Source organism: Pontibacter roseus DSM 17521 (assembly GCF_000373265.1).
In the GTDB taxonomy this organism is placed as follows: Bacteria; Bacteroidota; Bacteroidia; order Cytophagales; family Hymenobacteraceae; genus Pontibacter; species Pontibacter roseus.
In genome coordinates this window covers 631,028-970,169 of sequence record NZ_KB890761.1, presented here as the reverse complement: position 1 = coordinate 970,169, position 339,142 = coordinate 631,028, and the positions used below count along the sequence as shown (strand labels likewise).

General features: G+C 51.6%; 328 protein-coding genes, 7 tRNA genes and 2 riboswitches (1 of these 337 only partly in view). Of the genes, 154 read left to right on the top strand and 181 right to left on the bottom strand.

The genetic code is table 11. The features are described 5' to 3' along the window. Positions 1 to 461 (bottom strand): delta-60 repeat domain-containing protein (locus B051_RS20865; RefSeq protein WP_033316645.1); only part of this gene is annotated, 461 nt, incomplete at its 3' end. 673 nt (positions 462 to 1,134) lie between these two features. Here B051_RS20865 and B051_RS0104580 point away from each other — a divergent pair. Beyond that, positions 1,135 to 1,821: a hypothetical protein gene (locus B051_RS0104580; protein WP_018477002.1), complete on the top strand. Its 687-nt coding sequence runs from the start codon at positions 1,135 to 1,137 to the stop codon at positions 1,819 to 1,821. A gap of 59 nt (positions 1,822 to 1,880) precedes the next feature. On the opposite strand, the gene B051_RS0104575 is transcribed toward B051_RS0104580, so the two are convergent. The 4 genes from B051_RS0104575 to B051_RS22790 all read right to left on the bottom strand — a co-directional run bounded on the left by B051_RS0104575 (position 1,881) and on the right by B051_RS22790 (position 4,586). Continuing rightward, positions 1,881 to 2,480 carry a hypothetical protein gene (locus B051_RS0104575; RefSeq protein WP_018477001.1) on the bottom strand — a complete coding sequence of 200 codons (600 nt, stop codon included), beginning with the start codon at positions 2,478 to 2,480 and terminating at the stop codon, positions 1,881 to 1,883. Between the two features lies 1 nt (position 2,481). Further along, complete coding sequence (locus B051_RS0104570) at positions 2,482 to 3,771, bottom strand: phage integrase SAM-like domain-containing protein (RefSeq protein ID WP_018477000.1); 1,290 nt, start codon at positions 3,769 to 3,771, stop codon at positions 2,482 to 2,484. Between the two features lie 362 nt (positions 3,772 to 4,133). After that, positions 4,134 to 4,409: a very short patch repair endonuclease gene (locus B051_RS22795; protein ID WP_281163452.1), complete on the bottom strand. Its 276-nt coding sequence runs from the start codon at positions 4,407 to 4,409 to the stop codon at positions 4,134 to 4,136. Between the two features lie 9 nt (positions 4,410 to 4,418). Then, the gene (locus B051_RS22790; RefSeq protein ID WP_245539577.1) at positions 4,419 to 4,586 is read right to left on the bottom strand and encodes a very short patch repair endonuclease; all 168 of its coding nucleotides are present in this window, start codon (positions 4,584 to 4,586) and stop codon (positions 4,419 to 4,421) included. Positions 4,587 to 4,660: 74 nt separating this feature from the next. Here B051_RS22790 and B051_RS0104560 point away from each other — a divergent pair, with 74 nt between their 5' ends. The 10 genes from B051_RS0104560 (at position 4,661) to B051_RS20845 (ending at position 16,975) form a co-directional block, all read left to right on the top strand. Then, the gene (locus B051_RS0104560) at positions 4,661 to 4,993 is read left to right on the top strand and encodes a helix-turn-helix domain-containing protein (RefSeq protein ID WP_026236189.1); all 333 of its coding nucleotides are present in this window, start codon (positions 4,661 to 4,663) and stop codon (positions 4,991 to 4,993) included. 3 nt (positions 4,994 to 4,996) lie between these two features. After that, positions 4,997 to 6,241 carry a DNA cytosine methyltransferase gene (locus B051_RS0104555; RefSeq protein WP_018476998.1) on the top strand — a complete coding sequence of 415 codons (1,245 nt, stop codon included), beginning with the start codon at positions 4,997 to 4,999 and terminating at the stop codon, positions 6,239 to 6,241. After that, positions 6,241 to 7,338, top strand: coding sequence for a DNA cytosine methyltransferase (locus B051_RS0104550; RefSeq protein ID WP_018476997.1), 1,098 nt, complete (start codon positions 6,241 to 6,243; stop codon positions 7,336 to 7,338). The genes B051_RS0104555 and B051_RS0104550 overlap by 1 nt, the downstream gene beginning before the upstream one ends. Further along, positions 7,316 to 8,308 (top strand): hypothetical protein, encoded by a 993-nt coding sequence (locus B051_RS0104545; protein ID WP_018476996.1) that lies wholly within the window; start codon positions 7,316 to 7,318, stop codon positions 8,306 to 8,308. The genes B051_RS0104550 and B051_RS0104545 overlap by 23 nt, the downstream gene beginning before the upstream one ends. Then, a complete protein-coding gene (locus B051_RS0104540) occupies positions 8,298 to 9,857 on the top strand; it encodes an ATP-binding protein (protein ID WP_018476995.1) in 1,560 nt (519 codons plus the stop codon). The genes B051_RS0104545 and B051_RS0104540 overlap by 11 nt, the downstream gene beginning before the upstream one ends. A gap of 3 nt (positions 9,858 to 9,860) precedes the next feature. After that, the gene (locus tag B051_RS20855; RefSeq protein ID WP_018476994.1) at positions 9,861 to 12,062 is read left to right on the top strand and encodes a Z1 domain-containing protein; all 2,202 of its coding nucleotides are present in this window, start codon (positions 9,861 to 9,863) and stop codon (positions 12,060 to 12,062) included. A 7-nt stretch (positions 12,063 to 12,069) separates the two neighbouring features. After that, positions 12,070 to 13,023, top strand: a complete 954-nt coding sequence (locus B051_RS0104530; protein ID WP_169336193.1) for a PD-(D/E)XK motif protein — start codon at positions 12,070 to 12,072, stop codon at positions 13,021 to 13,023. Between the two features lie 29 nt (positions 13,024 to 13,052). Next, positions 13,053 to 14,687 (top strand): AAA family ATPase, encoded by a 1,635-nt coding sequence (locus B051_RS21915; protein ID WP_018476992.1) that lies wholly within the window; start codon positions 13,053 to 13,055, stop codon positions 14,685 to 14,687. A gap of 41 nt (positions 14,688 to 14,728) precedes the next feature. Beyond that, the gene (locus tag B051_RS0104520; protein WP_018476991.1) at positions 14,729 to 16,072 is read left to right on the top strand and encodes an LlaJI family restriction endonuclease; all 1,344 of its coding nucleotides are present in this window, start codon (positions 14,729 to 14,731) and stop codon (positions 16,070 to 16,072) included. A 105-nt stretch (positions 16,073 to 16,177) separates the two neighbouring features. Continuing rightward, entirely contained in the window at positions 16,178 to 16,975 is a 798-nt protein-coding gene (locus B051_RS20845; RefSeq protein ID WP_083919418.1) for an MFS transporter, read from the top strand. 451 nt (positions 16,976 to 17,426) lie between these two features. Here the strand turns inward: B051_RS20845 and B051_RS0104510 are convergent. Continuing rightward, positions 17,427 to 17,500 (bottom strand) — tRNA-Val (locus B051_RS0104510). A gap of 360 nt (positions 17,501 to 17,860) precedes the next feature. Beyond that, positions 17,861 to 18,229, bottom strand: a complete 369-nt coding sequence (locus B051_RS0104505) for a hypothetical protein (RefSeq protein WP_157578489.1) — start codon at positions 18,227 to 18,229, stop codon at positions 17,861 to 17,863. Positions 18,230 to 18,654: 425 nt separating this feature from the next. On the opposite strand from B051_RS0104505, the gene B051_RS0104495 reads away from it, so the two are divergent. Continuing rightward, complete coding sequence (locus B051_RS0104495; protein WP_018476987.1) at positions 18,655 to 19,071, top strand: BrxA/BrxB family bacilliredoxin; 417 nt, start codon at positions 18,655 to 18,657, stop codon at positions 19,069 to 19,071. A gap of 79 nt (positions 19,072 to 19,150) precedes the next feature. On the opposite strand, the gene purD is transcribed toward B051_RS0104495, so the two are convergent. Together purD and recQ are read right to left on the bottom strand one after the other, a co-directional pair. Continuing rightward, complete coding sequence (purD, locus tag B051_RS0104490) at positions 19,151 to 20,443, bottom strand: phosphoribosylamine--glycine ligase (protein WP_018476986.1); 1,293 nt, start codon at positions 20,441 to 20,443, stop codon at positions 19,151 to 19,153. A gap of 208 nt (positions 20,444 to 20,651) precedes the next feature. Next, positions 20,652 to 22,832 carry a DNA helicase RecQ gene (gene recQ, locus B051_RS0104485; protein WP_026236188.1) on the bottom strand — a complete coding sequence of 727 codons (2,181 nt, stop codon included), beginning with the start codon at positions 22,830 to 22,832 and terminating at the stop codon, positions 20,652 to 20,654. Positions 22,833 to 22,900: 68 nt separating this feature from the next. On the opposite strand from recQ, the gene B051_RS0104480 reads away from it, so the two are divergent. Together B051_RS0104480 and B051_RS0104475 are read left to right on the top strand one after the other, a co-directional pair. Continuing rightward, complete coding sequence (locus tag B051_RS0104480; RefSeq protein WP_018476984.1) at positions 22,901 to 23,872, top strand: KpsF/GutQ family sugar-phosphate isomerase; 972 nt, start codon at positions 22,901 to 22,903, stop codon at positions 23,870 to 23,872. A gap of 6 nt (positions 23,873 to 23,878) precedes the next feature. Then, complete coding sequence (locus tag B051_RS0104475) at positions 23,879 to 24,955, top strand: mannose-1-phosphate guanylyltransferase (RefSeq protein WP_018476983.1); 1,077 nt, start codon at positions 23,879 to 23,881, stop codon at positions 24,953 to 24,955. 141 nt (positions 24,956 to 25,096) lie between these two features. Here B051_RS0104475 and rlmB read toward each other — a convergent pair whose 3' ends face one another. The 4 genes from rlmB to B051_RS0104455 all read right to left on the bottom strand — a co-directional run bounded on the left by rlmB (position 25,097) and on the right by B051_RS0104455 (position 30,912). After that, a complete protein-coding gene (rlmB, locus tag B051_RS0104470; protein WP_018476982.1) occupies positions 25,097 to 25,939 on the bottom strand; it encodes a 23S rRNA (guanosine(2251)-2'-O)-methyltransferase RlmB in 843 nt (280 codons plus the stop codon). Further along, entirely contained in the window at positions 25,912 to 27,024 is a 1,113-nt protein-coding gene (locus tag B051_RS20840; RefSeq protein WP_018476981.1) for a GWxTD domain-containing protein, read from the bottom strand. The genes rlmB and B051_RS20840 overlap by 28 nt, the downstream gene beginning before the upstream one ends. 227 nt (positions 27,025 to 27,251) lie before the next feature. Continuing rightward, positions 27,252 to 30,206: a glycosyltransferase family 117 protein gene (locus B051_RS0104460; protein WP_018476980.1), complete on the bottom strand. Its 2,955-nt coding sequence runs from the start codon at positions 30,204 to 30,206 to the stop codon at positions 27,252 to 27,254. Positions 30,207 to 30,333: 127 nt separating this feature from the next. Further along, complete coding sequence (locus B051_RS0104455; RefSeq protein ID WP_071594845.1) at positions 30,334 to 30,912, bottom strand: T9SS type A sorting domain-containing protein; 579 nt, start codon at positions 30,910 to 30,912, stop codon at positions 30,334 to 30,336. A gap of 760 nt (positions 30,913 to 31,672) precedes the next feature. Here B051_RS0104455 and B051_RS21910 point away from each other — a divergent pair. Continuing rightward, complete coding sequence (locus tag B051_RS21910) at positions 31,673 to 32,269, top strand: YceI family protein (protein ID WP_018476978.1); 597 nt, start codon at positions 31,673 to 31,675, stop codon at positions 32,267 to 32,269. Here B051_RS21910 and B051_RS0104445 read toward each other — a convergent pair. Next, positions 32,262 to 33,011: a biotin--[acetyl-CoA-carboxylase] ligase gene (locus B051_RS0104445; RefSeq protein WP_018476977.1), complete on the bottom strand. Its 750-nt coding sequence runs from the start codon at positions 33,009 to 33,011 to the stop codon at positions 32,262 to 32,264. The genes B051_RS21910 and B051_RS0104445 overlap by 8 nt on opposite strands. Positions 33,012 to 33,059: 48 nt before the next feature. On the opposite strand from B051_RS0104445, the gene rsfS reads away from it, so the two are divergent. The 5 genes from rsfS (at position 33,060) to B051_RS0104420 (ending at position 37,877) form a co-directional block, all read left to right on the top strand. Then, a complete protein-coding gene (gene rsfS, locus B051_RS0104440; protein ID WP_018476976.1) occupies positions 33,060 to 33,434 on the top strand; it encodes a ribosome silencing factor in 375 nt (124 codons plus the stop codon). Positions 33,435 to 33,500: 66 nt separating this feature from the next. Continuing rightward, positions 33,501 to 35,633: an ATP-dependent zinc metalloprotease FtsH gene (gene ftsH / locus B051_RS0104435; protein ID WP_018476975.1), complete on the top strand. Its 2,133-nt coding sequence runs from the start codon at positions 33,501 to 33,503 to the stop codon at positions 35,631 to 35,633. A gap of 40 nt (positions 35,634 to 35,673) precedes the next feature. Continuing rightward, positions 35,674 to 36,294: a LutC/YkgG family protein gene (locus B051_RS0104430; RefSeq protein WP_245539575.1), complete on the top strand. Its 621-nt coding sequence runs from the start codon at positions 35,674 to 35,676 to the stop codon at positions 36,292 to 36,294. Beyond that, entirely contained in the window at positions 36,278 to 37,048 is a 771-nt protein-coding gene (locus B051_RS0104425) for a UDP-2,3-diacylglucosamine diphosphatase (protein WP_018476973.1), read from the top strand. Before B051_RS0104430 ends, B051_RS0104425 begins: the two co-directional genes overlap by 17 nt. After that, positions 37,038 to 37,877, top strand: a complete 840-nt coding sequence (locus B051_RS0104420; RefSeq protein WP_026236187.1) for a hypothetical protein — start codon at positions 37,038 to 37,040, stop codon at positions 37,875 to 37,877. The genes B051_RS0104425 and B051_RS0104420 overlap by 11 nt, the downstream gene beginning before the upstream one ends. Positions 37,878 to 37,948: 71 nt before the next feature. Here the strand turns inward: B051_RS0104420 and B051_RS21800 are convergent, their stop codons facing one another. Both B051_RS21800 and B051_RS0104410 read right to left on the bottom strand, forming a co-directional pair. Continuing rightward, positions 37,949 to 38,215: a DMT family transporter gene (locus B051_RS21800; protein ID WP_281163448.1), complete on the bottom strand. Its 267-nt coding sequence runs from the start codon at positions 38,213 to 38,215 to the stop codon at positions 37,949 to 37,951. Positions 38,216 to 38,331: 116 nt separating this feature from the next. Then, positions 38,332 to 39,219, bottom strand: a complete 888-nt coding sequence (locus tag B051_RS0104410) for a GNAT family N-acetyltransferase (RefSeq protein WP_245539574.1) — start codon at positions 39,217 to 39,219, stop codon at positions 38,332 to 38,334. Between the two features lie 145 nt (positions 39,220 to 39,364). Between B051_RS0104410 and B051_RS0104405 the strand changes: the two genes are divergently transcribed. Beyond that, on the top strand, positions 39,365 to 40,528 hold the full coding sequence (locus B051_RS0104405; RefSeq protein WP_018476969.1) for a zinc-dependent alcohol dehydrogenase: 1,164 nt from the start codon (positions 39,365 to 39,367) through the stop codon (positions 40,526 to 40,528). 61 nt (positions 40,529 to 40,589) lie between these two features. Here B051_RS0104405 and B051_RS0104400 read toward each other — a convergent pair whose 3' ends face one another. Further along, complete coding sequence (locus tag B051_RS0104400) at positions 40,590 to 42,020, bottom strand: lipopolysaccharide biosynthesis protein (protein WP_018476968.1); 1,431 nt, start codon at positions 42,018 to 42,020, stop codon at positions 40,590 to 40,592. 362 nt (positions 42,021 to 42,382) lie between these two features. On the opposite strand from B051_RS0104400, the gene B051_RS0104395 reads away from it, so the two are divergent. The 3 genes from B051_RS0104395 (at position 42,383) to B051_RS0104385 (ending at position 45,509) form a co-directional block, all read left to right on the top strand. Then, complete coding sequence (locus B051_RS0104395) at positions 42,383 to 43,759, top strand: PSP1 domain-containing protein (protein WP_033316716.1); 1,377 nt, start codon at positions 42,383 to 42,385, stop codon at positions 43,757 to 43,759. Next, the gene (locus B051_RS0104390; protein WP_018476966.1) at positions 43,752 to 44,228 is read left to right on the top strand and encodes a gliding motility lipoprotein GldH; all 477 of its coding nucleotides are present in this window, start codon (positions 43,752 to 43,754) and stop codon (positions 44,226 to 44,228) included. Before B051_RS0104395 ends, B051_RS0104390 begins: the two co-directional genes overlap by 8 nt. A 195-nt stretch (positions 44,229 to 44,423) precedes the next feature. Beyond that, positions 44,424 to 45,509 carry an endonuclease/exonuclease/phosphatase family protein gene (locus B051_RS0104385; protein ID WP_033316644.1) on the top strand — a complete coding sequence of 362 codons (1,086 nt, stop codon included), beginning with the start codon at positions 44,424 to 44,426 and terminating at the stop codon, positions 45,507 to 45,509. A 73-nt stretch (positions 45,510 to 45,582) separates the two neighbouring features. On the opposite strand, the gene B051_RS0104380 is transcribed toward B051_RS0104385, so the two are convergent. Together B051_RS0104380 and B051_RS22925 are read right to left on the bottom strand one after the other, a co-directional pair. After that, the gene (locus tag B051_RS0104380) at positions 45,583 to 45,774 is read right to left on the bottom strand and encodes a cold-shock protein (RefSeq protein WP_026236186.1); all 192 of its coding nucleotides are present in this window, start codon (positions 45,772 to 45,774) and stop codon (positions 45,583 to 45,585) included. A gap of 505 nt (positions 45,775 to 46,279) precedes the next feature. After that, positions 46,280 to 46,405, bottom strand: a complete 126-nt coding sequence (locus B051_RS22925; RefSeq protein ID WP_281163447.1) for a hypothetical protein — start codon at positions 46,403 to 46,405, stop codon at positions 46,280 to 46,282. A 31-nt stretch (positions 46,406 to 46,436) separates the two neighbouring features. Here B051_RS22925 and B051_RS0104370 point away from each other — a divergent pair, with 31 nt between their 5' ends. Then, positions 46,437 to 48,266, top strand: coding sequence for a hypothetical protein (locus B051_RS0104370; protein ID WP_211214315.1), 1,830 nt, complete (start codon positions 46,437 to 46,439; stop codon positions 48,264 to 48,266). A 72-nt stretch (positions 48,267 to 48,338) separates the two neighbouring features. Here the strand turns inward: B051_RS0104370 and B051_RS0104365 are convergent, their stop codons facing one another. The 3 genes from B051_RS0104365 to B051_RS20825 form a co-directional block, all read right to left on the bottom strand. Next, positions 48,339 to 49,205 carry an SDR family oxidoreductase gene (locus B051_RS0104365; protein ID WP_018476961.1) on the bottom strand — a complete coding sequence of 289 codons (867 nt, stop codon included), beginning with the start codon at positions 49,203 to 49,205 and terminating at the stop codon, positions 48,339 to 48,341. Between the two features lie 119 nt (positions 49,206 to 49,324). Further along, positions 49,325 to 50,182, bottom strand: a complete 858-nt coding sequence (locus B051_RS0104360) for an NHL repeat-containing protein (protein ID WP_018476960.1) — start codon at positions 50,180 to 50,182, stop codon at positions 49,325 to 49,327. A 92-nt stretch (positions 50,183 to 50,274) separates the two neighbouring features. Then, complete coding sequence (locus tag B051_RS20825; RefSeq protein ID WP_018476959.1) at positions 50,275 to 54,228, bottom strand: AAA domain-containing protein; 3,954 nt, start codon at positions 54,226 to 54,228, stop codon at positions 50,275 to 50,277. A 251-nt stretch (positions 54,229 to 54,479) separates the two neighbouring features. Here B051_RS20825 and B051_RS21905 point away from each other — a divergent pair, with 251 nt between their 5' ends. The 3 genes from B051_RS21905 to B051_RS0104340 all read left to right on the top strand — a co-directional run bounded on the left by B051_RS21905 (position 54,480) and on the right by B051_RS0104340 (position 56,995). Then, positions 54,480 to 55,193 (top strand): hypothetical protein, encoded by a 714-nt coding sequence (locus B051_RS21905; RefSeq protein ID WP_018476958.1) that lies wholly within the window; start codon positions 54,480 to 54,482, stop codon positions 55,191 to 55,193. Between the two features lie 202 nt (positions 55,194 to 55,395). Then, positions 55,396 to 56,487, top strand: coding sequence for an alpha/beta hydrolase family protein (locus B051_RS20815; protein WP_018476957.1), 1,092 nt, complete (start codon positions 55,396 to 55,398; stop codon positions 56,485 to 56,487). A 25-nt stretch (positions 56,488 to 56,512) separates the two neighbouring features. Then, positions 56,513 to 56,995, top strand: coding sequence for an NUDIX hydrolase (locus B051_RS0104340; RefSeq protein ID WP_018476956.1), 483 nt, complete (start codon positions 56,513 to 56,515; stop codon positions 56,993 to 56,995). Between the two features lie 29 nt (positions 56,996 to 57,024). Here the strand turns inward: B051_RS0104340 and B051_RS0104335 are convergent, their stop codons facing one another. From B051_RS0104335 to B051_RS0104310, 5 genes are all read right to left on the bottom strand, one after another. Next, complete coding sequence (locus B051_RS0104335; protein WP_018476955.1) at positions 57,025 to 57,852, bottom strand: hypothetical protein; 828 nt, start codon at positions 57,850 to 57,852, stop codon at positions 57,025 to 57,027. A 169-nt stretch (positions 57,853 to 58,021) separates the two neighbouring features. After that, positions 58,022 to 58,975, bottom strand: a complete 954-nt coding sequence (locus B051_RS0104330) for a ComEA family DNA-binding protein (protein WP_018476954.1) — start codon at positions 58,973 to 58,975, stop codon at positions 58,022 to 58,024. A gap of 176 nt (positions 58,976 to 59,151) precedes the next feature. Next, on the bottom strand, positions 59,152 to 60,807 hold the full coding sequence (locus B051_RS0104320; protein WP_018476952.1) for a sodium-dependent transporter: 1,656 nt from the start codon (positions 60,805 to 60,807) through the stop codon (positions 59,152 to 59,154). A 176-nt stretch (positions 60,808 to 60,983) separates the two neighbouring features. Beyond that, positions 60,984 to 61,889 (bottom strand): SDR family oxidoreductase, encoded by a 906-nt coding sequence (locus B051_RS0104315; protein ID WP_018476951.1) that lies wholly within the window; start codon positions 61,887 to 61,889, stop codon positions 60,984 to 60,986. A gap of 154 nt (positions 61,890 to 62,043) precedes the next feature. After that, positions 62,044 to 62,670, bottom strand: coding sequence for a peptidylprolyl isomerase (locus tag B051_RS0104310; protein WP_018476950.1), 627 nt, complete (start codon positions 62,668 to 62,670; stop codon positions 62,044 to 62,046). Positions 62,671 to 62,964: 294 nt separating this feature from the next. Between B051_RS0104310 and B051_RS0104305 the strand changes: the two genes are divergently transcribed. Then, complete coding sequence (locus B051_RS0104305; RefSeq protein WP_018476949.1) at positions 62,965 to 64,515, top strand: alanine/glycine:cation symporter family protein; 1,551 nt, start codon at positions 62,965 to 62,967, stop codon at positions 64,513 to 64,515. A gap of 72 nt (positions 64,516 to 64,587) precedes the next feature. On the opposite strand, the gene hemC is transcribed toward B051_RS0104305, so the two are convergent. The 5 genes from hemC to B051_RS0104280 form a co-directional block, all read right to left on the bottom strand. After that, the gene (gene hemC, locus B051_RS0104300) at positions 64,588 to 65,541 is read right to left on the bottom strand and encodes a hydroxymethylbilane synthase (protein WP_018476948.1); all 954 of its coding nucleotides are present in this window, start codon (positions 65,539 to 65,541) and stop codon (positions 64,588 to 64,590) included. 9 nt (positions 65,542 to 65,550) lie between these two features. Continuing rightward, positions 65,551 to 66,678 carry a DNA polymerase III subunit gene (locus B051_RS0104295; RefSeq protein ID WP_018476947.1) on the bottom strand — a complete coding sequence of 376 codons (1,128 nt, stop codon included), beginning with the start codon at positions 66,676 to 66,678 and terminating at the stop codon, positions 65,551 to 65,553. 85 nt (positions 66,679 to 66,763) lie between these two features. Beyond that, on the bottom strand, positions 66,764 to 67,969 hold the full coding sequence (locus B051_RS0104290) for a GlmU family protein (RefSeq protein ID WP_018476946.1): 1,206 nt from the start codon (positions 67,967 to 67,969) through the stop codon (positions 66,764 to 66,766). A 71-nt stretch (positions 67,970 to 68,040) separates the two neighbouring features. Next, a complete protein-coding gene (locus tag B051_RS0104285) occupies positions 68,041 to 68,475 on the bottom strand; it encodes a hypothetical protein (RefSeq protein ID WP_018476945.1) in 435 nt (144 codons plus the stop codon). Between the two features lie 150 nt (positions 68,476 to 68,625). After that, positions 68,626 to 68,871, bottom strand: coding sequence for a type B 50S ribosomal protein L31 (locus tag B051_RS0104280; protein ID WP_018476944.1), 246 nt, complete (start codon positions 68,869 to 68,871; stop codon positions 68,626 to 68,628). A gap of 164 nt (positions 68,872 to 69,035) precedes the next feature. Between B051_RS0104280 and B051_RS0104275 the strand changes: the two genes are divergently transcribed. The 7 genes from B051_RS0104275 to secDF all read left to right on the top strand — a co-directional run bounded on the left by B051_RS0104275 (position 69,036) and on the right by secDF (position 75,673). After that, positions 69,036 to 69,545 (top strand): phosphoribosyltransferase family protein, encoded by a 510-nt coding sequence (locus B051_RS0104275; RefSeq protein WP_018476943.1) that lies wholly within the window; start codon positions 69,036 to 69,038, stop codon positions 69,543 to 69,545. 51 nt (positions 69,546 to 69,596) lie between these two features. Further along, positions 69,597 to 69,929 (top strand): hypothetical protein, encoded by a 333-nt coding sequence (locus tag B051_RS0104270; RefSeq protein ID WP_018476942.1) that lies wholly within the window; start codon positions 69,597 to 69,599, stop codon positions 69,927 to 69,929. A 162-nt stretch (positions 69,930 to 70,091) separates the two neighbouring features. Then, a complete protein-coding gene (locus B051_RS0104265) occupies positions 70,092 to 70,670 on the top strand; it encodes a non-canonical purine NTP diphosphatase (RefSeq protein ID WP_018476941.1) in 579 nt (192 codons plus the stop codon). Between the two features lie 85 nt (positions 70,671 to 70,755). Then, positions 70,756 to 71,376, top strand: coding sequence for a uridine kinase (gene udk, locus B051_RS0104260; protein ID WP_018476940.1), 621 nt, complete (start codon positions 70,756 to 70,758; stop codon positions 71,374 to 71,376). Then, positions 71,373 to 72,065: a potassium channel family protein gene (locus B051_RS0104255; RefSeq protein ID WP_018476939.1), complete on the top strand. Its 693-nt coding sequence runs from the start codon at positions 71,373 to 71,375 to the stop codon at positions 72,063 to 72,065. Before udk ends, B051_RS0104255 begins: the two co-directional genes overlap by 4 nt. Positions 72,066 to 72,108: 43 nt before the next feature. Then, complete coding sequence (locus tag B051_RS0104250; RefSeq protein ID WP_245539572.1) at positions 72,109 to 72,480, top strand: RNA methyltransferase; 372 nt, start codon at positions 72,109 to 72,111, stop codon at positions 72,478 to 72,480. Between the two features lie 172 nt (positions 72,481 to 72,652). Then, the gene (gene secDF, locus B051_RS0104245; protein ID WP_018476937.1) at positions 72,653 to 75,673 is read left to right on the top strand and encodes a protein translocase subunit SecDF; all 3,021 of its coding nucleotides are present in this window, start codon (positions 72,653 to 72,655) and stop codon (positions 75,671 to 75,673) included. A 113-nt stretch (positions 75,674 to 75,786) separates the two neighbouring features. Here secDF and B051_RS0104240 read toward each other — a convergent pair whose 3' ends face one another. Next, positions 75,787 to 76,401, bottom strand: coding sequence for a NifU family protein (locus B051_RS0104240; protein WP_018476936.1), 615 nt, complete (start codon positions 76,399 to 76,401; stop codon positions 75,787 to 75,789). A gap of 223 nt (positions 76,402 to 76,624) precedes the next feature. Between B051_RS0104240 and B051_RS0104235 the strand changes: the two genes are divergently transcribed. After that, on the top strand, positions 76,625 to 78,010 hold the full coding sequence (locus B051_RS0104235) for a sodium:proton antiporter (protein ID WP_018476935.1): 1,386 nt from the start codon (positions 76,625 to 76,627) through the stop codon (positions 78,008 to 78,010). A gap of 104 nt (positions 78,011 to 78,114) precedes the next feature. On the opposite strand, the gene aroC is transcribed toward B051_RS0104235, so the two are convergent. Next, entirely contained in the window at positions 78,115 to 79,194 is a 1,080-nt protein-coding gene (aroC, locus tag B051_RS0104230; RefSeq protein ID WP_018476934.1) for a chorismate synthase, read from the bottom strand. Further along, a complete protein-coding gene (locus B051_RS0104225) occupies positions 79,194 to 80,639 on the bottom strand; it encodes a BatD family protein (RefSeq protein WP_033316711.1) in 1,446 nt (481 codons plus the stop codon). Before B051_RS0104225 ends, aroC begins: the two co-directional genes overlap by 1 nt. Positions 80,640 to 80,969: 330 nt before the next feature. On the opposite strand from B051_RS0104225, the gene B051_RS0104220 reads away from it, so the two are divergent. After that, positions 80,970 to 81,161 (top strand): hypothetical protein, encoded by a 192-nt coding sequence (locus tag B051_RS0104220; protein ID WP_018476932.1) that lies wholly within the window; start codon positions 80,970 to 80,972, stop codon positions 81,159 to 81,161. Here the strand turns inward: B051_RS0104220 and queG are convergent. The 4 genes from queG to B051_RS0104190 form a co-directional block, all read right to left on the bottom strand. Next, positions 81,152 to 82,099: a tRNA epoxyqueuosine(34) reductase QueG gene (gene queG / locus B051_RS0104215; protein ID WP_018476931.1), complete on the bottom strand. Its 948-nt coding sequence runs from the start codon at positions 82,097 to 82,099 to the stop codon at positions 81,152 to 81,154. The genes B051_RS0104220 and queG overlap by 10 nt on opposite strands. 317 nt (positions 82,100 to 82,416) lie before the next feature. After that, positions 82,417 to 83,460 carry a Holliday junction branch migration DNA helicase RuvB gene (ruvB, locus tag B051_RS0104210; RefSeq protein WP_018476930.1) on the bottom strand — a complete coding sequence of 348 codons (1,044 nt, stop codon included), beginning with the start codon at positions 83,458 to 83,460 and terminating at the stop codon, positions 82,417 to 82,419. 217 nt (positions 83,461 to 83,677) lie between these two features. Next, positions 83,678 to 84,856, bottom strand: a complete 1,179-nt coding sequence (locus B051_RS0104200) for an acyl-CoA dehydrogenase family protein (RefSeq protein WP_018476929.1) — start codon at positions 84,854 to 84,856, stop codon at positions 83,678 to 83,680. A gap of 237 nt (positions 84,857 to 85,093) precedes the next feature. Continuing rightward, positions 85,094 to 87,529, bottom strand: a complete 2,436-nt coding sequence (locus tag B051_RS0104190; RefSeq protein WP_018476927.1) for a TonB-dependent receptor — start codon at positions 87,527 to 87,529, stop codon at positions 85,094 to 85,096. 64 nt (positions 87,530 to 87,593) lie between these two features. Next, positions 87,594 to 87,691, bottom strand: a riboswitch (TPP riboswitch). A 232-nt stretch (positions 87,692 to 87,923) separates the two neighbouring features. Between B051_RS0104190 and B051_RS0104185 the strand changes: the two genes are divergently transcribed. Then, positions 87,924 to 88,172, top strand: coding sequence for a hypothetical protein (locus tag B051_RS0104185; RefSeq protein WP_018476926.1), 249 nt, complete (start codon positions 87,924 to 87,926; stop codon positions 88,170 to 88,172). Between the two features lie 66 nt (positions 88,173 to 88,238). Here B051_RS0104185 and B051_RS0104180 read toward each other — a convergent pair whose 3' ends face one another. The 4 genes from B051_RS0104180 to pnuC all read right to left on the bottom strand — a co-directional run bounded on the left by B051_RS0104180 (position 88,239) and on the right by pnuC (position 91,079). Beyond that, on the bottom strand, positions 88,239 to 89,114 hold the full coding sequence (locus B051_RS0104180) for an aldose 1-epimerase family protein (protein ID WP_018476925.1): 876 nt from the start codon (positions 89,112 to 89,114) through the stop codon (positions 88,239 to 88,241). 5 nt (positions 89,115 to 89,119) lie between these two features. Further along, positions 89,120 to 89,653: an AAA family ATPase gene (locus tag B051_RS0104175; RefSeq protein ID WP_018476924.1), complete on the bottom strand. Its 534-nt coding sequence runs from the start codon at positions 89,651 to 89,653 to the stop codon at positions 89,120 to 89,122. Between the two features lie 478 nt (positions 89,654 to 90,131). Next, complete coding sequence (locus B051_RS22380) at positions 90,132 to 90,308, bottom strand: hypothetical protein (protein WP_018476923.1); 177 nt, start codon at positions 90,306 to 90,308, stop codon at positions 90,132 to 90,134. Between the two features lie 147 nt (positions 90,309 to 90,455). Beyond that, entirely contained in the window at positions 90,456 to 91,079 is a 624-nt protein-coding gene (gene pnuC, locus B051_RS0104165; protein WP_018476922.1) for a nicotinamide riboside transporter PnuC, read from the bottom strand. Between the two features lie 108 nt (positions 91,080 to 91,187). Between pnuC and B051_RS0104160 the strand changes: the two genes are divergently transcribed. From B051_RS0104160 to B051_RS0104120, 9 genes are all read left to right on the top strand, one after another. Next, positions 91,188 to 91,505 (top strand): rhodanese-like domain-containing protein, encoded by a 318-nt coding sequence (locus B051_RS0104160; protein WP_018476921.1) that lies wholly within the window; start codon positions 91,188 to 91,190, stop codon positions 91,503 to 91,505. A 113-nt stretch (positions 91,506 to 91,618) separates the two neighbouring features. After that, positions 91,619 to 93,088 (top strand): IMP dehydrogenase, encoded by a 1,470-nt coding sequence (gene guaB, locus B051_RS0104155; RefSeq protein ID WP_018476920.1) that lies wholly within the window; start codon positions 91,619 to 91,621, stop codon positions 93,086 to 93,088. 203 nt (positions 93,089 to 93,291) lie between these two features. Then, positions 93,292 to 95,361, top strand: a complete 2,070-nt coding sequence (locus B051_RS0104150) for a GAF domain-containing SpoIIE family protein phosphatase (RefSeq protein WP_245539571.1) — start codon at positions 93,292 to 93,294, stop codon at positions 95,359 to 95,361. An 18-nt stretch (positions 95,362 to 95,379) separates the two neighbouring features. Continuing rightward, on the top strand, positions 95,380 to 95,718 hold the full coding sequence (locus tag B051_RS0104145; RefSeq protein ID WP_018476918.1) for an STAS domain-containing protein: 339 nt from the start codon (positions 95,380 to 95,382) through the stop codon (positions 95,716 to 95,718). Next, the gene (locus B051_RS0104140) at positions 95,711 to 96,121 is read left to right on the top strand and encodes an ATP-binding protein (RefSeq protein WP_018476917.1); all 411 of its coding nucleotides are present in this window, start codon (positions 95,711 to 95,713) and stop codon (positions 96,119 to 96,121) included. Before B051_RS0104145 ends, B051_RS0104140 begins: the two co-directional genes overlap by 8 nt. A gap of 164 nt (positions 96,122 to 96,285) precedes the next feature. Then, positions 96,286 to 98,595, top strand: coding sequence for a peptidylprolyl isomerase (locus B051_RS0104135; protein ID WP_018476916.1), 2,310 nt, complete (start codon positions 96,286 to 96,288; stop codon positions 98,593 to 98,595). 215 nt (positions 98,596 to 98,810) lie between these two features. Beyond that, complete coding sequence (locus B051_RS0104130) at positions 98,811 to 100,166, top strand: peptidylprolyl isomerase (RefSeq protein ID WP_245539570.1); 1,356 nt, start codon at positions 98,811 to 98,813, stop codon at positions 100,164 to 100,166. 10 nt (positions 100,167 to 100,176) lie between these two features. Next, positions 100,177 to 101,142 (top strand): AAA family ATPase, encoded by a 966-nt coding sequence (locus B051_RS0104125; RefSeq protein ID WP_026236182.1) that lies wholly within the window; start codon positions 100,177 to 100,179, stop codon positions 101,140 to 101,142. Between the two features lie 150 nt (positions 101,143 to 101,292). Beyond that, entirely contained in the window at positions 101,293 to 101,724 is a 432-nt protein-coding gene (locus B051_RS0104120) for a hypothetical protein (RefSeq protein ID WP_018476913.1), read from the top strand. 81 nt (positions 101,725 to 101,805) lie between these two features. Here the strand turns inward: B051_RS0104120 and B051_RS0104115 are convergent, their stop codons facing one another. Continuing rightward, a complete protein-coding gene (locus tag B051_RS0104115; RefSeq protein WP_018476912.1) occupies positions 101,806 to 102,672 on the bottom strand; it encodes an SDR family NAD(P)-dependent oxidoreductase in 867 nt (288 codons plus the stop codon). A gap of 173 nt (positions 102,673 to 102,845) precedes the next feature. Between B051_RS0104115 and B051_RS0104110 the strand changes: the two genes are divergently transcribed. Further along, complete coding sequence (locus B051_RS0104110) at positions 102,846 to 103,478, top strand: GNAT family N-acetyltransferase (RefSeq protein ID WP_018476911.1); 633 nt, start codon at positions 102,846 to 102,848, stop codon at positions 103,476 to 103,478. Positions 103,479 to 103,484: 6 nt separating this feature from the next. On the opposite strand, the gene B051_RS0104105 is transcribed toward B051_RS0104110, so the two are convergent. After that, complete coding sequence (locus B051_RS0104105; RefSeq protein ID WP_033316643.1) at positions 103,485 to 104,597, bottom strand: hypothetical protein; 1,113 nt, start codon at positions 104,595 to 104,597, stop codon at positions 103,485 to 103,487. Between the two features lie 197 nt (positions 104,598 to 104,794). On the opposite strand from B051_RS0104105, the gene recA reads away from it, so the two are divergent. The 5 genes from recA to B051_RS0104080 all read left to right on the top strand — a co-directional run bounded on the left by recA (position 104,795) and on the right by B051_RS0104080 (position 109,689). Next, a complete protein-coding gene (gene recA, locus B051_RS0104100) occupies positions 104,795 to 105,838 on the top strand; it encodes a recombinase RecA (protein WP_018476909.1) in 1,044 nt (347 codons plus the stop codon). 174 nt (positions 105,839 to 106,012) lie between these two features. After that, the gene (locus B051_RS0104095; RefSeq protein ID WP_018476908.1) at positions 106,013 to 106,825 is read left to right on the top strand and encodes a DUF3108 domain-containing protein; all 813 of its coding nucleotides are present in this window, start codon (positions 106,013 to 106,015) and stop codon (positions 106,823 to 106,825) included. A gap of 204 nt (positions 106,826 to 107,029) precedes the next feature. Further along, positions 107,030 to 107,719 carry a response regulator transcription factor gene (locus B051_RS0104090; RefSeq protein ID WP_018476907.1) on the top strand — a complete coding sequence of 230 codons (690 nt, stop codon included), beginning with the start codon at positions 107,030 to 107,032 and terminating at the stop codon, positions 107,717 to 107,719. A gap of 3 nt (positions 107,720 to 107,722) precedes the next feature. Further along, the gene (locus B051_RS0104085; RefSeq protein ID WP_018476906.1) at positions 107,723 to 108,763 is read left to right on the top strand and encodes a sensor histidine kinase; all 1,041 of its coding nucleotides are present in this window, start codon (positions 107,723 to 107,725) and stop codon (positions 108,761 to 108,763) included. Between the two features lie 212 nt (positions 108,764 to 108,975). Next, positions 108,976 to 109,689 (top strand): RluA family pseudouridine synthase, encoded by a 714-nt coding sequence (locus B051_RS0104080; RefSeq protein WP_018476905.1) that lies wholly within the window; start codon positions 108,976 to 108,978, stop codon positions 109,687 to 109,689. A 65-nt stretch (positions 109,690 to 109,754) separates the two neighbouring features. Here B051_RS0104080 and B051_RS0104075 read toward each other — a convergent pair whose 3' ends face one another. Continuing rightward, positions 109,755 to 110,735: an NAD(P)H-quinone oxidoreductase gene (locus B051_RS0104075; protein ID WP_018476904.1), complete on the bottom strand. Its 981-nt coding sequence runs from the start codon at positions 110,733 to 110,735 to the stop codon at positions 109,755 to 109,757. 199 nt (positions 110,736 to 110,934) lie between these two features. On the opposite strand from B051_RS0104075, the gene B051_RS0104070 reads away from it, so the two are divergent. The 6 genes from B051_RS0104070 (at position 110,935) to tsf (ending at position 116,227) form a co-directional block, all read left to right on the top strand. Further along, entirely contained in the window at positions 110,935 to 111,300 is a 366-nt protein-coding gene (locus B051_RS0104070; protein WP_018476903.1) for a BlaI/MecI/CopY family transcriptional regulator, read from the top strand. 1 nt (position 111,301) lies between these two features. Further along, positions 111,302 to 113,347, top strand: a complete 2,046-nt coding sequence (locus B051_RS22680; protein ID WP_018476902.1) for a M56 family metallopeptidase — start codon at positions 111,302 to 111,304, stop codon at positions 113,345 to 113,347. A gap of 241 nt (positions 113,348 to 113,588) precedes the next feature. Further along, positions 113,589 to 114,038, top strand: a complete 450-nt coding sequence (gene rplM, locus B051_RS0104060) for a 50S ribosomal protein L13 (RefSeq protein WP_018476901.1) — start codon at positions 113,589 to 113,591, stop codon at positions 114,036 to 114,038. Between the two features lie 6 nt (positions 114,039 to 114,044). Continuing rightward, on the top strand, positions 114,045 to 114,431 hold the full coding sequence (gene rpsI / locus B051_RS0104055; protein ID WP_018476900.1) for a 30S ribosomal protein S9: 387 nt from the start codon (positions 114,045 to 114,047) through the stop codon (positions 114,429 to 114,431). A gap of 21 nt (positions 114,432 to 114,452) precedes the next feature. Further along, on the top strand, positions 114,453 to 115,220 hold the full coding sequence (gene rpsB / locus B051_RS0104050) for a 30S ribosomal protein S2 (protein WP_026236181.1): 768 nt from the start codon (positions 114,453 to 114,455) through the stop codon (positions 115,218 to 115,220). A gap of 173 nt (positions 115,221 to 115,393) precedes the next feature. Further along, entirely contained in the window at positions 115,394 to 116,227 is an 834-nt protein-coding gene (tsf, locus tag B051_RS0104045; RefSeq protein WP_026236180.1) for a translation elongation factor Ts, read from the top strand. Positions 116,228 to 116,320: 93 nt separating this feature from the next. On the opposite strand, the gene B051_RS0104040 is transcribed toward tsf, so the two are convergent. The 19 genes from B051_RS0104040 to dapF all read right to left on the bottom strand — a co-directional run bounded on the left by B051_RS0104040 (position 116,321) and on the right by dapF (position 135,792). Continuing rightward, positions 116,321 to 116,638: a hypothetical protein gene (locus B051_RS0104040; protein WP_018476897.1), complete on the bottom strand. Its 318-nt coding sequence runs from the start codon at positions 116,636 to 116,638 to the stop codon at positions 116,321 to 116,323. A gap of 104 nt (positions 116,639 to 116,742) precedes the next feature. Further along, on the bottom strand, positions 116,743 to 116,985 hold the full coding sequence (locus tag B051_RS0104035) for a hypothetical protein (RefSeq protein WP_018476896.1): 243 nt from the start codon (positions 116,983 to 116,985) through the stop codon (positions 116,743 to 116,745). 22 nt (positions 116,986 to 117,007) lie between these two features. Then, complete coding sequence (locus B051_RS0104030) at positions 117,008 to 118,822, bottom strand: MutS-related protein (RefSeq protein ID WP_157578616.1); 1,815 nt, start codon at positions 118,820 to 118,822, stop codon at positions 117,008 to 117,010. Between the two features lie 30 nt (positions 118,823 to 118,852). Next, positions 118,853 to 119,278, bottom strand: coding sequence for a RidA family protein (locus B051_RS0104025; RefSeq protein WP_018476894.1), 426 nt, complete (start codon positions 119,276 to 119,278; stop codon positions 118,853 to 118,855). Positions 119,279 to 119,436: 158 nt separating this feature from the next. Further along, entirely contained in the window at positions 119,437 to 120,567 is a 1,131-nt protein-coding gene (locus B051_RS0104020; protein WP_245539569.1) for a hypothetical protein, read from the bottom strand. Beyond that, positions 120,548 to 121,207, bottom strand: coding sequence for a hypothetical protein (locus B051_RS0104015; protein WP_018476892.1), 660 nt, complete (start codon positions 121,205 to 121,207; stop codon positions 120,548 to 120,550). The genes B051_RS0104020 and B051_RS0104015 overlap by 20 nt, the downstream gene beginning before the upstream one ends. 12 nt (positions 121,208 to 121,219) lie before the next feature. Continuing rightward, the gene (locus B051_RS20810) at positions 121,220 to 121,792 is read right to left on the bottom strand and encodes an RNA polymerase sigma factor (RefSeq protein WP_018476891.1); all 573 of its coding nucleotides are present in this window, start codon (positions 121,790 to 121,792) and stop codon (positions 121,220 to 121,222) included. Positions 121,793 to 122,101: 309 nt separating this feature from the next. Beyond that, a complete protein-coding gene (gene amaB, locus B051_RS0104005) occupies positions 122,102 to 123,679 on the bottom strand; it encodes an L-piperidine-6-carboxylate dehydrogenase (protein ID WP_018476890.1) in 1,578 nt (525 codons plus the stop codon). Positions 123,680 to 123,823: 144 nt separating this feature from the next. Next, entirely contained in the window at positions 123,824 to 125,317 is a 1,494-nt protein-coding gene (locus B051_RS0104000) for a Do family serine endopeptidase (RefSeq protein ID WP_026236178.1), read from the bottom strand. A gap of 178 nt (positions 125,318 to 125,495) precedes the next feature. Beyond that, the gene (locus B051_RS0103995) at positions 125,496 to 126,002 is read right to left on the bottom strand and encodes an Hsp20/alpha crystallin family protein (RefSeq protein WP_018476888.1); all 507 of its coding nucleotides are present in this window, start codon (positions 126,000 to 126,002) and stop codon (positions 125,496 to 125,498) included. A gap of 147 nt (positions 126,003 to 126,149) precedes the next feature. Next, a complete protein-coding gene (locus tag B051_RS0103990; protein WP_169336192.1) occupies positions 126,150 to 126,944 on the bottom strand; it encodes a DUF2490 domain-containing protein in 795 nt (264 codons plus the stop codon). 11 nt (positions 126,945 to 126,955) lie between these two features. Continuing rightward, complete coding sequence (locus B051_RS0103985; RefSeq protein ID WP_018476886.1) at positions 126,956 to 128,152, bottom strand: M20 metallopeptidase family protein; 1,197 nt, start codon at positions 128,150 to 128,152, stop codon at positions 126,956 to 126,958. A gap of 100 nt (positions 128,153 to 128,252) precedes the next feature. After that, a complete protein-coding gene (locus tag B051_RS0103980) occupies positions 128,253 to 128,762 on the bottom strand; it encodes a hypothetical protein (RefSeq protein ID WP_018476885.1) in 510 nt (169 codons plus the stop codon). Next, positions 128,746 to 129,414, bottom strand: coding sequence for a deoxyribose-phosphate aldolase (deoC, locus tag B051_RS0103975; protein WP_018476884.1), 669 nt, complete (start codon positions 129,412 to 129,414; stop codon positions 128,746 to 128,748). The genes B051_RS0103980 and deoC overlap by 17 nt, the downstream gene beginning before the upstream one ends. Before the next feature lie 147 nt (positions 129,415 to 129,561). Then, positions 129,562 to 132,933 carry a preprotein translocase subunit SecA gene (gene secA, locus B051_RS0103970; protein WP_018476883.1) on the bottom strand — a complete coding sequence of 1,124 codons (3,372 nt, stop codon included), beginning with the start codon at positions 132,931 to 132,933 and terminating at the stop codon, positions 129,562 to 129,564. Positions 132,934 to 133,163: 230 nt separating this feature from the next. Continuing rightward, entirely contained in the window at positions 133,164 to 133,748 is a 585-nt protein-coding gene (locus tag B051_RS0103965; protein WP_018476882.1) for a hypothetical protein, read from the bottom strand. Continuing rightward, complete coding sequence (locus B051_RS0103960) at positions 133,742 to 134,251, bottom strand: RNA polymerase sigma factor (protein WP_018476881.1); 510 nt, start codon at positions 134,249 to 134,251, stop codon at positions 133,742 to 133,744. The genes B051_RS0103965 and B051_RS0103960 overlap by 7 nt, the downstream gene beginning before the upstream one ends. 227 nt (positions 134,252 to 134,478) lie before the next feature. After that, a complete protein-coding gene (locus B051_RS0103955) occupies positions 134,479 to 134,997 on the bottom strand; it encodes a GNAT family N-acetyltransferase (RefSeq protein ID WP_018476880.1) in 519 nt (172 codons plus the stop codon). Positions 134,998 to 135,006: 9 nt separating this feature from the next. Then, positions 135,007 to 135,792 (bottom strand): diaminopimelate epimerase, encoded by a 786-nt coding sequence (gene dapF, locus B051_RS0103950; RefSeq protein ID WP_018476879.1) that lies wholly within the window; start codon positions 135,790 to 135,792, stop codon positions 135,007 to 135,009. A gap of 100 nt (positions 135,793 to 135,892) precedes the next feature. Here dapF and B051_RS0103945 point away from each other — a divergent pair, with 100 nt between their 5' ends. The 4 genes from B051_RS0103945 to B051_RS20805 all read left to right on the top strand — a co-directional run bounded on the left by B051_RS0103945 (position 135,893) and on the right by B051_RS20805 (position 139,558). After that, on the top strand, positions 135,893 to 136,786 hold the full coding sequence (locus B051_RS0103945) for a class I SAM-dependent methyltransferase (protein ID WP_018476878.1): 894 nt from the start codon (positions 135,893 to 135,895) through the stop codon (positions 136,784 to 136,786). 124 nt (positions 136,787 to 136,910) lie between these two features. Beyond that, a complete protein-coding gene (locus B051_RS0103940) occupies positions 136,911 to 137,705 on the top strand; it encodes a toxin-antitoxin system YwqK family antitoxin (RefSeq protein ID WP_018476877.1) in 795 nt (264 codons plus the stop codon). A gap of 86 nt (positions 137,706 to 137,791) precedes the next feature. Further along, positions 137,792 to 138,733: a Ppx/GppA phosphatase family protein gene (locus tag B051_RS0103935; RefSeq protein WP_018476876.1), complete on the top strand. Its 942-nt coding sequence runs from the start codon at positions 137,792 to 137,794 to the stop codon at positions 138,731 to 138,733. Positions 138,734 to 138,769: 36 nt separating this feature from the next. After that, positions 138,770 to 139,558 (top strand): DUF5602 domain-containing protein, encoded by a 789-nt coding sequence (locus B051_RS20805; RefSeq protein ID WP_018476875.1) that lies wholly within the window; start codon positions 138,770 to 138,772, stop codon positions 139,556 to 139,558. A gap of 76 nt (positions 139,559 to 139,634) precedes the next feature. Here B051_RS20805 and B051_RS0103925 read toward each other — a convergent pair whose 3' ends face one another. Further along, positions 139,635 to 142,022 (bottom strand): tetratricopeptide repeat protein, encoded by a 2,388-nt coding sequence (locus B051_RS0103925; protein WP_071594857.1) that lies wholly within the window; start codon positions 142,020 to 142,022, stop codon positions 139,635 to 139,637. Positions 142,023 to 142,210: 188 nt separating this feature from the next. On the opposite strand from B051_RS0103925, the gene B051_RS0103920 reads away from it, so the two are divergent. Beyond that, on the top strand, positions 142,211 to 143,278 hold the full coding sequence (locus B051_RS0103920) for an Ldh family oxidoreductase (protein ID WP_018476873.1): 1,068 nt from the start codon (positions 142,211 to 142,213) through the stop codon (positions 143,276 to 143,278). Between the two features lie 4 nt (positions 143,279 to 143,282). After that, on the top strand, positions 143,283 to 143,621 hold the full coding sequence (locus B051_RS0103915; protein ID WP_018476872.1) for a hypothetical protein: 339 nt from the start codon (positions 143,283 to 143,285) through the stop codon (positions 143,619 to 143,621). A gap of 65 nt (positions 143,622 to 143,686) precedes the next feature. Here the strand turns inward: B051_RS0103915 and hscA are convergent, their stop codons facing one another. From hscA to B051_RS0103655, 53 genes are all read right to left on the bottom strand, one after another. Then, entirely contained in the window at positions 143,687 to 145,549 is a 1,863-nt protein-coding gene (gene hscA, locus B051_RS0103910) for a Fe-S protein assembly chaperone HscA (RefSeq protein WP_026236176.1), read from the bottom strand. A 114-nt stretch (positions 145,550 to 145,663) separates the two neighbouring features. Next, on the bottom strand, positions 145,664 to 146,230 hold the full coding sequence (locus tag B051_RS0103905) for a helix-turn-helix domain-containing protein (protein ID WP_033316707.1): 567 nt from the start codon (positions 146,228 to 146,230) through the stop codon (positions 145,664 to 145,666). Positions 146,231 to 146,398: 168 nt separating this feature from the next. Continuing rightward, positions 146,399 to 146,698 carry an FtsB family cell division protein gene (locus tag B051_RS0103900; RefSeq protein WP_018476869.1) on the bottom strand — a complete coding sequence of 100 codons (300 nt, stop codon included), beginning with the start codon at positions 146,696 to 146,698 and terminating at the stop codon, positions 146,399 to 146,401. Between the two features lie 88 nt (positions 146,699 to 146,786). Further along, positions 146,787 to 148,064: a phosphopyruvate hydratase gene (gene eno, locus B051_RS0103895; RefSeq protein ID WP_018476868.1), complete on the bottom strand. Its 1,278-nt coding sequence runs from the start codon at positions 148,062 to 148,064 to the stop codon at positions 146,787 to 146,789. A gap of 21 nt (positions 148,065 to 148,085) precedes the next feature. Further along, on the bottom strand, positions 148,086 to 149,192 hold the full coding sequence (gene carA, locus B051_RS0103890) for a glutamine-hydrolyzing carbamoyl-phosphate synthase small subunit (RefSeq protein WP_026236174.1): 1,107 nt from the start codon (positions 149,190 to 149,192) through the stop codon (positions 148,086 to 148,088). A gap of 76 nt (positions 149,193 to 149,268) precedes the next feature. Beyond that, positions 149,269 to 149,781, bottom strand: a complete 513-nt coding sequence (gene rplQ, locus B051_RS0103885; protein ID WP_026236173.1) for a 50S ribosomal protein L17 — start codon at positions 149,779 to 149,781, stop codon at positions 149,269 to 149,271. Positions 149,782 to 149,850: 69 nt separating this feature from the next. Then, a complete protein-coding gene (locus B051_RS0103880; RefSeq protein WP_018476865.1) occupies positions 149,851 to 150,840 on the bottom strand; it encodes a DNA-directed RNA polymerase subunit alpha in 990 nt (329 codons plus the stop codon). A 38-nt stretch (positions 150,841 to 150,878) separates the two neighbouring features. Continuing rightward, the gene (gene rpsD / locus B051_RS0103875) at positions 150,879 to 151,484 is read right to left on the bottom strand and encodes a 30S ribosomal protein S4 (RefSeq protein WP_018476864.1); all 606 of its coding nucleotides are present in this window, start codon (positions 151,482 to 151,484) and stop codon (positions 150,879 to 150,881) included. A gap of 22 nt (positions 151,485 to 151,506) precedes the next feature. Further along, the gene (rpsK, locus tag B051_RS0103870; RefSeq protein ID WP_018476863.1) at positions 151,507 to 151,899 is read right to left on the bottom strand and encodes a 30S ribosomal protein S11; all 393 of its coding nucleotides are present in this window, start codon (positions 151,897 to 151,899) and stop codon (positions 151,507 to 151,509) included. Positions 151,900 to 151,908: 9 nt separating this feature from the next. Further along, entirely contained in the window at positions 151,909 to 152,286 is a 378-nt protein-coding gene (gene rpsM / locus B051_RS0103865) for a 30S ribosomal protein S13 (RefSeq protein ID WP_018476862.1), read from the bottom strand. A 9-nt stretch (positions 152,287 to 152,295) separates the two neighbouring features. Further along, positions 152,296 to 152,412, bottom strand: a complete 117-nt coding sequence (rpmJ, locus tag B051_RS22150; protein WP_007654264.1) for a 50S ribosomal protein L36 — start codon at positions 152,410 to 152,412, stop codon at positions 152,296 to 152,298. A gap of 6 nt (positions 152,413 to 152,418) precedes the next feature. Next, positions 152,419 to 152,637 carry a translation initiation factor IF-1 gene (gene infA, locus B051_RS0103860; protein WP_018476861.1) on the bottom strand — a complete coding sequence of 73 codons (219 nt, stop codon included), beginning with the start codon at positions 152,635 to 152,637 and terminating at the stop codon, positions 152,419 to 152,421. Then, complete coding sequence (gene map, locus B051_RS0103855; protein ID WP_018476860.1) at positions 152,638 to 153,411, bottom strand: type I methionyl aminopeptidase; 774 nt, start codon at positions 153,409 to 153,411, stop codon at positions 152,638 to 152,640. Position 153,412: 1 nt separating this feature from the next. Next, complete coding sequence (secY, locus tag B051_RS0103850; RefSeq protein WP_018476859.1) at positions 153,413 to 154,729, bottom strand: preprotein translocase subunit SecY; 1,317 nt, start codon at positions 154,727 to 154,729, stop codon at positions 153,413 to 153,415. Positions 154,730 to 154,734: 5 nt separating this feature from the next. Beyond that, complete coding sequence (gene rplO / locus B051_RS0103845) at positions 154,735 to 155,181, bottom strand: 50S ribosomal protein L15 (RefSeq protein ID WP_018476858.1); 447 nt, start codon at positions 155,179 to 155,181, stop codon at positions 154,735 to 154,737. A gap of 1 nt (position 155,182) precedes the next feature. Beyond that, positions 155,183 to 155,362: a 50S ribosomal protein L30 gene (rpmD, locus tag B051_RS0103840; protein ID WP_018476857.1), complete on the bottom strand. Its 180-nt coding sequence runs from the start codon at positions 155,360 to 155,362 to the stop codon at positions 155,183 to 155,185. 5 nt (positions 155,363 to 155,367) lie between these two features. Next, positions 155,368 to 155,886 carry a 30S ribosomal protein S5 gene (gene rpsE, locus B051_RS0103835; RefSeq protein WP_018476856.1) on the bottom strand — a complete coding sequence of 173 codons (519 nt, stop codon included), beginning with the start codon at positions 155,884 to 155,886 and terminating at the stop codon, positions 155,368 to 155,370. Between the two features lie 6 nt (positions 155,887 to 155,892). Beyond that, a complete protein-coding gene (gene rplR, locus B051_RS0103830) occupies positions 155,893 to 156,243 on the bottom strand; it encodes a 50S ribosomal protein L18 (RefSeq protein ID WP_018476855.1) in 351 nt (116 codons plus the stop codon). Positions 156,244 to 156,251: 8 nt separating this feature from the next. Continuing rightward, positions 156,252 to 156,806, bottom strand: coding sequence for a 50S ribosomal protein L6 (gene rplF / locus B051_RS0103825; RefSeq protein ID WP_018476854.1), 555 nt, complete (start codon positions 156,804 to 156,806; stop codon positions 156,252 to 156,254). Positions 156,807 to 156,820: 14 nt separating this feature from the next. Then, positions 156,821 to 157,219: a 30S ribosomal protein S8 gene (rpsH, locus tag B051_RS0103820; RefSeq protein ID WP_018476853.1), complete on the bottom strand. Its 399-nt coding sequence runs from the start codon at positions 157,217 to 157,219 to the stop codon at positions 156,821 to 156,823. Positions 157,220 to 157,309: 90 nt separating this feature from the next. Further along, positions 157,310 to 157,579: a 30S ribosomal protein S14 gene (gene rpsN, locus B051_RS0103815; RefSeq protein WP_018476852.1), complete on the bottom strand. Its 270-nt coding sequence runs from the start codon at positions 157,577 to 157,579 to the stop codon at positions 157,310 to 157,312. A 5-nt stretch (positions 157,580 to 157,584) separates the two neighbouring features. After that, positions 157,585 to 158,139, bottom strand: a complete 555-nt coding sequence (gene rplE, locus B051_RS0103810; protein ID WP_018476851.1) for a 50S ribosomal protein L5 — start codon at positions 158,137 to 158,139, stop codon at positions 157,585 to 157,587. 1 nt (position 158,140) lies between these two features. After that, positions 158,141 to 158,464: a 50S ribosomal protein L24 gene (rplX, locus tag B051_RS0103805; protein ID WP_018476850.1), complete on the bottom strand. Its 324-nt coding sequence runs from the start codon at positions 158,462 to 158,464 to the stop codon at positions 158,141 to 158,143. A gap of 20 nt (positions 158,465 to 158,484) precedes the next feature. Further along, positions 158,485 to 158,853 (bottom strand): 50S ribosomal protein L14, encoded by a 369-nt coding sequence (gene rplN / locus B051_RS0103800; RefSeq protein WP_018476849.1) that lies wholly within the window; start codon positions 158,851 to 158,853, stop codon positions 158,485 to 158,487. 1 nt (position 158,854) lies between these two features. Next, a complete protein-coding gene (gene rpsQ, locus B051_RS0103795) occupies positions 158,855 to 159,112 on the bottom strand; it encodes a 30S ribosomal protein S17 (protein ID WP_018476848.1) in 258 nt (85 codons plus the stop codon). A gap of 15 nt (positions 159,113 to 159,127) precedes the next feature. Then, on the bottom strand, positions 159,128 to 159,328 hold the full coding sequence (gene rpmC / locus B051_RS0103790) for a 50S ribosomal protein L29 (RefSeq protein ID WP_026236172.1): 201 nt from the start codon (positions 159,326 to 159,328) through the stop codon (positions 159,128 to 159,130). Between the two features lie 3 nt (positions 159,329 to 159,331). Continuing rightward, complete coding sequence (rplP, locus tag B051_RS0103785) at positions 159,332 to 159,754, bottom strand: 50S ribosomal protein L16 (RefSeq protein ID WP_026236171.1); 423 nt, start codon at positions 159,752 to 159,754, stop codon at positions 159,332 to 159,334. 30 nt (positions 159,755 to 159,784) lie between these two features. Next, positions 159,785 to 160,576 carry a 30S ribosomal protein S3 gene (gene rpsC / locus B051_RS0103780; protein WP_018476845.1) on the bottom strand — a complete coding sequence of 264 codons (792 nt, stop codon included), beginning with the start codon at positions 160,574 to 160,576 and terminating at the stop codon, positions 159,785 to 159,787. 4 nt (positions 160,577 to 160,580) lie between these two features. Beyond that, positions 160,581 to 160,973, bottom strand: coding sequence for a 50S ribosomal protein L22 (gene rplV, locus B051_RS0103775; protein ID WP_026236170.1), 393 nt, complete (start codon positions 160,971 to 160,973; stop codon positions 160,581 to 160,583). Between the two features lies 1 nt (position 160,974). Beyond that, entirely contained in the window at positions 160,975 to 161,253 is a 279-nt protein-coding gene (rpsS, locus tag B051_RS0103770) for a 30S ribosomal protein S19 (protein WP_018476843.1), read from the bottom strand. Positions 161,254 to 161,256: 3 nt separating this feature from the next. Then, the gene (rplB, locus tag B051_RS0103765; protein WP_026236169.1) at positions 161,257 to 162,081 is read right to left on the bottom strand and encodes a 50S ribosomal protein L2; all 825 of its coding nucleotides are present in this window, start codon (positions 162,079 to 162,081) and stop codon (positions 161,257 to 161,259) included. Positions 162,082 to 162,091: 10 nt separating this feature from the next. Continuing rightward, positions 162,092 to 162,379, bottom strand: a complete 288-nt coding sequence (gene rplW, locus B051_RS0103760; RefSeq protein WP_018476841.1) for a 50S ribosomal protein L23 — start codon at positions 162,377 to 162,379, stop codon at positions 162,092 to 162,094. 2 nt (positions 162,380 to 162,381) lie between these two features. After that, entirely contained in the window at positions 162,382 to 163,008 is a 627-nt protein-coding gene (rplD, locus tag B051_RS0103755; RefSeq protein ID WP_026236168.1) for a 50S ribosomal protein L4, read from the bottom strand. Position 163,009: 1 nt separating this feature from the next. Beyond that, positions 163,010 to 163,627: a 50S ribosomal protein L3 gene (rplC, locus tag B051_RS0103750; RefSeq protein WP_018476839.1), complete on the bottom strand. Its 618-nt coding sequence runs from the start codon at positions 163,625 to 163,627 to the stop codon at positions 163,010 to 163,012. A 174-nt stretch (positions 163,628 to 163,801) separates the two neighbouring features. Then, a complete protein-coding gene (rpsJ, locus tag B051_RS0103745) occupies positions 163,802 to 164,107 on the bottom strand; it encodes a 30S ribosomal protein S10 (protein WP_007654312.1) in 306 nt (101 codons plus the stop codon). 12 nt (positions 164,108 to 164,119) lie between these two features. Next, complete coding sequence (gene fusA, locus B051_RS0103740) at positions 164,120 to 166,222, bottom strand: elongation factor G (protein WP_018476838.1); 2,103 nt, start codon at positions 166,220 to 166,222, stop codon at positions 164,120 to 164,122. 3 nt (positions 166,223 to 166,225) lie between these two features. Beyond that, entirely contained in the window at positions 166,226 to 166,693 is a 468-nt protein-coding gene (gene rpsG, locus B051_RS0103735; RefSeq protein ID WP_007654316.1) for a 30S ribosomal protein S7, read from the bottom strand. 19 nt (positions 166,694 to 166,712) lie between these two features. Continuing rightward, the gene (gene rpsL / locus B051_RS0103730) at positions 166,713 to 167,129 is read right to left on the bottom strand and encodes a 30S ribosomal protein S12 (RefSeq protein WP_026236167.1); all 417 of its coding nucleotides are present in this window, start codon (positions 167,127 to 167,129) and stop codon (positions 166,713 to 166,715) included. A 104-nt stretch (positions 167,130 to 167,233) separates the two neighbouring features. After that, positions 167,234 to 167,551, bottom strand: a complete 318-nt coding sequence (locus B051_RS0103725; protein ID WP_018476837.1) for a DUF3467 domain-containing protein — start codon at positions 167,549 to 167,551, stop codon at positions 167,234 to 167,236. Positions 167,552 to 167,556: 5 nt separating this feature from the next. Beyond that, positions 167,557 to 171,882, bottom strand: a complete 4,326-nt coding sequence (gene rpoC / locus B051_RS0103720; protein ID WP_026236166.1) for a DNA-directed RNA polymerase subunit beta' — start codon at positions 171,880 to 171,882, stop codon at positions 167,557 to 167,559. A gap of 101 nt (positions 171,883 to 171,983) precedes the next feature. Beyond that, positions 171,984 to 175,856 (bottom strand): DNA-directed RNA polymerase subunit beta, encoded by a 3,873-nt coding sequence (gene rpoB / locus B051_RS0103715; RefSeq protein ID WP_018476835.1) that lies wholly within the window; start codon positions 175,854 to 175,856, stop codon positions 171,984 to 171,986. Between the two features lie 158 nt (positions 175,857 to 176,014). Beyond that, the gene (gene rplL, locus B051_RS0103710; protein ID WP_018476834.1) at positions 176,015 to 176,395 is read right to left on the bottom strand and encodes a 50S ribosomal protein L7/L12; all 381 of its coding nucleotides are present in this window, start codon (positions 176,393 to 176,395) and stop codon (positions 176,015 to 176,017) included. Positions 176,396 to 176,437: 42 nt separating this feature from the next. Then, positions 176,438 to 176,962 carry a 50S ribosomal protein L10 gene (gene rplJ / locus B051_RS0103705; RefSeq protein ID WP_018476833.1) on the bottom strand — a complete coding sequence of 175 codons (525 nt, stop codon included), beginning with the start codon at positions 176,960 to 176,962 and terminating at the stop codon, positions 176,438 to 176,440. A 4-nt stretch (positions 176,963 to 176,966) separates the two neighbouring features. Continuing rightward, on the bottom strand, positions 176,967 to 177,659 hold the full coding sequence (rplA, locus tag B051_RS0103700; protein WP_018476832.1) for a 50S ribosomal protein L1: 693 nt from the start codon (positions 177,657 to 177,659) through the stop codon (positions 176,967 to 176,969). A gap of 16 nt (positions 177,660 to 177,675) precedes the next feature. Continuing rightward, complete coding sequence (gene rplK, locus B051_RS0103695; protein ID WP_018476831.1) at positions 177,676 to 178,119, bottom strand: 50S ribosomal protein L11; 444 nt, start codon at positions 178,117 to 178,119, stop codon at positions 177,676 to 177,678. A gap of 12 nt (positions 178,120 to 178,131) precedes the next feature. Beyond that, positions 178,132 to 178,689, bottom strand: a complete 558-nt coding sequence (gene nusG / locus B051_RS0103690) for a transcription termination/antitermination protein NusG (RefSeq protein ID WP_018476830.1) — start codon at positions 178,687 to 178,689, stop codon at positions 178,132 to 178,134. 9 nt (positions 178,690 to 178,698) lie between these two features. Further along, positions 178,699 to 178,890: a preprotein translocase subunit SecE gene (gene secE / locus B051_RS0103685; protein ID WP_018476829.1), complete on the bottom strand. Its 192-nt coding sequence runs from the start codon at positions 178,888 to 178,890 to the stop codon at positions 178,699 to 178,701. A 23-nt stretch (positions 178,891 to 178,913) separates the two neighbouring features. Continuing rightward, positions 178,914 to 178,986 (bottom strand) — tRNA-Trp (locus tag B051_RS0103680). A gap of 110 nt (positions 178,987 to 179,096) precedes the next feature. Beyond that, complete coding sequence (gene tuf / locus B051_RS0103675) at positions 179,097 to 180,284, bottom strand: elongation factor Tu (RefSeq protein ID WP_018476828.1); 1,188 nt, start codon at positions 180,282 to 180,284, stop codon at positions 179,097 to 179,099. A 70-nt stretch (positions 180,285 to 180,354) separates the two neighbouring features. Further along, a tRNA-Thr gene (locus B051_RS0103670) sits at positions 180,355 to 180,426 on the bottom strand. Positions 180,427 to 180,535: 109 nt separating this feature from the next. Next, positions 180,536 to 180,608: transfer RNA gene (locus B051_RS0103665), tRNA-Gly, on the bottom strand. A 38-nt stretch (positions 180,609 to 180,646) separates the two neighbouring features. Then, positions 180,647 to 180,729: transfer RNA gene (locus tag B051_RS0103660), tRNA-Tyr, on the bottom strand. 151 nt (positions 180,730 to 180,880) lie between these two features. After that, complete coding sequence (locus tag B051_RS0103655) at positions 180,881 to 183,433, bottom strand: M1 family metallopeptidase (protein WP_026236165.1); 2,553 nt, start codon at positions 183,431 to 183,433, stop codon at positions 180,881 to 180,883. 85 nt (positions 183,434 to 183,518) lie between these two features. Between B051_RS0103655 and B051_RS0103650 the strand changes: the two genes are divergently transcribed. From B051_RS0103650 to frr, 3 genes are all read left to right on the top strand, one after another. Next, positions 183,519 to 184,016: a biotin/lipoyl-containing protein gene (locus B051_RS0103650; protein ID WP_018476826.1), complete on the top strand. Its 498-nt coding sequence runs from the start codon at positions 183,519 to 183,521 to the stop codon at positions 184,014 to 184,016. A gap of 84 nt (positions 184,017 to 184,100) precedes the next feature. Beyond that, complete coding sequence (pyrH, locus tag B051_RS0103645; protein WP_026236164.1) at positions 184,101 to 184,886, top strand: UMP kinase; 786 nt, start codon at positions 184,101 to 184,103, stop codon at positions 184,884 to 184,886. A gap of 59 nt (positions 184,887 to 184,945) precedes the next feature. Continuing rightward, positions 184,946 to 185,509 (top strand): ribosome recycling factor, encoded by a 564-nt coding sequence (frr, locus tag B051_RS0103640; RefSeq protein WP_018476824.1) that lies wholly within the window; start codon positions 184,946 to 184,948, stop codon positions 185,507 to 185,509. 133 nt (positions 185,510 to 185,642) lie between these two features. Here the strand turns inward: frr and nadD are convergent, their stop codons facing one another. From nadD to B051_RS22675, 5 genes are all read right to left on the bottom strand, one after another. After that, complete coding sequence (gene nadD, locus B051_RS0103635; protein ID WP_018476823.1) at positions 185,643 to 186,215, bottom strand: nicotinate (nicotinamide) nucleotide adenylyltransferase; 573 nt, start codon at positions 186,213 to 186,215, stop codon at positions 185,643 to 185,645. Further along, positions 186,212 to 186,796, bottom strand: a complete 585-nt coding sequence (gene gmk / locus B051_RS0103630; protein WP_018476822.1) for a guanylate kinase — start codon at positions 186,794 to 186,796, stop codon at positions 186,212 to 186,214. Before gmk ends, nadD begins: the two co-directional genes overlap by 4 nt. 6 nt (positions 186,797 to 186,802) lie before the next feature. Next, the gene (locus B051_RS0103625) at positions 186,803 to 187,084 is read right to left on the bottom strand and encodes an anti-sigma factor family protein (RefSeq protein WP_018476821.1); all 282 of its coding nucleotides are present in this window, start codon (positions 187,082 to 187,084) and stop codon (positions 186,803 to 186,805) included. Between the two features lie 25 nt (positions 187,085 to 187,109). Continuing rightward, positions 187,110 to 187,703 carry a sigma-70 family RNA polymerase sigma factor gene (locus tag B051_RS0103620; protein WP_018476820.1) on the bottom strand — a complete coding sequence of 198 codons (594 nt, stop codon included), beginning with the start codon at positions 187,701 to 187,703 and terminating at the stop codon, positions 187,110 to 187,112. A gap of 106 nt (positions 187,704 to 187,809) precedes the next feature. Further along, a complete protein-coding gene (locus tag B051_RS22675; RefSeq protein WP_211214314.1) occupies positions 187,810 to 187,950 on the bottom strand; it encodes a hypothetical protein in 141 nt (46 codons plus the stop codon). Between the two features lie 23 nt (positions 187,951 to 187,973). On the opposite strand from B051_RS22675, the gene B051_RS0103615 reads away from it, so the two are divergent. The 3 genes from B051_RS0103615 (at position 187,974) to B051_RS0103605 (ending at position 193,472) form a co-directional block, all read left to right on the top strand. Further along, on the top strand, positions 187,974 to 189,509 hold the full coding sequence (locus B051_RS0103615) for a glycosyltransferase family 2 protein (protein ID WP_018476819.1): 1,536 nt from the start codon (positions 187,974 to 187,976) through the stop codon (positions 189,507 to 189,509). 210 nt (positions 189,510 to 189,719) lie between these two features. After that, positions 189,720 to 192,692, top strand: a complete 2,973-nt coding sequence (locus B051_RS0103610; RefSeq protein ID WP_018476818.1) for a two-component regulator propeller domain-containing protein — start codon at positions 189,720 to 189,722, stop codon at positions 192,690 to 192,692. Positions 192,693 to 192,722: 30 nt separating this feature from the next. Further along, on the top strand, positions 192,723 to 193,472 hold the full coding sequence (locus tag B051_RS0103605; protein ID WP_026236163.1) for a LytTR family transcriptional regulator DNA-binding domain-containing protein: 750 nt from the start codon (positions 192,723 to 192,725) through the stop codon (positions 193,470 to 193,472). 127 nt (positions 193,473 to 193,599) lie between these two features. On the opposite strand, the gene ahcY is transcribed toward B051_RS0103605, so the two are convergent. Next, positions 193,600 to 194,907, bottom strand: a complete 1,308-nt coding sequence (ahcY, locus tag B051_RS0103600) for an adenosylhomocysteinase (RefSeq protein WP_018476816.1) — start codon at positions 194,905 to 194,907, stop codon at positions 193,600 to 193,602. Positions 194,908 to 195,069: 162 nt separating this feature from the next. Continuing rightward, a complete protein-coding gene (locus B051_RS0103595; RefSeq protein WP_018476815.1) occupies positions 195,070 to 195,759 on the bottom strand; it encodes a DUF4397 domain-containing protein in 690 nt (229 codons plus the stop codon). Between the two features lie 139 nt (positions 195,760 to 195,898). Between B051_RS0103595 and B051_RS0103590 the strand changes: the two genes are divergently transcribed. The 6 genes from B051_RS0103590 (at position 195,899) to B051_RS0103565 (ending at position 200,199) form a co-directional block, all read left to right on the top strand. Next, positions 195,899 to 197,092, top strand: coding sequence for a THUMP-like domain-containing protein (locus tag B051_RS0103590; RefSeq protein ID WP_018476814.1), 1,194 nt, complete (start codon positions 195,899 to 195,901; stop codon positions 197,090 to 197,092). Positions 197,093 to 197,380: 288 nt separating this feature from the next. Further along, positions 197,381 to 197,749, top strand: coding sequence for a hypothetical protein (locus B051_RS0103585; protein WP_018476813.1), 369 nt, complete (start codon positions 197,381 to 197,383; stop codon positions 197,747 to 197,749). Positions 197,750 to 197,902: 153 nt separating this feature from the next. Next, positions 197,903 to 198,109: a hypothetical protein gene (locus tag B051_RS0103580; protein WP_018476812.1), complete on the top strand. Its 207-nt coding sequence runs from the start codon at positions 197,903 to 197,905 to the stop codon at positions 198,107 to 198,109. Between the two features lie 74 nt (positions 198,110 to 198,183). Beyond that, positions 198,184 to 198,375, top strand: a complete 192-nt coding sequence (locus tag B051_RS0103575; RefSeq protein WP_018476811.1) for a hypothetical protein — start codon at positions 198,184 to 198,186, stop codon at positions 198,373 to 198,375. A 118-nt stretch (positions 198,376 to 198,493) separates the two neighbouring features. Continuing rightward, positions 198,494 to 199,234, top strand: a complete 741-nt coding sequence (locus B051_RS0103570) for an EcsC family protein (RefSeq protein WP_018476810.1) — start codon at positions 198,494 to 198,496, stop codon at positions 199,232 to 199,234. A gap of 56 nt (positions 199,235 to 199,290) precedes the next feature. Continuing rightward, complete coding sequence (locus B051_RS0103565) at positions 199,291 to 200,199, top strand: arginase family protein (RefSeq protein ID WP_018476809.1); 909 nt, start codon at positions 199,291 to 199,293, stop codon at positions 200,197 to 200,199. Between the two features lie 23 nt (positions 200,200 to 200,222). Here B051_RS0103565 and B051_RS0103560 read toward each other — a convergent pair whose 3' ends face one another. Next, on the bottom strand, positions 200,223 to 200,822 hold the full coding sequence (locus B051_RS0103560) for a DNA-3-methyladenine glycosylase (protein ID WP_018476808.1): 600 nt from the start codon (positions 200,820 to 200,822) through the stop codon (positions 200,223 to 200,225). A 128-nt stretch (positions 200,823 to 200,950) separates the two neighbouring features. Then, positions 200,951 to 201,154: riboswitch (cobalamin riboswitch) on the top strand. A gap of 103 nt (positions 201,155 to 201,257) precedes the next feature. Here B051_RS0103560 and B051_RS0103555 point away from each other — a divergent pair. Beyond that, a complete protein-coding gene (locus B051_RS0103555) occupies positions 201,258 to 203,171 on the top strand; it encodes a TonB-dependent receptor plug domain-containing protein (RefSeq protein WP_018476807.1) in 1,914 nt (637 codons plus the stop codon). 24 nt (positions 203,172 to 203,195) lie between these two features. Continuing rightward, a complete protein-coding gene (locus B051_RS0103550; RefSeq protein WP_018476806.1) occupies positions 203,196 to 204,320 on the top strand; it encodes a YncE family protein in 1,125 nt (374 codons plus the stop codon). A gap of 82 nt (positions 204,321 to 204,402) precedes the next feature. Here the strand turns inward: B051_RS0103550 and B051_RS0103545 are convergent, their stop codons facing one another. After that, a complete protein-coding gene (locus B051_RS0103545; RefSeq protein ID WP_018476805.1) occupies positions 204,403 to 204,672 on the bottom strand; it encodes a hypothetical protein in 270 nt (89 codons plus the stop codon). A gap of 143 nt (positions 204,673 to 204,815) precedes the next feature. Between B051_RS0103545 and B051_RS22375 the strand changes: the two genes are divergently transcribed. The 3 genes from B051_RS22375 to B051_RS0103530 all read left to right on the top strand — a co-directional run bounded on the left by B051_RS22375 (position 204,816) and on the right by B051_RS0103530 (position 207,706). Beyond that, the gene (locus B051_RS22375) at positions 204,816 to 204,992 is read left to right on the top strand and encodes a hypothetical protein (protein ID WP_018476804.1); all 177 of its coding nucleotides are present in this window, start codon (positions 204,816 to 204,818) and stop codon (positions 204,990 to 204,992) included. Positions 204,993 to 205,043: 51 nt separating this feature from the next. Next, positions 205,044 to 205,277, top strand: coding sequence for a DUF2798 domain-containing protein (locus B051_RS0103535; RefSeq protein WP_018476803.1), 234 nt, complete (start codon positions 205,044 to 205,046; stop codon positions 205,275 to 205,277). Between the two features lie 224 nt (positions 205,278 to 205,501). Then, entirely contained in the window at positions 205,502 to 207,706 is a 2,205-nt protein-coding gene (locus B051_RS0103530; protein WP_018476802.1) for a B12-binding domain-containing radical SAM protein, read from the top strand. A 69-nt stretch (positions 207,707 to 207,775) separates the two neighbouring features. On the opposite strand, the gene B051_RS0103525 is transcribed toward B051_RS0103530, so the two are convergent. From B051_RS0103525 to B051_RS0103455, 15 genes are all read right to left on the bottom strand, one after another. Beyond that, positions 207,776 to 208,708, bottom strand: coding sequence for a DUF6624 domain-containing protein (locus tag B051_RS0103525; RefSeq protein WP_018476801.1), 933 nt, complete (start codon positions 208,706 to 208,708; stop codon positions 207,776 to 207,778). A 164-nt stretch (positions 208,709 to 208,872) separates the two neighbouring features. Continuing rightward, positions 208,873 to 210,546: a M28 family metallopeptidase gene (locus B051_RS0103520; RefSeq protein WP_018476800.1), complete on the bottom strand. Its 1,674-nt coding sequence runs from the start codon at positions 210,544 to 210,546 to the stop codon at positions 208,873 to 208,875. Between the two features lie 129 nt (positions 210,547 to 210,675). Continuing rightward, positions 210,676 to 212,703, bottom strand: a complete 2,028-nt coding sequence (gene uvrB, locus B051_RS0103515) for an excinuclease ABC subunit UvrB (RefSeq protein WP_018476799.1) — start codon at positions 212,701 to 212,703, stop codon at positions 210,676 to 210,678. Between the two features lie 178 nt (positions 212,704 to 212,881). Further along, on the bottom strand, positions 212,882 to 213,259 hold the full coding sequence (locus B051_RS0103510; RefSeq protein WP_018476798.1) for a hypothetical protein: 378 nt from the start codon (positions 213,257 to 213,259) through the stop codon (positions 212,882 to 212,884). A 140-nt stretch (positions 213,260 to 213,399) separates the two neighbouring features. Further along, positions 213,400 to 213,858, bottom strand: coding sequence for a hypothetical protein (locus B051_RS0103505; RefSeq protein ID WP_071594844.1), 459 nt, complete (start codon positions 213,856 to 213,858; stop codon positions 213,400 to 213,402). Between the two features lie 8 nt (positions 213,859 to 213,866). Next, positions 213,867 to 214,043 carry a hypothetical protein gene (locus B051_RS0103500; protein WP_157578485.1) on the bottom strand — a complete coding sequence of 59 codons (177 nt, stop codon included), beginning with the start codon at positions 214,041 to 214,043 and terminating at the stop codon, positions 213,867 to 213,869. Positions 214,044 to 214,142: 99 nt separating this feature from the next. Beyond that, positions 214,143 to 215,822 (bottom strand): outer membrane beta-barrel protein, encoded by a 1,680-nt coding sequence (locus B051_RS0103495; protein ID WP_018476795.1) that lies wholly within the window; start codon positions 215,820 to 215,822, stop codon positions 214,143 to 214,145. After that, positions 215,806 to 216,384, bottom strand: a complete 579-nt coding sequence (locus tag B051_RS0103490) for an RNA polymerase sigma factor (protein WP_018476794.1) — start codon at positions 216,382 to 216,384, stop codon at positions 215,806 to 215,808. Before B051_RS0103490 ends, B051_RS0103495 begins: the two co-directional genes overlap by 17 nt. A 274-nt stretch (positions 216,385 to 216,658) precedes the next feature. Next, entirely contained in the window at positions 216,659 to 217,060 is a 402-nt protein-coding gene (locus B051_RS0103485; protein ID WP_018476793.1) for a YkvA family protein, read from the bottom strand. An 86-nt stretch (positions 217,061 to 217,146) separates the two neighbouring features. After that, positions 217,147 to 217,893, bottom strand: a complete 747-nt coding sequence (locus B051_RS0103480) for a shikimate dehydrogenase family protein (RefSeq protein WP_018476792.1) — start codon at positions 217,891 to 217,893, stop codon at positions 217,147 to 217,149. 25 nt (positions 217,894 to 217,918) lie between these two features. Next, positions 217,919 to 218,863, bottom strand: coding sequence for a DUF368 domain-containing protein (locus tag B051_RS0103475; protein WP_033316641.1), 945 nt, complete (start codon positions 218,861 to 218,863; stop codon positions 217,919 to 217,921). Between the two features lie 95 nt (positions 218,864 to 218,958). Continuing rightward, positions 218,959 to 219,747 (bottom strand): phosphosulfolactate synthase, encoded by a 789-nt coding sequence (locus B051_RS0103470; RefSeq protein ID WP_018476790.1) that lies wholly within the window; start codon positions 219,745 to 219,747, stop codon positions 218,959 to 218,961. Continuing rightward, the gene (locus B051_RS0103465; RefSeq protein WP_018476789.1) at positions 219,747 to 221,144 is read right to left on the bottom strand and encodes a tetratricopeptide repeat protein; all 1,398 of its coding nucleotides are present in this window, start codon (positions 221,142 to 221,144) and stop codon (positions 219,747 to 219,749) included. The genes B051_RS0103470 and B051_RS0103465 overlap by 1 nt, the downstream gene beginning before the upstream one ends. 65 nt (positions 221,145 to 221,209) lie before the next feature. Next, positions 221,210 to 222,220: an NAD-dependent epimerase/dehydratase family protein gene (locus tag B051_RS20800; protein ID WP_018476788.1), complete on the bottom strand. Its 1,011-nt coding sequence runs from the start codon at positions 222,218 to 222,220 to the stop codon at positions 221,210 to 221,212. Positions 222,221 to 222,238: 18 nt separating this feature from the next. Next, positions 222,239 to 222,985: a tyrosine-protein phosphatase gene (locus tag B051_RS0103455; protein WP_018476787.1), complete on the bottom strand. Its 747-nt coding sequence runs from the start codon at positions 222,983 to 222,985 to the stop codon at positions 222,239 to 222,241. A gap of 411 nt (positions 222,986 to 223,396) precedes the next feature. On the opposite strand from B051_RS0103455, the gene B051_RS0103450 reads away from it, so the two are divergent. The 4 genes from B051_RS0103450 to hpf all read left to right on the top strand — a co-directional run bounded on the left by B051_RS0103450 (position 223,397) and on the right by hpf (position 226,170). Further along, positions 223,397 to 224,536 carry an acyl-CoA dehydrogenase gene (locus B051_RS0103450; protein WP_018476786.1) on the top strand — a complete coding sequence of 380 codons (1,140 nt, stop codon included), beginning with the start codon at positions 223,397 to 223,399 and terminating at the stop codon, positions 224,534 to 224,536. A 166-nt stretch (positions 224,537 to 224,702) separates the two neighbouring features. Continuing rightward, a complete protein-coding gene (rpsU, locus tag B051_RS0103445; RefSeq protein WP_018476785.1) occupies positions 224,703 to 224,897 on the top strand; it encodes a 30S ribosomal protein S21 in 195 nt (64 codons plus the stop codon). A gap of 70 nt (positions 224,898 to 224,967) precedes the next feature. Then, a complete protein-coding gene (locus B051_RS0103440; RefSeq protein WP_018476784.1) occupies positions 224,968 to 225,846 on the top strand; it encodes a tyrosine-type recombinase/integrase in 879 nt (292 codons plus the stop codon). A gap of 24 nt (positions 225,847 to 225,870) precedes the next feature. Further along, positions 225,871 to 226,170, top strand: a complete 300-nt coding sequence (gene hpf, locus B051_RS0103435) for a ribosome hibernation-promoting factor, HPF/YfiA family (RefSeq protein WP_018476783.1) — start codon at positions 225,871 to 225,873, stop codon at positions 226,168 to 226,170. 99 nt (positions 226,171 to 226,269) lie between these two features. Here hpf and metK read toward each other — a convergent pair whose 3' ends face one another. Then, positions 226,270 to 227,574, bottom strand: a complete 1,305-nt coding sequence (gene metK / locus B051_RS0103430) for a methionine adenosyltransferase (RefSeq protein ID WP_018476782.1) — start codon at positions 227,572 to 227,574, stop codon at positions 226,270 to 226,272. Between the two features lie 312 nt (positions 227,575 to 227,886). Between metK and B051_RS0103425 the strand changes: the two genes are divergently transcribed. After that, a complete protein-coding gene (locus B051_RS0103425) occupies positions 227,887 to 228,705 on the top strand; it encodes a phosphatase PAP2 family protein (protein WP_018476781.1) in 819 nt (272 codons plus the stop codon). Positions 228,706 to 228,802: 97 nt separating this feature from the next. On the opposite strand, the gene B051_RS0103420 is transcribed toward B051_RS0103425, so the two are convergent. The 4 genes from B051_RS0103420 to B051_RS0103405 form a co-directional block, all read right to left on the bottom strand. Next, positions 228,803 to 231,205, bottom strand: a complete 2,403-nt coding sequence (locus B051_RS0103420) for a prolyl oligopeptidase family serine peptidase (RefSeq protein WP_018476780.1) — start codon at positions 231,203 to 231,205, stop codon at positions 228,803 to 228,805. Positions 231,206 to 231,314: 109 nt separating this feature from the next. Continuing rightward, positions 231,315 to 232,985 (bottom strand): amidase, encoded by a 1,671-nt coding sequence (locus tag B051_RS0103415; RefSeq protein WP_033316705.1) that lies wholly within the window; start codon positions 232,983 to 232,985, stop codon positions 231,315 to 231,317. Positions 232,986 to 233,182: 197 nt separating this feature from the next. Next, positions 233,183 to 234,646, bottom strand: coding sequence for a RagB/SusD family nutrient uptake outer membrane protein (locus B051_RS0103410; RefSeq protein ID WP_026236161.1), 1,464 nt, complete (start codon positions 234,644 to 234,646; stop codon positions 233,183 to 233,185). Between the two features lie 14 nt (positions 234,647 to 234,660). Then, positions 234,661 to 237,801, bottom strand: a complete 3,141-nt coding sequence (locus B051_RS0103405; protein WP_026236160.1) for a SusC/RagA family TonB-linked outer membrane protein — start codon at positions 237,799 to 237,801, stop codon at positions 234,661 to 234,663. 792 nt (positions 237,802 to 238,593) lie between these two features. Here B051_RS0103405 and B051_RS0103400 point away from each other — a divergent pair. Then, entirely contained in the window at positions 238,594 to 240,555 is a 1,962-nt protein-coding gene (locus B051_RS0103400; protein ID WP_083919416.1) for a M1 family aminopeptidase, read from the top strand. A 3-nt stretch (positions 240,556 to 240,558) separates the two neighbouring features. Here B051_RS0103400 and B051_RS0103395 read toward each other — a convergent pair whose 3' ends face one another. Further along, a complete protein-coding gene (locus tag B051_RS0103395; protein WP_018476775.1) occupies positions 240,559 to 240,936 on the bottom strand; it encodes a TM2 domain-containing protein in 378 nt (125 codons plus the stop codon). After that, positions 240,929 to 241,285, bottom strand: coding sequence for a DUF2752 domain-containing protein (locus tag B051_RS0103390; protein WP_245539568.1), 357 nt, complete (start codon positions 241,283 to 241,285; stop codon positions 240,929 to 240,931). Before B051_RS0103390 ends, B051_RS0103395 begins: the two co-directional genes overlap by 8 nt. 238 nt (positions 241,286 to 241,523) lie before the next feature. Here B051_RS0103390 and B051_RS0103385 point away from each other — a divergent pair, with 238 nt between their 5' ends. The 7 genes from B051_RS0103385 to B051_RS0103355 all read left to right on the top strand — a co-directional run bounded on the left by B051_RS0103385 (position 241,524) and on the right by B051_RS0103355 (position 246,543). Beyond that, the gene (locus tag B051_RS0103385; RefSeq protein WP_018476773.1) at positions 241,524 to 241,733 is read left to right on the top strand and encodes a YgaP family membrane protein; all 210 of its coding nucleotides are present in this window, start codon (positions 241,524 to 241,526) and stop codon (positions 241,731 to 241,733) included. Between the two features lie 5 nt (positions 241,734 to 241,738). Next, positions 241,739 to 242,119 (top strand): thiol-disulfide oxidoreductase DCC family protein, encoded by a 381-nt coding sequence (locus B051_RS21900; RefSeq protein ID WP_018476772.1) that lies wholly within the window; start codon positions 241,739 to 241,741, stop codon positions 242,117 to 242,119. A gap of 130 nt (positions 242,120 to 242,249) precedes the next feature. After that, complete coding sequence (locus B051_RS0103375) at positions 242,250 to 242,924, top strand: energy transducer TonB (RefSeq protein WP_018476771.1); 675 nt, start codon at positions 242,250 to 242,252, stop codon at positions 242,922 to 242,924. Positions 242,925 to 242,952: 28 nt separating this feature from the next. Continuing rightward, the gene (locus tag B051_RS0103370) at positions 242,953 to 243,486 is read left to right on the top strand and encodes a dihydrofolate reductase family protein (RefSeq protein WP_018476770.1); all 534 of its coding nucleotides are present in this window, start codon (positions 242,953 to 242,955) and stop codon (positions 243,484 to 243,486) included. A 140-nt stretch (positions 243,487 to 243,626) separates the two neighbouring features. Further along, complete coding sequence (locus B051_RS0103365; RefSeq protein WP_018476769.1) at positions 243,627 to 245,078, top strand: PQQ-dependent sugar dehydrogenase; 1,452 nt, start codon at positions 243,627 to 243,629, stop codon at positions 245,076 to 245,078. Between the two features lie 11 nt (positions 245,079 to 245,089). After that, positions 245,090 to 245,449, top strand: coding sequence for a c-type cytochrome (locus tag B051_RS0103360; protein ID WP_018476768.1), 360 nt, complete (start codon positions 245,090 to 245,092; stop codon positions 245,447 to 245,449). Beyond that, the gene (locus B051_RS0103355; protein ID WP_211214313.1) at positions 245,446 to 246,543 is read left to right on the top strand and encodes a BamA/TamA family outer membrane protein; all 1,098 of its coding nucleotides are present in this window, start codon (positions 245,446 to 245,448) and stop codon (positions 246,541 to 246,543) included. The genes B051_RS0103360 and B051_RS0103355 overlap by 4 nt, the downstream gene beginning before the upstream one ends. A gap of 43 nt (positions 246,544 to 246,586) precedes the next feature. On the opposite strand, the gene B051_RS0103350 is transcribed toward B051_RS0103355, so the two are convergent. Further along, the gene (locus B051_RS0103350; RefSeq protein ID WP_018476766.1) at positions 246,587 to 247,852 is read right to left on the bottom strand and encodes a DEAD/DEAH box helicase; all 1,266 of its coding nucleotides are present in this window, start codon (positions 247,850 to 247,852) and stop codon (positions 246,587 to 246,589) included. A gap of 387 nt (positions 247,853 to 248,239) precedes the next feature. On the opposite strand from B051_RS0103350, the gene B051_RS0103340 reads away from it, so the two are divergent. The 4 genes from B051_RS0103340 to B051_RS0103325 are packed head-to-tail and all read left to right on the top strand — an operon-like array spanning position 248,240 to position 253,501. Further along, the gene (locus B051_RS0103340) at positions 248,240 to 248,920 is read left to right on the top strand and encodes a TetR/AcrR family transcriptional regulator (protein WP_018476764.1); all 681 of its coding nucleotides are present in this window, start codon (positions 248,240 to 248,242) and stop codon (positions 248,918 to 248,920) included. Between the two features lie 34 nt (positions 248,921 to 248,954). Then, entirely contained in the window at positions 248,955 to 250,694 is a 1,740-nt protein-coding gene (locus tag B051_RS0103335) for a peptidase domain-containing ABC transporter (protein WP_018476763.1), read from the top strand. A 2-nt stretch (positions 250,695 to 250,696) separates the two neighbouring features. Then, on the top strand, positions 250,697 to 252,049 hold the full coding sequence (locus B051_RS0103330) for an HlyD family secretion protein (protein ID WP_018476762.1): 1,353 nt from the start codon (positions 250,697 to 250,699) through the stop codon (positions 252,047 to 252,049). A gap of 6 nt (positions 252,050 to 252,055) precedes the next feature. Continuing rightward, entirely contained in the window at positions 252,056 to 253,501 is a 1,446-nt protein-coding gene (locus B051_RS0103325) for a TolC family protein (protein ID WP_018476761.1), read from the top strand. A gap of 131 nt (positions 253,502 to 253,632) precedes the next feature. Here the strand turns inward: B051_RS0103325 and B051_RS0103320 are convergent, their stop codons facing one another. Beyond that, the gene (locus B051_RS0103320; protein ID WP_018476760.1) at positions 253,633 to 254,454 is read right to left on the bottom strand and encodes a sulfite exporter TauE/SafE family protein; all 822 of its coding nucleotides are present in this window, start codon (positions 254,452 to 254,454) and stop codon (positions 253,633 to 253,635) included. Positions 254,455 to 254,686: 232 nt separating this feature from the next. After that, positions 254,687 to 257,329: a lamin tail domain-containing protein gene (locus B051_RS0103315; protein ID WP_018476759.1), complete on the bottom strand. Its 2,643-nt coding sequence runs from the start codon at positions 257,327 to 257,329 to the stop codon at positions 254,687 to 254,689. 401 nt (positions 257,330 to 257,730) lie between these two features. On the opposite strand from B051_RS0103315, the gene B051_RS0103310 reads away from it, so the two are divergent. The 3 genes from B051_RS0103310 (at position 257,731) to B051_RS0103300 (ending at position 260,425) form a co-directional block, all read left to right on the top strand. Further along, a complete protein-coding gene (locus tag B051_RS0103310; RefSeq protein WP_018476758.1) occupies positions 257,731 to 258,720 on the top strand; it encodes an aspartate-semialdehyde dehydrogenase in 990 nt (329 codons plus the stop codon). Positions 258,721 to 258,871: 151 nt separating this feature from the next. Beyond that, a complete protein-coding gene (locus B051_RS0103305) occupies positions 258,872 to 259,777 on the top strand; it encodes a restriction endonuclease (protein ID WP_018476757.1) in 906 nt (301 codons plus the stop codon). Positions 259,778 to 259,900: 123 nt separating this feature from the next. Then, positions 259,901 to 260,425, top strand: coding sequence for a GNAT family N-acetyltransferase (locus B051_RS0103300; protein ID WP_018476756.1), 525 nt, complete (start codon positions 259,901 to 259,903; stop codon positions 260,423 to 260,425). Between the two features lie 13 nt (positions 260,426 to 260,438). Here the strand turns inward: B051_RS0103300 and B051_RS0103295 are convergent, their stop codons facing one another. The 3 genes from B051_RS0103295 to B051_RS0103285 all read right to left on the bottom strand — a co-directional run bounded on the left by B051_RS0103295 (position 260,439) and on the right by B051_RS0103285 (position 263,708). Further along, on the bottom strand, positions 260,439 to 261,581 hold the full coding sequence (locus B051_RS0103295; RefSeq protein WP_018476755.1) for an FAD-dependent monooxygenase: 1,143 nt from the start codon (positions 261,579 to 261,581) through the stop codon (positions 260,439 to 260,441). 172 nt (positions 261,582 to 261,753) lie between these two features. After that, positions 261,754 to 262,815 (bottom strand): lysylphosphatidylglycerol synthase transmembrane domain-containing protein, encoded by a 1,062-nt coding sequence (locus B051_RS0103290; RefSeq protein WP_018476754.1) that lies wholly within the window; start codon positions 262,813 to 262,815, stop codon positions 261,754 to 261,756. A 122-nt stretch (positions 262,816 to 262,937) separates the two neighbouring features. Next, entirely contained in the window at positions 262,938 to 263,708 is a 771-nt protein-coding gene (locus B051_RS0103285) for a segregation and condensation protein A (protein WP_026236158.1), read from the bottom strand. 383 nt (positions 263,709 to 264,091) lie between these two features. Between B051_RS0103285 and dxs the strand changes: the two genes are divergently transcribed. From dxs to B051_RS0103270, 3 genes are all read left to right on the top strand, one after another. Then, positions 264,092 to 266,008 (top strand): 1-deoxy-D-xylulose-5-phosphate synthase, encoded by a 1,917-nt coding sequence (gene dxs, locus B051_RS0103280; RefSeq protein WP_018476752.1) that lies wholly within the window; start codon positions 264,092 to 264,094, stop codon positions 266,006 to 266,008. Between the two features lie 742 nt (positions 266,009 to 266,750). After that, positions 266,751 to 267,530 carry an alpha/beta fold hydrolase gene (locus B051_RS0103275; RefSeq protein ID WP_018476751.1) on the top strand — a complete coding sequence of 260 codons (780 nt, stop codon included), beginning with the start codon at positions 266,751 to 266,753 and terminating at the stop codon, positions 267,528 to 267,530. A gap of 30 nt (positions 267,531 to 267,560) precedes the next feature. Beyond that, positions 267,561 to 268,745: an MFS transporter gene (locus B051_RS0103270; protein WP_018476750.1), complete on the top strand. Its 1,185-nt coding sequence runs from the start codon at positions 267,561 to 267,563 to the stop codon at positions 268,743 to 268,745. A 79-nt stretch (positions 268,746 to 268,824) separates the two neighbouring features. On the opposite strand, the gene B051_RS0103265 is transcribed toward B051_RS0103270, so the two are convergent. After that, on the bottom strand, positions 268,825 to 269,244 hold the full coding sequence (locus B051_RS0103265) for a hypothetical protein (protein ID WP_245539567.1): 420 nt from the start codon (positions 269,242 to 269,244) through the stop codon (positions 268,825 to 268,827). A gap of 225 nt (positions 269,245 to 269,469) precedes the next feature. Between B051_RS0103265 and B051_RS0103260 the strand changes: the two genes are divergently transcribed. Continuing rightward, positions 269,470 to 269,784, top strand: coding sequence for a LysM peptidoglycan-binding domain-containing protein (locus B051_RS0103260; RefSeq protein ID WP_018476748.1), 315 nt, complete (start codon positions 269,470 to 269,472; stop codon positions 269,782 to 269,784). A 187-nt stretch (positions 269,785 to 269,971) separates the two neighbouring features. Here the strand turns inward: B051_RS0103260 and B051_RS0103255 are convergent, their stop codons facing one another. Beyond that, complete coding sequence (locus B051_RS0103255) at positions 269,972 to 270,391, bottom strand: nucleoside-diphosphate kinase (RefSeq protein ID WP_018476747.1); 420 nt, start codon at positions 270,389 to 270,391, stop codon at positions 269,972 to 269,974. Between the two features lie 257 nt (positions 270,392 to 270,648). Here B051_RS0103255 and B051_RS0103250 point away from each other — a divergent pair, with 257 nt between their 5' ends. The 4 genes from B051_RS0103250 (at position 270,649) to B051_RS0103235 (ending at position 274,305) form a co-directional block, all read left to right on the top strand. Beyond that, positions 270,649 to 271,671 carry a DHH family phosphoesterase gene (locus tag B051_RS0103250; protein WP_018476746.1) on the top strand — a complete coding sequence of 341 codons (1,023 nt, stop codon included), beginning with the start codon at positions 270,649 to 270,651 and terminating at the stop codon, positions 271,669 to 271,671. Between the two features lie 23 nt (positions 271,672 to 271,694). Beyond that, positions 271,695 to 272,657: an FKBP-type peptidyl-prolyl cis-trans isomerase gene (locus tag B051_RS21895; RefSeq protein ID WP_018476745.1), complete on the top strand. Its 963-nt coding sequence runs from the start codon at positions 271,695 to 271,697 to the stop codon at positions 272,655 to 272,657. Positions 272,658 to 272,682: 25 nt separating this feature from the next. Further along, on the top strand, positions 272,683 to 273,234 hold the full coding sequence (locus B051_RS0103240; RefSeq protein ID WP_018476744.1) for an FKBP-type peptidyl-prolyl cis-trans isomerase: 552 nt from the start codon (positions 272,683 to 272,685) through the stop codon (positions 273,232 to 273,234). A gap of 252 nt (positions 273,235 to 273,486) precedes the next feature. After that, positions 273,487 to 274,305 (top strand): hypothetical protein, encoded by an 819-nt coding sequence (locus B051_RS0103235; protein ID WP_157578483.1) that lies wholly within the window; start codon positions 273,487 to 273,489, stop codon positions 274,303 to 274,305. A 50-nt stretch (positions 274,306 to 274,355) separates the two neighbouring features. On the opposite strand, the gene recO is transcribed toward B051_RS0103235, so the two are convergent. The 3 genes from recO to B051_RS0103220 all read right to left on the bottom strand — a co-directional run bounded on the left by recO (position 274,356) and on the right by B051_RS0103220 (position 276,315). Further along, the gene (gene recO / locus B051_RS0103230; protein WP_018476742.1) at positions 274,356 to 275,066 is read right to left on the bottom strand and encodes a DNA repair protein RecO; all 711 of its coding nucleotides are present in this window, start codon (positions 275,064 to 275,066) and stop codon (positions 274,356 to 274,358) included. A 174-nt stretch (positions 275,067 to 275,240) separates the two neighbouring features. Then, the gene (locus B051_RS0103225) at positions 275,241 to 275,834 is read right to left on the bottom strand and encodes a thymidine kinase (RefSeq protein WP_026236157.1); all 594 of its coding nucleotides are present in this window, start codon (positions 275,832 to 275,834) and stop codon (positions 275,241 to 275,243) included. 160 nt (positions 275,835 to 275,994) lie between these two features. Beyond that, positions 275,995 to 276,315, bottom strand: coding sequence for a 2Fe-2S iron-sulfur cluster-binding protein (locus B051_RS0103220; protein ID WP_018476740.1), 321 nt, complete (start codon positions 276,313 to 276,315; stop codon positions 275,995 to 275,997). A 34-nt stretch (positions 276,316 to 276,349) separates the two neighbouring features. On the opposite strand from B051_RS0103220, the gene B051_RS0103215 reads away from it, so the two are divergent. The 5 genes from B051_RS0103215 (at position 276,350) to B051_RS22370 (ending at position 280,473) form a co-directional block, all read left to right on the top strand. Next, the gene (locus tag B051_RS0103215) at positions 276,350 to 277,462 is read left to right on the top strand and encodes a hypothetical protein (protein WP_018476739.1); all 1,113 of its coding nucleotides are present in this window, start codon (positions 276,350 to 276,352) and stop codon (positions 277,460 to 277,462) included. Positions 277,463 to 277,782: 320 nt separating this feature from the next. After that, positions 277,783 to 278,169, top strand: a complete 387-nt coding sequence (locus B051_RS0103210) for a hypothetical protein (protein ID WP_018476738.1) — start codon at positions 277,783 to 277,785, stop codon at positions 278,167 to 278,169. 355 nt (positions 278,170 to 278,524) lie between these two features. After that, the gene (locus B051_RS0103205; protein ID WP_018476737.1) at positions 278,525 to 278,998 is read left to right on the top strand and encodes a hypothetical protein; all 474 of its coding nucleotides are present in this window, start codon (positions 278,525 to 278,527) and stop codon (positions 278,996 to 278,998) included. A 121-nt stretch (positions 278,999 to 279,119) separates the two neighbouring features. Then, positions 279,120 to 280,112 carry an AAA family ATPase gene (locus B051_RS0103200; protein ID WP_018476736.1) on the top strand — a complete coding sequence of 331 codons (993 nt, stop codon included), beginning with the start codon at positions 279,120 to 279,122 and terminating at the stop codon, positions 280,110 to 280,112. A gap of 175 nt (positions 280,113 to 280,287) precedes the next feature. Beyond that, complete coding sequence (locus B051_RS22370) at positions 280,288 to 280,473, top strand: hypothetical protein (protein WP_157578481.1); 186 nt, start codon at positions 280,288 to 280,290, stop codon at positions 280,471 to 280,473. Positions 280,474 to 280,641: 168 nt separating this feature from the next. On the opposite strand, the gene B051_RS0103190 is transcribed toward B051_RS22370, so the two are convergent. After that, positions 280,642 to 281,997 (bottom strand): hypothetical protein, encoded by a 1,356-nt coding sequence (locus tag B051_RS0103190; RefSeq protein ID WP_018476734.1) that lies wholly within the window; start codon positions 281,995 to 281,997, stop codon positions 280,642 to 280,644. 39 nt (positions 281,998 to 282,036) lie between these two features. Continuing rightward, positions 282,037 to 284,835 (bottom strand): TonB-dependent receptor, encoded by a 2,799-nt coding sequence (locus B051_RS0103185; protein ID WP_018476733.1) that lies wholly within the window; start codon positions 284,833 to 284,835, stop codon positions 282,037 to 282,039. Between the two features lie 425 nt (positions 284,836 to 285,260). Between B051_RS0103185 and B051_RS0103180 the strand changes: the two genes are divergently transcribed. From B051_RS0103180 to ccsA (B051_RS0103130), 11 genes are all read left to right on the top strand, one after another. Then, the gene (locus tag B051_RS0103180) at positions 285,261 to 286,448 is read left to right on the top strand and encodes a porin (protein WP_211214312.1); all 1,188 of its coding nucleotides are present in this window, start codon (positions 285,261 to 285,263) and stop codon (positions 286,446 to 286,448) included. Positions 286,449 to 286,554: 106 nt separating this feature from the next. Beyond that, positions 286,555 to 287,550: a PstS family phosphate ABC transporter substrate-binding protein gene (locus B051_RS0103175; RefSeq protein WP_018476731.1), complete on the top strand. Its 996-nt coding sequence runs from the start codon at positions 286,555 to 286,557 to the stop codon at positions 287,548 to 287,550. 73 nt (positions 287,551 to 287,623) lie between these two features. Then, a complete protein-coding gene (gene pstC / locus B051_RS0103170; RefSeq protein WP_018476730.1) occupies positions 287,624 to 288,499 on the top strand; it encodes a phosphate ABC transporter permease subunit PstC in 876 nt (291 codons plus the stop codon). Next, complete coding sequence (gene pstA / locus B051_RS0103165) at positions 288,492 to 289,349, top strand: phosphate ABC transporter permease PstA (RefSeq protein ID WP_018476729.1); 858 nt, start codon at positions 288,492 to 288,494, stop codon at positions 289,347 to 289,349. Before pstC ends, pstA begins: the two co-directional genes overlap by 8 nt. A gap of 7 nt (positions 289,350 to 289,356) precedes the next feature. Then, the gene (gene pstB / locus B051_RS0103160; RefSeq protein ID WP_018476728.1) at positions 289,357 to 290,121 is read left to right on the top strand and encodes a phosphate ABC transporter ATP-binding protein PstB; all 765 of its coding nucleotides are present in this window, start codon (positions 289,357 to 289,359) and stop codon (positions 290,119 to 290,121) included. Between the two features lie 60 nt (positions 290,122 to 290,181). Further along, positions 290,182 to 290,889: a phosphate signaling complex protein PhoU gene (phoU, locus tag B051_RS0103155; RefSeq protein WP_018476727.1), complete on the top strand. Its 708-nt coding sequence runs from the start codon at positions 290,182 to 290,184 to the stop codon at positions 290,887 to 290,889. A gap of 241 nt (positions 290,890 to 291,130) precedes the next feature. Then, complete coding sequence (locus tag B051_RS0103150; RefSeq protein ID WP_018476726.1) at positions 291,131 to 291,772, top strand: heme exporter protein CcmB; 642 nt, start codon at positions 291,131 to 291,133, stop codon at positions 291,770 to 291,772. A 172-nt stretch (positions 291,773 to 291,944) separates the two neighbouring features. Then, positions 291,945 to 292,610, top strand: a complete 666-nt coding sequence (ccsA, locus tag B051_RS0103145) for a cytochrome c biogenesis protein CcsA (RefSeq protein WP_018476725.1) — start codon at positions 291,945 to 291,947, stop codon at positions 292,608 to 292,610. Next, a complete protein-coding gene (locus B051_RS0103140) occupies positions 292,597 to 292,881 on the top strand; it encodes a CcmD family protein (RefSeq protein WP_245539566.1) in 285 nt (94 codons plus the stop codon). The genes ccsA (B051_RS0103145) and B051_RS0103140 overlap by 14 nt, the downstream gene beginning before the upstream one ends. A gap of 128 nt (positions 292,882 to 293,009) precedes the next feature. Next, a complete protein-coding gene (locus B051_RS0103135) occupies positions 293,010 to 293,435 on the top strand; it encodes a cytochrome c maturation protein CcmE domain-containing protein (protein ID WP_018476723.1) in 426 nt (141 codons plus the stop codon). Between the two features lie 91 nt (positions 293,436 to 293,526). Further along, positions 293,527 to 296,124 carry a cytochrome c biogenesis protein CcsA gene (ccsA, locus tag B051_RS0103130; RefSeq protein WP_018476722.1) on the top strand — a complete coding sequence of 866 codons (2,598 nt, stop codon included), beginning with the start codon at positions 293,527 to 293,529 and terminating at the stop codon, positions 296,122 to 296,124. 3 nt (positions 296,125 to 296,127) lie between these two features. Here ccsA (B051_RS0103130) and B051_RS23030 read toward each other — a convergent pair whose 3' ends face one another. Then, positions 296,128 to 296,229 (bottom strand): hypothetical protein, encoded by a 102-nt coding sequence (locus B051_RS23030; protein WP_169336191.1) that lies wholly within the window; start codon positions 296,227 to 296,229, stop codon positions 296,128 to 296,130. Between B051_RS23030 and B051_RS0103125 the strand changes: the two genes are divergently transcribed. From B051_RS0103125 to B051_RS0103095, 7 genes are all read left to right on the top strand, one after another. Further along, positions 296,222 to 297,421: a glycosyltransferase gene (locus B051_RS0103125; RefSeq protein WP_018476721.1), complete on the top strand. Its 1,200-nt coding sequence runs from the start codon at positions 296,222 to 296,224 to the stop codon at positions 297,419 to 297,421. The genes B051_RS23030 and B051_RS0103125 overlap by 8 nt on opposite strands. Before the next feature lie 3 nt (positions 297,422 to 297,424). Then, the gene (locus tag B051_RS0103120) at positions 297,425 to 298,228 is read left to right on the top strand and encodes a Rossmann-like and DUF2520 domain-containing protein (protein ID WP_407636254.1); all 804 of its coding nucleotides are present in this window, start codon (positions 297,425 to 297,427) and stop codon (positions 298,226 to 298,228) included. A 105-nt stretch (positions 298,229 to 298,333) separates the two neighbouring features. Then, a complete protein-coding gene (locus B051_RS0103115) occupies positions 298,334 to 298,663 on the top strand; it encodes a 2Fe-2S iron-sulfur cluster-binding protein (RefSeq protein ID WP_018476719.1) in 330 nt (109 codons plus the stop codon). A 69-nt stretch (positions 298,664 to 298,732) separates the two neighbouring features. Further along, positions 298,733 to 298,975 carry a Fe-S cluster assembly protein IscX gene (iscX, locus tag B051_RS0103110; protein ID WP_018476718.1) on the top strand — a complete coding sequence of 81 codons (243 nt, stop codon included), beginning with the start codon at positions 298,733 to 298,735 and terminating at the stop codon, positions 298,973 to 298,975. 90 nt (positions 298,976 to 299,065) lie between these two features. Then, entirely contained in the window at positions 299,066 to 299,563 is a 498-nt protein-coding gene (locus B051_RS0103105; RefSeq protein ID WP_018476717.1) for a KdsC family phosphatase, read from the top strand. Between the two features lie 140 nt (positions 299,564 to 299,703). After that, on the top strand, positions 299,704 to 299,898 hold the full coding sequence (locus B051_RS0103100) for a cold-shock protein (protein WP_018476716.1): 195 nt from the start codon (positions 299,704 to 299,706) through the stop codon (positions 299,896 to 299,898). Between the two features lie 119 nt (positions 299,899 to 300,017). After that, on the top strand, positions 300,018 to 300,863 hold the full coding sequence (locus tag B051_RS0103095; protein WP_018476715.1) for a geranylgeranylglycerol-phosphate geranylgeranyltransferase: 846 nt from the start codon (positions 300,018 to 300,020) through the stop codon (positions 300,861 to 300,863). Between the two features lie 71 nt (positions 300,864 to 300,934). Here B051_RS0103095 and B051_RS0103090 read toward each other — a convergent pair whose 3' ends face one another. Next, the gene (locus B051_RS0103090; protein WP_018476714.1) at positions 300,935 to 302,047 is read right to left on the bottom strand and encodes a T9SS type A sorting domain-containing protein; all 1,113 of its coding nucleotides are present in this window, start codon (positions 302,045 to 302,047) and stop codon (positions 300,935 to 300,937) included. A 227-nt stretch (positions 302,048 to 302,274) separates the two neighbouring features. Here B051_RS0103090 and B051_RS0103085 point away from each other — a divergent pair, with 227 nt between their 5' ends. The 14 genes from B051_RS0103085 (at position 302,275) to B051_RS0103015 (ending at position 315,011) form a co-directional block, all read left to right on the top strand. Continuing rightward, positions 302,275 to 302,700, top strand: a complete 426-nt coding sequence (locus B051_RS0103085) for a Fur family transcriptional regulator (RefSeq protein ID WP_018476713.1) — start codon at positions 302,275 to 302,277, stop codon at positions 302,698 to 302,700. Positions 302,701 to 302,769: 69 nt separating this feature from the next. After that, positions 302,770 to 303,279 (top strand): PaaI family thioesterase, encoded by a 510-nt coding sequence (locus B051_RS0103080; protein ID WP_018476712.1) that lies wholly within the window; start codon positions 302,770 to 302,772, stop codon positions 303,277 to 303,279. Positions 303,280 to 303,417: 138 nt separating this feature from the next. Then, positions 303,418 to 304,194 carry a Type 1 glutamine amidotransferase-like domain-containing protein gene (locus B051_RS0103075; protein WP_018476711.1) on the top strand — a complete coding sequence of 259 codons (777 nt, stop codon included), beginning with the start codon at positions 303,418 to 303,420 and terminating at the stop codon, positions 304,192 to 304,194. A 147-nt stretch (positions 304,195 to 304,341) separates the two neighbouring features. Next, entirely contained in the window at positions 304,342 to 305,148 is an 807-nt protein-coding gene (locus B051_RS20785; protein WP_083919414.1) for an alpha/beta hydrolase family protein, read from the top strand. A gap of 62 nt (positions 305,149 to 305,210) precedes the next feature. Next, positions 305,211 to 305,717 carry a hypothetical protein gene (locus B051_RS0103065; RefSeq protein WP_018476709.1) on the top strand — a complete coding sequence of 169 codons (507 nt, stop codon included), beginning with the start codon at positions 305,211 to 305,213 and terminating at the stop codon, positions 305,715 to 305,717. Between the two features lie 86 nt (positions 305,718 to 305,803). Then, positions 305,804 to 306,259 carry a DUF1801 domain-containing protein gene (locus B051_RS0103060; RefSeq protein ID WP_018476708.1) on the top strand — a complete coding sequence of 152 codons (456 nt, stop codon included), beginning with the start codon at positions 305,804 to 305,806 and terminating at the stop codon, positions 306,257 to 306,259. An 82-nt stretch (positions 306,260 to 306,341) separates the two neighbouring features. Continuing rightward, a complete protein-coding gene (gene purN / locus B051_RS0103055; RefSeq protein WP_018476707.1) occupies positions 306,342 to 306,947 on the top strand; it encodes a phosphoribosylglycinamide formyltransferase in 606 nt (201 codons plus the stop codon). A gap of 14 nt (positions 306,948 to 306,961) precedes the next feature. Then, the gene (gene purH / locus B051_RS0103050; protein WP_018476706.1) at positions 306,962 to 308,485 is read left to right on the top strand and encodes a bifunctional phosphoribosylaminoimidazolecarboxamide formyltransferase/IMP cyclohydrolase; all 1,524 of its coding nucleotides are present in this window, start codon (positions 306,962 to 306,964) and stop codon (positions 308,483 to 308,485) included. Positions 308,486 to 308,820: 335 nt separating this feature from the next. After that, the gene (locus B051_RS0103040) at positions 308,821 to 309,846 is read left to right on the top strand and encodes a rod shape-determining protein (RefSeq protein WP_007652384.1); all 1,026 of its coding nucleotides are present in this window, start codon (positions 308,821 to 308,823) and stop codon (positions 309,844 to 309,846) included. A gap of 9 nt (positions 309,847 to 309,855) precedes the next feature. Next, positions 309,856 to 310,719: a rod shape-determining protein MreC gene (mreC, locus tag B051_RS0103035; protein ID WP_026236154.1), complete on the top strand. Its 864-nt coding sequence runs from the start codon at positions 309,856 to 309,858 to the stop codon at positions 310,717 to 310,719. Then, a complete protein-coding gene (locus tag B051_RS0103030) occupies positions 310,712 to 311,236 on the top strand; it encodes a hypothetical protein (RefSeq protein ID WP_018476703.1) in 525 nt (174 codons plus the stop codon). Before mreC ends, B051_RS0103030 begins: the two co-directional genes overlap by 8 nt. Further along, a complete protein-coding gene (mrdA, locus tag B051_RS0103025) occupies positions 311,233 to 313,062 on the top strand; it encodes a penicillin-binding protein 2 (RefSeq protein WP_018476702.1) in 1,830 nt (609 codons plus the stop codon). The genes B051_RS0103030 and mrdA overlap by 4 nt, the downstream gene beginning before the upstream one ends. A gap of 3 nt (positions 313,063 to 313,065) precedes the next feature. Then, positions 313,066 to 314,388 (top strand): rod shape-determining protein RodA, encoded by a 1,323-nt coding sequence (rodA, locus tag B051_RS0103020; protein WP_018476701.1) that lies wholly within the window; start codon positions 313,066 to 313,068, stop codon positions 314,386 to 314,388. 350 nt (positions 314,389 to 314,738) lie between these two features. Then, on the top strand, positions 314,739 to 315,011 hold the full coding sequence (locus B051_RS0103015) for a DUF4242 domain-containing protein (RefSeq protein ID WP_018476700.1): 273 nt from the start codon (positions 314,739 to 314,741) through the stop codon (positions 315,009 to 315,011). 46 nt (positions 315,012 to 315,057) lie between these two features. Here the strand turns inward: B051_RS0103015 and B051_RS0103010 are convergent, their stop codons facing one another. The 3 genes from B051_RS0103010 to B051_RS0103000 all read right to left on the bottom strand — a co-directional run bounded on the left by B051_RS0103010 (position 315,058) and on the right by B051_RS0103000 (position 318,245). Next, on the bottom strand, positions 315,058 to 316,194 hold the full coding sequence (locus tag B051_RS0103010) for a hypothetical protein (RefSeq protein WP_071594842.1): 1,137 nt from the start codon (positions 316,192 to 316,194) through the stop codon (positions 315,058 to 315,060). Between the two features lie 274 nt (positions 316,195 to 316,468). Beyond that, positions 316,469 to 317,545 carry an acyltransferase gene (locus B051_RS0103005; RefSeq protein ID WP_083919413.1) on the bottom strand — a complete coding sequence of 359 codons (1,077 nt, stop codon included), beginning with the start codon at positions 317,543 to 317,545 and terminating at the stop codon, positions 316,469 to 316,471. A 397-nt stretch (positions 317,546 to 317,942) separates the two neighbouring features. Beyond that, positions 317,943 to 318,245 (bottom strand): hypothetical protein, encoded by a 303-nt coding sequence (locus B051_RS0103000; RefSeq protein WP_018476697.1) that lies wholly within the window; start codon positions 318,243 to 318,245, stop codon positions 317,943 to 317,945. A gap of 513 nt (positions 318,246 to 318,758) precedes the next feature. Between B051_RS0103000 and B051_RS0102995 the strand changes: the two genes are divergently transcribed. Next, a complete protein-coding gene (locus B051_RS0102995) occupies positions 318,759 to 319,847 on the top strand; it encodes an acyltransferase family protein (protein ID WP_018476696.1) in 1,089 nt (362 codons plus the stop codon). Between the two features lie 123 nt (positions 319,848 to 319,970). Here the strand turns inward: B051_RS0102995 and B051_RS0102990 are convergent, their stop codons facing one another. The 9 genes from B051_RS0102990 to mutS all read right to left on the bottom strand — a co-directional run bounded on the left by B051_RS0102990 (position 319,971) and on the right by mutS (position 328,285). Further along, positions 319,971 to 320,555: a hypothetical protein gene (locus tag B051_RS0102990; protein ID WP_018476695.1), complete on the bottom strand. Its 585-nt coding sequence runs from the start codon at positions 320,553 to 320,555 to the stop codon at positions 319,971 to 319,973. A gap of 353 nt (positions 320,556 to 320,908) precedes the next feature. After that, complete coding sequence (locus B051_RS0102985) at positions 320,909 to 321,889, bottom strand: phage/plasmid replication domain-containing protein (protein WP_018476694.1); 981 nt, start codon at positions 321,887 to 321,889, stop codon at positions 320,909 to 320,911. Next, positions 321,873 to 322,406 carry a hypothetical protein gene (locus B051_RS0102980; RefSeq protein ID WP_018476693.1) on the bottom strand — a complete coding sequence of 178 codons (534 nt, stop codon included), beginning with the start codon at positions 322,404 to 322,406 and terminating at the stop codon, positions 321,873 to 321,875. Before B051_RS0102980 ends, B051_RS0102985 begins: the two co-directional genes overlap by 17 nt. Continuing rightward, positions 322,403 to 322,708, bottom strand: a complete 306-nt coding sequence (locus B051_RS0102975) for a helix-turn-helix domain-containing protein (protein ID WP_018476692.1) — start codon at positions 322,706 to 322,708, stop codon at positions 322,403 to 322,405. The genes B051_RS0102980 and B051_RS0102975 overlap by 4 nt, the downstream gene beginning before the upstream one ends. A 136-nt stretch (positions 322,709 to 322,844) precedes the next feature. Beyond that, on the bottom strand, positions 322,845 to 323,945 hold the full coding sequence (locus B051_RS0102970; protein ID WP_018476691.1) for a hypothetical protein: 1,101 nt from the start codon (positions 323,943 to 323,945) through the stop codon (positions 322,845 to 322,847). A gap of 5 nt (positions 323,946 to 323,950) precedes the next feature. Then, positions 323,951 to 325,045, bottom strand: a complete 1,095-nt coding sequence (locus B051_RS0102965) for a site-specific integrase (protein WP_018476690.1) — start codon at positions 325,043 to 325,045, stop codon at positions 323,951 to 323,953. Positions 325,046 to 325,247: 202 nt separating this feature from the next. Continuing rightward, a tRNA-Leu gene (locus B051_RS0102960) sits at positions 325,248 to 325,331 on the bottom strand. A gap of 84 nt (positions 325,332 to 325,415) precedes the next feature. Beyond that, positions 325,416 to 325,488: transfer RNA gene (locus B051_RS0102955), tRNA-Gly, on the bottom strand. A gap of 166 nt (positions 325,489 to 325,654) precedes the next feature. Continuing rightward, complete coding sequence (gene mutS, locus B051_RS0102950; RefSeq protein WP_018476689.1) at positions 325,655 to 328,285, bottom strand: DNA mismatch repair protein MutS; 2,631 nt, start codon at positions 328,283 to 328,285, stop codon at positions 325,655 to 325,657. Between the two features lie 638 nt (positions 328,286 to 328,923). Between mutS and B051_RS0102945 the strand changes: the two genes are divergently transcribed. The 5 genes from B051_RS0102945 to B051_RS0102925 all read left to right on the top strand — a co-directional run bounded on the left by B051_RS0102945 (position 328,924) and on the right by B051_RS0102925 (position 334,713). Next, positions 328,924 to 329,454 carry an RNA methyltransferase gene (locus tag B051_RS0102945; RefSeq protein ID WP_033316639.1) on the top strand — a complete coding sequence of 177 codons (531 nt, stop codon included), beginning with the start codon at positions 328,924 to 328,926 and terminating at the stop codon, positions 329,452 to 329,454. Between the two features lie 247 nt (positions 329,455 to 329,701). Beyond that, complete coding sequence (locus tag B051_RS0102940; RefSeq protein ID WP_018476687.1) at positions 329,702 to 332,188, top strand: outer membrane beta-barrel family protein; 2,487 nt, start codon at positions 329,702 to 329,704, stop codon at positions 332,186 to 332,188. A gap of 365 nt (positions 332,189 to 332,553) precedes the next feature. Next, positions 332,554 to 333,561, top strand: coding sequence for a dipeptidase (locus B051_RS0102935; protein WP_026236152.1), 1,008 nt, complete (start codon positions 332,554 to 332,556; stop codon positions 333,559 to 333,561). Positions 333,562 to 333,728: 167 nt separating this feature from the next. Then, positions 333,729 to 333,914 carry a hypothetical protein gene (locus B051_RS0102930; protein ID WP_018476684.1) on the top strand — a complete coding sequence of 62 codons (186 nt, stop codon included), beginning with the start codon at positions 333,729 to 333,731 and terminating at the stop codon, positions 333,912 to 333,914. Positions 333,915 to 334,044: 130 nt separating this feature from the next. Beyond that, complete coding sequence (locus B051_RS0102925; protein ID WP_018476683.1) at positions 334,045 to 334,713, top strand: hypothetical protein; 669 nt, start codon at positions 334,045 to 334,047, stop codon at positions 334,711 to 334,713. 32 nt (positions 334,714 to 334,745) lie between these two features. Here the strand turns inward: B051_RS0102925 and B051_RS0102920 are convergent, their stop codons facing one another. From B051_RS0102920 to B051_RS0102905, 4 genes are all read right to left on the bottom strand, one after another. Beyond that, on the bottom strand, positions 334,746 to 335,303 hold the full coding sequence (locus B051_RS0102920) for a DUF4142 domain-containing protein (RefSeq protein WP_018476682.1): 558 nt from the start codon (positions 335,301 to 335,303) through the stop codon (positions 334,746 to 334,748). 111 nt (positions 335,304 to 335,414) lie between these two features. After that, positions 335,415 to 337,775, bottom strand: coding sequence for a M20/M25/M40 family metallo-hydrolase (locus B051_RS0102915; RefSeq protein ID WP_245539565.1), 2,361 nt, complete (start codon positions 337,773 to 337,775; stop codon positions 335,415 to 335,417). 98 nt (positions 337,776 to 337,873) lie between these two features. After that, positions 337,874 to 338,665, bottom strand: a complete 792-nt coding sequence (locus B051_RS0102910) for a TerC family protein (protein WP_026236151.1) — start codon at positions 338,663 to 338,665, stop codon at positions 337,874 to 337,876. 36 nt (positions 338,666 to 338,701) lie between these two features. After that, positions 338,702 to 339,142: the 3' portion of a YajQ family cyclic di-GMP-binding protein gene (locus B051_RS0102905; protein ID WP_018476679.1), read on the bottom strand. It continues 57 nt past the right edge of the window; 441 of the gene's 498 nt are visible here — the last part of the coding sequence; its start codon lies off the right edge, out of view; the stop codon is at positions 338,702 to 338,704.

Below are 339,142 nucleotides of genomic sequence, written 5' to 3'. Positions count from 1 at the left end.
TTGAGGCGCGCGATAAAGCTGCGGGGCGTGCCGTTGAATGAGGTGAAACTCCCCCCTACCAGCACCTTCCCGTCCGGCTGCAGTGAAAGTGACCTTACTTCACCGTTGAAGCCGGTGCCCGGGTTGAAGGAGGCGTCGAGCGTGCCGTCGGCATTGAGGCGCGCTATACGATTACGGGAAGAACCATTATAAGACGTAAAAGTCCCACCAACAAGCTTCTTTCCATCATTTAACTGGACAATTGTAATGACTGACCCACTGAAACCTTCACCCGCACCAACAACTACATCAGCCGTATTAAAACTTGCGTCGTTGGAGCCGGGAGTAGACTGAGCTTGTATAGCAAAAATGTTACCTAAGGCAATCCAAAAATTTATAAAACAAAAAATACAGATTTGCTTCTTAGTGAAATTTGCCAAAAGTATGAGAAAAACTTTTGCAACAGTAAATAATTGATTCATACCAACCGCTGTGATTAAGATTTAATTTGAGGATAATGCATCATAGCTGTGCTTAGAGATGCTTCTTTGTAATGCACAGTTAGGACCAAACTTATTGGTTGGACATAAGGGAGTAGAAAGGTTAACCAAGCAAACTGCTACAGCTCACCCTATACCCCAATATACTACATTATTGAATCATTTAAACATATACTTTACCTATACTAATAAAACCATAGGTAAAAGCAGCTATTCTCTGTGCCGAACCAGTGATAATTTTAGTATAGTACCTTTCGATTCTCTCTAACAACATCAGCAAGTACCGCATGGTGTTCAACTACTTCGACGCCCATGCTATCGGCCTTAGCCCAGCACACTAAGTCCATCTTTGGAGCGTCCGTCTCTACCTACTTCTACCATGAGGCAGTGATAGATAGCCTTCTATTGAACACAAACCTCTCTTCCTCATCAACATCAAGCTAAGCGAGGAGGCATTAGCTGGAAAAAAGGTGAGAAATCTAAAGCCCGAGTTTTAATTCCCCTACGGACTCCAACCACGTCCTAACAGCATATGTAGTGAATTGGAAAGGAGCATCAGCTAGTTTCTGTTAGCTTTAGATACTTTTATATATGAATATAATTATCTAATTAATTAAATTGCTTATAGTTATTCTCACATATAGAATAAGGCACTATGAGCAGCACCGGAGGTACTTTTCAGGACAAATTAGTCGTTGCTGGCGTATTCGCCATCATGGTGGCGATAACATTGATAACCCAGAAATGCGATGGAGCGGAAGCACAAGCTAAAGCATCGGAGGGGGCCGCTGTTATGTCTAAACCTCATACCCAGACCGCTCCTGTACTTATAAACCCTGCTGCGCCCGAACCTACATACGAAGAAAGGATAGCCGCTGAACTTGGGGAGATGTCTAAGGACATCACAAACACCAATATCAGCGTGTTCAGCACGTCTGATGATATCATGCTCTATATCAACAAACTCAATGCGGCAGGCAGGCAGGCATCACAGGCCAGCAGCTCGCCAAACGAGTCTTTAGCCAAGGCTGCCGCTGACCTACAGGAAGTTATCAAGGCAAGACAGCTTGAAGATTACCCGGTGTTGCGAGAGAAGTGGGTGGACATACTTCTCAGAGAAGCAGTGGGCGCTCAGAACATCTCAGTATCAGTTGGAGGTAAACGGAACACGGTACTGAATTTTACCGCTGGGCATAGTAGTGCATCCATGGATGGAGAGACTGTTCATTTTATCTATGAGGATGTGTATCGCAAGCTTAGGTTCAAGCAAGCGAACTATAAGTGGGACAGATATTATGCCTACAAGGTGAGAAGCCTCAATGATACTGATTTGATGAAGTAGGTAGAAGCTGGACGAATAAGAATACCATGTACTGGTGTTTACCACTCCGGGCGTCGTTCTCATGTTGGAGTCCCACCCTGCATAGCGAGCTTTAGCTTCTTTGGGTCAGGGGTGTACTGGTGTTTTTCCCGGAATTGGTCATCGATGACAAGAGTACGTCCGAGCACCTCCTCATATTTTCTACAAAGGTCTTCTTCCAGCACGAACTTGGCAACACCCGGAAGTTCAAATGCTCTCAGGTAGCCTCCACGCTTGTGTGTCCAGTTGTTGACAGTAGGCTTGGTTACCCCCAGTATGTCTGCGATAGTCTGGATTTTGTACATAGGCTGCTCGAAGTTGATGGCCCTTCCCCTGTTCTTCTTGATTGCCAGAAGCCGCTCGGTAATCACTCTGTCAGTGATTCTAAAGAGCTTATCCAGGCCCTTCTGGATGAGCTTCAACTCCTCTTCGTCTGAGTGTTTTCCACTTCGTAGTACCAAACGCTGGTCTACCCAATCGCTCATCAGCCACTCTACTTCCTTCAACTCAGCGTCTGTAGCCTCTGCGCATACGGTGAGCAGGTGCGAGTACGGACGCAGACTTCCTTCGAAGGCCCTGATGATTCTACCTATCTGGCGCTCCCTTACCTCCCGGTTGTTAATTTCATCGATATATCCCATATTAAGCTAACTTATTAGACCATACGTCTACGCTCTTCTGCTCCACGACCTGCTTGGCAAGTTTGACATACTTCGAGAAGTCCTTCGAATTGCTTGCATGGCCCGAGATTTCCTGTACTTCCAACGGGGTCATCCCTAACATCAAGAAGCTCGTAATCCCGCTCCTGCGCATGCAATGGGAGCTTATGAACTTCTCGGGCTTTACGAACTCGTAATGGTGCTGACCTTTCTTCGTGCGCACCCTCTTCACATCAGTATGCCAGTTGTTACCGATAATTTCCAATTGCCCCTCCTCCTTCAACTGGTCAAGGTACTTTTTAAACGCCTTGGCCATGTCCTTCAAGTTCTCGTTGAACTTTACGCTTGTGATGGTCGGCAAGAGTGTCCGATACTGGTGTCGATATTTCTCGATGATGGCCACAGCAACAGGGTTCAGCTTTATCCTGATTGGCTTCCTCGTCTTCTGGACTATGGTGTGGATATAGTACTCGCCATTCATCACCTGTAGGTCCCGCTCCGTGAGCCCCAACAGGTTCTCTACTCTTAGACAGGTAAACACGCCCATCAGGAAGGTGTCTCTCGTGCGCTCTATCTTTGGGTCCTCAGCAGGCATATTGCGCAGCAGACGAACCTCATCCGGGTACAGCACGAGTATCTCAATCTCTTCCTTCCAGACCTTCCACTTCTTGGTGTTGATGGGGGCTGGAATGAGACCAGTATCATAGGCCCAGTTCAGGCATGTGTTGATAATTTTCACTGCTTTACCGGTGTGGTTGTCGTAACAATCCAGCGTGTTCCAATAGTAGTCGCAGAGCCTGTGGTAGAAGGAGTCATCAATCCGGTCCCATTCCAATGAATGTAGCTTCTGGAACTTGTAAAGGTTGGACAGCACGGACTGGTAAGACTTTACCGTGTTGGTGGTTAACTTCACACCCTTGTCGTTCGTACGTGCGCCAGACTTGCTGTCAGCCACAAACTTCTCGAAGCACTCTATAAAGGTTAACTGCCGCTTCGCCTCCGGTGCTGCGGGCAGAGCGCCTGTCTTTACGAAGGTAGTTATCTCCTTGGCTGTTAGTTTTGGATAGTCGTCCAGTGCGGCTTGCACCTTCCTTGTCAGTTCCCGGATGTGTTTGTTCTTCTCATCGATATCGTCCAGACCACACGACTTGTGGAGTAGACCGCTGCTGTTCAGCCGGTCGGATTTGATTCCGACCGGTATACGGATGTGCTCTCTGTTACGGGAGGCGCAGATGTAGACATAGTTCTTGTAAATCTTGCTTTTCGCTATCAAGGCTTTCAGGTTTGAGGTTGGTTATTCACCACAGAAATTCACCACACAATCGTAAATTTCACCACAAAAATGCAAATCACCAAATTTTTGTAAAGTCAAAAATCATCTCTGGGTGTGCATATGCTGCGATTTATTACATTTTGTAAAACGAAATGCTAAGTTCGTGGTGGTCCCTTCGCGACCACAACAAGTAAATGAAAGCCCTTAAGATTCAGAATCTTAGGGGCTTTTTCTTTTTACAGGTAAAACATAGGTAAAACAAATTAGTTTTACCATCACCACTATACCTAACTTGGTTCATTTCATAGAGAACTAAGGCAGATTCTAGGCTTTATTAGATAAAAGTAGAGTATCAAAATCTCTTAACAATTATCTAGTTCTTTATTCACTTCATGTTCCCAGAATCTTATTACTTTCCATCCCTTATCCTCTAGTATTTTGTTGACTTCACCATCCCTTTGAATGTTGCGTTCTATTTTAGGTATCCAATATTCTAGATTTGTCCTAAGCGTTGCCTTTCTATTTTGCCAATTGTAGCCGTGCCAGAAGTCACCATCGATAAATACAGCTATTTTCTTCTTTAGGAATATCAAATCTGGCTTACCTGGAATTTGTTTTGTTCCCAATCTGTATCTTATACCTCGAGACTAGAGCGCTTTTCTTATCTTTAATTCTGGCTTGGTGTCCTTTGCTTTTACTTTTCTTAAAACAGATGAACTTTTTGGAGAAGTATAAAAACCTGCTGCTTCAGTAAAACGAGGAACATTTATAGTACCCTCTTCAAGAATTTTATGTCGTTTATTTTCCTTCTTCATATTTTTTGCTAAAATCCTTAGTTAATTATATGGTTTTACTATATTTGACAAAATATGTCCAGAAAATACTTTCCATGATAACTAAGGAAACATTTGGTATGCTTATTAGAAAACTCAGGGAAGAGCATAAACTCCCACTTCGAAAAGTCGCAGCTGTGCTTGATATAGACCCATCTACTTTATCAAAAATAGAACGGGATGAAAGAAGTGCAAATAAGGACATGATAAGTAAATTAGCTGAATTATTCACTGTAAATTCTAATAATCTTAGCATCGCTTTTCTGAGTGATAAAGTAGTAAACGAATTAATTAGCGAGAATTGCTCTAATGAGATTCTACGTGTGGCTGAAGAAAAAATAGAATATATAAGAGCACAGAGTGCACAACAGGGAAAGATTGAATTTTGAGATATGGCAATTAAAAAAAATTATTCAACTGAGGAGGAGATTTCAGTTCTAGAGGATGGAAAGCAATTACAAATAGATTACAGTGATTTAAAAGTCGAAGGGAGAACTTTAGAAACAACTGCTATACTAGAAGAACTTGATTTTACTTTTAAGCATAAAGGGTATACTATAGTAGACAAATTAAAAGATGGGTTTAAAACTGATATAAAAGCGATAAGTTTTTTCAGTGGAGCAGGAGGTTTAGACATCGGCAGCTGTTTAGCAGGTGTAGAAGTAATCTCAAGTATGGACTTTGACGCTGATTGTGTAAAAACATTATCTGCTAATCCATTGTTTGAGAATGCTCACATCTCTCATTCTGATATAAGCAACATAAAGGGCAATGATTACAAAAATCTGCTCAAGAAGGTTAAACCTAAAAAGTTAATCCTTATAGGCGGCCCTCCTTGTCAGCCTTTTTCAAAGGCTGGTTATTGGGTAGGCAACAACTCCAGATTAGGCATCAATGATCCTCGGAATATGATTGGGGAATATTTGCGCATTGTAGAAGAATTGCAACCTGATGGCTTCTTACTGGAAAACGTTGAAAGCTTACTACACCCAACCAACAGAGTCGCTGTCGACTTTATCATTGAGCGCATCAATCAACTTGGCTATCATTACACTTTAGTCCGGGCCAATGCAATTGATTATGGAGTACCTCAAAAGAGAAAAAGAGTCTTTTTTGTAGCATCCAAAAAAGCTTTCCGAACAACCGAGCCTGTCAAGACTCATGGAAGTGATGAGGAGAGATTATTAAACCCTAACCTACTTCCTTATGAAAGAGTGGTAGATTGGATTGGAAAGTTTGATACCCCAGATTTTTTTGAGAGACAGGAGACTACTGACAATGGGACTTACCATGAGGAATTGGGACAGGTACCCCCAGGAAAGAACTATATTGCCTTAACAGCTGCTGCAGGTTATCCGGATCCAAAGTTTATAGCTCAAAAGAGATTCTGGAGTTTCTTACTGAAGCTCCACCCAGAGCGCCCATCTTGGACAGTAGCTGCGCAGCCAGGTCCATGGGTAGGTCCTTTCCATTGGAAATCGAGAAGGTTGAGAGTGCCCGAAGTCGCGGCAATACAGACTTTTCCAGAAGATTACGTTTTTGTTGGATCTAGGAGATCGATACAGAAACAAATAGGTAATGCAGTACCGCCTCTATTGGGAAAAGCAATGGTAGAATTCTTAATTAGCAACATATAATGAAGCCAAAGATAGTAAGCATATTTTCCGGAACTGGGGGAATTGATTTAGGATTTGAGAGGGCTGGATTTGATACGGTTTTTGCTTCTGATATTTGGAGCAAGGCATGTGAGACATTAAAGTTTAATTTCCCTAATGCTGAAGTTGTTTGTGATGATATAGTGAACATAGATTTCCTTAGGCTAAAGCGGGAGCACGGGATTATCGATGGACTAGTAGGCGGCCCTCCTTGCCCTCCTTTCTCCAAGTCTAGATTCTATAGAGTTGAAAAAGAGAGGGGCATTGAAGATGAGGATGGATTTATAACTGTTTCTAACTATTTCCGTGCAGTAGAAGAATTAAATCCGAAATTCTTCTTTTTTGAAAATGTACATGGATTCGTTTACAAGCCCCATGCTGCTGCACTTGAGTATCTAAAGACACGTGCCCAAGAACTTGGTTATAAAGTAATTTATAATGTAGTTAATGCTGCAGATTATGGGGTGCCACAAACAAGGGAGAGATTTATTTGTGTAGGATTGAAAGAAGATTTGCCAAACTTTTCTTATCCTTTACCAACGCACTACAACCCAGAGAAAGCACAAGGAGAGATATTTAACTTGAAGCCATGGGTCACTTGTGGTGATATACTGTCTGATATAGATTTTAATCTACCTGAGGACGAAAAGATGCAGGCAGGCTCCAAGCATAAGGATTTGCTAAAGCTGGTCCCTCCTGGGGACAATTATCTTTTCTTTACAAAAGAGAGAGGCTATCCTGACCCAATATTTGAGTGGAGATCACGCTATTGGTCCTTTTTATTAAAGCTTTCGCCAAACAGACCCTCCTGGACCATCCAAGCTAGTCAGTCTAACAATATGGGTCCATTTCATTGGAAGAATAGATTCCTGAGGATACAAGAGATTAAAAGGATTCAGACCTTTGACGATGATTATGTAATGCTTGGCACTTATAAGGAGCAATGGAGGCAGGTAGGAAACGCTGTTCCACCAAAGTTAGCAGAAGTATTTGCTAAAGAGTTGATGCGTCAAATCTTTAACCAGGAATCTAAAGAGAATAATAAAATTGATAACTATGCCTTATCGGTTGATAGATAATCAAAGCAATAAATATGGTTTCTATACAGGAGAAGCATTTACGGATTACGATGCATCATCAGTACTTATCCCATATTTTATTGAGTTATTCGATAACAAAGTATATATTGATGAGACTTCGGTTAGAAAAGGACGTGGCAATAGAAGTGAGAAACTACTTAAGCTAACCTTTAGTACTTCTACAAATCAAGAGCAGTATATTTATTTATACTGTTTCCAAACTGAGAGCGGGGGTCGATGGAGACTTATAAATAATGGACAGAATGAGGCGAGAGTACAGTGGAGGGCAAGTTGTCAATGGGAGCCAAGCCTAAGTAATAAAGCTGTTGCAAAATCATTCGCTGATGGTTTATTGAAGGGGGAAAGCCTTGAGAACAAAAGATGCTTCATTTTATCTGTTTACCGGCGAGACGAACTAGACAAGGATATAGTCATCTCAGGGATATATCCTACTCAGGCTCAGGATGTAGAAACTAGAAGCACAACAAACAAGTCAATTCAGTACAATTACAGTGATATTCAAAAAGCTTATAAAGAAGGGATTTCAATAACTCATAAAACTAACGATCACCTCGTAATCCACTTTAAGCCAAGCTTTTTAAGTTGGTATCTATTGAATAGTGATAAGCTGCACGCATTGGATGAATACCAATTTAATGAAAACTTAAAAGCAAGTAAAGAAAACCATGCCCTCAACATTTCAGACCAATTCTTAGACAAGTTTACAGAGCAAGTGCTTGAAGGAAGAGATGTAAAAGATAATTATGCTGCTAAATGGATAGTAGGAGCAACTCAAAGTGAAGAAACTTCCAATGACACTCATTTCAACCTGCTCTTAACGGAGGGGAGAATGTTGGAAGCGCTTCAATTCTTAATTAAAGAAAGGGCATCTAGGGGACAAAAGGTAGATATTATCCAGGCAAAAAGAATCGTCCAAGCCAGATTTATAAGTTTAAAGGATGGAAAATAAGACAGCTGACCATCTAGACCAGGTTTCAATTAAGTTTAGACCAGGTGCATATGGCGTATATAGGAGCATGAAGAATAAAGCTTGGTTTGCCTTAGCTGAGTTCGTAGATAATGCCTTACAGAGTTACCTTGATAATAAAGAGCAACTTCTAGCTATCGAGGGCGAAGGCTTCTCCTTTCATATTTCCATAAGAGTCAGTTTAGAGGAAGATTCTATAACCATACGAGATAACGCAGGCGGTATAAGCTACCAAAACTTTATTAGGGCATTTGAGCCAGCAAACATACCTCTTGATAATACAGGCTTATCAGAGTTCGGTATGGGAATGAAGATTGCCTCTATTTGGTTCGCAGACAAATATATAGTAAGGTCTTCAGCCCTTTCAGAGGATGTTGAAAGGCTGGTAGAGTTTAATCTTGCTAAGGTGATGTCAGAAGAGAAGGAAGTACTGGATGTACAATTAAGGCCGGTATCTCTAGACAGTCACTATACGGAAGTAGTGCTTCACGGACTTAGCCACAATGCCCCTGCGCGAAAACAACAACTGACAAAGGTAAAAGACCATCTTGCGAGCATTTACAGAAAGTTTCTTAAAACGGGAGAATTAACCTTGTCATTCAATGGAGAGCCTTTAAAATATGAAGAGCCAGAGATTCTGTATGCCCCTTATGCTGATACTCCAGATGGGCCTGCTAGATTATGGAAAGAAGAAATCAATATAGTCACAGAGGATTTCTCAGTTGTTGGCTTTGTTGGGCTACTGAAAGAGATGAACGCAATCAATAGCGGCTTCTCACTTTTTAGAAGAGGCAGGATCATAGAAGGAAGCCACGATGAGAAATACCACCCACGAATATTAAGTGGACAAGCAGGCTCTCCAAGAGATAAAAGGCTTTTCGGGGATCTTGAAATTTCAGGTTTAAAAGTTTCTTTTGATAAGGGTAGCTTTCGACAAGTAGAGGAATTAGAAGCAATACTAGAACTAGTGAAGGAACAACTGGCCTTCTCAGATCACAATTTGCTTAGGCAGGGGGATAAGTATAGGAAAGTTACTCTCAATAAGGAAGCTAAAGAGAAAATTGTAGCAAAAGTTACTGAGAAATTAAAATCTAAATCAAAGCAAAGAGAGGCTAGAATAAAATTGCAGGAAAACGTTAATTCCTTAGAAGCTGAAACTGAAGAGAAGATTGCTACTGCGGAAGTCTCAAACGTGCTCCAATCTTTTGTAGGAACTGTAACGGAAGAGTTCGAAAAGGACGGAAGGGATTATGTTTTAAACTTGCATGTTGTTCAAAATCCAGCAATTATAAACCTGTATGAACTTACTTACAGTGAAGACTCAAATTCCAACTCAATTATAATACATGCTACTATAAACTTGGATCATACTTTCTTTGGAGAGCACAATATATTTCTAAACCCTGATTCTTTTGAACCTATCATTGCACTTCTAAAAGCGCTTATTATTTCTGAGGTGATTTCATTATCACAAGGTACAAAATTTGGAGGAAACATTCGTCTTAATATGAATAAACTATTGACCAACTAGTAAATGGAAGAAATAAAAATATTAGGTGCCGTTGAAAAAAAAGGTGCTGACCATATATGGGAAGTATCTATAGGACAACAGGCACGCGAGTTGGCAAAAAGGCAGCAAAACTTAGATGAGGATGAGAGGCAAACTGTACTAAGTGAGGCGGCTAAACTATTAGAAAAATGTGCTAATCCGAATGGTGGTAGCTGTGCATCCACAGGACTTGCGATAGGATATGTGCAAAGTGGTAAGACTCTATCATTTACAACACTGACCGCACTTGCTAAGGATAATGGCTATAGGATTGTAGCAGTGTTAGCGGGTAGCGGCAACAATTTGTTAGACCAAACTACAGATAGATTAAAGAAAGACCTTTTAGTAGAGGGAGAGAACAACCGTGCCTATAAAATTTTCTCAAATCCCGATATAGCTAAAGGGGACCATCGGACAATTGCAAGAGCTCTTACGCTGAAGGACAAGCCGCTTATTATCATAACACTTTTAAAGCATTATAAAAGGATTGATAACGTATGGACGGCATTAGAATCCTCTGAAGTGAAGGCAGCTTTAGAACATAACGCTGTATTAATCATAGATGATGAGGCAGACCAAGCAAGCCTCAACACAATGGCGTGGAAAAACAGCAAGTCAGATGATTGGGAAGAGGATGAATATAGTAAGACTTACTCAAGCATCAGCAGACTAAGAGCCGCTTTGATAAATCATTCCTATGTTCAGTATACGGCTACTCCTCAAGCTCCTTTGCTCATCAGCATGATGGACCTGATGTCCCCAGACTTTCATGTTATTCTTACGCCTGGAAAGCAGTATACTGGTGGAAAAGCGTTCTTTAAAGAGTCGCGAGACGCTGTTTGCATCATTCCGGAAGAAGAGGTCTTCCATTTTAAGCACAATAACCTAATAGACCCTCCTGAGAGCCTTTTAAAGGCTTTAAGGTGTTACTTTATCGGGGCAGCAATACAAGTTAGGCTTCTTTGCAAGAAGAACTTTGTTAGCATGATGGTTCACGCAGATAGGGAGAAGGATGCGAGTAGAAAGTTTAACTCTTGGATAGAAAGTATATTAGAAAGTTGGATCGCAGCATTTTCACAGCCAGGCAATGATCCGATGAAGGTTGAACTCCTATTCTCTTTCAGACAAGACTTTGCAGAATTTAGTCGGAATCCAGCATTTTCTCATATCGTTTTTGAAGAGTTGATGGAGGAAGTGATTGAAGTTTTGAAGGACACAAATATCGAGTTAGTAATAGAAAACAATAATAGTATACATTGGAGTAACAGTAGTTCACATATCCTTATAGGTGCTGATAAGCTAAACAGAGGCTTTACAGTGGAAAATTTGATGGTTACCTATATGCCAAGGTACAGTATTGGAAAATCAAATGCAGATACTATACAGCAGCGTTGTCGCTTCTTTGGCTACAAAAAAAAGTATCTTAACACATGCAAAGTTTTCCTACCAGAGAACTCTAAAATTGAATATGAGCAGTACATTGAACATGAAGAGGCACTTAGAAAGATTCTTTCAAAGCAATCTTTACAAGAATTCTCTCGTCAAATGATTTTAGATGGATCTATGAATCCTACTCGGAATAATGTTCTTTCCAAATCGTTGGTACGGAATAAGATGAAAGGCTGGAGACAGTTTAACGCTATTGGGCATGCAGGAGTTAATAAAGATTATGTGAATTCTTTCATTGAACAGCTAGAGTGTGAATTTTACAGTTTCAAAGAAGAGGTTGAGTATTCTTCAGATACAGAAGACCGAACACACCGAATAGCAAAGGTACCACTGGTAGAACTCATCCAATTCATCTCCGACTTTAAGCTTACTAATGTTGCAGACATCTTAAGGAAATCAGCTACCATTCAATATTTGACTTATTGGTTGGATAACGGTATAACACAGTGCTCAGTAGTTCAAATGGCCTATAATAACAAGACAGGCAGAGAAAGAAAATTACTTGATAATAGTGGTGTGCTAATGATTAATAATATCTGGTCAGGGAAAGACACTCGAGGAAGTGCTGTATACCCTGGAGATAAAGAAATCAAGGCTGGAGATGAGATAACTTTACAACTTCATTTAGTAAAACTTAAACACTTAGGCTCTAATCATCATAACAAAACTATCTACACATTGGGGCTTTTCTATCCAGAACACTTAGCACTTGAGTTTGTTGGACAAGATGAGGAATAGCGAGTTATTGAGAACCCTGGACAGGCTAAGGTCTACTTTACCTGCCCCTGGACAAGGAACTTTTGCTGAAGCTTTTCCTGGATTTACGCATCATAAAATAGCGATAAATGAGCATGGGGAAGTGCTTGTGTTAATTAGTTCTGCCAACAAAACTTCCATAAAACTACATTCTGTAAAGCTTGAACTAATAGAGGTTGCCTATAATCAACTATGCCTCATATCTACAAAAGAACATGCTGCATCTAAAACACATTTTACAGTACTTAGATTAAAATCCCTAAATCAGCATTTTCAGGAGTATTTCCTTGGAATTTGCAAGTTGATTATGCAAAATTTATCACCACTGCCTGTACTAGAGGATGTCCAAGTGGAGGTTGAGAAACTTTTGAAAATGTTTGATAAGGCAAATAGAACTGCTAGAAAAGCTATTCAGGGGCTCTTTGCAGAACTCGTACTTATAAGCGCTACTATCAATAAACAGCAGGCTATATATGCTTGGCATGCTAACCCTAATGATAGCTTTGACTTTAACTTTAATTCATTTCTCGTAGAAGTAAAATCAAGTGCAACGAATGAAAGAAAACACACCTTTTCAAATGCCCAATTGCACAATCATGCGGGCAGCATTTCAATTTATGTAGCGTCTTTGATACTGTTGCAAAGTGATGAAGGCCTTTCTATATTAGACCTGATACACAGCATAGAAGATGATGGCATCACTTTAGATGCAAGATTGAAGTTGAATGATATAGTATTTGATGTACTTGGGGAATCCATCACTGAGTTAGACAATATTCGGTACAATCTAGACTACGCACTTGGCTCATTAACCTTTTATAACTTGTTGGATGTACCGCGGATTGAACTAGAGCATATACCTCCTAATATTGCTCACTTAAAGTACGAAGTAGATTTTATAGCTATAAAAGAGGATAGTTCCTTAACAGGAGTACTCATTTAATTCTAATCATAAACTTTAAGAATAAAGCTTTGCCGAAAATCGCAAAACATACAGGTGAAATAGTCATAGGTAATGATTACAATTTTACAAATCCAGATACCTATTTTGAAAATTCATTAAAGAGCAACAATTGGACTTGCTTAAGGAAGCACACTGGGAACAGTGGTTATTTCTGTTACACCCTCAAACACCCAAAAGAAGGCAAAGAATATACATTGCATGTTTATTTAAAGCCTGTAAAATGGCGATCTGGTAGGTCTGAAATTGAAAAGCAGCATCAGATGGGAGCAAATGTTGATATGAGGGGGTTTGATGCACCTCAATCTGAAACAGAAAGGACATTGGCTTTAGGCATATATGTTGATCCTACTGATACAAGCAAATTTTTGATATGTGCATGGGGAGCATTTGAGTGGGGGCCTAATAAAGGAGTTAATGCATATAATTATAATATAGATGTAGAAACCCTTTCGCAGGGTTTTATATATGACTTCTCTAAAAGATTTAGAGACGGAAAAAAAGTCTTTGCATTCAAGCCCGAACTAATACATTATTATATTCAAAATGCAAAAAGCCTACATGAAGGAAATCTCGAACCGGCAACTATTCCCCCTACCATTGCTAGTATTAATCAAGAAGTTCCGAGAAACAAGATTATATACGGTGCACCTGGAACTGGTAAAAGCTTTGAGTTAAAATCTCAAGCATCTACCAATGGCTTCAAACCGGAAAACACTACAAGAGTAACGTTTTACCCTAATTACTCCTATCAACAATTTATTGGATCTTATAAGCCTGTTCCAATTTACAAGGTTGCCTCAAATGATGGAATTAAATTATTTGAAAGCGATAGAATCACTCCTCTTAGGACTCCACATGATAAAGAGCCGCTCATAGATTACTCATTCTCTCCTGGACCATTTATAGACTTGTTAATTAGAGCTATACTGAATCCAGCCAATGATTACTTACTTATTATTGAGGAAATCAATAGAGCAAATGTTGCTGCGGTCTTTGGTGATGTTTTTCAGTTACTGGACAGAAGTAATGAGGGTGAAAGTGAGTATGAGATATCATTTAATAGAGATGTAACCAACTATTTATATAGTAAAGGGATTGATGGCAATAATATAAAGCTACCAGCTAACTTCTTTATTTGGGCAACTATGAATAGCGCGGATCAAGGTGTGATGCCATTAGACTCCGCCTTTAAAAGGAGATGGTCATTTGAATTCTTACCTTTAAATGCCAAGCAAAACGATATACTTGAGAAAGAAGATGTCATATCTTTTCAAGGTAAAAGGTACGGTTGGAATGTCTTTAGAGAAAAGCTTAATAATAAGCTCAAAGGATTGGGAATTGCTGAAGATAAACTGGTTGGGCCATTTTTCTTGAATAGTCGGGAGCGCCAAGATTCAGATGTAATAAAAAATAAGCTACTGCTTTATTTGAGAGATGATGTGTTAAGGCATAACCCTGAATCTTTATTTAATAGTAAGTCGTTTTCCGACATTATTAATGATTATGCTAATGGTGATGTCTTTATAGGTGATTTTGATTTTCCTAAACATCTAACAGAGCCTACCGAAGAAGCTACAGCAGAGCCTACTGAGGAAGCTAGCAGTAGCATTAATCATGACGCTGAAGCACCAAAGCCCCAATAAGCTACTATTTATACTACAATAATTTAGGAACCTTATTCCTGATGCATCAATTTGATAACTACACCTTTTTTGTAGAACATGAATATCATCCGAAAGAGATTTTCTTAAAGTGTTTTGATGGCAATCAGTTGTGGTATGAACAGTTGCTGGAAGAACGCTATTTAAAGAGAAGCAAAAGTTCAGGTGATATATCTTTCCATTTCGTGGGCGTTATATCATATAAGAACAATGTTATCTGTGTCTTACCTAAGTATTTCTGCACCAGCATTTTAAAGGACAAACCAAACGAATTAAATCTTAATGAGATTGCCCTAATAATTAAAGTACTAAAAAGGGCAGGGAAAACTGATAAGGTGACTCCTGACTTTTATAACATAAATTCAAATCAAGATTCCTCTTCATCAGAGTTAGTCTTAGCAGATACCATAATTCGCGATTACCTAGAGCATGGTTTCTATCAAAAAGAAATAGAAACAGTAGGCATTAGTCAAGAGGGTGAAGTAAACTGGGACTTAACAGTTGACAGCTTGAATCCTATATTCTCAAGGGGTTTCCCAGTATACATAGACACATATTCCACAAGCCATGTCAACGAGCAATATTATTTGATAACAGAGATTCATAAATGGGCTATTTTTTCAAGTATTTCGAGATACGGTAAAATACTAGATTATCATTTCTCATTTGACGAAGATCACGTAAAGGACATACTTGACTTAGGACAGATTGAATACTTAATTAGTGTATTAAGAAAGGAGTTATCACAAGTTTATACAGACCGTAGAATTAGCTTATTAAAGAAACTCATAGCTCTTATTTCTGCTAGCTTTCTCTATCAAGAACAAGGCTTACAGCTTTATGGTACTGGTTATTTCCACATAATTTGGGAAAAAGCATGCAGTACTGTTTTCAATAATAAGCTATCCAATTATCTAGATAGCATTCCATTACCAATCTGGCATGACCTGTTAGGGAACAGCATTAAAAAATCTACGCTTATCCCAGATATAATTTCGATAAACGAATCTCACTTCTTCATATTTGATGCAAAATATTACATAATTAATTTTAATACAGAACTTAAAATTACTTTAGACGGAAATCCTGGAATTGGTGATATAAGTAAGCAGTTTTTATATGAAATAGCGTTCAGTAAGGAGAAATTTGATCAAATACACAACTGCTTTCTCTTCCCTAAACTACAGGAAGCTTTCTTTAGCATCTTTGGTTTTACAACTCTTGCCCTCTTTCCTGATAAGAGGATTTGGAACATAAGTATCTCACCAAATAAACTCTTCATGAATTATTTAAAGAATCAAACAGAAGGTGAAACTCAATTAAGCAAGATTGATACAAGGATAAAATCTATAATTGATAAAGCGTAAGTTTTGTTATTTAAATCTGCCTATTTTAAAACAGCATGCCACCCATGCTCCTTCTCCTATAACAAATAGTCATAAGGATAAAAGAAATCTGGATAACAAAGTGCTATAATCACTGGCGCCGTTGGTTTTGTGTGGCTCATCTTCTGGTTCCTTCTATATGAAGTACCCGCCCGCCACGCCAAGCTGACAAAAGCGGAGTTTGACTACATCCACAGTGACGTGGAGGACACGGCGGCAGTGGCAGAAGAGACCGAATCTAAAATATCCTGGATGAAACTACTGGGATTCAGGCAGACTTGGGCCTTCGTACTGGGCAAGTTTTTGACAGACCCTGTATGGTGGTTTTACCTGTTCTGGTTGCCTGACTTTCTCAACAAACAGTATGGCCTAGAAGGCACTGATATTGCTTTGCCGGTGGCCCTAGTATACACCATGTCTACCATTGGAAGTATAGGCGGCGGCTGGTTACCGCTCAATTTCATCAGAAACGGCATGAGCGTTTTCAAGGCGCGCAAAACGTCGATGCTCCTATATGCTTTGCTGGTGTTGCCAATCGTTTTTGCCCAGCAGCTGGGTCAGGTTGATATGTGGCTGGCGGTCTTCATTATCGGGGTTGCAGCTTCTGCGCACCAAGCCTGGAGTGCCAATATTTTCACTACCGTATCGGATATGTTCCCCAAGAGGGCGGTGGCCACCATTACAGGTATAGGCGGCATGGCTGGCGGCTTGGGAGGCATCATGCTCTCAGCCTTAGTGCAGAAACAGATGTTCGTCTATTATGAAAGCATCGGTCAGATAGAAATCGCCTACTACATCATGTTCTTCATCTGCGGAGGCGCCTATTTGCTTGCCTGGGCTATTATGCAGCTGCTGGTGCCAAAAATGAAGCCCATAGAACTCTGATTTATGGATTCGTGTAAAAGGGCTTCCCAACGGAAGCTCTTTTTGTTTCCTACAAAAGGTGATTGCGGCATCTGGCAGCCTGCCTGAACAAAAATCGACAACCGTTCACTCTGCCTTTCGATTCAGTTCCCGCGGCACCCGCCCCTTTGAAATCGTCCTGTTACGCATTGAGGCCACCACCGTGGAGACGCCTCCTGGTACGCTTTCGGATACGAGAACATCCCTTTACAGCAGGATAAACGGCCAGCTTCTGTAAAAAGAAAAACCTATCGCTAGGATAGGTTTTTGATTCTATGGGAAACTACAACTGCTTCGTTCTTTGGTTTTGCGCGGCTGCCACTATACAGTTCTTGCACAGAAGCCGGTTACTTCATTCTGACTCATCACTCAGCAGCGAATCCAGTTTGCAAACTTTGGCAATCGCTTGCCGGTTGCTCTTCTAATTTAGGTGTAAGACAGGCCGGATTCGAACCGGCGACCTTTACCATGTCAAGGTAACGCTCTAACCAACTGAGCTACTATCTTAGGTTTAATAATATCTGCTCTTTTAGAAGGACTGTATACTATGGCCTTGTGCCTAATTACCCTACTATCTGGAGGACAAATATACTAATTCTGTAAATAGTTGTTAGGCTACTGACTACAATTCACAGGCTAGCCTAATATTATTTGCTTTATGCCTTATAAAGAATTAGAATTCTAATTAGTGAGAAGTATAAATCTGCCTCATAGGCCGGCAAATGTAAGTTGGTTGTTGATGAACACATCAAACACCCGTTTTGCAAAATATCCCTGTTCCTGATGGGTGCTACCCAAGCATAGGCCAATGCTGCTTTTGAAAACAGACTTAGCCAAAGAAGAGGCTATAAAAAAGCATTTGAGTATTTATGCTGCCATTCCCTCGGGGAGTGAGAAACGGTTCTTGTAGCGAAACAGCTCTGACAATGTGGGATTGTCTACGTTAAATTTCACGTGGTCTTCGGCTAGCTCGCCCCATGAGTTGAAGATTTGCCATACCTGCTGGCCCGTGCCAAAGGTATAGATTTCAACCTCCGTCATGTTGCGCTGAAAAAAGGACTCCAATTCCACATCCTCTTCCCGCATCGGCACTTGTATGAACCTACTGTCAATATTCATAATCTCGATGATTTCAGCAGGCCTTCCTTCACTGGACGGCATATAGAAGTAGGCGACTTGCGGGTATATAGTTTGGTCTCTGACTTGGGAGGGGCGGTATTGGTGTATGTGGTTCATTAGCAAGTCCTGTGTTGAATTAGCTGGCATAAATGCTCGTCAAAGGTTACAGAATAAAGGTTTATTTATATTCCTCCCCACCGCAATCTCCTTGTTTTTTCCTTTGGGCCACTGCAATTCTGTGCAACAGCAAGCAGAGGCATAACCCACTGCAATAAGCCTTTCAGAGAGCTGTATCCGTTGGCAAAGAGCTGTTGGTCCTGCTTCATGAACTGCACGATAGTGGCTGTCACACGCATATACAACTTCTAGTTGCATTCGGTTTTATCTGATAGAAGATTCATCAAACATTCCAAAAAGTTATATATTAAGTTACGTTCAACGACAAACGGCCTTGTAAACCTTTTGTCTGTAGCCATTGTTCAGATTTATCGCTAATTTTGCAGTTGTAAACATTTTTAACTTAATAGCTGATAATCATGGGAATGTATCCTGAATATATGGTTGCCCCGATACGTGAGGACCTCACTTCTGCGGGATTTGAGCAACTGATGACTTCTGAAGAAGTAGAGCAGGCGTTGTCTACTAAAGAGGGCACCGTGCTGGTTGCTGTGAACTCGGTTTGCGGCTGCGCAGCCTCCAAGGCGCGTCCTGCCCTTAAAATGGCGGTGGCATCATCTGAGAAGCGCCCCGACAAGATGATTACCGTTTTTGCAGGTATGGAACAGGAAGCCGTGGCCAAGGCCAGAGAGTTCATGCTGCCATACCCGCCATCCTCCCCTTCTATCGCGCTCTTCAAAGACGGCGAACTGGTGCACATGATTGAGCGTTACCACATTGAGGGTAACGAGCTGAACCGCATCGTAGACAACCTGCAGGGCGCGTTTGAGGCTTATTGCTAGTTTGTAACTCTCCCTAAAAGCGAAGGCCGGTGTCATCAGACACCGGCCTTCGCTTTTTAAGGTATAGGTATAGCACTTGTTAGGCCGTAGGTAGGCGCTGCAAATCAAACCCGATGTCGCGGCGGTAGTAGCGGTCTGACCAGTTGATGGTTTCTGCGGCGGCATTGGCTTTCGCCAGAGCAGCCTCCAGGTTTTCCCCCAGAGCCGTAACGGCGATTACGCGGCCGCCATTGCTCAGGATTTTGTCGTCTACGCGCTTGGTTCCGGCATGGAATACCAACGTATCAGCATCCACACGGTCCAGCCCGCTTATTTCCTTGCCTTTATCAAAGCCTTCCGGATAGCCGCCCGACACCAAAAACACGGTAGCAGCCGTGCGTGGGTCTACTTCCAACTGGAAGCTGCCCAGTTTGTGGTCGTGCAGGGCCAGAAATAACTCAAACAGGTCAGACTTGATGCGGGGCAGTATGGCCTCCGTCTCCGGGTCCCCCAGTCGCACGTTGTACTCAATCACGTATGGCTCCCCGTTCACATTCATCAGGCCGATGAACAGGAAACCAGTATAGTCTATGTTCTCCGCCTGCAGGCCTTTGATGGTAGGCTCTATCACGCGCTCCTTCACCTTCTGCATGAACACATCATCCACGAACGGAACCGGTGATATGGCACCCATACCACCGGTGTTCAAGCCGGTATCGCCTTCGCCTATACGCTTGTAGTCCTTGGCCTCAGGCAGCAGGACATACTCCCGGCCATCCGTCAGGATGAACACCGATACTTCTATACCTACCAGAAACTCTTCTATTACCACCTTGCTGCCTGCCTTGCCAAACTTCTGGTTGCGCAGCATCGACTCCAAAGTATCTATCGCCTCATCAAAGTTTTGAGCGATGATAACGCCTTTGCCTGCCGCCAGGCCGTCTGCTTTCAGCACAACCGGGTAGCTGTGGTGACGTAGGTACTCCACCGCGTCCCGGTAGTTGTCCTCGGTGAAGGTCTGGTATCGGGCTGTAGGTATGTTATATCGCTGTAGGAAGGACTTGCAGAAGTCCTTGCTCCCTTCCAGTAGCGCCCCTGCTTTTTTAGGCCCCACCACCAGAATGTGCTTCAGGTATTCCGTCTCCTGGAAATAATCGTGTATACCCTCCACTAATGCATTTTCCGACCCTACCACTACCATCATAATATTGAAATCGGTGGCGAACTTTGCCAGCTCCTCAAAATCGTGGATGTCTATGCTCGCGTTGGTATGGAAAACGGACGTACCTGCGTTTCCGGGAGCCACAAATATCTTCTCGGCGTATTCGCTTTGGCTAAGCTTCCAGGCCAGGGCGTGTTCTCTGGCGCCAGATCCTATTATAAGTACGTTCATAGTCTAATTGCTTATGGCTGATTGTTGATTACTGCTCTCAGCGTCACTAAAAGCATTGATGCGAAGTTATAAATTTATACTTGCCGGTGCAGCACAATCCATAGCTTTTACTTTTGGAATTTACTTAAAATAAAAAGACCGCTGTAGTGAACAACGGTCTCTCTATACTTAGTATGCTTGCTGCGATTGACATTGAGCAATCAGCAGATTAGTTCGCGTATTCTGACAAAAACTTGATGCGCATCAGGCGCAGGTCCTCTTCGGTATAGTCGTCCGTGCCGAGCTCCTTCAGCGCCACCCCTATGTTGTCAGTGCTGGCGTTCATGAAATAGTCGTATATCTCGTCCTGGCGCTCCTCATCCAACACGTTGTTGATGTAGTAGTTGAGGTTAAGTTTGGTGCCGGAGTAGCAGATGTGCTCAATCTCCTCAATCAGCTCCTGCATGGTCAGGTCCTTGGATGAAGCTATCTCCTCCAGGTCCACTTTCTTGTCTATCTGCTGGATGATGTAAATCTTGATTTTGGACTTGTTCACCGTGGTTTTCACCACCACATCAGCCGCCGTCACAATGTCGTTCTCCTCCACATATTTGGTAATCAGGTCCAGGAACGGCTTTCCGAACTTCTGCACCTTGCCCATACCTACGCCGGCGATGTAGGCCAGGTCTTCTCGGGTGGTAGGGTATACCGTCGCCATCTCCTTGAGCGATGGGTCCTGGAACAGTACGTAAGGAGGCAGCCCTTTTTCCTTGGCCATCTTCTTGCGCAGGTTCTTGAGCAGGTCAAACAGCACCTCATCGTGTCCGGCCGAGGCCTGTGTCTCCTCTTTCTCCTCGTCGAGCTTCACCTCCTGTTCGTAGTCGTGGTCTTTGGAAAGCTGAATCGGGTGTGGGTTCTGGATAAAGCCTAGCCCCTTCTGCGTCAGTTTCACGATGCCGAAGTTCTCGATGTCTTTCTCCAGGTACTCAGACAGCAGCACCTGCCGCAGCACAGAGCTCCAGAACTGCACATCGTTGTCTTTGCCAGCTCCAAACACCTCCAGCTTGTCATGGTCGTAGCTGACCACGTACTGGTTGCGCAAGCCGGTGAGCACGGCCGTGTTATGGTCTATTGTGAAGCGCTCGCCTGTCTGCTGCACCGTTTTCAGTGCCAGCAGCACCTCGTCCTGCGCCTCAAAGCGCTCTTTGGGGTGCAGGCAGTTGTCGCAGAAGCCGCAGTCTTTCTCGTAGGCCTCTCCGAAGTAATGCAGCAGCTGCTTGCGGCGGCACACGGCGGAGTCAGCATACGAGGCCATCTCCTGCAGCAGCAGCTTGGAGTTATCGCGCTCCGTTACCGGCTTGTCTTTATTGAATTTCTCCAGCTTGATGATGTCATCGTAGCTGTAGAACATGATGCAGTTTCCTTCCAGTCCGTCACGGCCCGCACGGCCTGTCTCCTGGTAATAGCCTTCTATGGATTTCGGAGTGTCGTAGTGAATCACGAAGCGCACATCCGGCTTGTCTATGCCCATACCGAAGGCGATGGTCGCCACAATCACGTCCACCTCCTCGTTCAGGAAGGCGTCCTGGTTGGCCATGCGTATGTGGGAATCCAGGCCGGCATGGTATGGCAGCGCCTTGATGTCGTTCACGCGAAGCAGTTCTGCTATCTCCTCCACCTTCTTGCGGCTCAGGCAGTAAATCACACCGCTCTTGCCCTTGTGCTTCTTCACGTACTGAATGACCTGCTTCTTGGTGTTGTGCTTAGGGCGAACCTCGTAATACAGGTTGGTGCGGTTAAACGAAGACTTGAACACAGAAGCTTCGTCCATCTGTAGGTTGCGCTGGATGTCCAGCTGTACTTTGGGCGTGGCTGTGGCAGTAAGGGCAATGATAGGCAGGTTGCCAATCTGGTCGATGATGCCGCGTATGCGACGGTACTCCGGGCGGAAGTCGTGCCCCCACTCCGAGATACAATGCGCCTCATCGATGGCGACAAAGGAAATATTGGAGTTGCGCAGGAATTCCACGGTCTCCTCTTTGGTAAGCGACTCCGGTGCCACATACAGCAGCTTCACTTCCCCGGATAGCGTTTCTTTCTTCACCTTGTTAATTTCTGACTTCGAGAGCGTCGAGTTCAGAAACTGGGCATTCACGCCAAAGGCATTCAATTGGTCCACCTGGTTTTTCATCAGCGCGATGAGCGGCGAGATAACGATGGCAGTACCAGGCAGCGACAAGGCAGGAAGTTGGTAACACAACGACTTGCCAGCTCCTGTTGGCATAATCACGAAGGTGTTCTTGCCGTTGATAATGTTGTTTATTATCAACTCCTGATTCCCTCTAAATTGATTATACCCAAAAACTTCCTTTAATTTGTTCTTGAGATTTACCTCTTGTTTGATTGACATGTAATGCATCAGAAAAATTAATCTTACAGCAACGTATCCCGGAAGGGTACATTTAACACAAATTTAACTTGAATCCCGTTAATAATATAGCGCTTACAGCAAAAAAAGTATTATCCGCAGAAGCCGAAGCAATCGCCAGACTAGCTGATTTTATCGACGAAAGCTTTGAAAATTGCGTCAAAGCCATTCTCCAAATCAAGGGCCGCGTAGTGGTGACCGGCATTGGCAAGAGCGCCAACATCGCCGCCAAAATAGTGGCCACCCTCAATTCCACTGGTACGCCTGCTCTGTTCATGCACGCCGCCGATGCCATTCATGGTGACCTGGGCATGATTCAGCCGGAAGACTTCGTCATCTGCATTTCCAAGAGCGGCAATACACCCGAGATAAAAGTGCTCGTGCCGCTGCTCAAGCGCAAAGGCTCCCAACTGGCTGCCCTTGTGTCCAGCACTGACTCCTACTTGGGCCAAACGGCTGACTTCATCCTGAATGCCTATGTGGAGCGCGAAGCCTGCCCGCATAACCTGGCTCCTACCACCAGCACGACGGCGGCTCTGGCTTTGGGCGATGCCCTGGCGGTGAGTCTGTTGGAGGCCCGCGGATTCAGCAGCGCTGATTTCGCCACCCTGCATCCGGGGGGCTCGCTGGGCAAGCGCCTATACCTGAAAGTGGACGATATCTATGGGCAGAACATGGCGCCTTGTGTTACTGAGAACGCCCCTCTCAAGGAAATTATTATCGAAATATCATCTAAACGGCTGGGAGCTACAGCTGTAGTCAAAGAGGGCACTTCCGAGTTGACAGGAATTATAACTGATGGCGATTTACGCCGTATGCTGAACAAATATGAATCGATTGATGGCATACGCGCTTCAGATATCATGACTGTCTCACCTCTTTCCATTGAGCCGGATACCTATGCCGCAGAGGCGCTGGCCATCATGCAGGAAAAAAACATTACGCAGCTGATTGTCACAAAATCAGGAAAATTTGAAGGCTTCGTACACCTCCACGATTTGTTGAAAGAAGGACTTGTATAACAAACCATGAACGAGAATACCTATGTGGTGATAATGGCCGGCGGTATCGGAAGCCGCTTTTGGCCATTCAGCCGGACAGACTTTCCGAAACAGTTCCATGACGTGCTGGGAGTAGGCGAAAGCATGCTCCAGATGACGATGAACCGCTTCCAAAACATCTGCCCGCCCGAAAACGTGTATGTGGTCACCAACCGCGACTACGAAGGCCTGGTGAAGCAGCAACTGCCCCAACTGAGCGACAACCAGATTCTGCTGGAGCCCGTGGGGCGTAACACAGCACCGTGCATCGCCTACGCCTCCTACAAAATCGCCCAAATCAACCCTAAGGCCAACCTCATCGTGACGCCTTCGGACCACGTGGTGCTCAAACAGGAGGCGTTCAACCAGGTAATCAAGAAAGCAGTGGAGGCCGCCTCAGAAAGCGATGTGCTCATCACGCTGGGCATCACCCCGAGCCGCCCCGACACGGGTTATGGCTATATACAGTTCATAGACGAGGAGTCGCAGCCCATCAAGAAGGTAAAGACCTTCACCGAAAAACCGAACCTGGAGCTTGCCCAGATGTTCCTTAATAGCGGCGACTTCGTATGGAATTCCGGTATCTTCATCTGGAACGTGCAAAGCATCATGCGTGCATTCCGTCATTACCTGCCCGAGATTAGCGAAATCTTCGAAGAGGGAGCCTCTATGCTGCATACGCCACAGGAGCCGAACTTCATCGTGAAAGCCTACTCACAGTGCCGCAACATCTCCATCGACTACGGCATCATGGAGAAGGTGGACAATGTGTATGTGGTGCTGGCTGACATTGGCTGGTCTGACCTGGGCACATGGAACTCGCTTTATACCATCAACAATAAAGATGAGCACGGCAACGTGGTAGACGGCGACGTACTGCTGTACGACACCAAGAACTGCATCGTGAAAACACCAAAGCAGCGCCTGGTGGTGTTGCAGGGTTTGGAAGGATATATTGTGGCGGAACACGACAACGTGCTCATGGTATGCAAATTGGAGGAAGAGCAGAAGGTGAAGGAATTCATGTCAGATGCCAAATCCAGAAAAGGCGCAGAATACATTTAATCAAATGTAAATTCTGAATTAGGATTTACGAATTTGGGAGAGTGTACCTCAGACTGATGTTATAATCATTGGAAATAAGAAAGCCCCTGCAGCTGTTGGTTGCAGGGGCTTTCTTATGAAGAAGGTATAGGTATAGAATCTTTATCTCGGCTCAAAGGTGTTGAGGTTGGCGTAGCCGCTCTCGCGCAGGCGCTGGCTCATGGCCTCGTACAAAATAATGCCTGTAGCCACCGATACGTTCAAAGAGCCGATTTGGCCCAGCAAAGGTATACGCAGTTTGGCGTCTGCCCGCTTCAGATACTCCGGCGAAATGCCATCTTCTTCACTGCCCATAATAATGGCCGTAGGACCAACGAAATCGACGGTGTTGTCGGTCAGGTTATGCTCTGTCTTCTCGGTACAGGCCACCAACTGCACGCCGTAGTCCTTTAGGTAGTCGAGCGTATTTTTCAGGTTCGGCTCGCGGCATACCGGTACCAGGTGCAGCGCCCCGGCTGAGGTTTTGATAGCATCCGCATTGATTTGGGCTCCGCCTCTGCTCGGAATCACAATCGCGTCCACGCCCATGCACTCGGCGTTTCGGGCGATGGAGCCAAAGTTGCGCACATCGGTGATGCGGTCCAGAATGAGTAGCAAAGGGCTCTTGCCTTTCTCAAAAAGTGATGTCACGATTTCATCCAGCGGCGAGTAGCTGATGGCTGAAATGTAGGCCACCGCGCCTTGGTGGTTTTTGCGTGTGATGTTGTTGAGTTTCTCGATAGGCACGGAGACTACCGGCACGTCCTGCTTCCTGGCCAGACCGAGCAGTTCGTCTGCAGTCTCGTTGCGGGCTCCTTTCTGCACAAAGATTTTCTCCAGCACCTTTCCGGCCAGCAGCGCCTCAATGATGGGCCGCAAACCGAAAATCATTTCCATTTTATCCTCCTTGGGAGTTCTGGGCCCGCTGTAGCGGTTGCCTACATATTTGTTATTCCTGCTCTCCATTTTGCGACAGTGCTGTACCAGTTCTCCTCGTATTCTCGGTTCCGTACCAGCTCGTAGTGGTTTTCTGTAAAGGTATCGTCTTTTTTGTTAAAAACGAACTTGACGTAGGCTGTGGCCTCTGACTCCCGGTAAATCCAGGTCTCTGAGTCGCCGCTCAGGCTGATGTTATTGGGCTTGCCGTAGATGATGTAAATCATGCCCCTATCTGTGGCCCAGCCGGGCTTGTAGGAGGTGTAGAGTTTGTTGGCCGCCTCGACCCGCGTATAATAGGTGCGGATGAGGTCACGGGCCAGATTCTTGTCTTTGGCTATCCGGAGCCAGAAGGCGTCCACGGCCGCTTTGGGGTCTTTGGCATTGTAGAGCGCCTCTCTTTCAGCAGAGGTGGTCAGGTATATGAGGGGTGTAATCAGGTCTTGCACCCGGGTAACGAGCGGGAAGGAACCCTCCTGTACCAATAGACCAGTTTGCGCTGTGGTGTCGGCCCCAAACAGGTATAGCCCTTCCTGCGTGAGCTGCAAGGTGTCGCTGCTGCTCAGGCGCAGCGTATCCGTCACCTGCACTTGCTCTGCAGGCGTCTCCTGTTTGGTTGACATCGGAGGCAATGCGGGTTGCTGCGGAGCCTTCAACACCCGTACCGCCAGGGATTGGCTGGTGGAGTCACGCTGCAGTACAAGTTGGTCGGAGGTGGTGGCAAAACCCTGAAACACCGGGCTGCCGTTACGGGCCTGCAGCAGCAGGAAATCCTTTTGCAGCATCCTGGGAGAAAGGGCCATTTTGTGGGAGGTGCCCAGGCGCTCCTGCCCGGCCAGCCGCAACCAAAGCCGAACCTGCAGCACGTTTCCGGCTGCTATGTACTGCGCGGGAAGCGAAACCGGAACATGCAGGCTGCCATCGGTGGTTGCTTTGTGGGCGGCCGTCACCTGTACCGTGTCGCGCACCAGCAGTGCGTCGCGCTCCGTGGCTCCTGACCGAATGATATAATCGAGGCGGACGGCACTCTGCTGCAGGTCCAGTAGCTGCCTCAGGTCTTCGAAGCGGAAGAAAAAATGCACGCTGTCGGGGGTGGCACGGTATGCGTGATGCATCGCAACCTCAGGCTGCTCAGGCTTTATTGTGGCGGGCTCCCGGTACACAGGCGCATAAGAGGGACTGGAGGAGCCACAGGCTGACGCTAGCAGCACAACAAGGAGGCAGGACAAGAGACGAATCTGTTTCATTTACCAAGAAGTAATGCAACAACCACGAAAAAGCAAAAGCCGGACAACTATGGGTAGGTAGTCCGGCTTTTGTACTGTTTAACTCTCTATTTTGTTTAACGGCGAACGCGTTGCAGATATTGCATGAACACTTGCTGCAGTTCCGTGGCTCTTTCGTCTTCACCTATTTCCTGCGCCTCTCCAATCAGTTGCTGCATCATGAACAGGTTAGTCTGTATCTCCATATCAAACAGCGCCCCTTTCGCCATGTAATAGTCAAGCGACTCTCTTGAGCTCTTGGCCATGCCCTCCAGCAGGTCCTTAGCGCGCTGTTCCTCGCCCAGGTCAGCCATGATGGAGATAAACTGTGGCGTGTAGTAGTCATACGGCACCGTGCTTGGCGGCAGTTGCTCAAAGCAACGGTCTACCAACTGCTTGGCTCGTTCGTTGTCTCCGCTTTCCAGGTAGGCGGCTGCCAGCTTGCCGAACTTGTCGCGGGCATTGGCGGCGAAGCGGTAGTAGTTCTCATCGTAGAAGATGTCCGGGTCATTAAAGTTGCGGAAGCTGAATTTCTTCATCAGGTTCTCATACATCACCTCTTTGTTCAGGAAGCCTGGCATCTCTTCGTTGGAAACCTTCACCGGCACCACGCGGTAAGCCAAGCCCTCCAGTTGGAAGTACTCGGACAAGCCCATGAAGTCGGCTGAGTTCACGGTGGTAGAGAAGTACACCGGCCGCTCCCACTCATTCGTAGCCAGCAAGTCCAGTATAATCAGGTGCTTCTTCTCCAACAGGGATTTGTTGATGGTCCACTGCATGCGGTCCGTCACTTGGTTCTGGAAGTCATCGGCCACAAAACCAGCGTTGGACGCCTTGGCCTTGTCCACGTTCAGGAAGAAGTTCTTGGTCGGGAAGCTCATCAGGGTGTTGCCGCTGCCGTACTGCACCTGCAGGGCCGGGTGGTTCTGCTTCACCAACCCCACGAACTGCTTCAGGTCTATACCTGCTGCCACTTGTGAACGCTCCACATATGGCAGGTAGTCATTCGTTCCCTGTATGTAGTTTTCCTTTTCCAGTGTCAGCGGCCACGGGTCAGACTTGTAGGCTTGGCGCTTCATCTGGTCGATGTACCAGTCTGTGTTGAGGTAGCTGAGTACCGCCACGCGCACATCGGTGCGGTAGCCTTCTACTTCCTGGGCATACCAGAGCGGGAAGGTGTCGTTGTCGCCGTTCGTGAACAGGATACCATTTGGCGCCACTGAATCCAGTAGATTTTTGGCGGAGTCCACAGAGTGGTAGCGGTTTGAGCGGTCGTGGTCGTTCCAGCCCTCAGCCGCCAGTATAGCTGGCACGGCAAGGCATACCACAGTGGCGATGGCGGCACTGGTTCTCGTATTCTTCAATCCGCGGTTAATGAGTTCAGCTATACCCAGCACCCCCAGGCCAATCCAGATAGAGAAGGCGTAGAAGGACCCGGCGAAGGTATAGTCCCGCTCGCGCGGTTCGATAGGCGGTTGGTTGAGGTATAAGGCAATGGCTATACCTGTGAAGAAGAACAGCAGGCCCACGATGAAGGCATCCTTTTCATTCTTCCGAACCTGGTATATCAGCCCGATGATACCCACTAGCAGGGGCAACAGATAGAAGCAGTTACGGGCCATGCTTTCGGCTACTCTGTCCGGCACGCCCTCTGTTGGCTTTCCGAGCCATAGTACTCCTGCCTGCTGCACATCACTCTCACGTCCCACGAAGTTCCACAGGAAATAGCGCCAGTACATGTGCCCCAGTTGGTAGCGCAGCAGGAAGCTCAGGTTCTGCCCAAAGGTCGGGGCTTGCCCCTCACGCAGGTCTACCCATTTCTTGTATTCCTGCAGGTGCTGGGGGTTGTCGCTGTAGATACGCGGCAGCAGGGTTTTGTCCTTGCTGTCGTAGATGGGCTCCACCTTGCGGGTAGTCGCCACGTACTTGTCTTTCCCTTTCACGTAGCGGGTTGCTCCCTCCTCCTGCCCCACTGGCTGCGCGTTGTACTGCGGCCCGTACAGCAACGGACGGTCTCCGTACTGCTCGCGTTTCAGGTAGGACACAAAGCTCAGGATGTCGTCCGGGGCGTTCTCATCAATGGTCGGGTTGTAAGAAGACCGGATGGGTATAATCATGTAGGAAGAGTACCCAATCAGGATGAACACAAAGCAGAGGATGGCCGTGTTCAGCACACGGAGGTTCTTTTGTATGGAATAGCGAATGCCATAGAGGATGACCGCCACCAACAGCGCCACAAAGAAGAGGATGCCGGAGCCAAACGGAAGGCCCAGGGAGTTCACGAAGAAAACCTCCACATCACCTGCCAGCGAAGGCAGTCCCGGTATGATACCCCACAGAATAGCCACCACAATGACGGCGCTTATCAAAAAGGCAATGATGCCCCCCTTGAGGGTAGGCTGGTACAAACGGTAGTAATAGATGAAGGCTAGCGCAGGTATAGCCACCAGGTTCAGCAAGTGAGCGCCAATAGAAAGGCCTATCAGGTAGGCAATCAGGATTAACCACTTGTCAGACAACGACTCGCCCACCTTGGATTCCCAGCGCAGCATCGCCCAGAACACGATGGCCGTGAAGAAAGATGACATGGCGTATACCTCGGCTTCTACGGCAGAGAACCAGGCGGAATCGGTGAAGGTATAGGCGAGGGCACCTACGGCACCGGCGCCCATAATCAGCAGCAGGTTGCCATTGGTCGGTTCTTCTCCCTCCCGTACCAATAGGCGCCGCGAAAGGATGGTGATGGACCAGAACAGGAAAAGCACCGTGAAGGAGCTGCAGAGGGCGGACAGCAGATTGACCCACCAGGCCACCTGGGTAGGGTCGCTGGCCATCATGGAGAACATACGGCCAACTAGCAGGTAGAACGGGGCCCCCGGAGGGTGCGGCACCAGCAGCTTGTAAGAACACGCAATGAATTCGCCTGCATCCCAGAAGCTGGCTGTAGGCTCCAGCGTAAGCACATAAACTGTAGTCGCAATCAAAAACACGACCCAGCCCACCAAGTTGTTTATCTTCCGATAATCCGTCATAGCAATTTTAAATATTCGGCTTCGAAAATACTAAATATCTTTGGTGCACGTGCACATTTAATGCAAGGGCATAAAAAAAAGCCGGCTCTTGGACCGGCTTTCGTAGCGTATGGCTATACCTGCGCGCTTATTTCTGCAGAATCAAACGCTTGGTTTCCACTGTCTTGTTATTCACCAGCAGGCTGTAGAAATATACGCCGGCCGGGTAGCCGCTCATGTCCAGTATGAAATCGGACGAATGGGCCACCGGGAGCTCATGCGTCTCCATCACCTTGCCTATCGTGTTCGAAATCTTGAGTTTATAGCTTTCCGCCATACCTACCTGCGACAGCGAAACCCGGGTGATGCCACGCGATGGGTTCGGATAAGCGTTGATGGAAGGTGTGTTTCTGGCGTCCAGTGAAGCAGGCATCATGGCCAGGTAGGAGTTCACCACGAACTGCGATTGGCTGGCGTAGGCCACCTCTGTCAGGTACAGGCTTCTATTCACGGCAGCAGAGTATACCTTGGTTCTGGAGCGCGCGTTTTCGGCCCTGGCGTTTACCTCAGCACGTTTTTCAGGCATCGCCTTCCAGGCAGATGCGCCTCCAGTGCTCACCGGCACTGCGCCTGCGTCTTTGGCGCAGCCATCTGCCAGCACGGTATAGCCGGTGAGATGGGAAGCGACAAGGGCAACAGTTAAAAACAATCTAGTAAAATTTCTCATATATGGCTCTCGGCTTTATAAATCTCTGTAGAACATTTCAGGGAGTCAAAGATATAGCAAAAACTATTTAAATAAAAAACGTTGACTTAAAAATAGTTACACCAAAACAAGATGGCATAGAAAATTTTTTACACAGCCAACGCCATACGCTATACTTGCTCCGTAGCAACGGTATCAACAACTGTGCCCTTCGACAACAGCTTCAGCCTTTAACGCTCCCGTTTGTCCTGACACGGGTTATAAAGTTCACTTAAACGCTACACTTACTAAGGGTTAAAGTTGAACTTATTCTACACCTATCACTCCTGTGGTTTTATATGACCATCTAGACATGCTCCTAATCACCTAAGCTAGTGTCATCTCTACCTCAGGCTACCCCTGCACCTTAAAACCACCCTGATTACTCCTGCTATACGCGTGTCAACGCTTATGAAAAATCAAAGAATACGATTGCACTCATTTACATTGCATCAAAAATGTGCAACTACTACACCTTGACTGCGTTACAAAATCAAGAGACCAATAATTGCACTAAATCTAATAAAATAGTTTATCAACGAAACCACTATATTTTTTTCAATGCCGCTTCTGTAGCACGCACGTCAGTATGTCTGCAAGAGCAACGGTAAGTGTGGTTTTGGGAAGGAACCGATTTCACAATCCAATGCGCTGCAGATTTTGCCGCTTTACCTCAACAAAGTGCGGCGGAAACAGTTAAACAGGATATAGGGAAAGGCTTAAAAAGAACTGTGAGGCATGTATGAAAAAGCTACTCCTACTCATCATCAGCATTTGCTGGCTTAGCTCCGAGAGTATAGCCCAGGCAAACATCTACAAAGGTATCGGCACCATCGTGTTCGAGGCCGGCGCGCCATTGAGCCTCATCAAAGGCACTTCCGAGGCGGCCAATGGCGTCATAGACCTTGAGACGGGCAAATTCCGCTTCGATGTGCCTATCAACTCCTTTCAATTCCTCAACTCTCTCATGCATGAGCGCTTTAATGACAAGTACATGCAGAGCCATCGGTTCCAGCGGGCAATCTTCACAGGAGAGATAACGGACCGCAAACCAATTGCGAATGGCAAAGGCACCAAACTTACGGCGACCGGCACACTGACCATACACGGCGTATCCCAGAAGAGAACCATCATAGGAATACTGTCCCAGAAGGGCGACGTCTGGCAACTGGCATCGGATTTCATGGTAAATCTGGAGGACCACCACATACAGGCCCCCAAGCTCAGCTCTGGTTATGGCGCTCATACCATGCAGGTCGCTTTGCAGATGCCGCTGAAGCAACAAGGCAGCACGCCACAGCAACCCATCGCAGCTTCTCGGAAACTCAGCCTCAAATGACGTAGGCTATCTCCTTGAAAGCGAAGTAGCGCAGCTCGCCGTCTATCTCCACCGCCAGCCGGCCGTCTTCGTCCACTCCGGCTATCCGGCCCGCCACCTGCTTGCCATCCACCTCAAAAGCGTGTTGCTCCTGGTAGCGGTACAGCGCCTGCAGGTATTCGTACTTCAGTTTATCCACCTTCCCGCTCCGCAGCTCCAGGTAGCGTTTCTCCAGCAGCTCCAGCAACCTGGCCACCAATCTTTTAACGTCCAGCTGCGTACCTACCACGGCGGCCACCGAAGTGGCCGTACTGATTCCGAAGTGAAGCTGGTTGATGTTTAAACCAATCCCCACGATGCTGTGTTGTATAGATTGGCTATTGACTGTGTTTTCAATCAGAATCCCGCCGAGTTTCTTATCTTCAAAATACAAATCGTTTGGCCACTTTACCTGCGCCTGGGCCAGCCCCTGCTCACGCAGCAAGTCGAGCACGGCCAGCGACACAGCCATGTTGAGGTGAAACTGGTGCCTGACAGCGAGGAAAACAGGTGACAGAATTACAGAAAGCGTGATGTTTTTCCCTGGAGCGGCCTCCCACGAATTGCCCCGCTGCCCCCTGCCACGCGTTTGTTCGTCTGTGAGCACCACACAACCTTCTGTGGCTTTATTTTTGATGAGTAGCTGCTGGGCCTCTGAGTTGGTGGATTCACAAACCGGCAGAAAAAACAGCTGCTGGCCCATAAACAGCGTATTAGGCAGCATACATTAAAAGAATTTAGTACTTTTGTAAATCAAAATTAAGTAGTACAAATGAAAGAAACCAAGGCTGAGGCCAATTCAGACATATTGGCAGAGCTTGTTGTGAAGGGCATGCAGGAGAAGAAAGCTAGCGACATTGTCGTTCTTAACCTTAAATCCCTTAAAAACGCTGTATCAGACTACTTCGTAATAGCATCCGCATCATCTGACACCCAGCTTGAAGCCATCGCTAGCTCCGTCGAAGAAGAAATATACAAAGCCACCCGGCAGAACCCGTGGCAAAGTGAAGGCCGCACCAACAAAGAGTGGGTGCTGCTGGATTACGTAGATGTTGTGGTGCACGTGTTCCTGAAGGATAAGCGGGAATTTTACGCACTGGAAGAACTCTGGGGCGACGCCAACATCAAGCACATTGAATCTGTCTAACCCATTCCGGGAGCCTGAACAAAACAGCTGTCCCGTAGTTTTTCATGTACCTGAAACTAAGTATCCATGGCGGAAAAGAATAATAAAGGAAATACAAATAAGAAGAAAAAGCCGATGATTCCGGCTACGCCTCCACGGCCTACGATGCAGCTGTGGATGCTGGCTGTGCTGATTCTGCTCATCTTCGGGCTCACCTACCTGAACAAGAGCAACGCCTCTGTCGAAACGGACCAGCAGACCTTTGAAGAGATGCTGCTGAGCAATGATGTCAAGAAGCTGACCATCGTCAATGGCAAAATGGTGGAGATATACCTCAAGGACGAGGCACTGCAGAACGAAAAGTACAGCAGTGAGCTATCGAACCGAGGCTCCCTCACCATGGGCCAGGGGCCACACTACCATTTCACCATCATCACGGCCGAGTCTTTCAAAGAAGATTTAGAGAAGATACAGGCCGAGATTCCGCGTGAGCAACGCGTACCCTATACCGTTGAAACACGCACCGGCTTTGCCGACTTCTTCCTGCAGTGGGGCTTCCTCATCCTGCTCCTGTTCGGTTTCTGGTTCCTGATGCGCCGCGTGACAGCGGGTGGTGCAGGCGGCCAGATATTCAACATAGGCAAGTCGAAAGCAGCCCTGTTTGATGCAGAAAACAAAGTAAAAATCACGTTCAAAGACGTGGCTGGACTGGAAGAGGCGAAAGAGGAGATTCAGGAGATAGTTGAATTCCTGAAGAACCCAACCAAATTCACCATCCTGGGTGGCAAGATACCGAAAGGCGCTTTGCTGGTAGGCCCTCCGGGCACTGGTAAGACCTTGCTAGCCAAAGCGGTGGCCGGTGAAGCCGACGTTCCGTTCTTCTCTCTGTCAGGTTCTGACTTCGTGGAGATGTTTGTGGGTGTGGGTGCTGCACGTGTGCGCGACCTCTTCAAGCAGGCCAAAGCCAAGGCGCCTTGTATCATCTTCATTGACGAGATTGACGCGATTGGCCGCCACCGTAGCCGTGGTGCCACCCCAGGCGGAAACGATGAGCGCGAAAACACCCTGAACTCCCTATTGGTAGAGATGGACGGTTTCGCGACTGACTCAGGCGTTATCATCCTAGCTGCCACCAACCGTCCGGACACCCTGGACTCAGCCCTGCTGCGTCCAGGTCGTTTTGACCGTCAGATAAGCATTGACAAGCCAGACATCAACGGCCGTACCGAGATTTTTGATGTGCACCTGAAGCCACTCACATTGGCACCGGATGTGGACGCCCGTAAGCTGGCAGCCCAGACGCCTGGTTTTGCCGGCGCCGAGATTGCCAACGTGTGTAACGAAGCAGCCCTTATCGCGGCCCGCCGCAACAAAAAGGCAGTGGACCAACAGGACTTCAACGATGCCATTGACCGTGTGATTGGTGGTTTGGAGAAGAAGAACAAAATCATCTCTCCGGAAGAGAAGAAGATTGTAGCATACCACGAAGCCGGTCACGCTATAGCAGGCTGGTTTCTGGAGCATGCAGACCCCTTGGTGAAGGTAAGTATTGTTCCGCGTGGCGTGGCTGCGTTGGGCTATGCGCAGTACCTGCCTAAGGAGCAGTTCCTTTACACAACAGAGCAGCTGATTGATGAGATGTGCATGGCGCTGGGCGGACGTGCCGCTGAGGAGCTTGTGTTCGGTAAGATATCGACAGGTGCCCTTAGTGACTTAGAGCGTATTACTAAGATGGCCTACAGCATTGTGACGATGTATGGCATGAACGCGAAAATCGGCAATGTGTCTTTCTACGATTCCAAGCAGACGGACATGGCCTTCAACAAGCCTTACTCTGAGGCGACTGCGGAAACCATCGACAACGAGGTGCGCGGCATCATCGAGTCGGCCTATGTGCGAACCAAGCAGCTGTTGATGGACAAACGCCATGAGTTGGAAATTGTAGCGCAGGAGCTGCTGCAGAAGGAAATCCTGTTCCAGAGCGACTTGGAGCGATTAGTAGGCAAGCGTCCCTTCGATGCCCTTACAACCTACCAGGCACACACAGCCGGTACAGACCGTAGCAAAACCAAGAGCGAAGTAGAAAAGGAGAAGCACCCGATTGAGGTAGGACAGACGGAGCACCCGGAGCAGAACGGACAGGGCCAGGTGCCTGGAACACCGCTGCAGAACGATGTTCCTTCCGAAACAAACGATTCTATTAACTCCAGAACAGCTTGATAACACAGGCATGTACGAAGCAAAATCGAAAGAAATTGTATTGAGAAGAGTAAGAGAGGCGCTGGCTAAGTCGGCGCCTTTTCTGCCTCCTACCCCTGACTTCAGTTCGCGTCTGCACCAAGAGCCTTCCGAAGACCAGTCCATTGAGTTTGCGCAGGCCTTCATCAGGAACAGTGGTCTGTTTGTGTACTGCGAAAATGAGGAGGATTTCTTTGACCAGCTTTACGCCCTGAAGAGGGAGCAGAATATACAGCACCTTCATGTGTGGGAGCCCAACGTGCAACGCATCCTGCACCATGCAGGTATAGAATTTACGAGCACCGAGGAAGATTTTTTGCAAAAGGCACAGGCCAGCCTGACTACTTGCGAAGCGCTCATCACCCGCACCGGCAGCATACTGGTGAGTTCGGCTAACGCCGGCGGCAGAAGGCTGAGCATTTACCCGGAGACACACATGGTAGTTGCCAAGGCCAGCCAGTTGGTACCCGACATCAAAGATGGGTTGCAGCACATCCGCAACAAGTACCAGGACAACTTCCCGTCCATGGTATCGCTCGTAAGCGGCCCGAGCCGCACCGCCGATATCGAAAAAACATTGGTAATGGGCGCACATGGCCCGAAACAGCTTGTACTCTTCCTGATAGATGACCTTCCGCATTGACAGGCTGGAGCCTGGTAAGAAAGTATATTTTGCGTCTGATTTCCACCTGGGGGTGCCTGATGCTGCAAGCAGCCGGGCCCGGGAGAAGAAGATAGTGCGCTGGCTGGATACGGTGCAGCATGACGCGGCGGCCATTCTGCTGCTCGGCGATATATTTGACTTCTGGTTTGAGTACCGCCATGCCATACCCAAAGGCTTTATCCGGCTACAGGGCAAACTGGCAGAGCTGACGGACGCAGGTATACCTGTGCTTTTCTTCACCGGTAACCACGACATGTGGATGTTCGACTATTTCCCGGAGGAACTCAACATCCCGATTATCCGTGAGCCTATCTCGACGCAGTTCGGGGAAAAGGCGTTCTATATTGGGCATGGCGACGGCCTTGGCCCCGGCGACCATACCTACAAAGTGCTCAAGCAAGTGTTCAATAACAAGGCCTGTCAGTGGATGTTTGGCTGGCTGCACCCCAACGCAGGTATAGGCATTGCCAACATGTGGTCGCGCAGGAGCCGCATCAGCAACACGAAGGATGACGAGAAGTTCTTCGGGGAAGAGGAATGGCTGGTGCAGTACTGCAAGGAAGTGGAAACAAAGCAACACCACGATTACTATGTGTTCGGGCACCGCCACCTGCCGCTCGACATGAACATAGGCGACAGCAGCCGCTACATCAACCTGGGAGAATGGGTCAATTTTTGCTCTTACGCAGTCTATGATGGCACAGACCTTACGCTGCATTACTTTGAAAACTAGCCTATACCTGGGCATGCTCTGCCTGCTCATGGCGCTGCTGGCTATACATGCCTCGGCACAACAGCAGGACACGGCACAGGTCACGCTGGTTTTCAGCCATCGCCTGCCCATCTCCTCTCCCACCACCATCTCCCTGGACCGGAACGGAAACGCCTATCTGCTGGACCCAAAACAGAACCTCTTCAAGCTGGACCAGTACGGGCAGCCGGCTCTCTCTTACTCTCCTCCCAGCAGGGGGCGCATAACAACCGTCGAAGCCTGGAACCCGATGAAGCTGTTGCTGTTTTATGAGGACAGGCAGGAGTTGGTGTTGCTGGACCGTTTCCTAAGTTCCATCGCCGTTTCCCGTCTCTCCGATTTCAACTATACCGGCAATATACGCGCTGCCACCCTTACTCCGGATGAAAGCTTTTGGCTCTTCAATGAATCAGACTTCACGCTGAGCAAAATGGACTCGCGCTACCAGAAGCCTGTGGTGGAAACACCTCTGGACCTCATCCTGGATAAGGCACGGTTCGACGTGCGCTTTGTGCGGGAATACCAAAACATGGTATACCTGCTGGACTACAACGGCGGCGTGTACGTGTTCGACAACCTAGGCAACTACAAAAAGAAGCTTCCCTTCACCGGGATTTCATACATCGGTTTCAGCGGCAACGAGCTCTACTTTGTGAAAGACAACCAGCTGCACTTCTTTGACCTGTACCAACTGCAGGAGCGTATCGTGGAGCTTCCGTCAGGCAAGGTTTACGTCTCGGCGCTTGCCAGCTCAGATTTGCTCTACCTCTTCACAAAGGACGAGGCGGAGGTATACCGCTGGAGCAGATAGTTACTCGCTCTCAGTAAAGAACTTCAGCCCCACGACACCGGCCACAATCATCAGCAAGCAGACAGTGCGCATCAGGTCTTTGGCTCGTTGAGCAGGAACATGCCCATAATGGCTGTGCCGGCCGCTCCTATACCTGTCCAGATGGCGTAGGCCGTTTCCAGAGGCAGGGTCTTCATGCCCTGCGCCAGCAGCACGAAACTCAGTATCATAACGATGACCGTCACAATGCTCACTCCTACTTTGGTAAAGCCTTCGCTTACTTCAATCCGAACGCCCAGCCTATCTCGCAAATCCCGGCCAGTATCAGGTAAAACCACGCAGTGTTCATACTTTCTCAAAATTGATGGAATGTTTACAGGAACAGACTTCCCGGTAGTTGCCCTACAAAGTCTGTCTCAGGTATACGCGGCGCTAATCTGGATGATTTCGCTTCGGACGGCGCTCTAACTTCCATCTAGACCAACGGGAGGAGCATCTCATACTGTCCCAGCAGGTAAGAGAAGTTGCGCCGCCGCAGAAACTCCAGCAGGCGTGTGCAGGTAGCGTCTACATTGACCACCAGCAAGGCAGGCGCCTCTGTTCGCTTCACCACTTCCCGCAGCAGCGCGGTGGCTATACCTTGGCTGCGATACCCCGCCTGAACGGCGAGTTGCGCCACAGAACCGGTTTTGGGGAAGAATGCCACATATCCGATTAGTTGCTTGTCTGCATCGCATGCTTCCAGTACCAGCTTCTCGTTTGGGTTCAGCCGGAACGCCTGACTAGTGTTCTGCCAACTGGGCTGTACGTCGAAGAACTGAGCATAAGTCTGCCATTGCGGTTTAGGGGCTCCCGCTACGGTAACAGCGTCCACTTCTCCATCCGGGCATGTCAGGTCCTGCTTTGGCGCCCTAAAACACTCCAAAGAGCGCGTGGTACGGAAACCGATACGTTGGTACACCTTGAGGGCGGCCTCGTTCTGCCGGATTACTTCCAACAGGCACTGCTCTATGCCGCTCTCCCTGAGCTTGGGCAGCAGGGCTTCATACATCCGCTCCGTCAGGCGCTGCCCTCGGTGCTCCGGCAACACCCCGGTTCCTGCATTGTAGGCAGTTGGCTTCCCCAGCCACTCACCCAGGCCCGTCATAATGAACCCGACCAACCGGTTTCCCTGGTAGGCCCCTACACAGAACGACAACTGCACTCCCTCCCGCTTTATTTTTACATCGAACTCCTTTCTGCTGAGTTTGATAGGCACCACATAGTCGGCAAACGCTCCCATGAAAGCATCATACAAATCAGGTATGTCATGCTCCTTCAAAAAAGAGAAAGTATAGGTGGACTCCATGGCTCCAACTGGCAAAGTTTTTCAGGTCATACGGTTGGCGGCCGCATCAGGTGGTTTTGCCCTTTGCAATAACCAACAATTTCCTGTTACCGTTATACCTAGATACCGTTGCCGGCACTACAGCTAGCACGGAACTTGCGAACCTAAACAAAATGAGACTATGAAAGCAGCAGTATTCCACAAACCAAAGGACATTCAAGTAGAAACCATTGACGATTCCAAAATAGAGGATGCCCGAGATTGCATTCTGCGCGTCACCTCCACCGCCATCTGCGGCTCCGATCTGCACATCTACAACGGCATGGTGCCCCAGGCAAGGGACATGGTGATGGGACATGAGTTCATGGGCATTGTAGAGGAAGTGGGCCAGGGAGTTACGAACCTCAAGAAGGGAGACCGCGTGGTGGTGCCCTTCCCTATCTCCTGCGGCACCTGCCACTTCTGCAACATGCAGCTGCCCACACATTGTGAAAACTCGAACCCCGACCACTACGGCCCTGAAGGTGAGATTGTGATGGCGAAGGGAGCCGGAGCCGGCATCTTCGGCTATACCGACATCTACGGCGGCTACAACGGCGGGCAGGCGGAGTACGTGCGGGTGCCTTACGCAGACTATGGCCCGCGAAAAATTCCGGACAACCTGACCGATGAGCAGGCGCTCTTCCTCACCGACATCTTCCCGACAGGCTGGGCCGCAATAGATTGGGCCGAACTGAAAGGCGGCGAGACAGTAGCCGTGTGGGGCTGCGGTCCTGTGGGCATCATGGCCATGAAATCGGCTTGGCTGAACGGGGCCAAGCGCGTGATAGGTATAGACATACACCCCTACCGCCTGGAGATGGCACACAAATCCGCCAACGCGGAGGTCATCAACGCCTCGGTTGTGGATGCCGTGCAACTGATTCGGGACATGACCGGCGGCTATGGCGCTGATGTATGCGTAGATGCCGTAGGTATGGAGGCGGACCGCACTACCTTGGAAAAAGCGATGAACGTCATTCAGATGGAGAAAGGCTCCATGAAGGTGCTGGAGAAATGTCTGGATTCCGTGCGACGCGGCGGCACGGTGTCAGTGGTGGGGGTATACGGCTCGCCTTACAACAACTTCCCGCTCTACAAGTGGTTTGACAAGGGCATCAAGCTTCGCGGTGGACAGGCCTGGGTGCACAACTACCTCGACCACCTCATCTCGTTAGTGCGGGACGGCAAAGTGGTGTTGGACGACATCATCACCCATACCGTGCCGCTAAGCGAGGCATCCCGTATGTACGACATCTTCAACAAGAAAGAAGACAACTGTTTGAAAGTGGTGCTGAAGCCATAGGCTGACGCTTTGGTATCAGGAGCATCGGGAGCAAGGTATACATACCTTGCTCCCGATTTTTTTATGAAATGGCTATATCACTCTGGAACCTCTTCCTATACCTCCACAGGACCAATGCCGCTATGCCCGCGCCCGCCACAGTAATGACTGCCTTTGTGGCGACTTCCAGTTCGCGCAGGTTGTATACCAGCGCCAGCAAGGCGATAGTAGCCAGTAGCCACCACAGTGGGTAGAGCCGCACCAGTGCCAACCGCTTATACTCCTTGAGCAGGTAACCAGAGTAGCCCATGTACATCAAAGCGGCAAATGTGGTATAGGCGGCCATCTCAAACCCATAGAGTGGCACCAGTATAAGGTTGAGCACAATGTTGCCTATACCTGCCACCGCAGATATCTGCCACAGCTTGTTCGTGTGTTCGTGGTAAGTCAACAGGTTGACCACCGCTAGGTACATCGGCCGGAAGTTATACCCCATCAGGATGATAATCGCCAACGGATAGGCCTGTTGCAACTCTTCGTTTCGGATGAGCAAGGAGAATATTTCTTTCATCCAGAGGCATCCCACAAACGTAGCCGCAAAGAAGAGCAGTTGCAGCGAATAGGTGATGGAACGCACCTGCAACGCAGCCGCTTTGCTTTTTTCCTGGGCATACAGCTTCATGTAAAAGGGCTGGGCAGCACTCACCACTGCCCAACTGGCTGACATGAAGTATATCCCGAAGCTAGACGCGACATTATACAGACCAATGCGCTTAATGGGGACGCCCACCACGTCCAGCACCAGTCGGTCCGAGGTATCGAGTAGGAAGTAGGAAAAATGATGCGGCACCACTGGCAGCGACACCCGGAGCGAATGCCAGATGCGGTGCCACTTGAACCGGAAAATGGGCCAGAGCTTCTGTTGCACCACCACACAAAGGCTAAATGCAAACCCTACAGCCGAAGCCACAAAGGCCGCATAGAACCAGCCCATGTACCCCATGCGCAGGAAGGCGATGAAGTAGATATTGAGCCCCACGTGTACCCCGCCCACCATAAAGGAACGCAAGGCGATGGGCAATGGCCGCTGTGAAAGTTGGCAGTAATGCCCACTCATGAAGTCTGTCATGGTGAACAGCACGAACGGCAGCGCATTGAGCAAAGCGATGGGCAACCGGTTTTCATGCGCTTCGGTGGGCACCACCAGGTAGAACACCATTGTGGTCATCAAGCCAAAGACTACGGACCAGGCTGTAAGGAAACCGTACAGTTGCCGCCATACCCACTGGTAGCGGGATGGGTGCCGTACAAAGCTATTATTCAGCACTGTGGAGAACCCGAGCGCCTGCAGGAAGACGAATGCGGCATAATAGGCCGACACCACACCTGCCACCCCGTAGTCAACGGGCGTCAGGTACTGCGTGATGAGCGGAAGAGCAAGCACTCCTGCCAGGCGAGGCGCCTGGGCAGAAAGCCCGTAGATGGCAGCATGTGACAGGAGTTTCCGAAGCATCACCTAAAATTAGGCATAATCCCTTCACAGCCTTGCCTGTGCAGGGGCATTTTAAGAATTACCTGCTGTCTTAGAAGCAAAACCTCGCGTATAAGCACTATTTTTCAGGCTTCGCTGTTAGACCACTCGGGCACATTTGCCCGCATCTAGAGCGAAAGCTCAAAAAATTAGTATATTTGTTAATTCAGACAATAAGAAAACAAGAAGCTTCATAGCTATATAGGAGATATAACACCGTGGGATGTAGTTCATGTTCTAGTGGCGGATGCAGCACCGGCGAAAAACCGGGTGGCTGCAAAAGCAACGGCGGCTGTAGCACCGGAGGCTGCAACCGTTTAAACGTGTTCGACTGGCTCAGCGATATGGAAATACCAACCGCGTTTGAGGAGTTCGACATCGTAGAAGTAAGATTCAAGGGAGGGCGCAAAGACTTCTTCCGCAATATAAACAGAGTGGAGTTGACCACCGGCGACCCGGTGGTGGTGGATGTGCCCAATGGGCATCACATCGGTTTCGTGTCCCTGAAGGGGGAACTCGTGCGCCTGCAAATGCTCAAGAAAAAGGTGGACAACAACGAGGAGATTCGCACCATCTACCGCATTGCCAATGAGCGCGACATGGAGAAACTGCGCGACGTGCAGGAGCAGGAAGCCGCCACCATGTACCGTTCGCGTGAAATCATTCAGCAGACCGGGCTCAAGATGAAGCTCTCGGACGTGGAGTACCAGGCCGACCGCTCCAAGGCAACCTTCTACTACTCCGCCGATGACCGCGTCGACTTCCGTGACCTGATTAAGAAACTGGCCGAGGAGTTCAAGGTGCGCATTGAGATGCGCCAGATAAGCCTGCGCCACGAGGCTGGCCGTTTAGGAGGTATAGGCTCCTGCGGCCGTGAGTTGTGCTGCTCTACCTGGCTCACCGACTTCAAGAGCGTGTCCACCACGGCGGCGCGCTACCAGAACCTGTCGCTCAACCCGAGCAAGCTTTCCGGTCAGTGTGGCCGTTTGAAGTGCTGCCTCAACTATGAGTTGGAGACGTACATGGAGGCCCTCAAAGACATACCTACCGTGTCTCGCCCGCTGCAGACCAAGATGGGCGACGCCCTGTTGCAGAAGACCGACATCTTCAAGAAGATGATGTGGTTCGGGTATAAGGGTGACAACAACTGGTATCCCGTGCCGGTGGAGCGCGTGCAGGAGATTCTGAAAATGAACAGCCAAGGAGTTGTGCCGGAGACGCTGGTGGAAGAGCCTGTGAATGAGCCGAAGCAGAACGAGTTTGTGGCACAGGTAGAGGGCAGTCTGGAGCGACTTGACGACAAGTTCAAGAGCAAGAAAAAGAAGAAAAAGAAGAAGAAACCAGTAGAAGGTATAGCCCCTGAGGGCAGGCAGGCAACTGCTCCCCCACGTGAACGTGAACGTGAACGCGAGCGTGAGCCAAGGCCAAACACTCCGAAAGCCGCCGTACCCGCTGAAGGTATAGCAACCGAACACGGGCAAAAGGCCAAGAAGCCGCGCCCATTCAAAAACAAGCCGGGCAGAGAGGGCAACCGGGAAGGACGTGAAAACAGAGAGGGCAGGCCAAGACGGGAGGGCGATGCCAACCGACCGCCTCGTGCTGAAGCGCGGCCTGACGGGCAACCCGACAATGGAGCGCAGCAGCCCAACAAGCAGAGGTCGCGCAGGCCGTTCAGAGGTCCTAAACCTAACCAGCCTAAACCGCCGCGTACCGATGCATAGACTTTATGTTTACCTGGGTGCAGTCCTGCTTCTCGTGTTGAGTGCCTGTGACCCAAGCCGGGTATATGAACAGAATGTGGAGTTGCCGGAGAACAACTGGACGGTGGAGAACGCCCCTGTCTTTGAGTTCGCCATTGAGGATACTACCAAGCGGTACAATGTGTACTTCAATGTGCGCTATTCTCTGGCATACGACTACTACAACCTATACCTGCGCCACCAGTTGGTTGGCCCCGACAGCGCGGCCATTTCATCCAAGCTGCACGAGTTGCACCTGATGGATGCCAAGACCGGAAAGCCCTCGGGCAAAGGATCCAGTGACACCTACGACCTACAGGCGCTGGCACTGAAGGAGGTGCGTTTCGAGCGGCCCGGTAATTACCAGTTGCGTCTCACACAGTACATGCGCCGCGACCCGCTCCCCAACATCATGTCGGTGGGCGTGCGGGTAGAGGAAGTCACAGAGTAGCATACATATCCACAAAAAAGCGGGGCAGGCCACTGAGTCTGCCCCGCTTTTTTATGCGCCTACCTTTGGCCTTGTTTACTCTGCCGTTACTATTTAGCACCAAACGAAGAAACGTATCGGCTCAACAACAAAATCAGGGGTTAGAAAGTATGTGGAGTATCCTGCTGTTCCACATTAGTTTATACCACCGGCTATATGAAGCTCACCCTCGAGGTTGCAGGCCTTGTCCTGACTCTCTTTTCATTTCTACCCCTCATCAAATCGCCGCTCTGGTGGATTAGAGTTCTCGATTTCCCTAAGCTCCATGTAGCGCTCATGCTAGCCGCCACGCTTGTCGCTTACATCGTCCTGTATGGTGTATCGGGTGGGCGGGACATGCTGATGGTAGGGGTATGGGTATTAGCTATTCTGAATCAGATACGCTTTGTATACAACTTCACGCCACTGGCACCCAGAGAAGCGCTCCGCACAGAGGAAAAAGTGCCTGCCAATGCCTTCAGCCTGATGATTGCCAACGTGCGCATGACTAACAAGAAATATGACAAGTTTCTGAAGCTTGTACTACGGCAGGACCCCGATTTTCTGCTCATCAACGAACCCGACAAAGCTTGGGACGATGCGCTGAGCCCTGAGTTGGACGAACGCTTCCCTTATAGCATCAAGAAGCCTCTGGAAAACACCTATGGCATGATACTGTACAGCAAGTTCAAGCTACTCAACAGTGAGGTGCGCTTCATGGTCGAGGAGGATATCCCGTCTTTCTACACCGCGGTGGAGTTGCCCTCTGGCTTGCTGTTTGATTTATACACGGTGCACCCACAGCCCCCTCGTTTGCTCAAGAACACGGAGACGCGGGAGGCGGAGTTACTCATCGCAGCGAAGCACGCCAAAAAATCGCCGCATCCGGCTATTGTGGCTGGTGATTTGAACGACGTGGCCTGGTCTGACACGACAAAGCTTTTCAAGCAAATCAGTGGCCTGATAGACCCACGGGTTGGCCGTGGATTCTACAACACCTACAACGCCTTTATCCCGCTGTTTCGCTACCCCCTCGACCACGTTTTCTATGACACCGCTTTCCGGTTAGTCAGCATGAAGCGGCTGCCTAAGTTCGGGTCAGACCATTTCCCAATCGTCATCACCTTGAACTACGAGCCGAAGCATCAGGAAGAGCAACCGCAACTGGAAGCTGACCATGAAGACCACCAGGAGGCGAATGAGTTGATACAGGAAGGCTTGGAGAAAGGCGAGGAACGCAGCGAAGAGAAGAACGGCAAATAAAAAACCCGCTCAGCAAGCTGAGCGGGTCAAAATAGATGAATGCCCTGCCTAAAGGGCTATATCAATTTCTAACTTAGATTTTCTCTACGTTAATTGCATTCAATCCTTTTTTGCCTTCTTTCAATTCGAAAGAAACACGGTCATTTTCGCGAATCTCGTGGATAAGGCCAGTCTGATGAACGAAGATGTCTTGGTTTGTATCGTCAGCGACAATGAATCCGAAGCCTTTAGATACGTTGTAGAATTTTACTTTACCTGTTTTCATGATAATGAATTTATAATAATGAAACAAAGGTAAAAAATTAGTTCAGATTAATTGCCATAATCAAAAAAATATTAGAGGCGCAACTTAGCGTTCACACCCTCTGAAATCGCGGCATTTCTTAGACCGAATGCCAGGTATGCTCAGCCTGTTTCTGCTACTCCTATACGCTGCTACCTTCTGCACTCAGGCAAGCGGTTGAACACGGAGGTGCGGCAGCTATCCTGGGTGCTGATTCGGCTTTTTCCTGAGCGGACACTGCAGCGCTCCCAATAACCCTCTCTCACAAGGTTCGTATAGCTAAAACGTTCTGTTACACTATAAAACAGGTATAGTCACTAAATCCTGTTGAGGACAGAAACCTGAATCCGGATTACGTTTCATACTACTGTAGTATGATTGAAACCAAAATTCAGGACAGTGCAGTGAGTACTATTTTCCATTTACCATAACTATAAACTGAGGAGATCAGAACTATGAAAGACAACGAAAAAAATCAATCATCCAATCAGTCCAGCAACACGTCGGGTAGCTCATCATCCGGCTCATCAGGACTGAGCAGCTCAGGCATGGGCAGCACGTCAGGCCAGAGCGGTTCATCAGGATCAGGCAGCATGGGTTTATCAGGTAGCATGGGTTCATCCTCCTCTTCCGATTCCGATTCAATGACATCTTCTAAGAGCGGCAGCAAAACATCTGGCACCGACTCAAAGTCATCTTCAACCAGAGCAAAGTCCGGCACCAAGAGCACAGGCAAAACATCTGACTCTAAATCCGGCAAGTCATCCTCTTCCTCCTCTTCCAACAAGAGCGGCAGCAAGAGTGGTAGCCAGGATTCCGGAAACTATGGCTCTATGAGCAGCTCACAAGACAGCGACCAGGGCTCCAGCAGACAGAGTGGCTCACAGCAGGGCAACCAGAACTATGGCAGCCAGAGCGGAAGCCAAGACTATGGTAGCCAGGGCAGCGGCCAGAGTGGCTATGGCTCACAGGGCGGATACGGCTATGGCTCTCAGAACAGCAACTACGGTGGCCAGAGCGGCTACGGATATCAGGGCGACTACGGTTCATCATCACAAGGTGGTGGCATGCAGCGCGGCTACGGCGACAGCACTGGCTACAGCAACCAGAGTGGCCAGGGCGGCTACGGCAGTTCTTCGTCCCAAGGCGGTGGCTATGGTTCCTCCTCTCAGGGAGGTTACGGCTCGTCACAAGGAGGCTATAACTATGGCAACCAAGGCGGCATGGAAGGCAACCGCACCCGCTATCAGGACCAGGACTACGGTACTTCCAGAGGCGGCATGCAGGGCGGCTACCAGGATAGAGAAGGCGACAATATGGGTGGCCAAAGCTTCGGCGGCTCCCAAGGTTCGTTCGGTATGCAGGGAAGCTCTTCTAACCAAGGCGGCTACGGCAGCTATGACAGCGGCCGCGGTGGCTACGAGCAAGGTGGCGGCTACAGCAGCAGCGGCATGGGCTCCAGAGGCGGCTCCAGTTCATCACAGGGTAACTATGGTGGCCAGGGTGGCTACGGCAGTTCTTCATCCCAAGGCGGTTACGGTGGCTCCTCACAAGGCAACTACGGTGGCCAGGGCATGGGAGGCCAGGGAGGTTATCAGCAGAGCTACGGCCAGGGTGACTACGGCCAGCGCGGCGGACAGGGCGGCAGCTATGGTTCGCAGGGCGGCTATGGTTCAGGCAGAGGCAGCCAGGGTGGTAGCAGCTACGGCTCATCACAAGGCGGCTACGGTTCACAGAGTGGTTACAACCAAGGCGGCTACGGCGGAAGCCAGAGCGGCCAGCAAGGCTATGGCTCCAGCACGACAGGTTCCGGTTCTTCCAGAACAGGTATGCAGGGTGGCTACGGCGATAGCGACCGTTACGGCTCCATGGGTTATGGTTCATCCAGAGGCATGAGCGAGTACGACAACGACAACTACGGTTCATCCAGAGGCTACGACTCCCAGAGCTCCATGCAAGGTGGCTACGGCTCCCAAGGCGGCTACGGCTCAAGAGGCGGCTCTTACAACGATGAGTACAGAAGCGGCAACCAAGGCGGTTCGTCCCAAGGCGGCTACGGCCAGAGTGGCTACGGCGGAGGCTATGGTTCCGGCCAGAGCAGCTACGGTGGCGGCTCCTCCTCTCAAGGAAGTGGCTATGGTAGCTCTTCACAGGGCGGCGGCTACGGCTCAGGCCAAGGTGGCTATAGCTCTTCAGGTAGAGGCGGCATGAGCAGCGGAGGCTACGGCCAGAGCGGTTACAGAGAAGGTGGCTATGGCCAGGGCGGCCGTGGCGGTGACCAGAGCCGATACGGTTCCATGGACAGCAGCACCTCTTACTACAGCGACAACCAGGGTTCCTCCTCGCGCGAGAATTACCGAAGCGGGTCTGGCAACCAGGGTTCATCGCAGCGTGGTGGCAACCAGTCTGATTCTGACCGCGACAGCAGCCAGTATGAGAGCCGACGCAGTGACCGTTATCGTAACATTGACTAAGTAAATCATACCTAAAAAGAGAGAGCCTCCCTTGAAACAAGGGAGGCTCTCTCTTTTTAATTTATACCTGCATCAGAAGCACTCTTTGTGGTCCCGAACGAATTGCCGGAAAGAATGGGGAGCACGACCCGTAACCTCCTGCACCGTATTGGTGACGCCGGATGACTTGCCAGCTTTCTGGACAGCGTATAGCTCCAGCAGCGCATTCACGAGCTGCTCCGGCATGTGCTGCGACAGCATGCCTTGCTGTACGGCGTCCTCGGGGACATCCACAAACGAGATTTCTCTTCCGGTCTCTTCGCTCAGGATGGCGGCTAACTCCGCATGCGACAGCGCCGCCGGACCGGTCAGTTCGTATACCTGGCTGTCGTGTCCATCATTTGTCAAGGCCTCCACCGCAACGGCTGCAATGTCACGGGTGTCGATGAAGCTGACTTTGCCATCGCCCATCGGCATGTAGAACTTCCCTTCTTTCTGGATTGTCTCGGCGTTGTAGTTCACCAGGTTCTGCATGAAACTTGCCGGACGCAGGAAGGTATAGGGTATGCCGCTTTCCTCAATGTATTTCTCTATATCGCGGTGCCACCGGCCCAGCTGTATACCTGGCTCTGCTCCGGCTCCAAGCGCTGATAGTTTTACGATGTGCTTCACCTCCTTTTTCCTCGCTTCATCCACCAGGTTTCTGGCCATCTCCTGTTGGTCCTCAGTCATGGGCGTGATGAGCATGAGGCGGTCGACGTGCGTGAAAGCGGCGTGAAGCGATTCGGGTTTTCTGAAGTCTATCTCTACTATCTCCACCCCCGGCAGGCGCTTCAGGTTTTCGCCCGTGATGACGGAGTGTACGCCCGCCCGCACGTGCCTGTCCTGCAAGGAGAGTTGCTTTATAATTTCGCGGCCAACAGTGCCTGTGGCGCCTGTGACCAGTATGGTTTCTTTCATGGTTCTGTCTCTTATGCGGTTGATTGGTTTTACGGCACCAGCGCGTCTGCTGTCATGGTAGCCTTCAGTTAACTATAACTGCAAACCGCATTATTTGGTTGAAGCGATGGCTCTGGCGACTACTTTTTCGGCTCCAGGCTGACCAGGTATAGCTTGCCGTTCTCGTTGCTGATGAGGAGTTGAGTGGCCGACAGGTATAGGATGGCCTCCGCCTGACCCGTGCGCGCTAGCGGCAGGCAATAGCGTTTCCCGGTGAAGGAAACGTAGGGCGTGTTGGGTTGGAACAGGTATAACCGACCATAGCCCAGCAGCGCGTAGGCACTTCCGTCTGGTGCGCCGTCGGCAGCCGTGATAGGCGTTTTCACCCGGAGTTCTTCTTGCGGTGCCAAGGTATAATCTCCCATACGGGCGGGTAAGGTATAGCGCCGGGTGATACCCTTGCGCCCGCGGCTCTTGGTGAACAGGTGCAGACTATCAGAGCGGAAGAAGAAGCCCTCCAGGTCGAAGTGGCGTTCCTGCCCCGATGGCGGAAAAGCGGTCTGGTCACCGAAACGAAACGTGATGATTGCCTGTGGAGTCATGGCATCCTGTCTTACCTGGAACACCCGCAGGTCGCGGCGGCTGTTGGCGTTGTTGCCGAAGTCCCCGATGTACAGGTTACCCCCATCGTCCTGGGCGATATCTTCCCAGTCTCGGTTGGGCAGTGGCAGCGGTACCGTTTTCAGCAACTCCCCTCTCCGGTTAAACAGGTATAGCTCTGGGTCAGAGCCACTGTCAGGGTGTGTCCAAAAGGTGCTGTCGGAGGCGCGGGCCAGGCCGGAGCTTTCCTTTATGCGCGTGTCCAGCCGCCCGATGCGCTGCACCTGCACCGTATAGTCTTTGCGGAGCCGCTCAAAGTCACTGGTGCGCCTGTCAGCGCCACAGCCACACACGGCCGTCTGCAGGTATACATACAGGGTGAACAGCTTGATGAGCATCTATGGTTGTTGAATTGCTGAATGGTTACTTGTTATTCGCTGATTGTTGTGCATGCACAATTCTGATAGGCCGATACCTGACTTCCCATTCTTTAATTTCTAAACTCCCCAACCCTCAAACTCCTCAACTCCTCCACTACTTTTTCTTTGTCGGACCAGTACTGCCGGCTGTACACCCGCCGGAAAGGCCAGTGGCGCTGCTGTAACAGCTGTGGCACATCGGCGTGGGAGTGGCGAACAGAGAGGTGGCTGTAGTAGAGGTCATCGTCGGTGAGGATGACGCTCTTGTATTGGCCTTCTTCCAAAACAGTGAGGTCTGCGAAGGGCACTGCTGGCTGCAGGTGCGGCACTTCCTGCACCAGGCGTTCTTTCAGCAGGGGCACCTGCGTCGGCATGAGTACTTGTTTCGGCTTGTATTCAAAGTAACGGCGGCTCACCTGCTGGGCGTAGTGGAGGTATTCGCGGAGCAGCTTCGGTCCGGTGTGCAGCGTGTTCTCCACCAGCAGTTGCTCGGCCCGAATGCTGCTCACTACCACCACCTGCTGCTTGGCCCGCGTGATGGCCACGTTGAGTCGGTTCTCCCCTCCCGCCTGGTTCAGGCTTCCGAACTGCATGGCCATCTTTCCTTTCGTATCCGGCGCGTAGCCAATGGACAAGATGATGACTTCCTTCTCATCGCCCTGCATGTTCTCGATGTTCTTGACCAGCACACTGGCTGGCAGCGCTGTCCCCTGCTCCTGCGCACGCTCCTCGAGCAGGTCCTGCACGAGCATCTGCTGGTTGTAGTTGAAGGTGATGACGCCCACCTCCTCCTGCCCTGCCTGCAGTTTCTGAAGTACCAGTTCCACTACTTTCTCCGCCTCCAGCTGGTTGGTGTTATCCTGCCAGAGCCCTTGCACCTTCACAAACTGGATGGCCGGCTGGCGGGCGTTGGCGTCGTGCAATTCAGGTATAAGCTCTAAGCGCTGGCGGTAAAAGTAGCGGTTGGAGAAGTCTATCAACTCCGGGTAGCGGCTGCGGTAGTGCTGCGTGAGCATGGTCTGCGGCAGGTATAGCCCACAGAGCTGCAGCAGCGACTCCGCCGTCAGTTCCTCTACCTCCTCATCGCCGTTGCCGCTCCAGCGGGCGCGGTATAAATCCGATGGCCGAAGCTGCTGCTCATCGCCGGCCACCACCACCTGCTTGCCGCGTAGCATAGCGGGTATACCGGATTCGGCAAAACACTGTGAGGCCTCATCGAAAATCACCAAATCAAAGCAGCGCTCCAGCGGCAGCACCGCCGATACGGTTTCGGGAGAGGCCAGCCAGCAGGGCGCCAGGTTCAGCACCTCTTCCTGGAAAAGGGAGAACAGCTTCCGGATGGGGTACAGGCTGCGCTTTTTGCTCACCTGCGCATGCAGCCGGCGGTAGGTGACGGCGTTGCCCAAGCGGTTGTACTCCATGTGCTGATAAGTCTGCTCCCGCAAGCGCGAGAGGACTATCTCCTGGCTCAGCTGCTGCTTCTGCCGCAGCAGTTGCTGCAGTTCCGTCTCCACCCGCTCCAATTCGCCGCTGTCGGGCATGCGCAGTTCTGGGTGCAGGGCCTCCAGTTCGTGCAGCCAGGCCAGGTACAGGCTGTTCAGGAACAACGCCTCCCCTTCCGCTACGGAGGCAATGCCTTCGTGCAGGAGCAGTCGCGCCACCTCCTGCTCAGCAGTTGAGAAGGAGGCGCGCAAGGTGTCATGTGCCACCATCGGCTCGAAGTGTTGCCGAAGTCCCTCCAGCAGCTTGGGTCCATGTTCATGATTCTGTATGAGCTGCTCTGTCTGATACTGCGGTAGCCATTTCTCCCAAGCGCTATACCTTATAGCGAGTGTCTGCACGGCCTCTACCAGTGCGGTTAGGTGTTCAGTCAGTTTCGATTCTTGGTGGAGTTTCTCGTGAAACACCTGCTCGCGGTGCAGTTGCTTCAGCAGCTTGTGCGCTGCCAGCGCCTGCTCCACTACCTCCAGTTTCTGCAGCATGGGTGTCGGGTTGTCCTCTATGCGCAAGGTATAGCGGATGCTGCTGTTGATGGCCTTGATGAGCCCAACTGCTTGTTCCCGCAGTTGCAGGCGCCGCTGTAGCTCGCCTACGCCCGCTTCCGTCAGTTCTAATCTGTATTTGCCCAGCGCCTCCTTCAGCACTTTTTTGTCCTGTGAGAAATACCAGCTGATGCCCTTGAAGAAGTCGCCGCGTTGCTGCTCAAAGGCGGTGATAGCGGCCTTCACCAAGGTGAGTTGCTCCACAGGTATGGCGGCGTCTGGGGCCGGGCACACCAGGTATAGCTCCTTGAGCTGCCGCACCTGCTGCTTCAGTTCTGTCGCTTTGGCCTGCTTGCGCAGCAGGGGTTGCAGCAGCTCCTGCACGCTTTCCCCTTCCAGCAGTTGCTGCAGCTCGGTTATGGTCGACAGAGCGGTGGTGTGTTTGGCTGCGTCAGGGAGTGTGAAGGCATAGCCGCTGAGTTCGCTGATACGTTGCTGGAGCTCGTTGTATTGCTGGGGCAATTCGTTGATGACTTGCTCGAGTTCCTGCCGCTGCGGCCAGCCAAAGCCCTTCATGCTGTGCCGTTCTCTCCACACGAAATCCTGGTGCTCCAACACGATGGCCTGCTGCAGGTATGCGCGCAGTCGGGGCAAGAAGTCGGTTACGGTGCCGGCGGTAAAATTCTTGAAGCCGGAGGTAAGCGGAACGTGTGGCTGCTGCAGACTGCTGCGCAGGTATAGCTCCTTAGGAGACCAGCCGCAGCGGCTGCTGTCAAAGAGGGCGCTGCGGAAGTTCTCCAGCTTTTGCAGGCAGACGTTGATGCCGCGGCTCACTTCCAGAAACGTGCGGTCGGTGTAGATGCTGTTGAGGGCCAGGTTCTGTTTCTTGTACTCGTCTACCTGGTCTATCTGTAGCAGCAGTTGTTGGTAGATGCTCTTGCGGTCGGCGTTGATATCGTGCACGAGGGCTGCGAAAGCGCCCACCCCTTTGGAAGAAAGGCGCTGGTGCACCACGTCCAGCGCGGCGCGCTTCTGGCTCACCACCAGCACCCGCTTGCCCCGTGCGGTGAAGTCCGACACCAGGTTGCAGATGAGCTGCGATTTGCCCGTTCCCGGAGGACCTTGCACCACCAGCGACTTGCCCTGCTTCACCTGCTGCAGCGCTGCCTCCTGCGAGGCATCCATGTCGAAGGCGGTGAAGGTATGCTGCGCCTGCACGGCCTGGGTTATACCTGTGTCGGGTGCTGAAAACAGTTCTTCCATCTCCTGCAGTCCCCCCCGCTCCAGCAGTGCATCGTAGTCGGCGAGCAGATAGGAGGCCGCCTGCGGGTAGATGCCCAACACTGCCTCTTGTTCCAGGTATAGCTGGCCGGGTTTCAGCTCTGCTTCGTACTCGGCTTTCTTGTAATCGCGGAAGGGTTTGAGTTTGTCGGTGAAGAACTCGCGGCCGGCGTGCACGCCCAGTTGCTGCTCTTTCAGCAGCTCGTATACCTGCGTGCGGAACTCCACTGGGTGCGTGGGCAGCGTGCTCAAGTCGAGTTCCAATAGCGGCTCAGCCAAGGGTGTGCCCGTGTAGTGCGCGTAGGCCAGCACGAAACTTTGGTTGAACTGCGGCGGCTGCGACTCATCTGGCACCAGTTCCCACTCCTGCGCCGCGCTCACCTGCAGCCTGACCGGGAAGAACAGCAAAGGGCAACGCACCGCCGTGCCGTCCGAGAACTTGCCGTGCACGAAGGGCCATCCTAGGTATAGCTCGTGGCTTCCGCGCTCCTCAAATACCATCTCTGCCTTTCGCTTGATGTAGCGCAGCCGCCGGCTCACTGGCGCCACAGGGGCATAGCGGCTATCGGCATAGGGTGCCAGCATGGCCTTCTTGCCAGCTATGAGTTTCTCGACTACCAAGAAGGCAGGCTTGTTGTTCAGGAAATCCAGCTCCTCCACGTCCAGGTGCAGCTCCCGCGACAGGCGCAGCAGCAGCAAAGCCCTGTTGCTGGAACTCAGGTTGAGAAGCCTGTGCCGGTAGGTGGTGAGTATGGATTTCATGGATGATGTATGGTTCCTAAACGGTAATCGTGTCAGGAAAGTCTATAGCAGAAAGCAAGTTAGCAGGATTTAAACTCTTTTGGTAGAGGAGATGGAGCCGTTAGCCGGATTTACGGGCTAGCGGGCCATCTCCAGAGGCTATGCTGCGTACAGTATAGGTACTTCCTAAGTACAATTTGGTTTCTCCGCAAGCCGTGGTTTGGCCGAGTTGGAACCAAGTAAGGACTGTGATTTGAATTGATATCTACCCGGTGGGCACCATCAAGCAACATAGCGAGCACGCTTACTCAGACACTCCTCTAGAGGCGGCTGCTGACCGGTACGCCTTTCTGCGGAGGGTGCTGTACACCCTGGCGTTCGGGCACATTGTGCTTGCCATTTACCTGTCTTATACCGACGGCGACCTCTACCACGCCTATACCACAGAAGATGGCTACATCGAACACGCAACGGCTTTTCTCCTGCTCCTGACCTCTTTCCTTTGCCTGAACCGGGCGCTCTCCGCCACCCAACGGACTCCCATGGCTTTTTTCTACCTGGCCAGCGCGCTCTTCTTCTTTGGCTTTGGCGAGGAGATATCGTGGGGGCAGCGGCTGCTTGGCTTTGCCACGCCTGAAGGAATGCAGCAGGTGAACGAGCAGCAGGAGTTCACGCTCCACAACATCCAGGTATACGATGTGAGCCTGAACAGACTCGTCTTCAGCCTGGGTCTCTATACGGGCGTGTTCACCTACTTTCTGCTCTTCCCAATCCTGTACCGGCGCAAGGCCTGGTTCCGTAAACAGGTGCACAAAATCGACCTCCCTATACCTACGTATGTGCAGAGCCTCCTGTACTTTGTGTGTTTCTTCTGCGTGTTGCTGATTCAGCAGGGCCGGAAATGGGAGTTGCAGGAGTTCGTGCTGGCTAGCTTTATCTTCTTCGCCTTCCTGTTCCCTTCCAACAGACTTGGTGTGCAACGCTAGCCGGTTCAGGTATGGGCATGCTGCACGTTCACTGAACCTGTGCGTCTAATCCATTCCGCGTTTTGCCGCGTATGGTATAGCAGTTCGTGCAACGGCCTGAAATTTTCTGACATTCCTCAACACGATAACAAATAACTTTGTGCGTTGGTTGTAAGAGGAAACCACCAAAAGTCCTGCGCTGACATTGCCCTATAAGTACTCTATGAGAAACTACATCCTTCTGATATTCTTTCTGCTGAGCACCTGTGCTCTCTTCACCTCCTGCACCAAGGAGCGGCAGGAAAAGCCTGTGAGCCGCATGGACGAGTTCTCCACCTCCAAAAAGTACCCGTTTAAGTTCGCAGATGAGAGCCTGGAGAAATGGAAGCAGCAGGTTCCCGAGATACAACAGGTCAGCATCACATCAACCATAGATGGTAGCGAGCAGCCTGCGCTGTTCTATACCTCCGAGACCACCGGAAAGCGCCCCCTGCTGGTCATGCTGCACAGCTGGAGCAGCGAGTACCTGCAGGTAAAGAGCATCCCTTACGCGCTCTGGTCGAAGGAATATGACTGGGCCTTCATTCACCCCAACTACCGGGGCAAGTTCGACAAGCCGGAGGCCGTGGCCTCTGACCTGGCCATACAGGACCTGGTGGATGCGGTGAACTATGCCAAGGCACATGCTGAGATTGACGAGTCGCGCATTTACATCCTGGGGTCTTCGGGCGGGGCGATGACGGCGCTGGTGGCCGCGGGCAGACACCCTGAGATATGGGCGGGCGTGGTAGCCTGGGTGCCAGTCTTTGACCTGGTGGACTGGTATGCCTTCAGCCAGAACTACCCCCACCGCGATTACAACAGCCATATCGTAATTGCCTGCGGGGGTGAGCCTATACCTGGCACGCCAGCCGCCGAAGAGTGCAAGCGTCGCAGCCCCAGCACCTACATCCAAAATGCCAAGGAGGTACCCATCTTCCTGGCCCATGGAACCGAAGACGTGCTCGTTCCGCCAGACCATTCCATCCGGGCCTTCAACATACTGGCCAACCCGGCCGATACAATTTCGCAAGAGCAGGTTGACTATCTTCTGAAGGAGCAGAAACTGCCGGAAGGTATGGAAGGCGCCACCACCCGCGACAGGTACTTTGGCACCAAAGACCCGCAGGTGGTGTTTTCGCGCGAGTCAGCCAATGTACGGCTGGTGCTGTTTGTGGGCGTGCACGACATGGCCTACAACCCGGGGCTGCTGTGGCTGAACGAGCAGCAGAAGAAAACACCAGAGGTCGCCCCTCCTGTGGCCGGTCAGCGGTAGACCTGTTTCCTAACTATACACACGTATGCCCGAAGAAGCCCAGGATAGCACACCCGCCAAAGCCAGTATACCTACCCTGGAGCAGGTCTCTTCGGGTGGGGTCGCTTATCGGGAGACAGCCGCGGGCGTTGAGGTTGCGCTTATTTCGGTTGGCAAGCAGGCACGCTGGCAGTTGCCCAAAGGTATAGTAGACCCCGGTGAGTCGCCTGAGGCAACCGCGGTGCGGGAAGTGCGGGAGGAGACAGGTATAGCTGCGAGCCTGCTGGAGAAAATCGATGTGATTGAATACTGGTATGTGGGCAACAAGGGGCAGCAGCGCGTCCGGTTCCATAAGTTCGTCCACTTCTTCCTACTCTCCTACCAGTCCGGCGACATTGGCCAGCACGACTGGGAAGTGAACGAAGCGCGTTGGGTCGGGTTACAGGAGGCGAAAAAACTGTTGGCCTTCAAAAGCGAGCGACTTGTGCTGGAAAAGGCGGAGCAGTTGTTTCAGGCACGAAAGCAGTAGTCAGCCTTTAGCCCAATGTCCTCCCGTACTTATATCGCGAGCTTCACGTTGTAAGAAACACCTTTCTCTTCGTAGTAGATGTAGAAGAATTTTTCATCGAAAGAGGCTACCCTGAATTTGTTGTACCTGCTGGCCCCTTGCAAATCGCCGTCCAGTATAATCAGCCCGTTCTCATTCTTCACCTCCCGCAGTTTGAATTTCCATTTGGAAGGATAGGTAGTCACATCGTTTGAGCTGCTCTTGAAGCTCGCTTTTTCAATCACCTGGAACTCCGACTTGCCAGCTGTTCTTGATTTGAACTCCTCGAGGCTTGGCAACTGGTTCGTGTAGACGACGCCTGACAGATACGTTCCGGGTGTATTGCCATAACTGTTTCGCAGGTAAATATTGTTGGCCACGGTTTGCTGTTGCGTCAGGTATACGATGTTCGCCCCCATCATCGCGGCAACAATCTTAATTTTGCGGAAAGCACGGTCCCGGACGGCGCCCATGTCAGAGAGCAGCGTAGCGCTCTGAGCTGCTGAACTGATGTCCCCCACTTTGAACAAGCCCTTCACATCTCCTTCAAGCTGTGTTACAGTCACGTTATTGAAATCATGCAAGCCACTGATTTTCTTTAAAGCAGTTGCTTCTTCAAATGTCTGCACACGCCCGTTCTGGAACACGATTTTCTGCACCGCATTCCGGTAAACCGTGTTAATCAGCTCCTCTCCTACATGCGTATACCGTACCGTTTCAGGGGTTATCTCTTTTACGGTGCAAGGTATTTTACCTGTATGGGTGAAGAGGGTGTCCGCCTGGGCAAAGGCGTACTGTGCCACGAAAAGCAGCAGCAAGGAGGCAAGGAGTCGTTTCATGCGAGGTAGAGGTATAGCTATAGGCCGAAAGGTGGTGGATGTAGAGTAGAATAGCTGTGTTAGCAGCTATTCAAATATAGAAGATAGCTTATAAATAAAACAGGATGTGGCGAAGGATTCTTTGCTTTCCCAGCTGAGGAGCAGCTAAATGTAGTAGCAGGGCCCATACCTACAGCACCAGGTATGGACTGATTTTCTCGTATAGCTCGGGCGTCACCAGCTTTATCTGGCGTATATCCTCCACCTGCCGGTAGGCCCCATGCTGTTCCCGGTAAGCCACAATAGCCCGGGCCAGGTTGGAATTGATGTAAGGGTGCGCCCGCAGTTCGTCGGCGTTGGCTGAGTTGAGCGGAATCCGTTGCACCACATTGGCCTTCGGTACAAAAGCGTACTTCTGCAGGCTATCCACTATGGCAGGTGGCAACCCGTATACCTCCTTCACCTGCTCCATGCTGTGGAAACCGCCCAGGCTGCCCCTGTACTTCACAATCCGGGCAGACAGTTTGCTACCGATGCCCCTTATTTGCTTCAGCTCGGTGGTATCGGCTGCGTTGATGTTGAATGGCGCCAGAATGAAGCGCTCACGTGGGCGAGTATAGGTATAGTTTGTATTGGAGGCCGTACGCGTGTTGGCGGCTATACCTTGGCTGCGCTTATAGCGGTCTGGCCTGGTTTCGGGGAGCTCGATGTAGGGATAGAGTCGCTGGAAGGTCGAGTCCGGGAAGTCATAGATTCTGCCCAATTCGGCTTTGTACGTGAAATCGCCCACCTTTTTGCGGTAGTTGAGAATGCGTTTGGCCATGTACTTCGGCACCCCAAAACCCTGCCATTGCTCCTCCGACAGTTCATTGGGATTGAAGGGCCGCAGCGCGACAGCCGGCACTTCGAACTGCCGCTTCCCCCTAGCAGGTGGCTGCTTTGCCTCCAGCTGCGCCACCAGGCTGTCTAGTGTCTGTTTGTCGTTGGGGTTGCTGAAAGTGCTGTGCCTGGGACTCAGGAGCCAGTTAAAAAATAATGGTGCCGCCGTAAGCAGCACCATTATGCCTATCAGCACCAGAAACCCGTTTACTTCACGCTGCGAAAAGCCAAAGTTGCGTCGAATCCAGTACCTGAGTTTTCTCATATAAAATTCTAAGCCCGCGGGGCCTGCCGCTCTATCTCGTCGTCATTGTCAAGATAGGAGTCAGGCTCCGGTTTGTGAGGGGCATTGAGCACCCTTATAAAAAAGTAGATAGTTGCGCCAGTTACTAACAACATGGTACTGAGCATGACAACAAGTGCAGATGTATTCATAGTTTCCTAAATTCTTCCTTCTCTAACTCTTTTTTTATACGCCATGTATACTAGCCCCGCTATACTCAGGAACACCACTACCAGCAGTATGCGCGAAGCATTCACAAAGAACAGCGTATCCTGCAGTTGCTCAATCACGGCCGGGTCGGTGGCTTCGGCCAGCTGGCGCTTCAGGTTCGAGTTCTTTATCTTGTTGATGATGGAGCTATCGTCCAGTTCCCAGCCGTTGCTGAATGCGCCTGCCCAATCGCCGCCCTTCGGTGTGATAAGGGAGCCGATGAACACCCATAGCAACAGCAGTGGGGTTACGAATTTGATGATGAATTTGTAGATGTTCGGCACTTTGATGTCAGCACCAGAGGTAATTTCTCTCCAGCCTTTGTTCATACCAAACACCCACGCAAACAAAATGGATTCAAACAAGGCAAACACCACCAGCGATACCGTACCTGCCCAGTAGTCGTACTCGTCGAACACGCCGTACTTGAAGAACAGCACCGTCGGCATACCCAGCACCAGTACTATAAGGCCAAAAGACCAGGCGGCAGGTCTGCGATTCCAGTTAAACTCGTCCTGCAGGAAACCAATCCATGGTGTACCCATGGCCAAAGAAGACGTGATGCCCGCAAAGAACAGCAAGCCAAACCACATCACACCGGCAACGGCACCCAGCACATCGCCCCACTGGTAGAACAGGTATGGCAGCGTTCGGAAGCCTAATCCAAGGCCACCCTGGCTGTTTACGAGGTCAACTACACCATCTATACCCAGGTAACCAATCGAAATTGGAATCAGGATAGAAGCACCTAGCACCACTTCCACGAACTCGTTCATCCAACCTGCCGACATGGCATTGAGGGCGATATCGTCTTTGGAGCGCACATAAGAAGCGTAGCAATGTATGGTACCCATACCTACCGAAAGGGTGAAGAAGATTTGACCGGCCGCAGCCAACCATACCGTAGGAGACCAGAGCTCATCGAAGTTCGGCGTCCAGAGGAAATTAAGGCCAACTGAGCTATCGTTAATAGCACCATTTTCACCTGCCGTAATCGTAAAGCCTTTGTAGGCCAGGAACATACCAAAAATAATCAGGAGCGGCATACCGATTTTGGCAACGCGCTCCACTCCTTTGGCAAGGCCCTGGGAGAGAATCCAGGTGTTAAGCAGCAAGCAGAGGACAAAAAAGAAGATAGGCTCGTAAGGGATACCGAAGGTCGACTCACCCAGGCTCACATACTGATCGAAGAAGTTGGAAACGCCATTCTGGTCGAGTCCATTGAAAGAGCCAGCCAGCGAGTGGAACACGTAGGAAAGCGTCCAGGATTCCAAGTAGCAGTAGTAAGAAGCAACCGCAATGTTGGTCCAGATGCCGAATACGCCGATGTACTTCCAGAGGCGATTCTTGTGCATGGTGTCCACGATAAAAGGCGTGGAGTGGTGACCGAACTTGCCCCCGAAGCGGCCCATAGACCATTCAATCCAGAGCAGGGGAATACCCATCACCAGGAAGCAGACAAGGTAAGGTATAATGAAGGCTCCACCGCCGTTCTGCACAGCCTGTACCGGAAAACGCAAAAAGTTTCCGAGACCCACCGCGTTGCCGGCCATGGCCAGAATGAGACCCACTCGGGAGCCCCATGATTCTTTGTTAGCACTCATACAAAGGGGTAAAAGTTGATTGGTTTAGATTAGTTGGTTTAGTGTTGGTTCTAGTAAGCGGAATTAAAGCATCCAATTTAAACAATGCTTGTGATTGAACCATACTAAATTCCATATTTTTAATACAGCGCCTACAACTTAAAACAAGCGGTGAGTCCGGCAACGGCACCGACCGCCTATCCCTTCGCTTGGCGGGCCACTATGGCTATGCCTTCCAGAAAGGTATGCGGGGCATAGCCCAACTCGTTTTCGGCCTTGGTGATGATGAACCCGGTGCGCGGCGGACGCTGTGCCGGCTGCGAGAAGGTACTGGCATCGGCTTTGTCAATCAGGGACTTATTGAGCTCGAAGTAGTCGGCTACAATCATGGCCATCTGGTAAGGGGTGTACATTTCTTTGCCGGAGATATTGAAAACGCCTTCTGCGTCCTTCTTCACGGCCAGCCAGCAGCCCATGGCCAGGTCCTCGGCTAGCGTTGGTGTCCTGAACTGGTCATCCACCACCTTTATCACCTTGCCTGCCTGCAGGCTGTCGCGCACCCACAGCACAATGTTGGTACGGCCGTAGTCATGCACCACACCATACACCAGCACGGTGCGCAGGATGGCCCACTTACATTTCGCCTGTTGCACCAGCTTCTCAGCCATCAGCTTGGTCTCGCCATAGAAGCTGATGGGGTTGGCTGCCGCCTCTTCATCGTAGGGTCCGGCCTGGCCATCGAAAATGAAGTCTGTGGAAAGGTGGATGAGGTGCACATTGTGCTTCTCGCAGGCCTCCACCACATGGGCCACGGCATCCCGGTTGAGCCGCAGAGCGCCTTCCCGGTCGGTCTCGCATTGATCCACGTTGGTCATGGCAGCTGTATGGATGAGGTGCGTCGGCTGAAACTCGCGCACCACCCTGTCAACCTCCTTGCGATTCGTCACATCCAGAGAGGCGAAGGAGAGAGTTGGAAAGATGTCAGCCAGTTTATTATCGCCGCGGCTGGTAGCAAGTAGCTGCACGTCAGTGCGAGGGAGCAACAGAGAGGCCAGTTTCTGGCCCAGCAGGCCGTTAGAGCCTGTAATGAGTATTCTTTTCATGTTAATAAAATATGGATATGCGGCTCGATTGGCAAGAGCCCTTGAATAATCATCTCCCGTCCTCGCCAAAAGGAAGAGCTATACCTGTGACAAGGGAAATGCTATACCTTACGGGAGAGCAGGGAGATGGAAATGTGCATGGCTAGAGGACCGGCTAGTCGTTCTGGCTATAGTCGTAGTCGTACTTCTTGGCGATTTTCTTCTTCTTCACCTCCTCCACTTTCACCGTCATCTTGATGTCGGAAAGCGGACGGTCACGGCCGTCTTTGGGTTGTGAGGCTATCTTGTCTATCACCTCCAGGCCGTCTACCACCTGCCCGAACACGGTATAGGCCTCGTCGAGCTGGGGAGTTCCGTTATGGTTCTCCACGATGTAGAACTGGGAGCCGCTGGAGGCGCGCTGCGGGTTCACCCGGTCATCCAGGCGGGCGGCAGCCACGGCGCCACGTTGGTGCTTGTACTTTGGCAGAATCTCGGCGGGCACGTTGTAGTCAATGTTCATGGTGTTGCCCTGCTTCGACTTGGGGTCGCCGCCCTGAATCATGAAGCCGTCCACTACACGGTGAAAGGTGGTGCCGTCGTAAAAGCCGCTTTTGGCCAGTTTCAGGAAGTTTTCTTTATGCTTGGGGGTGTCGTCGAACAGTATGAGCCGCATCTCTCCCAGGGGAGTGGAGATGGTTACCAACTGGTCTTTGCCTTTAGGGGCTTTCTGGGCAAACGCGGCTAATGGCATACATGCCAACAGCAACATGGAAAGGGCTATTTTCTTCAGCGGATTCATCGTGCAAGTATAGGTTTGAGGTATAGGACAATGGTCACAATCTCAAAATTAAGCCTTTTTGGCACCTTTTTACATTCTGCTCTATATTTCTGTGCTGTTATCCTCATTCTTCAATTTTCACCGAAGGCCAACCCTTATCGTCATTCGCAGTGATTACTTACAATTCAGCACAACCAAGCTTGCACTTTGTCAACTTTTTGCTGAACCTGACAAAGTAATTCTGGGGCTGATTTCCTGTTCCCCTCGAAAAAAATTATATTAAACATTGCTGACCATCCTAACTAGCTTCCTTCTATGAAAAAAATCCTACTCTTTTTAGGTCCCTGTCTGACTTCCTTTGCCAGTGCGACGGCACGTGCACCCCAGGCTACCTCTATAGACGAAAAGATTGATGCTGCTGTAGGCCCTACTGCAGAGTTCATATCCAGCATCATCTTCTATGAAGTACAACTTGGAGGCGTGGGCATCCCGCTGATACTGGTTTGGCTACTGTTTGGTGCTGTATTCTTCACCATCTATCTGGGTTTTATCAACATCAGAGGCTTCAAACATGCCCTAGACATTGTGCGCGGCAAGTATAACCAGCCTGATGCCGCTGGCGAAGTATCCCACTTCCAAGCGCTGACGGCCGCTGTTTCGGGAACGGTAGGCCTGGGCAACATTGCCGGTGTGGCCATTGCCATTTCCTTGGGTGGTCCGGGTGCTACATTCTGGATGATTATGGCGGGTATATTTGGGATGTCCTCTAAGTTCGTTTCGTGCACACTGGGTGTGAAGTACCGGGACGTGCATGCCGATGGCACTGTTTCGGGAGGACCGATGCATTACCTGAACAAGGGCCTGAGCGAGCGTGGCATGAAGGGGTTGGGCCGATTCCTGGCTGCGTTCTTTGCCGTAATGTGCATCGGAGGGGCCATCGGGGCTGGCAACATGTTCCAGATAAACCAGGCGACGCAGCAGGTTATTTCGGTTACGGGTGGAGCAGAGGGCTCCTTCTTCGGGGGTGGCAATGCTTGGGTGTTCGGGCTGGTGATGGCTGTGCTAGTGGGCTTGGTCATTATAGGTGGCATGAAAAGCATTGCGCGCGTGACTGAAAAGATAGTGCCCCTGATGTGCGGCATCTATATCGTGGCAGCCATCGTGGTGCTTTCCGTCAACTTCTCCCAGATTCCGGCGGCGTTTGCAGCTATTTTTGAAGGAGCCTTCACCAGCACCGCTCTTGGCGGAGGTATAGTAGGTGTCATGATACAGGGCCTGCGACGTGGATTGTTTTCCAATGAGGCAGGTATAGGCTCCGCCTCCATCGCACACTCCGCCGTGAAAACGAATGTACCGGTCACAGAAGGCTTTGTGGCCTCTCTGGAGCCTTTCATCGACACGGTCATCGTGTGCACCATGACGGCCCTAGTGATTGTCGTGACCGGCGCCTATACCCAAGATACTGGTGACGGCATTGCACTGACATCCACCGCATTCGCTACGGTGATTGACTGGTTCCCGCTTGTCCTGGCTGCGGCCGTTATCCTGTTCGCTTTCTCTACCATGATTACCTGGTCCTACTACGGCCTCAAGTCCTGGACATACCTGTTTGGTCACACCAGAGCAGCCGACGTCTCTTTCAAGATGCTTTTCTGCGCCTTTGTCGTGTTGGGGGCTCCTATCCAACTTAACAGTGTAGTCGCCTTCTCTGACGCTATGCTCTTCGCGATGAGTATCCCGAACCTGATAGGTGTTTACATTTTGGCTCCCGTGGTGAAAAAGGAGATGCAGGAATTTCTGACCTACGCGCGGTCGGATAAAAAGCGGCCGCTCACCGAAGAAGCGGTGGAGGCTGCACAGGTATAGGTATAACCACCCCAAAAGAAACAGGCCATCTACTTACTGCAGATGGCCTGTTTCTTTTAGTATGGCTGTTACTTATTCCCCTCTTTCGGCTCTGATGTCTTTCAGTATTTTGTCGCCTCCGCGTCCCAGGATGGTTTCTGCCAGCTGTACCCCCAGTCTTTCTGCTTCTTCCTGAGTCCCTTCGAATGTATCCGCTAAGTGCGTCTGCCCGTCCAGGCTTACGATGCCGCCCTGTATGCTCACGTTGCCCTCTGGTGTGAGCGTAGCCAGTGCGAAGGAAGGTATGCTGCAGCCGCCCTCCATGGTGCGCAGGAAGGCGCGTTCCGCCACCAGGCATACGTGCGTCTCGTCGTGGTTGAGCGCTTGCCGGAGCTGCTGCTTGAGCTCCGGGTCTAGGTCTTTGGCGCATTCCACGGCTACGCTGCCCTGGCCAGCGGCCGGGGTGAACTCATCTTCCGGGAAGGTATGCACAATCAAATCGTCGTAGCCCATGCGGAACACGCCGGCATAAGCCAGCATAAGCGCATCGAACTGTCCGTCTTTCAACTTCTGGAGGCGCGTCTGCAGGTTGCCGCGCGACTCGGCGGTGGTCACGTTCGGGTAGTACTTCCGCAGCAGCGCTTTGCGGCGGGTAGACGAAGTGCCTATTTTGGCTGTGCTGTCGCGTTCCAGCTTAAAATCAGGGTTGAAGGAGAGAATGACATCGTTCACCTTTTCCCGCTCCATAAAGGCCACCAGTTCCAAATCGGCAGGTATAGTGGACTGCACGTCTTTGGCGCTGTGCACGGCAATGTCAATACTGCCTTCGCGCAGGCCTACTTCCAGCTCTTCGGTGAACACACCTTTAGAGCCTAGTTTGTCCAGTGACTTGTCCAGTATCTGGTCGCCTTTGGTGCTGATGATGACAATCTCGGTATCGAGGCCGGCCGCCTGCAGCTTGTCAGCCACGGCGTTTGCCTGCCACAAGGCCAGTTTGCTGCCACGCGTACCTATGTTTATGGTTTTGGTTATCGTGTTATTTTCCATGGTATCTTCTTAGTTAGCGTTTCGCAGGTAGCCCGCTATCTGGATGGAGCTATCTACGAAAACCATTTTCGGGTTGGCGTTGCGCTCAATGTGGTAGTGCGCCTGGTTCAACTCCTCGGCCAGTTGCCCGGCATTGGCCTGCGTAATGACTTTGGAGAACTTCTGTACGAAATCGAGCTCGTTGGAGGGCAGAAACGTAATCAACGACTCATCCACACCATAGAGCATCACCTTGCGGAACAGGTTGAGCGCGTAGAGCAGGAAGTTCTTCTGGTTCTCGCGGCCCAGCTTCTGGAACTCCTCGCTGCTGTCCACCACCTTATCAAACTTATAGGTATAGCAGTTGCGCATCCAATCGGTAAAGAAGCTGAAGTAGTCGCTGCTGATTTCGCTGGTGAGTTTGGTGGCGGCGTTCAGGCTTCCCTCCGCCAGTTGCGCTATCTGGTAGGCAGCGGTCTGGTCGAGGCTGTGATTTTCCTGCAGGTAGGCGATGACCTCCTCTTCCGTGAACGCACGCACCTGCACAATCTGGGTACGGGAGGTGATGGTGGCCAGCAGCTTCTCCGCCGACTGCGACACGAGCAGGAACAGCGTTTTGGCCGGCGGCTCCTCGAGCAGCTTGAGCAGGGCGTTGGCGGCAAAGGGGTGCATGAGCTCCGGCAGCCAGATGAGCACGATTTTGTAGTCGCCCTCAAAGGCTTTGAGCGACACCAGCTTCACCAGCTGACGGCTTTCTTCTTTGGAGATGGCACCCTGCTTGTTCTCTGCCCCAATGTACTGCATCCATTCATTCAGCCCCTGGTAGGGGTTGCCCAGCACGAACTCGCGCCACTCCGTCAGGAACTTCTGGCTCAGCACGTCTTTGGTGATGGACTTGGTGCTGGTCACTGGCATCACGAAGTTGAAGTCGGGGTGCACCAGCTTGTTCATTTTCACGCAGCTGCTGCACGTTCCACATGAATCATGAGGCTGCTTGTCTTCGCAGTTGATGTAGGTGGCATAGGCCAGCGCCAGCGCCAGGTTCGCACTCCCCTCCTGCCCCAGAAACAGCTGCGCGTGCGCCACGTGGTTCTGTCGCACTGAGTTTATCAGCAGTTGTCTGGTTTCCTGATGTCCTTTTATCTGCGAGAAATGCACTTTATTGAACTGTTAGATGGTTGGGTTGCTAAATGGTTGAACTCAATTACTGAATCAACAATTCAGCAATTGAACAATGCAGCCATCAAGCTTTCCTGTCCCAGACCCGGTATTGCTGGGTCTGTTCGAATATATCTGCTAAGATAGCCTTTTCTGCGTCATCAAGCCTCATGGAACGGCGCTCCAACACTTTTTCGGCCACTTCATAGGCTTTGCGCAGCTGGAACGTCTCGAAACCGGAGGCGCCGCCCCAGGCGAAGGAAGGGATGAAGTTGCGCGGGTAGCCTGCCCCGAAGATGTTGGCGCTCACGCCAACCACCGTACCGGTATTGAACATCGTGTTGATGCCGCACTTGCTGTGGTCGCCCATAATAAGGCCGCAGAACTGCTGCCCGGTGTTCTTGAAGCCGCCTTTGGCATAGTTCCAGATTTTCACCTCTGCGTAATTGTTCTTGAGGTTAGAGGTGTTGGTATCGGCTCCCAAGTTGCACCACTCGCCCAATACAGAGTTGCCCAAGTAGCCTTCGTGGCCCTTGTTGGTATACCCGAAAATGACGGAGGCCGCTACCTCACCCCCCACTTTGCAATAAGGGCCAATGGTTACGTCGCCGCGCATCTTACCGCCTACATTCACGTTGCTGTGCTCACATACCGCAAACGGCCCTTTGATGATGGCGCCCTCGTGTATCTGCGCATGCTTCCCGATGTAGATGGGTCCGTTCTCCGCGTTGAGTATGGCAGCCCGAATCTTAGCCCCTTCCTCTATGAATACATTCTCCTCGGCGTAAACGATGGTATGCTTGTCCCCGATGGGCTGGCTCTGCCTGCCGGCCGTGATAACCTCAAAGTCGTTGCGTATCTGCTGCCCGTTATTCACGAAGATTTCCCATACCTCCCGGATGACGGTGTCGGGCGCGCACTCCTGCTTCTCCGCAAAGGTATAGCCGAGTAAATCTTCCACGCTTTGCAGTTCATCGCTTCCGGCATGGAAGGCCACCAGTGTCTCCCCTTGCCACAGGCTCTGCCCTTGCTGCAGGGACTTCACCTGCTGCACCAGTTGCGGGTCGGGGCACACGGCGCCGTTCACGTAGCGGCTGTCTGGCTCAAACTGCGCCGGAAACTTCTGCTGCAGGTAGGGCTGGGTCAGGAAGGAAGTATGGGCTCCTGCATACTGCTGCCATTTTTCAGCAATGGTGAGGATGCCAACGCGCACCTGGGCCACCGGTCTTGTAAAGGTCAGCGGCAAAAGCGACTGCCGGATAGTGGGTTCGTCAAAGAGAATGATATTCATAGCTACAAAAATAGAAAGTCTTCCCGAAATAGTTCAGGAAGACCCACTTTATTCCCATGAAACTTTATGCTTTACAGGGAAAGGCGCACCTTGAACTCCCGCTGCTCCGCCGGCAGGAACTCGCTGCTGCCGAAGGCCTCATCCCCGACGCTATACCCGCTCCCGATGGCCACCCACTCCTCGCCATTCAGCACGGCGGGCACCGTCTTCTTTATCACCAGTTTGCCGTCTTGCAGGGGGATGTCCTTCAATGCCCTGACGAAGGTGGTGTCGAACACCGTGGTCTCCTGGACCATGCCCATATCGCCGCGCCTGATGCGCAGGGTGATGCTGGCTTCGCGGTTGGCGTACTGGCTCTTTGTGTAGTCTGTGGTGGTGTATACCTCAAACACCACGCGTTTGTCTACGGCCTCAGGCACAGGCGTTTCTTCCTTTTCGTCCTTTCCGCAGGAGGCCAGCGTGCAGCACATGGCCGCCGTGAACAGGAGTATGAATCTGGGTTTCATGACCGGGATATAACCTAGCTAGAAATCTATATATAATTTTCTCTATATCATAACCCTGAGTGGCCTTTTCGTGTGGGACAAACAGAAAAAGCCTTCCTGAGAACATCAGGAAGGCTTTGCCCTTGAAACGTTTTAACCAGGTATACCTGCTTACTTCTTCTTGTAGCGTGTGTTGAAACGCTCCACACGACCAGCAGTATCCACGAAGATGTTTTTACCAGTGTAGAAAGGGTGTGACGCAGAAGAAACCTCCACTTTGATTACTGGATATTCCTTACCGTCTTCCATTGTGATAGTTTCGTTAGAATTCATGGTAGAACGGGTGATAAATTTGAAATCACTCGTCATATCCTGAAATACCACCTCTCTGTATTCTGGGTGAATGCCTTTTTTCATTATTATAAACGTTTATTAACCTTAATTTCTGAATCGGACTGCAAATTTAACAGGTATTTTTGAAATTAAAACGCTATTAACCAAATTATTTTACTCATTCGCCTGATACTGCCGTTGCTAGAGATTATTCTATAAATTTGTTCCAGTCACCATACCCCCAATCCATGACACACGCACAGCACAGCCTGATACTGGACAGAGAGCAGATACAGCAGAAGGTCATCCGCATGGCCTACGAGGTATACGAGCAGAACTTTGAGGAGCAGACACTGGTGTTGGCAGGCATACACCGCAACGGCTATACCTTGGCGGGCATGCTGGCCACCGAGCTCGAAAAGATTGCGCCCATCCAGATAACGCTGCTGCAGGTCACTCTGGACAAAGCGGCGCCGCTGCAGAAACCGGTGGAGCTGAGCCCCGAGGGAACGGGCCTGGAGAACGCCGTTATCGTCATCGTAGACGATGTGCTGAACACAGGCAGGACACTCGCCTATACCCTGAACGCCTTCTTGCCGCACAACCCCAAGAAAATCGAGATTGCCACCCTGGTGAACCGCCACCATACCCTGTTCCCGGTCACCTCCACCTACACCGGCTACTCGCTGGCCACCACCCTGCGCGAGCGCGTGGACGTGGTACTGCAGGAGGATGAGGTGGCGGCATACCTGCATTAAAATAGCTTTCAGGTTTTTCGTAAAAGAGGCATAAACCATCAGCACCACGCCATGCAGCTGAACAAGGAAGAGACAAAGTTCATCCAGAAGTGGGAGAGCACCAGCTCCCGGGGCCGGTGGCACTATATCCTGGTGCGCGGATTGCTCTGGGGCATGCTGGTGAGCGGCCTGTCGCACTTGTTCAAGGTATGGGATGACCTCAAAGCTTGGGATGCCTCTACACTGACAGACTCCTATGCATCCTCCGCATTTCTGGTCAGGTTGATTATCTTCAGTGCCCTCGGGTTTGGTCTGTTCGCTTTCGAGTGGTATTCGAAGACCGAAAGGTATAACAAGCTGAAAAAAATAGAGCGGCGCTCACAAGCCGCAGACATGCCCGATTAGGCCTGACGATAGCACTTGGCAAATCCTGGCACACAGCAATCCGTACTAGTCAGCTTAGACTCCATCACCAATCCTCACACCCTCTTCCATCCTTAGGAATACTGTGAATCCTTACATCCTGGAAATCCTTGGGTAGGGCCCTACATAAAAGATTCAGAAACCATGAAAGAACTCTGCTTCGCCACCAACAACAAAAACAAAGTAGCCGAGGTCAGCCGCATGCTGGAGGGCCAATACAAGCTGCTCACCCTGGAAGAAATCGGCTGCCACGAGGAACTGGCCGAGGACCAGGACACACTGGAAGGCAACTCCCGCCAGAAGGCACAGTATGTGTGGGACAAGTACAAGGTGAACTGCTTCGCCGACGACACTGGTCTGGAGGTGGACATCCTGTGCGGGTCTCCGGGTGTGTACTCGGCCCGCTACGCCGGTCCGCAGCGCAGCGACGCCGACAACATACGCCATCTGCTTAAAAACATGGAGGGCGAGGAAAACCGCCGGGCCCGCTTCCGCACTTCCATCACGCTATACCTGGACGGCGAGGAGCATCAGTTCGAGGGCATCGTGAACGGCCACATCACCACCGCATGGCAAGGCGACAAGGGCTTTGGCTATGACCCGGTTTTCGTGCCGGAGGGCCACGACAGGACCTTCGCGCAGATGAGCCCGGAGGATAAAAACACCATCAGCCACCGGGGCGAGGCCATCCGCCGGCTCGTGGAATTTTTGAGGGCGCGCTGACGTTTCGGAGGTAAAATTATTCAGGCAGGATTTAGCCACATACGCCGTAAAAGACTAATTTTGTAGCCTGAAACCATAGCTTCCAATGCAAAAGCCATTTATCGTAGGGATTACAGGAGGTAGCGCTTCAGGAAAAACCACTTTTTTGAACAAACTACTCACGTCGTTCGCGCCGGAAAACATTTGCCTGGTCTCCCAGGACAACTATTACAAAGACCGGGAACACCAGTCCCGCGACCACAACGGAGTGGTCAACTTTGACCTTCCCTCCTGCATCGACGATGAGGCCTACGCACAGGACGTCCTGCGGCTGAGCCGCGGCGAGACCATCTACCGCAAAGAGTATACCTTCAACAACCCCAACGTAGAGCCGAAAATGCTGGAGTTCAAGCCAGCGCCTATCGTGGTGGTGGAAGGCATCTTCGTGTTCTACTTTGAGCAAATCGCCAAGCTGCTGGACCTCAAGGTATACATCGACGCCAAAGAGTACATCAAGCTGCAGCGCCGTATCGTGCGCGACAAAGTGGAGCGCGGCTACGACCTGGACGACGTGCTGTACCGCTATACCCACCACGTGGCACCTACTTACGAGAAATACATCAAGCCTTACAAAAACGACGCAGACATCATCATCCCGAACAACCAGAATTTTGAGCGCGGGCTGGAGGTACTGACCACTTTTCTAAACTCCAAGATAAAGCAATGAGGCACAAGTTCGCAGTGATTGGCCTGGGAAGATTCGGCAACTCCATCGCACGCACGCTCGCAGAACGCGGCGCAGAGGTGCTCGCCATCGACAACAATGAGGACCACGTAGAGGACATAAAGGACGAGGTGGCCTACGCCGTGGCCCTGGATGCGACCGATATCCGGGCACTGGAGGCGCAGAACGTGCAGGACATGGACGCGGCCATCGTGTCCATCGGTGAGGACTTCGAGGCCCTGCTCATCACGACGGCCAACCTGCAGGAGCTCAACATCAAGCGAATCATCACACGTGCCGCCAACAAGCAGCAGCGCCGCATTCTGGAGAAAATGGGCGTGCAGGAAATCCTGTCGCCAGAAGGGGAAGTAGGCAAAACTGTAGCCGAACGCCTGCTGCAGCCCAGCATACGCACCTTCCTGCCATTGCCCGACAACTACGAGATTGTGGAGATTAACACCCCGCGTGGCATCGCCAACAAGAGCCTGGCCAAGATATCGCTCCGCGAGAAGTACAACCTCAACATGATTACCATTAAGCGCTTTTTTGAGGAGATACAGGACGGCAAACCGACACAGGTGGAGCACATCATCGGCGTACCCAAGGCAGACACCATCATCTACCCTTCTGATATCCTGATCCTTATAGGCAAAAAGCACGACATCAAGCGTTTTATTGATATAAACCGCTAGAGGATTTTATTTTTCGGCGAAAGCCGTTACATTTGCTTTCTATATGCCAAACGCATCTACCATACAACACTACTTCCGGCATCTCCTGATGACCGTTACCCTGCTTTGGGCGCTTATGCTCAATGGCCAGGAAGTGGTGGCGTATGCCCATACTGCGCCAGGCTCGCCTGCACAAAGTGCCACCCAGCTGGCGACTACACCGGAGGAGAAAACTGTTATCAAGCAGAAGGTATCGCTGGAGGGCACTACTTCCTTTGTCGTGCTCAACCTGGAGCAGGACGCGCTGGAGCCAAGCCCTATACCTGCCTTTGCTATACCTTCTGACGAAGCGTTGCCTGCCTATGCGGCCCGCGCTCCTGGAGCCGGCTTCGTGGCCCGCTTCTTCCCTATCTCCATTCAACCCAACGCCCCTTAGGCTTTTCTTTTCCCACAGGACCCTCTCCGGGCCCTGGACCGTTGCGCCTGCCTCAATTTAAAGGTATAGCGGAACGGTAACGCAGCGTTTTGTGGTTTATCTATCAGACACCCCGCTGCCTTGTGCCTGTATTACAAATTCATTCAACTATATTTTTATTATCATCCAACCCATGCGGAACAAGAATTTCATAATCATTATGACCGTGATAGTATCGGCGCTCTGCCTCTACTATCTGTCGTTCTCGTTTGTCGCCAGCAGTGTGCAGAAAGACGCCGAAGCGTATGCCACTGATGCACAAGGCAACGTGGACCACGCCAAAAAGCAGTCTTACCTGGACTCTGTATGGAAAGAGCCAGTGTACAACTTCCTGGGTGCTGAGTATACCTATCAGGAGGTAAAAGAAAACGAACTGGGCCTTGGCCTTGACCTTCGTGGTGGTATGCACGTGGTACTGGAGGTTTCTCCGGTTGAAATCGTGAAGTCGCTTTCTGGCAACAGCAAAGACCCTAACTTCCTGAAAGCGATTGCCCGCGCGCAGGAAATGCAGAAGAACAGCCAGGAGAAGTTCACTACGCTGTTTGCCGAGGCTTACCGCGAGGTGGAGCCAGACGGACGCCTGAGCCGCATCTTCTCCAACAACGCCAACCGTGGCAAAATCAGCTACGAATCCAGCAACGCCGATGTCATCAAAGTGATTGACCAGGAAGTAGAGGACGCCATTGAACGCTCTTTCAACATCCTGCGTACGCGTGTTGACAAATTCGGCGTGAACCAGCCGAACATCCAGCGCCTGAAAGGCAGCGGCCGTATCCAGATTGAGTTGCCAGGTATAGACAACCCAGACCGCGTACGCAAGTTGCTGCAAGGTATGGCGAACCTGGAGTTCTGGGAGGTTTGGACTCCTCAGGAGTTCTCCCCATATTTCACTCAACTGGACGACCACCTGACCAAGCAGGAGAAAGCAGGTAACCTGAACCTGGGCACCGCTTCCACTCAAAAAAGCCTGACCGATTCTTCTGCTCAGACCACTGTGCAGGATGCCGCCGCTGACGACGTACTGGCACAGGCTGCCGCCACTCCTACTGACTCTGGCGCTATTGCATCCGCTGACCAACCAAAGACCGACTCTGCAGCCGGATTGGATTCCCTAGCCATGGCTCAGAATAGCGTACTATCCCGTCTGTTCACGCAGATGCCTGGTGGTATCGGTGCCAATGTGCGTGACACCGCCAGAATCAACGACATCTTCGCAAGACCTGACGTTCGCGCCATTTTCCCTCCAAACATGAAGTTCCTGTGGGGTGTGAAGCCACTGGTAGGCGACAACCGCCAGGAGTTTGTTGAGCTGTATGCCATCAAGAAAGGCCGTGACGGCAAAGCGCCTATGACCGGCGAAGCCGTGAATGACGCCCGCCAGGACTTCGACCAGAATGGTCGCCCTGAAATCAACATGACCATGACACCCGCCGGTGCGAAGCGCTGGGCTAAACTGACAGGCGACAACGTAGGCCGTCAGGTTGCCATCGTGCTGGACAACTATGTATACTCAGCCCCAGTGGTGCAGGGTGAAATCACAGGCGGTAACTCTTCTATCACAGGAAACTTTGAGATTGAAGAAGCAAAAGACTTGGCCAACATCCTGAAGGCCGGTAAAATGCCAGCTCCTACCCGTATCGTGGAAGAAGCCATCGTAGGTCCTTCACTTGGTCAGGAAGCTATTAACCAAGGCCTGTTGTCAACGCTGGCTGGTTTGCTGGTAGTGGTGTTGTTCATGATTGCCTACTACAGAAAAGGCGGCTTCATCGCCGACTTGGCCCTTGTTTTCAACGTGTTCTTCATCCTGGGCATTCTGGCTCAGTTCAACGCAGCCCTTACACTGCCTGGTATCGCCGGTATCGTGCTTACACTGGGTATGGCTGTGGATGCGAACGTACTGATATTTGAGCGTATGCGCGAAGAGGCTGCCAAAGGCCTGAACCTGCGCGATGTCATCAACAAAGGCTATGACAAGGCGTTCCTGACGATTCTGGATGCCAACGCTACGACTTTCCTGGCTGGTTTCATCCTCTACTTCTTCGGATCAGGTCCGGTGAAAGGGTTCGCCATCACTATGATGCTTGGTATCGTGACTTCATTCTTCACCTCAGTCTTCATTTCCAGGCTGTTGGTAGAGCGTAGTTTCAAGAAAGCTGGCAAACTGTCCTTCTCCAGTTCTTTCACTGATAGACTTTTCGCTGACGTGAAATTCGATGTAATGAAATGGAAGAAGCCTGCCTATGCCTTCTCGTTAAGCATCATCATCTTTGGTATTGTAGCCATGGCTATTAAAGGACCGAACCTGGGCATAGACTTCAGGGGCGGCCGTTCTTACGTGGTGCAGTTTGATGACGCCGTTCCTGCCTCTGACGTGCGTGGAGCTTTGCTTGATAACTTTGAGGAAGAAGGCACTGAAGTGAAAACCTTTGGCGCCTCTAACCGACTGAAAGTAATCACCAGCTACCTGGCGGATGACGAGAGCACGACAGCGGATGATCAGGTGAGGAGCGCCTTGCTGCAGGGCTTAGAAGAATACAAAGACCTCAACCCTGAGGTTCTGAGCTCATCTAAGGTAGGTGCCACAATGGCCGATGACATCCAGAAGACAGCCGTGATATCTTTGATATTGGCACTGGCGGGTATCTTCATCTACGTGATGTTCCGCTTCAGCAACTGGCAGTTCAGCTTGGGAGGTGTAGTGGCCTTGCTCCATGATGCCCTCATGATTATCGCCATCTTCGCCATACTGGACCTGTTTGGCATCTCTTATGAGATGGACCAGATATTCATAGCGGCGGTACTGACCATTGTTGGTTTCTCCATCAACGATACTGTGGTAATCTTTGACCGTGTGCGGGAGTACCTGAACGACAACCCACGCTCGCATGTGAGCGAAATCATCAACCCGGCGCTGATAAACACCTTCAGCCGTACCATTATCACTTCCTTCACCGTGTTTATGGTGGTGTTAGTGCTCTTCATCTTCGGCGGCGAGATTCTGAGAGGCTTCTCCCTTGCCATGATGATTGGTATCCTATTCGGTGTGTACTCTTCGTTGTTCATCGCTGCGCCAATCGTGGTAGACACTATGAAGAAGAAGCCAGAGCATACGCCTGCTCCGGCCAAGCCTGTAGCACAGACCCAGAAAGCCTAAAAAGAATCACCCGGGCCAGTTGACCGGTCCGGGTGCTCTCTTCTCAAGGTATAACAACAAAAAAGCCAGCCCTGTTTAGGGTTGGCTTTTTTGTTGTATCTGCTGCGTATACTTTAGATGGTCACGCCGTCTGCCACTACTTCAGTTACTTCTGGCACCATGCGCTTGAGCAGGTTCTCGATGCCGGCCTTCAGGGTAACGGTGGCTGAAGGGCAGCCGCTGCAGGAACCCTGCAGGTGTACCGTCACAACGCCATCCTTGTAAGACTTGAATGTGATGTTACCACCATCCTGCTCTACAGCCGGACGCACGTAGTTGTCAAGCAAGTCAATCACTTTCTTGGAGATGGTAGCGTCTTCTTCAGAACCTTCGCCTTGCGCGTGAGCGCCTGAGGCTGGCTTGTTGGCCACAAAGCCCTCGTTGAAAATGGGGCCACCGGCCTCTACGTAAGACTTCAGGAAAGTGCGCAACTCTGGGATTAGCTTCACCCAATCCTGGTTTGTGCCTTTGGTCACCGTCACGAAATTGCTGGCGATGAACACACGTGAAACATAATCGAAGTTGAAAAGCTCCTGCGCCAGTGGAGACTCCATGGCACTCTCCAGGGTCGGATAGTCAACGCTCTGGCCGTCAGGCAGCATAGACACGTTCATCACGAACTTCATGGACTCTGGGTTCGGGTTAGCCTCAGCGTATACGGAGACTGTTTTCTCTTTATTTTGTAACATGGAATAGCTGTTTAGAATTAAAACTCAAGCTCTCGCCTTAAAGTTTCCAAAATTAGTCAATATTCACGACATGTGCACGGGTACCTGCTGCTGCTGCTCCATGTACGTACATTAAATGCCTTGTCTAGGCCTGCTCACCCTAGCAATTTTGGTCAGAAATTGTATCTTTGTGCTGCAAGCAAAAAAAAACTAAACCTCACAGACACCGCACTAACCCCACACCATGCTGAACAATTTTATCCTGTTGGCCCAGGCCCAGCAAGCCTTACCCTCTTTTCTCATCATACCTTTTCTTGTCCTGATAGGTATGATAGCTGCCGGACCAATTTTCTTTGGTCACTTTTGGGAGCATAACTATAAAACAGTAGCCGTGGTACTTGGCCTGACCGTGCTAGCCTATTATCTTTTTATCTTGGGCGATACCCACATGCCGGTTCACACGCTGTCGGAATACATCACGTTTGCAGCCTTACTTAGCTCCCTGTATATAGCGGCAGGTGGCATTTACCTGAATGTGAACGCGAATGCCACGCCGGCCATGAACGTGGCCTTGGTTGCCGTAGGCGCGGTGCTGGCCAACTTCATCGGTACCACCGGCGCTTCGCTCCTGCTCATCCGCCCGTTCATCCGACTGAACGTACACCGCATAAAGCCATATCAAATTGTCTTCTTCATCTTTATTGTAAGTAACGCGGGTGGTCTGCTAACGCCACTTGGTGACCCACCGCTCTTCATCGGCTTTATCAAGGGTGTACCGTTCTTCTGGACACTGCAGCACCTCCTTTCTCCCTGGTTTATCTCCATTGCACTGCTTTGCCTGATGTTCTTCTTTGTAGACCGTCGGAACAAAATCACCGACTATACGCCTCGTCCGGAGGTGGTAGCCAAGAACGAAGAGAAGATTGAATTCCACTTCACCGGCAAGCGCAACCTGTTCTGGCTCGCTGTCATCATCGGCGCTGTGTTCCTGGACCCGAACGTGATAGAAGGCTTGCCCCACATCGCCTATGACGGTGCCAAAATCTCTTTCCTGCGTGAGGTGATTCAGCTGACTGCCGCTTTCCTGTGCTACCGCTACTCCAGCAAGTCTGCCCTGGCAGGCAATCAGTTCAACTTCCACCCCATTCTGGAGGTGGTGTTCCTGTTCTTCGGTATCTTCTTCACCATGATGCCCGCCCTGCAGCTCTCCGCCGAGATTGCCTCTTCGCCACAGTACTCGCAGTACATCACCCCGAACTTCCTGTACTGGGCTACTGGTTCTCTCTCAGGCTTCCTGGACAATGCCCCTACGTATGCCAACTTCCTTTCATTGGGTATGGCCAAGTATGACCTGGCCCAGAATATTCCGGCTGATGTAAAGAATTATGCTTTGGGCACACTCAATCCTGAAACATTGGTGCAATTAGAGGCTATCTCACTGGCGTCGGTACTGTTCGGTGCTTTCACTTACATAGGCAACGGCCCGAACTTCATGGTGAAGGCGATTGCAGAAAGCGCCGGCATCAAGATGCCGTCTTTCTTTGGGTATGTGGTACGTTATTCCATACCGTTCCTGCTGCCTATCCTGACGCTGGTATGGTTCCTGGTCGTACACTTGAAGCTGTTCTAAGTTATACCTTCGATAAACAGAAGAGCCGCTCCTTTCAACCGGGAGCGGCTCTTCTGTTTTTAACTCATAGAGGTATAGCTGGTGTACCGCAGGTATAGGTATAGCTACAGCATGTTCACCCGCTGGCGGAGCAGGAAGTCAGCCAGAACGAGGGCCGCCATGGCATCTACGATGGGCACGGCGCGTGGCAGTACGCAAGGGTCGTGGCGTCCCTTGCCCTGCAGGGTTATCTCCTCACCCGCATCGTTAATCGTCTGCTGCGGCTGGAGTATGGTGGCCACTGGTTTAAAAGCCACATTGAAGTAGATGTCCTGCCCGTTGCTGATGCCGCCCTGTATTCCTCCGGAATGGTTGGTGCGGGTGCGTACATTGCCTTCGTCATCGGTATAGAATTGGTCGTTGTGCTCCGAGCCGCGCAGCTTCACCCCTTCAAAGCCGCTGCCGTACTCGAAACCTTTCACCGCGTTGATGCTCAGCATCGCCTTTCCCAATTCGGCATGCAGCTTGTCGAAAACGGGCTCACCTAACCCTGCCGGGACCCCTTGTATCACACAGGTCACCACGCCGCCAATGGTATCCAGGCTGTTGCGGGCATCCTCTATCAGTCCTATCATGCGGGCGGCAACCTTGCCGTCGGGGCAGCGCACCTTGTTGGAGTCAATCTGTGACAGGTCCAGCTTGGAATAGTGCCTGCGCAGCTTGATGTTTCCTACTTGCGATACATAGGCTTGTATGGTGATGCCGTGGTGCTGCAGCAGTTTGGCAGCCAGTGCGCCAGCCGCTACGCGGGCCACCGTCTCTCGGGCCGAGCTGCGGCCGCCGCCGCGGTGGTCGCGGATGCCGTACTTGGCGGTATAGGTATAGTCAGCATGCGAAGGCCGGAAGGCCTGCGCGATGTGCGAATAGTCATGGCTTGCTTGGTCTTTGTTGCCCACCACCATCGCGATGGGCGTTCCTGTGGTTCTGCCTTCAAACACACCGGAAAGGATGGTCACGCGGTCTTCTTCCTTGCGGGGCGTGGTGATGTCAGACTGGCCAGGCCGGCGTCTATCCAGAGCTGTCTGGATTTCTTCTGGGCTTATCTCCAGTCCGGCCGGGCAACCGTCTACAATCACGCCGATGGCAGCGCCATGCGACTCGCCGAAGGTGGTAATCCGAAAAATCTTGCCGTATGAATTGCTCATTAGTTCTTTCTATACTTTAGGAACACAAACCCCGAAACCGCCAGCAGCACCAGCAGGATGATGTTGGTATAGCGCCTGATGTCCGCTTCCTGGTGCAGGCTGACCAAGGTATGGTCCTCGTTCGCGATGATTTTGTAAAACGGCCCCAAATCCCGTGACAGCACCAAGGCATCGGCGTCGGCCTCACCGGTGATGCTCACTGCCAATGTGGAACGCAGCGTATCGTAGGTGGCTGTAACCGGATTGAAGTAAACCCATTGGAAGACATCACCCAGCGGATAGTCGCCGGCCGTTCTGCCAAGCCCGGTATAGGTGAATGTTTTGGACCCCTCCACTCGCCCGGCCCGGCGGGTAAGGTCCTGCCGCAAATCGGGCGGGTAGAAATCAAGTATGCCGGTGGTGACAGGCGCAGGCGGCATGATGGCTGCCAAGTTGCCTTCGCCCTGCACTTGAAACTGGTAAGAAAAGCTTTTGTTCACAGCCACGCTCTTTGGGGACAGGCGCTCTTGCAGGGTATACTGCCCTACCGGCACCACATCCCGGAGCGGGTGGGGTGGCAACTCCTTGACAGGTATGACGCGCTCCCTGGCAAAGAACGTCTTGAAGCCTTCCTGCCGGTCCTCTGCCAGCGTAGGGTTGACGGCCACTTTGTATTTTATCATCCGGAGCGACATGGCCGGAAAACGCAGCGGCTCTGTGTTCAGCGGGTATAGCATGGCTTCGTACAGCCTGAAACGCACGTAGGGCTTTTCCTGAATCATGACGTGTTCCGGCGTCACCTCCGTAAATTCAAAGGCCTCTTCCCAGGCGTTAGGCTGCTTGAGTTGCCGCAGTATACCTGTAATCTGGTTACCATAGTCATGGAAGTCCAGCAGGCGCTGGTCCTCCTCTGCCAGGTAGAAGTAGAGCACGATGTTCAACCCCTCCCCCACGTATACCTCCTTCTTATCGGTGTACAGCGTCAGGAAAGCGTTATCTTCCTTGTCCACAAACTCCTGCGGTCTATCCTCTACCTGCTCCGCCTCATTTGGTATCACCAGGTTGGGTATGTTCGGGCTTTGGGGAGGAACGGCCGTCATGGGCGACACTCGTATTTTCGTGCCAGCCGATTGCAGTGTCTGCCCATTGACCTTCATGGTGAATGGCTTGAGCTCAAAACTGCCCTCGTTGAGCGCGGCGTAGTTCTGGGTGATGGTCAGGATGGTGGTGGTTTTACCTCCAGTGATAACGGTTTTGGTGGAGGAGAACTTAGAGCTTTTCTTGAAGCCCTCAATCTCCGGGAAAGGGGAATATTCCTTCAGCGCCTGGTCCTGCAACCTGATGGAGATGGTGTAGTACATGTTGATGGGCAGCGGGCTCTTGCCCAGTTCAATGCTGGCCTGCTGCGCCAGCGACTGAACCGCAAAGGCTAAAAAGAGCAGAAGGGTGAGAAGAATCCGGTGCATAAGCAGGCGCTGCAAACAACTAGGCGCTGAATCTGTTAGGTACAATAGGCAAATTTACAAATTCCTGCGTCTCAGTGTCAAATATCTTGTTGAGCGCAGAACGGCTGTCACCCATCCATAGTACACATTGCCTGTCATGGCTGCCGTGGTGGCCACCTGAGGAAAATAAAGGCCGCTACAGGCCGTTTTGAAGGTAAAGGCCCCTAGAAGCCGAGGCCTTTAACACTCGGAATCAAGACCTTAACTTAATATTTTACAAATTGTTCATATTTGAATCACTTTTTTCCTATACCTTCGTACATCAGAGCAAAATACATTACTCTTACCGAAATGTTGGAATACATTAAGACTATCTTGTTGAAAGTAAGCTTCGACAAGCGGCTGTTTGAAAAGGAACTTAGAAAAGCTTTCAATGTGCTGGTTCCTGAGGAGATAAAGCAGCTGAAAAACTGGTGCTATGAAAAATTCTCCGAAATGTACCTGCTAATCCTGAACCGTGTGTTCTCCAAAGCTCAGGTCTGATTCTCGTCAGACTGCTGAACGAACTGGATGTTGCGCAGCAGGCCTTTGTAGCCGGTACGCTTAACGGCTGACTTCTTGAACAGCTGCGAAAAGACTTCCTGTGTGATTTCCTGCCAGTCTGTGGATTTCATGTCTCTTAACTGCGGGTGCGCTGCGAAGGCGGGCTCCTGGTGCGGTTTGCTGAAACGGTTCCAAGGGCATACGTCCTGACAGATGTCGCAACCGAAAATCCAGTTTCCGAACTTCCCGTTCATCTCCTGCGGCAGCTGGTCCTTCAGCTCAATGGTGAAATAGGAGATGCACTTGCTCCCGTCCACCACATAAGGCGCCACAATGGCATCCGTAGGGCAGGCGTCGAGGCAGCGGGTGCAGGAGCCGCAGTAGTCTTTGATGGGTCCGTCGTAGTCGAGTTCCAGGTCAATGATGAGCTCCGCGATGAAGTAAAAGCTGCCGACCTGCGGCGTGATGAGGTTGGAGTTCTTGCCTACCCAGCCCAGCCCGCTCTTCTTGGCCCAAGCCTTATCCAGCACCGGAGCGGAGTCCACGAAGCAGCGGCCACCCACCTCCCCCACCTCCTCGTTTATGTAGCGGAGCAAATCCTTCAGCTTGTCTTTGATGACGAAGTGGTAATCGGTGCCGTAGGCGTATTTCGAGACTTTGTACGTGCCCTCGTCCGGCTGCTGTGTTTCCTTCTCGGGGTAGTAGTTCAGCAGCAGCGACACAACCGACTTGGCCCCCTCCACAAGCAGGCGCGGGTCCAGGCGCTTGTCGAAGTGGTTCTCCATGTAGTGCATCTGCCCGTGCATGTTCTGCTTCAGCCAGTTCTCCAGCCGGGGCGCCTCCTCTTCCAGAAAATCCGCCTTGGAAATGCCGCAGTACATGAAGCCCAGTTCCCTGGCCTTCTGCTTGATGAGGTATGTAGTTTGTGCTTTATTCAAAATAAGTGCTGCTCAGGTATGGCTATACCTTGAGGAGAACAAATTTACGCCAAAATAAATCCGATTGGTAATCAGGAATGTCCGCGACCGGTATAAGTCCAAATAATATTACCAACAGATACGCCTCAAGCATTAGGGCTCACACATTCCCGCCGCCACTTGGACGCAGTTTCGAAGCTGCTTGAGAATGATATTATTCTGGAGCCAGGCTGATTGTACAAATCAATAAGACCAATTGAAGGCAGGTATAGCCAAACCATCCGGAAACAAAAAAGCAGACCTAAGGCCTGCTTTTTTCCATATATCACAAACAGTTTTTATTCGGGTTGGTCGAACAGGCCACCTGCTACCACTTGCTGCGGCGGCACTTTGCCGAGGTGGCGGTATGCGGCCTCTGTGGCTTCGCGGCCACGGGCCGTACGCTTGATATAACCTTCCTGAATCAGGAAAGGTTCGTACACCTCCTCAATCGTTTCGGCTTCCTCGCCACAGGCCGTTGCGATAGTGGATATACCCACCGGGCCACCTTTATACTTGTCGATGATGCAGGACAGAATACGTTTGTCCATGTCATCCAGGCCGTTGTGGTCCACGTCCAGGGCATGCAGGGCAAAGCGGGCTATCTCCACATCAATGGTGCCGTTGCCTTTCACCTGCGCAAAGTCGCGGGTACGGCGCAGCAGGTTGTTAGCAATACGCGGCGTACCGCGGCTGCGGCGGGCTATTTCAAAGGCCGCGTCCTCGTGGATAGGCGCACCCAGCAAGGCAGAGGAACGCTTCACGATGGAAGTCAACAGCTCGGCATCATAGTACTCCAGGCGGCTGTTGATACTGAATCGGGCGCGTAGCGGCGCCGTAAGCAAACCGGAACGGGTGGTGGCTCCTATCAGCGTGAAAGGGTTCAGACTGATTTGCACGGAACGGGCGTTGGGGCCTGAATCCAGCATGATGTCAATCTTATAGTCTTCCATGGCCGAGTACAGGTACTCCTCCACAATCGGGTTGAGACGGTGTATTTCGTCGATGAAGAGCACATCGTTCGCGTCCAGGTTGGTGAGCAGACCCGCCAAATCGCTGGGTTTGTCGAGCACAGGTCCGGAGGTCATTTTTATACCTGCGTCCAGTTCTGACGCGATGATGTGTGACAGCGTGGTCTTGCCCAGACCAGGAGGTCCGTGCAGCAGGACGTGGTCCAGTGCCTCGCCACGGCGCTTGGCAGCCTGCACAAATATTTTCAGGTTCTCCACCACTTTGGCCTGTCCGGTAAAGTCGGCGAAGCTGAGTGGGCGGAGTGCCTTGTCGATGTCTTTTTCAGCCGGCGACATGTAGTCGTTACTGCCGGTGAGATAATCTTCTCTCATAGAATAATAAGTATTATCGCAGCTCAATGCTATACCTACAGGTAACAGTTTGGGTATAGCTTTCGCTCCATTTCTGCAGACGAATTTACTGAATTTTGCTAATTATTTTATAGTATTTCATCATAAATCTAACATGGTTAGCAAAATTCAATACCCAGAAACAGAAAAGCAGCCACTCCCGCAGCTGCCCTTCCATTTTCTGTACAGGAAAAGGTTCTTACTTAAACGCCGATATACCGGTGATATCAGCACCTGTGATGAGCAAGTGGATGTCGTGGGTGCCTTCGTAGGTGATTACAGACTCCAGGTTCATCATGTGGCGCATGATAGGGTATTCGCCTGTGATGCCCATGCCGCCGTGTATCTGCCGCGCCTCGCGGGCGATGTGCAGGGCCATGTCCACGTTGTTGCGCTTGGCCATGGAAATCTGCTGCGTGGTGGCTTTGCCTTCGTTCTTCAGCGTGCCAAGTCGCCAGGCCAACAGCTGCGCCTTGGTGATTTCAGTGAGCATTTCGGCCAGTTTCTTCTGCGTGAGCTGGAAAGCCCCAATCGGCTTGTCGAACTGGATGCGCTCCATAGCATACTTGCGGGCTGATTCGTAGCAGTCGATGGCCACGCCGATGGCGCCCCAGGCGATGCCGTAGCGGGCGGAGTCGAGGCAGCCGAGCGGACCGCGCAGGCCTTCCACGTTGGGCAGCAGGTTCTCTTTCGGCACCTTCACGTTATCGAACACCAGCTCGCCGGTGGTGCTGGCGCGCAGGCTCCATTTGTTGTGAATTTCGGGGGTGGTGAATCCTTCCATGCCGCGCTCTACAATCAGGCCCTTGATGCGGCCCTGTTCGTTCTTGGCCCACACCACGGCCACCTGGCTCTCCGGCGAGTTGGATATCCACATCTTGGCGCCGTTGAGCAGATAGTGGTCGCCCATGTCTTTGATGTTGGTGGTCATACCGCCCGGATTGGAGCCATGGTCCGGTTCTGTGAGGCCGAAGCAGCCGAGCCACTCGCCACTGGCCAGCTTGGGCAGGTACTTTCTGCGCTGTTCTTCCGAGCCATAGGCATAGATGGGGTACATCACCAGCGAGCCCTGCACCGAGGCGGTAGAGCGCATGCCGGAGTCGCCGCGCTCAATCTCCTGCATGATGATGCCGTAGCTGATGTAGTCGAGGCCGCCACCGCCGTACTCGGCAGGTATAGTCGGACCAAAAGCGCCCACATCACCGAACTTCCTCACGATTTCGGAAGGGAAATGCGCGTCCTGCGCCCATTGCTCGATGTTAGGGGAAATCTCGCGCTTCACAAAGTCGCGCAGGGTCTGGCGGATGAGTCTGTGCTCCTCGGTCAGCAGGTCGTCAATGTTATAGTAATCAGGGGCTCCTGTGGATTCGTAGGCCATAGCTTATGTTGTTGTTTTAAGGAAAGGGTAATGCGCAAATATAAAATTTTATGCATAAGCATCCACTACGATGTTGACAAGATAAAAAAACAGGTATGGAAACAAATCGCCAATCCCTGTTCCCAGTCCTGCAACCGCTACCCATTCTGGCTGTTTTATAAGGTGATTGCCCGTGCGCCTAGAAAGGAGAAGCCCCACCGGTTGGCGAGGCTTCTCCTTCAGGTATAGTATGCTTTCTCAGAACTTCATGCCCAGCGACAGGAAGAAGTTGCGCGTCGCCTGCGGGTAGTAGTAGTTGTAGTCGTAGCGGGTGGGGTCGCCGGTGTACTGCTCGCTGAAGGTATAGCCGTTGGCCTCGTACTTCTGGTTGAGCAGGTTGCTGACCAGCAGCGCCAGCTCCAGCTCACGCATAAACGCCGGTTTCAAGGTATAGCGCAGACGCAAATCCAGCACTTGATAGCCCTGGAGCATGCGATTGTCGCTTGCTGTATTGTCCAGGTACTGCTTGCTCACCGTCTTGTAGAGCAGCGCCGTCCGGAAGCCTTTGATGGGCTGGACCTCCAATTGGTGGGCCGACACCACGGCCGGCGAGAAAGAGATGTCCGTCTCGTTGTAGTTGTTGCGGATGACGTTCTCCACGCTGTAGCTCTCGTCGTACACATACACGGTCTCGGTGTAGTTCTGTATTTTGTTGCGGCTGAGGGTAACGTTGCTGCTCCATTCCATCAGGTCATTCAGTTTTACCATACCTGCCAGTTCTATACCTGTGCGGTAGCTGTCCTTGATGTTGGTGCGCAGCGGAGCGCCCACGTCATTGAGCTGCCCGGTCAGCACCAGTTGGTTGTCGTAGTCCATGTAAAAGTAGTTGGCGTCCAGGGTATAGCCGAGGCTCTGCCCGAGCAACGACAATCCGTTGCCCCGCAGGCGGTAGCCAGCCTCCAGGTTGTGCAGCGTCTCAGCTTTCGGGCGGGTCGCGCCGGAGGACTGGTTATTCAGATGGGTGTCAGTGAAGTCGCTTCGGGCCGGCTCCCGGTTACCCACAGCATAAGAGGCATAGACGGTCTGGTTATCCGTTACCGCATAGGTGGAGCCCACTTTTGGGTTCACGAACTGGAAATCCGCCTGCTGCGTCACGTCGATATTATTATCATCCACGCCGTCTATCTTGTAGTCGATGGCGCGGAACTGCACATCACCGAAAACACCCAGTCTGTCCGTGAGCTGGTAAGTAGCCTTTCCGAATATGTTGAAGTCGGTCTTGATGGCGTTGTTTTCATAATAGCGGTGGCGGATGTTACTGGTGCCTGCGTAGCGCGCCCAGATGACTTCACCGAAATGGTCGCCGTCATACCTGTTCCAGGCACCGCCCAAAGTCGCCTCCAGCCTGCCTGCCCCGTCGGTGTAATTCAGGGCGTAAGTGGCACCATAGAAGTGGTTGTCGAGCCATTTCTGGCGGATGATGTCGGAACGGCCGATGGTGGTATCTCCAAGCGCGACCGGCGCTATACCGTACTTCGACAGCTTCTGGTCGTCCTTGAATTGCTCATAGTAACCGCGGCCACGGGTATAGAAGAAGGCGCCTCCCAGGTTCAGCCGACTCGCTAAATCCTTGGAGTAATGCAGCTGGTAATGGTCCTGCTGGTAGTTGTCGGTTTCGTTGTCGTAGGTGAGCGAATTGTAGGTACGGTCGGTCTCCAGTTTGTCCTCCGGCACGCCGTTCCAGGCCTGGTAGGTCTGCTCCTTGCCCGAGAAGGTCACGAACTTGAGCATACCTGCCTTGCCGTGGTAGCCCGCCGCAAAGTAGTAGGATTTCAGGTCAGAGAAGGCTCGGTCCACATACCCATCCGATGAGATTTTGGAAAGCCGCCCGTCAAACGTGAATTTGTCGTGAATGAGCCCGGAGCCGAAGGAGACGCTGTGGCGCCAGGTGTTGAAGGAGCCGTAGCCGTTCATCGCCTCGGCATAGGCGTCGCGGTTCACGCCCAGTGTACGGATGTTGAGGCTCGCCCCAAAGGCACCCGCACCGTTGGTGGAAGTACCCACCCCGCGCTGCACCTGTATGTCCTGTACCGAAGAGCCCAGGTCCGGCATGTTCACGAAGAAGGTGCCGTGCGACTCAGCGTCATTAATAGGTATACCGTTCACGGTCACGTTGATGCGGGTGATGTCGGAGCCGCGGATGCGGATGCCGGTATAGCCCACGCCTGCGCCGGCGTCAGAGTTCACCACCACCGAGGGCGTCTGCTCCAGCAGGTAGGGCAGGTCCTGCCCAAAGTTGCGCTCCTGCAGTTCTTCCCGACTCACGTTGGTGAACGTAGTGCCGGTCTTCTCATTGGCCCGCGTGGCCGAAATCACCACCTCGCCGGTGCGTAGGGTGGCCTGCTGCAAGGCAATGCGCACGTTTGTGTCAGCGGTCAGCTCCACCCTTCTTTCAATTGGGGAATAGCCTAGGTAGGACACCTGCAAGGTATAGCTGCCCGCCGGGAGATTCTGGAATTCAAAAGAGCCATCGGCGCCGGAAACAGTTCCTGCCCCTTGACCGGCCAACACCACGGTGGCTCCCGCCAGCGCTTGGTTCTTGGCCGCGTCTGTGACCTGCCCGCTCAGCCTGAACTGAGCAAGCAACTGCAATGGCAATAGCACGACTGCCATCACAACCAGTAATTTTTTCATGGGTGTGTAAGAAAAGAAATTGATGAAACATACAAGTCTGCCTGGGGCCGGCAGCCTGCTTTACATTGTTTCCCCGCGTTTTTCCCTTCGCCGGCATTACCCGGATCAGGTTCAATGGGTATGATCTCAGCCCGTTATGATAAGGCACCCCTAAACTGCTGCAAATGTAGGCCCCTTTCTGATGAATACAAAGCCTGCTGGCACAAAGAATGGTAAAGCCCACTATTCCATAGGCTTAAGCAGTCTTAATTTTATCTAAACGCGATAACCACATTCCGCCAAACTACGTTCTAATCATACAGGCACACTCTCCTGCACGCGCTCTGCTGGGCGGGTGGTTTAAACCAGGAGATAGGCCGGCTGAACAATTAAAAAGAGATAAAGAAGAAATGTGATGATGATCAGCTTACTGTATACCTTAGCTTTGCTAACGATACTGGCATATTACGCTTTCGCTCCGCGCAAGAAGTTCAGGGGTTCGTCCTCTACTGACAATGACGATGATGGAGGCGAGCCACTAGGTGACGACCTGCCAGATCTTGACCTCCCGCCCGGTATATCATTGCCCATCAATGACTATGAACCGAAGTATGACTTGAGACGCATCAAGGTGCCGAAGTTTCCGGAACCTTCACTACAATGAAAAGCAAAGGCCCCTGCTCTGGAAACCAGCAGGGGCCTTTGCTTTTAGAACTGTTCTTGATAGGTGCTAAAGCACTTCAATGCTGATGGTACGCTCAAACACCTGCTCCGGGGCCAGTTTGTTGATGCCTTCTTTTTCCTCCAGCACACCGCTCTCGCCTTCACTGCCCGCTATACCGCACCAGGGCTCTATGCAGACGTAAGGCGACGGCCCCGGTTTCGCCCAGATGCCCAGGTATGGGAAGCCTTCAAACGTAATCTCCAGGCGGCGTGCGTTCGTGCGGCTGCCCAGTGCCACCATCTCTGAGTTCAGGTTTTTGAACACCAGCGCGTCCTTGTCAAAGTAGCTGTGCCTGAGGGGCAGAACACGTTCGTTTTCCAGCACCAGTTCCGTCTCGCCGCTCAGTAAGCCGCTGTCCGTCAACAGGTGGCGCCGGAGCGTCTCCTCTTCCTCAAATTCGATGAAGTAATCCGTATACTGCTCGCCCGGATAGAAAGGGACATTGAAGCCCGGATGACCGCCCAGGGAGAAGAACATGGCCTTCCTGTCTTGGTTGAGCACCTGGTAAGTCACAGACAGCTTGTTGTTTTCGAGCTTGTAGGCCACCAGCAGCCTGAACTTGAAGGGATACTGCAGCAGCGTCTCGTCGTCGTGGTCCAGTTCAAACACCAGCTTGTCATCCAGCTGCTCTATGAGCCGGAACTCTTTGTGCCGCGCGAAGCCGTGGCGCTTCATGGCGAAGATTTCGTCTCCGTAGATGTAGGTGCCTTCTGGCAGCTCCCCTACTATGGGAAACAGGTTGGGTGCGTGGCTTGCCCAGATGTTGGGGTCGGCCTGCCAGATGAGTTCCAGTTCTTCGTCGAGCTTGATGAAGTGCTGCAACTCAGCCCCTTTGCTCTCGACACCCACTTTGAAATTGTAGTTCTGTAAAAAGTATAGCATAGTGATTACGTCTTATTTTGTCTGTGTTGCAGGAGCAGGGCATCCACCTGCCGCTTCGCCTGCTCCAGTCGCGAGTCGTGCTGACCGGCTATCTCCACGAAGGGCACCTGCAGGGCCTCCAGCTCACGTTTGTACCAGTCGTAGAAATACTGCCGCAGGTGCGGGTGCTCCCGCTGCGGGTCCGGCTCCCAGGGCAAATCAACGCCCATGAGCAGGTAAAGGTTGTAGTCCTGCCGCTTTAGTTGCAGTAGTATCCAATCGGGGCATTGCCCAAAGGCGTGCTCACTCCAGATTTTGATGACCAGCAGGTCCGTATCAGCGAAAAGCACCCGGTTGGCCTGTTGTGCTATACGCTGCTCCAGGGCCAGCTGCCCTTTGGCGATGGCCTCCAGGTCCTGCAGGGTATAGGGCCTGCCAAGTTCCTCTATATATGTTCGGGCGTACTCCGGCACCCACACCGTGTCGTAGTGCGCAGCCAGCTGCTCTGACAAAGTAGATTTGCCCGTTGACTCAGGCCCGGTGATGGCGACTTTCAGCATGCCGCAAAGGTATAGCAAAAATCACAGCCTGCCGCTATACCTGCCTTGCTGCAAAAAAGGCTGCCGCCAACAGGTTTCCCCGACGGCGGCAGCCCGGTTTAACAGCCTCCTACTGTTATAGCCTTATCGTCAGTTGCTGAACTACAGGCGATTACCCTCCCTAGGCAGGAGTATCAATTCAGCCACAACATATTCAATATCATGTGTTTACATATACTAGACATCTTGCAAATCAATCATTATTTTGTCTGATTCTTAGAATATGTAGTCTAAAAGGAGGTGAACATGCGGATTTGCCAGGTATAGGAAAGGCGCTGACTCTAGGAAATCTATTGGCGTGTAAACGGAACAGCCAAGAAAAAACCATGCTCCCCGGATACCCTTCGGTGAAGGGATGAGAAGCATGGTTCAATTCTGTGCTGAAATGGAAAAGACTGTCAATCCAGCCGGCCTGTCGCTGGCGGCTGGCCAGGTATTCTTAGTTTTCGCCAAAGCTATAATCATAGAAGTTATAGACCTCCACTTCTTTGGGCCGCTTGTCGCCGTGCTGATGCAACAGCAGGCGCTTGGGACTCTCGTCCGGAGACTCGTATCCCCACTTCAGCCGGTTCTCATACTTCAGTTCGTCTGGCAATTCAATCTTACGGTTCTTCATAGTGGTGTCGTTGTAGCGTTGAACATTAGGTATTCGCTTACTTTGGCGCACTATACTCTCATTATTGCCTAAGCTACACACATGTACGTGTTTACGGCCTCCACAGATTTCATAAGATACTCACAGAAAATTGCACTTTACAAACAATCAGGTCGTAACACGGGCTGCAGCGTGCTTTTCAAGGTCACGTTTCCAGTCCAAATAGCCCATGGCAGCCAGCACCAAGAAAACGAGGTAGAGGAAGGTCGTCAGGTATAGCTCCTTGTACAGGTATACCCCGACATACACCACATCCACCACCAGCCACACAATCCAGTTCTCGAGCCGCTTTCGGGCCATCATCCAATAGGCCATCAGGCTGACGGCCGTGGTCGCCGAGTCGGTATAGGACAGGTCGGCATCGGTGTAGTTGTCCAGGAAGTAGCCCAGCCCTGCCGTGAATAGAACCACCAGCACCAGCAGCACCGTCAGTTCCTGCCGGCCCACCCGCGTCACCTGCCTTTCCCCGTGCCCTTTGCCACCGTACAGCCACTCGTACCAGCCATAAAAGCTGCTGATGACATAGAAAGCGTTGAGGCCCATGTCAGCGTATAGCCTCACCTCATAGAACACGTAGACATAGGCCGCCACCCCTATGATGCTGATGGGCCAGGTCCAGATGTTCTGTTTCGCGGCCAGCCACACCCCGGCTATACCTGCTATCACCCCAATCAGCTCTACCAGGCTCATGGCCTGCAGCGCTTCTGTCACGTTCGTGTAAAAATCCGTCATCTATACCTAGAAAGGGCCTGTGCTTTGCCCTAATTTGTTGCTAATTTTGCAAATCAAAACCAAACAGCCAAAGTCGCGCTACATTATACCATAACGAAGAGGAGAAGCATGGAGGAAATCACGGCACAGGAACTCAAGCAGCGGTTGGGCCGCAGCGACAAGCTGCAGTTGGTGGATGTGCGGGAGCCGCAGGAGTTTGAGATATGCAACCTGGGAGGCGAGCTTATACCTTTGGGAGAACTCCCCAGGCAGTCTGGCCGCATCCGGCGCGATGTGCCGGTGGTTGTCATTTGCCACCACGGCTTCCGCAGTGCGCAGGCCATCAACTACCTCAGCCAGCGCCTGGGCTACGACAACCTGCTCAACCTCAAAGGAGGCATCCATGCCTGGGCTACCCAGATAGACCCGACCATGGCCGTCTATTGATTTTGTACCCCTAAATCCTTGGGCGAAAAATATTTCTGCGTCTGGCAGCTATCTTTTCCGAATTAATTGTTGTAAATTTACGCGGCAAATAAGGACCCCTAAAATTATTTGCCATGATCTCTGATCAATCCAAGATTCTATTCGAGGCGCTCACTTACGATGACGTGCTTCTGCTCCCGGCTTACTCCGAGGTGCTTCCCCACAACACTGACACGACCACCCAGCTCACCCGCAATATCCGACTTAACATTCCGTTGCTTTCTGCAGCCATGGACACCGTGACCGAGGCCGAACTCGCCATTGCGATGGCCCAGGAAGGCGGCATCGGCATCATACATAAGAACATGTCCATCCGGGCACAAGCAGAGCAGGTGCGCAAGGTGAAGCGCTCTGAGAGCGGCATGATCATCGACCCGATTACGCTGGAGGAGGATGCCACCTTGGGCGACGCGGTGCGCATCATGTCGGAGCACAAAATCGGCGGCATCCCCATCATCAACGGACAGGGCAAACTAACTGGCATCCTCACCAACCGCGACCTGCGTTTTGAGAAGGATTTGACACAGCCAGTGAAGGCGGTGATGACTACCGAGAACCTGATTACGGCTGAGAAGGGCACCGACTTGGCCAAGGCCGAAGACATCCTGCAGCAGTACAAGATTGAGAAACTGCCCGTAGTGGATGAGGAAGGCACTCTGGTAGGCCTTATCACCTACAAGGACATCCTAAAAAAGAAAGACCGTCCTTTCGCCTGCAAAGACGAGTACGGCCGTCTGCGTGTAGGTGCCGCCGTGGGCGTAACACCTGACGTCATGAATCGCATCCTGGCGCTGGTGGAAGCCGGTGTGGACGTCATCAGCGTAGACACAGCCCACGGTCACTCCAAAGGGGTGCTGGACGTGGTGCGCAAAATAAAGGAAAACTTCCCTGACCTGGAGGTGATAGCTGGTAACGTGGCAACCGCTGAAGGCGCCAGAGCGCTGGCCGATGCCGGTGCAGACGCCGTGAAAGTGGGTGTGGGACCAGGCAGTATCTGCACCACCCGTGTGATTGCAGGTATAGGCGTGCCACAGCTAACGGCCGTGATGGAGGCCGCCAAAGGCCTGCAGGGTACCGGCGTACCCGTGATTGCCGACGGCGGCATCAAATTCTCAGGGGATGTGGTGAAGGCACTGGCCGGAGGCGCCAGCACCGTGATGATAGGTTCGCTGCTGGCAGGCACCGAGGAGGCCCCTGGCGAGATGCTCATCTACGAAGGGCGCAAGTTCAAGACCTACCGCGGCATGGGCTCCATCGAGGCCATGGAGGAAGGCTCCAAGGACCGGTACTTCCAGGGAAATGAAAGCGACAGTAAGAAACTGGTGCCAGAGGGCATCGTGGGACGCGTGGCATACAAAGGCATGGTGAACGAGGTGATTTACCAGCTGGTAGGCGGCCTGCGCGCCGGCATGGGCTACTGCGGCACCCCGGATATAGCCAGCCTACAGGAGGCCAAGATGGTGAAGATAACAGGGGCTGGCCTTCGTGAGAGCCATCCGCACGATGTGCAAATCATGCGCGAGGCGCCTAACTACAGCCGCTAGGTTTTTCCTTCATAATACAGAACAAAGAAGTAGGTTGGCCACAGTCAACCTACTTCTTTGTTTTTACGTTATGCTAGGTGTTCTTAAAAACTCACCTCGACAACTTGGCCAAAGAGCGATTTTTTTTCTTACCTTACAAACTGATTAAGCCTCAGGCAAGCCATATTCTGTCGCAGCCAAAATCAAGCACGGGTTTCCGTAATATGCTTTACAGAACAAACGCAAAATCCTTATTCGTAACTGCCGCTATCGTAAGTTGGTCACTCCTGCTGGCCAACGTGCTTCTGGCTGCAGAAAGCATGCGTCAGGAGGGTGCGGTCAAGCTGTCGATTCCCTACATCAACAACCTGCTGATTGTCGTTTTCATCCTGTCGGTCTTCGCCTACCAGCGCCAGAGCGCCGATAACCTCAAGGGCATTGACTTCATCAGCTACCTCTGGAACCTCTTTGCCAAGGCAGGTATAGCCGCCTACCTGAGTGTCGCCCTGTTTCTGGGTTACCGCATGGTGGTCAACTACACCGATGTGGACTCGCCTTTGCTGCTGCACATGGTATACCAGGTCAATTTCGGGTTGCTGGTGCTTTTCCTGGCGAAGGCCTTCTATATCTGGCGCCAACTGCTGCTCTACCACAAGAACAGGTTCCTGCAGATAGCCTGGGACTGGTACGAACTGCTGCTGTTCGCCACGCTGCTGCTCACGCTGCTCAACTTCAACTATACGAGCTACATCTTCCTGCCGCTGCTGGTGCTCATCGGCTGCTATACCTTGTTCCTGTGCACCAACCTGAAGTGGGTGGCCTACCTCACCTTCAACAAAAAGGGCCGGTCGCTGGTGCTGCTGAGCGCCATCCTGCTGGGCTGCTACATCTTCGCCAATTTCTTCTATGGTTTCGCCGACAGCCCGCAACTCGTCATTGACTATGCCGATGTGGCCTTCCTGCTGCTGGCCATGCTCTTCGTGTGCACCTATACCCTGGCCGCTTTCCTGGTGGCGCTCTTCAGCCTGCCCACCTCCAGCGTTTTTGAGCAGAAGAGCGAGGACCTCCTCAACTTCCAGCGGCTGAGCCAGTCCATACAGCAGGGGCAGAGCGAGAAGCAGGTATACGACATGCTCTTTGATAGCACCATCAAGGCATCGGACGCCAGCGCCGCCTGGTTCGAGAAAATGAAGAAGGAGGATGTGGAAATTACGCACATGCTTACCATTGAGCAGGAGCAGGTGGAGCGCATCCGGCACCTGCTGCTGGCCTACAACATCCAGAACATCGACTACATCAACAACAACCTGGACCGCAACCCCGGTTTTCGGGACCTGACGCTTCCCTGGAAATCGCTCATCATCCTGCCCATCAAGTCCAAAAAGCACCTGTTCGGGGTGCTATACCTGCTCAAGGACATCGAGCAGGGCTTTGACCGCGAAACCGTGAACGTACTGCGCACCTTCACCAATCAGACCATTCTCACGATTGAGAACCTGCGCCTGGTGAGCGAATCGCTGCAGAACGAGCGCTACAAGGAAGAGCTCAAGATTGCCTCGGTGGTACAGGACAGCCTGATTCCGAAAACATTCCCGAGCGACAGCTGGTTTGAAATAGCAACGCATTCGCGTGCGGCCAAGGAAGTGGGCGGCGACTTCTATGATTTCCTGCAGCTGAGCGAGTCGCGCATCGCCATCATCATCGGCGACGTGTCGGGCAAGGGTATTTCGGCGGCCTTCCACATGGCGCAGATGAAGGGCATCTTCCACGGGCTGATGCAGCAGGACATGCCGCCCAGCGAGTTCATGAAGCAGGCGAACAGCGCCCTGAGCCGCTGCCTCGAGAAAACCTCTTTCATCACTTCTGCGCTATACATCATTGATTACCGCATGAAGGGCTTCATGTTTGCGCGGGCCGGCCACTGCCATACCCTGTACTACAACTCCATGATGGACGACACCTTCTACTTCCAGACAGACGGTTTGGGGCTGGGCATCATCCGGGACAAGAGCTACAACAACCATGTGCGGGAAATGTACTATGACTACAACCCGACGGATGTCATGGTCATCTATACCGACGGCATTGTGGAGGCGCGTAGCCCCACAAACGAAGAATATAGCGAGGAGCGCCTCCGTTACATGCTCACACAGACCTATCACCTGGAGGCAGAGGATATAAAATGCGCCATCATAAACGATTTGGAGGAGTTCACAGGCTCAACCGATAACCTGTACGACGACCAGACATTGCTTGTGATTAAGTTCAAGGCCACTACTCAACCTAATGAATAACTAGACGTAAAGGATGCGATGAAAATTACACACGAAATCAAAGACACGACTATCATCATCACCCTGGATGGTGAACTAGATGCAAGCTCATCGGTTATACTGGATGAGGAGCTCTCAGACCCTGAAATAATGACCTACAGCAAGATTCTGGTTGACTGCAAAAACCTGAATTACATTTCGTCTGCTGGTCTGGGCGTATTTATTTCGCACCTGCAGCGCTTTGAGGATGCACAGATAAAGCTCATTTTTTACAACATGCAGGACAAAGTGCGAAACGTATTCGAAATCCTGGGCCTAGATTTGCTCATGACAATTGTTTCGGATTACGAAGAGGCCATGACCATCGCTGATGAATAACACCATTACAGTAAACTGTACCAAAAAAAATCTGAAGCAAATACGGGATTTCGTCACGGAGTATCTGGCTGGCTTCCAGCTGTCAGACATCCTGATGAACCAAATCGTGTTGGCTGTGGATGAGATATGTGCCAACCTCATCATTCACGCCAACCACGAGGACCCCTCCAAATACATTTCCCTGGCCGTCTCGGAGAAGAACAACACGGTCAAGTTCGAGATTACCGACAACGGCGAGGCCTTCCGCCGCTCCGAGTACAAGGAGCCCAACATTGACGAGCACGTGCGCATCGGGAAAAAAGGAGGGGTAGGTATAGCCCTGGTGAACCGCATCATGGACAAAGTGGAGTTCGAGACCGCCGGGACCAAGAACACCTGCCTGCTCTACAAGAAAATTAAATAGGGTTGCCACGCACACTTTTCGCGCGCATCGTCCGTTATCCGGAACGAATTCGCATGCAATAGGATTATAGTGATACTTTTTGACCTATCTGTCAGAAAAAATAACTAAAATTGCATGGTCTGATCGCAATCAGCCTAAACCAAGCGTTTGTTTATAATCTACTTATGCGCAGCAATCAACTACTTGTTGCGGCAGCGGCCCTTTTGCTGGCAGGCTGTACCGCAACCAAGAAGAATGACAAGCAGGACCCTATCATTGCTACCATTGGTTCACAGCCAATCTACACTTCGGAGTTCCAGTACGTTTACGAAAAGAACAACGGCGGCAACGAAGGCGCCTATACCCGCCAGAGCGTAACCGAGTACCTGGACCTGTACACCCGCTTCAAGCTGAAGGTGCTGGAGGGCGAGAGCCGCGGCCTAGACACCACTACCGCCTTCAGGCGTGAGCTGGAAGGGTATAAGGAGCAACTGGCTCAGCCCTACCTCACCGAGAAAAGCGTGACGGACAAGCTGGTGCAGGAGGCCTACGAGCGTCTGAAACAAGAGGTGAACGCGTCGCACATACTCATCGGCCTCCCCGCTGAGCCCGACCCGCAGGACACGTTGGCCGCATATAACCAAGTGCTGGACCTTCGCAAGCGCGTAACATCCGGTGAATTGTTTGAGAAACTCGCCAAAGAGTTCTCCCAAGACCCTTCGGCTGCCGAGAATGGCGGCAACCTGGGTTACTTCACGGCCATGCAGATGGTATACCCTTTCGAGGATGCCGCCTACAAGACAGAAGTCGGACAAATATCCATGCCTGTGCGCACGCGCTTCGGCTACCACCTCATCAAAGTGAACAATAAGCGCCAGGCAAAGGGCGAAGTGAAAGTGGCCCACATCATGGTACGCGCTACGCCAGGCATGCCCAAGGCTGATTCCCTGGCTGCCAAGCAGCGCATCGACGCTATCTATACCCGCGTGCAGCGCAACGAGAACTGGGAGAAACTGGCCGCCGAGTTCTCCGAAGACGCTAACTCCGCCTCCAACGGGGGCGAACTGCCTTGGTTTGGCACTGGCCGCATGATTCCTTCTTTTGAAGAAGCCGCCTTCTCCTTACAGAAAGAGGGCGAGGTGGCCAAGCCTGTCCTGACGCCGTATGGCTGGCACATCATCAAGCTGATTGACAAGCAGGGACTTCCTTCTTTCGAGGACATGCAGCAGAGCCTGCGCAACCGCATCGCCAAGGACTCCCGTTCTGAACTGAACAAGACGGCTTTCCTGAAGCGCATCAAAACGGAGAACAACTTCACGGAGAATACGGAAGCCAAAACAGCTGCCTTAGCCAAGGCATCTGAGGAACTGCTGCAGGCGAAATGGGATTTTGACGCCGCTGACAAGTCCCTCAAGACGACGCTTTTCTCCATCCAGGGCAAAAACTACACCGTAGGCGACTTCTATACCTACGCCAAGGCAGAGCAGCGCCCACGCGCTACCGGCACCGCTACGCACTATATGGGCATGCTGTACGACGGCTTCGTGAACAAGAGCCTGCTGGAATACGAAAGAGCCAACCTCGAGAACAAGCACACCGACTTCCGCATGCTCGTGCGCGAGTACCACGATGGCATCCTGCTGTTCCAACTGATGGACGAGAAGGTATGGTCCAAGGCGGTAGAAGACACGGTAGGGCTGAAAGCCTACTTTGAGCAGAACCGCGACAAGTACCAGTGGGGGCAGCGGGCGCATGCCACTGTCATCAGCGCCGCCAACAAGGAGCTGCTCGCCCAGGCGCAGCAGCAACTGGAAAAGCGCCGCTACGAAGTACGCAACGGCAAACCAGCCGACCTGCTCTTCGAAATCAACAAGACGACCTTCGACAAAGAGGCCGCTGCGAAACTGAATGAGCTGGCCGAGCGCCTGAAAAACAACACCAGCCTTTCCCTGGAAGTGAACGGACACGCCGATGCGCGCGAGGCAAGCACCAAGAACGATGTATCGGCTGCACGTGCCAAAGGCGTTGTGGCTTATCTGGCGGGGCGTGGGGTACCAGCGACTCAACTCACGGCAAAACCATTAGGCAAGACCAAGCAGGCCGCCTCTGACAACACCGATACAGGCCGCCGCCGCAACAGAAGAGTGTCCTTTACGCTATTCTCTTCTGAACTCAGCGCCTTGGCAGACAACCTGAATGCAGGCAACCCGCTGGGTGTGCAGATTTCGGAGAAGCGCTTCCAGAAAGGGGATAACAAAGCCGTAGACGCCATCCAATGGGCAAAGGGCACCTATACCACCGAGTTGAATGGCAGGCAGTACCTCATCATCGTGCACGATGTGCTGGCCCCCGCCCCCAAGCAGCTGAGCGAAGTGCGCGGACAGGTGACAGCCGATTACCAGAACTATCTGGATGAGCAGTGGGTGAAGCAACTGCAGGAGAAGCATCCAGTCACGATAAACCAGACAGAAGTAGACAAAATCATCAGAGAATAAACCCTTCTAAAAAGCTTCATTTCAACATGAAGCTTTTTTAGCTTGAAAAAACTTTGGAGATTGCACCTGGCTATACCTGCCACACGCATAGTTGAGCAGGCAAATAGCCAAATTGACGCCTACAACAAGACAAGAAAGATTTGAAGCGCCCGTTTATACCAGTATACCGGCACCCGAAAGCTACCATGTACAACACAACCCTAAAAACAAAGAGATTGGGAAAATCATTGGCAGCAGGCATCCTGTGTCTGCTTACCACCTTCACGGCCTTCGCCCAGATACCGGTGCAGAAGAAGCTGGATGGCATCATCGCCAAAGTGGACAACCATATCATTCTGCGCTCCGAACTGGAGTTCAGCTACCTGCAGTACCTCGCCCAGAGCAAGCAACAGCCAAAGCCAGGAGATGAGGCGCTGAAGTGCGACATCTTCAAATCCATGGTACAGGAGAAACTGCTGCTGGCCCGCGCCGAAGTGGACTCCGTGACAGTGGAGGAAGCAACAGTAGCCAGTGAGCTCAACCGCAGAATCGACTACCTGGCTTCTCAGGTGGGCGGCCCGGAGCGGCTGGAGCAGTACTACAACAAAAGCCTGAAGCAACTCAAGGACGAACTGCGCCGTACCGTGCGCAACCAGATGGTGTCCGAGAAGATGCAGCGCCAGATTACCGAGAAGGTGACGGTCACCCCGAAAGAGGTGAGACGCTACTTCAGCCAGATTCCGGCAGACAGCCTCCCTTATTTCTCCAGTGAGGTGGAGTTGGGCCACATCGTGAAGTATGCCCAGGTGAGCCGTACGCAGAAAGCCGCCGCCCGACAGAAACTGGAGGACCTGCGCAAGCGCATCTTGGCTGGTGAGGATTTCGCTGCTCTGGCAAAAGAATATTCCGAAGACCCAGGCTCTGCGGCAGATGGCGGGCAACTAGGCTTCTTCAAGAAAAAGGAACTGGTACCAGAGTATGAGGCAGCCGCCCTGCGACTGGAGCCGGGCCAGATGTCCAACGTGGTGGAGTCTTCATTCGGTTTTCACCTGATTCAGATGATTGAGCGCCGGGGGCAGGAGTTCAATACGCGCCACATCCTAATCAAGCCCGCCACGGCTAGTGTGGATGTGCAGGATGCAATCTCCGTACTGGACAGCGTGCGCACCCTCATCATGAACGACAGCCTCACCTTCGCTAAGGCGGCCAAGGACTTCTCGGATGACCGCAACACCAAAGACAATGGCGGTATGCTGCAAAGCCGTATGACGGGCAGCACCTATACCCCAATGGATGAAGTGGATCCAAGCATATTCTTCGTCATAGACACCATGCAGGTAGGTGAGATTTCCAAGCCAATTGCTTTCCGTACCGATGATGGCCGTGAGGCGGTTCGCATCCTATACCTGAAATCGAAGTCCTCGCCGCACATGGCTAACCTGCAGGACGATTACCAGAAGATTGCTGCCGCGGCCCTGGCACAAAAAAGAGACAAAGCGGTAGATGAGTGGTTCCGAAAAAACACAGATACCGTATACATCGAAATTGACCCGGAATACGACCGGTGCCAGGTCCTCCAGCTAACGCAATAGACGCCACATGATGCAGCAGTTTTCCTCTGACAAAGAAGCAGCCGACGCGCTCCACCGCTCCTACCGGGAGCTCACATCTGAAATCTCAAAAGTAATAGTAGGGCAGGAAGAGGTGGTAAGGCTGGTGTTGACAGCCGTTTTTTGTCAGGGGCACTGCCTGCTGGTGGGTGTTCCCGGCCTCGCCAAGACGCTCCTCATCCAAACCATCGCCGCTTCGCTGGACATGTCCTTCAGCCGGGTGCAGTTCACCCCTGACCTAATGCCGTCCGACATCGTGGGAGCCGAGACACTGGACAAGGACCGCAACTTCAATTTCGTGACCGGCCCTATCTTCGCCAACATCATCCTGGCCGACGAAATCAACCGCACGCCTCCCAAGACACAGGCGGCCCTGCTCGAGGCGATGCAAGAATATGCCGTGACCGTGGCGGGCAAGCGCTACGAACTGCCCAAGCCTTTCTTTGTGTTGGCCACGCAAAACCCAATTGAGCAGGAGGGCACCTATCCCCTACCTGAGGCACAGCTGGATCGTTTCATGTTCAACATCACGCTAGGCTACCCCAGCTATGAGTCAGAGCTGCAGATTGTCAAGAACACCACTGGCGCAGCCCGTGTCGCCTTGGACAAAATTCTGCATGCCGATGACATACTCGCTTTCCAGCAACTGGTGCGTCGCGTACCGGTAGTGGATAACGTCGTGGAGTATGCGGTGCGGCTGGTACACAGCACCCGACCGAACACCAGCATGGGAGCTCCGCAGGCAAGTCAGTACCTGGAGTGGGGCGCAGGCCCCAGAGCCTCGCAGCACCTTATCATCGGGGCCAAGTGCAACGCGCTCCTCAACGGCAAGTACTCTCCTGACATTGAAGACGTGCAGGCTGTTGCTCTTCCCATTCTGCGGCACCGCATCGTCCGTAACTTCAAAGCCGAGGCAGAGGGCATCACGGTAGAGCAACTGATTCAGGGGCTCCTGTAAAGTTGGGTTTCACCCCATCGCAGCATCGCCTTGCCTGCTATCAAAGGGATTGCCGCTCCCGACAATTTAACCCGCAAACTATTTAGCAATCTTACTCAATTGGTGTAATTTTGCACCGCAAGTTTACATTTCACATTACCCCAAAGATTTATGGAAGCGGCTGCGCTATACTTTCGCTTTAAAGATAACCTGGCAACCATACTAGGAGCCTTGAACAGCAAACTGGAGGTTCGCTCCATGCCTTACAACACATCTATACCGCTGGAGATAAACCTGTTGGCTGACATACTCCGCCTGCATGGGTTGGATTTCAGGTCAGAGACACCGGGAGCAGCGCGCCTGCAGGATTTCCAGCAGTGGTTTCTGCAGAACGAGGAGAAAGCATCTGAAGTGATGCACCGCGTGCTGGAAGACAAGAGAGCCTACATGAAGACTACCACAGGCACTGTGTTGCAGAAAGAGATGCTCATCAGACGACTGGAGTACTTCAACGAAACCGCCCATACCCTGGACGTGATGATGCGGCAGCAGCAACTGCAAAGCCCGAAGCATTTCCAGTATCCGTTCCTGCTGAACCAGTAAGTTGAGCTAAAGATAAAAACGAGCGGCGCCCGCAGGTTTATACCTGCGGGCGCCGCTCGTTTGTGTAGCCGGGTCTGCCGCTTATTTATCCCGAATAGAGGTATGGCCCTCCTTGGAATGCTCCAGGTCCAGGCTATCTTTCGGCTGGTCTTTCATGCTGGAATCAGCCATGTCGCCTACCGGGCCTTTGGCTACTGTGATGCCGCCGTCCACCATGTAAAGGGCGCCGGTAACATACGAGGCCTCATCCGACGCGAGGAAGCAGTATACGTTGGCCACTTCCTCAGGCGTTCCTCTGCGGCCCATGGGCGTAGCCACTTTCATGTTCTTCACCATTTTGCTGTCCATCGGGCCAGTGCTTTCATGCGTCCAGGCGGTGTCAATGGGGCCGGGGCCTACTATGTTCACCCGCACCCCGAACTGCGCCTGCTCCACAGCCAGCCCCTTCATGAAGGCATGGATGAAGCCCTTGGTGCCACCGTAAGGCGCGTTCTGGGCTATACCTATCACACCCGACTCAGAGCCCGCCGATACGATATTGCCCTTGGTCTTGTGCAACTCCGGCAGCGCCGCTTTGCTCATGGCAAAGGCCGATTTGAGGTTGTTCTTAAGCATGTAGTCGAAAGCCTCCTCGGAGTAATCCTGCAGCAGGTTCACCTCCGGGAATACCCCGGCGTTGTTCACCAGGATATCCAGCTTCCCGTACTGCTTCACGGCCAGCTCCACGCAGCCTTTAGCGTTGGCCTCCATGGAAATATTGGCAGTGAAGGCGATGGCCGTGCCTCCCTCCTTCTGAATCTCCTTCGCCACGTCCTCCACCGGGTCTTCCGGGAAGCCGGCTACCACAACTTTGGCTCCTTCCCTGGCGAACTTCTTGCAGATGGCTTCGCCTATACCTGTGCCCCCGCCTGTCACGATGGCCACTTTTCCTTCCAGTCTGTTTTTCATAGTCGTATCATGGATTATTGGTTACACTTCACTCCTATACCTAACGGCTATTGGTGCAGAGCGGTTAATCCTGATTGCGTTTTACGATTTAGCCGCACGTTTTTGACCCGTTAGCGTATGAGAGACTAGCTGCCCCACCCGCGAAGCCTGCCCAACTTTACAGACAAAAACAGATGAGCTTTCTATACGACACGCTGCCCGGCTCTTTTGAGGAGCGACTTGAAACGAAGCACTTACTCCTACGACCTTACGAGGAGGGAGACGAGCAGGAATTCATGCGGCTGATTCAGGAGAACACTACGGCACTCACGCCCGCATTCTTGGGCAGAGTGGCGCGTGTGCGTGTTCTGGACGATGCCCGCGTGCAGATGGCACAGCTGCGCACCGACTGGGACAACCGCAAGCAGTTTGACTTTGGGGTGTGGTTGAAGGAGAACAATGATTACATAGGCGACATCGCGTTGAAGAATATCGACCGGAATGTGCCGAAAGCGGAGGTGGCCTTGTATTTCACCAGTTGGCCCGACACCATGGACCTGGCCCGGGAGGCGCTGAAGGCGGTTACGCGGTTCGCTTTCGATAACCTGAAGCTGAACAAGGTATATATCCGCTGCGCGCAGGTCAACGCCTGCTATGCCGCCCTGGCTGAGAGTTGCAGTTTTGTGAAAGAAGGCGTGTTGCGAAACGACTTTAGGGGAGCGGACAGCGAGGAACTGCTGGATTTGAGCTACTACGGTATGACCCGCGACGATTATGAGCAGGCCACGCAACAGCTGAAGGAAAGCGACTCGGAGGCTGCGGTCTAAGCCGACTTACTTCTTAGGCTTCCCTACAAAGAAATCTGTATCGAAGGTCAGGTATAGCGCGTTGGAGAATTCTAGTTTCGGGTCGTCCAGGTCCACCACGGGCTCCAACCGCAGGGTCAGGTATAGGTTGTCCAGCAGTTCGATATCCTTCATGAGACGCAGGATGAGCAGGTGGCGGTCCTCCTGCACATAATCAGGGTTCTTGTAAGTGGTAGAGGCAGACTGGAACAGCTTCCCCCCAAACTCTGAGATGTACCCGTCGCCGCGCCAGTAACTCAGCATCACATCCTGGTATTTCGTATCCATCCCCACGTTCAGGTATAGGCCTCCCCCGCTCTCAAAGGGCAGCAGCACCCGGTTAGAGAAATCTTTAAAACCCAGCACGTAGTTCCGGGTGTAGACGCGGTGCAGCAGCCGGTGTGGTAGCTTCCGTTCCAGTTCCACGCCCACGGCTGTATTCACCACTGTCAGCAGGGGCAAATCCGAGTTATCAATCTGGCCGCCCTTGTGCTGCGCCGTGAACTGCAGCGGCAGCGACAGCAGCAACGTGTCTCCCTCTACCCTTCCCGGCCGGTTGAGGAGATGAATGCGGGAACTGACACCGCCAGCCACCTCTTCCCTGTCAGGGTCGGCCCTGTAAATCATCTTGTTCCAGTCCAGCCAGGCATCCAGATTGACCCGATGATTGTTGAGCAGGAACTGCAGTCCATTCTCCAGGCGGTCGTTTATGACGCGCTCGAAATCGTAAAGCGGCTCAATGTAGCCATGGTTCACGTTGCCTTCCAGCGTGCCGAAGAGAAAGGCCCAGTTCTCTCGCTGCACCTTCACCGTGAAAGTGGGCTGTATGTCTTGGAAGCCGGAGCTGCCGAAGTCCTTCCACAGCAAAGCGCCCGCGTCTATACGCACCGAGGCGGCGGGGTAATAGCTCACGCGAGGCAACAGATGGTAGCCAAACAAGGTATAGCCATCGGCGATTTTGTTGAAGTACTCGTTGTTTTTGGAGAAGCCGAAGGCATGCACCCCAATTCTAATCTGATTAGCATTCTCAGGCTTCACAGGCATCCGGAGCCGCAGTGCGTCGTTGTTTAGTTGCGCATAGGCTAAACCACTGCTAAACATACAGAACGCTATCAAGAGCAGCCTAAAATATCTCATAAAAAAGGGAAAGGTATGGCACAAAAAGCAACAGCCGGTTGTTGTATCTAGACAGCCCTAAACAGCTAAAAAAATTAGCAAATTACACGGGTTGTTTCTTGCAAATTGTATAGGAAAATCGTAATTTCACCTTCAATATAAAGCTAAATAATTAAACACACATGAGCGTAAGCAACGAAAAACTAAAAGCCCTGCAGCTGACGATAGACAAGCTTGACAAGACTTACGGTAAAGGCACCGTAATGAAGCTGAGCGACAACAAAGTGGAGGACATCCCGGCTATCTCTACCGGCTCGCTTGGGCTTGACATTGCTCTGGGCATTGGCGGTTTGCCGCGCGGCCGTGTCATTGAGATATACGGTCCTGAGTCGTCCGGTAAAACCACGCTTACCATGCATGCCATTGCAGAGGCGCAGCGAGCAGGTGGCCTGGCCGCTTTCATCGACGCTGAGCACGCCTTTGACAAGGCATACGCTGAAAAACTTGGAATTGACACAGAGAACCTCCTGATTTCGCAGCCTGACAACGGCGAGCAGGCCCTGGAGATTGCCGACCACCTGATTCGTTCCGGCGCGATTGATATTATAGTGATTGACTCCGTGGCTGCCCTGGTGCCGAAAGGTGAACTGGAAGGCGACATGGGTGACAGCAAGATGGGTCTGCAGGCACGTTTGATGTCCCAGGCGCTTCGTAAGCTGACAGGTACTATCAACAAGACCGGATGCTGCTGTATCTTCATCAACCAGCTGCGCGAGAAGATTGGTGTGATGTTCGGTAACCCAGAAACCACTACCGGTGGTAACGCCCTTAAATTCTATGCTTCTGTGCGTCTGGATATCCGTCGTATTGGTCAAATCAAAGAGTCTGCTGACAACATCACCGGTAACCGTACGCGCGTGAAAGTGGTGAAGAACAAAGTGGCGCCTCCGTTCAAGGTGGTGGAATTCGACATCATGTATGGCGAAGGCATCTCCAAGGTAGGTGAGATTCTTGACCTGGGCGTAGAGCTGGGCGTTGTGCAGAAATCAGGTTCCTGGTTCTCCTACAACGGCGACAAGCTGGGCCAAGGCCGTGACGGTGTGAAGCAGATTCTGCTGGACAACCCGGAGCTGCAGGAAGAGATTGAAGGCAAAATCAGAGCCATCGTGAAAGGTGAGCCTGAAAAAGTAGCCGCAGTACTGGAAGACACTTCCGGAGCTGAATGAACCTTGTTTCCTAGCCTGAAGTAATCAAAAAGGTGCTGTCCCAGATAGCACCTTTTTGCATTTTAAGTTGTTGGTAGTCTGTAAAGAACCTATTACCTTAGTATCAAGACACGCGGTTGGCATATTAGTTGATGATATGAATAGTAGAAAATCACTGCAAGTCTGAAACAGCGTATGAAGAAGATTTTTCCAGCAATCCTATTGGTCCTGGTAGTGCTGTCGGGTTTCGTGGCAAAGGAGAGCCTGCGCACTATACCCAACGAGAGCTTTACTGCCGGCGAGCTCTTGAAGTATAAAGTGCACTATGGCCCTATTAACGCGGCAGAGGCCGTGATTGACATTTCGCCCAACCTGCACCGCATCAATGACCGGCCTACTTACAAGGCCACTGTCTATGGCAAAACCACCAGTTCCTTTGACCTGTTCATCCGGATACGGGATACCTGGCAATCCTACATCGACACGGCTGCCATTCTGCCGCAGCGCTCCTTCCGCAACATAGAGGAGGGCAGCTACCGCAAGCGTGAGACAGTGGACTTCAACCATTACAACAACACAGCAAAGGTAGAGTCAAAGAAGCGCAACAGAGACAAGAGAAACAGCTCCCACAAGATTCCGACACATGCCCAGGACATTGTGAGCGGCTTTTACTACCTGCGCACCCTCGACTACGACAGGATGACCCCAGGTGAGAAATTCACGGTGAAGGGTTTCTTTGATGAGGAGGTGTTCGACATGGTGGTGACCTATAAGGGCCGCGAGAACATCTCGACCAAGGCCGGAACGTTCAGGGCCATCAAACTGATTCCGAAAATGCCAAAGAACAAGCTGTTCAAGGGTGAAGATGCCGTCACGGTATACCTGTCCGACGACAAAAACAAGATACCGGTGCTGATACAGGCTGACATGTTTGTGGGTGCCGTGAAGGTTGACCTGTACGAGCATAGGAACCTCAGGCATAAACCGGCGCTAGTCGCACAGAAGTAATCAAAGCCAGCCGATATAGCTGGCTTTTTTGTGCCCGGCCGCCAGGGCACATGTTAAGAAAATATTATGCTTTGCTTCTGGCAAGACACAATCGCATCACAAGCAGTATATTTGTATAGTAGGGACTGGGGCAGCGTGAGCAGCCTCAGCACAGAAGGGTTTTTAGGCAGTGTAACCGTGTAAACTGAAACATAGACAAGCAACGTGCAGACACCAACCAACTATAAAATCCTGGTAGTAGATGACGACCCGGACATTGTGGAGCTACTCCACTACAACCTGACCCGCGAAGGCTACGAAGTGGCGCAAGCTGAAAACGGCAAGAAAGCCATTGAGGTAGCCCATACCTTCAAGCCCAACGTGATACTGATGGACGTAATGATGCCCGTGCTGGATGGTATAGCCGCCTGCCGGCATATTAGAGAAGAGAACGAATTCCGCCAGACGCACATCATCTTCCTGACGGCCCGCGCCGAGGAATTCTCTGAGGTGGCTGCCTTTGACGCCGGCGCCGACGATTTCATCACAAAGCCCATCAAACCGCGCGCGCTTCTCAGCCGGCTGGCCTCCTACGCCCGCCGCGATGCCCAGCAGGAGGAGCAGGAGAAGGTGATAGAAGCCGGAGGCCTGCGCATCGACCGCACTAGTTACACCGTCTTCAAGGGAGAACAGAAAATCACCCTCCCGAAGAAGGAGTTTGAGCTACTCGCTTTCCTGGCTGCCACACCCAACAAAGTGTTCTCCCGCGAGGAGCTGCTCAACAGCGTATGGGGCAGCGATGTGTATGTGATTGCCCGCACCGTGGACGTGCACATACGCAAAGTGCGCGAGAAGATAGGCGAAGACAACATCAAAACCATCAAGGGCGTTGGCTACAAGTTCAACACCGACTAGCGCATGAACCTCAATTCCCGTTCGCTTGCCCTTTTGACAGCCTTGGCAGTGGCCGCCGTGCTCACTGCTTTTCTCGCCTTGGCCAGCTACTTCTCTTCTGAGGGCCTTATGGTGGCGCTGGTGCTGGTGTTCATCTGCTGCTTCCTGCTGGTGTATTTCTCCTATGAGGCGCTCGTGTTCCGGGAAATCAAGAACCTGTACTCGAGCCTGGAGAAAATCAAGCGGCAGGAATACAAGAAAGTGGAAGGCCGTTCCATCTTCACCGCCGACCCGCTCCGGAAAATAAAGGATGACATCTTCCTGATAGCCGAACGTAAGCAGCAGGAGATAGACGAGTTGAAACACCTGCAGGTGATGCGGCGCGAGTTCCTGGCTGACGTGTCGCATGAGCTCAAAACCCCAATCTTCGCTGCTCAGGGCTTCATCCATACCTTGCTGGATGGCGCCATGGACGACCCCGCCGTGCGCGACAAGTTCCTGCAGAAGGCCGCCAACAGCCTGGACGGGCTGGACACGCTGGTGCAGGACCTGCTTAGCATCTCACAGTTTGAGACGGGCGTGGTCAAAATGGAGAAACAGGACTTCGACGCAGTGCAGCTGATGCGCGAAGTGTTTGAGCAGTTGGAGCAGAAGGCCGCTGCCCGCCAGATACACCTGCACCTGGATGTGCGCCCGAACGAGAAGGTCATGCTGCACGCCGACCCGAACCGAATCCGGCAGGTGTTCATCAACCTGGTGGACAATGCCATCAAGTACGGACGTGACGGCGGCAACATATGGGCCTCGTTCACGGAAGGTCGTAAGCGCTATACCATCACTGTGAAGGACGATGGCGCAGGTATAGCCGAAGAGCACATCAACCGCATTTTTGAACGCTTCTACCGCATCGAGAAGAGCCGCTCGCGCGACAGAGGCGGCTCCGGCCTAGGTCTGGCCATTTCCAAGCACATCGTGGAGGCGCACCGCTCTTTCATAGCCGTGAAAAGTGAACTGGGCAAGGGAACCACGCTCCGCTTCAAGCTGCTGAAGGCGAAGGCGGCCTGAGTCCCTCTTGCTCCGCGCTGCTTCATTGTCCTTTTAGGCGTTTCGGTTGACTAGTAACTGATTACAGGTATGTTTCGCGCTTATATGGCGGGAACATGTTTTCCAACAATTAGCCAGCAGCAATTCTCCCTTCAGCAACGGACAATTATTATCTGTATCTTTGCAGGCTGCATAGCAGAGGTATAGCTGTGCCCTAACCAACACGTTGTTAAATGAAATACCCGGTTTTCAAAGACCTGATAATATATGAGGATGAGGACTTCCTGGTGGTGAACAAGCCGCCCTTCCTGGCTACGCTGGAAGACCGAACCCCGAACTCCACTAACCTCCTGAAGCTGGCCCGCCAGCACAACCCTGACCTGCAGGCCTGTCACCGCCTCGACAAGGACACATCCGGCTGCCTCGTGTTTGCCAAGAATCCGGAGGCTTACCGGCACTTGTCCATGCAGTTCGAGCACCGCGAGGTGTACAAGGTATACCATGCCGTTGCCTGGGGCACGCATAAGTTCGAGGACCAGTTGGTGAACCGTTCCATTCTGGCAGGTGCTAAAGGGGTGGCCAAGCTCACGCCAAAGGGCAAACCCGCAGAGACCTACTTCACGACGCTGGAGAACTACAGTCGCCATACCTTGGTGGAGTGTATGCCGGTGACCGGCCGCCTGCACCAGATACGGGTGCACCTGGCCTTCCTGGGCGCGCCCATCGTGGGCGATGAGCTCTATGGAGGCGAGAACGTGTTCCTGAGCAGCCTGAAACGCAAGTTCAACCTGAAGCAGCAGACCGAGGAACAACCCCTTATCAAACGCTTCGCCCTACACTCCCACACCATCGGTTTCAGGCTGATGAACGAGGAGCCTATCAAGGTAGAGGCGCCTTACCCCAAAGACATGGCCGTGCTGATAAAGCAACTCCGGCAGTATGCCTAGAGCATAAACAAAACGGGGCCTGATGTGACATCAGTCCCCGTTTTGTTTTCAGGAGGTAAGCGGCTTTAACTCACCCGCAGCACGATTTTGCCGATGTTCTTGTTGGCTTCCATGTACCGATGGGCCTCTGCCACCTCCTGCCAGTCAAACACAGAGTCTACCACGGGCTTGATGGTGCCGCTCTGGAAATGCGGCAGGACGAACGCGCTCATTTCCTGGGTTAGTTTTATCTGGTAGTCGCGGGTGCGCGAGCGCAGCGTGGAGCCCATCACCTGCAGACGCTTTGCCAGGATTCGCCGCAGGTCGAAATCCTCTACCTTGCCGCCTCCCATGGTGGCCAGCAGCACCAGCCGCCCGTCCAGCCGCAGGCACTCGATGTTCTGTTTGAAGTAGGGCCCGGCAATGAAATCCACCAGCACATCCACCCCTTCCGAGTTGGTATAGGCCAGCACCTCATCCTCAAACGGCACCTCTTTGTAGTTGATGGCTTTGTGCGCTCCCAGGTCCAGACAAGCCTGCAGTTTCCGCTCCGATGCCGTCACCAGTACCTCCGCCTCCAGGGCACGTGCCAGTTGAATAGCGGCCGTACCCACGCCACTGGCCCCGGCGTGCACCAGCAGCCGTTCCCCGGCCTGCAGCTTGCCCAGCCACACCAGCGCCTGAAAGGCCGTCAGAAATACCTCAGGTATGGCAGCAGCAGCCTCCATGCTCAGTCCCTCAGGTATAGCCATGGCCATTTCCTCATGTATCACGGCGTACTCTGCATAGCCGCCGCCGGGCAGCAACCCGAATACCTTATCTCCCTTCTGGAAGTGGGTACAGTTGAAGCCTGCCTCCACCACCTCTCCGGCTACCTCGAGGCCCAGCAGCGGGCTCTCTCCTTTTGGCGGCGGGTACTTTCCCTGGCGTTGCAGCGTGTCTGCCCGGTTGAGGGCGGTGGCCTGTACCCGAACCAGCAGTTCATAGGGTTTCGGCAGGGGCTTTTCGTACTCTCCCAGCACCAGTTGCTCCGGCCCGCCGGGTTGTTTCAGAAGTATGGCTTTCATATCAGAATTCTAGCTTTGATGGAATGGCTATACCTTAAGACGCTAGCCAAACGGAGATGTTTCTTTCTATTTGGCTATACCTATCTGTGAGGCATGGGACACGATTTTGTGCTACGGAAAATAATTATTCAAAAAATTTCAGAGAAACTCTTGACCTTATTACGAAACTTTCGTAACTATACGAAAACATCGTAGAACTATGGAAAAGCTGACGCAACAAGAAGAGGAAGCCATGCAGGCGATTTGGTCGCTGGACGGCGGTTTCATCAAGGAGTTTCTGGAGAAGTTGGAAGAGCCGAAGCCGCCTTACACCACACTCGCCTCCACCGTCAAGAACCTGGAGAAAAAGGGCTTTCTACAGAGCGAGAAGATTGGCAACACCTACCGCTATACCCCCATCATCAAGGAGGAAGACTACAAGAAGCGCTTCATGAAGGGTTTTGTGGGCGACTACTTCAAGAGCTCCTACAAGGAACTGGTGGCCTTTTTCGCACGGGAGAAGCAAATCAGCGCAGAGGAGCTGAAGGAAATCATCGACATGATTGAAAACAAGAAATCGAAGTGATATGCCGGACTTGCTGCTATACCTGCTCAAAGCGAACGTGGCCCTGGTGCTGTTCTACCTGGCGTACCACCTGGTGCTCCGCAAACTCACGTTTTACCACCTGAACCGCCTCTTCCTGGTGTTCGGCATCCTGTTCTCCACTGTCTATCCGCTGATTGACCTCACCGAGTTGTTCAGCCGTCACCAGGAGCTCGCCGCCGTGCAAAGCTATGCCGTGGCTATACCTGCCTGGACGCCTACCGCTATACCTGAGCAAGCAGCATTCGACTACTGGCTTATACCTGTTGTCCTATTTTGGGCGGGCTGCGGACTTATGTTGGCAAGACTATCCCTGCAGTTTATTTCGCTTTACAAGATTCACCGCGCCTCTATACCTGCCACTTACCAGGGGGTCGAGTTCCGGATAGTGAACGGCATCAGCGAGGCCTTCTCCTTCTGGAGGAACATTTACCTGAACCCGGCTCAGCACCAGACGCCCGAACTAGAGTCCATTTTAAGGCATGAGCAAATACATGTGAACGGCTGGCATACACTGGATGTGCTGCTGGCTGAGTTGAGCACCGTGTTCTACTGGTTCAACCCCGGCGTGTGGCTCATGAAAAAGGCCCTGAAAGAAAACCTTGAATTTATTGCCGACCAGCATGTTGTAGCCGCTGGTGTGGATAGAAGAGAATACCAATACCTCTTACTGAAAGTTGTAGGCGCCACACAACCTCAGATTGCCAATCAGTTTAATTTCCCATCACTTAAACGAAGAATTGCCATGATGAACAAAATGCCCACAAGCAGGGCGAACCGGCTCAGACTGCTGGTTGTGCTGCCCCTCGTAACCGTGCTGTTGGTCGCCTTCCGGAGCGCCACGCAGGAAGATGCCACCACGCCTGAAAATACACCCCCGCAAACGACTACAGTGGCACAGAGCCCTACTGCCTCTGCCGATGAGTATACAGCCTTCTATGCACGTAACCCAAAGGTGAAGAACATCTCCTGGAGGTCAAACGGCAAGCTAGTGGTCAGCCTGAAATCTGGCGCCGAAGAGGTCTATACCTTTGGTGATAAGCAAAGCATGGCAGCCGCCGCAAAAGAATACGGGAAACTTCCCAGCGCCCCTCCTGTAGCCAAGCGGGACAACGTCGGCTCCCTTCAGGAAGAATTTTTTGTACTGAAACTGCAAGAATTGGACTACTACAGAAGCAAAGAAAACTGGCCGCAGGATTACAAGGACTTCCTCGAACGTCATCCTCAAGTAAAAGAGGTCGGCTGGAAGTTTGACAACAGACGGGAATACAACTTAGAGTCGGTTGTGGTGTACTTGAAGAATGGCGAATCGGAATCGTATGACTACAACGGTAATCAACGTATACCGGCTGCCGAGGCTAAGTGGGGGAAACTACCTTTCCTGCCGCCACCGCCGCCACCTGTAAGGCCACAAGGAGAAACACAAACCGTGGACAAGTCAAATCTCCCTGACGCAGCGCTTTACTATATCGATGGTGTGAAAGCAACCAAGCAGGCAGCAGAAAAGCTAGACCCTAAGGAGATTAATAGCATCAGTGTCTACAAAGGTGAGAGCGCTGAGAAAGCATTCGGCAAAGGAGCCGCTAATGGCGTAGTTTCCATCATCACGGAGAAAAACAAGCACTCTGAGCAGGTACGGGAGTTCATTGACAAATACCCACCTGTGCCGCCACCGCCAGCTGCACCGGATGCGCCGGGCACCCCACCGCCGCCTCCACCAGCAGGTGAAGAGCTGCCAGCCCCACCGCCCCCACTACCCGCTGACATACCTGTTTATGTGCCCGCAGCAGATAACATGCACGACGACCACAAGGCCTTTCTGAAGCGGAACCCGGCCGTAAAAGAAGTGGGTTGGATTGCAACAGAGCACAACAACCGGAACCTGCGGCTGATGGTGCTCTACCTGGAGAATGGAAAATCTGAGATTTGTGACCTGAACAATCCGCAATCAATAGCGAGGACAGAGGAGAAATACGGGAAGCTTCCTGATTTGCCACCGCCGCCGCCACCTGTTAGAAAGAAGAACTAATGTAGCAGGCTATACCTTGGTTTAGCTGCATCAGCCTGAAGGAGCAAGGGGCTTCTTCAGGCTGATGTCTTTTGAAACTGCCCTTCACCCATACCCCTCCTAGCACTATTCCTCTGTGTCCCAGCATATTTCTAAACCATGTATTGCATATCACATAAAGTGTTTCTATCTTTGTGACCATTTTCGAAGAACCGTCGGGAATAAAGTCAATTGTTAAATAAATCGCTTACTACCACCAAAAATGGATCATTTAAGTTTTAAGACTCAGTATGTCAACAAGAAGACAGCCAACAAAGGCTGGGTGATTGTGGATGCTGGGCAAGGAAACCTGGGTCGCGTGGCGTCTGAAGTCGCCAAGATCCTGAAGGGCAAACACAAGCCTTCGTACACGCCAAATGCTGACTGCGGCGACAACGTGATTGTTATCAACGCTGATAACGTGCGTTTCTCTGGCCGTAAGTGGGACCAGAAGTACTACCTGACACACACGGGTTACCCAGGTGGTCAGAAGAGAACTTCTCCACGTGAGCTAAAGGCGAAGTCATCTACACTGCTTGTAGAGCGCGCTGTGCGTGGCATGTTGCCAAAGAGCAGACTGGGCAGCGAGCTGTTCAGAAATCTTCATGTTTTTACAGGAAGCGAGCACCCGTTTGCGGCGCAGCAGCCTAAAGAATTAACCCTCAACATCTAATTATTAATGGAAGTTATCAATACATCTGGTAGAAGAAAAACCTCGGTGGCTCGTATCTACATGACGGCCGGGCAAGGGAATATCACTATTAACGGTAAAGATATCAAGGCATACTTCCCTGACGAAGTACTGCAAACTATTGTGAATCAGCCGTTTCAAACCTTAGAAGCTATTGGCAAGTACGATGTTACTGCTAATCTAAAAGGTGGTGGTGTAAGCGGCCAGGCTGAAGCACTTAGACTTGCTATCGCGAAAGCACTGGTAGTAGAGAACGCCGAGACTAAATCAGCACTCCGCAAAGAAGGGTTCGTAACCAGAGACCCTCGTATGGTGGAGCGTAAGAAGTTCGGTAAGCGCAAAGCGCGTCGTTCGTTCCAGTTCAGTAAACGTTAATATTAAAGGTGTATCAACAACATGGCAAGTACTAATTATAAAGAATTACTTGAGGCAGGTGTTCACTTTGGCCACCTTACCCGCAAGTGGGATCCGAAAATGGCTCCGTACATCTTCATGGAGAAGAACGGTATCCACATCATTGACCTGAACAAGACACTGGTTGCCCTTGAGGAAGCTTCTTCGGCTATCAAGAACATCGCCAAGTCTGGTCGTAAAATCCTTTTCGTAGCTACCAAAAAGCAAGCGCAGGACATCGTAGCTGAAGAAGCTCGTCGTCTGAAAATGCCTTACGTAACCGACCGTTGGTTGGGTGGTATGCTGACGAACTTCGCCACTGTGCGTAAGTCACTCAAGAAAATGTCTACCATCGACAAGATGGTGAAAGACAACACAGCTTATGCGGCTATCGCAAAGCGTGAGCGTCTGATGCTTTCTCGTGAGCGTGAGAAACTGGAGCGTGTATTGGGCGGTATTGCCGACCTGTCTCGCCTGCCAGCTGCGCTGTTCATCGTGGACGTGAAGCGTGAGCACATCGCTGTGAAAGAAGCTCAGAAGTTGAACCTGCCTGTATTCGCGGTTTGCGATACCAACTCTAACCCAGAGCTGGTTGACTTCCCAATCCCTGCTAACGACGACGCTTCAAAGTCAATCTCTCTTATCGTGTCTATCATCGGTAAGGCGATTGAAGAGGGTCTGTCTGAGCGCAAAGTGGACAAAGAAGAGACTGAGCGCAAGCGTTCTGAAGAAGAAGGCATCAAGGCGAAGCAGGAAGCTGACGAACAATAAGCATTCGTTCATATTGCATTACAAACGAACTGAACATTGGGCACAGCTGCTTCAATGTTCAGTTTGTTTTAGGGCATAGGAGAGGCACAGGACGAAAGACTGATAACGAACTCCCTGATAATCCCTACAAGAACATTCGTAATTCTCAATTCATAATTCTTAATTAAAGAAAGATGGCTATTACAGCACAAGACGTTAACAGACTTCGCCAGGAAACTGGTGCAGGTATGATGGATTGCAAAAAAGCGCTCACAGAAGCCAAGGGTGACTTCGAAGCTGCTAAAGATATTCTGCGTAAGCAAGGACAGAAGATTGCCAGCAAGCGTGCTGACAACGCTACTTCTGAGGGTATTGTATTGACTAGCGTAAGCGACAATGGTGCTACTGGCGTAGTAGTAGCACTTGCTTGCGAAACTGAGCCGGTATCAAAAGTAGAGGATTTCAGAAACCTGGCTAAAACCGTTCTGGAGACAGCTGTTTCTACAAACGCTTCTTCTAAAGAAGAACTGCTGGCTGCCACTCAGGCGGACAGCCGCTCCCTGCAGGACCACATCACAGACCTGATGGGCAAAATCGGTGAGAAAATCGACGTGGTTTCTTACGAGACTGTGAATGCTGAGAAGGTAGTTGCTTACAACCACTCTAACGGCAAACTGGGTGTATTGGTAGGCCTGAACAACACAAGCGGCACTGACGTGACCGAAGTTGGTAAGGACATCGCGATGCAAATCGCTGCCATGAAGCCAATCGCTTTGGACAAAGACGGCGTTGACGCTGCCACCATCGAACGTGAGATTGAAATCGGCAAAGAGCAGGCGCGCCAGGAAGGCAAGCCAGAGGCTATGCTGGAGAAAATCGCTCAGGGCAAACTGAACAAGTTCTACAAAGAGAACACCCTGTTGAACCAGGAGTTCGTGAAGGACCCATCTTTGACAATCACGCAGCTGCTTGACAAGACAAGCAAAGGCCTGACTGTAACTGAGTTCAAGCGTGTAGCCATCGGTTAATTCAATCAGCTATTATATTGAAAAAGGCTCTGAGAAATCAGAGCCTTTTTTGTTTGCCTATACCTTGAACACAGGTATAGCATGCATATTGCTTTAAAACAGATTCTGCAGGAAAGACGGTGTTCGAACCAAACCAGTCAGCATCAAAACAACCACTATGGCTATACCGAACGCGAAGCGGAGAATATAGCTCCTTAATTCAGACTGCCCCATCTGATGCTGCTGATATAAGCGCAAGACAACACCGGCAAGCGTGACCGAAAGGCCGACAAACAGGAAAACGGAACTGGCAGTACTTCCATAGGCCATCACATCGAGTGAACGCAGCATGGAAGGCCATATGATGAGCGCTAATCCGCCATAGATTAGAATCTGAGGTATGAGCGCGTTGTGCAGAAGGAGCTTTTTCATTGGTCGGATTACATTAGATTTCTTTAGTCTCTGCGCTACAAAGTATAGTTGCAATACTATATCTCTGCTTCTTTGCAAGTAATCAGTAACCGCTCCCGCTATACCTATGCGTTCCGCCGCATCGTCGAGACGAAGGCATCGCGCATGTCCACGAAGCGGTTCACTACGGCCTCAATGAAATCCTCATCCAGCAGGGCCATGGCGCCCTCATCTCCCATCACTTCCGTTTCCTCAATCTTGTAAATCTGCTCCAGATTGGCTTTTTCCAGCTTCAGGATATACTTGCCGTTGTAGGAATGCAGCGTGATTTTCACGTGCGGGTTGGGGATATCGGCTACTACTCTCATCAGGTTTATTATATGTGTTGGTTTATACGGTGTCTTCTATGGCTATGCCCATCAGCTGCATGAGCTTGCTGGCATTGAAACTACGGCAAATGCCTCGCTGTAGGGTATAGTCAAACAGAATTTTGTCGCCTTCGATGGTGCTGTTGAAGCTATAATTTTCCACACTGCCTGGCAGTTCCTGTTCCATGGCACCCAGCTCCAGGTCGTGGGTCGAGATGAGACCAGAGGCGGTGCGGTCATGCAGCTGCCGTATCAGGGCCATAGCGCCCGCGTGGCGGTCGCGGGAGTTGGTTCCTTTGAGTATCTCATCGAGCAGGTAGAAAACCGGCTCCTGCCGCTCCGTCATGTTCAGGAGGATACGCAGGCGCTTGAGCTCGGCATAGAAGGAGGACGTGTTCTCGGCCAGGTTATCAGCCGTGCGCATGGCCGTGTATACCTGCATGGGGGCCACAGCCATACGCTGCGCACACACTGGTGCCCCGGTGAAGGCCAGCACCATGTTGATGCCGATGGTACGCAGGAAAGTCGTTTTGCCGGACATATTGGAGCCTGTCACCACAATCGTTTTGCCGGCCCCCTGCATGGCGAAGTCATTGGCAATGCGGTCCACGGAGAAGATGAGCGGGTGGGCCAGCCGCTCGGCAGCAAACTCGAACGGCGCGGTGCTCAAAGCAGGTATGGCGAAGTGCGGATGCGCATACTGGAAAGCGGCTATACTGGCCAGCGCCTCAAACTCCGCAAGCAGGTCCAGCGCCTCCTCCACCTGGTCCAGGTGCTGCGACTTCCAGCTTTCCAGCCGGTAAATCCACACGAAGTCCCACATCAGGATGGTGTTCAGGAAAAAGCTCATCAACGTGCTCAGTCGCCACGAGAAGTAGTCGATGATGGTGGCCAACTTGCCGATGGCCACGGAGGTGCGGGTGTCGCCTTGCTGCAATCTGCCTTTGATTTCCGCCAGGAGCGGCGCCTGGAAGGTATGGCCCTCGATGTGGCGCAGCTGGTCGGTATAGCTTTGGATGGCCTCGTACATGCCGATGCTCGTCTCGTAATACTCGTCCCGCACCTTTTGGAACCGCAATCCCACCAGGTACTGTACCGCCAGGAAAGCCACCGCGATGTAACCGGAGTAACCATAGAACCAAGCCACGATAGCCGCTAGCGTGAGTATCGGCAGCAGGAACACCAGCATCTTCAGCAGTGAGTGCTGCTTGTAGAAGTCGCGTTGTCGGAGCCAACTAAAGAATTCTTGGCTGTTTTGGCTCTCGGTGTGCTTGTAATGCATGGGCTTGACGAGCGCCTGCTGCAGCCACTCCTGCCCTTCGGGTTTAGCCAATTCTGCCACCGCCTCCTGCCTGCGCAACACCTCCGGAGCCGGGGCAGCTAGACGCAGCCACTGCGCCAGCCGGAGCTTGCCCAGGCTAGTCACGGAACGGTTCACGAGCTGAAAAAGCGAGTCGCCTCCAAAGATGTCGAGGTCGGAGGTATAGGGATGGTGGTCATCGCGGAAGCTGTGGCCGCCATCAAACTGGTTCAGGCGCCCGTGCAGCCGTTCTACCTCATGCAGGTTGAATTGGTGGAGCAACTGAAGCTGCCTATACCTGTAGTCGAGGCGGCTGTGCCAGCGCATCACCAGCACAAACAGGATGTAAAACGCCACAACGCTCAGGAAGCCGGCGCTCATGTTGGCAGCACTGAAAAAGTACCAGGCTATACCTGCCCCTAGCAGGAACACCAGCACACGCAGCCACGATACGGTTGTTGATTTGGATGCCGCCCGCTTTTCCTGCACCGCGTAGGCCGCGGCCTGCTGCTTGAATTCGTCTTCTCTTTCGTTCACGTATGGATTGGTTGAATCACGCATATGCTGCTACCCAATGGTGGCGATGCACTTGAGCTCAATGGCGATGGGGGTTGGGAGCTTGATTATCTCTACTGTGGTGCGGCAGGGCTGGTTATCCTTGAAATACTCGGCGTAGATGCGGTTGTAGGTGGCGAAGTCGTCCTTCATGTTCGTCAGGAAGACGGTTACATCCACCAGGTTCTCCCAGCTGGAACCGGCGTCTTCCAGGATGTAGCGCACGTTCCGGAACACGGAGTGGCACTGCGCCTCGATGTCGTAAGCGGTGATGTTACCCGCCTCATCCAGCTCCACGCCCGGTATCTGCTTTGTGCCACGCTCCCGCGGCCCCACGCCTGACAGGAACAGCAGATTGCCCACGCGCCGCGCATGCGGGTATAGCCCCACCGGCTCGGGGGCTTTGGAGGAGTTGTGGATGTCTTTTTCGTTTGCCATACCCAAATATAGAAAATTATACCTTGCCTATACGCGAAAGCCTGCGCTCCTATCAAGACAAGCCAAAGCAAAGAGAGCCGGCTACACTAGCCGGCTCTCTTCACCTGAAACAAACACAAGTATAACAATTTCTGTTCTGGGTGTGCGGAGGCTATAGTTTACCGCGTGAACCGCACATCACCGTACTTCGAAACAATGTTGACCGTGCCCTTGGGAGATGCCGACCCGAATTTCCCTTTGTATTCCGCTGAGGTATGGCCTCTTTCTAACGTGGTGAAATTCACCAGGGCCCTGTCTACTTTGAAATCGCCGAACTGCACATTCACATCGAAGTCGAAGGTAGTGTTGTCTTCAAAATGCAGGGAGATAGGTGTAAAGCCACTGGCCACGTTGATTTTGCGGACCCCTTTGCTGATATTGTCCACCCGGAAAGTGCTGTGCTTCAGCTCCAGGTCCAGTGTCTCCGCGACGGTGCCTATATTGAAGTCGCTGAACTTAGAGGAGCCTTGGATGCCGTTGGTGCCGCCTAGGTTCATGTTAGAGTAGGAGATGTCTACCTGCCCCCCGTTGATGTAGGCGCAGCGACCTGAGCCGTAGGCTATCCTGACGGAGTTGGAGGCATTGCCCAGCCTATCGGATTTCAGCGTGCCGTGCTGCACGTTCACATCCACTTTCCCCTTTAGGGCAGCCAGGTATACGTCCCCAAAACTGTTCTTCACAGCCAGCCCATTTTCTTCGGGCATGTTGATGGTGTAGTTAATCTCGAAGCTTCTGTTGCCGCCATGGCTCTTGAAAGACTCGAACTGGGTTTTGACCAAGATGGTGTTGCCGCTGCGGCTGTCAGCTATGCTGATTTTATTCAGAAGCTCCTGGGCTGCCTGGTCTGTCCCGGCACGGCTGATGATATCTACCTTCACCTGTACCTCATTGCGATTCCAGGTGTTCACGTGCACTCTGCCAAACTTATTCTCCACGCTGAGCACATCCGATTTATTCACTTTGAAAGTCTTCTCGTAGGTCTTGCTTCGCTCGGAATCGTAGGCAGCGGCGTCCTCTGCCGTCTGGTTGCAGGTCGGTTGCGGGCTGGGACCTGTCTGCTCGATAAAAGCCGGTGGAGGGCCCGGAACCGGAGGCAGCATTTCTGCCCGTAGAGCCGGTACCGGGGCGGGTGACGGTGCATCAGGTGGGCAGGGCCCTGCGGGCGTGTCTGGCTGGGCGGCGGCAAACAGGGGCAGCAGAGCCAGCAGGCAGGTTAGGTGGCGTAGAGAGTTAAATAGTAGTGGTCTCATTGTAGTCGGGTTCAGTAATGTCTTCTTTCTTCAATTGTTCTATTCGCTTAAGCACTTCCAGCTGACGGTTCAGGACCTCAATCCGTATCTGCAGGTTCTGGATCATGGCCCCCATCACCTGGTCTGTGTTAGGGGTGGTGTAGAGTTGTGTCTTCAATTGGGTATAGCTGCTGTCGAGGCGGGCCAGTTCCAAGTCTATCTCCTTGGCCTCATCCAGCCCCAGCACTTTCATGTCGTAGTCGCTCAGTTCCTCGCGCTTGCTCTTGATTTGGTTGGTATAGTAGGCCTCGACCTCGACCAGTTCAGGTGCTATCTGGCTCAATGCGGCTTGTTCAGTGGCTGCTGCCATGGTGGCTCCGGTGTTAGCTGGCACGTTCTGTTTCACGAGCAGCAGCGTCAGTCCACACCCTAGCAGCAGAATGATAGAAGCGGCCACGCGCATGAACATGAAGTCGGCGTTGAAGTTGAGCAGCTCTCCAAAGTTGATGCTGATGACCTTGGCTTCTTTGCGGGCTGTCACTGGCTTCTCCTGAGCTTTGGGCATCTGCCTGCAGATTTCCTGCCACAGTTCCGGCCTGGGTTCAAACACATCGAACTCCTCCCGGTTCTCGTTCACAAATTCTTTTAATCTATCTTCCATCTTTGCTCCTCTTTATATGCTCCGTGGCTTGGCCACATAGTGTGTATCGCGCATGATTTCCAGTAACTTCTTTTTGGCCCGGCTGTACTGTGACTTGGAGGTGGACTCGCTTATACCTAGCACTTCGCCAATCTCAGCATGGTCGAAGCCCTCGAGCAGGTATAGGCTCAGCACTACCCGATAGCCGTCAGGTAGGCGCTGGATGGCTTTCCGTACCTTCTCCACCTGCCACTCGGTATCGTCGTCGTACTCCTCATCGGCTATGTCACCTGCCAGCCTGTCCTCCAACGGCACCAGCTCGGAGCGGCGCTTTCGGACGGCGTTGACTGACGCGTTGATGACAATCCGCTTGAGCCAGCTCCCGAATGAAGCTTCTGATTTATAGGTATGGAGGTTTTTGAAGGCACTGATGAAAGCCTCCTGCAACACGTCCTCGGCTTCGGCATAGTCGTTGGTGATGCGCATGCTCACGCTAAACATCGCTTTGGAGTACAGCTTATACAGCTCGTATTGGGCACGGTTATCACCTTCCCTGCAGCGCTGCACAACCTGAGCGTTCACATCCTGGTAGCTGCTTTTTTCCAAAGTGGGTTGATTTGACGTTTTCACCTGCCGGCCGTGGCCATCTTACATTAGTTCATCAGTTTTATTCCTTTGCTTCCCTTCATCCTATCTGCACTAAAGACAAAAGCAAATTCACGAGGTTGCATGAAGTTGCAAAATATTTTCTATAAAATGCCGTTGCTGCCTTTTGCTGAGCGTGTTCTTACCAGTTGAGAGGGTATGTTCACAAAAAAGCCAGCCCCGGCAAAGGGCTGGCTTTTGTATGTGCTGTAACTTTCAGCTTCTTAGACGGTCACAAGTCTGGTGTCTGGTGCCATCTTGGCTGCTGGTTTAGTCCATGATATCGAACTTGATGCCCTGCGCCAGTGGCAGCTCACGGCTGTAGTTGATGGTATTGGTCTGGCGGCGCATGTAGATTCGCCAGGCATCAGACCCGGACTCGCGTCCTCCGCCTGTGTCTTTCTCCCCGCCGAAGGCGCCGCCAATCTCAGCACCTGATGTACCGATGTTCACGTTGGCAATGCCGCAGTCGGAGCCCCAGTGGCTCAGGAAAGCCTCCGTCTCCAGCAGGTTACTAGAAAAGATAGAGGAGGAAAGGCCTTGCTTTACACCATTCTGTATCTCAATAGCGTTCTCCACCTCGCCGCTGTAGCGAATCAGGTATAGGATAGGCGCAAATGTCTCTTCCTGCACCATGTGGTAATGGTTCTCGGCCTCCACAATAGCAGGCGTCACGTAAGTGCCGGTGGCATACTGCTCGCCTTCCAGCACATCGCCGCCAATCAGCAGTTTGCCGCCCTCCTGCTGCACTTCCTGCAGCGCATTTTGGAAGGCCTTCACGGCATCTTTGTCAATCAGAGGACCTACCAACGTAGTGGTGTTCAGCGGATGGCCAATCGGCAGGTTCGGGTATATTTTGAGCAGACGCTCCTTCACCTGCTCATACACGTTCTCATGCACAATCAGGCGACGGGTAGAGGTGCAGCGCTGGCCACAGGTGCCCACGGCCCCGAACACCACGGCACGCAGTGCCATCTCGATGTCTGCATGTTCGGTGATGATGATGGCGTTGTTGCCGCCCAACTCCAGCAACGATTTGCCCAGGCGGGCTCCCACTGCCTCGCCTACCTTTTTGCCCATGCGCGTAGAGCCCGTAGCCGACACCAGCGGGACGCGGGTATCGTGTGCCATCAGACTTCCGATTTCGGCATCGCCTATCACCAGGTTGAAGATGCCTTCCGGCAGTTCGTTCTCAGCCAGCACCTCTCGTATGATGTGCTGACAGGCAATGGCGGTGAGCGGTGTCTTTTCAGATGGTTTCCAAATGGTCACGTCGCCGCAAACGGCTGCCAGCATGGCGTTCCAGCTCCACACGGCCACTGGGAAGTTGAAGGCTGAAATAACGCCTACTATACCTAGCGGGTGGTACTGCTCGTACATGCGGTGCTGCGGACGCTCCGAGTGCATGGTATAGCCGTGCAACTGGCGCGACAGGCCAACGGCAAAGTCGCAGATGTCAATCATCTCCTGCACCTCGCCCAGGCCTTCCTGCAATATCTTGCCCATTTCATAGCTCACCAATTTGCCCAGCGCCTCTTTGTGCTCGCGCAGCTTGTTGGCAATCTGGCGCACTACGTCGCCTCGTTTTGGGGACGGGGTTGTACGCCATACCTTGAAAGCCTCCTCGGCCTGCCTCACCACCTGCTCATAATCCTCGGTGGTGGCCATGTTCACGGTGGCTATGAAGTTGCCATCAGCGGGTGAGTGTATGTCGCGGGTAATTGGGTTGCTTTGGCCGCCCCACTGCAGGCCCGTGCTGTAGGCAGGGTTCACCTCTTTGATGCCCAACTGCTGTAGCACATCTGTGATGGCCTTGGTCAAAGGCAGTTCCTCTATGGTTTGCTTCATGATTCTATTGTTAAGTATGACTGTTGTTTTACGTAACCGAAATTTCGGGCTCTATACCCTGAAGATAGGCCTTTTTCAAATCTATAAAAACAAAAAGGCTTCTGCAATTCTGCAGAAGCCTTCCTATACTTGCCAGTTCAGCTATTAACGCTTGCCGATAGGGTAATATGCCCGCAGGCCATCCGGATACACGCCTTCAATGTATACAACACCGCCATCAAAATTCTTGAGGTGCTTCTCCACATCGGCTGGCACGTTCACAGGGTATTTGTCAATCTTGGTGATGATAAAACCATCTTTCATACCTGTGTCACGGAACTTGCTCTTCTCCACGTTTGCGATTTTGGCGCCGCCATCTATACCTAGACGGTTCATGTCGGCTTTGCTCAACGGCTCAAAAGTGGCTCCGTCAAACGACACAGCATCGGCTGTGCTACGCTTAGAAATGGTCGTGCTGTTCTCCGCGTTCTTCAGCGTCACGTTAGCGGAGCGGGACTTGCCGTCGCGCAGGTATTCTACCTTCACTTTGTCGCCAGGGCGATAGCGGGCTACCTGCTCCAGCAACTGCGAAGTGCGACCCACCTTCACATCGTTGATGGCCGTGATAACGTCGCCTGCGCGCAGGCCGGCTTCCTTCGCGCCACCTTCTTCCACAGTGTTCAGGTATACACCGTCCAGCGTCTTCAACCCTTTCTCTTTGGCGAAGGCGGCATCAATCTCTTGTATGGTGGCACCCAGCAAGGCGCGCTGCACCTCGCCGTATTTCAATAGGTCATCGACCACTTTGCTCACGATGGCGGAAGGAACCGCAAAAGAATAACCCGCGAAAGAACCCGTCTGGGAGGCAATCGCTGTGTTAATGCCTATCAAATCACCGTTCAGGTTAACCAGCGCGCCACCGCTGTTGCCTGGGTTCACAGCCGCATCTGTCTGGATGAATGACTCGATGCTCAAGTCTCTGTCCTGGTTGGTGCGCAGAATGTTGATGTTACGTCCTTTGGCACTCACGATACCTGCCGTCACGGTAGAGGTCAGGTTCATAGGATTGCCCACGGCCAGCACCCACTCCCCTACTTGCAGGTCGTCGGAGTTGCCATAACGGATAACAGGCAGTTTATCGGCGTTTATCTTCAGCAGGGCCAAGTCAGTGGTAGGGTCTGTTCCAACCAGTGTGGCTTCATACTTGCGCTTGTCATCCAGCACTACTTCTATTTTGTCGGCTCTGTCAATCACGTGGTTGTTGGTGACGATGTAACCATTGGAGGCGATGATGACACCAGAGCCAGAGCCCATCTGTGGTCCGCGAGGCACCCGCTCACCGAAGCCATCGCCAAAGAACTCACGCAGGAACGGGTCCATGGGGGTGGTACTGCGCTGCGCAGAACGAACGGTGTACTCCGTCATGACGTGCACCACGGCCGGCGTAGACACCTGGGCTGCTTTGATAAAATTAAGGCCTTCCGGCACTACGGCTGAACTACTGCGCATGTCGCTGGTATAGCGCACGGTAGGGTACTGCTCTTGCACTTGGTTTGCCTGAGGGCTGTTGTCCTCCAGCAGCTTATAGCTACCTACCGCAACACCACCACCCAACATGGCTGAAAGTGTAAGGCCAACGATAAACTGTTTAGTCTTCATGTATTGAACGCTTAAAGTGGGGTTATCAATTAATATTAAGGATAATCTATATTACATACCTTTAACGCTAATATACTATACGTCAGTATACCTGGTCAAGGTAATTGCTATAGTTTAACATTTCTATAACAAAAAAGAGGCCAGTTTCGTGGCCTCTTCTCTTCTTTGTCTTACATGCTTACTTCTCGTCTTTGCCATTTGATGCAGTAGTCGTTACCCGCTTCTGCTTCTGCTGGCCTTTGTTCTCCTCGCCCCCGCTGATGGTAATCTGACGCTTCATGGTCTTATGCTCATCTTTGGGTACGGTCACCCTTAAGATACCATCCTGCAGTTGCGCTTGTATCTTGTCAGGGTTCACGTTGTCAGGCATGTAGAAAGTACGGGTGAACGTTCCATACTGTGTTTCCAGCATCTGGTAACGGCGTCCTTCTTCCTGCTTCTCAAATCGGCGTTCTCCGGATATGGTCAGTTTACCTTCCTGGAAGTCGATGGCAATGTCGTCTCTGCTGACGCCTGGCAAGGCTAGTTCTATCTCATAGCCATTGTCTGTTTCGCAGGCATCCACATGAGGGGTGAACCCAGACATCCCTCTGGTGTTGACAGACTCGTTGAAGAACCTGTCGAGCATTGAACTGAAAGTCTGCGGCATCTCGTTCTGCAGACCATTATATCTTCTGAGTACCATAGCTACCTCCTTTTTATGTTGTTACACAATCAGATTCAACCTAGGTACAGTAAAAAGCATACCAACCGCAAAATTTTAGAATATCCTGAAAAAATGTCATTCACAGTGTATACCTATACCTGCCATTCCTGACATTTTTTCAATTCACTAGTAGGTGTAGCTGCCCACAACAGGCAGGGTATTAAGGGTATATTTAATCTGAAGCCCAATGACTGGAGAGATGCGGTTGCGCTTGGTGATATATCCTTCCTCTACCAGCACCTCATTTTCGTCATACTTTGGGGGCACCTGCACATAGTAATAGTCCGTCTGCCGCAGGAAGTAGGGATTGATGCGCAGCTTCTCCGTCAGCTCATAGGTAAAGTTGAGTTGCAGGCGGGTTCTGTCAATAGTGCGCTCTTCAGCATCGGAGGCCGCCTGCCCCAGCTGGCTGTTCACGAACAGTTCATAGGAAAGAGAAGGCGTGATGAACCTGGAGCCAAGGGACAGCCGCTTGCCCAACTCGGCCATCAGTCGTCCGCGCCCATAAGCGTCCCGTTCCTCCTGCTTGATGTACTCCAGCATCAGCTGCTTGGTGAAGAACAGGCTCTTGATACTGCCGGTGTGCCGCAGATAGCCTGTGAGAAAAGAGGTCTCGGGGAAGTCCTCGAGGGCATAGCGAAAGAGTCCGCCAGCCCGCCAGCGCTCCGTGAAGGTATGCTCATAGCCGACAGCCAACTGAATCCGCTCGAAATTGCTCAAAAAGCCGCTCTGCTTCAAGTCGTTGTAACGCCTATCGGTGTTGATGCGGTACTGATTCTGCAGAAACAGCTGCCCGCTCTCCCCCAGTCCGTAGCTCACTTGCAGTTCCGGCCAAAGGGCGGTAGGCGCCGATATCTTGCTCTGTGCCTGGGCCAGCAAAGAACCGGTAGCCAAAAGAAGTAATAGGTATAGTTTCTTCATAAACATGTTTGCTAAGATTGCGCCTGTAATTCCTGCACCGCCAGCCAAGCCATTAGGCCACTGCCCACTTCCAGCGCCGATTCCTCTATGTCGAACGTAGGGGTATGCACACCGGAGGTGATGCCGCGGGCTTCGTTGCGGGTACCCAACCGGTAGAAACAGGCCGCCACTTCCTGCGAATAGTAGGCGAAGTCTTCAGCTCCCATCCACAGGTCCAGGTCCACCACGTTCTCGGCGCCTAGGTATGCCTCGGCGGCCTCGCGGGCACGGCCTGTCAAGGCAGGGTCGTTCTGCAGGAAAGGATAGCCGTACTTGATGTCGATGTCGCAGCTGCCGCCCATGCTCTCACAGAGCCCTTCGGCTAGCTTGCGTATGCGTTGGTGCGCCTCCTTGCGCCAGGCCTCGTTCATAGTGCGGAAGGTTCCTTCCAGCTTCACCTCGTTGGGTATGACATTGGTCGCTCCCAAGGCTTCCACTTTGCCAAACGACAGCACGGTAGGCGTTTTAGGGCTGGCGTGGCGGCTGACAATCTGCTGCAGGGCCACAATCAGGTGTGCCGAAATGAGTACCGGGTCCACGTTCAGTTCCGGCAGCGCCGCATGTCCCCCTTTGCCCTTCACGGTGATGTAGATTTCATCGGCGCTGGCCATGTACATACCGGAACGGAAACCAACTTTCCCGGCCGGCAACATGGGGAACACATGCTGTCCGATGATGCCCGCTGGCGCCGGCTGCTGCAACACCCCCTCTTTTATCATGACAGAGGCTCCTCCCGGAAACTTCTCCTCGCCCGGCTGGAACACCAGCTTCACCGTTCCCTCCAACTCCCCGCACAACTCCTGCAGAATACGGGCCGCTCCCAGCAAGGAGGCAGTATGCGCATCGTGCCCGCAGGCATGCATCACGCCTTCTTTCTGGGATTTGTACGCCACTTGGTTCTGCTCCACAATAGGAAGGGCATCCAGGTCAGCGCGCAGCGCGATGGTCTTCTTGTCAGGGTTCTTTCCCTGTATCAAGGCCACCACGCCCGTCTCTGCCACACGAGTAGTTTCCAGGCCATAGCTTTGCAGTACCTGCTCCACATAGGCGACCGTGTTGTGCTCCTCAAAGGACAGCTCCGGATGGGCATGGATGTGCCGGCGTATACCTACTGTGTCGTGGTTGTACGCTTTCGCCAGGTCTTTTATCTTTTGCTTCAGGTGGTTCATGGGTATGCTTATGGCTCAAAAGCCACTCAATATAGAAATAAAAAACGTTGCAGCCACCGAAGCAGCCACAACGCCTTGTGCCTATACCTGTCCGGTATGGCTAGTTCTTGGGGATGTTTATCTGCTCCGGGACTATCTGCGCGTTCGGAATCAGGTCCTGAATTTGATTGAGCACTTGCTGCGCCTCTATGCGGCTGAAGTAGTCACCTATCTTAAGGCGGAAGTTAGGCTGCTGGTACGTCAAGTAATCCTTCTGCTCCGGCACACGGGATATGATAGCCTTGCGCAGGTTCATCACCGTCTGACGCTCTGAGCCGTTGTAAGCCAGTATCCTATACCCTTGCGCATACTTGATGTTCTTATTCACGCTGGCAACCGTGTCCAGCAGTACCGCCACCTTATCGTTTACATGGGCAGTGGGTGTGACCGGGGCAGCGGCTGTACCGGCTTCCTCCACTGGGTATTTAGGCCGGTATACGCTCAGGTCCTCCAGCACCTTGGCTTTTGCCCGGGTATCGTCGGTGGTGCCTTTGCGGGCTCCGGCAGAGGGTGAGCAGGCGGCAGAAAACAGAATGATGAGGGAGAGGAATAGGTTAAGCGCTTTGTTCATGCTTTACGATTTGGATGCTGGCGGAGCAGCCTAAACGGTCGGCTCCTGCCTGGATTAACGCCTGGGCATCAGGGAATGTTTTGATGCCTCCCGCCGCTTTGATTTTGATATGGTTGGGCAACACACGGCGCATCAGCTGCACGTCCTCCACTTTGGCGCCACTGGCCGCAAAACCCGTTGAGGTCTTCACGAAGTCCACTTCGGCGGCCGCACAGATGGCACAGGCTTTCTCAATCTCTTCTTTGGTGAGCAGCGCCGTCTCGATAATGACTTTCAATTCGGCTTCCTTGAGGTGACAGAACTTCGCCAGGTCGCCCAACTCATTCTCCACTTCCTGGTATTTGCCAGACTTAAAAGCCGAGATGTTCATCACCACATCTATTTCGTTGGCTCCGTCCTCTATGGCCTGGTGTGTTTCCAGGAACTTCACTTTGGGGTGGTAGTAACCCAGCGGAAAACCCACCACAGTGGCCACTTTCACTTGCGTGCCCGGCCCCAGTCGCTCCTTTGCCAGTTGTACATAGCAGGGGGCTATGCACACAGCCGCGAAGCCATAGCTGCGGGCCTCGTCGCAAAGCTGCAGCACCTGTTCTTCGGTAGCCTCAGGGCGCAGCAGGGTATGGTCAATGTATGAGGCGAGTTCTCCTGACATAGTCTCGTTTGACAAAAGGGATTATCTGCAAAAGACAAAGGACATAAGACAAGGGCTACTCTCCTCTTCCTATATCCTTTTCATTCTGATGTAATGCTTTGTAAAGGTATAGCCTCCGCCCCATTAACGGGAGGAGGCTATACCTGATTAATCTTCCAATAATACGCAGCGGTTGTGCAGCAGGTCTTCTTCTACGGTCTTGAACTTCACGTCCTTCACCACGCGTCCATCGTTGTACTGCACGCTCACGCGGTCGTTGCGACCTGCCAACTTTTGAGAGTGGGCCGGCATGATGCGCTCCGGTTCAGGAGCTGGCATGGAAGTGGAGCCGTTGCTTCCCTCTAAAGAAGAATGCACCTCCTCTTTCTGCTCGTGCAGCACAGGCGCTTTTGGCATTTGCTGCGGACGCGGAGCCTGTACCTGCTCTGGAGCCTGCACCGGAATATAGGCGTGGAACAGGAACGACACCGTCTCTTCGTTCACCTTGCCAATCATGCGCTTGAACAGCTCGAATGACTCAAACTTGTAAATCAAGAGTGGGTCCTTCTGCTCGTAGACCGCGTTCTGCACCACTTGCTTCAGGTCGTCCATCTGGCGCAGGTGGTCTGTCCAGGCCTGGTCAATGGTACCCAGCGTGATGATTTTCTCCATGGCACGAATCAGTTCCATGGCGTGCGACTCATAGGCCTTGGTCAGATTAGACACAGCGGCCAGTTGGCGCTTGCCATCGGTGAACGGAACGGCTACGTTTTCAATCATCGGCCCACGGTTCTGGTGGATATCGGCAATGATGGGGTAAGCCTGCTCTGCAATCTGCTTATTCTTGGTCAGGTAATGGTTCAGCGCTTCGTTGTAGAGGCGCTCCATCAACTGGTTGGCGGGCGTTGACTTGAACTCGTCTTCCGTGATGGCGGTGCTGATTCCGAATACGCGGATGATGTTCAGCTGGAAGTTCTCGAAGTCACCGGTGTTCTTGTAGTTCACCACCATGTCTTCGCTGATATCATAAATCATGTTCCAGATATCTAGCTCCAGACGCTCCCCGTACAGGGCGTTGCGACGGCGCTTGTACACCACCTCACGCTGGGCGTTCATCACGTCGTCGTACTCCAGCAGGCGCTTACGCTGTCCGAAGTTGTTTTCCTCCACCTTCTTCTGCGCACGCTCAATCGAGTTGGTAATCATGGAGTGCTGAATCACTTCGCCTTCTTCCAAGCCCATGCGGTCCATCAAACGGGCAATACGATCAGAACCGAACAGACGCATCAGGTTGTCTTCCAGGGACACGAAGAACTGGGAAGAGCCTGGGTCACCTTGACGGCCGGCACGACCACGCAGCTGGCGGTCGACACGGCGGGATTCGTGGCGCTCTGTACCAATGATGGCCAGACCACCGGCAGCCTTTGACTCCGGCGTCAGCTTGATGTCGGTACCACGACCGGCCATGTTGGTAGCGATGGTCACAGTGCCAGGCTTACCAGCCTCGGCCACAATCTCAGCTTCTTTCTGGTGCAGCTTGGCGTTGAGTACCTGGTGCTTGATTTTGCGCAGCGTCAGCATACGGCTGATTAACTCCGATATTTCCACAGAGGTAGTACCCACTAGCACCGGACGACCTTTCTCGGTCAGCTCCACAATTTCGTCGGCTACGGCATTGTATTTCTCACGGGTGGTCTTGTATACCTTGTCGTGCTCGTCTTTTCTGGAAATGGGGCGGTTGGTAGGTATAACCACCACGTCCAGCTTGTAGATGTCCCAGAATTCACCCGCTTCTGTCTCGGCTGTACCTGTCATACCTGACAGTTTGTGGTACATACGGAAGTAGTTCTGAAGCGTAACGGTGGCGTACGTCTGCGTGGCATCCTCCACCTTCACGTTCTCTTTCGCCTCGATAGCCTGGTGCAGACCATCTGAGTAACGACGGCCTTCCATCACACGACCTGTCTGCTCGTCCACAATCTTCACTTTGTGGTCAGGCGTCACAATATACTCCGTGTCCTTCTCAAACAAGGTATAGGCCTTCAACAACTGGTTAATGGTGTGCACACGCTTTGACTTCTCCTGGAAGTCAGCAATCAGACGCTCCTTCGCATGCAGTGTCTCCTCTTCTGACAGCGACTTGTCGTTTTCGATGTTGGCGATTTCAGAACCGATGTCCGGCAGGATGAACAGTTGCGGGTCTTCACCCTGGCCCGTTATCAGGTCAATGCCCTTTTCGGTGAGTTCTATCTGGTTGTGCTTCTCGTCGATGGTGAAGTAGAGCGGCTCATCGGCCTCTGGCATCATGCGGGAGTTGTCCTGCAGGTAGTGGTTCTCCACCTTCTGCATGATGGCGCGATTACCAGTCTCGCTCAGGAACTTGATAAGCGGCTTGCTCTTCGGAAGGCCGCGGTAGGCTCTGAACAGCGACAGGCCACCCTCCTGTGTATTTCCTTCCTTGATGAGGCGCTTGGCTTCCGTCAGAAAGTTGTTCACGACTTTGCGCTGCGCCTCCACCAGCATGGCAATACGTGGCTTCAGTTGGTAGAATTCGTGCTCATCGCCACGCGGCACCGGACCAGAGATAATCAATGGCGTACGGGCATCGTCAATCAACACGGAGTCCACCTCATCGACCATGGCGTAGTGGTGCTTGCGCTGCACCAGGTCCTTGGTCTCACGCGCCATGTTGTCGCGCAGGTAGTCAAAGCCGAATTCGTTGTTGGTACCGTAGGTGATGTCGGCGCGGTAGGCGTTGCGACGGCCTTCGGAGTTAGGGGTATGCTTGTCAATACAGTCGATGGTGATGCCGTGGAACTCGAACAGCGGGGCCATCCACTCGGAGTCACGACGGGCCAGGTAATCATTCACGGTTACCACGTGCACGCCGCGCTTGGACAGGGCGTTCAGGAAGGCAGGCAGCGTCGCCACCAAAGTCTTACCCTCACCCGTGGCCATCTCCGCAATCTTGCCCTGGTGCAGCACGATGCCACCTATCAGCTGCACGTCGTAGTGCAGCATGTCCCAGGTGATTTCGTTTCCAGCAGCCATCCACTTGTTCGCCCAGATGGCTTTGGTGCCATCAATAATCACGTTTGGCTTGGTGGCGGATAGGCGCAGGTCCATTTCATTGGCGGTCACTACCAGTTGGCCGTTCTCTTTCCAGCGGCGGGCGGTTTCCTTCACAACGGCAAAGCCGACAGGCAGCACTTCCATCAGCACCACTTCCAGCTCCTTGTTGCGGTCCTTCTCCAGTTCGTCTATCTCCGAGAAGATATTCTCTTTCTGCACGATGTTCAGTTCCGGCTCATTGGCCACACGCTGGTGCAGGGCGGCAATCTTATCGTCGATAGGCTTTAGGCGCTCATCAATGATGCCTTTTATCTCGAGCGTCTTCTGACGAAGCTGGTCGTCAGTCAGGCTAGCCAACTTCGCGTATTCTTCGTTTATTTTGGATACGTAGGGTACAACCTCCTTTATATCTCTGTCGGATTTGGTTCCGAATAGTTTCGCAACGGTTTTACCGAAAAAATCAAACATCTGTATTGTTGTTCTTAAATGAAATCCTGCGTTTGCAATATCGTCAAAAATAGCTGTTTTTCTGATATATCTAAAGTTCTGTACTAAAACAATACCAGATTAGCAGAAGTATAGCCCGTCTGCCATATTTGCCGACGGGGCACACATATTCTCCCAACAAAGCGCAGGCCGCGTAAATTCCTATGCCACAAAGGGAAAGTTGTGGCATAGTGGCAGAAACGGCAGGGTAACTATACCTGCAGGCTACTGATGGTTTGGTTCAGTTTCTCGAGCATGGGCTTGAGCCGCCTATTCAGCTCCCACTGGTTTAGGAAGTAAATGACAATTCCCAACACAATCGCTCCAACTACTTTTAGCCACAAGCCCTCAGCCCCTATCTCAGCAAACCCGATAAAGAAAAGGCTCATGCCTACCACAAAGGGAGCGATGTACCAATAGGCGACCGTAGTCAGCAGTCGCATTTCCTGCTGCAGGTATAGGCGTTGCTCCTGCAGGTATTCTTTCAATGGTAGCGCAACATCCTTAGGTTTTTGGGCCCTTACTTTCTTTAGCTTGTAGATAAGAAAGGCACAGAAGCCCATCAGTATGATTGAGCCAATTTTTGACAAAAGGAAAGGTATGAAAACGGCTGAAATCAGGAACATAGGCAGCAGAAATACAGCCACACCAATCTCTAGGACGTTCCTGAATTTTATGCCTCTATCCAATGCGCGCAGCTGGTTGTCCACATCCTGCAACAACAGGGCTAGGTCGAGTTTCACGCGTTCCTGCTGCGTGGAGGCGTTCCAGATTCTTTTCAGTTCTTCGTCTAACATAGTTCCGTGGTGATGCAGGTGAACAATTTGCTTTTAATCCGTTTGATTTTGACCGCCACATGGTTCTCCGTGAGGCCTGTAATCTCAGCAATGTCTTTGTAGGGCAGGTCTTCCAGAAAAAGGACGATGACGGATTTATCGGAGTCATTCAGCTGCTGAATGCATTGATGCAGCGCCTTGTACCGTTCCTCTTCTTCCGCGTCGAACTCCTCGCTGGGTGTCTTCTCCATGTGAATGCTCTCCAGCCGCAGCGTACGCGCCTGTTTTTTGTCCTGTCTATACCTTGCCTGCAGACACACATTCAGCGTAATGCGGTACATCCAGGTGCTGAGCCCGGCCTGACCTTTATAACCAGGCAGCGATTTCCAGATGTTCAGCACCACCTCCTGGAACAGGTCCTGCGCCTCATCTGAGCCCTTGGCGTACGACTTGCACACGCGGTAGAGCCTGTCCTTGTAAGATTCCAAAACTGTCAGAAAGAGGTCCTCCTGTTTCGTAGCCATAGGTGCTTTTCTTGTCTTCTATAATATTAGTTAAGACAGACAGGAAAATATGACAGCAGAAAGAGAATTTTTTAAGGATACTGCGAAAGGCAGGTATAGCCTTCAGGAAAGATTGATTGGATTCAGGTATAGATAGGCTGTTGCTCCTGCATACCTATACTCTGCTGCAGGGAGCAAAAATAAAGGCGCTTGTGCGGCGCCTCCTACATCAACAAAAGCAATAGCAGTTAAAAAACCCGCTGCAGTTCCACCACATCGTCCCAACTCCCATCGGGTTTGCGCAGCCATTCACGGCGAACGCCTACCTCCTCGAAGCCGGCTTTCCTGAACAGCTTGATGCTGTTATGATTGGTGGCTGTGACGGAGCAGTATACCTGGTGCAGCTGCAGGGTATGCTGGCAGTAGCCCAGCAGCAGGTTCAGCGCCTCGGCGGCGTGACCCTTGCCTCGATAAGGCGCTGCCACCACAATACCTATACCTGCGCGGCGGTGCAAGGGGTCAAAGTCGAACAAGTCGATGGCGCCGATAGCCTCTTGGTTAAGGTTGCAGATGACCAAGCGCAGTTGCTTGATGGTGTAGATGTCCAGCGCGGCGTTCTCGAGGTACTGCTCCAGCACGAACCGGGAGTAAGGCGTGAGTGTATTGCCCAAATACCAGACGGAGGTGTCGTTCTCCAGGGTATAGAGGAAGTCCAGGTCAGTAGGCTCCAGGGCGCGCAGGCAGGTGTGGTCGGAACGCAGGAACATAGGTAGCGGCTATACCTTCTCCGGGATGGGAACGGTGCCCGAGAACACCAGCTTGGCCGGACCTATGAGGTAGATGTACCGGAACCCGGGTCCGTGCTGCTCAAACGTCACCTGCAGGTTGCCGCCTGGCGTCTTCACCGACACGGGGCTCTCCGCCCCTTCCAGCCCGGCGATGAGGGCACAGGCCGTCACCCCCGTTCCGCAGGACAGCGTCTCGTCTTCCACACCGCGTTCGTAAGTGCGCACATGGATTTTGTCATCGCCCAAGCGCTCCACGAAGTTCACGTTGGTGCCCACCTCCTCGAAGCGTGCGTTATACCTGACGGCGCGGCCTTCGGCGTACACATCCAGGTTTTGCACATCGCCCACGAAGCGCACGTAGTGCGGAGAGCCCGTGTTCAGGTAATAGTCATCGCCAATGCGTTCTACGCTGGTCACATCACCCATCTTCAGGTGTATCAGGTCGCGTTCTATGGTGGCTTGGTGCTCGCCGTCGGCGGCCAGGAAGTAGGCTACGTCCTCAATCACGCCCAGCTGCTTGGCGAAGCGCACGGTGCAGCGGGCTCCGTTGCCACACATGGAGCCCAGGCGGCCGTCGGCGTTGAAATACACCATCTCGAAGTCATAGTCCGCGTGGTCCTGCAGCAGGATGAGCCCATCAGACCCAATGCCGGTGCGGCGGTCGCACAGGCTCTTGACCAGCTGTTCATCGCCCGCAGGAAAGGTGAGCTTCCGGTTGTCAATCATCACGAAGTCGTTACCGGTGCCCTGGTATTTGTAAAAGCTAAGTGGCATATTCTAGAAACAATTAAAACAGCTGGTACGTGCGATTTTCAGGCCCGGCTTATAATTCGTAATTTGCGCCTGGTGCGAGCCGGAAACAAACAGCAAATATATGTATTCCTTTTTAACAACAGAAAACTGGGCTGACTACGAACTGGTTGACTCGGGTAACTTCGAAAAACTGGAGCGCTTCGGCCCCTACTACGTGGCGCGCCCCGAGCCCCAGGCCATCTGGGACAAGCACCTGCCCGAGCAGGAGTGGGAGCGCATGGCGCAGGCCGTGTTCACCCGCGACAAAGGCAGCCAGGAGAAAGGCCAGTGGAAGCTCAAAAAAGGAATGCCGGAGCAGTGGTACATCGACTACCGCTACAACGATTTGAAGCTGCGCTTCCGGCTGGGCCTCTCCTCGTTCAAGCACGTGGGCCTGTTCCCGGAGCAGGACAGCAACTGGAAGTTCATCTTCGACAAAACCCGCGGCCTGAAAACCAAGACGCCGAAGGTGCTCAACATGTTCGCCTATACCGGTGCCGCCACGCTGGCTGCTAAAGCCGCCGGCGCCGACGTGACGCACCTCGACTCGGTGAAGCAGGTCAACTTCTGGGCCCGCGACAACATGGAAGCCAGCGGCCTTGACAACGTGCGTTGGATTGTGGAAGATGCCATGAAGTACGCCCGCCGCGAAGTGAAGCGCGGCAACACCTACAACGGCATCATCCTGGACCCGCCCGCCTACGGCCGTGGCCCGAACGGCGAAAAGTGGCACTTGGAGGAGGAACTGAACGAACTCATCAAGCTCTGCCACCAGATGCTCGACAAGACGGATTTTTTCCTGGTGATAAACCTTTACTCCCTCGGCTTCTCGGCCCTTATTCTGGACAACCTGATGCGCCTGACCTTCGGGGAACAGATACAGAACGAAGAACTAGGTGAGATATACCTGCACGATAGAGGGGAGCGCAAGCTGCCGCTGGGGACTTTCTTTCGGTTCGGTTCGGTGGGGAGGTAATCTGTTGTAGAAGCATATTCGGCTGAACGATTACGGTTATCTGTCAAAATCGACAAAAAAGCGTATGTTTATTCCGTTTAGTTGCTATTTGGGCTAAAATTGGAATTATAAAAATAAAATTTACTTGAAGATACCTTTTACAGCTATACAGGCTTGCCTACTCTTCATCATGGTTGGCTGTTTTATCTCTTGCTCTCCCAATGAACACGAACTAGTCGAAGAGCACTATGATGATGGAAGGATTAAATTAAGAGCAGCATTTGTAAACAGGATTCAGTCCGGCCTGACAACTCTCTATCACAGGAATGGAATGGTAAAGGCTGAGATGCCGTACAAAAACGGAGTGAAGCACGGTCAAATTAGGCAATACTATGAGTCCGGCGGCACTTTTAAAATTGCACATGCTGAAAACGGGAAGTTGAACGGACCAAATAAAGAGTATGATGAGCAAGGGAGACTTATATACTTCGGCAATTACAGGGCTGATTACCCCATAGGCGTGGAGGTATTTCATGACAATGAAAGAAAGATAACGAGGAGGAATTACTACACCAACGAAGGTAGGCCTTACTACTATGAGTTTAGAAGCGAAGACAATGAGAAACTTGCCAGCTCACTATTGCCTTACTTTAATAAAAGCAACGACACGGTTAGGCTGAATGAAACGTATCAAGTCGACATTTTATTGGCTGCCCCTTTAAAGGGAGAAGTGTATCTAGTCATTGAGAGTCCGAATGCAGAATTTCGTGGAGACACATTAAGATCAACTACTAACAAGATGTTCACTTACAAGGTCAAACCTAGCAAAGTGGGTCAAAATCTAGTAAGGGGCGTCTTCAAAAACATAAAGCATGAGAATGACACGACTACGGTGGATGGCTCTTCCTTTGTGCACAGATTTTTTGCAGTAGAAAAATAAACCTTAGCCCAACCACGTGTATACACTATGCTTTCGCACATCGTCTACACCAAGTCCGTTAACAATCAATAAAAACACCTCCCCCTATGACCAAACGCCTCGCACTCATCGACATGGGAACCAATACCTTCCACCTCCTCATCACAGAGGTAGACGGAAGTGGTAACCGCACAGACTTCGTGAGAACCAAGCTGCCGGTGCGACTCGGGCAGGGTGGTATCAGCAAAGGGGCCATCACGCCGGAAGCTTCTGAGCGGGCTATGAAGACGCTTCGGGATTTCAGGCGGCAGATTGATGAATATGGAGTGGAGACGGTACGTGCTATGGCGACCAGCATGGTGCGCAACGCCAGCAACGGCGAGGATTTCATCAAAGACATCTACAAACAAACCGACATACAGGTGGAGGTGATTGACGGCGACCGCGAGGCCGAACTCATTTACTATGGCGTGCGCTCGGCCGGCGTGCTCGATGAGCAGACGGCCCTGCTCATGGACATTGGCGGCGGCAGCGTGGAGTTCATCCTCTGCAACAACCAGGAAATCTTCTGGAAACGCAGCTTCGAGATTGGAGCCCAGCGCCTCATGGACCAGTTCTTCGACCAGGACCCTATACCTGACGCGAGCGTGGAAGCCGAGAAGCGCTTCCTGACCCAGCAGCTCCAGCCCCTGACAGAAGCCGTAGCAAGGTATAAGCCAACACTACTCGTGGGCTCCTCCGGTACCTTCGACACCCTCTGCGACATCGATGCGCTAAGCAAAGGCGACAACTCGCGCCAGCTAGCCCAACCCGCCGCCTCTGCACTTGCCGTAGCCGATTTCTACAAAGTACACCAGGAGCTGCTCCACAAAACCCACAACGAACGACTGGCTATACCGGGTATGCTGGAGATGCGCGTTGATATGATAGTACTGGCCAGCATCCTCGTGGACTTCATTCTCCAGCAATACGATTTGAAAGAAATCCGCGTGTCGGCCTATGCCTTGAAAGAAGGTGTGCTGCAGCAGGCGCTGGAGGAACTTAAATAACCTGAATTTGATTTACTTGCTTCAACAGCAAACCACATGACGACATTTCTACCGCGTTTCCTCTCTGCTCTTTCCCTGGCTCTGCTTCTGGTCGGCTGCAACACCGACGAGGACGAGACGCCGCTGGCCAACAGAACCGTGTATGGCAAATGCATCCAGGTCGGGGAAGGTACCGCGCATACCTGGGCAACCTTTGATGCCGATGGCAATCCGGCGGCCATGGGGGTGAGCGTGTCAGAGACGGCCATCAAGAGCCTGCCACAGCACGATGGCTCCGATGGGCATGGGCACATGATATACTACGAGATGGAGCTGCCCGACGAAATCAAGCGCCAGACGCCCTTCAAGCACGTCGTGATGGATTGGAACCCGATGGGTCACCCACCAGCCCTCTACGAGCTGCCGCACTTCGATGCCCACTTCTATATGATAAGTTCGGAGGAGCGCAAAGCGATTGGCGATGAGGTATCTGACCCGAAAATACAAGAGGCTCCCGCCGCCCGCTTCCTGCCCACCGATTACATAGATGTGCAGGTGAATGTGCCGCAAATGGGCAAGCACTGGGTAGACAGGCACAGTCCAGAACTGAATGGCCAGACCTTCACACAAACCATGATTTATGGCTCCTACAATGGCAAAGTGATTTTCTATGAGCCGATGTACACGCTGGAGTACTTCCTCACAAAACCCGATGATGCATTCGAGCTGAAGCAGCCAGCCGATTTCCAGCAGAAAGGGCTTTACTACCCGACCGGGTATAGCTTCTGGTATGATGCACAGAAGAAAGAATACAACGTCTCGATAGATAAGCTACAGCTGAAGTAGAACCAGCCACTAATAAAAGCAGGAGGGCCCGCTATACCTTGCGGGCCCTCCTGCTTTTATGATACCTCAGGTATACCTACCCCCTTGCCAGTTTTTTGCGCTCCTTCTCGTAGGCCTTGCCCAGCTTTTTGAGTTTCTTGTTTCCCTGGGTATAGCCAGCAGCCAGCACCTTCGGAGAATCATTCAAGCCACCGGTTGCGTCTTTTATGGCCAGCTGTATACCTAGTTGCTCCTGCACTTTGCTGGTCTTCCCTTTGGAGTAGCCTTTGTCTAACAGCGAGGTCAGTAGTTGCAGGGCCGCCTGCTCTTCGTGCAGGGCAGTGAAGTGCCCTACTACCATCGCCGTGAACGGTAGTTTGTCCTGTTCCCGTGCGTAGTTGAAAAGCGAGACATGGCCCAGTCCGAACTTGCCGATGCCCTTTCCCAGGTAATGCTGCTCCGCCTCGTTATACTTCTGGATAGCCTCGGCATAGCGGCTGGTAGCCACCAACCGGTTCACGTCTCCGAGCAGGCGCTGGTAGGCCACAGCCGACGCAATGGTTTGGCGTCCATCCTCTGCAGTGAAGGTGGCTATCATACAGGTCGCTTTCGAGCCTGCCGCTTCAATGGCCGCCGCATAGGCCTGGTCAGCGGCAATGAACTTACGCTCGCGCACCAAAGCCTGCGCATTCTGATAATGCTTGTCGTAGGCTGCCTGCGTGTTGAGGCACTCCTGGGTGAAAATCCGGTCACGCAGCTGCACGTATTTGGCCTGTACTTCTTTGTCCTGCTCTAAGGCATACCTGGCACGCATGCTCTCTGCTGATGAGGCTGTCGCTCGCGCATCGGCCAGTTGGTTGTTCATGGCCTGGGTATAGCCGTCGCTGAGTTGGCTCAGCAGCACTGGCTTGGCCGCCTGCTGCGCCAGACTGCCAAGCTCACGCACTGGTTTGAAAGTATAGCTCTGCTCTAGCGCCAGCGCCGACTCAAACTGACTGAGGGCATTGCGGTAATCCTGCGCCTTCATCGCATGACGGCCTTTGTCGATGTGCAGAACGTAGTACTGGTACTTCACCTGGCCTTGCAGCTCGGTCGCCTCTGGTGCGTCGTGCAGCACGTAGTCGTACTGCTGCTGAAAGGCAAGGGCCTCGTCTGCCAGCTGCTCCGCCTGCTCCAGTTGGTTACGGCTCAGCAGCGCCTTTCCCTCTCCGACTATACCTCTGTAGTAACCGTACACGGCGCGTCCTTCGCCATCGTTGAGCGCCGGCAGGTTGCAGCGCAGCCCCCCGATGGTGCTGCACAGGGTGCGGGCATCGGCGTAGGCAGTCAGCGCGCTGCGGTAGTCGCCCTGGCCATTGAAGGCATGGCCCTGCGTCACAAAAGCGCCGTAGATGTCATATGCCAGACCAAGTGCCATCTGTTCTGTCTGCGGGTCCACGCGCATCTGGGTCAGGATGTCGCGGGTACGGCCGGCAGCGTCGCGCAGGTTGCCGCTCACGAAGTCCAGCCGGGCCAGTTGCAGATGCGCCGGGGCAAACCGCGGATTCACTTCTAGTGACTTCACGAAGTAAGTGGCCGCCGCAGCTTGGCTGCCCTTCGCCAACAGGCTGATGCCCCGGTTGTAGAACTGCTGGTCCAGCGTAGCCAGGGTATGGTTGATGGCACGGCGGCGCTCTTTCAGCAGTTGGCTCAGTTGGCTACCTTTGGAGGTATAGCGCTGTGGGTCGTATTGGTTCAGGCCCAGTTTCTCCTGGAAACGCTTGCCCTGCACCTGCACGAGTGCCTCCTCCATTTCGTGCAGGTGGCGGTCCTGTAGCTTGATGCGGTCAATATCTTCCGGGTTGATGCGGGCGATGTCCTGCAGCGCCTTGCTCAAGGTGGCGTCTGCGGCATAGTAATCCTGGATGAGGTCGATGCGGTCCTCCACTTCCTGCACATCGTTGCTGCCGTAGAGCAGCTCCATACCTTCCAGCTTCAGCTTGTAGCTTTGGTTGGTTGCCGTGTCAGGTATGGTGGTCTCCAGCGCCACCACAGTTTCCTTGGATAGATTCACACCAGACAGGTCATACTTCTTCACTTCTTTTCCCTGGCTATCGAGCAGTTTCACGATGAGCTTTGCCTTCTCGGGCAGCAAGAACGGGGCCATGTCGAAGCCGCGGTAGTACACATCGCCGGTGGCGTTCAACTGCTGCAACTGCACTTTGAGCTGCAGCACATCGCCGGCATCCGCAATGCGGGCATGCTGCTCCAGGCGCACCACGAACTCCGGCTTCCGGTTCGGCCGGCCTCCCTTGCCGGAAGTCGTGCCGCCGTTGCTCAGAAGTTGGATGATGCTGTTGCTGTGGGTCTGGCTGTTGTTGCCAGCTGGTACCTGCTGCTTTATCAGGAAGGCCTCTGATTTGGTTTCTTCAAACACAAGCTTGCTTTGGGCCTGAGCGGCCAATGCTGCTGTGAGTATCCAGACAAGAAGTAGAGCTCTTTCCATAATCGTAAGTGTTTCGCCTGGTTTGGCCAAGACAAAATCTATTCCACATTTCGTTATATTCCCGAAAGTATAGAAAAAAGCAGATATAAATTGGGTGAAGGTATAAAAAAGGGAGGCGAGGATTAGCAGCCCGAATTGCAAGGCATTGGCCCGATTATTTTTTAATTTGCGCCCCTAACCTGATTGCTATGTACCCATACCGACAACTGTTCGACTTCACCCGAGAAATCTTCCTGAAGATGGGCTGTCCGCCCAAAGACGCCAAACTCGCTGCCGAGGTGCTGCTGGAAGCCGACCTGCGTGGGGTTGACTCCCACGGCGTTGCCCGCCTGAGTGGTTATGTGCGCCTCTGGGAAGCCGGCCGCATCAACGCAACCCCCAACATCACCATTGTGCACGAGACGCCCAGCACGGCCACAGTAGACGGCGACGGCGGCTTGGGCTTGGTGGTTGCGCCCCGCGCCATGGACATCGCCATCGCCAAGGCCGATAAGGTGGGAACAGGCTGGGTGTCGGTGCGGAACTCGAACCACTTCGGCATTGCCGGCTACCACGCCATGGAGGCCCTCTCCAAGGACATGATAGGTATGGCGATGACGAATGCGTCTCCGCTGGTGGCTCCTACCCACTCCATACAGCGCATGCTGGGCACCAACCCGATTGCGGTGGCTATACCTGCCAATGAGCAGCCACCCTTCGTAGCCGACTTCGCCACCACCACCGCCGCTAACGGCAAACTGGAGATTCTGCAGCGTAAAGAAAAGAAGGCCCCAAGCGGCTGGGTGCAAACGGCTGATGGCCAAGGCTCTACTAACCCGTTTGAGGTGCAGTCGGGTGGGGCGCTCCTGCCACTGGGCGGCACACGGGAAAGAGGCAGCCACAAAGGCTATGCCCTGGGTGCTATCGTAGACATTTTCTCGGCTGTGCTATCGGGTGCCAACTACGGCCCGTGGGTTCCTCCCTTTGTCAGCTTCCTCTCCCCGCCCGATAATCCCGTGGGAGAAGGTATAGGTCATTTCTTTGGGGCTATGCGCATCGATGCGTTCCGTCCTGCCGATGAGTTCAAGCAACACATGGACAACTGGATTGAGACCTTCCGCAAGGCACGCGTCAAAAAAGGTGAGAAAGCGGTACTAATCCCGGGCGACCCGGAGCGCATCATGACACAGATTCGCCTCAAGAAAGGGATTCCGCTGTTGCCGCCCGTAGAGAAAGACCTGGAGGAACTCAGCAAGAAATTCGAGGTAAAACTATAAGCCAATGGCAAAGGGGAAGGGCGCTGCGTTTTTTCGGGCACTTGGCTTGAGCTCCTCGAAACGAAGTATTCTGATGCTCGTGGTGACCTGGATACTGAACCTGGTTTGGCTCATCTTGAATTACTTCTGGAATCTGGTGCCCGTACCGGTGCTGGTTGCTATACCTGTCCTGCTCCTGCTCTATGGCCTCTTGGCACTGGCGGCCTACGTATACTGGGGCATGAGGCGGGTGCGCGAAGAGGACGAGCCCTACGCCAATGTGGTGGTAGGCGCAATCGTGGCGGCTACGCTCCTATACCTGAACTACAATTTCCTGGAGTTCATCCTCTCCGTCACCATATAAGCCACCCTAAAACAGGAAGCGCCGTCCCAAGGGACGGCGCTTCCTGTTTTAGGGTATAACTGCTGCTATTCTATCTTCTTGCCTGCCATGGCTTTTTTGATAGATATCTGCATCACGCGCTCCGCAAAAGGGCTCGTCTGCTCCTCCAAGGTGTCCACGGCTTTCAGTATCTGGTCCTTGTCACCGCTTGGCAGCGTGTCGCGCAGCTTCTGCAGGTTCTCGCGGGTCAGGTTGATTTCCTCCTCGGTCAGGTGCTCGCCATTCTTCTCCAGGAAGCGCTCCACCTGGTAGAGCATCTGCTCGGCCGTGGTGCGGGCCTCTATCACCATCCGCGCCGACACGTCCTCGCGTGCGTGCGTGATGGAATCCATCAGCATCTGCTCTACCTGCGCGTCTGTCAGGCCGTACTGCGGCTTCACCTCCACCTCCTGACGCACACCAGAGCGTAGCTCGATGGCCTCTACCTTCAGGATGCCGTCGGCGTTCAGGATGAAGTTCACATCCACTTTCGGGAAGCCCGCCGGCATGGCAGGTATACCTTGCAGGTCGAACTCTGCGAGTTTGCGGTTCTCGCGCACCAGGTCGCGCTCTCCCTGGTACACCGATATCTTCATGTTCACCTGGCCATCAATGGACGTGGTGTATTGCCGGCCGGCTTTGGTCGGGATTTTTGAGTTACGCGGAATGATGGAATCCATCAGGCCGCCCATGGTTTCTATACCCAGTGTCAGTGGCGTCACGTCGAGCAGCAGGATGTCCTTGCGGTTACCGGCCAGTATGTCGGCTTGTATGGCGGCGCCCAAGGCCACCACCTCATCCGGGTTCAGCGTGTTGTTGGCTGGTTTCCCGAAAAACTCCGACACTGCTTCGTATACCAGCGGCACGCGCGTGGAGCCTCCCACCATAATCACGGCATCAATCTGCTCCGGCGTCAGCTTGGCATCCGACATGGCCATGCGGCAACTGTCTATCGTCTTTGCTACGATTGGGGCAATCAACTCCTCGAACTTGTGTCGGGTTATACCGCATTCAATCGTGCCATTTACCCTGCTGGTGTAGATTTGCTGCTGACTCAGGGCCTTCTTCGCCTCTTCGGCCTTCAGGCGCAACTCCTGTTGCAGGTGCTTGTCCTGGTTCAGAGTGTCGGCTATCAGTTGGTTCTCCTGTATCCAGTAGTTGATGATGGCGCGGTCCATGTCATCGCCGCCCAGGTAGGTGTCGCCGTGCGTGGACAATACTTCGAATATACCTTGGTGCAGGCTTAGAATGGAGATATCGAAGGTACCGCCGCCCAAATCGTACACCGCGATGGTTCTTTCCTCGTTCGGGTCCACGCCGATGCCATAGGCCAGCGAAGCGGCCGTCGGCTCGTTCACAATGCGCAGCACCTCGAGCCCAGCCAGTTTACCGGCATCGCGGGTAGCCTGGCGCTGGGAGTCGTTGAAATAGGCCGGAACCGTGATGACAGCTCTGTTCACCGGCGTTTTCAAGGCATGTTCCGCGCGCGCGCGCAATTCTTTGAGTATCTCAGCCGAAAGCTCAATAGGTGAATAAAAGCGGTCGCCCACCCGTATCTTCACCAAGCCTTCGCTGTCGTCGTCAATGATTTTATAGCCAAAGTAGTCGCGGTGGTCGCTCAAGTCACCATAAGACTTACCAAGCAGGCGCTTCACGGAGTAAATGGTATGGGCAGGGTCTGTGGTGAGGTATTCCTTCGCCTCAGTGCCCACAATGGCCTCGCCGGTTTGAGGAAAGTGCACCACCGACGGCACAATAGTACCGCGGTCCATATCATTTATCGCAATGGGCTTTTTGGTCTCTGGATGGATGTAGGCTACCAAGCTGTTGGTAGTCCCAAGGTCTATGCCTACAATCACTTCTTCCTGCTGAAGGGCGCCTGTAGAAAGGTTTATCGCAACTTTTGCCATGTTCTTGTGCTTAAGTGAGGTCGCCACCACAGAGCAGCAGCGCATTCCTACAAAGTTACGAAAAAATAAGGGGAGGTGTGGGGATGGTCTTCCTTTATGCCTAATCAGACTAGCTCAGGGCTTCAGTAAGCTAAAGGAAAAAGGATAATGTGATTGTGCAGAGTCTTTACTAACAAGCCAGCATACCTTAATAATGTATAGCGCATTCAGGAAGTAAAACAAGATGTAGGCAGCAAATACATACCAGGAGCCGGGGTAGTGTAGCATCTTCATCAATGCAAAAGCTAAAGCGAGCGGATAGGTCAGCAGCGACCATGTAATTTGAAAGTTTAATAAGCTAATGCCTTGCTCATATACATGGAGCACTTTCTTTTTCTGTGTTATCCAGATAATCAGCGGGAAGATAATGTTACCGAGAGGCAGCAGTAAATACGACAGCACCGACAAGTGCATCAGCAGCAGCACGCCTTTGTCTGCCTCCTTGCCGTAGTCGTATACCTGCTCTACATCTATTCCAAGTGACTGGCATATGGATTTTAAGGTATATCCTCTCGGCTCGGTCTCCTCTTTTTCTATACGTTGCAAAGTTCGCAGGCTTATACCTGCACTCTCCGAGAGCTCCTCCTGGCTAAGACCTTTTCTTTTTCGTATTTCTAGAATCTTGTTACCTAAGTTCTTCATGGTGTCTGCAGATTTGTTTCTCAATACTACATTAAAAGTATCATCTGAGCTGACGGTATTTCTATGACATTCCTACGACATTTATGACTAACAGACTTCAAAAGGCTATAAATGCATAAAGCTGTTCGTAAAAACAGCTTTATGCACGTCCATTGATGAACCTATACCTTAATTCTCTTTCTTTGGCACGATGATGAAAACATCTTCTCCGGGGCGCCTCATCAGGTACTGTTCGCGCGCGAATTTCTCCAGCAGTTCCGGGTTGCCCATCAGCTCGCGGCGGTCCTTCTCCACTTCCACCATCTTATCCAGGTAATACTGCTTCATTTCTTCCTTATCCTTCAGTTCCCGGTTCATCTGGTACTGCGTGATAAAGTCATTAGAATCGAAAAAGAGCATCCACACCACAAACAACACGGAGGTAATGAAATAGAAACTTCGGAAAAACTTGGGGATGCGCTTGAGCATAGAGATACTACTAAAGGTGCTTATACAAAAATAAGGCTGTGAGTCATAAACCCACAGCCTTACACCTAAAATATTTTCAAATCCTATATTAGAACTTCCTGCCAGGGTAATAGGCTATCTCGCCCAGCTCCTCTTCAATGCGAAGCAGCTGGTTGTATTTGGCCATACGGTCAGAGCGGGAAGCAGAACCGGTCTTGATTTGGCCGGTGTTCAGCGCCACCGCCAAGTCTGCGATGGTATTGTCCTCTGTCTCGCCAGACCGGTGGGACATCACACTCTTATACCCGTGGCGCAGGCCCAGGTTGATGGCGTTGATGGTCTCGGTCAGGGTGCCTATCTGGTTCACCTTAATCAAGATGGAGTTCGCCACACCTTGGTCTATACCTTGCTGGAGGCGGTTCACGTTCGTTACGAACAGGTCATCGCCCACCAGCTGTACCTTGTTGCCAATGGTCTCTGTCAGTTCTTTCCAGCCTTTCCAATCGTCTTCATCCATACCATCCTCTATAGAGGCGATAGGGTACTTCTCTGTCCATTCCTTCCAGTAGCTTACCATTTCTGATGAAGTCAGCTTATCACCCGTAGATTTCTTGAAGGTATAGAGTCCGGTAGACTTGTCGTAGAACTCAGAGCTGGCAGCATCCATGGCAATCATCATGTCGTCGCCTGGCTTGTAGCCTGCCGCTTCGATGGCCTGTAGCACCACTTCAATCGCTTCCACGTTTGACGCGATGTTCGGAGCAAAACCACCCTCGTCGCCTACGTTCGTGGAGAGGCCTTTTTTCTTCAGCACGTTCTTCAGGTGGTGGAACACCTCAGAGCCCATACGCAACGCCTCAGAAAAGGACGGCGCGCCTACCGGCATAATCATGAACTCCTGGAAATCAATGGCGTTGTCTGCGTGGCTGCCACCGTTGAGGATGTTCATCATAGGTACAGGCAACGTATTCGCGTTCACGCCACCCACGTAGCGGTAAAGCGGCATACCCAGTTCCTGCGCGGCAGCACGGGCAATCGCCAGCGAAACACCCAGAATGGCATTGGCACCCAAGTTTCCTTTGTTGTCAGAGCCATCGAGTTCAATCATGATTTTGTCCAGCAGGTTTTGGTCGAATACCGGAAAACCAACGAGCTCCTCAGCGATTCTGTCGTTGACATTCTTGACGGCCTGCAGTACGCCTTTGCCCATGTACCTGCCTTTGTCGCCATCGCGCAACTCCACGGCCTCATGAACGCCTGTGGAAGCACCGGATGGAACCGCAGCACGGCCCAAAACGCCATTCTCAGTAAACACATCTACCTCAACAGTAGGATTGCCTCTTGAATCGAAAATCTGCCTGGCTTTGATATCTGTTATTAAGCTCATTGGGTTTGTTTTTATATAGTTTTACTTGTATTGCTCTAGTAGCGCGATGAAATCATCGAACAGGTAGGTAGAATCGTGCGGTCCCGGCGACGATTCAGGGTGGTACTGTACCGAGAAAGCTGGCTTGCCCTTCATGCGTATACCTTCCACCGTGTTGTCGTTGAGGTTGATGTGCGTTACCTCTACGTTAGGGTGGTTTTTGAGTTGCTCAGCGTCCACCACAAACCCATGGTTCTGTGACGTGATTTCGCTCAGTCCGGTAATCAGGTTCTTCACCGGGTGATTGAGCCCTCTGTGCCCGTTGTGCATTTTGTAGGTGGCTATACCATTCGCCTGTGCCAGCATCTGGTGTCCCATGCAAATCCCGAACATCGGCTTCTCCTTATCTAGAATCTGTTTCACACTTTCAATGGCCACTTTTGTAGCCGCTGGGTCGCCAGGACCATTGGATACGAAATAGCCATCCGGATTCCATTTTTCCATCTCCTCAAAAGGAGTATTATAAGGGAACACCTTCACCTCACAACCGCGTTGGACAAGGTTATACAGGCTGTTACGCTTCACACCCAAGTCCAGCACGGCCACCCTGTACTTCACCTCTTCAGGACGCATGTCATACTCCTTATTGGTGCTAACTTCAGAGGCAAGCTCTAGGCCGGCCATGGAAGGCACTTCCTCTAACCTGCGCTTCAGTACTTCAATGTCTGTCGTCTCCGAAGAAATGATGCCATTCATAGCACCCTTGTCACGTATGTAGCGCACCAACGCACGTGTATCTATCTCACAGATGCCAACTATACCAGATTTCTCAAAATAGTCCTGCAGCGAGCCTTCAGCTGATTTACGGGAGAAGTGATGCGAAAACTCCTTACAAACTAGACCGTTAATCTGAATCTTATCAGATTCCACCTCTTCCGACTGCACACCATAATTACCGATGTGCGAAAAGGTGGTAATAACAAGCTGACCAAAATAAGAAGGGTCCGTGAAAATTTCCTGATAGCCCGTCATACCTGTATTAAAGCATAACTCACCACCAGTAGTACCTATACGCCCCAGGCTTTTGCCTGTGAAAACAGTACCGTCTTTTAATAAGAGAATTGCTTCGGAGGATGTATGTTTCTTCATTATTTATATTTGATGCAAAAATAAAAAAGGGACACGACTTCCGTCATGTCCCTTTAAGATATTTCAAAAGCTATGCTTATTCAGCATCTTTCGTCGCCTCAGTAGTACCTTCAGCCTCTGGAGTTGCCGGAGCAGCAGCATCAGTCGACTCAGCGCCTTTCTTCTTAGAAGAAGTACGACGGCGGGTCTTCTTAGCGCCAGCAGCAGCACCAGTTGTTGACAGCATGTCTTCGTTGTAGTCTACAAGCTCGATAACACACATTTCTGCGTTGTCACCTAATCTGTAACCAGTCTTCAGAATGCGGGTATAACCACCTGGTCTGGAAGCAATTTTAGCAGATACTTCATCAAAAAGCTCCTTCACAGACTCTTTGTCCTGCAGGTAGGCAAATACCGTTCTTCTTGAGTGAGTAGTATCATTCTTAGATTTTGTCAGCAGTGGCTCCACATACTTGCGAAGTGCTTTAGCCTTAGCTACTGTAGTAGAAAGACGCTTGTGCAGGATAAGGGAAGCAGCCATGTTTGACAGCATTGCCTTACGGTGTGAAGCGGTTCTTCCTAAGTGATTTACTTTTTTACCGTGTCTCATTTTTTGAATTGTGCACGTGCATACCGTCAATCAACCTTTTCAGGGATTGGGAATTATGCCGTAGATGAATTAATCTTCTTCCAGTTTATATTTAGAAAGGTCCATACCAAAAGTCAGGCCTTTCTCTTGTACCAAGTTCTCCAACTCAGTCAATGACTTCTTACCAAAGTTACGGAACTTCATCATGTCAGAGATATCAAGCTGCACCAGGTCACCAAGCGTTTTAATGTCGGCAGCCTTTAAGCAGTTGTAAGCTCTCACTGATAAATCCATATCCTGAAGTGATGTCTTCAGGACTTTGCGCATATGCAGCAGTTCCTCATCTACAGCCTCCTCTTCTTCAGGCTTGGCTGTCTCGAACGTCATAGTGTTGTCAGAGAAGAGCATAAAGTGCTGAATAAGGATATTCGCAGCTCCTTTAAGAGCATCTTCTGGATGGATCGAACCGTCAGTCTGTATGTCAAGCACTAGCTTTTCATAGTCAGTCTTCTGCTCAACACGCGTGTTCTCTACACTGAACTTCACGTTTTTGATAGGCGTGAAGATTGCGTCGATAGGGATAAGTCCGAATACCTGATCGGCTGGCTTATTGTCTTCAGCTGGTACGTAACCACGTCCCTTCTGAATGGTAAGCTCAACCTCAAGCGTCATGTTCTTATCCATGTTGCAAATCACCAGCTCTGGGTTCAACACCTCAAAGCTAGTAGAAAACTTATTTATGTCACCAGCAGTGAAAGTATCCTGTCCAGAGATAGTAACCGTGATTTTGTCATCAATCACTTCGCTTACCTTTCTAAAGCGAACCATTTTCAGGTTCAGGATGATGTCAGATACATCCTCCACTACGCCTTCAACAGACGAGAACTCATGCAGTACACCAGGTATGCGAACGCTAGTAATTGCAAATCCTTCCAGAGAAGAAAGCAATATCCTTCGCAGAGCATTACCGATGGTTACACCGTAACCTTTTTCAAGCGGCTTGAATTCAAATAAACCATGAAAGTCGTCGGCTTTTTCCATCACAACTTTCTCTGGCATTTGAAATGCTAATATTGACATACTTGCAGTGTTAAAGGTTAAAAAATTGATTAAGCGGCTTACTTAGAGTAAAGCTCGACGATTAGCTGCTCCTGAATTTTCTCAGGAATTTGGTCACGCTGAGGCGCAGCCACAAATCTACCAACCATGCTAGCTCCGTCCCACTCTAACCAGCTGAACGCACGTGCATTTCGCACTGTCAGGCTAGTAGTAATGGCTTCTAGAGATTTAGACTTTTCTCTAACAGCTACCGTTTGACCAACTTTCAAGCTATAAGAAGGAATGTTAACGATTTCACCGTCAACCGTAATGTGTTTGTGCAACACAAGCTGGCGAGCAGCTCTTCTTGTTGGAGCGATACCAAGTCTATAAACAGTGTTATCTAGCCTTGACTCAAGAAGTATCAACAAGTTCTCACCAGTGATACCACCTTTTCTGGCTGCTTTTTCGAAGAGATTAGCGAACTGCTTCTCAAGCATGCCATAGATATATTTTGCTTTCTGCTTTTCAGCAAGCTGAATCGCATACTCTGACTGCTTCTTACGACGACCACGGCCGTGCATCCCTGGAGGATAGCTTTTCTTTTTTAATGCTTTGCTTGGGCCGAAAATCTCTTCGCTGAATTTTCTAGAGATTTTGCTTTTAGGACCAGTATATCTTGCCATTGTATTTAATCTGATTTACTAATTAAACTCTTCTGCGTTTAGGAGGACGACATCCGTTGTGTGGAAGTGGAGTAACGTCCTTGATAGTCGTCACTTCGATTCCAGTATTTTGCACAGTACGGATGGCGGACTCTCTACCTGCACCTGGACCTTTTACAAATACTTCAGCTTTGCGCATACCTAAGTCATAAGCAACTTTAGCGCAGTCTGAAGCTGCCATTTGTGCAGCGTAAGGAGTGTTCTTTTTAGAACCTTTGAAACCCATTTTACCAGCAGAAGCCCAAGAGATAACTTGTCCTGCGTTATTGGTTACTGAGATAATGATATTATTGAAAGAAGCTTTGATGTGTACTTGGCCAGTTGATTCTACAACTACTACACGCTTTTTAGCTTTGTCTTTTCTTTTCTGAGCCATGATCAAAAATTATTTAGAAGCCTTCTTCTTGTTTGCTACTGTCTTACGCTTACCCTTTCTTGTGCGCGAGTTGTTCTTAGTGCGCTGACCACGTACAGGTAGACCTTTACGGTGTCTCAAACCACGGTAGCAGCCAATATCAAGAAGACGCTTAATATGCAATTGCACTTCAGATCTTAAAACACCTTCTGTTTTAACCTCTGCTGCAATGATATTTCTTATCTCATTAGCTTCATCTTCGGTCCAGTCTTTCACCTTTTTGTCAAGATCCACCCCGGCCTTAGTAAGAATCGATTGAGAAAGCTTACGACCTATACCGAAAATGTAGGTCAAAGAGATTTCTCCTCTTTTGTTATCCGGAATATCTACTCCTGCTATTCTTGCCATAATAAATAATTATCCTTGTCTTTGTTTATATCTTGGATTTTTTTTGTTGATTACATAAAGCTTCCCCTTGCGGCGGATAACTTTACATTCAGCACTTCTTTTCTTTACTGATGCTTTAACTTTCATTGTAATTTATTTATATCGATAAACAATTCTACCTTTGGTTAAATCATATGGAGACATCTCCAGTTTAACCCTATCACCTGGTAAGATTTTGATGTAGTTCATTCTCATTTTACCTGAGATATGAGCTACGACCTGATGACCATTTTCTAACTCTACCCGAAACATGGCATTTGATAATGCTTCTATGATAGTTCCGTCTTGTTCGATAGAGGACTGCTTCGCCATTTATTGATTTTTAGCTTTATCTATGTAATCAAAAGTTGTTAATACTTCTGCTTTGTCTTTGCGTATTACTACTGTGTGTTCAAAATGAGCCGAAGGCTTTTTATCTCTGGTCCTAATTGTCCATCCGTCCTCTTCCTGAACAATGTATCTCGTACCCAAATTAACCATAGGCTCTATGGCAAGCACCAAACCATTTTGAAGCTTTAGCCCTTGTCCACGCTTCCCATAATTAGGCACTTCTGGAGATTCATGTAAATCTTTTCCGATTCCATGACCTACTAATTCTCTTACAACTCCGTAGCCAAAGCTTTCAGCATGTTGCTGAATGGCGTGGCTGACATCACCTAATCTAGAACCGACAATGGCTTTTTCAATTCCTTTATACAAAGACTCCTTTGTGACTGAAAGTAGTTGAGAAACTTCTAATGAAACATCACCTACGGGATGAGTATAAGCGCAGTCACTATGAAAACCATTGTAGTAAACACCACAGTCAACAGAAATCACATCGCCATCGTTCAAAACATACTTGCTAGGCATTCCATGCACAACTGTAGAATTAACAGAGATGCATAAGCTGTATGGGAATCCGTTGTAATTCTTAAATGAAGGAATACCTCCACTATCTTTGATGAATTCTTCGGCTCTCTGATCAAGAGCAGCTGTTGAGACACCCTCTTTTATAAGAAGAGCTATTTCGCCATGTGCTTTGCTTAATATCAAAGCACTCTGGCGAATTAGCTCTATTTCTTCTTCAGTTTTGTAAAATATCATTTTAGGATACCATGGCGATGTTTTCTGTTCTACCTCTCAGCTTTCCAGATTTCATCATGCCATCGTAATGACGCATTAATAAGTAGCTTTCAATTTGTTGCAGAGTGTCCAATACTACACCTACCATGATGATAAGCGAAGTACCTCCGAAGAACTGAGAAAATTCTCTGGTTACACCAAGAAGCATCGCAATGGAAGGAAAGATAGCTACAAGAGCAAGATAGATGGCTCCAGGCAGCGTTATCTTTGTAAGAATGTTATCAATATATTCTGAAGTCGCGCGGCCTGGCTTAACACCTGGCACAAAACCGCCACTTCTTTTCAAGTCATCTGCAATCTGGTTTGGATTCACACTAATCGCTGTATAGAAATACGTGAAGATTAGAATCATCAATCCAAACACAACATTGTACTGCCAGGAGGTGAAGTCAGAAAACGTAGCACCAATATAACTGGCAGTTTCATTGGTATCTGCCCATATAGAAGCCACCATAGAAGGCAGGAACATCAGAGACTGCGCGAAAATGATAGGCATAACACCCGCCGCATTCACCTTCAATGGAATGAACTGACGCTGACCGCTGTAGAGTGAGCTTCCCCCCACCTGCTTTGCATACTGAACAGGAATTCTTCTTACAGCCTGCGTAAGCATCACAACAGACATCACTACAAAGAACAGAACCACCAGCTCAAATATGAAAACAAGAGCCCCATTCAACTCTTTGGATAAGGCCTCAGCTACAATAGCACCTGGGAATCGGGATATGATACCTATCATGATAAGCATGGAGATACCATTACCTATACCTTTATCCGTTATTCGTTCACCCAACCACATACAGAAAATAGTACCTGAAGTAAGCACTATCATGGAGGTAATAGTAAACAGTGTTGTATTGATAACAATTGCTTCGCTGTTGATTGTCGCAACAAATCCTACAGCCTGTGCTAATGTTATAATAATAGTAAGAACTCGGGTGATTTGGTTGATTTTCTTTCGACCAGACTCACCCTCCTTCTGCATCTTTTGGAAATAAGGAACAGCAATAGTGAGTAGCTGCAATACGATAGAAGCTGATATATATGGCATGATACCCAACGCAAAGATGGAAGCATTGCTAAATGCTCCACCTAAGAAAGTATCTAATAGACCGAATATTCCGGTCGTATTAGCTTTGAGTTGGTTAGGATCGACACCAGGAAGAACAACATAAGAACCTAATCTGAAAATAGCTATAAATCCGATGGTGTTGAGAATCCTAATCCTCAAATCATCAATAGCAAAAATGTTCTTGATTGTTGTTATAAACTTCTTCATAAAAATTAAAGAGCTACTGTTTTACCGCCTGCTTTTTCAATGGATGAAATGGCAGTTTGAGAAAAAGCATGAGCGTGTACCTCTACAGCTGTGGATATCTCTCCTCTACCAAGTACTTTTACTTTATCATTCTTAGACACCAAACCGTGGGCCTTGAAGAAATCAAAGTTAAGAACTTTTTCGTTAGTCTCAGCAGCTAATTTCTCAACAACATCTAAATTGATAGCTTTATATTCAACTCTGTTGAAATTCTTAAAGCCGAATTTAGGAACTCGTCTTTGAAGTGGCATCTGACCGCCTTCGAACCCAGATTTCTGGGAATAGCCTGAACGAGATTTAGCACCTTTGTGTCCTCTGGTAGAAGTTCCACCTCTACCTGAGCCTGTACCTCTGCCTATTCTCTTTCTAGCCTTTACAGATCCTTCTGCAGGTTTTAATGAATTCAAATACATGTTAAATGTCTTTTACTTCTACTAAATTGTGAACCTTGTTAACCATACCAGCAATCTGAGGAGTCAATTCAACAGTCACTGATTTATTGATTTTACCAAGTCCCAGTGCTTGTATTGTAAGCTTCTGGCTCTTAGGTCTGTCAATTATGCTTTTAACTTGTGTGATTGTTACTTTAGCCATCTCAATTAACCGTTAAATACTTTTTGCAAATTAACTCCTCGCTGCTGAGCTACGGCCAATGGGTCACGCATCTTTGATAGAGCGTCAAAGGTAGCCTTAACTACGTTGTGAGGATTCGAAGAGCCTTTAGACTTGCAAAGCACGTCTTTGATACCTGCACTTTCCAGTACGGCACGCATTGCACCACCTGCTATTACACCAGTACCCTGGGCTGCCGGCTTCACAAGAACGAAGCCACCTGAATACTTACCTTCCATTGCATGAGGAACGGTATGGTGATAAAGAGGAACCTTTACCAGGTTTTTCTTGGCATCGTCTATACCCTTAGCGATAGCGTCAGTAACTTCATTGGCTTTGCCCAATCCGTAGCCTACTACGCCATTGCCGTCTCCAACAACTACGATAGCAGCAAAGCTGAATCTTCTACCACCTTTAACTACTTTGGCAACACGGTTGATAGCTACTACTCTTTCCTTTAGTTCTATCTCGCTAGCCTTCACACTGCGAACATTATTCTTCAACATAACTTCTTAGAATTTAAGGCCAGCTTCACGAGCGCCTTCAGCCAATGATTTTACTTTGCCGTGGTACAGATAACCTGAACGGTCAAACACAACCTGTGTAATGCCCAGTTCGATAGCCTTAGCACCTATTTCTTTACCTACTTGGTTCGATACTGAAATATTAGCGTTTGTTACACCATCAATCTTCGCAGAAGAGGCAGCAGCTAAAGTTTTTCCTGTTGTATCATCGATTAACTGCGCGTAGATAGCTTTGTTGCTTCTGAAAACAGATAACCTTGGTCTGGCAGGAGTACCAGAAATCTTGTTTCTGATACTTCTCTTAATTCTAAGTCTTCTTTGTACTTTATTTGCAGACATGATGATGATTATTTAGACGCTGTCTTACCAGCTTTTCTTCTTACAACTTCACCCACAAAACGTATACCCTTACCTTTGTAAGGCTCTACTTTGCGGAGCGATCTGATTTTAGCGGCAACCTGTCCTATCAATTGCTTGTCATTGCTTTCAAGCGTGATAACAGGTGCTTTACCTTTTTCTGTAACAGCAGATGCTGATACTTCAGCAGGCATTGTCATGAAGATGTTGTGCGAATATCCTAGAGCAAGCTCAAGAATGTTACCTTGAACAGTAGCTTTATAACCTACACCCATAAGCTCCAGCTGCTCCTTATAGCCTTGTGTAACACCCACCACCATGTTGTTGATGAGTGAACGGTAAAGACCATGCATCGCTTTGTGACGCTTCTGCTCTGTAGGACGCTCAACTACTATCTGACCGTCTTCTTGACGAACGATGATGTCTCTGTCAACAGGTGTTGTCAAAGTTCCCTTTGGCCCTTTCACAGTCACCACATTGTTCTCACCTACTGTTACCTGAATATCGTTTGGCAGGGTGATTGGCAATTTTCCTATACGTGACATTGTCTATCCTCCTATTAGTAAACGTAACACAATACCTCACCACCTACATTCAGTGATTTGGCTTCTTTTTCAGTCATCACACCTTTAGAAGTTGAAAGAATAGCTACACCCAGGCCATTGAGGACGCGAGGCAAGTTATCATTTCCGGTGTACTTACGAAGCCCTGGCTTACTAACCCGCTCTAGTTTCACAATAGCAGACTGCTTAGTAGTAGGGTTGTATTTCAGAGCGATTTTGATTGTACCTTGTACAGCTGCATCATCAAATTTATAGCTTTGGATGTAGCCTTTGTCATACAATACTTTTGTAATCTCTTTCTTTATATTGCTAGATGGTATTTCAACTACTCTGTGGTTTGCCTTGATGGCGTTACGCACTCTAGTTAAATAATCTGCTATTGGATCTGAGTTCATTATGAATCACTTAAATCTTGATTGCTTTTTTCTAAGCGAGCGGCAAAGATAAGAATATCTTTTCTTCTTTCTTAGTGTATTAAGAAAAAATTACCAGCTGGACTTTGTTACTCCAGGAATTTTACCAGCAGAAGCAAGCTCTCTGAAAGTAACACGAGAAATACCAAACTTTCTCATGTAGCCACGTGGCCTTCCGGTTAGCTTGCAACGATTGTGTAGTCTAACAGGAGAAGAGTTCTTCGGAAGTTTATCCAGTGCCTCGTAATCCCCTTTTGCCTTTAATTCAGCACGCTTAGCAGCATATTTAGCTACTAATTTTTGTCTCTTAAGCTCTCTCGCTTTTACTGCTTCTTTCGCCATTTTACTTATTTCTTAACATTAGTGAAAGGCATACCAAAAGCTTTAAGCAGTTCGTAACTCTCCTCGTCAGTCTGAGCTGTAGTTACAAAGGTGATATCCATACCACTGATAGCTTTTACTTTATCGATGCTAATTTCTGGGAAGATTATCTGCTCTTTTACACCCAAGGTATAGTTGCCTCTACCATCGAAGCCTTTGTCGTTCACACCTCTGAAGTCACGAACACGTGGAAGTGCGATAGTCAACAAACGGTCCAGGAACTCATACATTTTCTGACCTCTCAATGTCACGCGGGCACCGATTGGCATACCTTCACGTAATTTGAAGTTGGAAACTGATTTTTTTGCGATAGTAGCTACAGCCTTTTGACCAGAGATAGTGGTTAGTTCTTCCACACCAATATCTACCAGCTTTTTGTCAGCTACAGCAGCACCTATACCTTTGTTGATGGAAATCTTAGTGATTTTAGGCACCTGCATGACGTTCTTGTATTGGAACTTCTCTTTAAGTGCAGGCACTACCTCATTCTGGTATTTCTCTTTTAATCTTGCAGTTGCCATATTAGATTACCTCTCCTGTTTTTTTAGAATAACGCTCTGTTTTACCTTCGCTGTTTTTTCTTTTGCCAACCTTGGTAGTAGCACCAGTCTTTGGGTCAACAAGTGCAACATTGCTAGCGTGAATAGGAGCTTCAACTTTTGTTATACCACCCTGAGGATTCTTTGCACTTGGCTTCGAATGTTTCGTCACCATGTTCAATCCTTCGATAGTTACCTTTTGCTTCTCAATATTTACAGCAGTAATGCGGCCTGTCTTACCGCGCTCGTCACCAGCAAGTACTTTTACTGTATCGCCAGTCTTTACATGAAGTTTATTCTTATTCATCTTGATATCTGAATTAATGATTAAAGAACTTCAGGTGCTAACGAAACAATTTTCATGAATTGCTTTTCACGAAGTTCACGTGCTACTGGTCCGAAGATACGCGTACCACGTGGCTCATTGTTGGCGTTCAAAAGAACGGCAGCGTTGTCGTCGAAACGAATATATGAGCCGTCTTTCCTTCTGATTTCTTTCTTAGTCCTTACAATAACTGCCTTAGAAACAGTTCCCTTTTTAACGTTTCCAGAAGATAGGGCTGATTTCACAGTTACTACTATTCTGTCACCGATAGAAGCATACTTCTTTCCTGTACCACCTAGTACACGAATACACAACACCTCTTTGGCTCCGCTGTTGTCAGCTACAGTTAATCTTGATTCTTGCTGTATCATCTTACTTCGCCCTTTCTATGATTTCTACTAAACGCCAGTTCTTGTTCTTGCTCAGCGGACGTGTCTCCTGAATGCGTACCGTATCTCCGATATTGCACTCATTCTTCTCATCATGCGCCATGAATTTTGTTGACTTGCTCACGAACTTCCCGTACATCGGGTGCTTCATTCTGCTTTCCACAAGAACAGTGATAGATTTGTCCATCTTGTTGCTAACAACCTTACCACTTCTTTCTTTTCTAAGATTTCTCTCTTCCATGATTTCTATTAAGTATTAAGAGTTAGCTTCAATTTCACGGCGACGAACTTCTGTATTCAGACGGGCAACCAGCCTCTTCGTCTCACGGATTTTCATTGGATTTTCCAACGGAGAGATAGCATGTGCAAAACGCAGGTTCTGCATGGTTGTTTGCTCCGTGTTCAGCTTCTCTTTCAGCTCTTCTAAAGACAAAGCTTTAATCTCTGAATTTTTCATATACTATTTCTCAACGTAATCTCTACGTACTACAAACTTTGTTTTAACTGGCAGCTTCTGTGCAGCAAGTCTCAGTGACTCCTTGGCTACTTCCAGAGGCACACCATCCGATTCAAACATGATGGTACCTGGCTTAACCACGGCTACCCAATACTCAGGAGAACCCTTACCCTTACCCATACGAACCTCTGCAGGCTTCTTCGTGATAGGCTTATCTGGGAAGATACGAATCCATACCTGACCTTCACGTTTCATTGCTCTTGTCATCGCGATACGAGCGGCCTCTATCTGACGGCTTGTAATCCAAGTAGCTTCCAGAGATTTGATGGCAAAAGAACCAAATGAAATAGTACTGCCTCTATGAGCCAGACCTTTCACGCGGCCTTTTTGCATTTTTCTATATTTAGTCCTTTTAGGCTGTAACATTTTCTAAAACTTAATAATGTTATCAATCAATTACTGGCGACGCTTGCGCGGCTTAGCAGCACCGTCCGTTTTCCTACGGTCACCGCGTTCTCCACGCTCACCACGCTCTCCACCACGGCTTCTTCGGTCACCACCACCACTCTGTGCACCAGGGCCACCTTTGCTTTCAAGTCCAGCGTTCGGAGTAAGGTCTTTCTTACCGTAAACTTCGCCCTTGAAAATCCATACCTTGATGCCTAGCTTACCATATACCGTCTGAGCTTCAGACAGGGCATAGTCGATATCAGCACGCAGTGTGTGAAGAGGAGTTCTTCCTTCCTTATAGTGCTCCGTTCTTGCCATCTCAGCACCGCCCAAGCGACCTGATACCTGAACCTTGATACCTTCAGCACCAACACGCAGGGCAGAAGCGATAGCCTGCTTCATAGCACGACGGAAAGAGATACGAGCCTGCAACTGCTGAGCAATAGACTCACCTACCAGTTTAGCATCCAACTCAGGGCGCTTAATTTCAAAGATGTTGATTTGAACATCTTTGTTTGTAAGCTTCTTAAGCTCTTCTTTGATTTTATCTACTTCCTGGCCGCCTTTTCCGATTACTACACCTGGTCTGGCAGTGTTAACTGTGATAGTGATGCGCTTTAGTGTCCTTTCAATAATGATTTTAGAAATGCCACCTTTAGGGATACGCGCTAAAATATATTTTCTGATTTTCTCGTCTTCAACCAGCTTCTCAGCGAAATCTTTTCCACCATACCAGTTAGAATCCCAACCTTTGATAACTCCTAGGCGAAAACCTATTGGATTTACTTTCTGTCCCATGTTCTTACTTATTGGCTTTTTTAGATTTCTTTGATTGCTGCTCCAATTGCTCTTCAGTCATACTGTCGATTACAACTGTAACATGATTTGATCTCTTTCTGATTCTATAACCACGTCCTTGAGGAGCTGGGCGCAGACGCTTCAGCATCTTACCTTCATCCACGAAGATTTCCTTGATGAAGAGATTGGCTTCCTCGATGCGAGAATCTTCATTCTTTTGTTGCCAGTTTGCTAAGGCAGATAAAAGAAGTTTTTCGATTCTGGCAGCACCTGAGTTAGCTTCGAATTTCAATAAGCCCAAAGCTTTGTTTACGCTCTTGCCGCGCACTAGACCTGCTACTAATCGCATTTTGCGAGGAGAAGTAGGCACGTTTTTAAGTCTTGCTACTGCTTCCATATTATCGCTTGCCTTTATCTTTTTTAGCAATATGACCTCTAAAGTTTCTGGTAGGTGCGAATTCGCCTAATTTATGTCCTACCATGTTTTCAGTTACATAAACCGGGATGAACTTATTTCCGTTATGTACTGCGAATGTATGTCCAACGAAATCTGGTGAAATCATGGATCTGCGTGACCATGTCTTGATGACTGTCTTTTTGCCAGCCTCATTCATCACGTCAACTTTCTTCTCGAGCCTGTAGTCAATATAAGGCCCTTTTTTTAGTGATCTAGCCATTTACTATTTCTTTCCTCTATTAACTATTAGTTTCTCTGAATGCTTTTTCTTGCTTCTTGTCTTAAGACCTTTAGCAAGCAAGCCTTTACGTGAACGTGGGTGACCGCCTGAAGACTTACCTTCACCACCACCCATAGGGTGATCAACTGGGTTCATAGCAACACCACGAACTCTTGGACGTCTGCCCAACCATCTGTTACGACCAGCTTTGCCAATCTTCACGTTCATGTGGTCAGAGTTAGAAACTGTTCCTACTGTAGCGTAGCAGTTTACGAGAACCATGCGAAGCTCACCTGAAGGAAGCTTGATAGTAGCATATCGGCCTTCTCTTGCTACCAGCTGTGCATAAGAACCTGCACTTCTTGCTAGTGTAGCGCCGTTGCCAGGCTGTAGCTCGATGTTGTGAACGATAGTACCTAGAGGAATATCAGATAAAGGGAGGCAGTTACCAACCTCTGGTGCAACACCAGGGCCTGATACTACCACTGTTCCTACTTCTATGCCTGATGGAGCGATGATGTAGCTCTTCTCACCATCTGCATAAAATAGCAGGGCAATGCGGGCTGTTCTATTCGGGTCATACTCGATAGTCTTCACTGTAGCAGGAACACCATACTTGGTGCGCTTGAAGTCTATCACTCTGTACTTCTGCTTGTGACCACCGCCCATATAGCGCATAGTCATTCTACCCGAGTTATTGCGTCCACCAGATTTTTTGATAGGTGCCAACAAAGATTTCTCAGGTGTAGCTGTCGTGATTTCATCGAACGCTGGCGCTACACGGAATCTTTGACCTGGTGTTGTTGGTCTTAACTTCTTTAAAGCCATTGTGATTTAATTATATGCTGCTGTAAAAGTCTATTACTTCACCCTCTTTCAGGGTTACGATTGCTTTTTTCTTAGAAGCTGCACGGCCTGAAACAGCACCAGATTTGGTGTACTTGCTCTTTACTTTGCCTTGCGTCTTCATGGTAGCTACTTTCTCAACTGTAACCCCATAAAGCTTCTCTACTGCCTTTTTGATTTCAACTTTGTTGGCGCGGATATTCACCTCGAAAGCATACTTTCCAACCTCATTCATGGCAGCGAATTTTTCCGTCAGAAGCGGTTTTTTCAGAATGTTCATTGTTATGCGCTAAGGAGGTTTTCAATTATGTTTACAGAATCTTCTACCAACAGCACGCGCTCTGTATTCAACAGGTCGTATGTGTTTAAGTCGCTAGCAGTAGAAACTTTTACTTTGTTTAGATTTCTTCCAGAAAGAACAACGTTTTTGTCTACAGCAGGAAGCACAACTAATGTCTTGCCTTCAGACTTTAAATTGCTCAGGATAGCCTTGAACTCTTTCGTCTTTGGAGCTTCAAAAGAGAAGGCTTCTAATAGAGAAACTTTGTTATCACGTGCCAAAAGAGAAAGTGCTGAAGCTCTTGCTACATCTTTCAACTTCTTATTTAGCTTGAAGCTGTAGTTTCTTGGCTTTGGACCAAACACTCTACCGCCACCTACAAACAAAGGCGCTTTTATGCTGCCTGCACGTGCACCACCAGTTCCTTTTTGCTTCTTGATCTTTTTAGTTGATCCAGCTACTTCGTTTCTTTCCTTAGATTTGTGTGTACCTTGTCTCTGATTTGCCAGGTACTGCTTCACGTCAAGATACATTGCATGCTCATTTGGCTCTACACCAAATACAGCATCAGAAAGTGTTACCTTTCTACCTGTATCCTCACCTTTGATATTCAATACAGAAAGCTCCATTTTATTTCTCAATTAACACGTAAGAATTTTTGGCACCTGGTACAGAGCCACTAACTACCAACAGATTTTTGTCTGCAATTACTCGTAACACAGTCAAGTTTTGAATTTTTACTCTGTTACCGCCCATTCTACCGGCCATGCGCATTCCTTTGAATACTCTTGAAGGCCAAGAACATGCACCAATAGAACCAGGGTGTCTTGCCCTGTTGTGCTGACCGTGCGTCTGGCCACCAACACCGGCAAAGTTGTGACGCTTTACAACGCCCTGGAAACCTTTACCTTTTGATGTACCAACCACATCAATAAATTCTCCTTCTTCGAATAGATTCACATCAACTGAATCACCGAGATTCAGAGACACACCCTCTACATCGAATTCTGCAACTTTTTTCTTAGCTGACGTATTAGCTTTCTTGTAATGACCAGCTTCTGCTTTTGTTACTCTCTTCAGCTTTTTCTCGCCGTAGCCAAGCTGTACAGCTGCATAGCCATCAGTCTCAACCGTCTTCACCTGAGTAACTACACATGGGCCAGCTTGGATAAGCGTAACAGGAGTGTATTTACCATCTGTAGTGAAGAGGCTTGTCATTCCGATTTTTTTACCGATAATTCCAGGCATTCAACTTGTTTTTTAAAAGATGGATATAAATATTTTACCCCTCAGCTTTTGCTAAGGGAGTGCAAAGTTAATGATTTTTAAAATTCTTTAACAAGCTTTATGTAAATTATTATTAATCAGTGCATAAAAAAAGAGAACCCGAAGGTTCTCTTTTAAAATTATTGAGCAGTTTAATCAAACTTTAATCTCAACGTCTACGCCACTTGGCAATTCTAGCTTCATTAGCGCATCTACAGTTTTAGAGCTTGTAGAGTAGATGTCAACTAAGCGCTTGTAAGTGCAAAGCTGAAACTGCTCACGAGACTTCTTGTTCACGTGTGGCGAACGCAACACTGTAAACTTATCCTTCTCTGTTGGAAGTGGAATTGGTCCGCTTACGATAGCGCCAGTAGCTTTCACAGCTTTAACAATCTTCTCAGAAGATTTGTCTACCAGGTTGTGGTCGTAAGACTTAAGCTTTATTCTTATTTTCTGATTCATTATCTTTTACTACTATTTAGCTGCAGTTCCTTTTAATTTAGCGATTATGCCGTCTGCCAAGTTCTGTGGTACTTGCTCGTAATGTGAGAAAGTCAAAGAGGCAGTAGCTCTACCGGAAGTGATAGTACGAAGGTCTGTTACGTAACCGAACAGCTCAGAAAGTGGTACATTTGCTTTCACAACTGATGAAGTTCCTTTTGTATCCATCCCTTTCATGATGCCTCTTCTTCTGTTAAGGTCACCTGTAACTGGGCCGGTATATTCATCTGGCGTAACCACGTCTACAGCCATGATTGGCTCAAGTAGTTTTGCACCACATTGCTTACCTGCTTCTTTGAAACCTTGACGTGCTGCAAGCTCAAAAGAAAGTGAGTCGGAGTCAACATCGTGGAATGAACCATGGAACAAGCGTACTTTCATGGAGTCAATTGGGAATCCAGCCAAAATACCATTCTTCATAGACTCTTCGAATCCTTTCTGAATAGCTGGTATGAATTCTTTTGGAATCACACCACCCACGATTGCATTCACAAACTCTAGGCCTTGCTTTCCATCTTCTCGTGGTCCCATTGTGAACACAATATCTGCGAACTTACCACGACCACCTGACTGCTTCTTGAACACTTCTCTATGCTCTACAGATTTAGTGATGGTTTCTTTGTAAGCCACTTGTGGAGCTCCTTGGTTCAATTCAACCTTGAACTCCCGCTTCATGCGGTCAATGATAATCTCCAAGTGAAGCTCACCCATTCCTCGCAGGATAGTCTGACCAGTTTCCTCGTCTGTATTCACTTGCAAGGTAGGATCCTCTTCAACCAGTTTCGCAATTGCCATACCCATTTTGTCTGAGTCCGCCTGCGTTTTTGGCTCGATTGCGTATCCAATCACTGGTTCAGGGAATTCCATGGACTCAAGAACTATTTTCGCATTCTGATCACACAAGGTATCACCAGTCTTGATGTCTTTGAAGCCTACTACTGCACCGATATCTCCAGCCTCCAGTCTTTCAATCTGGTTCTGCTTATTGGCGTGCATTTGGAAGATGCGCGAGATACGCTCCTTGTTGTTAGATCTTGTGTTGTACACGTAAGATCCTGACTCCAAGATACCTGAATAAGCTCTCACAAAACAGAGGCGTCCTACGTAAGGGTCTGTCGCTATTTTGAAAGCTAGTCCTGCAAAAGGCTCTGAAGCGCTTGGCTTACGAGATATCTCATTACCTGTATCCGGATCGGTTCCTATAATGCTTTCCTTATCCATAGGCGATGGAATCAATGCCATCACATAATCCAGCATTGTTTGTACACCTTTGTTTTTGAAGGATGAACCGCAAAGCATTGGCACGATGGCCATGTCGATAGTTGCGGCACGCAGCGCGGCCAGGATTTCGTCTTCAGAGATTGAATTAGGGTCTTCGAAGTATTTCTCCATTAGACTTTCATCGTACTCTGCTACTGCTTCCAAAAGCTTTTCTCTATATTCAGCGGCTTCCTCTACCATGTCATCTGGAATTGGAACCTCTGTGAAGGTCATGCCTTTATCTGCTTCGTTCCAAATGATGCCACGGTTGTTTACAAGGTCAACCACCCCTTTGAAGTTGTCTTCTGAGCCAATTGGTAACTGAAGTGCTACTGCATTGCTTCCCAGCATCTCCTTTACCTGCTTACAAACAGCAAGGAAGTCAGCACCCGAACGGTCCATTTTATTAACGAATCCGATACGCGCTACTTTGTAGTTGTCAGCTAAGCGCCAGTTGGTCTCTGACTGTGGCTCAACGCCATCTACTGCACTGAAAAGGAAAACCAAGCCATCTAATACACGCAGTGAGCGGTTTACTTCTACAGTAAAGTCCACGTGACCGGGTGTATCGATGATGTTGATGTGATACGGCTGCCCTCTGTAATTCCAGTTTACAGTTACGGCTGCTGAGGTAATTGTAATACCTCGCTCCTGCTCCTGCTCCATCCAGTCAGTTGTAGCTCCACCTTCATGGACTTCACCTAACTTATGTGATTTGCCGGTATAGTAAAGTATACGCTCTGTTGTCGTGGTTTTACCAGCATCGATGTGAGCAGCAATACCAATATTTCTTGTATATCTTAAGTCTCTTGCCATCGATTAAAATCTAAAGTGTGAGAATGCCTTGTTCGCTTCTGCCATTCTGTGCGTATCGTCTTTCTTCTTCACGGCAGCACCTTCACCTTTTGCAGCTGCGATTATCTCACCAGCTAACTTATCTTTCATTGTCTTCTCACCTCTCTTGCGAGCGTAAGATATCATCCACTTGATACCAAGAGATACTCTGCGGTCCGGACGAACCTCAGTCGGCACTTGGAAAGTAGCACCACCTACACGGCGGCTTTTCACCTCTACGCTTGGCATCACATTGTTCAATGCTTTTTTCCAAGTCTCAAGGCCGTTCTCTTTCGTTCTTTGCTCTACTAATTCTACAGCATCATAGAAGATACCATAGGCAATACTTTTCTTACCATCTTCCATCAGATAGTTTACGAAACGTGTTACCAGGGTCTCTTTGAATTTAGGATCAGGAAGGAGAACTCTACTTTTAGGCTTTGCTTTTCTCATTTTAATATAACTCTAACTATTATTTTTTCTTACCACCTTTACCTGCTGCAGCTGCTGGTTGGCCTGGCTTAGGTCTCTTAGCACCGTACTTAGAACGTGACTGCAGACGTCCGCTTACTCCGGCCGTATCAAGCGCTCCACGCACGATATGATAACGTACTCCTGGAAGGTCTTTCACTCTACCTCCTCTGATAAGCACAATAGAGTGCTCCTGAAGATTGTGGCCTTCACCAGGAATGTAGGCGTTCACTTCCTTACCGTTTGTAAGTCTTACCCTTGCTACCTTACGCATAGCTGAGTTTGGCTTCTTCGGAGTTGTTGTGTACACTCTTGTACATACGCCACGACGTTGTGGGCATGCATCTAAGGCTGGAGATTTTGAATTGTAAGTCAATTTCTCTCTACCTTTTCTTACTAATTGCTGTATAGTAGGCATTTATAATTTGTTAATTATAGATTTTTTCACCCTAAAATTTGGTCTGCAAAGGTAGGAAAATCACTTTGCAAATTCAAAATTTTAATTCATTAATTATTAGCACCTTAGGCTTCGCCTACCGTTCCTCCAAAGTTCATTGGGAAAGATGGTGCTTCATTCGCCGGCTTTATTTCACCAAAGCTGTCCTCAAATTTTTGAATGTTATCGGCCAGAGCAGCCAACAATCTCTTAGCATGCTCTGGCGTGATAACTATTCTAGACTTCACTTTCGCTTTGGGTAACCCTGGCATCAGTCTTATAAAATCAATTACAAATTCACCACTTGAATGGGCAATCATGGCTAGGTTAGCGTATTCCCCCTCCGCTATCTCTTCAGAAAGCTCTATGTTAATTTGATTTTGATTTTTTAGCTCTTCTGCCATACCGGTTATCTGTTATTCTGTAGCTCTTGCTGTCTTACTCTGCTTCCAGCTCCAGTTTTCTTTGACTCCACGAGTGAATCGTACTCTTCCTGGCTTCCTACTATCAACTTCTGGTATTCTCGAAGTCCTGTACCTGCAGGAATCAGGTGACCAACGATTACGTTCTCCTTCAGGCCTAGCAACTCATCTGCTTTACCTTTGATAGCAGCCTCGCTTAGAACCTTAGTGGTCTCCTGGAATGATGCCGCAGAGATGAAGCTTTGCGTGCCCAACGAAGCCTGTGTTATACCTTGCAGTGTTGGTCTTGAAACAGCTGGAGAGGCATCTCGTACTGTCACCAACCGCAGGTCACGGCGTTTCAAGCTAGAGTTTTCATCACGCAGCCTTCTAGCTGTCACAATCTGCCCTGGCTTCAAGTTAGCAGAGTCACCGGAATCTTCTACCACTTTCATGTCGATGATTCGGTCGTTTTCTTCCATGAAGTTGATTTTATCAACTACCTGGTGCTCCAGGAAGCTAGTGTCACCCGCGTCTATGATAACCACTTTCTGCATCATCTGGCGAACTACCACCTCAATGTGCTTGTCGTTGATTTTCACACCCTGCAGACGGTATACCTCCTGGATTTCATTCACCAAGTATTCCTGTACGGCACCTGGTCCCTGAATATTTAGTATGTCTGTTGGAGTGATAGCTCCGTCTGATAGTGGCATACCTGCACGAACAAAGTCATTGTCCTGTACCAGGATGTGCTTTGACAACGGCACCATGTACTTTTTCTTCACGCCGTCTTTCGATTCAATGAAGATTTCACGATTACCACGCTTCACACTACCATAAGTTACTACACCGTCAATTTCAGAAACAACTGCTGGGTTCGATGGGTTACGTGCCTCAAAGAGCTCTGTCACTCGTGGAAGACCACCTGTAATGTCACGTGTCTTACCGATAGCACGAGGAATCTTCACCAGGATTTGACCTGCCTTAATTTTTTCCCCATTCTCCACTGTCAAGTGTGCTCCTACTGGGATGTTATACCCTTTGGACTCGCCACTCTTCGGATTCACTACGATTGCAGGGTTCTGTGTCTTATCTTTTGTATCGATAATTACTTTCTCACGGTAGCCTGTCTGCTCATCGGACTCTTCACGGTAGGTAATACCTTCAATAATCGATTCGTAAACAATCTCTCCGTCAAACTCTGAAAGTATAACCGCGTTGTATGGATCCCAGCTACAGATTTGGTCGCCTTTTTCAACCACCTGTCCTTCGTTCACATTGATGAAAGAACCATAGGGCACGTGATTGCTTATAAGTAACTTGTTAGTAGCAGGGTCAACAATTTTTATTTCACCTGAACGACCCATCACTACTTTCACTGGTTCGCCTTCGTTGTTGATAGTGTCGATAGTTCGCACATCTTCAAACTCAACTCGACCAGCGAATTTTGCTCTTATCATTGCATCTACTGCAATGTTCGAGGCAGTACCACCTACGTGGAAGGTACGGAGTGTCAGCTGCGTTCCTGGCTCACCAATTGACTGTGCTGCAATAACACCAACAGCCTCGCCTTTCTGCACCATAAAGCCTGTTGCAAGGTTTCGGCCGTAGCACTTCGCGCAGATACCACGCTTAGATTCACATGTTAATACAGAGCGAATTTCTACAGTTTCTATGGCGGTGTTCTCAATAGCACGGGCTACCTCTTCCGTCACTTCAGAACCTGATTCTACAATCAGTTCATTGGTGATTGGGTCATACACATCGTGTACTGTTACACGGCCCAGTATACGCTCGGACAGAGACTCTACGATGTCTTCGTTGTCTTTCAGTGCACTCACTTCCAGACCTCTTAGGGTACCGCAGTCTTCCTCGTTTACAATCACGTCCTGTGACACGTCCACCAGACGACGGGTCAGATAACCCGCATCGGCAGTTTTAAGGGCCGTATCCGCAAGACCTTTACGAGCACCGTGTGTAGAGATAAAGTACTCGATTACATCCAGACCTTCCTTGAAGTTAGAAAGAATCGGGTTCTCGATAATCTCACCTACTGAACCTTGTAAAGACTTCTGAGGCTTTGCCATCAGACCTCGCATACCACCCAACTGACGAATCTGCTCTCTGGAACCACGGGCGCCCGAGTGCATCATCATGAAGATGGAGTTGAAGCCTTGGTCATCGTTCTCCAGACGGCGCATCAACGTTTCCGTAATCTGGTTATTGATACGTGTCCAGATGTCAATCACCTGGTTGTAACGCTCATTGTCCGTAATCAGACCCATGGAGTAGTTCTGCCAAACAGCATCCACATCCTTCTTAGCCTGAGCTACCAGGATGTCCTTCTCGGCCGGAATCTGAATATCACCCAGACCCATAGACAGACCGCCTTTATAAGCAGACTGGAATCCAAGTGTTTTGATATCATCCAGGAAGTGAGCAGTACGTGCCATACCTGTTTCTTTGAACACGCGAGAGATAATCTGCTGAAGCTTTTTCTTCGTCAACAGCTCATCGATGTATCCTACTTCTTCTGGAACAAACTGGTTGAAGATAACACGGCCTGCTACTGTTTCAATTAGTTTCGTAACTAGGTTTCCGTTCTCATCTTTCACCTTCGCTCTTACTTTGATGTAAGCCTGCTTGGAAAGACGGCCTTCGTTGATGGCAATAATTACTTCCTCCGCAGAGTAGAAGCTCATACCTTCACCAGCTATTTTCTCGTTTTCTGTGCTACGCTTTCCTTTCGATACATAGTATAGACCAAGTACCATGTCCTGAGAAGGCACTGCAATCGGAGCACCATTCGCGGGGTTCAGGATGTTGTGCGAAGCAAGCATCAGCATAGAGGCTTCCAGTACAGCAGCAGGTCCAAGTGGAACGTGCACCGCCATCTGGTCACCGTCAAAGTCGGCGTTGAATGCCGTACACACCAGTGGGTGCAGCTGGATTGCTTTTCCTTCAATCAGCTTCGGCTGGAACGCCTGTATACCTAATCTGTGTAGCGTAGGTGCACGGTTCAGAAGCACTGGGTGGCCTTTCAGCACGTTCTCCAGGATATCCCAAACTACAGGGTCCTTACGGTCTACTATCTTCTTAGCGGACTTTACAGTCTTTACTATACCTCTTTCAATCAGCTTGCGAATGATGAACGGCTTGAAGAGTTCAGCTGCCATATTCTTAGGCAGACCGCACTCGTGCAGCTTCAGTTCAGGACCAACCACAATCACCGAACGGCCAGAGTAGTCAACACGCTTACCAAGCAAGTTCTGACGGAATCGTCCTTGCTTACCTTTCAGCATGTCAGACAGAGACTTCAGCGCACGGTTACCTTCTGCACGAACAGCGTTCACTTTACGTGAGTTGTCGAACAGAGAGTCAACCGCTTCCTGCAGCATTCGCTTCTCGTTACGAAGGATTACCTCAGGAGCTTTGATTTCTATCAGACGCTTCAGACGGTTGTTACGGATGATAACGCGTCTGTACAGGTCATTCAAGTCAGATGTAGCGAAACGTCCACCATCCAAAGGAACCAACGGGCGAAGCTCTGGTGGAATAACAGGCACCATGCGGATAATCATCCACTCAGGTCTGTTTTCAATCCTTGTAGTCGCATCACGGAATGCCTCCACCACACGAAGACGCTTCAAGGCCTCTGCTTTACGCTGCTGCGACGTTTCGTGCGCGGCTGCGTGACGAAGTTCGTATGACAGGTCATCCAGGTTCGTACGCTCCAACAGCATCTGCAGTGCTTCAGCACCCATTTTCGCGATGAACTTGTTCGGGTCGTTGTTGTCCAGAATCTGGTTCTCGCGTGGGAGTTTGTCAACCATATCCAGGTACTCATCCTCTGTCAGGAAGTCCAATGTATTCACACCGTCTTCCGCGAGTATGCCTGGCTGTATAACTACATATCTCTCATAGTAGATAATCTGATCGAGCTTCTTGGTTGGAAGACCCAGTAGATATCCGATTTTGTTTGGAAGAGACTTGAAGTACCAGATATGCGCCACTGGAACTACTAGTTCTATGTGGCCCATGCGCTCGCGGCGCACTTTCTTCTCGGTAACCTCTACACCGCAACGGTCGCAGATGATACCTTTATATCTGATTCTCTTATACTTTCCACAGTGGCATTCCCAGTCCTTTACAGGTCCGAATATTCTTTCGCAGAATAAACCACCCATTTCAGGCTTATAGGTTCTATAGTTAATGGTCTCAGGCTTTACCACTTCCCCATTGGAACGCTCCAGAATCGACTCTGGAGAAGCCAAGCTTATCGTTACTTTAGAGAAGTCCTGAGTTAGCTTTTTATTTTTTGCAAATGCCATATTATTATAATAATGTCGATACAATGAATATGCCTTACGCTAATCTGCATAAAGTGCGCTAAGCGCCCCGGCTTCTGCCCGGGCGCTTAGCTTATACTTTGCTACTCTAACGTGATTTCGAGCGCCAGACCTCTTAACTCGTGAATCAGTACGTTGAATGATTCTGGGATATTTGGTTTTGGCAACACATCGCCCTTCACAATTGCCTCATAGGCTTTTGCACGGCCAATCACGTCGTCAGATTTAACTGTAAGTATTTCCTGCAGTACGTTAGATGCACCGAATGCCTCAAGCGCCCACACCTCCATCTCACCGAAACGCTGACCACCAAATTGAGCTTTACCACCCAATGGCTGCTGCGTAATCAGAGAGTATGGTCCGATAGAACGAGCGTGCATCTTATCATCCACCAAGTGGCCTAGTTTCAGCATGTAAATTACACCTACTGTTACTGGCTGGTCGAAGCGGTCACCTGACAAACCATCGTACAGGTATGATCGGCCGAACTTCGGAAGCCCTGCTTCAGCCAACTCTGCAGAAACTTGGTCTTCTGTTGCACCGTCGAAAATCGGAGTCGCATACGTTCTTCCTAATTTCTTACCGGCCCATCCAAGCACTGTTTCATAAATCTGACCGATGTTCATCCTGGAAGGTACACCCAGTGGATTCAGAACGATATCCATAGGCTCACCAGTTTCCAGGAACGGCATGTCCTCTTCGCGAACGATACGTGCCACTACACCCTTGTTACCGTGACGACCGGCCATTTTGTCACCTACCTTCAGCTTACGCTTCTTGGCAATGTATACTTTGGCAAGCTGTACGATTCCTGCTGGCAACTCATCTCCCACCTCCAAGGTGAAACGCTCACGCTTGAAGTGTGCAGAAGTGATGTTACGACGCTTGTTATAGTTCTTCACAAGCTCTACCAGCATGCTGTTCGTTCTCTCGTCCGGCGTCCAGTTCTCCAATATCAAATCCTTGAACATGTTCACCTCTTCCGGAACCGCATAGTTACTCTCGTCCTTGTATGGGTTCTTTTCCGGGAACAGTGCTTCAATGACGTTCTTTCTAGAGAACTTCACTCCTTTTGACAGTATCTCATCACCGAACTTGTGCTTGATACCTTGTGATGTCTTACCTTCCAGTAACGCCACCAGCTTATCAACCATTATGTTCTTAATGACATTGAGGTCTTTAGAGTATTTTACTTTCAGCTCTTCAACCTCTTTCTTAGACTTAGCCCGAAGGTTCTTGTCTTTCTTAGGCCGAGAGAAAAGTTTTGTATCTATAACCACACCGTTCAGTGATGGCGGTGCCTTAAGCGAGGCATCCTTCACATCACCGGCTTTATCACCGAAGATAGCACGTAGAAGCTTTTCTTCTGGAGTTGGGTCAGTCTCTCCTTTTGGAGTGATTTTACCAATTAGGATATCGCCTTCACGAACTTCAGCACCGATTCGGATAATACCGTTTTCGTCTAGGTTCTTCACGGCTTCCTCGCTCACGTTCGGGATTTCAGAAGTCAATTCCTCTTCACCACGCTTCGTTTCGCGAACTTCCAACTCGAACTCTTCGATGTGTATAGATGTGAAGATGTCATCTCTTACTACTTTCTCAGAGATTACAATCGCATCTTCAAAGTTATACCCTTGCCAAGGCATGAACGCTACCTGCATGTTTCTACCAATCGCTAGTTCGCCGTTGTTAGTGGCATAGCCTTCGCAAAGTGGCTGACCTTTGGTTACACGCTGTCCGGTATAGACAATTGGTGTCAGGTTGATGCAAGTGTCCTGGTTAGTTCTTCTGAACTTAATCAGGTTGTAAGTCACATATTCAGCATCAAATGCTATCAACTTCTCTTCTTCTGTCAAATCGTATTTTACTACGATTTTAGTAGCATCAACGAAGTCGATTATACCTTCTCCCTCTGCTATCACCAATGCTCTGGAGTCAATCGCAGCTCTTCTTTCCAGACCTGTACCCACAATTGGAGCTTCTGGCTTCAACAGGGGCACTGCCTGGCGCTGCATGTTTGAACCCATCAGAGCACGGTTCGCATCGTCATGCTCCAGGAACGGAATCAGAGAAGCCGCTACCGATACAATCTGGTTTGGAGCAACGTCCATGTAGGTATAGGTGGTCGGCTCCTCCACAGGGAAGTCACCTTCAAATCTGCCTTTCACCCGGTCGTTGATGAAGTTACCGTTATCATCGATGATGGCATTCGCCTGTGCGATGTGGTGTGTATCTTCTTCTTCAGCAGTCAGGTACTCTACGGTACCGTCCATTTCCACAATTCCTTCATTCACCTTGCGATAAGGCGTCTCGATGAAGCCCATGTGGTTTACACGTGCGTGCACACACAGTGAAGATATCAGACCGATGTTCGGACCTTCTGGCGTCTCGATGGTACACAGACGGCCGTAGTGGGTATAGTGAACGTCACGTACTTCGAAACCAGCACGCTCTCTGGAAAGTCCACCTGGTCCAAGGGCAGACACACGACGCTTGTGCGTCACTTCCGCCAATGGGTTTGTCTGGTCCATGAACTGAGACAGCTGGTTTGTTCCGAAGAACGAGTTGATTACAGAAGACAGTGTTCGCGCATTAATCAGGTCAACGGGCTTGAAGTCCTCGTTGTCACGCACGTTCATACGTTCCTTGATGGTACGGGCCATACGAGCCAGACCAACACCGAACTGTGCGTAAAGCTGCTCTCCTACCGTTCTTACACGGCGGTTGCTCAAGTGGTCAATATCATCCACTACTGCCTTGGAGTTAATCAGGCCGATGAGGTACTTCACAATAAGGACGATGTCCTCATTTGTCAATACTTTCGCATCCCAATTGGTGTCCAGACCAAGCTTCTTGTTGATTCTGTAACGACCTACTTCACCTAAATCATAGCGCTTGTCAGAGAAGAACAGCTTCTGGATAATGTCACGTGCTGTCTCTTCATCCGGAGCCTCTGTGTTACGAAGTTGGCGGTAGATTTGCTCAACCGCTTCTTTTTCAGAGTTAGAGTTGTCCTTCTGAAGCGTGTTGTATATAATAGCATAATCTGCTATATTAACGTTCTCACGGTGCAGGATAATGGACTTCACGCCTGAATCCAGAATCACATCGATATCTTCTGCTGTGATTTCAGAGTCACGCTCCAACAATACTTCGTTTCTATCAATAGAAACAACCTCTCCTGTATCTTCGTCAACGAAGTCTTCTGTCCAAGTCCTCAGTACGCGCGCTGCAAGTTTTCTACCTGTAGCATTCTTCAGATTTGCTTTTGTAGCTGGCAATTCCTCAGACAATCCGAATAAATCCAGAATGTCCTTGTCTGTACCATAGCCGATAGCACGAAGAAGCGTCGTTACCGGGAATTTCTTCTTGCGGTCGATATAGGCATACATGACGTTGTTTACGTCTGTCGCAAACTCAANCCAAGATCCTTTAAAAGGAATAATTCTGGCAGAATACAGTTTGGTACCGTTGGTATGCTTGCTTTGTGCAAAGAACACACCTGGTGATCTATGTAGTTGAGATACAATAACGCGTTCAGCCCCGTTGATAACAAAGGAGCCTTTCTCAGTCATGTATGGGATATTACCTAAGAATACTTCTTGCTCTATTGTCTCAAAGTCTTCGTTATCCTCATCATTGCAGATAAGGCGAAGCTTCGCTTTGAGCGGTACCGAATACGTCAGACCTCTGTCAATGCATTCATCTACTGAATACTTTGGTGGGTCAATGTGGTAGTCGATAAACTCGAGTACGAAGTTTTCTCGTGAATCTGAAATCGGAAAGTTCTCAGCGAACACTTTGAACAAACCTTCCTGTGCCCTATTCTCAGCTGGAGTCTCCAGTTGGAAAAAGTCCTGGAATGACTGCAGCTGAACATCTAAGAAGTCAGGATAGTCAATAACCGGATTTATAGAGGCAAAATTGATTCGCTCTGTCGTTTTATTCTTAGCCAAAGCCTTGGAATTTTAACGTTTACAATATGATTCCAGCACATAGCTGCATGTATAGCTATGGGCAAAAAAAGGATTCATGTCCTGAATCCGTGTACAAACAGGAAAAGACCTGACGAATATGCCAGGTCTACCTGTTATCGGTATGTTGGTAAGTGAGATTATTTAACCTCTACTTCAGCACCAGCTTCTTCCAAAGATTTCTTCAGTGATTCAGCTTCGTTCTTGTCCACACCTTCTTTCAAAGGCTTAGGAGCGCCGTCTACCAGTTCTTTAGCTTCTTTCAGACCAAGACCAGTAAGTTCTTTCACCAGCTTAACTACTGCTAGTTTAGATGCACCTGCTGACTTAAGGATTACGTCAAAAGAAGTTTTTTCTTCTGCAGCAGCTCCTCCTTCAGCAGCACCACCACCAGCAACCATTACTGGAGCAGCAGCAGCTGGCTCAATACCATACTCGTCCTTAAGAATTGTAGCTAGTTCATTAACCTCTTTCACAGTCAAGTTTACTAACTGCTCAGCGAATGCTTTCAAATCTGCCATTTTATTGAAATTAAAAGTTACTTATTGATTACGTTTTTTAAATTATTCTTTTTCAGATAGTGTCTTCAGGATTCCGGCTAGTTTGCCACCGCTGCTCTGTAGAGCAGACACAACATTCTTAGCTGGAGACTGAAGCAAGCCAATGATTTCTCCGATGAGCTCATTTTTGGACTTGATGCTTGCCAGTGTGTCAAGCTGGTTCTCACCAACATAGATACCACCGTCAATGTAGGCACCCTTCAACAACGGAAGCGCATTGCCTTTTTTTCTGAAGTCTTTCAGAAGCTTACCAGGAGCATTGCCTGACTCAGCTGAAAACACAATACCAGATGAACCTTTCAATACATCTTCCAAAGCAGTAGTATCTGCCTCTAATGTATCTAGCGCCTTCTTGATGAGGGTGTTCTTGTAAACTTTGTATTCAAGACCTCTATCATAGGCCATTCTTCTGAACTGGTTGATGCTCGCTACGGTCATAGTAGAAGCGTCTGTGATATAGAAGTAGTTCGTATTGGCTAACTTCTCGCTCAGGTCTCTAACTATTATCTCTTTTTCTTCCCTGGTCATGTTCTTAGATCGTTGCGTTCTTGTCTACGATTACGGCCGGGCTCATTGTGCTTGACAATGTGATGCTTCTAATGTAAGTACCCTTAGCTGAAGATGGCTTCAAACGGTTCAGTGTGGCGATTACTTCTGCAGCGTTAGCAGCAAGCTGCTCTGGAGAGAAGGAAACCTTTCCTACACTTGTATGAATGATGCCATATTTATCAACTTTGAAGTCAATCTTACCGGCTTTAACTTCTTTAACTGCCTTAGCTACATCCTGAGTAACTGTACCAGACTTTGGGTTTGGCATCAGGTTGCGTGGGCCCAGGATTCTACCTAGACGACCTACTTTGGCCATAACTGCCGGCATAGTGATGATTACATCAACATCTGTCCAGCCTTTTTCAATCTTTTGGATATAATCGTCAAGACCTACGTAGTCAGCACCGGCGTCTCTTGCTTCCTGCTCCTTGTCTGGTGTAACAAGTGCCAGCACCTTTACATCTTTACCTGTACCGTGTGGCAGTGTAACTATACCACGTACCATCTGGTCTGCTTTGCGAGGGTCTACGCCTAGGCGTACATCAATATCAACAGAGGCATCAAACTTTGTGAAAGTGATATCTTTTACTACTGAAGCCGCATCTGTTAAAGAATACTCTTTTGTAAGGTCGGCTTTTTCTAAAGCCGCTTTCCTTTTCTTTGAAATCTTCGCCATTATCCTTTAACTCTAATTATTCGTTCCACGGAGCATTACCAGATACTGTTATACCCATGCTTCTGGCTGTACCAGCCACCATTTTCATGGCAGACTCCAGTTTGAAAGCATTCAAGTCGGGCATTTTCAGTTCCGCAATCTCTCTTACCTGATCCCATGTAACTGAACCTACTTTGTTACGGTTTGGCTCTTTCGAACCACCCTTAATTTTAGCAGCATCCATTAACAATACCGGAGCAGGAGGCGTCTTAATAACGAAGTCGAAGGACTTATCTGCGTATATTGTAATCAACACTGGTAACACTTGTCCTGGCTTATCCTGGGTTCTTGCGTTAAACTGCTTGCAGAATTCCATGATGTTAAGACCTTTAGAACCAAGTGCAGGTCCAATCGGTGGCGATGGGTTCGCGGCACCTCCCTTTACCTGAAGTTTCAGGTAACCTTTTATTTCCTTTGCCATTATTTGTATTTACTACGATTCTTTTTCCACTTGCATGTAATTCAGCTCAACTGGAGTGTTACGGCCAAATATCTTCACCATAACGTTAAGCTTTTTACGCTCTTCAAAGACTTCTTCCACAGTGCCTGAGAATCCACTGAAAGGCCCATCCATCACTTTTACCATCTCCCCTACCAGGAATGGCGTATCCAGTACTTCTGTTTGCTCTTCTGCTTCGTCTACTGTTCCCAGTATCCGGTTCACTTCAGACTGGCGCAATGGAACTGGCTTCTTGTTCTGGCCCCCTTCGTTTGACCCAAGGAAACCAATCACACCAGGTGTACTGATAATGATGTGCTCTGCCTCACCATGTGAAAGATCTGCATGTACTAGTACATAGCCTGGGAAGAAGTTACGTTCTCTGATTTTCTTCTTGCCTCCTCTCATCTCGTATACCTTTTCTGCAGGTATAAGAACTTGAGGAACATATTCTTCCAGATTCTGCCTCACAATCTCGTTCTCCAAGTAAGCTTTAGCCTTCTTCTCTTGGCCGCTTACCGCTCGAACTACATACCATTTTAAATCAGCCATTGCTTCTACTTAAAACTGGTTGTAAAACCAAGACAGTGTTGAATCAAAGACAAAATCCATAGCTCCAACAACCAAGGCAAAAATCAAAGAACCAATCAATACTAATACAGAACTATTCTGCAATTCAGAATAAGATGGCCATGAGACTTTGTTTCTCATTTCATCTACTGTCTCGTCTATGTAGCCTTTAACTTTGCTCATTGCCTTCGCTTTAATAGTTATTGCACGGGTGGAGAGACTCGAACTCCCAGCCAATGGTTTTGGAGACCACTACTCTACCAATTGAGCTACACCCGTAAAAAAATGCACACCAATTTTTAATTGGAGTGCAAATTTATTTAAAAGAATATTAAAAACAAACCCGTTCCTAAAATCTTTTTCAGAAACGGGTTTGTAATTAGATATGGTTAGTCAAGGATTTCAGTTACCTGGCCGGCACCTACTGTTCTACCACCCTCGCGGATAGCGAAACGAAGACCTTTCTCCATGGCTACTTTGTTAATCAGGTTCACCTCGATTGTGATGTTATCACCAGGCATAACCATCTCTACTCCTTCTGGAAGCATAATCTCTCCTGTAACGTCTGTGGTTCTGAAGTAGAACTGTGGACGGTACTTGTTGAAGAATGGCGTGTGACGTCCACCTTCTTCTTTAGAAAGAACGTAAACTTCAGCCTTGAACTTCATGTGCGGCTTCACAGAACCTGGCTTACAGATAACCATACCACGACGGATATCAGTTTTCTCTATACCACGCAGCAACAGACCTACGTTGTCACCAGCTTCACCTCTGTCAAGAATCTTACGGAACATCTCAACACCAGTCACTACTGACTTCAAGTTCTCAGCACCCATACCCAGGATTTCAACCTGCTCACCAGAGTTAATCACACCACGCTCGATACGGCCTGTAGCTACAGTACCACGACCAGTGATAGAGAACACGTCCTCTACTGGCATCAGGAATGGAAGGTCAGTCAGACGAGCTGGGATTGGAATCCAGTTATCAACTGCATCCATCAGAGCCTCGATAGTGCCTACCCATTTCGCGTCGCCGTTCAGACCACCAAGAGCAGAACCCTGGATTACTGGAATGTTGTCGCCATCGAAATCGTAGAAAGAAAGAAGCTCACGGATTTCCATCTCAACAAGCTCAAGAAGCTCTGGATCGTCCACCATGTCCACTTTGTTCATGAATACAACAAGCTGAGGAACACCTACCTGACGAGCAAGAAGGATGTGCTCACGAGTTTGTGGCATTGGTCCGTCAGTTGCAGCAACCACTAGAATAGCGCCGTCCATCTGGGCAGCACCAGTAACCATGTTCTTCACGTAGTCAGCGTGACCTGGGCAGTCAACGTGAGCATAGTGACGGTTCTCTGTTGCATATTCAACGTGAGAAGTATTGATTGTAATACCTCTTTCTTTTTCCTCTGGAGCGTTATCGATTGAAGAGAAGTCTCTCATCTTAGCCAGACCTTTGTTTGCCAATACCTGGGTAATGGCAGCAGTCAAGGTTGTTTTGCCGTGGTCAACGTGACCGATTGTACCGATGTTTACGTGCGGTTTGGAACGGTCAAATGTTTCTTTAGCCATTGTATGATATTAAATTAAGGTTAAAACGTTTAAAGTTATGTTGCGCTTTCTTTACACATAACGGGCTTTGAGCCAACGATGGGAATTGAACCCACGACCCCTTCCTTACCAAGGAAGTACTCTACCCCTGAGCTACGTCGGCTTTTACCAGCACTTATACAAAAATGAGTTTATACTAAAAAGGAAATCCATCTACATGAAATTCCTTTGAATCAAACCCCTAAATGATAAGCAGCACGTTATTGCAATTGAGCGGGAGACGAGGGTCGAACTCGCGGCCTATAGCTTGGAAGGCTATCGCTCTACCAACTGAGCTACTCCCGCTTCAAATCTTATTACACCAAATTACGTGGTTATTACTGTGGGGAGAGCAGGATTCGAACCTGCGAAGTATCACTACAACGGAGTTACAGTCCGTCCCATTTGGCCGCTCTGGAATCTCCCCAAATATTACCGTCAGCTGACTTTTTCAGCCTTCCTTAGCGCTTCGAAACTGGCTCTTGAACCAGCTCTTTGTTCTAAGGAGATGCAAAATTAAGCGCTTTTTCTTTACAGTCAAATATTCCGTGAAAATTTCTCAACTTTTTTTCTATATTCTACAAGGCCAGCTGGTTGTATAGCTCGAGCAGCCTTTTGTCTTTCTCGTTCTGCTTTATCTCTTTTAGCAACTCTACTATTTCTGGCCGCTCTGACAGCACCATCAGCGTTTGGAAGGCTGCCATTCTTACATAGTACAGGTTATGATTCTGTGCAAAATCAGCAAGCAGGGCGATGGCCTCTGGGGTACTAGCCTCGCTATTGACGGCCAGGAAGGCCCCGAAGCTCTGGAGCAGGTAGTATAGCCCGCCGCCTTTGGTTTGTTTTGCCTGCTTCATGAACCAATCGTACTTCTGCGGTCCGCCTTTTACAGCATAGTAGGACGCCAGCGCCAGCACGATTTCTTCATTTTTCTCCTGCTCAAAAGCAGCTAGCTTAGTGTTTATGTCGGCAGCATTAGTGCCAGCGTAGGCCAGTATACCTGCGGCAGCAACCTTGTACGATTTGTCAGTCATGGCCTGTTCGTATACGGCCTTGTACTTCTCTCCACCCCACTCCAACAGTAACAACACTGCTCCTGCCCGTACATCTCCTTTTTTGTCCTGCTGCGCTATCTGTCTCACCTGCGCCTCATAAACCGAGGCTTCTGCTCCTTTCAACTGGCCTACGGCGTCCAGTGCGGAGGTTCTGATGTACCAGAAGTCATCTTTCAGAGCAGCCTGCATCACGCTGCGGGCCTCCGGATTTTGCAAGTCCTGCGCCAGCGCCTCCAGCGCCTCTAGTTTTGCCCTGAACTCCTCTGCATTGTTGAACTGGTATACAAACTCCGACTTGGTCTTGGCATGTTCAATGGTACCGAGCAACTGTTGTTCACTGTCAAAAATTACCAGTTGGGGCTGACTTGCTACAGGTATAGAGAAAGTTTGGTTTGCTTTAGTGATAAGCACAGGATGTTCCTTGCGTTTGCCCTGCTCCCACACGGCCACTTTGAGAGGCAGCCGGTAAACCGGAGCATATAGCGTGTCCTGTTGCTGCGCTACCTGCAGGTTGAGTTGTCCATTTTCATAAGAGTGGGTAACCTTCAGCTCTGGGTGGCCTGCCCGCATGAACCATTGATCAAAGAACCACATCAGGTCCTCACCTGTTACGTCTTCAAAGGCCATGCGGAGTTCTGCTATCTCCACATCAGAAAATTTGTTTTGAGTCAGGTAACGGTTCAGTGAGGTATAGAACGCTTCGTCGCCCACGTACTTGCGTAGCATGTGCAGCACACGCCCGCCTTTGGCGTAGGAGTGGCTGTCGAACATCTCTTCCCTGTCGCCATAGCGATAGCGAATCAGTGGCTCCCGCTTCGTCTCCGCCTCTTCCAGGTACTGCTCCAGCTCATCCAGATGAAGGTATGCCGCCTCGTCCTGGCCGAATTTATGCTCCGTCCAGAGGTACTCTGAGTAATTGGCAAAGGCCTCGTTCAGGGGCAGGTTCGCCCATGACTCGGTGGTGACGTAATCGCCAAACCACTGGTGGAAGAGCTCATGGGCGATGATGCCGTCCCAATACTTGTCCAGCAGTTCCCGCTCGTTCAGCTGTACGTCCTCCATGAACGTGGAGGCGCTGGTGTTTTCCATGGCACCCGACACAAAATCGCGCACCACTACCTGCGAATATTTAGACCACGGGTAGTCTACACCCAGCTTTTTGGAGAAGAACTCCATCATTTCCGGCGTATTGCCAAAAATCTGTTTGGCCGTTTTCTCATAAACCGGCTCCACATAATAATTCACCTCCAGGTTGCGCCATTTGTCTTTCACCACGGCATACTCGCCGATGGCCATCATGGTCAGGTATGGCGCGTGGGGCAGTTCCATTTTCCAGTAATCGGTTTTGGTACCATCGGCATTCTTGCGGGAATAGACGAACGTGCCGTTGGATAGGGTGGTGAATTTCGGGTCGACGGTGATATAGAGTTCCTGGGTCATGCGCTCGTTAGGAGAGTCGATGGTCGGGAACCAGGCGGAGTTGGCCTCTGTCTCGCCTTGTGTCCATATCTGGCGTGGCTTGTCAGGGTCCGCTCCGGTTGGGTTGATGAAGTAAAGACCTTTGTCCTGGGTGATGGCATCGCTGCCCCCCAGGGCCAGTTCATTCGGTTTGGCCGTATAGTCTATCTCCAGGATGTATTTATCATTACGGGTATAGGCTTTTCCTAAGTCAATGGTCAGCTTCATGCCATCGTAGGCATACTTGAGCTCCTTCCCATCGAACCCGTTCATCAGGTTAACGCTGTGGATGTCGAAGCCTTTGGCGTCCAACACCAGTGTCTGCTGTGGGTAGAAGTATGGCTTGAGAGTGAGTTCTGCCAGACCGTGCAAGTGTTGTTTCTCCCAATCAAAGCTTACGCGCAGCTTGGTATGCAGCAGGTCGTGCAGGCGGGTTTTGGAAGGGTTGAAGGCATGCTGCTTTGGCGCCCAGGCAGGTATACCAGGAGTCTCAGCGGCCGATTTAGCAGGGGCTGGCACAGCCACAGGCGCGGGACCAGTGGGTTTGTTCACGCTGCAACCGCCTGTAAATGCCATGGCCACGGCCAAACCAATTACTCCCAAAAACCTATGATTCATGATGGAATGTTTTAATTTTGAGCTCAATTTCTGAAAATACTCTGATAAATCAATTATCTTTAAGCTCCTTAATCCGAATTACAAGATGCTCCAGATAAAAACCGCTAACGACAAATCCTGGCAGGTTGATATTCAAAAAGATGTTATTCTTCTCAACGGAACACCTTTTAACTGGGACATCTCTCCCATCGGCCCCAACACCTATCACATCATAAAGGACAGCAAGTCATACACGGCTGAGCTGGTCACGGCTGATTACCAGTCGAAGACGTTCACGTTCAAAATAAACGGAGTGCAGCACACGGTGAGCGCCAAGGACCGCTTTGACCTGCTGCTGGACCAACTCGGCATGAGCGACGCCAACGCGCACAAGGTGAACGACGTGAAGGCCCCTATGCCAGGGCTGATACTGGAGATTAAGGTGCAGCCGGGCCAGGAGGTGAAGAAAGGCGACCCTATCATGATACTGGAGGCCATGAAAATGGAGAACATACTCAAGTCACCGGGCGACGGCGTGGTGAAAGAAGTGAAGGTTGCTGTGAAGCAGAATGTAGAAAAAGGCCAGATTTTGATTCTATTTTAATTTTTTTGTGTTGCCAGTTGGGCAGCACACACTGCCCTCCCGTAACATAAGCATCCATAAACGTTTTCAATACCATAAACTATCGTGAAGTATAAAAGAATATTGCTGAAGCTAAGCGGCGAATCGCTGATGGGAGACCAGCAGTACGGCATCGATACCAAACGGTTGATGCAGTACTCGCAGGAGATAAAGGAGGTAGCCGCTCTAGGCGTAGAGGTAGCAGTCGTGATTGGGGGAGGCAACATTTTCAGGGGCGTACAGGCCGAGGAAGTGGGCTTGGACCGTGTGCAGGGCGACTATATGGGCATGCTGGCCACCGTCATCAACAGCATGGCGCTGCAGAGCGCCCTTGAAAAGCTGGGTGTCTATACCCGCCTGCTCTCCGGCCTGAACATTCAGCAGGTATGTGAGCCGTATATCCGCCGCCGCGCTGTGCGCCACTTGGAGAAGGGACGCGTGGTCATCTTCGGGGCGGGCACCGGCAACCCCTACTTCACTACGGATTCAGCGGCTAGCCTGCGCGCCATCGAGATTGAGGCGGACGTAGTCCTAAAGGGCACCCGCGTGGACGGCATCTACTCCGCTGACCCGGAGAAGGACCCGGATGCTATTTTCTATTCCAACATCTCCTTCAAAGACGTGTTTGAGAAAGGTTTGAACGTGATGGACATGACCGCTTTCACGCTGTGCAAGGAGAATGGCCTGCCTATCATCGTGTTTGACATGAACAAAGGCGGCAACCTGAAACGCCTGGTACAGGGAGAGAAAATAGGCACACTTGTCAGCATGGACGACATCGCTGAGTCTATCAAAGAGACGATAGGCCAGATGCAGGCAGCAGAGGACTCAACCAGAACAGATAAAAATTAGTATTTTTGCAAATCAAACAACCTAGTTCATAAGAAGAACCTTATTAAGTTAAAATTGATATGACGGAAGAAATTCAGTTTTACCTCAGCGAAGCAGAGGAGTCTATGCAAAAAGCAGTGCAGCACACTAATTCTGAATTGCTTAAAATAAGAGCGGGCAAGGCCTCGCCTGCCATGGTAGAAGACCTGCGCGTAGATTACTACGGCTCCCAGACTCCTATCTCTCAGGTAGCCAACATCACCGCCCCTGATGCCCGCACCCTTATGATAAAGCCTTGGGAGAAGCAAATGGTGGCTGAAATTGGCAAGGCTATCAAAAACAGTGACCTGAACCTGAACCCACAGCACGAGGCTGATGCCATCCGACTGAACATTCCGCCATTGACAGAGGAGCGCCGCCGCGACCTGGTGAAGCAGGCGAAAAATGAGACTGAAGGTGGCAAAATAGCCATCCGCAACATCCGTAAGGATGTGAACGAGTCGCTGAGAAAGCTGCAGAAGGAAGGTACCTCTGAAGACGCCGTTCGTGACGCGGAAGCCAAGGTACAGAAGATGACGGACAGCTACATCGTAAAGATTGACGAGCTGCTGACTAAGAAAGAAGCTGAAATCATGACAGTATAGTTGTTCTGAACAAGATTTACAGCAACATAAAAACAGAAGAGCCTCCTTTATCAATTCAGGAGGCTCTTCTGTTTTTACATCATATTAGTTGGATATCATCCGTCCTTTATAGAAGACTTTTTCTGCCTCCAAACTACAGGTATAGCTTGTGCACTTTGATGTAATCTGCTACCTCGTCGGGCACCATGTATTTGATGGACTTATCTTCTTTGATGCACTGCCTGATGAACGTGGCCGAAATATCCAGCACAGGTGCTTTGATAAAGGTCACGTTGGGCATAGGGGGTAACTCGGTGGTGACGGAACCGGAGCGGGGGTACACGTATACCCGGTGGTACTCCAGGATGCGCTCTGAGTTCTTCCATTTTGGGAAGAGCGGCAGGTTGTCCTCCCCCATTATCAGCACAAACTCATAGCTAGGGTACTTCTCCTGCAGGTAAGTAAGTGTGTCAATGGTATAGCTTGGCTTGGGCATGTTGAACTCGATGTTCGACACCCTCAGGCTAGGGTTATCGGCTACGGCCAGCGACACCATGTGCAACCGGTCGAACTCGTGCAGCAGCGTGTTACTGGGCTTAAACGGATTCTGCGGCGACACCACCAGCCATACCGTGTCCAGGTCGGTGTTGGTGGCCATGAAATTAGCCAGTATCAGGTGCCCGATATGGATAGGGTTGAAGGAGCCGAACAGCAGCCCTACTTTCATACGATAGCAGGCTCAGCGTTCAGGAATTCTTCTACCAGCTTCTCGGCTTTGGCACAGGCTTCCTCCAAGTTGTCATTCACAATGACTTTGTCAAACTGGTCTTCGAACTTGAGCTCGAACTCCGCTTTGAATACCCGGCTGGATATGCTGGAAGCGGAATCGGTGTTGCGGGCCTGCAGTCGCTTGGCTAGTTCTGCCACGGAAGGCGGCTTCACGAATACGGCCAGTGCCCGCTCTTTGTAGAAATGCTTGATGCTCAACCCTCCCTTCACGTCCACATCCAGAATGGCATGTCTGCCACTTTCCCAAATGCGCTCTATCTCTGATTTCAACGTGCCGTAGAATGCCCCCTCGTATACCTCTTCCCACTCAACAAACTCGTCGTGGGCTATTTTCTGTTTGAATTCCTCTGGTGTTATGAAGTAGTAGTCTTTCCCGTTTTCCTCGGAGCGGCCGCGCTTGTCGCGGGTACAGGCAGAAATAGAGAAGCCCAGATTGGGGTTGACCTGCAACAGGTGCTTTACAACAGTGGTTTTGCCGGCACCGGAGGGAGCCGAAAAAATAATGATTTTTCCTTGCATCAGGGGTTAGACTGTTTCTTGGATTCTGGCTTTAATTGACAAAGCTAAGCTTTCTGGCACAATTACGCGCTTCAGATGCCCGCTTACAAGCCCTTTGAGGAGTTTTTGCTTATGATGACTCTCGAAGCAGGGGATGCACTCTTCGATGTGGGTGTTAAAATAGGATTGTTCTTCGGAGGAGGCCTCCCCATCAATCATGAGGTCCAGCAGGTGGGCTACCTTGTCACATTCCGACTCGTAACCATCTTCAGATACTCTCTGATGCGCTTCTGTAAATTTAGATTCCATCTTAACTCAAACTCTTTAGTTTTTTCTAACCATTATATCCCATGCTCTTCGCATATTTCTCCAACTTCTCCTTCAAAGAGTTCCGGGCGCGATGCAGCCTGGAGCGCACGGTACCAATCGGAATGTCCAGTATCTTGGCCATCTCCTCGTAGGTGAAACCTTCCAGGTCACATAGTATGATAACGGTTCTGAAGTCGACCGGCAGCGCATTCAGGGCACTGGCTACTTCATCGCCTATCAGGTCCTGCACACTTTCGGTGCGCATGTCAGTGGTGGTGGCTACTCCACCCTCGCCCTCTACGTCATCCGAATTGTAGTAGCCCTCTACTTCGCTGTAGTCTACTTTAGCAGGCTGTTTGCTCTTTTTCCGGAACTCATTTATGAAGGAGTTCTTCAGGATTCGGAACAGCCATGCTTTTGCATTAGTTCCTTGTTCGAAGTAATCAAAAAAGCGGTAGGCCTTTAGGTAGGTCTCCTGTACCAGGTCGTTTGCGTCGTCTTCGTCGAGGGTGAGTCTGTAGGCAAAATTGTACAGAGGGTCCAGCACAGGCAGCAACTCGGCCTCGAACCGTGCATCCTTTTCCTCCTTACTCATCTGTTTACCTGTTTGCTCGCTCATTTGACTTGATTTTGTACTTGTATAAAGTCGTGGTCGCGTACTTATACGCAAATATAGAAATTTTAATTACATACCTTCTCTGCCGCTTTAGGGTTGCAGAATGCCCTTACCGGCTGATAAAGGGGCCTTCGGGCCCGACAGGTGTGCTTATACCATTCGCTTTTAGAAACATACGAAATTTCAGCGCTTTCAGCAGTTCTTCTCTTCTTTTTTGAAGGATTTCGCCGGTAAAACTTAATTTTGCCATAAATTTCACTCAGCTACCTGCGCATGGGCCCTTCCATCTCCGTCACCATACTCACCAAGAACAGCCAGAAGCACCTGTTTGCCTGCCTGCAGGCGCTGCAGCGGTTCCCGGAAGTAATCGTGCTGGACAATGGCTCTACGGATGACACGATGGCCATAGCTGGCAGCTTCCCCAATACCCGCATCGTAGAGTCGCCCTTCATTGGCTTTGGGCCGCTGAAGAACCTGGCAGCGCAGCATGCCACGCACCCTTGGGTGCTCTCCATCGACAGTGACGAAGTACTGTCACCGGAGCTGGCGGAGGAGATACTGCGGCTGGACCTGCAAGACACCCGACGGGTATACAGCTTCCTGCGCCACAACTACTACGGCCGCCGGCACATCAAAGCCTGTGGCTGGGACAATGACTATGTACTCAGGCTGTACCACAAGGAGACCACCCGCTTCGCGGACCTGCCCGTGCACGAATACATACAGACGGAAGGCCTGCAGGTATGCCGCCTGCAAGGCACGCTGGCTCACTTTTCATTCGATAGCATTTCGCAACTGCTCGACAAGCTGAACCACTATACCTCCCTGTTTGCGAAGGAGAACCGGTTCCGGAAGAGCTCCTCTCCTGCCAAAAGCTATTTCAAGTGGGCTTTCTCATTTTTCAGGAACTATGTGCTGCAGCGGGGGTTTCTGTATGGATATGAAGGGCTGGCAATCGCCTTCTCCAATGCCAACGGCACCTTTTACAAATACATGAAACTACACGAAGAAAACCAGCGCCTGGGCATCAGCCTCGTTATCACTACCTACAACTGGAAGGAGGCGCTCGGTGCCGTGCTGCAGAGCGCTTTCAGGCAGAGCGAGCTTCCTGTGGAAATCATAGTGGCCGATGACGGCTCCCGTGAAGACACACGTGCGGTGATTGAGACTTTGGCCCAGCAGGCTCCGGTACCGGTGCGGCATTGCTGGCATCCTGACACTGGTTTCAGGCTGGCTGAGATACGCAACAAGGCAATTGCCATGGCCACCGGTGAATACATCGTGATGGTAGATGGCGACATGGTGCTCCACCCCGACTTCCTGAGAAGCCACCGCCGGATTGCCCGTAGGAACCAGTTTATCCAGGGCAAGCGCGTGTTGCTGAGCAGCGAGACCAGCCAACAGGTGCTGCAGGGTAGGCTGAACAGCATAACCCCGTTTACTGCAGGTATAAAAAACAGGTTCAATGCTATCAGCTCTGGCTTCCTGTCCGGGCTCTTCAGTGCCCGCAAAAAGGACATACGGGCCGTGAGGGGGTGTAATATGGCCTTCTGGAAAGAGGACGTAATAAAAGTGAACGGCTTCAACGAGGACTTCACAGGCTGGGGTCGCGAAGACAGCGAATTCGTGGTGCGGCTCCTGAACCAGGGCCTCCAGCGCCGCAACCTCAAGTTCGGGGGCGTGGCCTATCACCTATACCACCAGGAAAACACCCGCAGCGGGCTCAACGCCAACGATTCCATTTTAGAGAAGGCCATAGCGGAAAGGCGCGTCTCCAGCCCGAACGGCATCGACAAGCACCTGCCATAAGCCGGTTCATACTAGCTATACCTGCTATTTCGGCCTCAGAGGGCCATCCTATTTTCTCCCCATCTATATCTCAGTGTTAGCCCCGGCGTAACACCTGCCGCATACTGCAAAACAATTCCTTAGGAAATCAGTAATATAAATATTAAAGTATTTTGTTGCCTTTAAAAAAGCACATATACAATATATTCTGTCGCCCGAAACTTAACGCACATGCGCCTGTTCACCCTTCTCTTTATTTTGCTGTGTGCCCTGCAGCTACAGGCACAGCAATACAATTTCCGCAACTGGTCACTGGAGCAGGGGCTCCCGCAGTCGCAGGTGAACGACATGCTGCAGGACCACCAGGGACAGCTCTGGGTGGCGACCCTAGGCGGGATAGGCCGTCTGGATGGCACTGGCTTCTCTGCCTATACCAAGAGGGAAGGGTTGAGCAGCAACAGCATCCGGTGCCTGCTGCAGGACAGCAAGCGTCACATCTGGGTGGGCACGTACGACAATGGCCTGATGCGCTACGACGGGGACACCTTTCAGGCATACGCTACCGCTGCCGGCTTACCACCCGGCGGGGTGTACGACATAGCCGAAGACACACAAGGCAGGTTGTGGGTGGCCACAGGCAGCGGCATCTTCTATGCCCGCAACGGCAGGTTCCACCTGCTCGACTCCCTCCCCCAAATAGCGTACGCGGCTATACTGGCCACCCCAACCAACGAGTTATGGGCGGCCAGCGCTGCTCAAGGGCTATACCGGGTGGCAACAGATGGTATCACGCACTATACCTCTGCCAACAGTGCTCTGCCCGATGACGCTGTCAATGTGCTGAGCCAATCGCCTGCCGGCACCGTCTGGATAGGCACCCAACAGGGGGTGGCTACATTCAGGCAGAACATCCTACGGCTTTTCAAATTGCCTCCTGCCATCACCAAGCCTGATGTCACGGCGTTTACGACCGACACCTATGGGCACCAATGGATTAGCTTCAGGAACCAAGGCGTACTTAAATACGCAGGGAAGAAGTTTGAGCACCTCACCCGCCTCAGCGGCCTCCGCACAGACAGGGTCAATACTTTGGCGACCGATACTGAAGGCAACATCTGGGTAGGAACCACCGGGTATGGCCTGATGCAGTACCGCAACCCTTGGTTTGTGCACTACTTTGACATGGGCAACGTGAAAGAGCCTACTTTATCGGCGCTAGCCCAGGATACGCAGGGAAGGGTATGGTTAGGCACGGACGATGGCCTTGCGGCGTACATGGAAGCAGGCACTATCAATTGGCTGCAGACTGACGTTTGGCCACAGGGAACAACCCTGCACAGCATGTGGGTCAGAAACAAAGACGAAGTATGGGTATGCACCAGCAGGGGCGTTTACCAGCTCACCCCTTCTGCGGCCAAGCATTACGGCGCTGAGGACGACTTGCCTTCCCTGGAGGTATACCAGGCCCTACCCGACAACGAAGATAATCTGCTCTTTGCCACAGAGAGAGGCTTGGCCCTACTCCCAAAGGGTGGCAAAACAATTCGGCCAGTGTCGGGTCAACCTGCCACTGGCCAGGTATACGCCCTGCACCGCGACGCCCACAACACCGTCTGGCTGGGAGCCGAAAACGGCGTGTTCCGGTATGAGGGCGGCAAGGTCATAGAAGACGCTCAATTACAGCAGGTCGGGTTCAGGGAAGTCATGACCATTGCCGAAGACCAACAAGGCACCCTCTACTTCGGTGGCTTCAACCACGGCATTGTAGCCATGCACCGGAACTGGCAGATGCCCAAAGTCTATACCTCCCGCAACGGCCTCCCCAACGAAGGCATCAAAAGCCTGTACGTAGACCGGAGCAACCACCTGTGGGTGGGCACCAGCAGCAGTGTACTCAAAATCAGGCTGGACGAGCTGCACCAGCAGGGCAGACTGAGTTTCCGCAGCTATGCCAACCAGGATGGTTTCAGAGGAATCGAGGTGAGCCGCAACGGCATCACCCAGACCCCGGACGGCACCGTGTGGTTCGCCACGGCCAAAGGCCTGACCAAGTACCTCCCTGACCTAGACCGGCAGAACAAGGTATACCCCACCGCAATGCTCAGCCATATTATGCTCAACCTCAACCCCACTGATTGGGAACGCCTGGGATACAAGACCGATTCAGTGTCAGGCTTGCCGCTCAACCTGCGGCTGCCGCACAACCAGAACCACCTCACATTCGATTTCCAGGGGATATGCCTGAGCGCGCCTGACAGGGTGAAGTACAAGTACAGGCTCAAAGGGCACGATGACAACTGGTCCTCCGTTACCGACCAGTCCATTGCCACGTATGCCAGCCTCGACCCTGGCGAGTATACCTTCCAGCTGCTCGCCGCCAACAACGACGGCTACTGGACGCCCAATCCAGTGACCTACTCCTTCTCCATCGTGCCGCCTATCTGGCGCAGGGAGTGGTTCATTATCCTGCTGCTGCTGTTGGGTGCGGCCGGGACCATCAGCGTTGTGCGCCTGCGCGAGAAGAGCCTGGTCAAGCTCAACACGCTACTCGAGATGAAAGTGCGCCACCGCACGCAGCTGCTGGAGGAGAAACACCGTGAGAAGGAGATACTGCTCAAAGAGATACACCACCGCGTGAAGAACAACCTGCAGATTGTGATGAGCATGCTGAACCTGCAGGCCCGTCATGTGAAAGACCCCCAGGCACTGGAGGTCATGCAGGCCATCCGAAGCCGGGTTAGGTCCATGGCTTTGCTGCACGAGCGGCTGTACCAGCACGATGACTTGGCTACTATCGACCTGCAGGATTATTTCAGGGGGATATGCGAAAGCCTGTACGCCACTTACGGCATGTCGAGGGAGCAGGTCCGGCTGGATTTGGATATCCCCCCCATCATGGTGGACATAGACTCGGCCATCTCACTTGGCTTGATTGTGAATGAACTGGTTTCCAATTCTCTCAAGTATGCCTTTCCTGACAAGACCGGGGAGTTGCGCATCAGGCTGCAGGAGCAGGGAGACGACAACTATACCTTGACCGTGAGTGACAACGGCATCGGCTTACCTCATGACTTTGAGGAGCGACAGAAAAAATCATTTGGGCTCCAGTTGGTGTCCTCCTTAAGCAGAAAATTAAATGGTAACGTGCAATTCAAAAATAAAAATGGTACATATTCAATATTACATTTTGTTTTGGAATCATAATTTATGAATTTCACGTATGAAATTAATGCTATGACAAAACCGAAAATTCTTATCTCAGAAGATGAAGTCATCATCGCCGAGGATATAGCCGCCTGCTTGGAAGAGTTGGGCTATGAGACCTGTGCCATAGATACCGGCGAGGATACAATTGATATGATTCGGACACTGCAACCAGACCTGGTTCTGCTGGACGTCAACCTCAAGGGGGAGGCGGATGGGATAGAAATCGGCTCCAGGATAAAAGAGGAGTTCGGTATACCTTTCATATACCTGACTGCCTATGCCGACAAGGATACCCTGGACAGGGCCAAGAAAACCGAGCCAGACGGCTTTTTGGCCAAACCCTTCGATGAGAAGAACCTACGCTCTGCCATCGAGATAGCCCTGTACAAGCACGACAGCGGCCACAAACCCGCCGAGGGAGAGGCAACTCACCACCCGAAGGCCAACCATGAGAATGGTGCCTTAGCGGATTACATATTCGTTAAGGTGAAGCATCGTATCATCAAGGTGCATTACAGCGATATCCTGTGGGTGGAGGCTTATGACAACTACTCTTTTATTGTGACGGCAGATCAGAAATACCTGGTGAGCTCCACGCTGAAAGACATGGAGCACAAGCTCCCGGCAAACAATTTCGTGCGTGTGCACCGCTCCTACATCGCCAATCTAGACAAGGTGGAGGCGCTGGAAGAAAACTCGGTTGTGTTCGCCAAAGGCGACATACCGATTGGCAAGTCGTATAAGAAAGCCCTCATGTCCCGGTTCAACATCATTTGATGCTACGCTGTTGCCAGCGCTAATAGCTGAGCCGACAAATCACATTAGCTATACCTTCTATACCTCATAAAACAGGAAAGCCAGGGCAAACGCCCTGGCTTTCCTGTTGCTATACCTTAGGTACGGATTAGTATCTGTAGTATTCTGGCTTGTAAGGTCCTTCTACCTCCACGCCAATGTAGCGGGCCTGGTCTGGTGAAAGCTCCTCCAACTCCACACCGATTTTGCTCAGGTGCAGGCGGGCTACTTTTTCGTCCAGGTGCTTTGGCAGGGTGTATACCTTGTTCTCATAAGCCTCTGCGTTGGTCCACAGCTCCAACTGGGCAAGCGTTTGGTTAGAGAAGGAGTTCGACATCACGAAGGATGGGTGGCCAGTGGCACAGCCCAAGTTCACCAAACGGCCTTCAGCCAGCACAATGATGTCCTTGCCTTCAATGTTATACAAATCCACCTGCGGCTTGATTTCGTCTTTCGTATGGCCGTAGCTTCCGTTCAGCCAAGCCATGTCAATCTCGTTGTCGAAGTGGCCGATGTTGCAGACAATGGCTTTATCCTTCATGCTGCGGAAGTGCTCCTCCCGGATGATGTCTTTGTTGCCAGTGGCCGTCACTACGATGTCCGCTTCTTTCACGGCATCCGCCATCTTTTTCACAGCGAAGCCATCCATAGCAGCCTGCAGCGCACAGATTGGGTCGATTTCAGTCACGATAACACGGGCGCCGGCACCACGCAGGGATGCAGCAGATCCTTTCCCTACGTCACCGTAACCAGCTACTACCGCTACCTTACCGGCCATCATCACATCAGTGGCACGTCGGATAGCGTCAACCAATGACTCCTTGCAACCATATTTGTTGTCAAACTTAGACTTGGTAACAGAATCGTTCACGTTGATGGCAGGCATAGGCAGTGTGCCGTTCTTCATACGCTCATACAGTCTGTGTACACCGGTAGTGGTTTCTTCAGACAGGCCTTTGATACCGTCAGCCAGTTCAGGGTATTTGTCCAGCACCATGTTGGTCAGGTCACCGCCGTCGTCCAGAATCATGTTCAGGGGCTTGCGGTCTTCACCAAAGAACAGCGTCTGCTCAATGCACCAGTCAAACTCCTCTGCGGTCATACCTTTCCAGGCGTATACCTGAATGCCAGCTTCAGCGATGGCAGCCGCGGCGTGGTCTTGTGTGGAGAAGATGTTGCAAGAAGACCAAGTCACCTCAGCACCCAATTCCACCAGTGTCTCAATGAGAACGGCAGTTTGGATGGTCATGTGCAAGCAACCAGCAATGCGGGCACCGGCAAGCGGCTTGCTCGCGCCATACTCTTGGCGGATAGCCATCAGGCCAGGCATCTCTGCCTCCGCCAGTCTAATCTCTTTTCGACCCCAGGCGGCAAGCGATATATCCTTTACCTTGTACTTAAGTTGTGTATCTATCATGTTCTACTATTTTTCTAGGTAAGTCACAAAATTAAACAATTCCTAGTTCATTTTCAACAAAATATTGCTATAACAACTGATAGTCAGACACTTTGCCTTCTTCTTAAACACCGAAGCCCATGCCACAGGCACAGGCTTCGGTCGGTACAACCTTCAGACTTATTAGTTGTTAGCGATAATCTGCGCTCCCAGGCTGTTGGTGTTGCCAGAAGGCGGTGCCACAAAACCTTTCGCGAACACGGTATAGATGCGGCCATTGGCCACCTGCACGTTCGGCAGCGGCAGCACGACAGTGTTGGTTCCAGCCAATCTCACTTCCAAGTTATAAGTGCCGGCATCCACAGGAGTGAAAGCAGTGGCGCTTTTGAACGTACGGTTGCTGAAGAGCACCGGGCCGTTGGTCACGGCAATGTCTACGGCAGGGGCGTCAGGCGACAGGTGCACAAAACGTATATGGGCTTTTCCGGCCGCAGGAGTTGTCAGGTCATCCTCCAACACCACCGGCTCGATGGCGCTCAGGGTGTTCGCTGCGAACACAGAGTAGTTGGTGTTGGCATCTAGGTCCAAGTTGGCGTCTATCACGGAGGTGCTGGTTCCGGCGGCATTCACTTTAATGTTGCGTCGGCCTGACTCTACTTCCAGGTATGGCGTGTTGTTGGGGTAGGTAAGCGCAGTCGTGTTTACTTTTGAATTATCCACAAGCAGGTCCACGCCGGGGGCATCAGGCGAGGCATGCACGACCATCACCATGGCCATGTCATTGATAGTGATGTCTTCGTCGTCATCGTCGCAGCTTGTCAGGACTAGCGCTGGCAGAACAGCCAACAGCATAAGTTTCATCCATTTCTTCATAGTACTTAAAATTAAATGTGTAACTGAATAATTTGTCGTTGCTGAGATTACAACTAACCAGTCAACACTTTGTTTAATGTTTTTAAATAATTTTTAAACAAATAAATCAGAGAGAGAAAATCGTACCTTTGCAATCGCTATGAAGCACTACACCCCGGAAGAACAGGAATTCATACGCCAGCACCAGCACAGGAACCCTTCTGAGCTGATGCTGCAGGCTGGCCGCTACCCCAACCTGCCCGTGGCAGAGCTGGTGAAACAGATTCAGGCGCGGCAGAAGGCCGCTGAGAAGCTGCCTACTTGGGTGAGCCATCCAGACGTGGTGTTTCCGGTGGCGGTGTCGGTGGAGCAGAGCTCATCAGAGGCCGCTGCTGCTTACAAGGCGTCGCTGGTGTCAGGAGAGCTGCTCGTTGACCTGACGGGGGGCTTCGGGGTGGACAGCTTTTACTTTGCCAAGCGGTTCTCCCGCGTGGTGCATGTGGAGCAGAACGAGGAGCTCTCAGAGCTTGCGGCCCATAACTTCCAATTGCTGTGCGCTCAAAATATACAAGCTGTCAACTCTTCTGCCGAGGATTTCCTGAGCTCTTTCGAGGGCCAGGCTGATGTGCTATACCTGGACCCGGCGCGGCGCGGGGAACGTTCCGAGAAAGTGCACCTGCTGCAGGACTGCGAACCCGATGTGCAACGACTCTTGCCGCTGCTGCTCCAAAAGTCCAAGGCAGTGTTGCTCAAAACATCTCCCATGTTGGACATCGACCTGGCGCTGGAGCAATTAGGGTCCGTGTCCCAGGTATGGGTGGTGGCCGTGCAGAACGAATGCAAGGAAGTGCTATACCTGATTGAGCCATCAGCGGGGCAAACGGAGCGGCACGCGGTCAACCTGCTGGCGGGTGGTGGTATACAGCAAATCGATTTCACCAAAAGCCTGGAAGACCAGGCCAAGGTCCGATATGCTGACCCGGATGCCTACCTGTACGAGCCCAACGCAGCCATTCTGAAAGCCGGCGCCTACCGCAGCGTGGCCATAGCCTATGGACTGCACAAGCTGCACCCGAATAGCCACCTCTATACCTCCGCCACCCTTGTACCTGATTTCCCGGGGCGTGTGTTCAGTTGCCAGGGCAGCGGTCGCTACAACAAGAAAGAACTTTTTGCCAAGCTGCCTTCCAAGAAGGCTAACATCACGGTTCGCAACTTCCCCGAATCGGTGGCCGAGATTCGAAAGAAGACCGGCATCAAGGAAGGTGGCCAGGACTACCTCTTCTTCACAACCGACATGCATCAGAAGCCCATCGTGCTGTACTGCAGGAAGGCGACGGCAGCTTCTTCCTAAATATTTTATTCTACCCTTCTTGGCACTATATCTGTTTTCCGGCATCAATCACATTTGACGCATCTTAAACTAGAGTTGCAGCTATTGAGCCATTCAAGAGACTGTGCACCTGTTACATACATTACCTGAATACTGGGTTAGTGCTATATGACAATGAATACCTATTTACACTAAACTTCGTGTTATAGCATTATATTAATACTTAACTCATTAACTGTTAGCAACATAAAACGTAAAACAGGGTAGCCCGCTACGTGTGCGGGGTTTGTTCTACTTAAATTGAAGGCTATGAAACGCAATAACGAGCAAGACCAGAATAAGAGCAACAGCAACAAGAACATGAGTTCTTCTAGCCAGATGCAGGGCTCATCTTCTCAGAAAAACACGCCTACATCCAAGAGCGGCAGCCAGTCTCAGGTAGGCGGCGGCAGCCAGAGCGGCAAGAGTTCAGGTTCCTCCTCTTCCTCCACCAGCAGCAAAAGCGCCTCACAGGGCAGCCAGACACAGGCCAAGAGCAGCGGCCAGGGACGTGGCTGGCACGGCGACCCACAGGGACATGCCAAAGCCGGTAGCCAAAGTCACAAAAACGATACGCCTTCGGCGAGCAGCAAGAGCAGCGGCAAAAGCTCATCCGGCAGCGGAAAGGGCAACTCCTAAGCTTGCTTTCACTTCCTTAGAGCTAAACCCCGGAAAGCCTGTGGCCCCTGCCGCAGGCTTTCCGGCTTTGGCAGGTATAAAAACCAGCTGGACAAGGCACCGTAAACCAATAGTGAATATCACTACGTGTCACACATTTACACACAACGAGCTATGACAAACAAGACAGATAAACCCAACGAGTCCAAAAGCAATCCTGAAAAGTCGTTTGAGGCCGGCAAGAAGGGCGGAAAGCCTTCTACCGAAATCACGGGTCAGGCATCAGACGTATTGAAAGGCTCAAAAATCGTTAACCGCACAGGCGGGCAGTCTTCTGGCGATGACAGAAATGACCAGTCACAGCAGGACAAAGGCCGATAGGCATTGAGACTGCTACAATTGGGCTGAATGCCAAGCGGACAGAGTAACACCGAATTTTTAAATAAAAACAGACTATGAAAAACGAGAAAGAAAATAAAGGCTTGGCCAAGGGCCAGCAGCAGACAGAACTGGATAAAACCAACAAGGGCAGCAAGTCGGACACCAGCAACAGCCTGGAGCGCGACGCAGTAGGCAAAATGGGCTCTAACAACCCCACCCCTCAGGCCCGCACCGATAACGAGCAGGACGATCAGAAAAACAAATAGCGACAGGTATAGATTGAAGAGCCCCATCACCCAGGTGCCGTCACAGCAAGGGAGGATGGGGCTCTTCTTGCTTTTCACGCCAGGTGGCCATACCTTGATGTAATACAGAGAGACAAACATGACTCCATACGAAGCACACGCCATACAGGAGCTGCAGGACTGGCAACTGGAGATGCGCAGCGACCCCTCGTTCGTCAACAGGCTATCGAAGCGGATGCAGAACAAGCTGAACAGTTACATACCGGAGCGGGTGCACCAGGCCATCACGGGCACTATCAAGCAGATGGTGCGGGCAGTGCTGTTCGGGTCTGGACTCACCACCCGTAAACCCTACCCTTTCACTTCACTGCAACTGACGGAAAACCTGGTGCAGGAGCGGATTGATTTTTACAGGAAAGCCGCCGCGGCTGAAGGAGGCATCACCGGGGCCGGAGGCATTTTGCTAGGCTTTGCCGATTTCCCGCTGCTGCTGAGCCTGAAGCTGAAACTGCTGTTTGAGATTGCCGCCCTCTACGGCTACTCCGCCGAGGACTACCGGGAGCGGGTATACCTGTTGCACATCTTCCAACTCGCCTTCAGCAGCCAGCAGCAGCGCCGGCAGGTATACCAGCGACTGGAGCACTGGGAACAGCAGGCACAGCACCTGCCGCAGGACATCCACCAGTTCGACTGGCGCACCTTTCAGCAGGAGTACCGCGACTACATCGACTTAGCCAAGATGGCGCAGCTGATTCCTATTGTAGGGGCCCCGATAGGAGCCGTCGTCAACTACCGCCTCATCAACAAACTGGGCGCCACGGCCATGAACGCCTACCGTATGCGGTGGCTGGAGGAGAAAAAGAAACTACGGCAGCCGTGAAAACTCCCTCTGTGGGCGGCCTCTCCTCTTTCACACATAAACCATTCGATGTACCCATGAAGACGAAGAGCGTTACGATAGTAGAGTTTCCTTTCAACTTAGGCCTGAAAGAGCCGTCGCCCGGAAAAGCGCCAGGCGTGGGTAGGCTACCGGAATGGCTGCGCCAACTTGGCTTTCACAAACTGCTGGCGCCAGAAGCCACTTGGGTACTTCCCTCGCCTGCTTACCGGATGCACCTCGACCCGGAAACGCATGTGCTGAATGCCGACGCTATTGTGGCCTATGCACAGCAGGAGGCCAAATTGCTAAGTGAGGTGCTGAATGACCAGAGTTTCCCGCTGGTGCTAGGCGGGGATTGCAGCATTTTGGTCGGTAGCGCACTCGCTTTGAAGCAGCGCGGAAACTACGCCCTCTTCTATCTGGACGGGCACACGGATTTTATGGAACCCTCCTTCTCCGAGACAGGTGGTGCAGGCGGTATGGCTGCGGCCTTTGCCGCCGGTCTAGGTCCTCAGAAGTTAACAGACATACAGGGCCAGAGGCCTTACATCCCGGAGAATCAGGTATGGTGTGTGGGCAACCGCGAGTACGACCAGGCCTACGAGCGCATCATCTGGGAATCCCAAGCAACTTATTTTTCACTGGCACAACTGCGGGAGACAGGTATAGCCGCGTGTGTCGGCTCTTTTCTAGGTATGGTGGAAACGCGGCAACTGGATGGGTTCTGGCTGCACCTGGATGTGGACGTGCTGGACGATGCGGTGATGCCCGCCGTTGACAGCAGAACGCCCGGAGGCCTCAGTTACGATGAGTTGAACCAGATGCTATACCTGCTGCTCTCGAGCCCCAAAGCCACCGGAATGGAAATCACCATACTGGACCCGGATTTGGACCCAACCGGCGACTACACCACCGCGTTCATCCACCACTTCACTGACACCTTTCGGAAAGCGCGGCAGGTATAGCCACACATTAACCAGACGAAAAATTACTTCTTCCCGCTCACCCATTTGTTGCCTTTCAGCCAGAAGCGCCAGGGCAACAGGGCATCGTCGCCGGCATAATCAATCCCGATGCGGGGACCGATGGCCATACCTTCGGCGGGCACTTCCATGCCTCTGTCTTCAATCCAGATGGTGTCGCCGGTAAGGGAAGTGCCGTAGTGTTTGCGGTCTATGCCCAGGGCGATGCTCATCACGCCCGGTCCGGCGGTGAGGTTGGGTTTGATGGCTGCCATGTTGCGCCGCAGCAGCATCTCTTCTATACCTTCCACAGGCTCGATGGCCCTAACCAGCACGGCATCGGCCCGCCCCTCCACGTTGGTGATGATGTTGAAGAGGTTGTAGATGCCGTACACGAGATACACATAGGCCACCCCGCCTTCGTGGTACATGATTTCGGTGCGCTGGGTGCGGCGGTTCATATGGGCATGGCAGGCTTTGTCGCCTATGCCGGCGTAGGCCTCCGTCTCCACAATGATGCCGCCGGTCAGAATGCCATCGTGGTTTGTGTACAGGTGCTTCCCCAGCAGGTCCTGCGCAATTTGCACCACATCCGGTCGGGTATAGAATGACTTCTCCAGCTTCACTTTCTCTGTCTAATGGTATGGGAGAAGGTACGGCAGGTATAGCCGGAGGTTGAGTTGCAGGTATAGCAGTTCTTTCGCCCAGCCCATAATTATGAATCCATAATTCTTAATTCATAATTAAAATGCACTACCTTTGCCTCTAAATTGGTGGCCTTTACTGCTTCCGTGGTAAAAGCCTTAAAAGGGAAATAGGTGCGATACCTATGCTGTTCCCGCAACTGTAATCTTCAAAAGAGGGTTAGCCATCACCAATGCCACTGTGCCGCCACGCGTCATGGGAAGGCCGGCTGACCGAAGAGAGCCAGGAGACCTGCCAGTCCGACAAACATAGTCGTATGCTTTCGGGTAAAAAGCTGCACGGCCTTCGCTATACCTGCGCGCGCTGTTCCTGCCCTATACCTGCCTGCATGCTTCGGGATTTAAGCGAACGTATACATGGCAAAGTCTTCTTACCGTCTTCTTCTGTGCCTGGCCGCGCTGTCAGGTATAGCCCCCGCTGCCCTCGCGCAGCAGGACACGGCGCAGTACCAGCTCCGCACGGTGGAGGTGTTCGGCAAACCCGCGGAGGTGTTCGCCTCCGGCAGCCGCGTGAGCATCCTCGACAGCAGCTTTGTACAGATGCATGCCTCCGGCTCGCTGGTTGATGCCCTGCAGGCGCGCACGCCCCTGTTCCTCAAGACCAACGGCCCAAGCGGCATCTCCACCCCTACTTTCCGGGGCACCAGCGCCACCCACACCGCCGTCCTCTGGAACGGTCTCAACATCGACATGCCCGCCCTGGGCCTAAGCGATTTCTCTCTTTTGCCCCTGACGAGCCTGGGTTCCATATCTGTGCAGCATGGCGCGGCAGGCGCTACCTATGGTAGTGGCGCCATAGGCGGGGCCGTTTCGCTCAGTTCTCCTGTGTATGACAAACCCGGATTCGGGGCAACGGTGCAGCAGGAAATCGGCAGTTTCGGTCGCTACTTCTCCAGCGCAGGAGGCCACTATGTCGGTCAGAAAGTATCGGTTGGGATGAGTGGGTATAGGTTGAGCGCGGCGAACGACTTTCCCTACAAAGACTACGGGAGCTTCGGGGCACCGACACGCCTACAGGAGGAGGCACAGGTGGCGCAGCATGGCTTCACACAAGATGTGACCTGGCAGCTAAGCGAGAAAAGCCGACTGGCGCTGCACGGCTGGTATACCTATGCAAACCGTGAAGTGCCGCCCGCTCTGGGAGCTGCCAACGTCAGTACCCGACAAGTAGACAAGAACCTGCGCCTGATGGCCGATTTTGGCCACGACAGTAACTGGGGCGAGACCACAGTGAAGGCCGCTTGGTTCTCCGACTACCTTCGCTATACCGATTACAGCAACAACTCCCTCACCGACATCAACACCTACCAGTTGCAGGCGGAGCAGACCTATACCTACGCCCGTCGTTGGAGCCTGCGTGGCGGCGTGAACCTCCAGCATTTTGTGGCTGATGTGCAGGGCTATGGCGGCACCGTCACCGAAGATAGGGCATCCGCCTTTTTGCTCTTCCGCTATGACCCCACCCGCCGGCTGGACCTGAGCCTGAACGTGCGGCAGGCCTTTGTGAAGGGCTACAACCCCACGCCTGCCCCCACGCTGGGTGCCAACTGGCTGTTTCTACAGCAAAACAACCACCGCCTATACCTGAAGGGCAACGTCTCGGGCAGCTACCGGGTGCCCACGCTGAACGAACGCTTCTGGCAGCCCGGCGGCAACCCCGACATCAAACCCGAACAAGGTTGGAACTACGAGAGCGGCCTGTGCCATACCTTTACCCACGGCTCCTGGCACATCGAGACGGAGGCTTCTGCCTACCGCCTGCTTTTGGACAACTGGGTGCAGTGGATGCCGCTGGAGTCAGGGTACTGGTCGCCACGCAACCTGCAGAAGGTGCGGGCGCAGGGCCTAGAGCTCAGCACCCGCGCCAGCAAAAAAATGGACGAACTTTCTGTGGCCGCTACCGCCGCCTATACCTATACCACTTCCGAACAGGTGGAGGCCTACGAGGGGCCGGAGGAACTCAACCTCCAGCTGGCCCATGTGCCGCTGCACAAGGCCCAATTGGGCGCCGATGCCGCCTTCCGTGCCTGGAGCTTTCTGGGAAACCTCACTTATAACGGCCTGCGCTATACCAACAACAGCAACACCAGCAACCTTCCGGCCTATACCTTGCTGAGTTTGGCGCTGAGCAGGAGAATCGACATTGGCCAGTACCAGATCATCGCCTCTCTCCGCTCCGACAATGCCACCAATGCGAATTACTATGTGCTGGAGAACATGCCCATGCCGCCGCGCAGCTTCGCCGCCAGTTTACGCTTTGTCATACCCTAACCATACCGTTTTAAGAATAGCTACATGAAAAAAATTACCCGCTTCCGCAGCTTTGTACTTTCCGCTGCCTTCACCTTTGGCGCCCTCGCCTTCACCGCCTGCGACGACGATTCCAAGGGTCCAGTTGGTGAGTATGCCCGCGACGGTGTGCTCATCTCCAACGAGGGCGCCATGACCAAATCCAACGCATCAGTGAGCTTCTACAACCACGGGAGCCGCTCGGTGGAGAATGAGTCGTTCAAGAAAGTAAACGCGCCACTCGTGCTGGGCGATGTGCTGCAGCACTTATCTGTGCACGGCGACAGGGCCTTTTTGGTGATGAACAACAGCGGAAAGGTGACCGTGGCAGATGCCAACACGCTCAAGGCGCAAGCCGAAATCACAGGTATGCACGCCCCGCGCTACTTTGTGGCCCTCAACAACGAGAAGGGCTACGTGACCGAATGGTTGGGCTATGACCCCACCACTTATATATATGGCACCGGGCGTGTGGCCGTTGTTGACTTGAAGACGTACACGGTCACCAAAACTATACCGGTGGGCGTGCAGCCCGAGCAGCTGGTCATTAGTGGCGGAAAATTGTTTGTAGCCAACAGCGGCGGCAACACCGTGAGCGTCATCAACACCGCAACCGACGCCGTGGAGACTTCCATTCTGGTGAACGATGGCCCGAACAGCCTGGCGCTGGACCGTAACAACGTGCTGTGGGTGAGCAGCAGCGGATTAAAGTCCTACAACAGCGACTATTCAGTGGACGAAGAGAACAGCAAACCGGGCACCCTTGCCAAAATCAACACGGGCAGCAATGCGGTCATCTCGACTCTTGCCTTTACACAGAAGGCACCCTCGCCCAGCAAACTCACACTCAATGGCAACCGCGACAAACTCTATTTCCTGTTCAACAACCGGGTATACGTGCAGGATGTGAATGCCTCTGCGCTGCCTGCCGCCCCACTTATTGACCGCGGCGCCTATGTGCCCTATGGCTTCTATGGTCTGGGTGTAGAGCCATCCACAGGTATGGTTTACGCTGGCAAGGCGCCCAACTTCAGCTCCAACGGCTGGGTGGTACGCTACAACAACCAGAGCGGTGCCCCTGTGGACTCATTCCAGGTAGGCGTGGCTCCCAACGGCTTCGTGTTCCGGTAAAGTATACCTGATGCTAAAACAGAAAGCCCGACCACAGTACTGTGGTCGGGCTTTCTGTTTTAAAGATTCACCAAGGTATGCATTACTGTTTCGTGTCAGGGCGTTTGTCTCGCTTGCCATCTTGGTTGTAGGCGCTGTCGCCTATGGCTGTGCCTTCGCGGCCTTCATAGATTTCCTCCATATTCTCAGTGGTATCGCCATAGGTTCCCGTTCTGTCTGCTTCTTCAGTGCGTTCTATGTCGCTTCGCTCTGTGTTCGTCTCGCCTGGGTCAGTACCGGTGTTGCAGGCAGTCATACCCGCACCCAGCAGCACCATTGCCAGCAGATATGCTTTTATCTTTGATATTTTCATAGTCAGGTTTTTTTCGTGTTCTTCTCTTGTCCTGCCCACTCTGGTGAGCCCTTTAATGTACGGCTTACAGCCAAAATGAGTTAGAAAACGCTACTGCTTCCTGGTATACGCCGTATGAGGATGTAAACCTCAGACAGAAAACCATGGAAAAGAACCAGGATAAAAACCCGCCCCAGAAAACGACCAAAGAAATGTCATCGGATGTAGAGAAGGTGAAGAACCAACACCAATCTGCCCCTCCCAAAGGACCTGCGGAACAACAGCAGAAAGACAGCAACCGAAGCAGAGAGGACGAAGAAGCAGAAAAAGGCCACTCGTAATGCGGCTGCCAAGGCGCTATACCTTACCTTTGTGGCCATACCTGACATGCCATGAAGAAAGCGTTTTTGAAGCCGCCTGTTAAGCGCAAACTGCTCATCATCTTGCTGCTCTGCCTTTTCACGTCCTCTGCGCTGCAGCTGTATACCTTTGGCACCAACGCCGGCTTCTTCGCCAACTGGTTCCGGATGTTCTTCACGCTCTTCGTGCTGGTCGCCACCACCGTACTGGCCATCGTGCCGGGGGTGAACTACCTCGTCAACAAGACCTCTGAACTCCTGCGCTGAGCGAAAGCCCACGGAGCTGCAGAAGTATACCTACAAGGAAATCATACCTTCAAAAGCCACCGCGTCCGGTGGCTTTCCTGTTTCACTGCGAATTAGCCCATCCGGTGAACCCACCCCCGCTCCCGACTGTTGACAAGGCAGTAATAATTCAGAAAGCGGCGCAGAATCTGTAGTTTTGCGCCCTGCGCTTGTATCAGGCGCTTCGTAAATCATATTTCCCGACTTTGAAGAAGCCAACCATACTGCTTATCACGCCACCGCTCACGCAGCTTAACACCCCCTATCCTGCCACCGCATACATCAAAGGCTTCCTGAAAGGGCAAGGCTATACTGTCACGCAGGCTGACTTTGGCATTGAGCTGGTGCTGCGCATGTTCACCAAGGCAGGGCTGAGCAGGATTTTCCAGGCGGTGGAGGAAGGCGATTTTGAGCTGTCGGACAACAGCCGCCGCATCCTGCGCCTCAAACGAGAGTACCTGCAGACCATCGAGCCGGTCATCCGCTTCCTGCAGAACAAGGACACGACCCTGGCCCAGCAAATCAGCTACAGCCGCTACCTGCCCGAGGCCTCCCGCTTCGACCAGGTGGAGGACATCGACTGGGCGTTTGGTAGCATGGGCATCAGCGACAGGGCGCGCTACCTGGCTACGCTATACCTGGAGGACCTGGGCGATTTGATTAAGGAGACCATTTGCCCCTACTTCGCCTTCAGCCGCTATGCCGAGAAACTAGCCCTGTCGGCCACCTCATTTGACCCGCTGGAAGAGTCGCTGCAGCAGGAGCCTAACCTGATAGACCAGATGCTGCTGGAGGTGTTGGAGGAGCGCCTGCAGGAGGTGCAGCCTGATGTGGTGGGCTTATCCATCCCTTTCCCAGGTAACCTGTACGGCGGTCTGCAACTAGCCCAGCATGTCAAGCAAAACTACCCGCACATCCATACCTTGATGGGCGGCGGCTACCCGAACACCGAACTGCGCGGCCTGCGGGAGCCGCGCCTGTTCAAGTATATTGATTTTGTGACGCTGGACGATGGCGAAGGTCCTTGGCTGAAACTGCTGGAGTACCTGCAGGGCGAGCGCCAGGTGGATTTTCTGCAGCGCACATTCATGTTACAGAATGGCCAGGTGGAGTACATCAACGGCTGCCTTGACAAAGACATACCACATATCGAAGTCGGCACGCCCGACTACAGTGACCTGCCGCTGCAGGAGTACCTGTCGGTAATTGACGTCATCAACCCAATGCACCGCCTCTGGAGCGATGGCCGCTGGAACAAACTGACCGTTGCTCATGGCTGCTACTGGAAACGCTGCTCCTTCTGCGACATCACCCTCGACTACATCTCCCGCTACGAAGCCGCTCCAGCCACGCTGCTGGTAGACCGCATTGAGCAGATTATCGCCCAAACCGGCCAGACTGGTTTCCATTTCGTGGACGAAGCCGCACCGCCTGCCGCACTACGCGATTTGGCCATCGAGCTCATCCGCCGTGGCGTCAAAATCACCTGGTGGGGAAACATCCGCTTTGAGAAAACATTTACCCCAGATTTGTGCCGTTTGCTGGCCGAGTCAGGTTGCATCGCCGTATCCGGCGGCTTAGAGGTGGCCTCGGACCGCCTGCTCGCCCTCATGCAGAAAGGCGTTAGCATTGCCCAGGTAGCCCGCGTGACGGATGGCTTCACCCAGGCGGGAATCATGGTGCATGCCTACCTCATGTATGGCTTCCCGACGCAGACGGCGCAGGAGACGGTGGATTCGCTGGAGGTGGTGCGGCAGCTTTTCCTGAACGGCGTGATACAGTCCGGCTACTGGCACCGCTTCAGCATGACGGCGCATAGCCCGGTAGGCAAGCACCCGGAAAAGTTCGGTGTGGTGAAGGTAGGGCCGCCGGAAGGAAACTTCGCCTATAACGACCTCTGGCACGACGACCCCAATGGCACCGACCATGAGGTTTTCGGTCCAGGACTAGCCAAGGCGCTCTACAATTACATGCACGGCGTGGCGCTGGAGGAGCCCCTCTCGTTCTGGTTCGATTTCAAAGTACCCCGCGTCACCGTGGACCGCAACCTGATTGCCAAGGCCATACAGGAGCCCGGCAAACCCGACAGCGAACGCAAACTCGCTCGGGTATTCTGGCTGGGTCATGTGCCGGAAATAGAGTTTACGATGATTGCCCAGAAGGGCCAGACGATTGAGCGCTGCGAATTGACCTTCTACGAAAAAGCAGAAGACTTCCAGATAAAGACAACTGCCAGCATCGGGCAATGGATTCTGGAGCAACTCACGATTCTGACAGCCCCGAATGCGCCTGCTATAACCTTGAAGCAGTTGGAGGAGTCTTACCCGCTGGACGCGCACCTGAGCTTCACGGAATTCCTGGCGTCGCCGGTATGGTTTGAGCTGCGGGAAAAGGGGCTGCTGCTGTTGTAAGCAGAGCACATATAAAAAAGGGAGAGGCGCTTCATCAGCGCCTCTCCCTTTTTTATACCTATGGCATCGTTATTTTTTAGTTTCGGCAGGTACTGCTGGTGTGTACTCAAACCCGAACCTTTTGGCATACTCCCTTAGAGGTTCAAGACCGACCGCTGCACGGCGCTTGTCTACATTGGCTTCGTCTTCTATCTGGTAAAATTCAGGTTTGTTGGTCTCAGGGTTTGTCCGTACCTGACTTCCGTAAACCTGTGGCTGGTTGTTGTACATACGCACTCTGTCCTCTGTTAGAGCCACGCTACTTTTGCTGAGTTCTCCTTTGGCAGCAGCTTCTCGCAAGAGCGGCAGGTATCCTTCCATTATCTCCTTCTCTTCCGGGCTGATATGCTGAATCACCAACCAGGCAGCATTGCTCGCTTTATTGCCTACCAGGCTTTTGCCAGGCCAGCCATGCTTTTCAATGATTGCCTGCACCTGCTGCAGGTTTTCTTTGTCGGTGGCCTGCATCTTGCGAATCAATTCCTGGAACTGCTCTGACTGCGGCCCATGCTCCTGCTGCACCTGGCCTAACATCATCCTGTACTTCTGGTCTGTCTCGTGAATCCGCTCCAGTTGCTCCTTCAGGGGTTTGTTGTAGTTGGCTTCGGCTTTGTCGACTTTAGTTTGCAACTGCTGGACCAGCTGTGCCCAACGTTTGTCGTCGCGTAGGCTGCTCAGGTCGCTGTCCTGCTTCATGTGGCTGATATCCATCCATCCTTTTTCCACGGCCTTCTCTAAGTGGGCGAATGCTTTGCTCTTGTCTCCGGCCAATGCCCAGGAGCAAGCAGCATTGTAGTGGTCTGAACTCCCACCCTTTCCGTCTTTTAGCGCCTGGTCGTACATTTGCCCGGATGCCTTGTAGTCTTTCGCCTCGTATTTCGAGTTGGCATCGGCAATGGATTGCGCCAGTGCAGCAGTACTTATGCCACCGGCCAGCAGCAAAGAGAGTATAAAGGTTTTCATAGCTGTATAAGTTAGTTTATTAAATATAGTAAAAAATATATAAATCCTATACTTCCTTCCCTAATTTGACAGCAAGTACAGAAGCAGCACTGTACCTCCAAAAAAGAAGCCGTAGGTATAGCAGGGCTAAACATACGGCTTCATGAGATCGCCAAAAAATTAATTTAGTTGTTCCTATACTTGTCACGTACCGCCTTGAACTCAGAGCCTGCTTTCCAAACAGGCCACTCTGAGGAATTGGCCAGACGTGCGCCTACTTTGTAGAGCAGCTTCAGGTCCTCCACGGCGCCATCCATTTTGAAATCCGGATGCACCTGGTCAGAGGGTTTGTGGTAGGTATTGGCGTAATAGGCGTCTAATTTTTGTATGCCCCCTTCCTTGCCTCCTTCCACCATGTCTATACCTGGCCCGATGAACAAAGCCGGCACCCCAATTTTGGCGAAATTGAAGTGGTCGGAGCGGTAGTACAAACCAGCCTCGGGATTCGCCTCCGGAGCGATGTAGCGGCCAGCGGCCTCTGCTTCTTTGGTGATGTAGTCCTCCAGTTCCGACTGCCCCTTGCCATACAGCACGATGTCTTTGGTCTGGCCATAGGAGTTAAGCATGTCCATGTTGATGTTGGCCACAGTCTTCTCCTTCGGGAAGACCGGGTTCTCGGCGTAGTAGGCGGAGCCCCACAGGCCCTGCTCTTCGGCCGTCACGGCCAGGAACACGATAGTCCGTTCCGGCTGCGTAGGCTGGTTTTTGAAAGCTTTGGCAATCTCCAACAGACCCGCCACACCGCTGGCATTGTCCACTGCCCCGTTGTAGATGCTGTCGCCCGAGGCATCCGCCTTGCCTATACCCAGATGGTCCCAGTGGCCGGTGTAGATGATGGTCTCGTCGGGGCGCTGGCTGCCTGTGATTTTGGCTATGAAGTTGGAGGTCTTATCATACCTCGTCTTCACTTGCATGGACGTGCTCACCTGCAGGTTCATCGGCATCGGCTTATTACCTGGCTTGAACACTTTGCTCATGATAGCCTCGTAATCCATACCTGCTGCGGCGAACAGTTTCTCGGCAACCGGCGTGGTCACCCAGCCTTCCATGGCGCACTTGTAGGTTTCCTTGCCGCGGCTGTCGAGGTACATCTTGGAGGTGTTCCAGTTGTTCTGCACCACTTCAAAGCCATACCCGGCTGGCTCGGTGCTGTGGATGATGAGCGCGCCTTTCGCTCCCTGACGGGCAGCCTCCTCAAATTTATAGGTCCAGCGGCCGTAGTAGGTCATGGATTTGCCATTGAACACTTTTGGGTCCTGGGCATAGAAGCCTGGGTCGTTCACCAGAATCAGCACCACTTTGTCTTTCACATCCAGGCCGGCATAGTCGTTCCAGTTATACTCCGGTGCTACGATGCCGAAACCGGCGAACACCAGCTCGCTTGGGTCCAGGTCGATTTTCTCATCAGTGCGCCTGGTCCAGATGACGTAATCGGTACGCCCCTCTAGCTTCAGCTCCTGCCCCTTACCCTTAATGGTCATGGTCGGGCTGGCTGTTGTCTTGACCTCTACCATGGGCACCTCCTGCACATAGCTATTGCCGTTGCCGGGCTCCAGGCCAAGTGCCTTGGCTTCACGTTCCAGGTAAGCCAGCGTTTTCTGCTCACCCGGGGTGAAGGGCTTGCGCCCCTCCAGTTCATCATCGGCCAGCGCAGTTACATATTTCCCATAGCTCTCGGTGGTAAGTGCGGCTACGGTCTCAGCGCCGGCCTCCTCGGTGCCCGGGCTGGAAGACTGACAGGCAGCGAACATGCCAGCCATCAAAGCAGGCAACAGGAGGGGTTTTATTCTTTTCAGCATCGTGCGTCGTTTTGGGTAAGGTATAGGTACGGGCTTATTTGGACACCTTAAAGTACGCAAACCCGCTCAAGAAAAAAAGCACCCACGGCAATCGCCGAAGGTGCTTTCCTTGTATACCTGTGCTATACCTTAGTCTCGCTTCGACTTGAGCAGTTGCCGCAGTTCGGCCAGCTCGTCGCGGTACTTGGCGGCCTGCAGGAAGTCGAGGTCTTTGGCGGCGGCTTCCATCTGCTTCTCGGTCTTCTTGATGAGCTTCTCGAGTTCGTCGCGCTTCATCATCTGAATCACGGGTTCTGCCGCAATCGACACCTCCTCCGGACCAGCGTATATCTTCACTTCCTTCTTCTTGTTATCGGCGACGGATGTCTGCTCAAATATCTCGTCCTTCGTCTTAAGGATGGTTCGTGGCGTGATACCGTGCTCAATGTTATAGGCCATCTGGGTGGCACGACGACGGGTAGTCTCGTCAATGGCACGTTGCATGGAGCCGGTCATGCGGTCAGCATACATGATAACTCGCCCCCGCTCGTTACGGGCGGCACGGCCCATCGTCTGAATCAGGGAACGTTGGTCGCGCAGGAAGCCTTCTTTGTCGGCGTCGAGTATCGCCACCAGGCTCACCTCCGGCAAATCCAGTCCCTCGCGCAGCAGGTTCACGCCTATCAGCACGTCTATCTCGCCCAGGCGCAGCTCCCGCAGAATTTCCACCCGGTCCAGGGTCTTCACCTCTGAGTGCAGGTACTTCACCTTGATGTTGAGCCGGTCCATGTACTTGGTCAGCTCCTCCGACATACGCTTGGTCAGGGTTGTCACCAGCACCCGCTCGTTGCGCTTGATGCGCTCGTCCACCTCATCCAGCAGGTCGTCCACCTGGTTGACGCTTGGGCGGACTTCAATCTCTGGGTCCAGCAGGCCAGTCGGGCGGATAATCTGCTCCACAATCACACCTTCGGATTTCTGAATCTCGTAGTCGCCCGGCGTGGCACTTACGAACACCACCTGGTGCATCAGGCTCTCGAACTCATTGAAGGTGAGCGGACGGTTGTCCATAGCGGCCGGCAGACGGAAACCATACTCCACCAGCGCCACCTTGCGGGAACGGTCGCCGCCCCACATGGCGCGTACCTGCGGCACCGTCACGTGGCTCTCGTCAATCACCATCAGGAAATCATCGGGAAAGTAGTCGAGCAGGCAGAACGGACGCGCACCGGGGGCGCGGCGGTCGAAGTAGCGGGAGTAGTTCTCAATGCCGGAGCAGTAGCCCAGTTCGCGAATCATCTCCAAGTCAAACTCGGTGCGTTCCTTGATGCGCTTAGCCTCCACCACCCGGTCCTCTTTCAGGAAATACTCGTGCTGCGCCACCATGTCGTACTGTATCTCATGAATGGCCTGCTGCAGCGTGTCCTTTCCCGTCACGAAAAGGTTGGCCGGGTATAGCGTGATGGCTTTCTCATCGGCCAGCTTCTTTCCCGATACCGGGTCGATGCGGTGAATCTGCTCCAGCTCATCGCCGAAGAAGTACAGCCGGTAGGCAAAGTCCGCGTAGGCCGGGAAGATGTCCACAGTGTCGCCTTTCACGCGGAAGGTTCCACGTGTGAACTCGGCTTCGGTGCGGCTGTAGAGAATCTGCACGAAGGTATAGAGCAGGTTGTTGCGGCTATACCTTTGGCCCGGCGCCAGGTGCAGCACGTTCTTACCGAACTCCTCAGGGTTACCGATACCATAGATACACGACACCGATGCCACCACAATCACATCGCGACGGCCCGACAGCAGCGCCGATGTGGTATGCAGGCGCAGCTTCTCGATTTCCTCATTAATTTGCAGGTCCTTCTCGATGAATACATCCGAGGAGGCGATGTAGGCCTCCGGTTGGTAGTAGTCGTAGTAGGAGATGAAATACTCGACGGCATTCTCGGGGAAGAACTGCTTGAACTCGCCGTATAGCTGTGCGGCCAGGGTCTTGTTGTGGCACAGCACCAGCGTGGGCTTACCCACGTTCTTGATGACGTTGGCCATGGTAAAGGTCTTGCCCGTGCCGGTGGCGCCCAACAGCACCTGTGCCGGCTCCCCGCTTTCTATACTCTTGGTGAGTTGGGCTATGGCTTTCGGCTGGTCGCCGGTTGGTTGAAACTCTGATGTTAGCTGAAAATCCATTCGTTGATTTTACGACATGTAAAGATATACTATAACATGAAAAGACAGCTGTAAGTTTAGCTTTTGCAAAGTATTAGCTGCTGCGGCTCAGGTATAACAAAACAAAAAGCCTGCTCTGAAAGCAGGCTTTTGCTCGTCTAACTATTCCTAACAAAAACAACAAAACACTATCTCTATTCTAGGTGCCGTTGGCATCGCGGCCGCATACCTGCTTTACCTTCACGGGAGGGTACATCATGTGGACGGCGAAGCAGAGAGGCCCGTGGTCACCATACAGCTCCAAAGACAAATCGAGCAGGAGACCTGGCTGCTGCAGTTCCAGGGGCAGGTTGTCGGTAGTGACAAAGCCGCTGGGCAGTTGCCCCACATACTCCTTGCTGCGTTGCCCGTTGCCCTCCTCTTCCAGGATGCGGAGCAGGAACCAACCGTTCTGGCAGTCGGAGCCCACTACCTCCACCCGCACGCAGGCAGGAGACACTTCCTCTTCTTCGGAGCAGCTCACGGCGAGCAGCGCCAGAAGAAGGTAGAGCAGGCAGACAAACAAGGTACTCTTCATAGTTTTATTCTGTACTAAGTGCGTGGATATTCTGGGTATTTCCGGATACCGCCCTAACCAGGGCTTTAGCTCTCAGCTAGAGGAGGGTAGTAGTCTTCTGCATAGCCTTGTTGCGTTCGCCCTGTGTTAGGGTTTGTCGGTCACCGGTATAAAATGTATGTATCTGTAAAGACTGCGTTCGGGTCGGTGCCGGTGAAGGTACTCTCCAGCACCAGCCTGTTGGCCTGCCTGGACTTCACCTTAAACTTGGCGTACCAGCTGAACTGGCTCAGTAGGAAGCCTCCTGCATACCTGTAATCCGCTTTGTACTTGTCGCGGTAGGTATAGCCGTCCGTTTGTGTGCCAGCCCGGTATAGAAAGGCGCTGTCTGCCCGGAACTCGAAGTAATCTTCGGCTCTGCCAAGGTATACCTGGGTGTTGCAGTTGCCGCTCCGGCAAAGCCTGTTGTCTACGCGCTCTATCTGCCACTTGCCTAGCACGGCCTGCTGCGTTTCGGCTGCATCCAACTGCGGCGCCACGGTCTCTTCCTTGTCTGAACAACCCAGCAACGATGTTAAAAGGATGGCTGCGGCTGCCCCGTACCATTTAATCGATTTCATGGCAAAATTTAAACGTGAAGAATGCCGCTGGAAACAGTCGCCGCGTTATTGGCCACTTCCTCCTGCTGCGCGCAGCCCGACAGCAGCACTGACAGAATGAGGAGCGCCAGCAAAATGTACCATCCTGAGAGGTTGCTCTTTCCTGCGGCAACCAGGGCTACCAACGTTTGGAGAATCGATTTCATGAACAGCATCTTTTGCATAGCGCCTTTATCAATCTTTTTACACTTACATGATTCCGATTGGGCAGCGATGGTTGCAAGGGCCGGCAAAAAAACCGAAAATTATTTTCGGCCGCTGCCCAGTTGGTAGTTCACACCCATGCTCAGGCCAAAGGCATAGGGCTTGCCCTGTGGCGCCATGGCCTTGTCAGGCTCCGCCACTAGCGTGCTGAAGTAGTTTCGGAACTCTGGCCCCAGCACCACCGTCAGGTTGTCGGAAATGCGCTTGCCCACCCCCAGCGACATGTTGCCCGACAGCTGCATGTTGCGGAAAGGTGACTCCTCGTCGTTGGAGGAATAGCTCACAGACTGCACATCGCTGTTAGAGGCGGAGATGCTCGACTCCACCAGGAAGTTGGCCGCCACGCCTCCGGAGGCATACCAGAACCAATCTTTGTTGATGCCGCTCTCATACTGCAGCCCCACCGGTATGGACAGGTGCTTGTAGGTATAGTTCACGTTGAAGGCATCGCCGGCTTTGGCTACGCTGATGGAATCAGAGGCCAGGCTGTTGTTGAGCGACGGCAGGAAGATGGTGGACGGCTCCAGTTCATAGCGCTCGTTGGTGCGGGGCTTCACCCAGAACTGCTTCACAATGTAATTGGTCTTGGTGCGGGCGGCGCTCTGGCTATACCCTATGCCGGTGAGCAGCTTCAGCTTCTCCTTCAGTTTGAAGCCCGTCTTCACCTCCACGGTATAGGAGAAGGCCGGCTCCGTCTTGTCCTCAAACTCCTCTTTGGCGGCGTACATGTTGCTGAACGACTCCTGGGTCGCATTCGCCTTGGTGTCTGCTGTGAGGGAGAACCGCTGGTTGGAACTCGCCAGCACAGGGTCGGGCAACCCGATGTTCTGGTCAAAGTAGGTCGGGGCGTAGGCCAGGTTCAGGCTCCAGCGGCTGTCTCCGCCATCTTCTGTCGCCTGCTCGCTTTTCTGGCCTGCTTCTTTGTTCAGGTTTTTGGCCAGCGCCTGCTTCTGTTGCTGGTCGTACTGCTCCCGTGCGGCCTTGAGCTGTTCGTTCATCTCTAGGAAGGATTTGGGCTGCTCTGCCCCTGTCTGCTGCTGAAACGACTGTGCCAGGCTGTTGCTGTTACTTCCGCCAAACGTGATGGTGATGCTCTCCGAAATGATGCCGCTATACCTGCCAGCCTGCGAGTTGCCTGACTGATAAGCAAGATTGGCTCCCAGAGCGCCTCCAGCCAGGCTCCCGCCCCTTGTGTAAGATTGCGGCAGTTGGAACAGGGCCTCGCCGGCATTGTAGTACCCCGAGAAGCTGTCCCTGCCCTCCGGCTGCCTTGCCGCAGCGATGGCTGTAGGTCTGGCTGTGGCCTCATGTTGCTGGCGGGGGTATGGCGTAGTGGTAACGGCCTGCGCAGGTGCGGTGTTCGCTATAGCCGCCGGGCTCATGGCTTCCGCTTCGTTTTCCACTTCTTGGGCTGGTGGTGCTATACCTGACTTGCCCGGAGTGACAGGCAGAACGGTGGCTATACCTGGTTGTGCCTGCTCCGTCGGGTTGTTGAAGTGGTAGGCCAGCAGGGCGCCGGTCATGGCGAACAGCAAGAAGCAGGCCGCCGCCAGCTGCCGGTAAAACAGCACACGTTTTTTATAGTCTTTGTTTTCCTGCACCGTCAGCTCGTGGTCTATGCGAGCCCACAAATCGGGAGCAGGCGAGGCCTCAGCGTCGTGCATGCGGCGCTGGAACTCTCCCTCCAGGGTATGGCGCTTATGGTTATTGCCTGATGACATGCTCTTGAAATGGTTTATCCTGGCGCTCCAGCATACTCTGCAGTATGGCTCGGGCGCGTGAGTACTGTGACTTAGAGGTACCTTCGGAGATGCCGAGCATCTCCCCTATCTCCTTGTGGTTGTAGCCTTCAATGGCGTAGAGGTTGAACACCATGCGGTAACGGGGGGCCAGGCTTTGTATCATGCTCAGGAGCTCGTCCATGGAGTATCCAGTGAGGTTCACCGCCTCAGAGGCGATGTTGCCAACCTCCTCTGTTTCATGTGAAACCGTGAGCAATGACTTTTGCCGCAGCTGCTTCAGGGCGGTGTTGACCATGATGCGCCGAATCCAAAATTCGAGCGGACAATCCCGCTTGAAATTCTGGATGTTGGCGAACACCTTCACAAAACCATCCTGCATCATATCCTCGGCCTCAAAGCTAGTGGGAGCGTAACGGAGGCAAACCAGCATCATCTTTTTGGCATACTGGTCATACAGGAGCCGTTGCATTTCCCGCTTGCCGGCAATGCACCCCTCTATGAGTTTGTCCTCGTCTGACTTAGGTTTAGTAAAAAGCTTCAAACGCCTCTTCTGTTAAGCTCCACCTCTATGATTCCACTATGCGGACAAGGGTTGCAAGCGCCAAAAAATATTTTCCAAGATTGTCTGCCGCTGCCGATGTAGTTTTGAAAGCGGCTGTGGCTGAGTAAATATATAAAAGTATAATGTTGGAACATTCTCCTTTTTAGATATTTAATTGCCGCGAGCGGATATGTTTGAAGCTATACCTTTACAAACGGCGAAGGCCCCTCCACAGTGGAGGGGCCTTCGCCGTTTGTAAAGGTGAGATGTGGTATTAAACGATGTTCAGAAATACGATTTTGTAAAACAGGATGGCCGCCACTGAAAGGGCCAGCGCCCACACATAGCCCACCACACGGTAGGCCATATTGCCGCGTTCTCCCTCCTGGCTCAGCACCTCGTATGCCCGCAGCCGTGCCTTGCCCAAAATATCTTTGGAGAGCTGCTGGTATGCCAGGCTGAAACCCAGCGTTACCAGGACCACGTCATCCAGGAAGCCGAAAACAGGCACCAAATCCGGCACCAGGTCAATCGGGCTAATCGCGTAGCCTACCACAAAGGCCAATAACAGGGGCACATACCACCTTACCTGTGGGTGGCGAGCAGACAGGTACATGGCATATATTTCCGCATTTATCTCATGCGCCTTCTGGCGGAGGGTAGTCAACTGCATCATGGCTGTAGGGTAAAGGTGGGGTTTCTTTCCATTACGCGGATACAGCAGCAGAAAGTTTCAGAATATCAGAATATTGCTACAATAAATTACCTGAATGTATCGTTACACCAGATTTTCCAGGCAGCATCGGCCTGAGCGTGCAGCATGGGCAATCCATTGATAGTTTTAGCGCCGGCGGCAAATCCTTTTTGCAGGAAGAGCGTCTGCTCAGGGTTGTACACCAGGTCGTAGAGGTAATGCGCTGAGGTGAGGGCATCGTAAGGTATAGCCGGGGCGCCGTCCGTGTCAGGGGCCATACCGAGGGGGGTGGTGTTGATGATGAGGTCGTGCAGGCGCAGTGTCTCTGGTGTTATGGAGGTATAGCTGAGCTCGCCAGCAGCAGGATTTCTGGATACGGAGGTATAGGGAATGCGCAGGGATTTCAGGGCAGCCCAGACAGCCTTCGCAGCGCCGCCTGTGCCCAGCACCAGCGCCCGACTTCCGGCATGGATTAAGTAGAAGCCCTCCAAGGTATCCCGAAACCCGATGAAGTCGGTGTTGTAGCCTTTCGTTCGGCCGTCTGCTATCCGGATGGTGTTGACGGCGCCAATCTGCGCGGCGGCGGCATCCAGTTCATCCAGGAAAGGCATGACAGCCTCTTTGTAGGGCACCGTCACGTTCAGCCCCACCAGTTCAGGCTCCCGCTTCAGCAATTCCGGAAGGTCGGTTATCTCTGGCAGTTCGTACAGCTCGTATGCGGCATCGGCTATACCTTCCCGCCCGAACTTCTCTGTGAAGTAACGCTTGGAGAAGGAGTGACCTAATTTCTTACCGATGAGTCCGAACCTGCGCATGTAGTTGATGCATTTAATCCTGTAGCTATACCTTGCCAGCCGGCGTCTCGGCTATCCGGTCGAGCAGGTATACGAGCAGGAAGCCGAAAACAGCCAGTACGATGGCGTACATCAGGTAGGAACTCTCGCCGGTGAGCTCTGTAAATTGGCCCGGCAGGATGTTTTCCTGGAGCAGCGGCTTTACCTCACCGTGGCGGTCTGTGTACGTTTCAAGTGTTTTTTTCCAGGGCCATACCTTGTTCAGGGAACCAAGCATAAAGCCTGTGAGCATGGCTACCGTCACATTGTGGTACTTCTTCAGCATCCAGTTGAGCACATGCGAGAAAGTCAACAGACCCGTTACGCAGCCTATACCAAACACCAGGATAATATCCAACTTAAACTCCTTCAGCGCGTTCATGATGAACTCATACTTGGCCATGAGTAGCAACAAGAAACTGCCTGATATACCTGGGAGAATCATGGCGCAGATGGCAATGGCACCAGCTATAAAAATAAACCAGTGTGCCTCAGGTGTCTGCATAGGCACTGCTACTGTGATGTAGTAGGCGATAACGGCGCCTATCAGACCAAATAGAACCGTGCCGGGCCGCCAGTGGGTTATCTTTTTAGCCACTACCACAACCGATGCCACAATAAGCCCGAAGAAGAAACCCCAGACCAGAATAGGGTACGTCGCCAGCAGGTATACCACCAGATTAGAAAGCGAGAGGATGGATGTGAGCACACCAGCCAGCAGCACCACCAGGAAACTTCCGTTTATGTGCTTCCAGAAGCCTTTAATGTCGAAGCGCGAAATCAGACGCAGGGCCTCCCCGTTGACAGAACGGATGGATTCAAGCAGTTCTTCGTAAATACCTGATATAAAGGCAATCGTCCCACCCGAAACGCCTGGCACCACGTCGGCCGCGCCCATGCTCATCCCTTTTAAATAAAGCAGCAGGTGTTCTTTCAATGAACGTCGTTTCATGCTCGTTATACTGGTTGGTTATACTGTTGGTGTTGCACAAAAAAAATTGCCCGTCGGAAACACCGATAGGCAATTATATCACTTTGTTTTAATGCTTACTTGTCAATGATGGGGGCACCGTTGTTCAGGAAGTGGTTGAAGGTATCGCCACGAAGGCCTAAACGGATGGTCTCCAGCGGAACGACCTCGCTAGGCGCGATGTTGCCCAGGTTCACGTTGGCACCCAGCAGCTTGATGAACCATACCTGCTGTGCTTTCTGAGGAGCCTCCCACAGGATTTTCTCAAACGGCACCTGGGTCAGAATCTCCTCTACCAGGCCGCTGCGCACCTCTCCCGTCGAACGGAACAGGCCCACGTTACCACCTTCGCGGGCTTCGCCTATCACCTTCCAGGCACCCGCTTCCAACTCAGCCTTCATCAGCTTGATCCACATGTAGGGCGGGATGATTTTCTCCGCGTCCTTGGAACCGACCTCTGACAGCACCGTCACCTGTTCTGACAGCGTCCGGATATAGCCACACTTCTTGTCGTGCGACATCTCCAGCGAGCCATCCGATACTTCGGCGAAGGTCATGCTGTATTTGTCCAGCACACGGCGGTAGTCGTTGAACTGGTTGCGGGCGATGAAGGCCTCAAACAATGTGCCTCCGAAGTATACCGGTATACCTGCCGCTCTGTACACATCCAGCTTGCGCTGCAGGTTAGGCACCACATAGGAGGTGGCCCAGCCTAGCTTCACGATGTCTACGTAATCTCCTGCCACTTCCAGGAAATCCTCTACCTCTCTCACGCTCAAGCCTTTGTCCATGGCCATGGTAAAGCCACGGTCACGGGGCTTCGCTTCGCGCTCCGGGAGGTTGTTCAATACATAGTTATTGCTCATTATTTGCGATATTGGTCAATCAGTCTGGACAATGCCCGCTGCGACTCCAGCTCAGGGAAGAACTCAAACAACAGCTTGTGTTTGTCGAAGTCCAAAATTAAAGCATTTTCCAGATAATTGTATGCTTCTCGGTATTTTCCTGCCGAAAGCATATACGCACATGCCCTGTAATACAGCTCCGCCTCGTCTGGCTGCAGTTCTATGGCATTCAAAATAATGTTGGTCGCCTCCTCAAAATTTCCCTGTTCATACAATATGATAGACCAGTTGAGGTAGATGTCCTTGTCCTCGGGCTGTATCTCGGCGGCGCGCTCATAGCTCTCCAGCGCCGACACCACATGGCCCACATGGTACTCAGCGGCAGCCAGCGCCACCCAGTAGTCCACGCTGTCACCGTACAGGCCTACCGCCTTCTTGAAGAAATGCACCGCCTCATACCACTTGCCCTGCGCATCCAGTATCACGCCTATACCGAACCACGCTTCATCCATCTCCGGGTCCAGGTCAATGGCCTTCTGGTAATAGCGCCTGGCCAAATCCCACTGCTGCATCTTCTCGTAGCACTCGCCAATGTTGCAGAACACCTCCGCCGAAGGCGAACCGTGCTCCAGCATCCCATTGAAGGCCTCTATCGCTTTGGTATACTCCCCCAGAAACACGTAGGCGTTGGCCATGTTGTTGTAGGCAGTGATGAAGTCCGGCTTAATGAGAGTGGCATAGTCATAGGCGGCAATGGCCTTGTCGTATGCGCCGAGCTTGTTGTACACGTTGCCCAGGTTGAACCAAGCCACATAGGAATAAGGGTCCTTGTCGATGAACTCCTGAAAGAAGGGCAGCTCCTCGCGTATAGAACCTGTAATCTCCATGCAGTAGATGATTTCCTGCATGGCCGCCTCGTTCTCCACGTTCAACTCAATGCACTTCTTGTAGTACTTGATGGCCGAGCTGAACTTGCCCCAACTCTGATAAGTGAGGCCTATGTTGAAGTAGATGTCATCGCGGTCCTCGGCAAACGCCAGCGCTTTCTTAAAGTGGTCCACGGCATCGCGGTACTCGCCGCGCTGCGTGAAGATGATACCCCGCGTCAGCAGCACATCCGGGTTCTGCGGCTCCACCTGGGCCACCTGGTCTATCAGCACCATGGCATCCTCAAAGTTGCCGGACATCGCCAGCAGCTGTGCCTTGTCTATCTGAAGGCCTGTGGAGAAGGGGTATTGGGCAATAGCGGAATCGCAGGCCACTATCGCTTTCTTGTAATCGAAGTTAGCGGTATAGTGGTCTATTATATATTCAAAATCAGTGAGGTCAAAAAAAACTGTCTCGTTTGTTCCCAGCATCTGCTCAAACCGAGATATCAGTTCTGAGTCCTCGCTGTGCTCGTCAAAATTCTCTTTCATCTCCTATATCCCACAAGCTACGGTAAGCAGCTATTGTCTTACTACATTTATAAACTGCAAATAGTTTAGTTTGAACGGGCCACTTCGGGGCTGCTATCCAGGCGTGTCGCCCGCATCAATTCGGTGCAATTCCAGGCGATGGTTTCGGCCAAAGGCCTGAAGGTTATACCTGTCGCTTTGCGAACTTTTTCATTATCAAACAGATGGCTTTTGGCAGACACACGCGCCGTGTCTTTGGTGATAAGCGGGCGGCCTCCGGTGAGCCAGGCGCGCGCATGCTCCAGACGCCAAACGATTTCGGCCAAAGCCGGTGAAACTTTATAGGCAGGTGCTTTCTTGCCGAAACCCCGGGCCACCATTTCGAAGAACTCCTTGTAGGTGAGCTGCCCTGCGTTCAGGATGAAGCGCTCGCCCGAGATGTCCGAGAAGGTGAGCCGCAGCATGGCCTCCACCACGTCCCGCACATCCACGAAATTGGCAGTGCCCGGCGTGTAGAAAGGCCGCTCCTGGTACACGTACTTGAACAGCCGGGTGCTGCTGCGGTTCCAGTCGGCCGGCCCCAGCACCACCGATGGATTCACGATGACGGCCTGCAGCCCTTCCGCTATACCTCGCCATACCTCCAACTCTCCAAAGTGCTTCGACTCTGCGTAGGCGGATTGCTTCTCGCCGGTGCTCCACTTGCTTTTCTCATTCAACACCGCAGCCTCCTTGCCCCGACCGATGGCCGCTATGGAACTCACATGGCAAAGCTTCACCTCTACAGCCGACTCCAGGCAGGCATTCACAATGTTAGCCGTCCCCTCCACGTTCACCTGCTGCAACAGCTCCTCGTCCTGAGGCGCATACGACACGAGCCCCGCGCTATGGAACACATAGGCCACATCCCGCAGTGCCTGCCGCAGCAAGCCGATGTCCAGGATATCGCCTTCCAGCCATTCCACCTTGTCGGCGCCGGCAATAGCGGGTGCCTTGCCTCGGTACAGCGCCCTGACCTGGTGGCCCTGCTCAATCAATGCCGGTATCAGGAAGCTGCCAATCAGGCCACTGCCGCCTGTCACGAAAACCATGGCCATGGGTATGGGATTAGGGAATTACAGTTGATTGTTTAACAGTGGGAGCTCAAGCGCCTTCACCAGGTGTTTGGAGCACAGCACTTTCTGCAGGTTGGCTGTGTGCTTCAGGCTGTGCGCGTCTGAGCCCAGGAAGTCTACCAGGCCGGCATCGATGAGCTTCTCCACCACCATTTTGGCTCCCGGGGAGTAGTATCCCGAAAGCGAATTGAGATTGGGCTGCAGCAGCACACCCTGCTCCCGCAGGCGCACCAGGTCATCGAACTTGCCATAGAAGTAGGTATAGCGCTCCGGGTGCGCCAGCACCGGCTTGTACCCCTGTGACTGCATCCGGAAAATGGCCTCACGCAGGTTGAGCGGCTCGTTCAGGAACGAGGTTTCGAAGAGCAGGTAATTGTCGCCGAAGGTCAGCAGTTCCTCGCCGTCTTCCAGCTTTTGGAGCAGGGCCTCGTCCAGGTAATGCTCCGCGGCGCAGGCTAGTTCCATGTCTAGGCCTTCTTCCTGCACCGCCTGCTGCAGCACCTGAAGCTGCCCGCGTATAATTTCCGGCGTGTTGCGATAGAAATCGCTCATGATGTGGGGCGTCATGATGAGTTTGCGGTAGCCGAGCTCCTTCATGGCGCGCACCAGTTCCAGCGACTGCTCCACCGTGGCGGCGCCGTCGTCTATACCTGGCAGGATGTGCGAGTGCATGTCCACGCCGATGGTGCCCAGTGAGTCCACCTGCGCCTCCTCTTTGCCAAACAAGTTCTGAATAAACTTTATCATTTGCCTACATCAACGCCCTTGTTGTGCCACATTACACATACGCGGCCAAACACAACAATGCAACATCAAAATAAAGCAAATTAAAGACGCTTTCAAAATAATCGGCTGCAGGTAATCACACATTGCCAGCCATACCTACGCCTCCGCTGGCTTAGTCTCCGAGGCACGGAACAGCAGCGGGTCCGCGCAGAGTACAACCTACTCTCGCTTAATTATTTGCTATACCTCCCATATGATGCCGGAACAACATGTACACGAATGCGTTCCTTTAACATCGGCATATAAAGTTTGAACTCCGGATTAAGTAAACAAAACCTCAGAATTTGGCAATTGGCCTTATTTGGTTAGTTTTGTAAACCCTTTATTTATTTATCAGTTTAATACACGCGACTCTTTAACATCAACATTCAAATGGATTTTAACTACACAGAAAACCAGAGCATGATAGCCGGCATGATTCGGGACTTTGGCGTGAAACACATCAAGCCACAGATGAAGGAGTGGGATGAGAGTCAGGAGTTTCCGGTGGAGGTTTTCAAGAAACTGGGTGAACTGGGCCTGATGGGCGTGCTGGTGCCAACTGAGTATGGCGGCTCCGGCTTCGGCTACCTGGAGTATGTGACGGCGATTGCAGAACTCTCCAAGATAGACGGTTCTATCGGCTTATCCATGGCTGCGCACAACTCCCTTTGCACCGGCCACATCCTGCAATTCGGTAACGAGGCGCAGAAGCAGAAATACCTGCCGAAGCTGGCCACTGCTGAGTGGATTGGCGCCTGGGGCCTTACCGAGCCTAACACCGGCTCTGACGCTGGCAACATGCGTACCGTAGCGGTGCAGGATGGCGACCACTGGGTCATCAACGGCGCCAAGAACTTCATCACGCACGGCAAAAGCGGCAACGTGGCCGTGGTAATTGTGCGCACAGGCGAGGTGGGAGACTCCCACGGCATGACTGCCTTCGTCATTGAGAAAGGCACACCGGGCTTCAGCGCCGGCCGCAAGGAAGACAAACTGGGCATGCGTGCCTCTGAAACCACCGAGCTTATCTTTGAAGACTGCCGCGTGCACCAGGACCAGATTCTGGGCAAGGTGGGCGAGGGCTTCATACAGGCGATGAAAGTGCTGGACGGCGGACGTATCTCCATCGCGGCGCTGTCGCTAGGTATAGCGCAAGGCGCGTTTGAGGCGGCACTAGCCTATTCGCAGGAGCGCAACCAGTTCAACAAGCCAATCTCCAGCTTCCAGGGCATCGCCTTCAAACTGGCTGACATGGCCACAGAGATAGAAGCGGCGTCGCTGCTCACTTACCAGGCAGCCGACATGAAGAACCGCGGCCTGAACGTGAACAAGGAATCCGCCATGGCGAAGCTGTACGCTTCGGAGGTGTCGGTGCGGGTAGCCAATGAGGCGGTGCAGATTTTCGGAGGCTACGGCTTCACCAAAGACTACCCGGCCGAGAAGTACTACCGCGACTCCAAACTGTGCACCATCGGCGAAGGAACAAGCGAGATACAGAAGCTTGTTATATCAAGAGCTATATTGAAGTAACATAAAGTCGCTTATGAGCACTCCTGAAGGACTTCTATCAGACTTTTTGCCCTGCTGTGATTTCTTTTTGAGCAGATTGCGGAAATATTTTCCAGAATCAATTGCTTTATAAGCAAAACCTTATGTAAATTTGCAACCCTAAATATCAGAAGAAGCGAGCAAAAACATGATTATTGTAAACGTAAAAGATAACGAGTCTGTAGACCGTGCACTTAAGAGATTTAAGAAAAAATTCGAAAGAACCGGCGTCCTGAAAGAGCTGAGAGCCAGAACGTTCTTCGAGAAACCTTCTGTTTCAAAAAGAAAGCAGAAAGAAAGAGCTAAGTACAAGCAGCAGCTTTTCGTTAACGAAAACTACTAGTCTTTCTTTAAACATACTTTATTTTTCCATACCTTGGTATAGCTGATAAGTACATCAGGTAAACCAAGGTATGGAATCATTTTTTAAGTACCTCGAGTACGAAAAGCGGTATAGCCCGCACACGCTTACCTCCTATCACACTGATTTGGGGCAGTTCTCGCAGTACCTGCAGGATACGTACCAAATCACGGACCCCGCCGAGGCTGACCATTCCATTATCCGTTCCTGGATTCTCACCTTGGTGCACAGGAACCTGGAGCCGCGTTCCGTCAACCGGAAAATCGCGTGCCTCCGCTCCTACTACAAATTCCTGCTGGGCCAGCAACGCATACAGGCCAACCCGATGCTGCGCATCCGCGCGCCCAAAGTATCCAAGAAATTGCCTGCCTTTGTGCCAGAGGAGCCCTTCAACCACTTCCTGGACAGCTTCACGTTCGAAGACACATTCGAGGGCAAGCGCGACAAACTGATTCTGGAGTTCCTGTATGGCACCGGTATACGCCTTGCTGAACTGATAGGCATTGACCACAGCGATGTGGATTTACATGCCGGTACGGTGCGCGTATTAGGCAAAGGAAACAAGGTGCGCATCATCCCGCTCAACGCTACGCTGGTCACCTCTATCAGGCACTATCTGGAGCAGAAGAAAAGCACTTTCGGCAATAACAATTCCGAAAAGCTCCTCGTTACTAATAAGGAGCGCCCGCTGTATCCAAAGTTCGTTTACCGTGTCGCGAAAAAGTATATCAGCTTGGTTACCACCTCAGAACATAACAGCCCCCACGTACTGCGACACTCCTTTGCCACGCATCTGCTCAACAAGGGCGCTGACCTCAATGCCATCAAAGACCTCTTGGGCCATTCAAGTCTGGCTGCTACCCAGGTCTATACCCACAACTCCATCGAAAAGCTCAAATCGATTTTCGAGAAAGCGCATCCCAAAGCATAAGTTCAACCATTAATTTATACGATTATGAAGCTACAAATGCATTCAATCCACTTCGAGGCTGACAAGCAGCTGACCGATTTCATCCAGCAGAGGGTAGACAAACTGGAGACATTCTACGACCGCGTAGTGGAAGGAGAAGTGTATCTCAAACATAATAACAACGATGGGAACGATACCAAGACAGTAGAAATCAAGCTTTTCGTACCTGGCTCCACCCTGTTTTCAAAAGAAGACGCACCATCTTTTGAAGCCGCTGCCGATGCCGCCGTGGAAGCGATGCGCCGCCAACTGAAGCGATTCAAGCAAAAACAGATGGCTCACTAAAAAAGCCCATAAATACAGGCTCTGTTTAAGAGCAAAATAAAAGCAAAAGGCCTGCTGAAATCAATCAGCAGGCCTTTTGCTTTGAAAGCGTAAGTATGGCTATAGACCGAACTCCGCTTTGATTTTATCTACAAAGTCCAACTTCTCCCAAGTGAAGGTCTCGAACTCCTTCTCACTTGCTTGACCATTGGAAGAAACCTTCACACGCTTCACACCCGGCGTTCTGCCCATGTGACCGTAAGCAGCCGTCTCTGAGAAGATAGGGTTCTGCAGGCCAAAGCGCTGCACAATCGCGTACGGGCGCATGTCGAACAACTTGTTCACCTTCTCAGCAATCTCACCGTCGCTCATGATGTTTCCGCTGGCATCCTTCACTTTGGTAGAGCCATAAGTCGTCACGTACAGGCCAACCGGCTTAGCGACACCAATGGCATAAGCCACCTGCACCAGCGCCTGATCGGCCACACCGGCCGCCACCAGGTTCTTGGCGATGTGGCGGGCCGCATAGGCAGCCGAACGGTCTACCTTGGAGGAGTCTTTGCCTGAGAAAGCACCACCACCGTGTGCGCCCTTGCCGCCATACGTATCCACGATAATCTTGCGGCCTGTCAGGCCGGTATCACCGTGCGGGCCACCAATCACGAACTTGCCGGTTGGGTTGATGTGGTACACAATCTCGTTGTTGAACAGCTTCTGAATGCGCTCTGGCAGCTGCTTCAACACACGCGGGATAAGGATGCTGTTCACGTCCTCGCGGATGCGCTGCACCATCTGCTTCTCCGCTACATTTTTGGCTTCGCTGCTGTCGCCTTCCGGCATCACGAACTCGTCATGCTGCGTGGAGATGACGATAGTGTCAATCTTCTCCGGCACATGGTTATCGTTATAGCGAATCGTCACCTGTGACTTGGCGTCGGGGCGCAGGTAGGTCATCTCGCTGCCTTCTTTGCGGATAGCAGACAGTTCCTGCAGCAGCAGGTGCGAAATGCTAAGCGCCAATGGCATGTAATTATCTGTTTCGTTGGTGGCATACCCGAACATCATACCTTGGTCACCTGCTCCCTGGTCCTCTGGGTTGGCACGCTCCACGCCTTGGTTGATGTCACTCGATTGTTCGTGTATGGCTGAAATCACACCGCAGGCATCTGCATCGAACATATATTCTGACTTGGTATAGCCAATACGCTTGATAACCTCACGGGCCACCTTCTGCACATCCACGTAGGCTTCGGTCTTTACCTCACCGCTCAGCACGACAAGGCCAGTGGTTACCAGTGTCTCGCAAGCCACCTTTGACTGAGGGTCTTGCTTCAAAAATTCATCTAGTAGCGCATCAGAAATCTGGTCCGCTACTTTGTCAGGGTGTCCTTCTGATACAGATTCGGAAGTGAACAGGTATGGCATTTCGAATGGGGTTTAGGTACAAAGTATAAACCTGCTGTAAGCTGGTACAGCGGCTACAAAACTACGCCAATTCCAGCATACTTAAAAACCTTCAACGGCAGAAGAAAAAAAACGATGGTGCCCCTGTATGAGGGATGGCACATACAGGGCCGGTTAATTGCACCTAGCATAGAAACCAAACCTTAATCCTGCCCAAGTCTCTGAAACATAAATGCTTTCTGGTGGTTCCTAATATAGCATTCAGTATATCTAAAACCTTTTGTATATAGGACCGTTTCAAATTAAAAAATTGTACGTTTCGAAAGTTACTATATGAAGAAATATTTGATACTCATCTGGTGCCTCACTTTTATGGCAGGGGCAGCAGAGGCACAAAGCGATTCTCCTTACAAGACCAGTTTCAAAGTGGATGCCCCCATCACGGTGGCAGGTATGGGACTCAGTTACTATGGACTCACCCTGATGCAGGACAAAAATGGCTTGACGGAGGAGGAGGTTATCAGCCTGAACCGCAAGGACGTGAACAGCTTTGACAGATTCTCCGCCGGTTATGATTCCGAAAGTGCCAAAAAGGCGAGCGACTTTCCATTCTATGGTTCGTTTGCGCTTCCGTTTACGCTGCTTCTGAACGAAAACGTGAAAGGCCACGCTGGACAGGTGTTGGGGCTTTACGTCCAGACCATGGCCGTTACCGGCGCGCTCTTCACCATGACCAATGGGCTTAACCCTCGCATCCGGCCGCTGGTGTATAGCGCCGATGTGGATGTGTCGGAGAAGATGCGGGCCAACGCCCGGAACTCCTTCTATGCCGGCCATACCTCGGCTGCGGCAGGCGCCAGCTTCTTCTTTGCCAAGGTGTTCCATGACTTTAACCCAGACTCCCCGGCCCGCCCCTATGTATGGGCGGCTGCAGCGGCTATACCTGCTTCTGTTGGCTACTTCCGGCTGAAAGCCGGAAAGCACTTTCTGAGCGATAACCTATTGGGCTACGCAGTGGGTGCCGCCACAGGTATACTGGTGCCGCAGCTGCATAAGAAGAACAACAATACTGGCCTGTCGCTCTCTCCTGCCATCATCCCTACAATGGATGGTACTGCCTCGCAGGGAGCGAACCTGAGCTATACCTTCTAACATAGTTGGAAGCAGCAGGAAAAAACGCAGTTACCAAAAACAGAAAAGGCGTGAGAGTCAAATCTTCTCACGCCTTTTCTGTTTTCAACTGAATAGCTTACTTCTTCAGGTTCTCTTCAAAGAGCTTGTAGATGCGCTTGTACTCGTCTGTCCAGCTGGCTGGTTCTGTGAAGCCGTGGTCCTCTACAGGGTATACGGCCAGTTCCCAGTTATCTTTGCCCAACTCAATCAGGCGCTGCGTCAGGCGTACCACATCCTGGAAGTGCACGTTGGTATCCACCATGCCGTGGCAAATCAATAGTGCGCCCTTTAGCCCTTCTGCATAATAGATTGGGGAGCTTTTGGCGTAGGCCGTGCTATCCAGTTGCGGCACGTTCAGGATGTTGGAGGTATAGCCGTGGTTGTAGTGCGCCCAATCCGTAACGGAGCGTAGGGCGGCACCCGCCGCGAACACATCCGGCTCGGTGAACATGGCCATCAGTGTGATGAAGCCACCGTAAGAGCCGCCGTAGATGCCGATGCGCTTCGGGTCTACGTTGTACTTGTCCACCAACAGCTTGGCACCGTCCACGTGGTCGCTTAGGTCTTTGCCGCCCATGAATCGGTAAATGCCGGTACGCACATCGCGGCCATAGCCGGCGCTGCCTCTGTAGTCAATGTCCAATACGGTATAGCCATTATCGGCCAAGAAGTTGTGGAACATGTACTCTCTGAAGTAAGAGCTCCACCATTTGTGCGCGTTCTGAAGATAACCTGCCCCGTGCACGAAAATCACGGCTGGACCATTCGCAGCGGCATTGGCAGGCCTGTACAGGCGGGCGTATACATCCACCCCATCGCTCGCCTTGTAGGATATCACCTCCGGCTCCCGCCAGTTGTAGGACTTGAACTCCTCCGTCAAAGACCGCGTCACTTGCCGTGGCTTCGCTCCTTTCTTATTGTCCTGCACGTAGAGCTCCCACGGCTTGTTGCTGTAAGAATACCGGATGGCCAGCGTCTTCTCGTCGGGCGATAGGCTCACTTCATGTGCGCCTGTGCCGGAAGTCAGCTGCGTCATGGTTCCGCCTTGTAGCGGCATCTTGTAGAAGTGCTTCTCTCCTGGGTGTACTTTGTTGGCCGTGAAGTACCAGCTCTTCTTGTCGTCTGAAATCTGAGGGCTGAAAACCTCAAACTTTCCGCTTGTCAGGGCCTTTTTGTTCCCGTTGTTCACATTCACGGTGTACAGGTGCGAATAGCCGCTTTCCTCTGACTGGAACCACACATGCTCGTTATCTGGCATAAAACCAATGTCACCTGTGCCAAAACCTATACCTGGTCCATTTATCCAGGCCTCGTCGCGCTGGCGGTCCAGTGTAGTCAGTTTGCCTGTGGCGGGGTCCAGCTTGAGTATCCAGCGGTCTTTGTTGTCTGCTGACCTGCCTACCATAACGGCATGCTTGCCATTGTCAGACCAGATGGGCCCGAACACCGTGACACCGCGCATCTCCTGCTTGGCTGGCTTGGTGGCTGCTTCTTTTGCCGCGCTGGCTTTAGTGTCTTTGTCGAGCAGGTAAGCGGGCTGGTCTATGATGCCCTCAATGTCCTTGAGCTGCAGCGCAAAGGTGGTGTCACGGCGGATGTCGTACACAAACGACTCAAAGGTGCCCTGGGCATCGCCCACCTTAGTGCGTGTGTTGATGTCTTCGGTATAGCCTGAAGAGGTCACATAATCCGGCACGATAGCCACTTTGGCGCTCTTCGGTCTTGTTACCAGCCTGTAAGTAACGTACTGCTCATTCGGGCTCAGAACGACATTGTCCACCGACTTCTCTCCCAGGTATATCTCCTTAGGTCGGGATGGGCTATCCTTTTTCTGCTGCTTCTCCGCGGCCTTTTTATCCTCCTCTCGCTCCCGAACGATTTGCAGAAGCGCCAGCTGCTGCTCACGCAGCCACTCCCGCTGTGGGTCTTTAGAATCGCCGTTAGCCTGTTTTGTTCCTTTTCTGAAGTCGGTCAGTTGCGCCACCTGACCACTGCTGATAGTCCACAGGTATAGGTTACCGTCCTTGACGTAGGCTACCTTCTGTTCGTCATGGCTGAAGGAAGGGCTGCTTTCACGCTCAACGGTATTCGTCACCTGCTGCGTTTTGCCGCTCTTCACGTCCAACAGGTAAATATCACCGTTCTTTTCGTAGACTTTCCTGGTCTCAGCTTTGTTGTAGCGCCCAAAAGGACTTGGCAGTGTTCTCCGTTCCTGTGGGTTCACCTTCACGATGTTTTTGCCGTCTGTTGACACGCTATAGAGCGAATCGCTACGGTTCGCGTCCGGGTTCCAGCTGAAGTAGATTTTCTTGCCGTTTTCAGACCAGAAAACATTGCTTGGGGAGGTGCCAATCCAGGTTGGGTCGCGCATGATTTTCTCTACGCTCAGTTTGGTATTGTCCTGCTGGGCTTGCACAGCCGCCCCAGACAGCACCAGCCAGGATAGAAGCAGCGTAGCTTTCTTCTTAAGAAGCATCATTAGGTTGTGTAGATTAGGATGAATACTGGTTATTGTCTCAAATTATGCATTTTGGATGTCTATGCCAAACCATAGCACGTTGGCCCCTGCCGCTCAGGTATAGCCGTGTCTATTTCGCGGAGCTTAAAGCCATGGGCGGACGCTGCTCATCGTGGTTCGTCAGGTCCTGGTAGAATTTGGCGAGGGCCAGCACCTGCGCCTCTCCATACAGCTTACCCATGAAGGTAATGGTAGTAGGCATGCCATTCTTCTGGAATCCGTTTGGCACTACCACACACGGGTGCCCCGTCAGGTTCGTCACCACCAGGTTACTGCTAGCAAATGATGGGCTGATGTAGACATCTACATCTTTTAGCTTCTCCTGCATCTGCTGAATCAGGAGCGTGCGCACGCGCTGTGCCTGCAGGTACTCGACGGCTGTCACAAAACGGCCTGCTCTGAAAATGTTGGGCCAGGCGTTCTTATGCTGCTGCACCATCAGGCTGTCACGACCACTACGAGTCAGTTCATCGAAGGCAGCGGCCCCTTCCACTGAAATCGTCAGTGTCAGGTCACGCGCTGGCAGGTTGGGCAGCTCCATTGGCACCAGCTCTATACCTGCTTTCTGCAGCGCCTCCAGCGTGGCTTGGTCGTTCTCTTTAAAACCGTAGTCCCGCTCAAAGTCTTTCTTCAGATAGCCGACGCGCAGCTTCTTCACGTTGATGTTCTTGTTGTAGTTGAAGGGCGCGTCTATCACCGTCTGGTCTTTACCGTCAGGGCCATGGATAGCATTGAATACAATGGCACAATCTTCTGCCGAACGGGCTATTGGGCCAATTTTGTCCATAGACCAACTCATGGCCATAGCTCCATGTCGGCTCACGCGGCCATATGTGGGACGCAAGCCTGTGGTGCCGCAGGCCGTGGACGGCGACACAATCGAGCCAAGCGTTTCTGTGCCAATGGCAAAAGGGAGTAAGCCTGCCGCCACCGCCGATGCCGAACCTGCGGATGACCCACTAGAGCCCTTGGAGGTATCCCATGGAGATTTTGTCTTGCCGCCATACCACACATCGCCCATGGCCAGTTCTCCTAAGGTTAGCTTTGCCACCAGTACCGCCCCTGCCTGCTCCAGCCGCTCTACTACGGTGGCATTTAGGTTCAACTGCTGGTCTTTGTAAGGCACCGAGCCCCAGGTTGTTTTATAGCCTTTGGTCGCCAGTAGGTCCTTCACGCCGTAAGGTATACCATGGAGCATTCCTTTGTATTTACCGGCTTTTATTTCTTTATCGGCTCTGCGTGCTTGCTCTAGCGCCAGTTCTTCCGTCAGTGTCGTCACGCATTCCAATGTTGGACCATGTTGTTTCAGCCTTGCCAGGAAGAACTTTGTCAGTTCTTCTGATGATATTTGCTTGGTGCGGAGTAGCTCTGCCAGTTGAGGCACAGTATAGAATGCCAAATCTTCCTGGTTTGCAGGCAATTTCAAACCTTTACTGCGCTCGACCTCAAATTTTTCCTGCTTCTGCTCAAAGCTGAAACCGACAGGTATAGGATTGAACTGCAGAGCAGGCGCTACATCATTTGAAAGCGGTTGCTTTCTGATACTTTCATAGCTGCTTCTGAACTCTGTCACGTTAGCCGTTGCCGAATCGAGCTGTGCATCTGTGAACTTCAACCCAATCACCTGCTGTGCATTTCGCAGCATGTCAACGGTTATCTTGTCCTCTGCGAGCTTGGTGACAAAGGCGCCTGACACGAAGCAGCCCATGCCTAGTAGTGGGTATATGTATCTGTTTTTCATTTCATTGTTGATTTTGGATTCCACCGTCTTAAAAATATAGCTTTTACTTCAAAAAGATACCCATGCACCCAAATTACTTCACCCCTTTCCTTTGCCTGCACCCTCTGCAGTGACTCTTTGATTACTATTCACTGGACGTAAAAAAAGCAGCCACTCCAATGTGGAGTGGCTGCTTTATATCAATTACCTAAACGTAATTAGTCTGGGTTCTGATCTGCCTCAGAGATGGCTGGGTTAGAAGTAATCTCTGCAAGAGGAATCTTCAACAGGAAGCTTGGGTGCTCAGCTGGAAGAGTCAATATTCTTGCCAGACCTGGGTCGTGGTTTCCTGGACCTGTTGGTCTGTTGATTGGCAACTTCAGACGCTTGATGTCAAGCAGAGAGAAGCCTTCGCCCCACAACTCGATTCTTCTCTGAAGAAGGATTTCGTTGATAAGGTCAGTACCAGTCAGAGCTGATGCGTCATAAGCAGCGTTACGAGCTTTGATGAGCGTATTCAGCACAGCTTGTGCACCAGCGTTGTCTCCCTGACGGGCCAAAGCTTCTGCCTCAATCAGGTACATCTCACCAGCACGCATCAGGATATAGTCACCCATCCAGTTACCAGCTGTTGGCAGACGCAGCTTGATAGCAGCGTAATCAGGAACTGTAGTAGTACCAGTTCCAGGAGTTACGAATACTTTCTTCCGAATGTCAGTTTCAGGAATCAAGTCATACAGCTCCTTGGTGATTTTCTTCTGGGTACCTAATGTTGCATAGCCACCAGAGTATGGGTCGATGTGTGAGTAGAACGAGGCGTAAATAGTAGCCTGCTCAGTATTCACTTCAAGTCCCCAAATCCATTCGCTGTTAGGCTTGCTGAAACCAGCCTGGTAGTTAGCAGCTGACATAGGTGCAATGGTACCACGAGCCTCACGTGCTTTGATAGCAGCTGTAGCCCAGTCTTCCATCTGCAACGCCACTCTTGCTCTGATACCCTTTGCAGTTGCGGCATTGATGTGGGAGATGTGCTTGCGTGGCTTGCCATCCAGCAGCGTCTCTGCCTCAGTCAGGTCAGCAACAATCTGGTTGTAAATCTCCTGCACAGATGCTCTTGGAGCACCTTCTATGGTTCCTTTTGTATAAAGTGGCACACCAGGAGCATTTTCATGTCCTTTGTAAGTGTGCTGCCAGAAGTTAACCAGGTAGAAGTAAGAGTTCGCTCTGATAGCCAGTGCCTGTCCTCTGATGTTCTGCTTGTCAGCATCAAGACCTACAGCGGTTTCCAGGCCATCTAGTATCCTGTTTGCGTTGTTAATCAATCTGTAATAGTAGAACCACGTTCTGTGCGGTCTCTGATCGTTGTTTACAGACTGAATAGCCGTGTACTGATACTCAGGGTTGAACCAGCCGTAACCAGCCGAGTGTACCACCATGTCATTACCCATCAGGTCACTCATCAGGTCGTAAGACTTCTGACCGAAGTTACCATGGTTGGTCAAGCTGGTATACATAGAGCGGTACGTGCCGTCCAAGGCAACCCAAGCACCGTCTACTGTCTCGAATACAGTATCGATAGATACCTGGTCCGTTGGCTTGGTGTCCAGGTACTCTTTCTCGCAGCTCGTCAGCATCATCAATGCCAATGCTAGCGGGCTTAATTTTCTAAATATATTCTTCATTGTGAATTCTACTATTAAATGTTGACGTTAAGTCCGAAAGTGTAGGTACGGAACGGAGGGTATGTGAAGTCCGATGTACCAGTGAATGAACGCTGTGGGTCCATGCCTTTTTCGGTTGTGTACAGGTAAGCGTTGTCAACAGCTAAGAAGGCTCTCACGCTGTTCAGACCAACTTTACCAGCCAGGTTAGTTGGCAGTGTGTAACCCAGGTTGATGTTCTTCACGTTCGCCCAAGTAGCGTCGAACAGGTATCTGCTAGAAATACCGTTCTGCGTAGCCAGTGCGTTCTGTACTCTTGGAACATCTGTGTTACGGTTTTCTGGAGTCCATCTGTTCAGGATGTCTTTGTGCCAGGCTGATCCGTAAGAACCAGGGTGCATCAGGGTGGCATAGTTGCCATCGTAGAATTTACCGCCCAGTGAGTAAGTCACCAATACAGAGAAGTCGAAGTTTTTGAATCTCAAAGAGTTCGTTACACCACCTACCAGGTCAGGAATAGCAGTTCCTTGGTAGTACTGGCTGCCCTGGTTGATGTTGTTGGTAGTGATACGCTCGCCTGTTGGCTTACCGTCTTCACCCAGAACATCTTTGTAGTACAGCGCGTCACCGTTGTTAGGATCTACGCCAGCATACTCACGGATGAAGAAGTCATAGATAGAACGACCTACCATCAGCTTCTTAGTTCCAGAGATGATTTCCTCTTGTGGAAGCTTTGTGATTTCGTTTTTGTAACGAGACATGTTCACATCGATTCTCCAGTCGAAATCAGCTGTTCTGATAGCGTTGTAGCCCAACTGAACCTCGAAACCGTAGTTCTTCATGGATCCAGCGTTCTCGTCTCTGGTAGTGATACCAGTTGAGTAAGGAAGCGGAACAGCGAACAACAGGTTGTCAGAAACTTTGTTGAAGTATTCTACAGTACCTTCTACTTTGTTGAACAGAGAGAAGTCAACACCTACGTTGAAGTTAGAGTTTTTCTCCCACTGCAGTTCTTGGTTTGGAAGAGAAGAGATGATTACACCTGGACGGCCTACGTTGTTCCAGCCCAATGAGTAAAGACCTTGCCAAGCGTAGTAAGACGGAAGCGCCTCGTTACCTTGCTCACCGTAGCTGGCACGCAGCTTCATGTCATCAATCCAGTCAGCAGTCATGAAGCTCTCTTCAGAGATTCTGTAACCACCACCAACTGACCAGAAGTTACCCCAACGTACGTCTTCGTAGAATCTAGAAGAACCGTCTCTTCTGAAGCTAGCAGAAAGCAGGTATTTCTGGTTGTAATCGTAGTTCAGGGAAGTGAAGTAACCCTCCAGTCTGTGCTTGTTCACATAAGAGTTAGAACCCTCAGCAGTTGCAGCAGGAGCCAGTTCAGAGATACCTGGGAAAGGATAGCCAGAACGAGTCGCTGTTACGAAGTCGCTGTCCAGGAAGTAGTTCTCATGACCACCCAGTACAGTGAAGTTGTGTGAGCCTATCTGCTTGTTGTAAGTCAATACCTGGTTGAACGTGTAAGAGATTTGACGCGTGTTCGCCTTAGTACCTCTACCTTTTACGTTGTCAGCATCACCGAACAAAGAGTTCTGGAATGTCACTGTCAAGGCGTCATAGATGTTACCACCCAGTGTAGTTCTGAAAGTGAAGTCTTTCAAGAATTTAGTCTCAACGAAAGCGTTGGCAGTAGCCTCTACTCTTCTCAGTGAACGATCGTCCAAATCAAGAGAGCCTAACAGGTTAGAGTTACCAGCATATGGTCTGGCACCCATCTGTGTAGCCTTACCCCAGTCAAGGGCGTTAGCGCCTGTCACTGGATCTTTTACGAAGTTACCGCTAGCGTCACGCTGCCAAACAGGGTAGATAGGACCCATGTTTCTAGTGTAATAGAACGGGTTAGAAGTAGCAGTACCGTCAGCGAAAAGACCGTCTGTGCTAGACAATGTGCTGGACAGGTTCATACCGGCTTTCAGCCAGTCTGTCACGTCGCTGTTCACTTTCAGACGACCATTGAAGCGGTCATAGTCAGAGAATTTAACGATACCTTTCTCGTTCACATAACCCAAAGACAGGAAGTAGTCGCTCTTGTCAGCACCACCAGACACGTTCATGTTGATGTCTTGTCTGGAAGCAGTTCTGAAAAGGGCATCTTCCCAGCTGTCTTCATACAGCAGGTTCACACCTGGATTCAGTTTGCCTGTAGCAGGGTTGATTACCTGATTAGCTGGCACGTTGAATGGGTTGTAAACCAGACCGTTCTTGCCGCCAATGTTTTCAGTGGCATACGCAACTGCTTCATCTGGCGTGTATGGTACTTTAGTAGCAGGGTTAACAGCAGCAAGGCGGTTGTTTCTCATCGCTTCCCACATCAACTCATAGTACTCCTGTGAGTTTACGCGGTCATACTCAGGCACCAGACGCTCAGACAGACCTGATCTTACGTTTACCGCAACTGTTGGCTTGCCTTTCTTACCTTTTTTAGTGGTAATCATGATAACGCCGTTGGCTGCACGCGCACCGTAAAGGGCAGAAGCAGCAGCATCTTTCAGCACCTGGATGCTGGCGATGTCGTCGTTAGAGATAGAAGACAGTGTACCGTCGAACGCGATACCGTCTACTATATAAAGAGGGTCAGAGCTGGCGTTAACCGAACCGATACCACGCACACGGATAGTTGCGCTTGAACCTGGCTGGCCACCACCGTTGGTTACCTGAACACCTGGTACAAGGCCTTCTATGGCACGCGATACGGAAGTCACCTGCTGCTTCTCGATAGCACGGGCTGTGATAGTAGACTCAGCACCTGTAAAAGCTGTTTTGGCTACAGTACCGTAAGGAACCGAGATAACAACCTCAGACAGCTGCTGGTTATCCAACTCAAGCGCCACATTCACAGTGCTGTTCGATCCAACTGCCACCTCTTTTGTAACGTAACCGATGTAACGGAACACCAATGTGCCCGCGTCAGCCGGTACGTTTACGCTAAATGATCCGTCTGCATTGGTAGCAGTACCAGTTGTGGTACCCTTCACCACTACAGAAACCCCTGGAAGAGGTACTCCGTCCCCCGCCGCCGTAACTTTACCTGTAACTGTTCGGCTCTGTGCCATCACCTGGCCCAGTAGCGCAAACAAGAACAAGAAGTTAAGTAGTAATACTTTCTTCATAAACTACACTTGTTTTGTTGGTTGTTGAAAAAATAGATTAGATAATGGAATAGTTTTGCTACCAAATATAGAGAGAAATCCACAAAAGCAAAACCCCAAAAAAAATATTCCGTATAACTCTGCTTTTCTCTTTTTCACGCAACATCCAAAAACCGAATCCACTAACAACCCTTCTCTCCGGCCTTCTTATGATTGTAATCACTTCATATATTGCCCTTTAAGCAAAAACATCTCTAAAAAACAGGAAACCCATCATTCCTACGCACCCCTATAATACAATTGAAGCAATGTTGCATGTAGCGCAATAATGCTGAAAATATTTGCGCTTTTATTGCACATCCTCGGATTTGGCAACTTTGTCATCTAAATATTTAATACTGCTTGAGTGCATTTCTCATACCTGCTCAAAGCTTTGGCAGCAAAATTCTTTTTCCTTCTCAAACAGAGGCACATACAAGTATTTCCATAATTCAGCTTGGCTGGTGTAGTCAGCTACACTGACCAGAGCTACAGCAGACCACTTCGTGCCGCTTAGATTGCGCCAGTCTAAGCACGTCTTTTGTTATGGAGACGTAATGCACGACCACTTTTCTGGGATTGGAAGGTATTGAAGCGTTCGAATTCGTATATTCGATAAAACAAATGGCCCGACCGCTGCAAGTGGCTGTGGAACAAATGGCGGCTGTGGTTGTGGGACGATAAAAATATCCGATACCCCTTTTACTATCATCCGTTTCCAAAGTAGTAGGCCCTCTATTTGGTCTGCCTGATTTCGCCTTATCCTTTTCGGTTATGAAAGAAGCTATACATTTTCTAGGGTGTCTGCTGATTTCCTTGTTCAGCTATACCTTGCAGGCACAGAACCAGCCCCTAGCGACCTGCGCGGAGAGCAGAATAGACATGCTTCAGCGGAAGGCGGTTGCTGCTCCTGTCCAAATGCACCGCATGAACCAGTATGACGTCACTTTTTACAAGCTGGACCTGCAACTGGAACGAAACTCTACTTTCATAGCCGGCAATGTGACTACTGTGGCTCAGTTGAAGGTGTCGCGGCTGGACACCTTTGCTTTTGAACTCCATCCCGACCTCCGGATAGATTCTGTGCTAGTGAACGGGCGACGGCAAACAGACATTTCCAGACAGGCAGGTGACGTATCGGTGCAGCTGGCTGCAGCCTTACAGGCACCCGCCTCTCTGAGTGCGCAAGTATTTTACCAGGGAACTGCCCCAAGCGCGAGCGGGAGTGCTGCTATTGGCAATGGGCTCCGGACTGCCCGGGAAGCGAACTGGGGAGGCGCCAACGTGACCTGGAGCCTGAGCCAGCCCTATGCAGCCTACGAGTGGTGGCCAACAAAGCAAGTACTCACTGACAAGGCAGATTCTGTGCATGTATTCGTGAGCACCAGTGCCGACAACAAAGTAGGCTCTAATGGTTTGCTTACCCGCACCGTGCCCCTGCCAAACAACAAGGTGCGCTATGAATGGAAATCCCGTTACCCCATCGCCTATTACCTTATTTCGGTGGCCGTCTCTGATTATATAGAGTACAACCTGTCGGCTAACCCTGCTGGGGCAGCGGCTCCTATACCTATTGTGAACTATGTGTACAACACTACCACGCTGAGTCGCTTCCAGTCGGAGATAGATGTGACGGTGCCGTTGCTGGAGGCATTCTCGGAGATGTTCACGCTCTACCCCTTTGCGGCAGAGAAGTACGGACACAGTATGGCCCCTATGGGTGGCGGCATGGAGCACCAGACCATGACCACCCAGAGCACCTTCAACTTCAACCTGACGGCGCATGAACTGGGGCACCAGTGGTTCGGCGACAACGTAACCTGCGCTTCCTGGGCTGACATCTGGCTCAATGAGGGCTTCGCCTCTTATGCTGAATACCTTGCTTTGGAGAAGCTGCGCCCGCTTTCTGCTCCTGACTGGATACGCACGGCACAAGGAAGGGTGCTGGCCGTGCCGAGCGGGAGCGTGTTTGTGGAAGACACGACAGATGTGAACCGCATCTTCGACTACAGACTGAGCTACCTCAAGGGGGCAACCGTGCTGCACATGCTCCGCTTCACCCTCCACAACGATGCGCTGTTCTTCCAGGCGCTGCAGCGCTACCAACAGAAATACGCAGGCGAAACGGCCAGCACGGCTGACCTGCAGCGTGTGTTCGAGGAGACGACAGGTATGGACCTGGATTACTTTTTCGGGCAGTGGTACAAAGGCGAAGGCTGGCCCACCATCACCCTCCAGTGGGAACAGCAGGGAAACCAGGTGGTGCTGAACGCCACACAGACACCCAGCGCCAGCACGCCCTTTTTCAAGACCGATGTAGAATACCTGCTGCAGACGGCAGCTGGCGACACCCTGATACGGGTGCCGCATACGCAACCTGCCGAGCAGTATACTTTTCAATTAGACCGACAAGTGACAGGAGTGACTATTGACCCGAACAACTGGCTACTGGCTCGGAAAGTAATCAGCAACGTCACTTCCACCCCTATTCAACCGTCAGGGCTCCAGGCGCGCGTTTACCCAAATCCGACACGGGACATTCTGCTGCTGGAGGACCTCTCTTTCCAGCCCACCGTCTTGGATGTGCATGACAGGACAGGCCGGCTCGTGCTCCGGCAACGGGTACGGCAAGGGCAGCTTCCGCAGGTGCGCGTAGCCGCCCTGCCGGCAGGGCTATACCTGGTGAAGGCTTTTGATGGCAGCCGCTTCTTTCAGGCTAAGTTCGTGAAGGAGTAGGGGCTACATGCCGTACCCGTTCATGCCACCGTACTGCCCCGTCATCATGGCCTGCACCCGCTGCGCCTCTTTTATATTGTATTCAAAAGCCAGGCGCTTGTAATTGATAATATCGATAATGGTGCCGATGAAGCAGAGGCCACCAGTGAACAGGTATAGGATGCCCATGCCGATGCTCCCCAAGATGAAACGGTGCACACCGGCCACCCCGAAGAAGCCGACGGCGGCTGTCACCAGCACCAGCAGCGGGTCGCGGCGGCGGGCTCTGTAGATGGTGGCGAACTGCTGCGCCTCCTGGTCCGACAGGCCGTTGAAGATTCCTTGTATGAAAGACATTTCGTCCGGCTCGAGCTCCGGCATGATGTTGAACACGTTAGGCATGGTGATTATAGGTTAGTTGGTTTTTCTGTAGTAAAACATGCCGCCGCAGCAGCGAAAAGACACGACTGCCCAGGATGAGCAGCGCCGGCACTCCCATTGGATGCGCCTCCCAGGAGGCCACCCACTCCCCCCGGAACAAAAACGCAATACTGTGCCCCAGCCCGCAGCCCAAACAGCCCCCCTCCAGCACCCAGCTCAGCGGACACAGGCTGAACAAATGCTCCCCCACAGGGTCCATCAGGGCGAGCATCGCAATGCCCACCACCCAACAGGCCGCTTCAGCCAGACCACCCAATTGCTTTGGCCGCACACGATGAACTACAGGTATAGGCATTGTCTGACTCTTCAACACAAAACAGGGTTAAGCTTGACTTATTAGCAAGGTATAATTTATACTAAAAATATAGCAATCGCAAACCACTACGCTAATTATGCCTGTTCTTTTTGCAGAGATGTCTGCTGCTCTTAAGCGACGGCCACCTTCCCTTGAATCTGGAGGGTGGCGCCTGCCCTCTATGATAAGCCGGTCACTGAAACCTAAGGCAGTACCAAAGCGGTATACCTGTATACCTAAACCCCTCTATTCTATGGAATGCAATGTTGGCTTGAAAGAACAGAAGTTGCGCGTGTTGGCAGGTATGGCCATCATCGGGATTGGCGCTTACTATAATATAAAAGGACTGGCTGCCGTAGGCCTCATCCCCATCGCGACGGGAATGCTGCGCTACTGCCCCGTTAACCAGGCCATTGGCTACAACGGCTGCGCCGAAACCAGGAAGGGCAGCGCCGTACTCTAGCAAACATGCATGCCCTGCCCGACAAACCCCTCCTCCTTTACGACGGTGACTGCAGCTTCTGCAAATACTGGATTGGCCGCTGGAAAGCGCAGACAAGGAACAACGTAGACTACCGGCCTTACCAGGAGATGCCTGAGGGCTTCTTCGGCATCCCCAAACGTGACTTCCAGCGTGGGGTGCAATTTGTTTCGCCGGAAGGGGTTCACTATAAGAACGCTAGGGCGGTGTTTGAGGTGCTGGAGCTTGGGGGCAGCAGCGCCTGGCGCTGGTTGTACCACCGCATACCGTTCGCAAACCGGCTGTTTGAACTGCAGTACCGCCTCGTCGCCAACAACCGCGATTCCTTCTTTAAACTGACCCGTCTGGTTTTCAGAGACGCCCGCTGATACTGAGCATCCGCCTCTATACTTTGGCGGGGCAACTGCACAAAAATTCATAGGAATAATATTATATAATGAATTTTATATATTTGCAGGTATAGCAAGCTCGTGTTTAACACACACCTATACCTGTCCTATGAAAATCCTCTGCATCGTACTCCTGCTATACGCGGCCATCTGCAGCGCCTCGGCACAAGGCACGGCTGAACCAGGCCCGAAGACCAAAAAGGCCAAAGAGCGACTGAAGGAGTATACTTTGGACTACCATGTGCTGCAGGAGAACCCCGGCATTATGCACGGGCTTTACCAGATGCAGGGCAAAACATGGGCCTGTAAAGGGGAGTATGCCCTAGGAAAGCGCAGCGGCGTCTGGTCTTTTTATGGCTGGAACGGCAAACTGGAGTACCAGTTCGACTTCACTAGCAACCATGAAGTGTTCTCCGACAGAAAAACCGACACGCTGGATTTTGAGGCGAAGGTATACCTGGACGGGCAATACGTGCGGAAGAAAGTGGACAGCAGGGCCTTCTACTTCGGGGGCGATGTGCGTATACTGGAGTTCCTGGCCCAGCACATGAAATACCCCGCAGAGGCCAAACGCGAGGAAGCGGAAGGTATAGCCATCATCAGCGTGGAGATAAGTGAGACCGGGAAGATGGAAAACATGGAGGTGGCGAAGGGACTGGACTTCGGGATGCAGGAGGAGGCCCTGCGCGTGGTAAGCCTGCTGCCCGGCGAGTGGGTTCCGGCCATAATGGGCGGCAAACCCGTCAGGAGCAAGCATTACATCCCGGTGCGCTTCGTGCTGTAATGCGCCGCTCCGTCTACTACAATAAGCTATGAGAAAGATTATCCTATACATTGCCGCCAGCACCGACGGATACATTGCCCGTCCCGATGGCAATATCGACTGGCTGCACGACAAGAAGTACACGATTCCCGACGAGGATTTCGGCTATACCGCCTTCCTGCAGACCATCGACACGACGCTGATGGGGAACAGCACCTACAAGCAAGTGCTGGGTTTCGACATGCCCTTCCCCTATCCTGATTTCCAGAACTATGTCTTCAGCCGTTCCGAGCAGCAGGACACGGAGCATGTGACATTTGTGAAGGACAAGCTGGTGGACTTCATAGAGCAACTGAAGGAGCAGCCGGGCAAGGACATCTGGCTCATCGGTGGCGGGCAGCTGAACTCAGTATTGCTCAATGCCGGGCTGCTGGACGAAATCATCCTGACATACATTCCTATCGTATTAGGCAGAGGCATCCCGCTATTCTCAGAGGAGGCCAACGAGCACAAATTGAAACTCATACCTACCGAAAACAAGCTGTACCGCAATGGCTTCCTGCAAGTCAGGTATAGCTGCTAATAAAAGAAGAAGGGCTTTGCATGGTAGCAAAGCTCTTTCTGTTTTAGCGGCTTGGTACCGACGCGAGTGTCACAACCTAAAAAAATCCAAGTCGTTAGCTGCTATACACAGGTTATGTGAAAATTTATAGCCGTATAGTTATGACAAAAAGTTACTTCTTGCCACTGCTGATTCTGATTGGGTTGAGCAGCTGCTATAGAACGCTCTCATCTGAAGGCGGTGGCCAGGGAGATATCAGAACAGACTCCAGACCGGTGAATGAGGCAGACATCGAATTGCCAGCCGGGTATAAAGCAGAGGCCGTCGCGACTGGTCTCACCTTTCCTACCGGTTTGACGTTCGATGACCAGGGCCAGGCGTACGTAATTGAAGCGGGTTATTCTTATGGCGAGGTTTTCCTGGAACCTAAGCTCCTGCGCCTGGACCAAGGAGGTGGGCTGACACAACTGGCTGCCGGCCAGAAGAATGGCCCCTGGACAGGAGTCACCTTCCATAACGGCAACTTCTATGTTTCAGAAGGAGGCCAAATGGAAGGCGGAAAGATTCTGCGTATCACGCCTAATGGCGCACTCACGACCATAGCCGAAGGCATGCCTTCCTTGGGTGACCATCATACAGATGCCCTGGCAGTGGGCTCAGATGGCTATATCTATTTCGGGCAGGGCACCGCGACAAACTCCGCTATAGTGGGAACAGACAATGCCGATTTCGGATGGCTGAAGCGGTTCCCTGACTTCCATGACGTGCCCTGCGACGATATTATGCTAACAGGTCAGAATTTCACCACGGACAGCCCGCTACCAGACAAGCCAGGACAACAGACCACGGGCGCCTATGCGCCCTATGGCACCCCTACCACCAATGGCCAGGTCATCAAAGGCCGCGTGCCCTGCTCCGGCGCCGTCATGCGGGTGCCCCTAGAAGGCGGCACACTGGAGTTAGTTGCCTGGGGTTTCCGCAACCCCTTCGGCATCGCCTTCGCCCCTGACGGCAAACTATATGTGACCGACAACAGCTACGACGAGAGAGGAAGCCGACCCGTCTGGGGAACCGGCGATTACCTTTGGCAGGTACAGCCCGGCACTTGGTACGGCTGGCCAGACTATTCAGGCGGACTGGAGTTTGACGGCGAAAAATTCGGCAAACCTGGTGGAGAGGCCCCAAAACCGCTGCTCGCCAACCACCCCAACAAGCCACCCCGGCCTAGCGCCACACTCGGCGTGCATTCCTCTTCTAACGGCATAGATTTCTCCAGAAGCGAGGGCTTTGGATATCAGGGGCAGGCGTTTATCGCCCAGTTTGGCGACATGGCCCCGAATGCGGGGAAAGTACTGGACCCGGTCGGTTTCAAAGTGGTGCGGGTGGACGTGAGCAACGGCGTCATCACAGACTTTGCCGTGAACAAAGGAAAGGAGAACGGGCCGGCCTCCAAGCTGAAGCACGGAGGCCTCGAAAGGCCTATGGCCGTTAAGTTCTCGCCGGACGGGCAGAGCCTGTACATCGTGGATTTCGGTGTGATGCAGATGACCGAGCAGGGACCTGCCCCGCAGCAAAAGACAGGTGTTGTATGGAAAGTGAGCAGAACCCAATAACTAAGCCGGCTATGAGACTACGCTATACCTTGCTCCTATTCGGCCTGCTGTTTATCGTGGCTTGTGGCACGGCAAAACGGGGTGAGCCTACGTATGCGCCCATTCCCACCTCTGAACCCGCTATTGCTCAGGGAGAGGTTGTTTACAATACTTACTGCCAGCCATGCCATCCCGGAGGGGAAACCGGCTTGGGGCCTGCCATCAATGACAAGCCCGCCCCAGGTTTTGTCATCCGGTTCCAAATCAGAAACGGATTGGGCGCGATGCCTGCTTTCAAGAAGGATGTCATTGCTCCAGAGGAACTGGATGACCTGATGGCCTACATCAAAGCCCAGCGCAAAGCCAAAAAGGAGAAAGAGGAGGCATCTTGAAACGTGTTGCTCTCGCCTTGCTGCTATTCCTTCCGCTGCAACGCTTCGCGACAGCCGCAGAATGGCCCGTCCAGAACGATTCAGCAGCTTCAAGAAAGGTAGGCGTGCTGCCCTTGCCCGCTTTTGGCTACTCCCCTGAAACACGCTGGTATGCGGGAGCCGTCGTGCTGCTCACCGCGCGCCTCCACCAGGATACCCTGACACGCACATCCAACTTCAAAGTAGAGGCAAACTATACTCAGAACAAACAGCTGATTCTGTCGTCGGAGTGGAACGTGTTTTCGAAGGGCGACAGACTGTTTTTCTCTGGAGAGGCAGCGTATCTTGACTTTCCGGAGAACTTCTACGGCATCGGTAATAGTACCACAGAGGAAATGGAGGAGAACTATGACAGCAAACGCATCGAGTTCAATGCCATGCTGCTCCGCCGTCTGCCCCGGTACTGGTATATTGGGCCGCGCTACCAGTTACAGCATATCTATGAGGTGAAACCGACACCTGAGGGAATGTTGAATAGCGGTGCTATACCTGGCAGCGGGGGCGGCACCTCGTCCGGGGCAGGAGCGGCTATCGCCTTCGACAACCGCAAGAATATCCTGAACCCGCAACAGGGCGCCTATGCTCTACTGGCAGCAACAAGCTTCCACAAGGCATTCGGAAGCGATTTCCGCTTCACCCGTTTCGAGCTTGACCTGCGCAAATACTTCCCGCTGCCCTGGAGGCACTTGCTGGCGGTACAAGGCTATGGCGTGTTTAATTCCGGCAAAACGCCCTTCCGGATGATGGGGCTCCTGGGCAGCGACAGCGATATGCGCGGCTATTACCGCGGCCGCTACCGTGACCGGCAGTATATGGCGCTTCAGGCAGAGTATAGGTTCCCGATTTTCTGGCGGATTGGAGGCACTGCCTTTGGGGGAGCTGGAGACGTGGCTCCGAAGCTTCGTTCGTTCGAACTACGTGAATTTAAGCCGAGCTACGGCCTGGGCCTTCGGTTCCTGATAGACCGGCAGGAGAATATCAACCTCCGTTTCGACTATGCGCTCGGCAGGTCTGGCGCGAGCGGCTTTTACGTCTCGTTTGGAGAGGCCTTCTGAAAACTTTCCGGGCGACGGGCTATTATAATCTAAGGTATAGCGCCTACTTCTTTTTCTTCGCTTTGGCTTTCGCTTTCTTGGCTTTGGCGGCTTTTGCCTTGGCCTCGCCTTCCTCGGCTTCCTTCATCAGGGCCTTCCAGTCAAACTTGGCCTCCGGGCTGAAGTCGATGGTGGCTTCGCGGTCCTCGGGGTCGAGTTGCAGTACCTTGATGTCTTTGGTGAGATAGGTTTGTATCTCGTCCAGGATGGGTTTCTCCTCTTGGCTGCAGAACGACACAGCGATGCCTTTGGCCGTGCCGCGGCCGGTACGTCCCACGCGGTGTACATAGTTCTCGGGCTGGTCAGGCAAATCGTAATTCACCACATAGTCCACGTTGGGAATGTCGATACCACGGGCGCTCACGTCAGTGGCTATCAGCAGCTTCACATCCCCTTTCTTGAACCGCTTCATCACGTCGGTGCGGTCTTTCTGCTCCTTGCCCCCATGTATGCTCACTGATTCTATACCTACGCGCTCCATGGCGGCCACCACGCGCTCGGCACGCACCTGGGTGCGCACAAAGGCGAGAATCTTCTTGTCGGGGTTCTCCTTCACCACCCGCTCCAGAAAGAAGCGCTTCTCGTCCATCTCCACATACATCACGGAGTGGTCCACGTTCTTGGACACGGGGTCCTTTGGCGAAATCTGGATGCGTACCGGCTTGTTCACCAGTGAGTAGGCCAGTTCCTTGATTTTCTCGTTGATGGTGGCTGAGAAGAAAAGCGTTTGCCGCTTACGGGGCAGCTTGGTGATGAGTTGCCGGATGTCATGGATAAAGCCCAGGTCCAGCATGTGGTCGGCCTCGTCCAGCACCAGTATCTCGACGCGCTCCAGCCGGATGTAGCCCTGGCTCACCAAATCGAACAGGCGCCCGGGCGTGGCCACCAGCACGTCTATACCTGCTTCGAGCTTTGCAATCTGCGGCCCCTGCTCCACACCCCCAAACACGCAGAAGGTCTTGACGCGCGTTCCGCGCCCCAGCTCCTCAAACACCTCCGTTATCTGCACGGCCAGCTCACGCGTGGGCACCATCACCACGCACTTGATGCCGTCCGCCCGGTGGCGCATCTTCCCGAACTGCAGTTTGTCCAGTATAGGTATGGCGAAGGCCGCTGTCTTTCCTGTCCCGGTCTGGGCGATGGCCAGCACATCCTCCCCCTTCATGATGGGAGGTATGGCTTTGAACTGGATGTCGGTTGGTTTCCGGAAACCCTGCTTGCTCAGGCTCTTCTTGATTTCGTCGGATATGCGGTAGTCTTCGAACTTCATGGTGATGCTATACTGGTTGTCCCTTGGCTATACCTTACGTACGGCCGCAGCGGACTGTAAAGGTAACGCTTCTTTTTCTGTTTTGTCCCTTCTGCTCAAAATGAGGCCAGTAGACAGGTTCTGCCTTTGGTTTTGCAGGTATAGGGTGTACAAGCAATGCCCCTCTAGCCTTTACGCAACACGTGCCTCTATTATTTATACGCCGGGGGTTCAGCATGCATCAGGCAGAGAATAACAGCGGTTTGCTAACTTTTTTGATAGTATTACTATTATACATGAAAGTTATCATAACTTTGTGGGCGAAACAAACGAAAGAGAGCCTAGTTGCTATAGTGACGGCAGGCTTTTACAACCAGAACATACAAGCTGATACCAGCAGAAGCTACCATGAGAACAATTTCCATTAACCTCAACCACAAAGCCTACCTCCGCGAACCCGAGAGCACGGAGCTAGGCCGCCGGATTATCAAAGAGAGTATCCTGCTGATTGACCAGCTGGGTTTTGAGCAGTTCACGTTCAAAAAGCTGGCCGCTGTCATCAATTCAACGGAGGCCTCCATCTACCGCTATTTCGAAAACAAGCACAAACTGCTCGTCTACCTGGTGTCGTGGTACTGGGCCTGGGTCGACTACCGTGTCACGTTTCATACCAACAACCTCCTGGACCCGCGGCAGCGCCTGAGCCGCGCCATCGATGTCATCACGGCTTCCAGCACCGACGATTCGGCCACGGCCCACATCGACGAAAGCGCCCTGTACCGCATCGTCATCGTGGAGTCCTCTAAGGTATACCTGACCAAGGAGGTGGATACGGACAACAAGGAGGGCTATTTCCTGGAGTACAAGCGCCTGTGCCACCGCATTGCCGAGATGGTGCTGGACATGAACCCAGGCTATACCTATCCGCATGCCCTTATCAGCACCATGCTGGAGGCGGCGCACCAGCAGCTGTTCTTTGCCCAGCACCTGCCTTCCCTCACGGAGATAAAAGGAACGCAGCGCTCCCCCGAGGAGGCAGCATCCTTTTTAAAGCACCTTGTATTTGCTGCTATAGACCACCCCGCCTAACCACCGGCGCACCCACTATACCTGATTCGGAAGCATGAGCAAATCCACCAAACGAAAGTCACTGTACACGCCCATGGAGCGCTTTTGGCAGCTACTGGCCGCCGAGCGGCGCGAAATCGTGTACCTCTACATCTACGCCATCATCGCCGGCCTCATCAGCCTTTCCCTGCCGCTGGGCATCCAGAGCATCATCGCCTTTGTATCGAGCGGGGAGCTGACGGTGTCGGTGGTCGTGCTGATTTCCCTCATCGTGCTGGGCCTGCTCCTTGTGGGCGGCATGCAGATTATGCAGCTCTGGCTGGTGGAGTACATCCAGCAGCGCATTTTCACCCGCACCGCCTTCGACTTCGTGTTCCGGGTGCCACGGCTCCAATTGGAGGCGCTGCACAAGTACTACCCGCCGGAGCTCATGAACCGCTTCTTCGATACCGTGTCGCTGCAGAAGTCCATGGCCAAGCTGCTCACCGACTTCACCACGTCCGCCGTCCAGATTGTATTCGGTTTGATTCTGCTGTCCTTCTACCACCCCTACTTCATTGTTTTCAGTGTGATTGTGGTGCTGATGCTGCTGGCTATCCTTTACTTCACCAGCGCCAAAGGTATAGACACAAGCATCGCCGAGTCCAAATACAAGTACAAGCTGGTGGCCTGGCTGCAGGAGATGGCGCGTTCCATGAACATCTTCAAACTGGCGGGCCAGTCGGACCTGCCCATGCAGAAAACCAACGGCTACGTGACCAGCTACCTGAAGGCCCGCAAGCAGCACTTCCGGGTGCTCATGATGCAGTACTTCAGCTTCGTGGGGTTTAAAACACTCATTACGGGCGGGCTGCTGGTGCTGGGCTGTGTGCTTGTGATTCAGCGCGAAATCAACATTGGACAGTTCGTGGCTTCCGAAATCGTCATCATCCTCATCATGACGGCTGTGGAGAAAATCATCATCAAGCTTGATACCATCTACGACCTCCTCACCAGCCTGGACAAGATAGGCGAGGTGACGGACCTGCCGTTGGAGGACGAAAGCGGCGTGGACATCAACAACCAGGGGCAAGGGCTCTCGATACAGGTGAATAACCTGCGCTTCCGGTACCCCAAGGCCGAGGAACACGCCATCGACGGCATCTCCTTTCAGGTGCAGCCCTCGGAGCGGGTGTGCATTGCCGGCTTCAACCGCTCAGGAAAGTCGACGCTCAGCCAACTGCTGCTGGGGCTTTACAGCGGGTATGAGGGCAGCATCGCCTACAACAACCTGTCGATGCGCGACTTGGAGAAGAACAGCCTGCGCCGCCTCATTGGGGACAACACCTCCAAAGAGCAGGTGTTTGATGGCACCATCCTAGAGAACATCACGCTGGGCATTCCCAATGTGCCGATAGAAGACGTGGTGTGGGCGACGGACAATGTGGGGCTCACCGACTTCATCCATGCCCTGCCTGAGGGGCTGCAGACCCAGTTGACGGGTGGCAGCATGCGCCTGCCGGCCAGTGTCTCGCGCAAAATCATCATGGCGCGCTGCCTGGTGCTGCGCCCCAAAATGCTGCTGCTCGACGACTTCTGGGGAGGTATGGAGAAACACGAGAAACTTCGCCTCATCCAGATGCTTTCCTCGCAGGAATTTGGCTGGACCCTCCTCATCATCTCCAACGACCCGGAAGTGATGGCCATATGTGACCGCACCTTGCTGCTGATGGATGGAAAACTGGTGGCCAGCGGCAACTTCGAAGACATCCAGCATACCACCTATTACCAGCAACTGGCAAACCTGACTACCTGACCATGAAAGAGAACCCCTACGACACAGCGGCACGGAGCCACGCAGAACTGGAGGCCATGGAGATGGTACGCACGCCACAGCTTGGCCGCACACTTGCCTTTTGGCTGGGTGGCATCGTCCTGTTTCTGATTCTATGCCTATTTCTGCCCTGGACCCAGAACATTGACTCCAGAGGTACGCTGACGGCCCTGAACCCGGCAGACAGGCCGCAGACGATACAAACCACCATACCTGGCCGCATCGAGCGCTGGCATGTGCAGGAGGGGCAGTTGGTGCAGCAAGGTGACACCATCGTAAGTCTGTCAGAGGTGAAGGAAAAGTACTTCGACCCGCAGCTGTTGGAGCGGCTCAACGAGCAGGTAGAGGCCAAGGAAGGCGCCGTGGAGGCCACCCAAGGCAAGGGCGATGCGCTGGAGAACCAAATACAGGCACTGCGCGAGGGCCTTCAGTACAGCCTGGACAAAGGCAGGAACAAAGTGGAGCAGACACGCCTCAAGGTGCAGAGCGACAGCATGGAAGTGGTGGCACAGCGCATGGAGTTGGACATCGCCCAGAACCAGTTCGTGCGCCAGGAGGCCCTCTACGAGCAGGGCCTGAAGTCGCTGACGGAGCTGGAGGCGCGACGCCTGAAGCTGCAAGAGGCCCAGGCTAAACTGCTGGCAAACGAAAACAAACTAGCCAGCTCCCGCGCCGAACTGCAGAATGCCTACACCGAACTGAACTCGCTACAGGCCGAGTATGATGACAAATTGGCCAAGGCGGAGTCGGAGCTGAACTCTAACCAAGCCTACCTCTTCAGCACCATGGGCGAGACATCCAAGCTCCGCAGCGAATATAGCAGCACGCTGGAGCGCAGCAGATTCTACGAAGTGGTGGCCCCGCAGACAGGCTACCTGGTGCGCACGCTGAAGGCTGGCTTGGGAGAAACAATCAAGGAAGGCGAGCCCATCGCCACCATCATGCCCGATAACCCGAAACTGGCTGTGGAGCTGTACGTGCAACCTATGGACTTGCCCCTGCTGTACAAAGGAGCGCCGATACGCCTGCAGTTCGATGGCTGGCCTGCGCTGGTGTTCTCCGGCTGGCCAAACCTGGGCTTCGGTACCTTTGGCGGCAAAGTAGCCGTCATCGACAATACGGCCACCAATGGCCAGTACCGGATGCTGGTGGTGCAGGACCCGGAGCAGGAGCCTTGGCCCGAGGCGCTCCGCATCGGTTCGGGCGTGCAGGGGTGGGCCATGCTGAACAGCGTGCCGATATGGTACGAACTCTGGCGGCAGCTCAACGGCTTCCCCGCAGATTACACCGGCACTATACCTGTAGAGGACGCTACGCAGAAGAAGGAAGAAAAATAACATGAGATGGCCTTACAATACAGACAAATACTGGCACTGCTCGTCACATGGCTGGTGGCCTCGGCAGGTATAGCGCCGCCCGCTGTTGCCCAGCCACAGGACTCGGTTGAGGTGCTGACCATGCACGAACTATACCGCCAGGTGCTCACTCACCACCCCCTCGCAGCGCAGGCGGCACTGCTGGCGCAGCAGGCGGAGCAGGAGTTGCGCATGGCCCGCGGCGGCTTTGACCCGGTGCTGAGCAGCAAGTATGGCGAGAAGCAGTACACCGGCAAAGACTATTACCGCTATTGGGAGAGCAGCTTGCGCATTCCCCTCTGGTTCGGCCCGGAGCTGGTGGCAGGCTACGACCGCAACCAGGGCGATTACTTGAACCCGGAAAGGGCCACGCCCGACAGGGGCCTGAGCTATGCCGGCATCTCCATACCCTTGGGACAAGGGCTTTTCACGGACGCGCGCAGGGCCACCATCCGGCAGGCGCAGCTGCTGCCCCGCATGGCCGAGGCCAATCGCCTGAAGCTGGTGAACAAGCTGCTGCTCGAAGTCGCGAAGGACTACTGGGACTGGCTATACTACTACAACGAGGTGCAGGTATACCAGGAGGCGCTGGAACTGGCCGAAATCAGGACCAAGGCCGTGAACGAGCGCGCCCGCTTGGGCGACCTGGCCGCTATTGACACTGTGGAGGCCCGTACTGAGGCCCTGAACCGGCGGGTGCTCCTCAGTCAGGCGCTGCAGCAGTACAACAACAGTAAGCTGCGCCTGGAAATGCACCTGTGGGGAGAAGATAGCCAGCCGCTCACGCTGCCTGCCTCTGCTATACCTTCCTCGGCTGGCACAGAGCTGAACCCGCTCAGCCCCGGCGACCTGCAGGCTCTGCTGGCACAGGCCAAAGCCAACCACCCCGACCTCATCAAGCTCGACCTGAAAGGACAGCAGTTGGAGGTGGAGCGCCGTTATGCTGCCGATAAGCTCAAGCCCAAACTCAACCTGGAGTACAACCTGCTGCAGCGCGATTTCTACCTCAACGAAGAGGCTCTCCGGGGCCCATACATGCGCAACAACTACCGGCTCGGCGTGAGCTTCAGCCAGCCGCTGTTCCTGCGCCAGGAAAGAGGCAAGCTGCAGCTCACTAAACTCAAGCAGCAGGACGTGGTGCTGCAACAGTCGCATGCTGTACGCGAAATAGAAAACACCGTGCAGATGGTGTACAGCGAGTGGCTGGCCTTGGAGGAGCAGATAGCCCTGCAGGAGCAGATGGTGGTGAATGCCCGTACCTTGCAGGCTGGCGAGGTAGTCAAGTTCCAGAGCGGCGAGAGTTCGCTTTTCCTCATCAACTCCCGTGAGCAGAAGCTGCTGGAGTCGCAGATAAAGCTCTATAGCCTGCGCAGCAAGTACGCCAAAGTCAAAGCACAGTTATACTGGTCAGCGGGAAACATGCAGCGGGAGTAGGAGGCATTTTTAATCAGAACACCAGCTTGCGCTAACGGAGAATCGGAACGACTGATATTCCCTGCCCATTTCGAAGCGGGGCTTTTCTGCACGTATTGTCACCCTACAACAGGAGGAATGACAATGAGAAGCTACCCTTTCCGCCCCGCCCACTCCAGCACGGTGGAGCTCAACCGGGCAAAATCCTGACCGACTGTGCCGTAGGTGTCGTAGGCGAACTTGAGGATGATGCCTGTCACCACCACCAGGAACAGCGCCCGCACGAAACCGGTGCCGCGCTTCAGGGCGGTGCGGGTACCGAGCTGTGAACCGATGATGCTGCACAGGGCCATAGGTATAGCCACTTCGTAGAGCACATGCCCTTTCCAGATGAAGTAGAGCAGCGCCGAGAGGTTGGTGGCTACGTTCACCACTTTGGCCGCCGCAGAGGCCGCCAGGAAATTGAAACCGAAAATCCCGATGAAGATAAAGATGAGGAAACTGCCCGTGCCCGGCCCGAAGAACCCGTCGTAAAAGCCGATAGCCGCTCCGATGAGCAGACCGTACAGCTTCTCCTTTGTGTCAGTCAGTTTGGGCGCATGCAGCGAGCCAAAGTCTTTCCGAATGAAGGTATAGATGGCTACCAGGATGAGCAGCAGCAGGATGAGCGGCTTGAGCAGGTTGGCGTCGAGGTGACTCAGCGCCCTAGCTCCCAGAAAAGAGAACACAAAAGCTGTGACAGCGGCCGGCAGGATGGCCAGGTAATTGATTTTGACGGTCCGCACGTAACGGAACATGGCCGCAGTGGTGCCGGCTATACCTGCAAACTTGCCCGTGCCAAACAAAGTGGGCAGCGGCACCCCCGGCAGGAAAATCAAAAGCGCAGGCAACTGGATGAGCCCTCCCCCTCCTACCACCGAATCAATAAAGCCCGCCAGAAAAGCGAAAAAGCACAGGTAAACGATTTCTTCCACCGAAGTATAAACAATTGAGAATGACGTGCTATAGCACAGTAAAAAGCCGCGCAAGTTACAGGATTGTACTTGAATTTAGGATGGGGAAGTGCAGGTATTTTTTACGGGAAGAATAGTGGTTCTCAAGGTGGGTTTGTGGATAACACAGCTTATCCACAAAAGTTACTAACATTTTTAGCCTCCATCTAACTACATTAGCAACAGTTAATGCTTCTCCGTTATGTTGACATATTTAGAGGCTGCCTCCAATCACCACCCGCTCCTTGTGCACACTTTTCTGCCCATCCAGGTCGAACAGCTCGATGTAAAGCAAGTAGTACCCGATGGCGGCTTTGGTGCCGTCATGCCTGAGCCCATCCCACCGGAAGAAGCCGTTAGCAGCAAGTAGCTCATTGCGAACCAGTTTCCGCACCTCGCGCCCCTGCGCATCGAAGATAGTGATGTTGGCGACGAAGCCGGTTTGGTCGGTACTGTAGTTGATGGTGGTGAAATCCTCGTAGCCGTCGCCGTCCGGTGAGAACACCTGGGGGTTGATTGTGAACATCCGCTGCGCGGCTATCCCTGCCTGCGACTGCGAGTTCGGATAGCCCGGCGTGGCAAAGACCGTGGTGGCCGCCGAATGGAAGTTGGCGGCAGTGGTTGGCCCCTCCAGCCGTATCCGCTCCAGCGAAAGGCCGTTCTTATCGTCTATCAGGTTGAAATGCATGCGTTCGTCGTAGTCGAACCGGTCAGCGGTGCGGCCATCGGGTTGCAGCACCACCACGGAACCAGCCGCATCCGGATAAGAGGGTAAGGATGCCATCTGCAGAAAAGTCTCCTCGCGGGCAGCAGGATAATTGGTTTTGATGTTCTCGGGGTGGGTGGTGAGCACCACGTACTGCCCCGGCTCCAGCACATGACTGCTGGATATCACCCGCCCACTGGTAACACTGTCGTTGCTGACATTGGCCAGCTGCCAGCCCTGCAGGTTGATGTACTTGTCGCTGCGGTTGACCAGCTCCACGAAATCCACGCCGCCCGGCCTGGGGTTGAACAGCACCTCGTTGATGACCACATTGCCAGGCTCGGGAGCCGAAGGCAGTGCGAAAGTAGCGGTCAGCGGTTGCTGGCTCAGGCTGCCGGCGCAGTCGCGGATGCCGGCGGCGGACAAAGTATAGCGCTGCCGTTCCTGCAGGGGCCCAGCCAGTTGCAGCGTCACCTGCTCAAACAGCGGCCCCAGCACCTGTACGCTGGCTATACCTATACCTGGACTCAGGGTATACTGCGCCGCTGCCGCCTGTGCACTGTCCAGCCGTTCGTTGAAGCGAAGCTGCAGCCGGTCAGGAGCCACGGCAGTCACATTAAGCAGCACCGGTGGCGTGTTGTCAGGTATAGAGGCGGCCACCGAATTAGCCTGGGCAGGCGTTCCACCGCGCGGGTCAGCAGAGGCAGTCCAGTTTTCGGCGCCGGCGCAGGGATTGGTGAGGTCAATCATTTCCAGGCTCCAGCCGCCATTGCGTTTGGTATTGTCGCGGTACCAGGTGTCATTGTAGTTCAGGGCGTATATCAGGCGACCATTGGGCTGCCGCAGCTGCAGCACCTCGCCGGTGTTGTTCAAACTCGGGAAGTTGCTGATGCCAATGGCGCGGCCAAATGGGGTGAACTGGCTGACCTGCGTATTGGGCACTACCACGGCATACTCGCCCGGCTGCAGCTGCACGTTGGGCAGCGTAGCCGTGGAGGTGGCGTCGGAGTAGCGGATACCCTGCAGCGTGAGCACCCGCTGCGTGGGGTTGTACAACTCGATGTACTCCACCGCCGGCAGCCCGATGGCCGGCGTTTCCCGCGCCATAATCTCTGTGATGAGCAGTTCGTTGTACCCTGGCAAAGCAGCGGGCAACTCAAAGGAGACAGTCAATTCCGTGGGTGCCTCCAGCGCATTGCCATACAGGTCGGCTATACCTGTGACAGCAATCGTGTTGGTTCCGTTTCGGAAGGGTTGGGCAAACTGCAAACGGACGGTACCGGCTTCTGTCAACTCGGCCTGAGTCGGTTTTGTATTCCCGTTCAAGGTATAGCTGGCAATGTCCTGCGCCAGCTCCTCTCCTACTGGCTCGTTGAAGCGCAGCTCCAGCGACTGCGCGCTCAGCAGCTGTGCGCTCTCTAGCACAGGTGGCTGAGTGTCGGTGATGCGGAAATCATCAAAATAGAAGTTGCGGCTGTTGGCGGAGCTATACCTGACTAGCACCCCGAAGTAGGCGGAGCGCTTGTGGGTGGCATCGGTGGCAGTGCCCTGGCTTTGGTAGTTTTCTCCCGTTCCGGTGAAGTCAACCTCCAGTTGCCATTCATAATGGGTGCTCCGGGTCACCCGCACACGCACGGTGTTGTTGGAAGTACCAACAGTCCCGTCTTCCCCGTTAATCAGGTATGCCGGGCTCTTGCCAGCATCCTTCCGAAACAGGCTCACCTCATCCGCTGTGCCGCCGATGCGCACGAAGTAGCCGTTCACATCCGCCGCCTTCAGGTCTTCTTTGTCGGCTATCAAAAAGATATCGGTGGAATTGCCGGAGGAAGTCGCCAGCCGCAGGTTCGCCCAGAACTCCCATACCGTGCCCACCACCGCCTGCGAGGGTGTGGCCAGCTGCAGCGTGGTGCCTGTCACGGCGGGGCCGTTGCTTTGGAGTTGGTTCTGCGGATTCACGGTGAAGCCGCTGGCATCGCCCGTCCAGGTGGGGTTTTGGGTGAAGTCGCCATCGGAGAAGTCTTCCTGCAGCTGCGCCGTGGCCAGGTATGGCAGGAGCAACAGCAGTCCTAACAGGGCGCTTCTGAGCGTACCGCCGCCTGTCTGTAATGTCTGGATAGTAAGTATGATAGCACGAAGTAAAGTTTGTTTCATGCGCAGAAATTGTGATGAAAACTTACGTAATTGCGCCCGCGTGAGGGATTGAGCCGGCACCCCGCAGCCCGTGAGGGCGAGGAGTACAGGCGAAAGCCCGACCTGCTCGCGCAGCGAAAGGGCACGCCCATGCCACATCTGGCCTCTGAAGCCACGGGACAAATTGCCTTTTTGTAAAAATTTAGAACTTTTACGGGAGCCCAAGAGGTTAGTTATGGGAGTCAGAAAGTCGGGCAGGTATAGCTGGAGAATCGGAGGATTACGGAACAGATAAAGGACACAAGTTGCTTCATCCGTTTTAGAAACCAGGTCTGGATAAGCGACAAGTAGCCGTTGGCAGAAACCAGCAGCCAGTCGACCTTCTGAGCAGCGAACAAATCAATTTACATACCTTAAACAAAATGAAAGTAGCAGTAGTAGGCGCCACCGGACTGGTGGGCGGCGAGATTTTGAAAGTGCTGGCGGAGCGTGACTTCCCGGTAACGGAACTGTTGTTGGTAGCTTCTGAGAAGTCTGTTGGAAAACAGATGGAGTTTAAGGGTAAACAGATAAAGGTCATCGGGATGCAGGACGCGATTGCGGCTGCCCCGCACATCGCCATTTTCTCGGCCGGCGGCAGCACCTCCACAGAGTGGGCGCCAAAGTTCGCCGAAGTAGGTACGGTGGTAGTGGATAACTCCTCGGCCTGGCGCATGGACCCTGGCAAAAAGCTGGTGGTGCCGGAAATCAACGCCAAGGAACTGACCAAAGAAGATAAAATCATCGCCAACCCGAACTGCTCGACCATCCAGATGGTGGTGGCCCTGAACAAGCTGCACGAGGAGCTGCAGGCGAAGCGCATCGTGGTGAGCACCTACCAGTCGGTGACAGGCACGGGCGTGAAGGCGGTGGAGCAGCTCATGAACGAGCGCGCCGGCAAGGACGGCGAGAAGGCCTACCCCTACCCCATCGACCTGAACGTGCTGCCGCACATCGACGTGTTCCAGGACAACGGCTACACCAAGGAGGAGATGAAGATGATTCTGGAAACCAAGAAAATCATGGGCGACGACTCCATCCGGGTAACGGCCACGGCGGTGCGTATACCCGTGATGGGTGGACACTCCGAGTCGGTGAACGTGGAGTTTGAGAAGGACTTCACGCTGGACGAGGTATACCGCATCCTGAACGAAACGGAAGGCGTGAAAGTGGTGGACGACGTGAAGAACCTACAATACCCGATGCCAAAAGACGCCCACGGCAAAGACGAGGTGCTGGTTGGCCGCATCCGCCTGGACGAAACTCAACCCCGAACGTTGAATATGTGGATTGTAGCCGACAACCTGCGCAAGGGCGCCGCCACCAATGCCGTGCAAATTGCGGAGTACCTGGTGAAGGAGGGGTTGGTGTAGAACTTCTATAACTTGATCTACTTATAAATAGAAAGGGAGCTCCTGAGGGCTCCCTTTTTTATTCCCATTGTCCATACTTCCTGAAAAAGCCGGATGATTATGAGTTACAAATAATTAAATTACGCTCTATTTATATACAGTATAAACAGACATGAGCACCTTGACAAAATCGGAATCCGAAATAAAAAAAGAAAAGCCTAAAAAGCAGGCTGAATTTATACGTTGGTTTGGTCCGTTATTAGATGCTCTTCGTGAACTAGGGTATTCTGGCAAGCCACAAGAAGTATCTAACAAAATAGCGGAAACGCTTAAACTCGATGATTCTGTTTTAGATGAAACCCTCAAATCTGGCACGAATAGATTTCATAACCAAGTAGCATGGGCTCGCCAATACCTTACTTGGGAAGGTCTTCTTGATTCTTCAGTTAGAGGAACATGGAAGCTAACCGAAAAAGGAAGAAGCACCCACTTGAATTATGAGCAAAGCCGTCAGTTATTCTTGAAGTGGGTTGAGATTAACCAAAAGGCGAGAAAAAACAAAAATAAAGCAGACGTAATCTCGGAGCAGGAAGAACAGTCACCTGAAGAAGTAGACATAAGTGCCGAGGCAAACCTACTTGAGGTTCTTCAAAACATATCACCCTCCGGATTTGAGAAGGTATGCAAAGAACTTCTCCGTGAGCATGGCTTTGAAAATGTTGAAGTCAAAGGTGGCTCACATGATGGAGGCATTGATGGACAAGGCGTATTAGAAATTAACCCCTTCGTGAGTTTCAAAGTGCTTTTCCAATGCAAAAGGTATAAAGGCTCTGTATCACGAGCACAGGTTGGCGACTTCAGAAATGCTATGATTGGCAGGGCGGAAAAGGGTATAATTATGACAACAGGTACTTTTACAACTGAAGCAATCAAGGAGGCAAACCGGGATGGGGCACCACAAATAGAGCTTGTGGATGGTCAGAAACTTATCAAGATGTTTGAAAAGGTAGAGCTCGGCCTGAAGCCTAAAGTGGTTTATGAAGTTGACCTATCTTACTTTAACAAGTTTAAAGATTAGGTGTAATCCAAAGTGCTACCCCCCTCTCCTTCAGACTTGCAATCCGCAAGTAGCAGAGGCAACAGCAACAGCGGCGAACAACTAACTTTACCTGAACAACTAGCAGCAGATTATACAACATAGATGCCTATCCACCCCATCCATACCGACAGACTAGCCCTTATCCCTTTCACCCTGGATGTCGCCCGTGCGCTTTATGCCTTCAACACCGCTATACTTACTCAGATTGGCCTGCAACCCACCCGCTTCTGGCCCGACCAAGAAAGCATGGATACGCTGCCCCGCATCATCAAGAGGCTGGAGCTGGTGCCGGAACCCACTGGTTTTGAATCGTGGATGATTGTGCTGCGGCAGAATGCCACCGTCATAGGCGATGCGGGTTTCAAAGGACCGCCCAATGCCGAAGGCGCAGTGGACATTGGCTACTCCATTATTGAGCAGGAGCAACAGAGGGGCTACGCCCTGGAGACAGCGAGAGCACTGGTGGAATGGGCGTTCCGGCAGCCCGAGGTGAAGGCCGTCACGGCAAACTGCCTGCTCGAGAATGCGCCATCTGCCCGCATACTCCAGAAGCTGGGTATGGAAGAAATCATCCGGGACGATGAAGTGATTTACTGGAAATTACTTCGCTCAGAACCCGTTCAATAACCCCACTTTACACCTAGAAATCCACCTTATACAAGTCCTCCATCTGCCGCTGCGTCACGAAGCGGGGCATGGCCCGGAAGAGGGTGTTGCGGAGGCGGCCCAGCAACGGATTCCGCCAGTGTGCCACGCGCCCCAGCATCCGCGATAGCTCTATCACTTTGGCGGTGCGGCCTTTGCGGCGCTTTTCATACTTCCGCAAGGCTTTCGCCAACACCGGCTCCTGCTGCAGGCACTGCGCCAGCACCACAGCATCCTCTATGGCCTGGCAGGCTCCCTGGCCCATGTTGGGTGTAGTGGCGTGGGCGGCATCGCCTAGCAGCACCACGCGCCCATACACAAAGCGCTTGAGCGGCTTCAGGTCGGCTATATCGTTCCAGATGAGCTGCTCCGGGGCGGTGGAGGCCAGCACCATCTCTATGGGAGAATGGACTTCTTCAAAATGGCGGGCCAGCTTCTCGGGCGTCATCCGCTTCATCTTCTCATCCCGCTGCGGCGCGTTGATGCAGGCATACCAGTAGATTTTATCTCCCTGCAGAGGGGCCATACCTACCCGGCCCTGCGGCGCCCAGGTTTCCGCCGATATCATGTCGTTGATTTTCACGCCGGGGTTGTCGATGACGGCGCGCCAGCAGGTATAGCCGGCGTAGCGCGGCACACTCTGCGGCACCAGTTGCTGGCGCACCACTGAGCTGATGCCATCGGCCGCAATGAGCAGGTCGGCAGTGGCCTGGCTGCCGTCGGTGAACATCACCTGCACCTGCTCGCCCTGCTGCTCCACATTTTCGCAGCGCTTGCCCAGCACTACCGTGTCGGGCTTCAGGTGGCTCAGCAGCACCTCATGCAAGTCGGCGCGGTGTATCACAAAGTTGTTGATGCCATACTTGTTGCTCAGGCGGCGGGTATCCATGTTGCTGATTTCGTAGCCGTGCTCGTCAAAGATAACCAGCGCGTCGAGCTGCTTGCCCCGCGCCACCACATCGTGCATCACCCCCAAGCGGTCGAGCCCCTGCATGGCGTTGGCAGCCAGGCCCACACCGGCTCCCAGCCCCTTGAATTTGGGGGCAGCCTCAAACACCGTGGTATCTATACCTGCTTTCTGCAGCGCCAGGGCCGCACACAGGCCCCCTATTCCGCCTCCTATCACTATGGCTTTCATGATGCTATACCTTTAGTTCAATCTCGGCTTATGCTCCTCCAGAGTTTTTCCTTCCGAAAGGCTATGGCCCACTATGACTACAACAAAAAAGCGGCACCAGAATCTCCCTTGTGCCGCCTCTTTCTATGCTTACAGTTTCATATCGTTCTAAAATCCAACGCCTACATGGGAGCTATACCGTCACCTCATCTTCTACCTCCTGCCGTCCGAACACCTTGGCAATCCAGCGGGGCAGGAAGATGGAGCCCAGCACCAGGTAGGGATAATAAGTAATCAGGCGGAAGAGCACCACCACGATGTTGCTGAAGCGACCCAGAAACAAGCCGAAGAAACTCGGGAAAGCCATCTCCACTATACCTGCGCCGCCTGGCGTGATAGCCACCAGCATCACAATCCAGAAAATGAGGTTGCGGGAAACGATGAGCAGGTGCTCGCCCAGCGTCACGTCCGTGAAGGCGGCAATCAGGCAGTTGAGCAGGAAATAGCGGGCGCTCCACACAAAGATGGTGGACAGGATGGCCCGGGCCCAATAATTGAAATCCTTGCCGCGGAGCTGCTGCGATGCCCACACAATCTCATTGCCATGCTGGAACGCATCCAGGCGCCACTTGCGCAGCAGCTTCCAGGAGGTCAACTTCAGCATAATCCATTTGAAGGCACGGGGCCGCACAAACAAAGCATAAATCATGATGAAGGTATAGACGGCGATGAGCGAGTAGCTGATGTAGAAAGCCATTTTCAGGGCAGAGGCATCGGAGGAGGAGAGCCCGAAGTCCGGGAAGACTTCGCCTTGGGTGGCCAGCAGCGCGATGGGAGCCGCCACAATAAAGAACATGTTGTCGAGCACGGCCGTGAGCATCACGTAGGCCAACGACTTACCCAGGGGTATGCCTTCTTTGTTCAGGATGATGGTTGCGACGGTGGTGCCTCCTACCACCGAAGGCGTTACGGCAGAGGCGAATTCCCAGAGCATAATGACGTCCAGGCTGTTGCGCCAGGTCAGAAACTTGTCGGTGAGGTGGCGGATGCGGTACATGTAGCCGAAGTCGCGGATAACGAGTACCAACAGCGCGGCGGCCAGCCACCACCAGTTCGCCTCGACTATACCTTTTAAATCGCTGAGCTTGTCGTCTTTGATGAACAGCCATGCAGTCGCCCCCAAGCCCAGTAACACCGGAATCAGAATCTTGACAGGACTAAAGCTCTTCAGTATGGTCTTCTTGTTTTGGTCCATGCAGACTATTTAAACTAGCTCCTCGGCGGATGCTCCTTCGTGCTGTTGCACAAAACTACTTAACTATTCGGCAACTTCGGGAAAACAGTTAGGCTTTTTGACAATTTTAGAGGGTTAAGTGCCTACTCCAGAATCAGCTGCGTGACCTGCGCAGCCTGCCCTTCGGCCACCGTGATGGTGAAATCGTTAAAGCCTTCGCCCACTTCTATCCCTATCAGGTTGAGCTGCAGCATGTCCAGAATGGCCAGGAAGTTGAATATCATGCCAATCTTGTCGGGGAAGGCGGAGATGATGTCGGAGAAGGCCACCTGATTCCGCTCCTGTATGATGCGCAGGATGTAGTCACGCTGGTCCTCAATGGTATACGGATAGGTATAGACGGTGTGCTTGGGCCGGCTCTGCTCCTCCTCGTAGCGGTGCATCACCTTGTCGAACACGCGCATGAGCTTGTAGAGGCTCAAATCCTGCAGCTCAAACTCAAAGTGGTTGGCGTTGGCAATCTGCTGCAGCTCCTCGTTGATGTTGCCACGGTTCTCCTGCGCCAGCCGTGTATCCTCCATCTGCCCCAGGTCGCCGAGCACGCCCTTGTACTTCTTGTACTCCAGCAGGTGCTGCACCAGCTCCTGCCGCGGGTCTATCTCGTTGCCCTGCTCGTCCTTCTCGGTGCGGGGCAGCAGCATTTTGGCCTTGATGCGCATGAGCGTGGCGGCCGTCAGGATGAAGTCGCTGGCCACCTCTATGTTCAGGCTCTCCAGCTCGCGCAGGTAGCCCATGAACTCATTCGTAATCTGGAAAATGGGAATGTCGTGGATGTCCAGCTCATCACGCTCTATAAAGAAGAGCAACAGGTCGAACGGCCCCTCAAACAACGGTAATTTTATTTCGAAACTCACTTCTCTGGCCTTAGGTTAATGCGCTTGGCGCTACACGTTTACAAAAATACAGATTTATTCGGATGAAATAGAAGCCCTGTCGCTCAGGTTACAGGACGGTAAGGCCTTTGAATCCGAACAAAATAAACTCACAGCTGTATAAGTTTAGCATTATCAAGAGGAGACCTTCCGCTTAAGTTCCGTGCAATGCAATTTGCACTGATTCCTAACGACTTACAAAACAAGGTATCCTGCTCCCCGTTGGTTGCAATGGCAGGTTTAGAGAGAGAAAGGCAGCTTGTGTTCTGAAATTTATTACCTTTACGTTTTGTCCGGCGGGCTGTATTTTGCGCTTTGCAAACTTTCGCCGGAAAAATTTGTTGGAAGTCTATAAAGACATTTCTATGATCATCAAACCCGGAGAGCTGCTTGCCTCCATTGACACGCCTGCCGACCTGAGAGCACTGAAGGAGGAGCAACTGCTGCAGGTATGCCAGGAGCTCAGGCAATACATCATCGATGTGGTATCCATCCACGGCGGTCACTTTGGGGCCAGCCTGGGTGTGGTAGAACTGACTACCGCGCTGCATTATGTGTTCAACACACCGTATGACCAGCTGGTATGGGATGTAGGCCACCAGGCTTACGGACACAAGATACTGACCGGCCGGCGCGACAATTTCCATACCAACCGCAAGTATGGCGGCCTCTCCGGCTTCCCGAAACGCAAAGAAAGCAAGTACGATACCTTCGGCGTAGGCCACTCCAGCACCTCCATCTCGGCGGCCCTGGGTATGGCTGTTGCCTCCCAGTACAAGAATGAGGCGGACCGCCAACATATCGCGGTGATTGGTGACGGCGCCCTGACGGGCGGCATGGCCTTTGAGGCACTGAACCACGCCGGGGCCACCAACGCCAACCTGCTGGTGGTGCTCAACGACAATTGCATGAGCATCGACCCGAATGTGGGCGCTCTCAAAGAATACCTGACCGACATCACCACCTCCCGCACCTATAATAAGCTGCGCGATGAGTTGTGGAACGTGTTAGGCAAAATAAGCAAGTTTGGACCGAATGCCCAGCACATTGCCTCCAAGATAGAGAGCGGTATCAAGTCCACCCTTTCCAAGCAGAGCAATTTGTTTGAAGGCCTGAACTTCCGCTACTTCGGCCCGATTGACGGACACGACATCCACCACCTAGTATCAGTGATGGAGGACCTCAAGCATATACCTGGACCGAAAATCCTGCACGTACTCACCACCAAGGGCAAAGGCTTTGCCCTTGCTGAAAAAGACCAGACAAAGTGGCACGCGCCGGGTCTGTTCGATAAAATCACGGGCGAAATCTACAAGACGCACCACGAGAAACCGCAGCCTCCGAAATACCAGGATGTGTTCGGCCATACCATTGTGGAGCTGGCCGAGCAGAACGAGAAAATCATGGGTGTGACGCCTGCCATGCCTTCGGGCTGCTCGCTCAACATCATGATGAAAGCCATGCCAGACCGCGCCTTTGACGTAGGTATAGCCGAGCAGCATGCGGTGACTTTCTCCGCTGGCCTGGCCACGCAGGGCATGGTTCCTTTCTGCAACATCTACAGCACGTTCATGCAGCGCGGCTATGATCAGGTGGTGCACGATGTGTGCCTTCAGAACCTGCACGTGGTGTTCTGCCTTGACAGAGCCGGTTTTGCCGGTGCCGATGGCCCAACGCACCATGGCGCTTATGACATCGCTTACATGCGCTGCATCCCGAACATGGTGGTAGCCGCCCCCATGAACGAGCAGGAGCTCCGCAACATGATGTATACCGCCTCCCAGGAAGGCGCAGGTCCGTTTACCATCCGCTACCCGCGTGGCGAAGGCGTTATGCCGAACTGGCGCACCCCGCTGGAGCTGCAGCCGATTGGCAAAGGCCGCACCATTCAGGAGGGCGAAGAAGTGGCTATTCTGACTTTCGGCCACATCGGCAACTATGCTGTGGACGTGTGTCAGAAGCTGAGCTACGACGGCATCAACCCGGGCCACTATGATATGCGCTATTGCAAGCCGCTAGATGAGGAGCTGCTGCACCACGTTTTCCAGAAGTACCACAAAGTGATTACCGTGGAAGATGGCTGTCTGCAGGGCGGTTTCGGAAGCGCGGTGCTGGAGTTCATGGTCGACAACGGCTATACCTGCCAAGTGAAACGCCTCGGCATGCCGGACCAAATCTTCGAGCATGGTTCACAACTGGAACTCCACCGCGACGCTGGTTATGACCCAGCTGCCATCGAGAAAACTGTCAGAGAGATGGTCGGTGTGTCGGTGAAGGTTTAGTTCTCCACAAGGTTCTACAAAGCCTCACGGTTTCTTCGGAAGCTGTGAGGCTTTTTGCTTGCAGGGTCAGTAGTTTCTGGTCCAATCACGCCTGTCCCTCCAAAGCCAGGATTCCTCGCTCGCATCCTATTAACCGTTACTGTCATTCTGACGAAAGGAGGAATCTCACGCCCTACTGGCCGCACATCCAGCGCCAGCGCAGATGCGGCCAGTAGGGCGGCGATGGGGGTACAATATAAAATGCCAGGTGCAGACCACCCGGCATGTCTCACCGCCGGTTCCCGCTGCGCTTGACCGGCGGCAGGCAGGGTAACAGATTCCTCCTTTCGTCGGAATGACAGAACGTGTATGGGAATGATGGGAAAGGGTACAAGAACCGCAGGCGCTAGAACAGTTATGGCAGGTATAGCAAGACATACTTACAGCCGCGGCGACAGGGCAGCGGTATCGGCCAGGTGCACTTTATGGCGCTCCACTGTCCGAGCGGTCAGCGAGTTTGGAGCGTCTTGACCTTTTTGCTTACTTTTTGTGTCAAGACAAAAAGTGAGGTCCGCCCGGCCAGGGCATGCTATGGAACTACTCAGCGGGCATAGAGTAAAGGGGGAAGCCACGAAGCAAAGTGCAGCAACATCTGTAAAATCAATAACTCAAAAAGGCGCAATCCCAGCAAAGCTTACTAGAGTAGCAAACCCCGATACTGACATTTCCTTATCTTTACGAACCATCACCACAACCTAAAATTATGGCAAACCTCACTACCCATACCGACGCCGGCTCCGGGGACACGCTGGTCTTCCTGCACGGCTTCTGCGAAAGCACAGAGGTATGGACTGACTTCATCAAGCCACTGCAGCAGAAGTTCAGGACCATTGCGCTGGACCTGCCCGGCTTCGGTAATAACACCTCTGGCGTCAGCGACTACAGCATGGAAGGCATGGCCGACTATGTGCAACAGCAGTTGGAGCAGCTTGGTGTAAAAAAATGCATCTTAATAGGGCATTCCATGGGGGGATATGTGGGCATGGCCTTCGCGGAGAAGTACAGCAGTCTGCTCAGTGGCCTCTGCCTCTTCCACTCCTCTGCCCTTCCCGACACCGAAGAAAAGAAAGACAACCGCAACAAGACCATCGAGTTTGTGGAGAAGCACGGGGTGGAGAAGTTCATGCAGTCATTTATAGAACCGCTTTTCTACAGCGAGAACCGTGACCGGCTGCAGGAAGAAATTGCGCTGATGAAAAAGATAGGAATGGCCACCCCCCAAAAGAGTGTGACAAAAGGCTTGGCTGCCATGCGCGACAGACCAGACAGAACACAGGTATTGGAGACGGCGAAGTTCCCGGTGCTCTTCATCTTCGGCAAAGAGGACGGTGCCGTGCCCCTGGACAAGGCGCTCGAACAGTGTCACCTACCCAACAACAGCATGGTCTATTTCCTGGGTCAGACGGGGCACATGGGCATGTTTGAGCGGATGTACGAAACACGCAAGGCGCTGGAGAAATTCGCAGAGACGATTTACGGCTAAGGTATAAAGAAACCCAGCATACCTGCGCCTATGACCCAACCCACCATAGCCCATCCGCCGCTCCGCGTCTTGCCGATTCTGGTGTTCTCGCAGTTTGCGGGAACCTCGCTTTGGTTTGCGGGGAACGCGGTACTGCCAGAGCTCCGGCAGTCGTTGCAATTGCAGGAGGGTGCGCTGGCGCTGCTGACATCGTCGGTGCAGTTGGGTTTCATCACAGGCACTTTGGTGTTCGCTTTTCTGTCGCTGACGGACAGACTTTCGCCCCGACTGCTGTTCATGCTATGTGCCTTACTGGGTGCCGGAGCCAACGCGCTTGTGCTGCTGGTGGCCGATAGCCTGGCGGCTGTGCTGACGCTCCGTGCGCTGACTGGTTTTCTGCTGGCAGGCATCTATCCGGTGGGCATGAAAATAGCGGCTAGTTGGTACAGCACACGGCTTGGCAAAGCCATTGGCTACCTGGTAGGGGCTTTAGTGTTGGGCACAGCTTTTCCACACCTGCTTCGCGGACTGGGTGCTTCGCTGCCCTGGCAACAGGTGTTGCTGGCTGTGAGTCTGCTGGCGGCGCTGGGCGGCGTGCTGCTATACCTGCTGGTGCCTGATGGTCCGTTCATGAGCCGGGGTGCCACTTTCAGAGTAGGCAATATGTGGCAGGCTTTCCGGAACAAGGACTTCCAGGCCGCTGCCTTGGGGTACTTCGGTCATATGTGGGAGCTGTATACCTTATGGGCCTTCACCCCGCTTATCCTGGCCACGGCTGCCCCTGACCTCCCGGCAGAACAGGTTTCGCTCTATGCGTTTGCGGTGATAGCGGCAGGTGCGGTGGGCTGTATAGGGGGTGGCTACCTGTCGCAGGTATGGGGGAGCGCCCGCGTGGCGTTTCTACAACTCCTGCTTTCCGGGTTGTGCTGCATCCTTTCCCTGTTGGTCTTTCAGGCGGATGCGCCGCTGCTGTTGGTTGCCTTTCTGCTGTTCTGGGGTATGGTAGCGGCCGGTGACTCACCCCAGTTCTCGGCGCTGACGGCCAAAACAGCGCCTGCTCACTTGGTAGGCACCGCGCTCACGGTCGTAGTATCCATTGGCTTCGCCATCACGGTAGTCAGCATACAAATAACTGGTTTCCTGCTCCCGCTGCTGCCGATGCCCTATGTGTTTGCGCTGCTTTTCATAGGTCCGGCACTGGGCTTGCTTTCGCTCCGCAGGCTGGTGAAGGTATAGCCGAGCAGCTGCCATACCTGAAAGCAAAAAGAGCCGGCCACTTGGCCAGCTCTTTTTGCTTATTTGTTCTTTCTTGCGATTACTCAGCCTTCAGCTCCATCTTAGAGCCATCACCGGCTACCAAGGTCATTTCTTTCTCTGTGAGTTTTTCTACCTGGAAGACTTCGGCATTAGCCTGGTCTTGGAAAGTGAGCGAAAGGCGCTTGCCGGCCTGGTCGTAGGCCCAGGTGCCAGTCTGCAGAGAACCTCCACCGCCCATGGCAAAGCGGCCATCGGAGTAGAACTGCATTGTTTCGTCCTCCTCAGCGTCTGTCAGTTTGTCTTTCTCACCGGTGGCAGTGGTTTCCTTTTCAGCTTTCCAGGTTTTGCTGCTGCCACCTGAAAGCATGGTTTCGGTGCCTGCCTTTTCTTCGCCGCCGCAGCTGGCCATTACCACCATCAGCAGCATAGCCATCACAAAGGTCCAGGAGGCCTTCATGTTCTTGAAATTCAAATCCATTTTATTCATAGTTTTAGTTTGACATCGTAATGCCCCATTGCCAGAAGTTGTACACTGGGTGTGAATGATTACGGGTAAAGCAAAACTAAAGTTGAAATTGGATGCCGCCTTTGCCTTGCCGTAGGCTGAATCACAACTAACTGCATCCATCGGCGTATCTACTTAAGCAACAGGCAATTTTACCGCCAGCCTGAAAAACAGAAGTTTGACTAAAATACAAGAGATATGGGATTGCGTGATTTTTTCAAGAAGGGGCAGGAGGAGCCGGCAAAAGGCTCTCAGCACCAAGTAAACAAGACTCCGGGCCAGTCTGCCGACCACTCATTCTTCACCAACAAGGACGAGAAACAGGTAACAGACCCTAATGCTAACCAGGATGTGTATACTGTGCAAAGTGGCGATTCGCTATCGAAGATAGCCAAGAAGCACTACGGGGATGCCAACGCTTGGAAGAAGATTTATGAAGCGAACAAGCAGACCATCGGCGAAAACCCAGACCTCATCCGTCCGGGCCAGCGGTTTGTGATTCCGAGAACCTAAAAGATAATAGACCCAAAACAGCAACGGCAGACCTCTTTCGAGGTCTGCCGTTGCTGTTTTGGTACGCCAATGTGACCAATAGAAAGTATAGCGGGCTTACCCTCCACCCAAAGTAGCGCCATGAAAAAAGCCCACCAGACATAACCGTCCGGCGGGCTTTTTCAATCAATAAGTACGCTTTGGCAGCTTAGAAACGCTCGTCAGCCGAGAAGAAGAAGTCGCCTTCGATTTGCGCGTTCTCGTCAGAGTCAGAACCGTGCACGGCGTTTGCCTCGATGGACTTGGCGTATACCTTACGGATGGTGCCTTCCTCAGCCTGGGCTGGGTTAGTCGCGCCAATCAGCTTGCGGAAATCCTCTACTGCGTTGTTCTTCTCCAGAATCATGGCTACGATAGGGCCAGACGACATATAGCTTACCAGGTCGCCGTAGAAAGGACGCTCCTTGTGCACCTCGTAGAACTTGCCGGCACGCTCCTCCGTCAGTCTTGTCTTCTTCATCGCCACGATGCGGAAGCCACCCTCCTCTATCATTTTGGTGATGCCGCCGATGTTGTTGTCTGCTACCGCATCCGGTTTAATCATGGTAAATGTGATGTTTCCAGCCATGTCTATTCAGTTATAGTTGTATGTTTCGTTTTGAAGGTGCAAAATTAGCGCATTTAGCTTAATTATAGCAGCACTTGGCCCATAGTTTCTTCATTAATTTATAAAACCGCCCCAGACTCCGCCATACCTGGGCCGTGCACAACCACAGCCATACCTGCACAGGACGCTCTAATTCTGCCATTTTATTGCTTTAGAAGTTATTTCTTCAGAAATTCGCGCCTTATATCCCTATCAATCAGCGGATTTATACAAGCAGTATGTACGACATCAATGCTCTCAAAGAGCTACTGAGAGAACCTAAAGAGGTGATGATCACCACGCATCACAAACCAGACGCCGATGCCCTCGGCTCGTCGCTGGGTCTGGCGGGTTATCTTAAAAAGCTGGGCCACCGCGTTACCGTCATCACCCCATCCGACTACCCCAGCTTCTTGGCCTGGATGGAGGGCAACGAAGAGGTGCTGGTCTATTCTGAAAAGAACGACGCCCTCGTGCGCCGCATCGTAGGGGAGTCGCAGGTGATTTTCTGTCTTGATTTTTCCAGCCTGTCCCGCATCAACGAGATGGGCGACTACATCCGCGAAGCAAAGGGCACCAAAGTGCTCATCGACCACCACCTGCAGCCAGAGGCCTTCGCTGACCTGAACTTCTCAAACCCCCAGGCGGCCGCCACGGCAGAGCTCGTGTATGATATCATCAAGGCCATGGGCGATGGCGACAAGATTGACACAGGTATAGGCGAGTGCCTTTATGCGGGCATTATGACCGACACCGGCTCTTTCCGCCACCCAAGCACCTCCAAAAACGTGCACCTGATTATTGCGGACCTGCTCCACATTGGGGTGAACACGTCCAACATACACCGCCTCATTTACGACAGCTCCTCGGAACTGCGCCTGCGCTTTCTGGGTTTTGCCTTGAAGGACAGGCTGGTGGTGCGCCACGAGTACCGGACAGCCTACATCGCCATCTCAGCAGAGGATTTGAAGGCCTACGACTCCAAAACTGGTGACACGGAAGGACTCGTGAACTTTGCGCTATCCATTGAAGGCATCGTGTTTGCAGCCGTTATCATTGACCGCTCCCAAGCGGTGAAGATGTCATTCCGGTCTGTGGGCGATTTCTCTGTAAATGACTTCGCGCGAGCGCACTTCAACGGAGGCGGCCATCGCAATGCGGCGGGCGGCATGTCAATTGACACGCTGGAGAACACCGTGGCCAAGTTTGAGAGCCTACTGCCCCAATACAAAGACTCACTGAATGCCTCCATTAAGAAATAAAAGACTTTATCAACCAATAATCCATGCTATCTAAAACCAAATTTTTGCTGCCGGTACTGGCAGGAGCCCTGGCCTTACAATCGTGTAACAAAGGCAACAACGACGAATTTTATACTACGGCTGATGGCCTTTCCTATAAAATCTACGAACAGAACGACAAAGGCGAGTACGAGAACAGAGGCGAGGTTAGCGCCACAGACACAAGCGGCGCCCGCCTGGACCAGGTGGTGACCATGCACATGTCCTACCGCACCGCCGAGGACTCTGTGCTGTTCGACTCCCGTGAGCAGAAGCAGCCTATCATGATTCCAGTGATGGAGCCTACCTTCAAAGGCAGCCTCGAGGACGCCCTGACCATGCTGCGCGCAGGCGACAGCGGCGTGTTCAAAATCAACGCGGACTCTTTGTTCTCCAAGACGTTCAACCAGCCACGCCCTCCGTTCATCAAAGAAGGCTCGCACCTGACGTTCTACCTCAAAGCTGAGAAAATCCAGTCGAAGGAGGCCGCCATCGCCGACCAGCAGAAGATGTTTGAAGAGCAGATGGTAGCGCAGCAGGCCCGTTCCGCTGAGCAGATGAAGGTGGACGATGCCAAAATTCAGGAGTACATCAAAGCCAACAACCTGAAGAACGTACAGAAGACCGACGCAGGTGTGTATTACGTAGTAACAGAGGCAGGCAAAGGCCCTAAAGCAAAAGCCGGCGACAATGTATCGGTACACTACAAGCTGTCTTTCCTGGATGGCAAGCAACTGGAGTCGTCTTACGACAACCCGATGAACGGCGGCCAACCATTCACTTTCCCGCTTGGCCAGGGCCAGGTGATTCCGGGCTGGGATGATGGCATCGCACAACTGAACGAAGGCAGCAAGGCCATCCTGCTTGTACCTTCTCCGCTGGCTTACGGCGAGCAAGCGCGTGGCGAGCAGATGCCGGCCAACTCTATCCTGCGTTTCGACGTGGAGCTTGTAGACATCAAAAACTAATACCGCATAACCTATTTCGATTCCCATGAACCTGATTAGCAAAACCCAGCACCTGCCCGGCCTGTTAGCGAAGGCGATGTTCTTCTTCGCCATCCTGGCTTCTTTGTCAGCCTGCAAGGAGCAGGAGTTCGAAAACCCGTACTACCAGACGCCGGAGCAGATGGAAGAGCAGAAGCGGACGGATGAGAAAGTGATACGGAAGTACTTCCGGGACAACAACGTGGACACCACGGCGGTGCAAAGGACCAACAGCGGCCTGTACCACCTGACCACCACGCCCGGGCAAGGTGACCTTATAAAGGTGGGCCAGCAGGTCACGGTGCATTACATCGGTAAGTTTGTGAACAAGGTTACCTTTGACAACTCCTATTCCAGAGCTAACCCTATTGTGTTCAAAGTAGGAGCAATTCCATTAGAGGTAATTCAAGGATGGGATGAAGGGATGCAGTTGATGCGTGCAGGGGAGGAGGCCTTCCTGTTTATACCTTCTTACTTGGCCTATGGGTACTACGGAAAGGGCTCTATACCTCCGAACTCCGTGCTTATATTTGAAATCAAGGTGCTGAGTGCTAAATAGGCATTACAGGTTCTAGAGCAAACAGGAAGGGGGATGTCAGTGACATCCCCCTTCCTGTTTCACTTTTTTAGCAATCATTAAGTTAAATTAATTATATTTTTATTAAAGCTAGCAAGTGTAGCTAATTCTTGAACATTTCAAACTGCACATTTCTTCATAAGAAGCTTTTACATCTTCTTTCATTAAAAAAAATGTTATATAATGTTTTTTGAATATATTACGGACAACTTAAACCAATTCAAATTAAAAAGCATGAAAACTATTTACAAAAAAATCGCACTTTTCTTATTATTTACTCCCTTGCTTTCTTGTGGTGATGGTGATGAAGTAAATCCTGAAGCCAACACTTTAGATTTACAAAAATCTAGTATCTCTAGTAATACGAAAGGCATTATTGAAAAAAATTACTACTACAAAGGCAAGTTTTCTATCCTTAAATCGAAAATTAAAAATGGAGTGCCTGAATTTGTAGAAGGAACCGCTACAAAGGATATAGAAGCCGCATTCAATATTCCTACACTTGTCACTTACGTAGATATAAGTGACACATCTACGGTTTATCTATTTGATAGCTATACCGAATATGATAAAACGATTAACAAGAGAAACCTAAAAATGAATTCGGACGGTAGCTTGAGTTATACTTCTGTTTCTAACATGTATACTACGCCACCAGCACCAACCCCTCCTTTGATTGCATATAGACATGCTATGGTTTTTGCTAATAGTAATTATGATTTGAACGGTCCTTATTTAAAATTTTATTATGTACAGCACCCTACCTATCTAAACAATATAGAATATCCAGAACTTATATCAATTAATAATACCAATTTCAATGATGCTATATCTTCGCTTCATGTAGATAATAAATGTGATGAATGTGCGGATGGAACTAACTATATCAGAATACAGCTGTATGAACATTCCTATTATGGTGGCAAACAGTTTATTTTAACTGGTTATCCTGGATGGTCAGGAGGAAATACTAATCTAGCTGATTACAAAATAAGCACGTTTAGTTCGTGGAGAGATAAAGCTTCTTCTATGAAGGTAACACACGGTTATTAATTAAATAAACCAGGAAGGGCGATGTAACTGACATCGCCCTTCCTGGTTTATCAGCTCAGTACTTCTGACAAGACAGCCAGTGACTTAATCTCGCCGAGTCGCTCCACGTGCAGCTGGTAGTACCGAATGAGGATAGAGAGCATCTCGCGGCGCACCTTGCCGTTGGGTATAGTCGTTTGTCCAGGTGTGCGCAGCAGCTGGTGGAAGTATACCTCATAGGCCTGCAGCGCCAGCACAGGCGGCGCCCCGGTGTTGGACTGCGCGTTGGCTGAAAAGGCCACCTGCTCAATGATTTCGGCGCCATTGCTCGGGCCAAAGCCCAGGTGGTGGCTCAGGTGCAGCAGGAACACCAAGTGGAAGTTCTCGAAATGCTCCTGCTGCTCGTCAAACTCTATAATAGCATTGTAAAGGAAATGGAACAGCTGCGGGTTCTCCTCCTCCTCTTTAATGGTGCGCGACACCATCTCCGACAGAAACAACAAAATGCTGCTCTTCCGGATGTCGAAAGGTATGGAGGAGAAAGGATGGGCGCTCTTGTACTCGGATATGCGCGTGAGGCCGCCTTTATGGGAGGTATACACCACCATGTCCAGCAGCATGAAGGGCTGGAACAGCGCAATGCGAGAGCCCGGGGTTTTCTTGCGCACACTGTTGATGATGTACGACTGCACCCCCAGCTGCTCCGTGTATACCTTGGTGATGATGGATGTCTCGCGGAACTTGATGTAGTTCAGCACGATGCCTCTTGTCTTGACTAGCATTTACTCCAGTACGGCTATTTTGGTGATACAGGTATACCTGCCATCTGGGCAGATTCAGGTATAGGTATACGCAAGCGAAAGTTCCAATCCACTGCAGGCAAAAAGAAACACAAAGCAGAAGACTTGGGTTGCACCTGCCTGGTCTCTGCGAACAGGTATAGCAAGGAACGTTTCTTACTGCTTCTGCTTCATGCCCTCCACAAAGCAATGGCGGCAACGCGCCTCGTAGGAATCCGTCTCACCCAGCAGCACCTGCTGCTCTGAAACTGCGCTCCGGAAGGAGTAGGTAGCAATGTCGCCGCACTGCACGCAGATGGCATGCACTTTGGTCACGTATTCGGCCACCGCCATAAGGGCCGGCATCGGCCCGAAGGGCTTGCCCAAGTAGTCCATGTCCAGGCCGGCGGCTATCACACGCACGCCGCTGTTGGCCAGCTTCACGCATACCTCCGCCAGGCCCTCGTCAAAGAACTGCGCCTCGTCTATACCTACCACGTCGCAGCTGCCGCCCAGCAGCAGCATGTCCTGCGCAAAATCAATGGGCGTAGAGCGGATGGCGTTGGCGTTGTGCGACACCACGTCCTCGTCATGGTAGCGTTTGTCCACGGTCGGCTTGAATATCTCCACCTTCTGCTTCGCGATTTTGGCCCGGTTCAGCCTTCGGATGAGTTCTTCCGTCTTGCCCGAGAACATCGACCCGCAAATCACTTCTATCCATCCTCTTCTTATTGCGTGGCTTTTGTTTCCAACGCGCGGTTCTATAAACATCTACTCTCTTAAATAGCTGTATTGCTAAATTGTTGATTGGTTGTATTGTCGAATGGTTAAATAGCTGACTGCTGGATGCGCGATTCGGACATGTCACGACTTGCCCCCAACCTCTCTCCTATATCTTCTCAACTTTATAACTCCTAAACTCTCAAACTCACTAACTGTACTTCATGTGCGGCAGCATGGTCTGTCGGGGCACCTTTCCTACGGCATCTCCAGTTTCCAATGTACACTGGCAGGTCAGTCTTTCGTTACTCTTGAGGCGGCCGTTGGCGCGGTAGCGCTCTTCGGGAGCCGTCAGAGCTCCAAAATGCTCCAGCCCTCCCTGCACAATGATGCTGCAGGTGGTACAGCGGCCCTTGCCTCCGCAGGCATGCATCCAGTCTATGCCATCGGCCTGCAGCGCCTTGAGCAGCGTCTGCCCCGGCGCCACCTCCACCTGACGATTGTGCAGGTTTTGCACCGTTATCTTTGGCATATTATTTATAACTTTACGAGAGAAAGCGACACCAATGGAAGACAAATATAATCAATTACGCCTGGAACGTTACAGCAAAGAGCTGGCAAATCTGCTTTGTGACCGCCACTTTGCCAACCATGACACCATCAACGGCCCGCAGCTGATAGGCTTTACGCCGGTCAAGCAGGTCAACCTGTTCGTGATAAAGGAGCTGCTGCTCAAGTGGCACCACGAGATGGCCAACCTCCGCAGTCCCTACTTCGATTATGAACACGAAGAGGTGAAAGAGGCGCTGCTGCACTTCATGAACATCCTCTCACGCAAAATCCTCATCAAGCGCAACGCCTTTGAGCCCCTGCTGCAGAAGGCCATCTACGACACCTTCCTGCTGAAGCTGGACCCTGTGGCTACCTTTGAGGAGAAGTTTCTGCGCATACAGGAGGAAATCACAGTACCCAAGCTGCAGGAGAACCTCAAGTACATCGACCTGGACAAGCAGTTGTTCGCCGGCTTTGTGGGCACGCTTTCTCCGTCCAACCGCGACCGCGACTACATCCTGAGCCGCTTCCGGCTATACCTGAACGCAAACCAGCAACTTGCCGCTCCACTCTCCGGACTGGTGGCTACCTTCAACAGCATACTGCCCATCAGCGAGCAGGAAATATGGCAGTATACGCCTGCCCCACAACCAGCTGCCTACGCCGCGGCCAAACCAACGCCTGCCGCCCCCGAAGAGGAGAAAGACGTGGTGGCTCCCATACACATGGCACAGCGTGAAGCCTCGGCTCCAGTGGCGACAACCCCTAGGCCGGCCGCCGCTCCTGACGGGAGCCTGAACGAGCGCTTCCGGGCTGCGGAACGCCCCACCATGAATGAGCGCTTCACCAAACCGGCCTCCGCCTCCATTGCCGATTCGTTGGGCAACCGCAAAATTGAATCGCTGAAGAATTCCATTTCCATCAACCAGCGTTTCAGCTTCATCAACGAGCTGTTCGAGGGCGACAACATGACTTACTACCATGCCATCCAGAAGCTGGACGAGTACAACAACCCCGAAGAGGCCAAGCGGTACATCATGCACGAGCTGGCCCCCCGGTATGACTGGAGCAAAAAACAGGACAACGTGAGCAAGCTCATCCGCCTGATAGAGCGTAAATTCGCCTAAGCATACCCGAACCTATTAAAAGCCCCTGCCCAACCGGTTGAGCAGGGGCTCTTCGTTTTAGATAGGTATAGCCTTTACGGTCAGCCTGCTAGCGGATGACCGGAGATAGCCGTTTTCCTCCTCAAAAAAAATTAGAGCCAACAGCCTGCACAGACATTGCAAATAAGCTTTCTAAGCGTTATTTATGCAGTTTCATAACTATCTGGGCGTGTACAAAGTGCTGTTTTTCTGAATCTGTTACGGCTCAAAACAGTATACCTTATGCAGCACCGGGTGAGAAGCAGTGCGTACAATATATTTACTTAACCTTATTACCAGCCATGAGAGACGATTTCGACTACGACGAAGACTTGAATTTTAACTTCGATGATGAAGAAGAGGAGGATGACTTCGGAATGACTTTCGAGGAGGACCTATACCTGATGATACGAGAGAAGCTCCGCGACACCATCCAAGAATTCAAAGGGGAGTTCCCGGCCCTCAAGAAACTGGAGACGCACGTGACAAGCTTCAAGGTGAACGCCAAGAACACAGACGATTCCAAGTTTTACCCGTTGGCGGCCAAGCTGCTGAGCGAGCACATCAAGCCGCTCACCCAGGATTCCGAGGAGATATTGGAGATTTACGAGAACATGCAATCGGACATCGGTCGTTTCAAGAACCAGCGCGCCCACGGGCACGAAGGCGAATTCTATCTGACGGCATAAACTTTGCTTAACATACTTTATGAACAAAGCCACCCTATGCTATAGCAGGTGGCTTTTTCTATATATAAGTATTTTATTCTTAAAATATTATACATAAAAGCAAAACAGGCAGAATTTTTGTTATCTAAGCCAATGAGTTAGCCGTACTATAGTACACCAAGTCGCAAAGTATGACTTTACAAAGACTGGGTTTTGTTGCTTTCGCAGAAGAATTATTATTTTTTATCTTTGTCCCGCTATACATGCAACCATTTGGTGGTTCCTGGAATCTTGGACATAGAAAACACCATATAAAGCTGTGATACACTCGCTACGCCTACACACGAAACTAAACAAACTTAATACTCCATCCGGTATGGCAGTAACAAAACTACTTGATGGGGAGAGGTACCTTATCCAGACAGTGGATAAGAAGCTTACCTTAACGACGCACCGTGTGATACAGCGGGAGAATAACTGGTTTGTGCGCAGCTGCAAGTCTATCATGCTCGAGGACATCGAGTCGTGGCAGATAAAGGCCACTGGCAAACCGCTTTACCTGGCAGCCAGCCTCGCCACGGCGCTGTTCGTCTACTTTAACGACTCCTTCGCGCTCCTGAGCGGCTTCTTCCTGATGCTCTACCTCATGACGCGCCAGCACCGCATCCACATCATGTCACCTTACACAGTCATGGTACTTCCTATTGAGGAGGTGGAGGAGAACCGACTGAGCAGCATGGTGGAACTGGTACGGCAAGCCAAGCGCGACCGCATGGAGGTGCTCCGGCGACAGGAAGTCGTCAATACCCCAGCCCCGGCTTTTGAGACATCCCATAGAAAGAGCGCCTGAAGGCGCTTTTTTGGTTTTTACCCCTCCCTTGCCTCCTCTCCTGCTGCAGACAACTGTGCAATTAATTGCTCCCAACCCTTTCAATCGCTATATTTAGGCGCTCTTAACGCATTTGTATCGTATGCCAGCAGAAGAATTAGTGTATCCGGATAGGGTGAAAGACCATCAGCAGAAGATAAAGCAGGTGTTTCAGGAAGTGGGGAAGGTTGTGGTGGGGCAATCCTATATGGTGAACCGCCTGCTCATCGGGCTGTTCACGGGCGGTCACATCCTGCTGGAGGGCGTGCCCGGCCTGGCCAAGACGCTTACCATCAACTCGCTGGCACGCGCCCTGCGCCTGGACTTCCAGCGCATCCAGTTCACTCCCGACCTGCTCCCCGCCGACCTCATCGGCACCATGATTTATAACCAGAACGCCTCCCGCTTTGAGGTGAAAAAGGGCCCTATCTTTGCCAACCTGATACTGGCCGACGAAGTGAACCGCTCGCCTGCCAAGGTGCAGTCGGCCCTGCTGGAGTCGATGCAGGAGAAACAGGTGACGATTGGTGAGACTACCTTTAAACTGGACCTTCCCTTCCTGGTGCTCGCCACTCAGAACCCGGTGGAGCACGAAGGTACCTACCCCCTACCCGAAGCCCAGGTGGACCGCTTCATGATGAAAGTATACATCGACTACCCTAAGAAGTCAGATGAACTGGAGATTATGCGCCGCATGGCCAACATGGCCTTCAACGACAACGTGGCCAAGGTGCTTTCCAAAGAGGACATCTTCGCCATCCGCAGCGAGATAAACCAGGTGCAGATATCGGAGACGCTGGAGAAGTACATCATCGAGTTGGTGTTCGCCACCCGCCGCCCCGCCGAGTACGACCTCAATGAGTTTGCCGAGTACATCCAGTTCGGGGTTTCGCCGCGCGCCAGCATCGCCCTGAACCGCGCCGCCAAGGCCGTGGCTTACTTTGATGACCGCGACTACGTACTGCCCGAGGACATCAAGGAAGTGGCGCACGATGTGATGAACCACCGCATCATCCTTAACTACGAAGCGGAGGCCGACGGCATCCGGACCAAAGACTTCATCGAGGCGGTCCTGCGCAAAGTGCCCATCAGCTAAGCCCTATCTGAACCCCGTTCTCTATACCTGACTGCCATCCCAGACTGGTTGGTGTGATTGTCTATACCTTCCGCATCAAAACTACCTGAATTGTACTGCCGTACTGCTAAGACCTGTTTTGCCTCTGTTGTGGCGATGCAGGTCTTACAATTTTCCACAGACTAAGGTATAGACGATGCTACGAGGTTTATTCAAATTCTGGATGCTAAGTAAGTTGTTCGGCAGCAGAGGCGGCGATGGCAGGGGCCGTGGTCGTGGGGGCTGCGGCGGTATAGGCTGTCTCGGCATCATCCTGCTGGCCATCCTGGCTTACTTCCTGTTCCAGTACCTGGGAGGTGGCGGCACTGCAACCGACTTTTAAGGTATAGCAGCCAGGTATGACCGCCCAGGTATAGCGTTTAAGGTATAGTACAAAAAAGACCCGTCCTCTCGGGACGGGTCTTGGCGCAGGGCGGGAGACTAAGCCGCCCCACTAGCGATTGCAACAGCAGTTCTCACCCATACTTGCGCAATCCATATCCTATGGCCTCTAGTAAGCCGTGTTCATTGGGTCGAAGTTAGCCCAGCCGGCAGTCCAGTCTTCTGCACCGAAAGCTCCTCTGAAGGCCACTTTGTCGAAGAAGCTGTCCATCCCTTCGAAGCTGGCACCGCTCTGTAGGCCATTGCCTGTCAAGGCCGGGCGTGAGGTCTGGCTGAAGCCCCCGCTGATGTTTAGCGAAGCGTTGTCGGCTACCACGCTGTTGCCTTTAGCAGCTGCGTTGTACCAGCCTGCCACGTCAAACGTGCTGCCGCTCTCCACAGACAAGGTCGTGTTAGCACCAGAAATCACTGTGTTCTTGATAGCCAGTGAGCCTGCCGTCGCATTCGCCTGTGACTTGGCGCCATCCAACAGCAGCCCTACCGGCCAGCCGGCCACCAGGGAGTTGTGCAGCTGTATGTTGCTGTTGCGGCGGATGTGCAAACCGCGGCCGTAGTTGGCGCTGTGCGTAGTGGACTCATTGGCTTTCGGGCCGAACAGGCTTACGTTGGAGAAGATAGCCGAAGTCTTTGGCGTGGCGTCAGAACCCTGCGCATCGCCGTCCGATTCAAAGCCATTGGACTTGGAAGCATCCGCCAGGTTCGGGTCGGATATACCCAGCAGGAACTGCAGCTTACCGGAGTAGCCGTTGTCTGTGTCGAACATATCGTCCACAGTCTTGTAGGCAATCAGGTGCTTCATGTTCACGTTGCCACCGAACATCTCAAAGGAGTCATCGCCGCAATAAGAAACCTGTACGAAGTCAATGGTGGTGCCGGAACCTACGCCACCCAGCGTCAGGCCGTTGATTTCGTTGTCTGGCTGGAAGGCTATACCTGGGAACTCGATGCGCACATACTTCATCACGCCGGAGTTGTCGTTGGCATTCGTGCCGCCGTACTCCCTATCCACGCCGCCTTCAATCTTGGCTTTGTCGCTCACCAGGTTGGTAGGGGCCGCACCCAGTATAATCACGCCTCCCCAATCGCCTGGGGCACGCTTGCCGGCCGGCTGCGCCGAGGTGAACACAATGGGCTTCTGGGCTGTGCCCTCCGCCATGATTTTGGCGCCTCTCTCAATAATCAGCGTCGCCTTGGAGTCTTTGTCGCCCATGATGATGGTGCCTGGCTCAATGGTGATCGTAGCGCCCGGCTTCACGTGTACGAATCCCTCCAGCAGGTACTTCTGGTTGGCCTTCAGGGTAAAGTTCTCCTCTGTAGACCCAGAGAGGGCAGTCATGCCGTTTTTCTGTGAGGTGGTAAACACGGCCCCTGTAGGCCCCCCTCCTCCATTGTCATCGTCTTTGTCGCAGGCAAAGAAGGTAACTGCCACAATTGCTACGAATAGCAGATTTACTAGCTTTTTCATAAGTTGTTTTTAAAAGTGTTGGTTAGTTTTTTTAGTTAATTAGAATTTGTAGCTCACGCCCAGGGTGCTGTAGGTGCCCCGGTTGAACTTCTGCACCGTCTCGTCCACTGAGCCTATCTTGCCGTCGCCGTCCGAGTCCTGTATCAGGTGCACGCTCTGGTTGAGCAGGTCCTGTATCCCGCCTTTGATTTCGAAGTTGCGCCCGAAGCTCTTGGTCACCGAGAGGTCCACAAGGTGGCGCGGCATCTCATACACGGTCGGGTTGGCGTAGGAGCCCACCACAAAGATGCGCTTGCCCACCACGTTGTAGAGCAGGTTCACCTGCAGGCCGCTTGGCTCGTCCTGGTAGTACAGGCCGGCGTTCAGCACGTAAGGCGACTGCCCCATCATGGGTCTGCTCCCGCTCTGGCCGATGGCTCCCTGCCCCAGCTTCACGTCGCTTCGGATAAGGGCGGCGTTCAGCACCAGCGTCATGTTCTGGATGAAGCGTGAGCCGGACAGGTCGAGCAGGGACTTCCGCACTTCCGCCTCCAGGCCGTAGCTGGTGGCGTTGTCGGCGTTGCCGAAGGTGATGGCGTTGCCGATGTTGGTCACCTCGAAGTAATTCTCTATCGGGTTCTGGAAATACTTGCCGAACACACCCAGCGAGAGCACCTCCGTCGGGTTGGGGTAAAACTCATAGCGCAGGTCGGCATTGTAGATGGTCGGCGTCTTCAGGGCCGGGTTGCCCGATATTTCAAAGAGACTGTTGAAGTCAAAGTAGGTGAACGGAGCCAGTTCGCGGAATTCAGGGCGGTTGAGGCTCATGCTAGCCCCGGCACGCACCACCGAGCGTGGGTTCAAGATATAGGTCAGGTTGGCGGCGGGCAGCACACGCAAAATCGGATTGCTCACCTCAATGCTAGCCCCACCCAGTCGGCGGGTGCTCAGTTCCTGCAGGTTGTACTCCACACGTGCGCCCCCTGCCACGGAAAGTTTAGCACCCAGAGGCGTGGCTCCGCCGATGTAGCCGGCTACCATGGTGTTGGAGGCGGTATAGGTATCGCTTGGGTTGGTGCCCTCAGTGATTACAAGCCCTGACTGCGGGTTGATGTTGCCTGGTGCGAATACTTGGTCCAGCGGCTGGAAAGGAATCTGCTGGTCAAACAGCTCCGTGTTGGCCGGACGGTAGGAGAAGAAACGGGCGTTGAAGTCACGGTCCTTGCGCTCGGCATAGAAGCCGACTCTTACTTTAGGAGCGTTCTCTGAGGTGGAGTCAGCCGGGTTGAAGCGGTGCTCCAATTGGCTGTTGGCAGTATAGGTGCGCTCGTTCAACTCGGAGTAGAAGCGACCGGCGTCTGCCAGGCTGGGCGTCATCTTGAAGGCCACGGCATAGGGTTCATTCGTGCCCATCGGGCGCTGCGTCCGCACCCTCCGGAAGTCGGGTTCGTCGCGGTTAGTGTAGGTATAGCCGCCCGTCCAGGTGAGGGTCGTCTTCTCGTCGCGCGAGTCGTGCGTGCCCTGCAGGTTGCCTTGGTAGATGGTGCGGCTCAGGTAGCGGAGCGAGGTGTTGCGCTGGTCCAGTTGGTTGAAGTTCTCGGTGCCGCTCCGCTCCAGCACTTCGCTCTGCCCCAACTGCACAAACATGTTCCGAAACTCCAGCTTGTTGTAATTGTTTAATCGGGCGGACCAATTGTGTATGGCCGACAGGCGCACATTCTGTGTGGAGATGTCATCGCGGTAGTCAAGTCCTACGGTGCTTCGGCCCAGGCTGGGCTCAAAAGATTCGTAGCGGGTGCGGCGGGCGTTGTCCAGAAAGGTGCGGGTGTTGCTGTAAGAGATGGCCGTGATGTTGCCGAAGCGCACGTTGCCGATGTCAAACCGCCTGGCTAAGTCTAAGGAGGCGCGCAGGTCAGGTATAGCCGTGGTGTTCTGTGGCGCCCAGGTGTTGGGCAACTGGCTTCCGAGGCGAGCCAACTCCTCGGTGTTGCCGGAGCTGATGTAGTCCGGGAAGTTGGAGGGCAACTGGCGCTGTCCGTTGTCAAAACCTAGGAAATCCGTCTCACTGCCCGTGTAGGTCTTGAATCCACGCAGCGTGGTGCCGGAGCGGAAGGAGGAAGAGAGGCTGAAGCTGGTGCGGTTCTCATCCACGAGATTCTTGGTGTATACCTTGATGACGCCGCCCCCGAACTCGCCTGGCAGTTCCGGCGAGCCGTTCTTGTAAATCATGATGCGGTCTATCACGCTGGTGGGCAGGATGTCGAAGGAGAAGGATTTGGCGTCCGGCTCGGTGCTGGGCGCCAGCACGTCGTTGAGCATCACCGTGTTGTAGCGCTCGTTCATGCCCCGGATGACGATGTAGCGGTCGTTCATGATGGTGACGCCCGGTATACGCTTCACCGTCTCGGCCGCGTCCCGGTCCAGCGACTTGGCTATCTGCTCCCCCGAGGCGCCGCTCACCACCACCTCGCTCTGCCGCATGCTCTCCATCAGCGCCAGGTCTGTGTTGGTCTGCCGGGTGCCTACGATGGTCACGGTCTGTATCTCGGTGCTGTTCTGCTCTATCTGTACATCAAGCGTGGTGGTTTTCCCCGGCTCTATCTTGATGTTGGTGTGCTCCGTTGGCTTGTAAGAAAGCGAGGTGATGGAGATTTGGTAAAGGCCGGCGTCAAGCGGGAGGCTATACCTTCCGTCCACGTCTGTCGCGGTACCCTTGGAGGAGCCTTTGATGAAGACAACGGCTCCGATGATGGACTCACCACTTGTTTTGTCTGTTACTGTTCCTGAGAGGGTGCCCTGTTGGGCAAAGCCGCAAACCGCAGTGGCCAGGATGGTGAGAAGTGTTAGAAATGATTTCATGATGCTTACTAGTTCTTAGTCTCGCTGCAAAAGTAGACCAAGCCCTTTAAGCCAAGATTATCCCCCCATTACTAAACTGTTAAAGATTGGAACCATTTGTTAAGCCTTTGTTAAATGCAATGCTCAGCACCACCCGCCATACCTTATATAGCGTAATAGTGCGCTGCGTGCGGCAACCAACCACCTCCTCCCGCTGCGGCAGCAACACAGCTGTTTAGTTAACAATATCGTAATGTACCCTTAACATACAGGTAATACTGTCTTGGTTATTTTGCAGTGTGGTTCTGAGAGAGCGGCAGGAGCCTGACTAACTTCTGCCTGGACGGACCTAAAAACCCGGGCGCTGGTGTAGACTACCAATGTCCAACTTACCAGACACAATTTCTGGTATTAGTGTATTTCTCACCCTAAACTAATTCAGCATTGTGAATTCGAACTTCAGAACGGGATTGCTTGTGTTCCTTCTTTTTGCCTGCTATACCTCCAGCACACAAGCCCAAACAATCAACAATACACGATTTGGCAAAGGACTTCAGTTCATAGCAGCGGACTCTTCTTTCAGCCTTAAGGCTGGCGTGCGCTTCCAGACACTCTACCAGGGTGTGAGCAACCCCGATACGAAGGATTGGGACGACCGTTTCCTGATTCGGCGTGCCCGCCTGAAGTTCGAGGGCTTTGCCTTTTCACCCCGGCTGGAGTACAAGATTGAGCTCGGTCTGAGCAACAGCGACATCGGCAGCGACATTCCGGACCAGACCAACAACGCGGACAACATCATATTGGATGCGGTGGCCCGATGGCAGGTAGCGCCCGGGCTCCAACTGTGGGTAGGCCAGACCAAACTTCCGGGTAACCGGGAGCGCGTCATCTCTTCCCAAAAAATGCAGTTCGTGGACCGCAGCCTGCTCAACTCCCGCTTCAACCTGGACCGCGACGCCGGCCTGCAGCTCCACCACGAGCACCAGCTCGGCCAGGTGGTGCTTCGTGAAGTCGGGGCCATCTCAATGGGAGAAGGGCGAGATATTACTGTGAACAACACGGGCGGCTATAGCTACACAGGCCGGTTTGAGGTATTGCCTTTCGGCGCTTTTGAAGGGGAAGGCGACTACGTGGGCAGCGACATTTCCCGTGAGCAGACTCCTAAGCTGGCCTTGGCCGCATCCTACGACTTCAACGACGACGCCATGCGGGAGCAGGCGCAGCTGGGCGATTATCTGAGTGCCCCACGCGACCTCCATACCTGGTTTGTGGATGCCATGTTCAAGTACAAGGGCTTCTCCAGCATGGCCGAGTACGCCCACCGCCGTGCACCGGACGGAGCCGTCGTCGCCAGAGACGAGTTTGGCGGCGTGACAGAGGCCTTCACAACCGGCAATGCCTTCAACATACAGGCGGGCTACCTCCTCCCAACCAACTGGGAAATAGCCGGCCGCTATACAGAATACACGCCCACGGCAGCTACCGGCCAGCGCGACCAGCAGCAGTATACCCTGGGTCTATCCAAATACATAGTAGGGCATTCCCTGAAAGTGCAGAGCGATGTGTCCCTGCTGCAAGAGGCCAACCAAGCCGACAGGACGATGTTCAGGCTTCAGTTGGAGGTTGCCCTGTAAACCAGGCAAGGCAAACAAAACACCTTACCACCAGAACAGTATAAGACAGTATTTTAGATAGTGATTATTTAATAAACCAACCACCTCAACACGAAAAACCAACCGTATGCTATACCTCACATCTTCAATTTCAAGACTCGGCGCAGCCCTTGCATTGGGCGGCACTTTGCTGCTGACCGCCTGCGGTGGCAACCAGGAAGGCGGCAGTGACCTGACCGGCTCCATCCAGATTGACGGCTCCTCTACGGTATACCCTATCACGGAGGCCGTGGCAGAAGAATTCCGTGCAGAAGCACCGAAAGTACGCGTCACCGTGGGTGTCTCCGGCAGCGGCGGCGGATTCAAGAAGTTCTCCCGTGGCGAAATCGACATTACCAACGCATCTCGTTCCATAAAGGAATCTGAAGCCGCCGTGGCCAAAGAAAACAGCATCACCTACCTGGAGCTGCCTGTGGCCTTTGACGGCCTCACCGTGGTGGTGCACCCTGAAAACGACTGGGTAAAGGACATCACGGTGGCGGAACTGAAAAAAATGTGGGAACCTGCCGCACAGGGCAAAATCAAGAAATGGAACCAGATACGCCCGGAGTGGCCTGACAAGGAGATACATCTTTACGGCGCAGGCGTTGAATCAGGCACCTACGACTATTTCACCGAAGCCATTGTAGGCGAAAGCCACGCCAGCCGCGGCGACTATACCGCCAGCGAGGACGACAACGTGCTGGTGCAGGGCGTATCGACTGACCCACTCGCACTCGGTTTCTTCGGGTATGCTTACTACGAGGAGAACAAAGCAAAGCTCAAGGCTATACCAGTAGACGACCAGAACGAAGAGAACGGAAAAGGCGCCATCATGCCGAGCATCGAAACGGTGAAGGACGGCACCTACGCGCCCCTTTCGCGTCCGCTCTTCATCTATGTGAATTCCAAGGCTGTCGCCCGCCCGGAAGTGGTGGAGTTCGTGAACTTCTACCTGGACAACGCCGGTGCCCTGAGCGAAGAAGTAGGTTACATTTCTATGCCGGACGAACAGTATGAGGCACAGAAGAAGAAGTTCCAGGAATTTGCTGCCGGCACACCTGTGGCTGCTGCCCAGCAATAGCATATTGAAGAAAGAATCAGCACCCGCTGCGCCTCCTGAGGGGGATGCAGCGGGTGCATAAAGCGTAAGCACCTTGAGAGTACAAGAGCGAATTATTGAAGGCCTGCTGCGGCTGTCCGCTGTAATAACCATCTTCATCACGGCAGCCATTATCTGGGTTCTGCTGTCAGAATCGATTAGCTTTTTCAGCGAGGTTTCCATCATCGATTTCCTGACAGACAAGCAGTGGACACCGCTGTTTGCCGAGAAACACTTTGGCATACTTCCGCTGGTGGCAGGCACCTTCCTGACCACGGCCATCGCCATTGCCGTGGCGCTGCCCATCGGCCTCACCATTGCCATCTACCTGAACGAGTATGCTCCTGCCCGCTTCAAGAAAACCGTGAAGCCGCTGCTCGAAATCCTGGCCACCATCCCGACGGTGGTGTATGGCTTCTTCGCCCTGACGGTGGTGACTCCATTTCTGCAGACGATTATACCTAACCTGGCGGGCTTCAACGCCTTGTCGGCAGGTATGGTGATGGGGGTTATGATTATACCCATGATTTCCTCTCTCAGCGAAGATGCCATCAGCGCCGTGCCGCGCTCGCTGCGCGAGGCGGCGTATGGCATGGGCTCCACGCGCTTGCAGACCGCCTTTGGTGTGATGGTGCCGGCTGCCTCCTCCGGCATTGTCGTGTCGGTCATCCTGGCTATATCCAGAGCAGTGGGCGAGACCATGCTCGTGGCCATTGCCGCCGGGCAGCAGCCCCGCCTCACCTTGGACCCCACCGTGCCCATCGAGACCATCACCACCTACATCGTGCAGGTGAGTCTGGGCGACGTTCCGCACGGGTCGCTGGAGTACAGGACCATTTTTGCGGCGGGCATCACCCTATTTGTTTTCACATTCGCGCTGAACAACCTCAGCTTCTGGATTAAGAAAAAGTACCAGGAAAAATATGACTAACTCAGAGAAAAATAGGCTAAAGGATAAGGCCTTCCAGGTGTTTGGCGTGTTTTGCACCTTCATTGGTCTGGTTGTGCTTGCCATCTTTCTTATCGATATCCTGATAGAAGGCTTCACGCGCATTGATTGGGAGTTCCTGACCAACCTGCCTTCCCGCAGAGCGAGCCGCGCCGGTATACTCACGGCCTGGGTCGGCACCTTCTGGATACTCATACTGACATCGGTAATCGCTTTCCCGCTGGGTATATCGGCCGGCGTATACCTGGAGGAGTACAGCAAAAAGAACAGGCTCAACAGCTTCCTGGAAGTCAACATCGCGAACCTGGCGGGTGTGCCCTCCATCATCTATGGTCTGCTGGGCCTCGAGATTTTCGCACGGGTGATGGGCCTGGGCGGTAGCCTATTGGCCGGTGCGCTGACCCTGTCCCTGCTGGTGCTCCCCATCATTATTGTGACCACCCGCGAGGCCATCAAAGCTGTGCCTCGCAGCATACGCGACGCTTCTTATGCGCTGGGCGCCTCCAAGTGGCAGACCACCTGGAACCAGGTACTGCCGGCATCGTTTGGCGGTATATTGACAGGTATCATCCTAGCGCTTTCCAGGGCGGTGGGCGAGGCTGCTCCCCTTATTGTGATTGGCGCCTTGGCCTATGTGCCGTTTGTACCGACCTCCCCTACCGATGAGTTCACCGTACTTCCAATCCAGATATTCAACTGGACATCCAGGCCGCAGGCAGACTTCCTGGTGAATGCGGCCGCCGCTATTATAATACTTCTTTTAATTACCTTTATCCTGAACGGCATTGCTGTATACTTGCGAAACAAGTGGCAGAACAAAGTCAAATGGTAACGCAACCATGAGTAAGAAATTCTATAAACTAGAGTCAAAGAACCTGAACGCCTTTTATGGCTCCTTCCACGCGCTCAAAAACATCAACATGGCTATGGAGGAGAAGGCTGTCACGGCTTTCATCGGCCCTTCGGGCTGCGGCAAGTCCACGTTTCTGCGCACCCTCAACCGCATGAACGACTACATCGACGGCTTTCGGGTGGAGGGCGACATCCTGCTGGACGGGCGCGACATCTACGGCCGCGACGTGCGCGTAGACGAACTCCGCAAAGAAGTAGGCATGGTATTCCAGAAGCCTAACCCATTCCCGAAAACAATCTTCGAGAATGTAGTGTACGGCCTTCGGATTCAGGGTATCAAAGACAAAAGGGTGCTGGCGGAGACCGCTGAGAACTCGCTGCGCCAGACGGCGCTTTGGGAAGAGGTGAAAGATAAGCTAGACCAATCTGCGCTGGCGCTCTCCGGTGGACAGCAGCAGCGCCTCTGCATTGCGCGAGCGCTTGCCATTTCGCCTTCGGTTATCCTGATGGATGAGCCTACGTCTGCCCTTGACCCCATCTCCACTGCCAAAATTGAGGAGCTGATTTACGAGCTGAAGCAGGCCTACACCATTATCATTGTGACGCACAACATGCAGCAGGCAGGCCGCGTTAGCGACTACACGGCCTTCTTCTACATTGGTGAACTCGTGGAGTATGCCAAAACAAAGACCTTGTTCACCAGCCCGAAGCACGAGCGCACGCAGAACTATATCACAGGCCGTTTCGGGTGATTCCTATACCTTGATTTCCAGGTATAGCATACGTATTCAATCTAAACAAGAGACTAGACGATGAGTCATATTGATATAGAACTCGACACCCTCCGGGGAAAGCTCATGGAAATGTGGGACCTGGTGGAGTATCAGCTGCAAAGCGGCCGCGAGGCCATGTTGAACGCCGACCATGATTTGGCGCGCAAGGTGGTGAAGCTGGGCAAGAAGGTGAACAACTACGATGTCAAGATAGACCGCATGTGCGAGAACCTGCTGGCCTTGTATACCCCGGTTGCCGTAGACCTGCGCCTGGTGCTGGCTACCCTGAAAATCAATGCGAATCTGGAGCGCATCGGGGACACGGCAGAGGGCATTTCGATGTACGTTCAGAACCGGGTAGGCACCTACAACCCGGAGATGCTGGATATCACCAGAGCCGTGATTATGTATGACGAGGCCCTGGCAATGTTCCATGACTGCCGCCTAGCCTATATAGCCAATGACACGGACCAGGCACGGGCTATTCTCAAACGCGACAAGATGCTCAACAAGATTTACCGCAAATCAGAGGACATCATAGCCCATTACCTTCGCAACAACCCGGCCAGCATAGAAGAAGGCCTGGCACTACTCTCCATCATCAAGAAGCTGGAGCGCGTTGGTGATCAGGTCACCAACATTTCCGAGGAAATCATCTTCTACCAGGATGCCAAAGTGGTGAAGCACAAGTCGAAGAAGAAAAACAAGGACAAAGAGGACAGAAGCGACGACATGCAGAGCCAGTAGCAGGCTGCTGATTCAGGTATAGAAAGGACAAAGCACGGGCCACGCAGGTTCGTGCTTTGTCTGTTATATGGGAGCAACACAGGCAGGTATAACCAGGACAACCACCAAACTTGAAGCCATGACAGTGGCACTATTGCTGAGAGATGCCGACTGTTCTCAACTAACACTACTTTCCCAACCATTTGTATCGTACCTTTGCGGAAAAATAAGCGAGTTGCTGTTCAAAGAAGTCATATACCTAATGCAGAAGGATTTCCTGCTGGAGTGGCGTCAGAAGTACGCCTTCAACGGCATGCTGCTGTACGTCAGCAGCACGGTGTTCGTCTGCTACCTCAGCTTTGGGCTGCGCTCCAATGTGCTGCAGGTGCCGGTGTGGAACGCCGTTTTCTGGATTATCCTGCTGTTCACGTCAGTGAATGCCATCGCCAAGAGTTTCATGCAGGAGAACCGGGGCAGGCTGCTCTACTTCTACACCATCGTGAGTCCGCAGGGCATCATCCTGGCCAAGATTGTGTACAACGCCTGCCTCATGCTGGTGCTGGCGCTGATATGCTTCGTGTTCTATGCCTTTGTGCTGGGTAACCCGGTGCAGGACGTGCCCATGTTCCTGCTCAGCATTCTGCTTGGGGCCATCGGCTTTTCCACGTCACTCACCATGATTTCAGGTATAGCCTCGAAGGCTGCCAACAGCAGCACCCTGATGGCCGTGCTCAGCTTCCCGGTCATCGTTCCGATGCTGCTCATGCTCATCAAAATGTCTAAAAACGCCCTGGATGGGCTGGACCGGGGCGCCAGCCTCGACGAACTGCTCACTTTGCTTGCCATAAACATGATCGTTGTCACTGTTTCTTATATTTTGTTCCCGTACCTTTGGCGTTCGTAAGCGGGGTACGTCGGCTACAGGCCAACCCAAAGGGCAAGCAACTGAACGACAGAAGAATATCTGCTTTTGCAGGGCAGGTTTGGGACAAATGCAGCAGCAAAACTGTTAGCTATACATAACAAAAGGCAGGCGCGGAAGCTCCATTTGCCTACGGAGTAAGTAAAGAAGGAACATGAAGAAAAACTGGTGGAAAATACTAACCGTGCTGCTGCTGGTCTTTACCGTGGTGGCCGGTATGCTGTCGGAGGTTCCCCGGCTCGCCATCCTCAACGAGACAATCCGCAACCTGTACTTCCACGTGCCCATGTGGTTCGGCATGATTCTGATACTGCTGGTGTCGGTGGCGTACTCTATCCTATACCTGCGCAAGCCCAGTGTAGAGCGTGACATCTATGCCCATGAAGCGGCCAAGGTAGGTATACTCTTCGGCGTGTTGGGCATCGTGACAGGTATGGAATGGGCCAAGTTCACGTGGGGTGAGTACTGGAGCAACGACCCGAAGCAGAACGGCGCAGCCATTGGCCTGCTCATCTACTTTGCTTACCTGGTGCTGCGCAGCTCCTTTGCCGAGCAGCAGCAGCGTGCCCGCATCAGCGCGGTATACAATATCTTCGCCTTTGCGGCCCTTATCCCGCTCCTGTTCATCCTGCCGCGCCTCACCGACTCGCTCCACCCAGGCAATGGCGGCAACCCCGGCTTCAACGCCTATGACCTTGACAGTAGCCTGCGCCTGGTGTTCTACCCGGCCGTGCTGGGCTGGACGCTGCTGGGCTTCTGGATTGTGAATATCAAATCAAGACTGGAAATAATAAGACATCGCTTATATGAGAATGCTTAGAATACTGGCCATCTGCTGCTTTACGCTAACTGCTGCCCTTGGCCTGCAACCGGTTCAGGCACAACCGGGCCAAACGACGGTGGAGTATACTGCTGCACCACAGTCCACCGACATTGAGATGGCTGACGCACTGCGCCAGGATGGCAAGATTTACGTGGTTATTGTAGTGCTGCTGACCGTGCTGGTAGGCGTACTCTTTTACCTCATCGCCCTGGACCGGAAGGTGGGAAAGCTTGAAAAACAGCTGAAAGACGAGTTCGTGAACAGATAGGCTCTCTTGATTCCCCTTACAGGGAAAACAGAAGCAAAAAATGATAAAAATCGCCATTTGCTATGGATTTAAAAGAATCCATAGTGTGTTAGGCTAACAGAAACAGCGTACCTATACCTTCTAAACAGATGAAAAAGTCACATATCATCGGCATCATCGTCATCGCATTGGCCATTGGCATCATCATGACCACGGCCGGCGACGCGAGTACCTATGTTTCGTTCGGCGACGCCATTGAAATGGCCGAAGACGGCAACTCCACCAAGGTACACGTAGTAGGCCGCCTCAAAAAGGACGAGCAGGGCCACATTGTGGGAATGCAATACGACCCTATGCTAGACCCGAACTATTTCGCCTTCACCCTGGTGGATACCAACCGCTTTGAGCAGCGCGTGGTGTATTACAACCCCAAGCCACAGGACTTTGAGCGCTCCGAGCAGGTCGTGATTACCGGCAGCATGCAACAGGATGTGTTCGTGGCTGACAAGATACTCCTCAAGTGCCCATCTAAGTACGTGGAGAAGGAAATTCAACAGAACACAGCAGCATTATAAACAAGTTAAGAGTTGACAGTGAAGAGTTGAAAGTGATGACTCTTACCTGTACAACCCATAGCTTTGAACTTTTAACTTTTAACTATCAGAAATGATTAATACGCTGATTGGAGACGTTGGCCACGCCAGTGTGATTGTAGCCTTTGTAGCGGCCATCGTAGCCTCCTATGCCTATTTCATGGCTTCGCGCAAGCAGACCGAAGAGAGCGGCGACACAAGCTGGCGCACGCTGGCCCGAAGCGCTTTCTACGTGCATGGCTTTGCCGTTTTAGCCATTATATTCTGCCTTTTCAACATCATTTACGAGCACCGCTACGAGTACTATTACGCCTGGAGCCACTCCTCCAACCACTTGCCGGTGCACTACATGATTTCCTGCTTCTGGGAAGGCCAAGAGGGCTCGTTCCTGCTCTGGCTGTTCTGGCACGTGGCCCTTGGCGTGGTGCTGATGAACTCCGGCAAGAAGAACAAGACGTGGGAGGCGCCAGTGATGGCTATTTTCTCCTTCGTGCAAATTTTCATCGCCTCCATGATTCTGGGAGTGGTGATTGGTGACTTCAAACTGGGCTCCTCCCCTTTCATCCTGATGCGCGACTTCATGGCTGACGCACCGGTTTTCAAGATGGACCCGAATTTCGTTCCTACGGATGGCAACGGTTTGAACCCGCTGCTGCAGAACTACTGGATGGTGATTCACCCGCCTACCTTGTTCCTGGGCTATGCGGCCTCGCTTGTTCCGTTTGCTTTTGCTATCGCAGGCCTCTGGAAGGGCAAGTTCACTGAATGGATTCGGCCTGCGCTGCCTTGGTCACATTTCGCGGCCGTGACGCTGGGTATCGGTATCATGATGGGTGCTTATTGGGCCTATGAGACGCTGAACTTCGGTGGCTACTGGAACTGGGACCCGGTGGAGAACGCGGTATACATTCCGTGGCTCGTGCTGGTAGGCGGCATCCATACCATGATTGCCTACCGCCGCAGCAAACAGGGCCTGCGAGCTTCTTTCATCCTTGTTATCACTTCCTTTATCCTGATTCTGTACGCGACCTTCCTAACCCGAAGCGGTATATTGGGTAATGCCTCTGTGCACTCCTTCACCGACCTTGGTCTTTCTGGTCAGCTGTTCACCTACATGGCGGCCTTCACCGTACTGGCCATTGCTTTGCTGGTGTACAACTGGAAGAAGATTCCGGCTACTGATAAAGAGCTTTCGACTTACAATGCTGAGTTCTGGGTATTCATAGGTGCTGCGGTGCTCTGTCTGGCCGCCTTCCAGGTACTGGCCACTACGTCTATACCGGTTTACAATGCCTTCCTGGGCTTCATAGGAATAGAGTCCAACGCGGCCTTGCCAGCTGACCAGATTGCACACTACACCAAGTTCCAGTTGTGGGCTGGTGTGGCCATCGCGATTCTGACAGGTACTGGACAGCTGCTGTGGTGGAAAAAAGCGAACAAGAACAGCTTCAAGGATGCCATAACCATGCCGCTGATGCTGACCCTGCTGTTCTCCAGCTTGGTTATCATCCTGTCCAACAAGTTCGATATTTTCCCTTTCAAACTGGACAACCCGGTATACATCCTGCTGTTTGTGGTATCGCTGTTCGCGGTGTTCGCTAACTTCAGCATTATTCTTGGTCTGCTCCAGAAGAAGATCACGCTCTCCGGTGGGGCCGTGGCGCACATAGGTATAGCGCTGATGCTGATAGGCATTCTGTTCTCTTCCGGCTACTCTAACATCATCTCGCAGAACAACTCGGGTTTGCTTTACTCTCGCGAATTCCCCGATGAGATTAACCGCGACAACATCTTGCTGTGGCGCAACACGCCTGTACAAATGGATAAGTTCAAGGTAAGCTACCGCGGACAGTTCCAAGAAGTGAAAGGCGTGCCGGGTTATGTGAACAAGGAGCTCCTGTTCCAGACCGATGATGCTTACACGGCCATCGCGCGCGGCAAGATTAAGGTTGAGGACAAGGTATACTACGAGACAGGCGATACGCTGGAGCTCATCTCTCCTGAGAACACCTACTATCAGGTCGCTTACGAAAGTCCGGAGGGCGAATTCCTGCTATACCCTAGGGCACAGGTGAACCCGAACATGGGCCTGCTTGCCTCGCCTGACATCAAGCATTTCGTCAACAAGGATTTGTACACGCACGTTTCCACGGTACCAGACCCGAACGAGGAGAAGGACTGGGGCGAGCTGCAGGAGTATGAGGTGATGGCCGGTGACACCATCGTTCTAAACGACTACATCGCGATTTTCAACGGCATTGAGCAGATTGAGCAGGTGCCTGGCGTGCAGATGGCTGAGGGTGACGTGGCAGTGCAAGCAGCCATGAAGATTCTGGGCGAGCGCAAAGAGTACCACGCCCACCCTGTGCTCATGATAAAGGACCAAATGATGGGCCGTGTACCCGAAGTCATTGAGGATTTGGGCGTACGCATCACCTTCCTGAACATTGACACGGAGAACCACCGCTTCAAAATCGGGGTGAATGTGACGCAGAAGGACTACATCATCCTGAAGGCCATGGAGAAGCCATTCGTAAACATCCTCTGGATAGGCACCATCATTATGTCTATCGGCTTTGTGATGGCCATCGTGCGCCGCAACCAAGAAGGCAGCGGCGGTGAAGGCCGAGCGCCTAAAGCCAAAAAGGAGAGAAAGGCGCAGGTGGCATAAAAGTCAATCACACATTTTACATGTTACAAAAAGGGCAGGCTTGTTTTGAGCCTGCCTTTTTTGTAACATGTAAAATGTAGCAGTTATCTTAGATTTTATGAACACTTTTATAATACCATCTTGGTACCCTAGTAGAGACGAGCCTTATACAGGAATATTTTTCCTTGAACAGGCCCAAGCTATGGCTCATGTTTTCCCGGATTCAAATTTTGCTATTAGCACATGGGGTACACATAACCATGACTTATTGCTAGAGGCCAAAGACCATATTAAAAATGCTGCTAAACTCTTTAAGTTTTTTTTCAAAAAAGCTGCTGTAAGTAAATTGAACAAAAACTTGATTGAATATTATACGCCAGCCCTTACGTGGTCGAGAGCAATCTTAAATGGCAACATCTCTACTATTATTAATGTAAATAGGAAACATTTCTTAGATTTCCAGTTGAAATATGGTAAGGTCGACATAATCCATGCCCACAGTGCGTATCCAGCTGGTTGGGCAGCTATGGCGCTTGCAGAAGAATTTAACCTGCCTTTTATAATCACTGAGCATATGGCTCCATTTCCATTCCCATCTTTTTTAACCAGAGACAACAAGATAAGCCCTTATTTACTAAAGCCTTTTCACAAAGCTGCCTTTAATGTTGTAGTGAGCCCGCAGCAAGAAACGACAATGTCAAAATGGGGTATCCCTAAAATGAAGGTTATTCCAAACCTTACCAATGAAGACTTTTTTGTACCCAGAGCAAAAGGTAACCCAAGTGAGAACTTCGTATTTGTATCATTAGCAATTTTGGAAGAAAGAAAAGGTATAAAGTATTTATTACATGCCTTTCAAAAACTCCTTCAAAAATACCCAAACTGCCTTCTGAAAATCGGTGGGGATGGACCACAGAGAGATGAATACAAAATTCTGGCTAGGAAGTTAGATATTAAGGACGAGGTGTCATGGCTCGGCAGGCTAAACAGAAATGAGGTAGTGTATGAGTTACAAAATTGTGACGCCTTTGTGTTACCGAGTCTGCATGAGAACCTTCCGCTTTCGTTGATAGAAGCTATTGCTTGCGGAAAACCACTTATTAGCACATATAGTGGTGGCTCTGAGAGTATCATTAATAAATCAAATGGCTTGATAGTGAAGCCAGCTGATGTAGAGGCTCTACATCAGGCGATGGAAGATATGGTTCTAAATCATGATAAATATGATGCTGATAAAATCAGAGCGGACTTCTTCAAAAGGTATTCGAGACAGGCTGTATGTGTACAAATAATGGATTTGTATAAAGGATCAATCTAACCAATCCAAAGCCCAACCATGAAAATAGCTTTAATCGGAGCCGGTAACGTAGCCTGGCACCTGGCGCAGGCGCTGCAGGAGGCGGGGCATGAGGTGGTGGCTGTGTACAGCCGCACAGCCGCACACAGCGAGGAGCTAGCCCATCGGTTACCTGGCGCTATACCTCTTGCGTCGCTTGACCTAAGCGGCTCCCAGGCAGAGCTTATCCTGATGGCCGTGCCAGATGCAGCGCTGGCGGGAGTCGCCCATACCTTACAAGTACCTGCCGGAGCCATTGTGGCCCATACCTCCGGATCGCAGCCGCTTGCTGTTCTGCAAGGTATACCGGGAGCCAGAACTGGCGTGTTCTACCCGCTTCAGACTTTCTCCAAATCGAAACAAATGAATTTCTCTGTCGTGCCAGTGCTCTTGGAGGCGGAGGATGAGCAGACGCTGCGCACGCTGCAGGGAGTAGCAGCAAGCATTACAGGCGAGGTGCATGTCGTGGATTCAGATAAGCGGAAGCAGCTCCATCTGGCGGCTGTGTTCGCCTGCAACTTCACCAACCATTTGCTGGGCATCAGCCAGCGTATCCTGCAACAGGCAGAGCTGCCCCGCACACTGCTGCAGCCCCTCATCCGCGAGACGATAGACAAGGCAGAGAAGCACCCTCCCTTCCAGGTGCAGACGGGGCCGGCCGTGCGCCACGACCAGAACGTGATACAGGAGCACTTGCGCATGCTGCAGCAACACCCTGCCTACCAGGAGCTATACCTCCAACTCACTCAGAGCATCCAGCAGCAGGCCAGTGACAATACATCAGAATAACCTATTTACGCGTATTCATGTTCTTATCTCAGGCAAGGTATAAACTACCGGGTTTTGTTTCGGGGGGCAGGTTTCATAACTTTGCACCGTAAATTCGACTGAGAAATGAAAATCGTAAATATAACATTCAAGTTTGTTGATGGCTCGCCAGACCAGGTGCTTCCCGCGGTAGAGGGAGAATCGGTGCTGGATGTGGCTCTGAACAACGATATAAAGCTGCAGCACAACTGCGGTGGCGTGTGCGGTTGCAGCACCTGCCATGTGTACATAGAGGCGGGCATGGATGACCTGCCGGAGATATCCGACAAAGAGGAGGATTACATTGACCGTGCCGTTGACCCGCGCATCAACTCCCGCCTGGGTTGCCAGTGCGTGGTGCAGGGCAACGAAGACATTGTAGTCACCATACCGGAGCAGGACTTTCTGGGCCATTAACTGCCTGCAGTTATACCTCCTGCATGAAGCAGCTAACCGATAATTGTTTACTGATAACTGAAAAGATATATGGATAAGAACTATGAGCCGCCCATACACTGGGGCGACCACGAAGACATAGCGATGGCGCTGTACGAGAAGTTCGGCGATGATTTCACCGAGTCCAAGATTTACAGAATCCGTTTCACAGAGCTGCTGGATTGGGTGCTGTCGCTCCCGAATTTTGCCGGCACACGCGAGCAGGCGAATGAAGGCCACTTGGAGCAGATACAGGCTGCTTGGGTGTACGAGTGGCGCGACAACCAGGATTAAGGCGATATTGCCACAATTTATTCGTAATATTAATTTATTTCTATATTTTTAAAGGTCCTTTCCGTGGAGAGGGCCTTTTTGTTTACCGCTATGTCAATCACTCAACCAGACCTGACCCGCATCAACACGTTCGTATTTGACGTGGACGGTGTACTTACCGATGGCACCCTGTACGTTTTCGCGGACGGCGAGAAGGTAAGGGCGTTCAATATAAAAGACGGCTTTGCCATCAAGCATGCTATCCGGCAGGGTTACCGGGTGGCCATCATCTCGGGCAAGAACGAGCCGGGCGTACGGGTACGGCTGGAGGAACTGGAGATTGAGGACATCTTCCTGGGCGCCGAGGACAAAGTTGAGGTCTTTGAGGACTACATTTACATGCAGGGCGTGCATCCGGCTACCGTGGCCTACATGGGCGACGACATGCCTGATTTGGAGGTGATGCAGCGCTGCGGTCTCAAAGCCTGCCCCGCCGACGCAGCAGATGACATCAAGGAGATATGCACGTTCATCTCCACAAAAGACGGGGGTAAGGGCGCTGTGCGGGAGCTGATTGAGAAGATTATGAAGGCACAGGATACGTGGTAGTCACTGGGAGTTTAGGTGTAAATACTTATTATACTTTTCTATTATAAAATATCAAATTTTTTCCAAATAATTATTTGGATATATATAATTTTTTTTTAATCTTACAGTCAGTTTATTCAAAATTATTTATTTTCATTTTTATGAAGACAGGAAAAGTAAAGTTCTTTATTGAGTCAAAAGGCTTTGGTTTCATCACTGAAGACGAAACAAATGAGGATTTCTTCGTGCATGTAACTGGTCTGAACGGTGTTCAAATACAGCAGCACGACCGAGTAGCTTTCGATACCCAGGAAGGCAAAAAAGGAATCAATGCGGTAAACGTGCAGAGAATCTGATTCTACCACTACACCGCTACAGAAAAACCCCTTCGCGCAAGGGGTTTTTTTATGCGCTTTGGTTTGCCGGCGGACTTCCCTGCTGTAATTTTACGGTAGCTATACCTTACCCCCCTGCCTTGAAAGAGTTTCTATACCTGATACGCTTCCCTAACTTGCTGCTGGTTATGCTAAGCCAGGCACTGGTGCAGGCCAGCCTGCTCAGCCCAAGCATTGACTGGAGCCGCGTGTTGGAACAGGGTTTTCTGCTGCTCACCCTCTCCACCGTCTGCGTGGCCGCAGCCGGCTACATCATCAACGATTACTACGACATCAAGATAGACGCCATCAACAAGCCGGAGCGCGTGGTGGTGGGAAAAACAATCCGCAGGCGCCCTGCCATGTTCACGCACATGGTGCTCTCATTTATAGGTATAGCTCTGGGCCTGTGGCTGGCTGTTCCGGTGGGGTTGATTAACCTGGGGGCAGTGCTGCTGCTATGGGGTTACTCTGCCCGGCTCAAGAAGATAATGCTCATCGGCAATGTGGTCATTGCGCTCCTTTCAGCGTCCATGCTACTGGTGGTGGCTGTCTATGCCGACACGCTGAACAAAATCACCATCAGTTATGCCGTCTTCGCCTTTTTGATTTCGCTGATTCGGGAGATTATAAAGGATGTAGAGGACGTGAAAGGCGATGAATCCTTTGATTGTCGCACCCTGCCGATTGTGGTGGGACTGCGCAAGACGAAGTACGTGCTATACCCCATCATTGCCGCTTTCCAGGCGTTTCTGCTCCTGGTGGTTTTTCACCCGGTCACCACAACAGGATTTGATGTGTACATGCTGGCGCTGGTGCTGCTCCCCAGCGTTTGGTTGGTCATCCGGTTAGTACGTGCCGACCGCAAGCGCGATTTCACGTACCTGAGCAACGTCTGCAAAGTGATTATGCTGTGCGGCATCCTGTCGATGCTGCTAATGAACTGAGCTATACCTATGAATACAGGCTGATCCGGCGCTTGCCAGACCAGCCTGCTTGCTTAGGTATGCATGGGCCGCTATTGCACGATAAATCGTCCGCTGGCCACCTCCGTATCTTTGATGACCTTGATGAAGTACAGCCCCCTGGCGAAGCCCGCTGTGCTGAGGCGGTTGTAGCCGCTCACTCTGTCTGCCGTCAGCATGGTCCTGCCCAGCGCATCCAGTACCTGCACCTGCGCGTCGTATACCTGGCCCAACTCTAGCACCACGTAGCCGTTGGTCACCATTGTTGGGTATACCTTCACCTGTTCGTCTCCTAGCTGGTCGTCTATACCTGCTACGTTGAGCACCGAGGCCACTTCCTCACGGGTAGCCAATACGCTGTTATCTGCGCGCCTGACAATCTCCAGTTTGTAGCCATAGTTCACGGCATCGGCAAAGTTCGCCCGGAAGGTCAGGGTCTGGTCGGTTAAGGGGAAGCCTGCCTCTGGCCCGTAGCTGGCCACGCCCTGCTGGTTGAACGCCAGGGGTTTGAACTGCTGTCCGTCCTGGTACTGCAAGGCGACTCTGCTGGCCTGGGCGGGGTTGTTCAGCGTCATCCGAAGGTATACCGGTGTGTTGGCGGCAGTCTCCCCTCTCCTCAGCACCACGTCAAATTCTGTGTCAGCTCCTTTCACCAGGGTTGGGTTTAGGTTGAGTGAGCTACGGATGCTGGCAGGCAGCGTGGTGGCCACCACCACCGACTCCGAGACCGGCGAGATGGGGTTGAGGTCGGCCCGCAACAGGTCAAAGGTATAGCGGTAAGTGCCGGGTTCAGACACCGTGATGCGCAGGTATACCGTTGTGTCCTGCAGCTCTAGGAACTCCTCCGGGTCACCCAGTATGGCCACGCCCTCTTCGTCAAAGGCGGCCTCTACAAAGTCAGGGGCATCGGGGTTCAGGTTGTACTCCAGCGCAATGAGGTTGCGTTGCGCCGGGTCGTTCAGCCGCATCCTGATTTGCACGGGTTCGTCAGACCTGTCGAAGGCCCTTACAAACAGGTTGAACACTTCAGGTGTGTTTACCTTGATGGTTTCGATGTTGTCGAGGGTGCTGTCCAAAGTAGGCTCCCGCACGGCCTGCGCCCACACAGCCTGCTGGCACAGCATCAACACCAAAATAATAGAGAATGCGCGTAAATATGTTTTCATGAAGTATAGGTTAATTTGAATGGAACAATTGGAGGTACAGCTCTTTACCTGAAAATGTTTTACGAATCTGAATACCTGACAGCCTCTCCACATGACAGCTCTTTTCAACATCAAAGCTTGTGATGTCACCCCTTACGGATGCATTCTTTTTACAGCCTGTGTTCGCGCCTTTGTGTACTATTGCTATATTTGTTGGTTTGATGCCCTGCACTCCCTGACAAACCTATATGAACAAACTTCACCAAATCATACACAAGTATGGCCTGCGCAAGACCAATTGCCGCACCGATGTCCTGAACCTGTTCCTGGAGAACAAGCACGCCCTGGCGCACGCTGCCATCGAGCAGCAGCTGGGCAAGCAGTACGACCGCGTCACGCTATACCGCACGCTGCACTCTTTCGAGGAGAAGGGTCTGCTGCACAGCATCAACGATGGAAGCGGCGCCGTGAAATACGCCCTGTGCAAAGAGGCTTGTAACCAGCACCAGCACCACGACAACCACATCCATTTCAGCTGCACCTCCTGCGGACAGACTTACTGCATCAACGAGGTACACATACCGGCGCTGCGCATGCCGGCGGGGTACCAGGTCAGGGAGCTGCACTTTTCGGCGCAGGGCATCTGCAGCAGTTGCTCTAAGGCACAGAAGTAAGGCAGCAGCAGAACCTGACCCTGACATACAGCCGTAGCTTTAACTTGAACAGGTACTAAACCCAACGCCATGCCTTCCGTGAAACCACAATCCGCAGAGCAGTTTCTGAAACTCGCCTCCTCCCCCAACAAGCTGCGCCTCTTCATGCTGGCTAAACTACCCATGGCTTACCTGGCTGGCTTGCGGGTGGCCGCTATTTCACAGGAGCGTGCCGTGGTGACCATACCTTACAAGTACCTGAACAAGAACCCTTTCAACTCCATTTACTTCGCCTGCCTGAGCATGGCTGCCGAGCTCTCCACAGGCCTGCTGTGCATGGCCCAGACTTATCAAGCCGACCCGGCCGTGTCGATGCTGGTGGTGCACATGGAAGGGAGCTTCACGAAAAAGGCAGTGGGTACGATATCCTTCCGTTGCGAAGACGGCGCACGCATCAAAGCCGCTGCTGACCAGACTAAGGCTACCGGCGAAGGTGTGACGGTAGTAGCCACGAGCACAGGTATAGATGAGAGCGGAGACCAGGTGGCGGAGTTCCGGTTTACGTGGTCGCTCAAGGCGAAGCGGAAATCGATGGCTTAGTTTTGGGACTCTTTTCGGTAGAATTCATATAGAACTTCTTATATTTAACATAAAGCAAACTCCTGCTAGCCGCCAGATTTGTGTGTATAGCAGGAGTAGAGTTCCGTTTATCCAGTAGTTAGCTGAAAGCTATAAAACATGAGAAGAAGAGATTTTTTAAGAAATACAACAGTTGCAACCGTTAGCTTTTCCATCGTTGGTAATATAGAGTTGTTTGCACAGAAAAAGGAAGTAAGGAAGATATTTCTAACTGGCGGAGGGTATGACCTTAAAACTATCAATTACCTTATTTCCCTTACAGGAAAAGAAAATCCTAAAATATGTTTCTTGCCTACTCCTATGGGAGACAGCGAAGCTTACATCAACAAATGGTTTGAAATAGCGAAAGAACTTCCGATACAACCTTTTGTGCAGAAAGTCTTTGTGACGAGTGCAGAGCAAAAAGCACCTTTCGAAGAAACGTTGTTACAAATGGATGCTATTCTAGTAACAGGCGGCAATACATTGAACGCTTTAGCATTATGGAAAGTCCATGGCATTGACATCATTCTGAAGAAAGCTTGGGAGAAAGGAATAGTTTTATCAGGACCAAGCGCAGGGGCAATTTGTTGGTTTGAAGAGGGGCTTTCTGATTCCAGGCCGGAGAATTATACTGCTGTGAAAGGATTAGGATTCTTGAAAGGAAGTAACTGTCCTCACTACCATACTGAAGCAGAGAGGCGTCCTTTATACTTAAAAATGATTGAAGAAGGCAAGTTGCTTCCAGGTTATGCTTGTGATGAAACAGCCGGTCTTTACTTTGAAGGCACCCAGTTGAGAAGAGTTATTACTCAAAATAAAGCAGACAAAGCTTACAAGATAAATGTAAGTAAAGGTAAAGTGGTAGAGACAGCCTTAGAGCCTGAACTAATTTAGACATAAACGCCAGCTAACAACTGCTAATTGCTATGGCTGTAATTTATAAAAGGTAATCCAATGAAGCTTTACACTTGTCGGTAGAATATTACTTCTAAGTCTGCCACAGCAATTAGCCTAATCCGTTAGCCTTAATGCCAACCAAAAATGAAAAACATTCTCTTAGCATTTGTTTTACTGTTTTCCCTCGACTGTTATGCTATCAGGCCAGTTAGAGAGTACATAACTACACCAGACAGCTTGGGGATGAGTTATGAGCAGCAGGTGGTAAAAACACCTGATGGGTACGAGATAAACACATGGTATATTAAGCCAGTTACCTCGAAAGACAATAAGACGACATTGGTGCTGTCTTATGCAGATGGCGGCAACATGTCCTACTGGCTTTACCACATTAAATCGCTGACAGAAAGCGGCTACACCGTGGTTGCCTTTGACTACAGGGGATTTGGCAAAAGCTCAGACTTTGAGATAAACCCGCTCAACCTCTACTACAATGAATTTGCCACTGACCTTCAATCCGTGTTGAGATGGACGAAAAAGAACATCCAAGGAAACAAAACTGGTGTGCTGGCTTTCTCGATGGGTACCATCGTCGCAACCCTTGCCCTGCAGCAGGAGAAAGCGGATTTCCTGATAGGGGAAGGATATGTATATGCCCCTAGTGCCTACGTGGAAAAAATAAAGGCACTGAAGGACAGGGATATCATCTTGCCAAAGGGTGCCGACAACTATGACTCGCAACTGAAAAGAATAAAGTGCAGCATGCTCCTCGTGGCGGGTGAAAAAGACGAATTCACTACAGTGGAAGAGAGCGAGAAGATTGCCCTGCAAAGGCGTAACAGAGAAACCTTAAAGCACAGCGGCAACCATACAGAAGGGTTTATAACAATGACCAAAGACAGCTTCGGTGATATGTATATTAAAGAACTAATTAGGTTCACCCAAAAGTAAAAAGCACTAGAAGGAAACAATACCTATAGCGCATGAATGTGCCTTAGCCACAATTTATAAACATGAAGAACCTAATTCTCCTTATATCATTCATCGCACTATCTAATTACTCAATGGCACAGGGGTGCGGCCTAGTAAGCGTTACAAAGGACAAAAAGACAGGTATTGAAACTAAAGGTGGCGTAGTAAATTCAAAAGACTTTTACAGTCTCCTCATTCAAAAGGCCATTGATAAAAACTCCAGCAGTAGCTCTCCAAAATATGTGCTCTCGCTCCATGCGGCTTCTCGTGATATGCTCCCAGACAGTATGCTTTTATCTATGGGAAAGTTCGAGCTTCTAATGGCTGACGGAAACGAACTGATTTTGGAGAATGCAACATGCTTTAACGACCCTTTGGGGCTTGGAGCTTCTATAGGATTTCAGGTTGAAGTAACAGAGAATCAAATTAGGGAGATATTGAACCAACCCATCAAAAAAGTAAAAGTGTTTGAAATTCTAGAAACTGAGTTTGCCCCAAGTAAACAAAAGCAGCAGCAGAAGCTAGTTCATTGTCTAGTAAACGAATAAAATAACTATGGCTAACCCTGCACAGGCTCTATACTCAGCAACGCCTCATACACCTTATGTACAAACCGTTATAACACCACTACCCCATGCAATCAACCGCCACAACACCCGAGCTATACCTGACTGAACTCCCCGAAGACCGCCAACAGGCGATGCACTCCCTGCGGAACGTCATTCTGCAAAACCTTCCCACGGGCTTTGAGGAAGTGATGAGCTACGGCATGCTAGGCTACGTGGTGCCGCACACGCTATACCCTGCCGGCTACCACTGCGACCCCAAACTGCCGCTGCCCTTCCTGAGCATCGCCTCCCAGAAAAATTTCATCGCCGTCTACCACATGGGTCTCTACGCCGATGAGGAACTGCTCAACTGGTTCCAAGGGGAATACCCCAGGTATAGCAAAGCCAAGCTCGACATGGGCAAAAGCTGCATCCGCTTCAAGAAACCGGAGCAGGTGCCGCTGGCCCTTATCGGAGAACTGGCCTCCAAGATGACGCCGCAGGCTTGGATAGACCTCTACACCACGACCTTCAGGCGGTAGATTCCTATACCTTTTCCGCGCGCCATGCTGGCTTCTACGGCCAAACCCGCTATATTTGCGGCTGCAATACATACCTATACCTTTGGCACCAGCAGATAAAAAGAATATAGTCATTTTTGCTTCGGGCTCAGGCAGCAACGCCCAGCGCCTGATGGAGTGCTTCGAGCACCACCCCCACATCCGTGTGGCCGCCCTGTTCGCCAACAACCCGAAAGCGTATGCCCTTAAACGAGCCGAGACCTTCCACGTCCCGGCTTTTTTGTTTTCCCGCGACGAGTTCTATAATACCAATGAAGTCCTGGAGCAGGTACAGTCTTTCCGGCCCGACCTCATCGTGCTGGCCGGTTTCCTGTGGCTCGTGCCTCAGAACTTCCTGCAGGCTTTCCCGGACCGTATCATTAACATACACCCGGCCCTGCTGCCCCAGTATGGCGGCAAAGGCATGCACGGCCTCAATGTGCACACGGCTGTCGTATCGGCCGGCGACCAGGAATCCGGCATCACCATTCACCGCGTGAACGAGGAGTACGACAAGGGTGAGTTCATACTGCAGGAGCGCTGCCCGGTACATCCCGGCGATACACCCGAGGACCTGGCCACCCGCGTGCTGCAATTGGAGCATAAATACCTGCCAGAAGTGGTAGAAAAACTACTGACGTTGAAAGATAATCCCATCAATCCATCATAACCGTTACCGCACCTATGCAATCCGTTAAAATCAAATCCGCACTCATCTCGGTTTACTACAAAGACCGCCTGGAGCCACTGGTTGAGCTCTTGAAGCAGCACAACGTGACTATCTACTCCACTGGCGGCACGCAGGCCTTCCTGGAGGAGCAGGGCGCCGAGGTAGTGGCCGTGGAAGACCTGACCGCCTATCCGTCCATCTTCGGAGGCCGTGTGAAGACTTTGCACCCCAAGGTGTTCGGGGGCATCCTGCACCGTCGCGCCAACGAGAGCGACCTGGCAGAACGCGAGCAGTACGAAATCCCGCCGATTGACCTGGTGGTGGTGGACCTGTACCCATTTGAGGAGACCGTGGCATCAGGCGCTTCGGAAGCGGATGTGATTGAGAAGATTGACATCGGCGGCATTTCTTTGATAAGAGCGGCGGCCAAGAACTTCCAGGATGTGCTCATCGTGTCGTCGCGCGAGCAATACGATGAGGTAGTAGAACTGCTACAATCGAAAGACGGTGCCACGGAGCTGGCGGACCGCAAGCGCTTCGCGGCTAAGGCATTTGATGTGTCCTCGCACTACGACACACACATTTTCAACTACCTGAACCAGGACCAGGCTATACCTGCCTTCAAGCAGAGCGTGCGCGAGGCTACCCCGCTGCGCTACGGCGAGAACCCGCACCAGCAGGGCACTTTCTACGGCAAGCTAGAGGACCTGTTCGAGCAGCTTAACGGCAAGCAGCTCTCCTATAACAACCTGGTGGACGTGGACGCGGCCGTGGCCCTGTGCGCTGAGTTCGAGGAGCCGGCAGTAGCCATACTCAAGCACACCAACGCCTGCGGTTGCGCCACCGGCGAGAACATCAAAGAGGCCTACCTGAACGCGCTTTCAACTGACCCGGTATCCGCCTTCGGAGGTGTGATTATCGCCAACAGGGCCATTGACTTGGGCACTGCCGAAGAGCTGAACAAGCTGTTCTTCGAGGTATTGATAGCGCCGGAGTTCGACGCTGACGCGCTGGAGCTACTGCGCTCCAAGAAAAACCGCATCCTGCTGAAGCAAAAGCCGGTGGAGCTAGCTAAGAAACAGTTCAAGACTTTGCTCAACGGCGTGATTGAGCAGGACAAAGACCTGAAGACCGAGACAGAAGCCGACTTCACTACCGCCACCAAACGTGTGCCATCTGCCGCAGAGAACAAGGCGCTGGTGTTCGCTGCCAAGGTATGCAAACACACCAAGTCCAACACCATCATACTGGCTACGGACAAGATGATGATTTCCAGTGGCGTGGGTCAGACTTCCCGTGTGGACGCTCTGCGCCAGGCCATTGAAAAAGCCAGGAGCTTCGGCTTCGACCTGAGCAACACCGTGATGGCTTCTGACGCTTTCTTCCCCTTCCCAGATTGCGTAGAGATTGCCGACCAGGCAGGCATCAAAGCCGTGGTGCAGCCAGGTGGCTCCATCAAGGACCAGGATTCCATCGCCTACTGCGATGCCCACAACATGGCTATGGTCATGACCGGCGTGCGCCATTTCAAGCACTAAGGTATAGCTACTCAACCAGCAAGCCTCACCCCATCCGGGTGGGGCTTTTTTATGGATTATCCAATGCCACCCCGCCGTTTGGACCTGTCCCGAAACTTTCTGAAAAGCTTTATAAAAAAATCAACGGGTCAATTTTATGCCTGCGAAGGCGTTATCAGGAGCAGCAGGGAGAAATTGTATGGAATATGGCTCAGAAAAAGATTGAAAACTTCTGCGTCTTCTGCACGGGCATTATTAATTCCGCTGAAAATCACTAATTTTGCCGCAAGTTTTTGCTTAGAAATATTGTATATTAAAAATATAACAAGGCAGCCGCACGCCTTCATAAAATAAGAATGGGACTATTTAACTTTCTTACCAGCGATATAGCCATTGACTTGGGTACCGCCAATACCCTCATCATCCACAACGACAAAATCGTGGTGGATGAGCCGTCCATCATCGCGGTGGACCGCACCACTGGTCGGGTGCTTGCCATTGGCCGCAACGCCATGCAGATGCACGAGAAGACCCACGAGAACATCAAGACCATCCGTCCGCTGAAAGATGGCGTAATCGCCGATTTCCACGCCGCTGAGGAGATGATTCGGGGTATGATCAAGATGATTGACACGGGCCGTCGTCTGTTCCAGCCATCGCACCGCATGGTGATTTGCATCCCTTCAGGTATAACCGAGGTGGAGAAACGCGCTGTGCGTGACTCGGCCCAGCATGCAGGCGCCAAGGAGGTATGGATGATTCAGGAGCCTATGGCTGCTGCGATAGGTATAGGTATAGACGTAGAGCAGCCCATCGGTTCTATGATTGTGGACATAGGGGGTGGTACGACGGAGATTGCCGTGGTGGCCCTTTCTGGCATCGTGTGCGACCAGTCCATCCGCATCGCCGGCGACGTGTTCACTAAGGATATACTGGACTATATGCGCCGCCAGCACAACCTGCTGATTGGCGAGCGTTCCGCTGAGAAAATCAAGATAGAGGTAGGCTCCGCCCTCACAGAACTGGAGAACCCGCCAGCTGACTACGAAATACGTGGCCGTGACCTCATGACAGGTATACCGAAGGTAATCAAGGTGACCTACCAGGAAATCGCCATCGCACTGGACAAGTCAGTGTCGAAGATTGAGGAAGCGGTACTGAAGGCGCTGGAAATAGCCCCGCCGGAGCTGTCGGCCGACATCTACGACAACGGCATTCACCTGACAGGCGGTGGGGCCTTGCTGCGTGGCTTCGACAAGCGCCTGGCAGCCAAGACCAAACTGCCCATCCACATCGCCGAAGACCCGCTCAGAGCAGTGGTGCGTGGCACGGGTGCAGCCATCAAAAATCTCGAAGGCTTCAAAAATGTCCTGCTGACATAACAGTACCGCATGCGGAATCTTTTTGCTTTTATATACCGGTTCCGTGCGTTCCTCATATTCGTGATGCTGGAGGCGCTGTGCATCTTCCTGATAGTGCGTTACAACACCTATCAGGGAGCGGCCGTGTTCAACTCCGCCAACACCTATGTGGGCCAGGTGCTGGAGTTCCAGAGTGGCGTGACCAATTACTTCAGGCTGGCGTCCATCAACACGACGCTGGCACAGGAGAACGCCGTCCTGCGGAAAGAGTTGATGGACTACAGATTGGGAGAGCAGATGGACAGCACGGCGCGGCTGGACACGACCCTCTACGTCCCCTCCGATTCCGCCAGGGCATACCCCTTTATCCTGCACGCTGGCCGAGTTATCAACAATTCCGTGCGCCGTACCAATAACTACCTGACACTGGCCATTGGCAGCCAGGATGGGGTAAAGCCAGGTATGGGCGTTATTTCGCCGGACGGAGCCGTAGGACGTGTGAAAACAGTCTCCAAACGCTACTCCACGGTCACCTCGTTGTTGCACTCGCAGCTGCTGATATCCGCCAAAATCAAGAAGGACAACACCTTTGGCACCATCAAGTGGACCGGCGGCGACTACCGCACGGCGCTGCTGGACTACATCCCGCTGCACGTCAAGCCGGAGCAAGGCGACACCGTAGTGACCAGCGGCTATAACACCGTGTTTCCGGAAGGCATTATGGTGGGCACCATCAGCGCTGTGGAGAAAGAGGCAGACAGAAGTTTCTATACCATTCGGGTGAAGCTGTCCGTTGATTTTGCGCAGCTCTCCTATGTGTACGTGGTGGAAAGCACGCGCAGGCCGGAACAGGATTCTTTGGAACTAGAAGCAGGTATACAACCAAATGAATAGCAGCCTAGGTATAAGACATATCGTGCAGTTTGTGCTGTTTGTGGCGCTGCAAATCCTGCTGATGGACAGCCTGGTGCTGTTCAGCACGGGTTTCTGCTTCATCTACATTGCCTTCCTGCTGTTCCTGCCCATCAACATGAATCGCGTGCTGCTGCTGTTCCTGGGCTTTGTGGCGGGCTTTTCCGTGGATATCTTCTACGACACCATGGGTATACACGCGGCGGCCAGCGTGTTGCTGGCCTATTTAAGGCCTTTCATATTGAACCTTCTCACGCCGCGCGATGGTTACGATACCAATGATTCCGTCAACATACACGTGATGGGCTGGCGCTGGTTCCTGGCCTATGCGATGACACTGATTCTGGTGCATCATGCAGCCGTTTTCATACTGGAGATTTTTAGCCTGAGTGGCCTGTGGTCCACCGTGCCGAAGATTCTGCTGAGCGTACTCTTCACAGGCGTGGTGATGGTCATCCTGCAGTTACTGTTCTTCTCCCTTAAGAGAGCGAATAGATGAATTACCTGGAAAATAGAAAATACGTCATACAAGCAATATTCCTGGTGGTGGGTGTGGTCTATGCGCTGCGCCTGTTCTACATCCAGGTGGTGGACAGCAGCTACAAGCAGGCTGCCGAGACCAATGCCATCAAAACCGTTATCCAGTACCCGTTCCGGGGGCTGATATACGACCGCAACGGCCAGCTGCTGGTGCAGAACACGCCCGTATACGACCTGATGATTGTGCCCAAGGAGGCGCGCAACATCGACACGCTGCGCCTGGCCAACATGCTGGAGATTCCGCTGGAGGATGCCCGTGAGCGTTTTAAGAAGGCTCGTGCCTACTCCTGGGTGAAGCCCTCCATTTTCATGCAGATGCTCACCACGCAGGACTTCGCGCACATCCAGGACAACCTCATCGACTTTCCCGGCTTCTACATCAACGCTCGTACGGCGCGTGGCTATCCGCACAAGAGCCTGGGGCACGCCTTAGGCTATATTGCCGAGATAAGCCCGAAGCAGTTGGAGGATACGGCCTACCACGGCTACCGCCCCGGTGACTACATCGGCAAGGCAGGTATAGAGATGGAGTACGAGAAGTACCTGATGGGCCGGCGTGGCGTCAAGTACAAGATGGTGAACGTCCGGGGCATCGACAAAGGCTCCTTCAAAGACGGCGCCTACGACACCCTTTCTATAGCGGGCCAAAACCTGGTGAGCACCATCGACCTAGACCTACAGGCCTACGGCGAGTATCTGATGGATGGCGCCAAAGGAAGCGTCGTGGCGATTGAACCAGCGACCGGCGAGATTTTGGCTTATATCTCGGCCCCGTTCTACGACCCCAACCTCTTCACCGGCAAAGACTACGGCAAGAACTACATGTCCCTGCTCCAGGACCCGGACAAGACCATGTTCAACCGCCCCATTATGGCCGACCAGAACCCGCCGGGATCCATCTTTAAGCTGACTCAGGCCCTGATTGCGCTGGAGGAGGGCGTGATAGACCCCAACACCCGGTACGCCTGTAACAAATCGCTGGTGAACTGCCACCCCCACCCTTCGCCCCTCGATTTGCGTGGAGCCGTGCAGCACTCCTGTAACCCGTGGTTCTTCCAGGCATACCGGGCGCTCCTCAACCAAGGCAAGTCCAAGAACACCTTCACCGACACTTCGCTGGGCCTGAAAGACTGGCGCGAGCAGGTGCTGACCTTCGGCTTTGGCCAAAAACTGGGCATCGACATTCCGGGTGAGAAAAAAGGCGTCGTCGCTTCTACGGACCTGTACGACCGCGTGTACGGCAAGAACCGATGGAAGTACTCCACCATTTACTCCCTCAGCATCGGGCAAGGTGAGCTGGGCGTGACGCCACTCCAGATGGCCAACTTCATGGCGACTATCGCCAATAAAGGCTACTACGTGACCCCGCACCTTATCCGCTCCATCGGTGAGAACGGCAAGCCACTCCAGGAGAACCAGGAGCGCCACTATACCTCTGTGAAGCCGCACCACTACGAGCCCATCATTGAAGGTATGGCCGAGGTGGTGCGTGCCGGCACGGCCCGCAGAGCCAACCTGGAGAAGGTAGGGATTGTGGTCTGCGGCAAGACGGGTACGGCTCAGAACCCCCAGGGACCTGACCATGCCGTGTTCGTGGCCTTCGCCCCCATGGAGAACCCCAAAATCGCGATTGCGGTGTATGTGGAGCACGGCAAGTGGGGAGGCCAGTCCGCTGCCCCCATCGCCGGCCTTATGATAGAGCAGTACCTGACCGACACCGTGACGATGAAGGCGCAGGAGAAATGGGTGCTGAGCCGGGAGTACTTGAACATTAAATCGAAGTAAGGTATGCCAGTTGAACAGAGAGTGCTTGGAGGAAAGATTGTGCAGCCCAGCAGCCGGCGCACTTCCCACAGCGTGCTGGGGAACCTGGACTGGGTGACCGTGCTCATCTACTTCGTGCTGGTAGCCTTGGGCTGGATGAACATTTACGCCGTGGTGTATAGCCCAGACAACGTGGTGAACATCTTCAGCTTCGACATCAACTCGGGCAAGCAGCTCCTTTGGATAGGCACTGGCGTTATTCTCATGATTGTGTTGCTTGTCGTCGATTACAAGGTATACGAGCACCTGGCCTACCCCATTTACGGGGCTATCATCCTGCTGCTGCTTTTCACGCTGGCCGTGGCCAACCCGGTGGCCGGCTCCCGCTCCTGGCTCGATTTGGGCGGAGGCATACGCCTGCAGCCCGCTGAGTTGGCCAAGTTTGCGACAGCGCTTGCCATTTCGAAGTTCCTGAGCCAGGTGAGTTTACGCCAACAGAAAATGAAGGACCAGATGGTGCTGGCGGCCATCACCTTTCTGCCGGCCGTCATCATCATCCTACAGAATGAGACGGGCTCGGCCCTGGTGTTCGGCGCCTTTATCCTGGCGTTCTTCCGCGAAGGTATGTCGCCCCTCATCCTCATTATAGGCGGTACGGCGGCGGCCATTTTCATCCTGACGCTGCTAATACCCAAGCTATACCTGCTGATTGGCATAGCCGCCGTCATGGGCCTAGCCATGTTCCTGGACTACCGTTTAATGCGCCGCTTCAAGACGATGATAGCGCTCTTTGTGCTGGTTGTGGGCATGGTGTTCAGCGTGGACTACTTCGTGAACGATATCCTGCAGCCCCACCAGCAGAACCGCATCAAGGCACTCATTAACCCGGAGGCAGACCCGCTGGGCTATGGCTGGAACGTAACGCAGTCGAAGATTGCAATCGGTTCCGGCGGCTTCTGGGGCAAAGGCTTTCTGGAGGGGACGCAGACCAAATTCGACTTCGTGCCGGAGCAGAGCACCGACTTTATCTTCTGTACCATTGGCGAGGAACACGGCTGGGTCGGGAGCACCATCCTGATTGGTTTGTTCATGCTCCTGCTGCTGCGCATCGTGCACATCGCGGAGCGGCAGAAATCGGTTTTTGGCCGAACATATGGCTATTGTGTGGTATCGGTCATCTTCTTCCACTTCGTCATCAACGTGGGCATGACCATCGGTTTGGCGCCGGTGGTGGGCATACCGTTGCCCTTCTTCAGCTATGGCGGCTCCTCGCTCTGGTCCTTCACCATCCTGCTGTTCATCCTCCTGGCTATAGATGCAAACAGGAACAGAGAACTGGTAAGATAAGGTATAAGCCAGAAACCCCTTAATCCTAGAAAACGGCCAGTGCGGCAGAATGCTCCCTTCGGAGTGATTCTGCCGCACTGGCCGTTTTGTTGCTACTGGTGACACTCCTCAATATCAACTCTCTTATTAAATCCCCTGCCAAAGCACTCCAACCATAGACATAACGACACGTAGTTATATATCACTAACTCACAAACACTTACATACGCAACAGGCATTATTTAAAGATAAACACGTCTCTGTTTTTGAACAGACAGGTCGTACACTCCTCTTCCAGCTCAGGCTAATCCCCCTGCCACTTTGCATATCTGATTTACATCATCAAAACAATTAGCTATACCTATACCGCTATGCCAAAATTTGTAATAGAAAGAGAGATTCCGGATGCCGGCAAGCTGACACCGGATCAGCTGAAATCCATTTCACAGACCTCCTGTGGCGTGCTCGACAAGATGGGCCCTAAGATTCAGTGGGTCCAGAGCTATGTGACGGACGACAAAATTTACTGCATCTACAATGCACCGAACGAGGAAATGGTGCGGGAGCATGCCCAACAGGGAGGCTTCCCGGCCAATAAGATAAGCAGGGTAGGTACCATCATAGACCCGACGACAGCTGAGTAAAAGACAAAGTCACAATGCCTTGAGAAAGGACTGATTAAGGACTATATTATTGTCCCTGTTCTTTTTTGACGCTATACCTAATCAGCGATACTGCTGTCAGTTTAGTAACAGGCTGTCCTGTTTTGGGGTTGATAAAGCGTACCACTCCTTGCCGCATCAGTCTTTCGTAGGCTGCAGCGTAATTCGCCAAGGTATAGTGAGTACCTAGGTTATGTTGCTCATAAATGTACTGCAGTGACCGGTTGTTACAGCTCGTGGCATCCGCCAGAAGCTCCTGCGCTAACTTGGCAACGGAGTATTTGAGATGCTCATGGAACAGGGACATCTGCTGCGCTTGCAGATTAGCGCCGAACAGCGGCACCCCGTCCTCCTGGTAGTCGCTATACCCTTCCAGCAGTTCCTTGATTCTGGTATAAGCTTGCGCCGACGTAGAAGCCAGCACAAGGTATTGATTTGTCTGTTTCCTATCCGGCAGGTTTATCCTGAACCTTAAGGTATAGAAGCCTTTGCTGCTGAAGATTTCTTCAAAGCAATCTAGCAAATACGCCTCCCGCTTTTCCGCGTTTCTGTTCTGCTTGTAGAAGCCCTTAATCTGTTCCAGTCGCTCTCCAAAGGCTTCCTGAAGCAAACTATCTGGCTTGGCTTTCCTCACAGCTACCTCCAAAGCTTTCGGGTTGAAAAGCATCAGCAAATCTGATGCGCAGTTCTGGGTGGCATGAAGCATAAACTGTTGTGAAAAACCTTCCCCAACAGGGTTCAGAAAAGTGAGGGCCGGCTGTCCTATATCCAGAACCTGCTCTGCCATTGCCTCAGAGTTCTCCTCAAGCAACATGTCTGGCGGGTGCACCAGATTTTGGTAGAACGGCAATTGCGCTACCTGCGCCTGCAGTTCAGCCAAGGCAGACTGGTCAGCATCGTAAAAGGTAGACTTTATACTTTTATTAAAATCAAGACGGGAGCCAGTGCTTTTGTATACCTGCCGCAGCTGCTGCAAGGCAGCAGGCACCAATTCATTATTATCCAATCCGGCCTGCAAGTCAAAGAAAGGTATAGGGACAAGCGGTTTATTTGGCTGCTGCAGTATAGTAGACGCCCACACCTCAAAAAATCGAGGCAACAGCTCGGATTTTATTGCTGAGGCTGTCCTTTCGATTTTAAATAAGTCGCTGAATGCTGCGGGCATGGGAGGGGTATTGTGCTGTTAAGGTCTGCTGTGCCTAACCTGTACGAAAATATTGGTGTAGACCCACAAAGATACGGCTTAACCGAACAAAAAAGCCCTTGCAACGTGCGTTACAAGGGCTTTTTCAGATTATTCTAGTACCAGGAGCGTGTATTTAACCCTTTATTTATAATGCTGTAAATCAATTGCTTAGCATTATTTTTATAGCAACGAGTTACAAACTGGTTACAAAATCAGCAAAAGCACCTGCAAACAGCATGAGTATTCAGTTAAGTTATATAACCTTGTTTAACTTGGGAATTCGACTAATGATGCTTGCCATAGCCACAGAAATCCCGATAACCAGACAGAGCTTTATTAAGATGTCAAATAAAGTAAAGCCTGCCGTCAACTGAAATCTATCGCCTAATAGGCGCATAACATCCAGAATGCCCGCGTGTATGAGGTAGACACCCAAAGTCAGTTTTGAGAACCGGGAAAGCCAGTTGTCATGAAAGCTTCTCTGTGTAAATAGCTTAAATATAGTCAGAGAAGCTACAGTAACTAATGGGAAGAGATAATTATAAAAGAATGGGCTCTTAAAAAAGTAGGTCATTGCCGCTATGAGAAGGGATGACGCCCCATAAACAGCTAAGAGGCTTATACTACTCCACTTCTTTTGGCTATTAATCATAACATAGCCCATCAGGAAGTACCCGATATACTCAGCAAACCAAAGAATAAATATTGACTCGTTCTTGAAGTAAACATTCCAGAGGTTTATCAGAAATCCAACAGCTAGCATTATGTAGGCAGTTCTTTTCAATTCTTCTAACGCTAAGGATTGAATCGCCCTATTTATAATCGGGGTTATTAGATAGAGCCCTATAAGCATGTACATGTACCACAGGTGATAGAAAGGCTTTCCAATCAGAAGCCTATTGATAACTGGTAGTACCTGCAATTCCCCTGAACCTATGTACTGCATTAGGAACAAGTACAATATATATACTCCACTCCAGAAAACTAAGGGCCATAGTACCCTGGCTGCTCTCTTTCTATAGAAAAAAGCATAAGGCTCGTTCCGCCCCAGCAGAAACGCCCCACTAATCATAACAAAAAGTGGCACACAAACCCTACTGAAGGAGTTTAACACATTCCCTATCCAAAAGTCTGTGTTAAGGATGTCATTCTCTAACCCACTGCTAGCATATGGTGCAGCCACATGCAACAGTACTACCAGAATCATTGAAACTGATCTTAGTATATCTACTGATGTATTCCTTGTTGGCTCATTAACATTAATAGGAGTTATTACTGCTGACTCTACCTCACTCCTTAAGTTTGTTTCAATTCGCATATAAATAATCATCAAGCAAAGCTTATTCTAGCTTTTTGCGGTGCAAAATTAAGAACTTAGATAAACAAAATATAGATTAAAAATTCAAAGCTCATTTATTAGTTGTACTTGGGAACGATTGAGCAGATTATTATCGATCGGTCTTGTAAGGCTTTTCATAAAGACTGAATAATTGGCTGTAGGTCTGTCTTGCTTCAAAGGCCTCATGTAAATCTATTTATATCTATTGTAGATTTACCCCTTTGCCCCAGGCGAATTGGTCAAAAGTTAGCTTTTCTAGGGTGTTCAGTTTTGTTCATGTGCCTAACTCCTACTGTCTAAGGGCCAAACCTTTTAAGATGTCAGATTTAGTCAGGTTTTATTACTCTTTATATGAGTAACAGGAAATACTAATTTTTACTAACCTTTCTTAATACCTGCCCTCAATAATGTTATACTTTGCAGGGTATCCATTGAGCTTATAAAGAGCCTGTAAAGCTGTAATAAGTGATTGCAAGCCTGATTGCTTAAGTTCTTTCTTATCCTCTCTCAGGTAGTTCCTAAAAGCATAATCCCCATACTTTTGTACATAGTGCTTTGCCTCAATCTCTTGTACTACTTTGAACTCCTTAGCTAGTATAACTCTCCTGATTTTAGGCTTAGCCTCTTTCATGCTCCAATAATCAGGAAAAGAGTAGAGCCTGTAAATACTACTGAGATTAATATAATTCATACACTATAAGCCTCTAAATAAGATTGCCTCGCGCGCGTGAAAACCTTAACATTTACTAACATCTGTAAAGGCTGCCAGGTATGGCTGCTTAGGTAAGGCTTACACTATTATAGCTTAGGCGGTGTGTAGCTGTTCGCATTCTATGCCTAACAGGATTTGATTTAATGCAGGCACAAAATAACCCGCTTTCTGCAATAAATAAAGCTATCCTTTCAGGAGTAGCTCTCACTTAGATTTATTTCAGGTTTTATCAGGTTTTACATACTCCCAAAAGTGTAGTTTTATGTAGTTCTGCTATATGCACGGCAATGTCAGGTTTTGTTAGGTTCTATACACTTCTAAAACTCTAGTTTTCTCTAGCAGCACTAAGTAGCATTCGGTTGGCATACCTGCAATGATTACATTGAAGTACTTACTGCTTTAGAAAAATAAGAAAGAGTATGACAAATAAAAGATAATAAACAGAATTATTGTACTTTTGCGCGCTAATCTACAATAGAAAACAATTCTTATATGTCTGTTGCTTTACAAGAAAAAGGCGGTTTTTTTAATTCTCTTCAGGTCTTTAGGGGTATAGCTGCTCTGATGGTAGTCTTTCATCACCAATGGCCATCATTCATTTACTTCTTTGGACTGGATAACAGTACCCTTTCCTTTCTCGCTGGTTTGGGTAAACATGGGGTAGATTTCTTCTTCGTCCTATCCGGCTTCATTATTACATACTCCTGTTATACTAAATCAGCTAGCTTTGGGACCAATAAGTCTTATCTACTTAATAGGGTGTTTAGAATATATATTCCCTACCTCCCTATAGGTATAGCTATGCTGCTCTTGTACAGCTTGCTCCCTAATATGTCTGAGGGTAACAGAGACATAAGCCTGCTTACCTCGCTCACGCTTATTCCAGACGGACCACCCGCTCTGTCAGTGGCTTGGACATTAGTACATGAGATGATGTTCTATCTAGTGTTTATGATTTGGTTCTACACAAAGAGAGGCTGGTATATGTTTACCGCTGTATGGGCAGGAGCTATCATCTACTTGAATTGGCTGCATGCCGGTACAGCTTGGGAGAGTATACCTGTCTTGAAGTTTTTTGCCTCTGTTTACAATCTCGAGTTTATCATGGGCTTTTACCTGGCAGTCTTGGTAAAGGAAACCAAATTAGCGGGGCAGCGGGCGTTTCTTGCTGTGGCTGCTTTGGTGTGTATGGCAGCAGTGATTTTGAAATGGCAGGGGGTGCAGTTACCTATTACTTTGGTGTTCGCTGTAAGCTTCTTCTTCCTGATACTAGGCAGCATTAACACTGCTCTGGATAGAATCAAATCGTCTAGCTTACTGATGGTAGTAGGGAATGCCTCTTATTCGATATACTTGGTACACAACCCAGAAATAAGCATTCTTGTGAGACTGTTCCCTAAATACTCGGGTGAGCTATATTCAGCATTTGTCTTTGTAGCCGTTTTCATAATATGCTGCCTTTCTGGTGTGATTTACAGCAAGATATTTGAGGAATACCTACTGAAAAAGGCTAAAGGTAAATTCTTACCTGCTCGAGCTAAAGCATCTACAAATATGGCTGTAGCTGAATCTAAGAACTGATTTATTCACAAAGATTCTAAAACGGCTGACAAAGGTATTTGTACCCTCTTTGTCAGCCGTTTTATATTAATCCTAATGTTCTATACCCTCCAAAATTCTAGTTTTCTCGTGTTGTTCCTGCCATTACATTACCATCAACTCAGATTCAGTATAGGGCACGCGCTCACTTTCTCTGATCTTCTGCATTAGCCTTAGGAATCGTTTGGTAGGCTTTCCTTTGTAGCTTCTTTTAAAGTGTTTGCTGTGTAGCTCCTCATACACTTTGTCAGAACTGAACAGCTTTTCATACATTCTCATGATGCCCCTGTTCTTATGGCTGTATGTCTGCTTTTCATACATATAGCCTTTGCAGGCAGACCTGTGCAGGAACAGAGCCCCAACTGAGTAAAGTATCCTGCAATTTTTGCCAGTGCTGGGACAAACAAAGTACCATACCTCACCTTTGCCAATGTTGGCGGGAACGGTTGAAAGCTCTACTTTGTACTTAACAGGCTTATCCCCATAGGTATAACTCAGTTCCAGGTAAGGGTTATCTGTCAGAGTGCTAACAGCTATACCTATGCTGCTGTATACCGAGCCGTTCCTACTCCATGTAATAGTCCCTGATCGGTAACGGTTGGGCTTAAGGTAGCCCCATCTGTTCAGGTTAGATATGGATACTGTTTTAACCTCATCAAACAAGGTCGGGAATGTGTAAGGCTTTGGCATAAGGGTATGGGTTTGGGTTGGAAATGAAACCTAAATCTTTAGGGAATATGCAGGGTAAACAGGCTTAATAACAGGCCCTTTCCAGGGAGCCTACTTAGTTACTTTTTCTTTCTCAGTTGCATGCAAACCCGCTTTAGGGGCTAACGGTCGCTGTTTTGGTATTGCCACAGGATTCAATGTACCCCCCTTACCTTTAAATTGGCAGCGATTTTTTTTCAGGAACAAGCGGTCGCTGTAACTGAATACCTTTTAAGGATTTACTAGGGCCTACCCCTTTCACCTTTTAGTTGCCAGCATGTAAAATATAGGAACAAGCGGTCGCTGTAAGGGGCTGTCATGCTCTAACCTACCCCTTAGCGGTAGTATTGCTTTGCCTTTGTTATTTTGCTGTTAAGTTCCTGTATCAATTCAGGCTGTTCTGCAATACTCTGAGCCTTTGCCATGCCCTTAAAGATGTTTCTAAGGTCTGTATAATACTTCTTGTGTTTAAAGACCTTTTGCTCTTTCATTACCTCAATATGGTGTAAGAAGGCTTCTAAGCCTTTTTCCTGCACTACAAGCCTTAGCACTTGATCTGTATAATCCTTTGGGGTGTTTATCTTACTTGTATCCATTAGAGTAAGTCCTACTTTGTGTATTGCTTCATATTCATTGTACCAACGGTCATACATGCCCATGTAAAACCGCTCATCTGTCAGTGTATCTGGTGTTATTACCGCCTGATTGAACTGCTTAGTCAGGCGGGCCGTGTAGCTTACCTCAAACCTGAGCAGGTTCTTACCCCTGAACACATCAGGAATAGTTACCCCGTTCTTTTTGCTCTCAGCTATCTTGTTATATGCCTTTAGGCTTCTTTGGCTGTTCTGATAGCTTATGCTTGTGGGCTGGGTAAGGCGCGTGTACCTTGGGCTTTGGCCTAGATAAGGGTAATACAGCTCAGGCTTATATTCTGTCATGATGTTATGCCCTACATCCATTCTTGTAACCTTTGCCTTATATACTGGCAGGTGTAGCGTGTCTGCCATCAGTTCAAAGGCTCTTTTACTATCTGAGCGGGTTAGGGTGTGCAGGTTAGTGCCTAAGTAGAACTTAGCTAGACTCCCTTTTATACTTACCCCATGCTCTGATATGCCTATCCTTAAATTACCAGCATTGCCAGTAATATAAGTTTTGCCTGTGTCCTGCCTGTAGGTCTCTGATAGGTTGGTCAGATATGGCAGGCAGTCCCAAACAGAACCGCCTATCATATCCACTGCTAGGAATTGGCCTATAGTACAGTACATAGCGTTTATAAAAAGTATAAATCTGTACTGCTTACTATAAGGAAATACCATAGTCAAAGAACGGCTTAGCCTGTGCCCTTAGCTGTTCTATCTCGCTGTCTAATGCTCCATCTATTAGGTTTTGATAGTAGCCAGGTATAAGGTTCCTGCCATTAAGTATTATAAACACTTCTACTAAGGTTAGATCCTGATTAGTGATGAACAGATAGCAGTCATTCCTGTAAGGGAATAGCGGGTTGGCTGTGCCATTGCTCAGGAGCCTGTTAGCGCTGGGGTATCCATAGCCATACTCAGGAAAGTCTACATCTTCAAAGTAGATGCTGGATAGGTTTAGTTTACCGTTGGATAGTGCCCATTCTGCCAGGCGTTTGCTATTGGCCTTTACAAACTCTCTAGCAGGTATCTTAAACAGGTACATTTGCCCTTTGGCGTTTATAAAATCTATCAACCCTGTATAGCTTTTAGTGTTGGCGTGGGTTGTGCAGTCTAAGCGGGCTTTACTTCTAATACCATACTTAGCCTTTACCTGATCTGGTAGGTTCTCAAATCTAAAGTATGCCGCTATCATGACTTAGCCCTCCCCATGTTCTTAAGTGCTACATAGGTTGCTGCCTGCTGTTCTATCTCATCAGCGTTTATAGGCGTTACAGGGTTTCTTTGCAGCCAATGGTCTAACTCTATCTTATTAAAGTAGATGTGCTTTCCCTGGGGTTTGTAGTGGCATATCTGAGCCCCTGAGGTTAATTTATACAGGTAGCTTTTAGATAAGCCTGTATAGCTTGCCGCCTCATCAAAGTTTAATACTGTCTTTTGGCTTAATAGCAGGGTTTCAATGCTTCTTAGCCTTTCCTCTAGTTGTTGAAATTCCATTTCTTTTCTTTTTGAAGTTTTAGAAATGGATTAGCGCTAATCCTTTGTTCGTTATAACAAGAGCAAAGATTGCAACGGTTGGAAAGAAAAAACCTTCACTTTTGATGAAGGTTAAGGTAATGGTAAGGGATTGAGATTAGCAGAAGTGGCTTATAAGTTCATCTATGGCCTCTTGCTTCTCAGCTGATAGCTCTTCTTTTACCTTCTGCTTTACAACTTTGAAATCAGTTGTGAATGGTTCTCCATTAGGTTTAATAAAACAAGCTTTAAGCTTTATATAATCCATCCTCTTAAGGCTTCCATCTATATTGCCTGAGTCTATTAATTGCATGATAAAGTAAAGCAATTCATAGGCGTTGGTATCATGCCACTTGATAGGAGTAAAATTTTCTGTAGTCTTACCTGTAAATACAGCTTTAAACTGTTTAAGCGTTGTATTCTTATGCAGATACTTATCTTTCATTAACTTATATAGCTTTGGAAGCTCCTCTTTGTGATCATCCTGCCATACATAGCTTATAAATTCACCTTTAGAGCTTTCATTATAACTGGGTTGTTCATTAGAGTAGTTACTCAATGTGCTTACTGCCTGCTCAGCCATAAGCTTTGTTACTCGTTCCTTAACAAATGGTAGGTTATAAAGATCCTGAATGTAATCATCCATTCTTTTACTATCCAATTGCTTTAACCTTTCAAATCGTTGGTTGATTTTATCAAGTTCATTTCTTGCTTCCTCACTAAATCCATCAAATGAGGGCTCAGTATCATTTTTACCATCTTCTTTTAGCCACTTAAGCCATCTGAAAAAGTTTGATTTAGTATAATAAGATATATGAGTAGGCATTATCTCTTCAAATTCATCTATTAAAGGGCTAGCCATTAGATAGAATGGAATAAATGGAGGTGTTAATTTGTACCTATTGTCTATACCATTGATTGCTTCCCAATAAAGCATAGGGTTGTCAGCTTTGAAGTTCTTCAAGGCTTCTTCAACTGCTTTCAATTGTTGGCTTAGTAAATCTTCCTTTGCAAAGGAGTGTTCATATCTCCTATAAAAGGCAAGCTTCATCAATTGCAGGTGCATAGCTATATAATTAGAGTATGCAAAACTTTGATCTGACCTTATTCTTTTAAAGTCGTTTTCTCCCAGCCTTTTATTTTCAACTAAACTTACTAGATCCTCACTTTTGATCTCTCCTTTCAACCAATCTTCAAAAGTGTATTCATATTCCTGCATAGCTATTAAAAATTAAGGTCAGGTAAGGCGTTTACAGCCTGTGCTTTGCGCTCGTCTGCAATGCTCAGGTACTTTTGTGTATGCTGTATGGAAGTGTGCCCTAAGAGTTGGGAAAGGGTTTTAATGTCATACCCCAATACAAGTATGTTGGTAGCAAAGGAATGGCGGGCACTATGCCAGGTAATGCGCTTATCTATACCTGCTCTTGCTACCCAATTCTTAACAGTCTTAACTGAGCCCTCAAATGATGGTAAAGGGAATACCAGGCTATCGGGTGTGCCCCGCTCCCCTATCAGTTTAAGGGCGTTCTGATTGAGTTTAAGCCTGAGCACCTCCTTAGTCTTGTTCTGCACTACAAACAGCTCTGAGCCGCCTATATCCTGCCATTTAAGGGCTTTTATATCGCCAAACCTTAAGCCAGTATTGCAGGCAAACAGAAAAGCCCGCTTTATTACCTCGTTACCACAATAGGCGGCCGCTAATGCTTTGATCTCATCTAAGTTCAGTACCCCTTTATTCATGCCCCCGCTCTTAAACTTTACCTTTTCAGGCAGTGGGTAATGTGGGAACAGGTTTTCCCTCATGCCATGCTTTACCACCTTCTTAAAGCGGGTAAAGTAAGTCTGAGGGCCATCGCCTGTCTGTTTTGCTTCTAAGTAGTCCTTAAATGCTAGTACAAAATTTGGGGTAATGTCTTTGCAAGGCAGGCGGGCTGTATCATACCTGTCTTTCAGAAAGGATTTGAGCTTGTTCAGGCAGGCACTCAACACCCTATGATCTGCCTTTGTGTATTGTGTGTTGTAAGCCTGCCAGTACTGTACAAAGTCTACTGAGCCCTGTGTCTTAGAACTCAGGTTCAGGGCTCCTGTTAGCAGTTCCTCTGTGCGTTTGGCCTTGATGCGCTGTGCAAGCTCCAGAACGGTCTTATTAGAGTCTTTTTCCAGCTTATCCTTAGGTTTTGCCACTATGTACAGTTTCAGGAACTCAAATTCCCTTACCCCCTCATAGTAGAAATCTAAGTACAGGCTTAGTTTGCCGTTTGCCAGTTTCTTTTCCCTTAGCCTAACTGGTTCTTTTGGCGCTCGTTTTTTCCCTTGCATAGCTTTTGTATTCCTTTCTTATCCAATATAAGAAAAGATATTTACATCAGTTACAAACGAGTTACAAACTGGTTACAAATAACATCAAAACAAGGGAAAAAGCGGGGTGTATTAGGGAAAGGCTATAAAAGCAAAAACCCGCTTAGAATGCATCTAAGCGGGTTTTTCTTAACATTTGGTTATCCAAATATAGTAAGTTAAGTACCAGGAGCGGGAATCGAACCCGCACGAGCTTGCGCTCACAAGATTTTAAGTCTTGCGTGTCTACCAGTTCCACCATCCCGGCGCCGTCCGAAGCTTTCTCCGGAGGGGTGACTTAAAAAAACAAAGACGTTGTTCAGCACAACGTCTTTATCTATTTGCCTTTTTGAGCGGGAGACGAGGTTCGAACTCGCGACCTCGACCTTGGCAAGGTCGCGCTCTACCAACTGAGCTACTCCCGCTTAAGTCATTCCCTAAACCGTTTCAGTGATTTAGTGATGCAAAGATATAGACAAAATCTCACTTGTCAATAGTCTGTGCTAAAATTTTCTATCGCTTTCACGCTTATAGCTGATTTTCAAGGAGAAAATTTTCACGAAGCCTTCTCCTCAAAACTCTCCATACCTGCTACCGCACCACTTCGCCCTTGTCTTGCAGCAGCAGTTTGAGCTCATTCAGCTTCAAAAGAGCTTCCACCGGTGTAATGGTGTTGATATCGAGTTGCTCCATCAGTTCCTTGATGCGCAGCAGCTGCGGGTCTTGCAACTCGAACATGCTGAGCTGGTAGTTGTTCTTGGGCGCTGTCTTCATCCGCTGCTTCGGCGCCTGCTCCGATACCTTCTCTTTCTCGAGGTGATGCATGATTTCGTCTGCGCGCAGCACCACGCTGTTGGGCATGCCGGCCATTTGGGCCACGTGTATGCCGAAGCTGTGCTCGCTGCCCCCTTCTACCAATTTGCGCATGAACAGGATTTTCCCACCCGTCTCCTTCACCGAAACATTGTAGTTCTTCACGCGCGTCAGGTCCTCGGCCAACTGGTTGAGCTCGTGGTAGTGCGTAGCGAAAAGCGTCTTGGCCCGAAATTTCGGGTGGTTGTGCAGGTGCTCCACAATGGCCCAGGCAATGGAGATACCGTCGTAGGTGCTCGTGCCGCGACCAATCTCGTCCATCAGCACCAGGCTGCGGTCCGAGAGGTTGTTGAGGATGCTGGCCGTCTCGGTCATCTCCACCATAAAGGTAGACTCGCCTTTGGAGAGGTTATCGGAGGCGCCTACACGGGTGAATATCTTGTCGATGACGCCGATGCGCGCGGCCTCGGCAGGCACAAAGCAGCCAATCTGTGCCATCAGCACAATCAGGGCCGTCTGGCGCAGCAGGGCACTTTTACCGGCCATATTGGGGCCTGTGATGATGATGACCTGCTGCTCCTCGTTGTCGAGGAAGATATCATTGGGCACGTACTCCTCGCCTAACGGCAGCTGCTTCTCAATCACCGGGTGGCGGCCCTTGCGGATGTCGAGCACGTGGCTGTCGCTCACCTCGGGCTTCACGTAATTACCGGCCACGGCTATACCCGCGAAGGAGCTCAGGCAGTCAATCACGGCGATGACTTTGGCGTTCTGCTGCACCTGCCCCACGTAGTCCATGGCCTGCAGCACCAGCTCGTTGAACAGCCCAAACTCAATGGCATAGATGCGGTCCTCCGCGTTCAGAATCTTCTCCTCATAGGTCTTGAGCTCCTCGGTGATGTAGCGTTCGGCGTTGACCAGCGTCTGCTTCCGTATCCAGGAGGCGGGCACTTTATCCTTGTGCGCATGCGTCACCTCCAGGTAGTAGCCGAACACCTTGTTGTAGGCGATTTTGAGGGAGCTTATACCGGTGTTCTTTACCTCGCGCTGCTGCAGCTGGGCTAGGTAGTCCTTGCCCGAGAAGGCGATTTTGCGCAGCTCGTCCAACTCCTCGTTCACGCCGTCGTTTATCATGTTGCCTTGGTTGGTGAGCATCGGCGCATCGGGCTTTAGGATGTTCTTGATTTCCTCGCGCAGACCATCACAAGGCGCCAACTGGTCGGCCAGCTTCACGAGGGCAGGTATAGCACTGGCGGCCAGCAGCTTCTTGATGGGCTGGATGGCATCCAGCGCCTTGGCCAGCTGCACCAGCTCCCGCGGGTTAACGCGACGCACGGCCACCTTCGAAATCAGGCGCTCCAGGTCGTTTATCTGCTTCAGGTGCAGGTATAGCGCATCGAGGAGCTCCGTGTGGTTCGTCAGCGCCTCCACCGTGTCGAGTCGGCGCCTGATTTGCACCACGTCCTTCAGCGGCAGCACCACCCATTTCTTCAGCAACCGGGCGCCCATGGGCGTGGTGGTCTGGTCAAGTATCTGGATGAGCGGCACACCGTCCTGGTTCTGCGGGTATACCAGCTCCAGGTTGCGCACCGTGAAGCGGTCGAGCCACACGTACTTGTCCTCCTCCAGGCGGGAGATGGTCGCAATGTGGCTGATCTCGTGGTGGTGCGTCTCAGAGAGGTAATGCAGAATGGTGCCGGCCGCGGTTATACCTTCGCGCATACCCTCTATCCCGTAGCCTTTCAGGGAGGTTGTATTAAAATGCCGCGTCAGCGATTCATAGGCGAAGTCGTAGCTGAACACCCATTCCTCTAGCGCGTAGTAGCGGAAGTCAGGACCGTAGTTGCTGACGAAGGTTTCCTTCTCGCGTTTGCAGAAGAGCACCTCCGCCGGCGCCAGGCTCTGCAGCAGTTTGCCCACGTAGTTCTTGTCGCCCTGAGCGGTGATGAATTCGCCCGTGGAGATATCTAGGAAGGATACGCCTGCCTCAGTCTTGCCGAAATGCACGGCAGCCAGGTAGTTGTTGCTGCGCTTCTCGAGCACCTGGTCGTTGAAGGAGACGCCCGGTGTTACCAGTTCCGTCACGCCCCGCTTCACGATGCCTTTCACCGATTTGGGGTCTTCGAGCTGGTCGCAGATGGCGACGCGCTCACCGGCGCGCACCAGCTTGGGCAGGTAGGTGTCGAGGGAGTGGTGCGGAAAACCGGCCAGTGCCGTTTCGGAGGTGGAGCCGGCGCCGCGCTTGGTCAGCACGATGTCCAATATCTTACTGGCCCTGATGGCGTCTTCGCCAAAGGTTTCGTAGAAGTCCCCTACCCTGAATAGCAGTAGCGCCCCCGGATGCTTCGCCTTAATGGCGTTGTATTGCTTCATCAGTGGGGTTACTGTGCCGTTGTCTCCTCCTTTCATACCTGTATCTCTTTTGGGAAATGGTTTCCCGGTTAATCTTTATTTCCATCGCGAGGCTCAACCCGTGACCATTAGTAGTGTAAAGTCTAGGACTCCACTAAATCCGTAGGCTCAAACTACTGGTGCAGCTATACCTTGCTTCGTGGCTACTGTGCTTGGCTTATATAACCTGGCCTTGTTTCATAGCTTCGCCTGGCCGGAGTGGCCTTACTTTTCTCCTTGCTGAGAATCGAGGGCCCCTACCCCCAAAATAAGCAAAAGAATCAAGACGCTCCTTTCTCGAGGGCCCCTACCCCCACTCGCTGACCGCTCGAACAGTGGAGCGCCAAGTAGTGCACCTAGCTAAGGTCGTTGCTTTATAGTAGAGGTTGTAAGTAAGTCTGCTATACCTGCCAGGGCTCATATGCTACAAAGCCTATACCTGAAAATTGACTATGGCAGAAAGTTAACCTTCGAAGGGGGCTGAACCGCTCCAAATTCACTTATCCCTCAACACACTTCTACTTCCCTACAACAATCAACACCCACTATTCAGTTTGATTTCTCCCCTGTCTGCCGGACCTTTGTAAGAAGCGATGGCACTTTGCTATACCTGCTAAGCCTTTCAGCTTTAGCTTGAACATCATTTGAACCTAAAAATGCGCAAACTCTCCATGGACGACCTCAACCGCGACTCGGTTGAAGAATTCAAAAATAAGAAAAAAATACCGTTAGTCTTGGTGCTCGACAATGTGCGCAGCCTCAACAATGTGGGCTCTGTTTTCCGCACCGCCGATGCTTTTATGGTAAGCAAGGTATACCTGTGCGGCATCACCGGCACCCCGCCCCACCGCGACATCGAGAAGACGGCGCTTGGCGCCACGGAGTCCGTGGAATGGGAGCATGTGCCCGATACATTGGAACTGGTGAAGCAACTCAAAGAACAAGGGTATCAGATTGGCTCGGTGGAACAGGCGGAAAATAGTGTGAAGCTTGATAAGTTTATACCTGAACCGCAACAGCACTACGCGCTGGTACTGGGCAACGAGGTGTTCGGTGTGGAGCAGGAGGTTATTAACCACTCTGATTTTGTGCTGGAGATTCCCCAGTTCGGTACCAAGCATTCGCTTAACATTTCGGTGGCAACCGGTGTGGTGGTGTGGGATTTCCTGAGCAAAATCACTGGCTAGACAGTTGAAACAGAAGGCCTCCTTGCCTCTCCACTATACTTCCTGATTTTTTTAACTACTCCGTTTAAACCTTCCCGGCCGATGCTTGTCATACCTGTGGCTAAAAGTTGAGCCGGGGGAAACCGCCATTTCCGTTAAAAGAACAGCGGCGTACCCCGGTAATCGCCTTTCAATTCCGCTCCCGTCTGCTGCCTCCCTTACCCTAAGGCAACAAAAGCACCTTCTTTTATTACCCGTATAAGAAATTATGAAAATTTATACTTTACCATTTCCCCTCGTTCTTTTTTTACTATTTATCTCCAGCACTACGCTCCTGGCTCAGGCACAACCTCAGGCCGCCGCACAGGGTCGAATCTACGGCACAGTACAGGACGAAGAAACCAAGGCGCCACTCGGCTTTGCCAACGTAGTGCTGCTCTCCGCCCAGGATTCCAGCCTGGTAACCGGCGCCACTTCTGACATAGAGGGGAAATTCGAGTTGACCCGCGTACCTCAGGGGCGCTTCATTTTGAGCATTTCGTCGGTGGGCTATCCTACCAAATTCATACCCAACATCGCCATCACGGCAGCCAATGCCAACCTACAGCTAGGCGCTATACCTGTGCGTGGCGGCGCCACCCGGCTGAAAGAAGTGCAAATTGTGACAGAGCGGCCCATCGTATCGTTCGAGCTGGACAAGCGGGTCGTGAACGTAAGCCAGGATATCAATGCCGAAAGCGGCTCTGTGGCCGAGGTGATGCAGAACCTGCCCTCGGTGACTGTGGATGTGGACGGCAATGTGAGCATGCGCGGGAGCTCGAACGTCACCATCCTCGTAGACGGCAAGCGCTCCGCTCTCTCCAACCTTACTCTCGACCAGATTCCCGCTAACCTGATTGAGAGCATCGAACTCATTACCAACCCATCCTCCAAGTACAACCCCGAAGGAACCTCAGGCATCATCAACCTGGTGCTGAAGAAGGAGAAAAAGCCCGGCTTCAATGGCTCTGCCTCTGTCACGGCCGGCACCTACGACAACTACAATACTTCGCTCAACCTGAACTACCGCTACTATAAGTGGTCTTTGAACTCCGGCTACGATTTCAGACAGCGCACCCGGCCCGGGGAGAGCAACAGCTTTACAACCAACTACCACTTGAACGACTTGGGGCAGCAGGACAGCACCAGTTACCGCCTGCAGGAAGGCACACGCAATAGCAAGGACGTCTCGCACAGTTTCCGGCTAGGCGCTGATTATTTTCTTACGCCCCGCCATACCTTGTCAGCTTCCGGTATCTACCGCTTCGGCAAAGACACCGGGTATAACAACATCCTCTACCGTTTCGAGGATGAGAATCGCCAACTGGTGAACACCCGCACACGCGAAACTGACGAGGAGGAAAATGAGAACGCTGTGGATGTGACGCTGGGTTACCGACAGACCTTCGAGAAAAAGGGACAGGAACTGACGGCCGACATCGTCTACAACACCAACATCGACGACGAAGTGGCGCTGTACAACGAGCGGAGTGGCTTGCAAGGTAGCTTTCCGGAGATGCAGCAGACATTAGTAGACGATGCCAACCGGGAAATAGTCGCCAAAGCCGATTACGTGCACCCCATCTCGGAGGACAGTCGTTTTGAGGCGGGTTTCCGCAGTTCGCTTGAGCGTCTGGACGAAGACTCCCGTTTCTTTAACCGCAACAACGAAACCGGCGACCTAGTATACAGCACCGACCAGAGCAACCATTTCGTTTTCGACCAGAACATCTACTCTGTCTACTCGAACTACAGCAACAAGTATAAGTCCATCAGTTACCAGGTCGGGCTGCGCGCCGAGCAGACCGTAACTAAAACGGACCTGCGCACCGAGGATAAAAAGAGCGACAACGACTACTTCAGCCTTTTCCCGACGTTCTTCATCACCAAGGACTTCAACCCGGAAAACAAGCTGCAGTTCAGCTACAGCCGCCGCATCAACAGGCCACGCAGCCGTTTCCTGAACCCCTTTGTGGACCGCTCGGACCGTTTCAGCGTGGACTATGGCAACCCTAACCTCAAGCCGGAGTTTGTCAATTCCCTAGAGCTGGGCTATTTGAAGTATTGGGGCGAAGCCTCCATCAACGCGACTGTTTTCTACCGCCATACCTTGGATGAAATAGAACGCTTCCGGATGGGGACTCAGGTGGTAGTTGGCAACGACACCATACCTGCCACCGAGACGACCTTCCTGAACATCTCCGACAACCGGGCCTATGGGGCAGAGCTCGGGTTCAACTACCCGGCTACAAAATGGTGGCGCATCAACGGCAGCATCTCCGGCTTCCGGACGCAGCTCAACACCACCCAGGGCGACACAGAACTGAGCAACGCGCAGTTCAGCTGGAACTCGAAGGTGAACTCAACATTTACCTTGTGGGAAGATTTGAACATCCAGTTGTCCGGTTTCTACCGCGCCCCGACAGCCGACATTCAGGGCCGCATGGAGCAGATGTTCAGCGCTGACCTGGCCATGAAAAAAGACGTACTCAAAAAGAACGCTACCATCTCGCTCCGTGTGTCAGATGTGTTCAACACACGGCAATTCAACTTCGTGAGCTTTGGCCCTGAGTTCAGAACCGAGAGCGAGAACCGCCGCCAGAGCCGCATCATTTACCTGGGCTTCACCTACCGCCTCAACAGCGAGGGCAACAACCGCGAGCGCCGCAGACCAAGCGAACAGAATGGCGGGGACGACGAGGGCTTTGAGAACTAAATTACATTGAAACTGATAAAAAGAGGTCGGGGAGAAATCTCCGGCTTTTTTTATTTGGCTGCCACTCTCCTTGTCATTCCTTACCGTTTCTGTCATTTCGACGATAGGAGAAATCTAACACCCTAGCCACCGCCTGTTCGAGCGCAGCGGGAACTCGCGGTGAAGCCTGCCAGTCGGTTCACACTTGAGGTATCTTCATCTACGCCCTACCGGTGTCAATCTGAGTCTGCATAAAGCCGCATCTGCGCTGACGCCAGATTTGCGGCAAGAAGGGTATAAGATTTCTCCTTTCGTCGGAATGACAGCTGTTGTATAGCTTTCTCGCCGGCTTCTGCGTATTTTAAGCCGGAAACAAACCCATACCTATGCTCTCTCCTTCCCGAATCCCCATCATCGACATGCACTGCGACCTGCTGGTATACCTGTCCGACGTGCCGGGTTCCCTGATTGACAACGTGAACGAGATAGGTTGCGCCACGCCGGCGCTCGCGCAGGGCAACGTGAAGCTGCAGACCATGGCCATCTATTGCGCCACCGCGCCGGGCAGCACCGACTATGCGCGGCTGCAGGCCGAGATATTCCGGGAACTAGCCATCAGCAAGCAGGACTGCCTGGAACCGGTAACAGATATAACCTCTCTCCGGCAGGCCATGCAAAGCGAGAGCGGCATTGGCATGGTGGCCGCCATCGAGAACGCCTCCGGCTTTTGCGAGGAGGACGAACCGCTCGAGGACGGCTTCAGGAAACTGGAGAAAATCATCGAGAACGTGGAGCGGCTGCTCTACATCAGTTTCACCCACCACATGGGCAACCGCTTCGGGGGCGGCAACATGACCGACCGCGGCATCACCCGAGACGGGAAGATGCTGCTCGACTACCTGCACGGCCGCAAAATAGCCGTGGACCTTTCCCATACCAGCGACGCGCTTGCATTCGATATCCTCCAGCACATTGACCAGGAGCGGCTCGACATACAGGTGATTGCCAGCCACTCCAACTTCCGGCAGGTATGGGAACACAACCGCAACCTGCCCGATGAGCTGGTGCAGGAAATCATCCACCGCAAAGGCATCATCGGCATGAACTTCGTGCGGGCTTTTGTGAACACGGAGGATCCTGAGGCCATGCTGCACCACATCCTGTACGGTTTTGGGCACGGCGCCGAGGAAGCCATCTGCTTTGGGGCGGATTATTTTTACTTCGCCGACTTCCCGGATCCGACCCGCTACCCCTTCTACTTTGCGGAGCACGAGCAGGCCGGCAACAGCTATACCTACCTGCTGGGCCGCCTGCAGCAGCACCTGACGCAGGAGCAGCTAGAGAAGCTCGCCTACAAAAACGTGCAGCGACTGCTGGAGCGGCTGTGGTCCTGAACTGGCAAAAGTACAATGAGAGCGGGCAGAGCACCCGGCCAGGAGACTTGCACTGAAAATAAATTTTTATATATTTATCGTGCGCTATACTAGAGGCATGTCAGGCAAGGAATTGAGTGTCGTAACATGCTTCTTCCTATGGGCATACACCCTTAATCGGCAACTGCATGAAATTCATCGGGCTCTTCCTCTTAATCATTGGTTTTGTGTCACTTTTAATCGGATTCACAGGGGCTAACCTGATGGCGCTCAACTGGGTGAACCAATGGGGCGAAACCATCGGCTGGGCTATACGTATCGGTGTGACTATACTTGGAGGTATATTGCACTTTATTTACCGGCACGAAGATTAGGCACCTTCGCTTACTTTCTATATAGAAACTTTGCCATGTGCAACTAAACTGCGTATACGCTAATACAGCGCCTGATTGGAGTCGGCCAGGCTGCTGCCAAACTGAACTAGAACGATAGCTAACCATAGCCATGGACTCTCCGCAGTACTCGCCTTACTACATTCAGATAAACGAGCTCTACATCGACACAGTCGTGATTGATGACACGGAGTTTATCACCCTCTGGTGCTTCACCGTGCTGGACGACGAGTACAAGTTCATCTACCTGGGCTGCGACTTCACCCAGTTCAACCAGATTCTGATTGGCGCTGGCGAAAGAGGCCAGGAAATCGCCCTGCACATCGCCGACGTGCTCAACAACGAGCACGACTCCCCTACTCTCATTCCCATCAAGGAGAAGTTCGAAGATTACCTGGAGCTCACCGGTTTTGATTTGATTGTGTATGAGCCTCTGGCCGTGGATGACGATGAGTTTGAGGAGGAACTGGAAGACGATGATGACCTGCCGCTGGAGCAGCTCCTGGGAGGCGGCAGTCGCTCGGACAACACCTCACAGAAGTACCTGATTTACCAACTCGACAAGCTGTACCCATCCAAAATCTTCGAGCCGGAAGCACTCCAGCGCGAAAACCTGACGGAGCAGTTCGAAGACGACTCGCTGGAGCTGGCCCAACTGTACTACGACTACCTCAACGCCACAGAAAACGGCTATAGCGAGTGTGAAGCCCGCCAAGTGGCTGGGCTCGAGAAAGACCTCTTCTTCCGGATGGCCCGAAAAGCCGCCGACCTCTGGAGCTAAACCCCTCAGCTCAGATTTATTTCCATTTCTCCTTATTGTGATGCGGCTATACCTGCCTGGTTAGCCAAGCGCATGCGCTCCTGCAGGTGCACCTGCATCTGGTTTATCCATTCCCGGATGTGCTCTTCCTCTGTCTTTTGCAGGGTTTCCTGGTAGCGCTCCAACTGCGCGGTGTGGGAGGAAAGGATGTAGTGGCGGTAGCGGTTGTCGAATTCAGCGGCCGGCAGGTTTCTGAACTCCTCCACAATGGCTTTGTCGGCGGCTCCTAAGGTGTCGGGGATGCTGGTGAGATGGTCTTTTCCCACTGTTTTCCGGAGGTCGGCCAGCGCACGCGTGTGGTGCTGCAGTGCGTGCTCCCCAATGGCTTTTACCTGCTCCTGCTGCCCCCGTTCAGCAGCCAGTTGCCCTAGTTCCACCTGCAGCATGCTGGTGCTGGCGGCGTAATCAAAGAAAGCCGTCTGTCCACTCGTCTTCGTGGCAGGCAATAAGGTCATCTGTTGGTGCTTGTTCGTCTCAGGGGAGTCGCTACAGGCAAGGGTCAACAGGAAAATCACGCCGAAGGCCAGCGTCAGGAGTTTATCGGTCAGCATGGGTGCAGGGGTAATACAACTGTATACCTATACCCCATACCTGGCCCACTGTTTCAGCCAATCTCGAAAAACGGTTAAAAGTGCAGCACTTCCTTACAGTACTCCAACTCGCTAGAAGGTATAGGACTTCCGCACCAGCGTGAGGTTGCTCTCGCGGCCTTGTTCCGGCACTACGTGGTCGGGCATTGGCACCCGCACCAACTGCTTCGGCAGCCCGATGGAGATGTCGTACAGGTATAGCAACAGGTTGCTGCTCTGCGTCAGGCGCACCTCCAGCTCCACCTCCTTGGATTCCGGAAGTCCGTGCACCTTGACGAAGTATGCCTTCTGCTTTCCGGCCTGTATGGGTTGCAAGTTAAGCGGCGCGCCGTTGATAGAGGCTCCCAGCAGCGCCTCTTCCTGCTGCGGCTGTAGCACCAGGTCCATGTGCGCGGCCCCTCTCGGAGAGCGCAGCCGGAGCGTCAGTACCCGCTCACCCGTTTCTATGGCCTCGTTCTGCAACTCCGCCACCGGCACCTCGATCTGTATCGCCTCTGCCTGGTTTTTGAGGTATTTTCGCTCTGCCATAGGATATATTTCGGTGAGCGCTCCGGTAATGGGGGCCGGAAAGAACTGTCTGTTCCAGTCATCGGTGCGCTGGTAGGCGGAGGCCCAAATCGCTTTCCCGTCATCGGCGTTGAGGTAGTAACTCACATGGCTGTGCAAGGGTTGTTTTTCACTAGGCTGTTCGGCCGTGATGGCTCTGGATACCTCCAGCGCACCAGCACACAGCAGCAAGACGGGCAGCAGCGGCACCTGCCGCCAGCTGAAGCTCCGTTCAATGACCACCAGCAAAGGTATAGCCAGGCCAGCCAGCAGCACCAGCAGCGCCACCATGGCCACAGGCATTTGCAGCGCGAACACCACAAACAGGAACCGAACAATGGGCATGAGCATGAAAACGGCTGGCACCACCGATAGCAGCAGCACGATGGCGAAGAGCCAACCTACTGGCCTTTCGTGCGGCACCAACAGAAAAACGACCAGCGCCCCGATGAGACAGAACAGCAAGGGGAACAGGAACAGATAGGCTGCTACGGGTACCAGGAAGAAGGTGATGACCAGCAGCACGAACCACAGCACGTAAGCGCCTACCGCCAGCGAGAAGAGACGCAGCCAGCGCGTCGCCAGCCAACACAACAGCAGGAAGAAGCCCAGCGCAAACAGCAGGTAGGCCATGAAGAAGCGCGCTTCGCCATATATCCCGTTCGTGTCGTGGGTATAGGGCAGGAAGCCTTTCACGAAGGAATTGAGCGGCAGGAAAACGCCCGCCACCAAACCCAGTATCAGCACAAAGCTAAGAAAGCCGGCCAGGAGTTGCGGCAGCGTCAGGGCCCGTTTCAGCACGCCTACCCGCACCGTTACCAACAGCAGCAGCGTCACGAGCGCCATCCAAAGGATGTTCCATTCCGCCGGGTACTGCACCAACCAACTTCCGGCAGGGTTGAAGAAGACTTTGTCTCTGGCCTTGGTATCGTCCAGAGGTATGCTGCCGAGCTGACGCACCAGCGCCAGCATGTTGCTGCCGTGGTGCTGCAGGCTGTTCTGGTTCAGGTTCTCCGGCGTGTCCGTCATCTTGTGGTAGTGCACGAACCTGTCTATGAAAGCGGAGTTGACGCCGGTGTAGCCCGCATCACGGAAAACGGTGAAATCGGTGTTGTTGGGCAGGCGGCGGTATACCTCGTACATCATGGAACTGGCAAAAGGATAAGGCACCGCCTCGGCAAACTGCCCCACCACCCACCCATTCTCCGGGCTAATCTCAAAGGTCATGCTGGGACCGGAATTGCCGCGCGCCTCCACGTTCACCACCACGCCCACCTCCGCTGCCCAGGGGTGCTTCAGGAAGGCCTTGGCTCCGTACAGGCCATACTCCTCTCCGTCCGTCATCAGGAAAATCACATCGTGCTGCAGCGGCTCTCCCTGCTGCAGGGCACGAGCCGTTTCCAGCAGGGCGGCTATACCTGCGGCATCGTCTCCGGCACCGGGCGTGTTGGGCTGCGAGTCGTAGTGCGCCATCACCAGCACGGCCTTGCCACCTGCTTGCTGCCCTTTCAACCGACCCAATAGGTTGTACACATGTCCCACATAGCTGGCCTGTCCCACCTCGTTCACCTGCACCGCCTCCTGCACCTCGGTCTGTAGTCCGAGTGCCTCCAGCTGCTGCACCAGGTATTGCCGTACCTGGGCATGTGCTGTGGTGCCCATGGCATGCGGCTCCCGCGCCACCTCCTGAACGTGCACCATAGCCCGCTCCGCTGAGAACTCATTGGCAGGTGCGCTGGCCGGCAAGGCCTCCGGCGGCCGCATCCACCGCACACTGAGTACAGACAGGGCTGTGAGGCCGATGAGCAGAAAAAGCGCAATCAGATGGTTCCGGTAAGGCATGGCAGCAGGATGGGGTGAAACATTTGCTTTTTCTAATGTATACATATTTTTGAATACTTTGGTCGGATCTACTCTTTGAAAAAGCAGCGGCCCCTCCAACATGATTGAAGGGGCCGCTGTAGCAAAGCGTGGCCGTAGCAGGCTTAGGAAACGGTTGTCTCTTCTTCCGCCGTCTCCAGAATCTCGCTCTGCCGCAGTTGAACTGGCTCGGTCTTCTTGCGCAGGCGCATGTTGAGCATCTCCACCAGAAGCGAGAAGAACATGGCGAAGTAGATGTAGCCTTTCGGGATGTGCTGGTGCAGCGCTTCCACCACTAGCATGAAGCCGATGAGAATCAGGAAGGCCAGCGCCAGCATCTTCACCGTGGGGTGCTTGTTCACGAAGTCGCTCACGTACTTGGCGAAAATCAGCATGATGCCCATGGCCAGAATCACGGCGATAATCATGATGATGACTTCCTGCGCCAGACCAACGGCCGTCAGGATGGAGTCGAAGGAAAACACGATGTCGATGAGGATGATTTGGACGAGGACCTGACCCATGGTAGCGTATACCCTGTTCGCGCCTTGGGCTTCCTCTTCCTCGCCTTCCAGTTTGTTGTGTATCTCCGTCACGGCCTTGGCCAGCAGGAACAGACCACCCACAAAGAGGATGATGTCACGCCACGAAACCGGGAAGTCCTCTTCCGTGAATGGCAGGTTGATGGAGAAGATGGGGTCGCTGGCGCTCACAATCCAGGAGATGAACAAGAGCAGTATCACGCGGAAGACCAAAGCCAGCATCAGGCCGATGTTGCGTCCTTTCGCCTGTTGCTCCTTCGGCAGCCTACCCACGATGATGGAGATGAACACGATGTTGTCGATGCCGAGCACCACTTCCATGAAGGTCAGCGTCAGCAAACTTATCCAGGTATCCGGATTAGCGAATATTTCCATATAGAATACGGTGAGTGGATTGAGGGTTAGTAGGCGCTACGACTTCATGTTCACATACTGCAGCGGCATACCGATTTCTTCGGCGTTTGTACGCAAAATAGCGATGACTTGCTGCAAGTCGTCAATCTTTTTACCGGTCACCCGGATGGTCTCATCCATGATGGCCGCGGACACCTTGGCCTTGCTGTCCTTTATCAGCTTCATGATTTTCTTGGAGGTCTCCTTGTCTATACCTGCCTTCACCTTGATGTCCTTTTTGACCATGGCACCGGACTGGTACGCTTCCTTGGAAAAATCGAGGGCCGTGGCGTCGAGGCCCTGCTTCACCATCTTGCCGATGAGTACGTCCTCGGTGTGCTGCAGGCGCATGTCGTTTTCCATGCTGATGTGCACTTCGTTATTTTTCTTGTCGAACTCGAGGCTGCCTTTGGTATCGCGGAAATCGTAGCGGTTCATGATTTCCTTGCGGGCCGTGTT

Excerpts from the sequence above, each read along its gene's own strand:
- B051_RS0104315 (WP_018476951.1), bottom strand. The coding sequence starts at position 61,889 with ATGAAAAGAATACTCATTACAGGCTCTAACGGCCTGCTGGGCCAGAAA.
- B051_RS21900 (WP_018476772.1), top strand. The coding sequence starts at position 241,739 with ATGCATGCCCTGCCCGACAAACCCCTCCTCCTTTACGACGGTGACTGC.
- B051_RS0103535 (WP_018476803.1), top strand. The coding sequence starts at position 205,044 with ATGAAGAAAGCGTTTTTGAAGCCGCCTGTTAAGCGCAAACTGCTCATC.
- B051_RS0103565 (WP_018476809.1), top strand. The coding sequence starts at position 199,291 with ATGAAGACGAAGAGCGTTACGATAGTAGAGTTTCCTTTCAACTTAGGC.
- B051_RS20785 (WP_083919414.1), top strand. The coding sequence starts at position 304,342 with ATGAAAAACATTCTCTTAGCATTTGTTTTACTGTTTTCCCTCGACTGT.
- ccsA (WP_018476725.1), top strand. The coding sequence starts at position 291,945 with ATGAAGAAAAACTGGTGGAAAATACTAACCGTGCTGCTGCTGGTCTTT.
- B051_RS0104305 (WP_018476949.1), top strand. The coding sequence starts at position 62,965 with ATGAAAAAAATCCTACTCTTTTTAGGTCCCTGTCTGACTTCCTTTGCC.
- rpsL (WP_026236167.1), bottom strand. The coding sequence starts at position 167,129 with ATGCCTACTATACAGCAATTAGTAAGAAAAGGTAGAGAGAAATTGACT.
- B051_RS0104335 (WP_018476955.1), bottom strand. The coding sequence starts at position 57,852 with ATGAAACGACTCCTTGCCTCCTTGCTGCTGCTTTTCGTGGCACAGTAC.
- B051_RS0104320 (WP_018476952.1), bottom strand. The coding sequence starts at position 60,807 with ATGAGTGCTAACAAAGAATCATGGGGCTCCCGAGTGGGTCTCATTCTG.
- B051_RS22680 (WP_018476902.1), top strand. The coding sequence starts at position 111,302 with ATGCCGGACTTGCTGCTATACCTGCTCAAAGCGAACGTGGCCCTGGTG.
- B051_RS0103085 (WP_018476713.1), top strand. The coding sequence starts at position 302,275 with ATGAACAAACTTCACCAAATCATACACAAGTATGGCCTGCGCAAGACC.
- mutS (WP_018476689.1), bottom strand. The coding sequence starts at position 328,285 with ATGAAAGGAGGAGACAACGGCACAGTAACCCCACTGATGAAGCAATAC.
- rplE (WP_018476851.1), bottom strand. The coding sequence starts at position 158,139 with ATGGCAACTGCAAGATTAAAAGAGAAATACCAGAATGAGGTAGTGCCT.
- B051_RS0104075 (WP_018476904.1), bottom strand. The coding sequence starts at position 110,735 with ATGAAAGCCATACTTCTGAAACAACCCGGCGGGCCGGAGCAACTGGTG.
- B051_RS0104560 (WP_026236189.1), top strand. The coding sequence starts at position 4,661 with ATGATAACTAAGGAAACATTTGGTATGCTTATTAGAAAACTCAGGGAA.
- B051_RS21910 (WP_018476978.1), top strand. The coding sequence starts at position 31,673 with ATGAAAAAGCTACTCCTACTCATCATCAGCATTTGCTGGCTTAGCTCC.
- B051_RS0102910 (WP_026236151.1), bottom strand. The coding sequence starts at position 338,665 with ATGGAAATATTCGCTAATCCGGATACCTGGATAAGTTTGCTGACGCTG.
- infA (WP_018476861.1), bottom strand. The coding sequence starts at position 152,637 with ATGGCGAAGCAGTCCTCTATCGAACAAGACGGAACTATCATAGAAGCA.
- rpsN (WP_018476852.1), bottom strand. The coding sequence starts at position 157,579 with ATGGCGAAAGAAGCAGTAAAAGCGAGAGAGCTTAAGAGACAAAAATTA.
- rplN (WP_018476849.1), bottom strand. The coding sequence starts at position 158,853 with ATGATACAGCAAGAATCAAGATTAACTGTAGCTGACAACAGCGGAGCC.
- rpmC (WP_026236172.1), bottom strand. The coding sequence starts at position 159,328 with ATGAAAAATTCAGAGATTAAAGCTTTGTCTTTAGAAGAGCTGAAAGAG.
- nadD (WP_018476823.1), bottom strand. The coding sequence starts at position 186,215 with ATGAAAGTAGGGCTGCTGTTCGGCTCCTTCAACCCTATCCATATCGGG.
- guaB (WP_018476920.1), top strand. The coding sequence starts at position 91,619 with ATGATCTCTGATCAATCCAAGATTCTATTCGAGGCGCTCACTTACGAT.
- B051_RS0103625 (WP_018476821.1), bottom strand. The coding sequence starts at position 187,084 with ATGGAATCTAAATTTACAGAAGCGCATCAGAGAGTATCTGAAGATGGT.
- B051_RS22790 (WP_245539577.1), bottom strand. The coding sequence starts at position 4,586 with ATGAAGAAGGAAAATAAACGACATAAAATTCTTGAAGAGGGTACTATA.
- pstA (WP_018476729.1), top strand. The coding sequence starts at position 288,492 with ATGACTAACTCAGAGAAAAATAGGCTAAAGGATAAGGCCTTCCAGGTG.
- rpsU (WP_018476785.1), top strand. The coding sequence starts at position 224,703 with ATGATTATTGTAAACGTAAAAGATAACGAGTCTGTAGACCGTGCACTT.
- B051_RS0104285 (WP_018476945.1), bottom strand. The coding sequence starts at position 68,475 with ATGAAACCCAGATTCATACTCCTGTTCACGGCGGCCATGTGCTGCACG.
- pstB (WP_018476728.1), top strand. The coding sequence starts at position 289,357 with ATGAGTAAGAAATTCTATAAACTAGAGTCAAAGAACCTGAACGCCTTT.
- hemC (WP_018476948.1), bottom strand. The coding sequence starts at position 65,541 with ATGGAAAATAACACGATAACCAAAACCATAAACATAGGTACGCGTGGC.
- rpsC (WP_018476845.1), bottom strand. The coding sequence starts at position 160,576 with ATGGGACAGAAAGTAAATCCAATAGGTTTTCGCCTAGGAGTTATCAAA.
- B051_RS0103480 (WP_018476792.1), bottom strand. The coding sequence starts at position 217,893 with ATGCGCAGGTTCGGACTCATCGGTAAGAAATTAGGTCACTCCTTCTCC.
- B051_RS0102940 (WP_018476687.1), top strand. The coding sequence starts at position 329,702 with ATGAAAATTTATACTTTACCATTTCCCCTCGTTCTTTTTTTACTATTT.
- B051_RS0104145 (WP_018476918.1), top strand. The coding sequence starts at position 95,380 with ATGAAAATTACACACGAAATCAAAGACACGACTATCATCATCACCCTG.
- B051_RS0103475 (WP_033316641.1), bottom strand. The coding sequence starts at position 218,863 with ATGAAACGACGTTCATTGAAAGAACACCTGCTGCTTTATTTAAAAGGG.
- uvrB (WP_018476799.1), bottom strand. The coding sequence starts at position 212,703 with ATGGATTTTCAGCTAACATCAGAGTTTCAACCAACCGGCGACCAGCCG.
- B051_RS0104190 (WP_018476927.1), bottom strand. The coding sequence starts at position 87,529 with ATGAAAAAATTACTGGTTGTGATGGCAGTCGTGCTATTGCCATTGCAG.
- B051_RS0103900 (WP_018476869.1), bottom strand. The coding sequence starts at position 146,698 with ATGCTCAAGCGCATCCCCAAGTTTTTCCGAAGTTTCTATTTCATTACC.
- secY (WP_018476859.1), bottom strand. The coding sequence starts at position 154,729 with ATGAAGAAGTTTATAACAACAATCAAGAACATTTTTGCTATTGATGAT.
- B051_RS0103240 (WP_018476744.1), top strand. The coding sequence starts at position 272,683 with ATGAACCTGATTAGCAAAACCCAGCACCTGCCCGGCCTGTTAGCGAAG.
- B051_RS0103520 (WP_018476800.1), bottom strand. The coding sequence starts at position 210,546 with ATGCTGAAAAGAATAAAACCCCTCCTGTTGCCTGCTTTGATGGCTGGC.
- B051_RS0103920 (WP_018476873.1), top strand. The coding sequence starts at position 142,211 with ATGTACCCATACCGACAACTGTTCGACTTCACCCGAGAAATCTTCCTG.
- hpf (WP_018476783.1), top strand. The coding sequence starts at position 225,871 with ATGAAGCTACAAATGCATTCAATCCACTTCGAGGCTGACAAGCAGCTG.
- B051_RS0103495 (WP_018476795.1), bottom strand. The coding sequence starts at position 215,822 with ATGTCATCAGGCAATAACCATAAGCGCCATACCCTGGAGGGAGAGTTC.
- rsfS (WP_018476976.1), top strand. The coding sequence starts at position 33,060 with ATGAAAGAAACCAAGGCTGAGGCCAATTCAGACATATTGGCAGAGCTT.
- B051_RS0103200 (WP_018476736.1), top strand. The coding sequence starts at position 279,120 with ATGCCAGCAGAAGAATTAGTGTATCCGGATAGGGTGAAAGACCATCAG.
- B051_RS0103550 (WP_018476806.1), top strand. The coding sequence starts at position 203,196 with ATGAAAAAAATTACCCGCTTCCGCAGCTTTGTACTTTCCGCTGCCTTC.
- iscX (WP_018476718.1), top strand. The coding sequence starts at position 298,733 with ATGGATAAGAACTATGAGCCGCCCATACACTGGGGCGACCACGAAGAC.
- rplV (WP_026236170.1), bottom strand. The coding sequence starts at position 160,973 with ATGGAAGCAGTAGCAAGACTTAAAAACGTGCCTACTTCTCCTCGCAAA.
- B051_RS0103015 (WP_018476700.1), top strand. The coding sequence starts at position 314,739 with ATGCCAAAATTTGTAATAGAAAGAGAGATTCCGGATGCCGGCAAGCTG.
- phoU (WP_018476727.1), top strand. The coding sequence starts at position 290,182 with ATGAGTCATATTGATATAGAACTCGACACCCTCCGGGGAAAGCTCATG.
- B051_RS0103350 (WP_018476766.1), bottom strand. The coding sequence starts at position 247,852 with ATGAAGTTCGAAGACTACCGCATATCCGACGAAATCAAGAAGAGCCTG.
- B051_RS0103190 (WP_018476734.1), bottom strand. The coding sequence starts at position 281,997 with ATGAAAAAGCTAGTAAATCTGCTATTCGTAGCAATTGTGGCAGTTACC.
- B051_RS20825 (WP_018476959.1), bottom strand. The coding sequence starts at position 54,228 with ATGAAATCCATACTCACCACCTACCGGCACAGGCTTCTCAACCTGAGT.
- B051_RS0103525 (WP_018476801.1), bottom strand. The coding sequence starts at position 208,708 with ATGAAAACCTTTATACTCTCTTTGCTGCTGGCCGGTGGCATAAGTACT.
- B051_RS0104135 (WP_018476916.1), top strand. The coding sequence starts at position 96,286 with ATGCGCAGCAATCAACTACTTGTTGCGGCAGCGGCCCTTTTGCTGGCA.
- B051_RS0103140 (WP_245539566.1), top strand. The coding sequence starts at position 292,597 with ATGAGAATGCTTAGAATACTGGCCATCTGCTGCTTTACGCTAACTGCT.
- B051_RS0103985 (WP_018476886.1), bottom strand. The coding sequence starts at position 128,152 with ATGAACCACCTGAAGCAAAAGATAAAAGACCTGGCGAAAGCGTACAAC.
- dapF (WP_018476879.1), bottom strand. The coding sequence starts at position 135,792 with ATGCCACTTAGCTTTTACAAATACCAGGGCACCGGTAACGACTTCGTG.
- B051_RS0103260 (WP_018476748.1), top strand. The coding sequence starts at position 269,470 with ATGGGATTGCGTGATTTTTTCAAGAAGGGGCAGGAGGAGCCGGCAAAA.
- rpsS (WP_018476843.1), bottom strand. The coding sequence starts at position 161,253 with ATGGCTAGATCACTAAAAAAAGGGCCTTATATTGACTACAGGCTCGAG.
- ahcY (WP_018476816.1), bottom strand. The coding sequence starts at position 194,907 with ATGATAGATACACAACTTAAGTACAAGGTAAAGGATATATCGCTTGCC.
- B051_RS0104390 (WP_018476966.1), top strand. The coding sequence starts at position 43,752 with ATGCATAGACTTTATGTTTACCTGGGTGCAGTCCTGCTTCTCGTGTTG.
- B051_RS0104150 (WP_245539571.1), top strand. The coding sequence starts at position 93,292 with ATGCTTTACAGAACAAACGCAAAATCCTTATTCGTAACTGCCGCTATC.
- B051_RS0104555 (WP_018476998.1), top strand. The coding sequence starts at position 4,997 with ATGGCAATTAAAAAAAATTATTCAACTGAGGAGGAGATTTCAGTTCTA.
- B051_RS20800 (WP_018476788.1), bottom strand. The coding sequence starts at position 222,220 with ATGGCCATGGTTTTCGTGACAGGCGGCAGTGGCCTGATTGGCAGCTTC.
- B051_RS0104235 (WP_018476935.1), top strand. The coding sequence starts at position 76,625 with ATGCTGAACAATTTTATCCTGTTGGCCCAGGCCCAGCAAGCCTTACCC.
- rplC (WP_018476839.1), bottom strand. The coding sequence starts at position 163,627 with ATGCCTGGAATTATCGGTAAAAAAATCGGAATGACAAGCCTCTTCACT.
- B051_RS0103125 (WP_018476721.1), top strand. The coding sequence starts at position 296,222 with ATGAACACTTTTATAATACCATCTTGGTACCCTAGTAGAGACGAGCCT.
- B051_RS0104550 (WP_018476997.1), top strand. The coding sequence starts at position 6,241 with ATGAAGCCAAAGATAGTAAGCATATTTTCCGGAACTGGGGGAATTGAT.
- B051_RS0103655 (WP_026236165.1), bottom strand. The coding sequence starts at position 183,433 with ATGAATCATAGGTTTTTGGGAGTAATTGGTTTGGCCGTGGCCATGGCA.
- B051_RS0102965 (WP_018476690.1), bottom strand. The coding sequence starts at position 325,045 with ATGCAAGGGAAAAAACGAGCGCCAAAAGAACCAGTTAGGCTAAGGGAA.
- B051_RS0104040 (WP_018476897.1), bottom strand. The coding sequence starts at position 116,638 with ATGAAAAAGCTCCTTCTGCACAACGCGCTCATACCTCAGATTCTAATC.
- B051_RS0103880 (WP_018476865.1), bottom strand. The coding sequence starts at position 150,840 with ATGTCAATATTAGCATTTCAAATGCCAGAGAAAGTTGTGATGGAAAAA.
- B051_RS0103315 (WP_018476759.1), bottom strand. The coding sequence starts at position 257,329 with ATGAAACAAACTTTACTTCGTGCTATCATACTTACTATCCAGACATTA.
- rodA (WP_018476701.1), top strand. The coding sequence starts at position 313,066 with ATGCCAGTTGAACAGAGAGTGCTTGGAGGAAAGATTGTGCAGCCCAGC.
- gmk (WP_018476822.1), bottom strand. The coding sequence starts at position 186,796 with ATGCAAGGAAAAATCATTATTTTTTCGGCTCCCTCCGGTGCCGGCAAA.
- B051_RS0104520 (WP_018476991.1), top strand. The coding sequence starts at position 14,729 with ATGCATCAATTTGATAACTACACCTTTTTTGTAGAACATGAATATCAT.
- B051_RS0103590 (WP_018476814.1), top strand. The coding sequence starts at position 195,899 with ATGAAGCACTACACCCCGGAAGAACAGGAATTCATACGCCAGCACCAG.
- rplP (WP_026236171.1), bottom strand. The coding sequence starts at position 159,754 with ATGTTACAGCCTAAAAGGACTAAATATAGAAAAATGCAAAAAGGCCGC.
- B051_RS22375 (WP_018476804.1), top strand. The coding sequence starts at position 204,816 with ATGGAAAAGAACCAGGATAAAAACCCGCCCCAGAAAACGACCAAAGAA.
- B051_RS0104035 (WP_018476896.1), bottom strand. The coding sequence starts at position 116,985 with ATGAGAGTAGTAGCCGATATCCCCAACCCGCACGTGAAAATCACGCTG.
- rlmB (WP_018476982.1), bottom strand. The coding sequence starts at position 25,939 with ATGGAGAGCAGGAATAACAAATATGTAGGCAACCGCTACAGCGGGCCC.
- B051_RS22925 (WP_281163447.1), bottom strand. The coding sequence starts at position 46,405 with ATGCTACCTGATAAACCCATGCTGCCTGATCCTGATGAACCGCTCTGG.
- B051_RS0103115 (WP_018476719.1), top strand. The coding sequence starts at position 298,334 with ATGAAAATCGTAAATATAACATTCAAGTTTGTTGATGGCTCGCCAGAC.
- B051_RS0103185 (WP_018476733.1), bottom strand. The coding sequence starts at position 284,835 with ATGAAATCATTTCTAACACTTCTCACCATCCTGGCCACTGCGGTTTGC.
- B051_RS0103385 (WP_018476773.1), top strand. The coding sequence starts at position 241,524 with ATGGAATGCAATGTTGGCTTGAAAGAACAGAAGTTGCGCGTGTTGGCA.
- B051_RS0103450 (WP_018476786.1), top strand. The coding sequence starts at position 223,397 with ATGGATTTTAACTACACAGAAAACCAGAGCATGATAGCCGGCATGATT.
- B051_RS0103980 (WP_018476885.1), bottom strand. The coding sequence starts at position 128,762 with ATGAACAAAGCGCTTAACCTATTCCTCTCCCTCATCATTCTGTTTTCT.
- B051_RS0102935 (WP_026236152.1), top strand. The coding sequence starts at position 332,554 with ATGCTCTCTCCTTCCCGAATCCCCATCATCGACATGCACTGCGACCTG.
- rpsD (WP_018476864.1), bottom strand. The coding sequence starts at position 151,484 with ATGGCAAGATATACTGGTCCTAAAAGCAAAATCTCTAGAAAATTCAGC.
- B051_RS0103335 (WP_018476763.1), top strand. The coding sequence starts at position 248,955 with ATGAGCAAATCCACCAAACGAAAGTCACTGTACACGCCCATGGAGCGC.
- secDF (WP_018476937.1), top strand. The coding sequence starts at position 72,653 with ATGCGGAACAAGAATTTCATAATCATTATGACCGTGATAGTATCGGCG.
- rplK (WP_018476831.1), bottom strand. The coding sequence starts at position 178,119 with ATGGCAAAGGAAATAAAAGGTTACCTGAAACTTCAGGTAAAGGGAGGT.
- B051_RS0103465 (WP_018476789.1), bottom strand. The coding sequence starts at position 221,144 with ATGAAAGAGAATTTTGACGAGCACAGCGAGGACTCAGAACTGATATCT.
- B051_RS0104115 (WP_018476912.1), bottom strand. The coding sequence starts at position 102,672 with ATGAAAAACAGACTGGAAGGAAAAGTGGCCATCGTGACAGGCGGGGGC.
- rpsK (WP_018476863.1), bottom strand. The coding sequence starts at position 151,899 with ATGGCTCAGAAAAGAAAAGACAAAGCTAAAAAGCGTGTAGTAGTTGTA.
- B051_RS0104460 (WP_018476980.1), bottom strand. The coding sequence starts at position 30,206 with ATGACGGATTATCGGAAGATAAACAACTTGGTGGGCTGGGTCGTGTTT.
- B051_RS0104270 (WP_018476942.1), top strand. The coding sequence starts at position 69,597 with ATGCAGCTGAACAAGGAAGAGACAAAGTTCATCCAGAAGTGGGAGAGC.
- carA (WP_026236174.1), bottom strand. The coding sequence starts at position 149,192 with ATGAAGAAACATACATCCTCCGAAGCAATTCTCTTATTAAAAGACGGT.
- B051_RS0103010 (WP_071594842.1), bottom strand. The coding sequence starts at position 316,194 with ATGCCCGCAGCATTCAGCGACTTATTTAAAATCGAAAGGACAGCCTCA.
- B051_RS0103485 (WP_018476793.1), bottom strand. The coding sequence starts at position 217,060 with ATGATGCAGTTGACTACCCTCCGCCAGAAGGCGCATGAGATAAATGCG.
- B051_RS0103100 (WP_018476716.1), top strand. The coding sequence starts at position 299,704 with ATGAAGACAGGAAAAGTAAAGTTCTTTATTGAGTCAAAAGGCTTTGGT.
- B051_RS0103965 (WP_018476882.1), bottom strand. The coding sequence starts at position 133,748 with ATGTTAGACGAAGAACTGAAAAGAATCTGGAACGCCTCCACGCAGCAG.
- rplF (WP_018476854.1), bottom strand. The coding sequence starts at position 156,806 with ATGTCACGTATAGGAAAATTGCCAATCACCCTGCCAAACGATATTCAG.
- B051_RS0103080 (WP_018476712.1), top strand. The coding sequence starts at position 302,770 with ATGCCTTCCGTGAAACCACAATCCGCAGAGCAGTTTCTGAAACTCGCC.
- B051_RS0103305 (WP_018476757.1), top strand. The coding sequence starts at position 258,872 with ATGAGCACCTTGACAAAATCGGAATCCGAAATAAAAAAAGAAAAGCCT.
- B051_RS0103915 (WP_018476872.1), top strand. The coding sequence starts at position 143,283 with ATGGCAAAGGGGAAGGGCGCTGCGTTTTTTCGGGCACTTGGCTTGAGC.
- B051_RS0103410 (WP_026236161.1), bottom strand. The coding sequence starts at position 234,646 with ATGAAGAATATATTTAGAAAATTAAGCCCGCTAGCATTGGCATTGATG.
- deoC (WP_018476884.1), bottom strand. The coding sequence starts at position 129,414 with ATGTCAGGAGAACTCGCCTCATACATTGACCATACCCTGCTGCGCCCT.
- B051_RS0103210 (WP_018476738.1), top strand. The coding sequence starts at position 277,783 with ATGAGAGACGATTTCGACTACGACGAAGACTTGAATTTTAACTTCGAT.
- hscA (WP_026236176.1), bottom strand. The coding sequence starts at position 145,549 with ATGGCAAAAGTTGCGATAAACCTTTCTACAGGCGCCCTTCAGCAGGAA.
- rpmJ (WP_007654264.1), bottom strand. The coding sequence starts at position 152,412 with ATGAAAGTTAAAGCATCAGTAAAGAAAAGAAGTGCTGAATGTAAAGTT.
- secA (WP_018476883.1), bottom strand. The coding sequence starts at position 132,933 with ATGTTTGATTTTTTCGGTAAAACCGTTGCGAAACTATTCGGAACCAAA.
- B051_RS0104580 (WP_018477002.1), top strand. The coding sequence starts at position 1,135 with ATGAGCAGCACCGGAGGTACTTTTCAGGACAAATTAGTCGTTGCTGGC.
- B051_RS0103615 (WP_018476819.1), top strand. The coding sequence starts at position 187,974 with ATGGGCCCTTCCATCTCCGTCACCATACTCACCAAGAACAGCCAGAAG.
- recO (WP_018476742.1), bottom strand. The coding sequence starts at position 275,066 with ATGCTAGTCAAGACAAGAGGCATCGTGCTGAACTACATCAAGTTCCGC.
- B051_RS0103300 (WP_018476756.1), top strand. The coding sequence starts at position 259,901 with ATGCCTATCCACCCCATCCATACCGACAGACTAGCCCTTATCCCTTTC.
- B051_RS0104380 (WP_026236186.1), bottom strand. The coding sequence starts at position 45,774 with ATGAAAACAGGTAAAGTAAAATTCTACAACGTATCTAAAGGCTTCGGA.
- B051_RS0103330 (WP_018476762.1), top strand. The coding sequence starts at position 250,697 with ATGAAAGAGAACCCCTACGACACAGCGGCACGGAGCCACGCAGAACTG.
- B051_RS0104175 (WP_018476924.1), bottom strand. The coding sequence starts at position 89,653 with ATGCTGAAAGTCGCCATCACCGGGCCTGAGTCAACGGGCAAATCTACT.
- rpsB (WP_026236181.1), top strand. The coding sequence starts at position 114,453 with ATGGCAAGTACTAATTATAAAGAATTACTTGAGGCAGGTGTTCACTTT.
- B051_RS0103135 (WP_018476723.1), top strand. The coding sequence starts at position 293,010 with ATGAAAAAGTCACATATCATCGGCATCATCGTCATCGCATTGGCCATT.
- B051_RS0104505 (WP_157578489.1), bottom strand. The coding sequence starts at position 18,229 with ATGAACCACATACACCAATACCGCCCCTCCCAAGTCAGAGACCAAACT.
- map (WP_018476860.1), bottom strand. The coding sequence starts at position 153,411 with ATGATATTTTACAAAACTGAAGAAGAAATAGAGCTAATTCGCCAGAGT.
- udk (WP_018476940.1), top strand. The coding sequence starts at position 70,756 with ATGCAAAAGCCATTTATCGTAGGGATTACAGGAGGTAGCGCTTCAGGA.
- B051_RS0103575 (WP_018476811.1), top strand. The coding sequence starts at position 198,184 with ATGAAAAACGAGAAAGAAAATAAAGGCTTGGCCAAGGGCCAGCAGCAG.
- rplJ (WP_018476833.1), bottom strand. The coding sequence starts at position 176,962 with ATGACCAGGGAAGAAAAAGAGATAATAGTTAGAGACCTGAGCGAGAAG.
- B051_RS0104255 (WP_018476939.1), top strand. The coding sequence starts at position 71,373 with ATGAGGCACAAGTTCGCAGTGATTGGCCTGGGAAGATTCGGCAACTCC.
- B051_RS0103040 (WP_007652384.1), top strand. The coding sequence starts at position 308,821 with ATGGGACTATTTAACTTTCTTACCAGCGATATAGCCATTGACTTGGGT.
- B051_RS0103405 (WP_026236160.1), bottom strand. The coding sequence starts at position 237,801 with ATGAAGAAAGTATTACTACTTAACTTCTTGTTCTTGTTTGCGCTACTG.
- B051_RS0103725 (WP_018476837.1), bottom strand. The coding sequence starts at position 167,551 with ATGGCAGAAGAGCTAAAAAATCAAAATCAAATTAACATAGAGCTTTCT.
- B051_RS0104080 (WP_018476905.1), top strand. The coding sequence starts at position 108,976 with ATGAAATACCCGGTTTTCAAAGACCTGATAATATATGAGGATGAGGAC.
- B051_RS0103370 (WP_018476770.1), top strand. The coding sequence starts at position 242,953 with ATGAGAAAGATTATCCTATACATTGCCGCCAGCACCGACGGATACATT.
- B051_RS0103610 (WP_018476818.1), top strand. The coding sequence starts at position 189,720 with ATGCGCCTGTTCACCCTTCTCTTTATTTTGCTGTGTGCCCTGCAGCTA.
- B051_RS0104340 (WP_018476956.1), top strand. The coding sequence starts at position 56,513 with ATGCCCGAAGAAGCCCAGGATAGCACACCCGCCAAAGCCAGTATACCT.
- B051_RS0104200 (WP_018476929.1), bottom strand. The coding sequence starts at position 84,856 with ATGGCCTACGAATCCACAGGAGCCCCTGATTACTATAACATTGACGAC.
- B051_RS20855 (WP_018476994.1), top strand. The coding sequence starts at position 9,861 with ATGGAAGAAATAAAAATATTAGGTGCCGTTGAAAAAAAAGGTGCTGAC.
- B051_RS0103220 (WP_018476740.1), bottom strand. The coding sequence starts at position 276,315 with ATGCCAAAGATAACGGTGCAAAACCTGCACAATCGTCAGGTGGAGGTG.
- B051_RS0104185 (WP_018476926.1), top strand. The coding sequence starts at position 87,924 with ATGATGATCAGCTTACTGTATACCTTAGCTTTGCTAACGATACTGGCA.
- B051_RS0104105 (WP_033316643.1), bottom strand. The coding sequence starts at position 104,597 with ATGTTTAGCAGTGGTTTAGCCTATGCGCAACTAAACAACGACGCACTG.
- B051_RS20815 (WP_018476957.1), top strand. The coding sequence starts at position 55,396 with ATGAGAAACTACATCCTTCTGATATTCTTTCTGCTGAGCACCTGTGCT.
- B051_RS0104140 (WP_018476917.1), top strand. The coding sequence starts at position 95,711 with ATGAATAACACCATTACAGTAAACTGTACCAAAAAAAATCTGAAGCAA.
- B051_RS0103365 (WP_018476769.1), top strand. The coding sequence starts at position 243,627 with ATGACAAAAAGTTACTTCTTGCCACTGCTGATTCTGATTGGGTTGAGC.
- B051_RS0104085 (WP_018476906.1), top strand. The coding sequence starts at position 107,723 with ATGAACCTCAATTCCCGTTCGCTTGCCCTTTTGACAGCCTTGGCAGTG.
- frr (WP_018476824.1), top strand. The coding sequence starts at position 184,946 with ATGACGGAAGAAATTCAGTTTTACCTCAGCGAAGCAGAGGAGTCTATG.
- B051_RS0103545 (WP_018476805.1), bottom strand. The coding sequence starts at position 204,672 with ATGAAAATATCAAAGATAAAAGCATATCTGCTGGCAATGGTGCTGCTG.
- B051_RS0103205 (WP_018476737.1), top strand. The coding sequence starts at position 278,525 with ATGGCAGTAACAAAACTACTTGATGGGGAGAGGTACCTTATCCAGACA.
- B051_RS0103420 (WP_018476780.1), bottom strand. The coding sequence starts at position 231,205 with ATGATGCTTCTTAAGAAGAAAGCTACGCTGCTTCTATCCTGGCTGGTG.
- B051_RS0104220 (WP_018476932.1), top strand. The coding sequence starts at position 80,970 with ATGTTGGAATACATTAAGACTATCTTGTTGAAAGTAAGCTTCGACAAG.
- B051_RS0104360 (WP_018476960.1), bottom strand. The coding sequence starts at position 50,182 with ATGCTCATCAAGCTGTTCACCCTGTATGTATACCTGCAGACGGCCGTG.
- B051_RS0103275 (WP_018476751.1), top strand. The coding sequence starts at position 266,751 with ATGGCAAACCTCACTACCCATACCGACGCCGGCTCCGGGGACACGCTG.
- B051_RS0104330 (WP_018476954.1), bottom strand. The coding sequence starts at position 58,975 with ATGAGAAAACTCAGGTACTGGATTCGACGCAACTTTGGCTTTTCGCAG.
- B051_RS0102970 (WP_018476691.1), bottom strand. The coding sequence starts at position 323,945 with ATGCAGGAATATGAATACACTTTTGAAGATTGGTTGAAAGGAGAGATC.
- B051_RS0103990 (WP_169336192.1), bottom strand. The coding sequence starts at position 126,944 with ATGAAGAAACTATACCTATTACTTCTTTTGGCTACCGGTTCTTTGCTG.
- B051_RS0104120 (WP_018476913.1), top strand. The coding sequence starts at position 101,293 with ATGGAAGCGGCTGCGCTATACTTTCGCTTTAAAGATAACCTGGCAACC.
- dxs (WP_018476752.1), top strand. The coding sequence starts at position 264,092 with ATGATCATCAAACCCGGAGAGCTGCTTGCCTCCATTGACACGCCTGCC.
- B051_RS0102915 (WP_245539565.1), bottom strand. The coding sequence starts at position 337,775 with ATGTATACATTAGAAAAAGCAAATGTTTCACCCCATCCTGCTGCCATG.
- rplX (WP_018476850.1), bottom strand. The coding sequence starts at position 158,464 with ATGAATAAGAATAAACTTCATGTAAAGACTGGCGATACAGTAAAAGTA.
- secE (WP_018476829.1), bottom strand. The coding sequence starts at position 178,890 with ATGAGCAAAGTTAAAGGCTACATAGACGAGACAGTAGATGAAATGAGA.
- B051_RS0103650 (WP_018476826.1), top strand. The coding sequence starts at position 183,519 with ATGCTCCAGATAAAAACCGCTAACGACAAATCCTGGCAGGTTGATATT.
- rplM (WP_018476901.1), top strand. The coding sequence starts at position 113,589 with ATGGATCATTTAAGTTTTAAGACTCAGTATGTCAACAAGAAGACAGCC.
- B051_RS0103250 (WP_018476746.1), top strand. The coding sequence starts at position 270,649 with ATGTACGACATCAATGCTCTCAAAGAGCTACTGAGAGAACCTAAAGAG.
- B051_RS0103290 (WP_018476754.1), bottom strand. The coding sequence starts at position 262,815 with ATGGACCAAAACAAGAAGACCATACTGAAGAGCTTTAGTCCTGTCAAG.
- rpsE (WP_018476856.1), bottom strand. The coding sequence starts at position 155,886 with ATGTTGAAGAATAATGTTCGCAGTGTGAAGGCTAGCGAGATAGAACTA.
- B051_RS0104020 (WP_245539569.1), bottom strand. The coding sequence starts at position 120,567 with ATGAGACCACTACTATTTAACTCTCTACGCCACCTAACCTGCCTGCTG.
- B051_RS0103905 (WP_033316707.1), bottom strand. The coding sequence starts at position 146,230 with ATGAAGAACTTAGGTAACAAGATTCTAGAAATACGAAAAAGAAAAGGT.
- B051_RS0104180 (WP_018476925.1), bottom strand. The coding sequence starts at position 89,114 with ATGCTATACTTTTTACAGAACTACAATTTCAAAGTGGGTGTCGAGAGC.
- rplO (WP_018476858.1), bottom strand. The coding sequence starts at position 155,181 with ATGTATTTGAATTCATTAAAACCTGCAGAAGGATCTGTAAAGGCTAGA.
- rpsG (WP_007654316.1), bottom strand. The coding sequence starts at position 166,693 with ATGAGAAAAGCAAAGCCTAAAAGTAGAGTTCTCCTTCCTGATCCTAAA.
- B051_RS0103955 (WP_018476880.1), bottom strand. The coding sequence starts at position 134,997 with ATGTTCCTGCGTTCCGACCACACCTGCCTGCGCGCCCTGGAGCCTACT.
- mrdA (WP_018476702.1), top strand. The coding sequence starts at position 311,233 with ATGAATTACCTGGAAAATAGAAAATACGTCATACAAGCAATATTCCTG.
- B051_RS20840 (WP_018476981.1), bottom strand. The coding sequence starts at position 27,024 with ATGCATCACGCATACCGTGCCACCCCCGACAGCGTGCATTTTTTCTTC.
- B051_RS0104290 (WP_018476946.1), bottom strand. The coding sequence starts at position 67,969 with ATGAATATCATTCTCTTTGACGAACCCACTATCCGGCAGTCGCTTTTG.
- B051_RS0104540 (WP_018476995.1), top strand. The coding sequence starts at position 8,298 with ATGGAAAATAAGACAGCTGACCATCTAGACCAGGTTTCAATTAAGTTT.
- B051_RS0104225 (WP_033316711.1), bottom strand. The coding sequence starts at position 80,639 with ATGCACCGGATTCTTCTCACCCTTCTGCTCTTTTTAGCCTTTGCGGTT.
- B051_RS0103470 (WP_018476790.1), bottom strand. The coding sequence starts at position 219,747 with ATGAGCAATAACTATGTATTGAACAACCTCCCGGAGCGCGAAGCGAAG.
- B051_RS0103215 (WP_018476739.1), top strand. The coding sequence starts at position 276,350 with ATGGAAGACAAATATAATCAATTACGCCTGGAACGTTACAGCAAAGAG.
- B051_RS0104000 (WP_026236178.1), bottom strand. The coding sequence starts at position 125,317 with ATGAAGACTAAACAGTTTATCGTTGGCCTTACACTTTCAGCCATGTTG.
- rpmD (WP_018476857.1), bottom strand. The coding sequence starts at position 155,362 with ATGGCTAAAGTAACAATCACACAAGTTAAAAGCATAATTGACAGACCT.
- B051_RS0102945 (WP_033316639.1), top strand. The coding sequence starts at position 328,924 with ATGCGCAAACTCTCCATGGACGACCTCAACCGCGACTCGGTTGAAGAA.
- B051_RS0103325 (WP_018476761.1), top strand. The coding sequence starts at position 252,056 with ATGGCCTTACAATACAGACAAATACTGGCACTGCTCGTCACATGGCTG.
- B051_RS0103265 (WP_245539567.1), bottom strand. The coding sequence starts at position 269,244 with ATGGATTTGAATTTCAAGAACATGAAGGCCTCCTGGACCTTTGTGATG.
- B051_RS0104445 (WP_018476977.1), bottom strand. The coding sequence starts at position 33,011 with ATGCTGCCTAATACGCTGTTTATGGGCCAGCAGCTGTTTTTTCTGCCG.
- rpsQ (WP_018476848.1), bottom strand. The coding sequence starts at position 159,112 with ATGGAAGAGAGAAATCTTAGAAAAGAAAGAAGTGGTAAGGTTGTTAGC.
- tsf (WP_026236180.1), top strand. The coding sequence starts at position 115,394 with ATGGCTATTACAGCACAAGACGTTAACAGACTTCGCCAGGAAACTGGT.
- B051_RS0103945 (WP_018476878.1), top strand. The coding sequence starts at position 135,893 with ATGTATTCCTTTTTAACAACAGAAAACTGGGCTGACTACGAACTGGTT.
- aroC (WP_018476934.1), bottom strand. The coding sequence starts at position 79,194 with ATGAGCAATTCATACGGCAAGATTTTTCGGATTACCACCTTCGGCGAG.
- B051_RS0103235 (WP_157578483.1), top strand. The coding sequence starts at position 273,487 with ATGAAAACTATTTACAAAAAAATCGCACTTTTCTTATTATTTACTCCC.
- B051_RS0104275 (WP_018476943.1), top strand. The coding sequence starts at position 69,036 with ATGACACACGCACAGCACAGCCTGATACTGGACAGAGAGCAGATACAG.
- B051_RS0103415 (WP_033316705.1), bottom strand. The coding sequence starts at position 232,985 with ATGAAAAACAGATACATATACCCACTACTAGGCATGGGCTGCTTCGTG.
- rplW (WP_018476841.1), bottom strand. The coding sequence starts at position 162,379 with ATGAACATTCTGAAAAAACCGCTTCTGACGGAAAAATTCGCTGCCATG.
- B051_RS0103620 (WP_018476820.1), bottom strand. The coding sequence starts at position 187,703 with ATGAGCGAGCAAACAGGTAAACAGATGAGTAAGGAGGAAAAGGATGCA.
- eno (WP_018476868.1), bottom strand. The coding sequence starts at position 148,064 with ATGAGCTTAATAACAGATATCAAAGCCAGGCAGATTTTCGATTCAAGA.
- B051_RS0102930 (WP_018476684.1), top strand. The coding sequence starts at position 333,729 with ATGAAATTCATCGGGCTCTTCCTCTTAATCATTGGTTTTGTGTCACTT.
- B051_RS0103340 (WP_018476764.1), top strand. The coding sequence starts at position 248,240 with ATGAGAACAATTTCCATTAACCTCAACCACAAAGCCTACCTCCGCGAA.
- rpoC (WP_026236166.1), bottom strand. The coding sequence starts at position 171,882 with ATGGCATTTGCAAAAAATAAAAAGCTAACTCAGGACTTCTCTAAAGTA.
- B051_RS0104405 (WP_018476969.1), top strand. The coding sequence starts at position 39,365 with ATGAAAGCAGCAGTATTCCACAAACCAAAGGACATTCAAGTAGAAACC.
- B051_RS0103585 (WP_018476813.1), top strand. The coding sequence starts at position 197,381 with ATGAAACGCAATAACGAGCAAGACCAGAATAAGAGCAACAGCAACAAG.
- B051_RS0103060 (WP_018476708.1), top strand. The coding sequence starts at position 305,804 with ATGCAATCAACCGCCACAACACCCGAGCTATACCTGACTGAACTCCCC.
- B051_RS21895 (WP_018476745.1), top strand. The coding sequence starts at position 271,695 with ATGCTATCTAAAACCAAATTTTTGCTGCCGGTACTGGCAGGAGCCCTG.
- fusA (WP_018476838.1), bottom strand. The coding sequence starts at position 166,222 with ATGGCAAGAGACTTAAGATATACAAGAAATATTGGTATTGCTGCTCAC.
- B051_RS0104310 (WP_018476950.1), bottom strand. The coding sequence starts at position 62,670 with ATGAATCCGCTGAAGAAAATAGCCCTTTCCATGTTGCTGTTGGCATGT.
- B051_RS22380 (WP_018476923.1), bottom strand. The coding sequence starts at position 90,308 with ATGAAGAACCGTAAGATTGAATTGCCAGACGAACTGAAGTATGAGAAC.
- rplR (WP_018476855.1), bottom strand. The coding sequence starts at position 156,243 with ATGTCTGCAAATAAAGTACAAAGAAGACTTAGAATTAAGAGAAGTATC.
- metK (WP_018476782.1), bottom strand. The coding sequence starts at position 227,574 with ATGCCATACCTGTTCACTTCCGAATCTGTATCAGAAGGACACCCTGAC.
- B051_RS0102995 (WP_018476696.1), top strand. The coding sequence starts at position 318,759 with ATGTCTGTTGCTTTACAAGAAAAAGGCGGTTTTTTTAATTCTCTTCAG.
- B051_RS0103510 (WP_018476798.1), bottom strand. The coding sequence starts at position 213,259 with ATGAAGAGTACCTTGTTTGTCTGCCTGCTCTACCTTCTTCTGGCGCTG.
- B051_RS0104265 (WP_018476941.1), top strand. The coding sequence starts at position 70,092 with ATGAAAGAACTCTGCTTCGCCACCAACAACAAAAACAAAGTAGCCGAG.
- B051_RS0103310 (WP_018476758.1), top strand. The coding sequence starts at position 257,731 with ATGAAAGTAGCAGTAGTAGGCGCCACCGGACTGGTGGGCGGCGAGATT.
- B051_RS0103150 (WP_018476726.1), top strand. The coding sequence starts at position 291,131 with ATGCAGAAGGATTTCCTGCTGGAGTGGCGTCAGAAGTACGCCTTCAAC.
- B051_RS0104160 (WP_018476921.1), top strand. The coding sequence starts at position 91,188 with ATGGAGGAAATCACGGCACAGGAACTCAAGCAGCGGTTGGGCCGCAGC.
- B051_RS0102920 (WP_018476682.1), bottom strand. The coding sequence starts at position 335,303 with ATGCTGACCGATAAACTCCTGACGCTGGCCTTCGGCGTGATTTTCCTG.
- B051_RS0103000 (WP_018476697.1), bottom strand. The coding sequence starts at position 318,245 with ATGAATTATATTAATCTCAGTAGTATTTACAGGCTCTACTCTTTTCCT.
- B051_RS0103105 (WP_018476717.1), top strand. The coding sequence starts at position 299,066 with ATGTCAATCACTCAACCAGACCTGACCCGCATCAACACGTTCGTATTT.
- rpsH (WP_018476853.1), bottom strand. The coding sequence starts at position 157,219 with ATGAACTCAGATCCAATAGCAGATTATTTAACTAGAGTGCGTAACGCC.
- B051_RS0103395 (WP_018476775.1), bottom strand. The coding sequence starts at position 240,936 with ATGCCTAACGTGTTCAACATCATGCCGGAGCTCGAGCCGGACGAAATG.
- B051_RS0103005 (WP_083919413.1), bottom strand. The coding sequence starts at position 317,545 with ATGATTATTTATATGCGAATTGAAACAAACTTAAGGAGTGAGGTAGAG.
- B051_RS0103270 (WP_018476750.1), top strand. The coding sequence starts at position 267,561 with ATGACCCAACCCACCATAGCCCATCCGCCGCTCCGCGTCTTGCCGATT.
- B051_RS0104070 (WP_018476903.1), top strand. The coding sequence starts at position 110,935 with ATGGAAAAGCTGACGCAACAAGAAGAGGAAGCCATGCAGGCGATTTGG.
- B051_RS0104425 (WP_018476973.1), top strand. The coding sequence starts at position 36,278 with ATGACCTTCCGCATTGACAGGCTGGAGCCTGGTAAGAAAGTATATTTT.
- mreC (WP_026236154.1), top strand. The coding sequence starts at position 309,856 with ATGCGGAATCTTTTTGCTTTTATATACCGGTTCCGTGCGTTCCTCATA.
- B051_RS0103935 (WP_018476876.1), top strand. The coding sequence starts at position 137,792 with ATGACCAAACGCCTCGCACTCATCGACATGGGAACCAATACCTTCCAC.
- rplQ (WP_026236173.1), bottom strand. The coding sequence starts at position 149,781 with ATGAGACACGGTAAAAAAGTAAATCACTTAGGAAGAACCGCTTCACAC.
- rplD (WP_026236168.1), bottom strand. The coding sequence starts at position 163,008 with ATGGAGCTTTCTGTATTGAATATCAAAGGTGAGGATACAGGTAGAAAG.
- B051_RS0102975 (WP_018476692.1), bottom strand. The coding sequence starts at position 322,708 with ATGGAATTTCAACAACTAGAGGAAAGGCTAAGAAGCATTGAAACCCTG.
- B051_RS0104280 (WP_018476944.1), bottom strand. The coding sequence starts at position 68,871 with ATGAAAAAAGGCATTCACCCAGAATACAGAGAGGTGGTATTTCAGGAT.
- ccsA (WP_018476722.1), top strand. The coding sequence starts at position 293,527 with ATGATTAATACGCTGATTGGAGACGTTGGCCACGCCAGTGTGATTGTA.
- B051_RS0104370 (WP_211214315.1), top strand. The coding sequence starts at position 46,437 with ATGACATCTTCTAAGAGCGGCAGCAAAACATCTGGCACCGACTCAAAG.
- purD (WP_018476986.1), bottom strand. The coding sequence starts at position 20,443 with ATGAACGTACTTATAATAGGATCTGGCGCCAGAGAACACGCCCTGGCC.
- B051_RS0103225 (WP_026236157.1), bottom strand. The coding sequence starts at position 275,834 with ATGTTTATAGAACCGCGCGTTGGAAACAAAAGCCACGCAATAAGAAGA.
- B051_RS0104240 (WP_018476936.1), bottom strand. The coding sequence starts at position 76,401 with ATGTTACAAAATAAAGAGAAAACAGTCTCCGTATACGCTGAGGCTAAC.
- B051_RS0103580 (WP_018476812.1), top strand. The coding sequence starts at position 197,903 with ATGACAAACAAGACAGATAAACCCAACGAGTCCAAAAGCAATCCTGAA.
- B051_RS0103925 (WP_071594857.1), bottom strand. The coding sequence starts at position 142,022 with ATGGAAAGAGCTCTACTTCTTGTCTGGATACTCACAGCAGCATTGGCC.
- rplA (WP_018476832.1), bottom strand. The coding sequence starts at position 177,659 with ATGGCGAAGATTTCAAAGAAAAGGAAAGCGGCTTTAGAAAAAGCCGAC.
- nusG (WP_018476830.1), bottom strand. The coding sequence starts at position 178,689 with ATGGCTGATTTAAAATGGTATGTAGTTCGAGCGGTAAGCGGCCAAGAG.
- B051_RS0103030 (WP_018476703.1), top strand. The coding sequence starts at position 310,712 with ATGAATAGCAGCCTAGGTATAAGACATATCGTGCAGTTTGTGCTGTTT.
- B051_RS0103505 (WP_071594844.1), bottom strand. The coding sequence starts at position 213,858 with ATGAAATCGATTAAATGGTACGGGGCAGCCGCAGCCATCCTTTTAACA.
- recQ (WP_026236188.1), bottom strand. The coding sequence starts at position 22,832 with ATGTCAATCAAACAAGAGGTAAATCTCAAGAACAAATTAAAGGAAGTT.
- B051_RS0103425 (WP_018476781.1), top strand. The coding sequence starts at position 227,887 with ATGAAGAAATATTTGATACTCATCTGGTGCCTCACTTTTATGGCAGGG.
- B051_RS0102925 (WP_018476683.1), top strand. The coding sequence starts at position 334,045 with ATGGACTCTCCGCAGTACTCGCCTTACTACATTCAGATAAACGAGCTC.
- B051_RS22675 (WP_211214314.1), bottom strand. The coding sequence starts at position 187,950 with ATGGCAAAATTAAGTTTTACCGGCGAAATCCTTCAAAAAAGAAGAGAA.
- B051_RS0104125 (WP_026236182.1), top strand. The coding sequence starts at position 100,177 with ATGCAGCAGTTTTCCTCTGACAAAGAAGCAGCCGACGCGCTCCACCGC.
- amaB (WP_018476890.1), bottom strand. The coding sequence starts at position 123,679 with ATGAAGCAAACCATAGAGGAACTGCCTTTGACCAAGGCCATCACAGAT.
- B051_RS0103570 (WP_018476810.1), top strand. The coding sequence starts at position 198,494 with ATGACTCCATACGAAGCACACGCCATACAGGAGCTGCAGGACTGGCAA.
- B051_RS0103995 (WP_018476888.1), bottom strand. The coding sequence starts at position 126,002 with ATGGTACTCAGAAGATATAATGGTCTGCAGAACGAGATGCCGCAGACT.
- B051_RS0104095 (WP_018476908.1), top strand. The coding sequence starts at position 106,013 with ATGAAGAAGATTTTTCCAGCAATCCTATTGGTCCTGGTAGTGCTGTCG.
- B051_RS0104365 (WP_018476961.1), bottom strand. The coding sequence starts at position 49,205 with ATGAAAGAAACCATACTGGTCACAGGCGCCACAGGCACTGTTGGCCGC.
- B051_RS0104545 (WP_018476996.1), top strand. The coding sequence starts at position 7,316 with ATGCCTTATCGGTTGATAGATAATCAAAGCAATAAATATGGTTTCTAT.
- B051_RS0103375 (WP_018476771.1), top strand. The coding sequence starts at position 242,250 with ATGAAAATCCTCTGCATCGTACTCCTGCTATACGCGGCCATCTGCAGC.
- B051_RS0104110 (WP_018476911.1), top strand. The coding sequence starts at position 102,846 with ATGAGCTTTCTATACGACACGCTGCCCGGCTCTTTTGAGGAGCGACTT.
- B051_RS0103605 (WP_026236163.1), top strand. The coding sequence starts at position 192,723 with ATGACAAAACCGAAAATTCTTATCTCAGAAGATGAAGTCATCATCGCC.
- B051_RS0104455 (WP_071594845.1), bottom strand. The coding sequence starts at position 30,912 with ATGAGAAATTTTACTAGATTGTTTTTAACTGTTGCCCTTGTCGCTTCC.
- ftsH (WP_018476975.1), top strand. The coding sequence starts at position 33,501 with ATGGCGGAAAAGAATAATAAAGGAAATACAAATAAGAAGAAAAAGCCG.
- B051_RS0103555 (WP_018476807.1), top strand. The coding sequence starts at position 201,258 with ATGGCAAAGTCTTCTTACCGTCTTCTTCTGTGCCTGGCCGCGCTGTCA.
- B051_RS0103595 (WP_018476815.1), bottom strand. The coding sequence starts at position 195,759 with ATGAAGAAATGGATGAAACTTATGCTGTTGGCTGTTCTGCCAGCGCTA.
- pnuC (WP_018476922.1), bottom strand. The coding sequence starts at position 91,079 with ATGACGGATTTTTACACGAACGTGACAGAAGCGCTGCAGGCCATGAGC.
- B051_RS0103175 (WP_018476731.1), top strand. The coding sequence starts at position 286,555 with ATGCTATACCTCACATCTTCAATTTCAAGACTCGGCGCAGCCCTTGCA.
- B051_RS22370 (WP_157578481.1), top strand. The coding sequence starts at position 280,288 with ATGCTACGAGGTTTATTCAAATTCTGGATGCTAAGTAAGTTGTTCGGC.
- B051_RS0104015 (WP_018476892.1), bottom strand. The coding sequence starts at position 121,207 with ATGGAAGATAGATTAAAAGAATTTGTGAACGAGAACCGGGAGGAGTTC.
- B051_RS0104395 (WP_033316716.1), top strand. The coding sequence starts at position 42,383 with ATGGAAATACCAACCGCGTTTGAGGAGTTCGACATCGTAGAAGTAAGA.
- B051_RS0104400 (WP_018476968.1), bottom strand. The coding sequence starts at position 42,020 with ATGCTTCGGAAACTCCTGTCACATGCTGCCATCTACGGGCTTTCTGCC.
- B051_RS0103075 (WP_018476711.1), top strand. The coding sequence starts at position 303,418 with ATGAGAAGAAGAGATTTTTTAAGAAATACAACAGTTGCAACCGTTAGC.
- B051_RS0103960 (WP_018476881.1), bottom strand. The coding sequence starts at position 134,251 with ATGGCTACGAAACAGGAGGACCTCTTTCTGACAGTTTTGGAATCTTAC.
- B051_RS0103065 (WP_018476709.1), top strand. The coding sequence starts at position 305,211 with ATGAAGAACCTAATTCTCCTTATATCATTCATCGCACTATCTAATTAC.
- ruvB (WP_018476930.1), bottom strand. The coding sequence starts at position 83,460 with ATGAGAGAAGATTATCTCACCGGCAGTAACGACTACATGTCGCCGGCT.
- purH (WP_018476706.1), top strand. The coding sequence starts at position 306,962 with ATGCAATCCGTTAAAATCAAATCCGCACTCATCTCGGTTTACTACAAA.
- B051_RS0102990 (WP_018476695.1), bottom strand. The coding sequence starts at position 320,555 with ATGCCAAAGCCTTACACATTCCCGACCTTGTTTGATGAGGTTAAAACA.
- B051_RS0102985 (WP_018476694.1), bottom strand. The coding sequence starts at position 321,889 with ATGGTATTTCCTTATAGTAAGCAGTACAGATTTATACTTTTTATAAAC.
- tuf (WP_018476828.1), bottom strand. The coding sequence starts at position 180,284 with ATGGCTAAAGAAACATTTGACCGTTCCAAACCGCACGTAAACATCGGT.
- B051_RS0104495 (WP_018476987.1), top strand. The coding sequence starts at position 18,655 with ATGTATCCTGAATATATGGTTGCCCCGATACGTGAGGACCTCACTTCT.
- B051_RS0104025 (WP_018476894.1), bottom strand. The coding sequence starts at position 119,278 with ATGGCAAACGAAAAAGACATCCACAACTCCTCCAAAGCCCCCGAGCCG.
- B051_RS0103090 (WP_018476714.1), bottom strand. The coding sequence starts at position 302,047 with ATGAAAACATATTTACGCGCATTCTCTATTATTTTGGTGTTGATGCTG.
- B051_RS0104385 (WP_033316644.1), top strand. The coding sequence starts at position 44,424 with ATGAAGCTCACCCTCGAGGTTGCAGGCCTTGTCCTGACTCTCTTTTCA.
- B051_RS0103440 (WP_018476784.1), top strand. The coding sequence starts at position 224,968 with ATGGAATCATTTTTTAAGTACCTCGAGTACGAAAAGCGGTATAGCCCG.
- B051_RS0103500 (WP_157578485.1), bottom strand. The coding sequence starts at position 214,043 with ATGAAATCGATTCTCCAAACGTTGGTAGCCCTGGTTGCCGCAGGAAAG.
- B051_RS0103255 (WP_018476747.1), bottom strand. The coding sequence starts at position 270,391 with ATGGCTGGAAACATCACATTTACCATGATTAAACCGGATGCGGTAGCA.
- B051_RS0103455 (WP_018476787.1), bottom strand. The coding sequence starts at position 222,985 with ATGATAAAGTTTATTCAGAACTTGTTTGGCAAAGAGGAGGCGCAGGTG.
- B051_RS0103360 (WP_018476768.1), top strand. The coding sequence starts at position 245,090 with ATGAGACTACGCTATACCTTGCTCCTATTCGGCCTGCTGTTTATCGTG.
- rpsJ (WP_007654312.1), bottom strand. The coding sequence starts at position 164,107 with ATGAATCAGAAAATAAGAATAAAGCTTAAGTCTTACGACCACAACCTG.
- rpsM (WP_018476862.1), bottom strand. The coding sequence starts at position 152,286 with ATGGCAAGAATAGCAGGAGTAGATATTCCGGATAACAAAAGAGGAGAA.
- B051_RS20805 (WP_018476875.1), top strand. The coding sequence starts at position 138,770 with ATGACGACATTTCTACCGCGTTTCCTCTCTGCTCTTTCCCTGGCTCTG.
- rplB (WP_026236169.1), bottom strand. The coding sequence starts at position 162,081 with ATGGCTTTAAAGAAGTTAAGACCAACAACACCAGGTCAAAGATTCCGT.
- B051_RS0103295 (WP_018476755.1), bottom strand. The coding sequence starts at position 261,581 with ATGAAAGCCATAGTGATAGGAGGCGGAATAGGGGGCCTGTGTGCGGCC.
- B051_RS0102980 (WP_018476693.1), bottom strand. The coding sequence starts at position 322,406 with ATGATAGCGGCATACTTTAGATTTGAGAACCTACCAGATCAGGTAAAG.
- recA (WP_018476909.1), top strand. The coding sequence starts at position 104,795 with ATGAGCGTAAGCAACGAAAAACTAAAAGCCCTGCAGCTGACGATAGAC.
- B051_RS0104250 (WP_245539572.1), top strand. The coding sequence starts at position 72,109 with ATGCCAAACGCATCTACCATACAACACTACTTCCGGCATCTCCTGATG.
- rplL (WP_018476834.1), bottom strand. The coding sequence starts at position 176,395 with ATGGCAGATTTGAAAGCATTCGCTGAGCAGTTAGTAAACTTGACTGTG.
- B051_RS0103400 (WP_083919416.1), top strand. The coding sequence starts at position 238,594 with ATGAAAGAAGCTATACATTTTCTAGGGTGTCTGCTGATTTCCTTGTTC.
- B051_RS0104475 (WP_018476983.1), top strand. The coding sequence starts at position 23,879 with ATGAACGAGAATACCTATGTGGTGATAATGGCCGGCGGTATCGGAAGC.
- B051_RS0104575 (WP_018477001.1), bottom strand. The coding sequence starts at position 2,480 with ATGGGATATATCGATGAAATTAACAACCGGGAGGTAAGGGAGCGCCAG.
- rpsI (WP_018476900.1), top strand. The coding sequence starts at position 114,045 with ATGGAAGTTATCAATACATCTGGTAGAAGAAAAACCTCGGTGGCTCGT.